The organism is Amycolatopsis sp. PSD-21 (assembly GCF_055561455.1).
Genome location: NZ_CM145712.1, coordinates 4,473,451 through 4,921,882, shown reverse-complemented (window position 1 = coordinate 4,921,882; position 448,432 = coordinate 4,473,451). Strand labels below are relative to the sequence as shown.

At 69.3% G+C, this 448,432-nt stretch carries 444 protein-coding genes and 1 riboswitch (2 of these 445 running past the window's edge); of the genes, 213 read left to right on the top strand and 231 right to left on the bottom strand.

Features of this window, described 5'->3' with window-relative positions:
* A protein-coding gene (locus ACZ1DY_RS23245; protein ID WP_465480817.1) for a cellulose binding domain-containing protein crosses the window boundary here: on the top strand, positions 1–1,350 show its 3' portion. It extends 96 nt beyond the left edge of the window; the window shows 1,350 of its 1,446 coding nt (coding positions 97–1,446); the start codon falls outside the window, past its left edge; the stop codon is at positions 1,348–1,350.
* Between the two features lie 44 nt (positions 1,351–1,394).
* Here the strand turns inward: ACZ1DY_RS23245 and ACZ1DY_RS23240 are convergent, their stop codons facing one another.
* Positions 1,395–2,135, bottom strand: a complete 741-nt coding sequence (locus ACZ1DY_RS23240; protein ID WP_465485702.1) for a class I SAM-dependent methyltransferase — start codon at positions 2,133–2,135, stop codon at positions 1,395–1,397.
* Between the two features lie 113 nt (positions 2,136–2,248).
* Between ACZ1DY_RS23240 and ACZ1DY_RS23235 the strand changes: the two genes are divergently transcribed.
* A complete protein-coding gene (locus ACZ1DY_RS23235; RefSeq protein WP_465480816.1) occupies positions 2,249–2,821 on the top strand; it encodes a TetR/AcrR family transcriptional regulator in 573 nt (190 codons plus the stop codon).
* Between the two features lie 263 nt (positions 2,822–3,084).
* On the opposite strand, the gene ACZ1DY_RS23230 is transcribed toward ACZ1DY_RS23235, so the two are convergent.
* The 3 genes from ACZ1DY_RS23230 to ACZ1DY_RS23220 form a co-directional block, all read right to left on the bottom strand.
* Entirely contained in the window at positions 3,085–3,918 is an 834-nt protein-coding gene (locus ACZ1DY_RS23230; protein WP_257486443.1) for a bifunctional 5,10-methylenetetrahydrofolate dehydrogenase/5,10-methenyltetrahydrofolate cyclohydrolase, read from the bottom strand.
* On the bottom strand, positions 3,915–4,538 hold the full coding sequence (locus ACZ1DY_RS23225) for a cyclodeaminase/cyclohydrolase family protein (protein WP_126735132.1): 624 nt from the start codon (positions 4,536–4,538) through the stop codon (positions 3,915–3,917). The genes ACZ1DY_RS23230 and ACZ1DY_RS23225 overlap by 4 nt, the downstream gene beginning before the upstream one ends.
* Positions 4,539–4,659: 121 nt before the next feature.
* Entirely contained in the window at positions 4,660–5,487 is an 828-nt protein-coding gene (locus ACZ1DY_RS23220; RefSeq protein ID WP_126735133.1) for a peptidoglycan-binding protein, read from the bottom strand.
* Between the two features lie 170 nt (positions 5,488–5,657).
* On the opposite strand from ACZ1DY_RS23220, the gene ACZ1DY_RS23215 reads away from it, so the two are divergent.
* From ACZ1DY_RS23215 to ACZ1DY_RS23205, 3 genes are all read left to right on the top strand, one after another.
* A complete protein-coding gene (locus ACZ1DY_RS23215) occupies positions 5,658–6,113 on the top strand; it encodes a hypothetical protein (RefSeq protein ID WP_465480815.1) in 456 nt (151 codons plus the stop codon).
* A 189-nt stretch (positions 6,114–6,302) separates the two neighbouring features.
* On the top strand, positions 6,303–8,636 hold the full coding sequence (locus tag ACZ1DY_RS23210) for a chitobiase/beta-hexosaminidase C-terminal domain-containing protein (protein WP_465480814.1): 2,334 nt from the start codon (positions 6,303–6,305) through the stop codon (positions 8,634–8,636).
* 130 nt (positions 8,637–8,766) lie between these two features.
* Positions 8,767–10,074 (top strand): aldehyde dehydrogenase family protein, encoded by a 1,308-nt coding sequence (locus tag ACZ1DY_RS23205; RefSeq protein ID WP_465480813.1) that lies wholly within the window; start codon positions 8,767–8,769, stop codon positions 10,072–10,074.
* Position 10,075: 1 nt separating this feature from the next.
* Here ACZ1DY_RS23205 and ACZ1DY_RS23200 read toward each other — a convergent pair whose 3' ends face one another.
* Positions 10,076–10,756, bottom strand: coding sequence for a hypothetical protein (locus ACZ1DY_RS23200; RefSeq protein ID WP_465480812.1), 681 nt, complete (start codon positions 10,754–10,756; stop codon positions 10,076–10,078).
* A gap of 186 nt (positions 10,757–10,942) precedes the next feature.
* Between ACZ1DY_RS23200 and ACZ1DY_RS23195 the strand changes: the two genes are divergently transcribed.
* The gene (locus tag ACZ1DY_RS23195) at positions 10,943–11,398 is read left to right on the top strand and encodes a DUF4383 domain-containing protein (RefSeq protein WP_126735138.1); all 456 of its coding nucleotides are present in this window, start codon (positions 10,943–10,945) and stop codon (positions 11,396–11,398) included.
* A 33-nt stretch (positions 11,399–11,431) separates the two neighbouring features.
* Complete coding sequence (locus ACZ1DY_RS23190; protein WP_034318613.1) at positions 11,432–12,313, top strand: manganese catalase; 882 nt, start codon at positions 11,432–11,434, stop codon at positions 12,311–12,313.
* A 295-nt stretch (positions 12,314–12,608) separates the two neighbouring features.
* On the opposite strand, the gene ACZ1DY_RS23185 is transcribed toward ACZ1DY_RS23190, so the two are convergent.
* The 6 genes from ACZ1DY_RS23185 to ACZ1DY_RS23160 all read right to left on the bottom strand — a co-directional run bounded on the left by ACZ1DY_RS23185 (position 12,609) and on the right by ACZ1DY_RS23160 (position 20,169).
* Positions 12,609–13,595 (bottom strand): YihY/virulence factor BrkB family protein, encoded by a 987-nt coding sequence (locus ACZ1DY_RS23185; RefSeq protein WP_465480811.1) that lies wholly within the window; start codon positions 13,593–13,595, stop codon positions 12,609–12,611.
* A 60-nt stretch (positions 13,596–13,655) separates the two neighbouring features.
* Positions 13,656–13,868: a putative acetyltransferase gene (locus ACZ1DY_RS23180; RefSeq protein ID WP_465480810.1), complete on the bottom strand. Its 213-nt coding sequence runs from the start codon at positions 13,866–13,868 to the stop codon at positions 13,656–13,658.
* The gene (locus tag ACZ1DY_RS23175; protein WP_126733136.1) at positions 13,865–14,104 is read right to left on the bottom strand and encodes a glutaredoxin family protein; all 240 of its coding nucleotides are present in this window, start codon (positions 14,102–14,104) and stop codon (positions 13,865–13,867) included. Before ACZ1DY_RS23175 ends, ACZ1DY_RS23180 begins: the two co-directional genes overlap by 4 nt.
* A 3-nt stretch (positions 14,105–14,107) precedes the next feature.
* Positions 14,108–16,996 (bottom strand): helix-turn-helix transcriptional regulator, encoded by a 2,889-nt coding sequence (locus ACZ1DY_RS23170; protein ID WP_465480809.1) that lies wholly within the window; start codon positions 16,994–16,996, stop codon positions 14,108–14,110.
* An 89-nt stretch (positions 16,997–17,085) separates the two neighbouring features.
* Complete coding sequence (locus ACZ1DY_RS23165; protein ID WP_192742314.1) at positions 17,086–17,280, bottom strand: hypothetical protein; 195 nt, start codon at positions 17,278–17,280, stop codon at positions 17,086–17,088.
* Between the two features lie 12 nt (positions 17,281–17,292).
* Positions 17,293–20,169 (bottom strand): type 2 lanthipeptide synthetase LanM family protein, encoded by a 2,877-nt coding sequence (locus ACZ1DY_RS23160; protein ID WP_465480808.1) that lies wholly within the window; start codon positions 20,167–20,169, stop codon positions 17,293–17,295.
* Positions 20,170–21,177: 1,008 nt separating this feature from the next.
* Between ACZ1DY_RS23160 and ACZ1DY_RS23155 the strand changes: the two genes are divergently transcribed.
* Positions 21,178–21,537, top strand: a complete 360-nt coding sequence (locus ACZ1DY_RS23155) for a hypothetical protein (RefSeq protein ID WP_465480807.1) — start codon at positions 21,178–21,180, stop codon at positions 21,535–21,537.
* Between the two features lie 50 nt (positions 21,538–21,587).
* On the opposite strand, the gene ACZ1DY_RS23150 is transcribed toward ACZ1DY_RS23155, so the two are convergent.
* The gene (locus ACZ1DY_RS23150; RefSeq protein WP_126733130.1) at positions 21,588–21,818 is read right to left on the bottom strand and encodes a hypothetical protein; all 231 of its coding nucleotides are present in this window, start codon (positions 21,816–21,818) and stop codon (positions 21,588–21,590) included.
* A 147-nt stretch (positions 21,819–21,965) separates the two neighbouring features.
* Positions 21,966–23,294, bottom strand: a complete 1,329-nt coding sequence (locus ACZ1DY_RS23145) for a class II 3-deoxy-7-phosphoheptulonate synthase (protein WP_465480806.1) — start codon at positions 23,292–23,294, stop codon at positions 21,966–21,968.
* A gap of 142 nt (positions 23,295–23,436) precedes the next feature.
* On the opposite strand from ACZ1DY_RS23145, the gene ACZ1DY_RS23140 reads away from it, so the two are divergent.
* On the top strand, positions 23,437–24,291 hold the full coding sequence (locus ACZ1DY_RS23140) for a chorismate-binding protein (RefSeq protein WP_465480805.1): 855 nt from the start codon (positions 23,437–23,439) through the stop codon (positions 24,289–24,291).
* On the opposite strand, the gene ACZ1DY_RS23135 is transcribed toward ACZ1DY_RS23140, so the two are convergent.
* A complete protein-coding gene (locus ACZ1DY_RS23135) occupies positions 24,227–24,508 on the bottom strand; it encodes an FAD-dependent oxidoreductase (protein ID WP_465480804.1) in 282 nt (93 codons plus the stop codon). The two genes, ACZ1DY_RS23140 and ACZ1DY_RS23135, sit on opposite strands and share 65 nt — an antisense overlap.
* A 475-nt stretch (positions 24,509–24,983) precedes the next feature.
* Positions 24,984–25,820: a helix-turn-helix domain-containing protein gene (locus ACZ1DY_RS23130; RefSeq protein WP_465480803.1), complete on the bottom strand. Its 837-nt coding sequence runs from the start codon at positions 25,818–25,820 to the stop codon at positions 24,984–24,986.
* 146 nt (positions 25,821–25,966) lie between these two features.
* Here ACZ1DY_RS23130 and ACZ1DY_RS23125 point away from each other — a divergent pair, with 146 nt between their 5' ends.
* From ACZ1DY_RS23125 to ACZ1DY_RS23105, 5 genes are all read left to right on the top strand, one after another.
* The gene (locus ACZ1DY_RS23125; RefSeq protein ID WP_257486461.1) at positions 25,967–27,202 is read left to right on the top strand and encodes an MFS transporter; all 1,236 of its coding nucleotides are present in this window, start codon (positions 25,967–25,969) and stop codon (positions 27,200–27,202) included.
* Between the two features lie 95 nt (positions 27,203–27,297).
* Positions 27,298–28,620 carry a M20/M25/M40 family metallo-hydrolase gene (locus ACZ1DY_RS23120; protein ID WP_257486462.1) on the top strand — a complete coding sequence of 441 codons (1,323 nt, stop codon included), beginning with the start codon at positions 27,298–27,300 and terminating at the stop codon, positions 28,618–28,620.
* Positions 28,620–29,510 (top strand): alpha/beta fold hydrolase, encoded by an 891-nt coding sequence (locus tag ACZ1DY_RS23115; RefSeq protein WP_465480802.1) that lies wholly within the window; start codon positions 28,620–28,622, stop codon positions 29,508–29,510. Before ACZ1DY_RS23120 ends, ACZ1DY_RS23115 begins: the two co-directional genes overlap by 1 nt.
* Positions 29,511–29,541: 31 nt before the next feature.
* Entirely contained in the window at positions 29,542–30,138 is a 597-nt protein-coding gene (locus ACZ1DY_RS23110; protein WP_465480801.1) for a winged helix-turn-helix domain-containing protein, read from the top strand.
* Positions 30,139–30,885, top strand: a complete 747-nt coding sequence (locus tag ACZ1DY_RS23105) for an SRPBCC family protein (protein ID WP_257486464.1) — start codon at positions 30,139–30,141, stop codon at positions 30,883–30,885.
* 174 nt (positions 30,886–31,059) lie between these two features.
* Here ACZ1DY_RS23105 and ACZ1DY_RS23100 read toward each other — a convergent pair whose 3' ends face one another.
* The 3 genes from ACZ1DY_RS23100 to ACZ1DY_RS23090 all read right to left on the bottom strand — a co-directional run bounded on the left by ACZ1DY_RS23100 (position 31,060) and on the right by ACZ1DY_RS23090 (position 33,370).
* Positions 31,060–31,281, bottom strand: coding sequence for a DUF5703 family protein (locus ACZ1DY_RS23100; RefSeq protein ID WP_016334446.1), 222 nt, complete (start codon positions 31,279–31,281; stop codon positions 31,060–31,062).
* Positions 31,278–32,291, bottom strand: coding sequence for a YncE family protein (locus tag ACZ1DY_RS23095; RefSeq protein ID WP_126733122.1), 1,014 nt, complete (start codon positions 32,289–32,291; stop codon positions 31,278–31,280). Before ACZ1DY_RS23095 ends, ACZ1DY_RS23100 begins: the two co-directional genes overlap by 4 nt.
* A gap of 113 nt (positions 32,292–32,404) precedes the next feature.
* Complete coding sequence (locus ACZ1DY_RS23090) at positions 32,405–33,370, bottom strand: aldo/keto reductase (protein ID WP_185927109.1); 966 nt, start codon at positions 33,368–33,370, stop codon at positions 32,405–32,407.
* 137 nt (positions 33,371–33,507) lie between these two features.
* Between ACZ1DY_RS23090 and ACZ1DY_RS23085 the strand changes: the two genes are divergently transcribed.
* The 4 genes from ACZ1DY_RS23085 to ACZ1DY_RS23070 all read left to right on the top strand — a co-directional run bounded on the left by ACZ1DY_RS23085 (position 33,508) and on the right by ACZ1DY_RS23070 (position 38,311).
* Entirely contained in the window at positions 33,508–34,554 is a 1,047-nt protein-coding gene (locus ACZ1DY_RS23085) for an LLM class F420-dependent oxidoreductase (protein WP_465480800.1), read from the top strand.
* A complete protein-coding gene (locus ACZ1DY_RS23080; protein WP_034318569.1) occupies positions 34,554–35,393 on the top strand; it encodes an undecaprenyl-diphosphate phosphatase in 840 nt (279 codons plus the stop codon). Before ACZ1DY_RS23085 ends, ACZ1DY_RS23080 begins: the two co-directional genes overlap by 1 nt.
* Positions 35,394–35,455: 62 nt before the next feature.
* On the top strand, positions 35,456–36,166 hold the full coding sequence (locus ACZ1DY_RS23075) for a histidine phosphatase family protein (RefSeq protein WP_257486468.1): 711 nt from the start codon (positions 35,456–35,458) through the stop codon (positions 36,164–36,166).
* A gap of 102 nt (positions 36,167–36,268) precedes the next feature.
* Positions 36,269–38,311, top strand: a complete 2,043-nt coding sequence (locus tag ACZ1DY_RS23070; protein ID WP_257486469.1) for a M3 family metallopeptidase — start codon at positions 36,269–36,271, stop codon at positions 38,309–38,311.
* Between the two features lie 48 nt (positions 38,312–38,359).
* Here ACZ1DY_RS23070 and ACZ1DY_RS23065 read toward each other — a convergent pair whose 3' ends face one another.
* The gene (locus tag ACZ1DY_RS23065) at positions 38,360–39,583 is read right to left on the bottom strand and encodes an aminotransferase class V-fold PLP-dependent enzyme (protein WP_465480799.1); all 1,224 of its coding nucleotides are present in this window, start codon (positions 39,581–39,583) and stop codon (positions 38,360–38,362) included.
* On the opposite strand from ACZ1DY_RS23065, the gene ACZ1DY_RS23060 reads away from it, so the two are divergent.
* Positions 39,582–40,964 (top strand): aminotransferase-like domain-containing protein, encoded by a 1,383-nt coding sequence (locus tag ACZ1DY_RS23060; RefSeq protein ID WP_465480798.1) that lies wholly within the window; start codon positions 39,582–39,584, stop codon positions 40,962–40,964. The genes ACZ1DY_RS23065 and ACZ1DY_RS23060 overlap by 2 nt on opposite strands.
* Before the next feature lie 18 nt (positions 40,965–40,982).
* Here ACZ1DY_RS23060 and ACZ1DY_RS23055 read toward each other — a convergent pair whose 3' ends face one another.
* Positions 40,983–41,609, bottom strand: coding sequence for a hypothetical protein (locus ACZ1DY_RS23055; RefSeq protein ID WP_465480797.1), 627 nt, complete (start codon positions 41,607–41,609; stop codon positions 40,983–40,985).
* A 70-nt stretch (positions 41,610–41,679) separates the two neighbouring features.
* A complete protein-coding gene (locus ACZ1DY_RS23050) occupies positions 41,680–43,479 on the bottom strand; it encodes a right-handed parallel beta-helix repeat-containing protein (protein WP_465480796.1) in 1,800 nt (599 codons plus the stop codon).
* 88 nt (positions 43,480–43,567) lie between these two features.
* Here ACZ1DY_RS23050 and ACZ1DY_RS23045 point away from each other — a divergent pair, with 88 nt between their 5' ends.
* On the top strand, positions 43,568–44,437 hold the full coding sequence (locus tag ACZ1DY_RS23045; protein WP_465480795.1) for a TetR/AcrR family transcriptional regulator: 870 nt from the start codon (positions 43,568–43,570) through the stop codon (positions 44,435–44,437).
* A gap of 48 nt (positions 44,438–44,485) precedes the next feature.
* Here the strand turns inward: ACZ1DY_RS23045 and ACZ1DY_RS23040 are convergent, their stop codons facing one another.
* Positions 44,486–44,719, bottom strand: coding sequence for a DUF397 domain-containing protein (locus ACZ1DY_RS23040; RefSeq protein ID WP_126733114.1), 234 nt, complete (start codon positions 44,717–44,719; stop codon positions 44,486–44,488).
* Positions 44,709–45,578: a helix-turn-helix domain-containing protein gene (locus tag ACZ1DY_RS23035; RefSeq protein WP_257486475.1), complete on the bottom strand. Its 870-nt coding sequence runs from the start codon at positions 45,576–45,578 to the stop codon at positions 44,709–44,711. The genes ACZ1DY_RS23040 and ACZ1DY_RS23035 overlap by 11 nt, the downstream gene beginning before the upstream one ends.
* 336 nt (positions 45,579–45,914) lie before the next feature.
* Here ACZ1DY_RS23035 and ACZ1DY_RS23030 point away from each other — a divergent pair, with 336 nt between their 5' ends.
* The gene (locus tag ACZ1DY_RS23030) at positions 45,915–47,012 is read left to right on the top strand and encodes a HesA/MoeB/ThiF family protein (RefSeq protein ID WP_465480794.1); all 1,098 of its coding nucleotides are present in this window, start codon (positions 45,915–45,917) and stop codon (positions 47,010–47,012) included.
* Between the two features lie 5 nt (positions 47,013–47,017).
* On the opposite strand, the gene ACZ1DY_RS23025 is transcribed toward ACZ1DY_RS23030, so the two are convergent.
* Positions 47,018–47,890, bottom strand: a complete 873-nt coding sequence (locus ACZ1DY_RS23025) for a helix-turn-helix domain-containing protein (protein WP_465480793.1) — start codon at positions 47,888–47,890, stop codon at positions 47,018–47,020.
* Between the two features lie 588 nt (positions 47,891–48,478).
* On the opposite strand from ACZ1DY_RS23025, the gene ACZ1DY_RS23020 reads away from it, so the two are divergent.
* On the top strand, positions 48,479–49,612 hold the full coding sequence (locus ACZ1DY_RS23020) for an SWIM zinc finger family protein (RefSeq protein WP_465480792.1): 1,134 nt from the start codon (positions 48,479–48,481) through the stop codon (positions 49,610–49,612).
* On the opposite strand, the gene ACZ1DY_RS23015 is transcribed toward ACZ1DY_RS23020, so the two are convergent.
* From ACZ1DY_RS23015 to ACZ1DY_RS23000, 4 genes are all read right to left on the bottom strand, one after another.
* Positions 49,595–52,045 carry a DUF6493 family protein gene (locus ACZ1DY_RS23015; protein ID WP_465480791.1) on the bottom strand — a complete coding sequence of 817 codons (2,451 nt, stop codon included), beginning with the start codon at positions 52,043–52,045 and terminating at the stop codon, positions 49,595–49,597. The genes ACZ1DY_RS23020 and ACZ1DY_RS23015 overlap by 18 nt on opposite strands.
* A gap of 229 nt (positions 52,046–52,274) precedes the next feature.
* Positions 52,275–53,300 (bottom strand): NAD(P)-dependent alcohol dehydrogenase, encoded by a 1,026-nt coding sequence (locus ACZ1DY_RS23010; RefSeq protein WP_465480790.1) that lies wholly within the window; start codon positions 53,298–53,300, stop codon positions 52,275–52,277.
* Entirely contained in the window at positions 53,297–54,013 is a 717-nt protein-coding gene (locus ACZ1DY_RS23005; protein ID WP_465480789.1) for an iron-sulfur cluster assembly protein, read from the bottom strand. Before ACZ1DY_RS23005 ends, ACZ1DY_RS23010 begins: the two co-directional genes overlap by 4 nt.
* Position 54,014: 1 nt before the next feature.
* The gene (locus tag ACZ1DY_RS23000) at positions 54,015–55,028 is read right to left on the bottom strand and encodes an amidohydrolase family protein (RefSeq protein WP_465480788.1); all 1,014 of its coding nucleotides are present in this window, start codon (positions 55,026–55,028) and stop codon (positions 54,015–54,017) included.
* 180 nt (positions 55,029–55,208) lie between these two features.
* Here ACZ1DY_RS23000 and ACZ1DY_RS22995 point away from each other — a divergent pair, with 180 nt between their 5' ends.
* Positions 55,209–56,645 (top strand): AAA-type ATPase lid domain-containing protein, encoded by a 1,437-nt coding sequence (locus ACZ1DY_RS22995; protein WP_465480787.1) that lies wholly within the window; start codon positions 55,209–55,211, stop codon positions 56,643–56,645.
* Here the strand turns inward: ACZ1DY_RS22995 and ACZ1DY_RS22990 are convergent.
* The gene (locus ACZ1DY_RS22990) at positions 56,642–57,478 is read right to left on the bottom strand and encodes an NAD(P)-dependent oxidoreductase (RefSeq protein ID WP_465480786.1); all 837 of its coding nucleotides are present in this window, start codon (positions 57,476–57,478) and stop codon (positions 56,642–56,644) included. The genes ACZ1DY_RS22995 and ACZ1DY_RS22990 overlap by 4 nt on opposite strands.
* A 52-nt stretch (positions 57,479–57,530) precedes the next feature.
* On the opposite strand from ACZ1DY_RS22990, the gene ACZ1DY_RS22985 reads away from it, so the two are divergent.
* Entirely contained in the window at positions 57,531–57,914 is a 384-nt protein-coding gene (locus ACZ1DY_RS22985; protein ID WP_126733106.1) for a MerR family transcriptional regulator, read from the top strand.
* Between the two features lie 12 nt (positions 57,915–57,926).
* On the opposite strand, the gene ACZ1DY_RS22980 is transcribed toward ACZ1DY_RS22985, so the two are convergent.
* Positions 57,927–58,916: a malate dehydrogenase gene (locus ACZ1DY_RS22980; RefSeq protein WP_257486486.1), complete on the bottom strand. Its 990-nt coding sequence runs from the start codon at positions 58,914–58,916 to the stop codon at positions 57,927–57,929.
* A gap of 464 nt (positions 58,917–59,380) precedes the next feature.
* Here ACZ1DY_RS22980 and ACZ1DY_RS22975 point away from each other — a divergent pair, with 464 nt between their 5' ends.
* Both ACZ1DY_RS22975 and ACZ1DY_RS22970 read left to right on the top strand, forming a co-directional pair.
* Positions 59,381–59,962: a DUF4360 domain-containing protein gene (locus tag ACZ1DY_RS22975; protein WP_126733160.1), complete on the top strand. Its 582-nt coding sequence runs from the start codon at positions 59,381–59,383 to the stop codon at positions 59,960–59,962.
* A 252-nt stretch (positions 59,963–60,214) separates the two neighbouring features.
* Positions 60,215–60,859 carry a DUF4360 domain-containing protein gene (locus ACZ1DY_RS22970; RefSeq protein ID WP_257486487.1) on the top strand — a complete coding sequence of 215 codons (645 nt, stop codon included), beginning with the start codon at positions 60,215–60,217 and terminating at the stop codon, positions 60,857–60,859.
* A 273-nt stretch (positions 60,860–61,132) separates the two neighbouring features.
* Here the strand turns inward: ACZ1DY_RS22970 and ACZ1DY_RS22965 are convergent, their stop codons facing one another.
* From ACZ1DY_RS22965 to ACZ1DY_RS22950, 4 genes are read right to left on the bottom strand one after another with little or no spacing between them, the layout of a single operon-like run.
* Positions 61,133–63,220: an FUSC family protein gene (locus tag ACZ1DY_RS22965; protein ID WP_465480785.1), complete on the bottom strand. Its 2,088-nt coding sequence runs from the start codon at positions 63,218–63,220 to the stop codon at positions 61,133–61,135.
* Positions 63,217–66,297, bottom strand: a complete 3,081-nt coding sequence (locus tag ACZ1DY_RS22960) for a GH92 family glycosyl hydrolase (RefSeq protein WP_465480784.1) — start codon at positions 66,295–66,297, stop codon at positions 63,217–63,219. The genes ACZ1DY_RS22965 and ACZ1DY_RS22960 overlap by 4 nt, the downstream gene beginning before the upstream one ends.
* Positions 66,298–66,352: 55 nt before the next feature.
* Entirely contained in the window at positions 66,353–67,111 is a 759-nt protein-coding gene (locus tag ACZ1DY_RS22955) for an SDR family oxidoreductase (RefSeq protein ID WP_465480783.1), read from the bottom strand.
* A 13-nt stretch (positions 67,112–67,124) separates the two neighbouring features.
* Entirely contained in the window at positions 67,125–68,039 is a 915-nt protein-coding gene (locus ACZ1DY_RS22950; protein WP_465480782.1) for an RNA polymerase sigma-70 factor, read from the bottom strand.
* 152 nt (positions 68,040–68,191) lie between these two features.
* Here ACZ1DY_RS22950 and ACZ1DY_RS22945 point away from each other — a divergent pair, with 152 nt between their 5' ends.
* Together ACZ1DY_RS22945 and ACZ1DY_RS22940 are read left to right on the top strand one after the other, a co-directional pair.
* On the top strand, positions 68,192–70,978 hold the full coding sequence (locus tag ACZ1DY_RS22945; RefSeq protein ID WP_465480781.1) for a M36 family metallopeptidase: 2,787 nt from the start codon (positions 68,192–68,194) through the stop codon (positions 70,976–70,978).
* 279 nt (positions 70,979–71,257) lie between these two features.
* Complete coding sequence (locus ACZ1DY_RS22940; protein WP_465480780.1) at positions 71,258–72,661, top strand: MFS transporter; 1,404 nt, start codon at positions 71,258–71,260, stop codon at positions 72,659–72,661.
* Between the two features lie 58 nt (positions 72,662–72,719).
* On the opposite strand, the gene ACZ1DY_RS22935 is transcribed toward ACZ1DY_RS22940, so the two are convergent.
* Positions 72,720–77,012 (bottom strand): GH92 family glycosyl hydrolase, encoded by a 4,293-nt coding sequence (locus tag ACZ1DY_RS22935; protein WP_465480779.1) that lies wholly within the window; start codon positions 77,010–77,012, stop codon positions 72,720–72,722.
* Between the two features lie 200 nt (positions 77,013–77,212).
* On the opposite strand from ACZ1DY_RS22935, the gene ACZ1DY_RS22930 reads away from it, so the two are divergent.
* Positions 77,213–78,856 carry a tannase/feruloyl esterase family alpha/beta hydrolase gene (locus ACZ1DY_RS22930; protein ID WP_465480778.1) on the top strand — a complete coding sequence of 548 codons (1,644 nt, stop codon included), beginning with the start codon at positions 77,213–77,215 and terminating at the stop codon, positions 78,854–78,856.
* 61 nt (positions 78,857–78,917) lie between these two features.
* On the opposite strand, the gene ACZ1DY_RS22925 is transcribed toward ACZ1DY_RS22930, so the two are convergent.
* The 4 genes from ACZ1DY_RS22925 to ACZ1DY_RS22910 all read right to left on the bottom strand — a co-directional run bounded on the left by ACZ1DY_RS22925 (position 78,918) and on the right by ACZ1DY_RS22910 (position 86,171).
* Positions 78,918–79,580 carry an ABC transporter ATP-binding protein gene (locus tag ACZ1DY_RS22925; RefSeq protein WP_126733097.1) on the bottom strand — a complete coding sequence of 221 codons (663 nt, stop codon included), beginning with the start codon at positions 79,578–79,580 and terminating at the stop codon, positions 78,918–78,920.
* Complete coding sequence (locus tag ACZ1DY_RS22920; RefSeq protein WP_126733096.1) at positions 79,580–80,272, bottom strand: ABC transporter ATP-binding protein; 693 nt, start codon at positions 80,270–80,272, stop codon at positions 79,580–79,582. Before ACZ1DY_RS22920 ends, ACZ1DY_RS22925 begins: the two co-directional genes overlap by 1 nt.
* Positions 80,265–82,841 (bottom strand): FtsX-like permease family protein, encoded by a 2,577-nt coding sequence (locus tag ACZ1DY_RS22915; protein ID WP_257486496.1) that lies wholly within the window; start codon positions 82,839–82,841, stop codon positions 80,265–80,267. The genes ACZ1DY_RS22920 and ACZ1DY_RS22915 overlap by 8 nt, the downstream gene beginning before the upstream one ends.
* A 147-nt stretch (positions 82,842–82,988) precedes the next feature.
* Complete coding sequence (locus ACZ1DY_RS22910; RefSeq protein WP_465480777.1) at positions 82,989–86,171, bottom strand: AfsR/SARP family transcriptional regulator; 3,183 nt, start codon at positions 86,169–86,171, stop codon at positions 82,989–82,991.
* A gap of 95 nt (positions 86,172–86,266) precedes the next feature.
* Between ACZ1DY_RS22910 and ACZ1DY_RS22905 the strand changes: the two genes are divergently transcribed.
* Both ACZ1DY_RS22905 and ACZ1DY_RS22900 read left to right on the top strand, forming a co-directional pair.
* On the top strand, positions 86,267–87,142 hold the full coding sequence (locus ACZ1DY_RS22905) for an NAD(P)-dependent oxidoreductase (RefSeq protein WP_465480776.1): 876 nt from the start codon (positions 86,267–86,269) through the stop codon (positions 87,140–87,142).
* Positions 87,143–87,153: 11 nt separating this feature from the next.
* A complete protein-coding gene (locus tag ACZ1DY_RS22900) occupies positions 87,154–88,014 on the top strand; it encodes an NAD(P)-dependent oxidoreductase (protein ID WP_257486499.1) in 861 nt (286 codons plus the stop codon).
* A gap of 245 nt (positions 88,015–88,259) precedes the next feature.
* Here the strand turns inward: ACZ1DY_RS22900 and ACZ1DY_RS22895 are convergent, their stop codons facing one another.
* On the bottom strand, positions 88,260–89,141 hold the full coding sequence (locus ACZ1DY_RS22895; RefSeq protein ID WP_465480775.1) for a LysR family transcriptional regulator: 882 nt from the start codon (positions 89,139–89,141) through the stop codon (positions 88,260–88,262).
* 79 nt (positions 89,142–89,220) lie between these two features.
* Here ACZ1DY_RS22895 and ACZ1DY_RS22890 point away from each other — a divergent pair, with 79 nt between their 5' ends.
* Positions 89,221–90,123 carry an EamA family transporter gene (locus ACZ1DY_RS22890; RefSeq protein ID WP_465480774.1) on the top strand — a complete coding sequence of 301 codons (903 nt, stop codon included), beginning with the start codon at positions 89,221–89,223 and terminating at the stop codon, positions 90,121–90,123.
* Entirely contained in the window at positions 90,120–90,740 is a 621-nt protein-coding gene (locus ACZ1DY_RS22885) for an NAD(P)-dependent oxidoreductase (RefSeq protein ID WP_465480773.1), read from the top strand. The genes ACZ1DY_RS22890 and ACZ1DY_RS22885 overlap by 4 nt, the downstream gene beginning before the upstream one ends.
* A gap of 2 nt (positions 90,741–90,742) precedes the next feature.
* Here the strand turns inward: ACZ1DY_RS22885 and ACZ1DY_RS22880 are convergent, their stop codons facing one another.
* Positions 90,743–90,979: a hypothetical protein gene (locus ACZ1DY_RS22880; protein ID WP_257486503.1), complete on the bottom strand. Its 237-nt coding sequence runs from the start codon at positions 90,977–90,979 to the stop codon at positions 90,743–90,745.
* A gap of 61 nt (positions 90,980–91,040) precedes the next feature.
* Between ACZ1DY_RS22880 and ACZ1DY_RS22875 the strand changes: the two genes are divergently transcribed.
* The 4 genes from ACZ1DY_RS22875 to rraA all read left to right on the top strand — a co-directional run bounded on the left by ACZ1DY_RS22875 (position 91,041) and on the right by rraA (position 92,641).
* Entirely contained in the window at positions 91,041–91,640 is a 600-nt protein-coding gene (locus tag ACZ1DY_RS22875; protein ID WP_257486504.1) for a TetR/AcrR family transcriptional regulator, read from the top strand.
* Complete coding sequence (locus tag ACZ1DY_RS22870) at positions 91,637–91,858, top strand: hypothetical protein (protein ID WP_465480772.1); 222 nt, start codon at positions 91,637–91,639, stop codon at positions 91,856–91,858. Before ACZ1DY_RS22875 ends, ACZ1DY_RS22870 begins: the two co-directional genes overlap by 4 nt.
* Entirely contained in the window at positions 91,855–92,070 is a 216-nt protein-coding gene (locus ACZ1DY_RS22865) for a hypothetical protein (protein ID WP_465480771.1), read from the top strand. Before ACZ1DY_RS22870 ends, ACZ1DY_RS22865 begins: the two co-directional genes overlap by 4 nt.
* An 85-nt stretch (positions 92,071–92,155) precedes the next feature.
* Entirely contained in the window at positions 92,156–92,641 is a 486-nt protein-coding gene (rraA, locus tag ACZ1DY_RS22860) for a ribonuclease E activity regulator RraA (RefSeq protein WP_257486507.1), read from the top strand.
* Positions 92,642–92,647: 6 nt separating this feature from the next.
* Here rraA and ACZ1DY_RS22855 read toward each other — a convergent pair whose 3' ends face one another.
* A complete protein-coding gene (locus ACZ1DY_RS22855) occupies positions 92,648–93,541 on the bottom strand; it encodes an NADP-dependent oxidoreductase (protein ID WP_257486508.1) in 894 nt (297 codons plus the stop codon).
* Positions 93,542–93,611: 70 nt separating this feature from the next.
* Here ACZ1DY_RS22855 and ACZ1DY_RS22850 point away from each other — a divergent pair, with 70 nt between their 5' ends.
* Together ACZ1DY_RS22850 and ACZ1DY_RS22845 are read left to right on the top strand one after the other, a co-directional pair.
* Positions 93,612–94,190, top strand: coding sequence for a TetR/AcrR family transcriptional regulator (locus tag ACZ1DY_RS22850; RefSeq protein WP_465480770.1), 579 nt, complete (start codon positions 93,612–93,614; stop codon positions 94,188–94,190).
* Positions 94,191–94,264: 74 nt separating this feature from the next.
* The gene (locus tag ACZ1DY_RS22845; RefSeq protein WP_465480769.1) at positions 94,265–95,104 is read left to right on the top strand and encodes an MBL fold metallo-hydrolase; all 840 of its coding nucleotides are present in this window, start codon (positions 94,265–94,267) and stop codon (positions 95,102–95,104) included.
* Here ACZ1DY_RS22845 and ACZ1DY_RS22840 read toward each other — a convergent pair.
* The 4 genes from ACZ1DY_RS22840 to cmtR are packed head-to-tail and all read right to left on the bottom strand — an operon-like array spanning position 95,072 to position 97,160.
* The gene (locus ACZ1DY_RS22840) at positions 95,072–95,518 is read right to left on the bottom strand and encodes an LppU/SCO3897 family protein (protein WP_465480768.1); all 447 of its coding nucleotides are present in this window, start codon (positions 95,516–95,518) and stop codon (positions 95,072–95,074) included. The genes ACZ1DY_RS22845 and ACZ1DY_RS22840 overlap by 33 nt on opposite strands.
* 43 nt (positions 95,519–95,561) lie before the next feature.
* Positions 95,562–96,173 (bottom strand): class I SAM-dependent methyltransferase, encoded by a 612-nt coding sequence (locus tag ACZ1DY_RS22835; protein ID WP_257486512.1) that lies wholly within the window; start codon positions 96,171–96,173, stop codon positions 95,562–95,564.
* 10 nt (positions 96,174–96,183) lie between these two features.
* Complete coding sequence (locus ACZ1DY_RS22830; RefSeq protein ID WP_192744184.1) at positions 96,184–96,837, bottom strand: cation efflux transmembrane domain-containing protein; 654 nt, start codon at positions 96,835–96,837, stop codon at positions 96,184–96,186.
* Positions 96,834–97,160, bottom strand: a complete 327-nt coding sequence (cmtR, locus tag ACZ1DY_RS22825) for a Cd(II)/Pb(II)-sensing metalloregulatory transcriptional regulator CmtR (RefSeq protein ID WP_465480767.1) — start codon at positions 97,158–97,160, stop codon at positions 96,834–96,836. Before cmtR ends, ACZ1DY_RS22830 begins: the two co-directional genes overlap by 4 nt.
* Before the next feature lie 454 nt (positions 97,161–97,614).
* Between cmtR and ACZ1DY_RS22820 the strand changes: the two genes are divergently transcribed.
* The 4 genes from ACZ1DY_RS22820 to ACZ1DY_RS22805 are packed head-to-tail and all read left to right on the top strand — an operon-like array spanning position 97,615 to position 102,480.
* Positions 97,615–99,036, top strand: coding sequence for a family 2B encapsulin nanocompartment shell protein (locus ACZ1DY_RS22820; protein WP_257486515.1), 1,422 nt, complete (start codon positions 97,615–97,617; stop codon positions 99,034–99,036).
* Positions 99,033–100,421 carry a family 2B encapsulin nanocompartment shell protein gene (locus ACZ1DY_RS22815; RefSeq protein ID WP_465480766.1) on the top strand — a complete coding sequence of 463 codons (1,389 nt, stop codon included), beginning with the start codon at positions 99,033–99,035 and terminating at the stop codon, positions 100,419–100,421. Before ACZ1DY_RS22820 ends, ACZ1DY_RS22815 begins: the two co-directional genes overlap by 4 nt.
* 38 nt (positions 100,422–100,459) lie before the next feature.
* Positions 100,460–101,323, top strand: coding sequence for a geranyl diphosphate 2-C-methyltransferase (locus ACZ1DY_RS22810; RefSeq protein ID WP_465480765.1), 864 nt, complete (start codon positions 100,460–100,462; stop codon positions 101,321–101,323).
* A gap of 26 nt (positions 101,324–101,349) precedes the next feature.
* Positions 101,350–102,480 (top strand): family 2 encapsulin nanocompartment cargo protein terpene cyclase, encoded by a 1,131-nt coding sequence (locus tag ACZ1DY_RS22805; protein WP_465480764.1) that lies wholly within the window; start codon positions 101,350–101,352, stop codon positions 102,478–102,480.
* A 64-nt stretch (positions 102,481–102,544) separates the two neighbouring features.
* Here the strand turns inward: ACZ1DY_RS22805 and ligA are convergent, their stop codons facing one another.
* The 3 genes from ligA to ACZ1DY_RS22790 all read right to left on the bottom strand — a co-directional run bounded on the left by ligA (position 102,545) and on the right by ACZ1DY_RS22790 (position 106,412).
* The gene (gene ligA, locus ACZ1DY_RS22800; RefSeq protein ID WP_465480763.1) at positions 102,545–104,536 is read right to left on the bottom strand and encodes an NAD-dependent DNA ligase LigA; all 1,992 of its coding nucleotides are present in this window, start codon (positions 104,534–104,536) and stop codon (positions 102,545–102,547) included.
* Between the two features lie 54 nt (positions 104,537–104,590).
* Positions 104,591–105,688, bottom strand: a complete 1,098-nt coding sequence (locus tag ACZ1DY_RS22795; RefSeq protein WP_126733073.1) for a calcium:cation antiporter — start codon at positions 105,686–105,688, stop codon at positions 104,591–104,593.
* 187 nt (positions 105,689–105,875) lie between these two features.
* Positions 105,876–106,412 (bottom strand): TetR/AcrR family transcriptional regulator, encoded by a 537-nt coding sequence (locus ACZ1DY_RS22790; protein WP_465480762.1) that lies wholly within the window; start codon positions 106,410–106,412, stop codon positions 105,876–105,878.
* A gap of 76 nt (positions 106,413–106,488) precedes the next feature.
* On the opposite strand from ACZ1DY_RS22790, the gene ACZ1DY_RS22785 reads away from it, so the two are divergent.
* Positions 106,489–107,949, top strand: coding sequence for an aldehyde dehydrogenase (locus ACZ1DY_RS22785; RefSeq protein ID WP_465480761.1), 1,461 nt, complete (start codon positions 106,489–106,491; stop codon positions 107,947–107,949).
* Here ACZ1DY_RS22785 and ACZ1DY_RS22780 read toward each other — a convergent pair.
* Complete coding sequence (locus ACZ1DY_RS22780; RefSeq protein ID WP_465480760.1) at positions 107,921–108,172, bottom strand: hypothetical protein; 252 nt, start codon at positions 108,170–108,172, stop codon at positions 107,921–107,923. The genes ACZ1DY_RS22785 and ACZ1DY_RS22780 overlap by 29 nt on opposite strands.
* Before the next feature lie 334 nt (positions 108,173–108,506).
* Here ACZ1DY_RS22780 and ACZ1DY_RS22775 point away from each other — a divergent pair, with 334 nt between their 5' ends.
* Complete coding sequence (locus ACZ1DY_RS22775) at positions 108,507–108,938, top strand: hypothetical protein (protein WP_257486521.1); 432 nt, start codon at positions 108,507–108,509, stop codon at positions 108,936–108,938.
* 208 nt (positions 108,939–109,146) lie between these two features.
* On the opposite strand, the gene ACZ1DY_RS22770 is transcribed toward ACZ1DY_RS22775, so the two are convergent.
* Entirely contained in the window at positions 109,147–110,610 is a 1,464-nt protein-coding gene (locus ACZ1DY_RS22770; RefSeq protein ID WP_465480759.1) for a trypsin-like serine protease, read from the bottom strand.
* A 123-nt stretch (positions 110,611–110,733) separates the two neighbouring features.
* Positions 110,734–111,135 carry a hypothetical protein gene (locus ACZ1DY_RS22765; RefSeq protein ID WP_465480758.1) on the bottom strand — a complete coding sequence of 134 codons (402 nt, stop codon included), beginning with the start codon at positions 111,133–111,135 and terminating at the stop codon, positions 110,734–110,736.
* 324 nt (positions 111,136–111,459) lie between these two features.
* Between ACZ1DY_RS22765 and ACZ1DY_RS22760 the strand changes: the two genes are divergently transcribed.
* On the top strand, positions 111,460–111,618 hold the full coding sequence (locus ACZ1DY_RS22760) for a hypothetical protein (RefSeq protein WP_465480757.1): 159 nt from the start codon (positions 111,460–111,462) through the stop codon (positions 111,616–111,618).
* 35 nt (positions 111,619–111,653) lie between these two features.
* On the opposite strand, the gene ACZ1DY_RS22755 is transcribed toward ACZ1DY_RS22760, so the two are convergent.
* Complete coding sequence (locus ACZ1DY_RS22755; protein ID WP_465480756.1) at positions 111,654–112,694, bottom strand: DUF2891 domain-containing protein; 1,041 nt, start codon at positions 112,692–112,694, stop codon at positions 111,654–111,656.
* Between the two features lie 37 nt (positions 112,695–112,731).
* Here ACZ1DY_RS22755 and ACZ1DY_RS22750 point away from each other — a divergent pair, with 37 nt between their 5' ends.
* Positions 112,732–113,415: a class I SAM-dependent methyltransferase gene (locus ACZ1DY_RS22750; RefSeq protein ID WP_257486525.1), complete on the top strand. Its 684-nt coding sequence runs from the start codon at positions 112,732–112,734 to the stop codon at positions 113,413–113,415.
* A gap of 5 nt (positions 113,416–113,420) precedes the next feature.
* Here ACZ1DY_RS22750 and ACZ1DY_RS22745 read toward each other — a convergent pair whose 3' ends face one another.
* Positions 113,421–113,882, bottom strand: a complete 462-nt coding sequence (locus ACZ1DY_RS22745; protein ID WP_465480755.1) for a nuclear transport factor 2 family protein — start codon at positions 113,880–113,882, stop codon at positions 113,421–113,423.
* Between the two features lie 89 nt (positions 113,883–113,971).
* Here ACZ1DY_RS22745 and ACZ1DY_RS22740 point away from each other — a divergent pair, with 89 nt between their 5' ends.
* Positions 113,972–114,538 carry a TetR/AcrR family transcriptional regulator gene (locus ACZ1DY_RS22740; protein WP_257486527.1) on the top strand — a complete coding sequence of 189 codons (567 nt, stop codon included), beginning with the start codon at positions 113,972–113,974 and terminating at the stop codon, positions 114,536–114,538.
* A gap of 230 nt (positions 114,539–114,768) precedes the next feature.
* Here the strand turns inward: ACZ1DY_RS22740 and ACZ1DY_RS22735 are convergent, their stop codons facing one another.
* Complete coding sequence (locus tag ACZ1DY_RS22735; RefSeq protein ID WP_465480754.1) at positions 114,769–115,767, bottom strand: hypothetical protein; 999 nt, start codon at positions 115,765–115,767, stop codon at positions 114,769–114,771.
* A 193-nt stretch (positions 115,768–115,960) separates the two neighbouring features.
* Between ACZ1DY_RS22735 and ACZ1DY_RS22730 the strand changes: the two genes are divergently transcribed.
* The 6 genes from ACZ1DY_RS22730 to ACZ1DY_RS22705 are packed head-to-tail and all read left to right on the top strand — an operon-like array spanning position 115,961 to position 123,255.
* Positions 115,961–116,962 (top strand): LacI family DNA-binding transcriptional regulator, encoded by a 1,002-nt coding sequence (locus ACZ1DY_RS22730; RefSeq protein WP_465480753.1) that lies wholly within the window; start codon positions 115,961–115,963, stop codon positions 116,960–116,962.
* 8 nt (positions 116,963–116,970) lie between these two features.
* Complete coding sequence (locus tag ACZ1DY_RS22725; RefSeq protein ID WP_465480752.1) at positions 116,971–118,593, top strand: FAD-dependent oxidoreductase; 1,623 nt, start codon at positions 116,971–116,973, stop codon at positions 118,591–118,593.
* Positions 118,594–118,617: 24 nt separating this feature from the next.
* On the top strand, positions 118,618–120,756 hold the full coding sequence (locus ACZ1DY_RS22720; RefSeq protein WP_465480751.1) for a hydantoinase/oxoprolinase family protein: 2,139 nt from the start codon (positions 118,618–118,620) through the stop codon (positions 120,754–120,756).
* The gene (locus tag ACZ1DY_RS22715; protein WP_465480750.1) at positions 120,753–121,265 is read left to right on the top strand and encodes a hypothetical protein; all 513 of its coding nucleotides are present in this window, start codon (positions 120,753–120,755) and stop codon (positions 121,263–121,265) included. The genes ACZ1DY_RS22720 and ACZ1DY_RS22715 overlap by 4 nt, the downstream gene beginning before the upstream one ends.
* Before the next feature lie 2 nt (positions 121,266–121,267).
* On the top strand, positions 121,268–122,539 hold the full coding sequence (locus ACZ1DY_RS22710; protein ID WP_465480749.1) for a transporter: 1,272 nt from the start codon (positions 121,268–121,270) through the stop codon (positions 122,537–122,539).
* Entirely contained in the window at positions 122,536–123,255 is a 720-nt protein-coding gene (locus ACZ1DY_RS22705; RefSeq protein WP_465480748.1) for an alpha/beta fold hydrolase, read from the top strand. The genes ACZ1DY_RS22710 and ACZ1DY_RS22705 overlap by 4 nt, the downstream gene beginning before the upstream one ends.
* On the opposite strand, the gene ACZ1DY_RS22700 is transcribed toward ACZ1DY_RS22705, so the two are convergent.
* Both ACZ1DY_RS22700 and aztA read right to left on the bottom strand, forming a co-directional pair.
* Positions 123,242–123,766 carry an SMI1/KNR4 family protein gene (locus ACZ1DY_RS22700; protein ID WP_257486535.1) on the bottom strand — a complete coding sequence of 175 codons (525 nt, stop codon included), beginning with the start codon at positions 123,764–123,766 and terminating at the stop codon, positions 123,242–123,244. The two genes, ACZ1DY_RS22705 and ACZ1DY_RS22700, sit on opposite strands and share 14 nt — an antisense overlap.
* A gap of 9 nt (positions 123,767–123,775) precedes the next feature.
* A complete protein-coding gene (gene aztA, locus ACZ1DY_RS22695) occupies positions 123,776–124,513 on the bottom strand; it encodes a zinc ABC transporter ATP-binding protein AztA (protein ID WP_465480747.1) in 738 nt (245 codons plus the stop codon).
* Positions 124,514–124,561: 48 nt separating this feature from the next.
* On the opposite strand from aztA, the gene aztB reads away from it, so the two are divergent.
* From aztB to aztD, 4 genes are read left to right on the top strand one after another with little or no spacing between them, the layout of a single operon-like run.
* Positions 124,562–125,413, top strand: a complete 852-nt coding sequence (aztB, locus tag ACZ1DY_RS22690) for a zinc ABC transporter permease AztB (protein WP_465480746.1) — start codon at positions 124,562–124,564, stop codon at positions 125,411–125,413.
* Positions 125,410–126,606 (top strand): hypothetical protein, encoded by a 1,197-nt coding sequence (locus ACZ1DY_RS22685; protein ID WP_465480745.1) that lies wholly within the window; start codon positions 125,410–125,412, stop codon positions 126,604–126,606. The genes aztB and ACZ1DY_RS22685 overlap by 4 nt, the downstream gene beginning before the upstream one ends.
* Positions 126,603–127,502 carry a zinc ABC transporter substrate-binding protein AztC gene (gene aztC, locus ACZ1DY_RS22680; protein ID WP_465480744.1) on the top strand — a complete coding sequence of 300 codons (900 nt, stop codon included), beginning with the start codon at positions 126,603–126,605 and terminating at the stop codon, positions 127,500–127,502. The genes ACZ1DY_RS22685 and aztC overlap by 4 nt, the downstream gene beginning before the upstream one ends.
* 26 nt (positions 127,503–127,528) lie before the next feature.
* Complete coding sequence (gene aztD / locus ACZ1DY_RS22675; protein WP_465480743.1) at positions 127,529–128,701, top strand: zinc metallochaperone AztD; 1,173 nt, start codon at positions 127,529–127,531, stop codon at positions 128,699–128,701.
* 308 nt (positions 128,702–129,009) lie between these two features.
* On the opposite strand, the gene ACZ1DY_RS22670 is transcribed toward aztD, so the two are convergent.
* Both ACZ1DY_RS22670 and ACZ1DY_RS22665 read right to left on the bottom strand, forming a co-directional pair.
* Complete coding sequence (locus ACZ1DY_RS22670) at positions 129,010–129,645, bottom strand: response regulator (RefSeq protein WP_126733059.1); 636 nt, start codon at positions 129,643–129,645, stop codon at positions 129,010–129,012.
* Positions 129,642–130,808, bottom strand: coding sequence for a sensor histidine kinase (locus ACZ1DY_RS22665; protein ID WP_465480742.1), 1,167 nt, complete (start codon positions 130,806–130,808; stop codon positions 129,642–129,644). Before ACZ1DY_RS22665 ends, ACZ1DY_RS22670 begins: the two co-directional genes overlap by 4 nt.
* A gap of 172 nt (positions 130,809–130,980) precedes the next feature.
* On the opposite strand from ACZ1DY_RS22665, the gene ACZ1DY_RS22660 reads away from it, so the two are divergent.
* From ACZ1DY_RS22660 to ACZ1DY_RS22645, 4 genes are all read left to right on the top strand, one after another.
* Positions 130,981–132,063, top strand: coding sequence for an ABC transporter permease (locus ACZ1DY_RS22660; RefSeq protein WP_465480741.1), 1,083 nt, complete (start codon positions 130,981–130,983; stop codon positions 132,061–132,063).
* Entirely contained in the window at positions 132,060–132,743 is a 684-nt protein-coding gene (locus ACZ1DY_RS22655) for an ABC transporter ATP-binding protein (protein ID WP_465480740.1), read from the top strand. Before ACZ1DY_RS22660 ends, ACZ1DY_RS22655 begins: the two co-directional genes overlap by 4 nt.
* Before the next feature lie 79 nt (positions 132,744–132,822).
* Complete coding sequence (gene map / locus ACZ1DY_RS22650) at positions 132,823–133,629, top strand: type I methionyl aminopeptidase (RefSeq protein ID WP_126733055.1); 807 nt, start codon at positions 132,823–132,825, stop codon at positions 133,627–133,629.
* A gap of 138 nt (positions 133,630–133,767) precedes the next feature.
* Positions 133,768–133,917, top strand: a complete 150-nt coding sequence (locus ACZ1DY_RS22645) for a hypothetical protein (protein WP_185927105.1) — start codon at positions 133,768–133,770, stop codon at positions 133,915–133,917.
* 14 nt (positions 133,918–133,931) lie between these two features.
* On the opposite strand, the gene ACZ1DY_RS22640 is transcribed toward ACZ1DY_RS22645, so the two are convergent.
* On the bottom strand, positions 133,932–134,606 hold the full coding sequence (locus tag ACZ1DY_RS22640) for a hypothetical protein (protein ID WP_465480739.1): 675 nt from the start codon (positions 134,604–134,606) through the stop codon (positions 133,932–133,934).
* A gap of 243 nt (positions 134,607–134,849) precedes the next feature.
* On the opposite strand from ACZ1DY_RS22640, the gene ACZ1DY_RS22635 reads away from it, so the two are divergent.
* Entirely contained in the window at positions 134,850–135,215 is a 366-nt protein-coding gene (locus ACZ1DY_RS22635; RefSeq protein WP_192744209.1) for an ArsR/SmtB family transcription factor, read from the top strand.
* Between the two features lie 423 nt (positions 135,216–135,638).
* Here the strand turns inward: ACZ1DY_RS22635 and ACZ1DY_RS22630 are convergent, their stop codons facing one another.
* The gene (locus ACZ1DY_RS22630) at positions 135,639–136,613 is read right to left on the bottom strand and encodes a GlxA family transcriptional regulator (protein WP_465480738.1); all 975 of its coding nucleotides are present in this window, start codon (positions 136,611–136,613) and stop codon (positions 135,639–135,641) included.
* Between the two features lie 120 nt (positions 136,614–136,733).
* Between ACZ1DY_RS22630 and ACZ1DY_RS22625 the strand changes: the two genes are divergently transcribed.
* On the top strand, positions 136,734–137,324 hold the full coding sequence (locus ACZ1DY_RS22625) for an isochorismatase family protein (protein ID WP_465480737.1): 591 nt from the start codon (positions 136,734–136,736) through the stop codon (positions 137,322–137,324).
* Positions 137,325–137,596: 272 nt separating this feature from the next.
* On the top strand, positions 137,597–139,336 hold the full coding sequence (locus tag ACZ1DY_RS22620; protein ID WP_257486547.1) for a pyruvate dehydrogenase: 1,740 nt from the start codon (positions 137,597–137,599) through the stop codon (positions 139,334–139,336).
* An 8-nt stretch (positions 139,337–139,344) separates the two neighbouring features.
* On the opposite strand, the gene ACZ1DY_RS22615 is transcribed toward ACZ1DY_RS22620, so the two are convergent.
* Complete coding sequence (locus tag ACZ1DY_RS22615; protein ID WP_257486548.1) at positions 139,345–139,920, bottom strand: TetR/AcrR family transcriptional regulator; 576 nt, start codon at positions 139,918–139,920, stop codon at positions 139,345–139,347.
* A gap of 223 nt (positions 139,921–140,143) precedes the next feature.
* Here ACZ1DY_RS22615 and ACZ1DY_RS22610 point away from each other — a divergent pair, with 223 nt between their 5' ends.
* From ACZ1DY_RS22610 to ACZ1DY_RS22595, 4 genes are all read left to right on the top strand, one after another.
* On the top strand, positions 140,144–140,596 hold the full coding sequence (locus ACZ1DY_RS22610; RefSeq protein ID WP_192744218.1) for a (2Fe-2S)-binding protein: 453 nt from the start codon (positions 140,144–140,146) through the stop codon (positions 140,594–140,596).
* Entirely contained in the window at positions 140,583–141,545 is a 963-nt protein-coding gene (locus ACZ1DY_RS22605; RefSeq protein WP_465480736.1) for an FAD binding domain-containing protein, read from the top strand. The genes ACZ1DY_RS22610 and ACZ1DY_RS22605 overlap by 14 nt, the downstream gene beginning before the upstream one ends.
* Positions 141,542–143,716 carry a xanthine dehydrogenase family protein molybdopterin-binding subunit gene (locus ACZ1DY_RS22600; RefSeq protein WP_465480735.1) on the top strand — a complete coding sequence of 725 codons (2,175 nt, stop codon included), beginning with the start codon at positions 141,542–141,544 and terminating at the stop codon, positions 143,714–143,716. The genes ACZ1DY_RS22605 and ACZ1DY_RS22600 overlap by 4 nt, the downstream gene beginning before the upstream one ends.
* Before the next feature lie 74 nt (positions 143,717–143,790).
* The gene (locus tag ACZ1DY_RS22595; RefSeq protein ID WP_465480734.1) at positions 143,791–144,021 is read left to right on the top strand and encodes a hypothetical protein; all 231 of its coding nucleotides are present in this window, start codon (positions 143,791–143,793) and stop codon (positions 144,019–144,021) included.
* A gap of 7 nt (positions 144,022–144,028) precedes the next feature.
* Here ACZ1DY_RS22595 and ACZ1DY_RS22590 read toward each other — a convergent pair whose 3' ends face one another.
* The 6 genes from ACZ1DY_RS22590 to ACZ1DY_RS22565 all read right to left on the bottom strand — a co-directional run bounded on the left by ACZ1DY_RS22590 (position 144,029) and on the right by ACZ1DY_RS22565 (position 149,073).
* Positions 144,029–144,961 carry an ornithine cyclodeaminase family protein gene (locus ACZ1DY_RS22590; protein ID WP_257486551.1) on the bottom strand — a complete coding sequence of 311 codons (933 nt, stop codon included), beginning with the start codon at positions 144,959–144,961 and terminating at the stop codon, positions 144,029–144,031.
* 19 nt (positions 144,962–144,980) lie between these two features.
* A complete protein-coding gene (locus tag ACZ1DY_RS22585; RefSeq protein ID WP_465480733.1) occupies positions 144,981–145,439 on the bottom strand; it encodes a DUF6389 family protein in 459 nt (152 codons plus the stop codon).
* Positions 145,440–145,470: 31 nt separating this feature from the next.
* Positions 145,471–145,917 (bottom strand): GreA/GreB family elongation factor, encoded by a 447-nt coding sequence (locus ACZ1DY_RS22580; protein WP_465480732.1) that lies wholly within the window; start codon positions 145,915–145,917, stop codon positions 145,471–145,473.
* Between the two features lie 90 nt (positions 145,918–146,007).
* Entirely contained in the window at positions 146,008–146,178 is a 171-nt protein-coding gene (locus tag ACZ1DY_RS22575) for a hypothetical protein (protein WP_170064556.1), read from the bottom strand.
* Positions 146,178–147,440 (bottom strand): NAD(P)/FAD-dependent oxidoreductase, encoded by a 1,263-nt coding sequence (locus ACZ1DY_RS22570; RefSeq protein WP_465480731.1) that lies wholly within the window; start codon positions 147,438–147,440, stop codon positions 146,178–146,180. Before ACZ1DY_RS22570 ends, ACZ1DY_RS22575 begins: the two co-directional genes overlap by 1 nt.
* Positions 147,441–147,549: 109 nt before the next feature.
* Positions 147,550–149,073, bottom strand: coding sequence for a PucR family transcriptional regulator (locus ACZ1DY_RS22565; protein WP_465480730.1), 1,524 nt, complete (start codon positions 149,071–149,073; stop codon positions 147,550–147,552).
* Between the two features lie 174 nt (positions 149,074–149,247).
* Here ACZ1DY_RS22565 and ACZ1DY_RS22560 point away from each other — a divergent pair, with 174 nt between their 5' ends.
* The 3 genes from ACZ1DY_RS22560 to ACZ1DY_RS22550 all read left to right on the top strand — a co-directional run bounded on the left by ACZ1DY_RS22560 (position 149,248) and on the right by ACZ1DY_RS22550 (position 153,803).
* Positions 149,248–150,816 carry a discoidin domain-containing protein gene (locus ACZ1DY_RS22560; protein ID WP_465480729.1) on the top strand — a complete coding sequence of 523 codons (1,569 nt, stop codon included), beginning with the start codon at positions 149,248–149,250 and terminating at the stop codon, positions 150,814–150,816.
* 378 nt (positions 150,817–151,194) lie between these two features.
* On the top strand, positions 151,195–152,754 hold the full coding sequence (locus ACZ1DY_RS22555) for a discoidin domain-containing protein (protein WP_465480728.1): 1,560 nt from the start codon (positions 151,195–151,197) through the stop codon (positions 152,752–152,754).
* 17 nt (positions 152,755–152,771) lie between these two features.
* Entirely contained in the window at positions 152,772–153,803 is a 1,032-nt protein-coding gene (locus tag ACZ1DY_RS22550; protein ID WP_465480727.1) for a TolB family protein, read from the top strand.
* On the opposite strand, the gene ACZ1DY_RS22545 is transcribed toward ACZ1DY_RS22550, so the two are convergent.
* Entirely contained in the window at positions 153,784–154,773 is a 990-nt protein-coding gene (locus tag ACZ1DY_RS22545; protein WP_465480726.1) for an Lrp/AsnC family transcriptional regulator, read from the bottom strand. The two genes, ACZ1DY_RS22550 and ACZ1DY_RS22545, sit on opposite strands and share 20 nt — an antisense overlap.
* A 159-nt stretch (positions 154,774–154,932) precedes the next feature.
* On the opposite strand from ACZ1DY_RS22545, the gene ACZ1DY_RS22540 reads away from it, so the two are divergent.
* The 6 genes from ACZ1DY_RS22540 to ACZ1DY_RS22515 all read left to right on the top strand — a co-directional run bounded on the left by ACZ1DY_RS22540 (position 154,933) and on the right by ACZ1DY_RS22515 (position 160,688).
* On the top strand, positions 154,933–156,441 hold the full coding sequence (locus ACZ1DY_RS22540) for an AbgT family transporter (RefSeq protein ID WP_465485701.1): 1,509 nt from the start codon (positions 154,933–154,935) through the stop codon (positions 156,439–156,441).
* Positions 156,442–156,491: 50 nt separating this feature from the next.
* Complete coding sequence (locus tag ACZ1DY_RS22535) at positions 156,492–157,586, top strand: M20 family metallopeptidase (RefSeq protein ID WP_465485700.1); 1,095 nt, start codon at positions 156,492–156,494, stop codon at positions 157,584–157,586.
* Positions 157,587–157,677: 91 nt separating this feature from the next.
* On the top strand, positions 157,678–158,334 hold the full coding sequence (locus ACZ1DY_RS22530) for a phosphoribosyltransferase (protein ID WP_465480725.1): 657 nt from the start codon (positions 157,678–157,680) through the stop codon (positions 158,332–158,334).
* A 73-nt stretch (positions 158,335–158,407) separates the two neighbouring features.
* Entirely contained in the window at positions 158,408–159,355 is a 948-nt protein-coding gene (locus ACZ1DY_RS22525) for a universal stress protein (protein WP_465480724.1), read from the top strand.
* A gap of 96 nt (positions 159,356–159,451) precedes the next feature.
* Positions 159,452–160,393 carry a glycoside hydrolase family 43 protein gene (locus ACZ1DY_RS22520; protein WP_465480723.1) on the top strand — a complete coding sequence of 314 codons (942 nt, stop codon included), beginning with the start codon at positions 159,452–159,454 and terminating at the stop codon, positions 160,391–160,393.
* Positions 160,394–160,454: 61 nt separating this feature from the next.
* The gene (locus ACZ1DY_RS22515) at positions 160,455–160,688 is read left to right on the top strand and encodes a DUF6480 family protein (RefSeq protein ID WP_126733035.1); all 234 of its coding nucleotides are present in this window, start codon (positions 160,455–160,457) and stop codon (positions 160,686–160,688) included.
* On the opposite strand, the gene ACZ1DY_RS22510 is transcribed toward ACZ1DY_RS22515, so the two are convergent.
* Both ACZ1DY_RS22510 and ACZ1DY_RS22505 read right to left on the bottom strand, forming a co-directional pair.
* Positions 160,675–161,403: a dienelactone hydrolase family protein gene (locus tag ACZ1DY_RS22510; protein WP_257486563.1), complete on the bottom strand. Its 729-nt coding sequence runs from the start codon at positions 161,401–161,403 to the stop codon at positions 160,675–160,677. The two genes, ACZ1DY_RS22515 and ACZ1DY_RS22510, sit on opposite strands and share 14 nt — an antisense overlap.
* 10 nt (positions 161,404–161,413) lie before the next feature.
* The gene (locus ACZ1DY_RS22505; RefSeq protein WP_465480722.1) at positions 161,414–162,766 is read right to left on the bottom strand and encodes an MFS transporter; all 1,353 of its coding nucleotides are present in this window, start codon (positions 162,764–162,766) and stop codon (positions 161,414–161,416) included.
* 423 nt (positions 162,767–163,189) lie between these two features.
* Between ACZ1DY_RS22505 and ACZ1DY_RS22500 the strand changes: the two genes are divergently transcribed.
* Genes ACZ1DY_RS22500 through ACZ1DY_RS22465 form a run of 8 tightly spaced genes read left to right on the top strand, consistent with a single transcriptional unit; the run spans position 163,190 to position 170,084 of the window.
* Positions 163,190–164,659: a 2-hydroxymuconic semialdehyde dehydrogenase gene (locus ACZ1DY_RS22500; RefSeq protein WP_465480721.1), complete on the top strand. Its 1,470-nt coding sequence runs from the start codon at positions 163,190–163,192 to the stop codon at positions 164,657–164,659.
* The gene (locus ACZ1DY_RS22495; RefSeq protein WP_465480720.1) at positions 164,656–165,447 is read left to right on the top strand and encodes a 2-keto-4-pentenoate hydratase; all 792 of its coding nucleotides are present in this window, start codon (positions 164,656–164,658) and stop codon (positions 165,445–165,447) included. The genes ACZ1DY_RS22500 and ACZ1DY_RS22495 overlap by 4 nt, the downstream gene beginning before the upstream one ends.
* Positions 165,444–166,376: an acetaldehyde dehydrogenase (acetylating) gene (locus tag ACZ1DY_RS22490; RefSeq protein WP_465480719.1), complete on the top strand. Its 933-nt coding sequence runs from the start codon at positions 165,444–165,446 to the stop codon at positions 166,374–166,376. The genes ACZ1DY_RS22495 and ACZ1DY_RS22490 overlap by 4 nt, the downstream gene beginning before the upstream one ends.
* Complete coding sequence (gene dmpG / locus ACZ1DY_RS22485) at positions 166,373–167,380, top strand: 4-hydroxy-2-oxovalerate aldolase (protein WP_465480718.1); 1,008 nt, start codon at positions 166,373–166,375, stop codon at positions 167,378–167,380. Before ACZ1DY_RS22490 ends, dmpG begins: the two co-directional genes overlap by 4 nt.
* Positions 167,377–168,144: a 2-keto-4-pentenoate hydratase gene (locus ACZ1DY_RS22480; RefSeq protein ID WP_465480717.1), complete on the top strand. Its 768-nt coding sequence runs from the start codon at positions 167,377–167,379 to the stop codon at positions 168,142–168,144. Before dmpG ends, ACZ1DY_RS22480 begins: the two co-directional genes overlap by 4 nt.
* Complete coding sequence (locus ACZ1DY_RS22475; RefSeq protein ID WP_126733028.1) at positions 168,141–168,569, top strand: RidA family protein; 429 nt, start codon at positions 168,141–168,143, stop codon at positions 168,567–168,569. Before ACZ1DY_RS22480 ends, ACZ1DY_RS22475 begins: the two co-directional genes overlap by 4 nt.
* Positions 168,566–169,087, top strand: a complete 522-nt coding sequence (locus ACZ1DY_RS22470; RefSeq protein WP_257486570.1) for a 3-hydroxyanthranilate 3,4-dioxygenase — start codon at positions 168,566–168,568, stop codon at positions 169,085–169,087. Before ACZ1DY_RS22475 ends, ACZ1DY_RS22470 begins: the two co-directional genes overlap by 4 nt.
* A 1-nt stretch (position 169,088) precedes the next feature.
* The gene (locus tag ACZ1DY_RS22465; RefSeq protein WP_126733026.1) at positions 169,089–170,084 is read left to right on the top strand and encodes an amidohydrolase family protein; all 996 of its coding nucleotides are present in this window, start codon (positions 169,089–169,091) and stop codon (positions 170,082–170,084) included.
* A gap of 5 nt (positions 170,085–170,089) precedes the next feature.
* Here the strand turns inward: ACZ1DY_RS22465 and ACZ1DY_RS22460 are convergent, their stop codons facing one another.
* Positions 170,090–171,013 carry a LysR substrate-binding domain-containing protein gene (locus ACZ1DY_RS22460; protein ID WP_126733025.1) on the bottom strand — a complete coding sequence of 308 codons (924 nt, stop codon included), beginning with the start codon at positions 171,011–171,013 and terminating at the stop codon, positions 170,090–170,092.
* A gap of 26 nt (positions 171,014–171,039) precedes the next feature.
* Here ACZ1DY_RS22460 and ACZ1DY_RS22455 point away from each other — a divergent pair, with 26 nt between their 5' ends.
* The 4 genes from ACZ1DY_RS22455 to ACZ1DY_RS22440 all read left to right on the top strand — a co-directional run bounded on the left by ACZ1DY_RS22455 (position 171,040) and on the right by ACZ1DY_RS22440 (position 175,479).
* On the top strand, positions 171,040–172,215 hold the full coding sequence (locus tag ACZ1DY_RS22455; RefSeq protein ID WP_465480716.1) for a carboxylesterase family protein: 1,176 nt from the start codon (positions 171,040–171,042) through the stop codon (positions 172,213–172,215).
* A 293-nt stretch (positions 172,216–172,508) separates the two neighbouring features.
* A complete protein-coding gene (locus ACZ1DY_RS22450; protein WP_465480715.1) occupies positions 172,509–174,224 on the top strand; it encodes a cation:proton antiporter in 1,716 nt (571 codons plus the stop codon).
* Positions 174,225–174,282: 58 nt separating this feature from the next.
* Positions 174,283–174,594, top strand: coding sequence for an ArsR/SmtB family transcription factor (locus ACZ1DY_RS22445; RefSeq protein WP_065917074.1), 312 nt, complete (start codon positions 174,283–174,285; stop codon positions 174,592–174,594).
* 3 nt (positions 174,595–174,597) lie between these two features.
* Positions 174,598–175,479: an SRPBCC domain-containing protein gene (locus ACZ1DY_RS22440; protein WP_465480714.1), complete on the top strand. Its 882-nt coding sequence runs from the start codon at positions 174,598–174,600 to the stop codon at positions 175,477–175,479.
* Positions 175,480–175,596: 117 nt separating this feature from the next.
* Here ACZ1DY_RS22440 and ACZ1DY_RS22435 read toward each other — a convergent pair whose 3' ends face one another.
* Entirely contained in the window at positions 175,597–176,412 is an 816-nt protein-coding gene (locus ACZ1DY_RS22435) for a hypothetical protein (protein ID WP_465480713.1), read from the bottom strand.
* Positions 176,409–176,819 carry a hypothetical protein gene (locus tag ACZ1DY_RS22430; protein ID WP_126733021.1) on the bottom strand — a complete coding sequence of 137 codons (411 nt, stop codon included), beginning with the start codon at positions 176,817–176,819 and terminating at the stop codon, positions 176,409–176,411. Before ACZ1DY_RS22430 ends, ACZ1DY_RS22435 begins: the two co-directional genes overlap by 4 nt.
* 178 nt (positions 176,820–176,997) lie before the next feature.
* Between ACZ1DY_RS22430 and ACZ1DY_RS22425 the strand changes: the two genes are divergently transcribed.
* Complete coding sequence (locus ACZ1DY_RS22425) at positions 176,998–182,553, top strand: CHAT domain-containing protein (RefSeq protein ID WP_465480712.1); 5,556 nt, start codon at positions 176,998–177,000, stop codon at positions 182,551–182,553.
* 108 nt (positions 182,554–182,661) lie between these two features.
* Here ACZ1DY_RS22425 and ACZ1DY_RS22420 read toward each other — a convergent pair whose 3' ends face one another.
* A complete protein-coding gene (locus tag ACZ1DY_RS22420) occupies positions 182,662–184,047 on the bottom strand; it encodes a KamA family radical SAM protein (protein ID WP_465480711.1) in 1,386 nt (461 codons plus the stop codon).
* A gap of 142 nt (positions 184,048–184,189) precedes the next feature.
* On the opposite strand from ACZ1DY_RS22420, the gene ACZ1DY_RS22415 reads away from it, so the two are divergent.
* From ACZ1DY_RS22415 to ACZ1DY_RS22405, 3 genes are read left to right on the top strand one after another with little or no spacing between them, the layout of a single operon-like run.
* Positions 184,190–185,800 (top strand): amidohydrolase, encoded by a 1,611-nt coding sequence (locus tag ACZ1DY_RS22415; RefSeq protein ID WP_465480710.1) that lies wholly within the window; start codon positions 184,190–184,192, stop codon positions 185,798–185,800.
* A gap of 9 nt (positions 185,801–185,809) precedes the next feature.
* Positions 185,810–187,402 carry an apolipoprotein N-acyltransferase gene (gene lnt, locus ACZ1DY_RS22410; RefSeq protein ID WP_257486878.1) on the top strand — a complete coding sequence of 531 codons (1,593 nt, stop codon included), beginning with the start codon at positions 185,810–185,812 and terminating at the stop codon, positions 187,400–187,402.
* Positions 187,403–187,428: 26 nt separating this feature from the next.
* Positions 187,429–188,196, top strand: a complete 768-nt coding sequence (locus tag ACZ1DY_RS22405; protein ID WP_126733016.1) for a polyprenol monophosphomannose synthase — start codon at positions 187,429–187,431, stop codon at positions 188,194–188,196.
* On the opposite strand, the gene ACZ1DY_RS22400 is transcribed toward ACZ1DY_RS22405, so the two are convergent.
* Positions 188,150–188,947 carry a DeoR/GlpR family DNA-binding transcription regulator gene (locus tag ACZ1DY_RS22400; protein ID WP_126733147.1) on the bottom strand — a complete coding sequence of 266 codons (798 nt, stop codon included), beginning with the start codon at positions 188,945–188,947 and terminating at the stop codon, positions 188,150–188,152. The genes ACZ1DY_RS22405 and ACZ1DY_RS22400 overlap by 47 nt on opposite strands.
* A gap of 51 nt (positions 188,948–188,998) precedes the next feature.
* Between ACZ1DY_RS22400 and ACZ1DY_RS22395 the strand changes: the two genes are divergently transcribed.
* From ACZ1DY_RS22395 to ACZ1DY_RS22385, 3 genes are all read left to right on the top strand, one after another.
* Positions 188,999–189,373: a DUF4406 domain-containing protein gene (locus ACZ1DY_RS22395; RefSeq protein WP_241783993.1), complete on the top strand. Its 375-nt coding sequence runs from the start codon at positions 188,999–189,001 to the stop codon at positions 189,371–189,373.
* Between the two features lie 44 nt (positions 189,374–189,417).
* Entirely contained in the window at positions 189,418–190,683 is a 1,266-nt protein-coding gene (locus tag ACZ1DY_RS22390; protein ID WP_465480709.1) for an RNA polymerase subunit sigma-70, read from the top strand.
* A 69-nt stretch (positions 190,684–190,752) separates the two neighbouring features.
* On the top strand, positions 190,753–191,538 hold the full coding sequence (locus ACZ1DY_RS22385; protein ID WP_465480708.1) for an SDR family NAD(P)-dependent oxidoreductase: 786 nt from the start codon (positions 190,753–190,755) through the stop codon (positions 191,536–191,538).
* On the opposite strand, the gene ACZ1DY_RS22380 is transcribed toward ACZ1DY_RS22385, so the two are convergent.
* A complete protein-coding gene (locus ACZ1DY_RS22380; protein WP_465480707.1) occupies positions 191,431–192,423 on the bottom strand; it encodes a LysR family transcriptional regulator in 993 nt (330 codons plus the stop codon). The genes ACZ1DY_RS22385 and ACZ1DY_RS22380 overlap by 108 nt on opposite strands.
* 73 nt (positions 192,424–192,496) lie before the next feature.
* Here ACZ1DY_RS22380 and dapA point away from each other — a divergent pair, with 73 nt between their 5' ends.
* The gene (dapA, locus tag ACZ1DY_RS22375) at positions 192,497–193,405 is read left to right on the top strand and encodes a 4-hydroxy-tetrahydrodipicolinate synthase (protein ID WP_465480706.1); all 909 of its coding nucleotides are present in this window, start codon (positions 192,497–192,499) and stop codon (positions 193,403–193,405) included.
* Between the two features lie 301 nt (positions 193,406–193,706).
* Here dapA and ACZ1DY_RS22370 read toward each other — a convergent pair whose 3' ends face one another.
* The 3 genes from ACZ1DY_RS22370 to ACZ1DY_RS22360 all read right to left on the bottom strand — a co-directional run bounded on the left by ACZ1DY_RS22370 (position 193,707) and on the right by ACZ1DY_RS22360 (position 196,470).
* Positions 193,707–194,054, bottom strand: coding sequence for an RNA polymerase-binding protein RbpA (locus ACZ1DY_RS22370; protein ID WP_005151365.1), 348 nt, complete (start codon positions 194,052–194,054; stop codon positions 193,707–193,709).
* A gap of 226 nt (positions 194,055–194,280) precedes the next feature.
* Positions 194,281–195,039, bottom strand: coding sequence for a thymidine kinase (locus tag ACZ1DY_RS22365; RefSeq protein ID WP_126733012.1), 759 nt, complete (start codon positions 195,037–195,039; stop codon positions 194,281–194,283).
* A gap of 30 nt (positions 195,040–195,069) precedes the next feature.
* A complete protein-coding gene (locus ACZ1DY_RS22360; RefSeq protein WP_257486883.1) occupies positions 195,070–196,470 on the bottom strand; it encodes an MFS transporter in 1,401 nt (466 codons plus the stop codon).
* Between the two features lie 234 nt (positions 196,471–196,704).
* Here ACZ1DY_RS22360 and ACZ1DY_RS22355 point away from each other — a divergent pair, with 234 nt between their 5' ends.
* On the top strand, positions 196,705–197,415 hold the full coding sequence (locus ACZ1DY_RS22355; protein ID WP_465480705.1) for a transglycosylase family protein: 711 nt from the start codon (positions 196,705–196,707) through the stop codon (positions 197,413–197,415).
* A gap of 57 nt (positions 197,416–197,472) precedes the next feature.
* On the opposite strand, the gene ACZ1DY_RS22350 is transcribed toward ACZ1DY_RS22355, so the two are convergent.
* Positions 197,473–198,252, bottom strand: coding sequence for a glycerophosphodiester phosphodiesterase family protein (locus tag ACZ1DY_RS22350; RefSeq protein ID WP_257486885.1), 780 nt, complete (start codon positions 198,250–198,252; stop codon positions 197,473–197,475).
* Between the two features lie 66 nt (positions 198,253–198,318).
* On the opposite strand from ACZ1DY_RS22350, the gene ACZ1DY_RS22345 reads away from it, so the two are divergent.
* Complete coding sequence (locus tag ACZ1DY_RS22345) at positions 198,319–198,702, top strand: hypothetical protein (protein WP_034320669.1); 384 nt, start codon at positions 198,319–198,321, stop codon at positions 198,700–198,702.
* A gap of 1 nt (position 198,703) precedes the next feature.
* Here the strand turns inward: ACZ1DY_RS22345 and ACZ1DY_RS22340 are convergent, their stop codons facing one another.
* Positions 198,704–199,684 (bottom strand): tyrosine-type recombinase/integrase, encoded by a 981-nt coding sequence (locus ACZ1DY_RS22340; RefSeq protein WP_034320667.1) that lies wholly within the window; start codon positions 199,682–199,684, stop codon positions 198,704–198,706.
* Positions 199,685–200,467: 783 nt separating this feature from the next.
* Between ACZ1DY_RS22340 and ACZ1DY_RS22335 the strand changes: the two genes are divergently transcribed.
* From ACZ1DY_RS22335 to ACZ1DY_RS22315, 5 genes are all read left to right on the top strand, one after another.
* Entirely contained in the window at positions 200,468–200,794 is a 327-nt protein-coding gene (locus ACZ1DY_RS22335; protein ID WP_465480704.1) for an ArsR/SmtB family transcription factor, read from the top strand.
* Complete coding sequence (locus tag ACZ1DY_RS22330) at positions 200,791–201,273, top strand: SRPBCC family protein (RefSeq protein ID WP_465480703.1); 483 nt, start codon at positions 200,791–200,793, stop codon at positions 201,271–201,273. The genes ACZ1DY_RS22335 and ACZ1DY_RS22330 overlap by 4 nt, the downstream gene beginning before the upstream one ends.
* The gene (locus ACZ1DY_RS22325) at positions 201,273–201,734 is read left to right on the top strand and encodes a pyridoxamine 5'-phosphate oxidase family protein (RefSeq protein WP_257486888.1); all 462 of its coding nucleotides are present in this window, start codon (positions 201,273–201,275) and stop codon (positions 201,732–201,734) included. Before ACZ1DY_RS22330 ends, ACZ1DY_RS22325 begins: the two co-directional genes overlap by 1 nt.
* A gap of 36 nt (positions 201,735–201,770) precedes the next feature.
* Positions 201,771–202,286 carry a DUF4303 domain-containing protein gene (locus ACZ1DY_RS22320; protein ID WP_465485620.1) on the top strand — a complete coding sequence of 172 codons (516 nt, stop codon included), beginning with the start codon at positions 201,771–201,773 and terminating at the stop codon, positions 202,284–202,286.
* An 86-nt stretch (positions 202,287–202,372) separates the two neighbouring features.
* On the top strand, positions 202,373–202,810 hold the full coding sequence (locus ACZ1DY_RS22315; protein ID WP_465485619.1) for a VOC family protein: 438 nt from the start codon (positions 202,373–202,375) through the stop codon (positions 202,808–202,810).
* Here the strand turns inward: ACZ1DY_RS22315 and ACZ1DY_RS22310 are convergent.
* Positions 202,776–203,147: a winged helix-turn-helix transcriptional regulator gene (locus tag ACZ1DY_RS22310; RefSeq protein ID WP_465485618.1), complete on the bottom strand. Its 372-nt coding sequence runs from the start codon at positions 203,145–203,147 to the stop codon at positions 202,776–202,778. The genes ACZ1DY_RS22315 and ACZ1DY_RS22310 overlap by 35 nt on opposite strands.
* 92 nt (positions 203,148–203,239) lie before the next feature.
* Between ACZ1DY_RS22310 and ACZ1DY_RS22305 the strand changes: the two genes are divergently transcribed.
* Both ACZ1DY_RS22305 and ACZ1DY_RS22300 read left to right on the top strand, forming a co-directional pair.
* Entirely contained in the window at positions 203,240–204,079 is an 840-nt protein-coding gene (locus ACZ1DY_RS22305; protein WP_465485617.1) for an SDR family oxidoreductase, read from the top strand.
* Between the two features lie 50 nt (positions 204,080–204,129).
* Positions 204,130–204,951: a class I SAM-dependent methyltransferase gene (locus ACZ1DY_RS22300; protein ID WP_257486893.1), complete on the top strand. Its 822-nt coding sequence runs from the start codon at positions 204,130–204,132 to the stop codon at positions 204,949–204,951.
* 1 nt (position 204,952) lies between these two features.
* On the opposite strand, the gene ACZ1DY_RS22295 is transcribed toward ACZ1DY_RS22300, so the two are convergent.
* From ACZ1DY_RS22295 to ACZ1DY_RS22280, 4 genes are read right to left on the bottom strand one after another with little or no spacing between them, the layout of a single operon-like run.
* The gene (locus tag ACZ1DY_RS22295) at positions 204,953–205,594 is read right to left on the bottom strand and encodes a class I SAM-dependent DNA methyltransferase (protein ID WP_465485616.1); all 642 of its coding nucleotides are present in this window, start codon (positions 205,592–205,594) and stop codon (positions 204,953–204,955) included.
* 10 nt (positions 205,595–205,604) lie between these two features.
* The gene (locus ACZ1DY_RS22290) at positions 205,605–206,363 is read right to left on the bottom strand and encodes a putative protein N(5)-glutamine methyltransferase (protein ID WP_465485615.1); all 759 of its coding nucleotides are present in this window, start codon (positions 206,361–206,363) and stop codon (positions 205,605–205,607) included.
* Positions 206,360–207,127: an NAD(P)-binding domain-containing protein gene (locus tag ACZ1DY_RS22285; RefSeq protein WP_465485614.1), complete on the bottom strand. Its 768-nt coding sequence runs from the start codon at positions 207,125–207,127 to the stop codon at positions 206,360–206,362. Before ACZ1DY_RS22285 ends, ACZ1DY_RS22290 begins: the two co-directional genes overlap by 4 nt.
* 2 nt (positions 207,128–207,129) lie before the next feature.
* The gene (locus ACZ1DY_RS22280; RefSeq protein WP_465485613.1) at positions 207,130–207,645 is read right to left on the bottom strand and encodes a DinB family protein; all 516 of its coding nucleotides are present in this window, start codon (positions 207,643–207,645) and stop codon (positions 207,130–207,132) included.
* 144 nt (positions 207,646–207,789) lie between these two features.
* On the opposite strand from ACZ1DY_RS22280, the gene ACZ1DY_RS22275 reads away from it, so the two are divergent.
* The 6 genes from ACZ1DY_RS22275 (at position 207,790) to ACZ1DY_RS22250 (ending at position 212,426) form a co-directional block, all read left to right on the top strand.
* On the top strand, positions 207,790–208,323 hold the full coding sequence (locus tag ACZ1DY_RS22275) for an RNA polymerase sigma factor (RefSeq protein WP_257486898.1): 534 nt from the start codon (positions 207,790–207,792) through the stop codon (positions 208,321–208,323).
* A gap of 20 nt (positions 208,324–208,343) precedes the next feature.
* Positions 208,344–208,802 carry a peroxiredoxin family protein gene (locus ACZ1DY_RS22270; protein WP_465485612.1) on the top strand — a complete coding sequence of 153 codons (459 nt, stop codon included), beginning with the start codon at positions 208,344–208,346 and terminating at the stop codon, positions 208,800–208,802.
* 32 nt (positions 208,803–208,834) lie between these two features.
* Positions 208,835–209,440 carry a TetR/AcrR family transcriptional regulator gene (locus tag ACZ1DY_RS22265; protein WP_257486900.1) on the top strand — a complete coding sequence of 202 codons (606 nt, stop codon included), beginning with the start codon at positions 208,835–208,837 and terminating at the stop codon, positions 209,438–209,440.
* Positions 209,424–211,043 (top strand): acyl-CoA dehydrogenase family protein, encoded by a 1,620-nt coding sequence (locus tag ACZ1DY_RS22260; protein WP_465485611.1) that lies wholly within the window; start codon positions 209,424–209,426, stop codon positions 211,041–211,043. Before ACZ1DY_RS22265 ends, ACZ1DY_RS22260 begins: the two co-directional genes overlap by 17 nt.
* Positions 211,044–211,317: 274 nt before the next feature.
* Entirely contained in the window at positions 211,318–211,749 is a 432-nt protein-coding gene (locus tag ACZ1DY_RS22255) for a hypothetical protein (protein ID WP_257486902.1), read from the top strand.
* Between the two features lie 29 nt (positions 211,750–211,778).
* Positions 211,779–212,426, top strand: a complete 648-nt coding sequence (locus ACZ1DY_RS22250) for a DUF4865 family protein (protein ID WP_257486903.1) — start codon at positions 211,779–211,781, stop codon at positions 212,424–212,426.
* Here the strand turns inward: ACZ1DY_RS22250 and ACZ1DY_RS22245 are convergent.
* On the bottom strand, positions 212,363–213,523 hold the full coding sequence (locus tag ACZ1DY_RS22245; RefSeq protein ID WP_465485610.1) for an SWIM zinc finger family protein: 1,161 nt from the start codon (positions 213,521–213,523) through the stop codon (positions 212,363–212,365). The genes ACZ1DY_RS22250 and ACZ1DY_RS22245 overlap by 64 nt on opposite strands.
* Positions 213,520–216,237, bottom strand: coding sequence for a DEAD/DEAH box helicase (locus ACZ1DY_RS22240; RefSeq protein WP_465485609.1), 2,718 nt, complete (start codon positions 216,235–216,237; stop codon positions 213,520–213,522). Before ACZ1DY_RS22240 ends, ACZ1DY_RS22245 begins: the two co-directional genes overlap by 4 nt.
* A gap of 68 nt (positions 216,238–216,305) precedes the next feature.
* On the opposite strand from ACZ1DY_RS22240, the gene ACZ1DY_RS22235 reads away from it, so the two are divergent.
* The gene (locus tag ACZ1DY_RS22235; protein WP_465485608.1) at positions 216,306–217,100 is read left to right on the top strand and encodes a TetR/AcrR family transcriptional regulator; all 795 of its coding nucleotides are present in this window, start codon (positions 216,306–216,308) and stop codon (positions 217,098–217,100) included.
* Between the two features lie 164 nt (positions 217,101–217,264).
* On the opposite strand, the gene ACZ1DY_RS22230 is transcribed toward ACZ1DY_RS22235, so the two are convergent.
* From ACZ1DY_RS22230 to ACZ1DY_RS22210, 5 genes are read right to left on the bottom strand one after another with little or no spacing between them, the layout of a single operon-like run.
* On the bottom strand, positions 217,265–217,495 hold the full coding sequence (locus tag ACZ1DY_RS22230; RefSeq protein ID WP_465485607.1) for a hypothetical protein: 231 nt from the start codon (positions 217,493–217,495) through the stop codon (positions 217,265–217,267).
* A 5-nt stretch (positions 217,496–217,500) separates the two neighbouring features.
* The gene (locus ACZ1DY_RS22225) at positions 217,501–218,049 is read right to left on the bottom strand and encodes a hypothetical protein (protein ID WP_465485606.1); all 549 of its coding nucleotides are present in this window, start codon (positions 218,047–218,049) and stop codon (positions 217,501–217,503) included.
* Positions 218,033–219,433: a hypothetical protein gene (locus ACZ1DY_RS22220; RefSeq protein ID WP_126732985.1), complete on the bottom strand. Its 1,401-nt coding sequence runs from the start codon at positions 219,431–219,433 to the stop codon at positions 218,033–218,035. The genes ACZ1DY_RS22225 and ACZ1DY_RS22220 overlap by 17 nt, the downstream gene beginning before the upstream one ends.
* Entirely contained in the window at positions 219,430–219,717 is a 288-nt protein-coding gene (locus ACZ1DY_RS22215; RefSeq protein ID WP_126732984.1) for a hypothetical protein, read from the bottom strand. The genes ACZ1DY_RS22220 and ACZ1DY_RS22215 overlap by 4 nt, the downstream gene beginning before the upstream one ends.
* A 12-nt stretch (positions 219,718–219,729) precedes the next feature.
* On the bottom strand, positions 219,730–220,755 hold the full coding sequence (locus tag ACZ1DY_RS22210) for a hypothetical protein (RefSeq protein WP_465485605.1): 1,026 nt from the start codon (positions 220,753–220,755) through the stop codon (positions 219,730–219,732).
* Between the two features lie 74 nt (positions 220,756–220,829).
* On the opposite strand from ACZ1DY_RS22210, the gene ACZ1DY_RS22205 reads away from it, so the two are divergent.
* A complete protein-coding gene (locus ACZ1DY_RS22205; protein WP_465485604.1) occupies positions 220,830–221,843 on the top strand; it encodes a glycosyltransferase in 1,014 nt (337 codons plus the stop codon).
* A gap of 73 nt (positions 221,844–221,916) precedes the next feature.
* Here the strand turns inward: ACZ1DY_RS22205 and ACZ1DY_RS22200 are convergent, their stop codons facing one another.
* Positions 221,917–222,408, bottom strand: coding sequence for an anthrone oxygenase family protein (locus ACZ1DY_RS22200; RefSeq protein ID WP_465485603.1), 492 nt, complete (start codon positions 222,406–222,408; stop codon positions 221,917–221,919).
* A 13-nt stretch (positions 222,409–222,421) separates the two neighbouring features.
* Positions 222,422–223,249 (bottom strand): Rossmann-fold NAD(P)-binding domain-containing protein, encoded by an 828-nt coding sequence (locus tag ACZ1DY_RS22195; protein ID WP_465485602.1) that lies wholly within the window; start codon positions 223,247–223,249, stop codon positions 222,422–222,424.
* A gap of 82 nt (positions 223,250–223,331) precedes the next feature.
* Here ACZ1DY_RS22195 and ACZ1DY_RS22190 point away from each other — a divergent pair, with 82 nt between their 5' ends.
* Complete coding sequence (locus ACZ1DY_RS22190; RefSeq protein WP_465485601.1) at positions 223,332–224,270, top strand: AraC family transcriptional regulator; 939 nt, start codon at positions 223,332–223,334, stop codon at positions 224,268–224,270.
* Here the strand turns inward: ACZ1DY_RS22190 and ACZ1DY_RS22185 are convergent.
* Complete coding sequence (locus ACZ1DY_RS22185; RefSeq protein WP_465485600.1) at positions 224,249–225,202, bottom strand: helix-turn-helix transcriptional regulator; 954 nt, start codon at positions 225,200–225,202, stop codon at positions 224,249–224,251. The genes ACZ1DY_RS22190 and ACZ1DY_RS22185 overlap by 22 nt on opposite strands.
* Positions 225,203–225,317: 115 nt before the next feature.
* Between ACZ1DY_RS22185 and ACZ1DY_RS22180 the strand changes: the two genes are divergently transcribed.
* Positions 225,318–225,956, top strand: coding sequence for an SDR family NAD(P)-dependent oxidoreductase (locus ACZ1DY_RS22180; RefSeq protein WP_465485599.1), 639 nt, complete (start codon positions 225,318–225,320; stop codon positions 225,954–225,956).
* Positions 225,957–225,961: 5 nt separating this feature from the next.
* Here ACZ1DY_RS22180 and ACZ1DY_RS22175 read toward each other — a convergent pair whose 3' ends face one another.
* On the bottom strand, positions 225,962–226,765 hold the full coding sequence (locus ACZ1DY_RS22175) for a pentapeptide repeat-containing protein (RefSeq protein ID WP_257486918.1): 804 nt from the start codon (positions 226,763–226,765) through the stop codon (positions 225,962–225,964).
* A gap of 260 nt (positions 226,766–227,025) precedes the next feature.
* On the opposite strand from ACZ1DY_RS22175, the gene ACZ1DY_RS22170 reads away from it, so the two are divergent.
* Positions 227,026–228,207 (top strand): S8 family peptidase, encoded by a 1,182-nt coding sequence (locus ACZ1DY_RS22170; protein ID WP_465485598.1) that lies wholly within the window; start codon positions 227,026–227,028, stop codon positions 228,205–228,207.
* A gap of 286 nt (positions 228,208–228,493) precedes the next feature.
* On the opposite strand, the gene ACZ1DY_RS22165 is transcribed toward ACZ1DY_RS22170, so the two are convergent.
* Positions 228,494–229,360, bottom strand: a complete 867-nt coding sequence (locus ACZ1DY_RS22165) for an SGNH/GDSL hydrolase family protein (RefSeq protein WP_465485597.1) — start codon at positions 229,358–229,360, stop codon at positions 228,494–228,496.
* Between the two features lie 110 nt (positions 229,361–229,470).
* Between ACZ1DY_RS22165 and ACZ1DY_RS22160 the strand changes: the two genes are divergently transcribed.
* Complete coding sequence (locus ACZ1DY_RS22160; RefSeq protein ID WP_465485596.1) at positions 229,471–230,703, top strand: PucR-like N-terminal domain-containing protein; 1,233 nt, start codon at positions 229,471–229,473, stop codon at positions 230,701–230,703.
* On the opposite strand, the gene ACZ1DY_RS22155 is transcribed toward ACZ1DY_RS22160, so the two are convergent.
* Positions 230,653–231,489, bottom strand: a complete 837-nt coding sequence (locus ACZ1DY_RS22155) for a helix-turn-helix transcriptional regulator (protein ID WP_465485595.1) — start codon at positions 231,487–231,489, stop codon at positions 230,653–230,655. The genes ACZ1DY_RS22160 and ACZ1DY_RS22155 overlap by 51 nt on opposite strands.
* Positions 231,490–231,574: 85 nt before the next feature.
* On the opposite strand from ACZ1DY_RS22155, the gene ACZ1DY_RS22150 reads away from it, so the two are divergent.
* Both ACZ1DY_RS22150 and ACZ1DY_RS22145 read left to right on the top strand, forming a co-directional pair.
* Entirely contained in the window at positions 231,575–232,354 is a 780-nt protein-coding gene (locus tag ACZ1DY_RS22150) for an SDR family NAD(P)-dependent oxidoreductase (RefSeq protein WP_465485594.1), read from the top strand.
* Between the two features lie 100 nt (positions 232,355–232,454).
* Positions 232,455–234,101 carry a WXG100 family type VII secretion target gene (locus ACZ1DY_RS22145; protein ID WP_465485593.1) on the top strand — a complete coding sequence of 549 codons (1,647 nt, stop codon included), beginning with the start codon at positions 232,455–232,457 and terminating at the stop codon, positions 234,099–234,101.
* 9 nt (positions 234,102–234,110) lie between these two features.
* On the opposite strand, the gene ACZ1DY_RS22140 is transcribed toward ACZ1DY_RS22145, so the two are convergent.
* Positions 234,111–234,716: a GNAT family N-acetyltransferase gene (locus ACZ1DY_RS22140; protein ID WP_465485592.1), complete on the bottom strand. Its 606-nt coding sequence runs from the start codon at positions 234,714–234,716 to the stop codon at positions 234,111–234,113.
* A gap of 289 nt (positions 234,717–235,005) precedes the next feature.
* Positions 235,006–235,911, bottom strand: coding sequence for an NADP-dependent oxidoreductase (locus ACZ1DY_RS22135; protein ID WP_465485591.1), 906 nt, complete (start codon positions 235,909–235,911; stop codon positions 235,006–235,008).
* Positions 235,912–236,005: 94 nt separating this feature from the next.
* Between ACZ1DY_RS22135 and ACZ1DY_RS22130 the strand changes: the two genes are divergently transcribed.
* The gene (locus tag ACZ1DY_RS22130; protein ID WP_465485590.1) at positions 236,006–236,965 is read left to right on the top strand and encodes an AraC family transcriptional regulator; all 960 of its coding nucleotides are present in this window, start codon (positions 236,006–236,008) and stop codon (positions 236,963–236,965) included.
* Here the strand turns inward: ACZ1DY_RS22130 and ACZ1DY_RS22125 are convergent.
* On the bottom strand, positions 236,919–237,497 hold the full coding sequence (locus ACZ1DY_RS22125; RefSeq protein ID WP_465485589.1) for a TetR/AcrR family transcriptional regulator: 579 nt from the start codon (positions 237,495–237,497) through the stop codon (positions 236,919–236,921). The two genes, ACZ1DY_RS22130 and ACZ1DY_RS22125, sit on opposite strands and share 47 nt — an antisense overlap.
* Positions 237,498–237,581: 84 nt before the next feature.
* Between ACZ1DY_RS22125 and ACZ1DY_RS22120 the strand changes: the two genes are divergently transcribed.
* Positions 237,582–238,463, top strand: coding sequence for an SDR family oxidoreductase (locus tag ACZ1DY_RS22120; protein ID WP_465485588.1), 882 nt, complete (start codon positions 237,582–237,584; stop codon positions 238,461–238,463).
* On the opposite strand, the gene ACZ1DY_RS22115 is transcribed toward ACZ1DY_RS22120, so the two are convergent.
* Together ACZ1DY_RS22115 and ACZ1DY_RS22110 are read right to left on the bottom strand one after the other, a co-directional pair.
* Positions 238,460–239,152, bottom strand: coding sequence for a class I SAM-dependent methyltransferase (locus ACZ1DY_RS22115; RefSeq protein WP_465485587.1), 693 nt, complete (start codon positions 239,150–239,152; stop codon positions 238,460–238,462). The two genes, ACZ1DY_RS22120 and ACZ1DY_RS22115, sit on opposite strands and share 4 nt — an antisense overlap.
* The gene (locus ACZ1DY_RS22110; protein WP_465485586.1) at positions 239,152–239,718 is read right to left on the bottom strand and encodes a CGNR zinc finger domain-containing protein; all 567 of its coding nucleotides are present in this window, start codon (positions 239,716–239,718) and stop codon (positions 239,152–239,154) included. Before ACZ1DY_RS22110 ends, ACZ1DY_RS22115 begins: the two co-directional genes overlap by 1 nt.
* A 63-nt stretch (positions 239,719–239,781) precedes the next feature.
* On the opposite strand from ACZ1DY_RS22110, the gene ACZ1DY_RS22105 reads away from it, so the two are divergent.
* The gene (locus ACZ1DY_RS22105) at positions 239,782–240,927 is read left to right on the top strand and encodes an epoxide hydrolase family protein (protein WP_465485585.1); all 1,146 of its coding nucleotides are present in this window, start codon (positions 239,782–239,784) and stop codon (positions 240,925–240,927) included.
* Between the two features lie 6 nt (positions 240,928–240,933).
* On the opposite strand, the gene ACZ1DY_RS22100 is transcribed toward ACZ1DY_RS22105, so the two are convergent.
* Genes ACZ1DY_RS22100 through ACZ1DY_RS22090 form a run of 3 tightly spaced genes read right to left on the bottom strand, consistent with a single transcriptional unit; the run spans position 240,934 to position 242,775 of the window.
* Positions 240,934–241,218, bottom strand: coding sequence for a hypothetical protein (locus ACZ1DY_RS22100; RefSeq protein WP_465485584.1), 285 nt, complete (start codon positions 241,216–241,218; stop codon positions 240,934–240,936).
* A complete protein-coding gene (locus tag ACZ1DY_RS22095) occupies positions 241,215–241,958 on the bottom strand; it encodes a dienelactone hydrolase family protein (RefSeq protein WP_465485699.1) in 744 nt (247 codons plus the stop codon). Before ACZ1DY_RS22095 ends, ACZ1DY_RS22100 begins: the two co-directional genes overlap by 4 nt.
* Positions 241,959–242,007: 49 nt before the next feature.
* The gene (locus tag ACZ1DY_RS22090; protein ID WP_465485583.1) at positions 242,008–242,775 is read right to left on the bottom strand and encodes an MBL fold metallo-hydrolase; all 768 of its coding nucleotides are present in this window, start codon (positions 242,773–242,775) and stop codon (positions 242,008–242,010) included.
* A 98-nt stretch (positions 242,776–242,873) separates the two neighbouring features.
* On the opposite strand from ACZ1DY_RS22090, the gene ACZ1DY_RS22085 reads away from it, so the two are divergent.
* On the top strand, positions 242,874–243,464 hold the full coding sequence (locus tag ACZ1DY_RS22085; RefSeq protein WP_257486933.1) for a CGNR zinc finger domain-containing protein: 591 nt from the start codon (positions 242,874–242,876) through the stop codon (positions 243,462–243,464).
* Here the strand turns inward: ACZ1DY_RS22085 and ACZ1DY_RS22080 are convergent.
* Together ACZ1DY_RS22080 and ACZ1DY_RS22075 are read right to left on the bottom strand one after the other, a co-directional pair.
* Positions 243,455–244,588 (bottom strand): FAD-dependent oxidoreductase, encoded by a 1,134-nt coding sequence (locus tag ACZ1DY_RS22080; RefSeq protein ID WP_465485582.1) that lies wholly within the window; start codon positions 244,586–244,588, stop codon positions 243,455–243,457. The two genes, ACZ1DY_RS22085 and ACZ1DY_RS22080, sit on opposite strands and share 10 nt — an antisense overlap.
* Positions 244,585–245,259 (bottom strand): TetR/AcrR family transcriptional regulator, encoded by a 675-nt coding sequence (locus ACZ1DY_RS22075; protein ID WP_465485581.1) that lies wholly within the window; start codon positions 245,257–245,259, stop codon positions 244,585–244,587. The genes ACZ1DY_RS22080 and ACZ1DY_RS22075 overlap by 4 nt, the downstream gene beginning before the upstream one ends.
* Before the next feature lie 184 nt (positions 245,260–245,443).
* Here ACZ1DY_RS22075 and rox point away from each other — a divergent pair, with 184 nt between their 5' ends.
* Positions 245,444–246,871, top strand: coding sequence for a rifampin monooxygenase (rox, locus tag ACZ1DY_RS22070; protein WP_465485580.1), 1,428 nt, complete (start codon positions 245,444–245,446; stop codon positions 246,869–246,871).
* Positions 246,872–246,939: 68 nt separating this feature from the next.
* On the top strand, positions 246,940–247,320 hold the full coding sequence (locus ACZ1DY_RS22065; RefSeq protein ID WP_465485579.1) for a VOC family protein: 381 nt from the start codon (positions 246,940–246,942) through the stop codon (positions 247,318–247,320).
* Positions 247,321–247,346: 26 nt separating this feature from the next.
* Here the strand turns inward: ACZ1DY_RS22065 and ACZ1DY_RS22060 are convergent, their stop codons facing one another.
* Positions 247,347–247,793: an Lrp/AsnC family transcriptional regulator gene (locus ACZ1DY_RS22060; protein WP_007034427.1), complete on the bottom strand. Its 447-nt coding sequence runs from the start codon at positions 247,791–247,793 to the stop codon at positions 247,347–247,349.
* Between the two features lie 93 nt (positions 247,794–247,886).
* On the opposite strand from ACZ1DY_RS22060, the gene ACZ1DY_RS22055 reads away from it, so the two are divergent.
* From ACZ1DY_RS22055 to ACZ1DY_RS22030, 6 genes are all read left to right on the top strand, one after another.
* On the top strand, positions 247,887–248,756 hold the full coding sequence (locus ACZ1DY_RS22055) for an LLM class flavin-dependent oxidoreductase (RefSeq protein WP_465485578.1): 870 nt from the start codon (positions 247,887–247,889) through the stop codon (positions 248,754–248,756).
* The gene (locus tag ACZ1DY_RS22050; RefSeq protein WP_126732953.1) at positions 248,753–249,181 is read left to right on the top strand and encodes a nucleoside deaminase; all 429 of its coding nucleotides are present in this window, start codon (positions 248,753–248,755) and stop codon (positions 249,179–249,181) included. Before ACZ1DY_RS22055 ends, ACZ1DY_RS22050 begins: the two co-directional genes overlap by 4 nt.
* A 471-nt stretch (positions 249,182–249,652) precedes the next feature.
* On the top strand, positions 249,653–250,777 hold the full coding sequence (locus ACZ1DY_RS22045) for a tyrosine-type recombinase/integrase (RefSeq protein WP_465485577.1): 1,125 nt from the start codon (positions 249,653–249,655) through the stop codon (positions 250,775–250,777).
* Between the two features lie 189 nt (positions 250,778–250,966).
* Positions 250,967–251,479 carry a CGNR zinc finger domain-containing protein gene (locus ACZ1DY_RS22040; RefSeq protein WP_126732951.1) on the top strand — a complete coding sequence of 171 codons (513 nt, stop codon included), beginning with the start codon at positions 250,967–250,969 and terminating at the stop codon, positions 251,477–251,479.
* A 113-nt stretch (positions 251,480–251,592) separates the two neighbouring features.
* On the top strand, positions 251,593–252,396 hold the full coding sequence (locus ACZ1DY_RS22035) for an SDR family oxidoreductase (protein ID WP_257486941.1): 804 nt from the start codon (positions 251,593–251,595) through the stop codon (positions 252,394–252,396).
* A 21-nt stretch (positions 252,397–252,417) separates the two neighbouring features.
* On the top strand, positions 252,418–253,293 hold the full coding sequence (locus ACZ1DY_RS22030; RefSeq protein WP_465485576.1) for a helix-turn-helix transcriptional regulator: 876 nt from the start codon (positions 252,418–252,420) through the stop codon (positions 253,291–253,293).
* Between the two features lie 19 nt (positions 253,294–253,312).
* On the opposite strand, the gene ACZ1DY_RS22025 is transcribed toward ACZ1DY_RS22030, so the two are convergent.
* Positions 253,313–254,533, bottom strand: a complete 1,221-nt coding sequence (locus ACZ1DY_RS22025; protein WP_465485575.1) for a hypothetical protein — start codon at positions 254,531–254,533, stop codon at positions 253,313–253,315.
* 152 nt (positions 254,534–254,685) lie between these two features.
* Between ACZ1DY_RS22025 and ACZ1DY_RS22020 the strand changes: the two genes are divergently transcribed.
* Both ACZ1DY_RS22020 and ACZ1DY_RS22015 read left to right on the top strand, forming a co-directional pair.
* The gene (locus tag ACZ1DY_RS22020) at positions 254,686–255,441 is read left to right on the top strand and encodes an SDR family oxidoreductase (RefSeq protein WP_465485574.1); all 756 of its coding nucleotides are present in this window, start codon (positions 254,686–254,688) and stop codon (positions 255,439–255,441) included.
* Between the two features lie 51 nt (positions 255,442–255,492).
* Positions 255,493–256,368, top strand: a complete 876-nt coding sequence (locus ACZ1DY_RS22015) for a LysR family transcriptional regulator (RefSeq protein WP_465485573.1) — start codon at positions 255,493–255,495, stop codon at positions 256,366–256,368.
* Here ACZ1DY_RS22015 and ACZ1DY_RS22010 read toward each other — a convergent pair.
* Positions 256,365–256,829, bottom strand: coding sequence for a MarR family winged helix-turn-helix transcriptional regulator (locus tag ACZ1DY_RS22010; RefSeq protein WP_465485572.1), 465 nt, complete (start codon positions 256,827–256,829; stop codon positions 256,365–256,367). The genes ACZ1DY_RS22015 and ACZ1DY_RS22010 overlap by 4 nt on opposite strands.
* Before the next feature lie 92 nt (positions 256,830–256,921).
* On the opposite strand from ACZ1DY_RS22010, the gene ACZ1DY_RS22005 reads away from it, so the two are divergent.
* The gene (locus tag ACZ1DY_RS22005; protein ID WP_465485571.1) at positions 256,922–258,025 is read left to right on the top strand and encodes an epoxide hydrolase family protein; all 1,104 of its coding nucleotides are present in this window, start codon (positions 256,922–256,924) and stop codon (positions 258,023–258,025) included.
* 211 nt (positions 258,026–258,236) lie between these two features.
* Here the strand turns inward: ACZ1DY_RS22005 and ACZ1DY_RS22000 are convergent, their stop codons facing one another.
* Entirely contained in the window at positions 258,237–258,962 is a 726-nt protein-coding gene (locus ACZ1DY_RS22000) for a TetR family transcriptional regulator (protein WP_257486948.1), read from the bottom strand.
* A gap of 86 nt (positions 258,963–259,048) precedes the next feature.
* Between ACZ1DY_RS22000 and ACZ1DY_RS21995 the strand changes: the two genes are divergently transcribed.
* A complete protein-coding gene (locus tag ACZ1DY_RS21995) occupies positions 259,049–259,504 on the top strand; it encodes a glycogen operon protein GlgX (RefSeq protein WP_465485570.1) in 456 nt (151 codons plus the stop codon).
* 10 nt (positions 259,505–259,514) lie between these two features.
* Here ACZ1DY_RS21995 and ACZ1DY_RS21990 read toward each other — a convergent pair whose 3' ends face one another.
* The 7 genes from ACZ1DY_RS21990 to ACZ1DY_RS21960 form a co-directional block, all read right to left on the bottom strand.
* Complete coding sequence (locus ACZ1DY_RS21990; protein WP_465485569.1) at positions 259,515–260,237, bottom strand: VanZ family protein; 723 nt, start codon at positions 260,235–260,237, stop codon at positions 259,515–259,517.
* Positions 260,238–260,361: 124 nt separating this feature from the next.
* Positions 260,362–260,967 carry a TetR/AcrR family transcriptional regulator gene (locus ACZ1DY_RS21985; RefSeq protein ID WP_126732941.1) on the bottom strand — a complete coding sequence of 202 codons (606 nt, stop codon included), beginning with the start codon at positions 260,965–260,967 and terminating at the stop codon, positions 260,362–260,364.
* Positions 260,968–260,994: 27 nt separating this feature from the next.
* Positions 260,995–262,038: a hypothetical protein gene (locus tag ACZ1DY_RS21980; RefSeq protein WP_465485568.1), complete on the bottom strand. Its 1,044-nt coding sequence runs from the start codon at positions 262,036–262,038 to the stop codon at positions 260,995–260,997.
* Positions 262,035–263,513: an FAD-dependent oxidoreductase gene (locus ACZ1DY_RS21975; protein WP_465485567.1), complete on the bottom strand. Its 1,479-nt coding sequence runs from the start codon at positions 263,511–263,513 to the stop codon at positions 262,035–262,037. The genes ACZ1DY_RS21980 and ACZ1DY_RS21975 overlap by 4 nt, the downstream gene beginning before the upstream one ends.
* Positions 263,514–263,721: 208 nt before the next feature.
* A complete protein-coding gene (locus ACZ1DY_RS21970) occupies positions 263,722–268,080 on the bottom strand; it encodes an HAD-IC family P-type ATPase (RefSeq protein WP_465485566.1) in 4,359 nt (1,452 codons plus the stop codon).
* 79 nt (positions 268,081–268,159) lie between these two features.
* Positions 268,160–268,822: a hypothetical protein gene (locus ACZ1DY_RS21965; RefSeq protein WP_465485565.1), complete on the bottom strand. Its 663-nt coding sequence runs from the start codon at positions 268,820–268,822 to the stop codon at positions 268,160–268,162.
* A gap of 2 nt (positions 268,823–268,824) precedes the next feature.
* The gene (locus tag ACZ1DY_RS21960) at positions 268,825–269,547 is read right to left on the bottom strand and encodes a helix-turn-helix domain-containing protein (protein WP_465485564.1); all 723 of its coding nucleotides are present in this window, start codon (positions 269,545–269,547) and stop codon (positions 268,825–268,827) included.
* Between the two features lie 112 nt (positions 269,548–269,659).
* Between ACZ1DY_RS21960 and ACZ1DY_RS21955 the strand changes: the two genes are divergently transcribed.
* On the top strand, positions 269,660–271,150 hold the full coding sequence (locus ACZ1DY_RS21955; RefSeq protein WP_465485563.1) for an alpha/beta hydrolase: 1,491 nt from the start codon (positions 269,660–269,662) through the stop codon (positions 271,148–271,150).
* A gap of 47 nt (positions 271,151–271,197) precedes the next feature.
* Positions 271,198–271,956, top strand: a complete 759-nt coding sequence (locus tag ACZ1DY_RS21950; protein WP_465485562.1) for an SGNH/GDSL hydrolase family protein — start codon at positions 271,198–271,200, stop codon at positions 271,954–271,956.
* Here ACZ1DY_RS21950 and ACZ1DY_RS21945 read toward each other — a convergent pair.
* From ACZ1DY_RS21945 to ACZ1DY_RS21930, 4 genes are read right to left on the bottom strand one after another with little or no spacing between them, the layout of a single operon-like run.
* Complete coding sequence (locus tag ACZ1DY_RS21945) at positions 271,947–272,519, bottom strand: TetR/AcrR family transcriptional regulator (protein ID WP_257486957.1); 573 nt, start codon at positions 272,517–272,519, stop codon at positions 271,947–271,949. The genes ACZ1DY_RS21950 and ACZ1DY_RS21945 overlap by 10 nt on opposite strands.
* Positions 272,520–272,529: 10 nt before the next feature.
* Positions 272,530–272,991, bottom strand: coding sequence for an SRPBCC family protein (locus ACZ1DY_RS21940; RefSeq protein WP_465485698.1), 462 nt, complete (start codon positions 272,989–272,991; stop codon positions 272,530–272,532).
* Positions 272,988–273,305: a metalloregulator ArsR/SmtB family transcription factor gene (locus ACZ1DY_RS21935; RefSeq protein WP_465485561.1), complete on the bottom strand. Its 318-nt coding sequence runs from the start codon at positions 273,303–273,305 to the stop codon at positions 272,988–272,990. The genes ACZ1DY_RS21940 and ACZ1DY_RS21935 overlap by 4 nt, the downstream gene beginning before the upstream one ends.
* On the bottom strand, positions 273,305–273,691 hold the full coding sequence (locus tag ACZ1DY_RS21930) for a VOC family protein (RefSeq protein ID WP_465485560.1): 387 nt from the start codon (positions 273,689–273,691) through the stop codon (positions 273,305–273,307). Before ACZ1DY_RS21930 ends, ACZ1DY_RS21935 begins: the two co-directional genes overlap by 1 nt.
* 131 nt (positions 273,692–273,822) lie before the next feature.
* On the opposite strand from ACZ1DY_RS21930, the gene ACZ1DY_RS21925 reads away from it, so the two are divergent.
* Genes ACZ1DY_RS21925 through ACZ1DY_RS21915 form a run of 3 tightly spaced genes read left to right on the top strand, consistent with a single transcriptional unit; the run spans position 273,823 to position 276,217 of the window.
* Positions 273,823–274,407 carry an NADPH-dependent FMN reductase gene (locus ACZ1DY_RS21925; RefSeq protein WP_257486961.1) on the top strand — a complete coding sequence of 195 codons (585 nt, stop codon included), beginning with the start codon at positions 273,823–273,825 and terminating at the stop codon, positions 274,405–274,407.
* On the top strand, positions 274,404–275,846 hold the full coding sequence (locus ACZ1DY_RS21920; RefSeq protein ID WP_465485559.1) for a DHA2 family efflux MFS transporter permease subunit: 1,443 nt from the start codon (positions 274,404–274,406) through the stop codon (positions 275,844–275,846). The genes ACZ1DY_RS21925 and ACZ1DY_RS21920 overlap by 4 nt, the downstream gene beginning before the upstream one ends.
* Entirely contained in the window at positions 275,843–276,217 is a 375-nt protein-coding gene (locus ACZ1DY_RS21915) for a MerR family transcriptional regulator (RefSeq protein ID WP_257486963.1), read from the top strand. The genes ACZ1DY_RS21920 and ACZ1DY_RS21915 overlap by 4 nt, the downstream gene beginning before the upstream one ends.
* Here ACZ1DY_RS21915 and ACZ1DY_RS21910 read toward each other — a convergent pair.
* The 7 genes from ACZ1DY_RS21910 to ACZ1DY_RS21880 all read right to left on the bottom strand — a co-directional run bounded on the left by ACZ1DY_RS21910 (position 276,207) and on the right by ACZ1DY_RS21880 (position 281,837).
* Positions 276,207–276,689 (bottom strand): pyridoxamine 5'-phosphate oxidase family protein, encoded by a 483-nt coding sequence (locus ACZ1DY_RS21910; RefSeq protein WP_465485558.1) that lies wholly within the window; start codon positions 276,687–276,689, stop codon positions 276,207–276,209. The genes ACZ1DY_RS21915 and ACZ1DY_RS21910 overlap by 11 nt on opposite strands.
* 109 nt (positions 276,690–276,798) lie before the next feature.
* Positions 276,799–278,145, bottom strand: coding sequence for an SPFH domain-containing protein (locus ACZ1DY_RS21905; RefSeq protein WP_185927112.1), 1,347 nt, complete (start codon positions 278,143–278,145; stop codon positions 276,799–276,801).
* Positions 278,146–278,203: 58 nt separating this feature from the next.
* Positions 278,204–278,635, bottom strand: a complete 432-nt coding sequence (locus ACZ1DY_RS21900) for an NfeD family protein (protein WP_126732925.1) — start codon at positions 278,633–278,635, stop codon at positions 278,204–278,206.
* 95 nt (positions 278,636–278,730) lie between these two features.
* On the bottom strand, positions 278,731–279,546 hold the full coding sequence (locus ACZ1DY_RS21895) for a DUF3097 domain-containing protein (RefSeq protein WP_257486965.1): 816 nt from the start codon (positions 279,544–279,546) through the stop codon (positions 278,731–278,733).
* Positions 279,547–279,596: 50 nt separating this feature from the next.
* Positions 279,597–280,490, bottom strand: coding sequence for an aminoglycoside phosphotransferase family protein (locus ACZ1DY_RS21890; protein WP_465485557.1), 894 nt, complete (start codon positions 280,488–280,490; stop codon positions 279,597–279,599).
* A complete protein-coding gene (locus ACZ1DY_RS21885; protein WP_257486967.1) occupies positions 280,475–281,257 on the bottom strand; it encodes an SCO1664 family protein in 783 nt (260 codons plus the stop codon). The genes ACZ1DY_RS21890 and ACZ1DY_RS21885 overlap by 16 nt, the downstream gene beginning before the upstream one ends.
* A 4-nt stretch (positions 281,258–281,261) precedes the next feature.
* A complete protein-coding gene (locus ACZ1DY_RS21880) occupies positions 281,262–281,837 on the bottom strand; it encodes a DUF3090 domain-containing protein (RefSeq protein ID WP_126732921.1) in 576 nt (191 codons plus the stop codon).
* A gap of 121 nt (positions 281,838–281,958) precedes the next feature.
* On the opposite strand from ACZ1DY_RS21880, the gene ACZ1DY_RS21875 reads away from it, so the two are divergent.
* From ACZ1DY_RS21875 to ACZ1DY_RS21860, 4 genes are read left to right on the top strand one after another with little or no spacing between them, the layout of a single operon-like run.
* Positions 281,959–283,899, top strand: coding sequence for a prolyl oligopeptidase family serine peptidase (locus ACZ1DY_RS21875; protein ID WP_465485556.1), 1,941 nt, complete (start codon positions 281,959–281,961; stop codon positions 283,897–283,899).
* Positions 283,896–284,783 (top strand): S66 peptidase family protein, encoded by an 888-nt coding sequence (locus ACZ1DY_RS21870; RefSeq protein ID WP_465485555.1) that lies wholly within the window; start codon positions 283,896–283,898, stop codon positions 284,781–284,783. The genes ACZ1DY_RS21875 and ACZ1DY_RS21870 overlap by 4 nt, the downstream gene beginning before the upstream one ends.
* Before the next feature lie 47 nt (positions 284,784–284,830).
* Positions 284,831–285,457: a class I SAM-dependent methyltransferase gene (locus ACZ1DY_RS21865; protein WP_465485554.1), complete on the top strand. Its 627-nt coding sequence runs from the start codon at positions 284,831–284,833 to the stop codon at positions 285,455–285,457.
* Positions 285,458–285,470: 13 nt separating this feature from the next.
* A complete protein-coding gene (locus tag ACZ1DY_RS21860; RefSeq protein WP_257486971.1) occupies positions 285,471–285,887 on the top strand; it encodes a TIGR03668 family PPOX class F420-dependent oxidoreductase in 417 nt (138 codons plus the stop codon).
* Positions 285,888–286,303: 416 nt separating this feature from the next.
* Here ACZ1DY_RS21860 and mptB read toward each other — a convergent pair whose 3' ends face one another.
* From mptB to ACZ1DY_RS21830, 6 genes are all read right to left on the bottom strand, one after another.
* Positions 286,304–287,866 (bottom strand): polyprenol phosphomannose-dependent alpha 1,6 mannosyltransferase MptB, encoded by a 1,563-nt coding sequence (gene mptB, locus ACZ1DY_RS21855; RefSeq protein ID WP_257486972.1) that lies wholly within the window; start codon positions 287,864–287,866, stop codon positions 286,304–286,306.
* A gap of 14 nt (positions 287,867–287,880) precedes the next feature.
* A complete protein-coding gene (nikE, locus tag ACZ1DY_RS21850) occupies positions 287,881–289,551 on the bottom strand; it encodes a nickel ABC transporter ATP-binding protein NikE (RefSeq protein WP_465485553.1) in 1,671 nt (556 codons plus the stop codon).
* Positions 289,548–290,453, bottom strand: coding sequence for an ABC transporter permease (locus tag ACZ1DY_RS21845; protein WP_126732914.1), 906 nt, complete (start codon positions 290,451–290,453; stop codon positions 289,548–289,550). The genes nikE and ACZ1DY_RS21845 overlap by 4 nt, the downstream gene beginning before the upstream one ends.
* Positions 290,450–291,481 carry an ABC transporter permease gene (locus ACZ1DY_RS21840; protein WP_126732913.1) on the bottom strand — a complete coding sequence of 344 codons (1,032 nt, stop codon included), beginning with the start codon at positions 291,479–291,481 and terminating at the stop codon, positions 290,450–290,452. Before ACZ1DY_RS21840 ends, ACZ1DY_RS21845 begins: the two co-directional genes overlap by 4 nt.
* Before the next feature lie 8 nt (positions 291,482–291,489).
* Entirely contained in the window at positions 291,490–293,274 is a 1,785-nt protein-coding gene (locus ACZ1DY_RS21835) for an ABC transporter substrate-binding protein (protein ID WP_465485697.1), read from the bottom strand.
* A 394-nt stretch (positions 293,275–293,668) separates the two neighbouring features.
* Positions 293,669–295,459 (bottom strand): hypothetical protein, encoded by a 1,791-nt coding sequence (locus ACZ1DY_RS21830; RefSeq protein WP_465485552.1) that lies wholly within the window; start codon positions 295,457–295,459, stop codon positions 293,669–293,671.
* 111 nt (positions 295,460–295,570) lie between these two features.
* On the opposite strand from ACZ1DY_RS21830, the gene ACZ1DY_RS21825 reads away from it, so the two are divergent.
* From ACZ1DY_RS21825 to ACZ1DY_RS21815, 3 genes are read left to right on the top strand one after another with little or no spacing between them, the layout of a single operon-like run.
* Positions 295,571–295,921, top strand: coding sequence for a cupredoxin domain-containing protein (locus ACZ1DY_RS21825; protein WP_465485551.1), 351 nt, complete (start codon positions 295,571–295,573; stop codon positions 295,919–295,921).
* Positions 295,918–297,135, top strand: a complete 1,218-nt coding sequence (locus ACZ1DY_RS21820) for a hypothetical protein (RefSeq protein ID WP_465485550.1) — start codon at positions 295,918–295,920, stop codon at positions 297,133–297,135. The genes ACZ1DY_RS21825 and ACZ1DY_RS21820 overlap by 4 nt, the downstream gene beginning before the upstream one ends.
* Positions 297,132–297,278: a hypothetical protein gene (locus ACZ1DY_RS21815; RefSeq protein WP_185927096.1), complete on the top strand. Its 147-nt coding sequence runs from the start codon at positions 297,132–297,134 to the stop codon at positions 297,276–297,278. The genes ACZ1DY_RS21820 and ACZ1DY_RS21815 overlap by 4 nt, the downstream gene beginning before the upstream one ends.
* Here ACZ1DY_RS21815 and ACZ1DY_RS21810 read toward each other — a convergent pair.
* Both ACZ1DY_RS21810 and ACZ1DY_RS21805 read right to left on the bottom strand, forming a co-directional pair.
* The gene (locus tag ACZ1DY_RS21810) at positions 297,253–297,720 is read right to left on the bottom strand and encodes a hypothetical protein (protein WP_465485549.1); all 468 of its coding nucleotides are present in this window, start codon (positions 297,718–297,720) and stop codon (positions 297,253–297,255) included. The genes ACZ1DY_RS21815 and ACZ1DY_RS21810 overlap by 26 nt on opposite strands.
* Entirely contained in the window at positions 297,710–298,276 is a 567-nt protein-coding gene (locus ACZ1DY_RS21805; protein WP_257486980.1) for a TetR/AcrR family transcriptional regulator, read from the bottom strand. The genes ACZ1DY_RS21810 and ACZ1DY_RS21805 overlap by 11 nt, the downstream gene beginning before the upstream one ends.
* Before the next feature lie 93 nt (positions 298,277–298,369).
* On the opposite strand from ACZ1DY_RS21805, the gene ACZ1DY_RS21800 reads away from it, so the two are divergent.
* Together ACZ1DY_RS21800 and ACZ1DY_RS21795 are read left to right on the top strand one after the other, a co-directional pair.
* Positions 298,370–298,654 carry an antibiotic biosynthesis monooxygenase family protein gene (locus ACZ1DY_RS21800; protein WP_465485548.1) on the top strand — a complete coding sequence of 95 codons (285 nt, stop codon included), beginning with the start codon at positions 298,370–298,372 and terminating at the stop codon, positions 298,652–298,654.
* On the top strand, positions 298,651–299,229 hold the full coding sequence (locus ACZ1DY_RS21795) for a DUF2867 domain-containing protein (RefSeq protein ID WP_257486982.1): 579 nt from the start codon (positions 298,651–298,653) through the stop codon (positions 299,227–299,229). The genes ACZ1DY_RS21800 and ACZ1DY_RS21795 overlap by 4 nt, the downstream gene beginning before the upstream one ends.
* 174 nt (positions 299,230–299,403) lie before the next feature.
* Here the strand turns inward: ACZ1DY_RS21795 and ACZ1DY_RS21790 are convergent, their stop codons facing one another.
* The gene (locus ACZ1DY_RS21790; protein WP_465485547.1) at positions 299,404–299,850 is read right to left on the bottom strand and encodes a winged helix-turn-helix transcriptional regulator; all 447 of its coding nucleotides are present in this window, start codon (positions 299,848–299,850) and stop codon (positions 299,404–299,406) included.
* Between the two features lie 89 nt (positions 299,851–299,939).
* Between ACZ1DY_RS21790 and ACZ1DY_RS21785 the strand changes: the two genes are divergently transcribed.
* The 4 genes from ACZ1DY_RS21785 (at position 299,940) to sigJ (ending at position 304,545) form a co-directional block, all read left to right on the top strand.
* Positions 299,940–301,121, top strand: coding sequence for a thiolase family protein (locus ACZ1DY_RS21785; RefSeq protein ID WP_465485546.1), 1,182 nt, complete (start codon positions 299,940–299,942; stop codon positions 301,119–301,121).
* The gene (locus ACZ1DY_RS21780; RefSeq protein ID WP_465485545.1) at positions 301,118–302,152 is read left to right on the top strand and encodes a 4Fe-4S binding protein; all 1,035 of its coding nucleotides are present in this window, start codon (positions 301,118–301,120) and stop codon (positions 302,150–302,152) included. The genes ACZ1DY_RS21785 and ACZ1DY_RS21780 overlap by 4 nt, the downstream gene beginning before the upstream one ends.
* A gap of 93 nt (positions 302,153–302,245) precedes the next feature.
* Positions 302,246–303,592, top strand: a complete 1,347-nt coding sequence (locus tag ACZ1DY_RS21775) for an FtsX-like permease family protein (RefSeq protein WP_465485544.1) — start codon at positions 302,246–302,248, stop codon at positions 303,590–303,592.
* 65 nt (positions 303,593–303,657) lie between these two features.
* Positions 303,658–304,545, top strand: a complete 888-nt coding sequence (sigJ, locus tag ACZ1DY_RS21770; RefSeq protein WP_257486986.1) for an RNA polymerase sigma factor SigJ — start codon at positions 303,658–303,660, stop codon at positions 304,543–304,545.
* 72 nt (positions 304,546–304,617) lie between these two features.
* On the opposite strand, the gene ACZ1DY_RS21765 is transcribed toward sigJ, so the two are convergent.
* Positions 304,618–305,697: a glycoside hydrolase family 5 protein gene (locus ACZ1DY_RS21765; RefSeq protein ID WP_257486987.1), complete on the bottom strand. Its 1,080-nt coding sequence runs from the start codon at positions 305,695–305,697 to the stop codon at positions 304,618–304,620.
* 177 nt (positions 305,698–305,874) lie between these two features.
* On the opposite strand from ACZ1DY_RS21765, the gene ACZ1DY_RS21760 reads away from it, so the two are divergent.
* Positions 305,875–306,627, top strand: a complete 753-nt coding sequence (locus ACZ1DY_RS21760; RefSeq protein ID WP_465485543.1) for a PIG-L deacetylase family protein — start codon at positions 305,875–305,877, stop codon at positions 306,625–306,627.
* On the opposite strand, the gene ACZ1DY_RS21755 is transcribed toward ACZ1DY_RS21760, so the two are convergent.
* Together ACZ1DY_RS21755 and ACZ1DY_RS21750 are read right to left on the bottom strand one after the other, a co-directional pair.
* A complete protein-coding gene (locus ACZ1DY_RS21755) occupies positions 306,616–307,179 on the bottom strand; it encodes a CGNR zinc finger domain-containing protein (protein ID WP_465485542.1) in 564 nt (187 codons plus the stop codon). The two genes, ACZ1DY_RS21760 and ACZ1DY_RS21755, sit on opposite strands and share 12 nt — an antisense overlap.
* 237 nt (positions 307,180–307,416) lie before the next feature.
* The gene (locus ACZ1DY_RS21750; RefSeq protein WP_038513774.1) at positions 307,417–308,262 is read right to left on the bottom strand and encodes an LLM class flavin-dependent oxidoreductase; all 846 of its coding nucleotides are present in this window, start codon (positions 308,260–308,262) and stop codon (positions 307,417–307,419) included.
* 181 nt (positions 308,263–308,443) lie between these two features.
* On the opposite strand from ACZ1DY_RS21750, the gene ACZ1DY_RS21745 reads away from it, so the two are divergent.
* Positions 308,444–309,709 (top strand): family 1 glycosylhydrolase, encoded by a 1,266-nt coding sequence (locus tag ACZ1DY_RS21745; protein WP_465485696.1) that lies wholly within the window; start codon positions 308,444–308,446, stop codon positions 309,707–309,709.
* Here the strand turns inward: ACZ1DY_RS21745 and abc-f are convergent.
* Positions 309,693–311,315, bottom strand: coding sequence for a ribosomal protection-like ABC-F family protein (gene abc-f, locus ACZ1DY_RS21740; protein WP_465485541.1), 1,623 nt, complete (start codon positions 311,313–311,315; stop codon positions 309,693–309,695). The two genes, ACZ1DY_RS21745 and abc-f, sit on opposite strands and share 17 nt — an antisense overlap.
* 282 nt (positions 311,316–311,597) lie before the next feature.
* Between abc-f and ACZ1DY_RS21735 the strand changes: the two genes are divergently transcribed.
* The 4 genes from ACZ1DY_RS21735 (at position 311,598) to ACZ1DY_RS21720 (ending at position 315,287) form a co-directional block, all read left to right on the top strand.
* On the top strand, positions 311,598–312,194 hold the full coding sequence (locus ACZ1DY_RS21735) for an Rv1733c family protein (RefSeq protein ID WP_465485540.1): 597 nt from the start codon (positions 311,598–311,600) through the stop codon (positions 312,192–312,194).
* Between the two features lie 42 nt (positions 312,195–312,236).
* A complete protein-coding gene (locus tag ACZ1DY_RS21730; protein ID WP_005150961.1) occupies positions 312,237–313,064 on the top strand; it encodes a M55 family metallopeptidase in 828 nt (275 codons plus the stop codon).
* On the top strand, positions 313,057–314,409 hold the full coding sequence (locus tag ACZ1DY_RS21725) for a M20/M25/M40 family metallo-hydrolase (protein WP_465485539.1): 1,353 nt from the start codon (positions 313,057–313,059) through the stop codon (positions 314,407–314,409). Before ACZ1DY_RS21730 ends, ACZ1DY_RS21725 begins: the two co-directional genes overlap by 8 nt.
* Before the next feature lie 248 nt (positions 314,410–314,657).
* The gene (locus ACZ1DY_RS21720; RefSeq protein ID WP_465485538.1) at positions 314,658–315,287 is read left to right on the top strand and encodes a maleylpyruvate isomerase family mycothiol-dependent enzyme; all 630 of its coding nucleotides are present in this window, start codon (positions 314,658–314,660) and stop codon (positions 315,285–315,287) included.
* Positions 315,288–315,297: 10 nt separating this feature from the next.
* Here ACZ1DY_RS21720 and ACZ1DY_RS21715 read toward each other — a convergent pair whose 3' ends face one another.
* On the bottom strand, positions 315,298–316,137 hold the full coding sequence (locus tag ACZ1DY_RS21715) for an oxidoreductase (RefSeq protein WP_465485537.1): 840 nt from the start codon (positions 316,135–316,137) through the stop codon (positions 315,298–315,300).
* A gap of 96 nt (positions 316,138–316,233) precedes the next feature.
* Between ACZ1DY_RS21715 and ACZ1DY_RS21710 the strand changes: the two genes are divergently transcribed.
* Positions 316,234–317,136 carry a LysR family transcriptional regulator gene (locus ACZ1DY_RS21710; protein ID WP_465485536.1) on the top strand — a complete coding sequence of 301 codons (903 nt, stop codon included), beginning with the start codon at positions 316,234–316,236 and terminating at the stop codon, positions 317,134–317,136.
* Positions 317,137–317,207: 71 nt separating this feature from the next.
* On the top strand, positions 317,208–318,281 hold the full coding sequence (locus ACZ1DY_RS21705; RefSeq protein ID WP_257486997.1) for a GDSL-type esterase/lipase family protein: 1,074 nt from the start codon (positions 317,208–317,210) through the stop codon (positions 318,279–318,281).
* Positions 318,282–318,352: 71 nt separating this feature from the next.
* Here the strand turns inward: ACZ1DY_RS21705 and ACZ1DY_RS21700 are convergent, their stop codons facing one another.
* Genes ACZ1DY_RS21700 through ACZ1DY_RS21675 form a run of 6 tightly spaced genes read right to left on the bottom strand, consistent with a single transcriptional unit; the run spans position 318,353 to position 322,340 of the window.
* On the bottom strand, positions 318,353–318,652 hold the full coding sequence (locus ACZ1DY_RS21700; RefSeq protein WP_005150941.1) for a hypothetical protein: 300 nt from the start codon (positions 318,650–318,652) through the stop codon (positions 318,353–318,355).
* Positions 318,639–318,866 carry a hypothetical protein gene (locus ACZ1DY_RS21695; RefSeq protein ID WP_007035425.1) on the bottom strand — a complete coding sequence of 76 codons (228 nt, stop codon included), beginning with the start codon at positions 318,864–318,866 and terminating at the stop codon, positions 318,639–318,641. Before ACZ1DY_RS21695 ends, ACZ1DY_RS21700 begins: the two co-directional genes overlap by 14 nt.
* A 46-nt stretch (positions 318,867–318,912) precedes the next feature.
* Positions 318,913–319,365 (bottom strand): Lrp/AsnC family transcriptional regulator, encoded by a 453-nt coding sequence (locus ACZ1DY_RS21690; protein ID WP_016334198.1) that lies wholly within the window; start codon positions 319,363–319,365, stop codon positions 318,913–318,915.
* Positions 319,362–320,504 (bottom strand): M24 family metallopeptidase, encoded by a 1,143-nt coding sequence (locus tag ACZ1DY_RS21685; RefSeq protein ID WP_126732890.1) that lies wholly within the window; start codon positions 320,502–320,504, stop codon positions 319,362–319,364. The genes ACZ1DY_RS21690 and ACZ1DY_RS21685 overlap by 4 nt, the downstream gene beginning before the upstream one ends.
* A 10-nt stretch (positions 320,505–320,514) precedes the next feature.
* Positions 320,515–321,765, bottom strand: coding sequence for an MFS transporter (locus ACZ1DY_RS21680; protein WP_465485535.1), 1,251 nt, complete (start codon positions 321,763–321,765; stop codon positions 320,515–320,517).
* The gene (locus ACZ1DY_RS21675) at positions 321,762–322,340 is read right to left on the bottom strand and encodes an ArsR/SmtB family transcription factor (protein WP_465485534.1); all 579 of its coding nucleotides are present in this window, start codon (positions 322,338–322,340) and stop codon (positions 321,762–321,764) included. Before ACZ1DY_RS21675 ends, ACZ1DY_RS21680 begins: the two co-directional genes overlap by 4 nt.
* 118 nt (positions 322,341–322,458) lie before the next feature.
* Here ACZ1DY_RS21675 and ACZ1DY_RS21670 point away from each other — a divergent pair, with 118 nt between their 5' ends.
* The 3 genes from ACZ1DY_RS21670 to ACZ1DY_RS21660 all read left to right on the top strand — a co-directional run bounded on the left by ACZ1DY_RS21670 (position 322,459) and on the right by ACZ1DY_RS21660 (position 324,980).
* Positions 322,459–322,995 carry an NADPH-dependent FMN reductase gene (locus ACZ1DY_RS21670; RefSeq protein WP_257487000.1) on the top strand — a complete coding sequence of 179 codons (537 nt, stop codon included), beginning with the start codon at positions 322,459–322,461 and terminating at the stop codon, positions 322,993–322,995.
* 75 nt (positions 322,996–323,070) lie between these two features.
* The gene (locus ACZ1DY_RS21665; RefSeq protein WP_465485533.1) at positions 323,071–324,015 is read left to right on the top strand and encodes a 5'-3' exonuclease; all 945 of its coding nucleotides are present in this window, start codon (positions 323,071–323,073) and stop codon (positions 324,013–324,015) included.
* Positions 324,012–324,980, top strand: a complete 969-nt coding sequence (locus ACZ1DY_RS21660) for a pirin family protein (protein ID WP_465485532.1) — start codon at positions 324,012–324,014, stop codon at positions 324,978–324,980. The genes ACZ1DY_RS21665 and ACZ1DY_RS21660 overlap by 4 nt, the downstream gene beginning before the upstream one ends.
* Before the next feature lie 30 nt (positions 324,981–325,010).
* On the opposite strand, the gene ACZ1DY_RS21655 is transcribed toward ACZ1DY_RS21660, so the two are convergent.
* The 5 genes from ACZ1DY_RS21655 to ACZ1DY_RS21635 all read right to left on the bottom strand — a co-directional run bounded on the left by ACZ1DY_RS21655 (position 325,011) and on the right by ACZ1DY_RS21635 (position 332,058).
* Complete coding sequence (locus ACZ1DY_RS21655; protein WP_465485531.1) at positions 325,011–326,231, bottom strand: GNAT family N-acetyltransferase; 1,221 nt, start codon at positions 326,229–326,231, stop codon at positions 325,011–325,013.
* Positions 326,232–326,274: 43 nt separating this feature from the next.
* Positions 326,275–326,673, bottom strand: coding sequence for a DUF4333 domain-containing protein (locus tag ACZ1DY_RS21650; RefSeq protein ID WP_192744397.1), 399 nt, complete (start codon positions 326,671–326,673; stop codon positions 326,275–326,277).
* A gap of 34 nt (positions 326,674–326,707) precedes the next feature.
* On the bottom strand, positions 326,708–327,907 hold the full coding sequence (locus ACZ1DY_RS21645; protein WP_465485530.1) for a GNAT family N-acetyltransferase: 1,200 nt from the start codon (positions 327,905–327,907) through the stop codon (positions 326,708–326,710).
* Positions 327,908–327,948: 41 nt separating this feature from the next.
* On the bottom strand, positions 327,949–328,758 hold the full coding sequence (locus ACZ1DY_RS21640) for a DUF4333 domain-containing protein (RefSeq protein ID WP_257487005.1): 810 nt from the start codon (positions 328,756–328,758) through the stop codon (positions 327,949–327,951).
* Between the two features lie 522 nt (positions 328,759–329,280).
* Positions 329,281–332,058, bottom strand: a complete 2,778-nt coding sequence (locus ACZ1DY_RS21635; protein WP_257487006.1) for a DEAD/DEAH box helicase — start codon at positions 332,056–332,058, stop codon at positions 329,281–329,283.
* Between the two features lie 112 nt (positions 332,059–332,170).
* Here ACZ1DY_RS21635 and ACZ1DY_RS21630 point away from each other — a divergent pair, with 112 nt between their 5' ends.
* On the top strand, positions 332,171–332,758 hold the full coding sequence (locus ACZ1DY_RS21630) for a hypothetical protein (protein WP_465485529.1): 588 nt from the start codon (positions 332,171–332,173) through the stop codon (positions 332,756–332,758).
* Here ACZ1DY_RS21630 and ACZ1DY_RS21625 read toward each other — a convergent pair.
* From ACZ1DY_RS21625 to ACZ1DY_RS21595, 7 genes are all read right to left on the bottom strand, one after another.
* Positions 332,742–333,617, bottom strand: coding sequence for a diacylglycerol/lipid kinase family protein (locus ACZ1DY_RS21625; RefSeq protein ID WP_465485528.1), 876 nt, complete (start codon positions 333,615–333,617; stop codon positions 332,742–332,744). The genes ACZ1DY_RS21630 and ACZ1DY_RS21625 overlap by 17 nt on opposite strands.
* A gap of 7 nt (positions 333,618–333,624) precedes the next feature.
* Entirely contained in the window at positions 333,625–334,596 is a 972-nt protein-coding gene (tatC, locus tag ACZ1DY_RS21620) for a twin-arginine translocase subunit TatC (RefSeq protein ID WP_257487009.1), read from the bottom strand.
* A gap of 95 nt (positions 334,597–334,691) precedes the next feature.
* A complete protein-coding gene (tatA, locus tag ACZ1DY_RS21615; RefSeq protein ID WP_044853269.1) occupies positions 334,692–335,024 on the bottom strand; it encodes a Sec-independent protein translocase subunit TatA in 333 nt (110 codons plus the stop codon).
* A 38-nt stretch (positions 335,025–335,062) separates the two neighbouring features.
* Positions 335,063–335,272, bottom strand: coding sequence for a bacteriophage holin (locus tag ACZ1DY_RS21610; RefSeq protein ID WP_192744404.1), 210 nt, complete (start codon positions 335,270–335,272; stop codon positions 335,063–335,065).
* A gap of 9 nt (positions 335,273–335,281) precedes the next feature.
* Positions 335,282–336,259 (bottom strand): helix-turn-helix transcriptional regulator, encoded by a 978-nt coding sequence (locus ACZ1DY_RS21605; protein ID WP_126731973.1) that lies wholly within the window; start codon positions 336,257–336,259, stop codon positions 335,282–335,284.
* Positions 336,256–337,236, bottom strand: a complete 981-nt coding sequence (locus tag ACZ1DY_RS21600; protein WP_126731975.1) for a helix-turn-helix transcriptional regulator — start codon at positions 337,234–337,236, stop codon at positions 336,256–336,258. Before ACZ1DY_RS21600 ends, ACZ1DY_RS21605 begins: the two co-directional genes overlap by 4 nt.
* Positions 337,237–337,245: 9 nt before the next feature.
* Positions 337,246–337,677: a winged helix-turn-helix transcriptional regulator gene (locus ACZ1DY_RS21595; RefSeq protein ID WP_257487010.1), complete on the bottom strand. Its 432-nt coding sequence runs from the start codon at positions 337,675–337,677 to the stop codon at positions 337,246–337,248.
* 105 nt (positions 337,678–337,782) lie between these two features.
* Between ACZ1DY_RS21595 and ACZ1DY_RS21590 the strand changes: the two genes are divergently transcribed.
* Genes ACZ1DY_RS21590 through ACZ1DY_RS21580 form a run of 3 tightly spaced genes read left to right on the top strand, consistent with a single transcriptional unit; the run spans position 337,783 to position 339,906 of the window.
* Positions 337,783–338,721 carry an NADP-dependent oxidoreductase gene (locus ACZ1DY_RS21590; protein ID WP_465485527.1) on the top strand — a complete coding sequence of 313 codons (939 nt, stop codon included), beginning with the start codon at positions 337,783–337,785 and terminating at the stop codon, positions 338,719–338,721.
* Positions 338,722–338,758: 37 nt separating this feature from the next.
* Positions 338,759–339,211, top strand: coding sequence for an SRPBCC family protein (locus ACZ1DY_RS21585; RefSeq protein WP_465485526.1), 453 nt, complete (start codon positions 338,759–338,761; stop codon positions 339,209–339,211).
* Entirely contained in the window at positions 339,208–339,906 is a 699-nt protein-coding gene (locus tag ACZ1DY_RS21580) for an SDR family oxidoreductase (RefSeq protein WP_465485525.1), read from the top strand. Before ACZ1DY_RS21585 ends, ACZ1DY_RS21580 begins: the two co-directional genes overlap by 4 nt.
* Here the strand turns inward: ACZ1DY_RS21580 and ACZ1DY_RS21575 are convergent.
* The 4 genes from ACZ1DY_RS21575 to pafA all read right to left on the bottom strand — a co-directional run bounded on the left by ACZ1DY_RS21575 (position 339,903) and on the right by pafA (position 343,673).
* A complete protein-coding gene (locus ACZ1DY_RS21575; protein WP_465485524.1) occupies positions 339,903–340,766 on the bottom strand; it encodes a TIGR03620 family F420-dependent LLM class oxidoreductase in 864 nt (287 codons plus the stop codon). The genes ACZ1DY_RS21580 and ACZ1DY_RS21575 overlap by 4 nt on opposite strands.
* Before the next feature lie 71 nt (positions 340,767–340,837).
* Entirely contained in the window at positions 340,838–341,179 is a 342-nt protein-coding gene (locus ACZ1DY_RS21570; protein ID WP_126731984.1) for an ArsR/SmtB family transcription factor, read from the bottom strand.
* A 12-nt stretch (positions 341,180–341,191) separates the two neighbouring features.
* Entirely contained in the window at positions 341,192–342,235 is a 1,044-nt protein-coding gene (locus ACZ1DY_RS21565) for a WD40/YVTN/BNR-like repeat-containing protein (RefSeq protein WP_465485523.1), read from the bottom strand.
* Positions 342,236–342,314: 79 nt separating this feature from the next.
* Positions 342,315–343,673 carry a Pup--protein ligase gene (pafA, locus tag ACZ1DY_RS21560; RefSeq protein ID WP_126731988.1) on the bottom strand — a complete coding sequence of 453 codons (1,359 nt, stop codon included), beginning with the start codon at positions 343,671–343,673 and terminating at the stop codon, positions 342,315–342,317.
* 147 nt (positions 343,674–343,820) lie between these two features.
* Here pafA and ACZ1DY_RS21555 point away from each other — a divergent pair, with 147 nt between their 5' ends.
* A complete protein-coding gene (locus ACZ1DY_RS21555; protein ID WP_126731989.1) occupies positions 343,821–345,299 on the top strand; it encodes a bifunctional phosphatase PAP2/diacylglycerol kinase family protein in 1,479 nt (492 codons plus the stop codon).
* Between the two features lie 356 nt (positions 345,300–345,655).
* Here ACZ1DY_RS21555 and prcA read toward each other — a convergent pair whose 3' ends face one another.
* The 4 genes from prcA to dop form a co-directional block, all read right to left on the bottom strand.
* Entirely contained in the window at positions 345,656–346,414 is a 759-nt protein-coding gene (gene prcA, locus ACZ1DY_RS21550; RefSeq protein WP_465485522.1) for a proteasome subunit alpha, read from the bottom strand.
* A gap of 52 nt (positions 346,415–346,466) precedes the next feature.
* Positions 346,467–347,303 (bottom strand): proteasome subunit beta, encoded by an 837-nt coding sequence (gene prcB, locus ACZ1DY_RS21545; RefSeq protein WP_465485521.1) that lies wholly within the window; start codon positions 347,301–347,303, stop codon positions 346,467–346,469.
* A gap of 78 nt (positions 347,304–347,381) precedes the next feature.
* Positions 347,382–347,576 carry a ubiquitin-like protein Pup gene (locus tag ACZ1DY_RS21540; protein ID WP_037319666.1) on the bottom strand — a complete coding sequence of 65 codons (195 nt, stop codon included), beginning with the start codon at positions 347,574–347,576 and terminating at the stop codon, positions 347,382–347,384.
* 97 nt (positions 347,577–347,673) lie between these two features.
* Complete coding sequence (dop, locus tag ACZ1DY_RS21535; protein WP_126731994.1) at positions 347,674–349,176, bottom strand: depupylase/deamidase Dop; 1,503 nt, start codon at positions 349,174–349,176, stop codon at positions 347,674–347,676.
* Between the two features lie 43 nt (positions 349,177–349,219).
* Between dop and ACZ1DY_RS21530 the strand changes: the two genes are divergently transcribed.
* Positions 349,220–349,738: an NUDIX hydrolase gene (locus tag ACZ1DY_RS21530; protein ID WP_126731996.1), complete on the top strand. Its 519-nt coding sequence runs from the start codon at positions 349,220–349,222 to the stop codon at positions 349,736–349,738.
* Here ACZ1DY_RS21530 and ACZ1DY_RS21525 read toward each other — a convergent pair.
* The 3 genes from ACZ1DY_RS21525 to ACZ1DY_RS21515 are packed head-to-tail and all read right to left on the bottom strand — an operon-like array spanning position 349,735 to position 351,689.
* Positions 349,735–350,340 (bottom strand): hypothetical protein, encoded by a 606-nt coding sequence (locus ACZ1DY_RS21525; RefSeq protein WP_465485520.1) that lies wholly within the window; start codon positions 350,338–350,340, stop codon positions 349,735–349,737. The genes ACZ1DY_RS21530 and ACZ1DY_RS21525 overlap by 4 nt on opposite strands.
* A gap of 54 nt (positions 350,341–350,394) precedes the next feature.
* Entirely contained in the window at positions 350,395–351,348 is a 954-nt protein-coding gene (locus ACZ1DY_RS21520) for an aldo/keto reductase (RefSeq protein ID WP_465485519.1), read from the bottom strand.
* Positions 351,345–351,689 carry a hypothetical protein gene (locus tag ACZ1DY_RS21515; RefSeq protein ID WP_125678154.1) on the bottom strand — a complete coding sequence of 115 codons (345 nt, stop codon included), beginning with the start codon at positions 351,687–351,689 and terminating at the stop codon, positions 351,345–351,347. The genes ACZ1DY_RS21520 and ACZ1DY_RS21515 overlap by 4 nt, the downstream gene beginning before the upstream one ends.
* A 143-nt stretch (positions 351,690–351,832) precedes the next feature.
* On the opposite strand from ACZ1DY_RS21515, the gene ACZ1DY_RS21510 reads away from it, so the two are divergent.
* The gene (locus ACZ1DY_RS21510; protein ID WP_126732001.1) at positions 351,833–352,744 is read left to right on the top strand and encodes a DMT family transporter; all 912 of its coding nucleotides are present in this window, start codon (positions 351,833–351,835) and stop codon (positions 352,742–352,744) included.
* 54 nt (positions 352,745–352,798) lie between these two features.
* On the opposite strand, the gene arc is transcribed toward ACZ1DY_RS21510, so the two are convergent.
* Positions 352,799–354,601 (bottom strand): proteasome ATPase, encoded by a 1,803-nt coding sequence (arc, locus tag ACZ1DY_RS21505; RefSeq protein ID WP_126732003.1) that lies wholly within the window; start codon positions 354,599–354,601, stop codon positions 352,799–352,801.
* 362 nt (positions 354,602–354,963) lie between these two features.
* Here arc and ACZ1DY_RS21500 point away from each other — a divergent pair, with 362 nt between their 5' ends.
* Both ACZ1DY_RS21500 and ACZ1DY_RS21495 read left to right on the top strand, forming a co-directional pair.
* A complete protein-coding gene (locus tag ACZ1DY_RS21500; protein WP_126732004.1) occupies positions 354,964–355,785 on the top strand; it encodes a hypothetical protein in 822 nt (273 codons plus the stop codon).
* Between the two features lie 7 nt (positions 355,786–355,792).
* On the top strand, positions 355,793–356,248 hold the full coding sequence (locus tag ACZ1DY_RS21495) for a hypothetical protein (protein ID WP_465485518.1): 456 nt from the start codon (positions 355,793–355,795) through the stop codon (positions 356,246–356,248).
* Positions 356,249–356,485: 237 nt separating this feature from the next.
* Here ACZ1DY_RS21495 and ACZ1DY_RS21490 read toward each other — a convergent pair whose 3' ends face one another.
* A complete protein-coding gene (locus tag ACZ1DY_RS21490; RefSeq protein ID WP_007035384.1) occupies positions 356,486–357,310 on the bottom strand; it encodes a tRNA (adenine-N1)-methyltransferase in 825 nt (274 codons plus the stop codon).
* Positions 357,311–357,370: 60 nt separating this feature from the next.
* Positions 357,371–358,522 carry a M50 family metallopeptidase gene (locus ACZ1DY_RS21485; protein ID WP_192744420.1) on the bottom strand — a complete coding sequence of 384 codons (1,152 nt, stop codon included), beginning with the start codon at positions 358,520–358,522 and terminating at the stop codon, positions 357,371–357,373.
* A gap of 128 nt (positions 358,523–358,650) precedes the next feature.
* Between ACZ1DY_RS21485 and ACZ1DY_RS21480 the strand changes: the two genes are divergently transcribed.
* The 3 genes from ACZ1DY_RS21480 (at position 358,651) to ACZ1DY_RS21470 (ending at position 361,456) form a co-directional block, all read left to right on the top strand.
* Complete coding sequence (locus ACZ1DY_RS21480) at positions 358,651–359,544, top strand: RecB family exonuclease (RefSeq protein ID WP_005150226.1); 894 nt, start codon at positions 358,651–358,653, stop codon at positions 359,542–359,544.
* 123 nt (positions 359,545–359,667) lie between these two features.
* Positions 359,668–360,453, top strand: a complete 786-nt coding sequence (locus tag ACZ1DY_RS21475) for a thioesterase family protein (protein WP_257487023.1) — start codon at positions 359,668–359,670, stop codon at positions 360,451–360,453.
* Between the two features lie 67 nt (positions 360,454–360,520).
* Entirely contained in the window at positions 360,521–361,456 is a 936-nt protein-coding gene (locus tag ACZ1DY_RS21470) for a ParA family protein (RefSeq protein ID WP_257487024.1), read from the top strand.
* A 69-nt stretch (positions 361,457–361,525) separates the two neighbouring features.
* On the opposite strand, the gene hisG is transcribed toward ACZ1DY_RS21470, so the two are convergent.
* The 5 genes from hisG to ACZ1DY_RS21445 form a co-directional block, all read right to left on the bottom strand.
* A complete protein-coding gene (gene hisG, locus ACZ1DY_RS21465) occupies positions 361,526–362,371 on the bottom strand; it encodes an ATP phosphoribosyltransferase (protein WP_126732010.1) in 846 nt (281 codons plus the stop codon).
* 32 nt (positions 362,372–362,403) lie between these two features.
* Complete coding sequence (locus ACZ1DY_RS21460; RefSeq protein WP_034306611.1) at positions 362,404–362,667, bottom strand: phosphoribosyl-ATP diphosphatase; 264 nt, start codon at positions 362,665–362,667, stop codon at positions 362,404–362,406.
* 72 nt (positions 362,668–362,739) lie between these two features.
* Positions 362,740–363,231 (bottom strand): methylated-DNA--[protein]-cysteine S-methyltransferase, encoded by a 492-nt coding sequence (locus tag ACZ1DY_RS21455; RefSeq protein ID WP_257487025.1) that lies wholly within the window; start codon positions 363,229–363,231, stop codon positions 362,740–362,742.
* Positions 363,232–363,246: 15 nt separating this feature from the next.
* Positions 363,247–364,710, bottom strand: a complete 1,464-nt coding sequence (locus ACZ1DY_RS21450) for an AlkA N-terminal domain-containing protein (RefSeq protein ID WP_257487026.1) — start codon at positions 364,708–364,710, stop codon at positions 363,247–363,249.
* Between the two features lie 56 nt (positions 364,711–364,766).
* Entirely contained in the window at positions 364,767–365,447 is a 681-nt protein-coding gene (locus tag ACZ1DY_RS21445) for an HAD family hydrolase (protein ID WP_465485517.1), read from the bottom strand.
* A 179-nt stretch (positions 365,448–365,626) separates the two neighbouring features.
* On the opposite strand from ACZ1DY_RS21445, the gene ACZ1DY_RS21440 reads away from it, so the two are divergent.
* Positions 365,627–366,526, top strand: coding sequence for a PAC2 family protein (locus ACZ1DY_RS21440; RefSeq protein ID WP_126732014.1), 900 nt, complete (start codon positions 365,627–365,629; stop codon positions 366,524–366,526).
* A 262-nt stretch (positions 366,527–366,788) separates the two neighbouring features.
* Here ACZ1DY_RS21440 and ACZ1DY_RS21435 read toward each other — a convergent pair whose 3' ends face one another.
* From ACZ1DY_RS21435 to ACZ1DY_RS21425, 3 genes are read right to left on the bottom strand one after another with little or no spacing between them, the layout of a single operon-like run.
* Positions 366,789–367,613 carry a metallophosphoesterase family protein gene (locus ACZ1DY_RS21435; RefSeq protein WP_465485516.1) on the bottom strand — a complete coding sequence of 275 codons (825 nt, stop codon included), beginning with the start codon at positions 367,611–367,613 and terminating at the stop codon, positions 366,789–366,791.
* 15 nt (positions 367,614–367,628) lie between these two features.
* Positions 367,629–368,867 (bottom strand): MFS transporter, encoded by a 1,239-nt coding sequence (locus tag ACZ1DY_RS21430; protein WP_465485515.1) that lies wholly within the window; start codon positions 368,865–368,867, stop codon positions 367,629–367,631.
* Positions 368,864–369,442, bottom strand: a complete 579-nt coding sequence (locus tag ACZ1DY_RS21425; protein ID WP_465485514.1) for an ArsR/SmtB family transcription factor — start codon at positions 369,440–369,442, stop codon at positions 368,864–368,866. The genes ACZ1DY_RS21430 and ACZ1DY_RS21425 overlap by 4 nt, the downstream gene beginning before the upstream one ends.
* A gap of 150 nt (positions 369,443–369,592) precedes the next feature.
* On the opposite strand from ACZ1DY_RS21425, the gene ACZ1DY_RS21420 reads away from it, so the two are divergent.
* A complete protein-coding gene (locus tag ACZ1DY_RS21420; RefSeq protein WP_465485513.1) occupies positions 369,593–370,063 on the top strand; it encodes a MarR family winged helix-turn-helix transcriptional regulator in 471 nt (156 codons plus the stop codon).
* A gap of 148 nt (positions 370,064–370,211) precedes the next feature.
* Positions 370,212–371,819 (top strand): ABC-F family ATP-binding cassette domain-containing protein, encoded by a 1,608-nt coding sequence (locus ACZ1DY_RS21415; protein WP_465485512.1) that lies wholly within the window; start codon positions 370,212–370,214, stop codon positions 371,817–371,819.
* Positions 371,820–371,869: 50 nt separating this feature from the next.
* On the opposite strand, the gene mshC is transcribed toward ACZ1DY_RS21415, so the two are convergent.
* From mshC to ACZ1DY_RS21395, 4 genes are all read right to left on the bottom strand, one after another.
* Complete coding sequence (gene mshC / locus ACZ1DY_RS21410) at positions 371,870–373,108, bottom strand: cysteine--1-D-myo-inosityl 2-amino-2-deoxy-alpha-D-glucopyranoside ligase (RefSeq protein WP_465485511.1); 1,239 nt, start codon at positions 373,106–373,108, stop codon at positions 371,870–371,872.
* A 74-nt stretch (positions 373,109–373,182) separates the two neighbouring features.
* The gene (locus ACZ1DY_RS21405; RefSeq protein ID WP_465485510.1) at positions 373,183–373,947 is read right to left on the bottom strand and encodes a MerR family transcriptional regulator; all 765 of its coding nucleotides are present in this window, start codon (positions 373,945–373,947) and stop codon (positions 373,183–373,185) included.
* A gap of 19 nt (positions 373,948–373,966) precedes the next feature.
* Complete coding sequence (locus tag ACZ1DY_RS21400) at positions 373,967–375,925, bottom strand: vWA domain-containing protein (RefSeq protein WP_465485509.1); 1,959 nt, start codon at positions 375,923–375,925, stop codon at positions 373,967–373,969.
* Positions 375,922–377,319: an ATP-binding protein gene (locus ACZ1DY_RS21395; RefSeq protein WP_465485508.1), complete on the bottom strand. Its 1,398-nt coding sequence runs from the start codon at positions 377,317–377,319 to the stop codon at positions 375,922–375,924. Before ACZ1DY_RS21395 ends, ACZ1DY_RS21400 begins: the two co-directional genes overlap by 4 nt.
* A 131-nt stretch (positions 377,320–377,450) precedes the next feature.
* Between ACZ1DY_RS21395 and ACZ1DY_RS21390 the strand changes: the two genes are divergently transcribed.
* On the top strand, positions 377,451–378,248 hold the full coding sequence (locus tag ACZ1DY_RS21390; protein WP_465485507.1) for a hypothetical protein: 798 nt from the start codon (positions 377,451–377,453) through the stop codon (positions 378,246–378,248).
* Positions 378,249–378,252: 4 nt separating this feature from the next.
* Here ACZ1DY_RS21390 and ACZ1DY_RS21385 read toward each other — a convergent pair whose 3' ends face one another.
* Both ACZ1DY_RS21385 and ACZ1DY_RS21380 read right to left on the bottom strand, forming a co-directional pair.
* Positions 378,253–378,888 carry a VC0807 family protein gene (locus tag ACZ1DY_RS21385; protein WP_465485506.1) on the bottom strand — a complete coding sequence of 212 codons (636 nt, stop codon included), beginning with the start codon at positions 378,886–378,888 and terminating at the stop codon, positions 378,253–378,255.
* A complete protein-coding gene (locus ACZ1DY_RS21380) occupies positions 378,870–379,754 on the bottom strand; it encodes an alpha/beta fold hydrolase (protein ID WP_465485505.1) in 885 nt (294 codons plus the stop codon). The genes ACZ1DY_RS21385 and ACZ1DY_RS21380 overlap by 19 nt, the downstream gene beginning before the upstream one ends.
* A gap of 88 nt (positions 379,755–379,842) precedes the next feature.
* Here ACZ1DY_RS21380 and ACZ1DY_RS21375 point away from each other — a divergent pair, with 88 nt between their 5' ends.
* Positions 379,843–380,415 (top strand): TetR/AcrR family transcriptional regulator, encoded by a 573-nt coding sequence (locus ACZ1DY_RS21375; protein ID WP_465485504.1) that lies wholly within the window; start codon positions 379,843–379,845, stop codon positions 380,413–380,415.
* A gap of 400 nt (positions 380,416–380,815) precedes the next feature.
* Here ACZ1DY_RS21375 and ACZ1DY_RS21370 read toward each other — a convergent pair whose 3' ends face one another.
* Positions 380,816–381,862: a ferrochelatase gene (locus ACZ1DY_RS21370; protein WP_465485503.1), complete on the bottom strand. Its 1,047-nt coding sequence runs from the start codon at positions 381,860–381,862 to the stop codon at positions 380,816–380,818.
* An 85-nt stretch (positions 381,863–381,947) separates the two neighbouring features.
* Between ACZ1DY_RS21370 and ACZ1DY_RS21365 the strand changes: the two genes are divergently transcribed.
* The 3 genes from ACZ1DY_RS21365 (at position 381,948) to ACZ1DY_RS21355 (ending at position 384,194) form a co-directional block, all read left to right on the top strand.
* The gene (locus tag ACZ1DY_RS21365; RefSeq protein WP_465485502.1) at positions 381,948–382,532 is read left to right on the top strand and encodes a TetR/AcrR family transcriptional regulator; all 585 of its coding nucleotides are present in this window, start codon (positions 381,948–381,950) and stop codon (positions 382,530–382,532) included.
* 70 nt (positions 382,533–382,602) lie between these two features.
* Positions 382,603–383,784, top strand: a complete 1,182-nt coding sequence (locus tag ACZ1DY_RS21360; protein WP_465485501.1) for a Cmx/CmrA family chloramphenicol efflux MFS transporter — start codon at positions 382,603–382,605, stop codon at positions 383,782–383,784.
* 8 nt (positions 383,785–383,792) lie between these two features.
* Entirely contained in the window at positions 383,793–384,194 is a 402-nt protein-coding gene (locus ACZ1DY_RS21355) for a nuclear transport factor 2 family protein (RefSeq protein ID WP_257487041.1), read from the top strand.
* Here ACZ1DY_RS21355 and ACZ1DY_RS21350 read toward each other — a convergent pair.
* The 3 genes from ACZ1DY_RS21350 to fabG all read right to left on the bottom strand — a co-directional run bounded on the left by ACZ1DY_RS21350 (position 384,191) and on the right by fabG (position 386,210).
* Positions 384,191–384,601, bottom strand: a complete 411-nt coding sequence (locus ACZ1DY_RS21350) for a nuclear transport factor 2 family protein (protein WP_465485500.1) — start codon at positions 384,599–384,601, stop codon at positions 384,191–384,193. The two genes, ACZ1DY_RS21355 and ACZ1DY_RS21350, sit on opposite strands and share 4 nt — an antisense overlap.
* A gap of 84 nt (positions 384,602–384,685) precedes the next feature.
* Positions 384,686–385,453 carry an enoyl-ACP reductase FabI gene (fabI, locus tag ACZ1DY_RS21345; RefSeq protein ID WP_061986623.1) on the bottom strand — a complete coding sequence of 256 codons (768 nt, stop codon included), beginning with the start codon at positions 385,451–385,453 and terminating at the stop codon, positions 384,686–384,688.
* A gap of 52 nt (positions 385,454–385,505) precedes the next feature.
* A complete protein-coding gene (gene fabG / locus ACZ1DY_RS21340) occupies positions 385,506–386,210 on the bottom strand; it encodes a beta-ketoacyl-ACP reductase (protein ID WP_016334125.1) in 705 nt (234 codons plus the stop codon).
* 191 nt (positions 386,211–386,401) lie between these two features.
* Between fabG and ACZ1DY_RS21335 the strand changes: the two genes are divergently transcribed.
* The 6 genes from ACZ1DY_RS21335 to ACZ1DY_RS21310 all read left to right on the top strand — a co-directional run bounded on the left by ACZ1DY_RS21335 (position 386,402) and on the right by ACZ1DY_RS21310 (position 392,670).
* Entirely contained in the window at positions 386,402–387,760 is a 1,359-nt protein-coding gene (locus tag ACZ1DY_RS21335; protein ID WP_034306557.1) for an MFS transporter, read from the top strand.
* A gap of 10 nt (positions 387,761–387,770) precedes the next feature.
* On the top strand, positions 387,771–388,439 hold the full coding sequence (locus ACZ1DY_RS21330) for a response regulator transcription factor (protein ID WP_465485499.1): 669 nt from the start codon (positions 387,771–387,773) through the stop codon (positions 388,437–388,439).
* 3 nt (positions 388,440–388,442) lie between these two features.
* Positions 388,443–389,846: a sensor histidine kinase gene (locus ACZ1DY_RS21325; protein WP_465485498.1), complete on the top strand. Its 1,404-nt coding sequence runs from the start codon at positions 388,443–388,445 to the stop codon at positions 389,844–389,846.
* Positions 389,843–390,784, top strand: a complete 942-nt coding sequence (locus ACZ1DY_RS21320; RefSeq protein WP_465485497.1) for a TAXI family TRAP transporter solute-binding subunit — start codon at positions 389,843–389,845, stop codon at positions 390,782–390,784. The genes ACZ1DY_RS21325 and ACZ1DY_RS21320 overlap by 4 nt, the downstream gene beginning before the upstream one ends.
* Before the next feature lie 100 nt (positions 390,785–390,884).
* Positions 390,885–392,168, top strand: coding sequence for an alpha/beta hydrolase family protein (locus tag ACZ1DY_RS21315; protein WP_465485496.1), 1,284 nt, complete (start codon positions 390,885–390,887; stop codon positions 392,166–392,168).
* Positions 392,169–392,238: 70 nt separating this feature from the next.
* A complete protein-coding gene (locus ACZ1DY_RS21310; RefSeq protein WP_465485495.1) occupies positions 392,239–392,670 on the top strand; it encodes an acyl-CoA thioesterase in 432 nt (143 codons plus the stop codon).
* Here the strand turns inward: ACZ1DY_RS21310 and ACZ1DY_RS21305 are convergent.
* Positions 392,658–394,253: an alkaline phosphatase D family protein gene (locus ACZ1DY_RS21305; RefSeq protein ID WP_465485494.1), complete on the bottom strand. Its 1,596-nt coding sequence runs from the start codon at positions 394,251–394,253 to the stop codon at positions 392,658–392,660. The genes ACZ1DY_RS21310 and ACZ1DY_RS21305 overlap by 13 nt on opposite strands.
* Positions 394,254–394,364: 111 nt before the next feature.
* Here ACZ1DY_RS21305 and ACZ1DY_RS21300 point away from each other — a divergent pair, with 111 nt between their 5' ends.
* Positions 394,365–394,826, top strand: a complete 462-nt coding sequence (locus ACZ1DY_RS21300; protein ID WP_037337394.1) for a tRNA (cytidine(34)-2'-O)-methyltransferase — start codon at positions 394,365–394,367, stop codon at positions 394,824–394,826.
* A 106-nt stretch (positions 394,827–394,932) separates the two neighbouring features.
* On the opposite strand, the gene ACZ1DY_RS21295 is transcribed toward ACZ1DY_RS21300, so the two are convergent.
* The 5 genes from ACZ1DY_RS21295 to ACZ1DY_RS21275 form a co-directional block, all read right to left on the bottom strand.
* Positions 394,933–395,913 carry a VWA domain-containing protein gene (locus ACZ1DY_RS21295; RefSeq protein WP_257487049.1) on the bottom strand — a complete coding sequence of 327 codons (981 nt, stop codon included), beginning with the start codon at positions 395,911–395,913 and terminating at the stop codon, positions 394,933–394,935.
* Positions 395,910–396,794, bottom strand: coding sequence for a DUF58 domain-containing protein (locus ACZ1DY_RS21290; protein ID WP_257489986.1), 885 nt, complete (start codon positions 396,792–396,794; stop codon positions 395,910–395,912). The genes ACZ1DY_RS21295 and ACZ1DY_RS21290 overlap by 4 nt, the downstream gene beginning before the upstream one ends.
* A gap of 66 nt (positions 396,795–396,860) precedes the next feature.
* Positions 396,861–397,931, bottom strand: coding sequence for an AAA family ATPase (locus ACZ1DY_RS21285; RefSeq protein WP_034306533.1), 1,071 nt, complete (start codon positions 397,929–397,931; stop codon positions 396,861–396,863).
* Between the two features lie 117 nt (positions 397,932–398,048).
* Positions 398,049–398,591 carry a molybdenum cofactor guanylyltransferase gene (gene mobA / locus ACZ1DY_RS21280; protein ID WP_465485493.1) on the bottom strand — a complete coding sequence of 181 codons (543 nt, stop codon included), beginning with the start codon at positions 398,589–398,591 and terminating at the stop codon, positions 398,049–398,051.
* 2 nt (positions 398,592–398,593) lie between these two features.
* Positions 398,594–399,949: an NlpC/P60 family protein gene (locus ACZ1DY_RS21275; protein ID WP_465485492.1), complete on the bottom strand. Its 1,356-nt coding sequence runs from the start codon at positions 399,947–399,949 to the stop codon at positions 398,594–398,596.
* 341 nt (positions 399,950–400,290) lie between these two features.
* On the opposite strand from ACZ1DY_RS21275, the gene ACZ1DY_RS21270 reads away from it, so the two are divergent.
* Positions 400,291–403,098: an aconitate hydratase gene (locus ACZ1DY_RS21270; protein ID WP_126732044.1), complete on the top strand. Its 2,808-nt coding sequence runs from the start codon at positions 400,291–400,293 to the stop codon at positions 403,096–403,098.
* Positions 403,099–403,171: 73 nt separating this feature from the next.
* Complete coding sequence (locus tag ACZ1DY_RS21265) at positions 403,172–403,975, top strand: alpha/beta fold hydrolase (RefSeq protein ID WP_465485491.1); 804 nt, start codon at positions 403,172–403,174, stop codon at positions 403,973–403,975.
* A gap of 242 nt (positions 403,976–404,217) precedes the next feature.
* Here the strand turns inward: ACZ1DY_RS21265 and ACZ1DY_RS21260 are convergent, their stop codons facing one another.
* Positions 404,218–404,688 (bottom strand): MgtC/SapB family protein, encoded by a 471-nt coding sequence (locus tag ACZ1DY_RS21260; RefSeq protein WP_257487053.1) that lies wholly within the window; start codon positions 404,686–404,688, stop codon positions 404,218–404,220.
* Positions 404,689–404,823: 135 nt separating this feature from the next.
* On the bottom strand, positions 404,824–405,777 hold the full coding sequence (locus tag ACZ1DY_RS21255) for a LysR family transcriptional regulator (RefSeq protein ID WP_257487054.1): 954 nt from the start codon (positions 405,775–405,777) through the stop codon (positions 404,824–404,826).
* Positions 405,778–405,921: 144 nt separating this feature from the next.
* Between ACZ1DY_RS21255 and ACZ1DY_RS21250 the strand changes: the two genes are divergently transcribed.
* Together ACZ1DY_RS21250 and ACZ1DY_RS21245 are read left to right on the top strand one after the other, a co-directional pair.
* Entirely contained in the window at positions 405,922–407,340 is a 1,419-nt protein-coding gene (locus tag ACZ1DY_RS21250) for an MFS transporter (RefSeq protein WP_465485695.1), read from the top strand.
* A 30-nt stretch (positions 407,341–407,370) separates the two neighbouring features.
* Positions 407,371–407,718, top strand: a complete 348-nt coding sequence (locus tag ACZ1DY_RS21245; protein ID WP_465485490.1) for a darcynin family protein — start codon at positions 407,371–407,373, stop codon at positions 407,716–407,718.
* Here ACZ1DY_RS21245 and ACZ1DY_RS21240 read toward each other — a convergent pair.
* From ACZ1DY_RS21240 to ACZ1DY_RS21205, 8 genes are all read right to left on the bottom strand, one after another.
* Positions 407,708–408,427, bottom strand: coding sequence for a nucleotidyltransferase domain-containing protein (locus tag ACZ1DY_RS21240; protein ID WP_465485489.1), 720 nt, complete (start codon positions 408,425–408,427; stop codon positions 407,708–407,710). The genes ACZ1DY_RS21245 and ACZ1DY_RS21240 overlap by 11 nt on opposite strands.
* A 233-nt stretch (positions 408,428–408,660) precedes the next feature.
* Positions 408,661–410,265, bottom strand: coding sequence for an alpha/beta hydrolase (locus tag ACZ1DY_RS21235; RefSeq protein ID WP_465485488.1), 1,605 nt, complete (start codon positions 410,263–410,265; stop codon positions 408,661–408,663).
* A 156-nt stretch (positions 410,266–410,421) separates the two neighbouring features.
* Positions 410,422–410,844, bottom strand: coding sequence for a nitroreductase family deazaflavin-dependent oxidoreductase (locus ACZ1DY_RS21230; RefSeq protein WP_371878939.1), 423 nt, complete (start codon positions 410,842–410,844; stop codon positions 410,422–410,424).
* Positions 410,845–410,890: 46 nt separating this feature from the next.
* On the bottom strand, positions 410,891–411,868 hold the full coding sequence (egtD, locus tag ACZ1DY_RS21225) for an L-histidine N(alpha)-methyltransferase (RefSeq protein ID WP_465485487.1): 978 nt from the start codon (positions 411,866–411,868) through the stop codon (positions 410,891–410,893).
* Positions 411,865–412,629 (bottom strand): ergothioneine biosynthesis protein EgtC, encoded by a 765-nt coding sequence (gene egtC / locus ACZ1DY_RS21220; protein ID WP_126732053.1) that lies wholly within the window; start codon positions 412,627–412,629, stop codon positions 411,865–411,867. The genes egtD and egtC overlap by 4 nt, the downstream gene beginning before the upstream one ends.
* A 5-nt stretch (positions 412,630–412,634) precedes the next feature.
* Positions 412,635–413,984 carry an ergothioneine biosynthesis protein EgtB gene (gene egtB / locus ACZ1DY_RS21215; RefSeq protein WP_465485486.1) on the bottom strand — a complete coding sequence of 450 codons (1,350 nt, stop codon included), beginning with the start codon at positions 413,982–413,984 and terminating at the stop codon, positions 412,635–412,637.
* On the bottom strand, positions 413,981–415,243 hold the full coding sequence (locus tag ACZ1DY_RS21210) for a glutamate-cysteine ligase family protein (RefSeq protein WP_257487061.1): 1,263 nt from the start codon (positions 415,241–415,243) through the stop codon (positions 413,981–413,983). Before ACZ1DY_RS21210 ends, egtB begins: the two co-directional genes overlap by 4 nt.
* A gap of 115 nt (positions 415,244–415,358) precedes the next feature.
* Positions 415,359–416,297, bottom strand: coding sequence for a LysR family transcriptional regulator (locus tag ACZ1DY_RS21205; protein ID WP_192744463.1), 939 nt, complete (start codon positions 416,295–416,297; stop codon positions 415,359–415,361).
* A gap of 161 nt (positions 416,298–416,458) precedes the next feature.
* Here ACZ1DY_RS21205 and ACZ1DY_RS21200 point away from each other — a divergent pair, with 161 nt between their 5' ends.
* Positions 416,459–417,646 carry a Glu/Leu/Phe/Val dehydrogenase dimerization domain-containing protein gene (locus tag ACZ1DY_RS21200; RefSeq protein WP_465485485.1) on the top strand — a complete coding sequence of 396 codons (1,188 nt, stop codon included), beginning with the start codon at positions 416,459–416,461 and terminating at the stop codon, positions 417,644–417,646.
* A 71-nt stretch (positions 417,647–417,717) separates the two neighbouring features.
* Here the strand turns inward: ACZ1DY_RS21200 and pip are convergent, their stop codons facing one another.
* From pip to ACZ1DY_RS21175, 5 genes are all read right to left on the bottom strand, one after another.
* A complete protein-coding gene (gene pip, locus ACZ1DY_RS21195; protein WP_465485484.1) occupies positions 417,718–418,665 on the bottom strand; it encodes a prolyl aminopeptidase in 948 nt (315 codons plus the stop codon).
* A gap of 149 nt (positions 418,666–418,814) precedes the next feature.
* Complete coding sequence (locus tag ACZ1DY_RS21190; protein WP_257489989.1) at positions 418,815–419,546, bottom strand: ESX secretion-associated protein EspG; 732 nt, start codon at positions 419,544–419,546, stop codon at positions 418,815–418,817.
* A gap of 24 nt (positions 419,547–419,570) precedes the next feature.
* The gene (locus tag ACZ1DY_RS21185; protein ID WP_257487064.1) at positions 419,571–420,911 is read right to left on the bottom strand and encodes a WXG100 family type VII secretion target; all 1,341 of its coding nucleotides are present in this window, start codon (positions 420,909–420,911) and stop codon (positions 419,571–419,573) included.
* Entirely contained in the window at positions 420,908–421,534 is a 627-nt protein-coding gene (locus ACZ1DY_RS21180) for a DUF3558 domain-containing protein (protein WP_465485483.1), read from the bottom strand. The genes ACZ1DY_RS21185 and ACZ1DY_RS21180 overlap by 4 nt, the downstream gene beginning before the upstream one ends.
* 2 nt (positions 421,535–421,536) lie before the next feature.
* Positions 421,537–421,935, bottom strand: coding sequence for a hypothetical protein (locus ACZ1DY_RS21175; RefSeq protein WP_257487066.1), 399 nt, complete (start codon positions 421,933–421,935; stop codon positions 421,537–421,539).
* Between the two features lie 202 nt (positions 421,936–422,137).
* Here ACZ1DY_RS21175 and ACZ1DY_RS21170 point away from each other — a divergent pair, with 202 nt between their 5' ends.
* The 5 genes from ACZ1DY_RS21170 (at position 422,138) to ACZ1DY_RS21150 (ending at position 426,967) form a co-directional block, all read left to right on the top strand.
* The gene (locus ACZ1DY_RS21170) at positions 422,138–422,734 is read left to right on the top strand and encodes a TetR/AcrR family transcriptional regulator (protein ID WP_125678272.1); all 597 of its coding nucleotides are present in this window, start codon (positions 422,138–422,140) and stop codon (positions 422,732–422,734) included.
* Positions 422,735–422,892: 158 nt separating this feature from the next.
* Positions 422,893–424,239, top strand: a complete 1,347-nt coding sequence (locus ACZ1DY_RS21165; RefSeq protein ID WP_465485482.1) for a hemolysin family protein — start codon at positions 422,893–422,895, stop codon at positions 424,237–424,239.
* On the top strand, positions 424,236–425,279 hold the full coding sequence (locus tag ACZ1DY_RS21160) for a hemolysin family protein (protein WP_465485481.1): 1,044 nt from the start codon (positions 424,236–424,238) through the stop codon (positions 425,277–425,279). The genes ACZ1DY_RS21165 and ACZ1DY_RS21160 overlap by 4 nt, the downstream gene beginning before the upstream one ends.
* Complete coding sequence (locus ACZ1DY_RS21155; protein WP_465485480.1) at positions 425,276–426,187, top strand: 3-methyladenine DNA glycosylase; 912 nt, start codon at positions 425,276–425,278, stop codon at positions 426,185–426,187. The genes ACZ1DY_RS21160 and ACZ1DY_RS21155 overlap by 4 nt, the downstream gene beginning before the upstream one ends.
* 93 nt (positions 426,188–426,280) lie before the next feature.
* The gene (locus tag ACZ1DY_RS21150; RefSeq protein WP_257487070.1) at positions 426,281–426,967 is read left to right on the top strand and encodes a hypothetical protein; all 687 of its coding nucleotides are present in this window, start codon (positions 426,281–426,283) and stop codon (positions 426,965–426,967) included.
* Between the two features lie 294 nt (positions 426,968–427,261).
* Here ACZ1DY_RS21150 and ACZ1DY_RS21145 read toward each other — a convergent pair whose 3' ends face one another.
* Positions 427,262–428,086 carry an aldo/keto reductase gene (locus ACZ1DY_RS21145; protein WP_465485479.1) on the bottom strand — a complete coding sequence of 275 codons (825 nt, stop codon included), beginning with the start codon at positions 428,084–428,086 and terminating at the stop codon, positions 427,262–427,264.
* 48 nt (positions 428,087–428,134) lie between these two features.
* Positions 428,135–428,953 (bottom strand): helix-turn-helix domain-containing protein, encoded by an 819-nt coding sequence (locus ACZ1DY_RS21140; RefSeq protein ID WP_465485478.1) that lies wholly within the window; start codon positions 428,951–428,953, stop codon positions 428,135–428,137.
* 114 nt (positions 428,954–429,067) lie between these two features.
* On the opposite strand from ACZ1DY_RS21140, the gene ACZ1DY_RS21135 reads away from it, so the two are divergent.
* Positions 429,068–429,430, top strand: coding sequence for a nuclear transport factor 2 family protein (locus tag ACZ1DY_RS21135; RefSeq protein ID WP_465485477.1), 363 nt, complete (start codon positions 429,068–429,070; stop codon positions 429,428–429,430).
* Positions 429,431–429,433: 3 nt separating this feature from the next.
* On the opposite strand, the gene gcvP is transcribed toward ACZ1DY_RS21135, so the two are convergent.
* Positions 429,434–432,313 carry an aminomethyl-transferring glycine dehydrogenase gene (gcvP, locus tag ACZ1DY_RS21130; protein WP_465485476.1) on the bottom strand — a complete coding sequence of 960 codons (2,880 nt, stop codon included), beginning with the start codon at positions 432,311–432,313 and terminating at the stop codon, positions 429,434–429,436.
* Positions 432,314–432,483: 170 nt separating this feature from the next.
* A riboswitch (glycine riboswitch) is annotated at positions 432,484–432,585 on the bottom strand.
* 46 nt (positions 432,586–432,631) lie between these two features.
* Positions 432,632–433,213, bottom strand: a complete 582-nt coding sequence (locus ACZ1DY_RS21125) for a MerR family transcriptional regulator (RefSeq protein WP_005150040.1) — start codon at positions 433,211–433,213, stop codon at positions 432,632–432,634.
* A gap of 297 nt (positions 433,214–433,510) precedes the next feature.
* Here ACZ1DY_RS21125 and ACZ1DY_RS21120 point away from each other — a divergent pair, with 297 nt between their 5' ends.
* Positions 433,511–434,125: a TetR/AcrR family transcriptional regulator gene (locus ACZ1DY_RS21120; RefSeq protein ID WP_465485694.1), complete on the top strand. Its 615-nt coding sequence runs from the start codon at positions 433,511–433,513 to the stop codon at positions 434,123–434,125.
* 204 nt (positions 434,126–434,329) lie between these two features.
* Here ACZ1DY_RS21120 and ACZ1DY_RS21115 read toward each other — a convergent pair whose 3' ends face one another.
* The 6 genes from ACZ1DY_RS21115 to ACZ1DY_RS21090 all read right to left on the bottom strand — a co-directional run bounded on the left by ACZ1DY_RS21115 (position 434,330) and on the right by ACZ1DY_RS21090 (position 437,734).
* Positions 434,330–434,803, bottom strand: a complete 474-nt coding sequence (locus ACZ1DY_RS21115) for a bifunctional nuclease family protein (RefSeq protein ID WP_005150031.1) — start codon at positions 434,801–434,803, stop codon at positions 434,330–434,332.
* Between the two features lie 220 nt (positions 434,804–435,023).
* A complete protein-coding gene (gene ftsR, locus ACZ1DY_RS21110; RefSeq protein WP_465485475.1) occupies positions 435,024–435,794 on the bottom strand; it encodes a transcriptional regulator FtsR in 771 nt (256 codons plus the stop codon).
* Positions 435,791–436,258, bottom strand: coding sequence for a glycogen accumulation regulator GarA (garA, locus tag ACZ1DY_RS21105; RefSeq protein ID WP_005150023.1), 468 nt, complete (start codon positions 436,256–436,258; stop codon positions 435,791–435,793). Before garA ends, ftsR begins: the two co-directional genes overlap by 4 nt.
* A gap of 124 nt (positions 436,259–436,382) precedes the next feature.
* A complete protein-coding gene (gcvH, locus tag ACZ1DY_RS21100; protein WP_192744476.1) occupies positions 436,383–436,766 on the bottom strand; it encodes a glycine cleavage system protein GcvH in 384 nt (127 codons plus the stop codon).
* 61 nt (positions 436,767–436,827) lie between these two features.
* Positions 436,828–437,463 carry a CDP-alcohol phosphatidyltransferase family protein gene (locus ACZ1DY_RS21095; protein ID WP_371878850.1) on the bottom strand — a complete coding sequence of 212 codons (636 nt, stop codon included), beginning with the start codon at positions 437,461–437,463 and terminating at the stop codon, positions 436,828–436,830.
* 37 nt (positions 437,464–437,500) lie between these two features.
* Positions 437,501–437,734 carry a hypothetical protein gene (locus ACZ1DY_RS21090; RefSeq protein WP_465485474.1) on the bottom strand — a complete coding sequence of 78 codons (234 nt, stop codon included), beginning with the start codon at positions 437,732–437,734 and terminating at the stop codon, positions 437,501–437,503.
* Positions 437,735–438,042: 308 nt separating this feature from the next.
* Between ACZ1DY_RS21090 and ACZ1DY_RS21085 the strand changes: the two genes are divergently transcribed.
* Positions 438,043–438,561 carry a hypothetical protein gene (locus ACZ1DY_RS21085; RefSeq protein ID WP_257487074.1) on the top strand — a complete coding sequence of 173 codons (519 nt, stop codon included), beginning with the start codon at positions 438,043–438,045 and terminating at the stop codon, positions 438,559–438,561.
* A gap of 32 nt (positions 438,562–438,593) precedes the next feature.
* Complete coding sequence (locus ACZ1DY_RS21080) at positions 438,594–438,974, top strand: hypothetical protein (protein WP_465485473.1); 381 nt, start codon at positions 438,594–438,596, stop codon at positions 438,972–438,974.
* Between the two features lie 15 nt (positions 438,975–438,989).
* Here ACZ1DY_RS21080 and ACZ1DY_RS21075 read toward each other — a convergent pair whose 3' ends face one another.
* Positions 438,990–439,397: a hypothetical protein gene (locus ACZ1DY_RS21075; RefSeq protein WP_465485472.1), complete on the bottom strand. Its 408-nt coding sequence runs from the start codon at positions 439,395–439,397 to the stop codon at positions 438,990–438,992.
* A 137-nt stretch (positions 439,398–439,534) separates the two neighbouring features.
* Between ACZ1DY_RS21075 and ACZ1DY_RS21070 the strand changes: the two genes are divergently transcribed.
* The 4 genes from ACZ1DY_RS21070 to ACZ1DY_RS21055 are packed head-to-tail and all read left to right on the top strand — an operon-like array spanning position 439,535 to position 443,299.
* Positions 439,535–440,503 (top strand): adenylate cyclase, encoded by a 969-nt coding sequence (locus tag ACZ1DY_RS21070; RefSeq protein ID WP_465485471.1) that lies wholly within the window; start codon positions 439,535–439,537, stop codon positions 440,501–440,503.
* A gap of 2 nt (positions 440,504–440,505) precedes the next feature.
* The gene (locus ACZ1DY_RS21065) at positions 440,506–441,480 is read left to right on the top strand and encodes a hypothetical protein (protein WP_126732075.1); all 975 of its coding nucleotides are present in this window, start codon (positions 440,506–440,508) and stop codon (positions 441,478–441,480) included.
* Positions 441,477–442,670 (top strand): adenylosuccinate synthetase, encoded by a 1,194-nt coding sequence (locus tag ACZ1DY_RS21060; protein WP_465485470.1) that lies wholly within the window; start codon positions 441,477–441,479, stop codon positions 442,668–442,670. Before ACZ1DY_RS21065 ends, ACZ1DY_RS21060 begins: the two co-directional genes overlap by 4 nt.
* Positions 442,667–443,299 carry an NUDIX domain-containing protein gene (locus ACZ1DY_RS21055; protein ID WP_465485469.1) on the top strand — a complete coding sequence of 211 codons (633 nt, stop codon included), beginning with the start codon at positions 442,667–442,669 and terminating at the stop codon, positions 443,297–443,299. The genes ACZ1DY_RS21060 and ACZ1DY_RS21055 overlap by 4 nt, the downstream gene beginning before the upstream one ends.
* Before the next feature lies 1 nt (position 443,300).
* Here ACZ1DY_RS21055 and ACZ1DY_RS21050 read toward each other — a convergent pair whose 3' ends face one another.
* The 3 genes from ACZ1DY_RS21050 to ACZ1DY_RS21040 all read right to left on the bottom strand — a co-directional run bounded on the left by ACZ1DY_RS21050 (position 443,301) and on the right by ACZ1DY_RS21040 (position 446,918).
* Positions 443,301–444,059, bottom strand: coding sequence for a D-Ala-D-Ala carboxypeptidase family metallohydrolase (locus ACZ1DY_RS21050; RefSeq protein WP_465485468.1), 759 nt, complete (start codon positions 444,057–444,059; stop codon positions 443,301–443,303).
* Between the two features lie 272 nt (positions 444,060–444,331).
* Entirely contained in the window at positions 444,332–446,035 is a 1,704-nt protein-coding gene (locus ACZ1DY_RS21045; protein ID WP_465485467.1) for an AMP-binding protein, read from the bottom strand.
* A gap of 40 nt (positions 446,036–446,075) precedes the next feature.
* Positions 446,076–446,918: a crotonase/enoyl-CoA hydratase family protein gene (locus ACZ1DY_RS21040; protein ID WP_465485466.1), complete on the bottom strand. Its 843-nt coding sequence runs from the start codon at positions 446,916–446,918 to the stop codon at positions 446,076–446,078.
* A gap of 129 nt (positions 446,919–447,047) precedes the next feature.
* Here ACZ1DY_RS21040 and ACZ1DY_RS21035 point away from each other — a divergent pair, with 129 nt between their 5' ends.
* Both ACZ1DY_RS21035 and ACZ1DY_RS21030 read left to right on the top strand, forming a co-directional pair.
* Positions 447,048–447,935: an alpha/beta fold hydrolase gene (locus tag ACZ1DY_RS21035; protein ID WP_465485465.1), complete on the top strand. Its 888-nt coding sequence runs from the start codon at positions 447,048–447,050 to the stop codon at positions 447,933–447,935.
* Positions 447,925–448,432: the 5' portion of a GNAT family N-acetyltransferase gene (locus ACZ1DY_RS21030; RefSeq protein ID WP_465485464.1), read on the top strand. 47 nt of this gene lie beyond the right edge of the window; only the first 508 of its 555 coding nucleotides appear in the window; it begins with the start codon at positions 447,925–447,927; its stop codon lies off the right edge, out of view. Before ACZ1DY_RS21035 ends, ACZ1DY_RS21030 begins: the two co-directional genes overlap by 11 nt.

The following is a 448,432-nucleotide window of genomic DNA, read 5'->3' as shown; positions in this document are numbered from 1 at the left end:
CTGACCGCGACCTTCGCCCAGAGTTCGGCGTGGGACAGCGGATACGGCGGCAAGTACACGCTCACCAACGCGGGTGACGCGAACAGTACACAGTGGACGATCGAGTTCGATCTGCCCGAGGGCACCACGATCACGACGTCGTGGAGCTCGGTGCTCACCAGGACCGGCCAGCACTACAAGGTCACCAACGCCGGCTTCAACGGCACGATCAAACCCGGCGGCACCGCGTCGTTCGGTTTCAACACCAAAGGGCTAGGCCTGCCGACCGGTTGCACGGTCAACGGCAGCCCGTGCGGGGGAGGGGCGCCGAGCACGACCACGAACCCACCCACGACCACGACCAAACCGCCGACCACGACCACCAGCGTTCCCGCGGGTGACGTGATCGACGTGAGCACGGCGGCGGAACTACAGGCCGCGCTGGCCGCCGCGAGCCCCGGTCAGACCATCCGGCTGGCCGCCGGAACCTATCGAGGTTCGTTCGTGGCCACGAAACCCGGCACGGCGGCCGCGCCGATCACGGTGACCGGACCGGCGTCGGCGGTCCTGATCAACGACGGCCCGTCCGGTGAAGCGCCTTCCTGCCCGGCGCCGACCGCGGGCTGGGACTCCGGGTACGGGTTCTGGCTCTACGGTGCGCCGTACTGGCACCTCAAGGGCTTCACCGTGCAGGAGTCGAAGAAGGGGATCGTCGCGGACAACTCGCACCACACCGTGATCGAGGGAGTGCGGGTGCACCGGATCGACGAGGAGGCGGTGCACTTCCGCCGTTCCTCGGCGGACAGTGTCATCCGCGATTCGACGATCAGCCACACCGGCCTCGTGCAGGCGGGTTACGGCGAGGGTGTCTACCTCGGCTCGGCGAACTCCAACTGGGCGTGCCACGGGAACTCCGGCGGGGCCGACCGCAGCGACCGGATCCAGGTGCTCGACAACCACATCGGACCGTACGTCGCCGCGGAGGCCATCGATGTCAAGGAGGGCACCGTGGACGGCGTCATCCGGGGCAACACCTTCGACGGCCAAGGGGTTTCCGGGCAGAACTCGGCCGATTCCTGGGTCGACGTCAAGGGATCCGGTTACGTGATCGAGGGGAACACCGGCACCTTCGCTTCGCCGGGGACGTTCGCGAACGGCTACGAGACGCACAATCCCGCGACCACCCCGTCGTTCCCGAACGGGTGCGGGAACGTGTGGCGGGACAACAAGTCCGACCTCGGCGGCGTCGGCCAGTACGCCATCAAGATCACCTCGACGTCGAAGTGCTCGGAACGGCCCAACGTCGTCCACGCGTCCAACACCGCGTCGAGGGCGGTGAACGGGCTGACCAACATCCCTGTCACACCCTGACGTGCGCCGGTGACGGGAGCGGCGCGGCTCCCGTCACCGGCGGGTCAGTCCCGGACCGCGGTGATCGCGACGGTGGCGTAGCGGACAGTGAACCGTCCGCCCATCCTGTCGATCGCCGCGCCGACTTCAGCGAGGATCTCTTGTCGCACTGTGGATTCGACCCAGGTGAGCGAACCGAACGTCGGAAGCTGGTCCAGCCATTCGTCCCGGGTGTAGACCCGGTCCCAGTCGTGGCGGCTTCGTTCCGGCTCGCCGAACCCGCCTGCTTCGCGCAGGCCGTCGGCGACCTTCACGATGAGTGGCCCGTACGGGTCAGAGGGTTGTTTCGGCACGCTGTCGAGATCGATCGGGGAATCCGGCACGAGCCGCCGGTAAGCGTCCGCCAAGGCGTTCGCGACCTCTTCCGGCGGTTCGGGTACGTGCCAGAACGCGGCCAAGAGTCCGCGGGGCCGTAGTACTTCGGCGGCCTTGGCGGCGCCAGCCACCGGGTCGACCCAATGCCAGGCCTGCCCGGAGACGAGCAGATCGAACCGGCGTCCGGCCGGCTCCCATTCCTCGAACTTCGCGACCTCCACGTCGATGCCGCTCCGGCGGGCGAACTCGGCCATCCGCGAGTCCGGCTCGACGCCCAGCACGCGACAACTCGCTGCCTGGAACTGGCGCGCTTCGATACCGGTGCCGGCACCCACGTCGAGTACCTCACGGCCGGGAGCGGCGGCGATGAGGCGACCGATGAGTTCCGGGGGATAGGCGGGCCGGGTCCGGTCGTAGCGTTCGACGTCCACGCCGAAGGACTCCGCGGCCTGTCGATAGCGATGAGGCTCTTGCTCCGAAGGTAGAGTGGGCATGTGCCCACGGTAAGTGGGCGCATGCCCACTCGTCAACGCAAGGGAGCCGTATGCCGACCGGGGTAGCCCTGCGCGCCGTCCGCGCGCAGTTGTTCGACGCGGCGGAGCGTGTCCTGCTGCGGGACGGGCCGAGCGGGCTCACCAGCCGCGCCGTGACCACTGAGGCGAACTGCGCGAAAGGCGTGCTCCATCGGCATTTCGACGACTTCGACGGATTCCTGGCCGAGTTCGTCCTGGACCGGATCGAGAAGCTGGACGAGAAGGGTCTGAAGGAGGCCGTCGGTACCGGAACGGTGGCGGACAACCTCACCTCGGCGCTCACCGCGGTGTTCGAGTCGGTCGCGGTCGCGATCGTCCCGCTCGTGATCTTCCGCGACGAACTACGCGCCCGCTTGCGCCGCGAGTGGCCCGCCGGAGTGCCGGTGCTGACCCAGGCCGCCGTGATGATCGGCGGGTATCTCGACGCGGAACGGGCGCAGGGCAGGGTCGCGGCGGACGCCGACGTCGAGACCCTCGCGGCCACGCTCATCGGTGCGACACATCTGCTCTACGCCGACCGCACCGCGCCGGCGCCGGAGGCGGCACAGGTGCGGAAGGTGGTGGAGACGGTGATCGGGACGTAACTCGCGTGCTTGGCGGCGTAACTCACGTGATTGGAGGCGTAACTTCGTGTGCTGCCTCTGATCACGCGAGATACGCCGCCAAGCACGCGAGATACGTCTCTGATCACGCGAGTGGGGTGCCCGATCACGGGCCAGCGCCCACGCCGACGTTGCGAAAGCCACTTTCGCAACATTGAAGGTTGCGAAAGTGGCTTTCGCAACGCCACCTCGCCCTGGCAAGCGAAAGGCGGCGAGTCCTCAGTGGACTCGCCGCCTCCGATGGATCAGGACTGCGCGGCGGTGACCGTGTGCCGCAGCAGCAGTGAAGTCGTGACCGGGCCGACGCCACCGGGGACCGGCGTGATCGAACCGGCGATCTCCTCGACCGCGGCCTGGTCGACGTCGCCGACGAGGCCGCCTTCGGGAGTCGGGTTCGTGCCGACGTCGATCACCACGGCGCCCGGCTTGACGTGGTCCGCGCCGATGAAGTGCGCGCGGCCGACGGCCACGACCAGGACGTCCGCGTTCTTGGTGACCGCCGCGAGGTCCTTGGTGCGGGAGTGGCAGACGGTCACCGTCGCGTGCTCGCCGAGCAGCAGCAGCGCGGCGGGTTTGCCGACGATGGTCGAGCGGCCCACGACGGCGACCTGGGCGCCGGACAGGGCGACCTGCTCGCGCTTCAGGATCTCCAGCACCGCGGCGGCGGTGGCGGGCGCGTAGGTCGGGAGGCCCGCGGTGAGACGGCCGAGGCTGACCGGGTTCGCGCCGTCGACGTCCTTACGCGGGTCGATGTGCGCGCCGACGTCGTCGAGCGTGACCCCTTCCGGCAACGGGGTCTGGCAGATGATGCCGTGGACCGACGGGTCCGCGGAGAGCTTGTCGAGTTCGCGGGTGACGTCCTCGCCGGTCGGCTTCTCGAGCTGGACCACGCGGCAGTCGACGCCGACCTTCTTCGCGGCACGCTCGATCGAGCGGACATACCAGGCGGTGGCGTCGTCGTCGGTCGGCACGAGAACGGCGAGCGTCGGGGCGGTGCCCGATTCGCGGAGCTTGGCGGCGGTCTCGGTGACCTCGGCGGTGATGGCGGCGGCGATCGCGCGCCCGTCGATCAGGGTCATCGGGCGAGCCTTTCGCGAACCTGGGCGATGAGGGCGTCGGCGCGCCCGGCGGCGGGGGTGTACTCGGTGAGGCGGGCCTCGGTCTCCTTGCGGAGCTGCTCGTCCGCCATGGACGCGAGGTTCACCTCGACGTTGACCACACCGGATTCAAGCGCGGACTTGGCGGACGAAGCCGCGACCGCGATGTCGGAGATCACGTTGGTGTTGGCGCCTTCGAGGATCGAGGCGGCGACGTCGATGACCTCGGCGGCGAGGGCGGCCGTGCGCAGCGGGACCTCGGCGGCGCCGACCAGCGCGGCCTGGATCGCGGCGGTGCGCGCCTGCTTCTCCTCGTCGGTCGCTTTGGGGAGCTTGTACGCGGCGACCACGGCGTCGAACGCGGCGGCGTCGTCGGCGGCGAGGCCGAGCGCGCGCGCACGGAGGTCTTCGGCCTTGGCCAGCGCCTCGGTCATGGTGGCCTCGTGCTCGGCGTACTTCGGCTTGCCGATGGTCAGGTTGCACACCATGGAGACCAGGGCGGCACCGACCGCGGCGTTCATCGCGGCACCCGCGCCGCCACCGGGCGTCGAGGCCTTCGATGCCAGCTCGTCGAGCCACTGACCGACCGGTTGAGCCTCCACGCGATGTTCCCTTCCCGCTGGTTTTGCCGTCGCGCCGAAGCCTACCCGGGGGTTCCCGGACAGCCCGGAGGCCACCTTCGCGACGATCGACGTCGGCGAAGATGGCCTTCGGCCAGCGGGGTCAGGACCGCTGGTACTCCTCCCAGGTCAGCTTCGGCGTGACGACGGGGCCGTCGTCGGAACCGCGGCCGGCGAGGCCGTTGTAGCCGAGGTAGTAGTCACCGGCCTGGTGCTGCGCACCGGACGACAGGTCCGGATCGGAGAGCGCGATGGCGTGGATGTGGTAGGCGAAACCCTGCGCCGGGGTCCGGACCCAAGCCGCGAAGCCCACCTGACGCAGCTTCCGGGCGACGTCGGTCCGCGTGGTCGAGGACATGCCCTCGACGCCGATGTCGAGCGCGCCGCCACCGTCGTGCGTCCCGGCCGAAGCGCCGACGCCGCCGGGGTTGTACGAGCCCTGCGTGATGGTGAGCTGCCTGCCGAGCAGACCTTCGGCCTTCACCAGCATCGCCTTGGTGCGCGTGTTCATCGTCTTGCCGTGGTAGGTCAGGCGGCTACCCGCCGAAACCACCGCGGTGACGGTGTACCGGCCCTCGCCCAGCTTCTCGAGCGACGTCTTGCCCGGCAGGCCGGAGGCGTCGATCCCGGTGTAGCCCAGCGACTTCTGGTAGCTGGAGTACGCCGTGATGGTCGACGTCCCGAAATGGCCGTCGACGTACTGCTGGGCGAGCAGTCCCTTATCGGCCAGCGCCTGCTCCACCAGCACCACGCTGTCCTTGGCGCCGGGGGTCAGCGCGCTGTCGGCCCGGCGCGGGTCGATCTGCGCGGCCTTGAGCACCGCTTCCATGCTGGCCGCGGGCAACGCGGTCACTTCGGCGCCGGCCGGTGCGGCGGCCACGCCGAGGGAGAGCGCGGTCGCTGTCGCGAGCACGGCTACCTTGGTCAACAATTCCTGCCTCCTGAACGGATTCGGTTGTCCGTGCAGCATGGGCAGCGTGAATACAAGGGCCGTACAAACGAACCTTTCTCAGGTCCTTGTCCCCCGGACGGGTGTCACTCCGGCGAAATCGGAAACGAGCTGATAAGACTTCCGGTGGACGCCGAAAGGTCGAGACCCACATGGTGCTACGGACTCAGCCACCCTCGAGGGCTCATCTCAGACTGCTCGCGGCGGCGGACTCGGCCCCGCCGGCTCGGCGCCGGGACCGGTACAGCGAGATCCCCGACCGGCGGCTCGCCGCGATCCTCGCCGCGGAGGACGTGGCCGAGGAACACGGGCTGAGCGCGCACGTCCGGACGACGTGTTACGTCCACCGCGGCTGGGTGCATCAGTGCATCTCCGATCCGATGCACGTCCTGGTCGTCACCGGGCACCGCTGGTGCCGCCGCTGCGATCGCACGGTCGAAGTCCGGGTCGACGAGACCTTCCCGGGCTCGGTCGAGCTCTTCTGCGACGGTTGCGGTGTCCCGCCGGACACCGTCGCGAACCGCGAGGTCCTCCTGGCCTGCCGGACCAGTCTGAGCGCCATGCACGGCGGGGAAGCGTCGACGCTCTACGTCGTCCCCGACCGCTGACCGGCGCCCGATCGCACCCTCAGCGGCCGCCGAACGGCCGTATCGTCTTGCACTGTCCGGCCGATCCAGTGGTTTGGACCACCACTGTTACCGAAGCGTGATCTGGACATATCGCACGGACGGCTACTTTGTTGTGGCGCGCAACGAATTGCTTCGCCCGTGGATTTCCAACGCCGGAGGTGTCACGACGTGAACCGGATCCTTGTGCGGTCCCCACGACGGAAAGGGGTTCGCGGCGTGCTCGCCGCCGGCCTTTCCGCGCTCCTGATCGCGAGTGGGCTGGGCGGTGCCACCGCCGCGGCCGCCGACTACAGCCAGAGCGCCGCCTCCTTGAACGCGAGTCAGGCGCAGTTCTCCTTCACGCCGTCGACGCCGGCGCGGTACGTCGACATCCACTACACCGGCGTCCCGGGGGTGGGGCAGCAGAACGTCCGGATGACCGAAAACGGCGGCACGTGGCGGCACACCGTCGGTGCGCTGTCGGCGGGCACGGTGCTCGACTACTGGTTCACCTACGAGAAGAGCGGGCCGCAGTACGACACCCCGCACTTCACGTACACCCACGGCGGCAGCGGCACGACCGTCGCCTCGCCGACGTTCGATCCACCGGGCGGTAGCTATCCGAGCGCCCGCTCGGTGACGTTGTCGAGCGCGACGGCCGGTGCGACCATCCGGTACACAGTGGACGGTTCCACGCCGACCGCGTCGTCCACTGTGTACACCGGACCGATCACGGTCTCCGCCACCTCGACGATCTCCGCGATCGCGCTCAAGTCCGGTTCGGCGAACTCCCCGGTGGCGTCGGCGAGCTACACGATCGGATCGACGCAGGCCACGTGCCCGGCACAGGCCGAGGTCCCGGACTTCGGCCCGAACGTGCGGATCTTCGACCCCGGCATGTCGGCGTCGTCGATCCAGGCCAGGCTCGACGCGGACTTCAACGCGCAGAAGGACACCCTGACCGCGCAGTTCACCGAGCGCCGGTACGCGCACCTGTTCAAACCCGGCGTGTACAACGGCATCCACGACAACGTCGGCTACTACACCTCGGTCGCGGGGCTCGGGCAGAACCCGGGCGACGTCGTGATCAACGGCGACGTGACCGTCGACGCGTTCAACGAGTCGGACAAGGGGGTGGCGCTGCAGAACTTCTGGCGCTCGGCGGAGAACCTGGCCGTCGTCCCGAGCAGCGGATCGACCCGCTGGGCCGTCGCGCAGGCCGCCCCGTTCCGGCGGATGGACATCCGTGGCGGGCTCCAGCTCTACCCGGCCAGCTACGGGTTCGCCAGCGGTGGCTACACCGCCGACAGCAAGGTGTCCGGGCAGACCGCGTCGATCTCGCAGCAGCAGTGGTACACCCGGGACAGCAGCTACGGCAGCTGGGACGGCGGGGTCTGGAACATGGTCTTCTCGGGGACGAGTGGCGCGCCCGCCAACACCTTCCCGAACCCGCCGGAGACGACGCTCGGCACCACGCCGGTGTCCCGTGACGTCCCGTATCTGTACCTCGACGGCTCCGGCAAGTACCGCGTGTTCCTGCCTTCCTTGCGCACCAACGCTTCCGGGCCGAGCTGGGCCAACGGCGGCACCCCGGGCAGCTCGCTGCCGATGAGCCAGTTCTACGTGGTGAAGGCGGGGGACACGGCGGCGTCGATCAACACCGCGCTCTCCCAGGGCTGCAACCTGTTCTTCACGCCGGGCGTCTACCACCTGAACCAGACGCTCAACGTGACGAAGGCGAACACCGTCGTCCTCGGCGTCGGCTATCCGACGCTGGTGCCGGACAACGGTGTCGACGCGATGAAGGTCGCCGACGTGGACGGCGTCCGGATCAAGGGCCTCCTGTTCGACGCCGGGACGACCAACTCGCAGTCGCTGCTCACGGTCGGGCAGGCGGGCTCGACGGCGAACCACTCCGCGAACCCGACCACCCTGCAGGACGTGTTCTTCCGGATCGGCGGCCAGATCGCCGGGAAGGCGACGAACAGCCTGATCGTCAACAGCCGTGACACGATCATCGACCACATCTGGGCCTGGCGGGCCGACCACGGCAACGCGGGCACCTACGGCTGGACGATCAACACCGGTGACACCGGCGTGGTCGTCAACGGCGACAACGTGCTGGCCACCGGCCTGTTCGTCGAGCACTACCAGAAGTACCAGGTGATCTGGAACGGCCAGAACGGCAGGACGATCTTCTTCCAGAACGAGATCCCGTACGACGTCCCGGATCAGGCCGGCTGGAAGAGTCCCAACGGGCTCAACGGATACGCCGCGTACAAGGTGGGGGACAACGTGACCTCCCATGAGGCGTGGGGCCTGGGCAGCTACTGCTTCTTCAACGACAACCCGTCGGTGAACCTGTATCACGCGTTCGAGGTGCCGAATCGCTCCGGCGTCCGGTTCCACAACATGGTGACGGTTTCGTTGAACTACAAGGGGACCATCACGCACGTGATCAACGACGCCGGGGCGGTGACGCCACCGGACACGCGGCCGAGCAACCTGGTGAGCTACCCGTAGTGTCCGTCCCCTGAAGTACGTGAAGGACCCCTTCACTGCGCTAGACGCAATGAAGGGGTCCTTCACGTTTCTATTCTGTATAACGCCCTATACCGAGCGGCGACAAGCGCCCGAGGTTAGGCTCAGAACCATGATCAGCACGGATGCCCAAGCCGTCGTCGAAGAACTGCGCGACCTCTTTCGATCCGGCGTCACGAAGCCGGTGGAGTGGCGCCGGACGCAGCTCGCAGGCCTCAAGAGGCTCCTGTCCGAGCAGGCCGACGTCTTCGTCGAGGCGCTCTACGCCGATCTGCGCAAGAACGCCGTCGAGGCGAAACGGGCGGAGATCGCGCTCGTGCGCAACGAGATCGACCACACGCTGGAGAACCTCGACGCCTGGCTGACCCCGGAGCCCGCCGGTCTCCCGAACCCGCTGCGGCCGGGCGAAGGCCGCGTCGTACGCGAGCCGCTCGGGGTCGCGCTGATCATCGGGCCGTGGAACTACCCGTTGCAGCTGGTCCTCGCGCCGCTCGTCGGGGCGTTGGCGGCGGGGAACTGCGCGGTCGTGAAGCCGAGCGAACTGTCCCCGAACACCTCGGCGGCGATCGCGGAGCATCTGCCGGCCTACGTCGAGGGTGTCCGGGTCGTCGAGGGGGCGATCCCCGAGACGACGGCGCTGCTGGAGCAGAAGTTCGACACCATCTTCTACACCGGGAACGGCACGGTGGGCCGGATCGTCATGGCCGCGGCGGCGAAGCATCTCACGCCGGTCACGCTGGAACTGGGCGGGAAGAGCCCGGCGATCGTCGAGCCGGGAGCGGATCTCGCGGTGACCGCGCAGCGGCTCGCGTACGGCAAGTTCGCCAACGCGGGCCAGAACTGCGTCGCGCCCGACTACGTCCTCGCGATCGGTGACACCGGCCCGAAACTGGCTGAGCACCTTGCCGAAACGATCCGCGCGATGTTCGGCGAGGACCCGGCCACCAGCGACTCCTACGGCCGGATCATCTCGACCCGCCATCACGACCGGCTCGCCGCCTTGCTGGGCGACGGAACGGTCGTCGTCGGCGGTCAGGCCGACCGCGACGAGAAGTACATCGCGCCCACCGTGCTCACCGGCGTCTCACCGGACGCGCCGGTGATGCGGGACGAGATCTTCGGCCCGATCCTGCCGATCATCGACGTCCCCGACGTCGACGCGGCGCTGGCGTTCGTCAACGAGCGCGACAAGCCACTGGCGTTGTACGCCTTCACCGAATCGGAGGAGACGAAGCGCCGGATCGAGACGGAGACGTCGTCGGGCGGGCTGGTGTTCGGTGCCGCGATCATCCACCTCGCGGCGCCGGAACTGCCGTTCGGCGGGGTGGGGGAGAGCGGGATGGGCCGCTACCACGGGCGCTACTCGATCGACAACTTCAGCCATGTGAAGGCCGTGCTGGACAAGCCGCTCGCGGGGTGAATCACCGGCCTGCCCGGCTGCCCTCGTAGGCGCGCTCACGTAGTCCGCTGATCCAGCCCGGCCGTGGCTCCCAGCCGGGCGGTGGGTTGAGCATGGGATCGATGGCGGGACGAGGGGAGTCGTCGTCGACCTCGTCGAGGGTCAGCCTCGCGCAGGGGTTCCGATGCCCGTTCGCGCGGACGGTCTCGAAGAGGAAGGTCACCGGCCCTTCAGCGACCAGCCGCCTCAATCCGTCCAGCGAGGCTTCGGCGTGCCGTGACGTCTCCGCGCGGGCCGACAGCCAGACCAGTTCGCCCTTCGTGCGGTAGGGCAGCAACGTGCTGTAGCTGCCGGTGGTCCAGGCACGAGCCGGCCTCGGCAGCACGCGGCCGACGAGGCCGGTGCCCGAAGTGGTCAACGTGAGATCCCACGGATGGCCTCCGACGGCGGGGATCCGCACCGCCAGCCCCAGCGCGTCAGGCACGCGTCCCGGGAGACCGGCGCCCTTGGACATCCGCACGGTGACGGCGACCGGTTCCTCCGGCAGGGCGAGCTCGTCACGCCGTAAAGCCTGAAGTTCACCGTTGAGCAGTAGACCGTTCGGGTGGAAGGCCCGGGCGCCGCGAAGTGCCGCCAGGGCGTGAAATCCGGCGCGGAAAAGCCTGCCGGCAGGCCCGGCCTGCGATGTGTCGTCCTCGGCCACGATTTCCACCCTCCTGATGACGTGTGTGCTCCGCAGGGGCTACCCCGGACAGGCCGGATTACACGGGAATTCGCACGGAATCGAAAACCCCCGCTTCCCGGTGTGACGGGCTTTCCCCCGGGTACTCGCGTGCTGTTCGCCCATCGGGCGTCCGACCGTCCTGTTCCACCTGGATCGGAGGAAATCATGACTGCATCGCCGGCCACGGTTCGGCGGGCTCCGCGCCAGCTCATCGCCCTCGGCGTGGGCGCGGTCTTCCTGCTCGTCGGCATTCTCGGCTTCATCCCCGGCGTCACCACGAACTACGACCAGCTGAGCGGTGCCGGGCACGAGTCCGGTGCGTTGCTGCTCGGCGTGTTCCAGGTGTCGATCCTGCACAACATCGTCCACCTGGCGTTCGGCGTCGCGGGCATTCTGCTGGCCCGGACGGTGAGCGGCGCGAAGGCGTTCCTCGTCGGAGGCGGGGTGATCTACCTCGTGCTCTGGCTGTACGGGCTGCTGATCGACCACGGGTCGGCGGCGAATTTCGTGCCGGTCAACACCGCCGACAACTGGCTGCACCTCGGGCTCGCCGTCGGGATGATCGCACTCGGGCTCATTCCGCTCTCCGGTTCCAAGGCGCCGATCGCCGACTCGCGTTGACCCGTTCTCCCCTCAATTCTCTGGAGGTTTTCTGTGTTCCGTCATACCAAATCGCTCCAATTCGAGGCCAAACCGGAAAAACCGGACGCTTTGTACGCCCGTAAGCTGCAGGAGCTCATCGGTGGCGCCTACGGTGAAATGACCGTCACCATGCAGTACCTGTTCCAGGGCTGGAATTGCCGGATCGAGGGCAAGTATAAGGATCTGATCATGGATACGGCGACCGAGGAGATCGGTCACGTCGAAATGCTCGCGACGATGGTCGCCAGGCTGCTCGAAGGCGCGCCCGCCACCATGGTGGCCGAAGCCGCGAAGGATCCGGCCACCGCGGCGATCCTCGGTGGGATGGACCCGCAGCAGGCGATCATCTCCGGTGGCGGCGCCACGCCGAGTGACAGCCAGGGCTACCCCTGGAACGGCCGCTACGTCGTGGCCTCGGGCAATCTGCTGGCCGATTTCCGGGCGAACGCCGCGGCCGAGGCGCAGGGCCGCTTGCAGACGGCCCGGTTGTACAACATGACCGACGACCCCGGTGTGAAGGCGATGCTGCAGTTCAACCTCGCGCGGGACACGGTGCACCAGAAGCAGTGGCTCGCCGCGATCGAGGAACTCAAGGCCGACGGCCTGGAGAGCGACATCGCGCCGACGGCGTTGTTCGACGAGGAGAACCAGGAGCACAACAACACCATCTGGCATCTGTCCGACGGACCGGACGGTTCGAAGGGTGGCTGGAGCTTCGGCGAAGACGGCATCGAGTACCTGATGGAGCCCGAGCCGCTCGGCGGGCCGGGCACCGCTCCGAAGCCCGACCCCGCGCTTTACGGCACCTACGCGCCGCTGCAGGACGCGGTCGGGACGGTCAAGGGCAAGGTCAAGGACGCCAAGAAGAAGGCCACCAAGTCGAGCAAGAGCTAGCGCTCCGAGGTGAAGGGCTCCTCCCCGCGGCTGTGGGGAGGAGCCCTTCACCTGTGTGGGAGACGGCCTTGCCACAGGGGCGCGGGCGCTTCCTTGACTGTCCACAGGGGACTGTTCCGGGATTGGCGATATTCGATATGGGTGCTTTACGAGGGGGTTGTGAGTGGCAATGCTCGTTCTAACCCTCTTTGCCACTCACGACCCCTCGAAAAGTGTCCCTTGTGGACAGTCTGCCAAAGGCGTTTCTTTGGCGGCTCTGCTCCTTCGGGCCAGTCGACGATGTCCAGTTCGTGTATCAGTCGGCGTTCTTGGTTTCGGCTTCGGCGACCGCGGCCGCTTCGTCGTCGTCCATCGCCGCGGTGTCACGCGGCGGGAGGAAGGGTTCATCGTCGGCGGGGGATCCGGAGGCCTGCTCCTTGCCACGCGCGAGTTCGGCGTCCAGTTCGGCGCCGAGGAGGACCGCGATGTTCGAGATCCACAGCCAGATCAGGAACACGATGACGCCGGCGAGCGAACCGTAGACCTTGTTGTACGAGCCGAAGTTGCTGACGTAGAAGGCAAACCCGGCGGTGGCCGCGGCCCAGAGCAGCACGGCCACGAGGCCGCCCGGCGTCAGCCACCGGAATTTCGGCTGCCGCACGTTGGGGCTCACCCAGTAGAGCATCGCGAACGCGAGCCCCGCCAGCAGCGCGATCACCGGCCATTTCACGATGTCCCAGACGAGGACGCCGGTCGAGCCGAGACCGATCAGGTCGCCGAGGTGGCGGGCGATCCCGCCGGTCGCCACCACCCCGGCGGCACACAGGGCGAGCACGATCAGCACGGCGATGGTGAGTCCGACCCGCAACGGCACGGTCTTCCAGATCGGGCGGCCTTCGGGCATCGAGTAGATGACGTTGGACGCACGCATGAACGCACCGATGTAGCCGGAAGCGGACCACAACGCGCCCGCGGTACCGATGATCGCCGCGGTTCCGGCCAGCCCGCCGGTCTTGGACAGCTCTTCGATGGCGCCGATCAGGATGTCCCGGCCCTGGCCGGGTGCGATCCGGCCGACGTTCTCGACCAGTGCCTGGGTGGCCGACGGACCCATCAGGCCGAGGATCGCGGTCAGCACGAGCAGACCGGGGAAGAGCGAGAGCACGCCGTAGTAGGTGAGCGCCGCCGCCCAGTCCAGCATGTTGTCGCGGTTGAACTGGACGAATGTCCGCTTGAGTACGGCCCACCACGATCGTCGGGACAACTCGGTGGGACCGTCCGGGTCTTTCGCTGTGGCAGCCAAGGGAACCTCCTGCTGGGGATTCCTTGGCTTACCCGGTGGCGCCGGGGCGAAAACGGGTGATCAGGCCGGGCGAGGACGCGGCGGTGGTGGGGGCGGGACCGTCTTCGCCAGCACGATGTCGGCCAGCCGGATGGTGGCGAGCCCGCGTTTGGTCTCCACCGCGCATTCCGTGCCGTCACGGGAACGGAGGTAGCCGAGCGCGTCGGTGAACCCGCCCTCGATCCGGTACCGCACGACGACCCTCGTGCCGAGCGGGACGTCCGGCAGGGTCACCGGTTCAGGTGGGCGGTGAGCTCGTCGTCGCTCGGCTCGACCAGGTGGGTGCCGTCCGGCCAGACGATCGTCGGGATCCGCCGTTCACCGTTCTGCAGCGCCCGCACGGTCTCCTCCGCGCCGGAATCCGCCTCGACGTCGACGTAGTCGTACTCGATGCCCTTCGAGTCCAGGAGGGCACGGCTGCGTTTGACGTCGGGGCACCAGCCGGCGCCGTACACGATGAGGTCGCTCATGGATCACAGCATGCCAGGTCGCGGTCCGGCGGCGCGTTCGGCGAGTGCCGCACGGTCGGCGAGCCCGGTCTTGGCGAGCAGGCTCGCGACGTGCTTCTCGACCGTGCGCGGCGAGATGTGCAGGCGGGCGCCGATGTCCTTGTTGCCCATCCGCTCGGCGAGCAGCACCAGGACCTCGTATTCGCGCACGGTGACGCCGGACGCTCGCAGGTCCACGGGGACGCGGTCGACCCCGGAGCGGCGCTGCCGGACGGGGGCGCCGAGTTTGCGCAGGAGGGTCCGGCACGCGGCCGCGACCGCCGGGATCTCCCTGCGATGGAAGTACTCTTCGGCCTCCTTGAGCCAGCCGGCCGGATCACCCCAGCCGTCGGCGGCGGCCGGTTCGGCGATCAGCCGGAGCCCGAGATGCCGGGCGAGGGGATAGGGCGCCGACGTCTCCAGCGCGGAGGCCACCGCCTGCCCTGCCGCCACCGCGTCGCCTCGTCTGCCGTGCTCGACCGCGTGCGCGAATTCGACGAACTGCCGGTTCCATCGCATCCCGCTCACGGCGGAGCCGTCCTCCGGGCAGGGGGCGCCGTGGAGGGTCTCGACCAGCGTCCGGAGCCCGTGCCTGCCGGCGAGGTGGAACCGGCTCGGCCGCCGGTCCTCCAGCTCGACGACCTGGCCGAGTTCGCGGCGAGCCCGGTCGAAGTCCTCTTCGAGCAGCGAACAGAAGACCCGCGCGAGCCCGATGCTGAGCACCATCTCCTGCGCGTTCTCGCCGCCGCTCTCCCGGAAGTCGTCGAGCGCCTGCTCCATCGCCGGGCGGTCCGCCCGGTGCCCGGCGGACATCGCTCTCGTCATATGGGCGTATTGCAGCAGCGCGGTCAACCTGAGCCTGCCGAGCACGGCGAGGTTCTCCGCCAGCAGCGCGTGCGCGGTGCCGAATTCGCAGCGCAGGATCGCGTGCATGGTGCGCACGGAATCGACCGCGCAGTGCAGCGTGATCGACCCGGTCCGCTGGGCGTCCGCCCGGGCGAGCAGCAGGGTCTGCTCGTCGCCGTTCATCAGCACGCGATGCCCGCCAAGGCGGACCAGCGCCTGGGTGCGCAGATGGTGGAGATGGTTGTCCTCGGCGGTCCGCCGCGCGAGCTGCATGTAGTGCTCGGATTCGGTGAGGTCCCGCGACAGCGCGAGCATGCCGAGCACCTGGAGCGCCTGACAGACGACGAAGGGCTGCTCGGTCGCCTCGGCCACCTTCCAGGCCTGGCGCGCGAGGCGTTCCGCCGTGTCCGCCCGCCCGGGAACGTCCAGCCAGAGGTTCGCTTCGACGGCGTCGAGCGCGGCTCGCTGAGCAGGCGAGATCGCCGAACCGAGGGGAGCGCGGGCGCGTTCGATCTGGCCGAGGCATTCGTCGTGCCGTCCGGCGATGTAGGCCGCCCAGGCGAGCTGGGTATGTAGTTTCGCGGCCCGTTCGAGGGTGCCGATCTCGCCGAATCCGGCGGACAGCTCGACGGCGCGGTCGAACTGACCGGTCTGCCCGAGCGCGTGCACCAGCGTCTCCAGCACTTCGGCCCGATCACCCGCGTCGGCCCCGGCGAGCAGGTCGACGGCCTTGGTGAGCATCGTGACCGCGGAGTCGGCGGCGCCCGCGTCGAGGGCGCGGCGGCCGGTTTCGGCGAACAGGCGTCCGGCCGCCTGTTCGTCAAGCGCGGTCAGCCGGAGCGACGCGACGAGCGCGCACAGGTCACCCGGCAGCCCCGGGTAGAGCTTTTCGACGGCGTCGGCGGCCTGACGGGCGAGAGCCGCCTTCCGTGCCGGTGACTGGCGTGCCAGCAACGCTTCGGCGGTGAGCGGATGACGGAAGGCGTACCAGCCGGGTGTCGTCTCGTCGGTGGTCACCAGGTTCGCCGAGACCGCGGCGCTCAGGTGGTTGTGCAGGGTTCGGTCGTTGGTGCCGGTGACCGTCTGGACCACCGTCAGCGGGAAGCGGCGGCCGATGATCGCCGCGACCGACAGTAGTTCGCCCGCCTGCTCGCCGAGTTGCTCCATCCGGACGCCGATACTGGTGACCAGCGCGGCGGGAACGCGGGCGCGGAGTTCGCCGATGACTCGCCAGCCGTCGGGGCCCTCGACCAGCAGTCCGTCGTTCACCATGCCGTGGAGCAGTTCCTCGACGATGAACGGAAGGCCGGCGCTGTTGCGCCACAACAGGTCCGCCGCGGCCGACGGAAGCAGCTCCGGCTCGGTCTCGAGGCAGGCGGCGGCGAGGGCGCGGGTGTCGGCGAGGCCGAGCCTGCCCAATTCGACGACGGCGCAGCTCATCCGTTGCGCCCCGGAGGTCGCCAGGCGAAGTGCGTCGGAGGGTTCGTTGCGGAGCGTTCCCACGAAGAGGACGTGCGCCGAGGACAGGTTGTCGACGAGGTATTCGAGAATGAACAGCGTCTCCGCGTCGGCGTCCTGGAGATCGTCGAGGACCAGGAGGGCGCCGCGGTCGCGGCTGGTGACGGCCAGCAGCCGGAACACCGCTTCGGCGAGCACCAGCAGGGAGCCCGACTCCCGCGGCCGGTCGCCCCGGCCCCAGTCGGGGATGAGCTGGGCGAGCACGGGGACGAACGGGTCGAGTTCGGCCGCCGACGGCGGGCCTCCGCCGCGGAAATGCGACCACAGCGCCTGGGCCAGCGGACGGAACGGGACGAGCGGGCCGATCGAACCGGCCCGTCCTTGCAGCACCGGGATTTCGGCGGAGACCGCTCGTGCGGCGGCTTCGATCGCGAGCCGGGACTTGCCGATCCCGCCTTCACCCACGAGGAAGATCGCGCCGCCGCGACCCGCGATGGCGCGATCGAGAGCTCCGGAGAGCTCGGCCAGTTCGGCGTCGCGGCCGATCACCCGCGACGAACGGATACCCACCGCCGTGACTATAGCGAGCGGATTCCCCCGTCACCGGCGCGAAATGATCACGGAGGCGGGCGGCGCGAACCCGCCTCCGTGAGCCTGTCTCAGATCCAGCCGCCGGTGAAGACGCTGACGACGGACGGCGAACCGGGGTCCGTGGACAGGGTGGCGAGCGGGTTGGCGCTCAGCCGCGGCTTGCCGCCCGCCAGCGCGTGGTTGCGCGAGCCGACCTCGAGGGCGCGCGGCAGGTTCACGGCGCCGAGGACGTCTTCGGTGGCGGGCAGTTCTCTGTCGTACATGCGGTTTTCTCCTCATACTCGATTTACCGGCGGAACTACGCTGGCCGCGGGATGCGGCCGGTCTGGGCGGAGCAGGAGCGCGGAGGGGACCCGGTCACCGAATCCCAGCCGCAGCAGGCCGTAACCGATTCCCGCCAGACCGCTCAGCAGCCCTGGCGAGGGCACCGCGCCGGGTGTCCCGCAGCGGGCACCGCGCTGGTCGATGGCGGCGAGCAGATGACCGGTCCGGCGGCGTACCGCGGCGGCGGCGCCAGTGTGCCCGTTCTCTGCCAGCACGCACAACACGTCCAGCACTCCGGACTCGCCGTGGCAGAGGCTGAGATCCTTCAGCGGCGCCCCGTCGGCCAGCCGTTTGATCGTCCGGTCGAGGTCCCTGGCGTGCCCGGGATCGGCTAGGTGGGCGGCGAGGCCGAGCGCGTCACCCGCGAGACCTCCGCACCAGCCGCCGGTGCTTTCCGCCCGATCGTCCGCCCTTCCGGGTGGTTCTTCGCCGGAACGATCGTGCGCCCGCAACACCCAGTCGATCCCGGCCGAACCGCGGGCGAACGACTTCTCTCGCGGACGTTCACGGCCGAGCAGCTCTCCGGCGTAGCGGTCGGCCCGCGTCAGCGCCGTGTCCAGTCCTGTTTGGACATACACCGACCGCATCGACGCGACACCGCCGGCCAGTCCTGTCGTGAACCCGGACGGTGTTTCCGGGGTGGCGTCGGGCATCAGGTCGACGGCCTGCTCGATGAGATCGCCCGCGGGAAGGCCGACCAGGGTGCTGAGCCGGGCGATCGTGTACGCGACGCCGCCGAGGCCGAGAAGGCCACCACATCCGGCTGTGGCGGCCAGCTCCCGGTCGGCGCGGAGCGTGGCGAAGAGGCCGGGGAGCGGGCTGATCGCGTACGCGGCCAGGTCGCGGTATCGCGCGATCCCGGTCAGTTCGGCGAGCTGAGCGAGGAACAACGCGACACCGCAGTAGCCCTCGCCGAGCCCGGCGCCCATCGGCAGCACGGTCCAGTACCGGTCGTCGACGAGTTCGATCCCGAGCCAGTTGGACCGGTGTTCGTCGGAGAAGGCGTTGGCGACGATCTGGTCGGCGATGCCGCACGCGGTGACCAGCAGCCGTTCCGCGTCGGGCGCCTGGTTCGGCGCCGCCGTTTCCGCGGTCTCGCCGCCGAGATGGCCCACGGTCGCCGTGCTGATGGCGAGGGTGGCCGAGATCAGCCATTCCTGGTCGCGCTGGTCGAGCGGGTCCATGTCGGCGAGCTTGGCCAGCACGGTGTCCAGCGACGGCCGTTCGACCACGCCTTCGACGTTCTCGCCGCGGGAATCCACCAGCGACGTCGAGCCGGGGTTCGAGGTGAACATCGGCACGTCGCCCGCCCAGAGATCGTCCCGCTCGTGGGGCACCAGGCGGAGCAGCTTCTCCTCGTCGGCGGAATCCTCTTCGAGCAGGTCGAACGCGCGGTCGCGGTCGGCGGCGTCGCGAAGCAGGTCGGGATGGGTGGTCTCGTCCAGTAAACGGAAGTAGAAGTTCGTCGGCCGGATGAGCACCCGGATGGGATCCTCGGCGCAGCGCCGGAGGTGCTCGGCGAGCTCGTCCCGCGCGCTGGAGATCGCGTCGTAACCGAGCCGGAATCCGGCCAGCAGCGCGGCACTGTGCTCGGCGGGCGTGACGTCGCGGCCGTCGAGACGCGGCAGGTTGTTCCCGCCCGCGAGTTCGCCGGGCACCCGGACCAGTCGCATGCGGTCGGTGCCCGGATCGGCCCAGTCGACGCGGTCGGTGGGCAGCTTGCCACCGCGGCCGGCGAGGCCGGAGATGTCGACGGCCCCGTGTTCGCCAGCGAAGAGCTGGGGGAGCAGCAGCGTGCGCTGGACCGAGCGCGCCAGCATCGCCGCCGCGGGGTCGCCCTCCGGCGGATCGGGCGGCGATGGCTGGAAGAGCGTCTCGATGTCGATCAGCACCGGCTGGTCGCCGCAGGCGATGATGTTCTCGTAGTGGACGTCGGTGGCGTCGAGCGAGTACAGGAGCGCCAGGAGGATGCCTTGCCGCCGGTAGAAACGGTCGACGTCACCGATATCGGCGCACGGCCGGTGCTCGACGAACCGGAGCCAGCCGTAGCCCGCACGCGGTAACGCGTCCGCGGTCCGCAGTTCGAGGCCGGGCAGCCGTTTGTTCAGCAGCGTGACGACGTCGGTGAACCGCTCGTGCAGGATCAGCGGCCGGGGTTTGTAGATCACCTTGGCGCCGCTGGAGAACCGGAGCAGTTTGACCGAACGGCCGCGGGCGTGCGAGTCGCCGATCCCGCCCGCGACTTCGACGAGCGTGCCGAGTTCGCCGTCGACGACCGAGCAGGGCAGCAAGGCGGCGTCGGCCGAGAACCGGGCCAGCGTTTCGGCGTGGGCCTCGACGGCGTGGAGGCACGCCTGGGCGACGAGCCGGGCCAGCACCGGGTATTCGCCGAACAACCGGACGAGCCCGGCCGGAGTGGCTTGCCGTCGCGCGAAATCCGAGAAACGCTCTTCGGGGGTCTCACCCTGGAGGTGTCCGGCCTTGCGGTCGCGGTGGAGTTCGAGGACCAGTGTCCGGACCGCGAGCTTCAGCAGATGCTGGTCGAGTTGAGCCGCGAAACCCCTGCGGAGGGCTTCGATGTCGGCGCCTGGGAGATCGCCTGGGACCGCGTCACGGGAAGCGGCGTGGACGAGCGGCCTGAAGACCCCGGCGAAGTCGACACGCCAGTCACCGGCTGGGGGACGCTCCGGCAGAAGCGCGGTGACCGCGTGTTCGGCGAAGTCCGCCCAGGTGGGCTTGTCCGCTGTCCGTTCGCGCGGGGTCTGGCCGGGTACCCACCACCTCGGCGGCAGGGACGGCGCGGATGGTCGGGGCGTCACGGAAGTCATGGTTTCAGCCCGGGGTCGCCCGCACATGGGTGCCGCACCCCCACATTCAGCGCACGCACGAAGATGTCCGGAGAGTGACGGGCGAGAGAGTCTTCAGCGGAATATGGGGTCCAGGCACCCATGCGCGGGGACCGGTCCCGGCCGCACCATGGTCGGGTGGCGCGGAACTCGGGCGCGGGCCGGTTACTGGGGGTCCGGCCCGCGTCCGCCCGGAACCCTTGAGAATTGACGCACTTTCCTATTCGGTGGTGAAAAACCGGAACCCGGTAAAGGGACACGGTCGTGTCCCTTTACCGGGTCGCAAACACGAGGGGCCGACCCGCGCCAACAGATTGGCCCCCGTCAAACCCTGTGCTTAGAGCGTCAGACCAGCCATCCGAGCACGTGGGCCAGGTGCGCGAGCAGACCCGAGATCAGGTCGTGGCCGTGGTGCACGTGCTGGGTGAACATCTGCATTGAGGGGCTCCTTGTATCGGATTTCGTGTTCGGTTGTGCTCTCGCGAGGAGCGATCGAAGATTTTCACCACGTTGGCACGCTGTCAAAAAACGATTTCCCGGGCCGTCGGCGGGTCGTGAATCTTCCTACGATAAACACGTAAGTCTTTCGTGTTTTGCGCCAGGGGTGGGCTTCGCGGGCGATGACACTGTGCGTAGCGAGCTCGAGGCGGACCAATGTGGAAGCTAAGCCTCCGCTACGGCAAGTGGGCGGGCGCGTGACACGAACCGGTGATCCACACGCCACGAATGGTGAGTCGGTGAGAATCACCGATACGGGTGACGACACCCCGCGTCCGATTGCACGAAGGAAGACACTCCGCCCGGGTGCGGGACGGTGATCGCTCACTTACCCACCGGAAGCGGGTTTCCTGTGTTTCGTCGAACAATCGCGACCGTCGCCATCGAGCTGGCGACCGCGTTCGGCGGAGCGTCCCGGCGGATTCGGCCGCGGCCGACACCGTCACCCAGACCTGGAGCTGTCATCCGAGGCTTGCCAGCCAGACCGTGCACGTGACCATCACCGCGCCCGCCACCGTGAAAAGGAACGTGGAGGCTGCCGTTTTCGTCAAGGTCGACGGCGTCGAGCCATGGCCGAATTCGGAGCTGTCGGCGGGGTCGGCCTGGTTGGTCGGCTTCCTGACACAGGGAGGGGCGGGCACCGGCGAGGTCAAGATCGACTCACTGAAGAACCCGGCCACGATCGCGACCGGTGGGCATTTCAGCGTCGAGGGCACACAGCAGGTCACGTTCTCGACTCCAGGCACCGTCACCCTCGGCCTTCATCGCTTCGGCAGGCCGCTCACCTACTGGTGGTGCTTCTTGCCCGCGGATCAGCAGCCGCCGGTGGACGCGACCGTGACAGTGATCTGACCGCCCGGCTCCGGTGGTGCGGATCGCACCACCGGAGCCGGCGTCGCGCCTTACCGCTTGATGTAGAGATCCCACGTCCAGGTCGACGCGGAGCAGAAGTAGGCCGACCAGCGGCCGGCCTGCTGGCCGGAGTGGCCGTTGATCCGGCAGTCGCCCTCTGTGGACCAGCTGGACTCGTAGTAGTACCTCGGATCGACACCCGCGCCGGCAGGCTGCGCGAACGCGATCGTCGACGCCAGCGCGCCCAGGACGGCGGCGGTCGCCGCGATCTTCTTCTTCACTTGTGTAGCCCCAGTTCTCTCGGAACACTTGCGTGCACAAGTAATCATGAATCGGGGTCGCTTGTCCTCCGAACGGGCGAGTTCGTGATCTTGGCTGTGGGCCGAGGCGATGGTCAAGGGAGTCGCGCAGGTGGGTCGCCCGCCCGTTCACAGCAGCTCGGCGATATCGAACGCGAGGTCGAGCGACTGGCTGCGGTTGAGCCTGGGATCGCACGTGGACTCGTAGCGGTGGTGCAGGTGGTCGACCAGGACTTCGTTACTGCCACCGACGCACTCGGTCACGTCCTCTCCGGTGAACTCCACGTGGACGCCACCGGGATGCGTACCGAGTGCGCGGTGGACCTCGAAGAAGCCGCGCACCTCGTCGACGACGTCGGCGAACAACCGCGTCTTGTGGCCGCTCGAGGCCGTGAAGGTGTTGCCATGCATCGGGTCACAGATCCAGACGGACACTCCGCCGACGGCTTGGGCGGCCCGGATCAGGGTGGGGAGCCGATCACGGATCTGCCGCGCGCCCATCCTGGTGATGAAGGTCAGCCTGCCCGGCTCGCGGTCCGGGTCGAGAATGTCCACATAGGATCGCACTTCGGCGGGGGTCGTCGTCGGACCGAGCTTGACCCCGATGGGGTTGGCGATGCTTCTGAAGTAGGCGACGTGGGCGCCGTCCAACGCGCGGGTGCGTTCGCCGATCCACAACATGTGGCCACTGGTGGCGTAGTCGCGCCCAGTGCTGTGATCGGTGCGGGTGAGCGTGTCCTCGTAGTCCAGCAGCAGGCCCTCGTGGCTGGCGAAGATCTCGGCCGAGCGCAGTTCTTCGGGCTGGGCGCCGCAGGCGCGCATGAACCGTAACGCGCGATCGATTTCGTAGGCCACCTCCTCGTACCGGGCACCCGACGGCGAGTTCGCCACGAAGTCCCGGTTCCATCGATGCAGCTGATCGAGGCTCGCGTATCCGTTCCGCGCGTAGCCGTCCACGATGTCCAATGTGGATCGTGATGCCTCGTACATCCGCCACAGCCGGGCCGGATCCGGTCGCCGCGCCGCGGCGTCGAAGGGGTAGCCGTTCACCGCGTCGCCCCGGTACACCGGCAGGGCGAGGCCGTCGCGAGTCTCGGTGGAGCTCGACCGCGGCTTCGCGTACTGCCCGGCCATCCGGCCGATCTTGACGATCGGCATCGCGGCCGCGTGGGTCAGCACGACGGCCATCTGCAGCAGGGTCTTGGTCTTGGCCTGGATCGCCCTCGGTGTCGCACCGTCGAAGGTCTCCGCGCAGTCGCCGCCCTGCAGCGCGAAGGCCCGGCCGGAGGCCACCTCCGCGAGGCGGTGCCGCAGGTCGTCGCACGCGCGTGGGGTGACCAGCCCGGGCGCGGCCGACAACCTGGCGAGCACCTCGCGCAGGGCGGCGCGATCCGGCCATTCCGGTTGGTGCGCCGCGGTCGCGTCCCGCCAAGGGACGAGTACTTCGGAATTCGTCACGAAAGGCAGACCACCACGATTTCGCGCTTGTGCGCAACGAATTCGCCGAGTGGTCCGGTCGAGCGGAGTCGAAGTGGTCTGGGCGCGGGCGCTCCCGGCTTGGTTGTCTTTTCCAGCGGCTGAATCAGGGAGGTGCGATAGCGTGAGGACGCAATTCGTGGACGTCGCCGTCGACGCGATCACCGTGCGAACCACCGCGTCCGCGCTGGCGGTGAGGAACGAACTGTGCCGTCGGTTCGGTGCGGAAGACGTCTACCTACTGGAAGACCTGCATCCGGGCAATCTCGACTCCCGCCGGAGTACGGGAACCGTGGTGGGGTTCGGCAGGCTCGTCGAGATCTCCGTGCTCGGCGACGAGGTGACCGTCCGGGGCGACGGCCGGGTGGCGGATCTGGTCCGGGTTCTCTGCGGCCGGCCGGCGGCGAACGTCTGGGACACCCTGCGCGAGGTCACCGGCTCGTTCCGGGTACGGACGGAGGTGCCGGGGTTCGCCTTCGGGTTTCTCACCACCGTCGGCTACGACGCCGCCGCGTTGATGGAGGAGTTGCCGCCACGCAGGGGCGGACCCGACGTTCCGGACCTGACTCTCACCCTGTTCCAGCACACCGTGTGGTTCGACCGCGAGGACGTACCGCCGGTCTTGCACGTGGCCACCGGGCCCGACCTCCCGGAGTCCTCGCCCCAGGATGTCCTGCGGAACATCCCCGGTGCCGATGGTCCGATGCCGGAAGCGACCAAGCCGCGGTCAGTGCGCGATTCCGTCGAAAAGGACACCTTCCTCGGCTGGGTCGAGCGCTGTCTCGAGCACATCCGCGTCGGGGACATCTACCAGATCCAGGTAGGTCACCGGATCGACGTGCACAGCGACCTGACACCGGAAGACGTGTACCGCCGCTTGAGGCATCGAAATCCTTCGCCCTACATGTATCTCATCACCCAGTCGGGCAGGACGCTCGTCGGAGCGAGCCCGGAGGTGCGAAATGCGCGTGCTCGATGATTCCCGCATGACTCAACTCGAAACGCCGGTAGGTCGGCTGCTGATATGCGCTCAGCCTCGCGAAACTGGCGTCCGTGGTGAGTCCCCCTGGCCGTCCGCGATCCACGCAATGCACGCGCACGCCGCATTGTGCCAGAAACAGGGAAACGCAAGACCCGATGACGCCTGCCCCTACTACTCCTACGGTGGGCAAATTCTCTCCTCGTTGATGGCGCACGCCATCGACCCCAGTGCAAAAGCCATCTCGGAAAAAGACTTCCCCAGTTGAATTCCTCAGCCCCAGTCGCTCCCATGCTAACCAATGATCGGCAGGTCCAACTGGTCCGATCGAGTGGTTACCACTATGTGGACCACCGGGGTTTGGATCTTTTCATGCGATGCCTTAATGGACCCGTGGCGAAAACGGCGATGAGCGCCGCCAGGGTCAGGAGAATCCCCATTTGGAACTTATGGTGAACAAACTTTTCGGTTCGGCGTGTGCGATATGGGCACGATGTTCATCGGCACGACAAATCGACGGGGCGAATGCTCGTCCTGTCGGCTCGAAGGCGGCTATCTGATTCGATCAGCTGGCACGGCGATTATTCGGCTCGGCGCAAAGTGATCCCCCTGGTGATTGCTTTCTTGTCGAAGCCGCACGCCGTTGTGCCGGATCGAAACGGGTACCGGGACTACGTCGGTCCCGGCGAGTTTCACGAGATGGAACGCAGTCGACCTCGGGACTGCCGGTGCAACTGGTCGACGGCCTGTGCCGTCTGGTCGTCCGCGGGCAGGAACACGACGATCTGCTGATCATCGGCTGGCAACTCCAGTGTTTCGCGCGTCAGCCGAAGCTCAGGGCCGGCCGGATGCTTGAGTCGCAGCACGCCTCGTCGTGGTACCTCGTGGCGGTTCAGCCTGCGGGTGAAGTCGGTGCCCGCGAGCGGAATCAGCTCGGCGGTGAGCCATTCGAGATTTTCGACGGAGGGCGCGAGCCACAGGTCGAACGCCTGCTCGTCGGCGATGGCGTCCCAATCGGTGAAGAAGGTGCGCGCGCGTGGATCGGTGAAAACGTAGCGCGTGATGTTCGGTGTTTCGGCGTCGAGCAGACCGGTTCCGCTGGTGACCGTCGCGTACGTGCCGGTGTAGGCGAGAACGTCGCCCAGCCTGTTCGTCACGATGGCGATTCCCTGTTCGAGCATGCGCAAGGTGTCCATGACGGACTGACGCACCTGACGGCGCGGCGGCGCGGGCTTGAAATGGGCGGAGCATTCGTCCCCGGTGATCTTCGCGAGATAACGCAGGTGGTTACGCTCCGAGGTGCCGAGGCTGAGCGCGTCGGCGATCGCGTTCACGACCGCGGTGGACGGGTTGCGGTCGCGCCCCTGCTCGATGCGGGCCAGGTATTCCATGCTGATGCCCGCTCGAGCGGCGAGGTCCAGACGGCGTAGTCCTGGTGACCGGCGACGGCCTCGGTCCGGCAGCCCCAGGGATTCCGGCTGGATAGCGTCTCGTTTGGCTCGGATGAAGTCACCCAACGGCGTACCCATGACCCTCAGCTTACGGTGCCATTCGCCAAGGGCGTACCAGTCAGGGTAGCCCTGTGGGGGCCAGCCTAAGCATGGCCTGGTTGCCGACGCGGGATGACCCGAATATGGGCGCATGAAGAACTGTTGCACTAGGGCGGCCGGCTGACATGAGTTCCGCATTGGACGCACAACGGCCGACGCGTCGCTCCGGTCAGGCGCTATTGCTTTGGGGTTTGCTGGTCATCGCGGCGAACCTGCGGCCCAGCTTGACCGGTGTCGGACCGCTGCTGGATCAAGTGCAGGCCGACCTGGGGCTGTCGGCTGCGGTGGCCGGTCTGTTGAACACGTTGCCCCTCCTCGCTTTCGCGGTTATCTCGCCGTTGGTGCCGCGGCTGGCCGCGCGCCGCGGGCCCGAGCGGGTCCTCGCGGGCGCGCTCGTGGTGCTGACGGTGGGGATCGCGATCCGGTGGATCCCGACGGTGGCCGGCCTGTTCGGCGGGACCGTACTGATCGGGGCCGGTATCGCGGTGGGCAACGTGCTCCTGCCGAGCCTCATCAAACGCGACTTCCCCACGAAAGTGGGCCTGCTGACGAGCGCGTACGCCACGGTCATGGGTGGTGTCGCGGCGGTGGCCTCCGGCGTGGCCGTGCCGATCAGCGAGGTCGCGCCCGGTGGGTGGTCGACCGCGCTGGGCTGCTGGATCGTGCTCGCGCTGCTGGCGATCGCGCTGTGGTCGCCGCAACTGCGGACGCCTCCGCCGGTCGCGGCGACGGTGCACGGTGGACATCGGCTGCCCTGGAAATCGGGCCTGGCATGGGCGGTCACGGCGTTCATGGGACTCCAGTCGCTGGGCTTCTACGTCGTCGTGACGTGGCTGCCCGGGGTGGTCCAGGACACCGGGATCAGCCCGGCCTCGGCGGGGTGGCTGCTGTTCCTCTTCCAGGTAGTCGCGGTGCTGACGAGCCTGGCCGCACCCGCGTTGCTGCGCCGAGCGCGTGACCAGCGCGGGTTGGCGACGGTGAACTCGCTGATCATGCTCGCCGGCTACGTCGGACTGCTCTTGGCGCCGGAATGGGCCGTGGTGTGGACCATCGTCCTCGGCTTCGGTGGCGGCGCCTGCCTGGTGCTCGCCTTGGCCTTCCTCGGCCTGCGTGCCCAGGACGCGGCCGGAGCGGGAGCGCTGTCGGCGATGGCGCAGTCGGTCGGCTATCTGCTGGCGGCGGTCGGACCGGTCCTGTTCGGGTTGCTGCACTCCGTCAGCTCGGGCTGGCAGGCACCGCTCATCCTGATGTGCGTCGCCGCGTTCGGCCAGGCTGTCGTCGCGATGGTGGCGGGGAAGGGCACCGTGCGTCCCTCCGGTGATCACCAGGCACCCGATCAAACTCCAGCGCCTGCTCGGTGATCGGATGCGGTGCCACCGCGGGGGTGGGCGGTCACACGCCGTCCACCACGCGGTGGCAGCGGGTCGACAGGCTCCGCCAATGGTAGGAATGCCTGGTGACCGAACCGAATTTGATCGAAGCAGCCGCCGAAGAGGCAGTCACCCTCACCAGTGAACTGATCCGCATCGACACGACCAACACGGGTGACCCGGACACGCTGGTCGGTGAACGTGCCGCGGCGGAGTACGTCGCCGAGAAGCTCACCGACGCGGGCTACGAGATCACCTACGTCGAGTCCGGCGGCAAGAACCGCCACAACGTGATCGTCCGGCTCCCGGGCGCCGACCCGTCGCGCGGCGCGCTCCTGATCCACGGTCACCTCGACGCCGTTCCCGCCGACGCCTCGGAGTGGTCGGTGCACCCGTTCTCCGGCGCGATCCAGGACGACTACGTCTGGGGCCGCGGCGCGGTCGACATGAAGGACATGTGCGGCATGGCGCTCGCGCTGGCCCGCCACTACAAGATCAACGGCATCGTCCCGCCGCGTGACCTCGTGTTCGCGTTCCTGGCCGACGAAGAGGCGGGCGGCAAGTACGGGGCGCAGTGGCTGGTCGAGAACCGGCCCGAGCTGTTCGAAGGTGTCACCGAGGCGATCAGCGAGGTCGGTGGCTTCTCGATCACGCTGAAGGACAACGTCCGCGCGTACCTCATCGAGACGGCCGAAAAGGGCATCCGCTGGATGAAGCTGCGGGTGCGCGGCACGGCCGGCCACGGCTCGATGATCCACCGCGACAACGCCGTCACCAAGCTGTCCGAAGCCGTCGCGAGGCTGGGCAACCACCGCTTCCCGCTTGTCATGACCGACTCCGTCCGCGAATTCCTGGACGGCGTCACCGAGATCACCGGCTGGGACTTCCCCGAGGACGACATCGAGGGTTCCGTCGCCAAACTCGGCAACATCTCCCGGATGATCGGCGCGACCCTGCGCGACACGGCGAACCCGACGATGCTTACCGCGGGCTACAAGTCGAACGTCATCCCGTCCGTCGCGGAGGCTTCGGTCGATTGCCGGATCCTTCCCGGCAGGCTGGAGGCGTTCAACGCCGAACTGGACGAGATCCTCGGCCCGGACATCGAGAAGGAATGGATGGAGCTGCCGCCGGTCGAGACGACCTTCGACGGCGCACTGGTCGACGCGATGACCAACGCGGTCCTCGCCGAGGACCCGGGCGCTCGCACGCTCCCGTACATGCTTTCCGGCGGCACCGACGCGAAGTCGTTCCAGTCCCTCGGGATCCGCAACTTCGGGTTCGCCCCGCTGCAGCTGCCCGCGGACCTCGACTTCTCGGCGCTGTTCCACGGGGTCGACGAGCGGGTCCCGGTCGACGCGCTGAAGTTCGGCGTGCGGGTACTCGACCGCTTCCTCCGTTCTGCCTGATGCCCGGTCTGCTGGCCGCCGACGGAACACCCCTGCACTTCGAGCGCTGGGGTGATCCGTCGGCGCCGGTGACCGTTGTGCTCCTCCACGGGTACGCCCTCGACAGGCGAAGCTGGCGTGCCATCGCGCCGGTGCTGGCCGAGGCGTCTACGGAGGAGCCGCTGGCCGTGGTGGCCTACGACCAGCGCGGCCACGGCGAATCCGGTGAGGTCCGGGCCTCGTCGGCGACCATGGGGCACCTCGCCGACGATCTGGCCGAGGTACTCGAGAAGGTGGTCCCCGGCGGCAAGGTGGTCCTGGTCGGCCATGACATGGGCGGCCTCGCGATCCTGTCGCTCGCCCAGCGCCATCCGGACGTCTTCGCGGCGCGGGTGGCCGGAATCGGGTTGCTCGCCATGTCGGCGGGCGGTGTCACACCGGACGCGATCTGGCCGAACGCGCTCGGGAAACTCGGCCGCGACCTGGAGATCGTCTTCGGGACGAAGCTGATCGGCCTGGTGCGGGAGCATACGAGCAAGGCGGTGACCGCCGGGCTGCGGTGGTGGCTCTTCGGCGACGACCCGGTGCCCGCCGACGTCGAACTGACCGTGCGGATGATCCGCGGCAACTGGCCACAGACGGTCTCCGCGTTCCGCCCCGCGCTGGACGCCTACACGCGGGAATCGGCGTTGTCGCAGGTCGGGGCGGTGCCGGTGACGGCGATCGTGGGGGAGCGCGACAAGCTCGTGCCGACGGCGGACGTCGAGGAGCTGGCGGGCGCGGTGGAGAACGGGACGGCCGTGGTCCTACCTGGCGTCGGGCATGTCGTCCCGCTCGAGGCGGCCCCGCAGGTGATTCCCCGTCTTCTGGCGCTGGCGAACCAGGCTCGCCGACAACACGGACTGTCTTGACAAGTTCTGTTTTCGGTGACACCGTCTTGGCATGTTCTCCGTTGCGGTGATCGAGGACGCGGAAGCGGCCGAAGTGTCGCTGGATCCGGTCCGGGCCAGGCTGCTCGCCGAACTCGCCGAACCGGCGTCGGCCACGATGCTGGCCGCGCGGGTGGACCTGCCGAGACAGAAGGTGAACTACCACCTTCGCGCGCTGGAGAAGCACGGGCTGGTCGAGCTCGTCGAGGAGCGGCGGAAAGGCAACGTCACCGAGCGCATGATGCGCGCGACGGCGTCTTCGTACGTCATCTCGCCGACGGCGCTCTCGGCCGTGCAACCCGATCCGGCCCAGTCACCCGACCGGCTGTCCGCGCGCTGGCTGCTCGCCGTGGCGGGCAGGCTGGTGCGCGACGTCGGCCTGCTGATCACCGGCGCGACCAAGGCGCGCAAACGGGTCGCGACCTTCGCGATCGACGGCGAGGTGCGGTTCTCCTCCGCCACGGACCGGGCCGCGTTCGCCGAAGAACTGACTGTCGCGATCACGAACCTGGTGAGCAAGTACCACGACGAAGGCGCCGAACAGGGCCGGGACCACCGGATCGTCGTCGCCGTCCACCCGAGCGTCCGCACCGAGCCCGAGGAGCGCTGAATGGGCCACGAATTCGAGATCACCGACCGCGTCGAGGTCGACGCGACACCGGAACAGGTCTGGGACGCCATCGCGACCGGGCCGGGGATCACGTCGTGGTTCATGGGGCGCAACGAGGTCGACGGAGGCGTCGGAGGAACGGTGAAGACCGCTTTCGGCGGCTTCGAACCCACCTCGGCGATCACGTCGTGGGACCCGCTGGAACGGCTCGTCTACGGCACGGAACCCGCGCCGGACGGGCGCTTCGTCGCCTACGAGTTCCTCATCGAGGGCCGCTCCGGCGGCAGCACCGTGCTGCGGACCGTGACGAGCGGCTTCCTGCCCGGCGACGACTGGGAAGACGAGTTCGAGGCGATGACCGCCGGCGGTCAGCTGTTCCTCCGCACCCTCGTCGAGTACCTCAACCGCTTCGCCGGCCGGAAGGCCGTTCCGGTGACGGTGTTCGGGCCGATGATCTCGGACTGGGACAGCGCTTGGCCGACGCTCGGCCGGGAGCTCGGCCTGGCCGGGCGGCCGGAGACGGGGGACCGGGTCCGGCTGTCCACCGGACCGGTGTCCACTGTGGACGGCGAGGTCTACTTCACGAACGCGCAGACGGTCGGGATCCGGACCGAGGACGCGCTACTGAGGTTCGTCCGAGGCTTCGCCGGGCCGATGTGCGCGATGCATCACCTGTTCGGCGACGTCGACTCCGCGGAACAGGACGCGCTCTGGGCCGAGTGGCTCGGCCGGGTGTTCAAGGGCTGAAAGGTGTGGGCGGCCACGGGGGCCTCCGACTGTGGACCTGGACCTGCGGCAGGAGCCGCGGCGGCTGTACATGAAGGCCCCCTTCCTGTACCTAGGCGCAAGGAAGGGGGCCTTCATGTACTTCAGGCGAAACGCACCCGCCTGAATGACCATGCGGGGAAAGGCCCCTACAGCTCAAGTGATGAGGCCGGGCAGGGGTGTGGCGGTGCGCTTGCGGCGCAACCACACCCTCCGCGTCCCATCGGAGTAGAGCCGGACGGTCGACAACTCCCAACCGGCGAACTCGGCGTGGATCGACAGCTGCGTCGCCGCCGCACGCCGGGAAACACCGGGCGGAAGCTGCAACCGCCGGTACTCCCAATCCCCTTCGACCACCGCCTCGTCCACGACTGTCATGGCGTGATCACCTGGATCCCTTCTCCGATGGCCGAGCCGACGACCACACGGCCGCTCTGCTCGTCGACGGTGACCGAATCTGGCTGCCGCACGGTGGGGAACCGGTGCTTCTCGATCGGTTCGCCGCCGCGGACGTCGAAACCGACGACCTCGTTGCGTCCGGTGAGCGTGACCCAGGCGAGGCCACGGGTGCGGTCGTAGGCGATGCCGTACGCGCCGCCGGGAACGGGATAACGCTGGCGCAGCAGCAACGGCGTCGTGGAGAACGCCAGCAGCGCGCCCGCCCGCGCGTCGGTGACGAAGACGCGGCCGAGATCGTCGGTGACGGCGTTGGCCGCACCGTCGCCCGCCCGCAGGCCCTCGCCGATCTTGCCCTCGTCGAGGTCGACGGCGAACAGGGCGGTGCGGAGCTTGTCGAGGACGACCACGCCGTCGCCGGTGTTCAGCACGTCGTCGGCGCTGTAGATCTGGCCGGTGATGGTCTTCGGTCCCGCGTTCTTCGACAGCACCTCGACGGCCTTGCGGTCCCGTACCGAGACCAGCGTCGCGTCACCGGCGGCGAGACCGGCAGACGGCTGCCCCGCGACCGGGACCGTCTCCAGCGCGCCACCGGGCAGCGAGACCTTCGCCAGAAGGCTCTTGCCGGGGACACTGGCGAGCACCTGGGATCCGGAGACGGTGAGCCGCTCGGCCGGGCCGGGCAGGGCCACGGTCGCCTTCGGGGCGTCCAGGGCGGCGAGATCGTAGATACGCAGCGACGGTGGCTCCGAAACGGCGACGACCAGCGTCTTGCTCGCCTCGTCGGTCACCAGCGCCTTCACGCCAGGCGTCGCGAACACCGACCCCGCGGGCTTGACCGTCACCGCGGGGGAGACCGCCGCGGTCGCCGCGACGGGGTTCTGCACGATCTGCAGGGTGTCGTTAGGTGTGTCGTCCGTACTACAGGACGAGAGCACCAGGACACCGGCGAGCGGGATCGCGATCCGGGAAACGGCGGACAGCCGACCCACCTTGGTGCCTCCACCTGCTACTCGTCGTACGGACCTGTCCAGCATCCTCCACGAACTCCACCACGTCACGTCCGCTTCACCCAACAGTCACCTGATCCAGTATTCGAGACGGCTCACAGGCCGCGTTCCGGGTACCCGACCTCGATCGCGCTGACGTCGTCGAGCGCCGAACGGATGGCGGGCGGGAGGGTGATCTCCTCGGCCGTGAGCGAACCGGTCAGCTGACCGGTGTCACGGGCTCCGACCACGGGCGCGACCACGCCGGGCCGGTCGCGGACCCACGCCAGCGCGACGGCCAGCGGCGACGTCCCGAGGCCGTCCGCGGCCGTCGCGACCGCCTGCACGATCCGGGCGGCGCGATCGGTCCGGTGATGTTCGACATAGCCGGCGAAAACACTCGAAGCACCACGCGAATCGGCGGGTGTCCCGGTGCGGTACTTGCCGGTGAGCACACCCCGGCCGAGCGGTGCCCACGGCAGGAGCCCGATGCCGTGGTGCTCCGCGGCCGGGACGACTTCGCGGTCGACCCCGCGCTCCAGCAGCGAGTACTCGACCTGCGTCGAGACCAGCGGGGCGACGGCGGAGCTGCGGGCCGCGGCGGTCGCGAGCTGCCAGCCCGAGTAGTTGGAGACGCCGACGTAGCGGACCTTTCCGCAGGTCACGGCGTACTCGAGGGCGGCGAGCGTCTCGTCGACCGGCACGGTGGTGTCCCACGCGTGCAGCTGCCAGAGATCGATGTGGTCGGTGCCGAGCCGCCGGAGCGAGCCGTCGAGCGCGCTCAAGAGGGCACCGCGCGAGGCGCCGCCACCGAACGGGCCGTCGGTGCGGCGGGCGACGGCCTTGGTCGCGAGCACGATGTCGTCCCGGGGGACGAGGTCGCCGAGCAGCGCACCGAGGACGCGTTCGCTCTCGCCCTCGCCGTAGATGTCGGCGGTGTCGACCAGGGTGCCCCCGGCGTCGACGAACGCGACCAGCTGGCTGGCCGCCTCCTCCGAGTCGGTGTCGCCACCCCACGTCATGGTCCCGAGGGCCATCCGCGAGACCCGAAGTCCCGACCGGCCGAGCTGTCGCTTTTCCACGACGGGCGAGCCTAGCCGGAAGGCAAGTGCGGGACGCGGAGCAGGTGAGCGTGTCGTGATCGAGTACCACCGTGCGGGTCATCGCCGTGTCAACACCCTGAACGGAGGAGTGACTCTCCGGTGGATACATTCACGCCGTGCGACTCGGACTGAACTTGGGCTATTGGGGCGCGGGGAACGACGCGGCCAACCTGGCATTGGCGAAGAAGGCGGACGAACTGGACTACGCGGTCGTCTGGGCCGCGGAGGCCTACGGGTCGGACGCGCCGACAGTGCTCTCATGGGTGGCGGCGCAGACCTCACGGATCGACGTGGGCAGCGCGGTGCTCCAGATCCCCGCGCGGACGCCGGCGATGACCGCGATGACCGCCGCGACCCTGGACACGCTTTCGGGCGGCCGGTTCCGCCTCGGCCTGGGTGTCTCCGGCCCGCAGGTCTCCGAGGGCTGGCACGGCGTGAAGTTCGCCTCGCCGCTGGGCCGCACCCGCGAATACGTCGAGATCGTCCGCAAGGCGCTGAGCCGCGAGCGGGTCCGGTTCGACGGCGACCACTTCCAGCTGCCCCTGCCGGGCGGGCCCGGCAAGGCGCTGACCCTGACCGTGCACCCCGTTCGCGATGAGATCCCGGTGTACCTGGCCGCCATCGGCCCGAAGAACCTCGAGCTGACCGGCGAGATCGCGAACGGCTGGCTGCCGGTGTTCTACTCGCCCGAACACGCCGGTGAGCAGCTGAAGCTGATCCAGGCCGGGGCGGACAAGGCCGGGCGCACCCTCGACGGCTTCGACGTCGTGCCCACCGTCCCGCTCGTGGTCGGTGACGACTGGAAGGCCTGCGCCGACGCGGTCCGCGGCTACGCGGCGCTGTACATCGGCGGGATGGGCAGCCGGGAGAAGAACTTCTACAACCAGCTCGCCTGCCGGATGGGCTTCGAGCGCGAAGCCGCCGACGTCCAGCAGAAGTACCTGGGCAGGGACTACGAGGGCGCCATGAAGGCCGTTCCGCTGGAGTTCATCGACGCGACGTCGCTGCTGGGCCCGAAGGAGCGCATCGCCGAACGGATGCGGGCCTTCGCCGGGTCCGGCGTCACGACGCTGACCGTCGCGCCCGCCATGCCGGATCCGGAGGGCTCCGCACGCGCCCTCGAGATCGCGGCCGAGGCGATCGAAACGGCCGGTGTCGCCTGATGGGCTGGTTCGAAGCGCTGGTCCTGGGTCTCGTCCAGGGCCTGACCGAGTTCCTGCCGATCTCCTCCAGTGCGCACCTGCGGATCACCGCGGCGCTCGCCGGCTGGGACGACCCGGGCGCCGCGTTCACCGCCGTGACCCAGATCGGCACCGAACTCGCGGTCATCCTGTACTTCTCGGCCAAGATCGGGAAGATCCTCCGCGCCTGGTTCTTCTCGATCTACAAGAAGGACTGGCGCCAGGACCCCGACGCGCGGCTGGGCTGGCTGATCATCGTCGGCTCGCTGCCGATCGTGGTATTGGGCCTGCTGCTGCAGGACGCCATCGACGAAACCTTCCGTGACCTGCGGATCACCGCGACGACACTGATCGTGTTCGGCCTGATCCTCCTGGTGGCCGACCGCATCGGGAAGCAGCAGCGGACGCTCGACCACCTGACCGTGCCGCACGGCCTCGGCTTCGGGTTCGCCCAGGCGCTGGCGCTGATCCCGGGTGTCTCGCGTTCCGGTGGCACCACCAGCGCCGGGCTGCTGCTCGGCTACACCCGCGCGGAGGCGGCGGAGTACTCGTTCCTGCTGGCGCTGCCTGCGGTGTTCGGCTCGGGGCTGTACAAGCTGACCGACATCGGCAAGGACGGCGCCCCGGCGCAGTGGGGGCCCACGATCCTGGCGACGCTGGTCGCTTTCGGCGTCGGGTACGCCGTCATCGCCTGGCTGATGTCCTACATCAAGACCAAGAGCTTCGTGCCGTTCGTGATCTACCGGCTCGTGCTCGGCGTCCTGCTGTTCGTGCTGATCTTCACCGGTGTCCTCGACCCCGGCGCGGGTCCGCACATCTGATCCCGCGCATCCAGAGGTCGAAACGCAGGGGTGGGCAAAGCACGACACGTAGGGTGGGCCACGTGAGTACTGTGATCCTTCTGCGCCACGGCAAGTCCACGGCGAACGGTTCGGGCGTCCTTGCCGGGCGCACGCCCAAGGTCGGCCTGGACGACACCGGCCGGGCGCAGGCGGCCGCGCTCGTTGAGCGCCTGGCGCCGGTCCCGCTCGCGGAACTGGTGGTCTCGCCGATGCTCCGCTGCCGCCAAACGGTCGCGAAGCTGGCCGAGGCACGCGGTCTGGACAAGCTCAAAGAGCCCGGTTTGTCCGAAGTGGACTACGGCGAATGGACCGGACGCGCGCTCAAGGATCTGTTCAAGGAACCGCTGTGGCGGGTGGTGCAGGCGCATCCCTCGGCCGCGGTCTTCCCCGGCGGGGAAGGGCTCGCCGAGATGCAGGCGCGCGCGGTCGCCGCCGTTCGCGCGCACGACGCGAGGATCACCGCGAAGCACGGCGAAAACGCGGTGTGGCTCTTATGCAGCCATGGCGATGTGATCAAGGCGATCCTCGCCGACGCGCTCGGCCAGCACCTCGATTCCTTCCAGCGGATCGTGGTCGACCCGGCGTCGGTCTCGGTCGTCCGGTACACCGAGACTCGTCCGTTCGTGTTGCGCGTCAACGACAACGGCGGCGACCTGGCCGGTATCGCCCCACCCGAACCCCCGACCAAAGCCAAGCGCGGCAAGGGAAAACGCAGCTCCGACGCGGTGGTGGGCGGTACCACCGGAGCGTGACCACTTCCGCTGTGGCGTCACCGCCACGGACGGCATCCACCGGCCCCTCGCTGCCCGTAAGGTGGCCAGACCAGCAGTTTCGACGACCCGGGAGCAACACCGATGATTTCGCAGGACAACCCGTTCGCCGCGCCGAGTGAGCTGCCCTACGCCCTTCCGCCGTTCGACCGGATCGCCGACGAGCACTTCCTTCCCGCCTTCGAAGCGGGCCTGGCCGAGCACGCCGCGGAGATCGAGGAGATCGCCGGTTCGGCCGAGCCGCCGACCTTCGAGAACACCATCGTCGCGCTCGAGAAGTCCGGCAGGCTGCTGTCCCGGGTGTCCAGCGTGTTCTTCAACCTCGCCGGGTCGAACGCGAACGACGAGATCCAGCGCGTGCAGGCCGAGATGGCGCCGCGGCTGGCCGCGCACGCCGACGCCATCAACCTGAACCCGGCGCTGTTCGCCCGGATCAACTCCCTGTTCGAGCGCCGGGACGAACTCGGCCTCGACGCCGAGTCGCTGCGTCTGCTGGAGCGTCACCACACCGACGTGCGCCGTGCCGGCGCCGGACTTCCCGAAGCCGACCAGAAGCGCCTGCGCGAGCTGAACGAGCGGATTTCGACGCTGTCGACCCGGTTCCAGCAGAACCTGCTCAAGGACACCAACGAACTGGCCGTGGTCGTCGACGACGTCGCCGAACTCGCGGGACTCGGTGAGGACGAGATCGCCACGGCGGCCGAAACCGCCGGCGAGGAGGGCAAGTACGTCCTCAAGCTGACCCTGCCGACCGCGCAGGCCGCGTTGGCGTCGCTGGAAGACCGCGCGCTGCGCGAGCGGATCTTCACCGCGTCGGTCTCCCGTGGCAACCGGGGCAACGAGTTCGACAACAACGAGGTCGTGGCCCAGCTGGTCCGGTTGCGTGCCGAGCGGGCCGCCGTGCTCGGCTTCCCCGACCACGCCTCGTACGTCATCGAGGACGAGACCGCGAAAACCGCCGAGGCCGCCGTCGGTCTCCTGGAGCGGCTCGCGCCCGTCGCGGTCGCCAACGCCAAGACGGAGGCCGAAGAACTGCAGCGGTACCTCGAAGCCGACATCCCCGGCGCGGTCCTGCGGCCGTGGGACTGGGCGTTCTACGCCGAACGCGTCCGCAAGGACCGGTTCGAGGTCGACACCGCCGCGCTGCGCCCGTACTTCGAGCTGAACCGGGTGCTGACCGACGGCGTCTTCTTCGCCGCGTCCAAGCTGTACGGCCTGAGCTTCACCGAGCGGGAAGACCTGCCGAAGTACCACCCCGAGGTCCGGATCTTCGAGGTCTTCGACGCCGACGGCGCGGAACTCGGCCTGTTCCTGCTCGACTACTACGCCCGGGACTCGAAGCGCGGCGGCGCCTGGATGAACAACTTCGTCGACCAGACGAGGCTGCTGGGTACCAAGACGGTCGTGGTGAACGTGCTCAACGTCGCCAAGCCGCCGGCGGGGGAGCCGACCCTGCTGACCTTCGACGAGGTCGTCACCGCGTTCCACGAGTTCGGGCACGCGCTGCACTCGCTGCTTTCGGACGTCGAGTACCCGATGTTCTCGGGCACCAACGTCCCGCGTGACTTCGTCGAGTACCCGTCGCAGGTCAACGAGATGTGGATGCTCTGGCCCGAGGTGCTGGCCAACTACGCCAAGCACCACGTGACCGGTGAGCCGCTGCCGCAGGAGCAGATCGACAAGCTCCTTGCGTCGCAGCAGTACGGCGAAGGCTTCTCGACCACCGAGTACCTCGCGGCGTCCCTCCTCGACCAGGCATGGCACGCGCTGGGCACCGAGGACAACGTCGAGGACGTCCAGCGGTTCGAGGCCGAGGCGCTGACCAAGGCCGGTGTCGCGCTGGAAGCCGTGCCGCCGCGCTATCGCACCACCTACTTCGCGCACATCTTCAGCGGCGGCTACAGCGCCGGGTACTACTCCTACATCTGGAGCGAGGTCCTCGACGCCGACACCGTCCAGTGGTTCCGGGAGAACGGCGGGCTCACCAGGGAGAACGGCGACCACTTCCGCCGCGAACTCCTCGGCCGGGGCGGCAGCGTCGACCCGATGGCCGCCTTCCGCGCGTTCCGTGGCCGCGACCCGGAGATCGAGCCGCTCCTGAAGCGGCGCGGCCTCGCGGGCGCCTGACCGTTCCGCCGCCTGGGCACCCCCAGTGTCCAGGCGGCGGAACCGCCCTCAGGCGGCCAGTTCGGCGACGGCCGCGGCCACGTCGTCCACCTCCCGTTCGGTGTTGTAGTAGTGCGGGCTCAACCGCAGGCACCAGTCGACGTCCTTGTCCCCGAAGTCGAACTGCGCGAACTCGCGGTAGCTGAGCGCGGAGTTGATCCGGCGGGCGTCCATCGCCTCCTTGAAGGGCACCGCTTCCCAGCCCTTGATGGAGAACGTCACCAGCGCGCCCAGCTCCGGGCCCCGGTCGAGCACTTCGACGCCGGGGATGGCGCCGAGCCCGTCCCGCAGTCTCGCCGCGAGCGCGGGGGTGCGCCGTGAGATCGCCTCCAGGCCGACCTCACGGGCGTACCTCGCGGCGGCGGCGCATCCGAGCACGGTGGCGTAGGGGAATTCCCATTCTTCGAACCGGGAAGCGGACTTCGCCGGTTCGTACGCGCCGGGCGCGCTCCAGCGGGCTCCGTGCATGTCGATGAACAGCGGCTCGTGCCCGGCGTCGAGGAAGCGGTCGGAGAGGTACAAGAACCCGGAACCTCGCGGACCGCGCAGGAATTTGCGGCACGTTGAGGTGAGCAGGTCGGCGCCGATCTCCTCGACGTCGACGGGGTACTGGCCGATCGACTGGCAGGCGTCGACCAGGTAGAGCAGGCCGAGGTCCCGGCAGTGCCGCCCGATCTCGGCGACCGGCTGGACGAGGCCGGAGTTGGTCGGGATATGCGTGGCGGCGACCAGCTTCGGCTTCTTGGTGCGCATCAGGGCCGCCATCGCTTCGACGTCGACACCGCCCTCCCGCGAGTCCGGCGCGTGCACGACGTCGACTCCGAAGCGCTTCCGCAGCGACAGGAACGCGATCTGGTTGGAGATGAAGTCGTTGCGGGTGGTGAGGACGACGTCGCCGGGCTCGAACCGGATCGACGACAACGCCGTGGAGTAGGCGTGGGTGGCGCTCGCGGCGAAGGCGATGTTGCGAGGCCGCGCGTTGATGAGCGCGGCGATCTCGTCGTAGAAACCGGTGACCTCGGCCGCGCGGGCCGCGGCGGCCTCGTATCCGCCGATCTCGGCTTCGAGGTTCAGATGATCGAGCATCGCGGCCAGGACCGGCTTCGCCAGAAGCCCGCAACCGGCGTTGTTGAAGTGGACGACCTTCTCGCTGCCCGGCGTATCGGCTCGCAGGGCTGGGACGTCCAGTAGTGATTCCGCCCGATTTCCAGTAGCACTATCATGTAGCTTCATGTCGGATAGTAGCACTTCCGCGCTCGTCGCCCAGCTGCGTTCCCTCGTCCGCTCGGCGGCCGCGGGGGAGAGGTTGCCCAGCAGCCGGGAGCTGATCGAGCGCTATCGGGTCGGTCCGGGAACGGTCTCTCGCGCGATCGCCCTGCTGGCCGCCGAGGGCACGGTCGTGACCCGTCCCGGGAGCGGAACGTACGTCGCGACGAAGCCGGCGGCCGCGGGCGAACCGCTCGACACGGCATGGCAAACGGTCGCGCTGACCGACCGCAGCGTCGACACCAGATCCCTCACCGGCGTCCTCGGCCCGCCACCGGAGGGCGCGATCCTGCTCGACGGCGGCTATCCGCATCGATCGCTGCAGGCGACTCGCTTCCTGGGCGCGGCATTGGCGCGGGCGGGCCGACGTCCGGACGCCTGGGATCGCGCACCCGCAGCCGGTCTGCCGGCGCTGAGGTCGGTGTTCGCCGGCCCGGCCGGTGCGTCACCGGAAGACGTCCTGATCACCGCCGGCGGGCAGAGCGGGCTGTCCATGGCGTTCCGTGCCATCGCGGCGCCTGGCAGCCCGGTCCTCGTCGAATCGCCGACGTACCCGGGGGCGCTCGCCGCCGCGCGGGCGGCGGGGCTCCGGCCGGTGCCGGTCCCGATCGACGACGACGGGGTCCGCCCGGACCTGCTGGCCGAGGCGTTCGCGATGACCGGAGCCCGGCTGTTCTACTGCCAGCCGGCCTTTCACAACCCGACCGGGACGGTGCTCGCGGCCGAACGGCGCACGCGGGTGCTGGACGTCGCCCGGGCGGCGGGCGCGTTCGTCCTGGAGGACGACTTCGCCCGGTACCTCTCCCACGGGGCCGCCGCGCCACGTCCGCTGATCACCGACGACCGGGACGGCACGGTCGTCCATCTGACGTCGGTGACCAAGGCCGCCGCGCCGAGCCTCCGGATCGGCGCGCTGATCGCGCGAGGGCCGGTGCTCGACCGGATGAAGGCGATCCGGCGGGTCGACGACTTCTTCGTCTCCCGCCCACTGCAGGAAGCCGCCCTCGAACTGCTCAGCGCGCCTTCGTGGGAACGGCACGTTCGAAGGCTCGGTTCAGAACTGCGGGAACGGTGCGTGAAAGCGGCCGCGGCGCTGGCGGGGAAGTGTCCTGAGTGGACGATCGCGCGGCTCCCCGAGGGCGGTCTGCACCTGTGGGTGCGGCTGCCGCCGGGGAGCGATGCGAACGCGCTCGCTCGCGTGGCGAGAGAGCGAGGGGTCGTGGTCGGGGCAGGGGAGAGGTTCTTCGCCACCGAGCCGTCCGGACCGTTCCTCCGGCTGAACTTCGCGGCCGCCGCCGACATCGCCGAACTCACCGAAGGCATCCGGCGCCTCGACCCGAATGTATAACGACCTATACGGCGTGGCTCAGGACAAAACCGCTTCGAGAAGCAGGTAAATACCACCGCCAAGGACGACGCCGGCCGCCGCTCCGGCCGTGACCTCGGCCTTGGTGTGATCGCCGAGTTCGACGCGGGACCAGCAGACCCAGCCGACGCCGAGGAAGAGGAGCGCGAGCCACGGGCCGTAGACGCGGATGAGCATCACGGCCGCGCCCGCGGCCACCATCGCGTGCATCGAGATCTTGAACCTCAGCCCGAAGGTGATCGCGAGCGCGGCGACCAGGCAGACGAGTTCGGCGGCCGCGAGCGCGATCATCTCGTGCGGGGAACCGCCGGCGACGAGGATGACGAATCCGGCGGCCAGTGAGCCGATGCAGACCGCGAACGGGACGAGCCGTCCGGCGCGATCCGTGACGTGGTGACTGTCCCACTTGCCTTTCCGGGCGCCGCGCACGATCACGGCCATCGGGATCAGCGAGCCGGTCACGCCGACAACGAGTCCCCACAGCACGGTCTCGCCGAGGTGGTGGCCGGTGACCTTCCAGGCGACGACCAGCGGCAGACCGAGCACCCAGACCCAGGGGGCGAGCACCTCGGTCGCGATCCGCGCGAGGCGGCGGGTCCCGGGAGCTTCCGTTGCCTGGGTGGGCATCGCGCGTGTTCTCCTCGTGAATCGTGGCCGGATCGGCTCCTGCCGGACTCGCGCCCGGCAGGAGCGGTGATCATCGTTCCAGACCGCGGCGCCCCGCTCGCGCGAGGATGTCGGCGGCGGCCGGATCGGCGCGGACGGCCTCGTCGAAGCCTTCCTTCGGCAGCACGGTGTTCCCGGCCACGGTCACCGTCTCGGGCGGGGTGTCGTAGCCGTCGGGCAGGACGTCCCAGAAGTTGCCGACGAAGGCGACGTTCTCCATCGGCGGGCCCACCTGGAGCACGATCGGGGTGTCGGCCCGGCAGACGATGTTGCCCAGCACGGTGATCCACGCCGCGCCGTAGTCGGCGTACAGCCCGAAGTTGTACGAGGTGAGGACGTCGCGGATCACGTTCCCGCGGACCAGCGCCCCGCCCGCGAACGACGAGCCCTGTGGGGCCGAGAGGTAGATCCCGCCGCCGTCCATCAGCTTCCCCATGCTGCGTTCGACGAGATTCGAGAGCACCTGGGTGGCCTTGGCCTTCTCGCCGCCGGTGATCACGATGCCGTTGTGCGGGACGTCGTGGATCTCGTTGTGGGCCACGGTGGTCTCTTCGGACTCGACGACGAGGACGGCGGGGGAGCCGCGGTACTCGGTGCCGATGTGGTGGACGAGGTTGTCCTCGATGGAGACCCGGGTACCGGCGTGGACGGCGATCCCACTGCCGGAGATCTCGTCGAAGACGTTCCCCCGGATGCCGACGTCGGCGCCACCCTCGATCAGGAGCGCTCCCGCACCGAGCCGGGTGAAGTGGTTGCCCTCCAAGGTGACCCGGTTCGCCGACGTGAGGCTGACGTTGGCGGGCAACTGGACCGGCTCGGCAGGCACATGGACGTAGCCCACGTCGGCGCCGAGGTCGATCTTCTGGAACTCGCCCCGCTCGTAGCGGGCGTTGCCGTGGTAGTGCAGGTAACCGCCGGTGCGGGCAACGCCGGTCCAGGTCGCGTCGGCGAAGGTGAAGCCACGCAGTACGAGGTCGTGCACGCCTTGTCCGGTGATGAGCGACTCGAGCATCGGGGCGACGACCCTGGTCTTGCCGATCTCCTCGCCGGGGCGCGGTCGGTAGTGGAGGACGTGGCCGTTCCCTTCGGTGCGGCTGACGGCGAAGGTGCCCGGTTCGGTCAGGAAGGCGACGTTGTTCTCGAGCACGGAAGGCGCGGCGAGCCCGTCCCAGGTGCCGTCTCCGCCCGCGCCGTACCACTTGGAGTCGTAGAGGGATTTGGCGTGGCCGAAAGCGGGCTGGCCCATCGTGACGGTGGTGGAGGTGGCGTCGCCGGTGATCGACGCGACCGCGAGGCGGGCTTCGGACCACGGGTAGACGCCGGGGTAGACGAACTCCAGACCCGACGGGTCCGGCCACGATTGCGGCTCCGTGCTGTCCGTGACGTAACCAGTCGCTGTTTTCGTCACGGTTCCGGGGAGGCCCTCGGTGCGGGCCGCTCTTACGGCGGGCCGGCCGTCCACGGTGAGCCGTCGCGGGGCGAGGGCTCCGATCGGTGCCGTCCAGATGCCGTCGCGGCCCGTCGTCCAGCCGGTGATTTCGCGGCCGCCGCTCAGTTCGACCTTCGCCTGTTCCGGTGTGCCGTAGCCGTCCGCCTGGTAGATCACGCGGAAACCGTTCGAGCCGGAATCGCCGAGTGCGTCGTCGAAGACAAGGGGTACCTCAAGATGGTGCACACCTGTGCCGAAGGTGACGATGACGTCGCCGGTCATTCCGGCGGTGACGGCGCGGACGGCCTCCTGTGCTGCTTTCGGGGTGCCGAACGGCCGGTCGGCGGTGCCTGCCCAGTCGTCTCTACCCTCGGGGGACACGAAGAACCTGATCTCGGGCATGCTCAAGCGCTCCTGTGGAGTGGTTTATGGGATATACTGAGGTTTATCAGCTAAACACGAACGAGCGACGAGCGTCAAGGGAGTGCGGGTGGCGGAAGACGACGCGCAGCCGGATCCGGAGCGTGCGATCGAGCTGCTGTGGGGGACTCCCGAGCCGGAGCGCCCGGGGTTGAGCCTCGGCCGGATCGTCGCGGCGGCCGTCGAAGTCGCGGACGCGGAAGGGCTGGCCGCCCTGTCGATGCGCAAGGTCGCGGAACGGTTCGGCACCACGACCATGTCGCTCTACCGGTACGTGCCCGGCAAGGCGGAGCTGGTCGAACTCATGCGCGACGCCGTGTACGGCAGGTTTCCGATGGGGCCTTCGGACGGGCTCGGCTGGCGGGCGGGGCTCGAACGGTGGGCGCGGCGAGCATGGGAGATGCATCGCCGTCACCCGTGGCTGGTCGACAGTGCCGGGAGCCGGCGGCTGCCAGGGCCGAACATCATGGCCGGATACGACCACGCGCTGGATGTCGCCTCACGGAGTGGTCTGGCGCCGGCGCAGGTGATCGCGGTCGTGAACCTGGTCGGCGGATTCGTGGAGTCCGTCGCGCGTCAGGCGGGGGAGACCGCGGAACTCCAGCGGCGCACCGGCGTGTCCCATGAGCGCTGGTGGAGCGAACGTGAGTCGCTGTTCGAGCGGATGGACGCCTACCCGGCCTTGGAGCGGCTGTGGAAGGACGGAGGGATGGACGCACCGCTCGACCCGTTCGAATTCGGATTGCAGCGCACTCTCGACGGCGTGCAGGCGCTGGTCGAAAGCCGGGGGCGTGAGGTAATGCGTGACGAAACTGAGCGCGGCGAGTGTGCCGTCTGTGGCAAGGAACTAGACGGCGGGGGGCGGGGCAGGCCTCGGGACTACTGCTCCAGGGCTTGCCAGCAGCGAGCCTATCGCCGCCGTCAGGCTGAGACTTCCTGAGGTGATCCGTCCCGCCGGTGGGAACCGGGCGGGACGGATCACGACCGGTCAGGAGAGCAGGTGGTCGAACTCGCCGTTCTTCGCGCCGAGAACGAAGGCCTTGATCTCGTGCGGTTCGAAAACAAGGACGGGGCTGTTCTCGCCGAGCTTCGAATCGCGAACGCCCACATAGCCCTTTACGGAGTCGTTGACTTCGACGCAACCGTTCGCGCCGGCGCTGTAGCTCGATTTCCACCAGCCGGAAAGGCCGAGCAGGGTGGGACGAGAAGAATCATTGTTCATTGAGTTCCCTTGCCAAGTTTTGAATGAAAGACCGTGTCCGACCAGGATGCTCCGCTTGTGCCTGTAGCCGTTCGAAAGTGCTGCGAAATCGGCGGAGGTCTTCGGTGTCCTCGTAATAGAGGCCTTCGCGTCGGTTCTCGACGTACACGGTTCCGGGATCACCGCCGAATTCGGACGGGTAGTCCAAAAGAATGAACCCGCCGTCCGAGGCGCCGTGGGCGCCCGCGGTGAAGGAGAGCACTTGAATGTCGATGTTCGGCCGTTCCGACAGTTCGATCAAGTGCTCCAGTTGATCACGCATGACCGCCGGCCCGCCTACTTGGCGGCGTAGGACGCTCTCGTCCAGGATCGACCAGATATGCGGTGCGTCCCCAGGGCGGTCCAATATCTCTTGGCGCGCCATCCGCAGGTCGACCATGGTTTCGAGTTCGGCCTTGTTGTTCCAGCGTCTGCCTTCTCTCATGATATCGAGCGCGTAATCACGAGTCTGGAACAAACCGGGCAGTACGACCAGGTCGACGGTGCTGATCCGGGCGGCACCGGTTTCCAGGCCCAAATAGAGGTTGAACCAGTCGAACACCCCGTGGTCGAAGTTGATCCACCAGTCGCGGCCGCGTTTCGCTCGTTTGGTCAGGTCGCGGAAGAACGGTGCCCGCTCGGGCACTCCGTAGAAATCGAGCAGGACTTCCAGATCGGCCGGTGCGGGCAGGTTTCGCGAGGTTTCGATATGTGCGATGACCGTCGTGGCCTTGCCGATGCGCTCGGCCGCGGCGGTCCGGTCGTAGCCCGCCGCTTCCCGGAGGCGCTTCATCTCGAGCGCGATCCAGCGCTTGATGGCGGTGGGGGTCAGCGTGCCCACGAACTGACCACCTCCTCAAGGTCTCGTCACGGAAGGTGACCCCAGTATCACCCGTATAGCGCAGAGAGAGCCCGTAGACCGAAGTGAATGTATAGCTCTACATTTAAGCCCTCTACATCGGGACAGTACTACATTGTAGAGCCGGGCCCGCCACTGGGCGGGTCGAAAACCGGGGAGGGGCGGACGCGATGGGTGAGGCCGCGGTGGTCCGGCCCCGTCCCGCTTGGTCGGGGGAGAGGGGGTGTCCGGCGATGATCGAGATCGTGATGGTGGAACGTGCTGACGCGATCCGCCACGTCTACAGCGGAGACAACGGTTGACCGAGGAGGGGTTCCGGTGCGTCCACGTATCAAAGACGAGCACCGCCCGGTCCGGTTCGGCGACGGTTGGATCCGGATCGGCGGGGAGGTGTTCGGCATCGCCGCCGAGTTGAGGGACTCGGACGGTGCCGTGTGGGCGTTACTGGAACTCCTCGACGGAACGCGAACGGTGAGCCAGGTCGTCACCGACCTGGCTCGTCTGGTTCCCGGCACCCGTCCCGATGAGGTCACAGCCGCCATCGAAAAGCTCGCCGAACTCGGGTATGTCGAGAACGCGGACGAGCCGACGTGCACCGACCTGACCGAGCGGCAACTCGAACGCCACTCGAGAAGCCGGTCGCTGTACCGGTGGATCGATCTGACGAGAAGAACGTCGAGCTGGGATTTCCAGGTCCTTCTGGCTCGCGCGCGGGTCGTGCTGGTCGGCGTGGGCGGCGTCGGGTGCACCGCGGCACTGGGGCTGGTCATGTCGGGCGTGGGACGCCTGCACTGCGTCGAACCGGACGTGGTCGAACTGTCCAATCTCGGCCGCCAGATCCTTTACACCGAGGAACATCTGGGCCTGCCGAAGGTGGACGTGGCGGTGGAAAGGTTGCGCGCGGCCAACTCGGACGTCGAGGTCACCGGCGAGCCGACGCGGATCGAGAACGCGGCTTCACTGCGAAGGCTGGCCGCCGACTGTGACGTCTTGATCATGACCGCCGATCATCCGCCGGAGATCCGGACGTGGACGAACCAGGCGTGCGCCTCGACCGGTACGCCCTGGGTGTACGGGGGTTACCACGGCCCGCAGGTCAATCTGGGCGTCTACCGCCCGGGCGCGGGGCCGTGTTACGAATGCGCGCGGCTCGCCGAGCGTGATCGCGACGCCGCGCGTCCGCCGCTGGCGACGTGGCGTCCGGCCGCGAGCCTGCCGGCGCACGCGGCCAACGCGGTGACGGCCGGTGTCGCGGGCAATCTGGTGGCGCACGCGGTGATGCGCCTGATCACGAACGCGCCGAAGCTGGCGCTGAACTGTCAGTACGGCTTCAGTCTCGCCACGATGGACCACAGCTTCGTCACCAGCCTGGAACGGCCGCACGCGGAGTGCCGGACGTGCCTGGCCGCCGGGTGACCGGGTCAGTCGTCTTCGGTCAGTCGTCGTGAGACGCTCCGGATCAGCCGGGCGGCCGCGTCGCCGGACAGCGCTTCGGCGTGCAGCGTGCCGAACATGTGCTCGTACAAGGCGATCTCCTCCGGATCCCTGATCAGGTGCTCGCCGGCGAACAGTTCCACCACGACGAGTTCGGCGTCGTAGATGCGGAATCCGTGCAGCGGCGCGATCGGCATGGCCTTGCTGAAGGGAAGGATGCGCAGGTCGACGGTGCGCAGGCCGGCGAGCGAGGAGAGCCGGTCCAGCTGGCCGAGCTGGGTGTCGAGATCGCCGACCCGGATCCACAGCGCGGCCTCGCCGATCACCAGCGGCATAGCCTTGCCCGGGTCGTGAAATTGCGCCTGCCGTTCGATTCGGACGGCCACCATGCGCTCGATGTCGGCATCGGCGGCGCCACCCGTACGTGCCGGGCCCGAGGGGAGTGCGAGCAGTTCTCGCATGAAGCCGGGCGTCTGCACGGGCCCGGGAAGCAGCGCCGGTTGGAACGTGGCGACGCGGCTCGCCCGCTGCTCCAGTTCGAGGACGGATCGCTGTTTGGCGGCGGCTCCACCGGGTTTGCGGAACTCGTCGCGGAACGACACCGATTCCACGCGGGCCCGTTTGAGCAGTTCGAGAACCGAGTCCTCCTGGTCGGCGGCGCCCGCCGCGGCGAGCCAGCCCGCGATGTCGTCACCGGTCGGGAACTGCACGGCCGTTTCGATCTTGGACACCCGTGATTGGGGCCAGCCAAGGCTTTTGGCGAACTGGTTGCCGGACAGGCCGGTGGCTGCCCGTAGCTCGCGGAGTTTCGTGGCGAGCCGGACGCGGTCGGAGCCGGGATGGGGCGACGAGGTGGGCATGATCTTCTTTCGCGGGGTCGAGGCGAAGTGGGCTCCTGCTCGTTGCGCGATCATGCTACTCCCACACGGGGCTAGAGCGCGAATAGTACACGAATAGCCGAATCAGACGAGGATAGTTGACGAATAGAATCGAGGAGCCGCGCTGGCCGGACTAGGGGAGGACCGATGTTCGCCAACTGGATCCAGATCGCCGAACTCGCACTGCTGCCACTGGGCTTTGGGATCGGCTACGCGGCGGGGCGGACCTGTCGCCGGGAGGAGCGGGTGTCCTTCCGTGAAGGGGCCACGATCACCCACCCCGGCTTGGTCGCGGAATATCAGCACCCGGCCCCGGGAGCGGGTGCCGGCTGGAGATCTGCCCGATAGGCCGAACCCAGGGGAGGGGAGCACCTCATACGGGTGAAGCCTCCGGGTGGGGGAGGGAGACGGCAGGCCCCGAAACCCGCGCCGGGGCCTGCCGTCGACGCCCTTGGATCGTCGTCTGTCAAGGTGTATAACGACCTATTCAGCATGGCATTGAAAAAGATCATTTCACCTAGCCAGAAAAGATCCGCAAGGACTGTCGGGGGCCCTGGCTAGGGTTGACGCGTGATCACCGAGGTCTTACTGGAGCAGCCCGAAGAAGATATTCGGACGCCAGTGCTTTTCAAGGGTTTCGTGGAACCGGGAGCGCAGGCGGCCCAAGCGCTGCTCGTGCTGGGGAAGGTCGCGCGCACCCGGTTCTGGATGCCGCCGTCCATGGTGAACCGGCTCATCGCCGAGTCCGATCCGGTGTTCACCGCGGACCGGACGACCCTGCGTGTCGAGGCCTTTTCCCCGTGCTGCGGGGTTTACGCCAGGCTCGATCTGCTGGACGTGGGTGACCTCGGCGAGGGCTGCACGAACGTCGATCTGTCCGACGCGACGAGGACCGTCCTCGCGGGAGTCGTGGCCCAGGATCCCTTGCACTTGACTGTTCGTGGTGAAGGAATCCGCCTTCGCACGCTGGACGGGCGGAACGACGAGTCCGTGGTGCCGCTGCCGGACCGCTGGGTGGCGGGATTCGCCGAGGTCGCCGCTGTCACGGAGGGTGCCGTCGAGAGGGCGAAGCTGGACAAGGCGGAGACGCGGAACTTCCTGAGGCGGCTTCCCACTGCCGTCGGCCGGTCGTGGGCGGTCGCGTCCGGCCGCGGGCTCCGGCTGACCTCACGGCCGGGACGTGACTCGATTCCGGCGACCGGACTGCATCGGCTGCGAGTGATCGAGCCCCTCGTCCGGTTCGCCAAAGGGCTGACCGTCTACACGCGACCGGACAGTGAGGTCGCCACCTGGGTGCTTCAGCTGGACCGAGCGCGGCTCGTCGTCACATTGTCGCCGGAGCCGTCCCGTGGTTTCTCAGGCGAAGGCGGCTGGCTGAACTCGCTGGCCGCCGGGCTCGAAGCGCCGGATCTCGTCGCGGGTCGCGCCGGTCACGACGTCGTCGACGGCACGTGGTTCCCGCGTGAACTCCCGAGCGGGAACGCTCCGGCGAACGGCCGCCTGGCGAAGGCCCGCGAGCTCGTTGCCGCCGGAGCCGTCCGGTTGTTGCCGGATGGCGGCTACGAGATCACGCGCGCCGGCTCCGTGCAACGCGTCCGGCTTTCGCCGGCCGGGTGCACGTGTGCGTGGTGGGCCAAGCATCAGGAGACCCGGGGCCCGTGTTCGCACGTCCTGGCGGCCCGGATGTCATCGGCGGAGTCGTGATGCCGCCTTCGCCGCTTTCGAACTGCCTTTGAAGCGGGCCAGCCATTCCTTCGTTTCGTCGCTGATCGTCCCCGCTCCGCGTTCCACGAGGTCCGCGGCGAGTTCCAGAAGCGCGAAGATACCGCGTCGCGCATGCTCCAGCTCCGGCAGCAAAGTGTCCAGTGTGGACAGAACGGCTACCGGGTGTTCGTTCGCGATGATCGAAAGCCGGGATGCCAGCCGGGGTGCGATGAGGTACGGGCCGAGCACTCCCAGTGCCGCGCCGAGCGCACGGGGGCCGAGCATCCGCCGGTCGAGGAGGGTCAGCACGGCGTCCGTGCCCAGTTGGACGGCGGTGGAGCGTTTCAGCGTGAGGGTGGTGGCGAGGAGCATCGTGCCGGGGAAGCCCGGGACCGAGGGGCTGTCCAGGAACGGGGGCAGTGCGGCCTTCTCCACGGGATTGCCGAATTCGGTGTCGTTGAAGAAGAGGTATCCGGCGACGGCGGCTTCGATGTGGTCCCGATCGTAAGGGGAGGCGACCGCTTCGTGGCATTCGGTGAAGCCGAGCCATTCGGTGGCCGGGCCGTCGAACGGCACGCCCAGCCAGGGAACTTTCGGCGAGGCCGCCTCCGGAGCCGGTTCGATGTCCAGTGTGGTCAGGTTGTGGCGGCCGCTGGGGCCGGCTTTCGCCGTCCAGGTGAGCGGTGGTCCGGGTTCTCCGCGGAGCGCGGCGGCGGGGTCGGCGGATTCCGGGTACCGGGCGCGGGCGGCGGCGAGGGCGATCCAGCCGGTTCTTCGGCCGGCCGGTCCGCCGAGCGCGTAGCGGATGTTGTCGGCGTGAGGTCCGGTGAGTTCCGAGGCGAGGGCGAGGGCTTCGGGCCTGGTGTCCGGGGCGAGTCTCAGGAGGGCGTCGACGACGTCGTCTTCGGCCGCGTCGGGGTGTTCGAGCATGCGGGAGACGAACACGACGGGATCGAGCCAGCCGCCTTGGTGGGTGGCGGCGGAAACGGGAGCGGCTGTGCCTTCGAGCAGGGCGGTGATCCGGTGGTGGAGCGGACGTCGCCAGTCGCCGACCTTGGGTGGGGGCGGAACGTCGTGGCCGGTGAGGCCGAGGACGAGGGTGGCGATCATCTTCGGCACGGCCGGGCTGTATCTCTGGGCGTCGATTCTGGCGGCGCGTTTCACCAGTGGTTTGAGGGCGTCCGGGAGTTCGTCCGCGACGCGGTGGGCGCCGTCGAGGGCGGCCAGGAGGAGGTCGGCTTGGTCGGGGTCGGCGAGCAGGGACGAGAGGGCTTCGGCGACCGCGGCCGGGGTGTCGGGGATGTCGAGTGGGATGGTCAGGGTCTTGCGCTGGTCCCATGGCGGTCGCGTGGGTTCCGGGTATTCGGCGGTCTCGATGGCGGGTGCCTGGTCGGGGGTGACGCCGAGCCGGGCGATGGCGAGAGCGCGGACGTCGGAGGCTTCGTGGGTGAGTGCCGCTTCGAAGACTTCGTCGGCGAGGTCGCTGAGTTCGGGCCGACGGTCGGCGATGCGGCCGGCGAGTTTGAGGGCGCGTTCGGCGGTGGTGGCGCCGCGCCCGGCCGCTGCCGCGGGGAGGTGCTGGAGCGCGACTTCGTCGTCGAGCGTGCCTTGTTTGTCCACAAGGGACAGTGCTTTGACGGCGAAGGAGACGGTGCGGGGGAGGCCGCTTCCGCACAGCCGGGCGTAGCGGTGTTGTGCCTTCGTGCGTTCCTCCGGGGTGGGGGCGAGCGCTTCGTGGAGCGCGGCGTACCACTGGGCGCGGAAGGCGGCGAAGTCGCGGGCGAGGATGTCCAGGGTGAGGTCGAGCAGCCTGGTGCGGTCGACTTCACCGGTCTTGGTGAGTTCGAGCAGCGCGGTGGACCATTTGTCCTGGTCGCGGACGTACTTGTCGAAGGCGGCGAAGCTGGCGTCTCCATTGCCTTCGATCGTGAGTAGTTCCCAGAGTTCGGTGAGGGCTTCGGGTTCGGTTCGGAGCCGCTCTGCCAGGGGTTTGCCCCCGAAGCGGCCGGCCCAGCGGAACCAGCCGGCGTGGTACTCGGGTGTCCGGACGGGTTCGAGGTCGCCGTCGAGGATCATGCGGCGGACGGCTTCCCAGGCGGTCTGGTGGCCGATGACGCGTAGCGCGATCGTCTTGCGTTCGGCGAGTGGCCGGTCCTGGAGGACACGTTCGAGGATCGTGGGTGAGGCGATCCAGAGTTTGGGGAGCAGGGGGTCGCTCGCGGGGAGGGCGGCCCAGAGCGCGGTGGCGGCTTGCTGGCCCCTGAGCGGGTTGCGGACGCCGTAGGTGTTGGGCTTGATCTCGATGAACTCGCTGCTGTCCTTGAACGCGGCCAGGAGTTCGGGGACGAGGGCTTTCCGCTCGGCGCGGGTGAGTGCGAGGACCCGGGTGAGGACTTCCGAGGGTTGGCCGGTGAGGAGCGCGTTCAGCTGCACTGGCTCATTGTGTCGTGAGTGGTGGGGACGGTCGGAGCCAACCGGGAGTTCGCGACCGGCGCGGGCCGCTGAGTGTCGCGAAAGCCACTTTCGGGACATCAGACGTCGTGAAAGTGGCTTTCGCGACATCACTTCGGGCCGGATTGCTCGCACCGGCGATGTCACGTGACTGGATGGACGACACGCCAGGGCACGGTCGGTTCCAACCGTCCCCACCACTCACGAGGTGTCAGGGCACGAGGATGGCGCGGCCGCGGATGCGTCCGGCGTCGAGGTCGTCGAGCGCGGTTTGGAACTCTTCGAGTGGGTAGCGCGCGGTGTGGAGTTTCACGCGGCCTTGTGCGGCCAGGACCATGAGCTCGCAGAGGTCGGTGTAGGAGCCGACGAGGTTGCCGATCAGGTTGATCTCGGTGGAGATGACGTCGATGGTGGGGACGTCGATGTTCTCGCCGTAGCCGACGACGTGGTAGTCGCCGGCGCGGCGCAGCATCGCGAGGCCGTCTTTGGTGGCGCCGCCTTCGCCGACGAAGTCGATGACGGTTTCGGCGCCTTCGCCGCCGGTGAGGTCGAGGACCTGGTCGATCTGGGTGCCGTCGGCGATGACGCCGTGGTCGGCTCCGATGGTGACGGCGAGGTCGACGGCGTCGGGGTTGCGGTCGACGACGACGAGTTCGGCGGCGGTGAGGGCCTTGAGTACCTGGATCCCGATGTGGCCGAGGCCGCCGGCGCCGATGACGACGCAGCGGTCGCCGGGCCTGAGCCTCCGGGCGGCTTTCGCCGCGGCGTGGTACGCGGTGAGTCCCGCGTCGGCGAGGGCGGCGACGTCGGCGGGTTCCAGGCTCTCGTCGATGCGGACGACGCTGCGGGCCGAGGTTTTGAGGTATTCCGCGTAGCCGCCCGCGGTGTCGATGCCGGGGAACTGGGATTGGGCACAGTGGACGTCGTCGCCGGATCGGCAGGCGCGGCAGAGGCCGCAGGTGATGAGGGGGTGGACGATGACCTTGTCGCCTTCGGTCACGTTGGTGACCGCGCTGCCGACGGCGTGTACCCAGCCTGCGTTTTCGTGGCCGATCGTGTACGGGAGGGTGACGCCGGATTTCTCGGCCCATTGGCCTTCGAGGATGTGGAGGTCGGTGCGGCAGACGCCGGCGCCGCCGATGCGGACGATGACGTCGTAGGGGCCGGTGGGTTCGGGTTCGGCGACCTCGGTCAGCTGGAGCTTTTCGTGGTAACCGATGACCTGGATCGCTTTCACGATGCGTGGACCTCCTGGTTTCGGGGTGTCTGGTCGGCGGCGGATTCGGGGTAGCGGGTGCGCAGCAGGCCGCGGCAGAAGTGGGCGTTGCCGTCGATCGAGATGCGGACGGAGCGGGCGAACCGGAGCCTGAGCGGGATTTCTTCGCGGGGGTAGGGCGTGCCGTGGTCGTCGACGAGGACCGGTGCCTCCGGTGCGGTGTCGAGTCCGAGCGCGGCGCGCCGGCGCAGGAGTGCGTGGGTGGTGCGGTGGTCGGGCAGGTCGGCGAGGGTGATGTCGTGGAGCCGGTCTTCGGTCAGTTCCCGGTTTTCGCGCAAGAGCCTGGTGAGGGCGCGTTCCATGGCCGCGGTGTGGGCTTTGCGGCGGAAGGTGAGCCGGAGTTCGTCGAGGTCCTGGTCCGCTTCGTCGCCGAAGGTGCCTCGGTAGCCGGCGTCGGCGGCGAGGCCGCGGTTGATGAGGTCGGAGTCGTGGTGGTCGTCGAGGACGACGTGGACGCGGGAGACGCCGTCGAGCGCGGTGAGGACGTCCTTGGCGTCGGAGGCCATGAGGTAGGCGAAGTTCGGTGAGCAGAACGACGTCGGGAGCCTCAGGTGGACGGTGACCTCGGTTCCGTCGACGGTGAGGGAGCGGACGAAGCCGAGGTCGGTGATGGGTTCGTCGAGTTCGGGGTCGAAGACGGCGTGGAGTGCGGTGTAGGCGTCGTGTTCGCGCATGTCAGGCCACCGAGACGGCTTGGGTTTCGATGCGGCGGACCTGGAGTTCCTCGGGTACGGGGAGGTCGTACATCGCGGCGGCGTTGAGGCCGAGGATCTTGCGCTTCTGGTCGTTGGTCAGTGGCGCGTATTCGGTCATGTCCTCGGGGATCTGGAAGTCGACGAACCGTTCGACCAGCCATTTCGGGGTCCAGAGTGCGTAGTCGCTGGAGAACTGGATGCGGTCTTCGTCGAGCCAGTAGAGCAGTTCGCCGATGATCTGGGCGAAGTAGCGCGGGCGGGTGTGGATGAACGGCATCGCGACGGCGAGGCCGGCGTGGACGTTGGGTTCCTGGGTGGCGATCCAGCAGAAGTCTTCGAGCCGGGGGAGTCCGCAGTGTTCGACGACGAAGTTGAGGTCGGTGTAGTCGGTGGCGACCTTGTCCACGTCGGCGACGTCGAAGGCGTCGCGGTCGAGGGGGCGGATGGTGGGGCCCTTGTGGATGTGGATGTTGCGGATGCCGAGGTCGAGGCAGGTTTCCAGGTAGCGGCGGCACCAGGGGTCGTCGAGTTTGTAGCCGCGGGAGTCGTCCCGCCATTCCGCGGTGTAGAGCTTGACGCCTTTGAGGCCGAAGCGTTCGGCGTCGCGGCGGAGCTGGTCGAGGCCTGCTTGTTCGAGGCGTGGGTCGAAGCAGTGGTTGTAGGTGAGTTTGCCGGGGTGTTTCTTGGTGAGGGCGAAGGCTTCTTCGGTCTGGCCGAAGCCGTTGTTGTAGAAGGCGCCGAGGTGGGCGGGCTGGAAGATGGCGTGGTCGACGTAGCCGTCTTGGAAGAGGTCCTTCATCAGGCGCTCGCCGCCGTAGTAGAGGTACTCCTCGTAGGACCACAGCTCGGATTCGGGGCTGAGGTTGCGGTGGTAGTCGTAGAAGCAGTCGATGAACTGCTTGCCGTGGATGTTGGCCTGGTTCTCCGGCCGGGCGTCCCACAGCGCGACGTGCGCGTCCACGATGAAGTAGCTCTCGCCGTCCTTGGTGTACATGGGTTTCCTCCGCGTTCGTGACCGCCGTTGGCACGTTGGAGGTGAACGCTAGGGGTGTCGGCGCAGGTCAGGGAGGCGCGCGGTGTCTCAGTTTGAGACATCGACGGGCCTGTGTGCCGGTGGCCGCGGACGTACGCTGTGCGGAGGTCCGAACGCAGTGTGGCGTCCCGGGAGGTAGATGTGGAGAGCGCGAACGCGGTGATCGCGCCGCGGTTGCGGGCGTCCTGGCAGCGCAGCGCCCGGTACGGCGCGCCCGAGGACGAGGTGCGGCCGGTGTTCACCGGGTCCCTGGACACCGGTTCGCTGCTGTACGAGTGCGGCAACGAGGTGTTGCGCGGCTTGCAGGCCACGCTGGCGAACGAGCCGGTCAGCTTGATGATCACCGACAGTGAAGGCCTGGTGCTGAGCAGGCTGTGCACGGACGCGTCGATCGTGCGGTCGTTGGACCGGGTCCATCTGGCGCCGGGGTTCTATTTCGCGGAGAGCAACGCCGGGACCAATGGGCTGGGTTTGGCGCTGGCCGATCGCGCGCCGACGCTGGTGCGGGCCGCGGAGCATTACTGCACGGGTTTGCGGGGGTACACGTGCGCGGCGGTGCCGGTGCTGGATCCGCTGACCGGCGCGTTGGCGGGGAGCGTGAACCTGACGACGTGGTCGGATCAGTCGTCGGAGTTGCTGCTGGCGCTGGCGCAGGCGGCGGCCGGGAACACGGCGGCGTTGATGCTGGCACGGGCGTCGGGGCGGACTCCGCGGCCGGCGCCGCGTGGTGAGGTGTTCCGGGTTCATTCGGATCGGTTCGATCCGGCCGATGCGCCGAGTCTGTCGCCGGGTTGGTCGGACGCGCTCGGTGAGGTGGGTTCGGCGTTGAGCCGTGGGCGGGTGGTCGCTGTCGTCGGTGAGGCCGGCGCCGGGAAGACGGCGCTCGCGTCGGCCGCGCGGCGGGCGACGCGCCCGAGGGATCGAGTGCTCAACGCGCGTCCGCCCGCGCCGGACGACGTCGACACCTGGCTGACGTTATGGACGCCGGAGCTGGAGAAGGACGGGACGTGCGTGATCGTCTCGGGGGTGGACACGCTCCCGGCGTGGGCGGCCGCGGAGCTGGCCGGGTTGTTCGCCGATGCTCGGCGGGAGGGGGAGCCGCCGCCGTTCGTGCTGACGGCGGAGGACGCCGGTGCGATACCGGAGGCGCTCGCCCCGCTGGTGGAGGTGGTGGTCGAGGTTCCGGCGCTGCGGTTCCGGCCGGACGACATCCTGCCGCTGGCCCATCATTTCGCCCGCCGCGACCGGGGGCGCGAGGTCGCGTTCACCCCGGCCGCGGTGCGGGCGCTGACCGCTTGTGACTGGCCGGAGAACGCCAAGCAGCTGCGCCGGGTGGTGCGGGAGGCGGCGTCGCGGTCGGATGTGATCGACAGCCGTCATCTGCCGGCGGAGGTGTTCTCCGGGGTGGGGCATCGGTTGAGCCGGTTGCAGGCGATGGAACGGGACGAGATCGTGCGCTGTCTCGCCGAGCCGGGGGCCACCGTGGTCGGTGCGGCGGAGAAGCTCGGGATGGGCCGGGCGACGCTGTACCGGAAGATGGGCCAGTACGGCATCAAGGCGCGGCAGTTCCGGTCTTAGAGTGCGGCCAGCCTGGCGAATCCGTCGGAGCCGTGGCCGGCGTCGATCGCCTGCCCGACCTGGGCCCGCGCAGCGCTGAGGACACCGTTGTCGAGGCCTTGCACTCGGATCGCGTCGAGGATGTGGTCCATCGTCGCGGCGGTGGACTCGAGTGTGCCGGCGTCGCCCGAGTAGTTCTCGGTGGCGACCTGCTCGGCGAGCAGGTCGATCATGTCCGGGAAGAAGCCGAGCAGCGCCTTGGCGTGCGTGGCGATGTCGGTGGCGCCGATGTTCTCCGCCTTGGCGAGCGCGAGCATGTGGATCACCCCGCTCAGGGAGGTCCAGAGCATGTCCTGCAGGGCCGCGTCGAAGGCGGCGGCCTGGCCGGGGGAGTCGCCGACGTACTGTGCGTTCTCGCCGAGCGCGGCCAGCGTGGGCCGGTGTGCTTCGTAGACGTCGGCGGGGCCGCTGAAGAACAGGGCCGCGTCGGGGCCGCCGATCGCGTCGGTCGTGGCCATGATCACCCCGTCGAGGTAGTCGATGCCGTGTTCGGCGGCCCATGTCGCCATCGCGCGGGCCTGCTGTGGTGATCCGCCGCTGAGGTTGACGAGGGTGCGGCCTTTGAGCGCGCCGGTGTCGAGGATCGACTGTGCCACGGCGTAGTCGCGTACGCAGACGATCACGAGCGGGCTCGCCTCGATCGCCTCCGCTGCGGTCGTGGCGATGGTGGCGTCGAGGCCGTTCTCCTTGCCAGGAGTGCGATTCCACCCGGTGGTGGGATGGCCGGCGGCGGCGAAAGCGGTGGCGAGGGCGTGGCCCATGGGGCCGAGTCCGAGGACGGTCACGGTGCTCATGGCGGCTAAGCTAAACCTTGACATTGACGTGAGAGTCAAGTCTGGAGTGCGGATGCGGATCGGGGAGCTCGCGCGGCGGACCGGTGTCAGCGAGCGCGCGCTGCGGTACTACGAGGAGCAAGGGCTGCTCACTCCGGAGCGGCGCCCGAGCGGCTACCGCGTGTACGGGGACGCCGACGTGGATGCGGTGCGGCGGATCAGGATCCTGCTCGCGGCTGGGCTGAACACCGCGCAGATCCTGGAGATCCTGCCCTGCATCGTGGACGAGGACGGCTGGCTGACGCCCGATTGCCCGGAATTGGTCGAGGCGTTGCGGCAGCAGCGGAGCCGGATCGACGACGCGATCGGCGAGCTGGAGACCACCCGCGCGAACCTCGACACGATCATCGGCAGCGAAAAGGCGGCCGCGTCCCGGGGGACACGGCCGCCTTCGTGAAGCGGATCAGGCTCAGATGAGGCCGAGCTTCTTCACCGCGTCGCGCTCTTCGGCCAGCTCGTTGACCGAAGCGTCGATGCGGGCACGCGAGAAGTCGTCGATCTCCAGACCCTGGACGATCTTGTACTCGCCGTTCGCGGCGGTGACCGGGAACGAGGAGATCAGGCCCTCCGGGACACCGTAGGAACCGTCGGACACGACCGCCGCCGAGGTCCAGTCACCCTCGGGGGTGCCGTTGACCCAGGTGTAGACGTGGTCGATCGCCGCGGAGGCGGCCGACGCCGCGGAGGACAGGCCGCGGGCCTCGATGATCGCCGCGCCGCGCTTGGCGACGGTCGGGATGAAGTCGTCGGCCAGCCACTGCTGGTCGGTGACGACCTCGGTCGCGGGCTTGCCGGACACCTCGGCGTGCGCGATCGACGGGTACTGGGTCGCGGAGTGGTTGCCCCAGATCGCGACCTTCTTCAGCTCGGTCACCGGCACGCCCAGCTTCTTCGACAGCTGCGCGAGGGCGCGGTTGTGGTCGAGGCGGGTCATCGCGGTGAAGCGCTCGGCCGGGACGTCGGGCGCGTGCGCCTGCGCGATGAGGGCGTTGGTGTTGGCCGGGTTGCCGACCACGAGGACCTTGATGTCGCTCGCCGCGCCGGCGTTGATGGCCTCACCCTGCGGCTTGAAGATGCCACCGTTGGCCTCGAGCAGGTCGCCGCGCTCCATGCCCTTCGCGCGGGGACGGGCGCCGACCAGCAGGGCGACGTTCGCGCCCTCGAAGGCCTGCTTCGGGTCGTCGAAGATGTCGATGCCCGACAGCAGCGGGAACGCGCCGTCTTCGAGTTCCATCGCGGTGCCCTCAGCCGCCTTGACCGCCTGCGGGATCTCCAGGAGCCGCAGCTTCACCGGGGTGTCCGGGCCGAGCAGCTGACCGGACGCGATGCGGAAGAGCAGCGCGTAGCCGATCTGGCCGGCCGCACCGGTGACGGTGACGTTGACAGGGGCTTGGGTCATTGCGGTTCTCCAGCTTGAGGCGACATCGACTTGTACCGAGATGCTAGTCCTGTCCGGAGTCGCCGTTCGGGTGCGTCCAGTCACTGTTTTCTTGATCGATGCGGTGCGCGCCCGCGGCACGCCACCGGGTGACCTGGCTCACGCCGGAGAAGGCCGTGTCTCGCCGGAATCGTCAACGGTGAATCCGCGAAAGCATTTTTCATATGGTGCGAAGTGAATGGTGTTTTCCCGGGTCCGCGGTGTTCCCATTGGCTCCGGAAAACGGTTACAGACCATATCTTCATTTCATGAACCGATTGCCGGGATGTTTGCGTCCGATCGGCGGGCGGCATCGTGAAGATCGTTTCGCTAACATGAGTCCGCCCAGTTCCCCGCCCCGTGTGAAAGTTTCCGGGAAGGACACCATGCTCAATGCAATGGTCGCCGCCGTATCCCTTTTCTCGTCGATAATAACGCCGAACAGCATGTCTCCGCCGCCGGGACCGCCGCCCGACCGCGTCGTCATCGACGTCGTCACCGTCAACGGTTCCGGATGTCCGCCGGGTTCGTCCGCGGTCGCCGTCGCCAAGGACAACACCGCGTTCACCGTCACCTACAGCGAATACACCGCCCAGGTCGGCGTCGGCGCGAAACCGACCGATTTCAGGAAGAACTGCCAGCTCAACCTCAACATCCATGTGCCGCAGGGATTCACCTACGGTATCGCCAGTGCCGACTATCGCGGTTTCGCCTCTCTCGAATCCGGCGCCAAGGCGCTGCAGCGGGCGAATTACTACTTCCAGGGGAATTCGCCGACCGCGCACGTCAGTCATCCCGTCAACGGGCCGATTTCGGACAACTGGCAATTCCGTGACGAGGCCGAAGGCGGCGTCATCATCTACAAGCCGTGCGGCGAGGACCGGAACCTCAACGTGAACACGGAACTGAGGGTCGGCGCCGGTTCGTCGGATCCGAAGAAGACCACCAGTTTCATCACGATGGATTCGACCGACGGCGCGTTCAAGACCACCTACCACTTCTCGTGGAAGACCTGCCCGACCTCCTGACAGCCGCTCCCGGGTGACGGCCTGCTTCCCGGTCCGGAAGAAGGCCGTCCCACCCATGCCCGGTCAGGGTCTTGGCCGCCCTGAAGGAGGGCTTCAGCGCTCGTCGCCGCCCGCCCGGCGGCGACGAGCCTTCTCGACGACCTCGTTTTCGGCGGTCACCCCCGCCCGGTGACCGAAACCGTTTCGTCAGATCGTCTCGCTGACCTCGAATCCGCCCGGTTCCCGCCGTGTGGAAGCTTTGGGAAGGATCCCATGCTCAACGCGCTGGTTGCTGCCGTAATGCTTTCCTCTTCGGTCGTCACTCCGAACGCCTGGGTGCCGCCTCCGTTGCCGTCCGACAAAATAGTCATCGACGTCGTGACCGTCAACGGAACCGGATGCAAACCGGGTACGGCGGCCGTTTCCGTCTCACCGGACAACACCGCCTTCACCGTCACCTACAGCGAATACACCGCCCAGGTCGGCGTCGGCGCGAAACCGACCGATCTGCGCAAGAACTGCCAGCTCAACCTGTATGTGCACGTTCCGCAGGGATTCACCTACGGCATCGCGGGCACGGACTACCGCGGCTTCGCCTCCCTGGCCGCCGGGGCCACCGGATTGGAACGGGCCAACTACTACTTCCAGGGCAATTCCCCGACGTCCTATGTGACCCACAGTCTCAAAGGCCCGTTCGAGGACAACTGGCAGTTCACCGACAATATCGAAGTCGGCGCCATCGTCTACAAACCCTGCGGCGAGGACCGGAACTTCAACATCAACACCGAACTGCGGGCCGCGGTCGGTACTTCCGATCCGAAGAAGACCACCAGCTTCGTCACGATGGATTCGACCGACGGTTCCATCAAGACCACGTACCACTTCTCGTGGAAGAACTGCCCCAAACCGAAGAACTGATCCCTGAGGGCTCTACTTGGGTTCTGAGCGCCACATCCGCCCCCAGTAGCCACACCGACTGCGCGTGAGGGACCCCTTCCCTCGACTCAGTCGAGGAAACTCGACCTTCACACCTCGCCGCAGTACATGAAGGCCCCCTTCCTTGCGCCTAGGTACAGGAAGGGGGCCTTCATGTACCTAGGCGACCCCAAGTCGTTGCGGCCGGTCCGTGAAGGCCTCCTTGCCTACCCTCAAAGTAGGCAAGGAGGCCTTCACTACGTCTGGGACCGCCACTCACGGTTTCCCGGACGGCTCCGGATCCGTGGCCTCGACCCCGAACGCGCGGCCCAGCGCGATCACCGTCTCGTCGAGGTGCCCGAGGCTGGTGAGCACCGAACGTGCCCGCGGATCGTCGATCCGGTCCGCCACGGGCGTACCGTCGTCTCGGATCAGCGTCCCGTGCGCCGAACCGCCGGGATCCCCGATCGCCTTCCTCAGCACCGCGATGTTCTCCCGGATCCGCCCGGTGTACAGCAGCAGCCGGTCCGCCTCGTTGAGCAGCAGCCCGGCCTGCGACCGCGCCGCGACGTGGCGGGCGCGGAAGGCGATCGTCTCCACCGTGGTGAGCACGTGCCAGCCGTAGTCACGACGGCTGCTGAGATTCACCGGATGGGTGAGCGGCTCGATCGTCGTGCGGACCTTGTCCACCGCCCGGTCCAGATCACGCGACTTCTCGATGACACTCACGTTCTCCGCGCCGGACAGCAGGCCCGCGGTCTTCTCGACGAACTCGTCCAGCTCCTCCAGCAGCGCCGAGACGTCGTCCAGCATCACCGCCCGCGTGCGCACCGGCACGATCACCACTGCCGCCAGCACTCCGGCCGCCGCGCCCACCGCGGTCTCCGCGACGCGGATCCAGAGCACCTCGATGCTGAACGTCCCCAGCAGGCTGTACAGCAGCCCGAGCATGCTGGTGATGAAGAACGCCATGATCACCTGAGACACGCGCGCCATGTAGACCATGCCGAACACGCACACCAGGATCAGCGCCAGCGTCGCCGGCACACTGCCCGACACCAGCAGCGTCAGCACCAGCCCGCCCACGATCCCGATCAGCGTGCCACCGAGCCGCCGGACACCCTTGACGAACGTCGCGCCCGCGGTCGACGAGCCGATGAACACGACGAACACGGTCAGCACCGCCCAGTACCACCGCTGGCTCGACACCAGCTCCCCGCCGAGCACGGCCAGCCCGCCGCCCACCACGGCCTGGATGGCGCTGCGCGTCTGGTTGTCGTAGGCGAACGCCGACGACTTCTCCTCGTCGGGGTCTTCGGGATCGTCGACGGCGTCGGACACGTCGTGCTCGGCCACCCGCTGTGCCCGCACGTCGGCCAGCGCCAGCTCGGCCAGCGCACGGCGGACGCCGTCGCCTGGCGCGGCGTGCTCGTCGATCCGGCTGCCTTCCACCAGCATCTTGCTGAACTCTTCGGTCTCGCTGATCAGCGGCAGCTCGCGCGGGTCGCGCTCGATCAGCGACCGGAACCGCCGCATCCGCGCGATCAGGTCGTCACGGACGTCCTCGTCGAGATCTTCGGCGCAGGTCCGCTGCACCGTGATCGTCAGCCACTGCACCGCCAGCTCGACCTCGATCGCCCGGCGGCGGAGCCGGTTCACCGAGTCCGCCCCGATCACCTCCGGAGCGGTGTCCTCGATGAGGAGCACGGACTCGTGCATCCGGGCGTTCGTCCTGCGGAGCCGTTTGCGGGTGCGTTCGCTGCCGCCCACCGCCAGGTGGTCCTCGGCCGCGCGCACCACCGCGGCGAGCCGGGCCCGGAACGCCCGCCGGATCCGCAGGAACTCCGCGTCGGTATGCCGGCGCAGCAGGACGAACCGGACCACCGCGTTGGCCGCGATCCCGATGGTCAGCGCCAGCAGCAGCACCGGGACCTGCTTCAAATGCGTCTGCAGGAACATCGCGAAGAAGAACAGGAAGAACGACAACGAACCCAGTGCGATCCCGCGCGAGCCGAACCGCTGGGCGTAGACCGCGACGAAGATCAGCAGGACGAACACGACGCTGTCCAGCGGCGGCACCGCCGAGCCGACGCTCGCCGCCGTGAGCGACGCCGCGCCGAGCACCAGCCCCAGCAGGAGGGTTACCGCCTGCTGTCCCGGGGTCTCGTCGTTGACGGTGAACGCCGAGGTCATCGCCGCGATCGCGGCGACCAGGATCACCGTGAGCGGCTGGTGGAACGGCAGGATCGCCAGTACCGCGACGATGATGCTGAGCACGGCCGAGAAACCGAGCCGGAGCCGGACCAGACCGGGATCGGAGGCGACCAGACGGTCGGTCGTGGCCTGGGTGATGCGGGAGATCATCGGGCGAGCAGCTCTCCTTGGGCGAGGGTGACCCGCCGGGCGGTGGACGAGGTGACGCGAAGACGGTATCTGGCGTGCCGCGCCGGCCCGGCGAGGGCGAACGGCCGCGTCTGACGGCGCCACCGGAACTCCTCGCCTTCACGCTGGTCCAGCAGCGTCCAGTGCTCGCCGTCGTCGGACCCCTCCAGCACCCACGAACGCGGGTCACCCCGGCGGCTGCCCGAGGTCAGGGTGTACATCACGACCTCCCGCGACCCGTCCTCGACGGGGAACTCGATGACGGGTTCGCGTTCGGGGAAGGTCACCTCGGTCCTGGTGGTGTCGTCGAACAGGGGACCGTCGGGCACCGTGATGTCCGTGAGCGGTCGCGGGGCGGCGGGCTCGACGGGGGAGCAGCCCCAGTCCGAGGGCTGCTCGCCCATCGTGAACTTCAGCACGGCGCCGTCGGCGATGGCGGAATGCGAGAGCGTGCTGGTGTCGTGCGGGCGTCCGTCGATCGAGAGCCCCTGGACGTACACGGTGTCGCCGGTGTTGCCGGGTGCCTCGACGACCAGGTCCTTCCCGTTCTCCAGATGGACGGTCGCCTTCGTGAACAGCGGCGCGCCGATCACGTACTCGGGGCTGCCCATCGCCAGCGGATAGAACCCGAGCGCGGCGAAGACGTACCAAGCGGACATCTCGCCGTTGTCTTCGTCGCCTGGATAGCCCTGGCCGAGATCGCTTCCGACGTAGAGCCGCCGCAGGACCTCCCGCACGATCCGCTGCGTCTTCGCAGGTGCGCCCGCGTAGTGGTAGATCCAGGGGATGTGGTGCGACGGCTGGTTGGAATGTCCGTACTGTCCCATCCGGACGTCGCGGGCCTCGGTCATCTCGTGGATCAGCCCACCGTAGGAACCGGGTTTGCGGCCGGTCTCCCGGGTCGCGAAGAAAGTGTCCAGTTTGGACTCCAGCGCTTCCGTGCCGCCGTGCAGCGCGGCGAGTCCTGCGCCGTCGTGGGGCACGGAGAACGCGGTGTTCCAGGAGTTCGTCTCGGTGAAGTCGCCGCCCCACGCCTCGGGGTCGTAGCCCTCGGCGGCGAAATGGCGGCTGCCGTCACGGTTGCGGCCTTGGAAGAACCCGATCAGCGGATCGAAGTGGTTCGCGTACTGCTGTGAACGCTGCCGGAAGTACGCGGCGTCGTCGTGGCGCTCGAGCGCTTCGGCGAAATTGGCCAGGCCGAAGTCGTTGACGCAGCCCTCGATCGCCCACGACAGCCCTTCGTGGACCGACGTCGGCGTGAAGCCGAGGAAGATCGACTCGTGCAGGCCCTTGCGGCCGACGCTCTGCCCGCGCGGCGTCACCGTCGCGTTCTTCAGCGCGGCTTCGTAGGCGGCCTCGACGTCGAAGCCGCGCACGCCTTTGAGGTACGCGTCGGCGAACGCCACGTCGGAACTGGTGCCGGTCATGAGGTTGGCGTAGCCGGGGGAGGACCAGCGCGAGATCCAGCCGCCCTCGCGGTACTGCTGGACGAAACCGTCGATCATCTTCCCGCACCGGCCGGGCGTGAGCAGGGCGTACGCGGGCCACGTGGTGCGATAGGTGTCCCAGAAGCCGTTGTTGACGTACATCTCGCCGTCGACGACCTTCGCGCCGGTCCTGGTGCGCGTGCTTGGCCAGAGGCGGCGGATGACCGGGCTCGCGTGACGCACACCCTTCGGGGTGACTTCGTGCGCGGAGTTCGGATACAGGAACAGCCGGTAGAGGTTCGAGTAGAACGTGGTGCGCTGGTCCTCGGTCGCGCCCTCGATCTCGACCCGGTCCAGCACCCCGGCCCACTGGGCACGGGCCTGGTCACGGACCTGCTGGAAGGTCGTGCCCGCCGGGATCTCCTGGTCGAGGTTCCGTTTGGCCTGCGCGAGGCTGATCAGCGACGTCGCGATCCGCATCGTCACCTCGCCCGCGGCGAACTCCAGGAAACCGGTCACGGTGCGCCACACCGGGCGCCGGATCCTCGCGCCGCGTTCGGCCGGGACGTCGAACTCGGCGTGCACGAACATCCGCCGTGCCCCGGCCGACAACCGGCTGCGGACCCAGGTGTGGCCGGTGACCACGCCGTTCGCCGCGTCGAGCCGCAATCCGCCCCGGTTGCGGGCGTTGTCGAACAGCAGCCAGCCGCGATCACCCGGGAAGGTGAAGCGGAACAGTGCCGCGTGATCCGCCGGGGCGATGTCGGTGGTGACGCCGTTGGCGAACCGGACGCCGTAGTGATGCGGTCGGTCGACCTCGTCGTCGTGGGAGAACGCGAGCGCGCGTTCGGCCCGGTCGGCCTCGACCGGGCCGATCCCCGGCATCACCTGGAAGGTGTGCCGGTCGCCCATCCACGGACTCGGCTGATGCGACAGCGCGAACGCCTGCAGCGCCGGCCGGTTCTCGGCGTCGTTGTGCCGGTGGTAGCTGTAGATCCAGTTCGTGGCACCCGCGTCGGTGACCGGGGTCCAGAAGTTGAAGCCGTGCGGGACCGCGGTCGCGGGGAAGTTGTTGCCGCGCGAGAACTTGTCGCTGGAATGCGTGCCGCGGGTGGTGCGGACGTGGTCGACCGGCTCGCGGATCTCGATCGGGCGTTCGGTGATCCGGACGTCGTCCACCCAGCCCGCGCCCTCGCCGTCCGGCGGTTCGCTGACCAGGACGATCCGGGCGATCCGCCGTCCGGCGAACCCACCCAGCCCGCGGCGTACGAGGTTCCACTGGTCCACGTACAGCGTCTTGTCCAGGCCTTGCTCCGTGGCGCCGAACCCGGCCGACGTCCCGTCGGTGAATTCGACGTCCAGCGCCACGAAGGTGCTGCGGTAGTCGGGCACGTCGGAGTCGGATTCGGGGAAGACCACATAGGACAGTTCGGTGTGCCCGGTGACCTCGATGTCCACTTCGAACACGGTCGCGCGCAGCGTGTTCTCGTAGCGGAGGGCGTGCGCGCCGGTGAACCCGACACCGGTCTTCGCGGTCGGCGACGACGCCGGGCCGGTGCCGACGCGCAGGGCCGGATCCACCGGCTGCGGATCACCCGTTTCGAAGGAGGAGAAGAACCCGGTGATCGTCACCAGGCCACCGTAACTCGGACGCGTGAGCGCGGCTCGGTGTGCCGCATCGAGAGGACTAAACGCGTGAGGAAAGGAACTCCTCGAAGGTGCCTGCGCCGGTCGCGTTCTCCGGCGTCAGGTTGCCGCCCGCCCGGAACGCCCTGGCCACCTTGCCCGGCAGCCACAACGACACGATCGGCTTCCGGCGCCCGGCCGACCGCTGATACGCCTCCGCCAGGTCACGGGCGCTCCGCACCTCGGGGCCACCCAGGTCCGGCGCCCGCCCCGACGGCGGAGCCGACACCAGCGCGACCAGCCTGTCCGCGACGTCGCCGGTGCTGACCGGCTGGAACCGGAATCCCGACGGCACGATCGTCACCGGCAGCCGCCGCTGCGCGGACGACATCCGCGCGACCAGGTCGTGGAACTGGGTCGCCCGCAGCACCGTCCACGGCAGACCGGACTTCTCGATCACCTTCTCGCAGGCCAGCTTCTCGTCGTAGTAGAAGAACCGGATCACGTCGATGCCGACGATCGAGATGTACACCAGATGCGGACCGCCCGCCCGCTTCGCCGCCTCGACCAGGTTCCGCGTCACCTGCTCGTCCCCGCGCCCCAGCGTCGACGCGCAATGGACGATCGCCGAGACACCGTCGACCGCCTCGGCGAGACCGTCACCGGTCTTCAGATCACACCGCGCCCATTCGTTCGGCTCATCGGCGGGACGTGGCCGCCTGCTCATGATCCGGACCGGCCTGCCTCCGGCCACCAGCCGCCGCACCACCTCGCGGCCGAGATCGCCGGTACCGCCGGTCACCAGAATCGGGTTCGTCACCTTGGTCCTCCGTTCACGAGAGCTTCCACTCCCCAGAACCGGCGGGCCATCCGGAACGTGACAGCTGTCCCGAAAGGAACGCGAGCTTCTCCGGATTCGCGACCGCGTGGAGGCCGCGGATCCGCCCGTCGACCACCTCGAACCCGAGGATGCCGAACAGGACGTCACCGGCCCTCGCGACCACCGCGGGTCCGCCGTTGACCTCGAGCATCCCGATCGACACCTGCCCGACACCGGCGAACATCCCGGCGTACAGCCGCGCGACCTTCGCCGCGCCGTGCACCGGACGCCGGGCCGCGGTGGCCTTGCCGCCGCCGTCCGACCACGCCGTGACGTCGGCGGTCAGCAGACTCTCCAAAGCGGGCAGATCGCCGTCCCGCGCCGCCGACAGGAAGCTCTCGACCAGCTTCTCGAGCTGCCGCGGGTCCGAAACCCGTCGCTCAGGCGAGCGGTCAAGCGCCTTTCGCGCGCGGCTGTGCAGCTGGCGCGAGTTGACCTCGGAGACGTCGAGGATCGCGGCGATCTCACGATGGCTGTAGGCGAAGGCCTCCTTGAGCACGAACACCGCCCGCTCGACCGGGCTGAGCTGCTCCAGCAACACCAGCATCGCCAGCGACACCGTATCCCGCTGCTCCGCCGTCTCCAGCGGACCGAGCACGTCGTCCGAGGTCAGGACCGGTTCGGGCAGCCACGGCCCGACATACCGCTCCCGCTGTGCCCTGGCCGAGGTCAGCCGGTTCAGGCAGAGATTGGTGACCACCTTCGCCAGCCACGCCCGCGGCGACGCGATCGACCCGTGTTCGGCGCCCGCCCACTTCGGGTAGGCGTCCTGAACGACGTCCTCCGCCTCCACGGCCGATCCGAGCAGGCGGTACGCGAGCCCGAACATGACGGGCCGCAGCCGCTCGAATTCCGTCGCGCCGTCCATTTTCCCCCACGAATCCCGCTCAATCCACTGTGGACACCCCTTCGGCGAGGGTACCGCTCACCGGGATCGCCGTACCTGATCGGCGCTGATGCCACCGTGACTGTATCGGTACGAATGGAACGTCTGCGTCACCACCGAGAGAGGGGTCTGGAGTGACGTCACGTTCGTCGCGTTCGCGTGCTTCGCTGTGCGCCGCGACCGCCATCACAGTGTTAGCGCTGGTCACAGCGCCCGAAGCCGGCGCGGCACCGGCACCGGGCGCGGTGCACACCACGCCGGACAGATCCGGGAAGGACGTCGATGTCCGCGACACGGCGAGAACCAGCCCGCGCGTCCTCGCCGCGCGGGACCGGCTCACGGCGTCCCGTGCGACGTCCGTCACGAAGGCACGGGCGGAACTGGGACACCAGGCCCTGCTCGACTTCGACGAGCTGACCGGCACACCTCGCGTCCTGGCCCGCACCGACGGGTTCCTCACCGGACCGAGCGGCGCGTCACCCCGCGACATCGTGCTGAACTACCTGCGGGAAAAGGAAGGACTCGTCGGTCTCAGCGCCGGCGACACCGCGAAACTGAACCTGCGCAAGGACTACGTCGACGTCGAAGGCACACACCATCTCTCCTTCACCCAGTCCGTCGGCGGGATCCCCGTGTTCGGCAACGGGTTGAAGGCGCACGTCACCAAGGACGGCAGGCTGATCCAGCTGGACGGCGCGCCCGTGCGCGATCTTCCCGCCTCGCTGGGCGCGACGACGTTGGCCGCCCCGGCCCCGGACTCCAAGCAGGTCGCGTTCCTGACCGGCGACGGGCTCCGCCCCGCCTGGTACACGCTGACCAAACCCGCCGTGGACAAGATGTTCCAGGAGGTGACCGACGCCGGCACCGGCAAGCTGCTCTACCGCAAGAACCTGGTGAACCACGCCAACGACGACGCCGCCGGCGCCAAGGGGCTCGCCTGGGAAGCCCAGCCAGGCCCGCAGAAGCAGGTCGACCTGAGCCGGAAGGGCTGGCTGCCCGCCGACGCCAAGACCTTGGACGGCAACGTCGCGCACGTCGCCGCCGACGTCAACGGTGACCTGAAATTCCAGCCGCAGGAAGAGATCAGCCGGAACACCGACGGCACCTTCCGGTACAAGTTCACCGACTTCACCGCCGTCGTCGGCCCGCCTTGCTCGGCGGCGAGACCGTGCTCCTGGGACCCGAAGACCCCGGGCTCGTGGGCGAAGAACCGCGAACAGAACGCCGTTCAGGCACTGGCCTACGTCGGGAGCTTCCACGACCACCTCGCCTCCTTCCCGATCGGCTTCACCCGGCAGGCGGGCAACTTCGAGAAGGTCGACGGCGACGCCGTCCAGGTCCACACCCTGCTCGGCGCGCAGGAACCGGGCTACTACGACAACGCGTTCATGGGCACCCCGCCCGACGGGCAGCCGCCGACGATGGGGATGTTCCTGTTCCACGACCCCAGGAATCCCGACGACCCGTTCCTCGCCGCGAACTCCGCCGACGACGCCACGATCATCCACCACGAATACGGCCACGGCCTGTCCAACCGGCTCGTCGTCGACGCGCAGGGCAACTCCACGCTCAACTCCTTCCAGTCCGGCGCGATGGGCGAGGCGTGGAGCGACTGGTACGCCTTCGATTACCTCGTCGGGCGGAACGCGGTCAAGGACACCTCGGCTCCCGGCGAGCTCCTCGGCGGCGACTACGTCAGCAACGGTGTCCCCCTCGCCCGCACCCAGCCGCTGGACTGCCCGGTCGGCGCCGGCGCGCCGCAGTGCCCCGGCACGCCGGGAGCAGGCCCCGGTGGCTACACCTACGGCGATCTCGGCCGGATCATCGGCTTCCCGGAGGTCCACGCCGACGGCGAGATCTGGGCGAGCGCGCTGTGGGACATCCGCTCGGCGCTCGGTGTGCAGCTGACACGGGCGCTGGTCACCCGCGCGATGGAGCTTTCGCCCGCGTCGCCGTCCTTCCTGGACATGCGGAACTCGATCCTGCAGGCCGACACGGTGATCAACGGCGGCCGTGGGCACGCGAAACTGTGGAAGGCGTTCGCGGCACGCGGCATGGGCTACTTCGCCGGGTCGATCACCGGCGCCGACACCGCGCCGGCCGAGGACTTCTCCACGCCGCCGCCCGCGGGCATGCCGACCGGGACCGTGACCGGCAAGGTCACCGACCGCGAGGGCGGGGCGCCGATCGCGGGTGTCGCCGTGCGGTTCAGCGGGCACGACTCCGGGTTCGCCGGATCGCTGTCCGCGGTCACCGACGCGGCCGGCGTCTACACCATCCCCGGCGTGCTCCCCGGCACCTATCCGAAGGTCTACGCGCACGGAGGTGGCGCGGACGGCGAGATCCGCGCGGTCTCGGTGCGGTCGGGGACCACCAAGGTCGACTGGTCGCTGCGGTTCAACTGGGCCTCCAGCGGAGCCGGGGCCGGCGTCACCGCGTTCAACGGCGAGGACTTCACCCAGTACGGCTGCGGTCCCGGCGATCTGCTGGCCTCGTCGGTGCTCGGCGGGGGCGGCTGGTCGACCGACAGGGTCGTCCGCCCCGACGGCACGGTCGAGTCGCGGTTCGTCACGATCAAACTCGGCAAACCGGTCGACGTCAGTGCCATCGAGATCGACCCGGCCAACGTCTGCGGCGACGACCCGCCCGCCGCGGCCAAGGACGTCACCGTCGAGACCTCGGTAGACGGCACGACGTGGGTGAAGGCGGGCACCGGTGACTTCAAGCCCGCCGATCTGAACAAGCTCACCGCGCTCCAGCTCGCGCCGGGCAGCGCGACCGGCGTGCGGTTCGTGCGGCTGACCGTTTCGTCCAACCAGCTGTCGTTCTATCCGGACAGGACCTGTTCGCCGCAGCCCACGACGGCCGGGTGCCTGTACCTGGACGTGCAGAAACTGGCGGTGCGGGGCGCTTCCGCCTGACCTGCCACGATCGGCAGACCGATCGGAAGTGCTGTCGCGAAAGCCACTATCGCGACGTCTGATGTCCCGAAAGTGGCTTTCGCGACACTCGACGGCGGACGACAAGCCGTGTCGTCCGTCCAATCACGCGTGTCGTCCACCTGATCACAGGAGTCGTCCTTCTGATCACGAGTGCAGTAGGATCGAGGCATCGGGGTAGAAACGTGCTCTCCTCGACTGGGCACGCGCATACGCGGTATCGAACGAACCGTCACTCCTTCACTTCGAAGGAGTCGACCTTTGCGTTCCCCTGTTCAAAACCATTCCCTGCGCGAAGCATGGCCCGCGCTGGCCGGGCTTTCGGCCGTGTTCCTGGTCGAAATGCTCGACAACTCGATCCTCAACGTCGCGTTGCCGACCATCGGCCGTGAGCTCTCCGCCTCGACGACCACCCTGCAATGGGTGACCGGCGCGTATTCCGTCGTGTTCGGCGGCCTGATGCTGGCCTTCGGCGCGCTGGCCGACCGGGTCGGCAGGCGCAAGATCATGCTCACCGGCCTCGTCCTGCTCGGCATGGCGAGCCTGGCCACGCTGCTCGTCACCGCCGCGTGGCAGCTCATCGCCGTCCGGGCGCTCATGGGTGTCGCGGCCGCGATGACCACCCCGGGTTCGCTCGCCCTCGCGTTCCGCCTGTTCGATGAGGACGTCCTGCGTGTCCGTGCGACCACACTGATCTCGACCGTGGGCCTGATCGGCCTCGCCGTCGGCCCCACCGCCGGCGGGCTCGTGCTCACCGTCGCGCCGTGGCAGGCGCTCCTGCTGGTCAACGTGCCGGTCGCCGCGCTGGCGTTCCTCGGTATCCGGGCCGGTATCCCCGCCGACGATCCCGCCGGCCTGCACCGCGATCCGATCGACATCGCCGGTGCGGTGTTAGGAACCGCGACGATCGTCCTCGCGCTGCTCGCCCCGACGCTCTTCGTCGAAGCGGGCACGGCATCGGCTCTGCCCTGGGGCGCCACCGTGGCCGCGCTGACCGCCGGGACCTGTTTCGTCGTCCGTGAGAAGACCGCCCGGCACCCCCTGCTCGACCTGAAACTGATCGCGCGCCCGCTCGTGTCCAGCGGCCTGGCACTCAAGGCCGCGGCGGGGCTGGCGACCGCCGGGCTCGGGTACCTCGTGACCCTGCAGCTCCAATTCGGTCTCGGCTGGACACCCGCGCAAGCCGCGCTGGGGATGCTGCCCCAGGTCGTCGTCCTCATCGCCGGCGGCGCCCTCATCGGCCCGCTGAACACCCGCCTCGGCCTCACCAAGGCCGCCTGGCTCAGCGCCGCCGCGGTGGTGTGCGGACTCGCGGTCTATACCGTGTTCGGCGGGCTCGGCTACGGCTGGATCGCCGTCGCGCTCGCCCTCGTCGCGGCGGGGATGCGCGTGGTCGGTGTCGTGGCGGGCACCAACGTCATGCGCGGCCTGCCCTCGAACCGGACCACCATCGGAGCCGCGCTCGTCGACACCGCCAGCGAGGTCACGACTGGGATCGGTATAGCGCTCAGCGGCACCATCCTCGCGCTGTTCTTCCCCGGCGCACTGACGGCGGCTCAGCAGGCGGCCGACTTCCCGAAGGCGATCACCTGTGCCGGTCTCGCGCTCACCCTGCTCTCCGCGGCGCTGGTCGGCTTCGGCATCCTGCGTGCCCGAAGCGCGTGAAGGCCCCCTTCCCTCGGCTCAGCCGAGGGAAGGGGGCCTTCACGTACTTACCGGAGGACTACAGCTTCGCGCACTGCCCGGCGGCCGGGCCGCGGACGGTGTTCTGCAGGTCGTAGTCCGTCGGAGCGGGGGAGTTGGCCGCGCACGCCAGAGGTCCGCCGATCGTGCTGGCAGTCAGCACCGGCCCCTTGTTGCCCGTCAACGCCACCGGCCCGCCGATCTCGGTCAGCTCGATCGAGACCGTCCCGGTCGTCCCGGTGATCGCCACCGGGCCGCCCACCTTCGTCCGGTCCAGCACGACCTGCGCCGCGCCGTTCGCCGTCAGCGGACCGGAGATCGAGCCGCCGCGGACGATCAGGCTCGCCCCCGCCGACACCGACACCGGACCGGAGATCGTCGCACCGTCCACACAGGTCACCCCGTTCCGCACGGTCAGCGGCCCCTTGCGCTCGCCGGTGATCGTCTCCGTACATGCCGCGTCGGGCTTGCCCAGCACCTCGAACTCCGACAGCGAAGCCTCGCCACCCGTGGTCGCGGTGACCTCGAGCCGGTAGTAGGCGTAGTGCGCCGGATTCGCGATCTTGAACGCCCTGGTCTGCTGACGCCACTGGAACGTCTGGTCGGTCCGCTGATCCGCGACCGCCCACGTCTTCCCGTCGTAGGAACCCTTCAGCACCCAGCTCTTCGCGTCACCCGCGCCCTTGCCCGAAGTCAGCGTGTAGAACGAACCCGCCTCGTTCGTCGAGGGCACCTGGTACTGGATCGGCGCCTTGACCTTCGCCTCGGTCCGCGACGTGTTGTCGAAGAACGCGGCGTCCCCGCCGGAGACCGGCTTGGTCAGGTCGTGCACCGGGGTCGGCACCGCGTCGCCCTTGGTGATCGACTTCGGCGCGTCGTCCGGGCCGGTGCCCCACGACGACGGGTTCGGGCCCATGTCGAAGTCGAGCGTCCCGCCGTTCGCAATCGCCGAATGCGGCAGCGACGTCGAGGTCTGCGCCTTGCCGTTGACCTTCAGACCCTGCACGTAGACGTTCTTCGCGCTGTTCTTCGGCGCGTTGACCACGATCTTCTTGCCACCCGGCAGGTTCACGGTCGCCTTGGTGAACAGCGGCGAGCCGATCGCGTAGTCCGAGCTGCCGACCTGCAGCGGGTAGAAGCCCAGCATGCCGAACAGCCACCAGGCCGACTGCTCGCCGTTGTCCTCGTCACCGCCGTAGCCCTGGCCGAGCTCACTGCCGACGTACAACCTGGCCAGCGCCTCGCGGACCTTCGCCTGCGTCTTCGACGGCTGACCCGCGTAGTCGTACATGTAGAGCGTGTGATGCGCGGCCTGGTTCGAATGCGCGTACATGCCCATCCGCACGTCCCGCGCCTCGGTCATCTCGTGGATGACCCCGGGGTAGGTGCCGAACTTGAGCCCCTGCTCCGGCTTGGCGAAGAACTCGTCCAATTTGGACGCCAGCCCCGCCTTGCCGCCGAAGAGGTTCGCCAGGCCCTGTCCGTCCTGCGGGACCGAGAACCGCATGCCGTAGGCGTTGGTCTCGGTGTAGTCGATACCCCAGACCTCCGGGTCGAACTCCTCCTTGCTCCGGGTGAACTTGCCCGCCGCGTCACGCCCCTGGAAGAAGCCGACACTCGGATCGAACACGTTCACGTACTGGGTGGCCCGCTCGGTGAAGTACCCGTAGTTGTCCAGGTACTCCTGTTTGCGCGGATCGTTCGCCGGAGCCTCGTCGTGGAGCTTCTTCGACATGTTCGCGATCGCGTTGTCGTTGACGTAACCCTCGATCGCCCACGAGAACCCGTGGTCCGCGGTGTTCGGCGCGTACCCGAGGAACGTGCCCTCGTCGATGCCCTTGCGGCCGACCGCGCCGTTCGGCGGGGTCACCGTGGCGTTCTTGATCGCCGAGTCGTAGGCCGACTGGACGTCGAAACCCTTGACTCCCTTGAGATAGGCGTCCGCGAACGCGGCGTCCGAGCTGGTCCCGGTCATCAGGTCCGCGTAACCGGGGGAGGACCAGCGCGAGATCCAGCCGCCGTCACGGTACTGCTGCACGAAACCGTCGACGAGCCTGCCCGCGGTGTCCGGGCTCAGCAGCGAATACGCCGACCACACCGTGCGATAGGTGTCCCAGAACCCGTTGTTGACGTAGAACTCGCCGTCGACCAGTTTCGCCCCGGTCTGGGTCGGCGTGTCCTGACCGGCCTTGGGCGACACCGGGCTCGCGTACCTCTTCACCGGCTTCTCGACCGTGCCGACGTTCTCGAAACCCGAGTTCGGGTACAGGAACAGGCGGTACAGGTTGGAGTACAGCGTGATCAGCTGGTCTTTCGAGGCACCTTCGACCTCGATGACCTTGAGCTTCTCGTCCCATGCGTTCTGCGCGGTGTCGGCGACGGATTCGAGCGTCGCGTTCGGGGCGAGCTCCTGCTCCATGTTCCTCTTCGCCTGGTCCACGCTGATCAGCGACGTCGCGATCCGCATGTTCACCGTCTTGTCGGCACCCGCGTCGAACTTCAGGTAGCCGAGGACGTTGTCCCGCTTCTGGTCACCCGAACCGGTCGACAGCTTCGAACCGGCGGTCACCGGCTTGTCGAAGGTCGCGTAGACGAACATCCGGGTCGCACCGGCCGACAGCCCGCTCTTCACGTCGCTGTACCCGGTGATGGACCGGCCCGCCGGGTCGAGGGTCAGCCCGCCGTTGTTGTTGACGTTGTCGAAGATCAGGTTCGAATCCGCCCCGGGGAACTTGAAGCGATAGAGCGCCGCGTGATCGGTCGGCGCGACCTCGGCCTTGATCCCGTTCTCGAAGTCGACGCCGTAGTAGTGCGCCCGCGCGGTCTCGTTGGAGTGCTTGAACGGCAGCTTCCGCGCCTCACGGTCCGGATTCGGCACCCCGGACGCGGTCGAGGGCAGGAACTGGAAGGTCTGCCGGTCCGCCATCCACGGGCTCGGCGCGTGGCTCGCGGAGAACGCCTGCAGCGCCGGGAGGTTCTGCTCGTTGTTGCGCGAGTGGTAGGAGTACATCCAGCTCAACGTGCCCGCGTCGGTCGTCGGGATCCAGAAGTTGAACCCGTGCGGGACCGCGGTCGCGGGCATGTTGTTGCCACGCGAGAACGACCCGTTCGACAGCGATCCGCGCGTGGTGAGCACGTTGTCGGACGGGCGAAGGCTCGCCGGCGGCGTCGGCGTCGCCGAGACCGTGATGTCGTCCAGCCAGCCCTGCAGCGAGCCCGGGCCGTCCGCGTTGTCGTAGCCGACCAGGATCCGGTCGATCGTCTTGCCCTTGGCGACCACGCCGATCTGCGAGCGCACCAGGTTCCACTGGTTGGTGTAGAGCACCTTGCTCGCGCCCTGGCCCTGCGGGGAGAGCCCGAAACCGTACTGGTCGACCGCGCCGAGCTGGCTCAGGTAGGTGCCGTCGGTGAACGCCAGGTCCACCGCGACATTCGTGCTCGGGTACTTGAGGTCGCCGCGGATGAACTCCGGCTGCACCTTGTACGACAGTTCCGAGGTCGCAGCCACCGGGATGTCGACGTCGAAGATCTTGTTGTACGACCAGCCGTGCCCCTGCGCCTTGTGGCTGCCGGAGTAGCGGAACGCGCGCAGGCCGGTGAACCCGACCCGGTTCTTGCTGGTGTAACCGCTGCCCGGGCCGCTGTCGGTGAAGCTGCGCATGTTCGGCAACGCCGGCGGGGCCGGGTCCTCGTTGGCCAGCAGCAGCTCCGAGAGCTGCAGGATCGGGCCACCGTTGTTCTTGGTGATCTCGAGCCGGAAGAACTTGTACGCGGCGCTCGCGGCGGCGAGGCGGTACTCCTTCTTCTGGAACGGCTCGCTGAACTTCTGCCCGGTCTGCCTGTCCAGATCGGTCCAGGACTGGCCGTCGGTGGAGCCCTTCAGCGTCCAGTCCTGCGGGTTGCGGTTGTCGAAGTCGTTCGCCGAGGACAACGCGTACCGGGTGATCGACGTCGGCTCGGACAGCGCGATCTGCGCCCAGCCGGTCGGGGTCCAAGCCAGCCACTTGGTGTCGGTCGACCCGTCGACCAGGTTCGCCACGCCCTCGTTCGGGGTGTTCTCGCTGTTGGCGGAGACCTCGGTGACCTTGCCGCGGATGTCACCGGGGATGGTGGTGGCGTTCGCGCCGTCGACACCGAAGGCCTTCGGCTTGCCGGACGGGTCGACGTCGACGGTGTCGCTCCACGTCGGCTGCGGTTCACCTTGCTCGAAGGACGAGTAGAAATCCGGTGGGGCCTCTTCGGCCGCGGCGGTGGCGGGGAGGGCTACCAGCCCGGACGCCACGACCGTGGCACTCAGAAGGCTGCAGACCCAGGGTCTGACGCTTCGGGGCATCGTTGCACCAATGCTTTCTCGCAGGGGGACCGGTGACGCCAAGAGAGAAAAACTCGGTTGTGACATCGATGTCAAGACACTCGGACAAACCTGGCCCGAACTGGACAACCCGGATGCCCGGAAACCTGGTGGACAACCGGCGGGGCCGGGGCCAGGGTGAAGACACGACTGAAGCCGATCCGGGAAACTGGGGTGGGGACATGCGGCGGTTGTCCATGCTCGGCGTGGCAGCGCTCGTCACGGCAGGCTCGATACTCACGGCACCGGCGGCCACAGCCGGCGAAACGACCTTCCGCCCGGTGCGAACCTGCGCCGACCTGGTGCGGACCTATGACGTCCCCGGCGCGGTCACGCACGTCGAAACCGCGACCGTGGTGCCTGCGACGGCGACCGAACCGGAGAACTGCGACGTCCGCGGCTACGTCGAACCGGCGGTACGGTTCCAGCTGCGGCTGCCGACCAAGACCTACGCGGGGCGGTACCTGCAGTTCGGCTGCGGCGGCTTCTGCGGGGTGGTCACCACGCCGCCGTTCGCCGACTGCGGCCTCCCGCACGGCGGTGACGTCGCCGTCGCGGCCACCGACGACGGGCACGTCGGCAAGACCCCGGCCATCGTCGACGACGGCAAGTGGGCCGAAAACGATCAGGCCGCGCGCGACGACTTCGCCTTCCGCGCGCCGCACGTGGTCTCGAAGGCCGCCAAGCGCCTGATCACGCACTTCTACGGCGCTCCGCCGAAGAAGTCGTACTTCAGCGGTTGCTCCGACGGCGGTCGCGAGGCGCTTCTGCTCGCACAGCGCTATCCCCACGACTTCGACGGCATCGTCGCCGGCGCGCCGGCCGGATACTGGGGGCCGCTGCTCGGCGTCTACCAGACCTGGCTCGCCAAGGTGAACACCGGCGCCGACGGCAAGCCGATCCTGACCGAGGACAAACTGCCGGCCCTGCACGCCGCCGCACTGTCCACTTGCGACAAGTCCGACGGGCTCGGCGACGGCGCCATCGACGATCCGCGCACCTGCCGCTTCGACCCGGCGACGATCGCCTGCCCACCGGGCACCGACAACGCGGGCTGCCTCACCGCCGCGCAGGTCGAAGCCACCAAGAAGATCTACGCGCCGCCGACCGACGAACGCGGCCGCAAACTGTACCCGGGCGGCCAGACCGTCGGCTCCGAACTCTCCTGGTACGGCTGGATCATCCCGTCGCCGGAAACCGGCGGAATCCCGTTCGCGCACGCGCTCGCCGACAACTACCTGAAGTACATGGCTTACCCGATCGGGACACCGCATTCGTCGGTCGAGAAGTTCGGCTTCACCGCCCGTGAATTCGACAGGCTGACCCCGGAAGGCGTCCGCTCCAACGCGATGGCGCCGGATCTGCGCGAATTCCGGCGCGCTGGCGGGAAACTCGTGATCTGGCACGGCTGGGCGGACCAGGCGATCCCCGCCGCGGGCAGCATCGACTACTACGAACGGCTCACCCGTGCCAACGGCGGCCCCGCCGCGACGCGGGACTGGGCGCGACTGTTCATGGTGCCCGGCCTGTACCACTGCGCGACCGGCGACAAGCTGACCGAATACGACCCGCTGAAGGAACTCGTCTCCTGGGTCGAGCGCGGCACCGCGCCGGACCGGACGATCGCCACCGGCCGCGACGCCGACGGCAAGGTCTTCCGCACGCGGCCGGTGTTCCCGTACCCGCTGCAAGCGAAGTACGACGGCACCGGAAGCGTGGACGACGCGGCGAACTTCGTGCCTGTCCCGCCTGCGCGGCCCTCGCACGATCTTGTGAACTGGGCGGGGAACGGGCTGTACGGCAAGGCGGGGCCGGTCGCTCCCTGAGTTGGCTTGGCGCGTCTCGTGAGTGGTAAGGACGGTTAGAACCCTCCTTACCACTCACGAGTCAGGAAAGGACGCCGTCCAGCAGTCGTACCCGCCGGTCCGCGATCCGGTGCACCTCGTCGTCGTGTGTCGCGACGATGACCGCCGCGCCCTCTTCGGCGCAGCGCCGCAACAGCCGAAGCACCCGCGGCGTGCTCCCGGCGTCCAGGTGCGCCGTCGGCTCGTCGGTGAGCAGGACCCGGGGCCGCCCGCTGACCGCCCTGGCGAGCGCGACCCGTTGCTGCTGCCCGAACGAGACCTCGAGCGGGTAGCGGTCCCCGAGATCGCCGATCCCGAGTTCCTCCAGCAGATCCGCAACCCGCGTGTGGATGTCCTTCGCGCTGGGCTTGGGGACGTCGGACCGGAGCCGCAGCGGCAGCGCCACGTTCTCCGCGATGGTCAGTTCGTTCGCGAGGCCGAGCGCCTGCGGCAGGACGGCGCAGGTGTGCCACGGCGGCGCGCCCGCTATCGGGACGCCGTCCAGCAGGACACTGCCGGAATCGGGCGAGTCGAAACCGCACAGCAGCGCCAGCAGCGCGCTCTTGCCGGAACCCGACCGGCCGGACACGGTGACCAGTTCGCCCGCGGCCACGCGCAGTTCGAGCCCGCGCAGGACTTCGACGTCCCCGCTGGGATGGGGGAACCGGCGGCGCAACCCGACGGCCTCGAGGGCGGGTTCCGCCATCACGGCACGACCTCCCGTTCTTCGACTTCTTCCAGTCTGCCCTTGTGCATCCGCGCGACGCGGCTGCCGAGTTCGATGAGCCGGTCGTCGTGCGAGGCGACGATGACGGCGAAATCCTGATCCGCCAGGTACTTCAGGGTGTCGAGCACCCGGTCGGCGGAGCCTTCGTCCAATTGGGACGTCGGCTCGTCGGCGAGGACGACGGTCGAGCGGCGGGCGAGCGTGCAGCCGAACGCGAGCCGTTGCTGCTGCCCGCCCGACAGCGCTGAGATCCGCCAGCTGCCGGTCCCGCCGAGCCCCAGCTGTTCGAGGATGTCGTCGGGCAGGCATTCGGTCCCGGCCGATTCCGCCGCCGCGCGGAGATTGTCCGCGACGCTCAGATACGCGAGCAGGTTGTCGGTCGGGTTCTGGAACACCAGACCGAGGTGGGTCCGCCGCAGCGCCCGCCGGTCGCGGTGCCGCAGCTTGCCGGTTTCGCTGCCCTGGAACGAGATCGTGCCCCGCACGGGCTGTTCGAAGAGGCCGAGTGTCCGCAGCAGGGTGGATTTGCCGGAGCCGGACGGCCCCGCCAGCACGGTGATCCCGCGCGCCGGGATGTCGAAGGTGACGTCTTCGACGCCTGTGACCGTGCCCGCCGGCGTCTGGTAGTCGACGCCGATCCCGCGCAGCCGGAAGATCGGTTTCTCAGGCACGGATCAACTCCGCGGTCCGGGCGGTGCGCACCGAGCGCATCGCGATCCAGCCCGCCAGCGCCACGACGAGCACACCGACGGCGAGCACGGTCAGGGCGAGCGGGGTCGGGTCGGGCAGTGCCGACTGCGGCGGGAGGAACGTCGCCGGATCGAACCGCGGCACCGAAAGCCCCGCGACCGAGACACCGCATACGACGCCGATGACCACGGCCAGCCCGCTGAGGGTGCCCAGTTCCATCAGATGACTCGCCAGCAGGGCACGTGGCCGCATCCCCATCCGCAGCACCAGCGCCCCGGCGAGCGCGTTCTGCCGTCGCCGGACTTCCACCGCGACCAGCAGCGACAGCACGGCCACCACGCCGAGTACGGCACCGAGCAGGGCCATGAACGAGAACGTCCACGACACCACGTAGAACGGGAGCGCATCGAGCGCGGACTCACGGGTGACGCGGTTGACCGCCGTCATCACCCCCACGGAAGCCAGCGCCTCGGTCACCTGCGTCATCGACGAGCTGGAGAGCACGCTCCACTTGGGCACGGTGCGCAACTGCGCCTCGGTGAGCGATTCCCGCGAGATCACGTACCCGGCCTTGGTGCCGATGATCGGGAACATCGGCAGCTCGCCGATCGCCTCGGCGTCGGCGAGACCGGCGGGCAGCTTGGTCTTCTGGGCGGTGTCGTGCCCGATCCGGATCGCCGGGACCCCGGTGCCCTGGCCCGACAGGCCGGTCATCAACCGGTCGACCTCGGCGCCGTCGAGCGGACCGAGCGTGGCGGCCTGCCGGAAGGTCCGTGGGTCCACGACCAGTACGACGTTGCCGGTGCCGGTCAGCTCGCCGACGATCGTGGTGCTGCCGTCCAGCGAGGCGGGCAGCGCGACCTTCCCGGTGCCGACGACGCTTTCGGTGTCGACCCTGGTCTCGGCCCCCACGAAGATGGCCGACTTCGTCTGCAGTGCCTCTTCCTGACCGCGCGCGATGCCGATCCCGGTGGCCAGGGTTCCGATGGCGAGCGTGCCGATCACAAGCACACCGGTGACCGGTGCGCGGGCACTGGCCAGCCGCCGGATGGCCAGCTGCAGTGCCGGCCGAGACCAAAGCCGCGCGCGATGCGACGCGTGCAAGGCGAGCCAGGCCAGTCGCGCGGCGACGAGCCCGACCGTCAGCACGACGAACACCGGATACGTGAGCGCGAGCGGGTCGACCTGGGGGAGCGGATTGCCGATCCGCGACCCTTTGCTGTAGTCGACGAGCCGGTTCCAGCCGAGCAGGGCGACACCGGCGGTGAGCAGTTCCCACGGGAAGAAGGCCAGGAACTTCACCTTCTTGCGCCGTCCGGAGCGGACCCGGCCGAGTTCGAACTCCCGATGGGTCCGGACGGAGATCACCCCGGCGAGCAGCACCAGCGAGACGAGCAGGATCGCGGCCGCGACGAGCGATCCCCAGAACGTCGCGCCGTCGTCCAGTTCACCCGGTGGCCCGTAAAGCCCGAGCAACAGCCGGGCGAGCACCGCGCCCGCCGCGCCACCGGCGACGATCGGGAGCCCGAGTTCGGCGACCGCCAGCAGTCCCAGCGCCCCGGGGCCGCTACCCCGCGCGGACAGCAACCTCAGCTGCGGGTGCCGCCGCTGGTACCACTGCAACGCGACCGTGCCGATCCCCGCGCAGCCGACGAGGATGCTGATAGCCGCGAGCGGCAGGATCGAGATCAGGACGTTCGATTCCGCCTGGTTGCTGATCTGGACCGAGCGCTCGAACGGCAGCGACCCGACGATCGCGTCACCGAGGCCGCGGGACCCCAGATCCGCCTTGACCGCGGCGATGAGGGCCTTCCCCCGTTCCTCCAGGTCCTCGGCCTCGCTCACCGTCTTGGGCGGAGCCTCGTAGAACGACATGTGGAGCGTCTTGATCATCGGGATGCCCAGCGCGCGGACGGTGTCGTCGAAGGTCTTCCCGTCGTTGGCGAACATGACCGAGTCGAGCGGGTCGTTGGCGAGCCTGCTGACGACGGCGTTCCGCTGCTGCGAGCACCACCAGCGCGGTGCTGGGTCGGGAAGGTCGCGGTACAGCCCGGTCACCGGAGGTATCGGGGTGCCCTGGATGCTCGGCGTGGCCCCGACCTTGATGTTCTCCGCCCCGGCGACGACGGTGCCCAGCAGGAAACCGGCGCCCGCGGACCCGCTCGTCACGTCGAGGTTGCCCTGCGCCGCCTGGTCACGATGGGCGAGGACGACCTTGTAGTTGGGGTCGCCGTTGAACTCGGTGCCGAAGAGATACGGCGTGTAGCGGGAGGTGACCGGGGCGGGGAAGCCGTGCGCCGGGGCGTTCCGGCGGACCGACTCGACGACCTGCGGTGCCACCGCGGCGGGCACGTTGTCCTTGCTGAAGACCGGCCCGTAGTAGTCCGGGCACACGATGCCGGACTGGTACGTGACGGCCGCGCCACCCGAGGCCGAGGCCTGCAGGACGGCGGCGGTGCCGAGGAAACAGGCCAGCAAGGCCGTCACCGCGGCGATGATCAAAGTCAGGGGACTGGTCAGCGCCGCTTTCGGAGCCGCTCGCCACGGCATTGTCACCCTGGGCCCGCCGGGAGCCCCCCACCTCACCCGCATGGATACGCACGCTACCGGTCACGGCGCTCTGACGACAGGAAGGAATCACTGTTTGTTGCTGACGTGAAGTAAGGCATGGTCCATTGTGGTGACCCGGGTGCGTGGTCACTGACTGTCCGTCACCAATTGGTCGATCGGCGTCGTCTCACCCTCCTCGCTCTCCGCCGAGAATGCGGTTTCTCCGAGTGCCGTGACGATCACGCCGGTAATCCGGTCGACGTCGACGCGTTCGGCTTTCGGCAGGGGAGCGCCCACCGATCGCCGCGCGGCGGCCGCGGCACCGAGCAGTCGTGCGGCCAGGCGATACGCGCCGGCCGCCGCTTCGGCGCCGGCCAGGCCCTCGAGACCGAGGGCGATCGCGCGGGGATCCTCGCTGTGACGAGCGATCGCGAGACCGTCCAGGTGGAGCCGTTTCGCCGCCGCCGCGTCTCCGCGTTGCTCGGCGATGAACCCGAGCTCGGCGAGGATCAGGGTGCTGCCCGCTTCGGACTCCACCCGGCGATGCCAGTCCAATATGGACAGCAGCCGCCGCTCGGCCTCGTCGAACCGCCCCTGGCGCCGTGCACCGAGCGCGAGCCCTGTCTCGGCGTAGACCTCACCGGGTTTGAAGCTGTACTCGACGGCCAGCGTCCTGGCTCGCTCGTGGAACTCCGTCGCTTTTTCGAAGTCGCCAGTGAGCAGCGCCGTCCGGCCCAGCCACGACAGTTTGTAGGAGACCTCCGGCCACAGCTCCAATTCCTCCGCACGGCGAAGACTTTCCCGATGGACGCGGGCGGCATGGTCGTAGTCCCCGGCGATCGAGGCCAGCATGCCGATGACGAAGGAGGCCTGCAACCAGCCCCAGCGTTCGCCGAGCCCGTCGAAGATGGCGGCGCTCTGTGCGGCGATCCGGCCGCCTCCGGTGAGGTCGCCGCCGGCGATCAGGTGGGCCGCCCGGTCGCTCAGCGCGGCGGCGGCGCTCCAGTCGTCACCGATGTCGCGAGCGGTTTCCAGTGCGCCCAGCGTGAACTTCTCCGCCCGGCACAGGTCGCCGACCGTGGACCACGCATAGCCGAGGAACCACAACGCCCGCGCCCGCACGAGAGGATCGGCGATACCCCACACTGTCTCGTCCACCGCATCTCCGGTGCCGTCGAGCACGGCGATCCCGGTACGCAAGGCGAGCGCCTGCGCATACTCGTCTCCGGTGCCGGAATCGGTGCCGAGCACGAGGTCCAGCGAGCGCCGGGCCTCGGTGAGCCGTCCGCGGAGGTACCAGAACCACGACGTCGCGTTCACCAGCCGTAACGCGAGCCGATGCTCTCCTTGCCGTAGCAGCGTTTCCAGCGCGCGACGGGTGTTGGCCCCTTCGGCGTCCAGTCTGTCGAGCCAGCGCCGCTGCTCTTTCCCGCGCAGACCCGTGTCCCCGCGTTCGGCCAGCTCGACGTGGAAACGAGCGTGCCGCAAGTACAGGTCGTCGAGTTCGCCTGCCTGCTCGGCGTGGCCCAACGCGTACGCGGACACGGACTCCAGCAAACGGAACCGCGGTTCGCCCGACCGGCCTGGCCTGCTGACCACCAGCGACCTGTCGACGAGCCGGGACACGAGGTCCAGCACGTCACCGGCGGCGATCTCGCCACCCGCGCAGACCGACTCGGCCGCGTCGAGACCGCAGCCCTCGGCGTGGACGGCGAGCCTGCGCAGCACGATCTGTTCGGGCTCGCTCAGCAGGCTCCAGCTCCAGTCGATCATCGCCCGGAGCGTCTGCTGGCGGCGCGGCCCGCCTCGCCTGCCCGAAGACAGCAGGGCGAACCGGTCGTCGAGGCGGGCGAGGAGTTCGTGCACGCCCAGCGTCCGGACCCGGGTGGCGGCGAGTTCGAGTGCCAGCGGGATGCCGTCGAGCGTGCGGCAGATCCGCGCGACCACCGCCGCGTTCTCCGCGTCGAGCGCGAACCCCGGCGCGGCCGCCGCGGCACGGGCGGCGAACAGCCGGACGGCACTCGACTCCCGCACGGCGGCGAAATCCGGCAGGTCGGGCAGCTCCAGCGGTGGTACCGCCCAGACGTTCTCTCCCGGCAACCCGAGCGGCTCCTGGCTGGTGGCGAGCACACGCAGCCGTGGCGCCGTCGCGAGCAGCTTTTCCACCAGCATGGCGACCGGTTCGACGACCTGCTCGCAGTTGTCCAGGACGAGCAGGATCTCCTTGTCCCGCAAGGCATCGGCCAGCGACTGGGTCAGTGATCCGGCCGACGTCGCGTCCTCCCGGAGATCCAGCACGGCCGCCAGGACGACGGCGACGTGATCCTCGGGCGGGCACGTCGCGCACTCGACGTTGTCCAGCCCCGATAGCTCGACGAGCCAGGTGCCGTCACCCATCGCGATCTTCGACGCGGCCTCGATGGCGAGCCTGGTCTTGCCCACACCGCCAGGCCCGGTCAGGGTGACCAGCCGCGCGTCGGTGACGAGCGCTCCGACCTCCTTGACCGCCGTCGTCCGGCCGATCAGCTCGGTCACCGCCTCGGGCAGGTTCCCGCGCACCGGCGCGGCGGCGCGGACCGGCTCGAGGTCCGGACTGTGGGTGAGGACCGCCTGGTGCACCGCCGCGAGCTCCGGACCCGGTTCGAGACCGGATTCGTCACGCAGGCGGGCGCGCAGCTCGGCGTAGGTTTCGAGGGCTTCGCTGTGCCGCCCGGCCGCGTACAACGCGCGCATCAGCAGCCCCCGGAGCCGCTCCCGCAGCGGATGTCGCGAGACCAGCCCGGCCAGCTCCCCGGTGAGGACGCCGTGCTCGCCGAGCGCCAGCCGGGCCTCGGCTCGCTCCTCTTCGGCGAGCAGCCGTTCCTCCTCCAGCCGCTGCGCGGCGGCGACGGCGAACGGCTCGTCCTCGAATCCGGCGTACGCGGGCCCTCGCCACAAGGCCAGCGCGTCCGCCAGCAGAGCGGCACGGGCGCGTGGGTCGACGGTGTCGCGGGCACGGGCGGTGAGCGCGCGGAACCGATGGACGTCCAGGTCGCCCGGCTCGACGGCGAGGACGTATCCGGCGGGTTGGTGCGTCACGAGATCCCGCGCGCCGGGCTCGGCGCGATCCAGCGCGCGGCGCAACTGGGAGACCTTCGTCTGCAGGGTGTTGCCCGGATTGCCCGGCGGATGCTCGCCCCACAGATCGTCGGTCAACGACGACACCGACGCCGCCCTGCCGTCGCGGCTCAGCAGCCCGGCGAGCAGGAGGCGGACCTTCGCCTCGGGCACGACGACGGGCTCGCCCGCGGTCGTCCACACGGCGAGTGGTCCCAGCACTCCGAATCGCACGAAACCGACGTTAGCGCGGACCACCGACAGGATCGTGCGCGAGGCCGTGCGCGGACCCGCAGCGATCCGTGCGCGGCCCGCGTCACGGTGGTCCCATGAGCGAACACGGCAAGACCCCGGTGACGGTACTGGGGCTGGGCGCGATGGGAACCGCGCTCGTAGAGGCACTACTGGCGGCCGGCCATCCGGTCACCGCGTGGAACCGGACCCCGAGCCGCGCCGAGGCGGTGGCGGCGAAGGGAGCTTCGGTCGCTTCGACCCTCTCGGAGGCTCTCGCGGCGAACCGGATCGTGATCGCCTGCCTGCTCGACTACGACTCGGTCCACGAGGTCCTCGACCCCGTGGCTTCCGAGCTCAAGGGCCGGCAGCTGATCAACCTGACCAACGGCACCCCCGGCCAGGCGCGCGAAATGAGCGCCTGGGCCGAGGAACTCGGCGCGGAGTACCTGGACGGCGGGATCATGGCGGTCCCGCCGATGATCGGCACTCCCGCGGCTTTCATCTTCTACAGCGGCTCGGGCACCGCCTTCGGCCACGCCCGCACCGCGCTCGACACCTTCGGCGGCGCCAACTATCTCGGTGCCGACCCCGGGCTGGCGCCACTGCACGACATCGCGCTGCTCAGCGGGATGTACGGGTACTTCATCGGCGTCATCCAGGCGTACGCGCTCGTCGGCTCGGCGGGGGTCAAGGCGCGGGAATTCGCGCCGCTGCTCCGCGCCTGGATCGACGCGATGAGCGGCTTCCTGGAGCGCTCCGCCGAACAGATCGACGACGGCGACTACGTGACCGACGTCGTGTCGAACATCGGGATGCAGGCGGCCGCCTACCCGAACCTGGCGCAGGCGGCGGAGGACCAGGGCATCAGCGCCGAACTGCTCACCCCGCTCCAGTCGCTGATGGACAAGCGGGTCGCCGGCGGACACGGCGCCGAAGACCTCATCGGCGTCATCGAACTCCTCAAGAAGTAAAGGAAAACACAATGATCACAATGATCGGGCTCGGCCCGATGGGACAGTCCATGGTCCGGGTGCTCCTGGAGAACGGCCACGGAGTGACGGTCTGGAACCGTACCGCCGCCCGCGCGGACGACGTCGTCGCCGCGGGTGCCGTGCGCGCCGCGACCCCCGCGGACGCGGTGGCGGCCTCGGAGCTGGTGTTGCTGAGCCTCACCGACTACGCCGCGATGTACGACATCCTGGGCAAGGCCGAGGATGCCTTGGCGGGCAAGGTGATCGTCAACCTCAGCTCGGACACCCCGGAGAAGACCCGCGAAGCCGCGGACTGGGTCAAGGCCAGGGGCGGGCAGTTCGTCGCCGGTGGCGTGATGGTGCCCGCCGAGCTGGTGGGCAAGGACGAGGCGTACGTCTTCTACAGCGGCCCGGCCGACGTCTTCGAGAAGCACCGCGAAACGCTGGCGCTGATCGGGCGACCGGACTTCCTCGGTGAGGACGTCCGGCTGGCACAGCTGTTCTACCAGGCGCAGCTGGACATCTTCCTGACCTCGCTTTCGGTGTTCCTGCACGCGAGCGCGCTGGTCCGCTCGGCCGGGGTGCCCGCGCAGAAGTTCGTCCCGTACGCCAAGGACAACTTCAAGATGATGGATTTCTACCTGGACGCCGCGGCCGAACAGATCGAGAAGGGCGAGCACCCCGGTGACGACGCCAACGTGACCATGATGGGCGCGACGGCCGACCACATCGTCCAGGCGAGCCGGGACGCCGGGATCGACGTGGTCCTGCCGGAGGCGGTCAAATCGCACTACGACCAGGCGATCGCCGCCGGGCACGGACGTAGCTCGTGGACCAGCCTCTTCGAGATCATCAAGGCGGACCAGAAGTAACTGCCCATGGCTCGTGAGTGGGCGGGACGGTTCTAGCCGAGGGTGTCTTAGGTACCTACTGGCTTCCGGCCGCCGTTGCCCCCCGGCCCGGCCTGTAGGGGCTGGAGCCGGTGTCGCGAAAGCCACTTTCGGGACGTCAGACGTCTCGAAAGTGGCTTTCGCGACCCCCGGCCGAGCCCAGCCGGCGGTACCGAGCGCCTCGGGTTCTCGTGAGTGGCGATCCGGGTTAGAACCCGAATCGCCACTCACGAGGTCTTGTACTCGACGCCCAGTACTTCCAAGAAGGCCTTCGCCGCCGGAGTGACCGTGTAGCGGTTCCAGACGAGGTGCTCGATCCGCGCGGGCGCGTCTCGCACCGGCACGGTGACCACGTCGGTCAGGTTCGGCACGAACTTCGACGGCAGCAGCGCCACCCCCAATCCCTGATGGATGAGCCGCGCCATGTAGTCGGCGGCCGTCACCTCGAAGGCCACTTCCCGGGTCACTCCCGCCGCGGCGAAGGCCCGATCCGTCTGGGCTCGTCCCGCGGAGCCCGCCGGGAAGTCGACGAACACCTCCGACGAGAGCCGCTTCAAGTCCACTTCGGACTCGACGGCGAGAGGATGCCCCGGAGCCACGACGGCGATCAGATCGTCGCGGCCCAGTTCGCAGGTGGCCACGCCGTCCGGCCGGTCGGTCACCGGGAGTCCGAGGAACGCGACCTCGATGGCGCCGTCCTTGATCTGCTCCACCAGTTGCCCGCTCGCCCCGACCCGCAGCCCGATCCGGACGTGCGGATACCGGCTGCGGAAGGTCTGCAGCGCGGCCGGGACGTCGACCGCCGCGACGGTCGGGATCACGCCGACGGTGAGCCGCCCGCGGATCTCGCCGACGGCCGCGGCGACCTCCGACCCGGCCCGCTCGGCGGCCTCGAGACATTGCCGGGCGGCGGGAAGGAACGCCTCGCCGGCGGCGGTGAGCCGCACCCGGCGGCTTGTGCGTTCGAACAGTCGCGCGCCGAGCTCCCGTTCCAGCCGCGCGATCTGGTGACTCAGCGCCGACTGCACGACCAGGCACCGTTGCGCGGCACGCGTGAAGCTGTTCGTCTCCGCCACCGCCACGACGTACCGCATCTGCTGAAGCTCCATCGATCCATCTTGAATCACGATGGATCAAGTGACAAACATGTGTTGGACTCATTGATCGTTGGCGCCGAAGCTGGAAAGCGTGAAAACGCTGACGACCACACCGCTCGCCGCGGGTCTCGCCGGAACCGCGCTGACCGCCTTCGCCCCCATGGTCTGGGGGACGACCTACGTGGTCACCACCGAACTGCTTCCGCCGGGACATCCGCTTTTCGCTGGCCTCATGCGGGCCTTGCCCGCCGGACTGATCGCGCTCGCCATCACCCGCACGCTCCCGCGCGGCACCTGGTGGATGAAGGCCGCCGCGCTCGGCGTCCTCAACATCGGGATGTTCTTCCCCCTGCTGTTCGTCGCCGCCGAACGCCTGCCCGGCGGAGTCGCGGCCACGCTCGGTGCCGCCCAGCCGCTGCTCGTCGCGATCCTCGCCGTGGCCGTACTGCGCCAAAGCCCGTCCGCGTGGCGCTTCGCCTGGGGGATCGTCGGGATCGTGGGGGTCGGCCTGGTGGTGATCGGGCCGGCGGCGGGCTTCGACCTCGTCGGTGTCATCGCCGGACTCGGTGGCGCGGGCACGATGGCGCTCGGCGTCACGCTCACCAAACGATGGGGACGCCCCGACGGCGTCGGGCCGACCGCGTTCGCGTCGTGGCAGCTCACCGCGGGCGGGTTGTTCCTGGTGCCGGTGACCTTCCTGTTCGAAGGCGCGCCGCCCGCAATCGACCTCGACGCGGCCGTCGGCTACCTCTGGCTCGGCCTGGTCGGCGGCCTGCTCGCCTACGTGCTGTGGTTCCGCGGCATCACGTCCCTGCCGGTCACCTCGGTCGCGGTCCTCGGCCTGCTCTCGCCGATGGTCGCGGCGGTGCTCGGCGCCGTGCTGCTCGGTCAGTCGCTCGGCCCGATCCAGCTCGCCGGTTTCGCGCTCGCGCTGGCCTCGATCGTGGCAGGCCAGATCACCCCGAAGAGCAAGCAGGAAGGCGTCGTCCGATGAAGATCGCCGTCGTCGGAGCGTCGGGAATGGCGGGTTCCCGAGTCGTCGCCGAGGCCGTTTCCCGCGGACATCAAGTCACCGCCGTCTTTCGCCGCACCCCACCGGATCTCGCGCATCCCGACGTGGACGTCGTGCGCGGCGACGTCACCGATACCGGTCACATGAGCGCGGTGTTCGGTGAAGTCGACGCCGTCGTGGGCGCGACGAGACCCGCGCCCGGTGCCGAAGACACGGTCGCCGCCACGGTCACGGCGCTGCTCGACGCCGCGGCGGGCAAACGCGTCCTGGTCGTCGGCGGCGCCGGGCCGTTGCGGTCGCCGTCCGGCGGGCTGGTGATCGACGACCCGGCGTTCGTGCCGACGGAGTGGCGGGCCATCGCCTCGGCCAGCATGAGCCAACTTCGGGCATGCGAGGCCCACGTGGGCGACTGGGTGTACCTCAGCCCGCCCGCGATGCTCGAACCCGGTGTCCGGACCGGGACCTACCGGCGGGGAACGACGACCATCCTCACCGCCGAGGACGGGTCTTCCGGGATTTCGGCGGAGGATCTCGCCGTCGCCATCGTGGACGAACTCGAGAATCCCGGCCGGGACCGGCATTTCACCGTGGGCTACTGACGCTACAGCCGCCACTTCAGCTCGGGCGGATCACCCGGCGACGGCGTCTCCGGGCTCCGTTCGGCCTCGACCTGGATCTCGATGTTGGTCTTGTGCGAGATCGGATCCCAGATCTCCTCGATCGGCGCCAGCAGCGATTGGCTGACGCCTGCCCGGCGGGCACGCGCCGCGTACCACGCGAACCCGGCCAGGAAGAGGGGAAGGCTGAGGAACGCGGCCACGGGTGCCAGGAACTCCATGCGTCCGACGATACAGTAACGTCGTGTATCCAGAAACAGTCTGTTACTGAATGGGCGGGCGATGACCAGGCTGACACGAGCCGAACAGCAACGGCGCACCCACGAACACCTGCTGGAGGCCGGACGCCAGGTGTTCTTGCGGCGCGGCTTCCTGGCGGCGACGGTCGAGGAGATCGCGGCCGACGCCGGGTACACCCGCGGCGCCGTCTACAAACACTTCGGTGGCAAGGAAGGGCTGTGGCTGGCGATCATCGAGGCCACCGCGGAAGGCCACCTGAAGGTGCTAAGGAAAAACCTCGCCCTCGCCACCGGCCGGGACGACGTGATCGCGGCCCTGGCTCCTGTCGACGTGGTGGACAGGGACGCCGCCAAATGGAGCGCGGCGGCCGCGGAGGTACTCGCCGCGACGGCGCAGCAGCCCGAAACCGCCGCCCTCGTCGCCGCCGTTCAGCGGCGTCATGACGACGAGGTGGTCTCCCTGCTCGCCGAACATGCGCGGCGGCTCCGCCTCGAACCCGCCTTGCCGCTCCACGAGGCCGTCGTGATGCTTGGCGCTCTGGGTATCGGGCTCGCCCTGCGTCAGGCGGTCGCACCGGCCGCCGACCCCGCCGCGATCCTCACGCACGTGCTGGACTCGGTGTTCCCGCCCGAGGCAACGTGACGGCAGGTCCGGACGTACTCCCGGTGACCCCGGGGCGGGGTTCGATGCTGTGGGCCGGGCGGGCGCAGCACCCGCGAAAGGGGTTTCCCGAGTACACGGTGATGATCATCGCCATCGGGATGGCCGCGGTCCTGATCGTCTTCGGGCATCCGGGCTCGGCGTTGCCCTTCTACGCCGGCATGTTGCTCGCGTTCGGTGTTTTCTCGTCCAGCGCGTGAACGATCGTCGAGCACGAGACCGCGCTCTGTCCTACCTGGTCACCACTCAGCGGATCATCTTCGCCGCGAGCCGGCCCAACGGCACCGAATTCCGCTGGGCCTGGCTGCGTTACGTCCAGCTTCCGCCGAAGGTCAAAGCCGGGAAAGCAGGCGGCGGCACGATCACTTTCGGCGGTGTGCGGGGCCGCCGTCAGCTCCGGTCCTGGAACTGAGGGCCATCGCCGATGCCGCGAATGTGGCGAACCTGATCCTTCAGGCACAGCACCGGGCCGCCGGAAGGACCTACACTCAGGCGCCGTGATCGATTCCTTCACCACCGCCGACCTCGTGGACGAACACGGCGACCGGCTTCGTGTCTGCGACACCCAGTTCCGCCAGTTCGGCGGGCACCGGAAGTTCTCGGGTCCGATCCGCACCGTCTCCTGTCACGAGGACAACGGCCTGGTCAAGAAGCTCCTGGCCACCCCCGGTGACGGCGCCGTCCTGGTGGTCGACGGTGGCGGCTCGCTGCACAGCGCGCTCACCGGCGACATGATCGCGAAGTCCGCCGTCGACAACGGCTGGGCGGGCATCGTGGTCAACGGCGCGGTGCGCGACAGCGCCGAGCTCGCCGGGCTCCCGCTCGGAGTTAAGGCGCTCGGCACCAACCCGCGCAAGAGTTCCAAGGCGGGCGTCGGCGCTGTCGACGTCCCGGTCGGTTTCGGGGGAGTGACGTTCACTCCTGGAGACACGCTTTACGCCGACGATGACGGCGTCGTGATCCTTCCCCCGGCCGGATCCTGATCCGGCTCAGACGACGATGACCCGGCGGCCGCGCGTGTGCCCGGCGCGGCTGTCGGCATGTGCGGCCGCGGCGTCGGCGAGCGGATAGGCCTTCTCGACCGGGATGTGCAGCTTTCCCCGCGCGATGAGGTCGACGGCCTCGGCCAGCGCGTCCGGCACGCTCCCGGCGACGCCGGAGAAACGGACGCCGAACTCGGGCGCGCCGAGATCGGCGATGGAGACGACCTTCCCCGGATCCCCGGTGAGCTCGACCAGCTCGGCGATCACCCCGGACCCGGCCAGATCGAGAGCGGCGTCGACCCGGCCGAACCGCCGCACCCGCTCGACCCAGCCCTCGCCGTAGGTCGTGGCTAGCGCGCCCAGGCCGCGCAGGTAGTCCTGGTTCGCGGCACCCGCCGTGCCGATCACCTCGATGCCGCGTTCGCGAGCGATCTGCAGCACCGCCGACCCGACCCCGCCGGACGCGCCGCTGACCAGCAGCTTCTCGCCCGGCCGCGCTCCGACTTCGCGGATCAGCCGCAGCGCGGTCTCGACCACCGAGGGGTATCCGGCAGCCTCCTCGAAGGTCAGTCCGTCGGGCATCACGGCCCAGGCCGTCAGTACGGCGAATTCGGCGTACGTGCTCGCGCCCTCGCCGAACACGAAGTCGCCGACGTCGACTCCGACGACACCTTCGCCGACCTCGTCCACGATTCCGGCGGCGTCCAGGCCCACGCCGGACGGCAACACGGTCGGATGCGCGCCGAGGACCTGGCCTTCACGGATTCTCCAGTCGACGGGGTTCACCCCGGCGGCCCGCACCGCGATGCGCACCTGGCCCGGGCCGGCGTGCGGATCTTCGGCGTCGACGAGCTGCAGGACTTCCGGACCACCGAACTCGGTGAAGATCACTTTCTTCATGTCGCCGACCGTAGCACTAACGGTTAGGGTTTTGAAACCGTTGTGGTTTTGGACCTGATAGCGTCTCCGTATGACCGTGCCGACCGGACGTCGTGAGCGGAAGAAGGCCGCCACTCGTCAGAAGATCGCCGAGACCGCACTGCGGCTTTTCCTGGAACGCGGCTACGACGCGGTGGGCATCCGCGAGGTGGCCGCGGAAGCCGACGTCGCCGTCACGACGCTCTTCTCCCACTTCGCCTCGAAAGAGGCCTTGGTGTTCGAGCAGGACGCGAACTTCGAGCAGGGCCTCGCGCGGGCGGTCACCGGAAGGGCGCCGCATGAGCCGCTGATTCCCGCGCTGCGTCACGAGGTCCACGCGATGGTGCGCCACTGCACGGCGGACAGCGCCGCCCCGATCTGGCGCATGATCGACGAGTCGCCCGCGCTGCGGGAGTACGAGGACTCGATGCGGCTACGTCACGCGGAGACGCTGGCGGCGGCCATCGCGGCGGACCCGAAGTCGGCGCGGTCCGCGACCGCCTGCCGGACGATCGCGAGATTCGTGCTCGACGCCTATTCGCTCGGCCGGGAGGCCGCCGATCCGGAGGCAGCGGTGAACGAGATCTTCCGGATGATCGAAGCGGCCTGGGAAGTCACCGGCCCCGCCTAGTGCTTGCAATCTGCCACCAGTTGGGACTACCGTCTCCGCAAAGCGGTTGCACATCACAATCGGAGGGGATCGCCGTGCTGACACAGGTCGCGGAGGGTGTGCTGGTCCACCAGAGCGCGTTGCTCGAGAACAACGCGGTCGTCGTGGAGGGCGCGGACGGTGTTCTGCTCGTCGACCCCGGGCTCACGGGCGCCGAAATGGCCTGCCTCGCGCACGACCTGGCCGATTCGGGCCGCCCGGTGGTGGCGGGTTTCGCGACGCATCCCGACTGGGATCACGTGCTCTGGCACCCCGAACTGGGTGACGCACCCCGTTACGGCACCGCCCGGTGCGCGGAGTATCTGCGTGATCTGCGGTCCAACCCGGACTGGAAGACAGGCGTCGCCGAGGGGCTGCCACCGGAAATCGCCGGTGAGGTGCCGCTGGACCTGTTCGGCCTGATCACCGGCCTGCCCGCCGGAACCACCCGGATTCCCTGGGACGGCCCGCGAATCCGGATCGTCGAGCACCCGGCCCACGCCCCCGGTCATGCGGCGCTGGTGATCGAGGAACGCGGGGTGCTGGTCGCCGGCGACATGCTTTCCGACGTCCTGGTCCCGATGTTCGACGACGACGGCGATCCGCTCGAGGACTACCTCGCCGGGCTCCGGGTGATCGAAGACGTGGCGGGCGAAGCCGCCGTTGTCGTACCCGGCCACGGGGCCGTCGGCGGAGCCGGTGCGGTACGGGCACGCATCGACTTGGACCGGGCGTACGTACACGCCTTGCGAGACGGTCGGACGCCGGACGACCCGCGAATCGGGTCGTCCGCGAAGCCTGGTTGGGAATGGGTGAGGGATCTGCACGACGGGCAGGCCCGAAGCCTCGCCCGGAGACAGGCGTCAGCCTCTCGGCATGACGCAGAGCTCCCGTGACTCCCCGGACTTGAAGTCGTAGACGATGGGATTGCCGTACTCGTAGCCGGGCACGGTGTTGCAGTCGGAGCCGGACGCGGACGCGAGCTGGGCGATCACCGAGTAGTTGGCGGAGCTGTCCGAACAGTGGACCCGGACGGCGCTGGCGCTGAACGCGCCGTTGCTGCCGGCGTCTTCGTCGGCCGAGATGCAATCCCCGGCCTGCGCGGAGAACGGGTCGGGGTCGACCTGGGGGACATCGGCGCCGGACGAGCCGCCGCTCGTGGTGATCGCCACGGTCACCGCGAGCGCCCCGCCGGTGACGACGACCGCCGCCGCGGCGATCCCGACGATCAGCCCGGTCTTCGGGGCCTTCTTCGGCCGTGCGACGGGATACTGCTGCCAGATCGGCGACTGTTGCTGAGGGTAGGTCACGTCATCAGGATCGGCCTCGCCGATGATATTCCGATGACACGCTTCACTTACGGGCGACGAGCCGTTCCACGAGCCCGAGCTTGAACCGTTCCCGGTGCTCCACGGCCAAGCCGAGACCGTCGATCTTCTCGAGCGGGCGGCGAAGGAAGTGTTCGCCCGCCATCGGCACGGTGATCTTCTCGGCCATCCATTGCAGGCCGCGGACCGCGCGCGACGAGCTCGCGATGTGGTCGAGCAGGATGAGCCTGCCCCCTGGCCGGAGCACCCTGGCCATCTCCCGTAGCGCCTTGCCGTCGTCCGGGATGGCGCAGAGCCCGAGCGTGCAGACCACGGTGTCGAACGAATCGGCGTCGAAGGGCAGGTGATGGGCATCGGCCCGCCGTAGCGTCACCGGACGGCCGAGACGTTCGGCGCGAGCGCGGGCGATGGAGAGCATGCCGTCACTGAGGTCGATGCCGGTGAGCGTGACGCCCTCGGCATAGAGCGGCAGGTTCAGGCCGGTCCCCACGGCGACTTCGAGGACTTCGCCGTCGGCCTGGCCGCAGGCCCACGCACGGGAATCCCCGAAGAGCTTCCGGTCCAGGAACTGCATCTCCCGGTCGTAGTTGCGGGATTTGGTGTCCCAGTAACGGTTCCATCGGGCGGGCCGGGTCATGACGCTCCTTTCAGCAGCAGTGCTCACCGCGCCAGGCCTCACGGCCCTCCTTGATCGCGACGGCGGCGATGACGAGCGCGACCAGTGGATCCGCCCAGTACCAGCCGAAGAGGCTGTTGAGCAGCAGCCCGACGAGCAGCACACCGGAAAGATAGGTGCAGAGCAAGGTCTGCTTCGAGTCGGCGACGGCGCTCGCGGAGCCGAGTTCGCGCCCGGCGCGGCGCTGGGCGTAGGACAGGAACGGCATCACGAGCAGTGAGACCGCCGCGAGCACGATGCCGACAGGGGAGTGCTCGGCGGGGTCGGCGCCGAACAGGGTGCGGACCGCTTCGACGGTGACGTATGCGGCCAGCGCGAAGAAGGACACCGCGATGACCTTGAGCGCGGTGCGTTCGCGGGCTTCGGGGTCCTTCCCGGAGAACTGCCAGGCGACCGCCGTGGCCGAAGCGACCTCGATGACCGAGTCCAGGCCGAAACCGATCAGTGCCGTCGACGAGGCGATGGTGCCCGCCGAGATGGCGACGACCGCCTCGATGACGTTGTAGGTGATCGTGGCGGCGACCAGGAGCCGGACCCGCCGGGAAAGCACGGCGCGGCGCTCCGGGGCCACTGTGGACTTCGCGGTGCAGCAGCCGTCCGCGCAGGAATCGCTCTCCACGCTCACCGGAGCACCTCGTCCAGACAGGGCTCGGCGGTGTCGACGGCCAGCACGACCTGGACGAGTTCCCGCAGGGCGCGGGCGAGGTGCGCGTCCGCCAGTGAGTAGCGGACCTGCCTGCCTTCGTAGGTGGCCACGACCAGTCCGCAACCCCGCAGGCAGGCGAGATGGTTCGACACGTTCGAGCGACTCAGTCCGAGTTGCTCGGCCAGAAGCCCGGGATAGGTCACGCCGTCGAGCAGGGCGACCAGGATCCGGCACCGGTTCGGGTCGGCGAGGGCGCGGCCGAGCCGGGCGAGCGCGGCGCCCTGGGTCTCACATGTCAGCACAGCCAGGACAGTACAGCGAACGCTGACATGTCAGCAAGGGCTGAACCATTGACTCGACGGAGTGTCCGGACGCGACCCTCTGTTTCGTCGCGGTCTGTCAAGCCATCGTCGAACGCGGACACCGGAGCGACCCGAAAGAGTCCGGTGTGGCCACTCCAACGGTCGCACCCCGGGCACGCGGGGGAGTCCCGGCGTGCCCCGGCATGACACCTCAGCACAATTGCTGGCCCGATTGCGTGGCCACGGGAAAACGTCGTGTCACGTTTCCAAAAGGTTTCCCGCACAAAGGGAATTCGGCATTCGGGTGGCCTTGTCGCATTACCTGAAAGTGCGCTTGTGCGGGAAAAACCCCTTGCTATGTTGATCGTGCGGGGCCGCACTTCGGGGCATGACCGGCGCGCCGCGAATTGTGGATCTTGTTTGTTCACACGACTATCGAAGGGTGGACCTTGCTGTGACCGTGACCGAATCGGACACTTCCGCCGAAGGTGTCCAGGGGCCGGAAAATCCGCAGCTGAGTTTGGGCAGGGCCGCCGCGCGCAACCTGGCGACGACCACCAAATCCGTTCCGCAGATGCAGGGAATTTCGTCCCGGTGGCTGCTGAAATCGCTCGAATGGGTTCAGGTGAACGGCGGTGCCTACCGGGTCAACCGGCGGCTGAACTACGCGGTCGGTGACGGACGGGTGACCTTCTCGAAGGCGGGCGCCGAGGTGAGCGTGATCCCGGCGGAACTGGGAGAACTGAAGCCGCTCAAGGGGTATGACGACGAAGAGGTGCTCGCCGAACTCGCCCGCCGATTCGAACAGCAGGAAGTGGCGGCCGGCGACGTGCTGGTCGAATTCGGGCACCGGGCCGACCGGGTCTACCTCATCGCACACGGCAAGATCACCAAGACCGGCCCCGGTCACTACGGCGACGAGACCGCGCTCGGCGTGGTCAAGGATGGTGACTACTTCGGCGCGCAGACCCTCGTCTCCGACGACGGCATCTGGGAATTCACCGCCAAGGCGACCACCGCCTGCACCGTGCTCACCCTGACCCGCCAGGACTTCGAGCGCGTACTGGAACAGTCCGAATCGCTGCAGGCGCAGATCGAACAGGCCGCACAGGACTCCGGGCGCGCCAACGACTTCGGCGAGGCCGAGATCGACATCTCCTCCGGGCACGACGGCGAGCCGCTGCTGCCGGGCACGTTCGTCGACTACGAGACCTCGCCGCGCGAGTACGAACTCAGCGTCGCCCAGACGGTGCTCCGGGTCCACAGCCGGGTGTCCGATCTCTACAACCAGCCGATGGACCAGACCGAACAGCAGTTGCGCCTGACCATCGAGGCGCTGCGTGAGCGGCAAGAACACGAAATGATCAACAACAAGGACTTCGGCCTGCTCCACAACGCCGACTTCACCCAGCGCATCGCGACGCGCACCGGTCCGCCCACTCCGGACGACTTCGACGACCTGCTCGCGCTGGTGTGGAAGGAACCCGGCTTCTTCCTCGCGCATCCGCGCACGATCGCCGCGTTCAGCCGCGAGTGCAGCAAACGCGGGATCTACCCGACCGGCACCGACCTCGGCGGGCACAAGGTGCCGTCCTGGCGCGGCGTGCCGATCCTGCCCTGCAACAAGATCCCGGTCAGCCAGACCAGCACCAGTTCCGTCCTGCTGATCCGCACCGGCGAGAAGAACCAGGGCGTCGTCGGCCTGCGGCAGATCGGCCTGCCGGACGAATACGAGCCCGGCCTGAACGTCCGGTTCATGGGCATCTCGGAGCAGGCGATCATCTCCTACCTCGTCAGCACCTACTACTCCGCGGCCGTTCTAGTTCCGGACGCGCTCGCCGTCCTCGAAGCCGCCGAACTCGGCCGCGAAGGATGACCGCCACGACGCCGGAGGCCGACCGGCGGCTCAGTCTCGGCCCCGCCGCCGCGCGCAACCTGGCGACGACCACCAAGACGCGGCCGCAGATGCAGAGCATCACGCCGCGCTGGCTGCTGAAGATGCTGCCCTGGGTCGAGGCGTCCGGCGGCACCTTCCGGGTGAACCGGCGGCTGACCTACGCGATCGGCGACGGGCGGGTGAGCTTCACCAACGTCGGCACCGAGGTCCGGGTCGTCCCGCAGGAACTGGCGGAGTTGGCCCTGCTGCGGGGTTTCGACGACGAGGACACGCTGACCGCGCTCGCCGACCGGTTCGTGCAGCACGAGTACCAGCCCGGCGAGACCATCGTCGGTCACGGGTCTCCGCTCGACGAGGTGGTGCTGGTCGCGCACGGCAAGATCGCCAAGGTGGTACCCGGCGAGTACGGCGCCGAGGCCTCGGTCGGCAGCATGGCCGACGGCGACCACTTCGGTGACGAAATGCTCGCCGGCATCGACCGGAACTGGCCGTTCACCGCGAAGGCCGTCACGCCGGTCATCGTGCTGACCTTGCGTGCGGAAGACTTCGCCGACCTCAACGGCCGGTCCGAGGCGATGCGCCGCCACGTCCAGGACATGCTGGCGCACAAGGGAAAGCCACAGAACGCCAAGGGCGAGGCCGAGATCGGGATGTCGTCCGGGCACGACGGCGAGCCACTGCTGCCGGGCACGTTCGTCGACTACGAGATCTCGCCGCGCGAATACGATCTCGCGGTCGCGCAGACGGCGCTGCGGGTGCACACCCGGGTGACCGATCTCTACAACGGGCCGATGAACCAGTTCGACGAGCAGCTCCGGCTGACCGTGGCGGCGCTGCGCGAGCGGCAGGAGCACGACCTGATCAACAACCGCGAGTTCGGGCTGCTGCACAACGCCGACCTCAAATCGCGGTTCCAGACGCGGTCGGGTCCGCCGACCCCCGACGACATGGACGAACTCGTCAGCCGTCGCCGCAAGACGAAGTTCTTCCTCGCCCATCCGAAGGCGATCGCCGCGTTCGGCAGGGAATGCACCCGCCGCGGTCTGTATCCGGAGGGCACCACGGTCGACGGCAAGATCGTCGGCGCGTGGCGCGGGGTGCCGCTGCTGCCCTGCGACAAGATCCCGATCACCGAGCGGGGCACGTCCTCGATCCTCGCCATGCGGACCGGCGTCGAGGACAACGGTGTGATCGGGCTGCACCAGACCGGCCTGCCCGACGAGTACGAGCCGGGCTTGAACGTGCGCTTCGACGGCATCAACGAACAGGCCGTCGCCTCCTACCTGGTCAGCACCTACTACTCGGCCGCCGTGCTCGTTCCGGACGCCCTCGGTGTCCTGGAGAACGTCGAGGTCGCGCGGTGACCACAACGAACAACAACGCTCCAGAAAGGACCACACACGTGACCATCGCCCGTACTCCCGCTCCTGCCAAGGTGCTGCGCACCGAGTACCAGAAGTCGGTGGCGTCGTACTGGAACAAGGAGAAGGACCCGGTCAACCTGCGTCTGGGCGATGTGGACGGGCTCTATCACCACCACTACGGGGTCGGCGAAGTCGACTGGTCGGTGCTGGAGGGCCCCGAGAACACCCGCGACGAGCGGATCATCGCCGAAATGCACCGCTTGGAGACCGCGCAGGCGGACGTCCTGCTCGATCACCTCGGCGACGTGAAGCCGGACGACCGGCTCCTCGACGCCGGCTGCGGACGCGGCGGGACCAGCATCATGGCCAACGCGCGGTTCGGCTGCCACGTCGACGGCATCTCGATCTCGGAGAAGCAGGTCGAGTTCGCCAATCACCAGGCCGAGATCAGGGGCGTCGCCGACCGGGTGCGCTACCACTTCCGCAACATGCTCGACACCGGCTTCGAAACCAGCTCGCGCAAGGCGATCTGGAACAACGAGAGCACGATGTACGTCGACCTCCACGAACTCTTCGCCGAGCACGCGCGGCAGCTGGAGTTCGGCGGGCGGTACGTCACCATCACCGGGTGCTACAACGACGTGACCGGTGGCCGGTCCAAGGCCGTCGCGCAGATCGACCAGCACTACACCTGCAACATCCACCCGCGCAGTGAGTACTTCAAGGCCATGACGGCGAACGGCCTGGTGCCGATCTCGGTCGTGGATCTGACGCCGGACACGATCCCGTACTGGGAGCTGCGGGCGAAGTCGTCGGTGGCGACCGGGATCGAAGGGCCGTTCCTGGACGCCTACCGCGAAGGCAGCTTCCACTACCTGCTGATCGCCGCGGACCGCGTCTGATCCCGCGAGACCATCGGAGCGAAGCGATGACCGAGCAGGGTGCGCTCGCCACACTGCTGGCCGGTCCGAGCGGCCTGGGCACGTCCGCCGCCCGGCTCGCGTCCCGGCTGACCGCCGTTCCGCAGGCGGCTCCACCGCCTGCGGAACCCGCTCTCGACCCGGCGTACGCCTACCGGCCGTGGGGTGACGGGTCGGCGCCGCCGTTGTACTGCCCCGTCACCGAACGGATCAACGACCCGCTCGCCGAGGAGGTCGACCGGCGCCTCGTCCGGTGGGCGGGGGAGTGCGGGTTCGACGAGGAGGAGTGCGAGCAGATCGGGAAGGCGGGCTTCGGCAGGCTGGTGATGCTCGCCCACCCGGACTGCGAGGATCCCGACAGGCTGCTGATCTCCGCACGGCTCAACGCCGCGTGGTGGGCGGCCGACGACCTCTACGCCGACGACACCTCCCTCGGCGCCGTGCCTGCCGAGCTGCCGCCGAAGCTCGCACTGGCGATGGCGGCGATGGACCCGGTGCCGTCGTTGGGTGAATTCAGCCGCGATCTCGACGAAACACTGCGGAACGACCGGGTTCTGGTGGCGCTGGGCTCGGCGACGGACTTCCTGCGGCGATCCGGGACCGCCGCGCAGGTCCAGCGCGTCTGCTACTCGACCTTCGCGATGTTCGTGAGCTGGACCGCCTACGCCGCGTGGCGCCACAGCGGGAAATACCCGCCGGCGTGGGAATACCTCGCGGCGAGGCAGCACGACAGCTTCTACACCTCGATGACGTTGATCGACGTCCTCGGTGGCTACGAACTGACCTCGAACCTGTACTACGACCCCCGGGTCCGGGAGGCGGCGATCCAAGCGGGGACGGCGTCCGTGCTCGTCAACGACGTGCACTCGGTCACCAAGGATCTGGAGGACGAGTCGCCGCCCTGCAACGCGGTCCTGCTGATCGCCGACGACCGGAAATGCTCGATCGAGGAGGCCACGGCGATCACCGTCGAGTTGCACAACGACGTCGTCCGGGACTTCCAGGCAGCACACGAAAAGCTGAGCGCGGTCCCTTCCATCGAGCTGCAACGGTTCCTGCGTGGGTTGCGTGGGTGGATGGGCGGCGGTTTCGAATGGCACTCGACGAGCCCGCGGTACCGGACGAAGCCCAGCGTTTAGTCCTCTGGATGCGGTAGTTCGCGACACGAACTTCCGCATTCAGAGGACTAAACGCGGAAGGAGGCTAGACGACCCCGGCCTCGATCAACTGACCCCAGACCACCCCTTGGTCCACGACCTCGACTTCGAGTTTTTCGGCCTTGGTGAGCTTGCTCGCCCCGACGTCGGCGCCGGTGATCAGCATGTCCGTGTTCGCCGAGACCGAAGACGCGATGGTCGCGCCCGCCCGTTCGCACAGCCGCTGGAAGGTCGGGCGCGGCACCTTCTCGCCGGAGCGGGGGTCGCTGATCGAGCCGGTGACCACGACCGTCTTGCCCTCCAGCGGCGCACCGGCCGCGACGACCGGCGGCAGGTCTTCTTCGCGTACGTCCAGCGAGACTCCGACCTCCCGCAGCCGCTCGAGCTCGGGACGAAGCCGGGTGAGGTGCTCGATCAGGGACGCGGCGACCTTGGGACCGATGTCCTCCACGGCGACGAGGCCTTCCTCGCCGGCGTCGGCGACGGCTTCCAGCGAACCGAACCCTGCCCGGCACAGGCGCGCGGCGGTGCCCTCGGAGGCCATCGGGATCGCGAGCCCGATCAGCGCCCGGCGCAGTCCGACGGCCCGGCTCGCGTCGATCGACTCGATCATGCGGCTGGCGGAGATCTCGCCGATGCGGTCGAACTCCAGCAGCTTTTCCTTGGTGAGGCGATAGAAGTCCGACGGGTGCTCGAGAATCCCGGCCTCGGCGAGCCGCTCGATCCAGACCCCGCCGATCGCGTCGATGTCCGCGGCCGCGCGCGACGACCAGTGGATCAGCCGCCGGACGGTCTGGGCGGGGCAGGCGACGTTGGTGCAGAACAGTTCCCGGCTGTTGCCCTGTTCGGTCAACGGTTCTTCGCACGACGGACAGACCGACGGCGGCACGATCTCCCGCTCCTCGCCGGTGCGTTTGGCCGCGTCGAGAACGCCCGCCACGAACGGGATCACGTCGCCCGCGCGGCGTACCAGCACCGTGTCGCCGATCTTGATGTCGCGGGCCTTGATCACCTCTTGGTTGGCCAGCGTCGCCCGGGTGACGGTGCCCCCGCCGACGAACACCGGCTCCAGCCAAGCGACGGGCGCGATCTTGCCGGTCTTGCCGACGTCCCAGACGACATCGGCGAGCACGGTCGTCTTCTCCTCGGCGGCGAATTTGAACGCCAGCGCGCCACGCGGTGAGCTGGACCTGGTCCCTGCCGCGGCGTAGGCGTCGCGATCCGCCAGACGCAGCACCGCACCGTCGAGGTCGTAGTCGAGCTCGTTGCGCTGCTGCTCGATGTTCGTGATGACCGCCTGGGCCGCCTCGGCGTCCTCGCAGTGACGCATGTCGGCGGCGGCGAATCCGAGCGTCCGGAGCGCGCCGTCGAGATCGGTTTCCGCGCTTTCCGGTTCGGTGGAGAGGTCGAAGGCGAAGAACTGGAGACGCCGCTCGGCGACGGTGGCCGGATCCTTGGCGCGCAGGGTGCCGGCGGCGGCGTTGCGCGGGTTGATCAGCGGCTTGTCCGGGTGAACCTTGTTGTAGGCGGCGAAAGTCGAGCGCAGCATGACCGCCTCGCCGCGGACCTCGACCCGGCCGGGCGCGTCGACCTTGTCCGGGACGCCGTCGGTCAGCGCCCGGACCAGCATGGTCACGTCGTCGCCCGTGGTCCCGTCGCCGCGGGTGACCGCCCTGGCGAGCCTGCCGTTCTCGTAGACCAGCGCCAGCGACAGGCCGTCGAGCTTCGGCATGACGACCACCGGCTGCCCAGGGAACCGGGCGAAGAACGCCTCGACCTGCTCGGGTTTCGTCGCCTTCTCCAGCGACAGCATCGGGCGGGAGTGCCGGATGGGCGCGTGCAGGATGGCGGGCGCGCCGACCTGCTCGAGCGGGTTCGGATCCGGGGCCAGCTCTGGGTTCGCCTCGATGAGCCCGCGCAATTCGTCTTCGATCGCGTCGTAGTCGGCGTCGGCGACCTTCGGCGAGCCACGGTAGTAGGCGTCGCGAAGGACGACGATCTGATCGGCGAGTTCTTGGATGCGGTCCCGAGCGTTCACGGGGCAGAGATTACCCGGGACCACCGACAGAACACCGTCCGAAGAGGACTCGTGTCACGGGCTGACGGCGAGCACCAGGAACGCGGCCAGCAGGACCAGGTGCACCCCGCCCTGCAGCCGTGTCGCGCGGCCGGGGACGACGGTCAGCACGCTGACCGCGATCGTCAGCGCCAGCAGCACGATGTGCGTGGCGCCGAGGCCCAGCATCAGCGGGCCGTCCAGCCAGATCGACGCCAGTGCGATGGTCGGGATGGTGAGCCCGATGCTCGCGATCGCCGAACCGTAGGCGAGGTTCAGGCTGGTCTGCATCCGGTCGCGCCGCGCGGCCCTGGTCGCGGCCAGGGTCTCGGGCAGCAGCACCAGCATGGCGATCACGACGCCGACGAACGACTGCGGGAAACCCGCGGCGCGGACCCCCGCTTCGATCGCGGGCGACTCGACCTTCGCCAGGCCCACGACGGCGACGAGGGCGACCAGCAGCAGCCCGAGGCTGGTCAGGGCGGCTTTGTTGGAGGGTGGCTCGGCGTGCTCTTCCTCCTTGACGGAGCCCTCGCTGTCCACAGGCAGGAAGAAGTCACGGTGGCGCACGGTCTGCGTGAGCACGAAGAGTCCGTAGAGCAGCAGCGACGCTACCGCGGCGAAGGTGAGCTGCGTGCCGTTGAAGGCCGGACCGGGCGTGCTCGTGGTGAACGTCGGCAGCACGAGGCTGACCGAAGCGAGCGTCGCCACCGTGGCGAGCGCGCCGCCGCTGCCTTCGGGGTTGAAGTGCGTCTCGCCGTAGCGGCGGGCGCCGACCATGAGCGAGATGCCGGCGATGCCGTTCATCGTGATCATCACCGCGGCGAACACGGTGTCGCGGGCGAGGGTCCCGGCCTCGGGGCCGCCGGAGGACATCATCGTCACGATCAGCGCGACTTCGATGACCGTGACCGCGATCGCCAGCACCAGCGAGCCGAAGGGTTCCCCGACGCGATGCGCGACCACCTCGGCGTGGTGCACCGCCGCCAGCACCGTGCCGCCGAGCGCGAGCGCGACGATGACCACGGGCACCGGGCCCAGGTCACGGCCCCAGCTCAGCGCCAGCACGACTATGGCGAGGACCGGCATGACGGTGGTCCAGGACACCGGGAATCGTCTGCGCGAAGCGGCCATGCCGTCACCTTTGCACACTCTGCGTGACGTCGCCCCTTCGTGGGGGTCGTGGGTGACGAAGTTCTTAGCGGACATGCTGGACGCGCTCCGCATCGTTGATCGGGCCGAGGTCGTCAGCAGGCGAAGGAGGTCGCGACCCCGTCACGAAGCAACGACGTGGCTCGACGCGATCCTCCTGGAGGGGGCGCTAGCGAGCGCCGACGCCGTTCAGGAACGTCTCGACGAGCAGATCGGCGGCGCGCGGGGCGTCCATGTCCTCCTGCGACGCGAGGTGGAGCAGCTGGATCAGCAGCCGGCCCGCCCAGCCGTTGGGAATGTCCGCGCGGAGGAACCCCTCGTCGGTGGCCCGCTGGAGGAACGTCTCCACCTCGGCGGAAAGCCGGCTCCGGCGGTCCTGGATGGAGGGTTCGGCGCGCATCCGGGTCAGTTCGACCGGCCATCGGCGGTTGACTTCGATGATGCCTTCGACGTAGCGGTGCAGCGCCACGGGAATCGCCGTCTCGGTGAACCGGGCGGCGCTGACGACCTTTTCGACCGCGGTCAGCCGGGAGTCGTAGATGGCGGCCAGGAGTTCTTCGCGCGAGGCGAACCGCCGATAGACGGTGCGACGGTCGACGCCGGCCTCGGCGGCGATCGCGCTGATGCTGGCCGAGGGGTCCTGAGCGAGCATCCGCGCGCCGGTCGTCAGGAGGGCTTCCAGATTGCGGGCGGCGTCAGCTCTCATGCGGGGAATGTATCACGTAGGCGTGGCGTTAACGTGAGTAAGTGCCACTTGAGTGTGACAGTTATGGAGGAAAACGGTGATCACGAACGACAAGCTCTTCGTCGGCGGCGAGTGGACGACGCCGAGCGAGCCGACGAGGCTGGATATCGTGTCCCCACACGACCAATCGGTGCTGGGACGGGTCGTCCAAGCACTGCCCGCGGACGTCGACCGTGCCGTCGCCGCGGCTCGGGCCGCCTTCGACGAAGGTCCGTGGCCGGGGACCTCGCCGGGGGAACGGATCGAGGTTCTCCGGCGGCTGAACGCGTTGCGGGCGGCTCGCGCGGACGAGATCGCGAAACTGATCTCCGCCGAGAACGGCTCGGCTCTCTGGTTCACGCGTGCCGGGCAGCCCGGAGTGGGGCGGATGGCCGTTTCGTATCTGAAGGCGGCCGAGGACTTCGGGTGGGAAGAGACACTCACGCCCTCGGACCCCTCGTCGCCGTTCCGTTCGATCGTGCGTCGCGAACCGATCGGGGTGGTCGCCGCGATCATCCCGTGGAACTCGCCGTTCTCCGCGTCGATGGCGAAGATCGTTCCGGCGCTTCTCGCGGGGAACACGGTCGTCCTCAAGGTCTCGCCCGAGAACTCGCTCAGCATGAGCCTGCTCGCGGACCTGCTGGCGGAATCCGGGCTGCCGGCGGGGGTGATCAGCGTGCTGCCCGCGGACCGGGAGACCAGCGAGTACCTGGTGAAGCACCCCGGCGTCGACAAGATCGCGTTCACGGGCTCGACCGCCGCCGGCCGCCGGATCGCGTCTTTGGCGGGGGAGCGGCTGAAGCGGGTCAGCCTGGAGTTGGGTGGCAAATCCGCGGCCGTGATCCTGCCCGACGCCGTCCTCGAGGACGTGATCGCCGGGCTGAAATTCGGATCGCTGCTCAACAACGGCGAAGCGTGCATCGCGCAGACGCGGATCCTCGCGCCGCGTGCCCGGTACGACGAGGTCGTCGCCCGGCTCAAGGAGATGATGGAATCGCTCGTGGTCGGCGACCCCGCCGACGAGAAGACCTTCATCGGCCCGATGGTGCGGCCCGATCAGCGGCAGCGGGTGCGCGACTACATCGACATCGGTGTCGCCGAGGGCGCGCGGCTGGTCACCGGCGGGTCCGAAGTCCCGGCAGGCCTGGACAAGGGCAACTACGTCACGCCGACGTTGTTCGCCGACGTCGACAGCACGATGCGCATCGCCAAGGAGGAGATCTTCGGGCCGGTGCTGGTCGTCATCCCCTACGAGGACGAGGACGACGCGGTCCGCATCGCCAACGACTCGGAGTACGGGCTCTCCGGCGGTGTCTGGTCGGCGGACGAGGACCGCGCGCTCGCCGTCGCACGGCGGATGCGCACCGGGACCGTCACCGTCAACGGTGCACCGATCGGCTTCGACGGTCCCTTCGGTGGCTACAAGGCCAGCGGAATCGGCCGCGAGTACGGCGCCGTCGGCCTCGCCCAGTACGTGGAGCTCAAGACCATCACGAAGGGCGAACGGCGGGGATCTTGACGGTGATCCGCTCGTCCGCGGCCACGATCCGCTGAAGGCGGAACCGGCAGAGGGCGTGGAACATCTCGCCCAGCTCTTCGGGGTCGATACGGCCTTCGAGGTCACGTTTACTCGCGTTGAGCACCCGGCTGATCACGGCCGCGGGCACGCGGCCACCGAATTCGCCCATCAGCCAGACACCGATTTCGCCGATCTCGTCCGTGATCGTGCGCTGCGCGGTCATCGGTCGTCCCTCTTCGCGTCGGAGTGTCACGACACTCCGACGGGTGACCGGAACACCCATGACGGGATATCCGCGAGATTGCTCTGCTCGGCCTAACCGCGCGGCGCCGGTTGCACCGAACCGTGCAGCGGGCCGGACCGATCTCCGGGAGAACCCCGATGTGGCCGGCGGCCGGGTGTGCCAGCCTCGAAGTTGACCATTGTGGACAGTCAGGGAGGAGGGCGCACGCGTAGTGGCCCCGGCAAGTGATGAAGAGACCACACGATGGATAACGGAGCTGACGGCGCTCTGTGAGCTTTACCGGTCCGCGGAGATCGCGGGATCGACGGAGGCGGTGTCACACGCGGGGTGGCACACCGGAGCCCGGATCGGGACGAGTACCGCGGACGGGCGGATGCTGGCCTACCACGATTCGGGTGTCGAGGCGGAATGCGTCTTCCGGGAGGGAGAGCGCACGCTGTTCAACATCATGAGCACCGGTTACGGGAGCGATACCGGCGAGCGCGGGTTCGCGGTGTGGAGCAGACGGCCGGGCGTGCTCGGAGCGATCGACACCGGGGTGACGCGGCTGGAGGTGACCGGTCCGGACGGCGACGTCGTCCAGGCCGCGATCGTGGCGCACACCTTCGCGGTGGATGTGGATCTCGGTCCGGTGCCCCAGACGGTCGACGAGGTTTTCGCCCCATGGGAGCCGCCGGAGCTGACGGTCCGGGTGTACGGCGAGGGCGACTCGCTGCGGTACGAAGGTCCTCTGCTGACCGCGTGAAAGTAGGTTCGAGTAGCGGCAACGCCCGGAGGACGTCGTGGACCTCTTCGCAGTCCGCCCGGGCAGCCCGCCGTGCTTGAACAGCGAACTCGCGTGATTGAAGGCGTAATTCGCGTGATTGGAGCCGCATCACGCGAGTTACGGCATTACGGCCCAACGTGTAGGCGCCCTTCGCCATGGCGAAGGGCGCCTACACGTACTTGCGAGGTCAGCCGTTCGGAGTCGTGATCACCGCGAACGTGGAGCCCTGACTGGCGATCCGTTCGCTGAGGTCGGTGGTGATCGTCTCGATCGGCGCGTAGTTGTTCAGCTCACCGGCCTGGCAGGGGCCCGATCGGGACTGCTGGTTGCCCACGAGGATGCCCAGTGCCGCGTGGTCGGCTTGGCTGAACAGCGGTCCGCCGCTGTCACCCGGACGGGCGCAGAGGTCGGTGTTGATGCCGACGTCCGTGGAGAGGACGCGTCCGCAGCGGGTCCCGACGAGGTAGCCGGCACCCGCGCCGCTGTCGACGGAATCGGGGTAGTTCACCGCGCTCGACGCCGTCCCGGAGGCGCAGACGACATACCCGGCCTTGATGTCGGCGAGCTTGCGGGCACTGGTGATGTACTCGTCGACCGAGGTGGCCTGCGCGCCGCACGGGGTGTCACCGTTGCTGTCCATACCGCCGTTGCGGCAGTACTTCAGCACGCGGTTGCGGCCGGTCTGGCCTTCGAGCCACTGCGTCGCCGCCGCGTCGTTCACGTACGGCAGGGCCGCGTAGTCGTACGGGTACGAGCTCTTCTCGATCCCGTGCTGCTGCAGCACGTCGTTGCCGTTGTGCTGCGTCGGCGTGTTGTTGGTCTTGGTCCGCATGCAGTGCCCAGCCGTGAGCACCCAGCCCTTGCCGGGGAAACCACCACCGGTGGACCGCAGGTTGAAGCCGCTGGTGCAACCACCCCAGGTGCCGTTGTCGCGCTTCATGTCCAGCCGGAGGCCGCCGCGCATCGGGCCGTAGTTCGTGCAGTAGAGCGGATGACAGAAACCCAGGTCCACGTTCGCCGTGGACAGCGCGTTCGGGTTCTTCAGCACGCGTGAGACGACCATGCCGGATTCCGCCGCCGCGGCCTGGTGCGCGGCGTTTGTTTCTGCGGCCGCGGCCCGCACGGACGCCTTCTCGTGCGCCACCCAGCCGCGTTCCCAAAGCACGACACGGTTTTCGGACTCGCTCACCGAAGGCAGGTACACCGCGTCCGGGCCGGCGCCGACCTTGGCCGCGACGCGTTCCTTCGCCGCCGTCAGCTGCTGCAACGAGTGCTGGACCTGTTGCGTGCGAACGGCGGAGCGGGCGGGCATGGCCTTCAGGTACGGCTCGGCCGCCGAGGGCTTGGTCATCGCCACGACCAGTTGCCCCTTGTCCTGGTCGAGCCACATGCCGCCGTACTCCGCGCCGCGGTCGCGGCGGAGCAGTTCGTCCAGTTTCAGGCTGTCGGTCTGGAGTTCCAGACGCCGCAACGCCTCCTGCTCGCTCACTCGGTAGGTCTCGACCAGATAGCGCATCGACTCCCGCACCGAAGCGGGGTCGAGCGAGGTGTGGAACGACTGCACGGTTTCGGCCGTCGCCGGACTGCCCAGTGCCATGGTCGCTGCCAGCACCGAAGCGGCCAGCGCCCCCAGTCTTCTAGCTCTCCGCACGAGATCTCCTCACATGTCGGCGTTCGCGATCATTCAACCGGACGCCGCCGCGCGCGTGGGGAGATTTTCCGACATTGCCGGGCGCCCCGTGCCCGCGATGCGGCGGGCACGGGGCGCGATTCGCTACAGACTCGGCTCTCGCCGCTGTTTTCCTTGGCGGGACTTTACGATCCAGGCGCAGAAGAGCGTCAGGAGACCCACACTGGTCCCCGCCGAAACCCCGATTTGCGGGCTGCTGATCCTGACGACGCCGACGACGATTCCGCCACCGATCGTCAGCAGGAGACACATCCGCAGGGTCGGGGCCCAGCCGGCGAGGACCGCCATCGCCAGGCAGAGCCAGCCATCGCGCGCCGGCTCCTTGCGATGGCGTCCCGGTGTCCTCAGGAGCGGCCGCGCCGTGCGGATCATCTCCGCGGCCGTCGCGACTCGCCGAACCGGCCTTTCGGCGTGTTCGATGACGACTTTGACCCGTTGGGGCGGCTCGTTGTCTGGTGTCTTCGTGTTGTCGGGCTGTAAGGTCACGACCGTCCTGTCCTTGTTCTAGCGAGCGGGCGAATGGACATCCGCGTGGCCTCCTGTGACAGCAGGGGGCCACGCGTGCGTTACCGGTTCTTGACCGGTGCGGCTGAGGACATCTTGGCGAAAGCAGACTGTGACCGTTCAGTAGTACTGCGTGTGTCTCGATGAACGGTATGCACGCGTCGCTCAACGGTCTGGGTGACCACGAAAACTACTAAAAGTAGTGGGTGGGACCGAATGGACCAGTGCCGCCTGGAGGCCTCCGCGGCCCGGCATCTTGCCTTCCCGGTGTCATCGGGGCCTTTGCGGCGGCAGGGAAGTCCGCAGGTGGAGGCCGACATCGATGCGATCGCGCGTCGCGTTCTCGCATTGTGCGAAATGCTGATCGCAACTGCCCAGTACGGACGAACTTCGCCCAACGTCGACGAGATTCGAGCATCCGTGCTCACGGTGGGTTCACTCGAACAGGCGGGTGTTCACCCGTAGTCGCCTCGCTCGGCCCACCAACAGCGAGTGACTGCTCAGCCGAGCAGGAGGAGCGCGTAGTAGGCGAGGAAGTGTTCGACCATGTAGGCGCCGCCGGCGGTCTGCGCGAGCGAAGCGTGGGTATGAGCGTTTGTGGTTTCGAGGACGGCAGGGATCCGGTCGTCCTGGTCGGGGAGTGCGGCCGCGATGCGGTGCCAGCACCACGCCCGGTGCAGGTTGAGGCCGTGCAGATGGGCGAGTTGTCCGTCGGAGGTGTCCGTCACGGTCGCCGGGGTGAAGAGGGGCGTGGGTTTCCGTTCCGCGATGCCAGGAAGGAAAGCGTCCAGCCAATCCGCGAACTCGGCCGCGGGCATCAGGCGGGAGATGAGCTCCGCCTCGGCGAGGGCGGGGGACAGGAAGTCGGCTCCTGACGGTTCCCAGGATCCGGGGTAATCGCGGTCGGATCCGAACCAGCGCCAAGCCGTCTCGACGATGAGGCGGTGCAGCCGCGGGTCGCCGTGGTCGGCGAGGTACTCCGCGTACGGAAGAGCGCGGGACAACCCGAACGCGCCGTTGTCATGCACCCCGTACCGAATCGGGTAGGTGGCATGGGGAAGCCAGCCGAGGTAGCGGTTCACGAAGACCGCGCTCAGCTGATGCAATCCCGTTGACCAGCGCGTGGCGTCCGGGTCGTCCCAGGTGGCGACTTCGCAGGTGAGTTCCAGCAGTGCCGACCAGCCGTACGGGCGCTGGGTGTTCCGCTGCTCCTCAGGGGCGAAGTAGGAGATCTCGCCTGCGAGCGCTTCGGCGGTCAGGTGCTCGCCGAGAAGGCCGCGGATCTCGTCGGCGGGCACGAGTTCGTGGTGATGACGGAGCAAACGCACGAGGACCCAGAACATCTCCACGCAGGAATGCCAGTCGAAACTGCCGTAGAAGCACGGGTGCGACAGTTTCGGCGAGCGAATGGGCACGCCTTCGAGGTGCCAGTGGCTCTCGTGGTGCGGATATTCGCGTACGACGTTCGTCAACGCCGTCCTGGCGAGCGCGCCGGCATTCGACTTCAGCAGCCTGCCGCGTTCGGTGTCCCATTCCGTCATCGGACCGCCCCCTCGCTCACGAGGTTACGATGCGGGAGTGGACGAACGACCGATCACCACGGCGCAGCGCAACTTCCGGCGGGTCGCCGAAGAGCTGGAAAGTATGGGGACCCAGGATCGTTTCACCTACATCTTCCGCTCCCGGTTGTGGAGTTCCTCCTCGGTCTCCGGGCCTGGTTCGGAGTCGGTCCAGACGCGGGAACTGAGCGACCGGCTGCCCGCCCTCCTCGATCGTTTCGGGGTGCGCACCCTGCTCGACCTGCCGTGCGGCGACTACGGCTGGCTCAGTGAAGTGGGCCTGGATCTCGACCGGTACATCGGGGGCGACATCGTTCCCGACCTGATCGAGATGAACGCCGAACGGTTCCGGGACGACCCGGTCCACGAGTTCCGGGTGCTCGATCTGACCGGTGATCCGCTGCCGCCGGCCGACCTCGTGTTGTGCCGGGATTGCCTGGTCCATCTGAGTTTCGCCGATATCGGGCGGGCCCTGCGCAACCTGCGGCGGAGCGGTTCCCGGTACCTGTTGACCACGACCTTCACCGAACTGCGGACCAACACCGACATCGTGACCGGCGACTGGCGGCCGCTGAATCTGTGCCGGGAGCCGTTCGGGTTCCCGGAGCCGCTGGCCGTGCTGGTCGAGGGGTGCACCGAGGAGGACGGCGCCTACGCGGACAAGTCCTTGGGGTTGTGGGAGATCTCCGCGATCACGGACTGAACGGCTCACCGGAGCGGGAAGTCGGCGCCGTGTTCCTCCTGCGGGCGCGGGCCGTGGATGCGCCGGTCGCTTTCGGAGATGGCGACGTCGTTGATGCTCGCCTCGCGACGGCTCATGAGACCGTGCTCGTCGAACTCCCACAGTTCGTTGCCGTAGCTGCGCCACGACCGGCCGGCCTGGTCGTGCCATTCGTACTGGAAGCGGACGGCGATCCGGTCGTCGGTGAACGTCCAAAGGTTCTTGCGCAGCGCGTAATCCAGTTCCCGTTCCCACTTCCCGGTCAGGAACGCGACGATCTCTTCGCGGCCTCGGACGAAGGTCTCCCGGTTCCGCCAGACCGAATCCGGCGTGTACGCCGACGCCACCTTGCGGGGGTCCCGGGTGTTCCAGGCATCCTCTGCCGCTTGGACCTTCCGCAGTGCCGTCTCACGGGTGAACGGAGGGCAAGGCTGGCGTACTTCGGTCATCGTCGAACCTCCTCAGGTGGAGAACGTGCGTTCTCTACGTTCGGCGCCTACGATAGGGAACGACCGTTCTCAACGTCAAGGGAGACCCGATGCCGGCCGCCGTCACCGAGGAGCAGAACCGCGTGGATCGCGAAGCCCTGCTCGATGCCGCCGAGAAACTCTTCTACGAGAACGGCATCCAGGCGGTCGGCATGGACCAGGTCCGCGCGGCGTCCGGCCTGTCACTCAAGCGCATCTACCGATTCTTCGAAGCCAAGGAAGACCTCGTGGTGGCGATGCTCAGACGTCGCGATGAGCGCTGGCGGGGCAGCCTGGCCGCCCATGTGGACCAGGTCGCGGATCCCCGCGAGCGGGTGCTCTCGGTCTTCGACTGGCTTGCGGAGTGGTTCGCCGAACCGGGTTTCCGCGGTTGCGCCTGGATCAACGCCCACGGCGAACTCGGCTCGTCGTCCGAGGCGGTCCTGGCTGAGGTGCGAGCGCACAAGCAGGCGTTTCGCGAGCAGATCGACACCTGGGTGCGGGCCGCGGGCGGGTCGGTGACCGAACCGGTCTACCTGCTCGCCGAAGGGGCCATCGTGACGGCGGGAATCAGCGGTGATCCGGCGCCCGCGCGTCAGGCGCGAGAGGCGGTCGCGGCACTGCTCGGGCGCCCGTGACCGAGGGTGTCTTACGTACCTACTGGCTTCCGGCCGCCGTTGATCCCGGGCCCGGTCTGTGGAGGCCCGGGGGGGGTTGCGAAAGCCACTTTCGCAACGTTGAAGGTTGCGAAAGTGGCTTTCGCAACCCCCCCGGCCGTGGCCAGCACCCGGCAGAACCGCGGTACCGAGTGGCGCTGGTCTCGTGAGTGGTAAGGGACGGTTAGAACCGTCCCTTACCACTCACGAGGTCAGACCGCCCGAGCGATCGCGATCGAGCCGTCCAGGCGTGCGCCTGCTTCGTAGAACATGTACTCCTTGCCGTTCATGGTCCCGAACGACGGAGCCGCGCAGCGCCCGTTGTCCGGCGCGCCCGGCAGCGGGGCGTGGAAGACGCCGAGATGCCTGCGCTTGCTGAAGTCGTTGCCGACCTCGGTGATGAGCATGTTGCCGCCGGCTTCGATGTTCTCGTGGTAGATCACGTACGTCGACGTGCCGCGTTGCGCGATGGTCGGCGCGCCGATGTTGCTCGCGCCGACCTCTTCGGGGCGGATCAGCGGCGTCTGCGAGAACGTCCAGTTCCGCCCGTCGACGGACCAGCCCCAACCGATCGAACGATGGTTGCTCCTGTCGTTGATCATGAAGACCATCATGTACTTCGCGCCGCGTGACGGCAGGCTGTGCCGGAACACCCGTGCGTAGGAGGCTTCGGTGGTGCCTGCGGGCAACATCGAGGTGGACAGCACGACCTTGTCGTAGGTGAAGTGGATGCCGTCCTTCGACCGGGCGAGCCGGGTCGTGGTGTTCTCGCCGTGGAAGTACAGCCACAGTTCGCGCGCGTCCTCGTTCCACAGCACGTGTGACGACGAGACGTGCGAGACGTCGTAGTGCGGTTTCCAGGTCCTTTTGACGATCGGGTTGTTCGCGTATTCGGTGAAGGGACCCTCGAGGCTGTCGGCGTAGGAGAGGCAGATGCCGCCGGGAGCGTCGTGCGGCGCGTAGTACAGGTAGTAGCGGCCCAGCGGGTTCGCGACCCGGCCCGCGACACCGCGGATGCACGGGAAGATCAGTTCGCCGGTCGGGTTGTACTTCAATTCGCTCTTGTCGAACGCGGTGCGCAGGAACCGGTACTCCGGGAATCCGGCCGGCGCCGCGGCCGCGGACCCGGCGCCCAGGACGGGTATCGCGGCCAGGCCGAGGCCTACTCCGGCGACTCCGCGCAGAGCCGCGCGTCGGGACAGCTCGGTCATGCGGACACTCCCTTTCGTCGGCGTTGACGTGGTCGTCCAACCATTCGGACAGCAAGCGGGCAGCGTCAAGGCGCTAATACGTATTAGTCCTGATCAGCGGCGGTACCGGACAGGATGCGCCGGTTTCCTTGATTTCGCCGGATCCCGCACAGATGCTCGGCTAAACCGCATTAGCCGACATCGAGGAGCCGGAATGGCAGCAGGACGCCGTCCGCCGCGGCAGGCGGACATCGCCCGCATCGCCGGGGTGTCGCAGGCGACCGTCTCCGTGGTGCTCGGCGGCAACCGCTCCGTGCGGATGGCCGAGTCGACGCGGCAACGGGTGATGGAGGTGGCGCAGGATCTCGGCTACGTGCCGCATCCGGTAGCGACCCGGCTCGCGCGCTCGCGCTCGAACCTGCTCGGTCTCTACACGTTCCGCAGCGCTTTCCCGACCGACGAGGCCGACACCTACCACCCGATCCTGTCCGGAGTGGAGGAAGAAGCGGCCAAACTCGGCCAGGACCTCATCCTGTTCACCGGCACCAGCGGACCGGGCGCCCGGCAGGAGGCCGCGATCCGCCGCACCCGGCTGGCCGACGGCTGCCTGTTCTTCGGCAGGCATGTTCCGGAAGGTCCGGTGTCCCGGCTCGTCGACGACGGCTTCCCGTTGGTCTACATCGGACGGCGCCCGGAGCTCGGCGGCCGGATCCCTTACGTCGGCGCCGATTACGTGACGGCGTCCGCGCTGGTGCCGCGGCGCCTGCTCGATCTCGGTCATCGCGAAATCCGGTATGTGCGCGAGGCGGACGAGGCACCGTCGTCGGAAGACCGGCAGCGCGGAGTGCTTCGCGCCGCACCGCGGACGGGCGTCGTCCGGTTGCAGGGTCCGGAGATCACCGCGACGACCGTGCGCGGCTGGATCGCCGACGGGGTCACCGCCGTAGTGGTGGAGGGGACCGACACCGGTACGGCGTACCGCGCTGTCCGGCGTGCCGTCGACACAGCCGGACTGTCCACTCCGGACGATCTCTCGCTCGCGGTGCTCGGCGGCCCGCCCGGGGTGAGCGGTTTCGAGGTCCCCATGCGGGAGATGGGCAGACGCGCGGTGCGGCTGCTGGTCGACCTCGTGACCGAAAAGACGACCGCGCCGCAGCAGCTGCTGCGGTGCCCACAGGTGGACGGCGCACAGGTCGGTCCACCACGATCCCGATAGGACGAACCATGTACGAACTCGGCACCGAGATCCTCGTCGCGGGCGGCGGGGTAGGCGGCGTCGCCGCCGCGCTCGCCGCCGCCTCGGCGGGGCATCACGTCGTGCTGACCGAGGAGACCGACTGGCTCGGCGGTCAGTTCACCGCACAGGCGGTTCCCCCGGACGAGAACCCGTGGATCGAGCGCTTCGGTGGCACGGCAACGTATCGCACCTTCCGGGAGGGCGTGCGTGACTACTACCGGCGGAACTATCCGCTGCGCGCGGAAGCGGCGGGGTTGACCGACCTCAACCCGGGCGCGGGCCGGGTGAGCAAGCTGTGTCACGAGCCGCGTGTGGCGCTCGCTGTGCTGGAGGCGATGCTGGCGCCGCACCGGGCCGCCGGACGGCTCACCGTGCTGCTTCGTCATCGGCCGGTCGCGGCGGAGGTGAGCGGTGATCGGGTCGACGTCGTCACCTTCGAGGGACCCGGTGGGGAGCGCACGGCGGTGTGTGCGCGGTACGTGCTCGACGCGACCGAGAACGGCGATCTTCTGCCGTTGACCGGTACCGAATTCGCGATCGGGGCCGAAGCCCAGTCCGACCACGGCGAACCGCACGCCCCGGAACACGCGGATTCCGGCAATCTCCAGGGGATCACCTACTGCTTCGCCTTGTCGCACCACGCGGGTGAGGACCACACGATCGACCGGCCGGAGATGTACGGCTTCTGGCGCGAGTACCAGCCGGACTTCTGGCCCGGCCCGCTGCTCGGCTTCCTCGCGCCGGATCCGCGTTCGCTCGCGCCGGTCGGCCGCACCTTCGATCCGAACCCGGACACCGATCCGCTGGCGGTGAGCGCGGACCAGAGCGCCGACGCCGGTGACAAGGAACTGTGGGGATTCCGCCGGATCCTCGCGCGCAAGCTGCACCGGCCGGGCGCGTTCGACTCCGACATCACGCTGGTGAACTGGCCCCTCAACGACTACTGGCTGCGGCCCGCGGTGGAGATCGACGGCGTGAGTACCGCCGAGGACGTCGCGCTGGCCCATCATGAGGCCAAGCAGCTGTCGTTGTCGGTGCTGTACTGGTTGCAGACGGAGGCACCGCGGCTCGACGGCGGCACCGGATTCCCCGGCCTGAAGCTGCGCCGGGACGTCGTCGACACCGACGACGGGCTGGCCAAATCCGCCTACGTGCGTGAAGCGCGGCGGATCCGGGCCGTGACGACGATCGTCGAGCAGGACGTTTCGCTCGACGTACTCGGGCCGAGCGGCCGCAAGCGCCGCGAAGACTCCGTGGGCGTCGGCAGCTACCGGATCGATCTGCATCCCTCGACCGCGGGCGACACCTACGTCGACGTCCCGAGCGTCCCGTTCGAGCTGCCGCTCGGCGCGTTGCTGCCCCAGCGGATGCGGAATCTGCTGCCCGCGGGCAAGAACATCGGCACGACCCATATCACCAACGGCTGTCACCGGCTGCACCCCGTGGAGTGGAACGTCGGCGAGGTCGCCGGTCACCTCGCCGGATTCGCGGTGCGCGGAGGCGGCGAGCCGCACGCGGTCCGCGAGGACCCGGCGCGGTTCGAGGAGTTCGCCCGGCTGCTGGACCGGGCCGGCGTCGAGCGGCGCTGGCCGGAAGTCCGCGGTTACTGACCCCCATTCACCAGGAGGTGGACGATGACGTCCAAGCCCACTCCGGTCCGCGTCGGCATCGATGTCGGCGGCACGTTCACCGACGCCGTCGCCGTCGACGCCCGCACATTCGCCCTGCTCGGCCAGGTCAAGGTCCCGACCAGCCATGACCACGAAGACGGCGTCGCACACGGGATCCTGGAGGCATTGGAAAAGCTCCGCGCCGACGTCGGCATCGGCGCGGAGGACGTGTCGTTCCTCGCGCACGGCACCACCCAGGCGACCAACGCGTTGCTGGAAGGCGACGTGGCGACGGTCGGGATCGCCGGGGTGGGCACCGGTTTCGACGCGTTCGCCACCCGGCGGCTCGCGGCCTTCGCGAAAATGGAGCTGGCACCCGGGCGGAAACTCCCGGTGCGGTTCGCGCCGGTGCGTGAGCTCTCCGGCGCGGGCGAAGCCGTCGAGGATCTGGTCCGCCAGGGGGCGGAGGTGATCGTCGCCGTCGAACCGTTCAGTGTGGACGATCCGGCGGGGGAGCGGGCGGTGGCGGCCGCCGCACGGGAGCGGGACGTGCTCGCCACGGCCACACACGAGATCACCGGCCTGTACGGGCTCACGAAACGCGCCCGCACCGCGGTGCTGAACGCGGGGATCATGCCGCGCATGGTGACGACCGCCGATCTGGTCGAGTCGAGTGTGCGACGGGCCGGCGTGACCGCGCCGTTGATGGTGGTGCGTGGCGACGGCGGGGTCATGTCGTTGCCGGAAATGCGTCGAAGGCCGCTGCTGACGGCGTTGTCCGGGCCCGCCGCGGGAGTCGCCGGCGCGTTGATGGGGGAGAAGCTCAGCGAAGGGCTGTTCCTCGAAACCGGAGGCACGTCGACCGACATCAGCGTGGTCCGTCGCGGGCGAGTGCTTGTGCGGCACGCCCATCTCGGCGGACACGAGACGTACCTGCCCGCCCTCGACGTGCGCACGATCGGTATCGGCGGCGGTTCCCTGATCCGGTTCTCCGGACGCGCCGTGACCGACGTCGGCCCACGCAGCGCGCATATCGCGGGCCTGCCGTACGCGTGTTTCGCGCCCGCTTCGGCGCTGGAGAGAGCGAAACTGATCACCGTCTCCCCACGGCCGGACGATCCGAGTGACTATGTCGCGCTGGAAACGGCCGACGGCAAGCGGTACGCGCTCACGCTGACGTGTGCCGCCAACGCGCTCGGCATCGTGCCCGCCGATTCCTACGCGCGTTCGGAGGCGGAATCCGCGCGCCTGGCGCTGGCGCCGCTTGCCGAAGCGATGGGCACGTCGGGTGAGGAAGCCGCCCGGACGGTGATGCGCCGGGCGGTGAAGCCGGTGCGCGCGGTCGTCGACGAACTGATCCGGGAGTATCGGCTGGATCGGCCGACCCTCGTCGGCGGCGGAGGCGGCGCGGCCGCGGTCACCCCGTTCCTTGGCGAGGATTCCGGGCACGAATGGCGGATCGCCGCGCACGCGGAAGTGATCAGCCCGCTCGGCGCCGCGCTGGCACTGGTCCGGGAGTCGGTCGAGCGGATCGTGCCCAGCCCCACCAACGCCGACGTCCTCGCCGTACGGACCGAGGCCGAGGCCGCCGTCGTGGCGCAGGGTGCCGACCCGGCAGGTGTCGAGGTCGACGTGACGGTCGACCCGCAGCGCAACCTGGTGCGCGCGGTCGCCACCGGCGCGACCGAGCTGCGCACCAAGGATCGATCGTCCACAGTGGACGATGAGGCGGTCGGAACCGCCGTCGCGCGCAGCATCGGTGTCGGACCTGATCGGTTGAGGCGCGTCGCGAGCACGGCACACCACCGGGTCTTCGCCGCGTCGGCCCGGCGGCAAGGTGTGCTCGGCCGGTTCACGAAACCGGTCCAGCATGTGCGGGTCGTCGACGGCGAAGGCGTGATCCGGCTGCACGGTGCCGGGGCTGTCGTCGAGACCTCCGACGCCGGTGCCGCCCAGGCTCGGCTGGCAACGCTCGCCGATCAGCACACCCGGTACGGCGACGGCGGTTCCCGCGCTCCGGCGGTGTGGTTGCTGGTGGGACCCAAGATCGCGGACCTGTCCGGCGTGCTCGACCGGGACCAGCTGCTCGCGCTGGCCGGGGCCGAACTGAAGACCCGCGCGAGTGACGAGCCGGTCGTCGTGATCCTCCAGGATCGCCGATGAGCGACCTCGATCTGGCCGTCGGCCTGCTGCGCGCGACGCCCACCCACGAGAACCGGTCCGACGGGCAGCTACGTACCTGGGCGGAGATCGCGCTGGCCTACGGCGACGAACTGGCCGAGGGCGACGATTCCGGCGACGTCCAGGTCGTGGAGCGCGAAGACGGCGTCAGCGACCGTGAACTGGTGCTCGCCGAGCATCAGCGCGGCTCCGTCGTCGTGTACACCGACGCCTTGCGCCGAGTCGAAAAGCTGGCACGAGCACGCGGATGGCCGATCACCCGGGAAGCGCTGCGCCGGGCCGCCGTGGCACACGAACTCGCCCACCACCGGCTCGACGTGCGCGAGCTGAACCGGCGGCTCGGGCATACCGCGTTCCGGCTCGGGCCGCTGCGCCTGCGCGGCCATGTCGCCGGCGCGGAGGAGATCGCCGCGCACCGCTTCGCTCACCTTCGCAGCGGCCTGGCCGTCAGTCCGCTGCTCATCACCACCGCGCTCGCGGGAGGGAACTGACCATGGGAATCGCGATTCTCGTCCTGATGGCGGTGGGCGTCGTGCTCATGCTCACCCGCGTGCTGCCCACGGCGTTCGCGCTGGTGCTGCTCGCGCTCGGCATCGCCGTACTCGCCGGAGCGCCCCTGACGGGCGCGAAGGACAGCATCCTGACCGGAGTGCTCCAGACGGGCTCGGCGACGCTGGCGTCCACGATGATCGCCGTCCTGCTCGGCTCCTGGCTCGGCACACTCATGGACGAGACCGGTATCGCCGGCACCCTCGTGCGGAAGATCGTCGAGTTCGGCGGGGAACGGCCGTCGGTCGTCGCGCTCGGCGTGTTCGCCGTGTCGATCCTGTGCGGCAGCATCACCGGTTCGGCTCCGGCGGCCATGCTCGCGGGCGTCGTCGGCATCCCCGCGATGATCGCCGTCGGAGTCAGTCCGGTCGCCGCTGGTGGCACGGTGCTGATGGGCATCTCGGCGGGAGCACCGCTCGAACTGGCCGTGTGGCAGTTCCTGTCCGACGCGCTGGGCGCGCCGGTCTTCGACGTGAAGTCGATCATGATCAAGCTGTTCCCGCTCGCGCTCGTCGTGGGCATCGCCTACGTCCTCATCCAGACGCGGCACGGCGCCCGGCACACGTGGGCGGTGAAACTGGAGCGGCCGAAGGCGCGCGTGCGCCGCGGCGACGCACCTTGGTACGCGTTGCTTTCGCCACTGTTGCCCATCGTGCTCGCGCTCGGGTTCGCGGTGCCGATCGTGCCGTCCCTGCTGGCCGGGGTGGTCTACGCACTCGTGACGACGACGAAATGGGGCGAGCTCAGCGGACGTGGCCTGCGCTCGCTGTACAAGGCGTTCGACGTCGCGGCGCCGCCGATCGTGTTGTTCGTCGCGATCGGGATGCTGCTGGCCGCCGTGAAACTCCCCGGCGCGAAGGGCGCGCTGACGCCGATCGTGGCGGCGATCAGCCCGTCCGGGGCGGTGTGGTTCGTCGTGGTCTTCGCGGCGCTGGTCCCGTTGTGCCTGTTCCGCGGCCCGCTCAACGTGTTCGGGCTCGGCGCCGGTGTCGCGGGCGTGCTGGTCACCGGCGGCATCTACCCGCTTCCGGCCGTCGTCGGCCTGATGGCGTCCTACAACCAGGTGTTCAGCGTCTCCGACCCCACGAGCACCCAGACCGTGTGGGCGTCCCAGTACGCCGGAGTGCGTCCCGAACGCGCGATGGTCTCGACGCTGCCGTACACCTGGCTGGTCGGTTTGGGCGGCATGGTGCTCACGGCGGTGCTGTACCTGTGATCACGACGTCCGACGGGCTCCGGCTCGACAGCGTCCGGCACGATGGCGGCCCGGAGACGGTCGTGCTCGTCCACGGCATCACCGCGGACCTCGACGAGAACGGGCTCTTCACCGAGCTCGCGCCGAGGCTCGCCGCCGCGGGATTCACGGTGCTGAGGTTCTCCTTCCGCGGGCACGGCCGTAGTGACGGGCGGCCGAGGGACATGACCGTCGCGGGCGAACTCCTGGACCTGCGCGCCGCGGTGGACGGGCCGGTTTCGGTGGTGGCGTCGAGCTTCGGTGCCGTCAGCACGGCACTGTCGCTGGCGTCGCTGCCTGTGCGAAGGGTGGTGCTCTGGCAGCCGGTGCTCGACCTGCGGCGGACCTTCCTGGAGCCGGAGCTGCCCAGGGGGATCGCGTTGTACTCGGATCGTGCTTCGTTGGCACAGAACGGGTTTCTGGACATCGAAGGCCGGTTCGAACTGGGCGCGGCGCTGTTCGAGGAGTTCGCCCGCCTCGACCCGAGGGGCGCCTTCCTGGCGTCCAGGATGCCCGCGCTGGTCGTCCATGGTTCGGGGGACGAGCACGTTTCTCACGAGATCGCGCGGGAAACGGCCCTGGCGCGGGCCGGGACGGATTGGCATTCTCTGGCGGGCGCGGGACACGGGTTCGGGGACTCGGCGGAAGAGGCGCTGGACGTCACCGTGCGGTGGCTTTCGCGGGTCAAGGCCGGCTGAGCCGCTCATCCATCTCGTCGAGGATCTCGGCCACGCTCGCCCAGTCGGACCGATAGATCCCTTCACTGGCGTACCACTCCATCACGCAGCCGTGGTGCTCGCCTGCCCGCAGGTCGACGCATAGCAGGCCTCCGTCGATGGCCCGGCCGATGGGGAGGTTCGCCGTGCAGTACGGGAATCCGTCCTGGCCCGCCTGCTTGTGGTGTGTTCCTGCCGGGTTACAGCAGCCAGGGTCCGGGTACCGCGACTGCCTGGCGTACTCCTCCTCGGCTCGCGCCACCGACAGGGGCAGGTAGCCCTTCGGGATCAGGTCTTCGGCTCCGCGCACGCGCTCGTCGTCGACGCCGTCCATGAGGGCCCACCAGGTGAGCAGCTCGGGTGGGAGTTCGAGGCCGACGCGATCTCGCAGGCGCGCGACGTGCGCGGCCGGCGCCGGAGGCCGGATTTCGCGCGCGATGGCGGGTGCGTGTTCGGACAGCAAGGCCATGATGCGCCGCCAGGTCGCTTCCACCGGAGCACCCTAGCGGGAATCGGCGCGATCGGGTGCCTGGATTCGGGCCGGCAGGCCCCAGGCCTCCGCCACGCGTTCCGGGGTCAGCACCGACGCCGGTTCGCCTTCGCCGACGAGCCGGCCGTCCTGGAGCAGCAGGCAGTGGTCGGCCCGGCCCGCCACCTCCAGATCGTGCGTGACGCGCAGGACGGTCGTGCCACCGGCGAGGGTGGCGCGCAGGGCTTCTTCGATCAGGCCGCGGGCGTGCAGGTCGAGCCCGGCCGATGGCTCGTCGAGCAGCAGTAGCCCGGCTTGCTGGGCCAACCCTTGAGCGACCAGTGCCCGCTGGCGTTGCCCGCCGGACAACGTGCCGATCAACCGGTCCGCGATCGACGTGATCTCCAGTAGCTCCAAGCATTCCGCGACGATCTTCCGGTCCGTCTTGGACAGTCGCCGCCAGTGGCCGCGGTGCGCCCACCGCCCCATCGTGACGGTGGCGCGGACGGTGATCGGCAGCGACCGCGACACCTCGCTCTGCTGGGTCACGTAGGCGACCCGCCCCGGGTCTCGCCGGGTCACCGAGCCGGTGGTCGGCGGGAGCACGCCCGCGACGAGGTTCAGCAGCGACGACTTCCCCGCTCCGTTCGCGCCGGCGATGGCGGTGAGCCGCGCCGACGGGACCCGGGCGGTGATCCCGCGCAGCACCTCGCGAGAGCCGTAGTGGGCGTGCGCGCGGTCGATCGTGAGCGCCGCTGTGTCCGGGGTCATCGACACCTCTTTCAGATAATGACAATCATTACCACTATAGTGTGACGCGTGGAGTGGTTGCTGATCCCCTTCGAGGTGTCGTTCGTGCAGCGTGCGCTGGTGGCGGGAGTGCTCGTTTCGGCGGTGTGCGCCGTCGTGGGCACCTGGGTGGTGTTGCGCGGGATGGCCTTCATCGGCGACGCGATGTCGCACGGCATGTTGCCGGGCGTGGCCATTGCCTCGCTGACCGGCGTGAACCTGCTGATCGGCGCGGCGATCAGCGCCGGGGTGATGGCGCTCGGCGTGACCGCGCTCGGCCGTTCGCGGCGGTTGTCCGAGGACACCACGATCGGGCTGCTCTTCGTCGGCATGCTCGCGAGCGGCGTGATCATCGTGTCCCACTCGCGGTCGTTCGCGGTCGATCTCACCGGCTTCCTGTTCGGCGACGTGCTCGCCGTCGGATCGAGTGACCTGGTGGGCCTCGCGATCACCCTCCTGGTCGTGGGGGCCGTGGCGCTGGCGGGACATCGTTCGTTCACCGCGCTCACCTTCGACGTCCGCAAAGCGCACACACTGGGGCTTCGGCCACGCCTGGCCAACGCGGTGCTGCTCGGGCTGGTCACGTTGACGATCGTCGCGTCGTTCCGCGTCGTGGGGACGTTGCTGGTGTTCGGGCTGCTCATCGCCCCCGCCGCGGCGGCGCTCTTCTGGTCGCGGCGGATCACCACGATCATGCTCATCGCGGCGCTGCTCGGCATCGCCGCCACGGCCGGTGGCCTGCTCGTGTCCTGGCATTGGGGCACCGCGGCGGGCGCGACCATCGCCGCCGGCGCGGTCCTCCTGTTCTTCCTTTCCGCGTTCCTGTCCTTCGTACGACAGCGATTCCGTTCCCTGACACCGGAGATCGAGAGCTCACGATGAAACTGAAAGCAGTGACGGTCGTCGTCGCGGCGCTGACCCTGGCGGCGTGCGGCTCGGAGCAGCCGAAGGAGGTGACCGCGGAAGTCCCGCACGGCTACGTCGAAGGCGCCGAGGAGGCGGCCGAGGCGCAGTCGCGGCTGATCGTCGCCGACACGGACACCGGCGCCGTACGCGTCGTCGACCTGATCACCGAAGAGGTGCACGAGGTCGGGCGAGTCGACGGAGTGCGAGCTGTGACCGGTGACGGCCGCTTCGGCTACCTGACCGCCCGCGACGGCACGACCCGGGTGATCGACAGCGGCTCGTGGATGGTCGACCACGGTGACCACGTCCACTACTACCGGGCGAAGGTCCGGGATGTCGGCGTCGCGCCCGGCAAGGAACCCCTGGCGGCCTACAGCGATCCCGCCGTCACCGCACTGTCCTATTCGGACGGTTCGGCGACGTTGCTGGACCGGGCCGCGCTGGACAAGGGTTCCGTGACCGAGTTGGGAAAGATCACGCGTGAGCCCCACGCGGGTGTGGCGATCCCGTACGGCGGGCACATCATCGCCACGGTGGCCGACGCCGGAAAGCCGCTCGCCCGCGGTGTGCGCGTCCACGACCGCCAGGGCAAAGCCGTGGCGGAGATCGACCAGCCGTGCCCTGAGCTGCAGGGGCAGGCCGTGACGAGGCGCGGAGTCGTCTTTGGCTGCGCGGACGGCGCCTTGCTGGTGACCGAAAAGGACGGCACGTTCGCCGGGACGAAGATCCCGTACCCACGCACTGTCACCGCGCAAGAACGCGCCACGGCCTTCTTCCACCGGCCCGGAAGCTCCACGCTCGCGGCGCGGGCGGGGGAGACCGCGGTGTGGTCACTGGACGTCGGACGCCGTAGCTGGCAGCACGTCGAGACCGGCCCGGTCGCCGCGGTGAACGCCGTCGGGGAGGGCGGCCCGCTGCTGGTCCTCGCCCGGGACGGAAAGCTGCGCTCCTTCGACGGCGCCGGCAAGGAACAGACGGCCATCCCGCTCCTGACCCCGGAGGCGACCGCCGCCGATGTTCCGTCGATCCAGGTCGACTCCACGCGCGCCTACATCAACAACCCGCTCTCGGCCGAGGTGTACGAAATCGACTACAACGACAACCTTCGGCGCGCCAGGACCCTGAAGGTCGGCGGCAAGGCGGGCCATATCGTGGAGACCGGCCGATGAGGCGCCGCGTACTCGCCCTCTTCGTGGTGGCGCTGCTGGCGGCGGCCGGCTGCTCCGGGACCGGCGGGGGCGGCAAGTCGGTCGTCGTCACGACGAACATCCTCGGCGATATCACTCGTGCCGTGGTCGGTGATCGGGCCGAGGTGACGGTGTTGATGAAGCCGAACGCGGACCCGCATTCCTTCGGTATCTCCGCGCAGCAGGCCGCCCAGGTCGAACGTGCCGGCCTGATCGTCTACAACGGACTCGGGCTCGAAGAGGGAATCCTGCGCACCGTCCGCACAGCGGAGGAAAGCGGCGTACCGGCGCTGCCCGCCGGGGAGCGGGCGAATCCGATCAGTTATGCCGACAACAAGCCCGATCCCCATTTCTGGACGGATCCGGCACGGGTGCGCGACGCGGTGAAGGCGATCGCGGACGAGGTCGTCGCCCATGTCGACGGGGTCGACGAAGCGGTGATCCGCGCCAACGCCGAACGCTATCGCGGGGAGATCGAGGCACTCGACAAGATGATGGCCGAGAAGTTCGGCGGGATTCCGCCGGAACGCCGGAAACTGGTCACGAATCACCACGTGTTCGGGTACCTGGCCCAGCGGTTCGGGTTCCAGGTCGTCGGAGCGGTGATCCCCGGCGGAACCACGCTCGCCTCACCGAGCTCCTCGGATCTGAAGGCCCTCGCCGACACCGTCCGCGCGGCGGGAGTGCCGGTGATCTTCGCCGATTCCTCGCAACCGGACCGGCTCGCCCGGGTCTTGGCCGAACAGGCCGGGCTGCACGTCCAGGTGGCCCCGTTGTTCTCGGAATCGCTCAGTGAACCAGGCCAGGGCGCGGCCACCTATCTGGAAATGATGCGCGCCAACACCGAATCGATCACCACCGGTTTGACCCGTTCCTGACCGGAACAGACGAAAGGCACAGGAAAATGGCACGGAAGACCCGATATCTCGCGCTGATGGCGACGACGGCGAGCACGCTCGCGCTGGCCGCCTGCGGGACCGAACAGCCGGCGGCGGAACCCGCGAAGGACGCGGCTCCGGCATCGGTCGTCGCCGATCCGGTGGCCGTCACCTATGACGGCGGGATCGTGCTGCTCGACGGGAAGACCTTGAAGGTGGCCAAGAACCTTCCGCTGGAAGGCTTCAACCGCCTCAACCCCGCCGGGAACGACCGGCACCTCCTGGTCTCGACCTCCACCGGATTCCGGGTCCTCGACGCCGTCGGCGCAGTGCTCACGGACAACGAGGTGAAGGCGGCCAAGCCGGGACATGTCGTCCGGCACGCCGGCAAGACGGTGCTGTTCGCCGACGGGACCGGTGAAGTGACCGTCTTCGACCCGAAGACGATCGGCACCGCGGCGCTCCCCGCGCCGAAGTACAAGACGCCCGAGGCGCATCACGGCGTGGCCGTCGAACTCGCGAACGGCGAACTGCTCACCACCGTCGGCGACAAGGACAAGCGGTCCGGGATCGTGGTGCTGGACAAGGACAAGAAGGAGATCGCGCGTAACGAGCAGTGCCCCGGCGTGCACGGTGAGGCCGCCGCGCGCGGTGAAGCGGTCGTGGTCGGCTGCCAGACCGGTGCGCTGATCTACCGCAACGGCGTGATCACCAAGGTGACGAGCCCGGATCCCTACGGTCGCATCGGCAACCAGGCGGGCTCGGACGTCTCGCCGATCACCTTGGGCGACTACAAGGTCGACGAAGCGGCCGAGCTCGAACGCCCGAGCCGCATCTCGTTGATCGACACCGAGAAGGCCACGCTCAAGCACGTCGACATCGGGACCAGCTACACCTTCCGGTCGCTGGCCCGCGGGCCGCAGGGGGAGGCCCTGGTGCTGGGCACCGACGGCCAGATCCACGTGATCGACCCGGTGAGCGGTGCGGTGCAGCGGAAGATCGCCGTCATCGGCACCTGGCAGGAGCCGATCGAGTGGCAGCAGCCGCGTCCGGCGATCTTCGTCCGGGGCGGAACCGCCTACGTCACCGATCCCGGCAAGAAGGAGATCCACTCGGTGGACCTCGCGTCCGGGACCAAGACCGCGACCGGGACGATCCCGGGAACGCCGAACGAGGTCAGCGGAGTCCTCGGGCACTGATCCACTCGGCGTGTGACATCGGGCCTCGGTAACGATGCCGCGAAAGTCACTTTCGCAACCTTCAAGGTTGCGAAAGTGGCTTTCGCAACACACTCACCCGACCACTCACGACCACCTCGCCGCCGCCCACGTCGCGAAAGCCACTTTCGCGACGCCTGAGGTCCCGAAAGTGGCTTTCGCGACACGCTCGACTGGCGGAAGCCCGTGAAGTGCGCGGTAGCCTCCTACGCCTCTGAAGTCCCTTGTGGACAGTCGTGGTCGCGTCGGATCTTCCACCACCCACGAGACCCTCGCGGAGTCCAGGCAGGTCAGCGCCGGATCAGGCCGAGGTCCGTCGCGGTGGCGACGGCGGCGGTGCGCGAATCGACGCCGAGTTTGGTGTAGCTGCGGGCCAGATGGGACTTCACCGTGCCCTCGGTCAGGTGCAGGCGGTCCGCGATGGCCCGGTTGGACAGGCCGTCCGCGACCAGGACCAGGACTTCGATCTCGCGCAGCGTCAGTGCGGTGGCGGGCATCCGCATCCGGTTCATGAGCCGGTCGGCGACGGTCGGGGCGAGCGTGGTGCGCCCGGCGGCGGCGGTCCGCACGGCGGCGGCCAGATCCTCGGGAGGCGCGTCCTTGAGGAGATAACCGGTGGCGCCCGCTTCGATGGCGGGCAACGTGTCCGCGTCGGTGTCGTAGGTGGTGACGATGAGGACGCGGGGAGCGTCCGGCCGCGCGGTGATCGCCGCGGTGGCCTCGGCGCCGGTCATCCCGGAGCCGAAACGCAGATCCATCAGCACGACGTCGATGTCGCCTTCGGCGGCTCGGGCCACCGCTTCCTCGGCGGTCGAGGCTTCGGCCGAGACGACGAGACCTGGTTCGGTTTCCAGTACGGCACGCAGTCCCGCCCGGACGATGGGGTGGTCGTCGGCGAGCAGGAGCCGGATCGGGGGTTCGGTCACGTGCTTTCCTTGGGCAGTCGCGCGGACACGGTGGCGCCGTGGCCGGGGGAGGACTCGACGGTGAGGCTTCCGTTCAGCGCTTCGATCCGGGTACGCATCGCGGTGAGCCCGAAGCCGCTGTGTTCCGGATCGAAGCCGACACCGTCGTCGACGACGGCGAGGGTGACGTGCTCGCCGCCGTAGCTCAAGGTGACGTCGGCGGTGGACGCGTCGGCGTGCCGGACGGTGTTCGCCAGGGCCGCCTGGCCGATGCGCAGCAACGCGACCTCGTACGCGGTCGGCAGCGGAACGACGTCGCCTGAGAGACGGAAGCGTGCGGTGATCCGGTGCCGGGCGCTGGTGGTGGCGCACAGCCGGTCCAGTGCGTCGGCCAGCGTGGTGTCGTCGAGTGCGGGAGGAGACAGGGCGACGACGAACCGGCGGGCTTCGGCGAGGTTGTCCGCGGCGGCCTGACGAGCCTGTTCGACGTAGCGGGCGGCGTTCCCCGCGGTATCGGGCAGCGTCCTTTCCGCGGCACGCAACAGAAGTTGGATGCTCGACAGTCCCTGGGCGAGGGTGTCGTGGATTTCGTGGGCCAGCCGCTCCCGCTCGGCGAGCACTCCCGCCTCGTGCTGGGCTTCGGCTAGGTCGGCACGGGTGGCGGTGAGCTCCTCGATCAGGTCCCGGCGTCGTTCGCTTTCGCGGTACAGCGCCTGATAACCCCAGACGACGGCGACCGCGACAGCTGCGCCGAGCGCCGGTCCGATCGCCGCCGCCGGAACGAAGGCACCCTGGTGGGCGGTGAACGCGGTGATCGCCGCCAGCACGGTCACGATCACCGCGACCAGCCCCTGACGGCGCGGCAGCAGATGCAACTGCAGGAAGTACAGCGGGAAGGCGACCCAGACGCCGTCGGCGGTCAGCACCAACAGCACCAGCCAGACGAGGCCCACCGCGACCAGCCACCAGAGGGCGGCCCGCCGGGACGTCCGGACGCGAGGCAGCAGTGGGCCGGCCGCGTACACCACGGCACACGTCACTGCCGCCGCGACGATCGCTCCCGCTTCGGATGAGCCGTCCGCCACCGCCCGCACGGCGGCGAGTGCGAGCAGGGCGACGAGCAGCAGATGCAGACACCAGGTCAGCACCCGGCTGGTCGGGGTCAAAGCGGGCGCGGCGGTCACAGTGCGTCCAGATTACGGAGCGGGATCGGCGCGCGCCTCTATCCAAAGGTAGAGGCGGCGTGCCGTCTTACGGCGGGCGAAGTGCCATCTCCGGCCGGATGCCGGCGCGGTCACCGGCGGCGATCGTGGAGAGGTAGCCAGCCCACCCGCCCCGAGAGGACAGACCCGAGCCGTGTTCGTCGCCTGGAGAGATCTGAGATTCGCCAAAGGACGGTTCGCCCTGATGGGTGCCGTCGTCGTGCTGATCACCCTGCTGGTCGGCCTGTTGTCCGGGCTCACCGCGGGGCTGGGCGAGCAGAACATCTCCGCGATCACCGGCCTGCCCGCGGACAAGATCGTCTTCGCCGCCCCCGGCGCCGGGCAAAGCCTCTCCTACGCCAATTCCGCCGTCACCGAAACACAGCGACGGCAGTGGGCCGAGACGCCGGGCGTCACCGCCGTCGAACCGCTGGGCATAGCCACCACCAAGGCCACCACGGGCGGCCGAAGCGCCGGGATCTCCGTTTTCGGGGTCCGGCCCGGTTCGGCGCTCGCCCCGGACGGCGGAAGGATCACCGGCGACTCGGTGGTGCTGTCGACGTCCGCCGCCGATGATCTGGGCGTCCGGAGCGGGGACACCATCACCGTGACCGGGCGCCCGCTGACGGTCGCCACCGTGACGGGGGACGCCTGGTTCAGCCACACACCGGTGATCTGGACGGACCTCGCCGTCTGGGCGAAGACGGCGCCACCCACCGGCGGCGAGCCGAGCGCGACGGTGCTCGCGCTGACCACCACGGCCGACGCCGATCTCGCGGCCACGGACCTCGCCGCCGGCACGGCGACGGTCTCGAAGAGCGACTCGCTGTCCGCGATCGGCTCCTACACGTCCGAAAACGGTTCGCTGCAACTGATGCGCGGCTTCCTGTTCGCCATCTCCGCCCTCGTGATCGGCGCCTTCTTCACCGTGTGGACCATCCAGCGCAGCGGTGACATCGCCGTCCTCAAGGCGCTGGGGGCGAGCACCGCCTTCCTGTTGAAGGACGCGCTCGGCCAGGCCGTCGTCCTTCTCGTCGGCGGCACCGCCATCGGAACCGGCTTGGCCGTCGGGCTCGGCACGGCGGTCGCCGGCTCCGCCGTGCCCTTCCTGCTGACTCCGGCCACCGTGCTCGTGCCGTCCGCCGTGATGATCCTGCTCGGCGCGCTGGGTGCGGCGCTTTCCGTCCGCCGCATCACTTCCGTCGACCCGCTGACCGCACTGGGGAGTGCCCGATGAGCCTGAACCTGACCGGCGTCACCCTCACCTATCCCGACGGCGACGCCCGCCTCACCGCACTCGACGACGTCACGCTGGATGTCCCGCCGGGCACGATCACCGCCGTCGCCGGGCCCTCCGGCTCCGGGAAGTCCAGCCTGCTCGCCGTCGCGGCAACCCTCATCACCCCGGACCAGGGGACCGTCACCATCGACGGCACCACGACCACCGGCCTGACCCGCGGCGAACTCACCGAACTCCGCCGCCGCAAGATCGGGATCGTCTTCCAGCAGCCGAATCTGCTGCCCGCCCTCACAGCCGCCGAACAGCTTCAGGTCATGGCCCGGATCGACGGCCGCTCCGCGGGCGGGGCACGCGGTGTGGCCATGGACCTGCTGGATGCCGTTGGGCTCGCGGCGCAGGCGGGACGTCGCCCGCATCAGCTTTCCGGTGGTCAACGACAGCGGGTGAACATCGCGCGCGCGTTGATGAACGAACCGACCGTACTGCTGATCGACGAACCGACGAGCGCCCTCGATCACGACCGCGGCGCCGCGGTCATCGAGCTGATCGCCTGCCTGACGCGCGAGCGGTCCACCGCCACCGTCCTGGTCACGCACGATCGGGTGCATCTCGCCGCGGTGGACCGGATCGTCGAAGTGCACGACGGACGGCTGGGCAGCCCTTCTCCGGTCGCCTGACGGGAGGGAGTTGGTATTATTATACCGCCACCTGCTAGGGTTCCGGTATAATAATACCAACCTGTGACGCGAGGATCCGATGATCGAACTGAAGACGCCCGCCGAGATCGAGCGTATGCACGTGACCGGGCGTTTCGTCGCCGAAGTGCTCACCGAGGTCGGCGACCTCGCGGACGTGGGCGTCAACCTGATGGACCTGGAACACCACGTACGCGGCATGATCCAGCGACGCGGCGCGGAGTCCTGCTACTGGGACTACGCGCCGTCCTTCGGCAAAGGCCCGTTCCGCAACGTCATCTGCCTGGCGGTCAACGACGCCGTCCTGCACGGCCTGCCCCACGACTACACGCTGCGCGACGGTGACGTGCTCACCGCGGATCTCGCGGTGAAGATCGACGGCTGGGCGGCCGACTCGGCGCGCACGGTCATCGTCGGAACGCCCGCGGAAGAGGACCTGCGGATCGTCCGTGCCACCGAGGAAGCACTGGAGGCGGCGATCGAGGCCGCACGTCCCGGCAACCGTCTCGGCGACATCTCCGCGGCCATCTGGGCGGTCGCCCGCGCCTACGGCTATCCGGTGAACACCGAGTTCGGCGGCCACGGCATCGGCCGCACCATGCACGAGGAACTCCACATTCCCAACAAGGGCAAGGCAGGCCGTGGCCTGAAGCTCCAGCCGGGACTCACCGTCGCGCTCGAACCCTGGTTCGCCCGCACGACCGACCGGATCGTCTTCGACGACGACGGCTGGACCATCCGCTCGGCCGACGGTTCACGCACGGCTCATTCCGAGCACACGGTGGCCATCACCGAAGGTGCTCCACTGGTGCTCACCAGGCGTGAGCACGAGATATCCGGCGATCGTGTGTCCGCGAAGGACTCCTGAGTCCGTCCGGCACCACGACGTCCGCATCCGGTGACTTCAGTGACGTTCGACCGAAAACCCCGAATACGGCCCGTCATCACGGCGCGGCCGTTAGTGTGAACGGTCGCTGTATTCATCACCCCTGAGGAGTAGCGGTTCATGATCGCCGAGAGCGCGAACCAGCAGAGCGTGACCTTCCCGCAGGAAGCCACGCCGATCTTCGACCTGGTCGCGAAGATGGTGGCGCGGACGCAGACCGAGGACGAGCACGACTTCGACCGCGAAGCCGGTCTCGCGACGTCGGTGTAGCTTCCCGCCGAGAGTCATTCAGGCGGCGCGCCCGTGTGAGCACGGAGTTCCGCGGCCGTGCGGCGGGCGTGGGCCAGCCCGTCGAGGATCCATTGCGGTGGCTGCCGGTCGTTGGTCGCGATCCGCTCATAGGCGGCGACCAGCCTTTCCGCGATCTTCAGCCGCGCGTCCGCGGCCGTCGGCTCCCGTGCGGCTTCGTCGTCGCCCTGTTCGGCCGGGATCGTGACCAGGGCGAGGTGCCCGGTCGGCGAACGGGCCGGTTCGGACGCCGGCTCGGCGTCAGGTCGCTGTTCCGGGGTCGGCAGCCTGCGCAGGCGGAATGCGGTCTGCTCAGTGTGCTCGGGCACGCCGTCGCGGCGCGAGTCCTGTGACGGAAAGGGATCCGCACGGAACCGCGCGACCGAAGGCCAGTATCGGGTCCGCACGGACCGCGGTGTAGCTCCGTCGAGCCTGTACGCGATCTCCTGCCAGGTCTTCCCGTCGAGCCGTGCGGCGACCACCGCCGCTTCGAGGATCTGCTGCGCCATCCCGATCAGCCCGGAATGATCCCGCGTCGAGCACGCGTCCTGCTCCGCGTCGGCCTCGACCCGGGCGGCGTTCGCGGCGAGATCGGCCAGTTCCGCCGCGTGCGCGGCGAGGGCGAGGTGGGCCCGGGTGGCCGCGGTGGGGATGGAGTGGCGGGTGGTCACCGTCCGCACCTCGTGGCGGGCCGGGGGAACGACAAGAGGCTCGCGGAATCCCGCATGCCGTGACTCACAGGTGTTCTCACCTTCTCTGATATGCAGACTTGCATAAACATGCAATTTATGGACGTTTTTATGCCCTGATCGGGTGTGGTCCTGCCCGAACGGTGCGGGCCGAGGTTCGGCGGCTCCGGAAATCGGGCACGATCAGGTTGTGCGGACGGCGGGACCCGCGGGGAAGGGATGCCGATGAACAGTCCCCTGTATCAGGCGACGGCGGAGCTCTTCAAGACGCTGGGGCACCCCGTCCGGATCCGCGTGCTCGAACTTCTCAGCGAGCGGGAGCACCACGTCTCGGAGCTGCTCGCCGACCTCGGTATCGAGCCCGCCAACCTGTCTCAGCAGCTCGCCGTCCTGCGGCGCGCCAACCTGGTGGTGCCGCGCAAGGAAGGTACGACCGTCTCCTACTCCTTGACCAGTCCGTCGGTCGCCGAACTGCTCGCCGTCGCTCGCGGGATCCTGACCGGGGTCATCACCGGCCAGCTGGGATTGCTCGACGATCTACAGAATTCCGCCGGTGTTCCCGGTGACGCGCATTCATCTGAAACAGGCTGAGAATCGGCGGCGGCTATTCGGAACGTTCACAGTGTCGGATGATCGTCATTTGTTTTCCTCGCCGGTACCCACGCGTGGTTCGCTCGATTCGGAATTGTCCTCGCGGGGGAGCGTGCCATTTCCGGCGGCCGCCCTTCTCGTCTCCTCGACCAGCGAGTCGAAGATGGGGGTTCCGCACAGCTCCACATGGTCCTCCGTCGTCCCGGTCTTCGTGCCCGGTCATCTTGCCCCGGAGCGGCTTCTTCGATCCAGTTCCGCCGGACAATGCACTCGATTGAGCTCACCCTCGGGGGTGAGCTATTCACCGGCGCGCAATGGCGAGTGCGGGGACACGGCTCTTTCCGGGCGCGCACGCAGTCCCGCTGGTTCGCGGAATTAATGATTCCACTTTCCCGTGAGCGGCAGGAAAAGGATTTCTCCCGGCTACCGCGGTCCGGGTGCCGGACCCGGGGCGGAGAACTCGACCCGGTAGCGCGTCGGTGTCGTGCCCAGCGCGGTGGCGAAGTGCTCGCGAAGACGGGCAGGCGTGCCGAACCCGGACTGCGCGGCGACCGCGTCGATGCCGAGCCCTGTCGTCTCGAGAAGTTGGCGTGCCCGCGCGAGGCGTTGCGCGACAAGCCAGCTGTGGACGGTGGTCCCCGTGCGGGCGCGGAACGAGCGGGTGAAGGTGCTTCGGCTCATATGCGCCCGGGTGGCGAGGTCGTCGATGCTGTGCCGCGCGTCCAGACGGGACTGTGCCCAGTTCATCACGGTGGTGAGCGGATCCTCGTCGGCGGCGGGTACGGGAAGCTCGATGAACTGGGCCTGGCCGCCGGGACGGTGCGGCGCGGCGACGATCCGGCGGGCGACGCCGTTGGCGACGGCCTGCCCGGCCGTGCGGGCGAGGAGGTGAAGGCAGGTGTCGATCCCGGCGGTCGCGCCCGCGCCGGTCACGATGTCGCCTTCGTCGACGTACAGCTCTTCGGGGCGCAGCTCCACCGAAGGGAAGCGCCTCCGGAAGGTTTCGACCCATTTCCAGTGGGTGGTCGCGGCACGCCCGTCGAGGATGCCGGCGTCCGCGAGGGCGAAAACCCCCAGGCAGAGCCCGACGACGAGGGCTCCGCGTTCGTGTGCGGCTCGCAACGCGGCGGCCACGGGTGAAGGCGTCGAGGTCTCCGGGTCGGACCACCACGGCACGACGACGATGTCGGCCTCCGCGAGCGCGCCGAGGCCGGCGGGCACGTCGATCGAATAGCCGGCGCTCGTGGCGAGCCTGCCCGCTTCGACGGCGGCGACCGTGATCGGCCACGGTTCCATGTCGCCCGCCGGGGATTCGGGTCCCCACACCAAGGACGGCACGGCGAGATGGAACGGGCTGATCCCGTGGAACGCCAGGACGGCCACACTCGGAGCGTTCATCGATCCCTTCCCGCGAATATCGGCCGATCCCGGCCACGGCTGACCCGAATCCGTATCTCACCATCGAATCGGGTCAGCGATCATGGTAACCGTACCGACCGGAAAGCGAAGGAACACACGATGACCAGCACCACGCTCCGCGAAATCAGCACCTTGCCGACGACCCCCGCGACGCTCTCGGACGCGACCGTGATCCTCGTCGACTACCAGAACACCTACACCCGCGGCGTGATGGAACTCGACGGCTGGGAGGTGGCGCTCGACGAAGCGGCCACCTTGCTGGCGCGCGCTCGCGCCGAGGGTGCGACGGTCATCCACGTCATGCACGACGGCGGCGAGGGCAGCCCGTACGACCTCCGGCAGGACATCGGCCGCATCCACGAGCGTGTCACCCCCGGCCCTGGCGAGGAGGTCGTGGTGAAGACCGCGCCGAACTCCTTCGTCGGGACCCGCCTGGGGGAGCTGGTGGACGCCGCCGGGCACAAAGACGTCGTGGTGGCCGGGTTCATGACCCATATGTGCGTCACGTTCACCGCGGAAGGCGCGTTCCTGCGCGGGAACAACCCGACCGTTGTGGCCGCGGCCTGCGCCACACGCGCGCTCCCTTCCGTCGCCGGTCCGGTGACCGCCGCGGACCAGCACCGCGCGGCGCTCGCCACGATCGGTGATCTCTACGCGGTCGTCGTCGGTTCCTCGGCCGAGCTCGGCTAGAACGGGCGGTCCTTGATCGCCCCGCAACCCGAATCCACGTAGATACCTAAGGCGCCCTGGTTATTCGAGGGGTAAGGCAAAGGTGGCGTGGGTCGGTACAGGTGGTCGTGAGTGGCGTTTCGGGTTCTAACCCGAAACGCCACTCACGACCAGTGCCTTCAGCCTCGCCCACGAGCACGACACGTTTGACTTACCTCTCAATAGAACCTGCGAGGCGGGGGCCGGACGTGGATCATGAGGGTGTCCGCCGCCGAAGCATCGAAGGGGTCCCGATGGCCAAGCCCAACGTCGCCGAGCAGTTCGTCCAGGTCCTGGTGCAGGCCGGGGTGGAACGGATCTACGGCGTGGTCGGGGACAGCCTCAACCCCGTCGTCGACGCCATCCGCCGCACCCCGGGCATCGAGTGGGTCCATGTCCGCAACGAGGAGGCCGGTGCCTTCGCCGCGGCCGCCGAGGCCCAGCTGACCGGACGGCTCGCGGTGTGCGCGGGCAGCTGCGGCCCCGGCAACACCCATCTGGTGCAAGGGCTTTACGACGCGCACCGCACCGGCGCCCCGGTGCTCGCGCTCGCCTCGCACATCCCGTCCGGCCAGATCGGGACCGGGTTCTTCCAGGAGACCCATCCCGAGCGGCTGTTCGTCGACTGCAGCGGCTACTGCGAACAGATCAGCGGGCCCGCACAGATGCCGAGGGTGCTGCGGATCGCCATGCAGCACGCGGTGTCCCGCGGCGAGGTTTCGGTACTGGTGCTGCCCGGCGACGTCGCGCACCTCGACGCCGTCGCGCCCACCGGCACTGGGGCGCCGGTCACCGAGCACGGGACGATCGTGCCACCGGAACCTCAGGTGGCACGGCTCGCCGAGCTGATCAACGACGCCGAGACCGTCACCTTGTTCGCCGGTGCCGGGGTGCGCGGGGCGCACGCGGAGGTGATGGAGCTGGCCGGGACCGTGCAGGCACCGGTCGGGCACAGCCTGCGGGGCAAGGAATGGATCCAGTACGACAATCCCTACGACGTCGGGATGAGCGGGTTGCTCGGCTACGGCGCCTGCTACCGGGCCATGCACGACGCGGATCTACTGGTCCTGCTCGGCACCGATTTCCCTTACGACTCCTTCCTTCCCCAGGCGAGGACCGTGCAGATCGACCACGACGCGACCCGGCTCGGCCGGCGCACACCGCTGGAACTGGCGGTGCACGGCGACGTGCGGGAGACCCTGCGCGCCGTGCAGCCGCTCCTGCGGCGCAAGACCGACCGGACGTTCCTGGACCGCATGCTGCGTGATCACTGCAAAACACTGGAACAGGTCGTCGACGCCTACACCCGCAACGTCGAACGGCATGTGCCCATCCACCCGGAGTTCGCCGCGGATCTGCTCGACGAGCTCGCCGCGGACGACGCGATCTTCACCGTGGACACCGGCATGTGCAATGTCTGGGCGGCCAGGTATCTCACCCCCAACGGTCGGCGCCGGGTGATCGGGTCGTTCCTGCACGGCACGATGGCCAACGCGCTGCCGCACGCCATCGGCGCGCAGTTCGCCTATCCAGGTCGTCAGGTCGTGTCGATGTCCGGCGACGGAGGGCTGGGCATGCTGCTCGGCGAACTGCTCACCGTTGCCCTGCACGACCTTCCGGTCAAGATCGTGACGTTCAACAACTCCTCGCTGGGCATGGTGAAACTGGAGATGCTGGTGGACGGCCTGCCCGACTACCAGACCGACCACCGTCCGGTCGACTTCGCCGCCATCGCCAGTGGTGCGGGCCTGCGCGCCGAGCGGGTCACCGATCCGACCCGCCTGCGCGCGGCCCTCAAGGAAGCGCTGAGCCACGACGGGCCCGCACTTGTCGACGTCGTGACGGACCCGAACGCGCTGTCGGTCCCGCCGCATATCACCGCCGGTCAGCTCGGCGGGTTCGCCTTGGCCGCGAGCAAGGTCGTCCTCGAAGGCGGGGTCGGCCGGATGATCGACCTGGCCAGGGCCAACCTCCGGAACATTCCCCGGCCGTGACGCACGCGTCAGACCCGGCCGGTGCCCATTCCGTGCCACAGCAGGTCGAGCAGGTTCGCCACGTCGCGCCGCCATTCGCCTTTCGGGTCCAGGTACAGCAGTCCGCCCAGTCCACGTAGGACGGTCTCGGGCTCCAGGTCCGCCCGGACGGTGCCGGCGTCGACGTTGGCCCGCAGCAAGGTGGAGACCGCGCCGACCATGTCCTGATAGGCCCCGGCGGGCAGCTCGCCTCGTGAGGCGGTCGCGACGCGCAGTGCGTCGGCCAGGCCGCGTTTGGTCATCATGTAGTGCGCCAGGTGGTCGGTCGTCCAGACCCGGAACGCCTGCTCCGGCGGGTGCTTCTGGAGAAGGCTCGGCACGATCTCGACGAGCTGGCGCACCTCGCGCCGGTACACCGCCAGGATGAGGGCCTCCGGCGTGGGGAAGTGCCGGTAGACCGTGCCGACGCCGACCTCGGCCTGTTTCGCTATGGCGTTGAACGAAACCTCACCGGAACAGGCCAGCGACTTCGCCGCGGTGGCGAGGATGCGCTCGTGGTTGCGCCGGGTGTCCGCACGCCGGGGATTGACCGATCCCGTCGTCATCGTCCCTCCTGTCCACCGATCTGGTTCTCCGGTGAATGTAGCCGAGGAACCCGTCGCACCTGGAGCGACTCCAGCGCGGGTATCGACCTTGCCGAGCCGATGGTGTTCCGCTAACTTGAAATTCGAAGCGGATGAATATCCGTTTCGGCTATCGCGAACGGACTCCCACCACCTCAACCTACGCCGTCCGGGCCCGCCCGGACGATCTGCGGAAAGAGATCCAGTGGACATCTCACTCGAAGTCAACGGCAGGACGGAACATCTCGGTGTCGATCCCGGGGTGACCCTGCTGGACGCCCTGCGGGAGCGGCTCGCCGTCACAGGCCCGAAGAAGGGCTGCGACAGAGGACAGTGCGGCGCCTGCACGGTGCACGTCGGCGGGCGGCCGGTGCTCTCCTGCCTGACCTTGGCCGCCACCGTGAAGCAGCCGGTGACCACGGTCGAAGCACTGTCCACAGAGGACGGACTGCATCCGGTTCAGCAGGCGTTCGTCGATCAGGACGCCCTGCAGTGCGGATTCTGCACGTCCGGGCAGATCATGTCGGCCGTCGCCGCCGTCGAGCAAGGCGTCGAGGACGTCCGGGAGTTCATGTCCGGCAACCTCTGCCGCTGCGCGGCGTACCCGAACATCGTGGCCGCGGTCGAGCAGGCGAGGAGGGCCGATGCGTCCCTTTGAGCTGCTCGCCCCCGAGACCGTCGAAGACGCGGTCGGCTCGCCGGGCACGTTCTTGGCGGGCGGGACCAGCCTCGTCGACCTGATGAAACTCGAAGTCCTGACACCGCGGCAGGTGCTGGACATCAACGCGGTACCGCTGCGCGGCATCGACACCACCGACGGGCTCCGCTTCGGCGCGCTGGAGCGGATGGCCGACATCGCCGGACATCCCGGGGTGTACCCGGCGATCTCCCGTGCGCTGCTGCTCAGCGCCTCCCAGCAGATCCGGAACATGGCCAGCATCGGCGGAAACCTCATGCAGCGCACGCGCTGCTCGTACTTCCGCGACGTCGCCACGCCGTGCAACCGGCGAGTACCCGGCAGCGGCTGCCCGGCGATCTCCGGCGCCAACCGGATGCACGCCGTGCTGGGCACGAGTGATTCGTGCGTGGCGACCCACGCCAGCGACGTCGCCGTCGCACTGGTCGCCCTCGACGCGCGGCTCCGCCTGGTCAGCGAGACCGGGAGCCGCACCGTCGAGCTGGGCTCCTTCTACCGCACGCCCGGCGACACCCCCGAGGTCGAGAACGACCTGCGGCCCGGCGAACTGATCGCCGAGGTCGAGGTACCGCGGCTGGACTGGGCGTCGAACTCCACCTACGTCAAGGTGCGGGACAGGCAGTCCTACGAGTTCGCGCTGTGCTCCGCGGCGGTCGCGCTGCGGGTGGAGGACACCCGCGTCGTCGACGCCCGGGTCGCGGCCGGTGGAGTGGCCACGGTGCCGTGGCGGCTGCCGGCGGTCGAGGAGGCCCTGCGGGGCGCGCCCGCGACGGTCGCGTCCTTCGAAGACGCCGCGGCACTCGCCGCCGAGGGCGCGCGGCCGCTGTCCGGGAACGGCTTCAAGCCGTCGTTGCTGCGGCGGACCATCGTCCGCGCGCTACTCGAACTGACCGAGGGGAGCCACTCATGACCAGCCGGGTGGACGGGCCGCTGAAGGTCACCGGCCGGGCCGAGTACGGGGCGGACCACACCTTCCCCGGACTGGTCCACGGCTACGTCGTGCTCAGCACGATCGCCCATGGCGAGATCGACACGATGGACGTCACGGCGGCGAAGGGCGCACCCGGCGTGATCGGCGTGTACACGCCCTTCGATCCGCTGGAGCTGCGCACGCCGGCCACGCCGTTCCTGGGTGAGACCTGGGTTCCCTTGCAGGACAAGGAAGTCACCTACTACGGCCAGCCGATCGGCTTCGTGGTCGCCGAGACCTACGAGCAGGCGCGCGACGCGGCGATGCTGGTCGAGGTCTCCTATCTGACCAGGCCGGCCCTGACCTCCTTGGAGGACGGCCTTGCCTCGGCCGAAGAAGCCCCTGACGGGAGGGGCGGCCCATCGTCACTCGCGATCCTCGCCGAGGGCGTCGAGTCCATCGAGGACGCGCTCGCCGAGAGCCCGGTGGTCGTCGAAGCCACGTACACCACCGCGCCTCAGCACCACGCCGCGATGGAACCGCATTCCGCGGTCGCGGTGTGGGGGCCCGACGGCCTGACGGTCTACAGCGGCAACCAGGGTTCCGATATCCAGGCGGCGGAGCTGGCGATGGCCCTGGGCACGGAGCCGTCGGAGGTGCACGCGGTGAATCCCTTCGTCGGCGGTGCGTTCGGGGGCAAAGGCCGGACCGCCACCCCGGCGTTCCTCGCCGCGGCGGCCGCCAAGGTGCTGGGCAAACCGGTGAAGGCCGTGCTCAGCCGGGAGCAGGTCTTCACCGCGACCGCCGGCCGCGCCGGGACGGTACAGAAGATCGCCCTCGGCGCGGAACACGATGGCACGCTGAACGCGCTGCGGCACGACTCGTGGTGCGGCACGGATATGGACCGGTCGTTCGTCGAGCCGACGTCACACGGCACCTCGCGTGAGTGGTACGCCACCCGGAACCTGGCCATCAGCCAGAAGATGGTGCCGCTCAACCTCCCACCGACCACCTTCATGCGGGCGCCAGGCGAGGCACCGGGGTCTTTCGCGCTGGAGAGCGCGATCGACGAACTCGCGGTCGCGCTGGGCATGGACCCGATCGAGCTGCGGCAGCGGAACAATTCGACCGCTCCGCCCGGCAAGGATCTGCAATGGTCGAGCAAGCACCTCGACGAGTGTTTCCGCGTCGGCGCGGCCAGGTTCGGCTGGGCGGATCGCGCACCCCAGGGGCGTACGGACGGCGACTGGCTCGTCGGAATGGGCACGGCCACCGCCATGTTCCCCGCCCTGCGGTTCCCGGCCACGGTCGGGATCACCCTGCTGCCCGACGACACCGCCGTCGTCGCGACCAGCGGGGCGGACCCCGGGACGGGCCTGCTGACCGTGCTTTCCCTGGTGGGCGGGGAGTCTCTGGACATTCCGCCGGATCGGGTGGTGCCGCGGCTGGGCGACTCGAGCCTCCCGCCCGGAGGCATGTCCGGTGGTTCCACGGCGACCGCGAGCGTGAGCACGGCCATCATGATCGCCGCGGCCAAGGCGATCGACGAGCTGCTCGCACTGGCGTCCGCTCCCGGCGCGCCGTTCGAGGGTATGGAGGTCGCTTACGCGGACGGTAGCGTGCAGGCCGGGGAGCGGACGATGACCTTCGGCGAGCTGCTTCGGGCACTCGATCGTTCGTCGTTGTCCGTGACCGGTTCGTCGGCGCCCGGCGAGGAGCTGACGAAACATTCGTTCAGCTCGTTCGGCGCGCAGTTCTGCGAAGTCCGTGTGCACAAGTGGACGCGTGAGATCCGGGTGTCCCGCATGCTCGGGGTGTTCGACGCCGGCCGGATCATCAACCCGGCGGCGGCTCGGAGCCAGATCCTCGGCGGGATGATCTGGGGTGTTTCGGCCGCGCTGCACGAGGGGCTGGAGGTCGAGGAGAACGGCCGGTTCGCCAATGGTGACTTCGCGAGCTACCTGATCCCGGTGAACGCGGACATCCCCGAGGTCGACGTCCACTTCGTCGAGTACCCGGACACGCTGCACAACTCGGTGGGCGCGAAGGGGCTCGGCGAGATCGGCATCGTCGGGATGGCGGCGGCGGTCGCGAACGCCGTCCACAACGCCACCGGCATCCGGGTCCGGCACATCCCCATCCTGATCGAGGATCTCCTCGACGAGGCCTAGGAGGTCGTGGAGATTCGGGACACATGCCGTCCCGAATCTCCACGATCGAGCCTGCCGTACGGCATCATGCCGGCATGAGCGGCTTCGGCAAGTGGAATCTCGGCATCGGCGCGGTACTGATGGGCACGGCCGTGCTGTGCTCCGTGCTGGACCTGATCTCCGCCGCGGTGATCACCGGGATCCTCGGCCTGCTCGGTCTGTGCGTCGCGGGGTACGACCTGATCGACGGCTGGTCGGAACGCGCCGACCTGCGCCGCCGGGAGGCTCGCGTCCTCCGCGAACGTGAAGGTCGCCAAGACCGCTGAAGTGCCGCTACCGGGGCCCGCCCAGGCAGGTTCGAGCGAGCACACTGGCGATCGCCCAGTCCTGCATGGCCACTCCGACGGTCTTGAAGACCGTGCGGCCGTCCCGCTCTCCGGCTCCCTCGGTCAGCGCCGTGCCGAGCTCGATCAGGTCGTCCTCGTCGATGGCACCCGCCTCGATGGCGTGGATGATCTCTCCGGACTCTTCCAGGACCGCCTCGCGCTGGTCGACGACGACGGTCGCGTCGGCGAGCAGGTCGTCCGGAAGTTCCCGCATGGTGGGGCGGAAGGCGCCGATGGCGTTGACGTGCGCGTGCCCGGCCAGGGAGGCGAGTGAGAACAGCGGGGTGGTGGCCGTCGTGGCACAGCAGACGATGTCCGCGTCCCGGACGGCTTGATCGGCGTCGGCGACAGTGACGACGGTGCCGAGGTCCAACTCCGTGCCGAGGGCCTCGCCGAGCGCTTCGGCGCGTTCGAGTCCGCGGCTGACGATCCTGAGTTCGGTCAACGGCCGGACGGAGTGCACGGCGCGGATCTGATCGGCGGCCTGTCCGCCGGCACCGATGAGGGTGCAGGTCTTCGCGTCCGCCGGGGCCAGTAGGTCGGTCGCGACGCCGACGACGGCCCCCGTGCGGATGCGGGTCACCTCGGCGGCGTCGGCGACGAGATGCCGGCCGTGGCCGAGTTCGCTCCAGACGACGGTCCCGACGATGGCAGGCACCCGGTCGTCGAAATTGAGGCTCAGGGTTTTGATGGCCGCCGAGGCCGTCGGGCGGTGATGCGTCGACATCACCAGGAATCCGCCATCGCGCAACGCGGTCCGGGTCGGCATTTCGAACTCGCCACGGTGTAGTGCGAGAAAACCGTTCCGTACCGCGTCGATCGCGTCGGGCATGGACACGGCGGCACGGATCTCCTCCGGGCCGAGGGTGACGACGTCCATGAGACCTCCGGGTTTCTCGTCAGCTCAGTTCGAAGCCGGGCTCCACGACGAACGGTATCCGGGAGGCCTCGCCGTAGCCGTCCGGGGACGACACCGCCACCGGAATCGCCGGCGGCCGGTCGAACGTCCGGGTCCAGACCGAGTCGACCCATTCGGCGACCGTGTCCACGATGACGTCCGCCGAGCTCCCGCGCGGGAGCGGCGGCACGTCGGGCTCCCAGCCGGTTTCGTGATGGACGACGCCGAACAAGTGGCGGTGATCGTCGATCGGCTTGTTGAGCACGTAGGAATCCGGGCCGTCGAACCGGGCCCAGACGTCGAAGGTGCCCTCGCCGTCCTGGTCGGGGAAGACCTCGATCTCCAAGCTCTCGACACTGTCACCGATCGCCTCGCTGATCGTTCTCAGCCGCGTGGCGACGTCCTCGGTACGCGTGTCGAGGACGTCGCGAAGCCGGCGGCGGTACTCATCTTGGTCCACACAGGACAATCTACGGAAGCGAGGGCGAGCGTCAGTGCCCGGTTTCCCGATGGCGCCCGTAAGGCTTGGCGTCGAGAAGCGTGACGCGCACGGCCCCGCCGCTGGGTACGCGGTACTCCCGCCTCTCGCCGGGTTGCGCGCCGTGTAGCGCGCGGCCGAGCGGCGAATCGGGGGAGTAGACCTCGAGTTCGCCGTGGCCTGCCTCGTCCCGCGTGCCGAGCAGGAAGGTCTCGGTGTCGCCGTCGTCGTACCGGATGGTGAGCACCATGCCGGGCTCGGCGATCCCGTCGTCGGGAGGATCCTGTCCGACGACGGCGCCGCGCAGCATGTCCTCGATCTGCCGGATCCGTGCCTGCCGGTGGGTCTTGTGCGCGAATTCGTCGTCGCCGTACCGGTCGTCGGTGCCGGGGCGTCGCAACGTCGCGAGCTCGCGCACCAGCCGCTCGTGCGCTTCCTTGGTCAGCCAAGGGCCTGACATGGTGATGATCGCCTTTCGGTGGGTACGTCTGTGGGGGCCGGGCGCGGAAAGGACCCAGCCCCCACAGACCTTCGATGAGTCCCGCTTCGGTCAGCGGGTCTCGGGTTCACGAGACCGCCGCTGGAAGGCGCCCGCGTCGGTGGCGAATCCGATCGCGGCCTTCAGCAGCAGGTCCTTCTCCGCGCGCAGCAGCGCGTTCTCGGCGCGGAGCCGGTCCACTTCGGACTGTTCGTCGGCTGGGGTTCCGTTGTCCTGTGCCATCAGCGAAGGGGGTCGAAGGGACGCAGGGCCTCCGGCTGCTTGCCGGTGGTGATGTGCTCGGCAAGTAGCCGTCCGGTGATCGGACCGTGGGTCAGTCCCCACATCCCGTGCCCGCCCGCCACGTAGAGCCCGGGGGTGCTCGTCGCGCCGATCACGTGCCGCCCGTCGGTGGTGACCGGGCGAGAGCCGACCCACTCGTCGGTGCGCCGCTCCCAGTCCAGTCCGGTGAGGAAGGGCCGCGCCGACGCGATGATCGAGGCGATCCGGGCCGGATCCAGTGGTGCGTCCGGCTTCCGGAATTCCATCGTCCCGGCCACCCGGAGACCGCCCCGGTACGGCGTGCACGCCACGCGGATGTCCGGCAGGTACAGCGGGCCCGGCACCGGGCGGTCGGTCGGCACGGTGAAGGAGTAGCCGCGTCCAGCGCGGACAGGGACTTTGACTCCCCACTTCCGGCCCAGATCACCGAGCCAGGCCCCGGTCGCCAGCACGACCGCGTTGGCGTTCACCGTCTGGCCCGTCGTCGAGCGCACGCTCAGCGCGTGGCGGTACGCGCGCAGCGAAGCGACCTCGAATTTGTGGCGGATGGTGCCGCCCCGGCCGACCACCGCACGCGCGAGCGACTCGACGAACCGGCCCGGGTCCACGTAGCGCTGCCCGTCGATCCGCACGGCGGCGCCGAGCCGGGCCGTGGCCTGGGGAAACCGGTCGGCCAGTTCGGCCGCGGTGAGTCGTGTCCAGGAGATGTCCTGCCCGGTCTCACCGATGTGCCGCAGTTCGGTGATCAGCCCCGCGGCCTGGTCCGCGGTCTCGAACGCCGCCGTGATCGGCGCTTCGATGGTCGGCGCGTCCACCCCGTTCGCGGTGAGGACGTCGAAGGCCTCCAGGCACTCGTCGTTCAGCGGCGAGTTCGCCTCGACGGCGCGGGTCCACGAGCGTCCGGTGCAGTTCGCGGCGAAGCGGGCGAGGAACGACCACAGCCGCGGATCGGGGGACGGCGGGACGTGCAGCGGGGCCTGCCGGTCCAGCAGTGTCCGCAGTCCGTAGCGCAGGACGCCGGGTTCGTTGAGCGGGATCGCGAGGCCGGGGGAGAGCCAGCCGGCATTGCCCCACGACGCGCCCGCCGCGATGCCTTCGCGATCGAGCACGGTGACTCCGACGCCGCGTTCCTGCAGGAACCACGCGGTCGACAGGCCGACCACGCCGGCTCCGATCACGATCGCCGAACGCGGGCCGCCGTCGATCCGGTCGAGCTCGCCCATGAATTCCTCCGCTGCACGAGTGGTGCTGTCGCGGTCAGGATGGCTCGGATCCGGGCGGTGGAGATTGTCCGGTTCCGACAATCCGGGCGGGCCGGTTTGGCCGGAACGGTCAAGGGGCCGGTTCGGACACGGCCAGTTCGATGATCATCGCCAGCCGTTTCGCGGGCTGATCGAGGCGGAGTTCGGTCACCTCCGCCATCTTGCGGAGCCGGTAGCGGATCGTGTTGGGGTGCACTTCCAGCCGCTCGGCGGCCTCGGCGAGATCCCCCTGCGCTTCGAGCCAGGCGCGCAGCGTCGCGACGTAGCTGGTGGCGTTGGCGCTGTCGTGCCGTCGCAACTCGGTGATCGGCCCGCGCGCCGGTGCCCTGCCGGACGCCGCGGCGGCCCGCAGCCGTTGCACGAGGATGTCGTCCCAGGCCTCGTCGTAGGCGATCGCGGATTCCGTGCCCGGCCGCACGGCGTGCAACGCGAGGCATTCGTCGGCTTCCAGCCTGCTGGCGGGCAGTTCCGCCGACGTGGCACCCGCGCCGATCCCGGCCAGCATCGTCACCTGCCTGGGCAGCGCCTCGCGGATCGAACGCACCCATGCCCTGGCCGCCTCGACGTCGTCCCCCGGCAGGACCGTGTAGACGGTGTTGCTGAACAGCGTGCTGCGGCCCGGCCGTGACCAGCCGAAACCGGTCGTCGCCCGCTCGAACGCGAGCAGGAGCGCGGCGTGGCGCTCGTCGCCGATATGGGCCTGGAGCGCGATCACCCGGAACCGGCCGGGCGGCAGGCCGAGCCTGCTGAGCACGGCGGCCGCGTCGGGCGTTCCCTCCACCAGCCGGATCACGAGATCGGATTCGACCTGCCGCTCCAGGTCCGCGCTCGCCCGGGAGCGCAGGAGATGCAGGCCGACCGTGCGCGAACTGTCCCGCAGGACCGCTCGCCGGGCGTCGGTCAGCGGCCGGTCGCATTCCACCCAGATCGAGCCCAGCAGCTCCCGGCCAGCGCGGACGGCGACCACCATGCGTCCGGTCAGCCCGTGCTCGGGATCGGCGTCGACGAACAGGGGCTCGTCGGATTCCGCGAGATGCGCGAACACGCCCCGCCGTTCGAACAGCTCGCGGACCGGTTCCGGGACGCGCCTGCCGAGGATCGTCTCCAGCCGCGCCCGGTCGGCCAGGTGCTGACGGCTGGAGTAGGCAAGGACCCGGGAAAGCCGGTCCTCGATGGTCACCGCGCTGCCGAGCGCGTCCGCCAGGCTGTCGGCCAGCGCGAACAGATCGGTCGGCCCGCGGCCCGACTCGGTCTCGCGGCCTTCCAGCACGAGCCCGTAGACGACGCCGGCGAGCTGGCCCCAGGACACGTCCGGGTCCACCAGCAGCACGGCGACGGCGTCGCTCTCGGCGCGCTCGTCCGGCGCCGATCCGCGGACCAGGACGACCGAGGCGTGTGCCGCGACGGCGAGGTCGACGGCCGTCGCTATCGAGTCCGTCCCGACGGCGAGGAAGACGTCGCCGCGCAGTTCGCGGGGGTCCGCGGCGTCGTGCATCACCACGTCGCGCAAGGCCACCTCGCGCGACACCGGGCAGCACCACAGTCGCACCCCGTATCCACCCAGGACGTTCACGAGCCGATCCAGCGTCACCATGGCCGCGACCCTGCCATCAAATGGTGCCGGACACGACGCGTTCACCCGTTGACTGTGAGTTTAAGAACCTTTTACACTGCGGATCGTTAGGAAACTTACTTAACTAAAGCGACTCCGGCCGACCTCGCCGCCCACCGCCGGTACTCGCCGACTCCGCAACGTCGAGGAGTTCGCATGAAACGGAGAACACCCCTGGCCGGTGTCGCGGTGGCGACGCTGGCCCTGCTGGGGCAGACCTTGATCTCTTCGGGTACCGCGGCCCAAGCGGAAGCACTGCTGTCCGCGGGTAAGCCGACGACGACCTCGTCGGTCGAGGGCGCCGAGTTCGGGGGCGCCAACGCCGTCGACGGCAACGCCACGACCCGGTGGGCGAGCGAGGAGATGGTCGATCCGCAGTGGATCGCCGTCGACCTCGGCGCCACCTCGACCGTCACCAAGGTCAAACTGAACTGGGAAGTCGCCTACGCCAAGACCTACAAGATCCAGGGCTCGGCCGACGGCAGGACCTGGACCGACATCAAGTCCGTCGTCGGCGGCGACGGCGCTATCGACGAGCACCTCGGCCTCAACGCCACCGCGCGCCACATCCGGATCCACGGCACGGCTCGCGGCACGAGCTACGGCTACTCGTTGTGGGAGCTGGAGATCTACGGCGACCGCGTCGGCGGCGGGGACACGCAAGCGCCGACGGCGCCCACGGGTCTCGCCGCGAAAGCCACCACGACGGACAGCGTCACCCTCGGCTGGACCGCGTCCACCGACAACGTCGGGGTCACCGAGTACGAGGTGCTCCGCGACGGCAACGTCGTCGGGACCACGGCGACGACCACTTACACCGACAGCGGCCTGGCGTCCGGAGTGGAGTTCGGCTACTCCGTGCGAGCTCGGGACGCGGCGGGCAACGTCTCCGCGGCGAGCCCGGTGGTCAGGGCGGCGACCCAGCCCGGCGGCACCGGCCCCGTCACCCTCGCACTCGCGGGTGACATCGCCAACCCGGAGCTCTTCTCCACGCACCAAGGGACCGCGAACCAGGTCGCCAGGATCAACCCGAAGTACGTGCTGACCGTGGGCGACAACCAGTACCACAAGGGCACCATCTCCGAATACCGCTCCCACTACGACAAGACGTGGGGCAAGTTCAAGAGCATCACCAAACCCACGACGGGCAACCACGAATGGGACGACCAGCTCCGGGGCTACAAGGAGTACTTCGGCGCGATCGCGTATCCGCAGGGTTTGCCGTACTACAGCTACGACATCGGTGACTTCCACTTCGTCGCGATGGACTCGAACCCGATCTACACCGGCGGTGGTTCCGACCAGGTGACCTGGCTGCGCAACGACCTGGCGAAGAACACGAAGTCCTGCGTCATCGGGTATTGGCACCACCCGCGCTTCAACTCGGGGAACTCCGGGGACAAGAAGCAGATGGCGCCGCTGTGGAACGAGATGGCCAGGGCGAAGGCGGACATGGTGATCACCGGTCACGACCACCATTACGAGCGGACGAAGCCGCTGGACGTCAACGGTCACATCGACGAGGCCAACGGCGTGCGGTCGGTCATCGCCGGCATCGGTGGCGACTACCTCTACACGGACTACAAGGCTCGTGAAGGGGTGGAGAAGATCCTCGCCAAGCACGGGGTGATGAAGCTGATGCTGAACGGGAAGTCCTACTCCTGGGAAATCCACGACACCAACGGGAATGTGCTCGACAAGGCGGGTCCGTACACCTGTCGCTGACGGCCGTGGTCCGGTGCCGTACGCGGCACCGGACCCGGTTGTGAGTGGCGTTCGGGTCATTGGGAGGTAAGGCAAGGTGGCGTGATATCCGAGGCATGTCGCGAAAGCCACTTTCGCGACGCCTGATGTCCCGAAAGTGGCTTTCGCGACACAGCCGCCGCCGTGTGGTCCTGGACAGAAGCGATGTCCCGCCCCACAAGACACGCCGACCTTCGGCTCAAAGAAAACGCTCATTGCCACTCACGACCCCCGCGCAAAGTGTCCAAAACGGACACTACTGACCGGCCGCCGACTCACTCATCGGTAGCCGTTGGTCAAGACAAGACACATTGCTTGCCCCTCAACATGAACACGACGTAGGTCCAGCCAGGAGTACAGGTGAATCGATTGGTGAAGCCGGGCACCGCCGCGATCGCGGCGATCGTCCTGCTCGCGCAGCCCGTGACGGCTTCCGATGCCACGGCGGAATCCCTGCTGTCGGTCGGCAAGCGGACCACGACCTCGACCGTGGAGAGCGAGGGTTTCAACGGCGCGCTCGCCGTCGACGGCGATTCGACCACCCGCTGGGCAAGCCTGGAGGGCGATCCACAGTGGATCGCGGTCGATCTCGGCGGTCCGGCGGACATCAGCCGGATCAAGGTCTTCTGGGAATCCGCCCACGCGAAGGACTATCAGGTCCAAGCGTCGGACGACGGCCAGAACTGGCGGGACGTGAAGACCGTGGTGGGCAGCGACGGCGGCCTCGACGAGTTCACCGGGCTGAACACCTCCGCCAGGCACGTCCGGATCTTCGGCACCGCGCGGGCGACCGTGTACGGGTACTCGCTGTGGGAGCTGGAGGTCTACGGCGTCCGGACCGGTGACGGCGACATCCAGCCGCCGTCGGTGCCGACCGGGCTCCGGCAGGCGTCGTCCACCACCGAGAGCATCACGCTCGGCTGGACCGCGTCCACCGACGACGTGGGGGTGACGGAGTACGAGGTCCTGCGCAACGGCAACGTCATCGGCCGGTCCACGACGACTTCCTACACCGACACGTCCCTGGCGTCGGGTTTCGACTTCCAGTACGCGGTGCGGGCGCGGGACGCGGCGGGGAACCTGTCCGGATCGACCGCGCCGGTGAAGGCGTCCACCCGGCCGGCGGCGTCCGACGGCATCGTCATCGCGCTCGCCGGCGACATCGCCAAGGCCGAGCTGCCGTCCGAGCACCAGCGGACGGCGGAGCTGGTGCGCAAGATCAACCCCCGGTACGTGCTGACGGTCGGCGACAACCAATACGTCGACGGCACCATCGAGGAGTTCCGGACCTACTACGACAAGACCTGGGGCAGGTTCAAGAAGATCACCAAACCCACGCCGGGCAACCACGAGTGGAACAACGAGCTGGCGGGTTACAAACAGTACTTCGGGAAGATCGCGACACCGAAGGGGAAGCCGTACTACAGCTTCGACGTCGGCGCCTTCCATTTCGTCGCGCTCGATTCGGACCCGGTGTACAACGGCGGCGGCGCCGAGCAGGTGGCATGGCTGCGCAAGGATCTGGCGAAAACGAAGAAGTCCTGTATCGCCGGGTACTGGCACCATCCGCGTTTCAACTCCGGGAATTCCGGCGACGCGAAGAGCATCGCGCCGTTGTGGAACGAGCTGGCCAGGGCCAAGGCGGACGTCGTGTTCGCCGGGCACGATCACCATTACGAGCGGACGAAGCCGCTGGACGTCAACGGGCATGTCGACGAGGCGAACGGCGTGCGTTCGGTAATCGCCGGCATCGGCGGCGACAGCCTGTATCTCGATTACAAGGCCCGTGAAGGCGTCGAGAAGATCCTGGGCAAGCACGGCGTGATGAAGCTGGTGCTCAAGGGAAAGACCTATTCCTGGGAGATCATCGGCACCAACGGGGAACTGCTCGACAAAGCGGGCCCGTACACCTGCCGGTGACGAGGAAAGGGGACGGGGTGAAGCTCCCGGTGAAGTTCGTCGTGGCGCTGGCGGGTGTCGCGGCGCTCGCTGCCGCCTCGGTGGTGTACGTGGTGCAGGCCAAGGCGAACAGCCCCGAGCGGCGGACGGCCGACGCGGCGGTCGCGGTGGATTCCTCGGGGCCGGTCGTGCTGGGGGAGCCGGGGAGGTTGTTGTTCCGCAACGGTGCGCCGGGTCCGGGGTACGGCAACGTCGCGTCGGTCCCCGTCTTCGAACCCGGTGGTCCGCGGCGGATCAGTTCGCTCGGCTGCGAACGGTTCTACACCGCGGTGGACGGCGGGCTGTGTCTCGCGAAGGAACCCACACCACTCCCGGGCGCGGTCGCCAAATTCGTCGACTCCGCGCTCGGCGAGGTCAAACGCGTCGACGTCCCCGGCATCCCCAACCGCGCGAAACTCTCACCCGGCGGCCGGATGGGGAGCTGGACCACGTTCGTCACCGGTGACTCGTACTCGACACCCGGCACGTTCTCGACGCGCACGGCCATCATGGACCGCGAACGGAACGAGCTTTCGAGCAATATCGAGGGCATCCCGCTGCGGATCGGGGACGCGGTCCACCGGGGCGAGGACGTCAACTACTGGGGCGTCACGTTCGCCACCGACGAGCGGACGTTCTTCGCCACGGTCTCCACCGGTGGGCGGACCTATCTCGTGGAGGGCGACAACGAGGCGTGGAAGGCGCGCACCCTGCGGGAGAACGCGGAATGCCCGTCGTTGTCACCGGACGGCACGAAACTCGCGTTCAAGAAACGCGTGTCCGACGGCGACGTCCGGCCATGGCGGGAGCATGTGCTGGACCTGACCACCATGCGGGAGACCCCGCTCGCGGAGGCGCGCAGCATCGACGATCAGGTGGTCTGGCTCGATAACGACACGATCGCCTACGGCCTGCCGCGCGCGGACGGCAAGGAGAGCGACATCTGGTCCGTGCCCGCCGACGGCACCGGAGCGCCGCGTCTGCTGGTTCCCCTGGCGTCGTCGCCGTCGGTCACGACGACTCGTCGATGACGGCGAATCTCCCGTCTTCCCGGTACAACCAGTACCGGCGCAGCATGCGCAACACCACGGAGACCTGCAGTGCGGTGATCCCGGGCAAGGGGGCGAGGTCCCTGGTGAGGAAGTCGGCCATCTCGTCCTCGTTCCGGAACACGCCCTGGTGGATGACCGAAGCGGTGCCGGCGACGATCGACACGTACCGCGCCGACGGATGCCGCGCCAGTTCCGCGGCCACGGCCTGGATGGCGCCCGGGGTGATGGTCAGCGCGATGACCGCCTCCAGTTCGTAGCCGAGCTGCGCTGGTTCCACCTCGACGCGTGGCCGGACGATGCCGCGCCGCAACGTCGACTGGATCAGCCGGTAGGCGGTGGACTGGCTGAGGCTGAGGCTCCGGCCCGCTTCGGCCGCGGTGATCCGCCCGTTCCCGGCAAGCAGCCCGATGAGCCGCCGCTCGTCGGCGCCCACCTCGTCGGCGTCGAATCCGTCCGGTACCACCTGATCGCGGGACAAGATCTTCTGCTGGTCTTCGCTCAGCCGGTGCAGTCGCCACGAGTCCGCCCTGGTCAGCGCCCGCAGCACCAGCTCCGAATGGGTCCCAGCCACACCCGGTACGCCGGGGATGCGCTCGGCGAGCAGCTCGCGTGCCTCGGCCCGGTCCGGAACGTGCACGGCCAGGTAGACGTCCGACCGGCCCGCTGTCTCCGCCGCGAGCTGGACCTCGGGAAACCGCGCGAGCGCCTTCGCCGCCGAGCCGGACGCGCCCGGTTCGGTCGTGACCCAGACGTGCCGCGGGTTCCCGCGCGCCCTCGCCGTCCACTCGACCTGGCCGATCACCTTGAGGATCCGCTGTTCCTCGAGGCGGATCAGCCGCCGTCCCACCGTGCTGGCGGAGACGTCGAGCGCCTCGGCGAGCGTGGCGACCGAGGCACGCGGGGCGATCTGGAGCGCCGCGATCAGGTCCAGCTCGGGTTCGGTCAGCATATGGTGAATGTATCAGTCATCTGCCTCTCCCAAGTGACTGATCCGTGCGGAATCGAGTTCAGGGTTGCACTATTCGGTCGCTTGAGTTTGTAATGGGCCTCCGATCAGGAAGGAGCCGCGCCGGTGAGTTCCAGCCAGGCCAGAACGACCTCACGTCCGATGAACCTCCTGCTGCGCGCGCTCGACGGCGTCGAGCGGCTCGGCAACAAGCTGCCGCACCCGTTCTGGCTCTTCGTCATCCTGAGCGGAGTGCTGGCGCTGGCCAGTTGGGGACTCAGCGCGGCTGACGTGTCGGCGGTGAACCCGGCAACGGGCAAGACCGTCGAGGCGAAGAACCTGTTGTCCGCCGACGGCGTGCGGATGATGGTGACCGACGCGGTCAAGAGTTACACGTCGTTCCCGCCGCTTGGCACGATCCTCGTGGTGATGCTCGGCGTGGCGGTCGCCGAGCGCTCAGGTCTGCTCGCGGCCGTGCTGCGGTCCGGTGTTTCGAAGGTCTCACCGCGATGGGTGACCTTCGCGCTGGCGTTCACCGGCATGGTGTCCCACGTCGCGTCGGACGCGGCCTATGTGGTGCTGATCCCCTTGGGGGCCTTGGCTTTCCGCGCGGTGGGACGGAGCCCGATCCTCGGCATCGTGGTCGCGTTCGTGTCCATCTCCGCCGGGTACGACGCCAGCCCGCTGATCACGCCGACCGACGCCATCCTGTCCGGGCTGACCACGGCGGCTGCCCAGACGATCGATCCGGCCTATTCGGTCACCCCGCTGGCCAACTACTTCTTCTCGCTCGCCTCGTCGATCGTGCTGGCCGCCGTGATCACGCTCGTGACCGAGAAGGTCCTCGCGCGGCGCGCCGAGGCGATGCCCGTCGACGACGACGCGGAGGAGGACGATCTCGGCTCGCTCCAGCTCAGCCGTCAGGAACGGCGTGGCCTGCTCGCCGCACTCATCGCGCTGGTCGTCTTCGTGGTCGCCCTGGTGCTTGCGGTGCTGCCCGCCTCGTCACCCTTGCGTGGCAAGGGCGGAAGCATCATCGAGTCACCGTTGCTGACGTCTATCTCGATCTTCCTCGCGCTCGGCTTCCTGGCCGCGGGCTGGGCGTACGGCAAGGTCGCCGGGACGGTGACCAGCAGCCGCGACATCCCGGGGTTCATGGCGCACGGATTCCGCGAGATGGCGCCGATCCTGGTGCTGTTCTTCGCCATCTCCCAGTTCCTTGCCTACTTCAAGTGGACCGGTATCGGTGAGATCACCGCGATCAACGGCGCCGGCCTGCTCAAATCCGCCGGCGTGTCCGGGCCGGTCGTCATGCTGGGCATCCTCGTCGTGGTGACCCTGGTGAACCTGATCGTCACCAGCGGCTCGGCCCAGTGGGCGCTGATCGGCCCGGTGTTCGTGCCGATGCTGATGTTGCTGGACATCCCGCCGGAGACCACGCAGGCGCTGTACCGCATCGCGGACTCGTGCACGAACGCGATCACCCCGATGAGCCCGTACTTCGTGATGGCGCTGGGGTTCCTGCAGCGCTACCGGCGTTCGGCGGGGATCGGGACGCTGTTCTCGATGACGGTCCCGCTCTCGTTCGCCCTGCTGGTGGTGTGGACGTTGCTGTTCTTCGTGTTCTGGGTGTTCGGCATCCCGCTCGGCCCCGGCGCCCCCGTTCGGTAGAAAGGATTCTCTTGTCACACACGGAATGGTCCCGCCAGGCACTGCCGGCCATGCTCGACGATCTGCGGACGATCGTCGAACTGGAGACGCACAGCTACGACAAGCCGATGCTGGACAAAGGCATCGACACCATCCGGGCCTGGGTCTTCGACCGCCTCGGCGAGCCCGCTACCGAAGCCCGCCACACCGACACGGTCCGCGGCGACGTGCTGGAACTGGGCTATGCGGGGACAGCGCCGGGAACGGTACTGCTGCTGAGTCACTACGACACGGTGTGGCCGACCGGCACGCTCGCGGGCTGGCCGTACACCGACGAGGACGGCCACGTCACCGGGCCGGGCGCGTTCGACATGAAACTCGGTCTGGTGCAGTCGGTCTGGGCCCTGCGAGGCCTCCGCGAGCTCGGCCTTCCGCATCCGTCGGTCAAGTTCCTCTTCAACGGCGACGAGGAGATCGGCAGCCCCCACTCACGGCCGTACATCGAAGCGGCCAGTGAAGGCGCGCTGGCCACCCTCGTCTTCGAGGCATCGCTCGACGGCAAGCTGAAGACCGCACGCAAAGGGGTGGGCCTGTTCGACGTGACCGCCACCGGCGTCGAAGCCCATGCGGGCCTGGACCCGTACGCGGGTGCGAGCGCGATCCACGCCCTCGCCGAGATCGTCGGACAGCTGGCGTCCGCGGGCTCACGCGAGCTCGGGACCACGGTCAACGTCGGCACCATCTCCGGCGGCACCGGTCGTAACGTCACCGCGGGCGGCGCGAGCTGCGGCGTCGACGTCCGCGTCGCCGAACCGTCCGAAATGGACCGGATCGACAAGGTGTTCGCCGGTCTGGAAACCACCGATCCTCGTGTGAGTATCTCGGTCGAAGGGGAGTGGAACCGACCTCCGATGACGCCGAACGACCCGTCACGGGCGCTGTTCGCGACCGCGCGGAAGGTGGCCGCCGACGAGGGCTGGCAGCTGGAGGAGACCGCGGTGGGAGGGGCGAGTGACGGCAACTTCGTCTCCGCGCTGGGCCGCCCGGTGCTCGACGGGCTCGGCGCCGTCGGAGGAGGCGCCCACGCGCGCGATGAACACATCCTCGTGCGGCACATCCCGGAACGGACGGCGCTGGCGATCGGGCTGATCTCGGCACTCGCCTGACGAGCGGGTTTGCCCGGCCCGCTCTCGGGTACGCCCTGGGTAGGAGGTGTTCGATGCCTGCCGCCCCGGCTTCGGAGGGCAGGCCGAGGTCATGTCTTCAGCCACGTATCGCGCGTTCGCCGACCGGCGGATGGCGGGCCGGCAGCTGGCCCGCGCGATCGGACGGCCCGATTGGCCCGATCCGCTGGTGCTCGGCCTGGCGAGGGGCGGTGTGCCGGTCGCCGCCGAAGTCGCGCGCGAACTCGGCGCGCCGCTGGGGGTGGCCGTGTCCCGCAAGATCGGCGCGCCCGGCCACCCGGAGTTCGGGGTGGGCGCGGTGACGGCGGACGGGCCGCCCTACTACGACATGGACACACTGCGCAGGCTCGGGCTGAGACCGGCCGACCTGGAGCAGACGTGCGAAGCCGAGCGAGCGGAGGCGCGCCGCCGGCTCGACCGCTATCACGGTGGCCGGGTCGCGGTCGCGGCTCGCGGCCGTGACATCCTGCTGGTGGACGACGGGCTCGCCACCGGTGTCACGGCGACGGCCGCGCTGCGCGCCCTGCGCCGGGCGGAGCCCCGCCGGTTGGTGTTCGCCACCCCCGTGTGCGCCGTGCGGGCACCCGAGATGCTGCGCGACGAGGCGGACGACGTCCTCTGCCTGGTCGAACCGGAGCAGTTCAGAGCGGTCGGCCAGTGGTACCAGGATTTCTCGCAGACCAGCGACGAGGAAGTCGTCGCGCTGCTCCAGGCGGCCGCGTCTTCTTGAGCGAGGTTTCGGCGACCCGCGAACGTGGTATTCATGGCGATGTCGCCGTCGCTCGGACAGGACGTGAACAGTGATGACATCACCGGAATCCACAATGGACAAGGGAGCGGTCGTCGCGGGTTACGACGGCTCGGAAGAAGCACGGAGGGCCGTGCGCTGGGCCGCGGGGGAGGCCGCCGCCCGCGGCCGCGGGCTGGTCGTCGCCCACGTCGTCGGGTTCCCGCCCGTACCCGAGGCGCTCCCGGGTGGCGGTGCGTGGCCGCGTCCGGGGTTCCTCGAAGCGGGCCAGGAAACGGCGCAGCGGCACGCCGAGGCCATGCTCGGTGACATCGCCCAGGACTGCCGCCGAGCCTGGCCGGGGCTGGCCGTCTCGACGCGGCTGTTGTCCGGTCGCGCGCCCGACGAGCTGGCCCGCGCCGCGGAGAACGCGGAGCTGCTGGTCATCGGGTCGTCGGGGCTCACCGCGCTGCCCAGGCTCCTGGTCGGCTCGACGGCCAACGAACTCCTGCACGACTATCACCGGCCCATCGTGGTCGTGCGCGCCGGTGACGTACCGGCGGAGGGAAACGTCGTGGTCGGTGTCGACGGGTCCGAGACCAGCAGGGAAGCCATCGGGTTCGCCTACGACTTCGCCGACCGGCACGACCGCGCGCTGGTGGCCCTGCACGTCTGGTCCGATCTCCCGCTCGAAGCCATGGCGGTGACGCCTACCGAGCACGACAGGGAGCTCATCGAGGAACGGGGAAAGCCCCTGCTCGACGAATCGCTCGCCGGATATCGGGAACGGTATCCCGACGTTCCCGTCCATCGGGTGATCGCGGTCGACCGGCCCGCCCACGCGCTGGCGGAGCAAGCGGAGGGTGCCGCGCTGCTCGTCGTCGGCAGTCACGGACGCGGGCCGCTGCGCCGTGCTCTGCTGGGCTCGGTCAGCCGTGCCATGGTCCACCACGCGCCGTGTCCCGTCGCCGTGGTCCGTCACCACAAGGAAGGCCACACCGGCTACCCGAAGACGCGCGGATGAATCCCGCATCACCGGGTGAACGACCGAATACACGCTTCCCGGTGGCATGGCGCCGGCGACACTGCAGGCCGCGTCGTCCCGTCCACAGAATCGGTCATGAAGTTCATGTACTGCCTTGTGACCCTCGCCGTGGTGATGGCGTCGACACTCGTCACCTCGCCTCCGGCCTCCGCCATCGGCACGCCGAGACTGCTCATCGGACAGGACTTCCCGGATCCCGACATCGTCAAGACCGACTCCGGCTACCTCGCCTTCTCCACGAGCACCGGCGCGACGAAAATGCCGTACGCGCACGCTCCGGCACCGGAAGGTCCGTGGCGGATGGCTGGGGACGCGCTCGCGGCCGCACCCAAATGGGCGAAGCCTGACGGCGGGTTCTGGGCTCCCGATGTGACCCGGCTTTCCGACGGTACGTTCCTGCTCTACTTCTCGGCGGCGGTGGCTCCCGGCGGGGAGATGTGCATCGGCGTCGCGACCGCCTCGAAGGCCGAAGGGCCGTACACACCTGCCGGAGACGGTCCACTGATCTGCGTCCCCGGCGACGGCGGCGACATCGACCCGCAGACCTTTGTGGACACCGACGGCTCGCGGTACCTGCTCTACAAGAGCGACGGCGCGGCCATCGGTCCTCCGGCCGCGATCTGGTCGCAGAAAATGCGCGCCGATGGACGCACACCGGACGGTCCGCGGATCGAGCTGCTGCGCGCCGATCTCGCGTCGGAGAACGCCGTCGTCGAGGCACCGTCGGTGGTGAAGACGCCGGGCAAGTACCTGCTGTTCTACTCCGCCGACACGTACCAGAGCTCCGGCTACCACACGGGCTATGCCTCCGCGCCCTCGCTGAGCGGACCGTTCGTGAAAGCCGGTGCGCCGTTCCTGTCCACCGATCTGCTCGGCGGCAAGGTCGACGCACCGGGTGGGGCCGACGTCGTCGACGGGCATATCCACTTCCATGGCTGGCTCGGCGGTGGCCGCACCGCCCGCGGGATGTTCCAGCTGCCCATCACGTTCCCGAACGACGTTCCCCAGCTCGGCTGACAGGGTTTCGTCGCCGTCGATCGGGTACCCGAGCGGGAGACCGACCGAAGGAGCACCGGCGATGACAGCGCAGCCGCCCGACCCGGAACCTGAGAAAACCCGCCGCGAACCAGGAGGCGGCGTTTCACCGGGCGCCACGCCGCCCGATTCGGCTCAGACCTCCGGGCTCTCGCACCCGCAGCCGATGCCCTCCAAGGCGATGCCGATCGCCTGGCTGATCTTCATCGGCGTGATCGTCGTCCTGGCGAGCGGGTTCGTCGTCGCGCTGGCGCTGGGATGGCTCAAGCTGGGCTGACCACCGGCACGCATTCGGCGAGCAGCTCGACGACGTCGTGCCACGCCCGGTCCGCGTGCCGCGGGTGGTAGCCGACGCCCGGCAGCACCACTTGATCCACCGGCGGGTGGTGGAAGGCGTGCTGCGCGCCGCCGTAGACCACGAGCCGCCAGTCGACGCCGGCCTCCTGCATTTCGGTGGTGAACGCCTCCCGTTGCGCGGGCGGCATGATCGGGTCTTCCGAGCCGACCCCGGCCCAGACCGGGCAACGGATACGTGCCGCTTCGCCCGGACGGCCCGTGGTCACCGCGTTGATCGTGCCGATCGCGCGCAGGTCGACGCCGTCCCGGCCGAGCTCCAGGGCGATCGCGCCACCCGTGCCGTATCCGATGGCGGCGATCCGGCTCGGGTCCGTCCGCGGCTCCGACCGCAGCACGTCGAGGGCCGCGTGGCCGATCTCCCGCATCCGGTCCGGATCGGCGAGCAGGGGCATCACGTACGCCAGCATCTCTTCGGGGTCCGAGAACCAGCGCCCGCCGTTGAAATCGAAGGCCAGCGCCACGTACCCCAACTCGGCGAGGGCGTCGGCCCGGCGACGCTGGAAATCGTTCAGTCCCGTCCCTTCCGGCCCGATCAGGACCGCGGGACGGCGGTCGGTACCGGAGGGGAGCGCCAGGCGCCCGACCATCGTCAGTCCGTCCGCGGGGTACTCGACCGTGCGTGTGGTGACCGGCATGGAACGGACTCTATTGATCGTCGAGCCCGGCCGGGTGGGTGTTCACGGACAGCGGAACCGCGTCGCGGTCGCGCGGTCCGTCCACTGTGGATTCCGCGGCGCGGGAAGGGGGCAGCCGGAACAGGGCGACCGCGCTGATCATGCTGACGCCGCAGATCGCGGCCAGGTACCAGGTGATGCCGGTGGTCGAACCGGTGGCGTTGAGCACCGCGGTGGCGATCATCGGGGCGAGCCCGCCGCCGAGGATCGCGCCGCCCTGCAGCAGCAGCGACATACCGGAGAACCGGACGTTGACCGGGAAGGTGTCCGCGATGATCGCGCCCTGCACGCAGTGGGTGATCGGGACGACCAGGCCCATCCCCGCGAGGGCGAGCATGGCGAGCCCGGTGTCGCCGCTGTTCAGCAACGGGAAGAACGCGAGACACCACAGCAGGAGCGCGGCCGAGCCGGCGATGAACATCGTGCGCCTGCCGTGGCGGTCGGCGATGCGGGTCCAGATCGGGATGGTGGCGAACCACAGCACCGCCGATCCGGTCACCGACAGGATCAGGAACTGCCGGTCGTAGTGGAGGTTCTGGCTTCCGTAGGACAGGGTGAAGACCATGAAGACGTAGGCGACCGCCGAGTTCGCCACGCCGACCAGCAGGGTCAGTGCGAGCCTGCCGAAGCCGACCTTGAACGCGGCGCCGAGCGGGAACCGGACCACCTTGTCGTTCCGGGCCACCTGCGTGAACGACGGTGATTCGGTGATCTTCAGCCGGATCATCAGTCCGATCGCGACCAGCACGAAGCTCAGGAGGAACGGGATCCGCCAGCCCCACGCGGCGAACGCGTCGGCGGGCATCACCGCGCTGCTGCCCAGGAAGAGCAGATTCGCCAGCACCAGCCCGGCCGGGGTGCCCATCTGCGGGAACCCGGCGTACCGGTTCCGTTGGCCGTCGGGCGCGTGTTCCATCGACATCAGGGTCGCTCCCGCGCCTTCGCCGCCGAGCCCGATGCCTTGCACGATCCGCATCGCGACCAGCAGGATCGGCGCCCAGATGCCGATCGCGTCGAAGTTCGGGATCAACCCGATCAACGTGGAGCCGACGCCCATCAGCATCAGCGACACCACCAGCGTGGACTTGCGGCCGATCCGGTCACCGAAGTGACCGAACACCAGACCGCCGAGCGGGCGGGCGATGAACCCGACGGCGAAGGTGCTGAACGCGGCGAGAGTGCCGACCGTGGGACTCAGCGAGGGGAAGAACTGTTTGTTGAAGATCAGCGCGGACGCGGTGCCGTAGAGGAAGAAGTCGTACCACTCGAGGGTGGTCCCGGCGAGCGTGGCGGCGGCGATCTTGCGGGGCGCGGGTGCGTTCATCTGCGAAAACCCAATCGACTCAGGCGACAGCCGATCGCGGCTGCTGGCGATTGGGCAGAAGCCTGACACCGTGAGGCATAGGCCACAAATGCCGAATTGCCGGTCTGTCATGCCCGAACTGGTATAGCTCGGGCGGCGGCGCGAGGCCGGACCCGCGACACGCTCACCGAACCGGTCGTGAGTGGCGATTCGGGTTAGAACCCGAATCGCCACTCACGACCACGGTGACCCACCCAGTACCGCGCCCCTTCACGGGTCAACGCGACGTCGCTCCCCGCCACGTGTCGTCCGTCTGATCACACGAGTTGCCCTTTGTGCTCCGTGAGTCGAGGCAGGAGACCCACTCCGGTATGCCTTAATAGGTATGGCTGACGAGCAGATTCGCATTTGTTCCGCATGGCGCGGCCGGACAGAGTGAACGGCATGACGCAGCCAGTGCGGTGGATCCGCAACTTCGTGGACGGTGAGTTCGCCGAGCCGGACGGGCCGGGGTTCCCGGCGGTCGATCCGGCGACGGGCGCGGAGTTCGCCCGGGTGCACGAGGCCGGCCGGGAGCTGGTGCACCGCGCGGTCACCGGCGCCCGCGCGGCGTTGCACAACGGCTGGGCGGACACCCCGGTGCGGGAGCGGACCGCGTTGCTGCGCCGGGCGGCGGACCGGATCGAGGCCCGGTTCGAGGAGTTCGTCGCGGCCGAGGTCGCGGACACCGGAAAGCCCGTCATCCAGGCCCGCGAATTGGACGTGGCCCGCGCGGTGGCGAACTTCCGCACGTTCGCCGACGTGATCGCGGCCGCCGGCCAGGAATCGTTCGTCACCGATCTGCCCGGCGGGGCGCAGGCGCTGAACTACGCGGTGCGCAAGCCGCTCGGCGTGGTCGCGGTGATCGTGCCGTGGAACCTGCCGCTGCTGTTGCTGACCTGGAAGGTCGCGCCCGCGCTCGGCTGCGGCAACGCGGTCGTCGTCAAGCCGAGCGACCAGACCCCGTCCACCGCGACCCTGCTGGCCGAGGTGCTGGCCGAGGTCGGTTTGCCCGCGGGTGCCTACAACGTGGTGCACGGCTTCGGCGGCGACTCGGCGGGGCAGTACCTGACCGAGCATCCCGGTATCGACGGGGTGACGTTCACCGGCTCGTCCGCCACGGGGACCCAGGTGATGCGCACGGTCGCGCCCCGGGTCCGGCCGGTGTCGTTCGAGCTCGGCGGGAAGAACGCCGCCATCGTGTTCGAGGACGCCGATCTCGACGAGACGCTCGCCGGGCTGACCCGGTCGGTGTTCGCGAACACCGGGCAGGTGTGTCTTTGCACCGAGCGGGTGTACGTGCAGCGCTCGGTGTTCGACGACGTGGCTGCTGGTCTGGTGGAGCAAGCGCGCGGCTTGCGGCTCGGTGACCCGTCGGCGGAGCGGACGACCACCGGCCCGCTGATCTCACCGGAGCACCGGCGCAAGGTGCTGGACTACCTCGCGCTGGCCGAGGAGGCCGGCGCCAAAACCCTGACCGGCGGCGGGATTCCCGAGCTCGGTTCGGAACTCGACGGCGGCTCGTGGCTGGAGCCGACCCTCTGGACCGGCCTGACCAACAAGGACCGGCCGGTGCGCGAGGAGATCTTCGGCCCGGTGGCCGCGCTGATCCCGTTCGACACCGAGGACGAGGCGATCGCGCTGGCCAACGACACCGAATACGGGCTGGCTTCCTCGGTGTGGACGCAGGACCTGCGCCGGGGACACCGCGTCGCGCAGGCCATGCACGTCGGCATGTCCTGGGTGAACACCTGGTTCCTGCGCGACCTGCGCTCGCCGTTCGGCGGGATGGGGCTTTCCGGGATCGGCCGGGAGGGCGGCGCGTCTTCGCTGCACTTCTACACCGAGCCGACGAATGTGTGTGTGCGGCTGTGACCGCGGCGATCGAGGCGGCCGCCGCCCGGCTGGCGACCGCGGCGAGCACCGCGAGCCCCTGCCCGCCGGTGCGGGAATTCCTCGGCGCGGAAGACGTCGACGCGGCCTACGCGGTGCAGCGCAGGCTCCGTGACCAGCGGGTCGAGGCAGGCGCCAGGGCGGCCGGGGCGAAGATCGGGCTGACCGCGCCTTCGGTGCAGCGTCAGTTCGGCGTGTACCAGCCGGACTTCGGCGTGCTCTTCGACGACATGCTGTACGCGCACACCGAACCCGTCCCGTACCGGCGGTTCCTGCAACCCCGTGCGGAGGGCGAGATCGCGTTCGTGCTCGGCCGCGATCTGGACGTGCCGGGTGCGTCGGTCGCGGACGTGTTGCGGGCGACCGAGTTCGTGCTGCCCGCGATCGAGATCGTCGACTCGCGCATCGGCGCCTGGGATCTCTCCATTGTGGACACGGTGGCGGACAACGCGTCCAGCGGCGCGGTGGTACTGGGCTGCACCCCGTTCTCGCTGACCGGCCGGGATCTCGCCGCGACCGGGATGACGTTGGAGCTGAACGGTGAACCGGTGTCGTTCGGCGCGGGCCACGCCTGCCTCGGGTCGCCGGTGGCCGCGGTCGCCTGGCTGGCCAGGGAGCTGGCCGCTCGCGAGCAGCCGTTGCGGGCGGGCGACGTGGTGATGTCCGGGGCGCTCGGCCCGATGGTGCCGGTCACGGGAGCGGGCCGCTTCCGGCTGCGGCTGGACGGACTCGGTGAGGTCGACGCGGTGATCGAGGAGGAGATTCAGTGACAGCAACGGTTCCGGTCGCCGTCATCGGCTCCGGCAACATCGGCACCGATCTGATGATCAAGGTGCTGCGGTTGTCGAAGACGCTGCGGATGGCCGCGATGGCGGGTATCGACCCGGCGTCGGACGGGCTGGCCAGGGCGGCCAGGCTCAAGGTGGCCACCACCCACGGCGGTATCGACGGCCTCGCCGCGCTGCCGGAGTTCGCGGATGTGCGGGTGATCTTCGATGCGACATCAGCCGGTGCGCACCGACGGCACGCCGAGGTGGCCGAAACGCACGGCAAGCTGATGATCGACCTGACCCCGGCCGCGCTCGGCCCGTTCGTGGTGCCGCCGGTGAACCTCGACGAGCACCTCGCCGCACCGAACGTGAACATGGTGACCTGCGGCGGACAGGCCACCATCCCGATCGTGGCCGCGGTGTCCTCGGTCGCGCCGGTCGCGTACGCCGAGATTGTCGCGTCGATCTCGTCCCGCTCGGCGGGACCGGGCACCAGGGCGAACATCGACGAGTTCACCGAGACCACCGCGGCCGCGATCCGCGAGGTCGGCGGCGCCGCGATGGGCAAGGCGATCATCGTGCTGAACCCGGCCGACCCGCCGATCGTCATGCGGGACACGGTGTACTGCCTGGTCGAGGGCGAGCCGGACCGGGAAAAGATCGCCGCGTCGGTCGGGCAGATGGCCGACCGGGTGCGCGAGTACGTGCCCGGCTACACACTGAAACAGGAAGTGCAGTTCGACCCGGTGACCCGGCAGTGGGTGCCCGAGCTCGGCCGGGAGATCTCCGGGCTGAAGGTCTCGGTGTTCCTCGAAGTGCTCGGCGCGGCCCACTATCTGCCCGACTACGCGGGAAATCTCGACATCATGACCTCGGCGGCGCTGCGCACGGCCGAGCGGATCGCCGAACTGAGGGGGTGGCTCGGATGAAGGTCTACCTCCAGGACGTGACCTTGCGCGACGGTATGCACGCCATGGGGCACGCGTACACAGTGGACCAGGTCCGGCGGATCGTGTCCGCAGTGGACAAAGCCGGGGTGGCGGCGATCGAGGTCGCGCACGGCGACGGGATCGGCGGCTCCAGTGCGACCTACGGATTCGGCGCGCACACCGACGAAGAGTGGATCTCCGCGGCCGCGGAGGTGATCGAGAACGCCACGCTGACCACGTTGCTGCTGCCCGGTATCGGCACCATCGGACAGCTGCGCCGCCTCCGGGACCTCGGGGTGCGCAGCGTGCGGATCGCCACCCACTGCACCGAAGCCGACGTGGCCGCGCAGCACATCGCCTGGGCTCGCGAGCACGGCATGGACGTGTCCGGCTTCCTGATGATGAGCCACCTCTCCACGCCGGCCGCGCTCGCCGAGCAGGCCAGGCTGATGGAGACCTACGGCGCGCATTGCGTGTACGTCACCGATTCCGGCGGGCGGTTGACGATGAACGGGGTCGCCGAGCGGATCGACGCGTACCGGCAGGTGCTCGACGAGCGGACCGAGATCGGCATCCACGCGCACGAGAACCTCTCCCTTTCGGTGGCGAACAGCGTGACCGCGGTCGAGCACGGCGCCTACCGGGTGGACGTCGCGCTGGCCGGGCAGGGCGCGGGGGCGGGCAACTGCCCGGCCGAGCCGTTCGTCGCGGTCGCCGACCTGCTCGGCTGGGAGCACGGGGCGGACCTGTTCGCGTTGCAGGACGCGGCGGACGACCTGGTCCGCCCGCTGCGGGAACGGCCGGTCCAGGTGGACCGCGAGACGCTGACCCTCGGATACGCCGGCGTCTACTCGAGCTTCCTGCTGCACGCCGAGCGCGCGGCCGCCCGCTACGGACTGGACACCCGGCGGATTCTCACCGAGGTCGGCAGGCGGAAGCTGGTCGGCGGGCAGGAGGACATGATCGTGGACATCGCACTCGACCTGGTACGGAGCGGCACATGATGGCCATCGCGGAGATCTCGGCGCTCGCCGATCGGCTGGACACCGCGCAGACGTCGCGCGTGGACACGCCGAGCCTCGCCGACGATCACCAGTTCGACATCGCCGACGCGTACGCGATCCAGGCCGAGCTGGTGGCCCGCCGGGAGGCGCGTGGCGAGCGGGTGCTCGGGGTGAAGCTGGGGCTGACCAGCAAGGCGAAAATGGCGCAGATGGGCGTGTCCGAGGTGATCGCCGGCAGGCTCACCGACGCGATGCGGGTCGCCGACGGCGGCGAGGTCTCGTTGGCGGGCTTCATCCATCCCAAGGTGGAGCCGGAGGTCGCGTATCGGCTGGCCCGCGACATCGATCTCGCCGACCCGGCGTTCGACGTGGAGTCCGCGGTGGACGCGATGGCCCCGGCGATCGAGATCATCGACTCCCGGTACCGGGATTTCCGGTTCACCCACACCGATGTGGTCGCCGACAACACCTCGGCCGCCGGGTTCGTGCTCGGTCCGTGGCGCGCGTTCGGCGAGGCGGCGAACCGGGCGGTGCGGCTGCGCTCCGGGGACCGCGAGGTGATCGGCTCGACGTCGGCGATCCTCGGCGATCCGGTTCGCGCGCTGCACGCGCTGGTCGAGCTGTGCAGGAAACGGGACATCCCGCTGCGGGCCGGGCAGGTCGTGCTGGCCGGGGCGGCGACCGAGGCGGTGCCGTTCGTGCCCGGCGTCGCCGAGGCGGACATCGCCGGGCTCGGCCGGGTCTCGGTGCGGGGGCTGGCATGAGCGGGCGGGTGATCTCCGGGCTGGCCAAGCCGAGGGGCCGCTTCCCGCATGTGAAGGTCGCGGGAGATCTGGTCTTCGTGTCAGGTACCAGTTCACGACGTCCGGACAACACGTTCGCCGGAGTCGAGGTGGACGAACTGGGCACCACGAACCTGGACATCCGCGCGCAGACCCGCGCGGTGATCGAGAACATCCGCGGCATCCTGCACGAGGTCGGCGCCGACCTCGCCGACATCACGCAGATCACCACGTTCCTGGTTTCGATGAACGATTTCGGCGGCTACAACGAGATCTACGGCGAGTACTTCGACGAAACAGGCCCCGCCCGCACCACGGTCGCCGTGCATCAGCTGCCGCATCCGCATCTGCTGATCGAAATCCAGGCGATCGCCCAGCTACCGAAAGACACGGAGGTTCCGCGATGACCGGCATTCCCGAGGTCGTCAATTTCCAGGCCTGGATCGCCGAGCACGAGCATCTGCTCAAGCCGCCGGTGAACAACCGGACCATGGCGCTGGGCAAGGATTTCATCGTGCAGATCGTCGGTGGGCCGAACCAGCGCACCGACTTCCACGTCGACCCCTACGAGGAATGGTTCTACCAGCTCAAGGGCAACATGCACGTGAACGTCATGACCGACGAAGGCCAGAAGACCGTCCGGATCTCCGAGGGCGACACGTGGTTGCTGCCTGGCGACATCCCGCACTCGCCGCAGCGTCCCGAAGCCGACTCGATCGGCCTGGTCATCGAGCGGGTCCGCGAGGAGGGCACGCTGGAGAAGTTCCAGTGGTACTGCCTCGAATGCAACGCGCTGGTGCACGAGGTGGAACTCCAGGTGCGTGACATCGTCGAGGATCTGCCGCCGGTCTTCACCGCGTTCTACGGCGACGAGCAGGCCCGCACCTGCGACGGCTGCGGCGCCCTCCACCCCGGGAAGGGCTGAGATGACCGGCCTGATCGACATCCACACGCATTACGTGCCGAACGGCTGGCCGGATCTGCGCGCGGACGCCGGGCCGGACGCGCCGTGGTTGCGCGCGGAGACCGAGTCCCAGGCGATGATCATGATGGGGGAGAAGGAGTTCCGCCGGATCGGCGCGGACTGCTGGAACGCGGAGACCCGGCTGCTGGACATGGACGCCGACGGCGTGCGCACCCAGGTGGTCTCCCCGACGCCCGCCTTCTTCAACTACGGCCGGACCGCCGAACAGGCGGGCCGGATCGCCCGGATCTTCAACGACCTGGCGCTGGAGATCGTCGCGCCGGCGCCGGACCGGCTGATCCCGTTCTGCCAGGTCCCGTTGCAGGACACCGACGCGGCGTGCCGCGAACTGGAACGCTGCCTGGCCGCGGGGCATCGCGGGGTGGAGATCGGCAACCACGTCGGCGACCAGGATCTCGACAGCGCCGGGGTGGAGACCTTCCTGCAGCACTGCGCGTCGCTCGGCGTTCCGGTGTTCGTGCATCCGTGGGACATGGCCGATTCGCCCCGGCTGGACCGGTGGATGGCACGGTGGCTGACCGCGATGCCCGCCGAGACGCATCTGTCGATCCTGGCGCTGGTGCTCGGCGGGGTCTTCGACCGGATCGACCCGAGTCTCAAGATCTGCTTCGCCCACGGCGGCGGGTCGTTCGCCTTCTGGCTCGGCCGGATGGAGAACGCCTGGCATCGGCGGAACGACGTGATCGGCACCTCGGAGTTCCCGCCGTCGCACTACCTCGACCGGTTCCACGTCGACTCGGTGGTCTTCGACGAGCGGGCGCTGCGGCTGCTCGTGGACACGCTCGGTGCCGAGCGGGTGATGGTCGGCAGCGACTACCCGTACCCGCTCGGCGAACGCCCGGTCGGCGAGGTGGTGCGCAAGAGCGCCTTCCTGAGCGAGACCGAGCGGCGGCTGATCACCAGTGGGAACGCCGAACGTTTCCTGTCACTGTCGTGACTGTCCTAATGCGACATTCCGGTGGCGACGTCGGTCAGGCTGCGGATCAGCGCATCCACCGACGGGCTGAGCGTGCGCTGGGCGGGCAGGGTGAGCCCGACGCTGTGCCCGATGGGTTCCAGCGCCAGCGAGACCCTGGTGATCCTCGGATCGTCCTTGGTGATCAGGCTCGGCAGCGCGGCGATCACGTCGGTCTCCAGCAACAACTGCCGCACGGTCAGGAAAGAGGTGGTCTCCACGCGGTTCGCGGGCAGCGGGAAACCGTTGCGGGTGAACAACTGCTCCAGCTCGCGGCGCAGCGCGGTCTCCGCTCCGGGCAGGATCCACGGATACTCGGCGAGATCGGCCAGCTCGACGCCGGTCGCGCCCGCCAGCGGATGCGCGTTGCGCACCACCAGATCCACCGACTCGTCGTACAGCTTGCGCCGCTCGATCCGCTCGTCCGAAGGCGCTGTCAGCCTGCCGATGATCAGGTCGACCCGGCCCGCTTCCAGCTCGACCAGCAGGGCTTCGGGAGAACCCTCCCGGACCACGATGGTCAGGTACGGCCGCTCGGTCTTGATCGCCGCGATCGCGCGTGGCAGCAGCATGTTCGACCCCGCGAGGTGCGTGCCGACCACCACCGTGCCGCGCTCGGCGTCGGCCAGCTCGGCGACGTGCCGCCCGGCCTGTTCGAGCTGGGCGAGCACCGCGCGGGCGTGTCCGGTGAACGCCTCGCCGAACACGGTCGGGGTGATGCCGCGCGGGCCGCGTTCGAACAACCGCACGTCGAGGATCTCTTCGAGTTCGTGCAGACTTCGGGTCGCCACCGGCTGCGTCACGTGCAACTCGGCGGCGGCCCCGACCACGGTGCCCTGCCTGGCCAGCGCGTCGAGCAGGACGAGGTGGCGGAACTTCAGTCGGCCGTCCAGCAGGCGAGGCAAGATCACCCGCCGATCCTACCCGCGAGGTGCGTATGACCACGATTGTCCGAACCGGACCGATCCGCTATGCCACAGCGGCACGGTTCGCCCTGCCGGCCGGCGTTTCGGAGCAGACGCCGTCCAGCGGAGAGATCAGTCCTCAACCACCGTCCCGGCTGGACCGCGTGATGGGGCCGCCGCGCGATCGCCTCCCGCAGGGCGAGGACTGTCTCAACCTGACGGTCACCACTCCGGGCTTGGATGACGGACGCAGGCCGGTGCTGGTGTGGCTGCACGGCGGCGGCTTCTCCAGCGGTGGCGGGTTCCTCGACTGGTACGACGGCGGCGCGCTGGCGGCCGAAGGCGACCTGGTGGTGGTCGGCGTCAACTACCGGCTCGGCGCGCTCGGTTACCTGTACCTGGACGGCGTCAGCCCCGGCAACCTCGGGCTGGCCGACCAGCTGGAGGCGCTGCGCTGGGTGCGGGCCAACATCGCGGCCTACGGCGGCGACCCGGACAACGTGACGGTCGCCGGGCAGTCGGCGGGCGGCATCTCCATCCGGCTCCTGATGGACCTGCCCGAGGCTCGCGGCCTGTTCCGCCGGGCGATCCTGCAGAGCGCGCCGCTCGGCCTCGCCACCCGGCGGCCCGAGCACGCGGCGAAACTCGGCCAGGTGTTCGCCGACGCGCTCGGCAGCGACCCGCACGCCGCCGGGATCACGGAAATCCTTGCCGCGCACAAGGAGACCGCGCTGACCAACCTGCGGCTCACCGGCGACCCGATGGAACCCGCGTTCGTTCCCGTGGACACGCTGGACAAGTCGTCCTTCGTGGACAATGTGCGCGACCTCGACGTGCTGTACGGCTGGAACGCCGACGACATGACCGCGTTCCCCGGTGCCGCGGGCACCGACGAGATCTACGTCGAACCGCTGGCCGCTTTCGGCGACCGCCTGCGCTCGGCCGGAGCCGGCGTCTGGTCGTACCGGCTCGACTGGCGGCCCGAAGGGTCGGAGTTCGGCGCTACCCACTGTGTCGAGCTGCCGCTTCTGCTGGGCACCCGGCGTGCTTGGCAGGACAGTCCGATGCTCGGCAAGGTCCCGTGGCCCGAGGTCGACGCCTTCGGCGCCGCCCTCCGCTCCGTCTGGGCGACCTTCGCCCGCACCGGAACCCTCGACCCCACTCCGGTCGCGGGCCACCCCATCAGGTTCAATCCCGAACTCGCGTGATTGAAGCCGTAACTCGCGTGATTGAGTTCGGCGTACCGCGCCGCGTCGGCCGGATGGTTTCCGCAGGATCCGCTGGTTCCGTGTCGGCTGGCTGTCTTCGTGACGACGTGCAGGATGTGGGTGCGGAGCCCGCCGCGCGCACTGGACGTACAGCAGCCGGTCGGTCACCGGTTTGGGCGGTCAGACCGGGGACCGCCCTACCCCGACCTTAATGCTCCGACTTGCGGGTGCGGTGCCGTCGTGTCACCAATGGACACGTTCGGAGTGCCGCGAACGCGAGAGGACACGTGCCGGTGAACTTGACTCTCGTCGCCGTGCTCGGCGTCGTCATCATCGTGGTGGTGGCCGCGTTCTCCGAACGGCTGAACCTGGCCGCTCCGCTGAGCCTCGTGGTGGCCGGGATCGGGCTGAGCTTCCTGCCGGGTGTCCCGCATCCGGAGGTCGAACCCGAGCTGATCCTCGCCGGGGTGCTCCCGCCGCTGCTGTATTCGGCGGCGGTGAACATGCCGATGGTCGACTTCCGGCGGAACATCCGGCCGATCACCGGCCTCGCGGTCCTGCTCGTGGTGGGGACGACGCTGGGCGCGGGCTGGCTGTTCCACTGGCTGGTGCCGGGGATCGGGTGGCCTGCCGCGTTCGCGCTCGGCGCGGTCATCAGTCCCACCGACGCCGTCGCGGCGACGTCCGTGGGACGGCGGCTCGGCCTGCCACCTCGGTTGCTGACGGTGCTCGAAGGCGAAGGGCTGGTCAACGACGCCTCGGCGCTCGTGCTGCTGCGGTCCGCGGTCGCCGCGGTGGCCGGATCGGTGTCTGTCTGGGGCGTCGTGGGCGAGTTCGCGTTCTCGGTCGTCGTGGCGGTCGGGATCGGGATCCTGGTCGGGATCGTCAACGTCCGGGCGCGTGCCTTGCTGGGCAATGCCGTGCTCAACACCGCCATCTCGTTCGTGGTCCCGTTCATCGCCTTCGTGCCCGCGGAGGAGGCCGGTGCCTCGGGCGTGCTCGCCGTCGTCGTCGCCGGTCTGGTGACCGGACACCTCGCCCCACGGCATCTGCGCGCGACGGACCGCCTCGCCGAGACCGTCAACTGGCGTACCGCGGCTTTCCTGCTGGAGAGCGGGATGTTCCTGCTCATGGGCCTCAGCGTGAAAACCCTCATCGACGAGGCGCACGAGGACGGTTCGAGCGTCTGGCGAGCGCTCGCCATCGGCCTGGCCGCGTCGGCGCTCGTCATCGTCGCGCGCGTCGTCTTCGTCGGGCCGCTGGTCGCCGGCCTGTACCGCGAGCAGCGGAAAGCCGCGCGCTTCAAACCACGGCTGGAAACGACACAGGCGGTGCTGCGGGGCGACGAGTCGAATCCCGCCGTCACCGAGCGACTGGACAAGGCGTCACCGAGACGGGTGGCGCATTTCCGGAAACGGCTGGATCGTGCCGCCGTCGACGTCGAGTTCCGGCTCACCGAGACCCTGGGCTGGCGCGGTGGCGTGGTGCTCGGCTGGGCGGGGATGCGCGGTGCCATCACCCTCGCGGCGGCGCAGACCCTTCCGCAGGACACCCCGGATCGCGCCCTGCTGGTCCTGATCGCCTACGTGGTGGCGACCACGACGCTGCTGGTGCAGGGAATGACGCTCCCGGCGGTCATCCGCGCGGCGCGGGTGCCCGCGGAGGATCCGGACCGGACGCGCCAGGAGTACGTCCGGCTCATGACCGAGCTCGCCGACGCGGCGAAGTCCGTTTTGGACGATCCGGCCGAAGGGCCGTTCAGTGACGCGGTCCTGGACAGGGTGCGCTCGGACGTACGCGTCCCGGGCAAGGCGCCAGTCGGCCGCTCGGCTTCGGACGTCCAGCAATATCTGCGGCTGCGCCTGCGCGTCCTCACCGAGCAGTCCGAGCGTCTTCAACGGGCCCGGTCGAGCGGCGGGTACAGCTCGGAGACGTTGAGCCGGGCGCAAACCGCCCTCGACGTGGAGATGGCGCGCCTCGAGCAGCTGGCGGACAAACCGGCTTCCTGAGCCATGAAGGATTGGGGATTGGAGCCCGCGTGTATGCCACTTCGGCTATATTGCTGTCATGGCATCTACCTTCGCCGTGCTGGCGGATCCGAGTCGCCGGGAGATCCTCGACCTGCTGCGTGAACGCGAGCAGCCGGTCGGCGACCTCGTCGACCGGCTGACGCTGACCCAGCCGACCGTGTCGAAGCACCTCAAGGTGCTGCGCGAGGCCGGCCTGGTCGAGGTGCGCACGGACGCCCAACGCCGCTGGTACCGCGTCAACCCGCGCCCGCTGGCGGAGGTCGAAGCCTGGCTCGCGCCCTACCGCGCGATGTGGGAGAAGAGCCTGGACGCACTCGAACGCCGACTCGACGAGATCGAAGGGGACTGACCCGTGGACGCGGAACTGCAGATGATCGAGGGCAAGCCCGTGCTGCGCTTCGAGCGCCGGTTGCGGCACTCACCGGAGAAGGTCTGGCGGGTGGTCACCGAACCGGTCGAAATGAAGCATTGGTTCCCGGCCGAGGTCACGATCGACGGCCGCACCCTGCGCTTCACGTTCCCGGAAGCCGCCCCGGTCGACGCCGACGGCGGCGAGGGCGAACTGCTCGAGTCCGACCCGCCGAAGGTCTTCGCCTTCCGCTGGGCGAACGACGTGCTGCGCTTCGAGATTCTCCCGCAGGCGGACGGCTGCCTGCTGGTGTTCACCGCCGTGGTCTCGTCGAAGCTCTCCGCCGGTCGCGACGTCCCCGGCTGGATCACCTGCCTGGACGCCCTGGTCGCCCACGCCGACGGCACCGAGTTCGAGCCACCCACCGAATGGCTCTCGCGCATCGAGCACTACATCGCGAAGTTCGGCCTCGACGAGGGCACCGACAACCCCGATGGCATCCACTTCGCCCGCGACCTCGTCTGGACCCCGCTCGACGACGTCTGGACCCTCCTCACCGAAGGCACCACCGACACCGTTCCCACCCGCGCCGCCCACCCCGGCATCACCCCGGGCAGGCTCACCCGCTCCGAAGCACCACACCTGCTGGAGTACGAGTGGCTCCAGGACGGCATTCCACAGGGTGTCGTGCGCTGGGAGTTCCACCACGAACACCTGCAGGGCACCACCGTGACCCTTTTCCAAGAGAACGCACACGGCCCCGAATCCCTCGCCGCCTGGCACGTGCACATGGAACTCTTCTTCGCCGCCTCCCAGGGCGACATCCGCTGCCCCTGGCCCGCCGCCCGCGAGAAGGAGCTCGCCAAGCGCTACGCCGGGCAGTGACCACGCGGCCTGCCGAATCAACGCGAGTGGTGAGGCGCCCGCCATGTCTGTCCAATATGGACATTCCGCACGGGCTGCGCGCTCCGTGGACCTTCGGCTGAAACCGTTCGGCGGTGGTCAGTCGCCCTTGGCCAGCCGGTCGTTGATCCGGCGGGCGAGATCGCCGGTGAAGCCCGCGGCCGGCATGGTGTGGCCGAGAGCGGTGACGATCGTGTCGAGATGGGTGTCCACGGTGCCTTCGATCAACATGGTGAGTGTCGCGGTGGTGGATCGGGCCCGGCTCCACCCCGCCGCGATGGTGCCGATTCCGGCCAGCGCCGCGGGAAACCAATGGATCCCTAGGCCGAGGTACAGCACGCCCCAGCCGACGAGCCTGGTGGCCGACCTGAACTGGGATTCGGCCGCCTGCACTGGAGTGCGGACCGTTTCCGGGACCAGTAACCACAAGCGCGGCCACACCAAACCCAGATCGAGTCCGTGGTACTGCCCGGCGATCCGGGCGTTCAGCAGCCTGAACCGCTCGCCGATCCAGGCCGGATGCCGTGGCCGGTAGGCGGCTACGGGGTCCACCCCCGCCCTGGCCGCCGCTCGATCGAAGAGCCTGCCGCGTACGGCCACCAACCCCCGTGCGAGCCAGGCAGCAGGCCCGCGCCACGGCCTGGTCCAGACCGCCTCGGCCAGGCCGCCGACCGCCTGCGCGGCCATGGCCGTCGCCGTGGCACCGGCCAGCACGAAGACCGCCGTCGCCGCGACCGGCACGCGCGGCGCCTCCCGCACGATCCAGCCGGTCACCGAGACAAGGTCGAACGCGGAACGGTGGCCCAGTCGGACCGCGCACACCGCCGCGGCGACGAACAACGCCCCCGGCAGCACGAGGGTCGCGACCCATCGCTCGGCGAGCTTGCCGCTCAGAGACGATAAGAAGGGGTTCACGGCGTCGCGCCCGTCGGCAGCATCGGCTCGTTGTCGAACAAGGCGCAGACGGGCGGGTGCCCGTTGTCGTCCCGATGGTCGTGGCGCATGCACAACCCGCGCGGGCAGCCGTACTCGCCGCGTCCGGTCCGTGGCAGGCGAGGGCTCCGCGTGCTGGGATATACGGGCATGCGGTCCGGAGTGCCCGCGTTCCTGGTCGGCTCCGCCGACTCGGCATCGAGCAGGTCGAACTGCCGGCACGCGTCCAACGCCGAACCACCCGCGCGCACGCGGGAGGCGGTTCGTTCCAGCCGGTCGGTCCACCGGCCGGCGATGGCGGCCCGGCGCAGATCCGGCATGGCGGTGCACCACAGAACGAGCGCTTGTCCCTCGTCGAACGCCGCCACTTCGCCCCTCCCTTGTGCCATCCTGAATCGTCTACCGCACCGTAGTGGGTGGCGAGGGGGAGGGGTGGGCATCTCGCTCTTGGAACGCATCCGGCGTTGCCTGGAAACAAACGAATCCGACGAGGTCACCACACCCGAGGCCGTGGCGGACGCCGCTCGCTTGGTCGTGCCCGTCATCGGTAGCAGCTTGCCTCCCGAGATGCTTCGAGAGCTCGGAATGCTGCACTGGCTGCGGCATTGCGCCCTGCCGCCGGGCGGTATCGGGCCTGACATCCAGATCTGTACGGAACTGTTCGCCCCGCTTGCCGAATCCTTCCCCGGTGTGGTGCCACCACCGGTGCTCGGCTGGCTTCAGGAAAACCGCTATCCGGGATTGACACCCGCGGAACTCGGACCGTTCTACGCGTCGGTGATCGCCGACGCCGCTTTGACGGCCGCGGATCCCGGCTTGACAGACCTGGGGATAGCCGCGTGTCGAGCCGCCGTCGACGCCGGCGGTGAGGTCGACCGTCCGGCGCACCTGTTCAATCTGATGACGCTGCTGAACCAGCGCTTCGAATGGACGGCCGCCGAGGCGGATCTGGACGATGCCGTCGCGGCGGGCCGCGCGGCGCTCGAGTCGGCCGAGCACCCGATCGCTTCGGCGGTCCGGTTTCCCCTCGGGCTCGCTCTGCTCACCCGGTTCGGCATCCGAGGGCGGGAACGGGACCTCGCCGACAGCACGGTGCTCCTGCGCGAAGTGGCGTCGTCTTTGCCGTCCGGTGACCCGGACCGCGTCGCCTGTCTGTCGCAGCTCGCCTTGGCATTGGAGACCCATTGCAATATCGGCGGTCCGCTCGCCGTGGTCGAGGAGTACGTCGAGGTGACCCGGGAAGTCCTCGCAAGCTGCGCTTCGGAGGACCCGGCATTCGGTGAAGCACTCCTGTTGCGAGGCAGTGCCCTGCGGGTCAGGTTCGTCCGTACGGGCGATGCCACCGACATCGCGGAGAGTGTCCGGTACCTGCGGGAGGCGCTGCGGAAGCTCCCCGAGGGCTGCGAGTCGCATGTCCCCGCGCTGCTCAATCTCGCAAGCTCGCTCCAGACCCGGTTTTCGTACGCTTCGGCGTTCACCACACCTGATGGTCCGGACAAGGCCGATCTGGCCGAAGCCATCACCCTGGCCAGGGAGGCCGACGCGGCCGTTGGAGAAGGCCACCCGCTGAGGTGGGCGGTCGAGGCCACGCTGACGACCGTGCTCCGAGCCGATGACGCGGGCCATGCCGAGGTGACACGGGCGGCAAGAGCGGCCTTGGCGGCTCTGCCCGCGGACAGCCCGCTTCGGGGGACCGCGCTGCTGTCCCTCGGTGAGGCACTTCGCCGCCAGTACCGGGCCTCCGGTGATGAGGAGGTCCTCCGGGAAGCCGTGGACGTCCTTCGTGAGGCGAAGACGGCCGGCGCAGGCGGTCCGCTCGGCCGGGCTCCGATGCTCACGGCCCTGTCGATGGTGCTGTACGAGGCGGTCAAACTGGCCGACGCCGACGGCGAGATCGATGACGGTGAGCTCGACGAAGCCATCGAGACAACGAGAGCGGCCGCGCAGGGCATCCCCGATGACACGGTGATTCGCGGCCAGCAGCTCTGGCAGCTGGCGGAACTGCTGCGGTGGCGCTTCCTGCGCACAGGCCGGGCCGCGAATCTCGACGAACGGATCGAGACGCTGCGGGCGACGGTGCCGCTGGCCCCTGACGCCCCGGCGTTGACGCAGTGTTTGTCCGCGCTCGCGGACGCACTCAGCCTCCGGTACAGCCGGAATCCGGACCCCGCCGACCTCGACGAGTCCGTCGCCGCGTTGTGCCGGGTCGTCGAGACCCTGCCCGCGGACGATCCCCGGCTGCCCGACCTGCAGGCGGACGCCGCGTTGGCGCACCTGCAACGCTTCGAGGCCAGGGGCGAGCCTGCCGACAGCGAGACGGCGACCCGGCTGATCCGCTCGGCGCTCGCCGCTACCGGCTCGGGCGACTCGAGTCGCTATCGAATACTCGGCGTTCTTGCCGCGATCCTCAGCTCGACAGCCACCTCCGAGCGCGACCCCGGGAAGCTGACCGAAGCCATAGAAGCCTGCCACGCGGCGACACCACCCGGCGCGGTTCCGAAGGTGTCGGTCACCCTCACCCTGGGCAACGCGCTCATATCCCGCTACGAGAACACCGGTGCCGAAGCGGATCTGGAGGCGGCGGCCACGACCTTGCGGTCCGCTTTGGCGGACGCGACCGGGATGAACCGGCTGATGCTCGTGAACAACCTCGTCCAGGTGCTTCGCATCCGCTTTTTCCGCCACGGCGACAAAAGCGCACTGACCGAGGCGATCGACAGGGGGAAGGCAGCACTGCGGGAAAACCCCGACGCGTTGCTGCTGGCGGGTAATGTCGCGGCCGCACAGACCGACCGGTACGAATGGGCCCGCGACCCCGCCGATCTCACCGAGGCCGTCGAAGCACTGCGGTCGGTGCTCGGCCGGGCCCGGCCGGACAGTCCGGATCTGCCGACGCTCCGGTTCTATCTCGGCTATGCCCTCCGGGCCCGTTTCCAGGCCACGGCCTCGATCGTGGATCTGGACGAGGCGATCGCGGTGCTGCGGCCAGGCCTCGCGTCGGCCAGATCGCGCGACCAGCAGGTTCAAGTCAGCATGATGCTGGGAATCGCGCTGTCGCTTCACGGGCAGTGGTCGAACGACCAGGTCGCGCTCGCCGAGGCGAGCGAATTGCTGCGGGTCGCGGCTGACGGGCTACCCGTGGCGAGCCCGGGCCGGAACACGGCCGGGATCTTCCTGGCGAGCACGCTGCGCCTGCGTTTTCTCAACTCCGGAGAAGAGAATCTGCTCGCCGAAGCGATTGAGATCGGCAGGGAGATCGTCCCGCGCACCCAGGACGAGGAGACCAACCGGGCGTACGCACTGATCACGCTGGGCACCCTGCTGGCCCTGCGGTTCGAGCGGACCGGCGACGTCGGGGTGGCGACCGAGTCGATCGAGGTGCTGCGCCGCGGGGTGGCCGCCGCGGGCACGAACAACGCGATAACGGCGAACGCGTTGTCCGAGCTGGCGCACGCATTGCGTGGCCGGTACAGCATCCTGGCGGAGTCCGCCAATCTGGACGAGGCCATCGAGGCCGCGGAGCGCGCCACGACCCTGCCGGGCACGACACCGGCCGAACGGAGTGCCCAGTTCACCGCACTGGCCGCCGGTCTGCTGACCAGATCGCTGGCCACCGGCGATCTCGACGACCTCGACGCAGCCGTCGACCTGGGGCGCGAGGCCGCCCGCGCGCCCAACTGGCACGTCGCTTCGGCGGTCAACCTGATGACGCTGGGACTGGCACTGTGGTCCCGCTTCGATCGGACCGGAACGGTTTCCGACCTCAACGCCGCCATCGACGCGTTGTTCGAGGCGGCGGAGGACGCCCATCCCGGACACATCATGCGGCCCGTCATGCTGACCAACCTGTCCAACGCGCTACGGACGCGGGCTGGCCTGCTCGGCTCGGCCGCCGACCTCGACGCCGCCGTGGACGCCGGGCGATCGGCCGTCGCGTCCGCGCCGTCGGACCATCCGGCGGTGTCGATGTGCCTGATGAACCTCGGGACCGCGCTGCACATCCGGTACCTGGAAAAGCAGGACACCGCGGACCTCGACGCCGCGGTCGCGGCTTTGAACGAGGCGGTGGACCGCAGCACGCCCCAGAGCCCGAACCGGAGAGAGATCCTGCTGAACCTGGCGGGACTGCTACGCACCCGCCGTGACCGGCGTCCGAGCCGGGACGCACTGGACCGGGCTGTCGCGCTCGTCCGGGAGGCGATCGCGATCACCGACGTCGCGCATTCGATGTACCCGCTGTGCGTCCTCAGCCTCTCGACCGTGCTGCACACCCGGTACGACCGCGGTGGGGACGACGCGGACGCGGCCGAATCGATCGAGTCGGCCAGACGGGCGATAGACAGCATGACCGCCGGTGACCCGCGAGTCGCGGTGGCCTGGGTGACACTGGGAAGGCTGCACGAGCGCAGGCACGTCGAAGGCCGGCGCGACGTCGACGCCGCGGTCGCCGCCTACCGAACGGCGGTCGAATCTCCCGCCGCCGCACCGACGTATCGGGCGGCCGCGGCCAGATTGTGGGCCGAGTCGGCCGTCCGGCACCGCGATTGGGCCTCCGCTACGGAGGCCTTCGGCGTCGCTGTCGCGCTGCTGCCCCATGTGGCCTGGCACGGCATCGAACGCGACGCGCGCGAGCGCAGGCTGACGATGTGGGAAGGCCTGGCCAGGGCGGCCGCGGCCGCGGCGCTGGAGGCCGGTGACCCCGGCCGTGCGGTGGAACTGCTCGAGCAGGGCCGCTCCGTGTTGTGGTCGCAGGCATTGCAGACCAAGGACGACCTGTCGATGCTGCGGGAACGTGACCTCGCGTTGCACGATCGCCTGCGCGCCGTGGCGACGAAGCTGGCGGCCACGACCGCGCCCGACATTCCGGAGGCCGCCGCCACGACCGATCCGTGGAGCGACCCGAGCCAGCGTATGCAGTCCGACCGGATCAAGCTGGCCGAGGACTGGGACCGGTTACTCGCCGAAGCACGCGCCTTGCCGGGACTGGAATACCTACTGCGGATCCCGCCGCTGGCCACCCTCCGCGAAGGTCTGCCCGACGGTCCGGTCGTCCTGCTCAACGTCGACGAAGCCCGATGTGACGCCTTGATCGTGCACCGGGACCGCGACGTCGACCACGTCCCGCTGCCTGACCTGTCGTACGTGGAGGCCGGACGACGGGCTGAGGGGTACCTTCGGGCGTTGAAGCTGCTGGAAAACCCCGGCGGACCCGGCGACCTCGCCACGACCGGCGCCAAACAAACGGTGCACGCGACCCTGGAATGGTTGTGGGACACCGTCGCCGATCCGGTGCTGACCCGCTTGGGCCACACCGGGCACGATGAGCCGTTGCCACGACTGTGGTGGTGCCCGACCGGATCACTGACCCTGCTCCCGCTGCACGCCGCCGGTTACCACGACCCGGCCGACACTCCCGCCGGACGCACGGTGATCGACCGCGCGGTGTCGTCCTACACACCGACACTGCGCGCGCTGGCGAAGGCGAACACCGCGAGCGCTGTCAAGCCCGCCGACCGACGTATCCTCGTGGTCAGCATGCCGGAGACCCCGCCGGTGCCCGGTAACCCGGACATGTGCCCTCTGCCCGGCGCCCGGGCGGAAGCCGAGTTCATTTCTCGTGTGCCCTCGCTCAACGGCACGTTGCGGGTCGCCGACACCGCCACCCACGCCTCGACAACCGCCGACCTGCGCACCCACGCCTACGCACATTTCGCCTGCCACGGCGGGCAAAACCTGCAAGAACCGTCGACCGGCAGCCTCTACCTGTGGGACAGACCACTGACCGTGCTCGAGGTCGCCGAACTGGATCTCGAGCACGCCGAACTGGCCTACCTGTCGGCCTGCAGTACGGCGATCGGTGGCACGAATCTGCCCGACGAGGCCATCCACCTCGCCGCGGCGCTCCAGCTCGCGGGTTACCGGCAGGTGATCGCGACGTTGTGGACCATCACGGACCGGACCGCGGCCGAGGTGACCGAGATGATGTACACCGGACTGCTCGGACCTTCGGGTCTGCGTCTCGACGACACCGCACTCCTGCTCCACCGCACCGTGCGCGCCTTGCGCGACTCGGCCCCCCGCAACCCGGCCATCTGGGCCCCGTATGTCCACTTCGGACCGTGACCGAGTGACTCACCCCTGCCGCAACCGCCGCCTGCGCGGCGGAGGGGCGTTCAAAGCTCGCACGTGAGCCTGAACGCCCCTCGTGGACCTGCCTGACGAGCTGGCCGGTCAGGGCTGCTCGCGCCACCAGCGCTGACCGGCTTCGGGCAGCGTGGAGATCGGGTCGTAGTACGGGTACTTGCGCTGCAAGGCCTCCGGGTCCTCGTGCTCGATCCCGGTCCGGTAGTTCTTGGTCCAGTACGAGATCCCGAGCTCGCGGTCGTATTCGGCGAGCTGGTGCACCCAGCGCTTCCCGACATACGGCACGTCGCACACGATCCGCGGCGTCGCGTAGCCGGGCAGGTAACCCATGATGGCGTGCTGGAGTTCCTGCGCCTCGTGCACGGAAACCCGCCAGTGCTCGGCGTTCGGGATCATGTCGCACATGTAGAAGTAGTACGGCAGGATGTTCGCCTCGCCCTGCAGCGCGAAGCACAGGTCCAGCAGGTCGGCCGGGGTCGCGTTGACGCCCTTCATCAGCACGCCCTGGTTGCGCACGTCGCGGACGCCGACGTCGAGCGCGGTCCTGGCGGCCTCGGCGACCAGTGGGGTCACCGACTGGGCGTGGTTGACGTGGGTGTGGATCGCGAGGTTGACGCCGCGGCGCTGCGCGGTGCCGGCGACGCGTTCGAGGCCTTCGACGACCTTCGGCTGGATCCAGTGCTGCGGCAGGGCGGCGAGCGCCTTGGTCGCGAGCCGGATGTCGCGGACGGTGTCGATGTCCATCAGCCGCATGAGGAACGACTCCAGCTGCGGCCAGGGCACGTTGGCGACGTCGCCGCCGGAGACCACGACGTCCCGCACGCCCGGGGTCTTCTTCAGGTACTCGATCATCGCGTCCTGGCGGTCGACCGGTTTGAGCGAGAGCTTGTGCTTCTCGATCTGCTCGGTGGAGTTGCCGACCAGGTCCATCCGGGTGCAGTGCCCGCAGTACTGGGGGCAGGTCGAGATCATCTCGGCGAGGACCTTGGTGGGGTAGCGGTGCGTCAGCCCCTCCACCACCCACATCTCGGCCTCGTGCAGGGAGTCCCGTTCGGAGTGCGGGTGGCTCGGCCACTCGGTGTCGCGATCGCTGCGCACCGGCAGCATGTAGCGGCGGATCGGGTCGGCGTACCAGGCCTCCGTCACCTTCGCCGGATCGGTGCCCGCGTTGGGCGCCATCGTGTTGATCATCTGCGGAGGCAGCAGCATCGACATCGTGGCCATCTCGCGCTGGTCGGCGAGCATGTCCTCGTAGAAGCGCTCCTCGAGCAGGTCGCCCATCAGGGCGCGCAGTTGCTTGGCGTTGCGGATGCAGTGCACTCGCTGCCACTGCGCGTCACGCCACTCTGCCTCGGTCACGTCGTGCCAGCCGGGGAAGCGGCGCCAGTCGGGTTCGATCAGTTCGACTCGGGTGTAGTCGTAGGGCTGATCGTAGGCGGCCACCGGCGAGGTCGGTTCCTGGATCGCAGTCACTTGTACTCCTCGTCGTCGGAAACGCGTGAAAATATCCTGTCACATCGTTCGGACGACGTAAATATTCCTGTCTTGCGTGGTGTGTCGAAATCTCGCCGACCCGCTGGTCGCGCGGTCGCGCGCACGCTGCAAACTCGGGAGCGTGACGAACGCGCGAACCACGCTCCTGCTCGGCGGGCGTATCTACAGCCCCTCGGCCCCCGACGCCACCGCGATGGCGATCACGGACGGCACCGTCGTCTGGGTGGGGCAGGACGGCCCGGCCAAGGCCCTGCATCCCGATGCCGAGGTGGTCGACCTCGACGGTGCCTTCGTCGCGCCCGCGTTCGTCGACGCGCACGTCCACGCCACCGCGACCGGCCTGCACCTCACCGGGCTGAACCTCGCGAACGTCCGCGGCGCCGGCGAGCTGCTCGCCGAGGTCCGCGAAGCCGTCCGCCCCGGCCAGGTGCTCGTCGCGCACGGGTGGGACGAATCCCGCTGGACCGACGGCAGGCTGCCCAGCCGCGCGGAGCTCGACGAGGCCTCGAACGGGGCGCCGGTGTACCTGAGCCGGGTCGACGTCCACTCGGCACTCGTCTCCAGCGCACTCGTCGCGCTCGCCTCCGGTGTGCACGAAGCGCCGGGCTGGTCGGCCGACGGACCACTTACGCGCGACGCCCACCACCTCGTGCGTGCCGCGATGCGTGAGGCGATCACGCCGCAGCAGCGACGCGAAGCCCAACGCGCCTTCCTCGCCGAAGCCGCCGCACGGGGAGTCGTGAGCGTCCACGAATGCGCTGGCCCGGACATCTCCGGCGCCGAAGACCTCACCGACCTGCTCGCGCTCGCCGCGGAACCGGGGTTGCCGGAGGTCGTCGGCTACTGGGGCGAACGCGGCGGCGTCGACACCGCCCGCGCGCTCGGCGCCAGGGGAGTCGCGGGCGACCTGTTCGTCGACGGCGCGCTCGGCTCCCGCACCGCCGCCCTGCACGAGCCGTACGCCGACGCCCACGGCACCTCCGGAACGCTCTACCTCGACGCCCCCGCCATCGCCGAGCACATCATCGCCTGTACCGAGGCCGAGCTCCAGGCCGGTTTCCACGTCATCGGCGACGCCGCCGTCGCGGAGGTCGTCGAAGGGTTCCGGCTCGCGGAGAAGACCGTCGGACGCCGGGCGCTGGCCGCCCGCCACCACCGGCTCGAACACGTCGAGATGATCGACGTCGACCAGGCGAAGGCGCTGGCGGGCTGGGGTGTGGTCGCGTCGGTCCAGCCGCAGTTCGACGCGGAATGGGGCGGTACCCACGGCATGTACACCGACCGTCTCGGCGCGGAACGGGCCGCGAAGCTCAATCCCTTCGCCGCAATGGCCGCCGAAGGGCTCCTGCTCGCCTTTGGCTCCGACGCGCCTGTCACGCCGGTCGACCCGTGGGCCACCGTCCGCGCCGGGACCTATCACCGCACGCCGGGCTCCGGCCTGTCCGCCCGCGCGTCCTTCACCGCCCACACCCGTGCGGGACATCGCGCCGCCGGCGTCAACGACGGCGTCACCGGCAGCCTGGTCCCGGGCGCTCCCGCGCACTACGCGATCTGGGACGCCGAAGACCTCGTCGTCGCGACACCGGACTCTCGCGTCCAGCGCTGGTCGACCGACCCGCGCGCGGGTGTGCCCCCGCTGCCGAACCTCGCGGAGGGCGCGACCCTGCCCCGTTGTCTGCGCACGGTCCGCGGTGGACAGGTCATCCACGATCTGTTCACCCGCACGGCCTAGGGTTCAGGAGTGTCCACGACCGTGACCGACCCGGACCCCGAAGCGGCGCCCCGGAAACGCTTCTCCCGCGCCTGGCTCGTGCGTTTCCTCGTCGCCGCGGCGTCGGGGTTCACGCTGTACCTCAGTTTCGCTCCGCGTCCGCTGTGGTGGCTCGCGCCGCTGGCGTTCACCGGCTTCGCGCTGGTGGTGCACGGACGAAGGTTCCGGGGCGCGTTCGGTTACGGGTTCGTGTTCGGGATGGGGTTCTTCCTCCCGCTGCTGACGTGGCTGCTGGACTTCCTCGGTCCGGGCTTCGGGCCGTGGCCATGGCTCGGCCTGGCGATGGCACTGTCGGTGTACCTGGGTTTCGGCGGGGCTTTCGCCACCGTGGTGTGGAGGCTGCCGCTCGGACCGCTGTGGGCGGCGCTGGTGATCATCGCGCTGGAGACACCGCGCACCTGGTTCCCCTTCGGTGGCTTCCCGTGGGGTCGCGTCGCGTTCAGCCAGCCTGAAGGCGCCTTCGTTTCGCTGGCCTCGATCGGCGGTGCGCCGTTGGTCGGTCTCGCCGTCGTGGTGACCGGTTTCGCCCTCGCGGCGCTGTGTCTGCGGCTGAGGGGCGCTGACCCGCGGCGTTCCCTGGTGGCGGCGTCGGCGCTGACGCTGGTGCCCGTGGTGGCGGGGCTCGCGGTGTGGCCGACGATCGGCACCGAAGCCCAGGACGGCGAACTCACCGTCGCCACCGTGCAGGGCAACGCCCCGGACATCGGCCTGGCGCTGGAAGGCCGCCGCGACGAACTCCGCAACAACCACCTCGCCGAGAGCGCCCGCCTGCTGGACAAGCTCAAGGCGAGCAACACCAAGGTCGATCTGCTCGTGTGGCCCGAGACCGCGATGGCCATGCGCACCGGCGACGCCGGCGTCGATCAGATGGTCCGCGACTACGGCACGCAGGCGATCATCGGCGCCCTGGTCCGGCTACCCGACGGAAGCGCGCAGAACTCGGCGCTCGTCTGGGATCCAGCCACCGGCCCCGGCCAGCGCTACGCCAAGCAGCAGCTCGTCCCGTTCGGTGAATACGTCCCGGCCCGTGAGCTCGCGAAGCTGGTGACACCGTTCGTCGACAGCGTGGCGAACATGACACCGGGTGACGGCGCCAACGCCGCCCTGTCGGTCGCGGGCACCAAGGTCGGCGTCTTCATCTGCTACGAGACCGCGTTCGACTACCCGGCCCGCGAATCGGTCGCCGACGGTGCCGAACTGCTCGTCGTACCCACCAACAACGCCTGGTACGGGCCGGGGGAGATGAGCTATCAACAGCTGGCGATGTCGCGGCTGCGGGCGGTCGAGCATGGGCGCGCGGTGATCGTTTCCGCAACCAGCGGGGTCAGCGCGATCGTCGCGCCGGACGGTTCGATCACGGCCTCTACCAGCCTGTTCACCGCAGACTCCCTGGTGGGGCGCGTGCCGCTGAGGCAGCAGACTACGCTGTCGGATCGACTCGGTGTAACGACGGAGTACGGGCTGTTGGCTCTGGCGATCGCCGGGGTTACCGGCGGGTACGTGCTCCGTTTCCGCACCCGGCGCGCGAGCGTCGCCAAGGCAACGAGGGAAGCGGCGGGCTGACCCGCCGGAACACGGAGGAAAAGCGGATGGCGCAGGCGCCACGGGGGGCCCAGGGAATCGACCCGGTGCTGGTGGTGGTCCCGACGTACAACGAGCGGGAGAACATCGGCCCGATCCTGGAACGCCTGCTCGAAGCACTCCCGGAGGTCAACGCCCTCGTCGTGGACGACGGCAGCCCGGACGGGACCGGCGACGTCGCCGACGAGCTCGCGAAGGCCGACGAGCGGATCCACGTCATGCACCGGACCGAGAAGGCCGGGCTGGGCGCCGCCTACGTCGCGGGTTTCCGCTGGGGTCTCGCTCGCGACTACGCCACCATCGTCGAGATGGACGCCGACGGCTCGCACGCGCCGGAGGATCTGCCTCGTGTTCTGGCGGCGCTCGAGGACGCGGATCTGTCCATCGGTTCCCGGTACGTTCCCGGTGGCAGCACGGTGAACTGGCCGTTCCAGCGCAAGGCGCTGTCCTGGATGGCGAACTTCTACGCGAGGGTCGCGCTCGGCACGAAGATCAAGGACATCACCGCGGGTTTCCGCGCGTACCGCCGCACGGTGCTGGAGAAGCTCCCGCTCGACGAGATCGCCTCGCGCGGCTACTGCTTCCAGATCGATCTCGCCTTCCGCACGGCGCTCGCCGGGTTCGAGGTGGTCGAGGTGCCGATCACCTTCACCGAGCGCGAGGTCGGGCAGTCGAAGATGAGCGGTTCGGTCGTGCGCGAGGCGATCGTCCTGGTCGGCCTGTGGGGGCTCAAGCGTCGCTGGCAGCAGCTTCGCGGGCTGGCCAAGAAGGGCTGACCCCCAGCACGCTCACGCCGAGCTTCCCCAGCTCCTTGACCGTCGGCTCGTCCGGGGCCGCGTCGGTGATCACGCCCGCGACGTCGGACAGGGGGAGCACGGTGAACGGCGAGGCCGCGCCGATCTTCTCCGAACTGGCCAGCACGTAGGTGTCGGCGGCTCGTTTGGCGAGGGTGCGTTTCATCGCGGCCTCGTCGGAGTCGCCGGTGGTGAGCCCGGTCTCGGGGTGCACGCCGGTGACGCCGAGGAAGAACAGGTCGGCGTTGATGCCCTCGGCCGCCTCGGCCGCGGCCGCCCCGCAGGTGACGGCGGAGTGCTTGAAGAGCCGTCCGCCGATGAGGAACACCTCGACCTTCGGATGCGTGACGAGCGCGGCCGCGACCGTGGGACTGTGCGTGACGATCGTCGCTTCGAGGTCGACGGGGAGCGCCTTCGCCAGCGCGAGCGCGGTCGTGCCGCCGTCGAGGATGACCGTCGATCCCAGCCGGATCAACGCTGCTGCACGTTTCGCGATCCGTTCCTTGCCCGCGACGCTGACCGCCATGCGCGTCGCGTAGTCCGCGGTGGCCGGGGAGACCGGCAGGGCTCCGCCATAGACCCGCTGACAGAGCCCGGCGTCCGCGAGTTCCCGCAGGTCACGGCGGATACTGTCCTCCGATATGCCGAGCTCGGCGGCGAGATCCTTGGCCACGATGCGGCCTTCGGTCTTCAGTCGTTCCAGCAGCAGGTCTCGTCGTTGCGCAGCCAACATGTGCACGTTCCTCCTTGTTCCTGCCGATTGTTGCACACTATGCTCCGCCGCATGAGCAAACCTTTGATGATCCTCATCGCCGGACCGTTCCGCTCGGGCACCGGCGACGACCCCGAACTCCTCGCCCGCAACCTCGCCCGGCTCGAAGAGGCCGCGTGGCCGATCTTCCGCAGCGGGCACGTGCCGATGATCGGCGAGTGGGTCGCGCTCCCGGTGCTGCGCGGCGCCGGCGGAAAGACCGTCGCCGACCCGATCGCGAAAGAGATCATGTATCCGACGGCCGATCGCCTGCTGCACCACTGCGACGCCGTTCTCCGGCTCCCGGGTGATTCCGCTGGGGCCGATCAGGACGTCGCCATCGCGCTCTCCCGCGGGCTCGCGGTCTATCACCGTGTCGAGGACATCCCGGGCTATCAAGCCGCATAATGCGTAACTCGATCGAGCGTGACGTTTCTGGGGGAAGGTGAGCCGTGACCGGTCAGGTCTGCGGGATGTGCGAAGGCCCGCTTCCGGCGAAAGCGGGTTCGCGCGGGCGTACGGCCGTCTACTGTTCGGCCGCGTGCCGCCAGCGGGCCTACCGGTCACGGCGCGATCCCGTCCCCGACGTGGAGGCCCTCATCGCCGAGGTCGGCCGCGTCGCGAACCGGCTGGCGCCCCGGCCGGCGGAAGCTCTCCTCACCGATCTCACCTCGCTCACCGCCGACGTGGGCAGGCTGCGGCGCATCGCTCAGCTCGCGCTGCGTACCGAAGAAGAAAACGTCACACCGGCACCCGTGACGGAAACCGTGGACGAGGTGGACTTCGCCGGGAGGATCGAGCAGCACCAACGAGAACTCCGCGTGCACTGCTACCGCATGGTCGGGTCCTACGACGACGCGGAAGACCTGGTCCAGGAAACCTTCCTCCGTGCCTGGCGCGGCCGCGAAGGCTTCGCAGGCAGGTCGAGCTTCCGTGCCTGGCTCTACCGGATCGCCACCAATACCTGTCTGGATTTCCTGCGGCGCAACAAGAGGGTCCCGCGTCCGTACGACCCACTGCCCGACGTCGAACAGGGCGAACCACCCCAGTTCATGCCCTGGTTGCAACCGTTCCCGGACGACTCCGCGGAGATCGCCGAGACCAGGGAGACGATGGAACTGGTCTTCCTGGCCGCGATCCAGCACCTCCCGCCGAAGCAACGGGCCGTGGTGATCCTCAACGACGTTCTCGGCTGGAAGGCCGCGGAGACCGCCGACCTGCTGGAAACCAGCGTCGCGTCGGTCACCAGCGCACTCCAGCGTGCCCGCCCCACCTTGCGCGAACGCCTGCCGGAACACCGCACCGACTGGTCACGGACCGCCGAGGTGACCGAGGAGGAGCAAGCGATCCTGCGGCGCTACATGGCCGCCGCCACGGGAAACGGCGACAGCCGGGTGATGGCCGAGCTGCTGCGAGAAGACGTGCTGGTCACGATGCCGCCGAACCCGCTGTGGTTCTCCGGCCGCGACGTCTTCCTCGACTTCGTCGCCCAGTCCCTCGACCCCGCGTCGCCGACGTACTTCGGCGAATGGAAACACCTTCCGACCAGCGCGAACCGCCTCCCCGCGGCGGCGGGTTACGTGCGGCGCCCTGGCACCCGGGTCTACCGCGCGCAGGTGCTCGACGTCCTGCGGATCGAGGAGGGGAAGGTCGTGGAGATCACCGCTTTCGAACCGCATCTGTTCCCCGCGTTCGGCTTGCCGCTGACCCTCACCTGAGGACCGATGAGATCCACGTGCCTTCCGCGTCTCAACGGTCGAACCCGACAACGCGGAAGGAACACCCTCATGAGCCTCCAGAACAAGAACGCGGTCATCTACGGCGCCGGCGGATCGATCGGCGGCGGTGTCGCCAAGGAGTTCGCCGCACGTGGCGCCCGCGTCTTCCTCACCGGCCGCCACGAACCGGCGCTGACGAAGGTCGCCGACGAGATCAAGGAGACCGGGGGACTGGCCGAGGTCGCCGTCGTCGACGGCCTCGATGAAGCCGCGGTCGACGAGCACGCGGCGTCCGTCGTGGCCGACGCGGGCAGCATCGACATCTCCCTGAACCTCGTCCCGCGCGGCGACGTCCAGGGCATCCCGCTCGTGGAGATGTCGGTCGAGGACTACGTTCGTCCGATCACCACCGGCATCACGACCAACTTCATCACCGCCCGCGCGGCCGCCCGGCACATGGTCGCCCAAGGCTCCGGCGTCATCCTCGCCCTCGACAGCGGCTCCGCCCAGGGCAGCCCGATGATGGGCGCGACCGGCTCGATCGACGCTGCTCTGGACACCTACATTCGCAACCTCGCCGTCGAGATCGGACCGCACGGCGTCCGCGCCCTCGGGATCTGGGTCGCGGGGATCCCGGAGACCTTCACCCCCGAGAAGCTCTCCGCCGTCAACAACCAGCTGCCCGCCGGCCCGGAGATGGTGCAGAACGTCCTCGACGGTCTCAAGGAGGCCCGGATGACCAAGCGTTCACCGCGTCTCGCCGAAGTCGCCCGCACGCTGGCGTTCCTCGCCTCCGACGACGCCATGGGGATCACCGGGACCTTCGTCAACGTGACCAGCATGTTCCCCAGCTGACCGGAGTTCGGCGAGAACGGCGCGGATCGCCGGACTCGCCTCGGCGCTGCGGCGCCACGCCGCGTGCACCTCGCGCGTCGGCGGGCGCCGCAACGGCCGGACGACGAGCCCATCGGCCAAGGGCGGCCGCGCCAGCCGCGGGATCAACGCGAGGACCTCGCCCGAGGCGACCAGCGACAGCTGCGTGGAGAAGTCGTCCACCAGATGCCGGACGTCGGGCTCGTCGGGGAGCCCTGCGAACAGGCGCCGGAACCACTGGTGGCAGACCGTGCCCGGCGGACTGGTGACCCAGGCGTGCCCGGCCAGATCGGCGCCGTCGAGCGGCAGCTCGGCCCGGGCCAGCGGATGGGTCCCGGCCATGACGACGTCGCCGAGGTCGGTATGCACCAGACGCCGGGACAGGGCGGGGGAGAGCGGAACGGGCAGGCCGTCGGCGTCGTGCAGGAGAGCGAGGTCCGCCGTTCCGGCGTCGACACTGTGCAACGCCTGGTCGGGGTCCTGCTCGGTGATGTGCAGCCGGAGATCGGGATAGCGCTCCAGCAACCGCGGGTGAACCGGGGCGAGGAGACCGCGGATACCCGTCGAGAACGCGGCCACCCGCAGAACGCCGCGAGGCGCCCCCTCCGCCACCGACTGGGCGGCCTCCGCACAGCGTTCGAGCGCCTGGAACACCTCCAGAGAGGAGTCGACCACGGCCTGACCTGCGGGAGTGAGCACGACTCCTCGCCCAGCCGGAGCGAGCACGGGCGTCCCGATCTGGCGCTCCAGCCGTTTGATCTGCTGCGACACCGCCGACGCCGTGAATCCCAGCTCGTCCGCCGCGCGAGCCAACGTCCCCAGCGCGGCCACCGACCGCAGTGCCCGCAGAGCTCCGACCTCGATCATGAAGCAAGGCTACGCAATACCGGCCAAAAACCATCGCTGGACCGCAGGTATCGTCGCCGACAGGATCGACCGCATGACCGAGACCCTCTTCGGCTCCAACCTCGTCGCCATGGTCACCCCGATGGAACCCGGCGGCGCGCTCAGCGAACCCGGCCTCACCGGCCTGGTCGACCACCTGCTCGACACCGGTTGCGACGGCATCGTCGTCGGCGGGACCACCGGCGAAGCCCCCACCCTGACCGACACCGAAACCGCCCGGCTCGTCCGCACCGTGGCGACCCGCGCCGCGACGCGGGCACGCGTGATCGCCGGCGTCGGCACCTACGACACCGTCACCTGCATCCGGCGCGCGAAGGAAGCCGAGGCCGCCGGAGCCGACGCGCTCCTGCTCGTCTGCCCCTACTACTCCAGGCCGACGCAGGCCGGGATCGTGGCGCACTGCCTTGCCGTGGCCGACGCCACCGAGCTGCCCGTGATGCTCTACGACGTCCCGACGCGCACCGGGACGGCCATGGACGCGGCGACCCTGATCGAACTCGCCCGTCACCCGAGGATCCGAGCCGTGAAGGACGCCAAAGGCGACCTGTTCGAGGCGATGTCCGTCATGGCGCGTACTCGCCTGGCCTACTACTGCGGCATCGACGAACTCAACCTGCCGTACCTCGCCGCGGGCGCCACCGGCCTGGTCAGCGTCGTGGGCAACGCCTACGCCGACCGGAACGCCGAGCTCATCGCCGCCGTCCGCGGGGGAGACCTCGGCACCGCGCGGGCCGTCAACGCCGCGCTGCTTCCCTTGGCCGACGCGGTCATGCGCACCTCGCAGGGAGCGATCATGGCCAAGGCCGCACTGGCCGAGCTCGGGGTCATCCCGCACGCGACGGTCCGGCTCCCGCTGCTCGAATCGCCACCCGAGCACCTACTGCGGCTCCGCGCCGCCTTGGCGCCCTCGGCACCGGCGCTCTCGGGTCTCGTGAGTGGTTAGGACGGTTAGAACCGTCCTTACCCCACTCACGAGGCGTGCGGTGGCGCCGCACTCGCGTGCTTGAAGGCGTAACTCGCGTGATCTGCGGCGTAACTCGCGAGTGTCGCTTCCAGACACGCGAGTTACGCGCCCGATCACGCGAGTTACGCCTTGACGCACGCCGCGCACCTGTGTCCGTTCTGACCAGTTGGCTCTAACCGTGCTAACCACACACGAGAGCCCGGACACGGCGAAGCCCCCGCGGAGGGAGGTCGCGGGGGCTTCGCCGGTTCGTGGTGGGGCTAGCTACTTGTGCCGTGCGTCAGGCGGACCGGGTGGTCCTGCGTCCCTTCAGCTCGGCGAGACGTTCGTTGAGCAGATCTTCGAGCTCCGGGATCGAACGGCGCTCCAGGAGCATGTCCCAGTGCGTCCTCGGGGGCTTGACCTTCTTCTGCTCCGGCTGCCCGCCGTCCACGATCTCGGACTCGCTGCCGTGCAGCCTGCACTCCCACACCGAAGGGATCTCGGCGTCGTCGGAGAAGGGCACCTCGAACTCGTGGTTCTTGGGGCAGGCGTAGCGCACGGTGCGCCGAGGCGCGAGGTCGTGGTTGCGGTCGGTCTCGTAGCTGACCGCTCCCAGCCGGCTTCCACGGAGAACACGGTCGGCCATGATGGGGGTCCTTTCAGTCAGCTCCGGGTGGAGCCAGGGTGATGCTCACCCTATGCAACGACGATGAGGGCCAGAGGATTCCCTGGACAGCATGTCCTTGCTCACGATGAGCTGTGTCACCCGGTGGCAACAGCTTCTCCTAGTAGGAGTGGTTTCGCGCTCTGGCGTGACGTCAATACGGCCATCTTGGTGCGGATATCCCCCAGATGGGCTAGTAGTACGCCTGTCACGTCAACCGTAACTGACCGTGTTGGGCCGAGGTGGGGCCCAGGTCGCCCAGTCGAAAGTGGCGACGGCACAATACCTGATAACGGACCGTGTTCGGTTCGCCCTCAGAACGTGATGTCGATGAAGATTCAACGACCATCTGCTCGGTATCCGCCACCACCACGGTGTCCCCGGCGCGCAGCACCTCACCGTCGGACACCCGAGCGTTGAACCGCCCCGTCTGCCCGCACCAGCACAGCACCTCGACCTGAACCGGCTGCAACTCGTCCGCCAGCTCGAACAACCGCGCCGCACCGGGGAACAACATGCTCCGGAAATCCGTCGCGATCCCGAAGCAGTACACGTCGATCTGGACGTCATCGGCCAGTTCGGCCAGCTGATCCACCTGATCGGGCGACAGGAACTGCGCCTCGTCGACGATCAGGTAGTCCACATGCCGCCCGGCCGCCCACTGCTCACGCACCAGCAACCGCAGATCGGTCTCGTTCCCCACCTCGGTCGCCTTGCGCGTCAACCCGATCCGGCTCGTGATCTGCGGCTCCCCGGACCGGTCATGACGCACCAGCACCATCCCGCGACGACCCTGCCGCGCGTGGTTGTGGTCGATCTGCAACGCCAGCGTCGACTTCCCGCAGTCCATCGGCCCGTAACAGAACTTCAACTTCCCGACGACCGGCACACCCCGCCGTGAACCCGCCACCGGCACCGACGACAACGCGTCCGTGGGATCCGGGCCACTCTCCTTCAGTACGGTCACGACGCCCGACCCTATCGGCACGCTCCGCCTTCACAGCACCGCCGGTGGTCGGTTACCCGCCGCCTCGATCGCCCGGCGCACCGGCACCAGCCACACGAACACGAAACCGAGCACGAAGAAGATCACCAGCGCGATGATCGCGTACCGGAACGAACCGGTGATCTGCCCGACCGCCGCGAACAGCAGCGGACCGAGCCACGACGTCCCCCGCTCACCGACCACGTACAGCGAGAAGTACTGCGCGTCCTTCCCCTCCGGGATCATCTGCCCGAACAACGACCGCGACAACGCGTTCGTCCCGCCCAGCACCAGCCCGATCCCGACCGCCACCGCGTAGAACTGCAACGGCTGACCGGCCTCGATGAAGAACGCGAAGCACAACACGGCCACCCAGGCCACCAGACTGCCCAGAATCGTCTTCTTCGCCCCGATCCGCGCAGCGATCGCCCCGTGGATCATCGCCCCGGCGTACGCCAGGAACTGGATCACCAGGATCGTGACGATGAGCACCTGGGTGCTGTACTTCAGCTCGTCCTTGCCGTATTGCGCCGACACCGCCACCACCGTCGTGATCCCGTCGGTGAAGACCAGATAGCTCCCGAGGAACGCCAGCGTCAGGGGATAGGCCCGCGCGTCCTTGATCGTCCGCTTCAGCTCCTTGAACCCGGCCGTCAACACCGACAGGCCCCGCTCACCCGACTTCGGCACGTGAGTCTGGGGGAGCGCCCGCACCGCCGGGATCGTGAACACCGCCCACCAGATCCCCGACGTCAGGAAGCAGATCCGGACGGCGAGCGACTCGCTCACCCCGAATGCCTCGTGCCCGAGGAAGAAACCGAGCTGCAGCGCCAGCGCCAGACCACCGCCGAGATACCCGAAGGCCCAACCCTTCGACGACACCGCGTCCCGCTCGTCAGGCTCCGCTATGTCCACCAGGAACGAGTAGTAGACGACCAGCGCACCGCCGTAACCGATGTTGGCCAGGATGAACGTCCAGACCCCGACCTCCCAGTTCGTCCCCGCGATGAAGAACATCAGCGCCGACGCCACCGCACCCAGGAACGCGAACCCGCCGAGGATCCGCCGCTTGTGCCTGCTCCGGTCCGCGATCGCGCCGGCGATCGGCAGCACCAGCACCTGCGTCACCGTCGCGATCGACAGCAGATACCCCCACAACGAACCGGCGGGGAACTGCAGTCCGAACAACGAGACGTCGCAGTTCTGCAGCGTGCTCGAAGCTCCACTCGAATCGGTGCACGCCCTGTCCCCGTTAAGGGTGAAATTCGCCTTCGCGTCCGCGGACGCGATCTCGCTCAAATAGAGCGCTCCGAAGACGGTGATCACCGACGAATAGAACGGCGAATTGGCCCAGTCGTAGAGGTACCAAGCCCGCCACACCCGCTTGCGTTCACGGGTCACGGCCACCGTCATGCACTGCTCCTGAAGTCGAGAACGTCGAGGTCAGCGGGAGACTACTGGTGATCACACCCGCCTGTCCGGCACGAGTCCGGACCGTGTTCGTTTCGACGCGGGACGAACCCTTCCCGGACACCTTCCCGGCCATCGTCGGCGTGTCGCTGCCACGATCCCCGTGTGTTTCATGTGAGGCTGGTGAGCGATCTGTGACTCTTGTGAAGCACGGGACTGATACTTACTGTTCCGCTCATGAGGACCCATCGCCTTCGCACAGCACACCGCGTAGTGGCGAGAACGCTCCTGCTCGCCCTCGCCGTGACGGGCCTGCAGATCGCCACCACCGGATCCGCCGCCGCGGATCCCCACGGCTCCCACTGGGCCAAGCTCCGCATGTGTGAATCGAGCGGGCGCTACAACATCAACACCGGCAACGGCTACTACGGCGCCTACCAGTTCGACCTGCCCACCTGGCGCAGCGTCGGCGGCCAAGGGCGACCCGACCAGGCCACCCCCCGCGAACAGGACTACCGGGCCCTCTACCTCTACCGCATGCGCGGCTGGCAACCCTGGGAATGCGCCGGCAAACTCGGCTTCCGCAACGACAGCGACGGCCGCAGCAAACGCGTCCCGTCCTATGCCGACTCCGCCTACATCGGCGGGGGAGGACAGCCCGCCCCGCCGCCTCCGCCCAAACCGAAGCCCACCCCGCCCGCACCGCCCGGCGGCCCCAAACCCGCCTGGCCAGGCGTCGTCTACGCCTACGGCGACTGCGCGCCACCACTGAAGCAGTTCCAGCTGCGGATGAACGCCTTCGGCTACGGCTTCACCGGCACAGGCTGCTACTACGACAAAACCCGCGAAGCCGTCCTCGCCCTCCAGCGGGCCAACGGCATCAACGACTCAGGACGGCTCGGCCCCAAGACCTGGGACGCCGCCTGGAACGGCAAAGCACCCCGCTGACCCCCGCGTTTAGTCCTCTGAATGCGCTCACAACGCATTCAGAGGACTAAACGCGGATCACGAAGGCCAAGCACCGCGTTCCCGAAGGACCTCACGCAACAGATCCGGCCGGTCCGTCACGATCCCGTGCACCCCCAGATCCAGCAACAGCCGCATCTCCGCCGGATCGTCCACCGTCCACGTGTGCACCTCGAAACCCCCACGTGTCGCCTGCCGCAGGAACGCCCGGTCCACCACCTTCAACCGCCCCTGCCGCACCGGCACCTGCGCCATCGCACCCCGCGACAACGCCCGCAACGACACCAGCGGGAAGAACCCGTTCGCCCACATCACCGCCACCGCACGCGGCCCCATCGCGGTCACCAGCTTCGGCCCCGCCAGCTTCCGGATCCGCGCCAGCCGCGCGTCGGAGAACGACGCCGCGGCCACCCGGTCGTACGCCCCGGTCCGCTCGATCGCCCGCACGAACGGCGCCACCGCCTCGTTCGACTTCACATCGATGTTGAACCGCGCCTCCGGCAACTCCTCGAGGACGTCCTCCAGCCGCGACAACGGCACACGGCCACCGACCTTGACCGTCCGCAGCTGGGCCCACGTCTGCCGCGAGATCAACCCCGCGCCGTCCGTCGTCCGATCCAACGACGCGTCGTGATGAACCACCACCACACCATCCGACGTCGCGTGCACATCCGTCTCCAGATAGCGATAACCCTCCGTCACCGCCTGCTGGAAGGCGGGCAGCGAATTCTCCAGTCCTTCCAGGTCACCGAGGTGCCAGCCCCGATGGGCGAAGGCACGCGGTAGCGGGTCGGCGAGATACGGGAACAGTGTCGGCACCCCACTAGTGTGCACTTCGGTCGTGGCCCCGGCATGATCGCCGGATGGCCAGCTAGGGTCTGATCCGTGAGGGAAGTGGCCGAACACCCGAAGACGTCCGCCGAAGAGGTGTCCGAGCTACGCCGCGCCGGCGCACCCAAACACTGCGGATGGTGCGGCCGACGACTCGAACAAGGCGGCAACGTCGGCAGGCGCCGCCGCTACTGCGGGCAATCCTGCCGCCAGCGCGCCTACGAACGCCGCACCGCCCTCCAGCGCAGCGGACTCCCCGAAGACGCCGTCGTCCTCTCCGACACCGAGATCGCCACCCTGCAGGACAGGCTCTTCCAACTCCGCTGCGCCGCCGAAGACGTCGTCACCGCGGCCGACGACGGCGCTTCCGTCGCCGAACTCCGTGGCCTCGCGGGCGAAATCGCCCAAGCAGCCAAGGACCTCGAACAACTCCGCTGAGCTACACGATCCCGTCCAGCGCGCGATACGTCCGGTTGCTCGCGGCCGCCGCACGCTGCTCACGCCCCGTCGCCTCGATGTAGTTCTGACTGGTCGCGAGGCTCGCATGCCCCAGCAGCGCCATGATCTCCGACGCCGTCGCGCCGTCCTCCGCCAGCCGTGTCGCGAAGGTGTGCCGCAACGCGTGGAGGTTCGCCCCGACCGGCACACGGTCGTGCAGGCCGGCCCACCGGTAACAGGATTTGACGAGGTACTCCAGCGCGCCGCGGCCGATCGGCTCGCCCGCGCGATCCCGGAGGAGGGGAGTGGAGGGCCCGAACCGCTGCTGCGGAAACCGGCGGCGGCAGGAGGCCAGGTACTCCTCGATGATCTTCTCCATGATCGGCTGCACCGGGATCGACCGGTCGCGGCTTCCCTTGCCATGGACGTGCAACCGCATCTCGCCCTGACGGCCGACCAGTGAACGCGCGGTCAGCGCCCGCATCTCCGCGGCACGCAGCCCGGCGACCAGCCCCAGCGCGATCACCAGGACGTCCCGCTCCGGCCACGGATCCCTCGTGCGACGCGAGCCGTCGGCGGCGGCCGCGAGCAACTGCTCCGGGGTTTCCTCACCCCGCAACGGTTTCGGCGTCAGCGGAGGCGCCTTCGGCCGGGCGACCGCGCCCATTGGGTTGCCCGCGAGCAGCCCGTCGGACACGCAGAAGGTGAGGAACTGGTTCCAGGTCGACCAGGCGCGGAGCACCGAACTCTTCGCGTGGGTGTCCGCGAAGGCACCGAAGGCATTGCGGAGCGCCTGCGCGGTGAGCATCTCGACAGTGAGTTCGTCAGGGGAGCGGCCCAACTCGCGGAGCAGGAGGGCGGTGATGCCGGCGAGGTCGCGGCGGTAGGCGTCGGTGGTGTGAGGAGAATCCTTACGGGGACGACGTGCGGCGAAAAAGGCTTGCTGTGCCTCGGAAACCCTCATGAACATCTTGTACCGCATGGCACCGACAGTCTTACACTCGGTTATATTCGGTTTCATGCATAATAGTGATTATGCATGAAACGGAGTGATGGGTCCGGAAATCCCTCGCGGGGGATCTCGGTTCACTCGCCGCTCTCCGGACATCATGACCGGGTCGCACTGGACGCTCTTGCGTCCTGAATGACTCGTCGCATGCCGCCTGGGCGACGACTGGAGCCCGAGCCGTCGCCCAGGATGGCCGGCTGGCTCGAAGTGATCCATCCGAGCCGAGCGCCTCCGTTGATCATCTGCAGCGCCCGGAGCCCATATTGATTCGTCACAGTGACGTATTGAGGCTGGGTGATCGGACATCCGTTTCGCATCCCCGGGGGCACCTTGGGTCGGCACAGGAGATCCGCGCCCTGGAGGTTCCGGGGAGCCAAAGGAAGCCATGCCCGCATCTGAACGCGGCGAAGGGCGCCTTCACTGCATGACATGCGACAAAGGACGCTTTCAGTCCGCCTTGGGGCCCCTCTCGGCCATCGTTATCCAGGTCGGCCAAAGTGCCGATAATGTACATTATGTCAAGTAAGTCTCTACGCAGGTGCTGCAGCCCCTCACCCGCGAGCCTTTGATGCCCGACTCCTCGGCAGCACCAGGTCGTCGTGATCGGACATCGACAGGTTCACGACCCTGGCGCACACCAACTCGCCGGGCAGACTCGGATCCGCCGTGGTCCCCGACCCATCGACACGAGATACGCAGACTTAAGGCCCGCTCGCCCGTTGCCACCGAAGCTCCGTAAGTCTAGACTTACGGTTCGTGGGCACTTACCGAGTATCCGACGCCACATGGAGCGCGTTCGGGGATCCGAGCCGGCGCGCGATCATCGAGTGCCTGGCCGAGCGGCCGCAGTCCGTCCGTGAACTCGCCGACCAGCTGCCGATCAGCCGCCCCGCGGTCTCCCAGCACCTCAAGGCGCTCAAGGTCGCAGGGTTGGTCACCGATCGCCCTGTCGGGACGAAGCGCATCTACCAGCTCGACGCGATAGCCGTCGGCGCGTTGCGCGATCAGCTCGACACCTATTGGAGCCGCGCGCTGTCCGCTTACCAGGACGCCGTCGAACAGCCCGAAGGAGATAAGCGATGACGCAGGCAACGAACCCGGTGGTGTACAAGGAAATCGTCGTGGACGCCCCGATCGAACGGGCCTTCACCGTTTTCACCGAGCAATTCGGCGACTTCAAGCCACCCGAGCACAATCTTCTTCAGGTCGAGATCCTCGAGACCGTGTTCGAACCCCGCGTCGGTGGCCACATCTTCGACCGCGGGGTGGACGGCAGCGAGTGCCGGTGGGCTCGAATACTCACCTACGATCCCCCGCACCGCGTCGTCTTCAGCTGGGACATCAGCCCTCAATGGCAGATTGAAAGCGACCACGAGCACACGAGCGAGGTCGAGGTCCGCTTCATCGCCGAAGCCGCGCAGCGCACGCGGGTGGAACTCGAACACCGCAAGCTGGATCGCCACGGACCGGGCTGGAACGCTGTCAGCGACGGCGTGGGAGGCGACGCCGGCTGGCCGCTGTACCTGGCCCGCTATGCCCAGCTGCTGACCAGGGTCGACTGATGGCGACCACGATGCCACCCGCTCGAAAGCCGTTACAACGCAAGAGCGATGTGCTCGAGTTGCTGCGCTCGGAGACCACCGCGTGGTTGGCCACGGGCGATACCGACGGCCCACATCTGGTCCCGCTCTTGTTTCACCACAACGGCGAGGTGCTCACCTTCGCGACCTTCGCGCACAGCCGAACGGTGACCAACGTGGCCGCGACCGCACGAGCACGGGCAGCCATCGGCCGGCACTACGACGTGGTCATGATCGACGGCTCGATGGAAATCATCGAGCCCGGCGCGATCGATCCCGCCATCGCCGACCCGTTCGCTTCACTGCTGCGCGGTGGTCCTGACCCTCGGCATACCCCCGGATTCGTCTACCTCCAGCTCACTCCGACTCGGTTGCAGGCATGGCGCTCGTTCGCCGAGCTGCGCGGCAGGACTCTGATGCGCTCCGGCCAGTGGCTGGTTTGACCGCGGACGCGCGGCCTGGTGTGGTTCGATGCCGTCGTGGTTCCTACCGAAGCCGAACTCGCCGACGCGTTGACCACGGCCGCTCGCGCGGCCGTCACGGACCTGTTCCGCGACAACCCCGGCCACACGTTCTATTACGTCACGCTCACCACGCCCGGTGAGGCGTTCGGCCCGGCTCTGTCGGCGTGGTCGCATGAGGCGCTGGCTCAGCGGCCGGACGCCGACGACGTCCGCTACTCCTACGCCGATTCCCCGTTTTCGATAGTGGGCGAGGAACACCTGAAGCCGGTCCGTGAGATGTTCGCCGCTCGGCCGGAGGTGTTCGACCTCGCCGACGACGCGTCCGACGCGGAGTTCGAGCTTCGGCTGCGCGCGATGGAGACCGCGTTGCGCAGGCTCGCCGACGAAGGGCTGTTCGGCGTCGGTGAGGCTCGCGCGAACGTGGTCCTTCTGGTCGAGGTCGTTCCTGACGACGAGGACAACGTGGCCCGGGCTCGTCGGCTGAACCCGCCCGGACCGGCGCTCGATGCTTGGCTGGCCTACTGGGGCTGATTCCTGTCGCGAATACCCGACACAGGATGTCGTGTATTCGGTGGAATGCTCGCGATCCACCTATACGAAGGGGAAAGCGAATTCAGATGGGGTCTCGACTCAACCCGTACCTCAGGTACGACGGGAACGCACGGCAGGCGATGGAGTTCTACCACCAGGTGCTCGGCGGCAAGCTGGAGATCGGCACCATCGCGGACTTCGGTTCACCGGACTCCCCTGACGCCGGAAAGGTCATGCACGCCGAGCTCGTCACCCCGCACGGATACACGCTGATGGCGTGTGACGTCGATGGGCAGATCGAGGACGTGCCGCACTCCCCTGGCAACAACGTCGCGGTCTACCTCGGTGGCGACGGCGAGCTTCGTGGCCATTTCGAGGAGTTGTCCGTCGGCGGCACCGTGACCATGCCTTTGGAGAAGCAGGTGTGGGGTGACGAGGCCGGCGCGCTCGTGGACAGGTTCGGGATCACCTGGATGGTCAACATCAACGCTACTTCGCCTCAGGTGGGACCAGGCGCCGGGTGATCCGGTCGAACAGTTCCACCAGTGGCTCGCTCACGTCCCGGCCGAACTCCGTCAGACCGTAGGTGACCTGTGGTGGCGTCGTGGGTTCGACCTGCCGCCAGATCAGGCCGTCCTGGACGAGGGCGCGCAGGGACTGGGCGAGCATCTTCTCGCTGATCCCCTGGATGCTTTCGCGTAGCTCGTAGAAGCGGAGATCGTTGCGCTGCAAGGAGATCAGCACCCAGGTCCCCCATCGGCTGGTGACGTGGCCGACCACTTCGCTGGCGGCGCAGTCGGTGTGAAACACCTCATACCGCGGCTCCGTGCCGGCCGGTTTGAACTGCGCGCCTCCTGCCATGGGAGGAGCTTACCTCGGGGTATGTACTTACGAAAAGTTAGCCGCTATCCCTAGCGTCGTCGCCACGTCCAGATCGAACGAAGGAGCTGTTCATGATCGTGGTGACCGGAGCTACCGGGAACATCGGCAGGCCGTTGACCCAGGCGCTGGCCGAGGCGGGCGAACAGGTGACGGCGGTGTCGCGGCATGTCGCGGCGGCACCGCCGGGTGGGCGGCATGTGGTGGCCGATCTGGCCGAGCCTGCCGGGCTCGACCAGGCGCTGGACGGCGCGAAGGCGTTGTTCCTGCTGCTTTCCGGCGATCTTCATGCCGTCGGAGCGAACCCGGCCGACATCATCGGCCGGGCGGCGGCCGCCGGAGTGAGCCGGGTCGTGCTGCTCTCTTCCCTGGGTGTGGCGACGCGACCGTTCGGTACGACGCGGATCGCGATGCGCGCGCTGGAGGACGTGGTGCGGGAGTCCGGTTTGGACTGGGCCATCCTGCGGCCGGGTGGGTTCGCCTCGAATGCCTTGTGGTGGGCGGAGTCGGTCCGTTCGCGGCAGGTGGTCGCGGCGCCGTTCGGTGACACCGGGGTGCCGATCGTCGATCCGGCGGATATCGCGGAGGTCGCGGCCGCTTGTCTGCTGGACGAGCGGTATCTCGGTGAGGTCTACGAGCTGACCGGTCCGGAGGTGATCACGCCGCGCGAGCAGACAGCGGTCCTCGCCGCTGCGCTGGGTTCGCCGGTGCGGTTTCAGGAGCTCACCCATGCCGAGGCGAAGGCGGGTATGGCCCGGAGCATGCCGGCTGAGCTCGCGGACGACACGTTGGACATTCTCAGTTCGCCGACGCCGGCGGAACTGCGCGTGAGCCCGGATGTGCACCGGGTTCTCGGCCGTGCGCCGCGGTCGTTCGCCGATTGGGCCGCGAGGAATATCGCCGCGTTCCGCTGAGGGGTTCGCGCTAGGGTCGTGCTCCGAAGACGAACCTGGGGGTTTCCGAAATGCGTGTCGATCCGTCTAACGAGCGGATGTTGCAGGCGTGGGACGGTGATGACGGCGCTCTGTGGGCGAAGCGCGCGCAGCGTTTCAACGACGGTGTCGCCGCTTATCGCGACACGTTCTTCGACGCTGCGGGCATCCGGCCGGCGGACGACGTCCTCGATGTCGGTTGCGGTGCGGGTCAGACGACGCGGGACGCGGCGCGGTTCGCCAGTGGTGGTTCCGCGCTCGGTGTCGACCTCTCCGGGGGGATGCTCGCTCTCGCTCGTCGGCTCGCCGAGGAGGAACGCGTTCGCAATGTCTCTTTCGAACAGGTGGATGCGCAGATCCATCCGTTCGGCGAGGCGCGGTTCGATGTGGTGATCAGCAGGCACGGCTCGATGTTCTTCGGCACTCCCCTGGCGGCGTTCGCCAACCTGGCCAGGGCGACCCGGCCTGGTGGGCGTCTGGTGCTGCTGACGTGGCAGCCGTTCCGGCTCAACGAGTGGATCACCACGTTCCGGACGATCTTCGCGGCGGGTCGTGAGGTGCCGTCGGCGGATCTCGCGTTGAGCGACCCGGCCGAGACCGAGAAGTTGTTGGTCTCGGCCGGGTACTCCGACGTCCGGTGCACCGCGGTGGACAAGCCGATGTACTTCGGCCGGGACGTGGACGACGCGGCCGACTTCATCGTCGAGCAGCATGGCGGCCGGTTGAGCGACCTGGACGAGGCCGCGCGTGCCGCTGCCGTGGCCGCCTTGCGAGCCGATCTGGCCGAGCACCAGACCGACCGAGGCGTTTTCTACGGCTCGGCGGCCTGGCTCGTCGAGGCCCGGCGTCCTTGAGCTACTGCTTGCGGGCGATCAGATAGGCCTGTTGCGTGCTTTCGAACTCCTCCGACGGTTCGCGGACGAGGGTGGAGAGCACGCTGAACTTCGCCTCCCCTAGCTGCTCGGCGATCTTCTCGGGTGACAAGCGGTAGGCGTCGCAGGAGATGTCGTGCCCGTACGCGTGCTCGATGTGGCGTACTTCGTCACCGACCTGGAAGGCCAGCAGCAGGTGGCCGCCCGGGGCGAGGACGCGGTGGAAGTCGGCGAAGATCTCCGGCAGCCGCTCTCGTGGTGTGTGGATGATGGAGTACCACGCGACGACGCCGGCCAGGGCGCCGTCCTCAATGGACAATCCGGGCATCTCTCCGACCTGGAAGTCCAAGTGCGGATACGACTTCCGGGCGACGGCGACCATTTCCGGCGAGAGGTCGACGCCGTGGATGTCGAGCCCCAGCTGGTGGAGGTGTTCGGTGATGCGGCCGGGTCCGCAGCCGATTTCGGCGACGCGGCCGCCGCCGGCGGCCTGGACGAGTTCGGTGTAGGCGCCGAGCACGGCGCGGTCCCAGGTGGATCCGGCGAGGTGGTCGCGGAGGAGTTCGGCGTAGTCGGCCGCGACCGTGTCGTAGGCGGTGCGGGTCGTTTGGAGGTAGTCGGTCACGGCGGCGACCCTATCCCCTGGCACCGACGACAATCGTCGCGTACAGGTCGTCGTCGGTGATCACTTCGGGGGTCAATCCGTTGTGTGCCATGGCTTCCGCGGTCCAGGCGGCTTGACTTTCGCCGGTTTCGATCAGCAGGTGCCCGCCCGGTGCGAGCCATTGTGCGGCCTCGGCGGCGACGCGGCGGTGGACGTCGACACCGTCGTGCCCGCCGTCGAGGGCGACGCGGGGTTCGTGGTCGCGTGCTTCGGGCGGCATCATCGCGATGGCGTCCGTCGGGACGTATGGGGCGTTGACGACCAGGATGTCGACGCGGCCTCGCAGCGTCGCGGGAAGCGGTGTGTAGAGGTCGCCCTCGAAGACCTCTCCCCCGGCCTCGGCGAGGTTGATGCGGGCGCAGCGGGCGGCGGCGGGCTCGATGTCGGCCGCGTAGAGCCGGATGTCGCCGAGTTCGGCGGCGATGGCCGCGCCGAGCGCGCCGGTTCCGCAGCAGAGGTCGAGGACGACCGCTCCTGGTCCGGCGAGGGTGGCGGCGTGTCGGACGAGGAGTTCGGAGCGTTGCCGTGGCACGAAGACGCCGGGTTCGATGGTGATGCGGAGGCCGTGGAATTCGGCCCAGCCGAGGATGACTTCGAGTGGTTCGCCGTCGACGCGGCGCTGGACCATGGTGTCGAGTTCGCCGGGTGTACGTGCTTCGGCGGTGATCAGGCGGGCCTCGTCTTCGGCGAAGACGCATCCGGCGGCCCGGAGCCTGTCGACGACGGTCACTGGTCTCGCAGCCTGGCGAGGATTCCGTCGAGGGCCTGGCGGACGGTGTCGGGGACGCCGTTGGTGCGCAGGTCGGTGAGGAATTGTTCGTTGAGCCCGCCGGGGGTCATGTGTTTGCCGGTGAGGGTTTCGAGGGAGCCGCTCTGCTGGACGAGTGCGTGTCCTAGCTGGCCGAAGATGTGCCGGGTGAAGGCGGTCGCCGTGGTGTCCTCGATGCCTTGGTCGGTCATCCAGGCGGCGATGGTGCCGAGGTAGTCGAGGTGGGCGGCGAAGGTGGCCGTGGCGCCGCTGAAGACGTCGAGGTCCTTTTCCGCGGCGGGGACGACGCTGCCACCGATGCTGTCGAAGAGGGCTCGGGCTTCGGGGTTGTCGGGGTACATCGCGGTGAGGCTTTGGCGTCGGGCGGCCGGGGGCAGCGGGATGCTCCGGACGACTTCGCGGGCGGGGGTGGCCCAGTCGCGCAGCCGGTCGAGGGGGACGCCGGCGAGGGCGCTGATCAGGATGTGGTCGGGCCGGAAGGTGAGGTCTCGGAGGACTTCTTCGGCGATCGGCGGGCGGACGGCGAGGATGATCGTCGTGGCGCTGTCGAGGACGGCTTGGTTGCTGTCGCGGACTTCGACGTTGGCGAAGCGTGCCGAGAGTTCTTGGCCGACGCTGCGGCTGCGGGGTGAGAGGAAGATCGAGGGCGGATCGGTGATGTCCTTGCTGAGGCCTTCGACGATGGCGGCGGTGATCTCGCCCGCGCCGACGAATCCGTAGTCCATGGTCAGGCTCCCGTGTGGCCGTCGACGCGTTCGCGGATGAGGTCGGCGTGGCCGTTGTGGCGGGCGTATTCGCCGATCATGTGGAGGTACAGCATGCGCAGCGAGAACGGGTTCCCGCCGAAGTCGAAGGTGTCGTCGAGGGATCCTTCGGCGGCGGCTTCGTCGGCGAGGCGGATCTCTTCGAGGAGGATGTCGTACGCCTCTTCGGCTTTGGCGGCGTCGAGGACTTCGAAGTCGTGGTCCTTGCCGAGGGCGGGGTCGTAGAGGGGTTCGATGTCCTGTGCGGCGTAGCGCAGGCGGAACCAGAAGCGTTCGACCTTGGCGAGGTGCCGGATGAGGCCGAGGAGGGTCATGTTCGACGGCGGGACCGACGCCGTGGCGAGCTGTTCTCCGGTGAGGCCGGCGAGTTTGTGGAGGAACGTGCTGCGGTGCCAGGCCAGCAGGGAGGGCAGGAGGATCCGCTCGTCGGCGGCGGTGTCGCCGGACGGCCGGGTGACCTCGGGGGCGGTCCATGTCATAGCGGCGATCATGCCATCGGGTGACGCGGGGTTCGTGGTGTGCCCGCTGGGGTGAGCGGGGTCACGTGGAGGGCGCTGAATCCTTTCGCGAGGGTCGTGGCTCTTGTAGGGGCCGGGACAAGCCCGGCGCAGGAGGAGGTTGTCGTGGAGGCCGAGTGGCCGAGGGAGTCGTTGATCGTGGCGGCGCAGGGCGGGGACGCGTCCGCCATCGCCGCTTTGGTCTCGGGTTCCCATCCGCATGTGCAGCGGTTCGCACGGTCTCTGTGTGCTTCGCCGGAGGACGCGGAGGATTCGGCGCAGGAGGCGTTGATCATCCTGTACCGGAAGATCGGCACGCTGCGTGCGACGGGTGCGCTCGCGTCGTGGATGTTCCGGATCGTGCGCAACGAATGCCTTCGGCGGGCCCGCCGGGCGTTGCGTGGCGGGGCTCCGGCGGAGTCGGTCGCGATGGTTTCGGCCGAGGAAGACGCGCTGGATCGGCTGGAGGCGCAGCGGGTGGCGGCGGCGATCGCCGAGTTGCCGGCGGACCAGCGTCGCGTCTTGATCATGCGTGACATCCAAGGGCATCCGGGCCGGGTGGTCGCGGACGCGCTCGGGTTGAGCACGGCCGCGATGAAGTCCCGGTTGCACCGTGCGCGGGCGACGGTCCGTGCGCTTCTCGACAACCCCGCTTCCTGATCTTCCGTTGAGGAGTTTTCATGCTCGAAATCGGTTCCACGGTCCCTGACGTCGCGCTGGAGGACACGACTGGGCAGGTCGTGCGGCTTTCGGAGTTCCGCGGTACGGCAAGCGTGCTGATCTATTTCATGCGTTCGACCACGTGTCCTGTGTGCACCGGCCATGTGAAGGACCTGGCGGCGCGGTCCGAGGAGCTGGCGGCCGCCGGTGTGCGGGTGCTGGTGGCGGTTCCCGAGGGCCGGGCGGAGGCCAAGGTGTGGCGGGCGAAGCGCGGGTTGTCGCTTCGGGTGGTCTCGGGCCGGGACGGCTCGCCGCATGAGGCGTTCGGGCTGGCGAAGAAGATGCTGCAGCAGTCGGGCAGTGTGCTGATCGACCGGGACGGGGTGGTCCGGCACGCACATGCGGCGACCATGCCGACGAGCGCCTACGACAAGAAGGGCATCGCCAAGGTCGTGGAGGAGCTTGCCAGGGTGCGTTGACTGAAGGTGTGAATCGGTGCTTCACTTCTTGGGTGCCGTATCGCCGTACACCGAAGGTCCAGGAGCGTCTGGACGCCCAGCGCGACGCCGTCCTCGCCGCCGCCATCGAGCAATTGGCCGAGCGCGGGTACGCGGGCTGCTCGGTGTCGGCGGTCGCCGAGCGGGCGGGCGTGGCGGTGGGGAGCGTGTACCGCCACTACCCCACCAAGGCCGCGCTGGTCGTGGAGTTGTTCCGCAAGGTCGTCACGCGTGAGGTCGAGGCGGTGCGTGAGGTGTCGGAGCGGCCCGGCACGCCTGCCGAGCGGGTCGTGGCGGTGTTCGACACCTTCGCGAGCCGGGCACTGAAGACACCGCGGATGGCGTACGCGCTGCTGGCCGAGCCCGTCGACGCGCCGATCGAGGCCGAGCGGCTGGTGTTCAGGCGTGCCTTTCGTGACGTCGTGGCCCAGCACGTGGCCGACGGCGTCCGGTCCGGGGTGCTGCCCGCCCAGGACGCGGACGTCACCGCCGCGGCGCTCGTCGGGGCTGCCGCCGAGGTGCTGATCGGCCCGTTGACCACCGGCAGTGCGGACGAGGTGTCCGGGCTGCGCACTTTCGTCCTGCGTTCCTTGGGAGGTTCCGATGCCGAGCACTCATGAGGTCACCAATCAGGTCCCGCCGCTGGCGGAGTACGACGTCGCCGCCGATCCGGCTTTGCTGGAGGGGCTGGAACGGGCCGACGCCGGCTGGGCGGTGGCCGAGGTGCACGCCCTCGGCAGGCTCGCCGGGAGCGAGCAGGCGCAGGAGTGGGGCAGGCTGGTCAACGAGAACGAGCCGGTGCTGCGGACGCACGACCGGGTCGGGAACCGGATCGACGAGGTCGAGTTCCATCCGTACTGGCACGAGCTGATGGACGTCGCGGTGTCGCATGGGCTGCACGCGGCGCCGTGGCGGGATTCCCGGCCGGGCGCGCACGCGGCGCGGGCGGCGAAGATGTACGTCTGGGGCCAGGTCGACGCGGGGCACACGTGCCCGATTTCGATGACGTACGCGGCGGTCCCGGCGTTGCGGTTCAATCCGGAGCTGTCCGCGCGGTACGAGCCGTTGCTGGCGGCGACGGAGTACGACTTCGGGTTGCGTGAGCCGAGTTCGAAGCGCGGGCTCATCGCCGGGATGTCGATGACGGAGAAGCAGGGCGGTTCCGACGTCCGGGCCAACACGACCACGGCGCGGCCGCTCGGGGACGGCGGCTATGTGATCGTCGGGCACAAGTGGTTCACCTCGGCGCCGATGTCGGACATGTTCCTGACGCTGGCCCAGGCGCCGGGCGGGTTGTCGTGTTTCCTGCTCCCCCGGGTCCTGCCGGACGGCACGCGCAACGGGATCCGGTTGCAGCGGCTGAAGGACAAGCTGGGCAACCGGTCCAACGCGTCGTCGGAGATCGAGTACGACGACGCGATCGGCTGGCTGATCGGCGAGGAAGGCCGAGGGGTGCGCACCATCATCGAGATGGTGAACAACACCCGGCTGGACTGCGCGGTCGGGAGCGCGTCGGGCATGCGGTACGGCGCCGTGCGGGCGATCCACCACGCGCGGCATCGTCGGGCGTTCGGGGCGAATCTGGTGGATCAGCCGCTGATGGGCAACGTGCTGGCGGACCTCGTCGTGGAGTCCGAGGCGGCGACGACGGTCGGGATGCGGCTCGCGTCGGCGACCGACCGGCCGGACGACGAGCAGGAACAGGCGTTCCGGCGGCTGGGGCTGGCGGTGACGAAGTACTGGGTGTGCAAACGCGGCCCATCGCACGCGGTGGAGGCGCTGGAATGTCTGGGCGGGAACGGGTACGTCGAGGAGTCGGGGATGCCGCGGCTCTACCGTGAAGCTCCGCTGATGTCGATCTGGGAGGGTTCGGGCAACGTCGCGGCGCTCGACGCGTTGCGGGCGATGGCGAAGCAGCCGGAGTCGGTGGCGGCGTATTTCACGGAGGTCGAGCAGGCGGCCGGCGCCGACACGCGGCTGGACGACGCGGTGGGCAGGCTGCGCAAGGAGCTGTCGGATCTGTCGGACATCGAGTACCGGGCGCGGCGGCTGGTCGAGTCGATGGCGCTCGTGCTCCAGGGTTCGTTGCTGGTGCGGCACGGGACTCCGGCGGTGGCCGACGCGTTCTGCGCGTCGCGGCTCGGCGGTGACTGGGGTGTCGCGTTCGGGACACTTCCGTCCGGAGTGGACACGCGGGCGATCGTCGCCCGTGCGGAGGTCTGAGCTACTCGGAGTGCCGGCCTTCCACGACGACGCCTCAGGGCTGGTGACCGCGCCCTGAACTCCGAGGCGCGGTGGAGGCGTGTGAGTCCTTGCCGAAGTCGGCGGTTTCACCGTCGCTTTCGTGCTTTTCGGACTCTCGGTGCCCGCCTGACCACGTGCTGCGGCGGTCCGGCCGGTTCCCCCGGCCGGACCGCCGCCGGGCACTGCGAACGGCCGCAGGATTGCGGAATTCGGGTGCATCCAGGAGCGCGTGTGTCGGCTACGTTCCTCGGTCATGGTCGATCGCCGAAGATGCCTGGCCCTGGTCCCCTTGGCGCTGTTCGCCGCAGGCTGCGCGGCGGCCGAGCCGACGCCGATCTTCGCCGCGGCGAGTTCGACGCCTTCCGCGGAGAGTGTGCCGATGATGGACGCGGCGGCCCCGTCCGGCGCGCCGTTCGTGGCGGCGGACGGACGGGACCTTAGGGCCTGCGCCGACGGTGAGTGCGAGGTGCTGGTGCGGACCGGCGACCAGGTTCCCAACGACGGCGGTGCCGGTCCGCTCTCGGTCACGGTCCAGGCGGGGAAGGTGGGCCTCGCCCCGGCCTCCGGCGGGATGGGCGGGGCGATGTCCGGCCCGGCGGGAGCGGTCCACCAGATCAACCGGCAGGTGATCGTCGTCGTCGCGGTACGGGGCAGCGAAGGGATCATCCGGCTCAACCGGAAGTAACGGTTTCTGTACCTACTAGTATGTACGGCATGCATGCGATGCAGTACGAGATCACTCTCCCCGCCGATTACGACATGGGCATCATCCGCGAGCGCGTCGCCACGCGCGGGCATCTGCTCGACGACTTCGGCGGCCTGGGGCTGAAGGTCTACGGGATCCGCGAGCGCGGCGTCGACGGCTCGACGCTGAACCAGTACTCGCCCTTCTACCTGTGGCACGACGAGGCCGGGATGAACGCCTTCCTGTTCGGCGGCCCGTTCAGCGGCATCGTCGAATCCTTCGGGCGTCCCGCCGTGCAGCACTGGACCGTGCTCGGGTTCGAGGAGGGACCCGCGTTCGGCTCGGCCCCGGTCACGGCGGGAAAGCATGTCGTGCGGATCCCCGACGAGACCGACCCGGTCGCCTTCCTCGGCGAGGCTCTCGACGGGCTGCGCGAGCACCTGCGGCGGGACGGCGCGCATTCGGGCGCGCTGGCCGTCGATCCGCGGACGTGGCAGGTCGTCCGCTACACCCTGTGGACCGGTGAGGCGCCTGAAACGGACGAAGTCCGGTATCGGATCCTCCACCTGTCCTCGCCGCACCTGGATCAGCTGCGGCGAGGACGGCAGTGGGATCAGCCGAGCAACGCGGCGAACAACGCACCGGGATCGGCTTCGGGCGGACCGGCGGGCCACTGATCCCGGTACGGGTACCAGAGCCCGTCCTTGCCCAGCCGCACCTGCACGCCGGTTCCGTGGACGGTGCAGTGGTTCCGCTCGACGTCCAGCCCCTCGCCGGGGTCGTCGACCACCTCGGCGAAAGCGGCCCGTGCCCGGCCTATCGCCTGAGGCGGCGGAGTCCACGTGGTCTCCAGGACGTCGAGACCAGTGCGACCACCGTGCCGCCAGGCGAGCACCGCGCGGTCGAAGTCCTCACCGCTCTCGGCCGGGCGCAGCCTGTCGGCGACCTCCGGACGGGTGGCGGCCAGACGGACGGCGTCCTGCTTACGGGTGAGCTTCGGCTGCGACGCGAGCAGCGCGCCGGCCATCTGGCTCGCGTTGGCGATCAGCAGGGCGAAGGTCTCGGCCGGGATATCGGGCGCGCCCGGCACGGTCGGGCCTCCGGTGGGCGCGAACCCGTCGAGATCCGGCAACGGACCCGGCTCGTCGGCGTACGCGCGCTCGGCGTCGATGCCGTCGTCCCCCGTGCGCACGAACCGCGGGGCGTTGCGCCGCTGCAATTCGTCGAGTAGTTCCCGCTCCCCCTTGCCGCGCATCAGCAGCAGCACGAAGGGGTCCGCGTCGAGCAGCCACGAGGCCTGGAACGACAGCGCCGCGGCGTGACGGCACGGCAGCTCCCAGCCGGGGCAGTCGCAGTCCGGGTCGAGGTCGCCGATCCCGGGCAGCAGATGCACTCCGGCGTCGTCGGCGGCCTCGACGAGGTCGTGCGGCATGTCCCGGTCCAGCAACGCGGCGAGATGCCCGGCACGCGAGGCGACCCGGTCGAGGAACCGGTCCCACTCGTCGGCGGTCAGCTCCGCGAGCCGGACCTCGGTGCGGTACTGGCCCTCCTGGTCGTCGACCACGGCGGCGATCCGCCCCGGGCTGACCGTGATCGGGCCGACCCTGCCCGCCGCGGCGTACTTGCGGCCCTGTTTGAGCTGACGCAGATCCAGCGCGGTGTCCTCCATCGCGCTGATCCACGCGCGGCCCCACCACGAGCGGGCGAACTGGCCACGCCCGCCTTGAGCGCCGAAGGCGGGGAAACCGCGGACGCGGTCGTCTGGCGTGCTCATCGGCGGCTCCTCAACTCGACCAGATCGGCCAGCTCGGCGTCGGTCAGTTCGGTCAGCGCGGCCTCGCCACCGGCGAGCACCGCGTCGGCCAGCGCGCGTTTCTCCCGCAGCATCGCCGCGATCCGGTCCTCGACCGTGCCCTCGGCGATGAGCCGGTGCACCTGCACCGGCCTGGTCTGCCCGATCCGGTACGCGCGGTCGGTCGCCTGGTCCTCCACCGCGGGATTCCACCAGCGGTCGTAGTGCACGACGTGATCGGCACGGGTCAGGTTGAGCCCGGTCCCCGCCGCCTTGAGCGACAACAGGAACACCGGCACCTCACCGGCCTGGAACCGGCGCACGAGCTCCTCGCGTTTGGGTACCGGGGTGCCGCCGTGCAACAGCTGCGTGCCGATGCCGCGCTGCGCGAGATGGCGTTCCAGCAGCCGCGCCATGGCGACGTACTGGGTGAACACCAGCACCGACCCGTCCTCGGCGAGGATCGTGCCCAGGAGCTCGTCGAGCAATTCGAGCTTGCCCGACCGCCCGTCCAGTACCGCTTCCGACGGCTCCTTGAGGTACTGCGCGGGATGGTTGCAGATCTGTTTGAGCCCGGTGAGCAGCTTGACGATCCGGCCGCGGCGCGCGATGCCCTCGCTGCCGGCGATCTCGGCCATCAGCTCGCGCACCGTCGCCTCGTACAAGGCCGCCTGCTCGGCGGTGAGGGTCACCGGCCGGTCGGTCTCGGTCTTGGGCGGTAGCTCCGGCGCGATCCCCGGATCGGATTTGCGGCGCCGCAACAGGAACGGGCGGACCAGCCGGGACAGGCTCTCCGCGGCCTCCGGATCTTTACCGGACTCGACCGGTTTCGCCCACACCCGGCGGAAGTCGGCCATGGTCCCGAGCAGTCCCGGTGTCGTCCAGTCCAGGATCGCCCACAGCTCGGCGAGATTGTTCTCCACCGGGGTTCCCGTCAGCGCCACCCGCGCCGACGACGTCAGCGTCCGCAACGCCTTCGCCGTGCCGGAGCGGTGGTTCTTGACGTGCTGCGCCTCGTCGGCGACCAGCAGTCCCCAGTGGACGGCGCGCAGCGGTTCCGGGTCGACGCGCAGGGTGCCGTACGTCGTGAGCACGAAGCCGCCGCCGAGGTCGTCGAGCGAGCGTTCGGTGCCGTGGAACCGGCGCACCGGGACACCGGGGGCGAACTTGGTGATCTCCCGTTCCCAGTTCCCCAGCAGCGATGCCGGGCAGACGACCAGCGTGGGCCCGTCGGCGCGATGCAGATGCAGCGAGATCAGCGTGATCGTCTTGCCGAGACCCATGTCGTCGGCCAGACAGCCGCCGAGCCCGATCGAGGTCATGGCGGTGAGCCACTGCAGGCCGCGCATCTGGTAGTCGCGCAGGGTCGCGGCCAGTCCGCGCGGGGGCGCCTGCGGCTCCGGTGGGGCGAGAAGCCGTTCCCGCAACGCGGCGAGCCAGCCGTCGGTGAGGACGTCGACGCGTTCGCCGTCGACCTCGGCCGTCCCGCTCAAGGCGGCGCCGAGCGCGTCGATCGGCGTGAGCGGCTTCAGCGCGCGATCTCGCGCTTTCGCCGCCAGCGCCGGGTCGACGAGCACCCACTGATCACGCAACCGCACGACAGGGCGGTGCGCCTCGGCCAGCGCGTCCATCTCGGCCGCGGTGAGCGGTGCGCCGCCGAGCGCGAGCTGCCAGTCGAACTGCAGCAGGGTGCCACCGGCGAAGAACGACGGAAGGTCCGCCGGCGGCGCGTCACCGCCGCCGACGGCGGCCTTCGCGCTCAGGTCGCGCGCGAGATCGGCGGGCCAGTGCACGTCGATGCCCGCCGTGGCCAGCAGGGGCGCTGCGGTGGTGAGCAGTTCGGTGATGTCGGCGTCGCCGAGCCCGACCTCGTCGGGCACCGCGGCGCCGAGCAGGGGTTCCAGCGGAGGCCACAGGTGCGCCGCCCGGCGAAGGGCCAGCATGACGTCGATCCGTGCTCGCGGGCCGAATCGGTCGTCGCCTGCCCAGAGCGCGGCGGCGTCGATCAGGACGCCGGGGTCGGCGAGGCTGTGCACCTGGACGACCCCGCTGAACCGGCCGCTCGTGAAGTCGTCGCCCGGTGCCTCGATCCGCACCGAGACCCGGACCCCGGAGTCCAGCCCGGCAGCGACCTCGGCCGCCCAGTCACGCAACTGCGGGACACGATGCGCGGGCGCGGCGGCGAAGGCCTTGACGCCCGCCGCCTGCGCGGCCGCAGGCGTGCGGGGAAGGGTGTCGGCCACCGCGTCGAGGAACGCGCGCAGCAACGGATACCGCGCGGGGAGCAGGTTTCCCTCGCCCGGGATCGCCCTCGCCCTGGCAGGCATCGCCTCGGACAGCTCGCGTAGCCAGGCGGCGTCGGCGGGTTCCAGCGGGCCCGCGCGCCAGGCGTCCACATCGGACTCCGTGAGCCCGGGCAGTAGCCTGCCCGCCTCGGCCAGCTTCAACGCCGCCGTGGCCGCGGTGCCCCAGAACCGCGCGGAGGGATCGTCGCTTTCACGGAGCCGCAGCAGCGCGGGGAGCGCCTCGGCCATCGGGAGCCGTACGCACGGCACCGTGACGATCTCGGGCAGGGCGACTGTCACCTCCCCGGTCCCCGGCGTGTCCCCGTCCGCGTTCCAGAAGACGAATCCGCTGGTCCGAGGGGGATTATTCGGTTCGAAAACGACACTGCCGAAACCGTCGTGAGACGCCACTCAACCCCAATCTCTGTACGGTGTACAGTTCAGGATAGCACAACTCTGTACACCGTAGAGAGAACGTGATGACGGACGCGGACCACACCGGCACGGGCGATCCACGGCGGACCATCGAACTGCTCTGGGGCGTACGCGAGAAGCCCCGTCGCGGCCCCAAGCCGAAGCTCACCGTCGAGGAGATCGTCACCGCCTCGATCGAGCTCGCCGACACCGAGGGCATCACCGCGCTGTCGGTGCGCCGGGGCGCGGAGAAGCTCGGCGTCTCCCCCATGACGATCTACACCTACATCCCCGGCCGCGCCGAACTGCTCGACCTGATGATCGACCGGGTCCACGGCGAACTGACCGATCCGCCGGAGAGTCACGACTGGCGGGTCACGATGACGATCCTCGCCGAGGACGCGTGGGAGATGTACCACCGGCATCCGTGGATGCTCCAGCTCACCACCGGCCGTCTCCCCCTCGGCCCGCACACCTTCGCCAAACACGAACGCGAGCTGAAGGCCGTCGACGCGATCGGCCTCACCGACCTGGAGATGGACGCCGTCGTGGCGATGGTCAACGGCTTCGTTCAGGGCATCGCACGCGGTTCGGTGGAATCGGCGAGTCTCGTGCGGCGATCCGGGATGACGGACATGGAGTGGTGGACGGCCAGCGCGCCGGTGCTCGCGGAGATCCCCGAGGCCGACGCCGGGCTGTTCCCGCTCGCGGCGCGGATCGGGCAGGCGGCCGGGGAGACGCACGGTGCGGCGAGCGCGCCGCTGCACACCTTCCGGTTCGGGCTGGCGCGGATCCTGGACGGGGTCGAGCAGCTGGTGAACGGCGACTCCGGTGCCTCGGGGGTCGAATTGCCGTCGTGAGCGCGTGGCAGTACATGAAGGCCCCCTTCCTTGCGCCTGGCAAGGAAGGGGGCCTTCATGTACTCGGGGAAGGTGTGAAGGTCGAGTTTCCTCGGCTGAGCCGAGGGAAGGGGGCCTTCACGGACCCGCGCCCGTCATCAACCCGCAGCCGTAAGCCGCATAGGTCACTTGCCGCGTCGTTGCAGCACGCGGTAGACCAGCCACAGCGCCAGCGCGACCGGCGTCAGGACCGCCGTGAACAGGATCCCCCCGAACATCCCGTAGCCGTGCGGATCGAAGGACAAGCCGGTCGCGCTGAGCACCACGCGGGCGACGAGCAGCACGATCACCGCGGCGACGCAGACGAACGCGCCGAGCACGACGCGTCGTAACACCGTCCGCGATGTGCTCTCCATATCGGTCACTTCGGGTCGGGAGTGCAGACGGTCAGGAACGACTTCCGGTTCTCCCGCTCGACGCCCGCCGCGTCGAGCCAGCCGCTCCGGCCGAACAGGTAGGTCCCGGCCGGATGCTGGGCCGATTCCCGCAGCACCTGGGCGACGTCGGCCTTGGCGCCGTTCGCTTTCGGGCCGTCGACGGCGACACTGATCGAACCCGCCTTGGTCCAGTCGTACCCCGCGGGCAGCGGTGTCCGCACCTGGAGAGGGCTCTCGGTGTCCGGAAAGGACACCCCGAGCAGGTCCAGGCGCTCGACCCGCACCCCCGGCTGGGGCGCCGACCAGACCTGCTCGGTGCTCGCCTGGGTGCCGGAGTCGAACGTCAGCCTCAGGCCGGTGACGCCCTCGCACGGAGTGCCGGTCCACAGTTTCAGGACGCCGTCGTCCACGCGGAACCCGGCCTCCGGTGGCAGCGACGGCGCGAACTGTGCCTTGGTGTCGCACGCCGCGGTCACCGCCAGCACGAGCGCGGCGGCGCAGGCGACGCGCGACGCCCTAGTGGTATCCGCCATCGGTGAGTCCCGCGTCTTCCTCGGTTTCGTTGCCGCCGGTGACCTGCTCCCACGCGTAGGAGGCGAGGAATCCGGCATAACCTTCGCGCGCCCATTGCTGGGAGTGGCGCTCCTCGTGGTGCAGCAGCCGGTCCAGGTCGAGCGAACCCTGGGACGCGCCGTTGTCGTCCTCGTACCAGGCGTGACCCGACTTCACGACCTCCCGCAGTTGCTGCGCCGGATCCTTCGCGTCGTCGATGTTCAGCATGAACGTGTCACCCCAGGCGGTTCCGCCCTGCTGGCTGAACTGGTCCTGGATGAGGTTCCCGCCGAGACCCATCATCATGCCGTTGGGGGTGGTCACCAGCCGCCCGCCGTTGCCGTGCACGAAGCCGACGTCGTCGTCGTAGCTCCAGGAGTTCTCCCGTTGCCGCTCGGTGATCCGCCGCAGCTCCTCGGATCCGTACGGCGTCGGCGCGAAGTCGGTCTTCTCGCCTTCGGTCCCGTAGTCGGTGCCCGCGTTCAGGATGTAGGTCATCCGGACGGCCTTGGCGGCGTCGTCCCCGCTGATGCCGGTCGGCATCAGGAAGTACGACTTGAAGGTCCCGTCGCCGTCTTCGTCCTCGCGGATCTCTTCCATACCGTCGAGGACCTTGAAATCCTCGGGCGTGATGTCGTGTTCGTCGGCGATCTTCTTGATGGTGTCGATCGATACGCCCCGGCGTACGGCGTTCTCGAGCCACTGCCGGTAGTGCCCGGACGCGGGTGGCCCGGTCAGCAGCCCCGCCTCGCGCAGGGACTGCTCCATCTCGATCACCTTGGCGTCGATCTCCCCGCTCTTCTTCGCTCCCGCGAGGGTGGTCGCGCCGTCGTCGCTGACCTTGCCGTCCTGCGCGAGTTGCATCACGCGGGCGAGGGCGACGTCGATGTTGTTCGCCGCCGTGAGGATCGCCTTGGTCTCCTGCTCCAGCTGCTTCTTGATGGTTTCGCGGTGCCGCCGGGACTCGGCGTACTCTTCGGCCTCGAACCGCGATTTCGGGGGCGGGTCGGCAGGCTTGTCGTCCACGAGCGCCCCGTCTGCGGCGATGCGGAACTGGTAGGTGTGGGCGAGGGAGTCGTTGTTGGCGACCCTGCTCTTGAGGGCGGTCACCTCGTCCGACGCGTTCTGCAGGGCGGTTTCGACGGCGGACAGTTCCGCGACCAGCACCTCGGCCTTGTTCCGCGTGTCACCCAGCGAACTGCGCGCGTTCTCACCGGCCGGGCCGCGCCAGTCGGGCAGTTTCCGGGCGTCGTCGAGTTCGTCCTGCAACCCGATGAGTTTGTCCCGCCGCCCAGCCAGGTTGGTTGCCGCCGTGTCGAGCGCCTCGGCGTCCCATTTGCGGACGTCGTCGTAGCCGATCGTCATCCTCCGAAAGCCTCCTTCGCGGAGTTCTCGTTTTCGGAGTAGGTGTTCGCGGCCTTCGTGATCGAGTCGCTCCAGCCGTCGATCTCGCCGGCCCACCCCTTCGCGCGCTCGGTGAACGTCGACGCCAGCGTGGGCGCGTTCTTCGCGGCCTCACCGCCGGGCAGCGCCGTCGCTATCGCGTCCAGGCCATTGCCCGGTTCCACGGCCCTGGCCTGGTCCGCGGCGGACCCCGCCGCCTTGGCCGCGTTCCGCAGCTGACCGATCTCGACCTCGTACCCGCTCACAGCCGCTGGACTCTACTTGAGCTCGGGAGCCTCCACAGGCGATTTGGGCGATTCTTCGACGACCGGAGGGCGGGCGAGCTCGGCCAGCTGCCGGACGACGTCGTCGTACCGCGCCTGATCCGCGACGGCACGGGCCTGCGCGCGCTCCAGTTCTTCGGCCAGCGCCGTCGCCCGGGCTTCGGCGAGGCTCCTGGCCGTGTGTTCTTCCGCAAGCGACGCGCGGACGCGGTCGAGCTCGCCCCGGAGCCCGGCCGATTCCTCCCGCGCGGCGGCACAGTCCTTTTCGGACACCGTCGCCCTGGCCTTCGCTTCGTCGAGCCGGTCCAGCAGTGCTTCGAGCTCGGCGACCGCACGGGCGAGTGCCGTGTCGCGCTCGCCCAGCTCCGCCGCCAGCCGGGTCTTCTCCTCCCGGACGGCGGCGAAGTCCTCGCGCAGTGTCCGGAGGTCGGAGACCAGCGCGTCGCGGGCGCGTTCGGCCGCCACGGTCGCTGCTTCCGCGGCGCCCCTGGCCCGTTCGTGCGCGGCGACTTCGGCCCACGAACGCTGGCGGGTCTCCTCCGCGTCCTTCAAGGCCTGCTCGGCGGTGCGTTCCGCTTTGGCCTTGGCCATCTTGTCGTCGCGGGACGCGGCCAGCGCGGTCGCGCGGGCGGTGTCGGCCTTGGCAGCGGCCTGCTGCGCGTCCTCGGCTTCACGCCGCGCCGCGGCCGCGTCGGTTTCGGCTTCGGTGACCCGTCCCAGCGCGGCTTCGGCGGCGTTGTCGAATCGGGAGCGCATGGCGTCCAGCAATTCCACCAGCGACGCCGCGGCCGGGGTGAACTCGTCGGCGATCCGGCGGACCTCCAGCAGCGGATCGGCCACGCTCGCCACGGCGGCCGCCCGCCGGGCGCGCGACGCGGCGTCGGCGTGGGTCTTGCTGCAGTAGGCCGAAGGCCTGCCGCCCTTGCGTTTCCCGTCGGCGTCCACCGCGGGCGGGGGCAAGGGGTTCTCGCAGCCTTCCAGCGCGCACAGCCGGACCTCGTCGGCGTCCGTATCGATCACCGCAGCAGGGTAGCGCTGCCCGCCCGCGCCAAAAGCGAGGCAACGCCGGTGGGACCGCCGATAGGGTCGATCGCATGCGTGTCCTGTTCGCCTTCGCCGGCGGCAACGGTCACTTCCGGCCGCTGCTCCCCCTCGCCCACGCGCTCGCCGACGCGGGCCACACGATCGCGTTCACCGGTGAGCCGTTCATGGTCCCGATCGTCGAAGCGACGGGTTTCGCCGCGTTCCCGTCGGGGCCGAATCTCGGCAGTGACGGCCGTCGTCGGCCGTTGCTGCCCGTCGACAGGGACCGCGAAGACGCCGACCTCCGTGACGGGTTCATTCGTCGCACCGCACCTCTGCGGGCGAAGGACGTCTTGGCGCTCTGCGAGGACTGGACCCCGGATCTGCTGGTCTGCGACGAAGCCGATCACGGCGCGATGCTCGCGGCCGAACGGCTCGGTCTCCCTCACGCGACCGTCCTGGTCACCGCGGCGGGCGTCCTCATCCGTCCCGGATTGGTCGACGACGCGCTCAACGAGGTCCGCGCGGCCCACGGGCTTCCCCCGCAGCGGAACCTCGACATGGCCTACCGGCATCTCGTGCTCTCACCGTTCCCGGCGAGCTTCCGCGATTCACGGTTCCCGCTGCCGCCGACCGCACAGCCGTTGCACGATCCCGTTCCCGGTCGTGGGCCGGTGCCGGGCTGGTACGTCGAGGGCCGCAAGACGGTCTATTTCACCCTTGGCACGATCTTCAACACCGAATCCGGCGACCTGTTCGCCCGGGCGCTGGCCGGCCTGCGGGAGGTCGACGCGACCTGTGTGGTGACCGTCGGGAACCTCATCGATCCCGCCGAGTTCGGCCCTCAACCGGAGCACATCCACCTCACGAGATACCTGCCGCAGGACGACGTCCTCCCGTACTGCGACGCGGCCCTCACCCACGGCGGTTCGGGCAGCCTGCTGGGTGCGATCGCCCACGGGCTGCCGATGGTGCTGCTGCCGATGGGCGCCGACCAGCCCCACAACGGCGACCGGGTCACCGAACTCGGGCTCGGCACCGTCCTCGACGTCCTCGAAGCCACGGCCGACCTACTTCCCCGGTGACCACGGTGGTTTCGCCGCCGAGGCCGCCACGTTCGCGCCGCAGCTCCTGGAGATCCTCCGCGCCTGACCCCGGTCAGGCGCGGACGTGCACGATCAGTCCGCCCACCAGAGCACCGAAGCCGCCGATCGCGGCCAAGGTACGGACGAGGTTCCAGCGTTCCCAGACGCCCTCGAACTTCGCCCGCAGCGCCTCGAAGTCGGTGTCGTCACCGGCGAAACCGGCTTCGAGCGCGTTGTTCAACGGCACGTTGATCGCCATCGTCACGATCAGCATCACCAGCAGCAGGACGAACCCCGCGATGAGCCACGGCAGCGCGGACCGCAGCTCCGACCGGAAGTGCAGCGCCGCGGCCGCCGCGGCGAGCAATGGCGCGCCTCCGAAGCTGATCGCGAACCAGCCGTTGAGGATGGCGATGTTGATCTCCCGCATCCCGGTCACATACGTCCGGGCGTCGGCCCGGCCCAGTCCCGGCATGACCGAGCACGTATAGGCGTAGAACAAGCCCGCGATCAACCCCGCCGCGATGACGGCCGCGATCAGGACGATCTCGCTCAGCGTCGTCATTGCTGTCGCCTCCCTATCGATTCCAGACCCCGGTGGCCGCGGCCTTCGCGGCGTACTCGGAGAAGTCCCTCGCGGGCCTGCCCAGCACCTTCTCGACGTCATCGGTGAGGGATTCGTTCCGGCCGTCGAGGACACGGGAGAACAGGTCGGTCAAGCCCTCGATCTCTTCCTCCGGCACACCCTGTTCGGCCGCTCCCGCGGCGAACTCCGCCGGGGAGACCGGAACGTACTGGATCTCCCGCCCCGAAGCCTTGCCGATTTCCGCCGCCGCGTCCGCGAAACCCAGCAATCGGGGCCCGGTCAGCTCGTACACCTCGCCGTCGTGCCCGTCGGCGGTCAGCGCGGTCACCACGACGTCGACGATGTCCTCGACGTCGATGAACGGCTCGGTCACCTGCCCGGCCGGCAGCACGATCTCCCCGGCGAGCACCGGTTCCAGCAGGAAGTGCTCGCTGAAGTTCTGCGCGAACCAGCTGGCCCGCACGACCGTCCACTCGGCACCGGAGTCACGCACTCCCTGTTCGCTGACCACGGCCTCCTCCTCGCCGCGGCCGGAAAGCAGGACCAGCCGCCGGACGCCGTGGTCGACGGCGAGCTTCGAGAAGTCGCGGATCGCTTCGGCCGCACCGGGGAAGGCCAGATCGGGGTAGTAGGTCAGGTAAGCCGCGCCGACTCCGGTGACGGCCGCTCGCCAGGTCGAGCGGTCGTTCCAGTCGAACCCGGGACGCGATGCCTTGCGGACGTCGATGCCCCGTTCGGTCAGGCGTTGCGCCACGCGGCTCCCCGTCTTGCCGGTAGCACCGAGGACCAGGACCGTTTCGTTGTTCTTCGTCTCTGTCATGCCTCTAGTCAAGCGCCTCAGAATGAGACGGAACATAGTTCAAAGGCTCTGTTCCATGTTTCATCGTCTACACTTGGTCGGTATGGATCCCCTTGCCGGTCTGCTCGACGGACCCCGCGCTCGCGGCGCGTTCCTGCTGAAGTCGGTCATGACGCCGCCATGGTCGCTGCGGATCGAGGACGAAGCACCGCTGACGGTGATGGCGCAGGTCCGCGGGGAGTCCTGGGTCGTGCCCGAACACGGGGACGCGGTCCGCCTCGGCGCCGGCGACATCGCCATCGCGCGCGGCCCGGACCCGTATCTCGTCGCGGACGACCCGGCCACGCCACCGCAGGCGATGATCCTGCCGGGGCAGGAATGCCTGACCCCGGACGGGCAGCACCTCACGGAGCTGTCCGACCTCGGCGTCCGCACGTGGGGCAGCGATCCGGACGGCCCCGTCGTCCTGCTCACCGGCACCTATCCGCTGGAAGGCGAGATCAGCAAACGGCTCCTCAACGCGCTGCCGTCACTGCTGGTCGTGCGGGACGACGACTGGGACAACCCGCTCGTGCCGCTGCTCGCTGGTGAGATCGTCAAGGACACGCCTGGCCAGGAAGCCGTCCTCGACCGGATTCTCGACCTGCTCCTGGTCGCCGCGCTGCGGACCTGGTTCGACCGGCCCGGCGCCGAAGCGCCCGCCTGGTATCGCGCGCACAGCGACCCGGTGGTCGGGCGGGCGCTGAAACTGTTGCAGCACAAGCCCTCCGAACCGTGGACCGTGGCGAGCCTCGCGGCCGACACCGGGGTTTCCCGTGCCGCGTTCGCCCGCCGGTTCACCGCCGCGGTGGGCGAACCGCCGATGACCTACCTCGCGAGCTGGCGGATCGCGCTCGCCGCGGATCTCCTGCGCCAGCATCCCGACGTCACGATCGGCGCGGTCGCCCGCCAGGTCGGCTACGGCAGCTCGTTCGCGCTCAGCGCCGCGTTCAAACGCGAACACGGCGTCAGCCCGCAGGGTTACCGTGCCGGCGTCGCGTAACGCTCGACCAGTTCCGCGCCGATCCGCGCGAGTTCCGCCTGGACCGACGGCGGCCCCAGCACTTCGATCATCGAGCCCCAGCCCGCGAGCTGCTGGGCGATCATCCACGCCACCGGCGCCGACACGGTCACCCGCACGCGGCCGTCGTCGAGCGTCTCCTCCACAGTGGACTGCCGTCCGAAGTGGTCCTGGAGGATCGGCAGATGCCGCTGGGAGATGAGCACGGTCGCGTCCAGCCCCGAACGGCGTTCCTCGACCCGGTCCACCACCTGCTCCCACGCCTTCGACAGCTCGAAGTCGTCCGGGCGACCGGCCGGCAGATCGGTGACCTCGGCGCCGGACATGCGGTCGACCCGGAAGGTGCGCTGGCCTTTCTCGGTGCCCGCGATGAGGTACCAGATGTCGTCCTTGTCCACGAGCCCCCACGGATCCACAACCCGCTCGACCGGTTTCGCGCCCTTTTTCGCGTAGCCGAAGCGGACCTTGCGGCGCCGGACGATCCCGGACTGCAGCACGTCGAGCAGCTCAGGCCGTTCCTTCTCGCGCTCGCCCCAGCGCCACGGGTCGATGACGACCGCGTCCGCGGCGGCCTGCGCGTCGGCGCGGAAGGTGTCGGGCAGGGCCCGGACCAGCTTCCGCAGCGCCGATTTGACCTCGGGCGAGATCGACGCGGCCGGGCCCGCGAGCAGGAACAGCGCCTGCGCCTCCGACGCCGACAGTCCACTGAGGTCGGTCCGCGCACCGCCGACCAGCGACCATCCACCGCCACGGCCGGGCTGCGGGTACACCGGCACGCCCGCGGCGGACAACGCCTCCAGGTCGCGCCGGGCGGTGGCGACCGAGATCTCGAGTTCCCCGGCCAGTTCGGCAGCCGTGACGCGGCCACGAGCCTGCATCAGCAGGAGGGTGGCCACCAGGCGATCGGCACGCATGCGCTCAGTCTCGCAGGCAAACCGCTCACCCCGTGAACACTTTGCGGCCCGGACTTGACCTTCACACCGATGTCAACCCCTACGGTCACCGCACCCCACCCGGAAGGAGAAGCCCATGGCAGGCGCAGTGATCATCGGTGCGGGACCGGGTATCGGCCGCTCGGTCGCGCACCGGTTCGCCCGGGAAGGACTGCCGATCACCGTGATGGCCCGCAGCGCTGCGACGCTGGAGCCGCTGGCCGCCGAGCTCGGGACCGTGCTGGCGCTCACCGCCGACGTCACCGACGAAAAGTCCCTCAGAACCGCCCTCGACACCGCCGCGCGCGAGCACGGCGAACCCGACGTCGTGGTCTACAACGCGGCGATCATCCAGGCCGACGCCCCCGGAGAGCTTTCCGTCGAACGGCATCTCGCGGCGTGGTCGGTCAACGTCGTCGGAGCGATCACCACCGCGGCCCATGTCGCGCCGGGGATGGCCGAGCGCGGTTCGGGCACCGTCATCGTCACCGGCGGGATGCCCGAAGCCGTGCCCGCGTACACGAGCCTCTCACTCGGCAAGGCCGGTGTGCGGGCGCTGGTCTCCTTGCTCGACACGCAATTCGGTCCTTCGGGAGTGCACGTCGCGACGGTGACCGTCGCCGGTCCGGTCGCGAAAGGGACCGCGTTCGACCCCGACGACATCGCCGAGCACTACTGGCGGCTGCACACCCAGCCACGGGACGCCTGGCAGCAGGAGATCGTCCACAAAGGATAGAACGGCTACCAGTGAGCCGGGTGGGTGAGCGACTCCGGCAGCTTCGTCGTCGCGTCGCCCTTCGCCGCGTCCAGCTGGGACTGGATGAGGAAGAGCGCGTCGCGGAAGTCCGCGCCGCGGACGTCGGCGTCACGCAGGTCCGCGCCGGTGACGTCGGCCTGCCGGAGATCGGCTCCCCGCAGGTCCGCCCCGATCAGCAAGGCACCGCGCAGCAGCGCTCCGCGCAGGTTCGCCCCCTTGAGCTTCGCGCCGATGAGGTCCGCGCCGCGCCGGTCCTTCTTCTTGCCCGGCACCTCGGCGCGGGCGAGTTCGCTGGCACGCACCAGCAGCCCGTTCACCGCGGCCCGATGCGTGGGGACGTCCAGCTTCCTCAGCACGCCGGGCGTGTCCAGTGTCATCCGCTCGGTCCGGTCGATCATCTCGGCGAGGTCGTCGCGGATCGGCGCGGACGTCGGCAGTGACGCGGCCTCGGTGAGGTAGTAGAGCAGTTCGTGCAGATCTCGCATGACCGGGAAGACCGCGAACATCGACTTCGCCGTCTTCGGCGCCTTCCGCCAGTCCTCACCGTCGAAGGTGACCTGGGAGACCTTCTGGCCCGCGCCGAAGCAGTCATAGACCGTGCAGCCGGTGAAGCCCTTCTTGCGGAGCTTGTCGTGGATGCCGCACCGGGAATCCTCACGCAGGTTCGGGCACGCCTGCCCGGCCGGTTTGGTGATCGCGAAATCGGCCGACGCCGCGAAGGCCGGGACGACACAGCACAGGCCGAAGCAGTTCTCGCAGTCGGCTCGCAGGCTGGAAAGGGCTGGCACGGTGGTTCGGACTCCAGATGTTCGGCGAGGTGTTCCAGCCACAGGGTACGGAGAGCACTTTCCGTGCAGGGCACCCGCCGCCAATGGCCGCCAGACGAAGGTCGGGTGCTGCCCCGTTCAGTCGATTCGGACATCCCGGCCGCTCAATAGCCTCGATTTTCGTGGGATCCGGCAGGTGCCGTCCCATGCGGTCGTGCCGGACCGCTTTCCGCCGCTGTGGTCCTGACCGGCCGGTCCCCTGCGAACGACAGGACGAACACATGCGAGAGACGAGACAAGCGCGTTGGCTGGCGCGTGCCGGATTGGTGAGCGCGGTCGCGGTGGCGATCAGCGTGACCGCCGCTCCCGCCCAAGCCGCCGAAGGACGGATCCTCGCCGCCGGATCCGCCGAAGCGATCCCGAACAGCTACATCGTCACGCTGAAGGACACCGGCGTCGTGGGCGCGCTGGCGAACCGCTTCGGCGCGAAGGTGGAGCAGGTCTACAGCAGCTCGCTCAAGGGCTTCTCCGCGACGCTGTCGGAGCGGCAGGCCAAGCGGCTCGCCGCCGACCCGTCGGTGGCGTCCGTCGAGCAGAACCAGGTGGTCCGCGCGGACGCGACCCAGACCAACCCGCCGTCCTGGGGTCTCGACCGCGTCGACCAGCGCAACCTGCCGCTGGACAAGAAGTACAGCTACACCAGCACCGGCGCGGGCGTGAACGTCTACGTCATCGATACCGGCGTGCGGATCAGCCACCAGACCTTCGGCGGCCGCGCCCGCAACGGCTACGACTTCGTCGACAACGACGCCGTCGCCCAGGACGGCAACGGCCACGGCACCCACGTCGCCGGCACCATCGCCGGATCGCAGTACGGCATCGCCAAGGGCGCGACCGTCTACGGCGTCCGCGTGCTCAACAACTCCGGCAGCGGCACCACCGCCGGCGTCATCGCGGGCATCGACTGGGTCACCAAGAACCACGTCAAACCGGCCGCGGCCAACATGAGCCTCGGCGGCGGCGCCTCCAGCACGCTCGACGACGCCGTCCGCCGGTCGATCGCCGCGGGCGTCACCTACGGCGTGGCCGCAGGCAATTCCAACTCGAACGCCTCGGGCTTCTCCCCCGCCCGCGTGACCCAGGCGATCACCGTCGGCTCGGCCACCGAGACCGACGCGCGCTCCAGCTTCTCCAACTACGGCAGTGTCGTGGACATCTTCGCGCCGGGCACGAACATCACCTCGGCGTGGAACACCAACGACACCGCGACGAGGACCATCAGCGGCACCTCGATGGCGACCCCGCACGTGGTCGGCGTCGCGGCCCGGTTCCTGCAGAACAACAAGAGCGCCACCCCCGCGCAGGTGGCCACCGCGCTGATCAACGCGGCGACCCCCGGCAAGGTGACCAACCCGGGCTCCGGTTCCCCGAACCGGCTCCTGTACTGGGCGCCGACCGCCTGACAGCTCGGCCCCTGCTCGGCTGAAGTACATGAAGGCCCCCTTCCTTGCGCCTAGGTACAGGAAGGGGGCCTTCATGTACTGGGGAAGGTGTGAAGGTCGAGTTTCCTCGGCTCAGCCGAGGGAAGGGGGCCTTCACGCGCAGCCTTTACGACCAAACTTCTCCTGGAGTCGCGGCTCCCCGGTGCCGGGTGGCGGGTGGTGCGGCCCGGACACGCCGTGAAGGCCTCCTTCCCTACCCTCAAGGTAGCCAAGGAGGCCTTCACGGACAGGCTCACGAGGTGCGTCGCTACAGCACCTTCCGGATACTCGGCACCACGGCGGCGAGCCCGGCCGCGTTCGGGTGCAGCGGGGCGAAGCTGTTGTTCACCACCGAAGGAATCAGCCCCTCGATCCATTTGACGCCGATCGGCTGGCAGGCGTCGTGACCGATGCTCGGCGTCCGGATGTCGACGTACTTCGCGCCGTGCGCGGCGGACTGCTCGGCCATCCGCGCGTTGAGCCGGTCGATGTTGGCCTGGATGTAGTCGGCGTCCTGCGGCAGTACCGGGACGAGCGGCCAGCACCCACCCGGCTTGATCCCCGTCGGGTAGCCCACCATCACGATCTCCGCCCGCGGCGCGCGCTGGCGGATCTGCTCGATGACCGTGCCGTAGGTCGCGGCGAAGGCGTCGATCCTGGTGGCGTACTTGTCCACCCCACCCGCGGTGTTGGCCGCCTTGCACGAGGCGCCCACCGGCAGCAGGTTCACGCACGACGTCGCGAGCCCGACCAGGCCCACGTCGTTGCCGCCGATCCCGACGGTCACCAGTGTCGTGTCGGCCGAGAGCGCGTCGTACTGCGGCGGGTTGGTACCGGAGACGATGCCCTTCTGCGGGTTGCTGAAGTGCGATGTGGTGGCGGCGCCACAGGTGACGTCGCGCAGTTCGTCGACGTCGAGCTGCTTCGCGAGCAGTCCGGCGTAGTTGATCGCCGACCGGGCGCAGGTGAGCAGATCGGACTGCGGCAGGACCACCGAGCCCGCCGAGAACGAGTCGCCCATCGCGACGTACACCTGCCGTTCCGCCGTGGCGAGGGCGGGTGTCCCGATGCCGACGAGGGTCAGTGCGGTGCCCGCCACCGCGGCGATCCGGGCGAGTCTTCCCCAGCGTGTCACTGCCGCCTCCTGCATGCGTCGTCGAATGCCACGATCAGCGTCCGCCGAGCCGGGGAGAACCACTAGAACGGAGGCGCGCGTTCTTGATCGGGGTTTTGTAGGTTCCCTCTATGACGAAGGCGTCGGCACAGCCCTGGCGCAGGCTGGACGCTTCGGTGCTGACACGGCTGGAGCCGGACACCGACGCGATTGCGTCCGCCGCGATGGACCAGGTCCGCGCCGGGCTGAGGACCCCGCTGGACGGCCGGACGGCCGCGAACCTCCAGGTCACCCTCGACGTCGCCCTGCACGCCTTCTTCAGCGAGATCGGGCATCCCGACATCACCACCGACCGGGAGGTCTACCGGGCGCAGGGGCGGGCCCAGCACACCGCCGGCCGCAGCCTCGAGGAGATGCTGGGCTTCTACCAATCGGCGGCGCTGGGTGTCTGGCGGCAGCTCACTTCGGCGGCACCGGCGGTGGACCTGCCGACCAAGGCGATCGTCGAACTCGGTGAAGCGCTGTTCGCCTTCATCGCGGAACTCTCCGCGGCGGCCGCCGACGGATACGCCGAAGCGCGCTCGCAGGCGGCACGGGCCGGGCAGGCACGCCGCGACCGCCTCCTCGGCCTTCTTCTCGCCGAACCGGCCGCCGCCCGCGACCAGCTCGACGACGCGGCGAACCAGGCCGCGTGGGTACTGCCCGGCCGGCTCGTCGTCGCCGTCACCAGCGCCGATGTCGCGCCGCAGCTGCTCGACCGGATGCCGGGGCGGGTCCTGATCGGCCGTCACCACGACCTGACCGCTGTGGTCATGCCCGCCGACCGGCGCGAGTGGTACCTCGGCCGCTTGCGGGACCTGCTCGGGGACGACCAGGCCGGGGTCGGCCCGGTCGTGCCGCTTCGCTCGGCCGCGCTCAGCGCCCGCCGGGCGAGCGCGTTGTGGCGGCTGACCCGCACCGGCGCGCTCGGCGACAGTCCGCTGGTCCACACCGTCGACCACCGTATCGATCTGCTGCTGACCGCCGATCCCGAACTCGCCACCGAGTTCGCGAAGGACGTTCTCGCGCCGTTGGCCGGTCTGCCGGAACCGGCGAGGCAACGGCTCACCACGACCCTCGCGGCGTGGCTCGCGCGGCCGGACCAGCCGCAGGCGATCGGTGTCGAACTGCACGTCCACGTCCAGACCGTCCGCTACCGGATCCGGCAGCTGCGGACACTCTTCGGCGGCACGATCGACGATCCCGCCGGTCGATTCGCGCTGGCGATCGCGCTGAGAATCGCCCCGCTGGTATCGAGGGAACCTACAAAACGGTCAGAGCGGGGCGTCCATCCGCTGCGTCCCGACGACGGACAGCAGGCGTAAAGCGTTCTCCGACGGCGTTCCGGGGTCGGCGGTGTAGATCACGACCTGCTGGTCGCGGTCGGTGATGTCGAGGACGTCGCAGTTCACGCTGATCGGGCCGACCACCGGATGCCGGAAGGTCTTGCACGGGGCGGGCGAGGCGCACACGTCGTGCGCGGCCCACAGCCGGGCGAATTCCTCGCTGCCGTCGAGGAGTTCCCGGATCAGCCCGGCGACCTCGGGATCGTCGTGATATCGGCCCGCGGCGGCCCGGAGATTACGGACCGCGCTCGCGGAGAACTCGTCCACATCGGACACCCCGTACAGCCGCTTCCCGAGGAAGGCGCGGCGCACCAGGTTGCGGTCCCGTGGTGGCAGGGCGGAGAAGTCCTCCATCAACGCGGCGGCGAGGTCGTTCCAGGCGAGTACGTCGTAGGTCGCCGAGAGCACGATCGCCGCCGCCTGCGGAAGCCGGTGCAGCAGCGCGAGAATGCTCGGCCGGACCTCCCTTGACGGGCCGGGTGGCGGTCCCGGCGGCGCGCCGGCGAGGTGGTGCAGGTGATCGCGTTCCACATCGGACAACCGGAGGGCCCTGGTCAGCCCGGCGAGCACCTCGCGAGAGGGCCGCGGGCCACGGGCCTGCTCCAGCCGGGTGTAGTACTCGGTCGAGATGAACGCCAGCTGCGCCACTTCCTCACGCCGCAGCCCGGGGGTGCGGCGCCGGTGCCCGGCCGGGAGGCCGACGTCCGCGGGAGTGATCCGCTCGCGCCTGGTGCGCAGGAAGTCCGCGAGTTGTCGTCTGTCCACCACTCCAGTGTGGACGATGCCGGGACGTCAGCCAGGTACCGCCGGTGCCTGGACACGCGCCGGCGGCGAAGGAACTCTCGGTGCCATGACCACTACAACGACTGTTCCGGGCCTGCTCGACGGCAAGGTCGCCTTCATCACCGGTGCCGGCCGCGGTATCGGCGCCGCCGCCGCACGGCTGTTCGCCAGGGAAGGCGCCCGCGTCGTCCTCGCCGCCCGCACCGAGTCCCAGCTGAAGACCGTGGCCGAAGAGATCCGCGAGGACGGCGGCGTCGCGGACCACGTGGTGTGCGACCTCGGCGACGCGTCGAGCGTCCGCGCGGCCGTCTCCCGTGCCGTGGACCTGCACGGCAGGCTCGACGTCGCGTTCAACAACGGCGCGACGAACGTGCCGCCCGGCCCGATGGACCAGGTGACCGAGGCCGATTTCGACCACATCTACGCGGTGAACCTCAAGGGCCCGTGGCTGGCGATGGTCGCCGAGATCGAGGCGATCCGGGCCACGGCGAAGACCGGGGCCATCGTCAACAACACCAGCGTCGGCAGCCTGATGTCCAATCCGGAACTCCCCGCGTACGGGGCGATGAAACGCGGCGTCAACAGCCTCACCGCCTCGGCGGCCACCACCTACGGCCCGGAAGGGATCCGCATCAACGCCGTCGCGCCCGGCACGACGCTGACCGAGATGTTCAACGAGTGGGTCGAGAGCTCGCCGGGGATCCTCGAGCGGCTCAACGCGCGTACCCCGCTGGGCCGGGTGGCCGAACCCCAGGAAGTCGCGGAGGCGGCCGCGTGGCTGCTGAGTGACCGCGCCTCCTACGTGACCGGCACGGTCCTGCGGGTGGACGGCGGCATGCTGGCCTGACCGGTGGCGGGGTGGGTGAGGCGCGGGAACCGGTGTCCACCTGGCGGCGTCTGAACGCGCACGACCCACCCCGACCAGGGGGTTGCCCGAGGAGAAGCCGATGCCGTTCCTGGATCCCGAACCGCTCTACGCCAAGCTCACCTCGGGCGACGCGGCGGGTATCGCCGAGGTCGGCGCCACCATCGCCGACACCAAGGCGTCGTTGCAGACCGTTGCGGACGGGATCTCCGACGGCGCGCTGTGGGCGGCACGGTCCTGGCGTGGCACGGCGGCCGCCGAGTTCATCGGCAAGGCGAAAGCGTCCTCGCGAGCCGTCGCCGAGGTGTACGGCGAACTCCAGACCGCGGAGGCGGCCGTCAAGGGCGCCGCGAAGGCGTACTCCGCGCTGCGGACGTCGGCCGACGCCGCCATCAAGCCCTGGCGCGAACTCGGCCTGAGCGACCTGCTCGAAGCGCCGGAAATCGCGATGAAGACCATCCGGGCGCTGACCGTGGCCCAGCAGACCTACGAAAGCAGGCTCACCGCGCTGGCGGCCACGACCGACGGCGGCGGCGAGGGCTGGGACAGCGAGGGCAACGCCGACATCAGCGGCGTCGATCCCGGGGAGCCGTGGACCTCCCAGGGCTTGGCCTACGACGGCGAGAACCTGCTCGTGGGCTCGTACCACGACGGCGACGGGGACGGCTCCGGTGACAGCCCGATCGGGCCAGGCCTGACCCCGAGCAGGCTCACCTACGTCGACTACGAGACCGGCGTGGAGACAGGGAACGTCTACCTGAACGGCAACGGCGACGTCGGCGCACCCACCCACACCGGTGGCGTCGCGACGGACGGCGAACACGTCTGGGTTTCGTCCAACGGATACGTGTACGTCTACGACAAGGCCGAACTCGACGCCGCGCAGGACAGCGGCAGACCGGTCGACGCCGTCGACGTGGTCCCGACGCCCGCCCACAGCTACGTCACCTACGCCCAGGGCAAGCTCTTCGTGGGCGACTACGGGAACAACCGGCTCTACGAAGTCCCGCTCGGCCCGGACGGCTCACCGCAGCCGGACAAGGCCGGAGGTCCGATCGAGACGCCGAACAACGTCCAGGGTGTCGTGGTCCGCGACGACGAGTTCATCTTCTCCTCGTCCGATGGGCACAGCGGCAAGTTCTACCGGCAGGACCGGACGCCGGAGTGGTACGACTTCAACGATCGCGAGGAGATCGAGCTGCGGGGCGGTGAGCCGGGCAACGAAGACGGCTACGACTCGCACGGTGTCGAGGAGGCCGTCGAGATCGACGGCGAGATCGTGCTGGCGCACGAATCCGGCGCCTATGGCTACCAGAAGAACCCGGGTTCGAAGTGGGACGAGCCCGAGCTGACCAGGATCTCCCTGGACGAGCTGGGCCTCGACCCGGACGGCGCGCTCTCCCCCGGCGACGCCGGATACGAAACCGATCCCGATTCGCTGGTCGGCGCCGCGGGCGTCCTGGACGGGGCGACGTCGACGTTGAGCACCGCGGCGGGCGCGATGTCGCGGCTGCAGCTGGTGTCGCACCTTCTCGGCGAGGTTCCGGCCGCCGCCACCTTCAGCGACACGCTGACCAAGCGCGTCAACGCCGCCGGGGATCGGCTCACGGCGGGCGTGGACACGGTCGGCGGCATCGCCGACAGCCTGGTCACGGGTGCGGACACGTACCGCCGCATCGAGGACGGCATCCGCGAAGGGCTGGAGAAGCTCGGCAACGTCCTCCCCTGACCCGGATTCTCAGCGCGGATCCCTGCGCATGCACCACACGCGGGGGCCGTTGCCGGGAAGCGGGACCTCGGCTGTGACCTCGAAGCCGAGACGTTGGTAGAACCGCAGGTTCGCCTCGCCGCACGTCTCCAGGAACGCCGGATGACCAGTGCGCTCGGCCTCCTGGATACCGGGCATCAGCACCGCGCTCCCGAGGCCTTGTCCTTGGGCGTCGGGAGCGGTTCCCACGGTGTCCAGGAACCATCCCGGCGCCTTGGATCGGTGCGGGGCGATGGCCGCCTCCGCGGCCTCGGCCGCGGAGGCCCGGTCACCGCTGAGTTCGCTGAGCATCGGCCCCAGTTCGGCGAACGCCGGCGAGCGGTCCTGGCCGGGAACGCTCCACACAGCCACGGCGCGGCCTCCGTCGGCGACCCAGACGCGGCCGTACACCATGCCGATCCGGGTCAGGCACAGCTCCTGAGCACGCCGGATCCGGTCCTCGTGACCGTCCGCGGCGATCACGTGCCTGGTGAAGGGGTAGTCGGCGAAGGCGCGCGCGAGGGTGTCGACAGCGGTGGGGACATCGGCCTCGGTGATGGGGCGTACGGACGCGGTGTTCTGGAGCGGCGTGGTCACCAGGCGATCTTGACCACGAGGCCGCCCACTTGCAACGCATTTGACAGGCCGCAAGAGCGCCGAGAATCTTGTCCGTTTTGCCCGTTAACGCGATACGCTTAATTGGTTTCGCGCACCTAATACGCGAAACTGGCGCAGCTCGTATGCACCGTGATAATGCCCCTTATGACTGAGTGGCCCTGATGAGAGCGCGAAATACGCCATCCGGAGACCGCAGAAACCCGGAGCGAGAAGACACCAGACAGCCCGGATTAGGCGCTCAGCGGCGACCTGAGAGCGTTTTGCCTGGTCAGGCCGCTGGAAGAACGACGACCTTGCCCCGAATGTCACCCGCCTCGCTTCTGCGGTGCAGGGAAGCGAGCTCGGTGAGCCGGTGGCGTTCGGTGACGTCGACGGTGATCGTGCCGCTGTCGACCAAGGCCACCAGTTCGGCGAGATGGGTGGAGTCGTTACGGGCGACGACACGCTCGGCGATCGGCGCCTCGAACTCGTTGGTGACCGAGACGATGCGGCCCCCGGGCCGGACCAGCGCGGCCAGCGACGCGCTCCGCCGCTCGTCGAGACCGACGAGGTTCAGGACGACATCGACCTGACCGTCGAGCGCGTCTTCAAGCGACGTGGTGGTGTAGTCGACGATCAGGTCCGCGCCGTACCGCAGGACCGCTTGCCTGCTGCGCGGACCGGCGGTGGCGACCACGTGTGCGCCGGCGCGTTTCGCGAGCTGGACGACGAAGCCGCCGATTCCGCCGCCCGCGCCGTTGACCAGGAGCCGCTCACCCGGGACGAGGCGTGCGCGCTCGATCGCCTGCCACGCCGTCAACCCGGCGAGCGGCAGGGCGGCCGCGTCGGCGAGAGGAATGGTGGTGGGCGCGGTGACCAGTGCCGCGGCGTCGGCTACCGCGAACTCCGCGGCCGCGCCGTCGATCCAGCCGATGACCTGGTCTCCGACCGCATGCGCGCGCACTCCTTCACCGAGTTCGACGATCGTGCCGGCGACATCCCAGCCCAGGGTGAGCGGCAGGGTGACGGGCACCAGGTCGCGGAGTGCGCCGGAGCGCAGGGCCACCTCGGTGGGGTTGAAGGAGGTGGCGGCGACCTCGATCAGCACCTCTCCCGCTGCGGGGACGGGCCGTGCGATCTCCTCGATGCGGATGACGGCCGGGTCTCCGTGCTGATGAATCCGTGCGGCTTTCATGTTCTCGACCGTAGGGACGTCTGACGAGACGAACCATGTGCCAAACTCGCCTATTTCCTTCGCGATCGTCTTCGGGGTGGGTAGGGTCGCCGCCGTGGACGTGCTGAGTGACGTGCTGTCGGTGGTGCGCGCCGGCCGTCCGAGGTCGGCTCTCGTGACGTGGCAAGGTTCCTGGGCGCAGGAGTTCTCGCCGGTGCCCGGCGCCGTCGGTTTTCGTGTGGTGGTGCGGGGCGATTGCGTTCTCGTCCCGGCCGGAGCCGAGCCGGTGCGGCTGGTCGCGGGTGACGTCGTTCTCCTGCCGCACGGACGAGGGCACGTGCTGGCCGACAGCCCGGCCACGCCGCCGACCGCGCGGGCCTGCGATCCGCCCGCCGAGGACCGCCCGCTCGCGCTCGTTGACACGCCGGAATCCTCGACCGTCACCCTGTGCGGCGCCTACGAACTCGCACCCGAGGGCCGGCACCCCCTGCTGCAGGACCTGCCCGAGGTCATCCACCTCGATACCCGAGCCGACGGCCTGTCCGAGCTGAGAACAGTGGTGGACCTGCTCGGCGCCGAAGCGGCGCGACCCCGGCTCGGCACGGACGCCGCCATTCCCGCGCTCCTGGACATGCTGCTGCTCTACGCCCTGCGGGCCTGGTTCGACGACGCCCGGACAGGCTCCGGCACCGGTTGGGCGACGGCATTGCGGGATCCGGGCGTCGCGGCCGCGTTGCACGCCATCCACCGGAAACCGGCGCATCCCTGGACGGTCGCGTCGCTCGCCGCGCTCGCGGGCCTGTCGCGGGCCCCGTTCGCCAGAAGGTTCACCGAACTGGTCGGCAGTCCACCGATGCGCTACCTGACCTGGTGGCGGATGACCACGGCGGCCAGGCTGCTGCGCGAGTCCGACGCGCCGCTCAGCTCCATCGCGGATGCCGTCGGCTATCAGTCGGAATTCGCGCTCGCCGTGGCGTTCAAACGCCAGTACGAGACTCCGCCCGGCAAATACCGGCGGTCTTTTCCTCTCAGCCCAGAGACGCGCTCGCGGCGCGCAGTTCGTCGAGGGCCTTGAGCAGATAGGCGGCGAAGTCGTCCTCGGGAGCGCGGTCGCCTTCGGACCATTCGGCGTAGCCCCGTTTGAAGGCGAGGACGCCGAGCTCGCTGGCGAGGGCGGCGGTCGGATCGGGTACGCCGCGGGCGACCAGGGCGGCGGTCATGGCCGCGGCGAGGCTGACGCTCTTGAGGGCGTCCCGTTCCTGGAGTTCGGCGCTCGCGGCGACGGCGGCCTTCAATCGCGGGGCGATCTCGCGGCTCATCGGGCCCATCGCGGTCGACGCGCGTACGAGACCAGCGGCGACCGCTTCGAGCGGGCTGGCTCCGGCGGGCGCCTCGGCGATCCCTTCGGTCAGCAGCCGGCTCAGCGTTTCCTGTCCGGCGACCAGCAGTTCGCGTTTGTCGGGGAAGTGCCGGAAGAAGGTGCTCTTCGTGACCCCGGCCCGCTCGGCGATCTGCACGACCGTCGTGGCGTCGTAACCCTGCTCGGTGAACAGGTCGACGGCGGCCACGACGAGGCGTTCACGCGCGTCCGGCTCCCAGCGACCCATGGCGCCAGTCTAGGTGATGGGACTCTTGTCCCGTCAGCCTGGTACGGTGATGAGACAAGAGTCCCATCACTTTACGGGAGAATCATGCACGTCTTCGTCACCGGCGGCACCGGCCTGATCGGGTCCGCAGTGGTCACCGAGCTTCTCGGCAACGGCCACACCGTCCTCGCCCTCGCCCGCTCCGAGGCCTCGGCGCAGGCCGCTTCGGCAGCCGGCGCCGAGCCGATCCGGGGTGGCCTGGCCGATCTGGACGTCCTACGGACCGCCGCTGCCCAGGCCGATGGAGTGATCCACCTGGCCTTCGCCAACGACTTCAGCAGCCCCGAAGCCCTCGCGAACGCCGTCGCCGAGGAAAGCGCCGCCCTGGCCGCCATCGGTGAGGCGCTCGTCGGCACCGGCCGACCCTTCGTGACATGTTCGGGCACGCCCGCCACGCCTGGCCGCGCCTCCACCGAGAGCGACCCGATTCCGGCCGACGGCCCGGTGGGCGGCCGCGGCCGCGCGGTCACCGGTGTCCTGGAGCTGGCTTCACGCGGAGTGCGGAGCTCGGCCGTCCGCCTGCCGCGGACCGTCCACCATGACGGCACGGGCGGGTTCGCCGGTGTGCTGACCGGGATCGCGCGGCAGAGCGGGGTGTCCGGTTACCCGGGCGACGGCACCCAGCGCTGGCCTGCCGTGCACGCCCTCGACGCCGCGGTCCTGTTCAGGCTCGCGCTGGAGAAGGCCGAAGCCGGCACCGCCTGGCACGCCGTGGCCGACGAGGGCGACCAGGTGCGCGACATCGCCGCGGTCATCGGCGGGCGTCTGGGGCTGCCTGTCGAGTCGGTTCCGGTGGAGACCTACGGCCCCCTCGGCGTCATCTTCGCGGCCGATCAGCCGTCGTCCAGCGCCCAGACCCGCCAAGCGTTGGGCTGGACTCCTCGGCATCCAGGCCTGCTGAAGGACCTGGAGAACATCGAGCCCTAGACGGCTTCCAGGACGAAGAACAGAAAGCTCAAGAAGGCGGTCTTGCCCGCGAGGTCCTCGGGGAAGCGCTCGTGCGCGCCCGGCGCCGGAGGGGGCTCACTGACGACCGCGGTCCGGAAGCCCGCCGCGGTGAACGCGTCGGTCATCGCGTGCAGCGGCCGATGCCAGTAGGTCAGCACGGCTTTCCGGCCGTCGAAGACGTACTCGTCGGACCACTTGGCGGTCTGGAAATAGTCGGCGCCGGGATGGACCAGTTTGAAGATCAGCGGGTGGTTGACGGCCATGATCAGCCTGCCGCCGGGTTTCAGGACGCGCCGGATCTCGGCCAGCGGCGCGGTCCAGTCTTCGAGGTAGTGCAGGACGAGTGACGCGATGACGTCGTCGAACGCGCCGTCGGGAAAGGGCAGCGGGGCGCCGATGTCGGCGACCTGGAGGGCCGCGTCGTCCCCGAGTCGCCGCCGGGCCAGCTCCAGCATCTTGGCGCTGGAGTCGAACCCGGTCATGATCGCGCCCCGCTCGCGCAGCGCCTCGAACAGGGGGCCGGCGCCGCAGCCGGCGTCGAGGATCCGCCTGCCGGCCACGTCTCCCGCGAGGTCCAGGATCGCGGGCCGCGTGTAGTAGGCGTTGAGCAGGCTGTTCTCGGTCTCGGCCGCGTATGCCTCGGCGAAGGCGTCGTAATCGTTTTCCATCACGAGTCCGATCCGGAATTCTTGCGGTGACTGGCGTTGAATCGAGCCTTCTTCTGGCGGTTTCCACACGTGTTCATGTCGCACCATCGGCGGGTGCGGCTTTGGCTGGCGTCGAAGAAGGCGGCCCGGCAGGTCGGTGACGCGCACAAAGCGAATCGTCCGTCTCGTTCACCCGCGATGAGGCCGATCGCGTCGGCGGCGATCACGCTGAGGGCGTCTTCCACACGGGAAACCCGCCATCGCCGCTCCCCCGTGGGCGTCAGGACGGCCACCGGCCGTCCTTGGGCGCTGTGCTCGTTGATGATCCGGACGGCGGGCTCCGGGAGTGTTTCGTGGAGCGCGGTCGCTGTCGCGGCGGCGTGGATCGCTTCCCTCAGTTCCCGGGCGAGGTCCAGCTCGGCGGTGGTGCAGGCCTCCACGTCGAGGCCGGTCACGGCCAGCCAGTCGACGAGTCTTCGCGGCGTGGGGATGCGCTCCACGGCGTCGCCCTGACGTTCCGTCAGCGTCGCCGTGAAGCTGGTCGCCAGCACGCTACCGAGGCGGAAGTCGGGAAACCCAGGAGGCATGGAACCACCTTAGTCGGTACCGTTGGAACCGTCTTAGCCGGTTCTGCGATGGCAGGAGGTCTCATGACCAACGAGGTGCGAGCATTCGAAACCCGCGCGACGGAGGCCGAACTCGAGGAGTTGCGTGCGCGATTGGCCGCGGCGCGGCTACCGGAGGCCGAGACGGTCCCTAGCTGGGGACAGGGCGTTCCGCTCGCCGATCTCGTCGAGGTCGTGGACTACTGGCGCACGGGATACGACTGGCGGTCGTTCGAAGAGCGCCTCGACCGGATCGGCCAGTTCCGCACCACCATCGACGGTCTGGGGATCCACTTCCTGCACCGCCGGTCCGCGCGCGCGGACGCCACTCCCCTGATCGTGACGCACGGCTGGCCGGGCAGTGTCGCCGAGTTCGTCGACGTGATCGAAGAGCTCGCGGATCCGAAGGACGCGGACGCTCCGGCGTTCCACGTCGTGGCGCCGTCGTTGCCGGGATTCGGGTACAGCGACAGGCCCGCCACCACTGGGTGGGGCACCGAGAAGATCGCGGCCGCGTGGGTGGAGCTGATGGGAAGGCTCGGCTACGAAAGGTTCTTGGCACACGGCGGCGACTGGGGAGGCAATATCACCACGGTTCTCGGCGGCAGGTTCCCGGCGCGCGTACTCGGTATCCACACGACGTTCGCGCAGGGCCCGCCGGGGTTGTCCCTGGACGGGCTGACCGCGGTCGAGCGTGAATGGGCCGAGGAGACCCGTGATTTCTGGGGCCGTCGCGCGGCGTATGCGAAGCAGCAGGCGACGCGGCCGCAGACCATCGGTTACTCCCTCGTCGATTCACCGGTCGGCCTGCTCGCCTGGATCCTCGACAAGTTCGCCGAGTGGTCGGACACCGAGGACAGTCCGTTCGAGACGATCTCCCGGGACCGCGTCCTCGACGACGTGACCCTCTACTGGCTGACGCGGACCGGCGCGTCGGCGGCCCGCATCTACTACGAAAGCCACGATTCGCTGGATCCCGGGCTCCGGGTCGACGTCCCGTCGGCGATCACCATGTATCCGCGCGACATCGAGAAATGCCCGCGCCCTTGGGCGCAGGAGCGGTACCGGCGGATCGTCCGGTGGAATTCCCCCGAATCCGGCGGCCATTTCCCGTCGCTGGAGGTTCCCGGATATTTCGTCAACGACCTGCGGGAAGGCCTCGCGGCGGTACTGGCCGCAGAGGGTCGTTGAGGGAACTCAGGGGACGAAGCGCTCGCCGTCGAAGGTCATCTCGAGCGGCGGACGTCGCGTAGCCGGCTGCCAGCCGGCGCGGAAGGCGTCGTGAATGGCGCGGCGGATTTGCGTCCGCGTCGGCAGGAAGTCGTGGTGATACGGGTCGAGCACGAGGATCTGCCCGTCGGTGCCGTCTTCCTTGACGCGGATCGCGCGCGTCGTGGTTTCCCAGTCGGCGTCGAGGTGCCAGAGGAACGACTGGCCGTTCCGCAGCGAGACTCGACGGGTGTCCTTCTCGGGCCAGGTCATCCCAGCGTGCTGTCGAGAAGGGCGAGCAGTCGTTCCCAGTGGCGCCGAGATCCGGCTTCGTCGAAGGCGTCGGTATCGGACATGGTGAAGCCGTGGACGGTGCCGGGGTAGATCTCGCAGCTGTAGCCGACGCCGGCCGCGTCGAACGCCTGGCTGATCTCGGTGATCGCTTCGGGTGTCATGTCGTTCTCGGCGAGGCCGAGGTGGACTTTCGCGGTGAGGCCGGGGATCTGCCGGTGCGGGCTGTCTGGTTCGCCGGTGACCAGGGCCCCAGGGTGGAAACCGGCGACGGCGGCGACTCGATCGGGGTGGGCGGTCGCGGTGCGCATCGCGAGGACGGCGCCCAGGCAGTAGCCGATCGTGGCGACTGGACCGCCGCTGACCTCGGGCCGGGAGGTGAGGAAGTCGAGGTACGCGGCGGCGTCGCTCAGGGCGCGTTCGGTGGTGTGCTCTTCGATGAGCGGCATGATCTGCTCGAAGAGCGCTGGACGGTTCTCGGTGGTGATGTGCTCGGGCAGATCGAACACGGGTGCCGGGCGGTGCCGGTGGAAGACGTTCGGGACGAGTACGTAGTAGCCGTGTCCGGCCAGTTCGCGGGCCATGTCCCACAGGGCGGGGCGTTGCCCGAACGCGTCCGGGTACATGAGGACACCCGGACGCGTTCCGCCGCCGTCGGGGAAGGCTGCGAAGGCGTCGGACGCGCCGTCCAGGATGGGAATGCTCAGCGTGGTGGCAGGAATGGCGATTCTCCTCGTCTCGTCGATGTGATCCGAACGTAGACGATCAAGCTCAGCTCAGTCGCAGCCGATCGGCCAGTCCGGCCGCGGTGAACGCGGCAACGAGGTCGTCGCGGCCTTCGGTGAAGTGGTCCCAGCTGTCGATGTGCACGGGGACGACCGTGCGGGCGCCGAGGATCCGCGTCGCTTCCGCGGCCAGCGCGCTGTCGAGGACCAGCAGGGCGCCGTCGAAGACCGGCTTCAGCCGCGGAGCGCCGGCGAAGAGCACGGCGGTGTCGACCGGGCCGAACCGGTCGGCGACCTGACGGACGGCGTCGAGCGAGGCGTTGTCGCCGCTGACGTAGACCGTCGGCAGGCCCTGGCCGGTGAGTACGAAGCCGACGACGTCGCCGGTGACCTTCTCGGAGCCTTCCGGGCCGTGGAGCGCGGGCGCGCCGGTCACGGTCACCGTTCCCCCGCCGGGCCGGTCGAGCTCGATCGTTTCCCAGGTCGCCAGTCCTTTCGCGGTGCCGCCGAGCCTGCCGGCTCCGCTGGGCGTGGTGAGCGTCAGGGGCACGTCCGCCAGCAGCTTCCGGCCGGAGTGGTCGAGGTTGTCGGAATGCTCGTCGTGGGAGAGCAGGACGGCGTCGACGCGCCCGAGGTCCGCGGGACTGATCGAGGCGGGCGCGGTCTTGGTGAGGCCGGGTCTCCCGTCGGGCCGCCCGTAGTGGCCGGGTTCGTCGAAGGTCGGGTCGGTCAGGAATCGCAGGCCGCCGTAGTCGATCACCGCGGTCGGGCCGCCGGAGACCTGGACCGAGAGCTGTTCGCCGAGCTGATGCATCGCTTCTCCTCACGGATAATGAATTCACCTTCCGTGAGAACATTAGCCAGTCCTCACGGAAGAGTGCAACCACTTCCGTGAGGATCTACCATGGGCACGTGGACGACACCGCTGCCCTTCCCCCTGCTCCGGGTGCCGAGCAGTACGTCGCGCTGGCGCTCGCGAACACCACGATCGCGCTGCCCGGCGGCCAGTTCACCGATTTGCTCGGCACACCGGCTGCCGCGACGAAGTGGCTCGCCGACCAGGGGCTGGCTCCGGTCGACGCCGGTCTGCAGGAGATGTGCGCGGGCCTGGTCCGGTCGTTGCGTGAGCAGGTGCGGGTACTGCTCGCGTCGAGGTCGTGCTCGGATCCGGCTCCGCAAAGCGCCCTCAACGCCGTCAACGAAGCGCTGAGCAAGGCGCCCACCGCGGAGCTTCTGCGCTGGGACCCGGCCCGCGGGCTGTACCGCACTGCGTCACATCCGATCACCCAGATCGTCGAGCACGCGTTGGCGACGCTCGCCGCCAACGCCGCGGATCTGCTGACCGGGCCGGACGCGGAGCGGATCGCCGCCTGCGGGTCGCCGCCGTGCACGCGGTTCTTCCTGCGCAACGGGCGGCGCCAGTGGTGTTCGGTGCGTTGCGGCGACCGGGCTCGTGCCGCCCGCGCCTATGCCAGGCGCTCGCAGCCGGCGGGTCAGCGGTAGGACGCGAACTGGTCCAGCAAGGGCTTCGGGGAGTCTTCGGCGAAACAGAGGGCGAGACTTTCGGCGGATTCGGCCGCCGAGGCCTCACTGCGTGGGAACAGGTCCGCCTCATACGTGCTGAGTGCTGCTTCGACGTCGCCGGGATTCGCGGCGAGCGCGAGACCGAGTTCGGCGCCGTCGAGCATCGCGAGGTTGGCGCCCTCTCCGGCGAACGGTGACATCAGGTGGGCGGCGTCCCCGAGCAGGGTGACGCCGGGGACCCGGTCCCAGCGGTGACCGATCGGCAGCGCGTGGATCGGCCGCGGCGTGAGCTCACCGTCGGCGTCGGTGATCAGCTTCCGTAGTCCCGCGTCCCAGCCGTCGAAGTGGTCCAGGACGGCCGTTTTGGCGGCGGCGGTGTCGGTGAAGTCGAGGGTGGAGATCCAGTTTTCGGCGGTCTTCAGCGCGAGGTAGACGTGGAGGCTGCCGGTGGTGTCGTGATGCGCCAGGAACCCTTTGCCCACACCGAGTGCGAAGAACATGCCGCCGCCGACGAGTGCCGCGCTCGCCGGGTGGCGGTGCTCGGCGTCGTTCAGGTGCACTTCGACGAAGGAGACGCCCTCGTAGGCCGGTTCGGCGGCGGACACCAGTGGCCGGACCTTGGACCACGCGCCGTCTGCGCCGATCAGCAGGTCCGTGGTGAACGCCGTCCCGTCGGCCAGGACGACTTCGTGCCTGCCGCCGCCGAGCGCGTGGGCGCCGGTGACCTTGGCGCCCCAGCGCACGGTGCCTTCGGGCAGGGAGCCGAGCAGCAGGTCACGCAGATCGCCTCGGGCCACTTCCGGGCGTCCGCCGTCGCCTTCGTCGGACTCCTCGTAATGCACGACCGCGTTCCGGTCGAGGATGCGGACGGCCTCACCGCCGGGATGCACGATCGCCCGGAATTCGTCGTGGAGTCCGGCCGCCCGCAGCGCCGCCTGACCGGATTCCACGTGGATGTCGAGCATTCCGCCCTGCGTGCGAGCGGACGGCGAGGCGTCCAGGTCGAAGACCGCGGCCTCGACGCCGTTCACGTGCAGGACCCGGGCCAGGGTGAGTCCGCCGAGTCCGGCGCCGATGATCGCGATGGGGTGGTGTGTGGTCATGCGGGGTTCCTTTCGGCGGGGAGGCCGGTGTGGGTGATTCCGGTGATCAGCACCCGCAGCCCCCAGGACATCCGCTGCGCGGGAGCTCCGGTGAGCAGGTCGGCCGCGTGGGCGGCGATCTGGGGGTGGGTCGTCTCGTCCGCGTCCCGGACGGCGCGGGCCAGTGCGTCCCATTCCTCCGGTGACTTCTCGTCGGCATGCTCGGCCGCGGTCGCCGTGGCGTGCTGCAGGAGGATGTCGATCCCCCACGCGCGCCGTTCGGGCGCCACGTCACCCTCGGCGAGGAGGGCGAGCAGGTTTTCGCACAGCGCGAGGTAGTTCTCGCCGCTCGGGCGGGCCACCAGCGCGGACAGGGCCAGGCCGGGGTATTCGAGCAGGGTCGCGGTGTAGGCCGCGAGCAGCCGTTCGAGCCGGTCGCGCCAGTCGCCGTCGGACGGCGGCGGGGTGATCGTGCCGAGGAGGTCGTCCAGGATCGCCGCGTGCAGCTCGGCGGTGTTGCGGACGTAGACGTAGAGCGAGGCCGCGCCGGTGTCGAGTTCCTGCGCCAGACGGCGCATGGTGACCTTCCGGAGGCCTTCCTCGCGCAGGATCGCGACCGCGGTGGCGACGATGCCGTCGCGGGTCAACGCGGGTTTGGCCGGTCGTTCCCGGCGGCTCTTCTCGGGTGCCATACGACTATCGTACCGAACATGTTCGTTACGAACACGTTCGGGATGGCGGAAACGACAATGGCAGGAAGATCGACTCTCCCTCCCACTTCCAACGTATAGCGCACCCGGGGGCTTGCGGCAAGACCCCGGTGATGCCGCAGAATCCTCCGCCTTACCGGTTCTAGCTCGACAAACGGGGGAACTCTTGATCGACGTGATCATCGCCGGCGGCGGACCGACCGGCATGATGCTCGGCGCCGAACTGCGGCTGCACGGGGTCCGTGTGGTCGTCTTGGAGAAGGATCGGGAGCCGACCAAGGTCGTCCGCTCCATGGGCCTGCACGCACGCAGCATCGAGGTGATGGACCAGCGTGGCCTGCTGGAGCGTTTCCTCGAGAACGGGACGAAGTACCCGCTCGGCGGCTCGTTCGCGGGCATCGTCAAATCACCGCCGACGATCGACAGCGCGCACGCCTACATCCTCGGTATCCCGCAGACCGTCACCGACCGGCTGCTGGCCGAGCACGCCGCCGAGGTGGGCGTCGAGATCCGGCGTGGCCACGAACTGGTCGGCCTGACCCAGGACGACGACGGCGTGGACGTCGAACTGGCCGACGGCACGAGGTTGCGCTCGCGGTATCTCGTCGGCTGCGACGGCGGCCGCAGCACGGTGCGCAAGCTCCTGGGGATCGGCTTCCCCGGGGAGCCCGCCACCGCCGAGACCCTGCTGGGCGAGATGAAAGTGACCGAGGACTGGGAAACGGTACTCGCGGTGATGACCGAGGTCCGCAAGACCCAGCTGCGGTTCGGTCTCTCCCCCATCGGCGACGGGGTGTACCGGGTCGGCGTTCCCGCCGAGGGCCTGGCCGAGGACCCGCGGGTGCCGCCGACCTTCGACGAGGTCAAACGACAGCTCAAAGCCGTCGCGGGCAGTGATTTCGGCGTGCACTCACCGCGCTGGCTCTCCCGCTTCGGCGACGCCACCCGCCTGGCCGAGCACTACCGGGCCGGACGCGCGTTCCTGGCGGGCGACGCGGCGCACATCCATCCGCCGGTCGGCGGGCAGGGGCTCAACCTCGGGGTCCAGGACGCCTTCAACCTCGGCTGGAAACTGGCGGCCGCGGTGAACGGCTGGGCACCGGAGGACCTGCTGGACACCTACCACACCGAACGGCATCCGGTGGCCGCCGCGGTGCTGGACAACACCCGCGCGCAGATGCAGCTGATGTCGCTCGATCCGGGCTCCCAGGCGGTCAGGCGGCTGCTGGCGGAACTGATGGAGTTCGAGAACGTGAGCCGGTATCTGACCGAGAAGATCACCGCGCCCGCGATCCGCTACGACTTCGGCGAAGGACACGAACTCCTCGGCCGCCGGATGCCGGACCTGGAACTCGGGCAAGGACATCTCTACGGGCTGACCCGCGGCGGCCGCGGTCTTCTGCTCGACCGAACCGGCGCGCTGTCGGTCCGAGGCTGGTCGGATCGGGTCGACCACGTCGTCGACGACAGCGAGGAACCGGATGTGCCGGCCGTGCTGCTGCGGCCGGATGGTCACGTGGCGTGGGTGGGCGAAGACCAGCAAGAGCTCGTCGGTGCCGTGCGCCGGTGGTTCGGAGAGGGCGAAGTCCTCTAGCGCGCCGGGGACGGCGGTTATTGGCTGAGGACGTTCCGGATCCGCTGCCACGGCAGGAGTTGATGATCATGGCCGGACGGGTGGTGCACTTCGAGATTCCGTTCGAGGACGGCGACCGCGCACGCGGCTTCTATCGGGAGGTCTTCGGCTGGAAGGCCGACACGATGCCGGAGTTGGACTACACGATGGTCGCTTCCGGGCCGACCACCGAGACCGGCATGCCCGCCGAGCCGGGATTCATCAACGGCGGGATGCTCGCCAAGGAACTCAGCCCCGCGTCGGGTCCGGTGATCGTGCTCGACGTCGACAGCATCGACGACACGCTCGCCGTCATCGCCAAGCAGGGCGGCGCGACCCTCGTCGGCCGGACCACGGTCGGTGATATGGGATTCGCCGCGTACTTCAAGGACCCCGAAGGCAACGTCATGGGGCTCTGGGAGACCGCGTGATCCCGCAGGGCCCGTGGCCGGTGTGGTCACGGGCCCTGCGGACCCCGGTACGGCAGCGTCTGGTTGTAGACGATGTTGGTGTTCGTGCTCCCGAAGAGCGCGAGCTCGTTGACGATCTCCTCCAGCCGTCCCATCGACGGGGCCGCGATCTTCAGCGAGTAGCAGTCGTCACCGGTCGTGCGGAGGCATTCGAGGATCTCGGTGCGCTCGGCCAGGAGCTTGTGCAACGGCGCGTGTTTGCTGCCCGGGTACTTCAGCCGCACCACCGCGAGCACCACGTATCCGGCCTTCTCCAGATCGACCTCGGCGCGATAGCCGGTGATCACCCCGGCCGACTCCAGTCGCTTGACCCGTTCCGTGGTCGCCGACGCGCTCAAGCTGACCCGCTTCCCCAGCTCGGTGAGGGGCAGGCGCCCGTCCTTCTGGAGCTCGACCAGGATCGCCCAGTCCGTCGCATCGAGAGTCTCGGCCATCTGGCGAGAATACCGGCAGATCCACGGCGGAAACGGCCAGACGCCGGGAAAGATCCCTTCCCGGCATTCGGGCCCCGCCGATAGCCTTGACCTGTGCGAATAGGTGTCAACGTCCCGAATTTCGGACCGGGGACCGACCCCGGGATCCTCCGCGGCTGGGCCACGACGGTCGAAGGCCTCGGCTACGACCTGCTCATGGTGTCCGACCACGTCGTCGTCACCCCCGACGTCGCCGAGCAGTACCCGGCCCCGTTCTACGAACCGTTCACGACGCTGTCGTGGCTCGCCGGCGTGACGGACCGGATCCGGCTGGGCACCACCGTGCTCATCGTGCCGTATCGGCATCCGCTGCTCATCGCCCGCATGGCGGCGAACCTGAACCAGCTCAGCGGTGGGCGGCTCGTGCTCGGTGTCGCGTCCGGCTGGGCCCGCCAGGAGTTCGAAGCGCTCGACGTCCCGTTCGAGCAACGGGGGCGGCTGACCGACAGCCACCTCGACGCCGTCCGGAAGGCGTGGGCCGACGACGCCGACTACCGCGCCGGCGACATCCCGATCTGGGTCGGCGGCAACAGCGACGCCGGGATCCGCCGCGCCGTCCGGATCGGGGACGCCTGGCACCCGCTGCGCGCCACCCTCCCCTGGCTAGCCGAAGCGCTCACCAGGGTCAAGACCATCGCCGACGCCCACGACCGGCCGGTCCCCGCGTTCGCGCCGCGGATCCTGCTCGACGTCACCGAACGCCCGGTCACCGGGCCCGATCGCGCGGCCGGAGAAGGCACGATCGAGCAGATCGTCGAGGACCTCGAGCGCCTTCGGCACCTCGGCGCCGAGACGGTCGTGCTCGACCCGTTCTCCGGTGATCCCGACGAGACCCTCCGCCCGGAAGCCGCCTGGCAGGCATTGGCGACCGTGGCCGCACACTGGGAACTTGGCCACTACCGAACCGAACAGGACCGACGATGACCGAAGAAGACGAGAAGTTCCTCCGCCGCGCCATCGAACTGGCCGCGAAGTCCCGTAAGGACGGAGACCCGCCCTTCGGTTCGCTGCTCGTCGGTTCCGACGGCACGGTGCTGGCCGAAGACCACAACACCACGGTGTCGCAATCGGACATCAGCCTGCATCCGGAGCTGAAACTCGCCGTGTGGGCCGCCCGCGAACTCGAACCCGCCGTCGCCGCTGCGACCACCATGTACACCAGCTGCCAGCCGTGCGGGATGTGCCAGGGCGCCATCGAACGCTCCGGCCTCGGCCGCGTCGTGTTCGCCCTCTCCGGCGAACAGGTCACCGCCCTGAAGCCGCCCGCCGCCGCACCGCCCGTCCGGCTGGAGGGACCGGCGCTGTACGACGAGGCCCGGGTCCCGGTGGAGGGCTACTACACCTCGTGAGTGGCGGTTCGGGTTCTAGCCGTCGTTGACTTCCTGGCCCGGTCTGTGGGGGTCTGTGGGGCTGGAGCCGGTGTCGCGAAAGCCACTTTCGGGACATCAGAGGTCTCGAAAGTGGCTTTCGCGACATGATCACCAGGCCTGGCCACGGCCGACGTTGCGAAAGCCACTTTCGCAACGTTGAAGGTTGCGAAAGTGGCTTTCGCAACCCCCGGCCAAGCCCCAGCACCCGGCGGTACCGAGCGCCTCGGGTTCTCGTGAGTGGCGATCCGGGTTCTAACCCGAATCGCCACTCACGAGGCGTGCGGTGGCGCCGCACTCGCGTGCACGAAGGCGTAACTCGCGTGATCAGCGGCGTAACTCGCGAGTGTCGCTTCCAGACACGCGAGTTACGTGCCTGATCACGCGAGTTACGCCTTTACCCACGCCGCGCATCTGCGTTCCCAGTCCGTGAAGGCCGCTAGGATGATCACGATGTCCGCCGAACTCGTGCCCACCGCGCCGGAACCACCGTCCCGGCTTCCGGAGACCAGGCCCGAGAACCGGCGGCGGATCCTCGCCGAAGCCGTCGCGTTGCTGCCCGCGCTTCCCCCGGCCGACCCGCTCGACCGATACGCGATCCGGCACATCACCACGCTCTGGCTCGAGACCGACAAGACCGACCACACCCGCCGCGCCTACTACGCCGACCTGTCGGCCTGGCTCGGCTGGTGTGCCCGCACCGGGCTCGACCCGCTCATGGCGCGCCGTGCCGACGTCGACGCCTGGAAGAACACCCTCACCGTCACCGGGAAGGACGGCCTGCCCCGGCCCGCCGCCGACTCCACCGTCGCGCGCACCCTCGCCGGCATCTCCAGCTGGTACCGGTACCTGCAGTCCAACGACATCGCCGACCGCAACCCGGTGTCCGCGGTCAACCGGCCCAAAACCGGCAAGACCCCGCCGCTGCCGGCGCTCGGCGGCGAGTCGACGGCGAAACTGTTGAACCACATGGAGAAGCGGGCCCGCGCGAACGACACCGAACCGTCCTGGCGCGACGCCGCCGTCGTCGCGATCCTGTTCTACACCGGCCTGCGCGTCTCCGGTCTCACCACCGCCACCGTGCAGGACCTCGACACCGACTCCGGGCACACGATCCTGCGCTACACGGCCAAAGGCGGTCACCGCGACTTCGTCCCGCTCGTCCCCGCCGCCCAGCACCCGCTGCGCCGCTACCTCGAACTGCGTGCCGCACGCACCGGCGTCCGCCCCGACGAGCTGACCGGCCCGCTGCTCGCGACCATGCCGCACCGCTATGACAGCACCAAATCCGGCGGAAAACCCCTGGCACAGCGGGATGTCTGGTTCCTCCTGCGGGCGCAGGCCCGGGCCGCCGGGCTCGCCGAAGCGAACACCATCTCCCCGCACACCGCGCGGCGCACGACCGGGACCCTGCTGCTGGCCAACGACGTTCCGGTGCAGAAGGTCCAGGACCTGTTGGGACACGCCGACATCCGCACCACCCGGGACCGCTACGACGCGCATCGCCACAAGCTGGAGACCTCTCCCGTGCACGCGCTCGCGCAACTGCTCGCCGACGCGCGCCACCGTCAAAGCTGAGACTTCGTCGCCCCGATCACCACACCGTCGACGCGCGCGAGCCAGCTCCCGCACAGACACCGGACGTACTCCAGCCTCCCCTGGGAGACCCGCTGGGACGTCGTCGCGCTTCCAGGCAGTTCGGCCAGCGGCCACCCACACCGCGGGCACTTGTTCGCTTCCATACCCCGATCGTGCTGTAATGAGTCAATGCACTTCAACCCTTACGGCGGAGCGGCGGCGCAGATCGCCGCCGACCTGGTCAACCTCGGCGACGCCGCCGACCCGGCCACGTTGACCGCGATCTTCCGCGACCGCATGACCGTCGCCGCCGTGAAGGACCACGAATCGGCCGAGATCATCGCCTGGGCCAAGCGACTCCGGGACGTCTTCGAAGCCGGCCCGGCCACCCGCGTCGACCTGGTCAACGCGCTGCTCCACGATTCCGCGTCGAAGCCCTACATCTCCACCCACGACGGCAAGGCACCCCACCTGCACTACGTCGACGCACACGCCGGCACCGCATCCCGCGTCCAGGCCTACACCGCGGGAGGGCTCGCACACCTCGTCTGCGATGCCCCGGACCGCTTCGGCGTCTGCTCACGCGAAGGCTGCGAAACGGTCTACGTCGACGTCTCCCGCAACGGCCGCCGCCGTTTCTGCTCCACCCGCTGCGCCACCCGGGTCCACGTCGCCGACCACCGGAACCGGCAAGCGAGCTAGGTCCGGCGCACCAGACAAAGGAGCCCTCGCAGTACCTGGATCACCAGGGTCTCCCAGCCGCCCGAAACGCCTGTCAACCTCGTCGAATCGCCCTTGCCGACGACAGGAGACCCATGGCGGACAACCGATTCACCCCTCACCCGGAACTGTTCGATCTGAGCGGAAAGCTCGCCCTTGTCACCGGCGGCACCAAGGGCATCGGGACGATGATCGCGCGCGGCCTCCTCCAGGCGGGCGCCCGTGTCGTCATCAGCTCACGCAACGCCGACACGTGCGCGGAGGCGCAGCGTCCGCTGTCCGAATTCGGCGACGTCCGAGCGATCCCCGCCGACTTGTCCAGGCACGACGAATGCCGGCGTCTCGCTGATCTGGTCAGTGCCGACTCGGACCACCTGGACATCCTGGTCAACAACGCGGGAGCGATGTGGCGAGAGCCGCTGGAGACGTTCCCGGACGAGGCCTGGGACTCGGTGCTCGACCTCAACCTCAAAGCGCCGTTCTGGCTGGTGCAGGCGCTGCTCCCGGCACTGCGCGCGGCGGGCACCGCCGACGATCCCGCCCGGGTCATCAACATCGGCAGTATCGCCGCCATCCACGTCGCCGAATCGCCCAACTACTCGTACGCCGGCAGCAAGGCCGCTCTCCATCAACTCACCAGGGTGCTCGCCCGAGAACTGGGCCCACACCACGTCACGGTGAACGCGGTGGCCCCAGGACCGTTCCCCTCACAGATGATGGCGGCCACGCTCGATACCCTCGGCGACACGATCGCGGCGAAGGCCCCTCTGCGCCGGCTCGGCCGCGACGACGACATGGCCGGTGTCGCCGTCTTCCTCGCCAGCCGGGCGGGGTCCTACCTCACGGGCACCGTCATCCCGGTGGACGGCGGCATCGCGACGACCGCATCGGGGACCTGAGCGTCGGCCTACGGTGAGGGGATGGTCACGATGGATCCACGCGCCGACATCCGCGAGTTCCTCAGCTCCCGGCGCGCCCGCATCACACCCGAGCAGGCAGGCCTGACCGCGTATGGCGGCAACCGGCGGGTCAAAGGCCTTCGCCGCGAAGAAGTAGCGCTACTGGCCGGGGTCTCGGTCGACTACTACGTGCGCATGGAGCGCGGCGGCCTCGCCGGCGCTTCCGACGGCGTGCTCGAGGCGCTGGCCACCGCCTTGCAACTCGACGAGGCGGAACGCCAGCATCTGTTCCACCTCGCGCGCCGATCCGGCACCCCCAGCGGCCCACGCCGACGTCGGCCCACCGCGACGGTGCGCTCCACGCTGCAGCAGGTGCTCGACGCCATCTCCGACGCGCCTGCCTGGATCGGAAACGGCCGGTATGACGTGCTCGCCACGAATCAACTCGCTCGCGCGCTGTATTCACCGGTACTGGACGACCCGCGACGGCCCGCGAACACAGCGCGGTTCGTCTACCTCGCCCCCGGAGCGGCCCGAGAATTCTTCGTCGACTACGACCACGTCGCCGACGCTGTCGCCACCAAGCTACGCATGGAAGCCGGCCGCAACCCCCACGACGAGGAACTGATCGCCCTGGTCGGCGAACTGTCCACGTGCAGCGAGCCGTTCCGGCGGCGATGGGCATCTCAGGACGTGCGACTGCACCGATCCGGCCGCAAACGCGTGAACCACCCGATCGTGGGCAGGCTCGACTTGGACGTCGAACCCTTGGAACTGGCCGCCGAACCCAGCCTGCACCTGAACGTCTACACCGCACCCGCGGGCACACCGACCGCCGACAACCTGACGCTCCTGGCATCGTGGGCAGCCACCCAGCAGACATCGGCGACTGAATAGACCAACCCGCACCGGGCCACTAGATCGCGTACCGCCACGCCGTCAACGCGTGCGCCGAGAACCACGCGCCCAGCACCACCCACGCCACCGCGGCCGCCACCGCCGTCACCGTCCGCCGCTTCGACAACCCGATCGCGATCGGCACCAGCACCGGGAAAGCGGGCAGGATGAACCGGATCTTCGCGTCCGGCAGCCCCCGCGTGCCGATCGCTAGCAACAACACCCCGGCCCCGTACAACGTCAACGGCCACGGCACCCGGATCAACGCCGCCACCACCGCCAACGCCACCCCACCCAGCAGCAACAACACCGTCAGCGTGCTGAACACCGACTCGTCCCCGGTCAACCGCGCCACCACCGAATCCACGGTCTCCGCACCGAAATCGAACTCGGTGTTCCAACCCCGCAACTCGATGTCCTGCCAGCCGGTCCAGCTGCCCGTCCGATACGCGACGAACCCCAGATACCCGGCGACCCCCAGCGGAGCCACCACCGCACCCGCCAACGCCCACCAGCGCTCCTCGGTACGCCGGAAGACCGCGATCAACGCCGCCACCACGACCACCGCGACCAGCACCACCGCCGTCGACCTCGACAACCCCGCCGCGAAAGCGCACAGCCCCGCCAGCATCCAGCGCCGCTCCAGCACACCCACCAGCGACCACACCGCGAACGCGCAGAACACCGCCTCCGTGTAGGCCATCGAGAACACGATCGCCATCGGCGCCCCGGCCCACAACGCCACCAGCAACAACCCGGTCCGGTCACCCCGCTCCGGCGAAACCGCCCGCCCGATCCGGATCAACCCGCACGCCAGCACCAGACCGCCCAGCACCGACACCGTCAACGCCGCCGTCACCACATCCGGCCCGAGCCACATCACCGCACCGACGAGCTTCGGATACAACGGGAAGAACGCCATCGGCGCGTCCGAATACGGCTGCCGCGCCGCGTCCAGCGTCCCCGGCAGATCCGCGTACCCGTGCACCGCCAGCCGCAGATACCACTGCCCGTCCCACGCCGTCAGCCGATCGGTCAGCGTGGCACCACGCCGGGCGGCCAGCAGATCGAGCAGCTGGACACTCGCCGTCCGGATCACCAGATACAGCAGGATCGCCCGCGGATAGGGCGACGTGGCGAGTCTGTCGAGGAGCCCCTCGAACACACGCGCCGGACGCCCCTGCCGGGGTCCCTTCTCGGGAGCGGCGGGCTGATCAAGGTCGTCGACTTCTCGGAGCACGCTCAGAGTGTCCACAATGCCGGGTCAGCTCGCCGTTCGGTCCCGGAGATTCCCCGGCCCCGCGCAGGTGGGAAAGCCCACAAACCAGGCTTGTGACCCCACCTCGATCTTGTGTTTCCCAGCCACCGCCCCCGGCTCCTACGTTCGAAGTCATGAGCGAACAGAACCTCAAGAACACCGTCGCGATCATCGCCGGCGGAGCGAAGAACCTCGGCGGACTCCTCTCCACCACCCTCGGCGAAGCCGGCGCCAAAATCGTCGTCCACTACCACGGCGACGCCTCCGCGGCCGACGCCGACAAGACCGTCGAAGCCATCCGCGGCGCCGGCTCCGAAGCCACCGCCGTCCAAGGCGACCTCACCGAGGTCGCGGACGTCCGCCGCCTCTTCGACACCGCCATCGACACCTTCGGCCGCGCCGATATCGCGATCAACACCACCGGCATGGTCCTGCGCAAACCGATCCTCGAAACCACCGAAGAAGACTACGACCGCATGTTCGCGGTCAACGCCAAAGCCGCCTACTTCTTCATCCAGGAAGCCGGACGACGCCTCTCCGACAACGGCAAGATCATCAGCCTCGGCACCTCCCTGCTGGCCGCCTTCACCGACGGCTACTCCACCTACGCCGGCGGCAAAGCCCCGCTGGAACACTTCACCAGGGCCGCCGCCAAGGAATTCGCCGACCGCGGCATCTCGGTCAACGTCGTCGCGCCCGGCCCGATGGACACCCCGTTCTTCTACCCGCAGGAAACCCCCGAGCGGGTCGAATTCCACAAATCCCAGGCCATGGGCGGACGACTCACGAAGATCGAGGACATCGTGCCGATCATCCGGTTCCTGGCCACCGACGGCGGCTGGTTCACCGGCCAGACGATGTTCCCCAACGGCGGCTACACCACCCGCTGACCCTTACGCTGGCCAAGACGCCGTAGACCGGACACGAAGGGGAACCCCGGGGTGGGCCTGGACCTGTACAAGCTGAACCACCTCATCGCCGTCGCCGAAGAAGGCAGCTTCACCCGCGCGGCGACCCGGCTGCACCTGAGCCAGCAGGCGCTGTCGACCTCGGTGCGCACGCTCGAGCGGGAAGTCGGCGTCCCCCTGCTCGAGCGGAGCGCCACCGGCGTCACCGTGCTCCCCGCCGGACAGGCACTGATCGCCGACGCCCACCTCCTGCACGGCATCGCCGACTCCGCCGTCCAGCGCGCCAGGCGCATCGGCCGCAGCGAACCGGAACGACTCCGCGTCGGCCACACCCCCGCCGTCACCGGCGACGAGGTCACCGCCCTGCTCCGCAAACACCAGACCGACCCCGGCCTGATCATCGACGTCAACCAGCGCTACCCCGACGAACTCGTCGCACAACTGCTCGGCGGACAACTGGATCTCGGCCTCGGCCGCGCGCTGACCCTCGCCCACGGCCTGGTCGGGACCACCCTGATCCGGCAGCGGCTCAACGTCGCGGTCGCCGCCGTGCACCGGCTCGCCGAGCGCGAATACCTCGCGTTGACCGACCTCGACGGCGAGGAGATCACCGTCTGGGGACACCCTGGCCGCTCCGGATACACCGATCTGCTCGTCAACCTCTGCCGTGACGCGGGATTCGAACCCCGTGTCCGCCGCAACCCGATTCAGGGGACGCCACCGGTCACCGCCGTCCTCGACTCCGAAGGCGTCGCGTTCGTGACCGCGCCACCAGGACTGGCGGCAGGCGGCGCCGTCCACGTCCGGGAACTCCGGCCCGCCGTGCACGTCCCACTACAGGCACTCTGGCCGCAGCACAGCACTTCCGGCGCACGCCAAGCGTTTCTCGCGTCTGCCCAGGGGTTCTAGGCTTCGCCACTTCGCCGGTCGTGGTGGTCCAGCAGCTTCGACAGCAGCTCGGTGAACCGCTTCCGCTCGTCGGCCGACAGCGGAGCCAGCAGCTCGTCCTGCCGTTCGGCCAGCTGTTTCTCCAGCCGCCGCAACTGTCGCCGCCCCGCGGCGGTCAGTGAGATGACGTTACGCCGCCGATCGGCCGGATCCGGAGCACGCTCGACCAGCTCACGCTCGGCGAGCTCGTTGATCGTCGCGACCATCTCGCTCACGTGGATACCGCTCCGACGGCCCAGCATCGCCTGGCTGGCCGGCCCGAACTCGTCCAGCGTCGCCAGCACACGGTAGTGGTAGCCGCGGGCGTCGACGGCGGAGAACCCGTCGGTCACCAGGCGATGCGCGTGGTTCGCGGTCTGCGTGAGCAACCAGCTGGGCAGCTTCCGCCAGCCGCCGCGCGGCTCCTCCGAGGGGTTCTCCATGTGACGAGTCTAACGAATCGTTGGGCACCCGAACGATTCCGGTATCGTTGGGTCACCAAACGTTTAGTGGCCCAATGAACCGAGGAGCCGTCGTGACGATCCAGCCCTTCCACATCGACATCCCCCAGGCCGACCTCGACGACCTCGCCGACCGGCTGGCCCGCACCCGCTGGCCCAACGAGGTCGCCGACGCGGGTCTCGACTACGGATTCCCGCTCGCGCGGCTCCAGGAACTCGCCGAATACTGGCGAACCGGGTACGACTGGCGAGCCCACGAGGCCGAACTGAACAAGCTTCCCCACTTCACCACCGAGATCGACGGCCAGAACATCCACTTCGTCCATGTCCGGTCGGCGAACCCGGACGCGCTCGCACTGGTCCTCACCCACGGCTGGCCCGGTTCGTTCCTGGAGTTCCTCGACCTGATCGAGCCACTCTCGCGCGATTTCCACCTGGTGATCCCCTCGATCCCGGGCTATGCCTTCTCCGGTCCGACCCACGACCGCGGCTGGAGCGCCGACCGGATCGCGCGTGCGTGGGCGGAACTGATGCGCCGCCTCGGGTACGAGCGCTACGGCGCCCAAGGCGGCGACTTCGGCTCCGGGATTTCGACGGCGCTCGGCGCGGTGGCCCCGGAGCACGTCGTCGGGGTGCACGTGAACTACCTGCCGACCCGGCCGGATCCGGACGCCGGCATCGAACTGTCCAAACAGGACGAAGCCCGCCTGGAGAAGGTGAAGCGGCTCATGGCGAATCGCCCGCCGTATCAGGCACTGCAAGCGGCGACCCCGCAGACCATCGGCTACGCCTTGACCGACTCGCCCGTCGGACAGCTCGCCTGGATCGCCGAGCGCTTCGCACAGTGGACGGACCCGCGTACGCCCGTCAGCGACGACCGGATGCTCACGGACATCTCGCTGTACTGGCTGACCGCGACCGCGGCTTCGTCCGCGCGACTCCACCACGATGCCGGCAGAGGGAACACTCCTTGCCGTGTACCGCTCGGCGTCGCGGTGCTCCCGTGTGACATCACGCAGTCGGTGCGGCCATTGGCCGAGCGGCTGTATGACATCAGGCACTGGTCGGAGTTCGAACGTGGCGGCCACTTCGCCGCGATGGAGGTTCCGGATCTGCTCGCCGCGGACATCCGCGAGTTCTTCCTTGGCCTCGTCTGTGCGGGTTTTTCCGGTAAATGACCAGACTTCTGCGTTAGACGGAGCCGTATAGGTCGTTATACATTTAAGGATTCAACGTGCCACCGGAAGGTCGGACTTCGACCGGCCTCCCGGCTGTCCGGAATCGCCACAATCCCCCGCCGTCCAGGGCCCGAAAGAACACGGCACTCCCCTCCCCCGAGGCGATACCTGGCAAGCAACCCTCGTGGCACTGAGTGCCAGCACGTCTCCCCTACTGATCGTTCAAGGCGGCGTTGACCTTGGCGATCACGTCGTGCAGAGGGGTCGCCGTGGTCATCACCGCGACCATGGTCGTCTCGGGCGCGGCGTCCTGGACCTTGAACGCGTCGATCACCAGCGCGAAGGCCTCCGCCGCGCTGGCGGCGATGTCGTCCTGCCCGCCGCTGCGCAGCCAGCGCCGGAGCACGTGGTTGTTGGCGGCCGCGATCGCCGCGGCCGCCACGGCCGCCCGCAGGCTCGCCGTCTCGTCGCCCTGTTCGGTGAAACGCGCCCGCAGGTAGCGGGCGAGTACGCGCTGATAGCGGTCGACGGTCGCGACTTCCTTGTCCCGCAACGAAGGCACCGTTCGCGTCAGCGTGAACCGCTTGAGCGACACGTCGAGCTCCGCGGCATAGGAGTCGAGGACCAGGCCGACGGCGGCACAGGCCACCTCGACGGGATCACGATCCGGATCCGCGGCGGCGAACGTCTCCTCCATCTCCGCCACGATCTCGTCGTGGTTGGCGAAGAGCACGTCGTCCTTGGCGTCGAAATACCGGAAGAACGTCCGTCGGCCCACTCCCGCCGCGGCCGCGATCTCGTCCACCGTGGTGGCCTCGTAACCCTTGGCCACGAACAGGTCCACCGCCGCTGCGGCGAGCGCACGACGCAGACGGCGCCTTCCGTCGGGGGTCGCGCCTGCTCTGGTCACCGGCGCTCGGCGCGGCGAATCGGTCATAGCGGGACGGTAGCAGCCACTTGCTAGTGGCACTGAGTGCCGTTACGCTGTGCGGAGTCCTCACCCCCGCTCGGAAGGCGCCGACGATGTCGCTGGACCACCAAGTACTCCCGGTCGAGTCACGTTCGATCCGCCCTCGGGGCGACGCCTTCTACGGCCGGCTCTTCGGCTGGTCGCTCAAATGGCGCGGGCCGCAGCCGTTCCTGGTGCTCGAAGGCGGGATCTGCGCGGTGACGCTGCCCAAGATCAACGGCGCCCAGGTCCTCGACAGGCTCGCCGAGACCGGATGCGACGGCCCTGCCATGGCGGTACTGACGCAGCAGGGTCCGCGGGTGGCCATTCTCGCGGAGACCGACGGGTTGATCCCCTCTCGCGAGTCCCTGCCGCAGCACGTCGAAGTACTCGCCTGGGGCACGCTGCTCCCGCTTCCCGCCGACTCCGGACGAGCCGAGGCCCACGCGGAATGGCTCTCGGCACCGGATCCCCGGCAGCGGTGGCTTCCCAGCCTGGACGCGGTCCTCGCGGGCGTCCGGCCGAGGTAGCGCACGCGGTTCATGCCGCCACCTCCGCCTGAGCGGAGACGAACAGGGCTCCACCGTCCGATTCGGACAGTGTGATCTCGAGGGTCGCCCCTTCCGCCAGCGGCGGCAGATCGCTCAGGGTCACGCGGCCGATCAGCCGTTGTCCACGGCGCGCGTTCACCGCCCCGGAACGCCGGACTTCGATTCCCGAACGGCGCCACACCCGAACGCCACCTGTCGTCCGGCTACGCCACTGGCTTCCGCACCAAGCCGCGAGGGCGGCCCCCGCCGTGTTGCACAGCACGTCGTCCAGCGAACCCACCCGCCCGGCGCCCTGCCAGACCTGAAGGCACTCGATCGACACGGACATGGCGAACGCCGCCAGGACGATCCTCGGCACCGGCTTCGCCCAGTCGAAGCGCATTGGCGCCAGTACCGCGAGCGGCGCCAGCAGCAGGACGTTGCCCGCCAACTGGAACAGGGCGAGGTCCGGGCGGTCGTCGAACACGGGCAAGACGTCGCCCAGCAGGTGGAGACTCACCGGCGAACCGTGGCCCGACATCGGCGCCGGTACGAAGACGACCGGGATCACCGCGAAAAGCGATGCCAGCAAAGCGAAATCGAGTGCGATCAGGTACCGGCGACGCCGGTTTCCCCGACGGCGCGCGACGAACTCGGTGACAACCGCACCGGCCGCGGCGGCGAGCAGCGACCACGGTGCGGCGTCGAAGAATGCCTGCCACCACCAGCCCATGCACTCCCCTTTCGCCAATGATCGTCTTCGGCGAGGGTGGCAGCATCGTGAAGACCAGACAAGAACCCTGGCTATTGTCGGTGAATAACTACCATCCGCGTTGATACTTCACGGAGTTCGATTGTCACGGCCGTGCGGTCAGCGCCGGGCCGATCCAGCGGCGGACGCGGGCCCGCAACTGCTCGTCGGTGTGCGGCGGCGTCGAGGGGTACTGCAGGAACGACAGGAACAGCCGCATCAGCATTTCGGCGAGTCCCTCGAAGTCCTCGTCGGTCGTCACACCCACCGCGGTCCAGTCGACCGGCACGTTCCGGAGGATCCGCGCGCCGAGCGCGAACGACTGCGACGAAGTGACCGCCACGGTGAAGACGTCGGCCTCGCCCGCTTTCAGGAGCAGCCCCAGGTACGGCTCGTCGGGGACCGCACGGACGCCGAACACCACGGATTCCACCGCAACTTCGGCGGGGTCGGCGAACGTGGCCAGATGCCGTTCCATCCGCCGGGCGAACTCCTCGACCCGGTCCAGCGCGACCGCGCCGAGGATGTCGGCGAGGCTCGGGAAGTAGCGGTAGACGGTCTGCCGGGTGACGCCCGCTTCCGCGGCGACGTCGGAGAGGCTGGTCTTGGCGAGGCCGACCCGGTCGATGCAGGCGGTCGCCGCCTCGACGATCCTGCGGCGTGCCTCGCGCTCGGTCCCGGGCGGATTGCCCCGCCATCCGTGGTGCCCCATACGCCTCATCTTCCCCGACGGGGAATCTCAGACGGTGGCAGGTGCCGCGCGGCGCACGCGGTACAGCGCGGCGAGCATCAGGCCCGCGGCCACGAAACAGGCCAGTACGTAGAGACCACTCCCCGGCGTGATGCCGTTTTCGATGACGGCACCCAGCCAGAACACGGCCATCGCACCCAGGTAGACGGCGGGATAGAACCGGGCGAAAGGCGTCAGCGGCTCTTCGGTGCCTCGATGCCTGACGAAGAGCCAGATTCCCGCCACCCACAACAGCGCCAGCTCGGCGGCGAGGATCCACGCTTGCACGGTGACGTTGCCGACGAAGAGGCTCGACGGGAGCCCGGCGATCACCATGCTCAGCGGGGTGAGGACACCGGCCATCACGATGCGCGCCACGAGCGACCACCCGCGCCTCGGCCCACTGGCGAGCCGCACCACCAGATAGGTCATGGCACCCATCGACACCGAGGCGAAGAGCAGCATGCTGGTCATGGGCACGGAATCCAGCGCCGGATGGTTGACGATCCGGTTGTTCCCGTTCCAGGCCCACCACTTCAGCTGCGGACCGAGGTGGTCGAAGACTTCGTAGAAGACCTGACACGCGAAGGCGACCGCCACCGACCCGGCCAGCGCACCGCGCGCACGGAAGATCCCGAGAGACCGGACGAGTTCGTAGGCGAGCTGGCTGATCATCGGGTAGAACGCCACGATGTAGAGCGGCAGCCGGTCCCACATGAACTGCACGGTGAACCGGTTGTGGGCGAAGATGAACCCGTACTGCCGCTCGAGGCCGAACCATTCCGGAAAGTACAGGGGCGGTTCGATGACGAAGAGATAGACCAGCGAAGCGCACCACAGCGCCAGATTGGCCGAGTCGCCCTGGCGGTGGCGGCGGACGGCGTGCACCAGCGCGAACACGGCTCCGCCGAGGACGAGCAGCTCCAGCAGGGGCATCGTCCAGTGCCCCGCTGTCCACGGTGGACGGAGCGAGAGCCACGCGGACACGTCGTGGCAGTCGAAGCCGAGGGCGCGGGTGACCCCTTCGGCGTCCGCCCCGCATACGGCGCTCATCGGGCGACCGCCGGTTCGGCGGCGCCACCTTCCGGTGAATAGTCCTTGACCGGCGGCTCGGCGCGGGCGTCGAAGTCGAACGGGATCCGGTGCCGCCCCAGCGCCGCCCGGATCCGGTAGCGCACGAGCCCCGCGATCACCCGCGGGTTCGTCATCATGTCGCGCAGCGACTCGTCGAGGTTGAACACCTTCGCGAAATGCTCGTCGACCACGTCGTCTTCGCGGGCGGCGCCGACGATGAGCCGGAACGCGGGGCCGGACACCGCCGAGAGCAGGCGTCGCTTCCACTCCCCTGCCTTTTCGGTGCCCACCGCGCAGGCGTACCCCTGGTCCCTCGCCATCGCCAGGCTCCACGGCACGTTGAGTAGCTTGCGCTGGGCCGCGAGGAATCGTGCGGAGAATCCGGTGTCGAGACGTTCGGCACGGGCGAGGTGCTCGCGCAGCAGGAGCGCCGAACCGGCGGCGGAACTGATGCCCTGCGCGTAGAACGGATTGAACGCGCAGATCGAGTCGCCGACGAACGCCAACCGCTTCGGCGGGGTGCGGAGCCGGTCGTAACGCCGCCATTTGTTGCCGGTCGACCGGGTGAGATGGACCTCGGAGGTCGGGGTGGACCGGTCCATCGCGGCCGCGAACAGCGGCGCCCGCACCCGGCGGGCCGACTCGACGAACGCTTCGGTGGTGCGAGGCATCTCGATGCCCCACGAACCCATGCACGCGATGACCCGGTTGCCCTCGATCGGGAAGAAGTTGACCAGGAAGTCGTGCTCGTCCGGATGCGGGCCCTTGTCGGGGGTCGGCATGATCACCAGATGCCGCCACCACCAGGACGGCGGCCGCTCCTCGGGCGACGGCAGGTCGTACCAGCGTGAGGTGTAGGTGACCTTGGCGTCCAGGGTCCGCACTTCCGGTTCCGGCCAGCCCGCCGCCACCAGCCAGGCGCCGACCGAGGAACCGCGGCCCATCGCGTCCACCACGAAGTCGGCGTCGAGGTACTCCTCACCCTCGCGCGTGGAGATCCCGACGCCCGTGACGGCCCCGTCCCGGGTCGTCAGCCCGCTGACCGCGACGCCCTCGCGGATCATGACGTTGGACAGGCCGCGGACCTTGTCCCGGAGCACGCGCTCGATGAGGATCCGGGAGCTGTAGATCATCGTCATCGCGCTGCGTTTCCGCGCCGACCAGCCCTTTCCGTCGAGGTAGGCGGCGTCCATCGACGGCATGAGATGCAGTCCGCCGGCGGCGATGAGGTCGTCCTCGAATCCGGGGAACAGCTCCCCGATCGCGCGGCGGCCCGAGTTCAGGAGGAAATGGGGGTGTTTGCTCTGCGGTACCCCGCGCCGGTGTTCGGCCTCGGCCGGAAGCTCGTCGCGTTCGAGCACCAGCACGCGGTCGAAGTACGGGGCGAGCGCCCCCGCGGTGCAGAGTCCGGCGGCGCTGCCACCGAGAACGATGGCGGTCTTACCGAGTCGCATACGACCAACTCCCAGCGTCATTCATACACTTTGACAACGCCTGTATGAATGTATGAACGACGCCGAGGGCTGTCAAGATGCCGACGGATGTGCCTGACGGCGGATCACGCGTGCTTGAAGGCGTAACTCGCGTGCTTGGAGCCGTAACTCGCGTGTCTCGGGCCGGCTCAGCGAGTTACGCCTTCAAGCACGCGAGTTACGGCTCTGATCACGCGTGTTCGGGCGAAGGCTCTACCCCTCGGGGTCCGAGCAGTAGACCACCGACGCTCGCCGCGCCGGCGCTGCCGAGGGCGATCCCCCAGCCGACCGGACCGAGCGGCGTGCACCCGAAGAACTGGCTGACCCCAGGGGTCTGGACCAGTATCGCCAGCAGGGCGGCGGAGCCCAGGCCCGCGGCGAGGACGGTCCTGTCCCGGCCGCCGACGGCGAGTGTCTGACCGAGCTGGGTGCCGATCAGGGAGACGAGCGCGATCGTGCTCGCCCGACGTCGCCTGCCGGTCATCCGCGCGAGGGTCCAAGCGGTGGACGCCCCGAGTGTCGTGGTCACCGCACGCGTGGTGATGTCGCGCCGGAGCGCGTTCCCGAGCGACGCACTCGGCCCCTCCCGCAGCAACTCCGGTACGGACTCGCTGTCCGGCCTGCTCAACGCGATGGCCAGCGCGGGCGCGAGGTCGGTGAGCAGGTTCATCAGCAGCAGCTGACGGGCGGTGAGCGGGGAACGTCCGGTGACGACCGAGCCGAGCACGGTGAAGGTGATCTCCCCCAGGTTCCCGCCGAGCAGGATGCCGAGCGCCTCGCGGACCGAAGCCCACATCGCCCGGCCTTCCACCAGCGCGGCGACGATCGTCTCCAGCCGGTCGTCGGTCACCACGAGGTCCGCGGCCGCCCTCGCCGCGGCCGTGCCCCGCTGCCCGAGCGCGATCCCGACGTCGGCGAGCCGGATGGCGGGCGCGTCGTTCGCGCCGTCCCCGGTCATCGCGACGACCCTGCCGCCGCGTTGGTACGCCTGGATGATCCGGACCTTCTGCGCCGGGCTGCACCGGGCGATCACGTCGACGTCGGCGAGTTCTCGATCGAGCTCGTCGTCGTCGAGTTCCTCGATCCGCGCGCCGGTGAGCACCTTGGTGTCGCCGTTGCGCCCGGTGATCTCCTCCGAGACCGCCTCGCCGGTGGCCGGATGATCGCCGGTGATCATCACCGTGCGCACTCCGGCCTCGCGCAACCGATCCGCCGCCGGCGCGGCACTGTCGCGCACCGGATCCGCCAGCGCGACGAAGCCGAGGAACCGGAGATCGGTGACGTCGTCCTCGGAGAGGTCCTTTGTGGACACAGGCCGTTCCGCGACGGCGAGGACGCGATGCCCGGCCGCGGCCAGGCGACCGGCCCGCTTCTCCAGCCTGCCGCGGACACCCGCGCCCATCGGCCGGTCGCCGTGCCGGGCGCATCGGGGAAGGACGGTCTCCGGCGCGCCTTTGACGCAGACCACGTGCCGGTCACCGAGTTTCCCGTTGGTCGCGTGGAATCCCCGCGACGGCTCGAACGGGACCGCACCGGTCTTCTGCCAGCCGCCGGCGTCCACACCCGCGGTGAGGCCGCCCTCGAGAACGGCTTGATCCGTGTGATGCGGCAGTTCCTCGGGGTTCTCCGCCCGGGGCGTCGCGCGGACGGCCGCGGCCAGCACCGCCCGGTGGCTCTTCCGCAGCCGGCTCACCGAGGCGGTGGTCCTGCCGTCGTCGATCCGGTTGACGCTGAGCTTGCCTTCGGTGAGGGTGCCGGTCTTGTCGAAACAGAGGACGTCCACCCGCCCCAGCGCTTCGATGGTGCGCGGATTACGGACGAGCGCGCCGTTTTCGGCGAGTCGCCGGGCGGCCGCCAGCTGGGCCGCGTTCACCAGGAACGGCAGGCCTTCCGGCACCGACGCGACCGCGAGGTTCACCGCCGCCCCGACACTTTGCCGCAACGGCACGCCACGGATGAGCCCGGCGCCCGCGACGGCGGCCGCCGAGCCGACCGCCACCGGCAAGGCCTGCTTGGTGAGCGACGCGAGCCGCGCTTCGACGCCGGTCTCGGGGGCGGCGCCTCGTGCGGCGGCCATCCCCCGCCCGACCTCGGTCTCGTCTCCCGTCGCCACGACGACGGCGGTCACCTTGCCGGCGGCGACCGTGGTGCCCTCGTACAGCATCGACGTCCGATCGGCGAGCTCCGCCGCCACGACCGGCTCCGCGGCCTTCGGTACCGGCAACGACTCGCCGGTCAGCGAGGACTCGTCGAGTTCCGCGCCGGTCGCGTCGAGCACGCGGCAGTCCGCCGGCACGACGTCACCGGACCGCAGCGACACGACGTCACCCCGCACCAGCGCGTCGGCGACGATCTGCCGCTCGGCACCGTCGCGCACGACGGTCGTCACGGTCGCGGACCGTTCGAAGAGCCCGGCCAGCGCGCGGTCGGTGTGCACCTGCTGCACGCTGCCGCTCAGCGCGGACACTCCGACGATCCCGGCGACCAGCGCGGCGTCGACCGGAGAGCCCACCGCGGCCGAAACCGCCGCGCCACCGGCCAGCACCGGGGTGAGCGGGTTGGCGAGCTCGGCCATGAACGCCTTCGCGATACTCGTGCCGGCGTTGCCGTCGCCGCCCGCACGATCGGCGGGCGCGCGTCGCCGGGCCTCGCGCTCGTCCAGGCCACGGGGGCCCGAGCCGAGCCGATCGAGCACGACGTCCGCGGGCATCAGATGCCACGGTGGCGCGACGCGGCCCGAGGAGGGCGCCTTCCGCTCGCCGGTGAGCGTACGAGCACGCCAGACCCCGTCACCGAAGGCCATGAGCGCCCCGGCGTTCACCGCGCGAAGGCCGCTCGCGGCAGGCCTGCGCCGGGCGCTGAGCGCGGTCACGCCGCCGATTCCGCTGGCCGCGGTCGCGAGCATCGTCGAATCGCGGACGACCGCCCTCGCGGCGGTGATCGCCTCGACGAGCAGGACGGCCGTGCCGATGTCGCGGCCGATCAGCACATGTGCGCCCCAGGGCGGCGGCGTCCCGTCCTCGTGCACTCCGACTCCGCAGTCCGACGCCCCCAGCGCCCGGCGATCGTCGGAGACCAGCATGACCACGCGTCCGCACGCCTGGAGTTCGCGGACGGCGTCGAACGTCACCCCACCGTCGGTCTGGACCACCCGGAGGCCGGCGGCCTCGGCCGCGGAAGCCAACGCGTCGACGTCGGGCGAGCGCTCCTGCGCGACGGCGAGCAGCCCGGCCGGCCGCCCGTCGCGGACCAGCCCCAGCACCAGGTGGGCGCCCTGGTCCAGCATCCGCTGCCGGTCGGGGAAACCGGTGACGTCCAGCTCGTCGACCGGGCCGAGCGTCCATTCGCCGTCCCGCCGCACCACCTCGGGCTTCTCCGGGTCGAACAAGGCGAAGGCGGCGGCCGTCAGGTCCACTTGGTCACCATCGGGCAAGGGGACCAGATCACTGAGGACGTTCGCGCCCGCGCCGAGCGCCGTGGTGTCGATGACGATCGTGTCGAGCAGGTCGAGCCCCCGCAGCGCGGACCGGTCCATCACCAGCGCACCGCGCCGGGCGAGAACTTGGCCCAGCTGGGCGGAAAACGCGGCCGCGCCATGGGACGGGGCCTTGGGCAGCGCGGAGATCCCGACCGCGGCGGCGCGCCTCGGCCCGACGAACGGCAGGGCCGCCGCGGCGGCCGCGGCCCCGGCGGCGATGGACCGGCGCGCGTGCCGATCGGCGGCGCTTTCCGGAAGCGGCCACGGCCGTTCGCTCGCCACCGAGTCGGCGCCGGCGTGCTCGCGCTGCCCGACCAGTTTGGACTCGGCCTCGCACCAGGCTCGCTGGTGCGCCTTGGCCTCCCGCCATTGGGTGCCGCGGAGCATGATGTCCAGTACCGTTCCCTCGCTGCGGGCCGCGAGACCGTGGACCAGCGCCGCGCCGATGGAGGTCGCCGAATCCGCCCTCTCCCGGCCGCGCAGTTTCCGGTCCGCCAGGTCACGCAACCGCGGGTGCAGGTCGACGAGGGACGCCAGTGCCGCGGCCTCCGTCGGCAGCGGAGCCCACGGCATGATCTTCGAAGCCACCGACAGCATCAGTCCCGCGGCGTCGGCGGCGAGTGTGGACGGTAGCCGGGTCGCCGTGGTGCCGTCCGCCGGATGGTGCAGTTCGTCTTCCTCGACCCGCTCGGCTTCGGAAGCGGGCTCCGCCTCCGCCCGTTCGACCGCGCGGATCAGCTCCAGTCGCCGCGGGCCCGGGTCTTCGACCGCGACCACCACGCGGGACGTCGGCGCGTTCACCTGCGCCCATCGCACGCCGGGGATCTCCGACAAGGCCCGTTCCACCCGCCGGGCGACGCGGGCGCCGTCCGGTCCTTTCACGCCGTGCGTCTCGATGTAGAGCCTGCCGGGACAAGACCAGACCGCCCGCCGCGGTCCGCGGCCCGGTATCCCTTCCAGCGGCAGGAGGGCCAGCCCGGCCAGCCCCCGGGCGACCCGCCCCAGCGTCCGCGACGGTTTGGGGAAGGCGACACCCAGCACGTCCACGGTCTCCAGGTCCGTCCGCCGCATGCGGCATCCTCCTCGCGCTCGGTGCCTTGTGGATCTCACCGAGTACCCGCGCGCCGGAGCGTCGAATCCCCTTTCCGCCTCAAGAGGTGACGGAGTCGATCAACCGGTTGTACCGGAGCCTCAGTGCGCGTTCGAGGGCGGAGACGAATCCCGCCACTGCGAGGGTGATCTTCGCCCAGGAGGGCAGCAGCGCCGGCGACGTGAACGTACCGACGTGTTCGGCGACGACGGGGATCTTCGTGATGGCCTCCGCGCCCTGGAGCAGGCCCACGATGAGCGCGACCAGGAGGATCACGAGCGAGACCACGCCGATGGCGGCGCTGGTACGGGGAAACCGCCGTCCGAAGCTCGCCCGCAATCCTTCCTGCGAACGAGGGTGAGGACGCAGTGCTCGCTCGGCGCCGTGGTCGGGCACGAAGTGCATGCGTTTCAGTCCGACCACGCTGGTCGCCACCTCGACGACACCTCCCGGCACGGGGAACGCCGCGGGAAGGTTGGACCGGAAGAGCTGGACACCGTCCCGGTACAGCGCGGCGGGGCTTTTCCCGACCGCGTCTTCGTGCTGTTTCCGGGTTTTGGCGTCGGCGAGGTAGCGGACGTCGACCGCGTAGACGTGCGCTTCGAGATCGAGGAAGAACAGCGAACGGGAGAAGAGCTGCCATCGGCGGTACTCGGCCAGCGCCGATCCGTCCCCGGGCCTGACCCTGGAGAGCTGCCACCGCCGGGTGAGTTTCTTGACCATGGTCAGGACGTCGCTTCCGGAGGGTTGAGGTCGAGCATGGCGTTCACGCGCTGCAGGACGTCCAGCTGGGCCGGGTTGTACAGATCGACCACGCCGTGGAGGACGACCGGCTTGGTGAGGGCCTTCCACGTCTTCGCGTCCAGCAATCCGGGCCGGGCTTCGTACTGCTCGCGGGCGATCGGCGCGAGGGCCTCGGCGATGCGCTGCCGCGTCGCGTCATCGGCGTCCGCGGGCAGCTCGTCGAACTCGGTCTGGACGGCGGGCCGGGACGCCGGCTGGAGCGAATGCAGCGTAGCCATCGTGGCCGGGTCCAGCACGGTCGAAAAGATCATCATCAACGAGCGTTCCTCCTCCGGCATTCCCTCGACGTTGCCGTCGTAACCGGGCGGCAGGTCCACCAGGCTGCGGCGGCGCAGGATCAGGGCCAGCTCGTCGCGCATCCGCTGCTGCCGCTCGATACTCGCCCGCAGTTCCTCGTCCAGTGCGCGCAGCGTCTGCTCCGTGTGCTCGTCCGAGCCCGCCATCGCCGGGATTTCGGACAGCGGCACGCCCAGGTCCACCAGCCGCCGGATCCGCAGCAACCGGATCAGATGCTCGACCCGGTACCGCTTGTAGCCGTTGTGGGCTCGTTCAGGCTCGTCGAGCAACCCGATCCGGTGGTAGTAGCGGACGGTCTTCAGCGTCGTGCCGGCCAGTTCCGCCAGCTCCCGTGTGCTCCAGGACATCCACCGCATTGGACACCGTGCCCCGAGGGCACAGTCAAGCGGCTTGACCATGCCCCGAGGGCACGGTCTCGAATACGCCCGTCGGTGAGCACACCAAGATCGGGGAGAGACGATGAGACGGAAACGAACTGTGGGCCTGGCGGTGATCTTCGGTCTCATGGCGCCGCTGTTCACTGCGCCCGCCGGAGCGGCCGAACCCGCGCGGGGCTTGGCATGGGCCGCGTGCCCCGAGGACGTGAAGGTGCCCGCGGACATCGTGCTGCAGTGCGCCACCGTACCGGTGCCACTGGATTACCGGGCGCCGGAGGGCGAGCGGATCGACATCATGATCTCCCGCCTGGCCAGCACGAAACCCGCGGCGCGGCGCGGCGTGCTCATGCTGAACCCGGGCGGTCCGGGTGGGCCCGGGCTGTCGTTCCCCGCGGATCTGGCCTCGCACGGCCTGCCCGCGAGCGTCCTGGACGCCTACGACGTGATCGGCATGGACACCAGAGGCATCGGTCACTCGACTCCGGTGAGCTGCGGATTCACGGCGGAACAGGAGTATCTGGGCAACATCCCGCCGTACGCGGTGGACGAAGCGGCCGTCGCCGCTCAAGCGAAGATCGCGAAGGGGGTGGCCGCACAGTGTGCCGCGAACGACAAGGACGGCAGGCTGCGGCACGTTTCGACGGCGAACATGGCGAGGGACCTCGACCGGATCCGGGCCGCGCTCGGCGAGGAGAAGACGAGTTTCCTGGGCTATTCGTACGGATCCGCGCTCGGTGCGGCGTACGCGTCGATGTTCCCGGAGAAGTCCGACCGAGTGGTACTCGACAGCAACATCGGCGACACCCACCTCGACCGTGACGGGCTGCGCCGGTTCGGACTCGGCGCCGAGGACACCTTCCCGGACTTCGCGAAGTGGGCGGCGGCACGGCACGAGTCGTACGGCCTCGGCCGCACCGCCGCCGAAGCGCGCAGGACCTATTTCGAGCTCGCGGAGAAGCTCGACAAGACCGCGGTGAACGGCCTCGACGGGCGCTTGTTCCGGCTGGCCACCTTCGCGGGCCTTTACGGGCAGACGCGGTACGGGCAGACGGCACAGTGGTGGCAGTCGGTCCGTGACGGCGACAAGGGAGCGGCGGAACGCGTCGCCGCCGAAGCGAAGCGCCTGTCCCTGGCCGCCACACCGGCGCCGACGGACAACATGTGGTCGGTGTTCCTGGCGGTGACGTGCAACGACGTCGCGTGGCCATCGGACGTGCGCACCTATCACCGTGGTGTGGCCGAAGACCGCGAGCGGTACCCGCTCTTCGGCGCCGCCGGCGCGAACATCATCCCGTGCGCGTTCTGGCCTCACGCGCCGGCCGAGCCCCCGGTGGCGGTCAAGGACAAAGGGCCGGAGAACGTGCTGGTCGTCCAGAACCGGCGAGACCCCGCGACCCCGCTGCGGGGCGGGCAGCTGCTCGACGAGAAGTTCGGTGCCCGGTCGCGGCTGGTGACCGTGGACGCCAGTGGTCACGGCGTGTACGTCCTCGGCGGCAACGCCTGCGCGCTGAACACGACAACGAGCTTCCTGTTGTCCGGAAAGCTGCCGAAGCGCGACGTGTTCTGCTCCTGAGCAGGGGCTGAATCGGCCGGCCGCGTTCGCCTGGGTAACATCCGGGTATGAGCAAGCGCTTAGTCAGTCTCGGGGATTCCTTCACCGAGGGTGTCGGCGACGAAGACCCGTCGTCGCCCAACGGCGTCCGCGGCTGGGCCGATCGCGTCGCGGGCACCCTCGCGGCCAACCACCAGGACTTCCGTTACGCCAACCTCGCGATCCGCGGCAAGCTCCTCGGGCAGGTCATCGCCGAGCAGCTCGACCCGGCGCTCGCGCTGAACCCGGATCTCGTGACGCTGTACGCCGGCGGCAACGACCTGATGCGGCCGAAGGTCGACATCGACGCCCTCATCGACGACTACGACGTCGCCGTCGGCAAGGTCGTGGCCACCGGTGCGCGGGTCGTCCTGTTCACGGGGGTCGACGGGGTCGAAGACGCGTTGTTCCGCAGGATCCGGGGCCGTGTCGCGATCTACAACGAACACGTCCGCGGCATCGCGGCCCGGCACGGGGCGCTGCTGGTGGACATGTGGGCGATGCGGCAGCTGCGCGACAGGCGGTTGTGGGCTCCCGACCGCTTGCACCTGAACTCGTTGGGACACAACGAGATCGCCATCGCCGTCCTCGACGCCCTCGGTGAACCGCACAAGCTGACACCCGCCGAACTCGGCCCGCGGCCGCTGCTGAGCCCGCAGGCGCGGCGCACCGAGAACCTCCAGTGGGGCAGGGAACACGCTGTCCCGTGGATCAAACGCAGGCTGCGCGGGGAATCCTCGGGCGACGCGCTCGCGCCGAAGCGGCCGACGATGGAGCCCTACGCCTGACGCGGCCGAAGCCCGTCGAAGAGGACGCAGATCGTCCGGGCCCGGAACTCGGGCCCGGCGTGCTCCGCCGCCTTCGCCGTCCCGATGATCACCGCGATCAGTTCGTCGACGCCGATGTCCTTGCGGACGTCGCCGGTGTCCTGCGCCCTGCCGAGCAGTACGCCCAGCGCTTCCTTCAGGCGGACGCCGATGACCGACCCGGCCGACGGCACGGTGACCCCGGCCGCCGACAGTGCTTCGAAGTAGGCGTTCTTGGCGCCCGCCATCTCGATCCAGCCGGTCAGGAATCCGAAGAACGTGGCGCCGGGGTCGGGCGACTCGACGGCCACCGTGGCCTCGGCTTCGTCGACGAAGCGGTGCAGACGCGCGAAGAGCACTGCCTCGAGGAGCGCTTCTTTCGTCGGAAAGTGGCGGAACACGGTGCCGACCCCGACGCCTGCTTCGCGGGCGACTTCTTCGGTCGGCGCACTGGTGCCTTTGGCCGTGAAGACGCGCTCCGCGGCCTCCAACACCCGCGTGCGGTTACGGCGGGCATCGGCTCGGAGCGGTTTCTCGTCCGTCACAGCGGGGATCCTAGACCCGTTGTCGAGAGGCTAGGCCGTCCGGCATCTCGTCCAATACGCGCGCCAGCGCCTTCGGGACTCCGGTTCGCCAGCCGCCGCCCATGATCCGGCGTGACATCCGCTGGAACTCGTCGTCGGGGTCGAAGCCCTCGTGACTGAGGAACAGCCGCGTCCCACGGCCCTCCGGTTCGAGCCGCCAGGTGACCGTCCACTTCGGACCCCAGCTGATCCTGAGCAACCGCTCCGGCTCCACGGCTAGCACCTCGCAGTCGACCGGGCCGCCCGCGAAACCGGCGGCCGGGACCGGGTCGGCGAGCAACTGGAACCGGTGTCCCACAACGGGTTTGATATCGTTCGGCATCCGAAGCCAGCGTTCCAGCAGCTGCGGCTCGGTCAGCGCGCGCCACACTTTGCGCGGCGGATGCGCCAGGAACTGGTCGACGTGAACGGCCGTCGGATCCTCGTCGTTCAGAAGTCCTCCTCGTCCAGCAGGTCGCGCAGGTCGCCCAGTTTGCCGCGCCAGTACCGCTCGTACGGCGAAAGCCAGTCGGAGACCACCCGCAGCGGCGCGGCCTCGAGAGAGTAGACGCGATTGCGGCCCTGCCGCTCTTCCCGGACGAGCCCGGCTTCACGCAGCACCCGAAGGTGTTCCGACAGGCTCGGCCGCCGCATGTCGAACCGTTCGGCGATCTCCCCCGCCGCCCGCGGGCCGTCGAGGAGGATGCCGAGAATCTCGCGGCGGGCCGGGTTGGCGAGCGCGGCGAACACGTCGTCGTTGACCGGCACTAGCGCGGCCAGTTCCCGTACCCCGAGGGTTCGAGCAGGCCCATCGCGTTGCCGTCGGGATCCTTCAGGGAGGTCACGCGGCCCCACGGCATCTCCTCCGCGTCCCCGACCTCGACACCTTGGGCACGAAGCTCCGCGATGTCCGCGTCGACGTCGGTCGTGCTCAACTGGAAGTGCACACGGGTGTCCGGGTCCAGATCGCCGACCGCGCGGTCCACGAGGACGATCCCGGTGTCCGCGCCCTTGGGGCCGACCATGACGAACGGGCCGTGCGGGCCGCTGACGTCGACGAGCAGGTCGAAGCCCAGCTTGCCGACGTAGAAGTCCCGCGCCTTCGCCTGGTCGGAGACCGGCACGGTGAGGAACTGGATTCGGTCGATGTTCATGCCGAGACCATACGTAGGAGATTTCCTACATGTCAAGCCTTACAACCTCTACTTAAATGGAGGTCCAGGGTTCGTGACCAGGGACGCAAGAGCTTGAGTTCACCTACGGACGAACTTTTAGCGTCGTCTTCATGAGCGAAGAGATCACCACCCAGTCCCCCGTCCGCCTCGCCGTGATCATCGGCAGCGTCCGCCACGAACGGTTCGCCGACGCCATCACCGGCTGGCTCCTGTCCGAACTCGCCGCGATCGACGGCCTGGAGGTCGACCCGATCGACCTCGCCGACGTCGATCTCCCGCTGCAGGGAACGCGCCCCGGCGGGACCCGGACGGCGATCAGCGACAAGCTGCACGCGGCCGACGCCTACCTCGTCGTCACCCCGGAGTACAACCACAGCTTTCCTGCGGCGTTGAAGAACGCGATCGACTGGCATTTCACGGAATGGGCGTATAAGCCCGTCGGGTTCGTCGGTTACGGCGCGGGTTCGGGCGGCATCCGCGCGATCGAGCAGCTGCGGCTGATCTTCCCCGAACTGCGCGCGACCACGATCCGCGACGCGGTCCTGCTGAACGCGCCGTGGACTCGTCTCGGGCCGAACGGGTACGAGGGCACCGAAGGCGAGCGCGGCGCACTGGCCGCGACGATGACCGAGCTGACCTGGTGGGCCCGCACCCTGCGCGCCGGACGCGTCGCGGATCAGGTGAGTGCGGCATGAACCGCCTGACCGCACAAGAACTCCGCATCGCGGCGGTGATCGCGCTCGGCGGGTTGATGGCCGTTCTCGACACCACGATCGTCGCCGTCGCACTGCCGCGGTTCATGACGACCTTCTCCGCATCACTGACCACGACCCAGTGGATCGTGACCGCCTACGCACTCGGCATGGTCGCGGCGATGCCGCTCGCGGCTACTTTCGCGCAACGGTGGGGAGCGCGCCGGGTGTACCTGGCCGCGCTGCTCGTGTTCGCGGTGGCGTCCGCGGCCGCCGGAGCGGCCGGCGACCTGGGCTGGATGATCGCCGCACGAGCGGTACAGGGCCTCGCCGGCGGCCTGATCAACCCCTTGGGCATGACCATCGGCTTCGGCACGGTGGCCCCGGAACGCCGCAGCCGGATGACCGCGATCACCGGGCTGCCCTTGCTGATCGGGCCGATCCTCGGTCCGGTGCTCGGCGGGATCCTGTTGGACAGCCTTTCGTGGCGGGCGCTGTTCTTCATCACCGTCCCACCCGCTCTGCTCGCCGTCGTGGGCGTACTTCGGTGGGTGCCCGCCGATACCCCGTCCGCGGAACGCGCACCGGTCGATTTCGCCGGCGGCCTGCTGCTCGTCCCCGGTGTGGTCGCGGTGGCGTACGGCTTCAGCGAGGAGACGCTCGGCGTGGACGTCCGGTCGGGCATCGTCGCCGCCGGGCTGGTGCTCATGGCCGTGTTCATCCGAAGGTCGTGGGGGCATCGTGCGCCGTTGCTGAACGTCCGGCTTCTGCGTGACCGGACGTTCGGCCGGAACACCGTGGTCCTCGTCCTGTACGCCGCACCGTACTTCGGCTCGATGCTGCTGATGCCCGCCTACATTCAGGTGATGCGCGGTGATTCGGCCATGACCAGCGCGCTGATGATGGTCCCCGGGGCGATCGGGATGGGCATCACCATCCAGTTCGCCGCTCGTGTCCTGGAACGCTTCGGCCCGAGGATCGTCGTCGGGACGGGACTGAGCATGGCGATCGTCTCGACCGCGCTGACGGCGCTCGTCCTCACCCCGGGCACTCCGTACCTGGTGCTGGGAATCTTGGGGCTGCTCCAGGGAGCGGGCACCGGAGCGATCATGATGCCCACCATCGTGAGCGCGGGCCGCGAACTGCGCGGGCCGGATCTCGCGTCCGGTTCGGCGATCCTTCCCTTGGCCAGCACCATCGCGAGCGCGGTCGGGACCGCGGCGGTGAGCGCGGTGTTCACCGGGCTGATCGCGGCCGCCACCGCCGGACAGGGTCTCGCCGCGCTGAGCGATCCGGGTTCGGCGCTCACCGGGGAGGTCGTCGACGCGTATCGTCTGACACTCGTCGGAGTCCTCGCGGTCATGGTGTTCGCCCTGGTGGTCAGGTTGCGGACACGGCCCGCCCCGGCGACGGAACCCGCCACGGTACGGAGCGCAGCATGACGACGTCGACACTCCCCCAGCTCGATGCCCGGCTGACCGTCAGCGAGGTCGCGAGCAAAGCCGGGGTCTCGGCCAACGCCGTCCGCTACTACGAGCGCTACCGCGTCATCACCGCGGAGCGGACCGCGGGCAACGCGCGCCGGTTCACGATCGACGCCATCTGCCGCATCCGGCTCGCGGTCGCCGCCCAGCGGGTCGGGCTCAGCCTCGCCGAAAGCGCGGAGATCCTGGCCGAGATCCCGCCGATGTCCCCCGATCTCGAACTGTGGTCGCGGGCGGGGCAACGGCTCATCGACGCCGGGCAGGCTCGTATCGCCGAGCTCGCCGCGGTGGTCGACGAGTACCGGACGCTCCAGTTCCTCAGGAGTTGAACGGTCCTTCCGCCGCGCTCGACCAGCGGAAGACAGGACGGTTCTCGAGACCGGGGTAGGCCACGGCCATACCCCGGTCAGGGGACATGGACCACAGGCGCGCGCCGGACGCCGCGGCATGATCCGCCCAGTCCGTCGACCAGGCTGGAATGTAGCGCTCGTAGATGCGTCGGATCCGGGCCACATCTTTGACTTCAAGTCTCGCGGGACCGGTCATGCGGACCTGGCGGACGTCGTCAGGCGGGTCGAAGGTCGCGACCATGACAGCGACCTCGCGATAGTCGCGGGCCGCGGTCAAGAACGGCGACGGGCGGCCGTCGGGCACCGGGGTGTGGAACCACAACCGCCCCTCCTCGGCCACGAACCACATCATCGCCAACGCCGGATTCCCGCGCCCGGTGGTGGTGGCGACGCTGGCGGGCAAGCGCGGCTCGTCGAGGAAGTCTCGTACCGCGAGAATCGATCGGTCCATGTCGCCACCCTGCAATCTCGACCGCGGTGGAGGTCCAGAAGTACATGAAGGCCCCCTTCCTTACGTCCAGCGCAACGAAGGGGGCCTTCATGTACTTCGAGGAGTCGACTCAGCGCTGCGGCGGCGGACCACCCTGCGGACCACCGAACGGTCCCTGCTGCGGGAACGGCCCGCTGCCCGGCCCCTGCGACGGCGGCCCCTGGTACGGACCACCCTGCGGACCGGCGGGCGGCTGCGCCTGCGGCAACCGCGTGGCCGGCGGGGCCTGCGGCGGCTCCGGAGCGGCCTCCGGCTCGGGAGCCGGAGCAGCCTTGGGAACCTGACGCGGAGCGGGCGGCTCCTGCCGCGGCGTCGCGACACCCAGCGCCGGAACCTCCTTGCGCGCCACGGCTTCCGCGGCCGCGACGGCCTCGGCGACCTTCGGGTCGCTGGAGGTGTCGAACCAGCCCTGGACCTCTTCGTCCTCCAGGTCCGGCTTCTCGACCGGGTCTTCCTTCGGCGGCTCGTAGCGGAACACGCCGTCGTCGCCGGGCGCGCCGAGCGCGCGGGCGAAGCCCTCCAGTGCCTTGCCATAGTCGCTCGGGATCATCCAGACCTTGTTCGCGTCGCCCTGCGCCAGCTGCGGCAGGGTCTGCAGGTACTGGTACGCCAGGACCTCGGGCGTGGGGCGTCCGGCCTTGATCGCCGCGAAGACCTTCTCGATGGCTTTCGCCTGGCCCTGCGCCTGCAGGTACCGGGCGGCACGTTCACCCTGCGCGCGCAGGATCCGCGACTGCCGCTCGGCCTCCGCGCTCAGGATCGCGGCCTGCTTGGCACCTTCGGCCGCGAGGATCTGGCTCTGCTTCTGGCCTTCCGCGGTCTTGATCGCCGATTCACGCTGACCTTCGGCGGTCAGGATCATCGCGCGCTTCTCACGGTCGGCGCGCATCTGCTTCTCCATCGAATCCTGGATGGAGGGCGGCGGGTCGATCGCCTTCAGCTCGACCCGGGCGACGCGGATGCCCCAGCGGCCGGTGGCCTCGTCGAGCACACCGCGCAGCTGGCTGTTGATCGAGTCACGCGAGGTCAGGGTCTGTTCCAGGCTCATGCCACCGACGACGTTACGCAGGGTCGTGGTGGTCAGCTGCTCGACACCGACGATGTAGTTCGAGATCTCGTAGACCGCGGCGCGCGAGTCGGTGACCTGGAAGTACACGACCGTGTCGATGGACACCGTCAGGTTGTCCTCGGTGATCACGGGCTGCGGAGGGAACGAAACGACCTGCTCGCGGAGGTCGATCCGCGCCCGGACCTTGTCCAGGAAGGGCACCAGAAACGTCAGGCCGGGAGAAGCCACCGTCCGGAACCGGCCCAGCCGTTCGATCACAGCGGACTGCGCCTGCGGCACCACCATGATCGCCTTGACCACGACGACGACCACGAACAACGCGAGCAGTCCGACGACGATGAACACCACTGTCTCTGACAACTACCTTCCCCTTACGTAGAAACCTGTTGCGGTGCGGCCGTCCGGCTCACAACTCGGCCGAGACGACCGCCGTGGCGCCCGAGATCTCGACGACCGTCACCGATGTCCCCGGGGCGATCGGTTCCCCATGGGTCATGCTCCGTGCCGACCAGACGTCGCCCGCCAGCTTCACCTGGCCGGCATCGCCGTCCACTGTGGACACTACTACCGCCCGCGCGCCGATCAGCGCGTCGGTGTTGGTCTTGATGTCCGGCCCCGCGAGGAACCGGCGTTTGAGGGTCGGCCGGACGAGGACGAGCATCCCGACCGAGGCGACGGCGAACACCGCGACGTCGATGAAGGGGTTCCCGGTCAGGGCGGCCGAGCCCGCCCCGAACAGGGCTCCGACGCCGACCATGAGCAGGAACAGATCACCCGAGAGCAGCTCGGCGATGATCAAGAGGATGCCGGCGATCAGCCAGATGAGCGCGCCTGTCATGCGTTCATGCTCCCAGATCGCGCCGACTCATACCGGGGAAGCGAATCCGACGTGACCGACGCGTGACCTTGAGTGACCTCACGCAAACCAGACATTCAGGACTCTTCGCCCGGGTCCGAGACGAAGTCGATGAGCCGTTCCACCGCTCCGATCAGCGGCGTTTCCAGATCCCGGTAGCTGCCGACCGCCGCCAGGATCCGCTGCCAGCCCTCCCACGGCTCGCCCCAGCCGAGCGCGTCGCAGACGCCCTCTTTCCACTCCGTGCCGCGCGGGATCTTCGGCCAGGCACGGATGCCGACGACCGACGGCTTCACGGCCTCCCAGATGTCGATGTACGGATGCCCGGTGATCAGCACGTTCTCGTCGCGGATCGCGTCGACGATCCGCGATTCCTTGCTGCCCGCGACCAGGTGGTCGACCAGCACGCCGAGGCGGCGGCCGGGTCCGGTGCCGAACTCGTCGATGCGGTCGGACAGCACGTCCACCCCATCGAGTGGTTCCACCACCACGCCTTCGACTCGCAGGTCGTGCCCCCAGACGCGCTCGACGAGTTCCGCGTCGTGCTTGCCCTCCACCCAGATCCGCGAATCGCGGGCGACCCGGGCCTTGAGCCCCTGCACCTGGACCGACCCGGACGCCGAGATCCGCCGTGCCGGGGCTTTCGGAGCGGCCTTCGCCGGCACCAGCGTCACCGGCTTACCTTCGAGCAGGAACCCCGCGGGGTTCAGCGGGAACACGCGGTGCTTGCCGTGCCGGTCTTCGAGGACGACGTTGCCGTACTCGATCTTCACCACGGCACCGCAATAGCCGCTGGCCGGGTCCTCGACCACGAGCCCCGGCTCCGCGGGCACCTCGGGGATCTTCCGCTTGCGCGGGCCGGACAACACGTCGTCGTACGAATGGGAGCGCACGGCGGACGACGCTATCGGTGCCCGCCGCCGGCGTCTTCCCGCCACGCCGGTCAGGAGGCCATGAGCAGCATCGCGTCGACGAACGGAGTCCGCTCGCCCCGCTCCAGCGGACGCATCACGAACAGCGGCGCTAGCGCGACACACCACGCGCGCACTCGTCCGGCGTCGAAACCCGGCAGATGCGGCGCGATCGCGTCGAGCCCGTCTTCGAGCGTTCCACCGTCACGCATCGGCAAGGTGACCCAATCCGCCAGATCGAACGACGGGTCCCCCACGCTCGGACGCGGGTCGATCGCGACCGCTCCCCGCCCAGGCCCGCCGTCGAGGACGTTGCCCGGATGCAGGTCCCCATGCACGATCGCGGTCCCTCCCCCGCCGGTCGCGAGTTCGAGCGCCCGCAGCCGCGCGCGATCGAGGGTCTCCAGCGAGAGCGTTGCCTCGGCCACCGAGCCGCGCAGCCCGCGCTCGGCGAGCCGGTACATGAACACGACACGGTCTTCCAGCGGCGGGAAATCCGACGGCGGGGCGACCGAGTGGATCTGGGCCATCAGGTCGCCGACCTCGGCCCACGGGACGTCCGCCCCCGCCTCCATCAGCTCCGTGCCAGGCTCGATGCCCTCCAGCAGGATCGCCCCGGCGGCGAGTTCCGTGTCGAGCACCTGCACGACCCTCGAGCAGCCGTCCCACGCCCGCAGCGCGGCGGCTTCCGATTCGGCGATCGTGTGATCCGGCGTCAGTTTGAGGACCTTCTTCAGCCCGTCGGCCCCGGTACAGATCAAGGTCCGGCCAGAGTTGCCCGGTTTGGCGTCGACGACGGTGAGACCCCAGCGCATGGCCAGCCGCTCCACGAGGGCGGGCAGTTCGTCACACCACGTCGCGACGTCCTCGCCGAACCGCCTGATCAGACGCGCACGCGCCTCGTCGTCGATCAGAACAACGGCCATGGGATGGCCCGCCAGTCGTCGCCCGGCTCGGGGAAGACCCCTTCCGCCAACAGCAGCTCGGTGCGCTCGGCCAGCGCGCGGATCTCGAACCCGGTGAGGTGCTCGCCCAGCGCTTCGCCGAGCTCTCCGTCCAGCTTCTCGCGAAGGCCGCGGAGCTTGCCGACCTCGGCATCGGTCAGCCGCTCGCCGATCCAGCCCCAGAGCACCGTCCGCAGCTTCGGGTCGGTGTGCAGGCAGATCCCGTGATCGACGCCGTAGACCCGGCCGTCGGCGCCGGCGAGCACGTGACCGCCCTTGCGGTCGGTGTTGTTGACCACGATGTCGAGCACGGCCAGCTCCCGCATACCCTGCCGGTCCGCGTGCGCCAGCACCGCGGGCTCGCCGTCGCGATCGTGCGCGTGCAGCACGACACGCCAGCCTTCCGGCAGGCTCTCCGGTGACCGGACGTCGACGAGTTCCTCGTCGGTGGTCTCGATCCACAGCTGCACCATGCCCGGCCCGAACGGCCCGTCGCGCAGCACCGTCGGCGGGATCGCGCCGAGCCCGGAGGCGTCGGCGACCATGGCCGTCGCGACCTCGCGGCCCGCGAGCGTCCCGTCCGGGAAGTCCCACAACGGCCGCTCACCGGAAACCGGCTTGTACACGACGTTCCCGGTGACGCCGTCGAGCTCGATCGTGCAGAACAGCGTGACGTTGGAGGCGTCGACGAGCCTGCCTTCGACGTCGATCTTGCCGCGCGTCACCAGCTCCCGCGAAGACTCCTCCACCTCGTCAGTCCTCGAGGACGTCGACGTCGCGCCGGTACCCGTTCTGGCGCGGGCAGATGTGGCCCGCCGGGTCGAGCGGTTCCGCGCACAGCGGGCACGGCTTGCGACCGGCGTTGACCACCCGGTCCGCCCGCTCCGCAAACGCGCGCGCCGCGCCGGGGCTCAGGAAGACGCGCACGGCGTCCGGCCCCTCTTCGGTGTCGTCCAGAACGACCGTTTCGTCCACCTCGCCCTCCGTCATCGCGAGCAGCTCGATGACGACGGCACTGCTTTCGGCGTCCCAGCCGAGCCCCATCGTGCCGACGCGGAACTCCTCCTCGACCGGAACGGTCAGGGGGTCGACGTCGAGGAGCTCGTCGGGCGCGTCGTCCGGTACGTCCGCGCCGAACCGGCTGGCGACCTCTTCCAGCAGCGAGCTGAGCCTCTCGGCCAGCACCACCACCTGCTGTTTTTCGATCGTCACACTGATCGTGCGGACGTCCTCGGACGCCTGGAGGTAGAACGTGCGGTCGCCGGGCTCACCGACGGTTCCTGCGACGAACCGGTCGGGCTGGCGGAAGACGTGGATTACGCGAGACATGGCACCTTTGACCCTAGGCCACGGCCCCATGATCGGCATCCGCCGCCCCAAGGTTAAGCCCAGGGCGAAACCGCCGCGCCCCGGGCCGCCACGGGCAAAGGGACGAACCTAGTCTTCAACCGTGGTTGAGATCGCCCCTTACGGCACCTGGACGTCTCCCCTGTCGGCCGCCGCTGTCGCGGCCTCGGGAGTCAGCGCGCAATGGCTCGATACCGTGGGAAACGAGGTCTGGTGGGCCGAAGCGAGAACCGGTGAAGGCGGTCGCGTCACCCTCGTGCGGTCCCGCGCCGACGGCACGGTCGAAGACGTCCTTCCCGCTCCGTGGAGCGTCCGGAACCGGGTCCACGAATACGGCGGCCGGCCCTGGCTCGTCCTCGGCGACGTCCTGGTCTTCACCCACTGGGCGGATCAGCGCGTCTACCGCCGGGACCTGACCACCGGCGAGACGACCCCGCTGACCCCGGAACCGGCGACCCGGCACGGGATCCGCTACAGCGACCTACAGCCCGGCCTCCCCGGCGAGGTGTGGCTGGTCCGCGAACGCAGCACCGGCCCCCGTCGCGTCGACATCGCCCGCGATCTCATCGCGGTCCCCCTCGACGGTGGCCCGGAACGGGTTCTGACCGCGAGCCATCACTTCCTCACCGCGCCACGGCTCTCGCCGGACGCCGAGCGTGCGGCTTGGATCGGCTGGAACCACCCCGCGATGCCTTGGGACGGCACCGAACTGTGCGTCGCGGAACTCGGCGAGGACGGGACGTTCGGGCCGCACCGGGTGCTCGCCGGCGCGGCCGATGTCTCCGTCTGCCAGGTCGAATGGGAGTCGGCGGACAGCCTGCTGGCCTTGCTCGACCCGGACGGCTGGTGGAACCTGCACCGCGTCGGACTCGACGGCGGCATCGAGAACCTGGCCCAGGTCGAACAGGAGATCGGCGGCGCGCAGTGGAAACTCGGCACGCGCTGGTTCACTCCGGTCGGCGACGGCAGGTTCGCCGTCATCGCGTCGGGCAAGCTCGCCATCCTCGACGAAGCGACACGGGAAGTGACTCCGGTGGCGGCCGCCGCCGAGCTGACCGCGTGGTCCACCAACGGTTTCGCCGTCCACGAGGGCGGCATCGTCGGCGTCGCGGCGGGACCGAAACGTGAAGGTGCCGTCGTGAAGGTCGATCTCGACGGCGGGACGGTGACCGAACTCGCGTCCGCACCTGAACCGCCGTCGCCCGCCTACCTGTCGACGCCCGAGGAACGGATCTTCAAGACCGACGACGGCGACCGGATCCCCGCCTTCGTCTACCTCCCCGCGAACGCCGACTTCGCCGCGCCGGACGGCGAACTGCCGCCGCTGCTCGTCTACCCGCACGGCGGGCCGACCGGCCGGGACAGCGCGGTGCTCGACTACGAGATCGCCTACTTCACCAGCCGCGGGATCGCCGTCGTCACCGTGAACTACGGCGGCTCCACCGGCTACGGACGTGTTTATCGTGAGCGGCTGCGGGAACAGTGGGGCGTGGTCGACGTCGCCGACTGTGTCACCGTTGTCGAAGCCCTCGCCGCCGAAGGCACCGTCGACGGCGACAGGCTGGCCATCCGCGGCGGCAGCGCGGGCGGGTACACCTCCGCCGCCTCGCTGACCACCACCACGACCTACCGCGCGGGCACCGTGATGTACCCGATCCTCGACCTCACGCAGTGGACCGGCGACGGCGGTGAGACGCACGACTTCGAGTCCCGCTATCTCGACGGGCTGGTCGGTCCGCTGCCGGAGGCCGCGCAGCGCTACCGGGATCGGTCGCCGATCAACAACGCGGGCACCCTCGCGGGTCCTTTGCTGTTCCTGCAGGGGTTGGAGGACGAGATCTGCCCGCCCGAGCAGGCGGACCGGTTCGTGGCCGGGCTGGAAGGGCGCGGTATCGAGCACGCCTACCTGAGGTTCGAGGGCGAGCAGCACGGTTTCCGGAAGGCGGAGACGATCGTGGCCGCGCTCGAAGCGGAGTTGTCGTTCTACGGTCAGATCCTCGGCTTCGAGACGCCTGGTGTGCCGAAGCTCCGGCTGAGCCGGTGAGGCCGCCGAAGACACGACCGGGTGACACGATCGCCTTGGTCGCCCCGGCGGGGCCGGTCCCGCCGGACCTCGTCGAGAAGGCGCTGCCGGTGCTCCGCGGCTGGGGCGTCGAGGTCCACGTCGGCGAGTGCGTCCGCGCGGCCTCCGCCGGTTACCTGTCGGCTTCCGACGAGGCACGGGCCGCCGAATTCACCCGCGCCTGGCTGGACCCGGGAGTCACCTGCGTCCTCGCCGCCCGTGGCGGCTACGGCTCGCAGCGGATGCTCGACCTGCTCGACTGGACGGCGCTGCGGGCGGCCGGGCCCAAGATGTTCGGCGGATCGAGCGACGTCACCGCGCTGCACCGGGCGGTGAACGTCCACATGGGACTGGAGACGCTGTTCTCCCCCATGCCCGCGACCACCCTGTTCGACGCGGTGGCCGCCGAGCATCTGCGGCTGTCGTTGTTCGAACCGGACAGCGTGCGGCTGATCTCCTCACCGACGTCGTCGCCGCTGGTGCCGGGCACCGCGACCGGAACGCTCATCGGTGGCAACCTCGCCCTTGTCGCGGCAGGCCTCGGCACGCCCGAGCAGGGCTCGGGGCGTGAGGCGCTCGTGCTGCTGGAGGACGTCACCGAGAGTCCTTACCGGATCGACCGGATGCTGACCCAACTGCTGCGTTCCGGCTGGCTCGACGGCGTTCGAGGGTTCGTGCTGGGCTCGTGGAAGTCCTGCGGTGAGCCGGAGGCGATCCGGGCGCTGATGCTCGACCGCCTCGGTCCGCTCGGCGTCCCGATCGCCTGGGATTTCGGTGTCGGGCACGTCCCGGCGTCGCCGACCATCCCGCTCGGCGCGCGGGCCACCCTCGACGCCGACGCGGGCACGCTGCTGGTTTTGCCATAACGGCAACGGAACTTGCGGAACCGGCCGGGCGGGGGCATCTTGCGGTCATGGATGCCACACAGCAGTTCTGGGAAGACTTCTACCGGGACAAGGATCAGGTCTGGAGCGGGAAGGCGAACCCGATCCTGGTGAACGAGGTCGCCGCGCTCACGCCGGGAACGGCGCTCGATCTCGGCTGCGGCGAGGGCGGCGACGCCATCTGGCTGACGCGACAGGGCTGGCGGGTCACCGCCGTCGACATCTCGGACATCGCGCTCCAGCGCGCCGCCGCACACGCGGCCGAGGCCGGCGTCGAGGGCATCGTCTGGGAGCGCCACGACCTGGCGAAGTCGTTCCCGGAGGGACGTTTCGACCTCGTCTCCGCACAGTTCTTCCACTCCCCCGTCGCGGACGACGGCGAACGGGACAAGGCGCTCCGCCGTGCCGCGGAAGCCGTCGCGCCGGGCGGCACGCTGGTGGTCGCGGGTCACGCGGGCTGGCCGACGTGGATGGAGGAGCCGCCGCACAAGGACGTCCACTTCCCGACCACCGCCGAGGTGCTCGAATCGCTGGCATTGGCCGACGGCGAATGGACCGTGGAACGACAGGAGCTGATCACCCGCGACTTCCCGGGACCGGACGGCCAGCAGGGAACGCGTTCGGACAACGTGCTCCGCGTGCGCCGCTCGGGATAGGTACCGTCACGGCATGCGGATGACGCCTGCCGAAGCCCGGTCACGGTTCGAAGGCGAGCGGATAGCGAGGCTGGCGACGACGGGTTCGGACGGCGTGCCCCACGTGGTGCCGGTGACGTTCGTTCTCGAAGGCGACTCGGTGGCGTTCGCGATCGACCACAAACCCAAGAGCACGACGGCGTTGCGGCGGCTGAGGAACATCGCGGAGAACCCGGTGGTCAGCTTTCTGACCGACCACTACGACGAGGACTGGGCCGGACTGTGGTGGGCCCGGGCCGACGGTGTCGCCCGGGTGCTCACCGATCCCGGCGAGCAGGCGCAGCCGGCGCGGCTGCTGCGGGAGAAGTATCCGCAGTACGAGGCGCAGCCTCCCCCGCATGCCGTGGTGACCACGCTCGTTCACTCATGGAGCGGTTGGCGCGCTTCCTGAGCTTTTTTGGCCTTGTTGCCGTTTTACGGCAACAAGGCCGTCGCCATGCCGTATAGGTCGTTATACACTTTGGTGAGCGAGACCGTCGCTCCGTGGACCAGCCACGCTCGCTTCGCGTTTCGTCCGGTCGATCACGTGACATCCCCGGTGCCGGACCTCCTGAGTACATGAAGGACCCCTTCCTGTACCTAGGCGCAAGGATGGAGTCCTTCATGTACTGGGGAAAGGTCGAGTTTCCTCGGCTGAGCCGAGGGAAGGGGTCCTTCACGCGCAACCCTTGTGACTGCGGACGCACATGGGGCGCGTGGCGATTACCAAAGTCCGTGAAGGCCAAGCCCCAGCATCCACGCCCAGGTACATGAAGGCCCCCTTTCCTTGCGTCTAGCGCAAGGAAGGGGGCCTTCATGTACTGAAACTCAAGAGGAGCGAGGAGCCTCGGCCGGCAGGAACTGCTCCACCGGCTTCCCCCGCCAAGCGGCGATGATCCCGAGCGGGTCCGGCCGCAGCAGCGAAGCGGCCGCGTACACGCTCGCCGCGACGACGCCGGCCATGAACCACCAGTCGTACAGGGCCTGCTCCCCCGTCGGGTAGTAGACCAGCGTCACGAACACCGACACCGCGACGACGACCGCGAGGTTTCGGCGGCGCCATTCGAACGCGGAAAGAACGACGAAACCCCAGGTCAGGTACCACGGCAGCGAGGGCGGCGGGACGATCGCACCGGCCAGCAGCACGATCGCCATCCGGTGGATCGCCGGGTAGCCGCCGTCGCGGGCGAGCCACCACTGCCAGCCGGCGAAGACGAACAGGCCGACCATCGCGATCGCCCGGAAGACGGTGACGAACGGCGAGACCTCGACGTCGATCACCAGGTTCACCAGCGAGTAGAAGATCTCGCCGATCCCGGTCGGGAAGTTCATCCAGTTCGCGATCAGCGTCGGCGCCTTGAGGCCGGTCAGCCAGCCGAGGTTGACCGAGCCGAGCGACAGCCAGGTGCCCGCGACGAACACCGGCAGGAAGATCCCGACCGACGCGGCGCCCGCGCGGAAGAAGTTGACCACCTTCCGGTCACCGGGCAGGTGGTTCGCCCACACCCAGACCAGGAACGGCAGCGCCCACGCCGCGGTGGGTTTGATCAGCATGCCGATGGTGACCAGGACGATGGCGACGACGTGTTTGCGTTCCAGCGCGGCCAGCACGCCGACGGTGAGGAAGCCCAGCATCAGCAGGTCGTTGTGCGGTCCGCCGACGAGGTGGATCACCGTCATCGGGCTGGCGATGGCGAGCCACAGCGTGATCGGCAGCTTGCCGCCGAGGTGCTTGACCAGGCGCGGCAGCGACCACAGCATCCCGATCAGGCCGATCATCAGCACCAGCCGGGTCGCGATGACCCCGGCGATCATGTCGTTGCCGGTGACCGAGACGATCGCCTTGGCGACCAGCAGGAACAGCGGGCCGTACGGCGCGGGCGTGGTCTGCCACAGCGGATGGACGTTCTGCACGACGTCCGGCAGCACGGCCAGCTCGGCCGGGCCGTTGGCGTACGGATCGAGGCCGTTGAGCAGCTGCGCACCCTGCGCGAGGTAGGAGAAGACGTCGCGGGTGAACAGCGGCGGCGAGACCAGCAGCGGCGCCATCCAGCAGGCGGCGGCGATGACGATCGGGCGGCTGCCGATGCGGCCCGCGAGCGCGTAGCGGCCCAGCCGGACCCACGCCCAGATGATCAGCGCGAAGCCGGTGTAGAGCACCACGTTGGCGAGGATGCGGCCGTGGCCGTAGCGGATCCACGACAGCGGTCCGTGCCCCAATATCGGGTCACGGACGAGAGTGCCGCCGGCACCGAGCGCCGCCAGCATCAGCAGCGTGCTGCCGATGGTTCCCATCGCGATCGTGCGGTACGGGAACCGGGAAGGCACCCGGAGCCGCTCGCCGAGGGAACCGGCCGAGGGCGTCTGCTGGGGGTCTGTCGTGGTCGCCATTTCGAGATTGGAGGTTACACACCGCGCCTGTGCGAGTGCGCGGCAATGGGTGTTTCCCGCGCCGTCCCACCGGGCAACGCGGCGAGCAGCGACTTCGTGTAGTCGTGCTTCGGGTCCAGCAGGACCTCCTCCACGGTACCGACTTCCACCAGCTCCCCGCGATACATCACGGCGACCCGGTCGGCGATGTTCCAGGCCAGCCCGAGGTCGTGGGTGATCACCAGCCCGGCGAGTCCCAGTTCACGCCGCAGGCGCAGCAACAGCGCGAGGATCTCCCCTCGTACCGACGCGTCGAGCGAGGCCACCGGTTCGTCGGCGACGATCACGCCGGGATCCAGTGCGAGCGCGCCCGCGATGACGACCCGCTGCCGTTGTCCGCCGGACAGCTCGTGCGGCAGCCGGTCGAGGAACTTCGCCGCGGGCCGCAGTTCGGCCGCTTCGAGCGCCTTCGTGACGATCTCGTGCTCGTTCGCGCCCATTCCGTGGATGCGGGGGCCTTCCGCGACGGCCTCGTACACCGTGTGGTTCGGGTTCAGCGCGCTCGTCGGATCCTGCAGCACCAGCTGGACCTGCCGCCGGTATGCCTTGAGCCCGGCGCCGCCGAGCGGGACCGGCTTGCCGTCGTACCGCACCGCGCCGGAGTCGGGTTTCTGCAGTCCCAGCAGGGTTCGGGCGAGCGTCGTCTTGCCGGAGCCGGACTGGCCGACGAGCGCGACGATCTCGTCCTTCCGCACCTGGAGGCTCACCCCGGCGACCGCGTTGATCCGCTTCCCGGTGCGGTCGCGGAAGCTGACGCGCAGGTCCTCGGCTTCCAGCAACGCGGGCTGGTCGGCACTGCGCTCCGGCTCCGGCGGCAGCGGCGTGCTGGTCGCGGGCGCGAAGCGGGACACCGGATCGCCCACGGTCGGGAACGCGGCCGCCAGCGCCTTGCTGTGCGCGTGCTGCGGCGCGCTCATCAGTTCCGCGCTCGGCCGCTCCTCGACGATCTCGCCGTCGTACATCACCGCGATCCGACGACAGGTGGCGGCCAGCACCGACAGGTCGTGGCTGATCATGATCAGCCCGATCCCCTGTTCGGCGACCAGCCTGCCCAGCAGGTCGAGCACCTGCGCCTGGACGACGACGTCGAGCGCGGTCGTCGGCTCGTCCGCGATGATCAGCCGCGGCGAACAGGCGAGCGCCATCGCGATCATGACGCGTTGCTTCTGGCCGCCGGACAGCTCGTGCGGGTACGCGCCGGCGCGGCCGGGCGGAAGGTCGACCTGTTCGAGCAGTTCCTTGACCTTGGCCTGGACGTCGGCGTCCGACAGCGCCTTGCCACCGGGCGGGTGCAGGCGGATCGGCTCGGCGATCTGCTCGCCGATCTTCCGTACCGGGTTGAGCGCGTGCATCGCGCCCTGGAAGACGACCGAGGCCTCGGCCCAGCGCACCGCGCGCAGCCTGCCCCACTTCATCGCCGTGACGTCTTCGCCGTCCAGCAGGATCTCCCCGCTGACCTTCGCCGACCGCGGGAGCAGCCGCAGCACGCTCATCGCGACCGTCGACTTCCCCGACCCCGACTCCCCCGCCACACCGAGGGTGTCGCCGGGTTCGAGCACGAGATCGACGCCGCGGACGGCGGCGACCTCGCCGCCGCCGGTGGCGTAGGTGACGCCGAGGTTCTTCAGTTCCAGCAAGGGGCTCATGAGTGCTGTCCCTTCAGGCGCGGGTTCAGCACGGTTTCCAGCGCGCGTCCGACGAGGGTGAAGGCGAGGACGACCACGACGATCGCGACACCCGGCGGCAGCAGATTCCACCAGGCGCCCTTGCTGATCGCGCCGTTGTTCAAGGCGGTCTGCAGCATGGCTCCCCAGGAGACGGTGTTCGGGTTGCCGACGCCGAGGAACGCCAACGTCGCGTCCGCGATGACCGCGTTGCCCACGACGAGCGTGGTGTTGGCCAGCACGAGCGGCATGACACCGGGAAGGACGTGCTTGCCGACGATGTGCAGGTGCCCGCCGCCGAGCGCTTTCGCTCGCTCGATGTACGGGCGGCCCTCGATCGTGAGGGTCTGCGCGCGGACCAGACGCGCGGTGCTGGGCCAGGCGGTGACGCCGATCGCGATGATCACCGTCATCGTGCCCTGGTCCAGTACCGAGGCGAGCGCCACGGCCAGGACGAGCGACGGCAGCACCAGGAAGAAGTCCGTGAACCGCAGCAGGAGCCCGGACAGCCAGCCGCCGAAATGCGCGGCCGCGATCCCGATGACGGTGCCGATCAGCACCGAGAGGAACGCCGCCGAGAAGCCGGTGAGCAGCGAGATCCGCGCCCCCCAGAACGTCATCAGCAGCACCGAACGGCCGTCGATGTCGGTGCCCAGCCAGAATTCCCCGCTGGGCGGGTCCAGGGAGGTCCCTTCGGCCTTGGTGACGTCGAGACCGGACTCGTCCGAGATCACCGGCGCGAGGATGGCCAGCAGCGTGAGGACACCGAGGAAGGCCAGCCCGAAGACGCCCGCCTTGTTCGTCGTGAACTCGTGCCAGCGCTTCGCCACGGCCTCACGGCGGCGGCGCCAGACGATCGAACCGGGTTTTTCCGCTGTGGTCATGCCGTCCGCACCCTGGGGTCGAGCACGCGGTAGAGCAACTCCGCGAGCAGGTTCATCAGCACCACCGCACCCGCGAGGGTGACGAAGACTCCTTGCAGGACAGGCAGATCCGGCCCGCGGAGCGCTTCGTAGAGCAGCTGCCCGAGCCCCGGCCAGCTGAACACGGCCTCGACCGAGACCGCGCCGGAGACCACCATGCCGAACTGCATGAAGACCAGCGTCACCGTCGGGAGCAGGGCGTTGGGCACGGCGTGCCGCTTGCGGACGAGGTCGTCGCGCAGGCCCTTGGCCCGTGCGGTGGTGAGGTAGTCCGAATTCATCTCGCCGATCAGGGACGACCGCATGACCAGCATGTACTGCGCGTAGAACACCACCAGCAGGGTCACGCACGGCAGCACCAGATGGTGGAGCACGTCGAGCCCTTCGCTGAAGAAGCCCGGCTCGACGTCCGGGGAATGCATGCCGCGGCTGGGAAAGAGGCCGTTGGTGGCCACCAGCAGCATCAGCCCGAGCCAGAACTGCGGAACCGACCACAGCGTCAAGGCGATGCCGGTCTGGACCTTGTCGAACCTGCTCCCCCGGCGCCAGCCCGCGCGGACGCCGAGCCACAGGCCGAGCGCGACGGCGAGCACGGTCGCGCTGCCGACCAGCAGGATCGTCGGCCACAACCGCTCGCTGACCATGTCGAACACCGGACGCCGCTGCAGGTACGAGACGCCCATGTCGCCCTGGAGCAGCCCGACGACGTAGTCCCAGAACTGTTGCAGCAAGGGCTTGTCCACGCCCATCTGCGCGCGCAGTTCCGCCATCATCTTCGGATCGGTCGGCCGGTCGCGGACCATGAACCGCACGGGGTCGCCGGGCAGCGTCCGGAACAGGAAGAACCCCAGCACGACGACGAGCGCGAGGCTCGCCAGCGCGCCGCCGATCTTGGAGAGCACGAACCGGGCGGTGCCGGTCCCGCCCCGGCGCTCGTCGGGATCGACGAGCGCCGGGGTCTTGTCGAGGGAACTGAGTGCTTCGGTCAACGCGGTCCTTACTCCCGGTCGTCGGCCGACTTGCCGCGCCGCCCCAGCAGCACGCCGCCACCGACGAGCACCACGAGCACGACCGCGCCGATACCGATCCACAGGCCGGTGTTGCTGCTTTCCTCGGCACCCGCGGCGGCCGCGTCGGCCGGAGTGGCGCCGTACACGCCCCAGTAACCGGACTGCTCGAGGATCGCGCCGTCGGGCTGCGGCTGCTTGGTGAACGAGGAGAACTTGTCCGACCGGTAGGCCTCGAGCACGTTGTCGTAGTCGAGGACGACGTCGACGTACTCACCGGCCAGCACGGCCTGCGCCTGCTTGACGAGCTCGGCGCGCTTCGCCGGGTCGAACTCGGTCAGCTGCTTCTTGTACAGGTCTTCGTAGCGCGGGTCGCAGAAGAACGTCGCCGAGCTGCCGCCGTTGCCCTCGGCGTTCGGGCGGCCGGCGCAGGTGTTGAGGCTGAGGGCGTAGTCCGGGTCGGGCGAGGTGCCGTAGCCGGAGATCGCGAGGTCGTAGTTGCCCGCGGTGGTGCGGTCGTCCAGTTCGTCGTCGGAGACGAGTTCCTGCTTGACACCGATGCCGACGTCCTTGAGCCAGCCGCTGACGAACTGCGCGACACGCTGGTCGAACGGCCGGTTCGCGTGACCGGCGAGCCGGAACTCCAGCTTCGCGCCGCCGGCCGCGACGCGGATGCCGTCCGCGCCCTTGGCGTAACCCGCCTGGTCGAGGGTGGCGTTCGCGGCCGCGATGTCGAACTTGGTCTTCTCGGCGTCCGACGGGGACCAGGTGTAGGCCTTGTAGATGGCGGGCACGACACCGGTTCCGGGCTGGCCGTAGCCGTTCATCACCTTGTCCACGATGGTCTTGGTGTCGATGGCCTGCGCGATCGCCTTGCGGACGCGGATGTCCTTCAGGATCGGGTTGCCGTCACCGATCGGCTGGTCGAGGACGTTCTTGACGCCGAAGTTGATGATGAGCTCGTTGTACCGGCGGCCCGGTGCCTTGTTCGTGGTGATGTTCTTCTCGCCCTTGAGCGCGTCGAACTGGGTCGGCGTGAGCCGGTTGATGACGTCGACCTCGCCCTGCTTCAGGGCGTTGACCGCGGCCTCGGCGTCCTTGAACTGCAGCAGCTGCAGCTCGTCGACCTTGGGCGCCCCGCGCCAGTAGTCCTTGTTCGCCTTGAACTTCACGAACTCGTTCTTCTTGTACTCGGTCAGCAGGTACGGCCCGCTGCCGACACCGACGACGGACATGTCGTCGGTCGAGGGGGCGTTGAGATCCTTGATCGGCTCCCAGATGTGCTTGGGCACGATCGGGACGTCGAGCGAGGTCATACTCGACTGCGGGGCCTTGGTCTTGATGACGAGCGTCTTGTCGTCCGGCGCCGAAACCGAGGCGAAGTTGGTGACGTAGCTGCCGTTCGCGGTGCGGGCGTTCTCGTCGTCGAGCATCCGCTGGAAGGTGTACGCGGGGTCCTGCGCGGTGATCGGCTTGCCGTCGGACCACTTCATCCCCTGGCGGATGGTGAAGGTCCAGGTGAGTTTGTCGTCGGAGGTCTTCCACGACTCGGCGATCCCGCCCGTGGGCTGGGTGTCCTCGGCCGAGGGCAGGGTCAGGAACTCGTAGTTGAACCGGCCGACCTGTGTCGACGCCGCCAGCTGGGCGGTGAAGGGGTTCAGGTGGTCGATGCCGGTCGTGAGCGCCACCCGGAGCACCTTGCCCTGCTGCTGCGCCGCCGCGGTGGGCACGAAAGGCACCGTCGCGACCGCCGAAGCGGCGAGGACCGCGACCACGCGAAGACCGCGCCGTCGCCTGGGAAAACGCTCTGTGCGCACGAAGACCACCCCATCGAAACTCGCTGTAACCCAACCCCCGAAGCGGAAAAGTAACCACATGTCGCGGTAACCGCGCAATGACTCGCCAATACCGATCGTGCACAGCGGATGCCGTCGCGTGGTCGACAGCTACGTTGAGTCTCACCGGCATTGCCCTGTGTCACCGTTTCAGTGCGCGAGCGGGCGGGACGTGCAGTGTCCTGGGCATTCAAGGGAAGCGTGCTTGCAGAAGCCTTGCGCGCGATGATGCCCAATCGATACGTGCGACGAAGTGAGAGCAAAGCGTTTCGTCCTCTGGATGCGGTGGTTGCACACGCAAGTACCGCATCCAGAGGACGAAACGGGGGAGAAGTCAGCCGACGGAGACCTCACGCCGCCGCGCGGTGGCGGCAGCCGCGTAGAGCCACGCGAACAGCGCCCACATACCGGCGAAGATGAGCCCGACGGTCACGTACGCGACCGTCCACAGCACGGCGGGCGTCTCCGACTTCCGCTCCCGCTGCAGGAACTCGATCTCCGACATGAACGGGCGCGTGCCGGACGTCGCGTCGATCGACGGCGCGTTCGCGGCCGGGTCGGCGGGCGCGTAGATCGGGGCGAGCCCCATCACCCGGTTCGGGACGTGCACCCGGATCCCGGTCTTCCACTGGCCGAACACCGGCAACGGCTGGGCGGTGCGGTACACCCCGTCGCCGATCTTCTCCAGCGGCGCGATGAAGAAGTCGCCGCCCTGCCAAGCGAAACCGTTGAGCCACACGGCGTCGTCGGCCAGATCGGGCCGCGAGATCGTCACCGTCGCGTCGACCCAGCGCGGTGTGCCGCCACCGTGCGGGTTCGAGATCGGCAGGCCGGTCGCGGCCTCGGTCAGCCGGACGTCGGCGGTGAATCCCGGCTCCGGATCCTGCGGGACGGCGACCGAGGACATCAGCGCCACCGCCCCCAAAGCGCCGACGAGACCGACCGAGTGACGGGGGCCGGCCGCGGGCACCCGCGTCGCCGTCTCCTCCACTCGCTGGTACTGCCAGACACCGATGAACGCGCCCGCGAGGGCCGCGCCGGTCCCGAACAGGACGAACAGCGGCAGATGGGCGGCGGGCCACGGGTTCGGCATCAGCCATTGGGTGAACGCCGCCTCGGCGAGCATCCCGGCCGTCCCCACGAGCAGACCGGCGACGGCGGCGAACGTGTAGCCCTTCCGGTTACGCATCGCGAGGGCGACGACCTCGATGATCACCGCTTCGGCGACGTACGGCAGCAGCGACGCCACGTGCAGGTCGGCGAACAGCGGGATGACGGCGAACGAAGCGCGGGACGCGAGGAAGACCGCGAGCACGATCAGCGCGCCGCCCGGCCCCCAGGACAGCCGCCCGTAGGTCAGCGTCCAGGCGCCGATCAGGCCGACGAGCACGACCTGCGACAGCATCGGGAACTGCGGGACGCCGAGGTCGAACTCCATCAGGAACGCCGAAGCGCCCATCATCCAGGCACCGGCGAGCACCGGGCCGAGCAGCCGCACGACCGGCCCGGTCGCGCCGACCTGACGCGCCTCGCCGAGCAGCAGTTGCAGCCCCAGCACGACACAGACGCCGCCACCGATCATCAGGACGTGCGTCGGCCCCCATTCGGTGACGTCCTGGCCGAACAGGCGGTGCCAGACGTCGTCGAGCGGGAAGCCGGCGATGCCGACCAGACCGGTCGCCATCATCTGGATGGAGCCCATCGGCGCCCGCCAGTGCGGGCCGATCTTGAACGTGCGCTTGGGCAGGTCCTTGGTCGCGAGGGTCGCGCTGAGCACGCCGCTGGCGAATATGCCCATCAGTCCGAAGTAGATCGGGTAGTGCGACGGGTTCGCGAGCGGACCTTCGTCGCGGCCGAGTTCCATGTGGATCGGCACGTCCCAGTAGACGCCGATCAGCGCCGACATCCCGGAGAGGAAGGCGACGAACATCGGCAGCGCCGCCCAGCGCGGCAGACCACTGAACTCACCCATCCAGTCGGCGACACGGCCGAAGACCGTCCGCTTCCCCGCGCGCTCGCGGAGCACGAAGAGGGCCAAGGGCAGGAAGACCGCGGTGAACATCAGGCCCGCGATGACGATCTGCCCGAATTGCGCGCCGCCGGCAGGCGGGCTCTCCTGAGCCATGAACACCGTTCTCGCCTTCCTGCTAACCTAAGTAACTGTTACCTTTGGGTAACACGATAGGCGCAAGGTCCCGGGCGGGCAAGCCGGGGCGTACGACTTGGAGGCACCTCGATGCGGAGGATCGGCGCGATCACCGTGGCCGCACTGCTGACCGTGACCGGCTGTTCGGCCGGTTCCGAGCAGGCGCCGGGCACCGGCACCCGGACCGTCAAGTTCTCGGTCGCCGAGGGCAAGCGCACGGCCGGGCCGGAGGAGGTCGCGGTGCGCACCGGCGAGAACGTCGCGCTCGAAGTCACCTCCGACCAGCCCGACGAACTGCACGTCCACGGCTACGACAAGGCCGCCCAGCTGGCGCCCGGGGTGCCGGGGACGGTCGCCTTCACCGCGAACATCGATGGGATCTTCGAGGTGGAACTGCACAAGAGCGGCGCGGCGGTGACCAGGCTCCGGGTGAGCGGATGATCCTGGCGCACGGTCTCGGCGGCCGGTCCGACCTGCCGGTCCCGCTGTGGCTCGCGCTCTACGCGGGAGCGGCGGCCGTCGTGGTCTCCTTCTTCGCGCTCACCGTGCTTTGGAAGGAGCCCAAACTCCGCGGCGCCGACGCCGGCCGCCCTCTCCCCCTGCAACGGTTCGTCGACGCCGGGTTCTCGCGGATCGCGATGCGCGTGCTCGGCGTCGCGCTGTTCGCAGGCTTTCTGGCGATGGCGTGGGCGGGTCCCGGCAACTCGGCCGACAACCCCGCTCCGGTCTGGTTCTACGTCTGGTTCTGGGTCGGCCTGGTCCCGCTTTCCCTTCTGTTCGGCCCGGTCTGGACGCGATTGAATCCACTGAGGACGATCGCGGCCCTGGTCCCCGCGCGCCGCCGCGAACTCCCGGACCGGCTGGGTTACCTGCCCGCGATCGTCGGCCTCTTCGCCTTCCTTTGGCTGGAACTCGTGTTCCCGTATTCCGACTCGCCACGGGCGATCGCCCTCTTCGCCACCGTGTATGCCGTTATACACATTGCTCTCGGCGCGGTGTTCGGTCCGCGCTGGTTCGACCGCGGTGACGCCTTCGAGGTCTACGCGCGCTTGATCGCGGCGCTTTCCCCCTTCGGCAGGCGGGCCGATGGGCGTCTGGTGATCCGGAATCCGCTGGACGGCCTGCTCACCGTCTCCCCCGCGCCTTGGCTGACCGCGCTGGTGCTGGTGGTGCTCGGCTCGACGGCGTTCGACGGCCTCACCCGGCTTCCGTTCTGGACGTCTCTGGACGCCGGTGTCCTCGGCGGCACCGCCGGGCTCGCTGTCTGTATCGCGCTCACCTACGGCGCCTATGCGGGCGCCATCAGCCTGACCAGGCCGTATCTGCGCCGGGGGTTCGACCCGTATCCCGCGTTCGCGCCGTCGTTGATCCCGATCATGGTCGGCTACACGGTCGCGCATTACTTCTCGTTCGCCGTGTTCTCCGGGCAGCAGGGCTTCGGCCGCGCGATCGACTACACGGTCGTCTCGACCGGCGTGATCGCACTGGTGCAGATCGCCGGGATCGTCGCCGGGCACGTGCTGGCCGTAACCTCGGCCCATGACCGTTCCGTCGGCGTGCTGCGCGCGAACTACGTCAAGGTGGGCCAGTACCCCATGCTGGCGCTGATGATCGGCTACACCGCGCTCGGGATCGCGCTGGTCTCCGGCTCATGACCAGCGCGGCGCGGGTGGTGATGATGCACCAGGGCGGCTGGGACGAGATCCTCATCTTCGTCGGCCCCGTGGTGATCATCGGGCTGCTCATCTACGTCGCGCGCAAGCAGGTCCCGACTACACCCGAGGATGAGGACGACTGAGGGGGACGTAGTCACCACCGGCCAGCGCGGCGGCGAGATCGGGGTACGTGGACGCGCTTCCTGCGAAGCGACCGTGGACGACACGGATGTAGGCACCGTCCAAAGGGAAGACGAGCACGAACTTCTTGCCTTGGTTTCCCCGCAGGACGGCTCCCTTGCTCAGGTTGTCGAGGAACTCGATGATGTCGCGCTCGATCTCCTTCGCGAAATCACGCTGATCGTCGCGCGTCAGGTCGTACAGGTCGGTGTCGATGTCATAGGTGGCGAGCCTGCCCGTCACGGGGTCCAGCGCCTCGAACGCCAACGCGAGCCAACGGCGCGGCACGAGGTCCACCGCCACTTCCCACTCCGGGCCGCCGAACTTCCACGTCGAATCCGCGACCTTCACCGCCTGAAGCTCGCGCAGGAAGGCCAGGAGCCGTTGGCCCGCCTCAAATTCCATGACCGGGCCCGCCGCCGAGAAGGAGCGCTCCGGCCAGCTCGGTGACCTCTTCCCGGGTACGGCCACCGTGGTCGGCTGCCATGAAGTGCTTGCCGATCAGGAGCGAGAACGCGAGCAGGCAGCGGGCTTCGACCTCGTCCTCGTCGGCGACGATCTCGCGCATGAGGGAACGCAGGTAGTCCATCCGCTGGTTGTCGACCCGCCGGAGCCGTTCGGCCACCACCGCGTCGCGCCGGGCCCAATCCCGGATGGCGAGGTCGATCGGCAGGAGACGATCGCCGGCGAGCAGACCCGCGCGCCGGATTTTCGCCCTGGCGTCACCGCCTTCGCTCTCCACGCTCTCGAAGAGCAGGTTTGTGCTCATCCGCTCCCACGTGGCGAGCATTTCCTCCAGTAGCGCGCCCCGATCGGCGAAATGACCGTAGAAGCCGCCCTTGGTGACGCCCAGGGCTTTCGCGAGCGCCTCGACGCGCACGGCGTCGGGACCTCCGGCGGCGAGGGCGTGCAGTCCCGCGTCGATCCAGGCGCTCGGCGGGGTCCGGGTTTCGGCGGCCATGGGATCACCGTATCTCCCGTCACTCCGGCACCACGAGGACGATATATACGCTACCGTATAGATGGCGGAAGTTCACTGGGAGGAACAACGACGATGACTGTCGGATTCGTGGCCACGCATTACCCGCACACCGATCATCACGACGAATTCGTCTCGCGCGTCCGGCGAGTCGCGGACGTCTTGCGCTCCACTCCGGGCTGTCTCGCCGCCGAATGCTGGGTCACCGCCGCCGGCGACGCCGTGGTGTCGATCGTGCGCTGGGAATCCGAGGCGGCACAGGCGGCCTCGATGCAGGCTCTCGGATCGGCGGACGTGGACGTCGCCTTCGACGACCGCGAGGTCCGTCCGCGCGAGATCGTCCAGCTGGTGTCGGCATGAAACTCGCGAACACGGCCCACACCGCCCGCTCGTGGCGGATCCACGAAATCGCCGGCGACTTCGACCTCGAAGACGTCTGGGCGCTCGATACCCCCGGCGGGCCGGACGATTTCGGCAAGCTGGTGAAGCAGTTCTCGTCGGGAAATTTCCCCGACGGGGCGCCGCTCCCCGTCCGGGCGCTGTGGGCGCTGCGCTGGAAGCTCGGAAACCTGCTGGGCCTGGACGAACGCACCTCCGGACTCGACACCCGCGTCGGATCGCTGCGCGGCAGGCTGCCGGAGGACCTCCGCGACACTCCCACCGGACCGGACGAGGACTGGCTGCCGTTCACCCCGATCTACCGGCTCGACGACGAATTCGCCGCCGAAATGGCGAACCGGACCATGCACGGGGTTCTGCACATCACCTGGGTCGAAGACGGGCAGGGCGGACATCGCGGCCAGATGGCGGTGCTGGTCAAACCCAACGGCCTGTTCGGCCGGGTGTACATGGGATTCATCAAGCCGTTCCGGTACGCGATCATCTACCCGGCGCTCATGCGGATGATCGCGCGGGAATGGGCCGCCCGCTCCTGATCCCGACCTCGTGAGCGGGTTCCGGAGGCGGCGTCGCGATAGCCACTTTCGGGACACCAGACGTCTCGAAAGTGGCTTTCGCGACATGCTCCAGGCTCGGGCGAGCGAGGAACACCGGTACCGGATGGGGCAAGTCTCGTGAGTGGCTAGGACGGTTCTAACCGTCCTAACCACTCACGAGGACTTGGCGCGGCGGCTGCTCCGCACCAGCGTCATGTCCTTCTCCCGCACCGGTTCGCGGCAGTGCGCGCAGACGGTCTCCGGCGCGAGGACCTCGCCGCACGAATGCCGCCACACCGTCGGCGGCGGCCCCTCGGTGACGTACGCGTCGCCCCACGCCATGAGGTTCAGCAGCACGTGGTTGAGCGCGTGCCCCGCCTGGGTGAGCACGTACTCGTAGCGCGGCGGATGCTCCTCGTAGAGCCGTTTCTCGAGAATCCCCGTCTCGACGAGCTTCCGCAGCCGCGCGGTCAGGATGTCCCGGCTCGCCCCGGTGTTGCGCACGATCTGGTCGAACCGCCGCGCACCGAAGAACACTTCGCGCAGCGCGAGCAGGCTCCAGCGCTCCCCGATCACCTCCATCGCGTTGGCGATCGAGCAGTCCCTCGGTCCTTCGGTCATGCGACCAGCGTAAACCCAGTGAGTCTTGATTTCCAACCCACTCGATGCCACAGTGAGTTGGAGATACCAACTCACTACTGGAGGCAGCCGTGCACGACGCGGTCATCGTCGACGCCGTCCGTACCCCGATCGGCAAGGGAAAGCCCGGTGGTGCCCTGCACGGGGTCCATCCGGTCCAGTTGCTCGCCCATACGCTGCAGGCCCTCGTCCGGCGCAACGGCATCGACCCGGAGCTGATCGACGACGTCATCGGCGGCGCGGTCGACCAGGTCGGCGAACAGGCCCAGAACGTCACGCGGTGGGCGGCGCTCGCGGCCGGGCTGCCCGAAAGCGTGCCCGCGACCACCGTCGACAGGCAGTGCGGGAGCAGCCAGCAGGCCGTGCACTTCGCCGCTCAGGGAGTGATGGCGGGCGCGTACGACGTCGTCATCGCCTGCGGGGTCGAGTCCATGAGCCGTGTCCCGATGTGGTCGAACGTGCTGCCGGGCACCGACCCGCTCGGCCCCGGCGTCGCCGAGCGCTATCCGGAAGGCCTGGTGCCACAAGGAATCAGTGCCGAACTCATCGCCGCCAAATGGTCGCTCAGCCGTCAGGCGATGGACGAGTTCGCGATGGCCTCGCACCGGAAGGCGGCGCGGGCACACGAACTCGGGCGGTTCGCGAGCCAGATCGTGCCGATCGAGACACCGTCGGGCCGGGTGTCCACCGACGAGTCCGTCCGGCCCGGCACCGACCTCGAAACGCTCGCCAAGTTGCGCCCGGCGTTCCAGGATCCGGCCGTCGCCGCACGTTTCCCGCAGATCGACTGGTCGGTGACCGCGGGCAACAGCAGCCCGATCAACGACGGCGCCTCCGCCCTGCTGATCACCTCCAGCGAGACCGCGGCCCGGCTGGGCCTCCGCCCTCGCGCCCGCCTGCACAGTTTCGCCGTCACCGGATCCGACCCGCTGCTCATGCTCACCGGGGTCATCCCGGCGACGGAAAAGGTGCTGCGGCGCGCAGGTCTGCGCCTGGCGGACATCGACCTCTTCGAGATCAACGAGGCGTTCGCCAGTGTCGTGCTGGCGTGGCAGCAGGAAACCGGGGCCGACCCGGCCAAGGTCAACGTCCACGGCGGCGCGATCGCGCTGGGCCATCCGCTCGGCGCGAGCGGGACCCGCCTGATGGGCACCCTGGTCAACGCGCTCCACCACCACGGCGCCCGGTACGGCCTGCAGGCGATGTGCGAAGGCGGCGGCCAGGCCAACGCGACCATCCTGGAGGCGTTGTGACCGGCAGGCTCCCCAAGAAGCTGGCGGACCATCCGTCAGTGCGGGCCGTGCTCGCCGAACCGCGGGACAAGCCGTCGCCGGTGATCGACGCGGCCTGGCTCAAGGAGATCTGCCTCGCCGCCGGCGCCGACGACGCGGCCGCGGTCTCGCTCGGCCATCCCGATCTGGCGGGCGAACGCGAGCACGTCGAGCGCGCCCTGCCCGGCACCAAGACCCTCGTCTCACTCGTGGTGCGGATGAACCGTGACGACGTCCGCTCCCCCGCCCGCAGCGTCGCCAACCAGGAGTTCCACCGCACCGGCGAGATCATCAACGAGGCCGGGCACACGATCGTCCGGACGCTGCAGGACGCCGGCTACCGCGCGATCAACCCGTCCGCGACGTTCCCGATGGAGATGGAGCACTATCCGGGCCGGATCTGGGTCGTCGCGCACAAGACGGTCGCCGTCGCGGCCGGTCTCGGCGCGATGGGCCTGCACCGCAACGTCATCCACCCGAAGTTCGGCAACTTCGTTCTCCTCGCGACGTTGCTCGTCGACGCCGAGGTATCCACCTACGGCGAGCCGCTCGACTACAACCCTTGCCTGGAGTGCAAGCTCTGCGTCGCCGCCTGTCCCATCGGGGCGATCTCGAAGACCGGCGAATTCGACTTCCTCGCCTGTTCGACGCACAACTACCGCGAGTTCATGAGCGGCTTCACCGACTGGGCCCAGACCGTGGCCGACAGCGAGGACGCCGCCGACTTCCGGTCCAGGGTGAGCGACTCGGAGAACGTGTCGATGTGGCAGAGCCTCGCGTTCAAGCCGAACTACAAGGCCGCGTACTGCATGGCGGTCTGCCCGGCGGGCGAGGACGTGCTCGGCCCGTACCTCGAAGACCGGCGCGGCTTCCTCGGGACCGTCGTGAAACCGTTGCAGGACAAGGTGGAGACCTTGTACGTGCGAGAAGGATCGGCGGCGAAGGCCTACGCCGAACGCCGGTTCCCGCACAAACCGGTGAAGGAGGTCGACGGCGGCTACCCGCGGCGGTAGGGCCGCCCCTACCCCGCGCACGGGGGCCTGTCCCATGCCAGGCGCCGTCCGCGCTCCCTAGTCTGGCGGCAAAGCCTGGGGAGGACCTTCCGCATGATCGCGATCAGACTGGCGTTCTCGTCGCTCCGCCGTCGTCCCACCGGATTCATCGCGAGCTTCGTCGCGCTGTTCTTCGGTGCCACGATCCTGATGACGTTCGCGTCCCTTCTGGACACCCGCGCCGCCGCCGGCCCGGAGACCGCGAAGACGCTGCTGATCATGGCGAGCGTCGTCGGCGGCTGGGGCCTGGTGATCGTCCTGTTCGCGACGCTGTCGACGCTCTCGCTGCTGATCCGGCAGCGCGCCGCGGAGATGGCGTTGCTGAAGAGCGCCGGCGCGACGCCGTCGCAGATCGGCCGGATGGTCGTCGGCGAAGCGGCGGCCGTCGCGGTCCTCGCCGCGGCCACGGCCGTCGTGCCGTCGGTTTTCGCCGGACGATGGCTGGTCGCGCTGCTCGGTGACACGGGCCGCGTACCGGCCGGGCTGGAGGCACGGTTCGGTCCGATCGCGGTCACGATGGGCACCGGCATCACGCTGCTCGCGGCCCTGGCGGCAGCGACGGTCGCCGCGCGGCAGGTGACCCGGCGCGGAGCGGTGGAGGCGATCCGCGAGGCGGGTGTCGACACCCGGCGGACCGGCCGGCTCCGCGTGGTCGGCGCCGCGGTCGTACTGGCTTCCGGGCTCGGCTGCGGCGTGGTGACGATGACCGTGTTCACCGGGACCGAACCCGCGCTGATGGCGATCGGCGGCCAGGGCGCGATCCTCGCCGCGATCGGGTTGGCGCTCCTCTCCCCCGTGCTGCTCGGCCCGATCGCGGCCGCGCTGGCCGCTCCGCTGCGACGCGCGGGCGTCAGCGGCCACCTCACGGTGGCGCACCTCCGGGTCCGGAGCCGTCAGATGGCCGGGGTCCTGGTGCCGATCATCCTGTTCACCGGCATCGCGACCGGGACGCTGTACATGCAGGCCATCGAGAACGCCACCGTCACCGCGCCGGCCGGGATCGCGAGCAGTATCGAGACCCTGAACTACGTCGTCGTCGGCATGATCGCCCTGTTCGCCGCCGTCATGCTGGTGAACACCGTCGTGGCCGCGATCATCGGACGCCGCCGAGAGTTCGGTCAGCAGCGGCTCATCGGTTCGACACCGTCGCAGGTCCTGCGGCTCGTCGGGACCGAAGGCACCGTCCTGGTGGTGGTCGGCGTGCTGTTCGGCTCGCTCGCCGCGGCCGTCACCGTGATCCCCTACAGCGTCGCCAGGACCGGCGGGCCCGTGCCGGACGCCACGATCGGGGTCTATCTCGCCATCGTCGCGGTCGCGGTGACCCTGACGCTCGGTTCGCATCTGGGCGCGGCGGCGAAGGCGATGCGCACCCCGGCGATCCAGGCGGGCACCCGCGGCTGAAGGCCTGTCACATCTCCGATCCCCCACGCGTCAGGGTTACGACTGATCGATGGAGGATGGGGACCGTGGACGAACACGACTGGCTGGCGCGGCGCTTCGAAGGGCACCGGACGCATCTGAGGGCGGTGGCGTACCGGATGCTCGGTTCGCTGAGCGAAGCGGACGACGCCGTGCAGGAGGCCTGGCTGCGGCTGAGCCGGTCGGACTCCGGCGACGTCGACAACCTCGGCGGCTGGCTGACCACCGTTGTCGGCCGGATCTGCCTCGACATGCTGCGCTCCCGCAAATCGCGACCGGAGGAGCCGGTCGGCGCGCAGCTCCCCGACCCGATCATCGGCCGTGAGGGTGGGATCGACCCGGAGCACCAGGCCCTGCTGGCGGACTCGGTCGGGCTGGCGTTGCTGGTCGTGCTCGACACCCTGGACCCCGCCGAGCGGCTGGCGTTCGTCCTGCACGACATGTTCGCCCTGCCGTTCGACGAGATCGCGCCGATCGTGGGCCGGTCCTCCGCGGCGACCCGGCAGCTCGCCAGCCGCGCGCGCCGCCGCCTGCAGGGCTCGCCGACGGTCCCCGACGCGGATCTGAGCCGTCAGCGGGCCGTCGTCGACGCGTTCTTCGCCGCCGCCAGGGGTGGCGACTTCGACGCACTGGTTTCGGTGCTCGACCCGGACGTCATCCTGCGCGCCGAGGGCGGCGCCGCTCCGGCGGGAACGTCGCGTTTCGTGCGCGGGGCGGCCACGATCGCGAGCCAGGCGCTCATGTTCCGGACGGCGGGCGAGGGCGGGGAGCTGCGGCCCGCGCTGGTCAACGGCGCGGCCGGGATGGTGGTCACCAAGGACGGCGTCCCGACGACGGTCTTCGCGTTCACCGTCGTTGGCGGGAAGATCGCGGCGATCGACATCCTCGCCGATCCGGACCGGCTCGCCGCGCTGGACTTCGAACCGCTCGGCTGAAGTGTCGGGAAAGGGTCGTTCAGGACGTTTTTCGTCCTGAACGACCCTTTCCTGACCTGCGCGCTGCCGGGATCAGGAGGTCGGGAAGTTGTCCGCGGTGCGGATGCGGTCCCGGATCCAGACACCGGCGGGCTTCAGCGGAGCCGTGCCGGTGAACGAGCTGCCCGAGCAGGTGCCCGGCTTGAACACCGCGCCCGAACGGCTGTCGTCGGAGAAGTTCCAGTTGGTCCAGCTGATCTTCTTCGACGCGAGGAAGTCGAGGTACTTCTGCGAGTTGGTGAAGTCGTTCCCGCCGTCACCGCTGGCGGTCTGGGTGCCGAACTCGGTCACGAACAGCGGGATCTTGCTCGCGGCGCGGCTCAGCGCGTTGAAGTACTCGGTTTTGTGCGACGCCGCGTAGAAGTGGAACGTGTACATGAAGTTGCTGGCGCGCACCGGGTTGTTGATGATGTCGGTCTCGTTGCGGCCGTCGGAGATGCCGAGCGAGCCCCAGCCGTGCGTGCCCACGAGCACGACGCCGTCGGAGTCCTGGGCGCGGATGACCGGGATCATCTGCTCCGCGTAGCTGCGGACCCGGTCCCAGCTGACGTTGTTGGGCTCGTTCGCGATGTCGTAGATGATGTTGGTCTTGTCCTTGTGCCGCTGGGCGATCTCGGTGAAGAACGTCTTGGCGCGGCTGAGGTTGGCATTCGGGTCGCCGGGGGTGAGCTGGTGCCAGTCGACCAGGGCGTACATCCCGCGTTTGGTGGCCTCTTCGATGTAGGAGTGCACCATGTCGGTGAACTTGCGCGGGTTGGTCTCGTAGCCGCCTTCCTGGATGTACATCGAGATCCGGAGGACGTCGGCCTTCCAGTCGTTGGCCAGCGCGTCGAGCGAAGCGGTTTTCACACACTGGCTGTACCACTGGATCCCGTGGGTGCTCATGCCACGGAGCTGGATCGGCTTGCCGGCGGAGTTGCAGAGCTGGAGGCCGCAGACCTTCAGCTGTCCGTTGATCGCCGCCGGGCTGCCCGGCGGCAGCGCGGCGGCTGCCTGCGTTGCGGGCCCTGCCGCGGTCTCGGTCGCCATCGAGGTGCTCGCGGCCGCGACCGGTGCCAGCAGTCCGGCGGCCAGTGCGGCCGTCACCCGGAGACGGATCTTGTCCCAACGCATTCGGCTTCTCCTCTCGCGTCGACGGCACCGACGTTGGCGCGCCGACGGTCAGGGCGGCGGAGTTAAATAGGAAACTTTCCTTACTATTGGAAAGTAAAGGGGAGATTACCCACAGGGTCGACGGACGGTCAAGAGTCCACCACCCACCGTTTCGACGACCACTGGCATGCTCTGAGCGTGACCACCATCGTGGCCTTTCACGCCCATCCGGACGACGAAGCCCTGCTGACCGGCGGCACCCTCGCCCGCGCCGCCGCGGACGGCCACCGTGTCGTCCTCGTCGTCGCCACGATCGGCATGCAGGGCGCGGACGCACCGCGCCGGGCCGAACTCGAGGCGAGCGCGAAGGTGCTGGGCATCGCTCGGGTCGTCCATCTCGGTTACGCCGGCAGCGGTCACGGCGCGATCCTTTATCCGGACCCGCCGGGCTGGGTCCGCTTCGTCCGCGCGAGCACCGACGAAGCAGCGGCTCGGCTCGTGGCGATCCTGCGCGAAGAGGGCGCTTCGGTCCTGCTGAGCTACGACCGCAACGGCGGCTACGGTCACCGCGACCACGTCAAGGTGCACGAGGTCGGCAAACGGGCGGCGGAACTCGCCGCCGACGTCCGCCTCCTGGAGGCCACGATCCCCCGCGACGCCGTCGCGCGCCTGGTCCGGTTCGTGCGCCTGGCACGGATCCCGTTCCGCTACGACGTCGACGCGCTTCTTCGGGCGTACAGCGCCAAGTCCGAGATCACGCACACCTTCGACGTCCGGCGCTTCGCGCGTCAGAAGCAGGCCGCGATCGCCGCCCATTCGTCGCAGGTGAAGGGGACCGGCAGGCTCGCTCCGCTGATGCGCGTGATCACCCGGCTTCCAGCGCCGCTCTTCGGCCTCGTGTTCAGCCGCGAGTGGTACGTCGACGCGACACCGCGAGGCTCACGATCCTGAGCGGCGGGCGCGGTACGCGGCGGCCTTCACCCGGTTCTGGCAGGCCAGCCCGCAGAACCGCTTGATCTGCGCCTGGCTCGCGTCGAGGTACACCTGGTCGCACCGCGGCGCCGCGCACAATCCGACGCGATGCGGGATGTCGTCGCCGAGCGCCGCGGCCACGGCCACCGCGAGGCCTGCCGCCCACCGCTGGACGAGGTCGGCTTCGGGACCGTGGAAACGCAGATGCCACGACTGTTCGCCGTCGCGATGCAGTGATGGCCGGGCCTTGCTGTCGACGAGCATCCGGTTGAGCAGCCCGGCCGCCAGGTCCGGATCCCGCCGGGACAGCGACTCGATGATCTCCCGCAGCCGCGACGCGAGATTCCGCAGGCGCTCCGCGGTCAGGAGATCGACCTGGCCGTTCCCGGTTCCGAGTGCTTCGGCCGCGGCCCGGACCAGGTCCGGGCCTTGAAGCGCCGGTTTCGGCCTGCCGTGGACATGCTCCCCGGTCAACGCGTTGACCAGCGTGACCCCGGTTTCCAGCCGTATCGCATGGTGCTCGTCAGCCATTCCACCCCTCCCCCGAGCGTCACTGGTTCGCAGGACGCCCGCGGTGACGCTAGCAAAGGCGGGTGGCGCCGCAAGGGCGATGAAGTCGTTCGGAGCAACGAAATCCGGCGAACGGCGGAGCATGGGTCCACAGTGGACAGTGCGGTCGAGCCTAGGTACATGAAGGCCCCCTTCCTGTACCTAGGCGCAAGGAAGGGGGCCTTCACGTACTTCGGCAAGCTGTGCGGGCCCGCTCCGTCACCACCGAGGCGGACCCGCGTCCACGATCTTCTGCGAAAGCTCCAGCGGGTCGAGGTGCATCAGCGACTCCATCCACCACGTCATGCCCGCCTGCCCCAGCGCGGGCAGGTCGACCTTGATCGGCTCCTCCCACGCCGGGCTCGCGTTCCCGGCGACGGCGACGTCGAAGGGGCGCCCCGGCTCCAGCCCGGCGAGACCGAGCGCGCGGTGGGTCTCCGCGATCTCCTCGGCGGTCGGCGTGTGGTCCTCCGGATTCGGGAAGATCCCGTCGCACAACGCCGCGCGCCGAACCACACGCGGGTTGTCGGTGGAGCTCGCCACCCAGATCGGGATCGGGAACGGCTCGGGCGGAGCCTCGGCGAGCGCGACCTGATAGTGCGCGCCGTCGTGGTCGAAACGCCTGCCGGACCAGATCGCGCGGATGACGTCGAGACCCTCGTCGAACATCGCCGACCGGGTCAGCAGGTCGGTCTGCTCACCGAACCGGCTGAAGTCGCCGGATTCGTCCGAACCGAGCCCGGTGCCGAGGATCAGCCGCCCGCCGGAGAGCCTGCTGACCGTCGACGCGTGCCGCGCCACCACCCACGGCCGCCGCCGGGCGGGCGGGGTGATCATCGGGCCGAACAGCAGCCTGCTCGTGGCGTGCGCGATGGCACCGAGCGTCGTCCACGGATCCGCGATGGGCATGGTGTCCGCGACGACGTGGTCCCACAGGAAGAACCCGTCCCAGCCCGCCGCCTCGGCGCGTACGGCGAGGTCGACGAGCACCCCCGGCTCACCGAACGGGCCGAAAGGCGGCAGATAGACGGCGTGCCGGACCGTGCTGCCGGTCAAGTCGATCAACTCCCCAACGTCATCGTCGAAGTCCCCGGACGGCCGCTTGTTTACGCCGTTCACCCACGTTAGCGTCCCGAGGATGGCGGACGCTGGTGAACGATCGACGAAGTGGCCGGAGCATCGGGGAAGGTTACGCCGGGTGCTGTCCTCGGTGGTCGCCGTCTCACTATGCGCGACACTTTCCGCGGTGGACGCGTCCGCATCGCAGGACGACGGCTGGTCCCGGGACTTCTACTGGGGCGTCGCGTCGTCGGGGTATCAGTCCGAGGGCAGTGCTCCGGACAGCAACTGGAAGCGGTTCGTGGACCGGTCCGCCGGGAAGGACGGCGTCGACGAATACCGCGACTCCGTGGACTCCCGGCATCGCTACGCCGACGACATCCGTCTCGCGTCCGGGCTCGGCGTCAACACCTACCGCTTCGGCATCGAGTGGGCTCGCGTGGAGCCCGCGCCGGGACGGTGGGACGAAACCGAACTGGCCTTCTACGACGACGTGCTCCGGCAGGTCCGCGCCGCGGGCATGACCCCGATGATCACGCTCAACCACTGGGTGTACCCGGGCTGGGCGCTCGATCAGGGCGGCTGGGCCGAGTCGCGGACGGCCGACGCGTGGCTGGAGTTCAGCCGGAAGATCGTCCAGCGCTACGCCGGGCAGGATGTCCTCTGGGTGACGTTCAACGAGCCGCTGATCTTCCTCAAGAACGAACAGAAGGTCGGGGCGCTGAAGGCCACGCAGTACTTCGCGGCGCAGTCCAACGTCGTCCAGGCACACCGGCGGGCCTACGACCTGATCCACGAACTCGACCCGACCGCGAAGGTCACCAGCAACCAGGCCTACATCACCGGCGTCAACGGGATGGCCGACTGGTTCTTCCTCGACCAGGTCAAGGACAAGCTCGACTTCATCGGGATCGACTACTACTACGGCCTGAGCATCGACAACTGGACCGTGTTCGCCGCCGCCAGCGACAGGTTCTGGGACGTGAAGCTCCAGCCCGAAGGCATCTACTACGCGCTGCGCAGCTACCACAATCGGTTCCCGCGCCTGCCGCTCTACATCGTCGAGAACGGCATGGCGACCGACAACGGGAAGCTCCGCGACGCGGACTACACCCGCGGCGATCACGTCCGCGACACCGTGTACTGGCTCCAGCGGGCGAAGGCCGACGGGATGAACCTCATCGGCTACAACTACTGGAGCCTCACCGACAACTACGAATGGGGCAGCTATCGGGCCCGGTTCGGACTGTACACAGTGGACGCGCTCACCGATCCAGCGCTGAGCAGGCGCCCCACGGACGCCGTTCCCGCCTACCAGGGTCTGGTGACGGCGGGTGGCGTGCCGCAGGGCTTCCGGCTCAAACGCGGCCCGGGGACCTGTTCCCTCGTGGACGGGCTCGACAGCTGCCTCAATCCGGCCAAAGTGGACGGACCGCTCATGCCGCTGAAGTGACCAGTTCCAGCCGCCTGCCCTCGAACGTCCGCCGCATCCGCCGGTCGTGGGTGACGACCACGAGCGCGCCGGAGTACTCCGCGAGCGCCTGTTCCATCTCCTCCACGAGATCCGGGGCGAGATGGTTCGTCGGCTCGTCGAGCAGCAGCAGATCGGTCGTGGCCGTCACCAGCCTGGCCAGTTCGAGCCTGCGCCGCTGCCCGATGGACAGCTCCCGGACCGGCTTGCGCAGATCCGGCGCCCGGAACAGGCCCAGCGACAGCAACCTCTCGGCCGCTTCGTCCTCGTCACCGTTCCCGGCGAAGACCGCCAGAACGGTTCGAGCGTCCGCGGCGAGTCCGCCGTTCTGGTGGAGGAACCCGATCCGGCCCGTCCGTTCCGCCGACCCCGTCGTGGGAGCCAGCTCGCCGGCGAGGACTCGCATCAGGGTCGTCTTGCCCGCCCCGTTGGGTCCGGTCACGAGGACGCGTTCGCCCGGCAGCACGCTGAGAGACGTCCGCGGCAGACGGCCGTCGACCGACACGTCGTCCACCTTCACCACGTACTGATCGGCCTCGGTCTCCCCCGCGGCGATCCGCGCGGTGAACCGGAGCGGCTCGGGCGGCGGCGGAACACGGTCCGCCTCGAGCCGCTGGATCCGCTCGCGCGCCGACCGGATCCGGCTCATCGCCCCGTGCGCCCGCGATCGGGCCCGGAACGCGCCGGCCCCGCTGAAGGCCGCCGGAGCCTTGCGCGGGATCGCCGAGAACCGGTCGATGTTGACGTCCGCCATCCGTTCGTAGCGGGCCTTCTCCAACCTCCACTCCTCGTACTCCCGGACCCAGCGAGCCCGCGCGGCCTCCTTCGCCGCGAGATAGCCCGCGTAGCCGTCGCCGTGGCGCTGCACGGTCCGGCGGTCGGCGTCGACCTCCAGGATCGTGCTGGTGACCCGGCTGAGGAACGTCCGGTCGTGGGTGATCGCGACGATCCGGCCGCGATGCCCGCGAAGATGGTTCTCCAGCCAGGCGACGGCTTCGTCGTCGAGATCGTTGGTCGGTTCGTCCAGCAGCAGCAATTCCGGCGAAGCGGCCAGGGTGGCCGCGAGCGCCAGCCGGGACCGCTGACCGCCGGACAGGCTGCCCAGCGCGCGGCCTCGATCGAGGCCCGGCTGCCCGAGCCCGTGTAGCGCGACCTCCACCCTGGCGTCTGCCTCGTACCCGCCACGGGCTTCGTAGGCGGCCGTCAAGTCGCCGTACGCGGCCAGGTCTTCGGCGGTTGCGAGCGACGTTTCGGCCGCCCGCAGCCGCGACTCCAGGTCCCGGATGTCGGCAAGGGCGAGGTCGATCGCGTCGCCGACCGTGGCGGTGTCGGGCAGCTCCAGCGTCTGCGGGAGATAGCCGACACCTCCGGGCGCGGTGACGGTCACCGTGCCGTTGTCCGCCCGGTCCCGGCCGGCGATCAGTCTCAGCAACGTGGACTTGCCCGAGCCGTTGTCGCCGATCACGCCCGCCTTCTCCCCCGGTTTGACGGTGAAGGAGACCTGGTCGAGTACGACATGGTCGTCGAAACGCTTGGTGACACCGGAGAGCACGAGTTGTGTTCCGGGATTTCGATACGGGGTACGCACAGGGGCGTCCTCCTGATTCTCGCAAGGGAAGAAGGACATGCGGAAGGACGCGGCCCGGCGGAGCGAAGGCTCTACGCCAGGGCCGCGTCGAAGGCGAGAATCACAGAGTGAAGAAAATCCCCATGGCGAAGACGGTAGCGGGGGAACGCGGACGGGTAAAACGAATTAAAGGTTGTGTACGGGTTCACAGAGTGGTCTGTGTCCCCATACCGCGACAGCGGCGCCCCGGTGACCGAGAATCGACGGTGGAGGTTTTCGCGGTCTGAGGGAATGGGGTTCCTCGTGCACGGGTCCAGCGGTCCGATCGCCCGGTTCGGGCGACGGCTCTTCCCTGGTCGCAATTCGCTGGCCCGTGGCTCCGACCGGTTCGAAGCCCTGGTGCTCAAGCTCGTCATCCTCGCGGCGTTGCTCGCCATACCGGTCGCGGCCGCCGTCGGCTCGGCCAACCACGGCAGGCAGGTCGCCGCGGCCGCCGCCGACGCCACCGGACGCACACCCGCCACCGCGTACCTGCTGACGGCCGCGCCCGTCCGCATCGTCGACAGCGAGAGCGTCGGCACCGAAGACTCCACCACCCAGGCGACCTGGACCGACTCGCGCGGCGCGCGGCACACCGGTGGCGTCCTCGCGGCGCCGGGCAGCCCCGCCGGAACGGCGGTGCCGATCTGGATCGACGCCCGCGGTGAGCTCACCGCCGCCCCGAGGAACGCGTCGACGGCGGTGTTCGATTCGGTGCTCGTGGGTCTTTGGCTCTGGTTCGCGGTGGTCGGCTCGCTCGTCCTGTTCCACCGGGTCGTCCGGCTGGTGCTCGACCGGCAGCGCGCAGCGGCCTGGGAGCGCGCTTGGGCGGTGTACCCGCGGTCCGGTTCCTGGCCCTGAGCCCGGCGGCGAAGGCAAAGCGCCTCGGCTAGGGTGCCCCGCATGCGCATCATGATCTCGGCGGACATGGAGGGCGCCACCGGCGTCACCTGGACCGAGGACGTCATCCCCGGTACCGAGCAGTGGCAACGATTCCGTCGCCTGTTCACCGGTGACGTCAACGCCACCATCGCGGGCCTGTTCGATTCCGGCGCCACCGACGTGCTGGTCAACGAGGCGCATTCGTCCCAGCGGAACCTCCTGCTCGAAGACCTCGACGGGCGCGCGCGCATGCTCACCGGCAGGCACAAGCCGCTCTCGATGATGCAGGGCATCGACACCGGCGTGGACGGCGTCGTCTTCCTCGGCTACCACGCCGGCGCGGGATTCGACGGCGTCCTGTCCCACACGTACCTGGAGAACCAGATCACCGGCGTGTGGCTCGACGACGTGCCCGCCAGCGAAGGCAGGCTGAACGCCGCGATGGCCGCCGAATACGGCGTCCCGGTGCTCGTCGTCTCCGGTGACGACAAGGCCTGCGACGACGCCCAGGACTACGCGCCGGAGGCCGAACTGGTCACGGTGAAGGAATGCGTCAGCCGTTACGCCGCGATCTGCCTGCCGCCCGCGAGGACGGCCGAACTGCTGAGCTCGGCGGCGGCGGACGCGATGAACCGGGCGGGCCGGGTCGAGCGGTTCACCACGCCGCACCGGATCGAGGTCGAGTTCGACGCGAGCCACCTCGCGCAGGCCGCGGCGGTGATCCCGACGGTGGAACAGATCGGCGTGCGGCGGGTCGGCTTCGACGCGCCGGACATGACCGAGGCGATGAAGGCGTTCAAGATCGTCACGGCGATCGCGGCCGGGGCGGTGCAGGGTATCTATGGCTGAGCTCGAAACGCAGGACGCACTTCCCGGCGCGGGAGCGGGTTCCCGGAACAACGCCGACCTGGATGTCGTCGAAGTCTGTTCGCGGCTGATCCGGTTCGACACCACGAACCGCGGCGACGGGGACTCCGCTGGCGAGCGCGAGGCCGCCGAGTACGTCGCGTCGCTGCTTTCGGGGCTCGGGATCGGCTCGAAGATCATCGAGTCCGCGCCGCGCCGCGCGAACGTGATCGCCCGGGTTCCCGGCACCGACCCGAGCCTGCCCGCGCTGCTCGTGCAGGGCCATCTCGACGTCGTGCCCGCCGACGCCGCCGACTGGTCGGTCGATCCGTTCTCGGGCGAGGTCCGCGACGGGTTCCTCTGGGGCCGCGGCGCGGTCGACATGAAGGACTTCTGCGCGATGGTGCTCGCCGCCCTCGCCACGGGTGTCCGGCCGCGGCGGGACATCGTCCTGGCGTTCGTGGCCGACGAGGAGGACAAGGGCGAGTACGGGGCGCACTGGCTCGCCGCGACGCACCGGGACCTGTTCGACGGCTGCGCGGCCGCGATCAGCGAGTCGGGCGGGTACACCTACCACGTCCCCGCCGCCGACGGCCGGACCGTGCGGCTCTATCCGGTCGCGACGGCCGAACGCGGCACGGCACACCTGCGCCTGACCGCCAAGGGCCGCGCGGGCCACGGATCGCGCCCCAACGACGAGAACGCGGTCACCCGGCTGGTCACCGCGCTCGGCAAGATCGCCGCGCACGGCTGGCCGATCCAGCTGACCCCGACGGTCCAGGCGTTCCTCGAACGCACCGGGGAAGCACTCGGCGTCCCCGTCGATCTGTCCGATGTGGACGGAACGATCGCGCGGCTCGGGCCCGCCGGGGCGCTGGTGGTGCCGACCGTCCGCAACAGCACGACGCCGACCATGCTCGACGCCGGCTACAAGGTGAACGTGATCCCGACTTCGGCCGAGGCCCAGGTGGACGTCCGTGTCCTCCCCGGCTCCGAACCGGAACTGCTCGCCGAGCTCGACGCGATGCTCGGCGAGGGCGTCACGCGTGAGTTCGTCGCGCACCAGCCGCCGGTCCAGGCTCCGGTGGATTCGCCGTGGTTCGGCGCGATGGCGGACGCGCTGCGCTCGCAAGACCCCGAAGCCGTCGTCGTCCCCTACTGCATGGGCGGCGGCACGGACGCGAAGGCGTTCAGCCCGCTCGGGATCGACTGCTACGGCTTCGCGCCGTTGTGGCTGCCGGAAGGCTTCCCGTACCGAGCGATGGCGCACGGCGTGGACGAGCGCGTCCCGGTCGAAGGCCTGCGGTTCGGCACCCGGGTGCTGCGACACTTCCTGGAGAACTGCTGAGGGAGGGGTCGACACGCGGTTCCGCATGAGTCGTCCATCCAGTCACGCGTGTCGTCCGCCTGATCACGCGTGTCGTCCGATGAGTCACGCGAAACCGGCGACATGACCGCGTTGCGGCAGCGGGACCTGTCCGCGTCTGCGATCGGCCCCTTCGGACGTCGTACATTCCTGGCATGTCGAGCGGAACGAGGACACGAACTACTACGTTGGCGGGTGGCTCGACTACGAATGACCTCAGGAGGCCACCGGTGGACAGCGTCGCGCGACTCGCCCGGGACGAACGGGCGGACTTCGCCGCGTTCCTGCGAACGCTGTCCCCCGAAGACTGGGACGCGCCGACCTTGTGTTCGGAGTGGACGGTCCGGCAAGTGGTCGCCCACGTCGTCGACTACGACGCCCAGCGGTTCCGCGACGTGCTCGGGCAGGCCGTCCGCGGTGGGCTGCGGCTGAACCGGATGAACGCGCTCGGTGTCGCACGGGAACCCGGCCGGGCACCGGAGCAGCTGATCGCACGGATCGAGGAACACCTCGAACCGCGCGGTCTGACCTCGGCGTTCGGCGGACGGGTCGCGCTGCTCGACGGGCTGCTCCATCACCAGGACATCCGGCGCCCCCTGGGGTTTCCCCGTGAGGTGCCGCCGGAAAGACTACGCCACGCCCTGGCGTTCGCTCGCTACGCACCGCCGATCAAGGCGGGCAAACGCGCACGCGGACTCCGGCTCGTCGCCACGGATCTGGACTGGTCGGCCGGCTCCGGCCTAGAGGTCCGCGGCCCCGGCGAAGCGCTGCTGCTGTCGATCGCCGGCCGGGCCGTGGCACTCGACGAGCTCTCCGGTCCCGGCGCGGCGATCCTCGCGTCCAGAGTGGACGGTCGTTGACGCAGAACGCTCAGAAGGCGGTGGAACGGCTCAGTTCTTCCCAGGCGGCAAGCTCCGCCGCCTTCGCCTCGTGCGTGGCTCGTAGCCCGTCGACAGCGTCGTCGCCGAGCGCGAGCCGCAGCGGAGCGTCGTCGCTGTCCAGCACTTTCAGGATCGCGGCGGCGGCCTTCGCCGGGTCTCCGGGCTGCGAGCCGTCCATCCCCTCGACGAAGTCCCGGATCGCGCCGGTCGATTCGCGGTAGGCGTCGATCACCCGCGAGCGCCGCAGCCTGCTGCCACCGAACTCGGTCCGGAAGGCCCCGGGCTCCACGATCAGCACCCGCACGCCGAACGGCGCGACCTCGGCGGCCAAGGACTCCGACATCGCCTCCAAGGCGAACTTCGCCGAGCAGTAGGCCCCGAAACCGGGCGGGCTCTGCTGCCCACCCATCGAGCTCATCTGCACGATGGCACCGCTCCCCTGCTCACGCAGGTGGGGCAGGACGGCCTTCGTCACCTCGACGGCGCCGAAGAACATCACGTCCATCAGGGATCGCAGGTCGGACATGGTCAGTTCTTCGACCGCCCCGACCGAGCCGTGCCCGGCGTTGTTGACCACGACGTCGATCCGGCCGAACTCGGTGAGGGCCGCCCGCACGGCGGCTTCGATCTGTGCCGGATCGGTGACGTCGAGCGCCGCGGTGCGCACCCGACCCCGGCCGAGCTCTTCCAGTTCGACCAGAGCCTCCGGACGGCGAGCCGTGGCCATCACGCGGTCGCCGGCGTCGAGTGCGGCCAGCACGAGGTGCCTGCCGAACCCGGACGAGCAGCCGGTGATCAGCCAGACGCGGCCCTCGGTTTCCTTCGTCATTCCTGTTCCCTCCAGTGAAGTTCCTGGGATCCATCGTGCGAAGGTCACGCCCGGGCCGCCAACACCGGCTTCCTGACACGGCTACAGTCAGAGCCTGTGACCCCCGAGTTGCGGCAGTTGCGCTATTTCGTCGCCGTCGCCGAAGACGCCAGCTTCACCAAGGCCGCGCGGCGGCTGCACATCGCCCAGCAGTCCCTTTCGCAGCAGATCACCGTGCTGGAACGACTGCTCGGCGCGAAGCTGCTGCAGCGTGACACCCGCGGAGCCCGGCTCACCGAAGTCGGTTCGCTGTTCCTGCCCGAGGCCCGCGCCGTCCTGGCGCGCAACGACGAGGCGCTGTCGGTGCTGAGCCGGGCGGTACGCGGCGAAATCGGCACACTGCACCTCGGTTTCCTCACCACCACGGCCAACTACCTGCTCCCGCCGGTGGTACGGGCGGTCCGTGAGCGGCTCCCCGACCTCACCCTCACCACGGACGACACCCAGATCGCGCCGCTCGTCGACGGCCTCGGCGGCGGACGCTACGACCTCGTCTTCACCCGGCCTCCCCTGGTCGACGGGTTCGAGACCCGCACACTGATCACCGAGGACGTCTGTGCCGTTCTTCCGGAGGGGCACCGCCTCGCGGCCGCGACCGAACTGAAGCTCGCGGATCTGGCCGATGAGCCGTGGGTGCTCACGCCGCGAAGTTCGTGGGAACCCTGGCATCGCCGCTACGACCGCGAGTTCGAGGCGGCCGGCTTCACGCCGCGGATCGTCCAGCGGGCGGCGACCGTCCAGGGCCTGCTCGGTCTGGTCGCCGCGGGCGTCGGGGTCACGAGACTGGCCCGGTCTTCGCACAGCCTGCGCCGGAGCGGCGTGGTCTTCGTGCCGCTGGCGGGCGACACCGCCCGGACGGTGGTGGCCTGGTCGCCGGAAAACGACAAGCCGGCGCTCCCCGGGGTGCTCGAGGTCGTGACGGAACTGGCGACCGGAACGGACCTGACGGAGGCGGGCTGACCCGGACATCGCGACCGTCACACCGCCATGATCACCCTGTCGGGCCACGGGGTCCGTAGAATCCGGTGACGATGCGACGTTTCCGGTGGTGGTGGGGTGCTCTCGCGCTCACGTTCGTGGTGGTTCTCGTCGGGTTCATTGCCTTTACCGGGTCGGAAAGCCGCCCAGGGCAACCGTCCCCGCGCCAAGGGCCGCCGGGAACGGGGCCGCTGACCGTCGTCGCCATCGGCGACAGCACCGTGTCCGGCGAGGGCGCGGGCGACTACACGCCCGCGACCAACGGGCAGGGCGGCAACTGGTGCCACCGCTCCCCCAACGCCTTCGTCGAGCAGATCAAGATCCCCGACGTCACCGCGCGGGTGAACCTCGCGTGTTCGGGGGCGCCGTCGGAGCAGATCGCCCTCGGCGACGCCAAGCAGTGGACCGAGCCGTCACAGGCCCAGCAGCTCGCGAACCTGATCAAGGACCACCGGGTCGCCGCGGTGGTGATCGCGATCGGCGCGAACGACGAGCCGAAGTTCTCCGCTCAGGTCAACGAATGCTTCAAGGCTTGGTTCTCCCCGCAGAACCCGCCGTGCAGCGCGGCGCTCCGCACCACGTGGAAGTCCAAAGTGGACGCCATGGTGCCGAAGGTGACCAACGCCGTCGCCGACGTGAAGAAGGTGCTGGCGCAGGCCGGTTACGTCCCGGCGGACTACCAGCTCGTGCTGATGTCGTATGCCTCGCCTGTCGGCCCCCAGATCCCGGAGGCCCTGCGCAGTCTCAACGGCTGCCCGTTCCGCACCGAGGATCTGGAGTGGATGCGCCGAGACGGGGTCTCCGTCCTGTCGGACGGGCTCAAGCAGGCGTCGAGGGCGACCAGCGCGCGGTTCCTGGACCTCTCGCGGGCGGGCGCCGGGCACGAGGCGTGCAGCAGCGACCCCGCGAACGAGTGGTTCAGCAGGTTGACGCTGCAGCTGCGTGATCTCGGCCAGGCGGACCGCGCGAGCCACGCGTTGCAGGAGTCGTTCCATCCCAACGCGAACGGCCACGCGCAGATCGCGAACTGCCTCAACGAGTTCCTCGCCGCCCGCGGCGGCAACGCGTCGTGCCTTTCGGGCCCCGACGGCAAACTGCACGCCGCGCCCGAGGTGATCGCGCGCTAGTCGCGTGATCAGGCACGCGACACGCGTGGTTGGAGACGTAACACGCGTGCTTGGGGACGCGACTCGCGTGGCTAGAGGTCGAGTGCGGCGCGCAACGCGATGTCGATGCGCTCCTGGACCTCTTGGTCGATCTCCGCGATCTTCTCGTCGAACCACGGCCGGTACAGGCGCGTGAGGTTCAGCGTGGAGACCCAGTACCGCGCGTCGACGGCGACGCCGAGGATGTCCTGCGGATCACGGTCCAGCAGCTCGGTGCCGAGCAGCCACGGCCGCTCGGATTCGTTCACCCCGTCCGAGGACAGCAGGACGACGGTGCGCTGCCGTGCCGGTTCGGTCGGGGGGTGGTACGTCCAGACTTCACCCCTGTGCACGCAGATCCTTCTCCGCGGCGGTCAGCTCGGCCTCGTCCGATTCGGCGGACGGTTCGACCGGGGCGCGCTGCGGGGTGTAACCGGTGCGGACGGCCTCCCTGCGGGCCGCTTTGGACAACCACGACGAGACCGAGATCCCGTGTGCCTTCGCGGCCCGCTCGGCGAACTCGAGCGCACCACTGTCGAGTGAGAGAGTGACCTTACGTGTTGCCATACCTTTTATCGTACCAGCGCCGCGCAAGCCCACCCCTTTTCTCGTCTCAGAGGGTGGGCGAACGGCCCTCGAACGGCGTCGACAGCACCACCGTGGTCCGGGTCGAGACCTTGGCGGACTCGCGGATGCGGCGGAGCAGGTCCTCCAGGCCGAGCGGCGACGCCACTCGGACCAGGAGGATGTACGACTCGTCCCCGGCGACCGAGTAGCAGGACTCGATCTCCTTGATGTGCTCGAGACGCTGCGGGTAGTCGTCCGGGGCGGCCGGATCGTTCGGCGTCAGCGAGATCAGCGCCGTGAGCGGCAGGCCGATCTGCTCGCCGTCGAGCCGCGCGGTGTACCCGAGGATGACCCCGCGCTGCTCCAGGCGGCGCACCCGCTGGTGCACCGCCGACACCGAAAGCCCGACCCGCTCCGCCAGATCGGTGAAACTGCGCCGTCCGTCCGCGGCCAGTTCCTGCACGATGGCCTGATCCAGCGGCTCCAGGGAACCGGTCATGCGTCGAGCACGATCAGGTCGTGCGGGCGCTGGTTGACCGGCTCGACGCCGTCCTCGGTGACGACGACGATGTCCTCGATGCGGGCGCCCCAGCGGCCCGGCTGGTAGATGCCGGGCTCGACGCTGAAGGCCATGCCCGGTTCGAGCGGCAGCGCGTTGCCCTTGATGATGTAGGGCTCCTCGTGCACGTCGAGGCCGATGCCGTGGCCGGTGCGGTGGATGAAGTACTCGCCGTACCCCGCCTCGGCGATGATGTCGCGCGCGGCGGCGTCGATCGACTCGGCGGTGACGCCCGGGCGGACGGCGTCGACGGCGGCCTTCTGGGCCCGCTGCAGGACGGCGTAGGTCTCGGCGACGTCGGCGTCACGCGGCTCGCCGACCGCGTACGTGCGGGTGGAGTCGGAGTTGTAGCCCTCGGCGATCGGGCCGCCGATGTCGACCACGACGACGTCGCCGCGCTCGATGACCCGGTCGGAGACGTCGTGGTGCGGGCTCGCGCCGTTCGGGCCCGAGCCGACGATCACGAAGTCCGCGTGGGTGTGGCCCTCCTCGACGATCGCGGCGGTGATGTCCGCGCCGACCTCGGCCTCGGTGCGGCCGGGGCGCAGCCATTCGTGCACGCGGGCGTGCACGCGGTCGATGGCGGCACCCGCGTCGCGCAGCGCCTGGATCTCGGCGGCGTCCTTGCGCATCCGCAGTTCGCGCACGATCGGCCCGGCGAGCGTCTGTTCCGCGTCGCCGAGCGCGCCGCGGAAGGCGAGCACGTGCAGCGCCGGGGTGAAGTCGCTGACCGCCACGCGGCCGGGCTTGCCCAGCCGGTCGGCGACCAGTTCGTAGGCGTTGTCACCGTCGACCCAGGTGACGATCTCGATGCCGAGTTCGTCGGCGGGGACGTCGGCGTAGCCGGGCGCCTCCAGCTTCGGCAGCACCAGCGCCGGGACGCCGTCGGCCGGGATCACCAGCGTGGTCAGCCGTTCGAAGGAGCCCCCGGCCTGGCCGATGAGGTAGCGCAGGTCCGAGCCGGGTGCGATCAGCAGGGCGTCGGTACCGGCGGCGGCCGCGGCGGCGCGGGCCCGGTCGAGGCGGGCGCGGAGGCTGGCGGCGTCGGGGGCTGGGTTGTGAAGGGAACGGCGCGACATGAGGGCGAGCCTAGTCGGTCCGCGCCCCTTGGCTCACCGGCCGGTCACCCCCGATCGGGGCGGGATCGTCGAGCCCGCGCCACACCCGGAAGATCGCCGGGAAGGTGGTGGCGATCAGGTACAGACCGCCGAACACGGCGAGTGCGCCGACGAGGCCGATCCCGTCCAGTAGCAACCCTGCCGCCATCGAGCCGAGCGGCATCGCGGCGAGCACCCCGCCCACGAGAAGGCTGAGCACGCGACCCCGCACGGCCTCCGGAACCCGTTCGTAGACCGCCGGGAGCACGATCGGATTCAGCGCGCCCACCCCGATCCCGGCGACCACGAGCCCGGCCAGCAGCACGGGCGGCGCGGGCTCCAGCGCGAGCAGGGCGAAACGCGGCGCGCCTTCGATTCCCACGGCGACGAGGATCGCCATCCGCCGCGAGACGCGGTGGCCCACCCAGCCGTAGAGCGCCGAACCGAGCAGCGCACCCGTCGCGACCGCGGTGATCATCGCTCCGATGAGCGCGGTGCTGTGCAGGACCTGGTCTCCGTATGCCGGGTACAGGACACCGAGCAGGCCGAAGTCGAGGCTGCTGGTCAGCATCAGCATGCCGACGACGGCGCGCAGCACCGCGTCGCGTTTGACGTACCCGAGCCCTTCGCGCAATTGCTTGAGATATCCACCCGACGACGGTCTCGGTGGGCCGGCCGCGACCGGGATCAGCGCGAACACCAGCACCGAGGACAGCATGAGCGCGCCCGCGTCGACGAACAGCACCGGCACCGGGCCGATCAAGGCGATCAGCGCGCCGGCGGCGGGTCCGCCCACCATCCGGCCGGTTCTCATCGCCGCTTCCACGGCGCTCGCCGCCCGGCTCACGCCGACACCGCCGAGTTCCGCGACGCCGGGAAGCAGCACCTGCTTCGCCGTGTCGGCGGGACCGCGGGAAACGCCCATCACGAACGACAAGGCGATCAGCCCCGGCAGGCTGAGCCCCGTCGTGGCCATCGCGAGCGGGATCAGCAGCACCGTGCCGGTGGTCAGCAGATCCGCACCGACGCTCGCCCGCCGCGTGCCGACGCGGTCCACGATCGGCCCGCCCAGCAACGCGGCGACCATCAGGCCCAGCACCTCGGCCGCGGTGACGATGCCGGTCTTGGTGCCGCTGCCCGTGCTCTGCAGCACGAACCAGGGAATCGCGAGCAACGTCATCATCACTCCGGCCGAGGAGATCCCCGAAGCCACGACCAGAGCCCCCAGTGGCATCCGGCTCATGGCGTCTCCGGCCGGGACTTCCTCGGGAAGGCCGCCCAGTGCACGCGGACCTGGGTGTCGCCGTCCCTCTCCGGACGGCGGTAGCGGGCGATCACGTCGAGGATCTCGTCGCTCAGCGCGGCGGCCTCGTCCGGTGTCAGCGAGAGGGGCGAGTCGTGGAAGCTGACCTTGTCGATCCACTCGTCGGCCCAGTCCCGCACTTCGGCGACGAACTGCGCTTCGGCGGCGTAGCGCCGCTCGATCATCGTGTGCGCGTACGCGTTGAACGGACCGGCGAGATCGGGGTCGTCGATGAAGTCCCGGGCGCGCATCTGGTCCCCCTCGTGCACCGCCTTCCACCACCGGTCGCGCCTGCTGCCGCGCTCGGTGTCCTCCCTGATGAGCCCGGATTCGGCCAGCTGACGCAGATGCCAGCTCGTGGTCCCGGAACTCTCCCCCACCCGTTTCGCCAGCCCGGACGCCGTCGCCGGACCGTCCTCCCGCAGCAACTCCAGGATCTTGACGCGCAGTGGATGCGACAGCGCCCGCAGGATGCGGCCGTCGACCCGCGCGAGATATCTCTCGCTCTTCCCCATGCGCCATACCGTACAACCGCAAAGACTTCTCTGCAAAGAGTTCTCTGCGATTGGATCCGGATATGCGGCGATTCTGGAGTTTGACCTCAAGTTAAGTACAGGTTTTACGGTCTTGGGCATGACAACGAACCCGACTTACCAACTCGCCGTCGTGATCAGCAGCGTCCGCGAGGGCCGCTTCGCGCCCGTCGTCGCGAACTGGTTCCTCGAGCGCGCCAAACAGCGCGACGACGTCACCCTGTCCGTCATCGACCTCGCCGAAAGTCCCGGCGATCTCTCCCCCGGCGTCGCCGCCGCGGACGCCGTCGTCGTGATCGTCCCCGAGTACAACCACAGCTACCCCGGCCCGCTCAAGACCGCGCTCGACGCCACCGGCCCCGAATGGCACGGGAAACCTGTCGCCTTCGTGTCCTACGGCGGGATCTCGGGCGGCCTGCGCGCGGTGGAGCACCTGCGCCCGGTCTTCGCCGAACTCCACGCCGCCACGATCCGCGAGACCGTCAGCTTCCCGTACGCCTGGAACCACTTCGGCCCGGACGGTACGCACGACGACTTCGAAGGCGCCTCCGCCGCGGCCACCACGCTGCTGAATCAGCTGAACTGGTGGGCCAACGCCCTCCGCGACGCGCGCCGGGCGCGGCCGTACGCGGCCTGACGATGCCCGTGGAGGACCCGGCTGGGGGTCGGGTCCTTCACGGACATCCGGGGCCGGACGTGGCAGGCTGTCCGCGTGACCGGACCACTCGCTCTCCTCGATTCCGCGAGCCTCTACTTCCGCTCGTTCTACGCGCTGCCCGATTCGATGACCGCCCCCGACGGGACACCGGTCAACGCGGTGCGCGGATTCACCGACACCATCGCGCGGATCCTCGTCGACCGGCGGCCTTCCCGGCTCGTGGCGTGCCTCGACGCGGACTGGCGGCCGAAGTTCCGCACCGATCTGCTGCCCAGCTACAAGGCGCACCGGGTGGCCGAAGAGGTCCCGGAAGGCAGCGACGTCGAAGAGGTGCCGGACACGCTGACGCCGCAGGTGCCGATCATCCTGGAGCTGCTGGAGGCCTTCGGGATCGCGACGGCCGAGGCGGCCGGGTACGAGGCCGACGACGTCATCGGCGCGCTGGCGATCCGCGAGAAGGTGTCCCCCGTCGAGGTCATCACGGGTGACCGCGACCTGTTCCAGCTGGTCCGCCACGAACCGACGGCCACGGTGGTCATCTACGTCGGCAAAGGCTGGAACAAGGCCGAGGTCCTCGGCCCGGAGGAGATCGCCGGGAAGTACGGCATCCCGGCCGCGAACGCGGGCCCCGGATACGCCGACATGGCGGCGCTGCGCGGCGACCCGTCGGACGGGCTGCCCGGCGTCGCCGGGATCGGCGAAAAGACGGCGGCGAAGCTGATCACCCAGTTCGGTTCGCTGCAGGAACTGATCGAAGCTTCCAACGCCGGCGACTCGCGGGTGCCGCTCAAGACCCGGCTCCGGCTGACCGAAGCCGCCGACTATCTCGCGGTCGCCCCGACCGTCGTCCGGGTCGCCGCCGACGCGCCGGTCGAACAGTCCCGTCCGGACGTCGTCCCGTCCGAGCCCGCCGACCCGGACAAGGTCGCGGAACTCGCGGAGCGCTGGAATCTCGGCCGTTCGGTGGAACGTCTGCTGGCCGCGCTCCCGAAGTCATGAGCAACACCGAGGCCGACCCGGCCGAGCTGCTGTGCTCCGAACGACCGGGCGAAGGCGTCACCGTGCTGACCCCGCGCGACGTCCCGCTCGGCGGTCCGCGCGCGATCCGGGTCCGCCGGACACTCCCCCAGCGCCAACGGTCTCTGATCGGCGCCTGGTGTTTCGCCGACCACTACGGCCCGCAGGACGTTTCGGAGTCCGGCGGGATGGACGTCGCGCCGCATCCGCACACCGGGCTGCAGACCGCGAGCTGGCTGTTCAGCGGCGAGATCGAACATCGCGACAGCATCGGCACCACCGCCATGGTGCGGCCCGGAGAGCTCAACCTGATGACCGCCGGGCACGGCATCGCGCATTCGGAAGTGTCCACACCGGACACCTCGGTCCTGCACGGTGTCCAGCTCTGGATCGCACTGCCGGACGAACACCGTGACACCGCACGGGACTTCCGGCACTACGCGCCGCCGCTGGTCGAACTGCCCGGCGCGACCGCCCGGGTCTTTCTCGGCAGCCTCGCCGGGACGACGTCGCCTGTCCCGGCGTTCACTCCCCTGCTGGGCGCCGAACTCACGATCGAGCCCGGGGCGACCTTGGCACTCGACGTCGACCCGGCCTTCGAGCACGGTGTCCTGCAGGACATCGGCTCCGTCACCGTCGCCGGAGCCGCGTTGAGCACCGGGGAACTCGCCTACCTCGCGCCCGGCGCCGGACGGCTCGAACTGACGAACTCCGGCGGCGAACCGGCTCGGGTGCTCCTGCTCGGCGGGACCCCGTTCACCGAGGAACTCGTCATGTGGTGGAACTTCGTGGGCCGGAGCCACGAGGAGATCGCCGGGTACCGTGAGGCTTGGCAGGCACAGGCGGACCGGTTCGGTCACGTGGAGGGCTACCAGGGCACCACGGCGTGGCTGCCCGCACCCACGCTGCCGCAGGTACGGATCAAACCTCGCCGGAATCCCTCGTGAGTGGTAAGGACGGTTAGCACTCACGAGTGCCTAGAAGAACGTCCCGCACCACGGCGTGCGCGCGGTGTGGAACAGCGCGTCGGCCCGGGCCACGGCGGCTTCGTCCAGCGCCTCGACCCGGCCGGACAAGGCCAGATCGCCGAACAGGCCGTGCCCGAGGTACAGCGACGACAGGGTGGCGACGTCCAGCCTCAGATCCGCCTCGCCGGTCGTGCGCTCCACACCGTCCGGGCCGACGACGTACCGGCCGTCGTTGCCCGGAAGCTGCTTGTCGTGCACTTCCAGCACCACGCGCTCGGCCGTGCCATACGAACGTGCCCGCAGCGCCGCGAGGACGTCGACGAGGCGCAGCCACAGGTCGTCGATGACCTCGGTCGTGTTCACCGCACGTGGGTCGGTCAGCAGTTCGGCGAGCGGCTCGTCCAGCGGGCGGCCGCGTCCGGCCACGGCCGAGACCAGGTCGATGGACAGCAGGAAGCGCCACAGGCCCGCCCAGGCCTGTGGCGTGGCGGCATGGAGTTCCCGGATGTCCAGGAGCGCGCCGCGCTCCGGCGCCTGCCGGTCGCGAGTGTCGATGGTCTGGTAGACGACGAAACCGTCGTCCCCATCCGGTCCACTGTGGACGGCCACACGATACCCGTCGTCCCCGGTGACCACTCGGTCGAAGAAACCCGGCCACCAGCAGGCGGGCCGGGAGACGAAACCCGGCCGTGTTCCCTCGAAGCGGTTGTACAACGCGGGAACGCGCTCCACGGCTTCGGCCGGGGTGACGAACCTGACCACGCCCTCCCGGCCCACGCCGTCGCGCAGCTGGGCGCGTGGGCGTTCGACGGAAACGCCTCGGCAGAAAGTGGCCGCGCCGTAACCGAAGCGGCCGTAGATCACCGCTTCCGAAGCGTGCAGCGCGGCCAGCGGGACGCCGCGCGCCGCGAGATCTTCCAGCTGTGCGGCCATCATCGAGGTGAGGATCCCGCGGCGGGTCCAGTCGGCGCGGACGCCGACGCCGTCGACGGCGGCCGTGACGAGCCTCTGTCCACCCGGGACGGTCAACTCCACCTCGAACGAACTGGTGATGCCCACCGGGGTGCCGTGGTCGTCGAACGCGGCGAATTTCCCGGCCGCCGGCCAGGACGGAGCCATCTTCGCCCAGACCTCGTCCGACGCGGGCTTGCCGTGCAGGGACTGCGAAAGGACGTCGAGACACGCCCGCTGTTCGCCTTCGGCCACGGCACGCACATGGAATTCGCTCATATCGCCGATCCTGCCGCCAGGGGCAGGCGAACCCAACCGGTTTTCAGGCGGGCGCGCCGACCTCGTAGCGGCCGTCGTCCCCGGTGACCGTGATCGTGACGGTCTTGCCCTCTCCGCCGACCTGGACGGTGCAGGTGAACGTGCTGCCGTCCTTGACCGTCTGGTTCGCCGGGCAGAGCACGTCGCCGACTTCCCGCACCTGATAGGTCTCGGTGAGGATCTTCCGCACGTCCGCCTGCATGGTCCGCGGGTCGAAAACTCTGCCCGGAGCGGCGGAGGACGAACCGCCCGACGTGGCGGACGTGCTCGGCGAAGCGCTCGTCGTCGGCGGGACCGTGACGGTCTTCGTCGCCGGTGCGGGCGCCGGGGTGTCCGAACACGCCGCCAGCATCGCGAAAGCGGCACAACACAGACCGACCGTCGAGACGGCTCGCCTGCTCAAGCTTCTCCACCCCCACCGGTGTGATCATCCAACGTCAGAAGAAGGTACCGCACCAGGGATCGACCCGCGTGCCGAACAGCAGGTCCGCGCGTTCCAGTGCGGTCGCGCCGGTGGCGCGGACCCGGCCGGCGGCCGCGAGATCCGACGGTCGCCAGCCGCCGAGGTACACCATCGACAGCGTGTCGGCGTGCAGTTCGAGATCCGCCGGATCGGTGGTGCGGACGGCGCCGTCCTCGGACAGGCGGTAGCGACCGGAGTTGTGGTCCAGGAAGGGATCCGTGACCTCGAGGACGACCGGCTCGCCCCGGTACGTACGAGCGTCGAGCATCCTCGCGACGTCGACCAGCCGGAGCCAGCCTTCGTCCTGGATCTTCTGCACGGTCACATGCCGCGGGTCGGTGAACAGCAACTCGACCGGCTCGTCGAGCGGCCGCTTCTCGGCGGTGATGACGTCGACCAGGTCCACGGACACCAGGTAGCGCCACAACCCCGCGAACGCGTCGGGACTCGCGTAGTGGAACGACTGGATCTTCAGGGTCGTCTCAGCGCCGAAATGCGCCCGCTCGACGGTGTAGGTGACGTAGCCGTCGACCCCGTCCTGACCGCGGTGCACCGCGGTCGTGACCGGCGTGGTCGCCCGGCGCAGTTCCCGCTCGTAGCCCGGCCACAGATGCGGGCTCCGCGCGATCATGCCCGGCCGGGTGCGCGGTAGCGCGTCGAAGAGCGACGGCCACTGCTCGACGGTACTTTCCAGATCCAGCAAGGAGATCTCGCCTCCGACGGGCGCCTCGGGCCGGAAGCGGGCACGGCGCTTGTCGACCGAGATCGACTTCGCCCGCACGGCGACGCCGTACCCGAACCTGCCGTAGATGGCCCCTTCGGACGCGTGCAGCATCGCGGCGGGAACGTCCCGGGCGGCGAAATCCTCGAACTGAGCGCGCATCAAGCCGGTCAGCACGCCACGGCGGATCCGGTCGGCTCGAACGCCGACCAGGCTGACCGCGGCGAGCGGCGTGGTGCCGCCGCCGGGCAGCGTCACCTCCGAATCGAAGGACCGGAGGGTGCCGATGAGCTCCTGGTCGAACGCGCCGAACCCGCGATCCGGCTGCATCGAAGGCGCGATGGCCGACCATTCCTCGTCGGTCATCTCCTTGGCGTGCAAGGCTCGCCTGAACAGATCCGTCGCGGCCCGTTCCTCGTCGGACCGCAGCCGCCGCACTGAGAAGTCGCTCACGACCCGATCATGCAGGATCGACCGCGTCCGGCGCCCGCCGTTTATTTGGTGGCGGGCGGTGAGACCTCGTAGTTGCCGGTGTCACCCTTCACGGTGATCGGCACCTCCTGCGGCTTGCCCTCGATCGTGGCGGTGCAGGTGAACTTCACGCCGTCCTTGACCTCCTGGCCGGAGGGGCAGGTGACCGCGCTGATCTCCTTGATCCCGTAGGTCTCGGTGAGCAGCTTCTGCACGTCGGTCTGCATCTGCGTGTTGTTGAACACCTGGGTGTTGAACCAGCCCGGCGTGACGAAGCCGAGGATGCCGACCGCGGCGATGATCACCACGAGCGCGCCGATCCCGATGAAGAGGCCCTTCTTGGACTTCGGCTTGTCCTGCGCCTCGCCCTGGGTGCCCGGGAACTGGCTCTGGCCGTAGTCGTATTGCCCGGGCTGCTGCTGCCCATACTGCGGCTGCTGCTGCGGGCCGCTCTGGGGGTAGCCGGGCTGCTGCTGGGGCCCGCTCTGCGGATATCCCGGCTGCTGCTGGGCCCCGCTCTGCGGGTAACCCGGCTGCTGGCCGTACTGCGGTTGCTGGCCCCACTGCGGCTGCTGTTGCTGCGTCTGCGACGGGTCCGGCTGCTGCGGGTAGCCCGGCTGCTGCTGGGACGGGTCGTAAGGTGCGGGCTGCTGACCCCACTGCGGCTGTTGCTGCTGGGTCTGCGACGGGTCGTACTGCGGCTGCTGGCCCCACTGCGGTTGCTGCTGCGGGCCGCTCGGCGGTTGAGCGCCGCCCGGCTGTTGCCCGTAGCCCGGCTGCTGCCCCCATTGGGGCTGCTGCTGCGGGTCGTTGCCGCCATACGGCGTGCTCATCGTTTCGCCTCCGCCTGTTCCGCCATCGTCACCGGCCGACCTGCATGGCCGTCGTGGGCGATCCAACCACAGGACGGCGCCCCTGCCCACTGTTCCCGGCCGGTGTCGGGGCAACTCGCCGCGACCGTGCTCACTCCGGAGGCGTGGCCGCTCCGCCGGTCAGCCCAACGCCTCGTTGCCGGTGTCTGTCCTTCCCGAGTACATGAAGGCCCCCTTCCTTGCGCCTAGGTACAGGAAGGGGGCCTTCATGTACTCGGGCCAAGGTGTGAAGGTCGAGTTTCTCGGCTGAGCCGAGGGAAGGGGGCCTTCACGCGCAACCCCTTGTGACTGCTGGTGCAGGTGTGACGCACGTGGCGATCGTCGAGTCCGTGAAGGCCTCTTTGGGGACTCTGGTTCCCTCAAGGAGGCCTTCACGGACTCCGGCCAGCGACCAACCGCAGCCGGGATCTGACGGGCCGAAGGCGTCCTTCGCCGCACCAGACGCGACGAGGGGCGGCCGGCCCCAGGAAGTCACGAGACCGGTCACGCGCCGCCGGCCGCCACGACACCGCGCCGCAAGGCCTTCACCGCGTCCGAGGCCGCCGCTCCGACCGGATCCGCCTTCCCGAGGACGTCGCGGATCTGGTCCAGCAGGTCGATGACCTGCCGTGACCACCGCACGAAGTCACCGGCCGAAAGCTCCTGCCCGTTCGCCTCGGCGGCGGTGAGGACCTTCTCCAGCGATTCGCCGCGTGCCCACCGGTAGACGGGCCACGCGAAACCGGCGTCGGGTTCGCGGGTGCGGTCCAGTTTGTGGCGCCGCTCGTCCTCGGTGAGCTCCATCCACAGCCGCGTGGTCGCCTGCCAGGCGTCCAGCACCTTGCCCGCGGGCAGGCGGGGCTCCCCGGCGGTGTCCCGGCGTGCCTCGAAGACCAGCGTCGAGACCACGGCGGCCAGTTCTGCGGGCGCCAGGCCCTTCCAGACGCCGTGCCGGATGCACTCGGCGGCGAGCAGATCGGACTCGCTGTAGAGCCGGGTGAGCCGCTTGCCGTGTTCCGTGACGCGGTTCTCGCCGTCGCCCTTCGACTCGGGACCGAGGTACCCGCGCTCGCCGAGCAGCCGCAGGATGCGGTCGAAGGCGCGGGCGAGCGAGTGCGTGGTCGCGGCGACCTTGCGTTCCAGTTGCTCGGTCTCGGCCGTGAGCCGCTGGTACCGCTCGACCCAGCGCAGGTTCGCTTCGCGTTCGGCGAGGCCGTGGCACGGATGCGCGCGCAGCGCCCGCCGCAGCGCGGCCAGCTCACCGTCCTCATTGGCCCCGGCGCGGCGCTTTTGCCTGCCGGGCAAGGAGATTCCCGCGTTGCGCAGGCTCGAAGCGATGTCCCGCCGGGTCTTGGGCGAGCGCAGCTCGATGTGCTTCGGCAGCTTGATGTTGCCCAGCGCCTCGACCGGCGACGGGAAGTCGGAGACCGAGAGCGGCCCGGACCACCGGTCCTCGGTGACCACGACGGGCCGCGGCTCGCGGATCGGGTCGAGGCCCGGGTCGACGACGACCGCCAGCCCGGCGCGCCGTCCCGCGGGCACGGCGATGACGTCTCCCTTGCGGAGCTTCTCCAGCGATTCGGCGGTGCCCGCGCGGCGGGCGGAGGTGTTCTGACGCGAGAGCGCCTTCTCCCGGGCGGAGATCTTCGCCCGCAGATCGACGTACTCCAGCATCTGGTCGAAATCGCCGGTGATGGCCGAGGTGTAGCCCCGGAGGGCCTCCTTGTTCCGCTCGATCCGCCGCGCCGTCCCGACCACCGACCGGTCGGCCTGGAACTGCGCGAACGACTGCTCCAGCAGGTCACGAGCCTCTTCCGCGCCGACCTGGGCGACCAGGTTCACCGCCATGTTGTACCCGGGCCGGAAGGACGACCGCAGCGGATACGTCCTGGTCGAGGCCAGACCGCCGACCTGCTTCGGGTCGATGCCGGGCTGCCAGGCGACGACGGCGTGGCCTTCGACGTCGATTCCGCGCCGTCCGGCCCGCCCGGTGAGCTGCGTGTACTCCCCCGGTGTCAGGTCGACGTGCGCCTCGCCGTTGTACTTCACCAGCCGTTCCAGCACGACGGTGCGCGCGGGCATGTTGATGCCGAGCGCGAGCGTCTCGGTGGCGAAGACGACCTTCACGAGGCCCTGGACGAACAGCTCCTCGACGGTCTCCTTGAACGCCGGGAGCAGCCCGGCGTGGTGCCCGGCGATCCCGCGTTCGAGCGCCTCACGCCATTCCCAGAAACCGAGGACGCCGAGGTCGCCCTCGGGCAGGTCCTTGGTGCGCTCGGCGACGATGCGGCGGACCTTCTCGACCTCTTCAGGACCGTTGAGCCGCAGGCCCGAGCGGACGCACTGGCCGACGGCGGCGTCGCAACCGGCGCGGGAGAAGATGAACACGATGGCGGGGAGCAGCCCGGCGCTGTCCAGCCGCTCGACCGTGTCGGTGCGGGACGGCGGCCGGTACCGCGGCATCCGCGAAGGCACCCCTCGCCGCCCTCTGGGCCCGCGCAACCCGGCCGGGGCGAACCGTCCGCCGATCTCCTCGGTGCGGCGGAGCAGGCTGGGGTTGATCCGCAGTTCGGCGCCGGGCGCGTGTTCCTCCTGGCCGGCGAACAGGTCCATCAGCCGGTTTCCGACCAGCATGTGCTGCCACAGCGGAACGGGACGGTGCTCGTCGACGACGACGGTGGTGTCGCCGCGGACCTCGACGAGCCATTCGCCGAACTCCTCGGCGTTGCTCACCGTGGCCGACAGGCCGACGACCCGGACGTGTTCGGGCAGGTGGAGGATGACCTCTTCCCAGACGGCGCCGCGGAACCGGTCGGCGAGGTAGTGGACCTCGTCCATCACCACGTACGCGAGCTCGCCGATGGTCGAGGACCCGGCGTACAGCATGTTGCGGAGGACCTCGGTGGTCATGACCACGACCTGCGCGTTGCCGTTGATCGAGGTGTCACCGGTCAGCAGGCCGACGGCGTCGGGCCCGTACCGGCCGACGAGGTCGGCGTACTTCTGGTTCGACAACGCCTTGATCGGCGTCGTGTAGAAGCATTTGCGGCCTTCGGCGAGGGCGAGGTGCACCGCGAACTCGCCGACCACGGTCTTCCCGGCGCCGGTGGGCGCGCAGACGAGCACGCCGTGACCGTCTTCGAGCGCCTCGCAGCCGCGGACCTGGAAGTCGTCGAATTCGAACGACGATTCCGCCGCGAAGCGGGTCAGCTGAGGGTATCGAGCGCGGCGCTGGGAGGCCGCGTAGGCCTCGGCCGGGGTCTGAGAAGGGCTATTGACCACTTCGTCAGGGTTCCATACGCCACCGACAGTTCGCACTCGGTGTGACGATCCCGGGAACGGCCGCCACCCCCGCGTCATCCAAGGGGCGGATCCGTGATCGAGAGGGGACCCCATGGAGATCGCTTGCCCGCAATGCGCGCAGGTCGACCAGGTGCAGAGTGTGCCGGCGGTGTTCCAGGGCGGGCAGACGACCTACCGCGTACAAGGGGGCATGAGGGCCATCCCGGCGGGCGACGGCGTCGCCTACACCGCGACGGCGCACACCGGCGTGTCGGTGACCGCGACCGCGGCGTCGCTCAACCCGTATCCGGTGCCCCGCGGCGGCGGCTGCTTCCTGGCGCTCGCGCTGGTGCTGCTGATCCCCGCGTTCGTGTTCCTCGCCTTCGCCAACGACGTGCTGGACGAGAACATCGCGCCGACCGCCGACGGCAGGGCCGCGCAGTACGTCGGGGCGTCGATCTTCCCGGTCGGCGCGTTCGCGCTGGTCGCCTTGTTCGCCGTCCTGTTCGTGCTCCGGATGCGGCGCAACGCGCGGATCCGGCGAGGCATCCCCGACGCGCTGGACTACTGGCGGCGAGCGTGGTTCTGCCACCGCTGCGGCGGGGTGTTCTTCCCGGGCGGCGAGCTCATGTCGGCCGAGACGTTCCGCGGGCAGGTGTGGCGCGCGGGCGACTACGCCGGGCTCACCCGACGACGGTGAGCGCGCCGGGAACGCAGGCGACGTCGAGCGGCAGCCTGCCCAGCGGCTCGCCGTCGGCGTAGACGGGCAGGTCGCTACCCGCCAGGTGGATCTGGCTGGCTTTGAGGACCCGCACCGCCGGATGGGCGATGTGGTCTCCCGACCGGACCCCGGGCAGCATGCGAAGAAGGTCCCGCCGGGTCGCCTCGCCGACCACGGTGACGTCGAACAGGCCGTCTCCGGGATCCGCGCCGGGGCAGATCGGCATGCCGCCGCCGTAGAACGGGGTGTTGCCGACGGCGATCATGGTGGCGTCGAGTTCGAGGGTCTCGACGTCCGTGCGGAGCACGACCGGCCGGGGCCGGAACGCGGCGAGTTCGGCCAGGATCGCGACGTCGTAGCGGCGCGGGCCGCGAGGCCAGGTCAGCTGGTTGGCGCGCTCGGTGACCAGGGCGTCGAAACCCGAACACAGCACCGTGGCGAACCATTCACCACCGGCCCGGCCGAGGTCGATCCTCCGCCGTCTCCCCTCCGCGATCCGCCTGGCGACGAGATCCGCGGCGGCGTGCGGCCGTTCGGGGATGCCGAGAGCCCTGGCGAAGTCGTTGCCGGTGCCCGCGGGGACGAGCCCGAGCGCGACACCGGATTCGGCGCAGAACTGAACGCCTTGGTGCGCCGCCCCGTCACCACCCAGGACGACGAGGACGTCCAGCCCTGCCGCGCGCGAGTCGGTCATAAGCGCGCGGGATTCTTCGACCGTATGAGCGACGAGGACGTCGAGCCGGTCCACGACGGGCCGCAGCCGCGCCGCGACCGACTCCATCAGCCGTCCCGCGGCCCCGTCACCGGAGGCGGGGTGGACGGCCAGCGCCGCGTGCATCCCGGGCTCAGGTGACGTCGTCGGTGCTGGTGCGCTTGCCGTTCGTGGCGGCCGACGGCTCTTCGTCGATGGTGCTCGGCGTGTAGTCGAACGGCGCGGCCTCGTCGTCGGCGAGCTGGTCCCAGCCCTCGGTGCCGCGTTCCTTGTCGAGCTTGCGGTCGTGGAAGCGCGCGATCTGGATGGAGAGCTCCAGGAGCACCACCAGCGCGCCGGCCAGGGCGAGCATCGAGAACGGATCCGAACCAGGCGTCGCGAAGGCGGCGAAGACGAACACGACCATGATCAGGCCGCGGCGCCACTTCTTCAGCGTCTGGTACTTCAGGACGCCGACGCGGTTCAGCATCACCACGAACAGCGGGAGTTCGAAACTGACGCCGAAGATCAGCAGCAGCGACAGGATGAAGGAGATGTACTTGTCACCGGTGAGGGCGGTGATGAACTGGTCTCCACCGAAGTTCATCAGCAGCTCGAGAGCGTGCGGGATGAGCAGGTACGCCAGGACGGCGCCGGCGGCGAAGAGGATCGACGCGAAGAAGACGAAGGTGAGCGCGTACTTGCGCTCCTTCGAGTAGAGACCGGGCGCGATGAACGCCCAGATCTGGTAGAGCCACAGCGGGGCGAACAGGACCGCGCCCGCGGCGAGACCGACCTTCAGCTGGATCATGAAGGCTTCGAACGGCACCGTCTGGAGCAGCTGACAGGGGCCGTCGATCCTGCCACCGAGCCTGCGCTCGTACGGGATGCCACAGTACGGGCCGGTCATGATCTCGCCCAGCGACGGGATCGGGCCCACCCTGGTCTGGAACCAGAGGAAACCGATGATCCCGCCCGCCAGGATGGCGAGCAGCGCGAAGCCCAGACGGCGCCGGAACTCGTAGATGTGCTCGATGAGCGTCATCGTGCCGTCGGGGTTGGCCCGACGGCTGCGCTTGCGCCGCTTGGTGCCGCGGCGCTCCTCACCGGAGGCGGAATCCGCCACTGGACAGTCCGTTCTCGTCAGGGTCCACCATGAGCGCGCCGCGACTTCGGCGCGCTCATCCGCGAACAGGCTCCGCTTGGCTAACTAAAGATCGCTCAGCTGGCGTTCTTCTGCGCCTGCTCGGCCGGAGCGGGCGCGGCGGCCTGCTGCTTCTTGAGCTCGTCGAGCTGACGCTGGAGGTCGGCGACCTGCTTGTCCTGCGCGGTCGCGGCCGGCGCGGGCGTGGTGGCCTGCGGCAGCTGCTTGGTCTCGACCTCTTCGGTCTCGGCGGCCTTGTCCTTGTCTCCGGCCATGTCCTTGGTCTCGGCCTTGAAGATCTTCATGGACTTGCCGATGGACCGCGCGGCGTCCGGAAGCCTCTTGGCGCCGAACAGCAGGACAACGACGAGCACCAGGATGATGATGTGCCACGGCTGCAGCGCGTTCATCGTTTGCGGCCTCCTTCTCGAATCTCTCGTATGTGATGTTACCGGTCTTCGAGCCCACGTCGTCGCGCGATCGCCACGCGCAGCGCGGCCGACCGGGCGCGAAGGAGCCCTGTCCGTTTTCGGGTGTTCGTAGCCACCATGCTCATCGTATGGGTGAGCACGCGCAAGACTCTGCGTAATTTGATTAGCAGAACAAAGAGCAGGATCAGCCCGGCGACGGCGAGCGCGATGCTCGGCAGGTACGACACGGCGTCACCCTACTGCTCGTAGGTTGACGTTAGGTGACGAGCCCGGGCCAGTGCGTCGGCCGCCCGTCGACGAACTGCCTCTCCGAGCTCGACCGGGCTTTCGACCTGCGCGTCTCCGCCCAGCCCGAGGATGAGCCGGACCATCCACGACTCGTCGGCGTAGCGCATCCGGATGCGCAGCCGCCCGCCGTCGAGCTCGTCGAGCTCCTCGCAGGGGTAGTACTCGGCTACCCAGCGTGTGTCGGGATCGAGGACCAGGACGGCTTCCTGCTGATCGGGACGCGGGCGGAAAACACCATCGGAAATGTCAGTGGGCCGCGCGTGCGCCGGCGGGACGGCGGGTTCGTCGAGCACGGTGAGCTCGTCGATCCGGTCGAGCCGGAACAGCCGGACGTCCTCGGCGCGGCGGCACCACGCTTCGAGGTAGCCGACCGCCTGGACGATGAGCAGCCGCATGGGATCGACGGTGCGTTCGGTGATCTCGTCCTTCGACGCGGTGTAGTACCGGATCCGCAAGGCACGCTTCGCGGTGAGCGCGGCCCGGACGGCTTCGCGCGTCCCGGCGGTCTTCTTGCCTTCGCGCACTCCCCCGCCTACGACGATCCCCGACGGCTGAGCCTGCCCCGCGGCGACTTCGATCTTCGCGATGGCGCGGCGGACCGCGTCGGCGTCGACCACCCCGGGCGTCTCGGCCAACGCGCGCAACGCGACGAGCATGGCCGTCGCCTCGCCGCCGGTGAGCCGCAGCGGGCGGTTCATCCCGGCGTCGTGCGTGACGACGATCGTGTCGCCCTCGAAGGACAGGTCGATCAGGTCACCAGGGCCGTAGCCTGGCAGCCCGCACATCCACAGCAGTTCGAGGTCCTTGCGCAGCTGCTTGGGCGTGACGTCGAAGTCGTGGGCGGCGTCGTCGATCTTGATGCCCGGCCGGGCGAGGAGGTACGGCACGAGCGCGAGCAGGCGCGGCATCCGTCCGGTGGCGCTCATCGGGCACCGCCGGCGTGCGCGATGGCTTCGAGACGGCTGAAGACCGACTTCGCTAGCACCTCGGGTTCGAGAACGAGGACGTCCGGGCCGTGCGCGGTGAGCCAGTCCGCGGCGGATTCGGGGTAGTACAGCTCGATCTCCACGAGGTCGCCTTCTTCTCCCCCGGCATCGCTGCGGCCGACCACCCGGCCCCGGCGACGAACCCCGGCGGCCCGGCCGTCCGCGACCCAGACGCTGGCGATGATCGGCGCGGACGGGTCCTCGCCACTGCTGGCGGAGACCATCCGCAGCAGGTTGACCCCTTCCGGGCGTTCGACGACACCGGTCGGCCCGAAGGTGTCGACCTTCCCGGTCACGCGTGAAAGGCGGAAACACCGGGGAGCGCCACGGTCCCTGTCGTGTCCGACGACGTACCAGCGGCCCTTCCACGACACCACGCCCCACGGTTCGAGGGTGCGGATCTTGCGCTCGGCCGAACCGCTGCGGCGGTACTCGAAACGCACGGCCTGCCCGGCTTGGACGGCGGCGAGGAGCGGGCCGAACGCCGGTTCGGCACGGACGCGCGGTTCCACGACGGTCGGGGCGTGGTCGTCGACCTCGACGCCGGCGGCGCGGAGTTTCACCAGCGCGCCCTGCGCCTCACCGGTCAGTTCCGGGGAATCCCAGAGCCGGACGGCGAGCCCGACCGCGGTCGCCTCGTCCGGCGCGAGGTCGATCTCGCCGAGTTCGTAGTCGCGGCGCGCGATCCGGTAGCCGTCGATCGCGTCGAACGCGGAGTTGCGGCCGGTCTCCAGCGGGATGCCGAGTTCGCGCAGTTCGGTCTTGTCGCGCTCGAACATGCGGAAGTACGCCTCGTCGCTGGCCGCGTCGGCGTACCCGGGCACGATGCCCCGGATCCGCTCGGCGGTGAGGTACTGCCGGGTGGACAGGAGGGCCAGAACCAGGTTGACCAGACGTTCGGCGCGTGCGGTGGACACCCGGCTACCCTAGCCCGCGCCGTCCGACCCGATGGTGACAGCCGCCGATCGCGCGTCGTAACGATCCCTGGCGCTCTCGACCTCGTCGAACCTGGTCTCGGCCCAGTCCTTGATCCCGGCCAGCAGCTGCCGGAGGCTCCGGCCGAGTTCGGTCAGTTCGTAGTCCACCCGGACCGGCACGCACGGGGTGACCGTGCGGGTCAGGAGGCCGTCGCGCTCCAGGGTCCGCAGGGTCTGCGTGAGCATCTTCTGGCTGACCCCGGCTATCCGGCGCGCGAGGTCGCTGTAGCGCTGGGGTCCGTCGCCGAGGGCGACGAGGACGAGGCTGACCCATTTGCCCGAGACCTCGTCGAGCAGTTTCCGGGCGGGACAGGCCGCGAGATAGGCGTCGTAGGCCCGTTTCTCTTCGTCCCGGCGTTCCTGTGCCGTGCGCGTGACCACGGTGCGCGTACCTCCGCGTGGGTTGGGCACCTCGAGGTGCGTACTTCCCGAAGGAGAGTAACTCCCCATACGTTCGCGGGGAACGATCCCCTTGAAGGAGAAACGATGCGCGCAGTGGTGGTCCGCCGGTTCGGCGGCCCGGAAGTCCTGGAATTCGCCGATGTCCCGGTGCCCACGCCGGGGCCAGGCCAGGTGCGGGTGAAGGTGGCCGCGGCAGGGGTCAACCCGGTCGACGCCGCGACCCGTTCGGGTTTCCTGACCGAGGCGGGGATCGTCCCGCCGCGTGAGGTGCTCGGCATCGGCTGGGATGTCGCCGGGACGGTCGACGCCGTGGGCGACGGCGTCACCGGGTTCGCCGCGGGCGACAGCGTGATCGCGCTGCAGGACCGGCCGTCGGCGGCGCTCGGCACCTATGCCGACTTCGTCGTCCTCGACGCGGACGCGATCGCCGCCGCCCCGCGGACGGCGTCCCTCGCGGAGGCCGCGACCTTGCCGCTGAACGGTCTCACCGCGGTCCAGGCCCTCGACCTGCTCGGCCTGCCAGTGGGTGCGACGGTCCTGGTGACCGGTGCGGCGGGCGCTGTCGGCGGCTACGCGGTGACCTTGGCGAAGGCGAGGGGTTTCCGCGTCGTGGCGGTCGCCGGTGCGGCCGACGAGGCGCTGGTTCGCGGGTTCGGCGCGGAGATCTTCGTGCCGCGCGGCGATTTCCTCGCCGATCGCGTGCGGGCGGTGATCCCCGGCGGCGTCGACGCGGCACTCGACACGGCACTGCTCGGTCTCGAGGCGTTGGACGCGGTGACGAACCGTGGCCGGTTCGTCGTGTTCGCGGCCGGGGCCGCCCCGATTCCGTTGCGGGGCATCGACGTCGCGCACGTCTGGATCGCCGCCGACGGCGCGGCGCTCGCCGGGCTGGTGAGCATGGTCGACGACGGCGAACTCACCCTCCGGGTCGCGGACACCCTGCCGTTGGCGGAGGCGGGGAAAGCACACGAACGTCTGGCGGAGGGCGGGCTCCGCGGGCGTCTGGTCCTGACCAACGAATAAGTTGACGCTTAATTAAGCCTACGGTTATCTTCGCATCATGGACAACGAGGAGACCCGGCTCGAACTCCGGCGCGAGTACCCGGACCCGATCGACGACGTGTGGTCGGCGCTCACGGAATCCGAGCGGACTGCCCGCTGGATCGGCACCTGGACAGGCGAAGCCGGAGTCGGCAACACGATCATGTTGTCGATGACCGCCGAAGAAGGCTCCGAGCCGGGTCCCGCCGTCATCCGCGAATGCGATCCGCCGAAACGGCTGGTCATGGATCTGCACAACACCGGTGAGCCGACGTGGCGAGTGGAACTGACCCTGACACCGCACGGCACGGGAACGGTGCTCGACTTCGTGCACCGGATGCCCAAACCCGAGTGGGACACCTCGGAGATCGCCAAGGGCTGGCACTTCTACCTCGACCGGCTCGGCGCTTCACTCGCCGGCGAACCGGTGCCCGAATGGGACGGCTACACGCCGCCTAGTTTGGAGTCATGAACGATCGAGTACTGCTGATCACCGGCGCGTCCCGAGGCCTCGGCGAGGCCACCGCGCGCCGGGCCGCGGCGGCCGGATTCCGGCTGGCGTTGCTCTCCCGCGACCGCGAGGCGCTACTGCCGCTCGTCGCCGAATTCGGCGAGGATCGCGCCCTCGCGGTCGCGGCGGACGTCACCGAGTGGGAATCACTGTCCACGGCGGTCGAGACGGTGAAGAAGACCTTCGGCCGGCTGGACGCGGTGTTCGCCAACGCGGGACAGAGCGTCGTCGTCTCGTTCTTCGGCGACGGCGGCGCGGACCCCGAACGGTGGCGGGACATGGTGCTGACGAACGTCTACGGCACCGCCCTCACCGCGCGGGCGACCCTTCCGTCACTGGCGGAATCGAAGGGGCACCTCGTGCTCACCGGTTCCGTCGCCGGGCGCTACCACCGGCCGGGGAACCTCTATTCGGCGACGAAATGGGCGGTGACCGGGCTCGCCGGGTCCATCCGCGAGGAGGCCGTCGGCACCGGCGTGCGGGTCACCGTCGTGCAGCCGGGCCTGGTCGACACCTCGATGATCCCCGAGGACTCGAAGTCCAAGCCGAAACTGGACCCCGACGACGTCGCGAGGGCGGTGCTCTTCGCGCTGGAGCAGCCGCCCTCGGTCGACGTCAACGAGATCGTGGTCCGCCCGACCGGCCAGGTCCGCTAGCTCGGCAGCAGCGACTCGGCCAGCCGCCGCCAGTGCGGCATGGCCGACTCGCCGGGTTCGACACCGATGACCTGGACGCCGATATGGTCGGCGCCGGCGTCGAGGTGGCCGTGCAGTTTCGCGGTCACGGTGTCGAGGTCGCCCCAGAACACGAGATCGTCGACGAGCCGGTCGCTGCCCCGGCCGCCATCGAGGTCGGCTTCGGTGTAGCCGAGCCGGAGGTACTTGGCGACGTTGTACTTCGACGTCAGGTAGGGGTGCAGATGCTCGCGGGCGGCCGCGCGCGCCTTGCCCGGGTCGGTTTCGAACAGCACGGCGTGCTCGACACCAAGGAAGGCCTTCTCCCCCAGCACTTCCCTCGCCTGGGCGGTGTGCGCCACCGGCACGTGATAGGTGTGCGCACCCTCGGACCGGTCGCGGGCGAGTTCGAGCATCTTCGGCCCGTACGCCGCCAACAGCCGCCGGATCGACTGAGCGGGCAGCGGGTTCGCGCTGGTGACCGTGTCGAGTTCGTCGAGGTAGTCGTTCATCGCCTCCAACGGCTTGACGCCGGGCTGGGCGCCTCCGAAACCGAGCCCGAGGACGTGCCTGCCCGGATACGCGTCGGCGAGCAGGAGCGCGGCGCCGTGGGCCCACCGCGCGCCACGAGAGCCGATCCGCGCGATCCCGTTGACCACGGCCATGCGTTCGGTGGACGCGAGCAGGAATCCGGCGTGGGTCAGCGCCTCACGGCCGTCCCGTTCCGGGATCCAGATCGCGGGCCAGCCGAGACCGTCCAGTTCCCGCACCGAATCCCGGAGCATGCTCGCGGGCTGATCCTCGAAGTCGAACGTCCAGATCCCGAAACGCCCCAGTTCCATCAGTCTCTCCTCAGGTCGAGTCTAACGTATCGAAGTATCGCAGATTTTCGATACGTTATTCCTGGCCGGGCTCAGATGGAACGTCCCAGCAGGTCGACGAGCTGCGCGATCCGCTGCTCGTCACGGCGATAGTGCGTCCACTTGCCCACCCGGGTGGACCGGACGAGCCCGGCGCGCTGCAGCAGCGCCATGTACGCCGACACCGTGGACTGCGCGAGCCCCAGCTTCGCCTGGAGGTGACTGACGCAGACCCCGACCTCGTTCTGGTCGGCGATCGCGTTCTCCGGCGGGAAGTGCCGGTCCGGTTCGCGCAGCCACCCGAGCACCTGGAGGCGGATCGGGTTGGCGAGCGCCTTCAGCACCTCGACCAGATGGTCGGTGGTCTCCGGGACTGGTTCGGCTTCTGCGGTCATGGTCCTTCGAGCTTAGGCGGTGCCGAGCCGCGCGGCCCTGCCGTTGGCCCCGCTCGCCCAGCACGCGCCGCGAGCACAGTCGACCGAGTCGAACGATCCGGTGTCGAACGACTTCCAGTGCCGTCCACCGTCCGGGCTCAGATCGCTCCCGCCGGGGCCGACGGCGATCACGGTGTTCCCCAGCCACGCCAGGCCGGAGCGGTAGCCGACCGGGGCCTCGGCCGGGGTCCGCCAGGTGCGCCCCCCGTCCGCGCTGAGCGCCACCGCCGGGCCGGGAGCGTTCGGCGCCGCGTAGTCGCCACCGATGGCCACGCCGTGCCGCGGATCCCGGAACGTCACCGAAAAGACCCCGGCCGAGGCGCCGCTGGGCAGCGGGGTGTCGGCGGCTTCCCAGGTCATCCCGCCGTCGCCGGAGTGCAGGACCCGTGCGCGAGCGCCGCCACCGGTGGCGATCCAGGCGTCGCGCGGGCCCGACGTGGTGAGGCACTGACCGCTGGCGGCGAACCCGAACTCGCCGTCGAGCGCCGGGACCATCCCCTCGGTGGGAACGGGTTTCCACGTCCGGCCTCCGTCCGAAGTGGACTGCAACCGGAACTTGCCGTCCACCGGATCGCTCATCGCGAGACCGCGCCGGTGGTCGAAGAACGCGACACAGTCGTAGAAGGCGGCGGGGTCGCTGTTCCGGAAGGACAGTCGCCAGCTCTGGCCGCCGTCGTCGGTGCGGTAGATCCGGGACGCGTCGCCGGGCCCGATCGACAGCGCGACCGCGTGCTCGGCGTCGAAGGCCTCGATGTCCCGGAAGTCGAGCGCTTCGGTGCCCGCCGGGGCGACGGGCTTCCACGTGCGGCCGCGGTCGGTGGTGCGCAGGATGGTGCCCCTGCTGCCGCTGACCCAGGCCGTCCGGGAATCCACCGCGGACAGACCGCGCAGCTGGGCGCCCGTGCCCGTCGGAGTCTCCGTCCACCTGGGCTCGGGACATTCCGGTGCGGCGTGCGCGACGCCGGTGAACGCCAGTGGGACGACCGCACCCAGCAGGACCAGCAACGCACGGCGCATCGGCGCACCTCTCCCTCGAAGATCCGTGAAGGCCACCTTAAGGGACTCTGGTTCCCTCTAGGTGGCCTTCACGGACCAATCAGAGTGAGCTGATCAGCCGCTCGACGCGTTCGTCCACCGAGCGGAACGGGTCCTTGCACAGCACGGTCCGCTGCGCCTGGTCGTTCAGCTTGAGGTGCACCCAGTCCACGGTGAAGTCACGCCCGGCGGCCTGCGCGGCGGCGATGAAGTCACCGCGCAGCTTCGCCCGGGTGGTCTGCGGCGGGGTGTCCTTGGCCAGCTCGATCTCGCCGTCGTCGGTGACCCGCCGCACGAGCCCCTTCCGCTGCAGCAGGTCGAAGATGCCCCGTCCGCGCCGGATGTCGTGATAGGCCAGGTCGAGCTGCGCGATCCGCGGGCTCGACAGGTCGAGGTCGTGCTTGTTGCGGTAGCGCTCGACCAGGCGGTGCTTGATCGCCCAGTCGATCTCGGTGTCGATCTTGCTGAAGTCCTGCTGCTCGACCGCCTCCAGCGCCCGGCCCCACAGCTCGACGACGCGCTCGGACTGCGGCGACGAACCGGTCTCCTTGACGTGCTGGACGGCCCGCGCGTGGTACTCGCGCTGGATGTCCAGCGCGGACGCCTCGCGGCCGCCGGCGAGCCGCACCTGGCGGCGGCCGGTGAGGTCGTGGCTGATCTCGCGGATGGCCCTTATCGGGTTGTCCAGCGTGAAGTCGCGGAACTGGACGCCCGCTTCGATCATCTCCAGCACCAGGTTCGCCGATCCGACCTTGAGCAGCGTGGTCGGCTCGGCCATGTTCGAGTCGCCGACGATCACGTGCAGGCGCCGGTAGCGTTCGGCGTCGGCGTGCGGCTCGTCGCGGGTGTTGATGATCGGCCGCGAGCGCGTGGTGGCGCTGGAGACGCCTTCCCAGATGTGTTCCGCTCGCTGGGACAGGCAGTACACGGCGCCGCGCGGCGTCTGCAGCACCTTGCCGGCGCCGCAGATGAGCTGCCGGGTCACCAGGAACGGCAGCAGCACGTCGGCGATCCGGGAGAACTCACCCGCCCGGGTCACCAGGTAGTTCTCATGGCAGCCGTAGGAGTTGCCCGCCGAGTCGGTGTTGTTCTTGAACAGGAAAATGTCGCCGCCGATGCCCTCGTCCGCCAGCCGACGCTCGGCGTCGACCAGGAGGTCCTCGAGGATCCGCTCCCCCGCCTTGTCGTGCGTGACGAGCTGGACGAGGTCGTCGCATTCGGCCGTCGCGTACTCAGGGTGGGAACCCACGTCGAGGTAGAGCCGCGAGCCGTTCGACAGGAAGACGTTCGACGAACGCCCCCAGGACACGACACGCCGAAACAGGTAACGCGCCACTTCGTCCGGGGAGAGCCTGCGTTGCCCGTGAAAGGTGCACGTGACCCCGAACTCGGTCTCGATGCCAAAGATCCGCCGCTGCATCCCACCAGAGTAGGCGGTGAAGACCCACTGAAGGTGCGCCGTTCGGGCGGCGACACGCGGTCGGTACGTTGCATTCGGTGAAAGGTGTGCGGGACGTCCCGATCGGGTATCACGCGCATGACGTCCTGGCCCGGAAGTGGGGAACCCGTGTTAAAGCAGCTCAAACGCCCTTTCCGCAAGGTCGGACGGACCGATCGGCGGTTGATGGCACGGAGTGCGGCCCTGCCGAGGAGCAGGGCCGACGAAGTGATCACCTCGCTCTCCAAAAGTGCGGACAAATCCAAGCTTTGGTGGTGTGTCGCGGTCCTGCTCGCGGCGAAGAAGGGGCCGACGCGCCGGGGCGCCCTCCGCGGCGTGGCCGCCATCGCCGGAGCCAGCGCGGCGGCGAACCTGGTCGGCAAGCCGCTGTTCCCCCGCCGCCGCCCCGCGGCCGAAGAGGTGCCGATGCACCGGCGGCTCGTCCGGCGGCCGACCTCGTCGTCGTTCCCGTCCGGGCACTCGGCGTCCGCGGCCGCCTTCGTCACGGCCGTCGCGATGGAATCGCCCAAGGCGGGCGCCGCCCTCGCCCCGCTGGCCGCCGCCGTGGCCTATTCCCGGGTCCACACCGGCGTCCACTGGCCCAGTGACGTCGGCGTGGGGATCGGGATCGGGATCGGCGCCGGCCTGCTGACGCGGCACTGGTGGCCGCTGAACGACGACGTCCCCGGCCGCACCGCGCACACCGCCGAGGCACCCGAGATGCGCGACGGTGAGGACATGCTCGTCCTGGTCAACCCGCATTCGGGGATCGACGGCCAGGATCCGACCGAGGAAGCCCGGTTCGCCTGGCCCAAGGCCACCATCCTGTATCCGGACGCGAAGCGTGACCTGCGCGATCAGCTCTGTGACGAGATCGCCGCCCGTGGCAACACCGTGCGCGCGCTCGGCGTCGCCGGCGGTGACGGGACCGTCGCCGCGGTGGCCGCCGTCGCGGCCGACCACGACCTGCCGCTCGCGCTCATCCCGGCGGGCACCCTCAACCACTTCGCCCGGGACGTCGGCATGCGCTCGATGCCCGACGCGGACGCCGCCACCGAAGCGGGCAACGCCGTCGGCGTCGACCTCGGCGAGGTCGAGATCAACCACGACGACGACCACCGCTACTTCGTCAACACGGCCAGCCTCGGCGGCTACCCGGAAATGGTCCGGATCCGGGAAAGGCTGCAGAAGCGGCATCCCAAGTGGCCGTCGGCGGCGATCGCGCTCGCCCGCACCCTCCGACGCGCGAAGCCGCTCGAAGTGACCCTCAACGGCAAACACACCAGCATTTGGCTGCTGTTCGTCGGCAACGGCACCTACTCGCCGAAGGGTTTCGCGCCCTCACGCCGCCCAGCGCTCGACACCGGCCTTCTCGACGTCCGCTACCTGCGCGCCGACGTGCCGTACTCGCGGGCTCGGTTCATCCTCGCCACCATCACGAACAGCCTCAACGCCAGCCACGTCTACCAGGAACTCGACGTGCCGGAGCTGCACGTCAGGCTGCTGAACGGCAACCGCCGCGTCGCCACCGACGGCGAGGTCGGCCCGCTCGGCAACGACTTCCGCTTCCGGTCGCGGCCCAGCGCGCTCACCATCTACCGGCTCTAGCCGCCGTCCTGGCGGGCGCGTCCACTGTGTACTGAGGGGTACGGCAAAGGTGGCAGGTTGCGAAAGCCACTTTCGCAACGTTGAAGGTTGCGAAAGTGGCTTTCGCAACGTCAGGCGGGATCGGCGCCGCGAGAGGTCGGCCCAGGCGGTAGTGAAGGCCTCCTTCCCTACTCTGAGGGTAGGGAAGGAGGCCTTCACTACGCGTTGGTGAGCCTCGCGCGAAGTGCCGCGAGTTGACCGTCCACCGCACCCGCACCTTCGCCTTGCCCCTCAGTACAACGCGGCCCGCAAGTACGTGAAGGCCCCCTTCACTGCGCAAGACGCAATGAAGGGGGCCTTCACGTACTTCGAGAGACTCAGTCCTTCTTGGACTCACCGTCGGGCTTGTCGCCTTCGGCGTCGTCCTTCTTCGGCTCCTCCTCGGCGGGCAGCAGCGCGTCCAGCGCGGCACCGGCGACCCGGCGGAACTTGCGGCCGCGCCGGTCCCGCTCCAGGACGGCGACCTCGAGCTTCACCGGGTCCGAGTCGCCGTTCGCGGGGGTGGGGGTGTTGGCGCGCAACGCCTTCACCGCGACACCGAGCGCCGCTTCCAGCTCCATGTCCGACTCGAAGCTCTCCTTGAGCTTCGTGGTGAGCGTGTCGGCCTGACCGCCCATCACGACGAACTTCGGCTCGTCGAAGATCGAGCCGTCGTAGGTCAGCCGGTACAGCTGGTCTTCGGCGGCGGTCGCGCCGACCTCGGCGACGCAGACCTCCACCTCGAACGGCTTCAGCTGCTCGGTGAAGATACTGCCCAGGGTCGCGGCGTACGCGTTCGCCAGCGCACGCGCGCTGACGTCCCGCCGGTCGTACTGGTAGCCCTTCAGATCCGCGTGCCTGATGCCGGCGACGCGGAGGTTCTCGAACTCGCTGTAGCGGCCCACGGCCGCGAAACCGATCCGGTCGTAGATCTCCGAAACCTTGTGCAACGTCGCCGAGGGGTTCTCGGCCACGAACAGCACGCCACCGCGGTACTTGAGCACGACCACGCTCCGGCCGCGCGCGATGCCCTTGCGCGCGATCTCGGAACGCTCCCGCATCAGCTGCTCGGGAGAGGCGTACAACGGCATCGTCACTGTGGTGCTCCGCTCTTTCGGGCTCTCATCGGGAAGGGACGGGGACGGACGGCTAGCGCCCGCGCTCGGCTCGTGCGGCCACGACGGCCTCGGCCACGGCGGTCGTCTGCTCGAGCGGCAACGCCACCGCGCCCTGCTCCGCGGTGACCGTCACGATCGTCGGGAAGATCCGGCGCACCAGATCCGGCCCGCCGGTCGCGGTGTCGTCATCCGCCGCGTCGTACAGCGCCTCCACCGCCGTCCTGATCGCGGCTTCGGCGTCCGCGTCCGGGTCGTACAGCTTCTTCAGCGAGCCCTTCGCGAACAGCGAACCCGAGCCGATGGCGTGATAGCCGGCGCGCTCCTCGTAGCGGCCGCCGGTCGCGTCGTACGAGACGATCCGGCCCGCGTGCTTCGCGTCCTCGGCCTCGAGGTCGTAGCCGACGAACAGCGGGAGCACGGCCAGCCCCGCCATCGCCATCTCGAGGTTGGACTTCACCAGCCCCGCGAGCTTGTTCGTCTTACCGTCGAGCGAGAGCGAAACACCCTCGATCTTCTCGTAGTGCGCCAGTTCGACCGCGTACAGCCGCACCATCTCGATCGCGAGCCCGGCCGAGCCCGCGATGCCCACGGCCGAGTACTCGTCGGTGACGTGGACCTTCTCCATGTCGCGCGAAGCGATCAGGTTGCCCGACGTGGCCCGCCGGTCACCGGCGATCAGCACCCCGCCCGCGAACTTGACCGCGACGATCGTCGTCCCGTGCGGGGCGTCCAGCCCGCCCGCCCCGGCCGAGACCCGCCGCTCCGGGAGCAGCTCGGGCGCCTGCGCCCGGAGGAAGTCCGAGAACGACGAGGTCGCCGACGAGAAGTACGCGGCGGGCAGCGCCGACTTACCCGAGGTGTGTTCCATACGTGCTCAAAGTTCCAATCTGTGTGATCCGCCGGCTCCGCACAGGGCGACCCCGGCCCGGGGCCGCCGGAAGACGAGTTACTCGCCGCCCTTTTGCACGTAGGCGCGGACGAAGTCCTCGGCGTTCTCCTCGAGCACGTCGTCGATCTCGTCGAGGATCGTGTCGACGTCTTCGCCGAGCTTCTCGCGCCGTTCCTGACCCGCCGGACCGCCGTCCTCGAACTCTTCGTCCGAGTCGCCGCCGCCGTGCTTTTCGATCTTTTCCTGAGCCATCTCGCCTCCCGGTGTGGCCGATGTTTCCTAGCCTACCCAGCGGTCCCGACAATCCGCGGGATCCGTGATCGCTTAACCCCGATGAAAGGAAATCCCGCTAGTCCGAACCGGTGAGCGCCTCCACCAGCTCCTCGGCGGTCGCGGAGTCGTCCAGCAACTTCCCCACGTGGGCCTTCGTGCCCCGCAACGGCTCCAACGTCGGGATCCGCACCAGCGATTCCCGGCCGACGTCGAAGATGACCGAATCCCACGACGCCGCGGCGATGGAGTTGGCGTACTTCTCCAGCGTGCGGCCCCGGAAATAGGCCCTGGTGTCCGAAGGCGGGGTCGTGACCGCCTCCAGCACCTCCTCCTCGGTCACCAGTCGCTTCATCGAACCCCTGGTGACGAGCCTGTTGTACAGGCCCTTGTCCAGCCGGACATCCGAGTACTGCAGGTCGACCAGCCGCAACCGCGGCGCGCCCCAGGCCAGCTGGTCCCGCGCGCGGTAGCCCTCGAGCAACCGCAGCTTCGCCGGCCAGTCCAGCCTGTCCGCGCATTCCTGGGGGTCCCGCGCCAGCGCGTCCAGGATCTCGCCCCAGACCCGCAGGACCTCCTTGGAGGCCTCGTCCGCGCCGGTGCGCTCCAGGTTCGCCGACGCGATCTCGTGGTAGGCGAACTGGAGGTCCAGCCCGGTGTACTTGCGCCCGTTGGCCAGCGACACCTTCGCCTTCAGCGTCGGGTCGTGGCTGATCTGGTGCACGGCCCGCACCGGCTCGTCGAGTTTAAGGTCGTCGAACCGGACGCCGGCCTCGATCAGGTCCAGCACCAGCGCCGTCGTGCCGACCTTGAGGTACGTCGAGTACTCGGCCAGGTTCGCGTCGCCGATGATGACGTGCAGACGGCGGTACTTGTCCGCGTCGGCGTGCGGCTCGTCGCGGGTGTTGATGATCCCGCGTTTGAGCGTGGTCTCCAAGCCGACCTCGACCTCGATGTAGTCCGAACGCTGCGAGAGCTGGAAACCCGCTTCCTCGCTCTGCTGCCCGACACCCACGCGGCCCGAACCCGTGATCACCTGGCGGGACACGAAGAACGGCGTCAGCCCGGCGATCACCGCGGTGAACGGGGTCGACCGCTGCATCAGGTAGTTCTCGTGGGTGCCGTAGCTCGCGCCCTTGCCGTCGACGTTGTTCTTGTACAGCTGCAACGGCGGCTGTCCGGGCACGGTGGCGGCCTTGCGCGCCGCCTCCTCCATGACCCGTTCGCCCGCCTTGTCCCAGATGACCGCGTCGCGCGCGTTCGTCACCTCGGGCGCCGAGTACTCGGGGTGCGCGTGGTCTACGTACAGCCGCGCCCCGTTGGTCAGGATGACGTTCGCCGCGCCGAGGTCCTCGACGTCCGGGTCGTGCCCGGGGCCGCTCGGCCCGGTCAGGTCGAACCCGCGCGCGTCGCGCAGGGGCGATTCCACCTCGTAGTCCCATCGCGCCCGCCTGGCCCGCGGGACGTCCGCCGCGGCCGCGTAGGCGAGCACGACCTGGGTCGAGGTGAGTACCGGGTTCGCCGTCGCGTCGCCCGGCACCGCGATGCCGTACTCGACTTCGGTTCCCATGATCCGCCGCATACCCACCACCCTACGGGGTCGGGGCCGTGCGACGATGCCCCCCATGTCAGGCAGTGACGAACTCGTTGCGCTCTATGACCTCGGCGGAACCGCCGTTGGCGCGGCCACGCGATCCCGGGTCCGCGCCGAAGGGCTTTGGCACGCGGCCGGCGTGGTGTTGGTCCGTTCGGGTGACGGAAACTCCGTTTACGTGCACCTGCGTACTCCCACGAAAGACGTCTATCCCTCCACATGGGACTGCTGGGCGGGCGGCGTCGTGGCGGCCGGCGAGACCCCCGAGGAATGCGCGCGCCGGGAACTGGCCGAAGAACTCGGTGTTCACGGAGTGGAACTACGGCCGCTTTTCACCCATGTCTACGACGAAGGCACGATCCGCTGCCACAACTTCGCGTTCGAAGCACGCTGGGACGGCCCGTTCGTCCATCAGCCTTCCGAAGTCGTCGAAGGGCGTTGGCTGACGCTCGACGAGTTGCGTTCGTGGCTCGACGATCCGTCGAGCGCGTTCGTGCCGGACGGCCGTCTCGGTGCGCTGGAGTGGTTCCGGCGGGAGAACGCCCGCTAGGCCGAACGGAGGCGCTGCGCGACGATCGGCAGCAGCCGCTTCGCCGCTTCCGTTGCCCTGGCCTCGGTTCCGGCCGTCACGCTGAGGGCGGAGACGAGCTTCCCCTTGGCGAGCAACACCGTGCACGTCGTGCCGTCGCACCAGGCGCGCTGGACCTCGACACCGGTTTGCTTCGCGAGAGTGAGTTTCCTGCCGTCGCAGTCCGCCCGGAGGACGACGTCCGAAGCGTCACGGTCGGTGTACTCGGTGACCTGATGTTCCAGCGTCGAGCCGCTGGCGTACGACCACGTGGCCGAACGGCTCGTGCCCCGGGTGAGCCCGGTCAGACAGCCGGACACCTTGCCCTCACCGGGGACGACCTCCTCCTCGGCGACGTCCTCGTCGGTCAGCAGCGCGGCGGTTACGGCCGCGGGGACGGGAGCCCGGGTCGACGACGGCGGCACCGGGTTGGCCTGCGGCTTGACCGAAGGCTGTGACGGCTCGGCCGCGGGGGTCGGCGTCGGATCGTCGTAGTAGGTGTCGAGATCGTTCGGACGGTCCGCGCAGCCCGACAACCCGAACAGCGCGACCGTCGCCACCGCGAGCACCTGCCGATGACGCACCCTCGAGCCCTCCCGGCTTCCGCCTGACGTTTGCCGCGAGACTAGTCCAGCCCCTCAATGCCAGCCGAGGCAGGATCGGTGCCGCCAGTAGGCGACCGGTTCCTCCGCGAGCGCGGCCAGCTCCGCCAGTTCCTCCTCGGCGAGTTCCACCTTCGCGGCAACGAGATTCTCCGCGAGCTGGGCGGTGCTCGACGGGCCGATCACCGCGATCGGGCGCCAGTCCTGTGCCAGCACCGCCGCGACGGCCACCGCGTCCGGACCCGCTCCGTGCTCCCGCGCGATCCGCGCGAGCGGCACCGGCGGCTCGACCACCAGGCGTCCGTTCGCGACGGTTTCCTTGACCAGTACTCGTTTTCCGGCGGCGTGCGCTTCCGCGAGCGCCGGGCCGGCGGAGGGTTCGAGCAGGTTCCACGTCGATTGCACGGCGCTGAAGACCGGCGTCCCGGACACCTCCAGTTCGAAGGCCCGGCGGACCGCGTCGGCCTGCGAAGGCCCGGACGTCGAGAACCCCACCGGTACGCCGTCCGCGGCGAGTTCCGCGAGCGCGCCGATCAGCCGGTCGTCGGTGAACAGTGGACTGTCCACAGTGAGCGAATGGACCTGGTAGAGCGAGATCGCCTTCCCCAGCAGGCCAACGGATTCGGTCCACTGTTCGGCGAACCTGGCCGCGGTGTGCTCCTTGACCTCGTGCACCTCCGCGTCGAGCTTCCACTCCCCCACGTAGCGGTAGCCCCATTTGCTCGACACGGTGACGTCCGCGTGGCCGCGGTCGGCGAGCCAGCCGGCGAGGAACTCCTCCGAAGAACCATACGAACGGGCGACGTCCATCCAGCGGACGCCCGCGCGGTACGCGTCGTCCAGCACGTCGTAGGTCGCCGCACGCATCGCCTCGAAGCCGCGTCCGGGCGGCAGCGCGCCGACCCGGCCGAGGTTGATGTACGCGGGCCTGCCGAGCGCCGCGAGCCCGACGGCGATCCGGTCGCCGACGGTGGTTTCCGAGTCTGTCACCGGGCTCCTTCGTTCTTGTGGCGGAGGATCGCGAGCCACTGACTCGAGTTCTGCGCCTGCCGATGGAGCTTCTCGAGGCGCGCCGCCGGAGCCCGAACGTAACCCTTGCCGAAGACGGGCGCGATCTGACGGAGGCTGGCGCCCTCCTCCCTGGCGGCGAGCAGTGCCCAGTCCGACGCGTCGGCGCAGGCCGCGGAAGCGCGGCGCAACTCCCCCAGGATCTCGATGAGCTCGGGGGCGCTCACCTCCCCCGCGCGTACGGCGGCGGCCGTCGTTTCCAGCCACGCCAGGACATCGGCTTCGGTGATCGGCGCGCGCGGGCGCCCGGAAGATTCGCTCACAGCGCGGAAGTATAGGTCGTTATACAGGTGACTCGGGTGACCGCCACGCGCGAGTCGTCGGACACATCGTCCGAAAACCGCTGGAACACCAAAGGATTCCAGGTTTCACTGGGCCCTGACTTGAAGATTCAGGAGAAGGACAATTGGGACGTTTTGGTATCGCGATCCGGTTCGCGGCGCTCGCGGTCGTCTGGGGTGCGAGTTTTCTGTTCATCAAGGTCGGCCTCACCGGCCTCTCGCCGGCCCAGGTGGCGCTCTCCCGCGTCTGCCTCGGCGCGCTGGCACTGATCGCCATCGCCGCGTGGCGCCGTAAGCCGCTCCCCCGCGATCCGGCGCTCTGGGGTCATCTCGCCGTCGTTTCCGTACTGCTGTGCGTGATCCCGTTCCTGCTGTTCTCCTGGGCCGAGCAGTACATCTCCTCCGGGCTCGCCAGCATCTTCAACGCGACGACGCCGCTGATCACCATGCTCATCGCCGCCGCGGCCCTGCCGTCCGAACGCTTCACCAAGGCCAGGACGACCGGTCTGGTCCTCGGCTTCCTCGGCGTGCTCACCATCGTCGGGGTCTGGCAAGGGATCGACGTCTCCCACGAACTGACCGCGCAGCTGGCGTGCCTGGGCGCGACGACCTGCTACGGCATCTCGTTCGTCTATGTGCGACGGTTCATTTCCTGGCGGAACCTGGACGCGCCGACCATCGCGCTCGGGCAGGTCTGCTGCGGTGCCGTCGTGATGCTGGTGCTCGCGCCGTTCATCGCGACGACGCCGGTGCGCCTCGACACGCCGATCGTCCTCAGCATGATCGCGCTCGGCGCGCTGGGCACCGGGCTCGCCTACGCGTGGAACGCCTCGATCATCGCGGCGTGGGGCGCGTCCAACGCGTCGGCCGTGACCTACCTCACACCTGTCGTGGGTGTGCTGCTCGGCGTTCTCGTGCTCGACGAACCCCTGGCGTGGAACCAGCCCGTCGGCGCGTTACTCGTCGTCCTGGGAATCTTGGCCGCGCACGGGCGGCTGAGCCCTCGCAAGAAGGTCGAGGAACCCGTACCCGTGTGACACGAAAGGGCCCTTCACCGCGACACATGCGGTGAAGGGCCCTTTCGGTACGCGCTACAGGTACTGACCGGTGTTCGTGGCGGTGTCTATCGCCCGCCCCGAATCCTGGTTCTTGCCGGTGACGAGCGTGCGGATGTAGACGATCCGCTCGCCCTTCTTGCCGGAGATCCGGGCCCAGTCGTCCGGGTTGGTGGTGTTGGGCAGGTCCTCGTTCTCCGCGAACTCGTCGACGATCGCGTCCAGCAGATGCTGCACGCGCAGGCCGGGCTGCTTGGTCTCCAGCACCGACTTGATGGCCGACTTCTTCGCCCGGTCCACGATGTTCTGGATCATCGCGCCCGAGTTGAAGTCACGGAAGTACAGGACCTCCTTGTCACCGTTGGCGTAGGTGACCTCGAGGAACCGGTTCTCGTCCGTCTCCTCGTACATCCGCTCGACCGTGTGCTGGATCATCGCGTCGAAGGTCGCGCGCACGTCCCCGCCGAACTCGGCGAGGTCGTCCGCGTGGATCGGCAGGCCGTCGGACAGGTACTTGGAGAAGATGTCCTTCGCGCCTTCGGCGTCCGGACGCTCGATCTTGATCTTGACGTCGAGCCGGCCCGGCCGCAGGATCGCCGGGTCGATCATGTCCTCGCGGTTGGAGGCGCCGATGACGATGACGTTCTCCAGCCCTTCCACACCGTCGATCTCCGAAAGCAGCTGCGGGACGATCGTGGTCTCCACGTCGGAGGACACGCCCGAACCGCGGGTGCGGAAGATCGAGTCCATCTCGTCGAAGAACACGATCACCGGGGTGCCTTCGGAGGCCTTTTCCCTGGCTCGCTGGAAGATCAGGCGGATGTGCCGCTCGGTCTCCCCGACGAACTTGTTCAGCAGTTCCGGACCCTTGATGTTCAGGAAGTAGGACTTCCCGTCCGCCGCGTCGCCGCGGGCTTCCGCGACCTTCTTGGCGAGCGAGTTGGCCACCGCCTTGGCGATGAGGGTCTTACCGCAGCCAGGAGGCCCGTAGAGCAGCACGCCCTTCGGCGGGCGCAGCTGGTACTCCTGGTAGAGATCAGCGTGCAGGAACGGAAGCTCGACGGCGTCGCGGATCTGCTCGATCTGCCGGGTGAGGCCACCGATGTCCTCGTAGCGGACGTCGGGCACCTCCTCCAGCACGAGATCCTCGACCTCCGCCTTCGGCACGCGCTCGTAGGCGTAACCGGCTTTCGAGTCAACCAGCAGGGAATCGCCCGGCTTGAGGGGCTGTTCGGCCAGCGGATCGGAGAGCAGGACGACCCGCTCCTCGTCCGCGTGCCCGACCACGAGCGCACGGGGGCTGCCGCCCTCGACGTCCGGGGCCAGCACCTCGCGCAGCGCGCAGACCTCGCCGATCCGCTCGAAGTCACCGCCTTCGACGACGGTGAGCGCCTCGTTGAGCCGCAACGCCTGTCCGCGCTGAAGCGACGAGACCTCGACCGCGGGTGAGACCGAGACCCGCATCTTGCGGCCCGCGGTGAACACGTCCACCGTGTTGTCCTCGTACGCGGTCACGAACACGCCGTAACCGCTCGGAGGCTGGGCCAGCCTGTCGACCTCCTCTCGCAACGCGAGCAACTGGCCACGCGCCTCGCGGAGCGTCTCGACCAGTTTCGTGTTGCGTTCCGTGAGTTGGCTCACGCGTTCCGACGCCTCGGCGAGTCGCTGCTCCAGCACTCGGTTCTGACGTGGCGAATCGGTGAGCTTCCGGCGCAGCAGTGCGACTTCCTCCTCGAGGAAGCGGATTTGACGTGCCTGCTCGTCGGACGTGGTTCCAGCTCCGGTCGTTTCTGAAGGGTCGGCCTCCTCGCGCCGACCTCCGGGAAGGTCATGATGCATCGGGCACCTCCTCGGAGTGCTTTTCATTCCACGGTACCGGCGATCACCGACAATAAAAGGCCTTTCCGCATCACAAGATCGGCGCGTCGCGTTCCGGAGGGCCCGCCAGCACGTACGTTCCCGCCGCGCAAGAGGCCATCCCGGTGCCGGGTCCGGCGCACTCATGGTCACAATCCGTCCACCTGCCCTGACCTGCGGCGGAATACCCGGCTCCGTCCGGGTGCAAACGGGATTCCGGTATCAGTTCGGCCCTAATCGAGCGGCGATCTGGCTCGATGGCTAGCATCGGGCGACGTTCGCCGGGGAGGCGGACCCGCAGGTCATGTTGAGCATTTTCGCAGAACAGCTAGGGGGCACCAGCCATGACTTACCCGCCGCAGCAGCCCGGCGGCTACGGACAAGATCCGTACGGCCAGCAGGGCGGGTACCCGCAGAGCGGCCCCCAGCCGCAACAGGGATACCCCGGTGGCGGCCAGTACGGACAGGACCCGTACGGCCAGCAACAAGGCGGCTACCCGCAGAGCGGTCCTCAGCCCCAGCAGGGATACCCCGGCGGCACGCAGCAGTTCGGCCAGCCGGATCCGTACGGGCAGCAGGGCGGCTTCAACGCTTACCCGCAGGAAGGCGGTTACGGCGGCGGAGAGCCACCCAAGAAAAAGAAGACCGGCCTGATCGTCGGCATCGCGATCGGTGCGGTCCTGCTGGTCGGTGGCGGTGTCACCGCGCTGGTCATCGCGCTGAACTCGGGCGACGACAGCCAGACCGCCGCGCCGCCCAGCAGCAGCGCAGCCCCGTCGGAGGCCCCGTCCTCGTCGTCGCAGAAGCCGAGCTCGACCCGGACCAGGTCCAGCTCGCCGAGCACTTCGTCGACCAAGAGCTCAGGTCCGGCGCCCGGCGGCAAGGCCACCCCGCAGGAAGTCTTCGAAAGTGCCGCGACCTCCTACAGCGCGGGCGACAAGAAGACGTTCCTCGACCTGATCTGCCGCAGCGAGAACACTAAGGACGAGGGCAAGCCGCTCGACCCCATCAAGCTCGAGATCACCGAGCCCGCCAAGGAAAGCGGCGACCGGGCGACCGGCCGTTACCGCGCCACCCAGGGCACCAAGATGGCGGAGGGCACCATCACGGCGGCCAAGGAATCGAACCTGTGGTGCCTCAAGGACATCAAGGCCGACAAGAAGTGACCTGTCCGTGACGGTGAGCCACAAGCTGACCGCCGTGGCGGTGGTTTGTGGCGCGGTCGTGGCCGGGGTCGTGGTGGGGCTGCTGCTGGTGGCCCCCTCCGGCTCCGACCCGGCCGCGTCGAGCACCGGCGCGCCCTCGCCACCACCGGCTTCGTCCCGTCCGGTTCCGGTGGATCCGGACGTGGCGGCGGTCGAGGTGGTCGGCAAGGCGATCGCGGCGGCCATCGTCAACCACGACGCGACGGCGTTCGGGAAACTCACCTGCACCCAGCAGTCGTCGGCCGATCTGGCCGAGCTCGGCCGGAAATGGGCGGCGGCGGGCAAGGTGGCCGCGACCGTCCCCGATCCGCCCGTGGTCAGCGGCGATTCCGCCACCGTGACCGTCCACGTCGAAGGCGTCGGCGGTCAGAAGGACACACCGTTCCCGCTCAGGAAGCAGGACGGAAAGTGGTGCGTGCCCTGACGTTCCGGGGTTCTCCTGGGTTCTGCCGAGGGCTGGGCCTGGCCCGGACGTTGCGAAAGCCACTTTCGCAACGTCGGGCGTGGCAGTCCCGCACCGCTCCGGCGATCATGTCGCGAAAGCCACTTTCGAGACGTCTGGTGTCCCGAAAGTGGCTTTCGCGACGCCACCTCCAGAATCCGGAAGCCGGCAGGAACCCAAGACCCCACCCGAAACGCCACTGAAGACCGGCTTTACCGATCAGCCCTTGCCGGAGCGGCGGTGCACCCGCGGCGAGACGGTGCCGTCCGCGAGACGGCGCGCCGTCAGCAGGAACGCGGTGTGCGCGACCATCCGGTGGTCCGGCCGCACCGCCAGGCTCACGACGTGCCAAGGCCGCATGAGGGTCTCCCACGATTCCGGCTCGGTCCAGCACTGCTGGTCCCGCAGGGCTTCGGTGATCCGCGAAAGCTGTGTGACCGTCGCCACATAGACCGTGAGCACGCCGCCCGGCACCAGATGCGCGGCGACCGTCTCCAACTGGTCCCAGGGCGCCAGCATGTCGAGGACGACGCGGTCCACCTCGCCGGTGTGCGTCGACAAGTCCGCGACCGTCAGCGACCAGTTGTCCGGCTTGTGCCCGAAGAACTTCTCGACGTTCCGCTCGGCGTGTTCGGCGTGGTCGTCGCGGATCTCGTAGGACTGCACGGTCCCTTCCGAACCGACCGCCCGCAGCAGCGAACAAGTCAGCGCACCGGAGCCGGCGCCCGCTTCGAGCACCCGCGCGCCCGGGAAGATGTCGCCCCACATCACGATCTGCGCGGCGTCCTTCGGGTAGATCACCTGCGCGCCACGCGGCATCGACAGCACGTAGTCCGGCAGCAGCGGGCGAAGCGCCAGATAGTGGCTGCCGCCCGCCGAAGTGACGACCGAACCCTCCTGCGCGCCGATCACGTCGTCGTGCGCCAGCGCACCCCGATGGGTGTGATACTGCTGTCCCTCGGCGAGGACCATGGTGTAGTGCCGCCCCTTGGAGTCGGTCAGCTGAACCCGGTCACCAACACGAAACGGCCCTCGGACCGACACTGAACCTCCATACGCGCGAACACAGATCGACGACCGATCCTCGCAGGTGGCCGTACCGCGCTACGCCGGGGGTCGGCTCCGGGTCATCGCGGCGCGCAGGTCTTCGCGCCTGAGCACCCCCGCGGGCCTGCCCTCGTCGTCCACCACGAGGAACTGCCACGCGGCCGTTTCCCGGACCCGCTCGGCGATCTCCTCCCCCGACTCCGACGAAAGCAGCACGGTGTCGGCGCGGATCGGCTCGGCGGCCATCTCCGCGGGCGCGTGCGGCGACGTCCCGGCGAGCTGCGCGGCGGCCGTCTCGTCGAGCAGGCCCGCCGCGACGCCGTCGGCTCGCACCAGGACCACCCCGCGACCCGCCGAAGCGGCCAGCGCGTCCGAGACGGGGCTTTCCGCCGGCAACTGGAGGACGGGACGGACGAGTTCGCTCAGCCGCACGCCTTCCGGCCATCCCCGGCGGGTTTCGGCGGCGAGTTCGCTTCGGGCGCCGAGGACCACGAACCACGCCGTCACGACGCAGACACCGAGCCGGAGCCAGCGGTCCTCACTGCCCGCCGCCAAGCCCCACAGCGCCCAGACGACCAGTCCGGCGGCGACGATCCCGCCACCGACGACCGCCGCCCGCGTGCCCTTCTCGCGGCGCCCGGTCGCCGCCCAGACCCCGGCGCGGACCAGGCGGCCGCCGTCGAGCGGAAGCCCGGGAAGGAGGTTGAAGATCCCGACGGCGAAGTTCGCGACGGCGCATTCGGCGATCAGCAGCCACGCCGCGCTTTCCGAGGGGACGGCGAACATCAGCAGACCGCAGAAACCGCCGAGCAGCAGCGAAACGATCGGTCCCGCGGCGGCGACGAGCCCTTCCTGCCTCGGCTCGCGGGGTGTCCTGGCGACCTCGGAGAGGCCACCGAGCAGGAACAGCCGCAGGCGCCGGACCGGGATGCCGAGCCGCAGCGCGACCAGGCAGTGCCCGAGCTCGTGCGCGAGCACCGAGAGTCCGAGAAGGACCGCGAACGCGGCCGCCAGGAGCCAGGAGGTCAGCGTCGTCGCGCCGGGCAGGATCCGGCCGACCAGTGGCGTGTACAGCACCACGATGATCAGGGAGCCGATCCACCACGAAGGGGCCAGCAGCACGGGGATCCCGGAGACCCGGAACAGCAGGAGCCCACCCTCCGGTGCCACGCCTCGTCGAGGCGGGCCCTGCTCACCCGTCACCGCCATGTGTCAGAGCGTAGATGCCCGGATGTGGGCTGCCCGTAACCCGCCCGTCCCGTCCGGGTGGTGTCGGTCATGCCACTCCGGTGCGTCGCGGTCCCGGAACTGTCGGTACCCGGCGATACGCTCATCCCATGCCCGACACCGACACGGTCACCGCCGATCCGCCGCCCGGCGCCGAAGTCCCGCGCCGTCGGCCGGCCCTGTCCCCGTCGCGTGCCAGCGACTTCAAGCAGTGCCCGCTGCTCTACCGCTTCCGCGCGGTCGACAGACTGCCCGAGATCCCGACCAAGGCCCAGCTGCGCGGCACGCTGGTGCATTCGGTGCTGGAGCGCCTGTTCTCCCTTCCCCAGGCCGATCGCACGCCGCCGCAGGCCAAGGAGCTGCTCGCGCCGGCGTGGGAGGACCTGTCCGCGGAACGTCCGGAATGGATCGAGCTGTTCGACCAGGACGACCCCGAAGCCGTCACCTCGTGGCTCTCGTCGGCCGAGCAGCTCGTCGACACCTACTTCGGCCTGGAGGATCCGCGCCGTCTGGAGCCGGAGGCGTGCGAGCTGCACGTCGAGATCGAACTCGGCTCCGGAGTGCTGCTCCGGGGCTACGTCGACAGGCTGGACGTCGCGCCGACCGGCGAGATCCGCGTCGTCGACTACAAGACCGGCGCAGCGCCCCGCGAGATCGGCGAGGCCAAGGCGATGTTCCAGATGAAGTTCTACGCCGTGGTCCTGTGGCGGCTTCGCGGCGTCGTGCCGCGTCAGCTGAAACTGATGTACCTCACCGACGGGCAATCCCTCGCCTACACGCCGGACGAGGGCGAGCTGATCCGCTTCGAGCGCACGCTGGAGGCGATCTGGCAGGCGATCCTCAAGGCGGGCAAGACCGGCGATTTCCGCCCCAATCCGAGCAAACTCTGCGCGTGGTGCGATCACCAGGCGCTCTGCCCGCAGTACGGCGGCACTCCCCCGCCGTATCCCGGCTGGCCGGAGCCCGATCCCGGGGAAGAGTCCGTATTGGACCGTGCGGACTAGGCCGTGCCCGGTGGGTCCGTTCGATGGGCTTCGTGATCCAGGTGGTTCCTGGCGGTGCGGGCGGTGCCGCGTGGGCGCGGAGACCACGAACAAGACTCACCGGGCACGGCCTAGAGTGCCCTTGTGACAGAAGCCTTCTACGTGCCGTCGGGTGACGGCGTCTTCCTCCCGACCCCGCACACCGCCGGCCCTTGGACCCCCGATGCGCAGCACTTCGGGCCGCCGTCGGCGTTGCTGGTCCGCGCGCTCGAAGAGGTCGAGGCGCCGCACGCGAGTCAGCTGGCGCGGGTGACGGTCGAGATCCTCGGGCCCGCGCCGCTGAAGGAGCTTTCGGTGCGGGCGTGGGTGGAGCGGCCGGGCCGGTCGGTCGAGTGGCTGGTGGCCGAGCTCGCCCACGGTGAGCGGGTCGTCGCCCGTGCGTCGGCCTGGCGCATCGCGACCTCGGACACCACGGCGGTGGCCACCGCGGAAGGTCCGGCGCTGCCTTCGCCGGAGGGGCTGCCGGCGTCCTCCTGGCCGGAGGGCTGGCACGGCGGGTACCTCGACGCCGTCGAGTGGCGGCGCGTCAAGGGCGCGCTGGACGCGGCGGGGCCGGCCACCGTCTGGGGCCGTCAGCGCGTCGCCCTCGTCGACGGGGAGAAGCCGAGCCCGCTGCAACGGCTGTTCGTCCTCGCGGACTCCGGCAACGGGATCTCGAACTTCCTGGACCCGCGGGAGTGGTGGTTCATCAACTCGGAGCTGACGGTGCATCTCCGCCGCCCGCCGCTGGGCGACTGGATCGGCGTCGACGCGGCCACCCTGGTCGGCCCGAACGGCATCGGGACGGCGACCACCACGCTGCACGACGCCTCGGGCCCCATCGCCTCCGGAGCGCAGGCCCTCTTGGTGCGACCGCGACAGGCGGGCTGATAGACGCGCTTTCTCGGCGGGTTTCCAATAGCCTTCCCGGAACAACAGACACAGGGAGCGCTTCGGCATGCAGATCACCTCGGTGGTCAACCAGAAAGGCGGGGTCGGCAAGACCTCACTCAGCGTGGGCGCGGCGGCCGCACTGGCCGAACGTGGCCGCCGGGTGCTGCTGATCGACCTCGACCCACAGGGCCACGCGACCACCGAACTCCTCGGGCTGGACGAGGTGGCGCACGACATGCCCAGCCTGGCGAAAGCCCTGACCAAGGTGTGGAAGGGGCCGATCGAGGAACTCGCCGTGCGGCATCCGCGCAGCAACCTCGGCCGGGGCGGCGCGTTCGACGTCATCCCGACCTCGCCGGGCATGTTCGACCTGATCCGCAGGCTGGACCAATTCCGGGTACCGGGCTGGCAGCTGGCCAGGGTCATCCAGTTCGCGAACTACGACCACATCATCATCGACTGCCCGCCCGCGCTCGACGTCCTGACCAACAACGCGCTCGCCGCTTCGCACGGGATCCTCGTGCCGGTGCAGCCGGACCGGACGAGTATCCGGGCCCTGCGCCTGCTTTCGGACCAGGTGCGTTACGTCGAACAGACCGTCGGCCGTCCGCCGATCGCCTACTACGGTCTCGTGCCCGGTCTGTACCGCCGCCCGATCTCGCACTACGCGGCCGCGGCTTTGCAGGAGTTGTACGCGTTCGGGATCCCGATGCTGTCGCACGTCCCGCTCGGCGTCGTGATGAACGAGGCCGCCGCGCACGGCGTGCCGGTGACGACCTACGCGCCGGAAACCTTGCAGGCGCTGTCGTTCCGGGAGATCGCGGAGACATTGGACGGCTATCTGCAGAACTATCCGGCCGCGGCGATCGTGCCCGCGGACGAGGAGTTCGTCTTCGAGGACTTCATCACCGAGGTGTCGGTGACCCGCAGCGCGAAGGACAACGGGACGCGCAAGAAGCTCTACGACCTCATGCCCAAGAAACCCAACCGGCCCCGGTAGCTTCCGCGCGTGAAGGCCCCCTTCCCTCGGCTGAGCCGAGGGAAGGGGGCCTTCACGCGCGCACCGGTGTCAGAGGCGGCAGGCCCGGATGTCCGAAGCCAGGACGGCCTTGGCGCCGGTCTCGGCGAGTTCGTCCATGATCCGGTTGACCTCCTTGCGCGGCACCATCGCCCGCACGGCCACCCAGTCGTCGTGGGCCAGCGGCGCGACGGTCGGCGACTCGAGCCCCGGCGTGATCGCGATGGCCGCGTCGAGCAGCGAACGCGGGCAGTCGTAGTCCAGCATCATGTAGTGCTGGGCGAAGACGACTCCCTGCAGCCGTGCCTTCAACTGGTCCTTCGGCCGGGTGTGCTCGGTGCCCGCCCGCTGCAGCAACACCGCCTCCGACACGCAGATCGGATCCCCGAAGGCCACGAGGTTGTGCTGGCGCAGCGAACGCCCGGACTCGACGACGTCCGCGATGGCGTCGGCGACGCCGAGCTGGATCGAGATCTCGACGGCGCCGTCGAGGCGGATGACCTCCGCCTCCACCCCGTGCTGCTTCAGGTTCTCGCGCACGAGGCGCGGGTACGACGTCGCGAGCCGCTTGCCCTGCAGGTCTTCGGCCTTCCACTCCCGGCCCGCGGGCGCGGCGTACCGGAAGGTGGAACCGCCGAAGCCCAGCCCGAGGATCTCCTCGACCGGGGCGCCGGAGTCGAGCGCGAGGTCGCGGCCGGTGATGCCGAGATCCAGCTCGCCGGAGCCGACGTAGATCGCGATGTCCTTGGGACGCAAGAAGAAGAACTCGACCTCGTTGACGGTGTCCAGCACGGTCAGGTCGCGGGCCTCATGTCGCCTGCGGTAGCCGGCCTCTCCGAGCATCTCCGACGCGGCGGCGGCGAGGGCTCCCTTGTTCGGCACGGCGACACGCAGCATTGCTTCTCCTTGGTTCTCCGGACGCGAACGCGTCACAGGTACCGGTACACGTCCTCTGTCGACAGTCCTCGGCCGAGCATGAGCACCTGTACGCGGTACAGCAGCTGTGAGATCTCCTCGGCGAGCCTGTCGTCGGATTCGTGCTCGGCGGCGATCCACACCTCGCCCGCCTCTTCGAGCACCTTCTTGCCCTGCGCGTGCACTCCCGCGTCGAGCGCGGCGACGGTGCCGGAACCGTCGGGCCGCGTGCGGGCGCGGTCGGCAAGCTCGGCGAACAGCTCATCGAAGGTCTTCACAGTCTGGAGATCCTTCCATCCGCGCCCGCGCCGCGCTGCCCCGGGCCGGTGTGGTGCCGGTCGCGTCACACTTCAGAACAGCGCCGCGCCGCCTCGCTCGAAGTCGAGCAGCTGCCGCTTCCGTTCGACGCCGCCACCGTAACCGGTGAGATCGCCGGTGGAACCGATCACCCGGTGGCACGGGACGATGATGCTGATCGGGTTCTTCCCGTTCGCGAGGCCGACCGCGCGCGACGCGGTGGGCCTGCCGAGCCGGTCGGCGAGCTGCCCGTAGGAGACCGTCTCGCCATACGGGATCCCGAGCAGCCCTTCCCAGACCATCCGCTGGAACGCGGTCCCGCCGAAGCTCAGCGGGAGATCGAAGTCCTGGCGCTGACCGGCGAAATACTCCTTCAGCTGTTTCTCGGTGTCCACGAAGATCGGCAAGCCCGGATCCGGATGTCCGAACGTCTCCTCCGCCGGGCGATGGCGCTGCTGGACCATGTACACCCCGCAGAGGCTTTCGCCGTCCGCGACCAGGGTCAGCTTGTCGTACGGGCTGTCGATGACGGTGTGCGTGCGCATGGCGCTCCTCGGAACTCAGGCGGCGGGCAGCCGGTTGATGGGGTGATCTCCGGTCGCCCAGAGGTGTTGTACGGCGTAGGCGCGCCACGGGCGCCAGCGTTCGGCGTGCGCGGCGAACGCGGCCGGGCCGAGCCCGAGGCCCTTCGCGGCGACCTTGACGCCGAGGTCGGTCGGCAGGAAGGCGTCCGGGTCACCGAGCGAGCGCATCGCGATGCTCTCCACGGTCCACGGGCCGAAGCCGGGCAGCGCGTGCAGTCGCTCGCGGGCTCGCTGCCAGTCGCTTCCCGCGCCGAGGTCGAGGTCGCCTTCGTTCAGTTCGGCCACGAGGCCGAGCAGGGTCCGCTTGCGGCTCTGCGGCATCGCGAGGCTTTCCGGGTCGATGTCCGCGAGCGCGGCGGCGTCCGGGAAGACGTGCGTCAGGCCGCCGTCGGGGTCGTCGATCGCGGCACCGTGCGCGAGGACCAGCCTGGCGGCGTGGGTGCGGGCCGCGGCGGTGGACACCTGCTGGCCCAGGACCGCGCGTACGGCAAATTCGTCGCCGTCGACCGTCCTCGGCACCCGTCTGCCCGGCGCGGCGGCCACGAGGGGCGCGAGCAGCGGGTCCGCCGCCAGCGCTTCGTCGACCGCGACCGGATCGGCGTCGAGGTCGAGCAGGCGACGGCAACGACTGATCGCGGTCGAGAGGTCCCGCAGGTCCGACAGGGTGAGCCGGCAGCCGATGTAGCCGTCCTCCGGCTTGAGGGCGACGACGGCGGGGCCGTGCGGGAGCCGCAGGGTGCGGCGATACGCGCCGTCGCGCCATTCCTCGACACCGGGAACGCCTGTCGCGACGAGATGCCCGAACAGGTTGTCCGGGAACAACGGCTTCCGGTACGGCAGGCGCAGGTTCAGCGTCCCGGGCGCGGTGGCGGGCGCGGTCCGGACCCGAGCCCGCAGTTCCGTCGGGGACAGCGCGAAGACCTCGCGGACGGTGTCGTTGAAGGTCCGGACGCTGCCGAACCCCGCGGCGAGGGCGACGTCGATCATCGACAGCCCGGTCGTCTCGATCAGCAGCCGCGCCGTCTGCGCCCGCTGGGCGCGGGCGAGGCTGAGCGGGCCCGCGCCGAGTTCGGCGCGCACATGGCGCTCCACCTGCCGGACGCTGTAGCCCAGCCGGGCGGCCAGCCCGCGCACGCCGTCGGTGTCGACGACGCCGTCGGCGATCAGCCGCATCGCCCTGGCCACCAGGTCCGCGCGCTCGTTCCACTGCGGCGAACCCGGGCTCGCGTCCGGGCGGCAGCGCTTGCACGCGCGGAACCCGGCCTCCTGGGCGGCCGCCGCGCTCGGGTAGAACGTCATGTTCTCCGGTTTGGGCGGGACGACCGGGCAGCTCGCCCGGCAGTAGATCCGCGTCGTCAGGACCGCGGTGAAGAACCAGCCGTCGAACCGGGCGTCGTTCGACTGGACCGCCCGGACACAGCGTTCGAAATCCTCATGCACCCGGCAAGCATCACCGACCGCACGGGGCGGGGTCTAGCGGAAATGCGACATGGCGGTCAGGGCAGGAGCGCGGCCAGCCCCGGCACGTCGAGACCGACCAGCGACGAGCGGAACACGCGCCGTTCACCCGGTTCGACGTCGACGTCGTTCGGGACGACCACCACGGTGCAGCCCGCGGCGGCCGCGGAAGCCGCGCCCGGCGGTGAATCCTCGATCGCGACGCACCGGGAAGCCGGGACTCCCAGCAACTCCGCGGCCAGCTGGTACGGCCTGGCGTTCGGCTTGTTCAGACCATCGACCTCGTCACCGCAGACCGTGGCGGCGAAGTACTCGCGGCCGATCGTGTTGAGCGCGAGTTCGGTCAACGAGCGTTCGGTGGAGGTGACCAGCGCCATCGGGACACCGTTGGCGCGCAACAGTTCGAGCAGCTCCTGAGCGCCGGGGCGCCGCGGGAGCGGGCCGTCGAACAGGTTGGCCGTGCGGCGGCGGATCCAGACCCCCATCTCCGCGATCGACTCGGGCGTCACGGGCTTGGCGCACACTTCGAGGAGGAACGCGGCCGTGTCGTCCATATTGGACCCGACGAGACTCAGGCGCTGCTCCTCGGTCAGGGTGCCGCCGAGGCTTTCGACGGCCTCGTAGAGCGCGACGTCCCACAGCTTCTCCGAGTCGACCAGCGTGCCGTCCATATCCCACAGCACGGCGGCGAGTCCGTCCAGTGTGGACGGTTCGGTCACGGTTCCCCCTCACGTTCGATTGGGCCTTCTCCGGATCCACGGTAGCCGAGACGGATTCACGTCGGCGGCGAGGTCGCTGCCCGAAATGTCGCGTTACTTCGGCTCCGCGCGGTTCGCCCCGGCGAAACGCCACCGGACATGCCCAACGCCGCATGGCCGCCTGGTCGTAGGCTGGTCCGGTGAGTGAGCCCGTCGACGAGACCCAGCGGCCCGGCCGCGACCACCCGGATGACAGCAAGCCGATCATGATCGTCGCCTTCGAAGGATGGAACGACGCAGGTGACGCGGCCAGCCGGGCGGTCGAGCATCTCCAGCTCAACTGGGATGCGACCCCGCTGAGCGAGCTGAGTCCTGACGAGTACTACGACTTCCAGGTCAGCAGACCGACCGTGCGCATGGTGGACGGCGTCACCCGAAGGGTCGACTGGCCGACCACCCGGCTCTCGGTGTGCCGCCCGGAGGGCTTCAGCCGGGACATCGTGCTGGTCCAGGGGCCCGAGCCCAATATGCGCTGGCGGGCCTTCTGCGCCGAACTGCTGGAGCACATCCAGCAGCTGGAAGTCGCCACGGTCGTCACCCTCGGCGCGCTCCTGGCCGACACCGCGCACACCCGACCCGTCCCGGTCACCGGGACGGCGTACGACAAGGACACCGCTTCGCAGTTCGGCCTGGAGCTGAACAACTACCAGGGGCCGACCGGCATCGTCGGGGTCCTGCAGGACTACTGCGTGCAGGCGGGGGTCCCGGCGGTGTCGATCTGGGCCGCCGTCCCGCACTACGTCTCGCATCCGCCGTCGCCCAAGGCGACGCTGGCACTGCTGCACAAGCTCGAAGACGTCCTCGACGTCGAGATCCCGCTCGGCGCGCTGCCCGAGCAGGCCGAGGAGTGGCAGCGGACGGTCACCGAGATGGCCGAGGAGGACGAGGAGATCAGCGAGTACGTCCGGGGGCTCGAGGAGCGCGGCGACGCGGAGACCGAGTTCACGCTGGACGACGTCAGCGGGGACAAGATCGCGGCCGAGTTCGAGCGGTACCTGCGGCGTCGGCGTCCCGGCCAGGACGGTCCCGGGCGGGGCTGAGCCAGCCCGAAGTCCGTGAAGGCCTCCTTGAGGGACTCTGGATCTCTCAAGGAGGCCTTCACGGACTGGGAACACCAGGTATGCGGCGTGCGTCAAGGCGTAACTCGCGTGATCAGGCGCGTAACTCGCGTGTCTGGAAGCGACACTCGCGAGTTACGCCGCTGATCACGCGAGTTACGCCTTCAAGCACGCGAGTGCGGCGCCACCGCACGTCTCGTGAGTGGCTAGGACGGTTCTAACCGTCCTAGCCACTCACGAGGCGTCAGAAGATGCGCCGCAGCGGGATCGGCCCCCGCGACCGCTTCCGCCACTCACGCGGATAGCCGAGCGAAACCTCCTCGAAGCGCACACCGTCCGCCTCCGTGGAGCGCGGGATGTGCAGGTGCCCGTAGACGGCGACCTCCGCCCGGAAGCGCCGGTGCCAGTCCTCGGTCTCCGTCGTCCCGCACCACAGCGCGAACTCCGGGTAGTACAGCGGCTCGGTCGGGTGCCGGTGCAGCGGCCAGTGCGACATGAGGATCGTCCCGTGGTCCTCGGGGATGGCCTCCAGCCGTTCCGTGCTGATCTTCACCCGGTCGGCGCACCACGCCTGCCTGCTGGGATACGGGTCCGGGTGCAGGAAGAACTCGTCCGTGCACAGCACGCCTGCCTCCCGCGCCTGCTCGATGGCCGCCAGCATCGGCAGGCCGTCGGCCGCGGGGGTGCGCCAGCTGTAGTCGTACAGCACGAACAGCGGGGCGATCGTCAGCGGCTTGTCCTGGTGTTCCCACACCGGGTACGGGTCCTCCGGGGTGAGGACGTCGATGTCGCGGCAGCGTTCGACCAGGTGCTCGTAGCGAGCCTGCCCCCGCAGCTGACATTCATCCTTCTGGGTGGTCCACAGCTCGTGGTTTCCGGGCACCCAGACGACCTTCGCGAAGCGTTCGCGCAAGGTCTTGAGCACCCCGATCACGGATTCGGCACGTTCGGCGACGTCACCGGCCACGAGCAGCCAGTCGTCGGGGGTCCGGGGGACGACCTCGTCGACGAGCGGGGCGTTGCCCTCATGGGTGACGTGGAGGTCGCTGGTGGCGAAGAGATGCGGCACCCCACCACCGTAGCTTCACCCGGACCGGGGAACCGCCGGAATCGCGTCACGGCGCCGCCTGCCTGACAGCGACACCCCCAGCACGACCAACGCCGAGACGGTGTGCAGGCCCGCCTGGACGTTCAGCAGGACGCCGGTGCCCACCACGTCGAGCAGAACGCCCGTGAGCAACGCGCCCAGCGCCGTGAACCCCGCCGTCCCGGCGAAGACGGTGCTCAGGACGCGGCCGGAGCGCTCAGGGGACGCGGCGGTCTGGACCAGCGAGAGCAGACCGGAGCCTGCGAGTACGCCGGGCGCACCGACCAGGCCGAAGAGCCCGATGAAGACACCCAGCGACACGGTGAGCGCGGGCAGGTTCCAGATCACGGCCGACAGCAGGCCGAGCGCCAGTCCGCCCCAGCCGAGCAGGGCCACGGGCGCGACCTTGCGGGCGACGGTGGCGACGGCGAATCCCGCGGCCAGTCCGCCGAGGGCCTGCACACCGCGCAGCAGGCCGACGTCGCCTTCGGTGCCGTCGAGGATGTCGAGCACGAACACCACGAACAGCACCAGGAACATCCCCTGTGCCAGGGACGTCAGCACCACGACGACACCGGCGAGGCGAAGACGCCCTTCGCGGCCGATCTCGCGAAGCCCGTCGATCCAGGCTCGCACCACCGGTTCGTGCGGTCCGGCCGCTTTCGGCGCGGCGACACGGCGAAACGGGCGCGCCAGCAGAGCCGAGCCGATCACCAGCACGCCGAGATACGCCACGACGACCCAGCCCAGACCGCCGAAACCGAGCAGGAGGCCGCCCGCCCAGCCGCCGGCGAGACGGGCGACGCTGCCGTTGATGCTCATGAGGCCGTTGGCGCCGATCAGGTCGCCGGGAGCGACCAGCTCCGGCACGAGCGCGTTGCGCGCGGGTTCGAACAACGAGGCCAGGCCCGCCTGCGCGGCCATCACCCCGTAGATCACGAAGACCGGGCCGCCGGACGCGACGAACAGCAGCGGCAGCGCCACGAACGCCTGCCCCGCGCACACCACGCAAAGCACCAGCCGCCGGTTCCAGCGGTCCGCGACCACACCGGCGACCGGGCTCAGCAACACCGCGGGCACCAGGCCGAGGACGATGCTCAACGCCGTCGTGGCCGCCGAACCGGTCGCCTGGAAGACGAACACCGGCAGCGCGATCTGCAGCATCCACTCGGCGGTCTCGGAGAAGAAGGCGGCGATCCACAACCGCGCGAAGGCGGGTTCCCTCAGCGGTTTCATCTGCTCGGCTTCCCCTCGGCGTCGATGCGGAGGAACGCCCGCAGTCCCAAGTGGACCGGCAGTGCCTCCGCGGGAGCGTCTTCACGGATCGCACCGACGTAGGGCCGCACGAGCGCGTCGATCTCCCGGACCAGCTCGTCCAGCTCCGTCGCGGTGACCCACAGGGAGTAGTTGCTGATCCCCGACGCGTCCCGCCATTCCTTGTCGAGCCGGTCGGCGGCGTCGAGATAGCGCTCGGTCAGCTCCTTTTCCCGCGCGAGGGTGGTGCCGACGACCGCCAGCTGCGCTCCGTGCAGCTCCGGGTCGTCGCCGAACTCGATGCCGACCTGGCACGCCCGCCACGGGCGCTCCCGCCCGTCCTCCCCTTCGACCCGCTCCACGAGACCGTGCCGCGCCAGCTGACGGAGATGCCAGCTGCAGTTCGACGCCGTCGAGCCGACGGCGTCGGCGCACTCGCTCGCGGTCCGCGGACCGACCGCCATGAGGTGATCCACCAGCGCCGAACGCAGCGGATGCGCCAGCGCCCGCATCAGCTCGACGTCTTCGATCCGCTTGCGCGGCGGCAACCCGGTCATCGCCCGATCCAATCTGAAAGGACTCTTTCGAAAGTTCTCTTTTAGATTCACAGGTGGCCGACGGGCTGTCAAGTAAGCCCGATACCCTTGCCGATGCGGCTACTGCATAGCGCAGTAACTGCACAATTCAATCACTGACCAAGGAAGCACATGCCCGACCAGCGAGAACTCGCCACCGCGGCCGCCCTGGAGATCCCCCGGTTCGTCAGTGCGACCGTCCTGTTCCAGACGGCCATGGCGGAGCGGCTCGGGATCAGCGCCACCGAACTGCACGGGCTCCAGCTGGTCATCAGCGGCGCCGCGACTTCGCCGACCGGGCTGGCGCGAGCGCTCGGCATGACGACCGGCGCGGTGACCCGGATGCTCGACCGCATGGAGGGCCAGCGTCTGGTCGAGCGCGTCCCCGATCCCGCCGACCGGCGGCGTCTCGCGATCCGCCCGCTCCCCGACCGGCTGGCGGAGGTCGCCGACCTCTACTCCCCCATGGCCCGCTTCTTCGGCGACCGCCTCGGCAGGCTCGACCGCCGTCAGCTGGCCGCGCTGCTCGGCGTCATGACCGACGGGCGCGCGTTCGCCGAACAGGAGGCCGCTCGGCTGCGATCCGAAAAGAGGGTTGACTAACGCTACATAGGTTGCGTTAGATTGCTCCCATCATGGACAACTGACATCACGCCTTCCCCGCTCCGAGGCGGCTTCGGTCGAGCACCGCTCCCGTAAGCCATGAGGCCCGGCGGGGTTCCCTCATGTCCGAGAAGCACGGTGATGTCGTATGTCTCTTTCCCTGATCGCCAAGGACCTCGTCCACTCCTACGGTGCCCGCGTCGTCCTCGACGGCGTCGACCTGACCGCTTCGGCCGGACAGCGGCTCGGCCTGGTCGGCGAGAACGGCGTCGGCAAGTCCACGCTCCTGCGCCTGCTGGCCGGTGTGGAAGAGCCGCACGGCGGCGAGGTGCTGCGCGGCGACGACGTCGGGTTCCTCTTACAGGAGCTGCCTTTCGCGCTCACCGCGCGGTTCTCCGATGTCATCGACGACGCGCTCGCCGAGATCCGGCAGGCGGCGGCGAGGCTCGACGAACTGACCGCGGCGCTCACGGATCGCCCCGACGACGAAGCCGTGCTCGACGAGTACGGCACCGTCCTGGAATGGGCCCAGGCGCACGACCTGTGGGACGCCGACCGGCGGGCCGAGGTCGTGTGCGCGGGCCTCGGGCTCGCCGGGATCGACCCGGCGCGCGAACTGGGCACGCTGTCCGGCGGGCAACGGTCGAGGCTCGGCCTCGCGGCCCTGCTGATCCGGCGGCCGGGCACGCTCATCCTGGATGAGCCGACGAACCATCTCGACGACGCCGCGATGGAGTTCCTGGAGCAGCATCTCGCGTCGCTGACCGGGGTTCTCGTGCTGTCGTCACACGACCGCGTGTTCCTCGACGCGGTGTGCACCGACATCGTCGACCTCGACCCGGCGCTGGGCGGCCCGACCCGGTACGGCGGCACGTATTCCGACTACCTGGACCAGAAACGGGCCGAACGGGCGCGCTGGGAACAGCGCTACGCCGAGGAACAGGACGAGCTCAAGGAACTGCGCGAATCGGTGGCCGTCACCGCGCGCAACGTCGCGCATAACCGGCCGCAGCGCGACAACGCCAAGATGCTCTACGACTTCAAGACCGGGAGGGTGCAGAAACAGATCTCACGCCGGGTCCGCAACGCCCAGCTGCGGCTGGCCGAACTGGAACGCGACCAGGTGCGGAAACCGCCCGCGCCGCTGCGGTTCCAGGGCGAGCTGACCGGCGAGCCAGTAGAGGGCAAGACGGCGATCTCCGTGCGGGACATCGAGATCGCCGGGCGGTTGCGGCTGGCGACCTTGGACGTCACCACGACGTCGAGGCTCCTGATCACCGGCGGGAACGGCGCCGGGAAGTCGACGTTGCTGTCCGTCCTCGCCGGCTCGCTGATGCCCGACTCCGGCACCGTCCTTTCCGGACGCGGCGTGCGGATCGGCATGCTGGCTCAGGACGTCGCGTTCGCCGAGCCGGAGAAGACGGCGCAGCGGACCTATGCCGAAGCCCTCGGCGAGGACGCTCCCCCGTTGCGAGGCCTGGGTTTGCTGGCTCCGCGCGATCTCGGGACCCGTGTGGGCGCGTTGTCGGTCGGGCAGCGGCGGCGGCTCGCGCTGGCGTTGCTGATCGCCGACCCGCCGGAGGTGCTCCTGCTGGACGAGCCGACGAACCACATCTCGCTCACGTTGGCCGAGGAGTTGTTGACCGCGCTCGATTCCGCACCAGGTGCCGTCGTCATCGCGTCGCACGATCGGTGGCTGCGGCGCGATTGGGCAGGTGATCACCTCCGGCTGGAGGCCGGACGCGTCGCCGTGTAGGGCGTTATACACACTGATGGGGCGGGAAGTCCCCACCCCATCAGTGTTCGTCAGAGCTCGATGCCGAGCAGCGCGTCGACCGCGTTCCGGATCAAGCCGGGCGCGGCCGGGTCGGTGCCGGAACGGTTCAGCGCCTGCTCGGCCCAGGCGTCGACGGCCGCGAGCGCCTTGGGCGTGTCGAGGTCGTCGGTGAGGTGGTCACGCAAGCGTGCGACCGTGTCCTCCGCCGCCGGGCCGGTGCCGAGGGACACGGCTTCGCGCCAGCGCGCGAGGCGTGTTTCGGCGTCCGTCTGCAGCTGCGCGGTCCACGGCCGGTCTTCGCGGTAGTGGCCGGCGAACAGCGCGAGCCGGATCACGCCGGGGTCGACCTTGTCGGCCCGCAGCCGCGAGACGAACACGAGGTTCCCGCGCGACTTCGACATCTTCTCGCCGTCGAGGCCGATCATCCCGGCGTGCACGTAGTGCCGCGCGAACGGCCTGTCCCCCGCGACGGCCTCCGCGTGCGCGGCGCTGTACTCGTGGTGCGGGAAGATCAGGTCCGAACCACCGCCCTGGACGTCGAAGCCGAGGCCGAGCCGGTTGACCGCGATCGCGCTGCACTCGATGTGCCAGCCCGGCCGTCCCGCGCCCAGTTCGGACTCCCACGACGGCTCACCCGGCCGCGCCATGCGCCACAGCAAGGCGTCGAGGGGGTGCCGCTTCCCGGGACGGTCCGGGTCGCCGCCGCGTTCGGCGAAGAACTTCGCCATGGTCTCGGCGTCGTAGTTCGACTCCGAGCCGAAGTGCCCGGTCGCGTTGTGCTCGAAGTAGATGTCCGGGTACTCCGCGTCGTCCGCGCGGTAGGCGCTTCCGTTCGCCACCAGTTTGGCGATGACCTCGACGATCTCCGGGATGCTCTCGACCGCCCCGACGAACTGCCGCGGTGGCAGCACCCGCAGCGCGGTCATGTCCTCGCGGAACAGCGCGGTCTCGCGCATGCCGAGGACGACCCAGTCGTCCTTGTCCCGCTCGGCGCGCTCCAGCAGGGGCTCGTCGATGTCCGTCACGTTCTGCACGTAGTGGACGTCGTGCCCGGCGTCCCGCCACAGGCGGTTCACCAGGTCGAATGTCAGGTACGTGGCGGCGTGCCCCAGATGGGTGGCGTCGTACGGCGTGATGCCGCAGACGTACATCCGGGCGGTCGACCCGGGCGCCGTGGGGCGGATCTGCCCCGTCGCCGTGTCGTGGAGCCGCAGCGGACGGGGGGTGCCGGGGATACGGGGCACGTCGACCGATGACCAAGTCTGCATACCCCGACTGTAAGCGGAGCCGCCACGCCGTTCCCGTCCGGTGGGAGAGCAACACGGCCGGAGTAATCGATTCGCTATCCCGTGACCCGTTCGGCGTTGGCGTGGATCGCGTCGCGGATGTACTCGCCGAGACCCGGACGCTGGTCGGGCTCACGCACCAGGAAGCCGAGCTGGACCGGTTCGGTCGCGTACAGGGTGGCGAGCTCCCGGTGCGTCGTGAGGTCGCAGTCGCCCATGAACGCCGAGAGCATCCGGCGATGCTCCTCGGCGAGGTCCATCGCCTCAGGGCTGCCCGCGGGCGCGCCGGAGTCGAAGACGGCGAGCAGCCGCCGGACCCACTCCTCCCGGACCTTCTCCGCCTCGATCCATTCCTGTTTGGTGCGCGGCACGGCCGCCGCCCGCCAGTGCGGGGTGTCACCCCACCGGCGGACGGCCTCCTCCGCGTAACCCTCCGGCTCACGGAACTCGCCGAAGACCTCGAAGCGCTCCTCCGGGGTCAGCGCGGCACCGGCCTCCTTGGCCGCGATCACCCGTTCGACGGTTTCGGCCATGCGCGTCAGCTCGCCGATCCGGTCGGCGAGCAGCGACCGCTGGCGCCGCAGGTGCTCCAGCGCGTCCACCGCCGGGTCTCCGGTCATCTCCGCGATCGTGTCGAGGCCGAACCCGAGTTCGCGGTAGAACAGGACGCGCTGCAGGCGGTCGAGGTCGTCGTCGCTGTAGCTCCGGTATCCCGCCGCCGTCCGCCCGCTCGGGCTCAGCAGGCCGATCTCGTCGTAGTGATGCAGCGTGCGCACGGTGACCCCCGACAACGCCGCGACCTTTCCGACCGAGTACCCCATCGGGCCAGCGTAAGGGAGTTCAGCGCTTCCTGGTCCGCAGGTAGTCGCCGACCACGGCGGCGCCGAGCCCGTCGAGGTCCGGAGCGACGACCCGCCCGCCCGAGCGGCGCGCGATGACGTCGACGAACTCCGTCAGGCGCGGATCGTCCCCGAGCCGGAACACCGTCACCGACGCGCCCAGCTTCGCCATCCTGTCCACTTCGGACAGGGTCTTGAGCAGGGTCCTCGGCTGCGGCGGATAGTCGAACTCGGCCGTGCCGTCGGGTTCCAGATGCGCCGTCGGTTCGCCGTCGGTGACCATCAGGACCACCGGCTGCGCGTCGGGGTGCCGCCGCAGATGGCGTCCGGCCAGGAGCAGCGCGTGGTGGGCGTTGGTGCCCTGTTCCCAGGTTCCCTCCATGCCCACCAGCTCGGCCAGTTCGACCGACGTCGCGTAGCGGCCGAAGGTGATCAGCTGGAGCGCGTCGTTGCGGAACCGGGTGCTGATCAGCTGGTGCAACGCGAGCGCCGTCCGCTTCATCGGCAGCCAGCGCCCCTCCTGCACCATCGACCACGACGTGTCCACGAGCAACGCCACCGCCGCGCGCGACCGATGTTCGGTCTCGACCACCTCGACGTCGGAGACGTCCATCCGGACCCGCCGCTCGCCCACCGAAACCGAGCGCAGCACCGCGTTGCGGACCGTCCTGGAGACGTCCCACGACTGCATGTCCCCGAACCTCCACGGCCTGGTGGCGCCGGTCGGCTCGCCCGCGGCTCCGGCGGACTCCGTCTCCCGCTGGCCGGTCTTGCCGCGCAACGCGTTCACGACGTCGGCGAGCGCCGTCTCCCCCAGTCGCCGCAAAGCCTTGGGCGACAACCGGAGTGTGCCGTCGGGCGCACGTTCGAAGATGCCCTGGCGCCGGAGCTCGCGTTCCAGTTCGGACAGCCGTCGCGCGTCGACGCCCGCGTCCGGGCCCAGCTGCCTTTCGAGCGCCTCGACGTCGATGTCCTCCAGCCTCGCGCCGGGGTAGGACTGGCCGAGCTGTTCGGCCAGCGCGTCCAGTTCGGCGAGATCGGACATCGCCCGGGCGCCGTCGCCGAGGCCCAGTGGGTCGTTGCCCCGGAAGCGTTCCGACGACGTCCAGTCCTCGCCCGGCCGCAGCGCCCGCAACTGGGCGTCCAAAGTGGACAGCTGCTGCGCGAGCCTCGGGTCGCCGAACGCCTGCTGAGACAGTTCCGCCAGTTCGGCCCGCTGCTCCGGTGTCAGGGAGTTCAGCATCCGTTGCGCGGCCGCGGCGCGGGCGGCGAGGACGTCGATCAGCTCTTCGACGTTCTTCGGGTTCTCCGGGAAGAACTCGCCGTGCTCGCGCATGAACTCCGCGAACCGCTCCGGGACATCCTCCCTGCCCTGTGCGTGCGCGGCCAGGAGCGCGTTGAGGTCGGCGAGCATCCGGTTGACCTGCTCGGCCTGTTCCGGCCCGGCGTTCCGCAGCGCCTCCTTCATCCCCTCGAAGCGGGAATCCAGCAGCTCACGGCCGAGCAGGTCGCGGATCTTCTCGTAGTTCTCCCTGCCCTCCCGCGAGCGCCAGTCGTACTCGGCGAGTTCGCGCACCGCCGCGGCCGTCCCCGGCGGCAGAGCGTCCAGCTGTGCCTCGCGGAAACGGGCGTCGTCGTCCGGATCGGGGAACAGCTCGCGCCGCTCGGCCTCCAGTGCCTGGTCGAGCAGCCGCTGGACCTCCTGGAGCGTGCCGTCGAGCCGGTGCCGGCGCTGGATCTCCGACCGGCGCTGCCAGAGTCGCCTGGTCAGTTCGTCGAGCCCGGCGGTGCGCGGGGTGCCGCGGCGCAGTAGTTCTTCCAGTGCGGACCGGGGCGAAGCGCCGGCCATGACGTCGCGGCCGATCTCGTCGAGCGCGTCCCGCAGGTCGGCCGGCGGCGCCAGCGGATCCGGGCCGTTGTCCCACGGCCCGTACGAATAGCCTTCCGGGAGGAGGCTCATCGGCCGTAGACGGTCGTCGAGTCGTCGGAGTCCTTGGCGAGTTTCCTCGACAGGAACAGCGATTCCAGTGCCAGTTCCACCGCGGCGGCGATCCGCCCGGCAGGCTCGTCCGGACCCACGCCCGCACGCGCGGCGACGTCGTGCAGTACGGGCAATTCGGGCAAGGCGGCGAGGACGTCCTTGCCGGGGACGCGTTCCCCGGTGGCGACCAGATGCCCGGACTCGACGGCGTCGGCCAGCGGCAGCAGATCCAGTCCGGCGAACCGCGACCGGGCCGTCTCCGCGACCGCCCGCCGCAGCAGGTGCACGAGATGCTCGGTCTCGCGTCCCTCCTCCCCCGGCTCGAATTCGAGCTTGCCGCGCAGGACGCCGGGGACCGCGTCGAGGTCGACCGGCCGGGCCACGGCGGGTTCCTCACCGGTCAGCGCGGACCGGCGCAGTGCCGCCGCGCCGACCGTTTCCGCTGCCGCGACGGCGAACCGGGCGGAGACACCCGACCGTTGGTCGATCACCGGCGACTCGCGCAGGTTCCGCACGAACCGGGCCAGCACCTCCAGCAGCGGCTCACCGACTTCGGCGACCAGGTGGGCCTCCTGCCGGACGACCGCGATCTCCGCCACGACGTCGAGCGGGTAGTGCGTGCGGATCTCGGCGCCGAACCGGTCCTTGAGCGGGGTGATGATGCGGCCGCGGTTGGTGTAGTCCTCCGGGTTGGCCGTCGCCACCAGCAGTACGTCCAGCGGCAGGCGCAGCGTGTAGCCGCGCACCTGGATGTCGCGTTCCTCCATCACGTTGAGCAGCGCGACCTGGATGCGCTCGGCGAGGTCCGGCAGCTCGTTGATCGCCACGATGCCGCGGTGGGCGCGCGGGACGAGTCCGAAGTGGATGGTCTCGGGATCGCCGAGGCTGCGGCCTTCCGCGACCTTCACCGGGTCGACGTCACCGATCAGGTCGCCGACCGAAGTGTCCGGTGTGGCCAGTTTTTCCGTGTACCGCTCGTCGCGATGGCGCCAGGTCACCGGCAGCGCGTCGCCGAGTTCGGCGGCACGGCGGCGCGATTCCGGGGTGATCGGGTCGAGCGGATGCTCGGCAAGCTCGGCACCCTCGATGACGGGCGTCCATTCGTCGAGAAGCCCCGCGAGGGTGCGCAGCAGGCGGGTCTTGCCCTGGCCCCGTTCACCGAGGAGGACGACGTCGTGCCCGGCCAGCAGCGCGCGTTCGAGTTGCGGCAGCACGGTGCGCGAGAACCCGACGATCCCCGGCCAGGCGTCTTCCCCGGCACGGAGCTTGGCGAGCAGGTTGTCGTGCAGTTCTCGGCTGATCGACCGCGGCAGGTGACCCGCCGCGCGAAGGTCCCCGGCGGTCCGGGGCAGGTTTGCGGGAACATCGTTCACCCGTTCGACGCTACGTCGCGAGTCTGGACCTGTCGACGTGAAGCAACTCCAGCTCCGGTGATCGCGAACGGCAAGCCGGGGTTAACCCTCCCATAGCCGGGTTTCGCCGGAGCACGACTAAAATCAGTCCGGTGTGCCGTCCTAGTGCGACCCTCGCGGTCTGGTCTTCGGCGTGGCTGAACGGAGCCGCCGCCTCCGACGACGTCCTTGACGCCCTGCAGGTCTGGGGCGACGCCCACGACTTCGTCGCCGCGGACGCGGCGGCCGCCGAGGCGTTCGACCTGCCGCTCGCGTTCAACCGGGCGGCGACCCCGGTCCAGCTGCTGCTCGCCCTGCGCGCGCAGGGCGCCAAGAGCATGCAGCTCCTGCTTCCGGTCCCCGGCGACGTGCGTGGCCTGGGTGGCGGCGGACCGTTCACCGAGGCCGCGTTGCGGATCGGAGAGGCCGTCCTGCTGCCGGACCTCGGTTACGGAGTGGTCCCCGAGGCGATCGCCGAAGGGCTCATGCGGTGGACGGTGTACTCGGTACCGATGCCGGGCGTCCTCGAATACCGCCCGCTGGGCGAGGCCGAACACGGCCTGACCGACGCGATCCGCGCGAGCGCGGGTGCCCTTCAGTCACTGGACGTCGCCAGCGAGCGGCCAGGGGTGCGGGCGGAACTTTCGGCGCGGCTCCGGGCCGCCACCGACGCGCCCTGGCCTGCCGGGATGCCCAGCAGGGCGCTTCGGGTGCTCCAGCGTTCCCAGGAGATCGCGGCGATCCTCGCCATCGCCGAAGCCGACGACCCGGGCGGCGCGCTCTCTTCGTCGGCGGCGCTCCGGCGGGCGGAGGCGCTGCGGCCGCTGACCGAAGCGGTCCGCAACGCCCGGTACGCGGCGATCAACGAAGCGGTGCGAGTGTTCGCCGAACAAGCGGACAGGCACCCATAGGTCTTCACGTGGCCACGGTGTGCCTTTTCAGGACTTTCTCGGCATAGCGGACGGACCACAGGGAAAGCCCGCCGATGACCGCGAGCAGCAGGACCACGCTGAGCGCGTTCATCACGTCGGCCGACAGGGTGTAGACCAGCGGCACCCGGATCGCGGCCTCCAGCAGCAGCGCCACGCCCCAGACCGCCGACATCCGGGTGAACGCCCGCCGGAAACCGGGGACCCCGTCGCTCAGCCGGTCGATCTCCGCGCGTTTCGCCGCGCTGGAACCGGCCCGCACGGCCACGAGCACCATCGGGGTGCGGCTGAAGCAGCTGAGCAGCAGGACGATCGCGGCGGTCGCGGTGGCGAAGGATTCCTTCAGCAACAGGAATTTCGCGTCCCCGGTGACCAGCGAAAGGACCAGCCCGACGCCGAGCACACCGGCCAGCAACGCGGCGAAACCGTCGAAGGCCCGGTCCCTGACCGCGACCCACGCGATCCGGGCCGCCGCCACCCCCGCCCCGGCCAGCAGCGAGACCTGCTCGCTCTGCCCGGCGAGCCGCAGCCCGTAGTAGGCGGCCAGCGGGAGCGCGACGTCCCAGAACAGCAAGGACAGCGTGGGGTTCTTGCCGCGCGCGCTCACGAGTCCGTCTCGCATTCGGCCAGGAACTTCAGGACGCGCGCGTTGACCTCGGCAGCGGATTCGCCGGCGATGGCGTGGGTCGCCGACGGCCACAGCTCGACCTGACCTCGCGACAGGAACTCACGGGCGCGGGCCGCCGCGCGTTCCGGGTTGTGGATGACGCTGCGCCCGGCGATGAGGGCCAGCACAGGCAGCCGCAGGGAGCGCAGTTGCTCGTCGGTGAACAACCTTGGCGACGGCAGGGCGATGCGGTAGGTCCGCATTCCCTCGTCGATCACCCGCGCGACCGGATCCGTGGCGTCGACCTCCGCGCCGCCGGAGATCCAGTCGAGGAACGACGGGCGCGCCCATCGGCCGATCCCGGGGATCGCGGCGAGCGTCGCGCGGACGACCAGTCCCGCGGTCAGCCCGCCGAACGTCAGCACGGGGTCGATCACGGTGAGCGATTTCAGCCGTTCCGGTGCCCGCACCGCGAGGTTGGTCGCGAGCCAGCCACCGAACGAGTACCCGATCAGGTGCACGGACGGCAGGGCGAGTTCGGCGAGCACCGTGCTCAGCCACGCGGCCTGGTCCGCGCCGTCGCGGATCGGGGCGGTCTGTTCACTGCGGCCCGCTTCGCCGATGAGGTCCACCGCGAACACTTCGCCGTGCGCGAGCAGCGCGGCGAGGTTGGGTTCCCACATCACCGCGGTCCCCGCGCGGCCGGGCAGCAGCACGATCGGCGTCGCGCCCGGCTGCCCGAACCGGTACACGCGCGCCACCCCGAACGCCGTCCGGACGTCGTGGATCCCGGCCGGCGCGGGCAAAGCCGCCATACCTCGTTCGTAGACGGCCTCGTACTCGGCGCGCGCCTCCGGCGAGGCGAATCCGCCCACCTTCATTCTCACCCCTCCTTTTTACGGTACGATCGGATTGTAAACAGTTGGTGAGACGTTGGCAATCCGATCGGACTGCGAAAAAGGAGTACGGGTGCCCAAACGAGTCGATCACGAGGACCGACGGCGGCAGATCGCCGCGGCCGTTCGCCGCATCGCGGCCGACCGGGGACTCGAAGGGGTGAGCCTGAATGAGGTCGCGGCCGACGCCGGCATCTCGAAGGGGTCCGTCCAGCACTACTTCTCGTCGCGGGACGAGATGCTGCGGTACGCGACGACCACCCTGCGGGGTGGCATCGAGAAGCGCATCGCCACACCGTCCGAACCGAGCGTCCGAGACCTGCTCGTCGCCCTACTGCCCTTGGACGAGGCGGGCCGGGACCACGCGCTCGTCGCGAACGCCTTCGTGGTGCGCGCGCTCAAGGATCCGGAGATCGCCGGCCACTTCCGGACCGGGCACGGCCAGCTCCGCGACGCGGTGGCGGCCCTGCTTTCCGTCGCACGGGAGGCGGGCGACCTCCTGCCCGCCATCGACCCGGTCAGGGAGGCCGACCTCCTGCTCGCGCTGGTGTCCGGCCTCGGCGACGCGGTGCTGCTCGGCTACCAGTCCGGCGACGAGGCCATCGCCCTCATCGACCTGCACCTGTCTCGGATCGCGGCCCGATGACGATCGGCCTCGTGAGTGGTGAGGCCGGTTACGACCAAGGGGTCTGAGGCATCTACCGGACGTGGCCTTGGTCGAAGGTCCGTGAAGGCCTCCTTGCCTACCTTGAGAGTAGGCAAGGAGGCCTTCACGGACCTTCGCGACGCCATCCGAAGCCCCGCCAACACCACCTGCCCCAGCAGTCACAGCGGTCGCACCGAAGGGCCCCTCTCCTCGGCTCAGCCGAAGAAACTCGACCTTCGCACCTCGCCAAGTACGTGAAGGACCCCTTCACTGCGCTAGGCGCAATGAAGGGGTCCTTCACGTACTGCCGGAGGAAGGGCAGCGGTGGCATGGCGGGACTCGGTCTCGTGAGTGGTAAAGACGGTTAGAACCGTCTTTACCACTCACGAGGCCTGGGCACTTAAGGGCGAGCGGGCCTCTTCGCGGGCTCGCAGCATCCGATCGCGCAAGGCGCGCCGTTGACCGTGCACCCGGCCGCCGGGAACGGCGACAGCTTCCGTGGCGGCAGCCCCTCGATGTGCTCCCTGACCAGTTCCACGACGAGTTCGGCGAAACGCGGGTCGGTGTCCGGCGTCGCGGCCCGCGCGAAGCCCATGCCGTGCTCCGCGGCCCGCTCGGCGGCCTCGTTGTCGAGGTCCCAGATCACCTCGAGGTGGTCGGACACGAAACCCACCGGGCAGACGACCACCGAGGTGACGCCTTCCGCGTGCAGCGCGTCGATGTGGTCGACGATGTCCGGCTCCAGCCACGGAACCTGCGGCGGGCCGGAGCGCGACTGCCAGACGACGTCGTAGGTCTCGATCCCCGCTTCGGCCGCGACGAGACGGGCGGCCTCGGCGATCTGGCGCGAGTAACGCCGTCCGCCTTCCGACGGCGGACCGGACGCGGTGTCGGCGGACTCGGGGACCGAGTGGGCGCAGAACACCGTGCGGGTCCCGGGCTTGTTGCCCAGCTTCGCGTGCGCGGCCCGGACCGCGTCGGCGAAGGCGGCGATGAACAGCGGGTGATCGAAGAACTGCCGCAGCTTCACCAGTTCCGGCGCGCCGTCGCCGACCGCCGCGCGGGCACGCTCGATGTCCTCGTCGTACTGGCGGCAGGCGGAGTAGCCGCCGTACGCACTCGTCGGGAAGACCAGCACGCGCCGGGCACCCGCCTCGGTGATCTCGGCGAGCGTGTCCTCGACCATCGGCCGCCAGTTGCGGTTGCCGAAGTGGACGGGCAGCTCGATCCCGGCGGCCGCGAGCTGCTTCTCCACCGCGGAGATCGCGTCCCGGTTGAGCCGGTTGATCGGCGAGACCCCGCCGAAGTGCTGGTAGTGCTCCGAGACCTCGAGCAGTCGTTCCCGGGGGACCCCACGGCCCCGCGTGACGTTCTCCAGGAACGGCATCACCTCGTCGGGCCCCTCGGGACCACCGAACGAAAGCCAAAGCAGCGCGTCGTAACCCACCCCGCCATCTTGCCGCTGTGGCGCCCCGCACGCTGACCCGGCCCATTTTGAACCGACCGATCCAAAACCTGGTACGGTCACTTCCATGGCCAGGCCGAAGGAATTCGACGAGCGCGCCGCGATCGGGCGCGCCATGGACGCGTTCTGGGCACGCGGCTACGAGGGCACATCGACACAGGCCCTCTGCGAAGCCACCGGTTTGGGCCGCAGCAGCATCTACAACACCTTCACCAGCAAGCACGAACTGTTCATGCGCGCGCTCGATCACTACGCCGATCGCGGGATCGTGGCCAGGACGGCTTTGCTGGAGGAGTCCGGGACCGGCGTCGAGCGGTTCCGCTCCCTGTTCGCGTACACGATCGACGAAGAAGCCGAACATCCCGGACGAGGCTGCCTCGTGGTCAACACGGTGGCCGAATTCGGCGAGCGCGACGCCGAGATCAAGGCGCGGATCGACGCCGACACCCGGCGGCACCTCGCCCTGCTTTCGGCCTGCGCCAAGGAAGGGCAGCTCGACGGGACGATCGACGGCGGCCGCGACCCCGGTGCGATCGCCGAGTTCGCCCACAGCACCGTCGCCGGCCTCCGGCTGATGTCCCGCCGAGGCGCCGGCCGGGCGGCCATGGAGTCCGTCGCCGCCATCGCGATGGACGCGATCGCCGCGAAGTAGACCGAAACAACCCCTGTGCGCAACGCTGCCCACATTTTGGACTGATCAATACAAAACTGGAGGAACTTCCGTGCCTTTGGCAGTCTGCGTACTCGGACTGAGCGTGTTCGCGCTCGGCACGTCCGAGTTCATGATCACCGGCCTGCTGCCGGGGATGGCGGCCGATCTGAACGTCGGCATCCCGGAGGCCGGGCTGCTCATCTCGGCCTTCGCGATCGGCATGGTCGTCGGCGCTCCCCTGCTCGCGATCGCGACCCTGAGGGTGCCGAGGCGCGCCACCCTGATGGCCCTGCTGGTCGTCTTCGGGCTCTCGCACGTCGTCGGCGCGCTGGGCTCGGGGTACGCCCTGCTCTTCGCGACACGCGTCGTCAGCGCGGTCGCCTGCGCCGGTTTCTGGGCGGTCGCGGCGGCCACCGCCGTCGCGCTGGTCCCGGTCGAGCGCCGTGGCCGCGCGCTGGCCATCCTGGTCGGCGGCCTCACCGTCGCGAACATCGCCGGCGTTCCCGCCGGGACCTTCCTCGGCCAGCACGCGGGCTGGCGGGCGGCCTTCTGGGCGGTCACGGCGCTGACCGTCGTCGCGTTGATCGGGGTCTTCGCGCTGGTCCCGGAGACACAGAACGGTCAGGACAAGACCGACGTCGCGACCGAACTGCGGCTCTACCGCGGCGGCCGGTTCTGGCTGGCACTCGGCGTGATCGCGCTCGCGCAGGCGATGATCTTCGCGACCTTCAGCTACCTCGCGCCCTTGCTGACCGAGGTCGCCGGCCTGCCGGAAAGCTGGGTGCCGGGAGTTCTGTCCCTATTCGGGCTCGGCGCGCTGATCGGCATCACCGCCGGCGGCAGGCTCGCCGACGCGAGGCCCTTCGCGACCCTTTACGGCGGCCTCGCCGTCGCACTGGTCGCCCTGATCCTGCTCGCGCTCTCGGGCCCGGCGACCCCGCTCGCGATCTTCGCCGTGTTCCTGTTCGGCGTCGCCGGATTCGGGGTCAATCCCGCCTTGAACGTCCGCGCCTTCGCCGTGGCGGGCAACGCGCCCACCCTCGTCGGCGCGAGCACGACCGCCGCGTTCAACGTCGGCAACACCGTCGGCCCGTGGCTCGGCGGCGAATCGATCGACGCCGGTCTCGGCTATCCCAGCGTCGCGTGGGTGAGCGTCGGGCTCGGCGCCGCCACCGTCGTCGCGCTGACCTTCGCCGCCGGTGTCCAGCGCACCGACGACATCCGCCTGCTTCGCGAACCCGTTACCCAGTAAGGAGAATCATGTCCGAACGAACGCGATCCACCCTCGACGAGTTCTTCCGCCGAATGTCCACAGGAGACACTGACGGCGCCACGGAACTGTTCGCCGACAACGTCACGTGGGACATCCCCGGTGCCACCGAACTCGTCCCGTGGATCGGCCCGCGCCGGAACCGGGCGGAGATCCGCGAGTTCTTCGAGCTGCTCGACAAGGGGCTCGTGAAGGACCGGTTCGACGTCGAGCGCGTCCTCGTCGACGGGCCGCACGCGGTCGCGATCGGGCGCCTGCGCTCGACTATCCGCAGCACCGGCAAGGTGATCCAGACGGCCTTCACCATCGAGTTCGAGGTGAACGACGACGGCCTGATCACCAAGTACCTGCTGCTCGAAGACTCGTGGCACGTCGCGAACGCCGTCCTCTAGCCCGCCGCCGCGGGGATGGCGGCGTCCATGATGCCGGTGGCCTGCGAGTACCGGCACCTCCACTGCCCGTCTTCGGCGCGGATGTAGGTGTCGCTGTGCCAGCACTCGTGGACGGGGATGTCGGTGCCGTCGACGCTTAGGGCGATCAGGCAGCGGTAGCGCAGCACGGCGAGCGTCTCGGACGCCAGGACATCGATCTCGGAGGTCGTTTCGAGCCGACTGTAGGCCAGTTCGCCGGTCGTCAGACGGCGCCGGTACTCGGCCTTGTCCCAGACCGTCCCGGTCGGGTTGCACAGCTGGTAGGCGGGGTCGTGCAGCGCGTCGAATACGGCCGTGTCGACGGTGAGCAGCGCCTCGACTCGCTGCTGTTCCAGCTGGGCGAGGTGGCTGGTGAGACTTTCGGACATGGCCGCAAGCCTAGTGACCCCGCCGATGAAGGCCTCTTCCCTCGGCTGAGCCGAGGGAAGAGGCCTTCACGGGCTTGAAAAGACCTAGAAACCGGTGGCGTGCAGGCCGCCGTCGACCATGATCATCGAGCCGGTGGTGGCGGGCAGCCAGTCCGACAGCACGGCGCAGACGGACTTCGCCGTCGGGTCCGGGTCGGAGCTGTCCCAGCCGAGCGGCGCGCGGTCGCCCCAGCCGTTCTCCAGGTCGGCGAAACCGGGGATCGACTTCGCGGCCATGGTCTTCATCGGGCCGGCGCTGACCAGGTTGACCCGGATGCCCTGCGGGCCCAGGTCCCGCGCCAGGTACCGGTTCACCGACTCCAGCGCCGCCTTCGCCACGCCCATCCAGTTGTAGGCGGGCCACGCGACGCGCGCGTCGAAGTCCATGCCGACGATCGACGAACCGCGCGAGAGCAGCGGCAGCGTCGCGACCGCGAGCGCCTTGAAGGAGTACGCCGAGACGTCGACGGCCACCTTCACGTCCTCGCTCGGGGCGTCCAGGAACGGCGCGCCGAGGCAGGACTGCGGGGCGAACCCGATCGAGTGCAGCACGCCGTCGAGCCCGTCGACGTGCTCACGCACCCGGTCGGCGAGCGAGTCGAGGTGCTCCTGGTTGGTGACGTCCAGCTCCAGCACCGGCGCCTCCTCGGGGAGACGCTTGGCGATGCGCTCGACGAGCGACAGCCTGCCGAAGCCGGTGAGCACGACCTTCGCGCCCTCCTGCTGCGCGATCTTGGCCGCGTGGAACGCGAGCGAGGCGTCGGTGATGACGCCGGTGATCAGCAGGCGCTTGCCTTCGAGCAGTCCTGGCACGGGACCTCCAGTCCGGAGTGGGTTTGCGATCAGTACGGGAAAAACGGGGACGTCAGTGGCCCATGCCGAGGCCGCCGTCGACCGGCAGCACCGCGCCGTTGACGTAACCGGCCTCTTCGGAGGCGAGGTAGCGGACGGCGGCGGCGATCTCCGACGGCTCGGCGTACCGGCCGGAGGGGACCTGGGCGAGGATCTCCTTCTTGCGGTCCTCGCCGAGCTCGTCGGTCATGTCCGTGGCGACGAAGCCCGGCGCGATGACGTTCGAGGTGATGTTGCGCGAGCCCAGCTCACGCGCGAGCGAGCGGGCGAGACCGACGAGACCGGCCTTGCTCGCCGCGTAGTTGACCTGACCGGCGGACCCGGTGAGCCCGACGACGGACGAGATGAAGATGTAGCGCCCCCACTTGCCGCGCAGCATGCCGCGGGAAGCGCGTTTGGCGACCCGGTACGCGCCGGTGAGGTTGGCGTCGACCACGCGGGTGAACTGCTCCTCGCTCATGCGCATGAGGAGGGTGTCGTCGGTCATGCCGGCGTTCGCGACGAGGACCTCGACCGGGCCCTGGTGCTCCTCGACGAGCTTGAAGGCGGCGTCGATCTGCTCGGCGTCGGTGACGTCGGCCTGCACCCCGAAGAGGCCTTCGGGCGCGCCGGAACCGCGGTGCGTGATCGCGACCTTGTGCCCCTGCGCCGCGAGGTCCTTCGCGATCGCCAAACCGATGCCGCGGTTGCCGCCGGTGACCAGTACCGACCGTCCCACAGAGCTCTCCTCGCCTCGTCCTGTCGCGCTGACGGCACTGAGGTTATCGGCTCGCCAGGTTCGCGCCGGAGCCGCGCCACCCCTACCTCCGGGTAACCGCGACCGTCCTAAGCGGATGTTAGGAAGCGCGCCGAAACCTTGCCCGGCCGTCACGGATTGTTCACCGTGAGCCGGAACACAGGAGGTCAAAGATGACAACCCGGATCGGCGAATCCACGCCGCCCGTGAGCGAACGTCGAGTCGTCGGCAACGTGCTGCGCGGCTCGATCGGCAACCTGGTCGAGTGGTACGACTGGTACGCCTACGCCGCTTTCACCACGTACTTCGCCAAGTCCTTCTTCCCCACCAAGGACACGACGGCGGCCTTCCTCGGCACCGCGGCGGTGTTCGCCGTCGGCTTCCTCATGCGGCCGCTCGGCGGCTGGATGCTCGGCCGGTTCGCCGACCGGTTCGGGCGACGAAGCGCACTCGTGCTTTCCGTCACGTTGATGGCGGCGGGATCGCTGATGATCGCGCTGACGCCGACCTACGCCACGATCGGGATCGCCGCGCCGATCCTGCTGCTGGTGGCCCGGCTCATCCAGGGCCTCTCGGTCGGCGGCGAGTATTCGACCTCCGCGACCTATCTGTCCGAAGTGGCCACCCCGGGCAAACGCGGTTTCTACTCCAGCTTCCAGTACGTGACGCTGTACGGCGGCCAGTTGCTGGCGCTCGGTCTCCAGCTGCTGCTGCAGGCCATCCTGACCGAGCAGCAGCTGACCTCGTGGGGCTGGCGGATCGCCTTCGTCGTCGGCGCGCTCGCCGCCGTCGTCGTGATGGTCCTGCGCCGAGGGATGGACGAGTCGGCCAGCTTCGAGGAGACCAAGGCCTCGGGCACCGGCAAGGACGCGGGCGACAAGGGCACGCTGCGGGCGCTGATCAAGTACCCCAAGGAGATCGCGCTCGTCGTCGGCCTCACCCTCGGCGGCACGGTTTCGTTCTACACCTTCGCCACCTACAGCCAGAAGTTCATGGAGAACACCGCGGGCATCCCGCGCCGGACGGTGACGCTGATCCTGTTCTGCGCGATCCTCGTCGCCGCGATCCTGCAGCCGTTCGCGGGCAAGCTGTCCGACCGGATCGGCCGCCGCCCGCTGCTGATGTTCTTCGGGATCGCCGGCACCCTGCTGACCGTCCCGATCATGACGCTGATGGGCGGGACGAAGGAGCCGGTGCTCGCCTTCCTGCTGATGCTGGCCGGCCTGGTGATCGTCACCGGGTATACCTCGATCAACGCGATCGTGAAGGCCGAGCTGTTCCCGACGAAGATCCGCGCGATCGGCGTCGGCCTCCCCTACGCGCTCACCGTGGCGATCTTCGGCGGCACGGCCGAGCTCATCGCGCAGGCGCTGAAGGGGGCAGGCCACGAATCGGTGTTCTTCTACTACGTCGCGGGCTGTGTCCTGGTGTCGCTCATCGTGTACGGCACAATGCGGGAAACCTCGAAGACCTCGGAGCTGGACAAGAAGAAGCAGCCCGAGCCCGAGCTCGTGTCCGGCCGCGAAGGCTAGGCGGGAAGGTGTGGCCGTGCGGGTGCTGCTCGTCGAGGACGACGCCGGTGTCGCCGACGCGCTCGCCGAAGCGCTGCAAACGCGCGGCCACACCGTCTCCCACGCGATCCGCGGCAGCGACGCGCTGCACCGGCATCGCGCGGCCGACGTGATCCTGCTGGATCTCAACCTGCCCGACATGCACGGACTCGACGTCCTCAGGAAGGTCCGGCAGGTCTCGCCGGTGCCGGTGCTCGTGCTCACCGCGAGCGGGGACGAACGGTCCGTGGTGCGCGGGCTGCGGCTCGGCGCCGACGACTACCTGACCAAGCCCATCCGCCTGGCCGAACTGCTGGCGAGGATGGACGCGGTCGTCCGCCGTGCCGCCGTCTCCGCCGCACCGCAGGACGGCGTCGTCCGGATCGAGGACGTCGAGATCGACCTCGGCGCGCGCCGCGTGCTGGTCGGCGGGAACGACATCGGGCTCACCGCCAAGGAGTTCGCCGTCCTGGCCGTGCTCGCCGCGCGGCCGGGCACGGCGGTGAGCCGTCAGCAGCTGATGGACGAGGTCTGGGGCGACGCGTATCTCGCCGTCTCCCGGTCGCTCGACGTGCACCTGACCCAGTTGCGCGCGAAGCTCGACAGGCCGGGATTGCTGACCACGATCCGGGGTTTCGGCTACCGGCTCGGCCGGGACTGACCGGTGCGCACCCGGCTGCTGGTCGTCCTCGTCGCGCTCGCGCTGACCGTGGTCGCCGCGTTCGCGATCCCGCTGTTCGGCTCGACCGCCGCGCAGCGGACCCAGCAGCTGGTGATCGCCCGCAACGCCGACGTCGACCGGTTCGTCGTCCTGGCGCAGCAGGCCGTCGACGCCGCCGACCCGACCGCGCTGGCGGTCGACGCCGAGCGGTATTCGTCGTTATACGGCGAGGCCGTCGTGGTGGTCGACGCGCGCGGGGTGCCGCTGGTGGAGACCGGCGGGATGACGGCCGCCGAACCCGTGGTCCGTTCGCTGGTCGAGGCCGCGCTCCGCAACCAGCCCGCCAAAGGCCCCGAACAGCTGAGCCCGTGGTCGGCCGATCCGGTCCATTTCGCCCGTCCGGTGGGCACCGGGACCCGGGTGGCCGGCGTGGTGGTGCTTCGCGCGTCGGTGACCACGGCGGCGGCCGACGTCGCCGCCCGCTGGTCCGCGATCGTCGCGGGCGCGGTGCTGGTCGCGGCCGTGTTCGTGCTGCTCGCGGTCCTGCTGGCGCGCTGGATGGTGCGGCCGTTGCACGAACTGGAGACCGGCGTGCAGGCGGTGACCGAAGGGCATCGCGCCCAGGTTCCCGACCGGGCCGGGCCCCGCGAGCTGCGTTCCCTCGCGACGTCGTTCAACCGGATGTCCGACGCCGTCGTCGAAGCGTCCGAACAGCAGCGGCGGCTCGTCGCGGACGCCTCGCACCAGCTGCGCAATCCCATGGCCGCCCTGCGGTTGCGGGTGGATTCGCTGGCCGCCCAGGTCGACGGGGACGGCCAGCGGGCCTATCGCGCGACCGTCGCGGAGGTCGAACGGCTGGAGTCCCTGCTCGACGGCCTGCTCGCGCTGGCGCTCGCCGAAAGCGCCGCGACCCGGCTCGCCGCGGGCGAGTCCGGTGACGAACCCTGCGATCTTCCGGCCGTCCTGGCCGAACGGGTCGACGCGTGGCGTCCTTCTGCCGAAGACGCAGGAGTCGGCCTCGCGGCTTCGGAAGGCCACGACGAGCCGGTTCCGGTGCGGTGTGAGGAAAGCGAACTGGCCCAAGTGCTGGACGTCCTGCTGGACAACGCGGTGCACTACGCGGGACGCGGCGCCACGATCACCACCGGCTACGAAACCGGTGACACGACAGCGACGCTCTTCGTGTCCGACAACGGCCCCGGACTGTCCGAAGAGGACCGGGAGCGCGCGACCGAACGCTTCTGGCGGGCCGGGGGCGACGGCGCGCCACGCGGCACGGGCCTCGGCCTCGCGATCGCGAGCCAGCACGTGCTCGCCAGGGGCGGGAAACTCGAATTGCGTGAGGCGAAACCACACGGGCTCGAGGTCCGCGTCGAACTTCCTCTCGCGGCAGGGGAAAAGGCATGACGGTCACCAGGCGCACCGCACTCCTCGCCGGGCTAGCGACGATCGCCGGATGTTCGGCCACGGGCTATCAGGGCCCGGAGCGTGAGGTCTTCATCGCGGCAGGCGAGAGCGGCGGTTTCTATCTCGCCTTCGCGGAACTCCTCGCCCAGCGGCTGAACCAGGCGGAACCACGGCTGCGGGCGAGCGCCGTCGCCACCGAAGCCAGTGTCGAGAACCTGCGGCGGCTACGGGATGGCCGGGCCGATCTCGGACTCGTCCTCGGCGACGTCGCCGAGTCCGCCTTCGCCGGTGCGGAGCCGTTCTCCGTGCCGATCGCGTTCTCGGCCATCGGCCGCGTCTACGAGAACTACCACCAGCTCGTGGTCCGGGTGGACGGCGGAGTGCGCTCGCTCGCCGATCTGACCGGGCGGCCGGTGGCGATGGGCGCGAGCGGATCCGGTGTCGCGGTGTTCAGCACGCGCCTGTTCGCCCGCGCCGGGGTCCCGGTGAAGGCCAAGAACCTCCTTCTGGGTGAAGCGATCAACGCGCTGGCGGCCCACGAGGTCGACGCGCTGCTCTGGTCCGGTGGGATCCCGACCCCCGCGCTCACCGAACTGAACCGGACCACCCCGATCACCCTTCTCCCGCTCGACGCCCATCTCCCCGCCCTGCGCGTCGGCTACGGCCCGGTGTACGACCAGGTCCACGTTCCGGCGCAGGCCTATCAGGGCGTGGGCGAGCTGCGGACCATCGGCGTCGCGAACCTGCTGCTGGCGGCCCCTTCCCTGCCGGACGACGTCGCCGCGGCGGTGACCCGGGTACTGGCCGGGCACGCCGCCGATCTCGTCCCGACGGCCGCGGTGGGGACGCAGTTCCTCGACGTCCGGACGCTGATCGGCACCGGCAAGGTCCCGCTGCATCCCGGGGCCACCTCGGCCTACCGTGCCCTGCACGGGTGATCCGGGCTCCATCTTCAGAGGGATGCGCGTCGCACCGGGGCGCTGCCATGGTCGGAAACAGGCGGCCGTCGGGCCGCCCCGACCCGGAAGGACTCCCGCAGTGGGATCGAGACACACCAGGGTGATGCGGGGTTCGGCGCTGATCGCGGGCCTCGCGCTCGCGGGCGGGCTCGCCACGGCGGCTCCCGCCGTCGCGGCCGACCAGGCCGAACTCACCGCACCGGCCCTCACCGGCCACCACGAGGTCGGCACGACCGATCTCCACCTCGTCGACCCGTCCCGCCCCGACCCGTGGAAACCGGAGCGGCGCCGGGAGCTCATGGTCACCGTCACCTATCCGGCGGACCGGTTCGCCGACGGACCGCGCGCGCCGTGGTTCACACCCGGGATGAGCTCCGTCATCGACCAGGTGCTGGCGAGTGAGGACTACCTCGGTCTCCCCGCGGGCTCCATCGACTGGCCGTCGGCGAAGCGGCGGGCCGAGATCGGCGTCCCCGCGGCGCACGGCGCACCGAAGCCGGTGGCGCTCTTCTCCCCCGGTTTCGGCGGGCCGCGGGAGACGTACACGGCGATCGTCGACGACCTGGCGAGCCGCGGGTACGTCGTCGTCTCGCTCTCGCACACCTACGAGAGCGCCGCGGTCGAGTTCCCCGGCGGACGGCTCGAAACGGCCGTCTCGGGCGAAGGCCCCGACTTCATGAAGAAGGCGCTCGACGCGCGGGTCGCCGACAGCCGGTTCGTCCTCGACCAGCTGGCGAAGATCACCCGCGGGCAGAACCCGGACGCGGAGAACCGGCCGCTCCCCCGCGGGCTCGGCTGGTCGCTCGACCTGTCCAGGGTCGGCGCCTACGGTCACTCCTACGGCGGGTTCACCGCGGGCGAGACGATGGTCCACGACCGCCGGGTCGACGCGGGGATCAACCTCGACGGCGCGATGGCGACCGCGTTCGGCTACCCGCCGGGCAGCGCCTACGTACCCGGTGAGGTCACGAAACGCGGTCTCGACCGGCCGTTCCTGCTGATGGGAGCCGAGGGTGTCGACGAGAACGGCAAGCCGCTGGAGCACACGCACCGGCAGCCCGACTTCGACCGCAGCTGGGCGGATTTCTGGGCGAACCAGCGGGGCTGGAAGCGGGACCTGCTGCTGCGCGGCGGAAGCACGCACATGGCGTACAGCGATCTCCAGGTCGTGGTGCCGCAGCTCGGTTCGCGGGTGGCGCCGGAGAAGCGTGAGGCCGTCATCGGCACGATCGATCCCCGCCGTTCGCTGGCCGCGCAACGGGACTACATCGGCGCGTTCTTCGATCTGCACCTGAAGGGCCGGGACCGGCACCTGTTCGACGGCGAGTCGCCGCGTCACCCGAACATCGACTTCATCGAGTGAGCGGACGCGCGTGAAGGCCCCCTTCCCCCGGCTCAGCCGCGGGAAGGGGGCCTTCACGTAGGTTGGAACCGTGACCGAGCCACGGAAACCGATCGTCGAAATGCCGCTGCGCGTGCGCTACCACGAATGCGACGGGCAGGGCATCGTGTTCAACGCCAACTACCTCGCCTATGTGGACATGGCCATGTTCGAAGTGGAGAAAGCCCTCTTCGGCTCCCACCAGGAGGCACTGGCCCGCGGTGTCGACGTCGTCGTCGCCGAATCCAACCTCCGCTACCGCGCGCCCTGCCGCTACGACGACGAACTGGTCGTTGCCGTCTACCTGGACCACCTCGGGACGACCTCGCTGATCATCGATTTCGAGATCACCCGCGGCGGTGACCTGTGCACCGAGGTGAAGACCCGGTACGTCTTCGTCGATCCGAAGACGCTCATGAAGGCGGCGCCACCCGCGTCGGTGCGCGAGGTGTACGCCGCCCTCCTGCCCGCTCAGCCGGACTGAACGCCGGGCCGCCGGTCTTCGACGACGTAGCTGGCGCGCGTGCTGATCGGCGCGCCAGGGGTGTTGACGAACGGAACCACCCGGAAGTCGCTCCGCCAGCGCTGCCGGTTGACGTTGACCCGGACGTACCCGCGCTGGCTGTTGAAGAACTTCATGTGGGGGTTGGCCTTCAGCAGGTTCTCACCGGCCGGCGTCATGTCGGCGCCGTTGCCGCCGCTGGTGATCGACGTCCCGACGAACTCGCTCGCCACGGTGGGCGAATCGGGGTCGGTGAAGTCGCGCTTGAGGTCCCAGGCGTAGTTCTGGTGCCGGTCGCCGGTGATGACCACCAGGTTCCGCACGCCGCGGTCCTGCGCGGCGGCGAGCACGCGGTCGCGGTCGGCGACGTAGCCGTCCCACGGGTCGAGGTGGACGTTCGTCGCCTCGCCCGCGTCGGTGTCGGTCTGGCCCATGGGCGCCTGGTTGCCGAGGATCTGCCACCGCGCGCGGGACCGGGAGAAGCCGTCGAGCAGCCAGTTTCGCTGCTCCGAGCCGAGCAGGGTGCGGTTCTCGTCGAACCGTTCCGTGCAGCTCGCCGACTGGCCGTCACCGCACGGCTGGTCGTCACGGTACTGGCGGGTGTCGAGCATGGTGAAGTCGGCCAGCGTGCCGTAGCTCAGCCGCCGGTGGAGACGCGCGTCCGGCCCCTTCGGCAGCTGCGCGATCCGGTACGGCAGATGCTCGTACATCGCTTGGAACGCCTCGGCCCGCCGCTGCCGGAACACCGCGCGGTCCTGGTCCGGTTCCTTGTCGATCTGCGAGATGTCGCCGGCCCAGTTGTTCTCCACCTCGTGGTCGTCGTTGACGTGGATCCACGGGAAGGCGGCGTGCGCGGCCATCAGCGGCGCTTCGGACTTGTAGAGCGCGTACTGGAGCCGGTAGCGGGCCAGGTCGAAGGTCTCGCCCTTGAACTGCGGCCCCACCGGCGTTCCGCGGCCGACACCCGTGACACCGCTTTCGTAGAGGTAGTCGCCCAGGTGCACGACCAGGTCGAGATCCTCGGCCGCCATGTGGTCGTAGGCGGTGAAGTGCCCGGCCTCCCAGCTCTGGCAGGACGCGAACGCGAAGTTCAGCTCGCGCGGCGACGACCACGCGACCGGCGCCGTGCGGGTGCGCCCGACCGGCGAGATCTCGCCACCCGTGCGGAAACGGTAGAAGTACTCGTGGTCCGGCGCGAGGCCGTGGACCTCGGGGTGCACGGAGTGACCGAGTTCGGGCGTGGCGACCACGGATCCGCGGCGGACGACGGCGCGGAAACGCTCGTCGAGCGACACTTCGTACTCGACCCGGACCGGTGTCCGCGGCATACCGCCGAAGCCGTCGGCCTCGTACGGCTTCGGCGCGAGCCTGGTCCAGAGCACGACACCGCCGGGCAACGGGTCGCCCGACGCGACACCGAGGGTGAACGGGTTACCGGCACCGCTGGCGAGCGGCATCGCGCCGGCGGCGTTCCAGGCACCGGTCCCCAGCAGGACTGCGGCCGCGCCGGCGGAGCCATATCCGAGGAAGCGACGCCGCGACAGGGGGTGAGGGAGCGAAGGCATGAAGCCCTCCTGTGGTGGGATGGTCACGGGCGGGCCTCATGCTCGTCCGGCTTGATGGCCGCCCGGCCGCGCTCAGGCGAAGCGCCCGTGAACGAAAGACGATCAACCCTCGTGTTCCGCATCCTGTTCTACCGCCCGGAAATCCCGCCCAACACGGGTAACGCGATCCGCTTGACCGCGAACACCGGCTGCGAGCTCCACCTGGTGGAGCCGCTCGGTTTCACGCTGGAGGACAAGCAGTTGCGGCGAGCCGGGCTCGACTACCACGACCTCGCGCGAGTCCACGTGCACGCGGATCTCGACGCGGCTTGGGCGGCTTTGCTGCCCGCCCGGGTCTACGCGTTCAGCGCTTCGGCGACGCGGCTGCACACCGACGTCGCCTACGAGCCCGGGGACGTCCTGATGTTCGGGCCGGAGTCGGCGGGGCTGCCCGCCGAGATCCAGGAGTCCCCGCAGGTGACCGACCGGGTGCGGCTGCCGATGCTGCCGTCGAGCCGGTCGCTGAACCTGTCGAACACCGCGGCGATCAGCGTCTACGAGGCCTGGCGGCAGAACGGCTTCGCGACCCCGTAGCTCCCCGCCCTGGCGCAACCGCAGGCGTTGCGAAAGCCACTTTCGCAACGTTGAAGGTTGCGAAAGTGGCTTTCGCAACACGCTGCCGCCGCTCTCGGAAAGGCCGCTAAGGCAGTCTCTGCCCCAGGAACAGCGAAGCCGCGGCACCGATCATCAGCACCAAAGTCCCGAGAATCACCCAGGGACGGCTCGCGTCCGCGTCCTTGAGCTCATACCCGATCTGCTCACCGAGGTCGTCGTACACGCGCTTCAGCTCTTCGGCGCTGGCCGCCTTGTAGAAGTCGCCACCCGAAAGCCGGGCGATCTCCTCCAGCGACTCGACGTCGACCTTGACTTCCTGCGGTTTGCCGTCGATGTCGACCGAACCGTGCGTGGTCCCGAACGCGATCGACGAGATCGGCACCTGTGCCTGCTTCGCCGCCTGCGCCGCCGTGTAGCCGCCGCGCGGGGCGTACAGGTCGTCCGGAACGGTCTGCTTCCCGTCACTCATCAGGACGATCCGGGCGGGAGGCGGGCCTTCGGCTCCGCCCACGATCGCCGAGAAGCTCTCGATCGACTGCAACGCGGCGAAAATCCCTTCACCGGTGGCCGTCGACTGCGCCAGCTTGAGATTGTCGATCGCCTTCACCACGCCACCGCGGTCGGTGGTCGGCGCGACCAGCACGGTCGCCGTCCCCGCGAAGGAGATCAGCCCGAGGTTCACCCCCGGCGTCATGTTCTGCGCGAACGAACGCGCCGACTCCTGGGCCGCCTTCAGCCGGGTCGGGGCGACGTCGGTCGCCTCCATCGACAGGGAGGTGTCGATCACCAGCATCACGGTGGCCCGGTTGCGGGGCACCTTCTGCTCGGCCGTCGGCCCGGCGAGCGCGACGGTGAGCACCAGCAGCGAAAGCACGATCAGGATGGCGGGAACGTGCCGCACCCATCCCTGGCTCTTCGGCGCGACCTTCTCCAGCAGCTCCAGGTTGGCGAACCGCATGGTGCGCTTGCGCCGCGCGCGCTGGGAAAGCACGTAGCCCACGGCCACCGCGGCGACCGCCAGCAGCAGCAGGAACCACCACGGCGAGGCGAATCCGGTGAGGCTCACGCGACACCACCGGACCAGCGGCGCTTGCGGGCCACCACGAACCGGACCATGTCCGCGATCCAGTCCGAATCGGTGCGCAGCACCAGATGCGCGGCACCGGCGCGGCGCAGCGCGGCCGCGACCTCCTGCCGGTGAGCATGCGCCGCGGCGCCGAATTCCTTGCGCAGCAAGGCCGAAGCGTGCACTTCGCGCTGTTTCCCTGTCTCCGGGTCGGCCAGCACGACGGTGCCCACGTCGGGCAGGTCGATGTCGCGCGGGTCGAGGACTTCGATGGCGATGAGGTCGTGGTGCCCGCCGAGCGCGCGCAGCGGCCGCTGCCATTCGGTGTCGCCGAGGAAGTCGGAGATCACGACGGCGAGCCCGCGACGACGGGGCGGGCGCCGCAGCTTCTCCAGCGCCGCGGCGAGATCCCCGCGGACACCTTCTTCGGCACGCGGGGTCTCGGCGATCTTGCGGACCAGTCCCCGCGCGTGCGGGAGCCCGCCGCGCGCCGGGATCCGCGTGATGCTGCCCGCCCCGTTGGTGACGAGCGCGCCGATCCGGTTGCCTCCACCGCCGGTGAGGTGGGCGACCGCGGCCGTCGCGCAGACGACCAGGTCGCGCTTCTCGCACAGCGCGGTGCCGAAGTCGAGGCTCGCGGACACGTCCGCCACCAGCCACGTCTCCAGTTCACGGTCGGCGACGGTCTCCCGGATATGCGGGCTCGTCGTCCGGGCGGTCACCGCCCAGTCCATCCGGCGGACGTCGTCGCCGGGCTGGTAAGGCCGGGCCTCCCCCGGTTCCGAACCGGGCCCCGGCACCAGGCCGAGATGGTTACCCTGCAGCAGGCCGTCGAGACGGCGGCGCACGTCGAGTTCGAGCGTGCGCAGGCCCGCCTCCATCCGCTCCCCGCGGAGTACCGGCGGAGCCCAGGAAGGACGTTCGCCCTTCTCGTTCTTCACGCTTCCCTACCTGACCGGTGCGCCGGCCGGGACCGGGCCGCCCTGTCCGGCGCCGCCCTGCGGACGGGCCGAGACCTGCGGCAACGGCACGGTCTGCAGCACCCGCGTGATGATGTGGTCGATGGGCACGCCGTCGGCGAGCGCGTCGTAGGACAGCACGAGCCGGTGCCGCAGCACGTCGGGAACGACGTCGACGACGTCCTGCGGCAGCACGTAATCCCGGCCGCGAACCAGTGCCAGCGCACGGGCCGCCGCGATGATGCCGAGGCTGGCGCGCGGCGAGGCACCGTAGGACACCCAGCCCGCGACGTCGGCGAGGCCGTGGTCGTTCGGCGTGCGGGTGGTGAGCACGAGGCGGACGACGTAGTCGACCAGCGCGTGGTGCACGAAGACCTGCGAAGCGACGTTCTGCAGCCGGACCAGTTCGGCCGGGGTCAGCACCTCTTGCGGGGTGGGCGGGGTGACGCCCATCCGGTAGATGATCTCCCGCTCCTCCTCGGCCGTCGGGTATTCGACGACGATCTTGAAGAGGAAGCGGTCACGCTGCGCCTCGGGCAGCGGGTACACACCCTCGTTCTCGATCGGGTTCTGCGTGGCGAGCACGAGGAACGGGTCGGGCATCGGGAAGGTCTGGCCGCCGATCGACACGTGCCGCTCGGCCATCACCTCGAGCATCGCCGACTGCACCTTCGCCGGCGCGCGGTTGATCTCGTCGGCGAGCACGAAGTTCGCCACCACCGGGCCGAGTTCGACGTCGAACCGCTCCGCGCCCTGGCGGTAGATCCGGGTGCCGAGGATGTCGGCGGGGACGAGGTCCGGGGTGAACTGCACCCGCGAGAACGAACCGCCGACCACGCGCGCGAAGGTCTCGACGGCGAGCGTCTTCGCGACACCGGGAACGCCTTCGAGCAGGAGGTGCCCCCTGGCCAGCAGGCCGACCAGCATCCGCTCGACCAGCCTGTCCTGGCCGACGATGATCCGCTTGACCTCGAACACGGTCCGCTCAAGCAACTGGGCGTCCCGCGCCGGCGTTCCGGGCTGCTGCTGCGCGCCGTCGGCGTAGCCGGGCTCGGTCACTGTGCCTCCTGTGTTCCCCGCTTGCGTACATGCGTCCGGATGTGACCGTAGTGGTCGGTGACACAGCCGTTCGTGACGGTAGCCAACCCGATCAGCGGTATGACGGCTGTGAAGCTCTCAGGAGAGCCGGTCCAGATCCTCGGGCGTGTCGATGTCGTCGCTTTCGCCCGGTTCCCCGGGTACCTCGACGATCTCCAGCCCGCCCAGCGTCCGCCGCAGCGACGCGTTCTCCACCGTCTCCGGCAGGGCGTCGCGCAGTGCCTCCGCACGCCAGGCGCCGAGCAGCCATTGCCGCTCCCCCGAGGCATCGACCAGCACCGCGCCCGCGGCGGACCCGAGGCCGGCCAGCAACCTCTCCACAGTGGACTTCCGCACGCCCGCGAGATCACCGGCCAGCACCACGACGAGCTCCGTGCGCACCAACGCGAGCCCGGCGGCCAGCGCGGCCACCGGCCCCGTTCCCGGCGAAGACTCCCGGGTCCAGACGACGTCGCCGAATCCCGGCCGTTCCGGGCCGACGACGATCACCGGATCGGCGTCCGCGAGCGCGGCCAAAGCCCTGGCAAGCAACGGCTTCCCGCCGACGGGGAGCGCGGGTTTGTCCACACCGGACAGGCGACGCGCGGCGCCGCCGGCCAGCACGATCCCCGCGTAGGGCACGCTCAGCCGATCAAGCGGGTCGCGTACGGCATGATGCCGCCGTAGCGCACCGGCGCGATGCGGACCCGCAGACCGGACTGCGGCGCCTCGACCATCTGCCCGTTCCCGAGGTACATCGCGACGTGGTGGATACCCCGCGCGCTGCCGCCCCAGAAGAGCATGTCGCCGCGGCGCATCTGCGACAGCGGCACCTTCCGCCCGGCGTTGTACTGGTAGCCGCTGTAGTGCGGGAGCGACTTCACCCCGGCGAACGCGTAGATCATCAGGCCCGAGCAGTCGAAGCCGATCTTGTTGTAGTCGCCGTAACGGTCCGCCGTGCCACCGTCGCGGATACCGCGCGTCGGCCCGGACGTGTTGCCACCGCCCCAGGCGTACACCACGCCGAGTTGCGACAAAGCCCGCCGGACGACGGCTTCGACGCTCGCCCCGGCGGGGGCGGACTGGACGGGCCTGCCGGTCGGACGGCCACCGCCGCCCTGGCTGGGGCTGGGCCTCGACGCGGCGAGAGCGGCCTGACGGGCGCGTTCCTCGTCCTCGCGAGCCTTCTGCGCCTTCCAGTCTTCGTAACGCTGGCGCTGCCCCTGCAGGCCGCTGACCTTCTGCTGTGCTTCGAAGAGCTGCTTCTCGACGCTCGCGCGGTCGGCTTCGAGCTTCTCGTTCTGCGCGGCCTGGGTGTCCTGCGCGTGCTGCGCGGCGCTCTGCGCGTTGTCGGCCTCGTGCTTGGCCGCGTCGGCCGCGCGCTTGCGCTCCTGCGCGATCTCCAGCTTCTTGCGCGCGGTCGCGTCCTTGTTGGACTTGTCCGTCTGCGCGCGCTTCATCGTGTCGAGCGCGTTGAGCCTGCTGCCACCCACCGCGTCGAGCATCTGGGCGCGGCCGAGCAGTTCCTTCGGACTGTTGGCCGTCAGATAGGCCGAAACCGAGCCGATCTTGCTGCCCTGCTGGAAGCTGGCGGCGGCGAACCGGTCGAGGTCGGCGCGGGCCTTGTCGATGGCGGCCTGCGCGGCGTCGGATTCGGTGCGCGCGGCCTTCGCGTCGCGATCGGCCTGCGCGGCTTCGTCCTGCGCGGTCTCCGCGTCGACCCTCGCCTTGTTGGCCTCTTCCATCTTCAGCTGGACGTCGTCGTTGAGCTGGGCAAGCTTCGACTCGGCCTGGGCAAGCTGGTTCGTGAGCCTGCCGACGTCACCCGCCTTGGCGTTGGCCTCGGCCTTGCTGGAGTTGATTTCGGAATCGCTGGGGTTCGGCGGAGGCGGCGGAACCGCGACGGCCGTGCCCGTCACCCCCAGCAACAGGGCGATGGCGAGCGCGCCGATGGTCATGCCACGGCGGGCACCGGCCCCAGACCCGGCTTCACCACGCACGATCCACCCACCTCCCGATCTTGAACAACGACCTCACTGTGCCACTGCCGTCACAGCATTACCAGAAGCACCACCAGGAACTTACACACCGTAGGCACCATTTCCCCTCAACGGGGGACGAACAGACGAACGCTTCGTCACTCGAACGGCCGCAGGTCGATGAGACCTTCGTGACCCGCGTGTCGGCTTGCCAGTCAAAAAGGACGGGCGTACTGTTTGAGGAGACGAACGAGGTGTGCCATCCCGCGTCCGGACCTACGGTGGGGTTGCGCAAGACTCGCTCCCGGCCGACCCGAACGGCCTGGAGAACTCACCGAACTGACCCGCCACTGGAGTTAGAAGTGACCGCACCCGCCAGCAAGGACAGCTTCGGCGCCAAAGACACGCTGAAGGTGGGCGACGCCTCGTACGAGGTGTTCCGCCTGAACAAGGTCGAGGGCTCCCAGCGCCTTCCCTACAGCCTGAAGATCCTGCTCGAGAACCTGCTGCGCACCGAGGACGGCGCGAACATCACCGCCGACCACATCCGCGCGCTCGGCAACTGGGACGCCAAGGCCGACCCGTCGATCGAGATCCAGTTCACGCCCGCCCGCGTGATCATGCAGGACTTCACCGGTGTCCCCTGCGTCGTCGACCTCGCCACCATGCGCGAGGCCGTCACCGACCTCGGCGGCGACCCCGACAAGGTCAACCCGCTCGCCCCCGCCGAGCTGGTCATCGACCACTCCGTCATCATCGACGTCTTCGGCCGCGCCGACGCCTTCGAGCGCAACGTCGAGATCGAGTACGAGCGCAACCGCGAGCGCTACCAGTTCCTGCGCTGGGGCCAGGGCGCCTTCGACGAGTTCAAGGTCGTCCCGCCGGGCACCGGCATCGTGCACCAGGTCAACATCGAGCACCTCGCGCGCACGGTGATGGCCCGCAACGGCCAGGCGTACCCCGACTCCTGCGTCGGCACCGACTCGCACACCACCATGGTCAACGGCCTCGGCGTGCTGGGCTGGGGCGTCGGCGGCATCGAGGCCGAGGCCGCCATGCTGGGCCAGCCGGTCTCCATGCTCATCCCGCGCGTCGTGGGCTTCAAGCTCACCGGCGAGATCCCGACCGGCGTGACCGCCACCGACGTCGTGCTCACCATCACCGAGATGCTGCGCAAGCACGGTGTGGTCAGCAAGTTCGTCGAGTTCTACGGCGAGAGCGTCGGCGCGGTGCCGCTGGCCAACCGCGCCACCATCGGCAACATGAGCCCGGAGTTCGGCTCCACCGCGGCGATCTTCCCGATCGACGAGGAGACCGTCCGCTACCTCAAGCTCACCGGCCGCTCCGAGGAGCAGGTCGCGCTCGTCGAGGCCTACGCCAAGGAGCAGGGCCTCTGGCACGACCCGTCGCACGAGCCGGAGTACTCCGAGTACATCGAGCTGGACCTGTCGACGGTCGTCCCGTCGATCGCCGGCCCGAAGCGCCCGCAGGACCGCATCGAGCTCACCGACGCGAAGAACTCGTTCCGCAAGTCGATCCACGACTACGTCGGCGGCGAAGAGGTCCCGCACACCAACGTGGACGAGGCCGTCGAGGAGTCCTTCCCGGCCAGCGACCCGGCCGCCCTCTCGTTCAAGGACGAGGGCGCGGTCGACATCCAGTCGGCGGCGAACGGCCACACCGGCCGCCCGACCAACCCGGTCAAGGTCAGCACCTCCGACCGCGGCGAGTTCATCCTCGACCACGGCGCCGTGGTGATCGCCTCGATCACCTCCTGCACCAACACCTCCAACCCGTCGGTCATGCTCGGCGCGGCGCTGCTCGCCCGGAACGCCGTCGACAAGGGCCTCGCGGTCAAGCCGTGGGTCAAGACCTCGATGGCGCCGGGTTCGCAGGTCGTCACCGACTACTACGACAAGGCCGGTCTCTGGCCGTACCTGGAGAAGCTGGGCTACCACCTGGTCGGCTACGGCTGCACCACCTGTATCGGCAACTCCGGCCCGCTCTCGGACGAGATCTCCGCGGCGATCCAGGAGAACGACCTCACCGCGGTTTCGGTGCTCTCGGGCAACCGGAACTTCGAAGGCCGCATCAACCCCGACGTGAAGATGAACTACCTCGCGTCGCCGCCGCTGGTCATCGCGTACGCGCTCGCCGGCACGATGGACTTCGACTTCGAGACCCAGCCGCTCGGCCAGGACTCCGAAGGCAACGACGTCTTCCTGAAGGACATCTGGCCGTCGGCCAAGGAGATCCAGGAGACCATCGACTACGCGATCACGCAGGAGATGTTCACCAAGGACTACGCCGACGTCTTCGACGGTGGCGAGCGGTGGAAGTCGCTGCCCACCCCCGAAGGCAAGACCTTCGACTGGGACGCGGAGTCCACCTACGTCCGGAAGCCCCCGTACTTCGAGGGCATGCAGGCGGAGCCCGCCCCGGTCACCGACATCTCCGGCGCGCGCGTGCTGGCGAAGCTGGGCGACTCGGTCACCACCGACCACATCTCCCCCGCCGGCGCGATCAAGCCGGGCACCCCGGCCGCGCAGTACCTGACCGAGCACGGCGTGGAGAAGAAGGACTTCAACTCCTACGGCTCGCGTCGCGGTAACCACGAGGTCATGATCCGCGGCACCTTCGCGAACATCCGGCTGCGCAACCAGCTGCTGGACGACGTGCAGGGCGGCTACACCCGCGACTTCACCCAGGACGACGCCCCGCAGGCGTTCATCTACGACGCGGCGCAGAACTACGCGGCGCAGGACATCCCGCTGGTCGTCCTGGGCGGCAAGGAGTACGGCTCCGGTTCGTCCCGTGACTGGGCGGCCAAGGGCACGCGCCTGCTGGGTGTGCGCGCGGTGATCACCGAGTCGTTCGAGCGCATCCACCGGTCGAACCTGATCGGCATGGGTGTCATCCCGCTGCAGTTCCCGGCGGGCGAGTCGGCCTCGTCGCTCGGCCTCGACGGCACCGAGACGTTCGACATCTCGGGTATCACGAAGCTGAACGACGGCGAGACCCCGCGCACGGTCCACGTCACCGCGACGAAGACCGACGGCACCAAGGTGGAGTTCGACGCGGACGTCCGCATCGACACCCCGGGTGAGGCGGACTACTACCGCAACGGCGGCATCCTGCAGTACGTCCTGCGGAAGATGACCAAGGCGTAAGCACGGCACACGAAGGCCCCTTTCCCCGCACTTTGGGGAAAGGGGCCTTTCGCGTTCTTCGGTACCGTGCGGTATGACCACGGGGAGAGTTCAGGTCGAAAACGGCGAATTGGCGTACGAGGTCCGGGGCAACGGCGATCCGGTGATCCTGCTGCACGGCGGGATGCTCGACTCCCGGATGTGGGACGCGGAAATGACGGCGCTCGAACGTCACCACACCGCCATCCGGTACGACGCGCGCGGGCACGGCGATTCCTCGACGCCCTCAGCGCGATTCAAGCACTACGAGGATCTCCGCGAGCTGATGGCCGCGCTGGGCCTCCCCCGCGCTTCGCTGGTCGGGCTGTCCGGCGGTGGGCGAATCGCGGTCGACTTCGCGCTGACCTACCCGGATCTGGTCGAGAACTTCGTGCTCGTCGCAACCGGCCTCAGCGCGATGGTGCCGAAGGATCCTTTCGTCCTGGAACAGACCAAGAAGCTCGAAGAGGCGGGCGCGCGGGGTGATCTTCCCGCCGCCATCGAGTGCATCCTACGTATGTGGGTGGACGGGCCGAAGCGCGCGCCCGCGGACGTCGATCAGCGAGTCCGGAGCCTGTGCCGGGCGATGTACACGCAGACGGTCGTCCGGCACGGACTGTCCGGCTTCACGCAAATGGACGAGCTACGCGCCATCGAACGTACCGGCGAGCTGGCCCCGCGCACGCTGACCCTGGTGGGAGACCTGGATTCCACGGATATCGCCGCCATCGCCGACCAGATCGAAAGCGAAGCACGCGACGCCCGGAAACTGGTCGTCCCCGGGGTCGCGCATATGATCAATCTGGAGAAACCCGCCGAGTTCTCCCGGATACTGCTGGATTTCCTGGCCTCCTCGTGAGTGGCGTCGCGTCCGCCACGAGTCGTCCGCCTGGACACGCGTGTCGTCCGTCTGATCACGCGTGTCGTCCCTGCAGTCACGCGAAACCGCCCGACTGCAGGGGCCGGGACACGGCGGGTTCCCCCGCCCCATAAGACGAAGGTGGCGACGCTTCGAGCACGCCACCATGCCATGAAGGACCCCTTCATTGCGCCTAGCGCAGTAAAGGGGGCCTTCATGTACTTGGGAAGGAGCCCTTCGCGCTAACCGTCCTCACCACTCACGAGGTCTTCTTCCCGGTGCTCCGGGCGGCGGTCGACGACCCGGCCGAGCGGGCGCAACAGCACGTTGACCCCGACGATCACCACGGTCCCGGCGAGCGCGACGCCGTAAAGGCCCGCTCCCGCAAGGGATCCGACGGCCGCCGAGCACCACAGCGTGGCGGCGGTGTTGAGCCCGCGCACGTTCAGGCCGTCCCGCAGGATCACCCCGGCGCCGAGGAAACCGATACCGGAGACGATCTGGGCGGCGACGCGCGTCGGATCGGCGTCACCGCTGGTGTTCAGCCCGCCGAAACCGTGGGCGGAAAGCAGGACGAAGAGCGTCGCGCCGACGGCGACGAGGGCGTTGGTGCGGAGTCCGGCCATCCGGGCGCGGTACTGGCGCTCGATGCCGATGACAGCGCCGAGGCCGACGCCCGTGCCGACCCTGAGCAGCATTTCGAAGGTGTTCATGATTCCGGCTCTTTTCTGGCGTGCGTACACAAAGCCAGACAGGGAAAGGAGGCCGGAGCAGGTCAGCGCACCGCGCACACGGGTGAACGGCGACCACTTCCGGCCGGTCCAGGACTGTCTTCCGGCATGTGCCGCTCACCTCGCTTTCGTACTCGATCGGTGTTGATCAACCTTCGGGACTTTACCACCGGACGCCCCGAGCGCGGCGTGGATCGTGTCACGTAGCCAGCGCTGGGCCGGGTCGGCGTCGAGCCGCGCGTGCCAGAGCTGGCAGACCTCGATGGACGGGAGCTCCGCGGGAATCGGGAACCAGCGGATGCCGAGCGACCGCCCGTACTGCTCGGCGAGCCGCTGGGGCGCGAGGCCGACGTAGTCGCTCGACGCGACCAGGAACGCGGCGACGGCGGAGGTGGGGACGACCGCCGTGACCCGGCGCTGGAGACCGGCCGCCTCGAGAACGTCGTCGAGCGGTCCCCTGCCCCGGCCGCGCCGTGAAGCGGACACGTGCGGATACCGGCAGAGCTGGGCCAGCGTCGGCCGGCGCACGCCGCCGAGCGGCCCGTCCGCCCTGACGATCGCGACCACTCGTTCGTGGTACAGCAGCGTCGAGCGGATGTCAGGCGCGGTGACGTCGCCCGCGCCGATGTCGAGATCCACTGAGCCGTCTCGCAGTGCCTCGGCGCTTTCGCTGCCTTCGGCGACGAAACGCAGCACGACACCCGGCGCGACCGCGGCGGTCGCCTCGGCGGCGGCCGTCACCAAGGTCGCGGCGACACCGTCGTTGATGCGGATGGTGAAGGTGCGTTCGAGGTCGCCGATCGCCAGCTCGCGGTCGGCGCTGATCAGGGCCGACGCCTCGTCGAGCAGGGACCGCACCCGTGGGGCCGTCCGGAGCGCGAACGGCGTCGGCACCATCCCGCGGCCGGCGCGCACCAGGATCGGGTCGCCCATGGCCCGCCGCAACCGGCCGAGCGCCCGGCTGGCCGCCGGGATCGACAGATGCAGCCGTTCGGCCGCCGCCGTCACGCTGCCCTCTCGCAGCAACGCGTCGAACACGCGCAAAAGGTTGAGGTCCAGCTGGTCGGCCATGGTTGCATCGTACGCAACTCTGCATTACCGAAGTTGCGTGGCACGAACAACGCGCTGGCCCATAGCGTCGTGGACATGCCACTCCGACTTCAAGTCCGCGACATTCCCGAAGCCGCGACGGACCGGCGCGGCCTGCTGGCCGTCATGTGCGCCTGTGTCGTGCTCATGGTCGGCATGGTCGCCGCGATCAACCTCGCCGTCCCGATGCTGGCCGCGAGCGACCTCCATCCGTCCGCGTCGGCACTGATCTGGATCGTCGACACCTACGTCGTCTTCTTCGCCTGTCTCGTGATCCCCGGCGGAGCGGCGGGCGACCGCTTCGGCCGCAAGGGCGTCCTGCTCGCCGGTCTGGCACTGTTCGCGCTCGGCGCGCTGCTCTCGGCGCTCGCGCCGAGCGTGCCCTTCCTGCTGGCGGGCCGGGCGATCACGGGGATCGGGGCCGCCGCGGTGCTGCCCAACACGCTCGCCGTCCTGCTGCACGCCGTCCCCGCCGAACGCAAGGGCGTCACCATCGCGACCTGGGCGTCGATGACGGGCATCGGTGGCGTGGTGGGCAATGTCGGCGGCGGCGCGGTACTGGCGGGCGGATCGTGGCGCTGGCTGTTCGCGGCCGCCGTCCCGGTCTCGCTGACGCTCGTCGTGCTCGTCGCCCGGATCGCACCGGTGTCCCCGAGGCACGACCGCCCGCTCAATCCGCTCGGCGCCGTCCTGCTCGTCGGCGCGTCGGTCGCGTTGCTGCTGGGCATCGTCGAGGGGCCTGAAGCGGGTTGGGGCAGCCCAATAGTCCTGGCCGGATTCGCCGGTGCGGTCGTGCTTTTCGCGCTGTGGACGTTCGTTGAGCTGAAGGCCGAGCACCCGCTGCTCGATCCCCGGCTGTTCCGCGTGCCCGCGTTGCGCAGCGCCTGTCTCGGCATGACCGCGATCTTCTTCGGGATGTTCGCGCTGTTCTACGTCAACGCGTCCTTCCTCCAGTACGGCAAGGGTTTCGGTGTACTGCTGACCGGGCTCGGGATCATCCCGCTGACCGTCCCGGTCGTCCTCGGCGCGCGGCACGTGGGCAAGCTCGTCCAGCGCTTCGGAGTCGACGCTGTCATCGCCATGGCGTTCGCCTTCTGTGGCGGCGGCCTGGTCGGACTGTCCACAAGCGACGCTTCGACGCCGTATCCGGTCTACGCGGCCTGGCTGGTGGTGACCGGTGTCGGTGTCACGCTGGCCCTTCCGACCCTGTCCGCCGCGATCTCCGGTTCGCTGCCGCCGTCGCAGGCCGGTGTCGGCGCCGGTCTGCAAGCCACCACCCGCGAATTCGGCAGCGCGCTCGGGGTCGCGGTCATCGGCACCGTCCTCACCGGACGGTTCGTCACCGCGCTGCCGTCCGACATCCGCGCGGGCCATGATCCGCACACCGTCGCGCAGGCGCTGGCGGCCGTACCCGGCCGATCCCCCGAAGTGATCTCCGCGTTCGTCACCGCCGCGAGCACGGCGCTGCGGGTGATCGGCGTCAGCGTGCTCGTCCTCGGGGCGCTCGTCGTCCTCCAAGCACGACTTTCCCGCGAAGCCAAGTAGCGGACCGAAGCCTGACCGAAAGGAAACACCATGTCCGAAGTGACCGCTTTCATGCTGGTGAAGACCATGCCGGAATGGCTCGGCCTCACCGTCGAACAGCGCGTGACGGCCTTAAAGACCGAAATCCTCCCGGTGATCGAGAGCAGGGTGAAGGGTGTCCGGTCCCGGTTCTTCGACACGGAGTTCTACTCCGCGCGAGTGACCGACGTGTGGGTGTGGGAGGCCGACGACCATCACTCGTACCAGCTGCTCATCGAGGCGCTGCGCGAGACGCCATTCTGGGATCGGTACTTCGAGGTCGTCGACCTTCTGGTCGGGGTCGAGAACGCGTACGCGGCGAACTACGGTCTTGACGCCTACGCGAGCGTCAACGTCTGAACCCGGCGGGAGCGCCTCGCCGGTAGCCCACCAGAAGACGGCCTCCCACACCGTCGAGGACAGCGGCGGCGACACGCCCCAGTGGAGCCGGTTCCCCCGCGCACACGACCTGGCGGTAGCCGAGCAGGAGTTCCCGGCAGATCTCCGGTTCGGCCTCTCTGAGCCGTCGCAGGAGCCACTTGCCGTGGGATCGCCACCGGCCACCTGCCAGGAGGACCAGCTCGGCCACCGCGGTCATCAGCCGATCGGCGATGAAGACCAGCTCATCGGGATCACCGGCCCCGTCGAGATCGTCCAGGAGATCGGTGAGCAGGTAACGGCGGTCCTCCAGGTCGGCCGCGGACAACGGCGGAGGCCCGGCTCGCAGGCGCGCCCGGGCGTCCGCCCACGCCCGCTGTCCGAAGCCGTCGCGGTCGAGGAGAACGACACCTTCCCCGCACATGTGCAGCAAAGGCGAGCGGCGGTCCGCTGTCTCCCGATCGGCGAAGTCCTCGTACGACTCGGCGGTATGGCAGAACAGTTCGACCGGCACGCCGTCCAGTTCGGTCGTTTCGCGGTACGGCGCGGGCGGCCCGTCGAGGAACACGACGACGTCGAGATCCGAACTCGCGGTGCGCCTTCCGGTTATCGCGCTTCCGCCCAGGATCGCGGCCCTCGCGGCGGGGAAACGAGTCTCGACCACTTCGCGAGCGATACGGACGGGGTCCATCCGTCCAGCATGCCTCAGCCTGGCCGGGCGATGGGTGAGCCAGGCGCACCGGCGGCCGCGACCAAGCCGAAGCCGGTGCCCTGGTTACCCACCCGGATCTCCTGGACGAGCAGTTCGTCCGGCCGATCCGGCCCTCCCCGTCCGGAACACTAGGGCCGGGGGTTCGGGACCGGTCCCGAACGCCACGAAGGCCACCGCCGCGGGCGGTGGCCTTCGTGTTCATCAGCCCTGGATCAGGCGGTTTCGAACGGCTGGACGTTCGGCTGGAAGACCTGGCCGTTGGCGGGCACCTTCAGGTCGATCAGGTAGTCGGCCGTCACCTTGTCCACCCCGAGGGAGTCGCCGAGGATGCAGTGCCCGAAGGCGTCGACCGAGAGCAGGCGGGCGTTGCCCAGCTGGTCGGCCATCCGCTTCGAGAACAGGTACTGGGTCGCCGGGTCGTAGTAGTTGCCGATGACCAGCACCGGGGTGTCGGTCTTGGCCTGCCACGGGCCGCGGTAGACGTCCGGCTTCTTCGCCGGCCACACCGGGCAGCCCGCGATGTCCGCGAACGCCTGGTAGCGACCGAAAGTGGGCGATTCCTTCTCCCACTTCGCGGCGATCTCCGGCACCTTCTCCTGCTTGATCGTGATCTTCTTGTCCGAGCAGTTCACGGCGAAGTAGGAGTCGTCGCCGGTGTAGGGGCTGTCCGGGTTCGCGTCCGCGCGCCCGTTCGCCCCCGACCGCAGCACCTTCAGCTCGACGGCCTGGGCCGTCTGCGCCTGCGCCGCGGGCGGGTGGACGATGTTGTACAGCGCCTGCAGGTCGTCGGCCAGCGGCGGGAACGACGTCGGCGAGTACAGCACCCCGGCCACCGTGCTGGTGAACGCGTTGATGTCGTAGCTGCTCCCGTCCGGCAGCTTGATCGGCTGCTGGCGCAGGTAGCCGCGGATCTCGTCGAACTTCTCCCGCGGCGTACCGGCGCTGAACGAGCACTTCGGCCCGACCTGCGCGCACTTGCGCAGGAAGCCGTCCAGCGCGATCTCGAAGCCGCGAGCGCGCTCGCGGTCGTACTGCACGCCGTCGCTGGTGCGCAGCGCCGGGTCGACGTTGCCGTCGACGACGATCGCCCGGCTCTGCTTCGGGAACATCGACGTGTACGTCGACCCGATCAGGGTCCCGTACGAGAAGCCGACGAAGGTCAGCTTCTGGTCGCCGACGGCCGCCCGCATCTTGTCGAGGTCGCGCACGACGTCCTTGGTGGACATGTGGTTCAGCAGCGCGCCCGCGTTGTTCTTGCAGAACTGGCCGTAGTCGCGGTACGAGGCCAGGGTCCCGGAGATCTCCTGCCGGGTCAGCGGCACGGGGATCTGCGCGGAGAAGACGTCGTCCGCGTCTTCCTGCGTGGTGAAGCATTTGAGCGGGTTGCTGGCCCCGACCCCGCGCGGGTCGAACCCGATCAGGTCGAACCGGTCGAGCACCTGCGGCTGGAAGTAGTTCGCCGCGCCGATCGGCATCCGGAACCCGGAACCGCCGGGACCGCCCGGGTTGAGGAACAGCGAGCCGACCTTCTTGTCGGGCGTCTTCGCCGCCCGCTTCAGCATCGCGATGTCGATGGTGCCGAGCGCCGCGTTGTCGTGGTCGATCGGCACGCGATACCGCGCGCAGCTGTAGAACTTGGCCTGGTCGGCGGGAACACCGCGGATCTGGTCCGCCGTGCAGGTACCCCAGTTCACCGGCGCCGTCGCGCCGACCTGGGCGGCGGGCGGCCCGGCCTCCGGGGCGGCCACCGCCATCCCGGACGCCCCGGTCAGCGCGGCGCCGGCCACGAGTGCCCCTACCAGTGCGAAACCGCGCACCGGCCTCCTTGTGGATCTCGGCAAAACGACTCCTCCCTCGGCTGGCGACGTGACGGACCACGTCGCTCGGCGCGCCGTCGACGTCACGGCGCGTAACACCAAGCGAGCCTCGCACAAGCCGGTAACCCAGTCACCGGCCGAAAGGATGGTACGAACCTATCGAGTGGTTGTCTTCAACTCGAAAATCGGTAACACACGGCGAGCGGCTTGCTCCTCCATGGAGTAACCGGGCCAGAACTCCAGCAGCAGCTTCCACATCGCTTCGTACTCGTCTCCGCGCAGTTCCCTGGCCCTGACCGGGATCTCCTTGCCCGCCAGCGCGACGACCGCGCCGGGATTCGACCGCAGGTTGTGTGTCCACGCGGGATCGTTCGGCCTCCCCCAATTGGAGCCGACGAGCACGAAGTCCTCACCGTGCGGGAAGTACAGGAGATTGGTACTGCGGGGCAGCCCGCTCTTGCGGCCGGTCGTAGTCAGGCGCAGGGAAGGGAGCCCGGCCAGCGCGACCAGGCTCACCTTCCCCTTGAACAACCGGTGGAGTCTTTTGTCCACCCAGATGATCCCGCCCGCGAGCCCCATCAGCCACGGTTTGGTGCCGAGGACGCGGGCGAGCGACGTGAGAGGGTTAGCCACGGACAGATCTTGCCAGGCTCACCCCGAACCGCGATTCCGAGTCCGTCCACCATTTCTCCACCGAGAAACCGGCGGCGGCCAGTTCCGCGGCGATTCCCTCCCGCCGGAACTTCGCGGAGATCTCGGTACGCACGTACTCGCCCTCGGCGAACTTCACCTGCAGGTCGGCGCCCGGGATGTCGACGGTCAGCGGTTCGCGGGCGCGTAGGCGCATTTCGATCCATTCGTTCTCCTCGTCCCAATACGAGACGTGGTCGAAGGCGGCCGGGTCGAAGTTCGCGCCGAGACCGTTGTTGATCACGCGGAGCATGTTGCGGTTGAACTCGGCGGTGACCCCGGCCGCGTCGTCATACGCGCGTTCCAGGGTTTCCCGGTCCTTCACCAGGTCTGTCCCGAGCAGGAACCACTCCCCCTCGTCGAGCACCTCACGGACCGAGCGCAGGAAGGTGGCGCGGTCGGCGGGGAGGAAATTGCCGATCGTGCCGCCCAGGAAGACCACCAGCCGCGGGCGGTCACCCGGCAACAGGTCGAGATGCCGGGTGAAGTCGCCGACCACGCCACGGACTTCGAGGGACGGGTAGTCGGCCGTGATGGCTTCCGCGGCTTCGGCGAGCGCGGTTTCCGAGACGTCGAGCGGAACGAATTCCTTCAACGTGCCGTGGCTCGTGAGCGCGTCGAGCAGCAGCCTCGTCTTCTCGCTCGATCCGGAACCGAGTTCGACGAGGGTGTGCGCGTCCGAGCTTGCCGCTATCTCGCCACCGCGCGCGGCGAGGACCTCCCGCTCGCTCCTGGTCGGGTAGTACTCGGGGAGGGCGGTGATCTTCTCGAACAGTTCGCTGCCGCGCGCGTCGTAGAACCATTTGGGCGGCAACCACTTCTGGTCCGCCTCCAGGCCGGCGCGGACGTCCGCGCGCAGCTGCTCGGTGATATCCGATTCGCTGTGGTGTACGTCGAGGTCGACTTCGGTCATCGTGCCTCAGGGCTCCGATCGGCTTCGAGGGGAAGGATTTCCACGCCCGCGCCGGTGACCCGGACGGCGTGGCGGTCAGGGACGGGGGTCCAGCCGGGATCGTCGTCGCAGGGTTCCGACGCGACGAGCACACCGCCTCCGGTGTCCCGATAGGACAGGGAATGCGTCCACGCGGTACCGACCAGCGTCCGGCCGTCGGTCAGCAGGAGATTGAGCCGCGAACCCGGCCCCGCCTCCTCGACCACTCCAGTGAGCCACGTGACCGCCGCGAGCGGGTCTTCGCCCGCTTCGAGCCGCTCACGCAGCAACGCCCACAGCAGTACCGAATCCGTGGTCGCCTCCAACGTCAGCAGGCGGGTGATCGGCAGTTTCGCGGCGAGCTCGGCCATCGACTCCGGCCAGCCCCGCACCAGCCCGTTGTGGCTGAAGAGGTAACCGCCGCCGGTGAACGGCGCGTTCGCCGCCTCGACCACGGGCATCGCCGTCGTACCGTTCCGGACCGCCGCCAGGAAGGCGTGCGACCGCACCGATCCGGCCAGCGCCGGCAGATCCCCGTCCGTCCACAAGGGAGCGGACCTACGCAGGCGCAGCGGTTCCGTGCCGTCGGCGTACCAGCCGAGGCCGTACCCGTCGGCGTTGACCGAACCGCCGCCCCGCATGTCACGCGGGGCGTAGGACTGCACGAGCAGCGAATGAGGGGCGTGAAAGAGCATCTCGGCGGGCGAACGCGGCTCGCCGAGATACGCGAGGTGACGGCACATGCCCCTCAGGCCACCTCGCTCGGACGGGCGTCCCTGGCGCAGCGGAATCCGGAGAAGATCTGCCGCCGGATCGGGTGATCCCAGTTGCGGAACGTGCCGCGGATGGCCGCGGCGTCCGTGCCGAAAGAGCCACCTCGCAGAATCCGGTAGTCCCCGCCGAAGAACACCTCGGAGTACTCCTTGTACGGGAACGCGGCGAATCCCGGGTACGCCTCGAAGCCGCTGCTGGTCCACTCCCAGACGTCGCCGATCAGCTGGTGCACGCCCAGCGGTGAGACACCCGCCGGGTACGCGCCGACCTCCGCGGGCCGCAGATGCCGCTGCCCGAGATTCGCGTGGTCGGGAGTGGGTTCCTCGTCGCCCCAAGGGAACCGGCGCGACCGGCCGGTCGCCGGGTCGAACCGGGCGGCCTTCTCCCATTCCGGCTCGGTCGGCAGGCGACGCCCCGCCCAGGCGGCGTACGCCTCGGCCTCGTGGAAGGAGACGTGGACGACGGGTTCCGCGGCGGGCACCTTCTCGTAGACGCCGAACCGCGTCCGCCACCAGCCGTCCTGCTCGCGTTTCCAGAAGCGCGGCGCCTGGATGCCGTGCTCGCTCCGGTACGCCCAGCCACGTTCGCTCCACCACTTCGGGTCTTCGTAGCCCCCGGAGTCGAGGAACTCGGCGTACGCCCCACAGGTGACCGGTGTGGCGTCGATGAAGAACGCCTCCACCGCGACCTCGTGCGCCGGTCGCTCGTTGTCCAGCGCCCACGGCTCGGCGGAGGTGCCCATGGTGAAGACGCCGCCGGGGATGAACACCTCCGACGGCAGTGGCCCGGACCGCGACGGCGGCGGCGCGGGCGCGTGCAACACCGGATCGCCCTTGCGGAGCTGGTGGGTGGCCAGCATCGTCTCGTCGTGCTGCTGCTCGTGCTGGGTGATCATGCCGAAGGCGAAGGCGTCCTCGGTGAGCCGCCTGCCTTGCAGCGGAACGGTTTCCAGGATGTCGAAGGATTTCTCCCTGACCTCGCGGACGTACTTGCGCGCCTCCTCCGGGCCCAGCAGCGGGAGCGCCGGCCGATCCGCGCGGGCGTGCTGGAACGCGTCGTAGATGTCGTCGATGTCGGGCCGGAGCGCCTCACGGCCGCCCACGTCGCGCACCAGCCAGAGCTCTTCCTGGCTGCCGATGTGCGCGAGGTCCCAGACCAGCGGCGACATCAGTTTCGAATGCTGGCGGACCAGGTCTTCGTCGTCCACGTCCGTCAGCGCGACGCTGCGCTCGCGGGCCCTGGTGAGCGCCTCGGCCGCGTGCGCCCGCAGGTCTTGCGGGCTCAGCGCGCGAAGCGGGTTGGTCTCGGTGCTTTCCACGCTCATGACTGGTGGCTCCTCGAACCGCGCAAGAGGGACTGCACGCCCTCGCTGATCTCCGTGATGGTCTCCGGCGGCAGACCGGTGGTGCCGAGTTCGGCACAGCCGAGGTCCACCACCTTGCTCGCGACGGTGGCGATCGCCGGGTCGGCCAGGCCGCGCCGGGCCGCCCGCTCCCAACCGCCCGCGACCGGTTCGCACAGTTCGAGCACCTTGTCCACTGTGGACGGTCGCGCGAGCAGTGCGGCCAGCAGGGCGACCGGGTGCAGCCACCTGGCGGCGGGCTGGGCGTCCAGGTACCGGATCTCCAGATACCCCTGTGGCCGGACCGGGGTGAAGAAGGTCGTCAGGTGATAGGCCAGGTCTTCCTCGGTCGGCCTGCCGAGCCCGGCGCCCTCGCCCCGTCCGGCGATCCAGTCGGCGAAGGTCAGGGAATCGGGCGCGTCCCAGCGGCCGTCGCCACCGGGGAGCACCATCAGCGGGGTGTCCAGGATCCGGCGCGCCCATGCACCCGCCGGATCCCGGGTCGGTTCCGCCGACCGGGTGCGGACCTTTTCCGTCTCCATCACGGCCAGCCAGCGCGCGGACGCGTGGCCGGTGTCGCGTCCGGCGTGGACCCGGGAGTTGGCGAAGGTGGCCAGCAACGGCGGGCCGAGCGCGTGGACGGCGGCCCAGCGGTCGGCCAGGTCGCCGGCCTCGCCGGTGTCCACACAGACCTGAAGGCCGGCGGTACTGCACATCATGGTCGCGCCCCCGGCTCCCATGGGGGCGAAGCGGCGTTCCATCGCCGCGTAGCGCGGTGTGCCCAGTTTGCGGGCGGGGGCGCGATACCTGTCTATCCCGGAATCACCCAGGTACAGGCCTCGGGCGGCGAGAAGGTTTTCGAGGTGGGCCAGATCGGCCGAGACGACGGCGTCCAGCTGGCGCAGCGTGGTCTGTGGCCGGGCGGAGATCTCCACCTGACATCCGGGCTCGAGGCTCAGCGGCGAGCCTGCCGGAAGCGGGAGGGCGGGGCTGTCGGGGCGCAACGTCCGCGGGGTGTGCGGGCCGAGCGCGGAGGCGAGATCGTCGGGGTCGAGAGGCCGGGCGGGCTCGTCGGCGTAGTGCACGGTGAATTCCAGCTCTACGCCGAGGAGTCTCGGTGGGCCGTGCTTGAAGCACACGGAAGCCACATACGCCTCGCCCTCGGCGCGGTCCGAGAGGACCTTCGCCGTCGCGTTCGACGCGCTCCCGGACTTCTCGGGGAAATCATGAACAGTAGTCATCTTTCCGCCGTCCAGTCGGTTGTCCGATAACTGAGATACCTTGACTTCGGACGCTACACGCGGGGTCCGACAAATTCAGGCCGGTTCTTGCGGGGCAGGATCCCCCGACCACCTCTTAGGACCGGGCGATTCCGGGCAAAGCGGGCTCCGTGCCGAGTCCCAGCGCGGCTGCCGCGTCGCGGACCGCCTCGATCACCAGCTGCAGCGCCGGTCGCCGCGACGAGGTCGTCCGGTAGGCGATCGAAACCGTCCGGAGCAACGGTGTGGTCAACGCGACGACGTCGATCCCCGGCGGCCGGAGGCCGAGCCCGAGATCCGAAACGAGGGTCACCCCGAGCCCCGCCCGGACCATCGCCATGGCCGTCGACTGCTCCTCGACCTCGTGGTTGATCTTCGGCTCGAACCCGTGGCGAAGACACGCCGTGCGCACCGCGCGGCCGAAGTGGCTCTTCGGGCTGGCGAGGATCCACGGGTGCTCGGCCAGTTCGAGCAGCGACGCGCTCCCCGCGGGGACGGCGCCGGCGGGCACCGCTGCGTGCAGCCGCTCGACCGCGATCACCGCGCGTTCCAGACCGGCGTCCCACGGCATCGGCGCGTCGGAGTAGTCGATCACGAACGACAGGTCCAGTTCGCCGTCCCGGACGGCGTCGGCGGTGTCCTCCGGCGCCAGCTCGCGGGTCCGGACCTGGATGCCCGGATGCGCGCCCGCCAGCGCGGTCAGCGCGTGCGGAAGCAGCCCCGAAGCGACCGACGCCCACACCCCGGCCATGAGCCGTACCGAAACGGTCTCCTGGGCCTCTTCCAAGGCCAGCGTCGCCCGCTCGACGGACCCCAGGATCTCCTCGGCGTGCTCGGTGAGCAACAGCCCCAGTTCGGTCAGCTGAACACGCCTGCCGAAGCGTTCGAACAGCTTCGCGCCCACGTCCCGCTCCAGCTGCGCCAGCTGCTGCGACACCGCCGAAGCGGTGTAATGCAGCGAAGCGGCGGCCGCCGTGACGGTGCCACGACGGCTCAGCTCGCGGAGCATCCTCAGGCGGTGCAACGAAAGCTCCATGACCCCAACGTAATCGGGCGCGGTCACGGACGCCGGATGGCGCGTTACACCAGTTTCTCTGCACGACATCGTTCAGATTCGGTAAATGGACGCCCGTGGCGGGCAGGGCGCACCCTCGGAAGTGGCGCAGGACGACCCCGTATCCCGAAGGAGGTGGCCGCATGGCCGCGAGGAACGCCGAACCGCTGATGAGGCTCATCTGGACCGACCCCGTCACCGGTGCCACCGGCTACCTCGTAGTGCACAGCCTGGTCTCCGGTATCGCGACCGGCGGGACCCGGATGCGCGCGGGCTGCACGATGTCGGAGGTCGAGGACCTGGCGAGGGGGATGGCGAACAAGACCGCGACCTTCGGCCTGCCGGTCGGCGGAGCCAAGGGCGGCATCGACTTCGATCCGAAGGACGAGCGCGCTTTCGGTGTGCTGGAACGGTTCTGCGCGTTCCTGCGGCCGTGGATCGACGGCCACTGGGTGACCGCCGAGGATCTCGGCGTGCCCCAGCACCTGATCGACGAGGTGTTCGCGAAGCTCGGGCTCGAGCAGTCGTACCACGCGGCGATCCGCCGTTCGGCCGATCCGGCGCACACCCTTCGCCGCGTGCAGGCCGGGTTGAGCACCCCGGTCCCCGGCGGGCTCCTGCTCGGTGACGTGATCGGCGGTTACGGCGTCGCGCAGGCCTGCCTCGGTGTCGCGGACGCTTGGGAATGGGCCGCCGAGAACACCACGGTCGCCGTCCAGGGCATCGGCACCATGGGCGGCGGGGCGGCCTGGTACCTGCACGAAGCCGGGATGAAGGTGGTCGCGGTCGCCGACGCGGCCGGGACGCTGTACCGGCCCGAAGGCCTCGACATCCCGGCGCTGCTGGAGCTGCGGGACGCTTATGGCGAGATCGACCGTAGCCGCCTTCCCGCCGACGTCCGGCTGCTTCCTCGCGACGAGATCGTGGCGACGGACGCCGACATCCTCGTCCCGGCGGCGATCTCCTACGCGCTGCGCGCCGGGAACCAAGGCGCGGTCAAGGCGAAGGTCGTCATCGAAGCCGCCAACGCGGCGACCACTCCCGACGCCGAAGCTGGACTGGCCGCTCGCGGCATCCCGGTGATCCCGGACTTCGTCGCGAACGCGGGCGCGGCAGCCTGGGCCTGGTGGCTCCTGCTCGGCGAGGTCGGCGCCGATCCGGCCGATTCGTTCCTGCGCCTGCGGACCGAGATGCGGGCGAAGGTGGCACTGCTGCTGAGCTCGTGGAATCTCGACCGGATCCCCCCGCGCACCACCGGCCTGCGGCTCGCCGAAACCACCCGTTCGGACGCCTCCACTCCCGAGACCGCCCCCGCGCTGGTCATCCCCTGACGTCATGCGCGTGAAGGCCCCCTTCCCTCGGCTCAGTCGCGGGAAGGGGGCCTTCACGCGCGATCCGTCGCTCAGGAGGCGAAGCGGTCCGTCGCGCCGATGAGGACTTCGCGCATCGGCTCGTCCTGGGTGCTGTGGCCGACCTCGTCGATGATCACCAGTTCGCTGCCGGGCCACGCGTGGGCCAGTTCCCACGGGGTACCGATGAGGTTGCCCAGGTCGAGGCTTCCTTCGGCGAGCACGGCCGGGATGTGGGCCAGCTTCCCGGCCTCCCGCAGGACCACGCCGTCGTCCAAAAAGGATCCGTGGCTCCAGTAGTGGGTCACCAGCCTGGCGAAGGCGAGCCGGAACTCCGGCGTCTCGAAACTCTTGTAGGGCGGGGAAGTCGGGACGATCGCGTCCTCCCAGGCGCACCAATCCGCGGCGGCCTTCTCGTGCACCGCCGGGTCCGGGTCCATCAGCAGCTTCAGGTAGGCCGCCGCCAGATCGCCGTCGCGATCCTCCTCGGGAACGCCGTCGCGGAACTTCGCCCACGCTTCGGGGAAGACACCGCCGAGACCGCGGGTGAGCAGGTCGGTCTCGCTCCGGCGGCCGGTGGCCAAGCCCATCAGGACCATCTCCGAGACCCGGTCCGGATGTCGCTGGGCGTAGACCAGCGCGAGCACCGAACCCCACGATCCGCCGAAGAGCAGCCATTTCCCGATGTCCAGATGCTCGCGAAGCAGCTCCATGTCGGCGAGCAGGTGGTCGGTGGTGTTGGCGGAGAGGTCGGCCTCGGGCTCGCCCGCGTGCGGCGTGCTCCGGCCGCAGCCACGCTGGTCGAAGAGCACGACCCGGTACTTGGCCGGGTCGAAGTACCGGCGCAGGCCGGTGCTGCACCCGGTCCCCGGGCCGCCGTGCAGCGTGACGGCGGGCTTGCCGTCGGGGTTCCCGCAGACCTCCCAGTACACGAGGTGCCCGTCGCCGACGTCGAGCATCCCGTGGTCGTACGGTTCGATTTCCGGATACAACCGTGTCACGTTCTCGTCCTCCCAGACCGCGCCCAAAATACAACAGCGCTGTCACAATAGCCGGGGAGCGCTCCTGGGCGCGCGTGCTTTAAGTACATGAAGGCCCCCTTCCCTGCGTCTGGCGCAAGGAAGGGGGCCTTCATGTACTTGGGCTGTGACTAGCCTGGCAAGGTCCCGGAGACGTGCCGGAGCGCGTCGGCCAGCTCCGCCGGGCCCGCGGGTCCGATGTGGACCACCGCGTCGTTGCCGTGCCCGGTCGTGTAGCTGAGGTAGCGGCCCCAGTCCGTGTCGGCGAAGTGGAGCGGATCCTCGACGGCCACATGCCTGCCGATCTCGTCCCGCTTGCCGACGTAGAGCTCGCCGCTCCCCTCGACCGGCCGCTGCACGAGGCTGACGATGTCCGCGATCACCGGGGGCAGCGAATGCGTGTCCGGGCCGCGCCGGGCCGCCTCTTCGAGCTCGTACGCGCGGACCGTGCGAAGCCTGCCGCCGCCCGCCGGAACGGGCGGCAGCTGTTCGATCAGCGTTTCCGGCAGCCGACGCCGATCGATCTCCTGCAACCCGACCCAGTCACCGGACGCCACGGCCAGGACCGCCTGCAAGCCGAGCGAGGCGGCGAGGAGGCCGTAGGTCTGGCCTCCGGCGTTCACCCAGCCGTAGTACTCGATGGCCGGTTTCGTGAGCACCGGAAGCCAGTCCAGGAAGTCGACCGACGCACGGCCGCTCGAATCCAGCAGCCCTGCCTGCGCCAACGCCGCTTCGACTCGCTTGTCCGCTTCCGCGCGAGCCGTCCTGGACAGCCAGCGCGGCTCGGGGCGCAGCGTGATGTGCAGGTCGCCGACGCGTTCGCGTTCGGCGAGCGCCGCCAAGGCTTCGACCGGGACGTCCACCCGGCCCGTTCTGACGGTCATCCGCTACTCGCCGATGACCGGCGGACTGGTCCGCTGGTCGGTGCCGAAGATCGCGTCGGGGTCGGCCTCGATCAGGTAGTCGGGACGCTGGTGCTCGTCGTCCTCGTCACCGTCGGCACGCCTGCCGCCCGCCCCCATCGGGCCCATCGCACCGGCGCCGCCACGGCCGGCGCCACCGCGCCCACCGGCCAGGTCTCCGCCGCCCAGACCGCCGAGCCCGCCCATGCCGGAACCCCGGCCCGCGCCCAGACCGCCCGAACCGGGCCCACCGGGACCGCCCGCGCGACCGCCGGTACCGCCCTCACCGCCGAGCAGCCTGCCGGCCGCGCTGTTGGGGCCGGGAACGTTGCGTCCGCTGGTGCCGCCGGGCGGGTTCTGCCCGGTGTTACCGCCGGGGTTGTAGTTCTGTCCCGGCCCGTTCGGGAGACCGATGACGTTGTCCGAGTCACCGGGTCCGCGTCCGGGGACCCGGCCCGGGATGTCGGTCGTCGGTCCCGGCTTGCCCTTGCCACCGCCGGTCGGGCGCGTGGTGTCGTCGTCGCCGGTACCCGGCGGCTTCCGCGTCGGCGTCGTGATGTTGCCGTCGGGCCTGTCCCTCGGCGGCACCGGACGGTCCTCGTTGGTGCCCGGCCTGTTCTGGTTCTGGTCGCCGCCCGGCCTGTTCTGGTTCTGGTTGGTGCCGTTGTCGTCCGTGCCGCTGGTGTCGGTGCCGTCGTCGTCACCGCTGCCGTTCCTGCCGGGCTTCACCGGGGGGTACGGCGGAATCACGATCGGGGGCGTACCGCCGGGGGTCTTGACGCTGACGTTCGCGCCGTCGTTCTTCAGGACGCCGTAATCGGTCGGCAGGCTCGAGCTCGTGCTGCTGGTGACCGAGTCGTATTGGTCCATCACCCGGACGTTGTTCTGGTTCGCCGCCTCGTGCTTCGCGACGCCCTCTTGGTAGTTCTTGATGTCGTTGTTGACCATGAACGGCCCCGCGATGGGAATGGCGCCCTTCAGGCCGGTGGTCCAGGGGTTGGGCTTGTCCGGCTTCGGCGGCACGGGCACGACCGACGACCCCGAGTCGTCGAAGCTGTCGGCCTGGGTCGTCACCGAATCCCTGGTCTGGAACAGCGGATCCGCGGTCTCCTTGAAGGCCTGCTCGAGCGGGCCCGCGCCGGCGTTCGCCGCGTCGGCGGCGGAGCCCGTCCAGGACGAGGTCATCCGCGTCTGCAGGGACTTGATGGCCATCCCGCGCTCGACGTAGGCCTCCGAGAGTTTCGCGATGCGATCGGCCGCCGAACGCAGGTTGCGGGTATCGCCCTGGGTGAAGTTCTCGAAGATCTGTTTGCCGTCCACCCTCATGCCCCCTTGAGTGTCTTGATCAGGGCCGACGCGACCTTCTGCGCGGTCCCACAGGAATCCTGTTCGTTCTCGTAGCCCTCGGCTTGGGCGCTGATCGCCAGGTCATCGGCGACGCCGACCGAAAGGTCGCAGTTGCCACGCGCTCGCCGGTCCTGCAGTCCGTAATAGACGGTCGGATAGCCGTCGACGTCGGGGCCGGGCTCCAGGAACTTCAATTGCCCGGCTTCCTTGGCCTTGTGCAGGCCTGTCAGGCCGCCCATGCCCTTTTCGCGGTTGCCACTGCCGAGGATGATCTGCAGACTTTCGGCCTTGCCCCGGATTCCCCAGCTGCAAGCGGGGTTACTGGTGTCGTTCTTCGGTTCTCCTGGCTCCGTGAACCCCAGTTCCGCAGTCGCGGCCGCCGGGAGCAGCTTGCACGCGTCACCGACGAACGCCGAGGCGTCCAGGGGATTCGTCACCTTCGGGACGTTCGGGTCTTCCGGCGCGGCCGAGGGAGCCGATGACGGTACCGTTCCCTGGGTGGGGCTCGCTGTACCTGGAGTCTCCCCCGCGCACCCCGCGACCACGGCGGAAACGAACAAGAGCGCCACCGCGGCGGCACGATTTCTCAACACGTTCGGCATCCTCAGGTCGTGCGCAGGGTGTTGGCCTGATCGGTGGCCATCGTCTTCGTGCGAGCGAGCTCGAGTTTCTTGATGTACCCCTCGATGTAGGCCTTCATCGAGTCGTTCTGGTTCTGCAGGGAGATCAAGGAGGTGATCCCGGAATCGACGTAACTCGAGCTGGCTTCGTCCTTTCCCGGCGGCATCAGGTCCTCCGAGATGCGGCGGATCTCGTCGCCGTCTTTCACGACCTTCTCGAGCTCGTCTTCCCACAGCCCGATGACGGTCTTCAGCTCCTCGGGGCTCATCTCGAACCCGCCGCCGCCACCGCCTCCACCGCCGTAGACGGTCGGCTCCTTCGGCGTGGTCAGGTCACCCCAGACGGCCTTGATCGCGCTCGCGGCGTCGCCGATGATGTTCACGCCCGCACCTTCCCCTCAGCATTCACGCACCGTGACGGACAAAGCGTAGCCAAGCGGCGGACGGCGTGTCAGCCGATCCGGCCGAGTAGTCGGACGTGTCGCGAGGCCGTTCGGTTCCCGCGGCGGCCGATCATCCCGCGAACCGGTCACAGTACGTACGTACGGATTGCATTGAGCGGGTCCTCGGTGACAGGATTCCAGGATGCCACGGGTCAGCCAGGATCACCTCGACGCACGCCGGCGCCAGATCCTCGACGGCTCCCGCGTGTGCTTCGCACGCTATGGCTACGAGGGTGCCACCGTCCGGCGGCTGGAGGAAGCCACCGGCCTTTCCCGCGGTGCGATCTTCCACCATTTCCGGGACAAGGAGTCCCTCTTCCTGGCCTTGGCCGAGGACGACGCGGTGCGCATGGCCGACATCGTCGCCGAGCAGGGTCTCGTCCAGGTGATGCGCGAGCTGCTGACGAACCGCAGCGAGCACCCCGCAGACTGGCTCGGCACGCGGCTGGAGGTCTCCCGGCGGCTGCGCACCGACCCCGAGTTCCGCGCCCGCTGGGCCGAGCGATCCCACCAGCTGACCGCCGCGACCCGCCGTCGTCTGCTGCGTCAGCGCGACGCCGGGATCCTGCGTGACGACGTGGACGTCGACGTCCTGACCGCGTACCTCGAGCTCGTCCTCGAAGGTCTCGTCTCGCACCTGGCGATGGGCCAGCCGGGTGACGATCTCGGCCCCGTCCTCGACCTGGTCGAGGAGAGCGTGCGGCGGCACCGGGCCCACGCGGCCGGGGGAACGCGTTAAGATTGTCCCATCGCCGCAGTACAGCGGTGGTGTCTGTTGGTTTCCGATCGAGGAGTGACTCTTTTCGTGCGCGACGCGCAGTCACCTGGTGACAGTATCGAGCCGGGTGGCACACCCGGCTGTTCCGCTGATCTTCCCGCCGTCCCCGTCGGCAGGGAATGATGGAAGTCCTGCTCGCCGTTCTCGGCATCCTCCTGTTCCTCCTGCTGACCGTCGGCACCGGCCTCGCCGTCGCCGCCGAGTTCTCCCTCACCGCGCTCGAGCGCAGCACGGTCGACGCGAACGTCCGCCAGGTCGGCGACAAACGCGCGCACACCGTGCAGAAGGCGCACCGCACGCTCTCGTTCCAGCTGTCCGGCGCGCAGGTGGCGATCACCATCACCACCCTGATCACCGGTTATCTCGCGGAGCCGGTGATCGGTGACCTGCTCCACCCGCTGTTCACCGCCGTCGGGTTCTCCGAGGGCGTGGCGAACGGGGTGTCGCTCGCGGTCGCGCTGATCCTGGCCACGTCGCTGTCGATGATCCTCGGCGAAATGATGCCGAAGAACCTCGCGATCGCCCGGCCGCTGCAGACCGCGCGCGCCGTCGCGGGGTACCACTCGCGGTTCTCGTCGCTGTTCCGCTGGCTCATCACCCTGATGAACAACAGCGCCAACTTCCTCGTCCGCAAGTTCGGCGTCGAGCCGCAGGAGGAACTGCGGTCGGCCCGGTCGCCGCAGGAGCTCGGCTCGATCGTGCGGTCCAGCGCGGAAAGCGGCACGCTCGACACGTCCACGGCCGAACTGCTGGACAAGTCGCTGCGCTTCGGCGAGCGGACGGCCGACGAGCTGATGACGCCCCGCGTCCAGCTCGAATCGCTGACCGTGGACGACACGATCGCCGACCTCATCGAGATCTCCCGCCGCACCGGCTTCTCGCGCTTCCCGGTCTACACCGAGGACCTCGACGACGTGCAGGGCGCGGTGCACATCAAGCAGGCGTTCACCATCCCGGCCGCCCAGCGCGCCACGGTACGGATCGGCTCGGTCATGCGGCCGATCCCGACGGTGCCCGAATCGCTGCCGGGCGACTCGCTGCTCAACCGGCTGCGCGATTCCCGGTTCCAGCTCGCGATCGTCGTCGACGAGTACGGCGGCACCGCGGGCCTCGTGACCCTGGAGGACGTCGTCGAAGAGATCATCGGCGACGTCCGCGACGAGCACGACGAACGGGAAGCGCCGTCCTCCCAGCAGGTCGGCGCCGACAACTGGCTCGTTTCCGGGCAGCTTCGCGCCGACGAGGTCACCGACGAGACCGGGTTCCGGATGCCTGACGGCGACTACGAGACCATCGCCGGGCTGATCCTCGAGCGGCTCGGCCGGATCCCCTCCCCCGGCGACGCCACCGATCTCGACGCCTGGCGGCTCACGGTGACGAAGATGGACCGTCTCCGCATCGCCGAGGTCGAAGTCCGCCGGGTCAGCGAAACCGCGACTTCCGCCGAGCAGGAGCCCGCCCGATGAACGACTGGTTCAACATCTTCCTCGTCGTGGTCCTGCTGCTGGCCAACGCGTTCTTCGTCGGCGCCGAGTTCGCGCTCATCTCGTCGCGGCGCGACCGGCTGGAAGCCTTGCTGGAGCAGGGGAAGACCCGCGCCAAGATCGTCATCAACGCGAGCAAGAACGTCTCGCTGATGCTGGCGGGGGCGCAGCTCGGCATCACCATCTGCTCGTTGCTGCTGGGACGGCTCGGCGAGCCGGCCGTCGCGCACCAGCTGGCCGGCTTCTTCGAGCTGTTCGGGCTTCCCGACGTCCTGCTGCACCCGATCTCGTTCGCGATCGCGCTGGCGTTCATCACCATCCTGCACGTCCTCATCGGCGAGATGGTGCCGAAGAACCTCGCGATCGCCGAGCCGGAACGGCTGGCGCTGTGGCTGGTCCCGGTGCACGTGGCGTGGGTGAAACTCGCCAACCCGTTCATCTGGCTGCTGAACTTCGTGGCGAACTCCCTGCTGCGGCTGTTCAAGGTGGAGCCGAAGGACGAACTCGAAACCGCCTACACCTCCGACGAGCTCGCGGAACTGCTCAGCGAGTCGCGGCGCGAGGGGCTGCTGGAGCATTCCGAGCACCAGCGGCTGAGCAAGACGCTGTCCTCGGTGGAGAAGACGGTGGCCGACGTGCTGGTCCCGACCGCGCAGCTGACCACGCTGCCCTGCTCGCCCACATTGGGCGACGTCGAGCGCGCGGTGTCCTCGACCGGGTTCTCCCGTTTCCCGGTGTGCACCGACGACGGGACGCTGACCGGCTACATCCACGTCAAGGACATCCTCGACCTCGTGGGCGAGGACCCGACCACCGTGGTTCCGCCGGACAAGACGCGCGCGCTCACCGAACTGCACGCCGACGCCCGGCTCGACGACGCGTTGTCGGCCATGCGCAAGGAAGGCAGCCACCTGGCGCGGGCGTTGAGCCCGGCGGGGGCGGCGGTCGGCGTCGTCGCGCTGGAGGATCTCGTCGAGGAATACGTGGGGACTGTCCGCGACGGTACCCACGTCATGTCGTGACCGGCCCGATCGTCCTTCCCGAGCCCGTCTGGCGGGCTCGGGAAGACGAGCACGTCACGCGGATGCGGCGCTGGACGACCCCGCACCAGCGCCGCCGATCACGGGGCGAAAAGCATCCGGTGCTCGACTTCCTCTTCACCTACTACTCGCACCGGCCCGGGCATCTCGAACGCTGGCAACCGGGTCCGGGGGTCGTGCTCGAAGGCGCGTCCGCCCGGCGGTTCCTGGAGCGGAAGGGTTACCTGGAGGCCCCGGAGGGCGTCATGCTCGATCGGGCGGGCTTCACCGAGGGCCGGGCCAAGACCGCGGAATTCGTCCTCGGACTGCTTTCCGCGACCGCGTCCCGGTCTCCGAGACTCAGTTGTTTCGGGCTGCATGAATGGGCAATGGTTTACCGGGAATCGGCGGATGAGGTTCGTCACTCACAACTTCCGCTCCGGCTGGGTTCGGCCGGCACCGACGGCGTGGTCGAGTCGCTGGAGATCCGGTGCGGGCATTACGACGCGTTCCGGTTCTTCACCGAACCCGCCCGGCCTCGCAACACGCTGCGCCCGGCGCGGGAGAACCAGACCGAGTTCGAGCAGCCGGGCTGCCTCCACGCCAACATGGATCTCTTCAAGTGGGCGTACAAACTCGATCCGTTCGTGCCCGCCGAGCTGGTCGGGGACTGCTTCGAACTAGCGGCGGACATCCGGGAACTGGACATGCGGGCCAGCCCGTACGATCTGGCGGAGTTCGGGTACTCCCCTGTCCGGATCGAGACCCCGGAAGGCCGGGCCGAGTACGCCCGCGCTCAGGCCGCGTTCGCCCGCCGGGCCGCGCCGCTGCGTGAGCACCTGATAGCGCATTGCCAACGGCTCCTCGCCGGGTTAAAGAAGGTGCCCGCGACACGCGGAAAACAACTGTGAGTCGTCGCATTCCCCGTAACATCCTCCCCTGTTAGAGTGATAACGGTTTGATTGCATACGCAGCGCGAGCGCGCACGTTTCGAAAGGACAACGATGGGGCGACACAGCGCGGTCGAGGAGCCGGTGCCGCATCCCCTCGACCCGCCGAAGCGGCCTCAGGGCCGCGGTGAGGCGACCGGTTCACACCGGATCGTCGGGAAGAAGGCCCCGCGGCGCCGGATCGCCAAATGGCCGATCGCCTGCCTGGTCCTCGTGGTCCTGGTCGCGATCGGCGTGTTCGGCTGGAACTGGGCCGACGGCGAGCTCAACACCCGTGCCGAAGCCCAGGCCAAGGCGTGCAGCGCCGGCGACACCCCGATGCGGATCATCGTCACCCCCAGCATCGAAAAGCCCGTGCGAGCGGCGGCCGAGCGGTGGAACAACGCCGCGACCGTGGTCCGCGACCACTGCGTGGTCATCCAGGTCGACGCGCTGTCCTCCGCTTCCGTGCTCGACGGCCTCGTCGGCCGGACCAACCTGGACTCCATCGGCGGCCTCCCCGCCGCGTGGATCCCCGAGTCCACCTACTGGGTGACCGAGCTGAACACCGCCAAACCCGCGCTGGTCGGGTCGCCCGCCCAGTCGGTCGCGACGGCGCGTTCGGCCGACTACCCGCTCGTCGGCCTCGCCGGCAAGAGCATCGACGAGGTCCAGATGCGCGCCGCTCAGACCTTCCGTCAGTACCTGCAGCAGCCGGCCCAGCAGGCCGACTTCGCCGCCGCGGGTATCAAGGCCACCTGAGCCCCTCGAACCACGGGAAAGGCCCCTTCGCCGCTCGGGAAGGGGCCTTTCCCGTACCTCGGTCCTCGTGAGCGGCAAGGGCGTCAGTGCCGACCGCCGTGGCCTTCACGGACTCGACAATCGCCGCATTCGCCCCACAGGCACCATTAGCCACAACGACTGCGCGTGAAGGACCCCTTCCCTCGGCTCAGCCGAGGACCCTCGACCTTCGCACCTACCTCAAGTACATGAAGGCCCCCTTCCTTACGCCTGGCGTAAGGAAGGGGGCCTTCATGTACTTGAGGCAAACAAGGCTCAGGAGCCGAAGGTGTCCGGGTCCGGCCCGGTGCGCGTCCCGTCGTCGAACTCGGCGAGGGCCGCGAGATCGTCCTCGGCCAGTTCGAAATCGAAGACGTCGAAGTTCTCGCGAATCCGGGACGGCGTCACGGATTTCGGGATCGCGACCGTGCCGAGCTGCAGATGCCAGCGCAGCACCAGCTGTGCCGGGCTCTTGCCGTACTTGGCGGCGAGGGCGGTCAGCGTCGGGTCCGAGAGCAGCGATCCCTGCGCGAGCGGGCTCCACGCCTCGGTGACGATGCCGTGCTCGGCGTGGAACTCCCGCAGTGCCTTCTGCTGCAGCCGCGGGTGCAGCTCGACCTGGTTGACCGCGGGCACGATCCCGGTCTCGTCGAACAGCCGGCACAGATGCGGGACGTGGAAGTTCGACACCCCGATGGCGCGCGCCCGGCCGTCCGCGTAGAGCTTTTCCAGCGCCCGCCAGGTTTCGACGTACTTCCCGCGGGCGGGTGTCGGCCAGTGGATCAGGTACAGGTCCACGCGGTCCAGGCCGAGTTCCGCGAGGCTGGCGTCGAAGGCACGGAGCGCCTCGTCGTAGCCGTGGCCCGGATTCGGGAGCTTCGTGGTGATGAACAGTTCGTCGCGGGGTACTCCCGCCGACCGGATCGCCTCGCCGACACCGGCTTCGTTCCCGTAGGACGCGGCGGTGTCGATGCTGCGGTATCCGGCCTCGATGGCGGTCCGGACGACCTTGGCCGTGTCGCCCGCGGGGACCTGCCAGACGCCGAAACCGAGTTGGGGGATGGCTACCTCGTTGTTCAGGACGACGGAAGGCACGGCCATGGAAGAGGAATCCTCACTGGAGTCTGTGGCAGGGCTTCTTTCCCGGCATCATTCCACCCCGCGCGCCGCGTACGCGCGCAGATATTCCGCCGTGTCCGCGTCGGCCGGGAAGAAGGACTCGATCACCAGCTCGGCGACCGTGACGTCCAACGGCGTCCCGAAGGTGGAGACCGTGCTGAAGAAGGTGAGTTCGGCGTCCTCGTGCCGCAGCTTCAACGGGACGAAGATGTCACCCGGCCCGGGGACCTCCACCTCGGGGACGGGATCCGCGCACGGATAGGCGAGCAGTTCCTCCAGCAGTTCGGTCAGCGCCGGGTCGGCCGTCTGGATCACCTGCCGCCGCAGCCTGCCGAGCAGATGGGCGCGCCATTCCCCCAGGTTCAGCACGTGCGGCGCCATCCCCTCCGGATGCAGCGTCACCCGAAGGACGTTGACCGGCGGCGTCATCAAGGCGGGCGAGACCAGGCCGGTCATGATCGAGATGCTCGCGTTGGCGTCGACCAGGTTCCACCAGCGGTCGGCGACGGCGGCCGGGTACGGCTCGTGGCTGGTCATCAGCTGCCGGACCGCCTTGCGGACCGCCGCCATCTCCGGGGCGCCGAGGCCGCTTTCGGCGTACGCGGGCGCGTAACCGGCCGCCAGCAACAGCTGATTGCGTTCCCTCAAGGGGACCTCCAGGTGCTCGCCGAGCCGCAGCACCATGTCCCGGCTGGGCTTGGAGCGGCCGGTCTCCACGAAGCTCAGATGCCGGGTGGAGATGTCCGCCGAGATGGCGAGGTCCAGCTGGCTGATCCGGCGGCGGTCACGCCATTCGCGGAGGAGCTCGCCGACGGGGCGGCCCGCGGTCACTGTGGTCGTCACGATCACGAACCTACGCACCCCGGGTGTCGCGCCGCCATTACCTCCCGCGTAATCGACGGGACCCGCTTCAGCCGACAGAGTTGCGGCATCGGTTACCCCACAGGAAAACGAGGAGACACCATGTCGGACATCCAGCGCGTCGCCGAGCAGTACATCGCCGTGTGGAACGAGACCGACGCGGACAAGCGCCGCGCGCTCATCGCCGAAGTGTTCACCGAGGACGCCGCCTACACCGACCCGCTCGGCGCGGTCACCGGCCACGAGGGCGTCGACGGCTTCATCGCCGGCGCCCAGGCCCAGTTCGCGGGCTTGTGGTTCAGCCTGCCCTCGGCCCCGGACGCGCACCACGACATCGCGCGGTTCCAGTGGTACCTCGGCCCCGACGGCGCGGAAGAGCCGCTGGCGATCGGCTTCGACGTCATCACCGTCGAGGACGGGCGGATCAAGCAGGTGCTGGGCTTTCTCGACAAGATGCCCGGCTGACCCTCAGGCGAAGGCCTCCGGTGGCGGGCAGGAACAGACGAGGTTGCGGTCGCCCGCGGCCCCGTCGATCCGCCGCACCGGGGGCCAGATCTTCGACGCGGTGAACCCGGCCGGGAAGACCGCGATCTCCCTGCTGTACGGCCGATCCCATTCGCCCGCGAGACAGCGCGCGGTGTGCGGGGCGTTGCGCAGCGGGCTGTCGGCGACCGGCCACTCCCCCGCGGCGACCTTCTCGATCTCGCCGCGGATCGCGATCATCGCGTCACAGAACCGGTCGAGTTCGCCGAGGTCCTCGCTCTCGGTGGGCTCGACCATGAGCGTGCCCGCGACCGGGAAGGACATCGTCGGCGCGTGGAGCCCGTAGTCGGCCAGCCGCTTGGCGACGTCGTCGACCGTGACGCCGGTCCGCTTGGTGATCGCGCGGAGATCGAGGATGCACTCGTGCGCCACGAGTCCCTCGTGCCCGGAGTACAGCACCGGATAGTGCGCGGCGAGACGTTTCGCGACGTAGTTGGCGTTCGCGACCGCGGTCAGCGTCGCCCGCCGCAGGCCGTCGGCGCCCATCATCCGGACGTAGGCCCAGGAGATCGGCAGGATCGACGCGCTCCCCCACGGCGCGGCGCTGATCGGGCCCACCCCGGTGGCCGGGCCGGCGTCCGGTTGCAGCGGGTGGTTCGGCAGGTACGGCGCCAGATGCGCGCGGACGCCGATCGGACCGATACCCGGCCCGCCGCCACCGTGCGGGATGCAGAAGGTCTTGTGCAGGTTCAGATGTGAGACGTCGGCGCCGAACTTCCCGTACTGCGCCACGCCGATCAGCGCGTTCAGGTTCGCGCCGTCGACGTACACCTGGCCGCCCGCGTCGTGCACCAGCGCGCAGACCTCACGGACGGTGTCCTCGTAGACGCCATGCGTCGACGGGTAGGTGATCATGATCGCGGCGAGGTCGTCCGCGTGCTCGTCCACAGTGGACTTGAGGTGGCCGAGGTCGATATTGCCCTCGTCGTCGCATTTCACGACGACCACCCGCATCCCGGCCATGACCGCGCTAGCCGCGTTCGTCCCGTGGGCACTGGACGGGATCAGGCAGACGTCGCGTGCCGCGTTCCCGCGTTCGCGGTGATAGGCGCGGATCGCCAGCAGCCCGGCGAACTCGCCCTGGCTTCCGGCGTTCGGCTGCAGGGACACCGCGTCGTAGCCGGTGATGCCGGCGAGCCACCGCTCCAGATCCTTGACCACGGTGAGCAGCCCCGCAGCGTCTTCGGCGGGCGCGAACGGGTGCAGCCCGGCGAACTCGGGCCAGGTGATCGGCTCCATCTCGGCCGTGGCGTTCAGCTTCATCGTGCAGGAGCCGAGCGGGATCATGCTCCGGTCGAGCGCGACGTCCTTGCCGGACAACGACCTCAGGTACCGGAGCAGCGCCGTCTCCGAGCGATGCGCGTGGAAGACCGGATGCGTCAGGTAGTCGCTGGTGCGGCGCAGATCCGGCGGGAAGCCGTCCGCGGTGTCCGCGTCGAGCGAGTCCACATCGGACACCGCTATCCCGAACGCCTTCCACACCAGGGAAAGATGCTCGCGGGTCGTCGTCTCGTCACACGCGACGGCCACATGGTCGGAGTCCACGAGCCGCAGGTTGACCCCGAGTTCCCTGGCCGTGCCGACGATCCCCGCCGCACGCCCCGGAACGGAGACCGTCACGGTGTCGAAGAACTCGCAGTGCACGACGTCCACACCGTTCTCGGCGAGCCCCGCCGCGAGCACCGTGGCCATCCGGTGCGCGCGGTTCGCGATGGCGCGCAGGCCTTCGGGACCGTGGTACACCGCGTACATCGACGCGATCACCGCCAGCAGCACCTGGGCGGTGCAGATGTTGCTCGTCGCCTTCTCGCGGCGGATGTGCTGCTCACGGGTCTGGAGCGCGAGCCGGTACGCGGGCGCGCCGTCGGCGTCCTTCGACACCCCCACCAGCCGTCCGGGCAACTGCCGTTCGAGCCCCTGCCGGACGGCGAGATACGCCGCATGCGGCCCTCCGAAGCCCATCGGGACACCGAAGCGCTGCGTCGACCCGATCGCGACGTCGGCGCCGAGCTCACCGGGCGGGCGCAACAGGGTCAGCGCCAGCGGATCCGCGGCCATCACCACCGCCGCGCCCAGTGCCTTGACCTCGGAGATGGTGTGGTCCCATTCGCGGACGACACCCGACGCGCCCGGATACGACAGCAGCACGCCGAAGAAGTCCCCACCGAGCCCGAGCCCCGTGATGCCCTGGGACAGATCCGCGGTCACCAGCTCGATACCGAGCGGCTCGGCGCGGGTGCGCAGGACCTCGATCGTCTGCGGAAGGGTGTCCTCGTCGACCACGAACCGGTCCGACTTCGCCTTGCCCGCCCGGCGGACCAGCGTCATCGCCTCGGCCGCGGCGGTCGCCTCGTCCAGCATGGAGGCGTTAGCGATCGGCAGGCCGGTCAGGTCGGAGACCATGGTCTGGAAGTTCAGCAGCGCTTCGAGACGGCCCTGCGAGATCTCCGGCTGATACGGCGTGTACGCGGTGTACCAGGCCGGGCTCTCCAGCACGTTCCGGCGGATCACCGGCGGGGTCACGGTGTCGTGGTAGCCGAGGCCGATCATCTGGACCATCGGCCGGTTGCGCGCGGCCAGCGCGCGGAGCTCGGCGAGTGCGCCGGTCTCGGTCGCGGGCGGCGGCAGCTCCAGCGGTGCCGCGGACTCCCGCAGCGAGGCGGGGACGGCCCGCTCGGCGAGCTCGTCCAGGGAGGTGACGCCGACGACGTCGAGGATGCGGGCGAGCTCTTCAGCGCCGGGGCCGATGTGCCGGTCCGCGAAGGGGGTTCCGGATTCGAGGGCGGCCAGTGAACCGGGCTCCATCGGGGACCTCCCAAGACGCGGGGGTGGGGCCGGGACGATTGTCCTGGCCCTCCCCACTCTGTCCGTACCCCCGTGGGGGCGCCTGAGAGTTTCGCCCGAGTGTTGAGCCGGGCTTGCACCGTCGGCGGGGCCGCCAGGCTGTGACCTGGCGAACCACTTTCCAGAGGCGTCTCTTCCGCGCGGTCCAGGGTGCCTGAGAGGTTCCGGGGAGGACTTGCTCCTTCGGCGCCGAGCTCAACGGTTATCGGCTCGGTCTCTCCCGCGCGGATTCGTCGACCGCGGAAGTGAGCCTACCCTGCCGCGTCCGCGGCCTCATGATCAGCCGGTGCGACGGGCGTTGCGGCGCTGCGTGAGCTCGTCCGGTGTGACCGTTTCGATCACGCCGCCGTCGGCCCGCTCGGCCGGGAACTCGTGGATGGTGCCACTGATCTCCTGCATCGCGCCGCTGACCGCGATCCCGAAGACACCCTGCCCACCCTGGAGTAAATCGACGATCTCTTCGGGCGAAGTGCACTCGTAGACGGTGGTGCCGTCGGAGAACAGGGTGACCTTGGCGAGGTCGCGGACGCCGCGCAGGCGCAGGTGGTCGACGGCGACGCGGATGTTCTGCAGGGAGACGCCGGTGTCGAGCAGCCGCTTGACGACCTTCAGGACGAGGATGTCCTTGAACGAGTAGAGCCGCTGCGAACCGGAGCCGTGCGCAGTGCGAATACTCGGCGCGACCAGCTTTGTACGGGCCCAGTAGTCGAGCTGCCGGTAGGTGATCCCGGCGATCTGGCAGGCGGCGGGACCGCGGTAACCGACGAGTTCGTCCGGGAGGGAAGAGTCGGGGAACAGCTCGCCCTGCTCGCCGTCAGCGACCGGAACGAGCGGCTCTTGAGGGCTACCAGCCTCGACCACGCCATGCCTCCCCTCGCCCGACCTGGCGGCCGGCGAACAAAGCCGCGCGGACCCACGTGAGCCCGCACCGGAGTTCCTCGTCAAGACGAATGCCCCAGACATCCGAATCACACCTTGGCGATTCACCTCCATTGACGGTAAGCGCGTCCGGCAAACCGGTCAACGCGACGCGCGGTCCACCTCAAGCTCTTCTTGAGGCTTGTCGAGCACAGTCCCCCGTTCGGCTGCACCGTTGCCACTTTTACTCGGGCGTGTTATTTTTTACTCATGCAAGTAACTCCCTCCACGCAGAGCGCCATGCAAGAGGTCCAGGCGGAGCTGGGGCTGTCGGTCGCCGAGGCGGCCAGGCGGGCCCAGATCATCGGGGCGACGATCGCGACGATCTCCGACCTCGGCTACCACAAGACGTCGTTCGCGAAGATCAAGGAACGGGCCGGGCTGTCCAGCACCCGGATCATCTCGTACCACTTCACCAACAAGGCGGGCCTGATGCAGGCCGTGGTCACCACCGCGACCGGGATGAAGGACAAGTTCCTCGAGGAGCGGATCCAGGGCACGACCGACCGGGCCGGGCTGCTGCGCGGCTACATCGAGTCGGAGATCGCGTTCCTCGGCTCGTACCCGGAACTCGTGCGGGTCATGGTCGAGATGGGTTCGAGCAGCTCGGACGCCGAGGGCTGGTTCATGTCGGCGCCGCTGGTCGAAGAGTTCCGGACCGGCCGGCTCGAACGTCAGCTGCGGCAGGGACAGCAGGAAGGTGCTTTCGGCGAGTTCGCGCCGGACGTGATGGCGTTGTCGATCGCGCAGGCCATCGACGGCGTCGCGGCGAAGTTCGCGGCGGATCCGAAGCTGGACCTGGAGCGCTACGGGCGCGAGCTGGCGGACCTGTTCGTCAAGGCGACCGCCGCCTGAGCCACGGCCGTCCTGCGGAAGTCCGTGAGGGCAGTCCCAGCGGCCGCGCGTGAAGGGCCCCTTGCCTCGGCTCAGCCGAGGAAACTCGGCCTTCGCACCACGCCGAAGTACAAGAAGCATTCGCGAACGCATTCAGAGGACTAAACGCACGTACGACGAAGGGGCGGCACCATCAGGCGCCGCCCCTTCGTTCAAGTCTCGGGATCAGGTGTCCGCGCCGCGGAAGTCCTCCGGCGAGACCGAGTCGAGGAACTCGCGGAACTTCTCGACCTCGTCCTCCTGCTCGTCGGGGATGATGAGGCCCGCTTCCTCCAGCACCGCGTCCACGGCGTGGATGGGCACCCCGACCCGCAGCGCCAGCGCCACCGAATCGCTCGGGCGGGCCGAAACCCGGATGTCCCCGTCGAAGACCAGCTCCGCGAAGAACGTGCCTTCCTTCAGATCGGTGATGACGACCTGCTCCAGCTCGCGGCCCAGCGCTCCGATGACCTCCTTGAGCAGGTCATGGGTGAGCGGACGGGCCGGGCGGACTCCCTGCTGCTCCAAGGCGATGGCGGTGGCCTCGACCGAGCCGATCCAGATCGGCAGGTAACGCTCGCCTTCGGTTTCCCGCAGCAACAAGATCGGCTGATTCGCGGGTAGCTCCACCCGCACGCCGACGACGCGCATCTCGCTCATCGGGCTTCGCCTCCCTCTCGTGCGCACGGGCTGCAACGCTTGTCTCGACGACCAAGCGACGGCAGTCCCGACGCTACCCGTCTTCCGAGCGCTGTGCTCGCTGTCTCCGACATTCTCGGTTCGCCCGTGGCAAACCCAACTCTCACGGTACGGCATAGGGTGCCGAACATTCAGGCATTGACAAGTGGCCCGACAACGGCTCCCGGTCCCCCGAAGCCGTTCAACCGCCTGTGACAGCCCGTATTCCGGCCTTCACCAAGAGCGTGTGCAACGCCACGGTCAAGGCGGCCAGCTCCCGGACGACCTCGTCGCCCCTCGCCTGGGCGTCCTCGTCACGATGCCGATACACCGGGGTCACGATCTGCTCCAGCAGGCCCACCTCGCGGTCGGCCGCGGCCCGGAAGGCACGCAGATGTCTCGGCTCGATACCGAATTCGGTCATCGCCTTCACGGTCTTCGCCACGAGGACCGCGTCCGGGTCGAAGAACCCCGCCGCTCCCGGGCGGACGAGACCGTATTGCCGCAGCTCAGCCAGGGTGGCGGCGTCGATCCCAGCCTGGCGGAGCAGATCTTCCTCGGTCAGCCTGATCTCGCGATCGGTCTCGAAGTCCCCCGGGGACGGCAGTCCGCCGTTCTCCCCGGGGGCGTCGAGTGACACGAGTTTCCGCGGCAGCCGCGGCATCGCCGCGGTGTGCTCGGCGGGCGCGGCGCCCTGATCCGCCGCGTCCAGCTGTTCCTTGATGACCTTCAGCGGGAGGTAGTGATCCCGCTGGGCGGACAGGACGAACCGCAACCGCTCCACGTCCGCCGGAGCGAACTGCCGGTACCCCGACGGGGTCCGGCCCGGCTGGACCAGACCCTCCGCCTCGAGGAACCGGATCTTGGAGATGGTGACATCGGGGAAGTCGCCGCGCAGCTGTGCCAGCACGGCCCCGATGCTCAACCCATCGCGCTGCGACGCATCCCGATCAGGCCGCCCGGCCGCCGTCACCGTGCCCCCTGGCCCCCGTGACCCGGGCCGGTCAGGAAGACCAGGCGGAACTTGCCGATCTGCACCTCGTCGCCACCGGCGAGGACGGCCTGGTCGACCGGCTCGCGGTTGACGTAGGTGCCGTTGAGGCTGCCGACGTCGATGACGACGAACTCGCCACCCTCACGGCGGAACTCGGCGTGGCGCCGGGAGACCGTGACGTCGTCGAGGAAGATGTCGCTGTCCGGGTGCCGTCCCGCGCTGGTGGTGTCGCGGTCCAGCAGGAAGCGCGAACCCGCGTTCGGGCCCCGCTTGACGACCAGCAGCGCGGAACCCGCGGGCAGCGCGTCCACACCCTGGACGGGGGCCTCGGCAGCCGGAGGAGCCTCAGTGCCTTCGACGTCGGCCAGGAAGTCGGCCCGGAAGACAGAAGTCCGCTCCGGAGACTGCTCCGGGGGAACGCCGGGCCCGTCGTTCGTGCTCACCTGAGCTCTCCTAACGCATGTGTGTTGCCACTACTCAAGAACGTGTGGAGTCAAACGTACCGTGCCTGATCGAATCTCCGGCCCGCGGCTCCCCCTACTCTTCCCGAAGGGCCGCGGCCTGCGGCTATTCCTTGATCAGCGCCTGGTACGCCTCGGCCTCCAGCAGGGATTCCACCGAGCTCGCGTCGTCGAGCCGGAGCTCGATCAGCCAGCCTTCGCCGTAGGGGTCGCTGTTGATCAGCTCGGGTGACTCGGTCACCGCGTCGTTGACCGCGACCACCTCGCCGTCGAGCGGGGCGAACAGCTCCGAAACACTCTTGGTCGACTCGACCTCGCCGAACGCGTCGCCCGCACCGACCTGCTTGCCGACCTCGGGCAGTTCGACGAACACCACGTCACCGAGCTGGTCCTGGGCGTACTCCGTGATGCCCACGCGCACGAGCCCTCCGTCGCGCACGGAGACCCACTCGTGTTCCTCGGTGTACCGCAGTTCTTCTGGAGTGGACAACGCCGCTCCCCTTTCTTGCCCTCGCTCGAAACCGACGCGCGCAGTTTCGCATCCCGCCGGGTCACGCGCCCGGCGCCTCCCGCAACTCGGCGGGATCGGCCGTTCGCAGCGCCCGTGCCGTCTGGACGACGTACAGCACGCCCGAATAGACGTACAGCACCGCGCCCCACGCCGTGAAGGCGTAGCCGATCGGGCGGGCGATCGCGGCGATGTCGGAACCGCCCTGGGTGAGCAGCAGGAACGGGAACGCGTACATCAGCACGAACGTGGCGCCCTTGCCGATGTAGGTGACCTCCGGCGGGGCGAACCCGCGGTGCCGCAGCAGCAGCACGCAGACGCCGAGGACGGCCTCGCGGACGACCAGCGGGACCACCAGCCACCACGGGATGATGTCGCGGATCAGGAAGGCGATGAGGGTGGCGAGGATGTAGAGCCGGTCGGCGGCGGGGTCGAGCAGCTGGCCGAGCCGGGACATCTGGTTGAGCCAGCGGGCGAGTTTGCCGTCGAGCCAGTCGGTGAGCGCGCTGAACACGAGCAGCGCGAGCGCCCAGCCGTCCTCCTTCGGGCCGAGGAGCAGCCACAGGAAGACCGGCACCCCGGCGAGCCGGAGGATCGAAAGCATGTTGGGAACATTCAGGGCCTGCCGCAGCAGGGAAGGCTCTTCGCTGGTCACGCTCGGTTCGGGGGGCGTACTCACCCGCTCAGCCTAGCCAGCGGCGGCAGGTCCTCCCGCGTCAGCTGGCCCGGGTGTGGGTCCAGCCGCGGCGTTGCAGGTCCGCGCTGGTCAGCGCCACGGGCCTGCCCCGGTGATCGGTGCCCATCCAGCGGTTGTGGCCGGCGGAGGTTTCGAGGACGTACGGGCGGCCGCCACACCAGACGACGGTGCACGGTGCCGTCGGTGGCAGTTCCGTGCTCGCCGGTGCGGCGGCCTGGGATGACGCGGGGTCGGTCTGTTCGTCGGTCTTCATCGCTCTCACGGTTTCGGTGACGGGGACTGGGACACGCCGGAGCGCTACCTTTGTTTTCGGCAGAACGAGGCCGCGCGTTAACGGCTCCACGCCGGATTCGTCCGATCGGTTCGCAACGACAGCAGGATGTTGTCGCGCTGTGAACGGCATGTTAATCGTCCACAATGGACAGTCGCCGAGCGGTCCTCGCGAAGCACGGCGGCGGGGGCGCGATAGCCTCCCGCGAATCGAACGTGGCTCAATGCCACGGGATCGGGCCCGGCCGGGTGAGAATGGGCCGGCCACGACCGGCCGACGAAAGGATCGCCTTGCCCGTCTCGACCACCATGGGAACGTGGCGGCGCCTGTTCGCGGCCTGCGCCGTCTGTGCCGCCGTCGGAACGCTCGCCGCCTGTTCGGGCGAAGATCCGCCACCGCCTGTCACCTTGATGTCGGCCTCGCCGCCCTCGCTTCCCACCGCGGTGTCCAGCGTGCCGGTGCCGCCGATCCCGTCGCAGACCGCGCCGAGCCGGTCCGCCGCACCGGTTCCCACCTCCCAGCCGAAACCCGCTGAACCGGTTCAGGGTTCGTGCGGGACGGTCACCGCGGCCAGCGGGCTGACCCTGCAGGTGCTCAACGGCCCCGGGGTCTCGTGCGCGGACGCGACCGGGATCGTCGGTTCGTTCCACAAGACGATCGCCGGACGGCAGTCCGCGGGCTCGGACGAACCGGTCAGCGAGACCGTGGACGGCTGGCTGTGCGTCTCCGGCGCTCCCGCCGCGCAGGGCGGAACCAGTTGCAGCAAGGGCGATCAGAACGTGTTCGCCGCCGTCGTCCCCGTGGAATGAACCGAATGAACCATCCTCGAGAAGAAGGGCCCATGAAGAGCCTCGCCGTGCTCCCCGCCGCGTTCGCCGTCGTCCTGCTGAGCGGCTGCGGCGCGGACCCCACTCCCGCCGCCGCGCCGCCGCCCTCTCCCGCCCCCGCGGCCGATCAGGTCCTGGCCGGTACGCCCTGTGGCGAGGTCACCGGATTCCAGGGCGCGAAGAACAAGGTCGTCGTCCGCGGCAAGGCCGAGTGCGCCGAAGCGACGCAGGTGCTCACGGAGTACTTCGCCAAGCTGACGCCGGCCGAGGCGGCGTCACCGCAGGGGCCCGGCCCCGTGGTGGTCGGCCCCTGGACCTGCGGGAGCGGGCCGAACGACCCGGTGACGAGCTGCTCGACCGAGGACGAGCGCCAGATCGAAGCCACCCGGAGCTGAGAACACCCGGCGGCGTCACCGCTCGCGACGCCGCCGGCTCCGGTCCATCCGGTACAGGACACCGAGTCCGATCAGCATGCCCAGCAAGACCAGGCCGCACAGCACGACCATCCACAGACTCAAGACCCGATTGGACCTCGACGAGTAGGCGAATCCGTCGACGGCGAAGATCCGGTCGCCTTTCTCGACTCTTTCGCCGTCGATCCTCCCGTGACCGGTGCGCCCGTCGTCGAACCGCCACTTGGCCGTGCAATAGGGAAACCGGCCGCTCATCGGCGGGCCGTCCTCGACGCATCCGGAGACGCCGGTGACCGTGACGTCCTGCCCGGTATCCAGTTCGCGGACACGGTCGGCGAGGGCTCCCCCGGTCACCCACAACAGGAAGACGAGCGGGATCCCGGCCAGCAGCGTCCGGGCGGGCATCTTGGAACTCCGCGGTTCACCCGACAAGAAAGTCCTTTCGTTCGGCCGTTCCAGGCTATTCGCCGACGTGGCGGCACGGCACGGGATTTGTACCCACCCCCTTGCGAACCTAGGTAAGAGTCGTCTAGACTCAAACTATGCTCACCAGGGAAGACGCCGTGACGATGATCGAGAACACGGTCGACGCGGCCGCTCTGTTCGCGCGCCATCGCTACCGCGAACTGGCGGCCGTTCTCCACCCCGACCGCAACCCCGGCGACGAGCGCGCCCACCGCGCCGCCGCCACCCTCAACCGCCTCCACGACGACTGGAAACGCTCCCGGCGCCAGACGGTCACCACGGCGACGTCGGCGTACACCCTCACCGCGCCGCACGCGGTGGGCAGTGTCGCGACGACCTACCGGACGACCGGGCCGCATCTGGTGAAACTCGTCCGCGACCCGGCGCTCAACCCGCTGATCCACGCCGAGTGGGCGGCGCTGCGCAAGCTCGACGGCTTCACCGAACGGCACCGATGGCTGCGCCCCTACTACCCGCGACTGCTGGACACCTCGGGTCCGGTGGCCAGGGGCGACCGAGCGTTCAGCGTCCTCGATCCGCTCGTCGACGGGTTCGTCACCCTCGCCGATATCGGGAAGGCCTTTCCCAGCGGGCTCGACGGCCGCGACTACGCGTGGATGCATCGCCGCCTCCTGCGTGCCGTGGCGGGCGCGCACCGGGCGGGTGTCGTCCACGGCCACCTCACCGCGGACAACGTGCTCGTCCATCCGGGACAGCACGGCATCGTCGTCGTCGGCTGGTCCTTCGCCGTCGAGGACGGTGTGCTCCCGCTGGCGGCGGACAAGTCCATCCACTACCCACCGGAAGTCCACAAAGGACTTCCGGTGACCACCGCCACCGACGTTCACATGCTCCACCGCATGATGCTGGAACTCCTTGCACGGGAAGAAACCCGCCAACGCGAGTTCGCGACCTGGTGCACGCAGGAAGCTCCGGCGCAACGGCCCGACGCCGCCGATCTGCTCGACGAATACGACGCGCTGCTCGACGACCTCTACGGCCCCCGCACCTTCCGACCCTTCACCATCCCCGAGACAGGAGCCTGACCATGGGACACGGACACTGGGACGACAACGCCTACGCCGCCGCGAAGACCTTCCGGAAGGCCAAGGGCGAGGACGACTTCGGCTACACCGCCGATCTCCGCTCCAAGCCCGCGAAAGACTGGAAGGTCGCACCGGCGCTCGACCCGCTGAACGCGGTCCGGGAATGCCGGGATTCGGCCGACCACACCGATTCGACGCCGATCGCGGTGCTGTTCGACGTCACCGGCTCGATGCGCCGGGTGCCGCGGGTCATGCAGGGCAAGCTCGGCAAGCTGCACGGCCTGCTGAAGCGCCGGGGGTACCTGGCCGACCCGCAGGTGATGTTCGGCGCGATCGGCGACGCCGACAGCGACCGGGTTCCCTTGCAGGTCGGGCAGTTCGAATCGGACAACCGGATGGACGAGCAGCTGCGCACGATCTTCCTCGAAGGCGGTGGCGGCGGGCAGAAGAGCGAGTCCTACGAACTGGCCGCGTACTTCATGGCCCGGCACGTCGTGACCGACGCGTGGCAGAACCGCGGCCGCAAGGGCTACCTGTTCATCATCGGCGACGAGCTGAACAAGCCGGCGCTGGAGGCGCGCCACATCCGCCGCGTGATCGGGGACGACGTGCGGGAGGACATCGACCCGGCCTCGGTGTACCGGGAGCTGGCCCGCAAGTGGCACGTCTACTTCGTGCTGCCGAACCAGTCTTCGTACTACAACGACCCGCAGATCGGCGAGCACTGGAGCGATCTGCTCGGCCAGAACTTCCTGAAGCTCGACGATCCCGGCGCGGTGTGCGAACTGATCGCGGCCACCATCGGGCTGGAGGAGCGGGTCGTCGACGTCGACCGGGCGCTCGCCGATCTCGCGGACGTCGGCTCGGTCGCCGAAAGCAAGGCGGTCGGCAAGGCGCTGGCGAAGCTGGGCACCAAATCGGTCGTCACCTCGGCCGTGCCGGAGCCGGGTGGGCCGAGCGACGTGGTGCTGCGATGAGTCTCCTTGACGGACACGTGGTGGTGGTCGGGCTCGGCTTCGGCGACGAAGGCAAGGGCGCGGTGGTCGACGCGCTCTGCGCCGCCCGGCCCACCACCGCCGTGGTCCGCTTCAACGGCGGCGCGCAGGCCGCGCACAACGTCGTCGTGGACGGGCGGCACCACACGTTCAGCCAGTTCGGGGCGGGCACGTTCGCCGGCGTGCCCACCCACCTCTCACGGTTCGTGCTGGTCGAGCCGTTCGCGCTGGCCGCGGAGGCGCGGCGGCTCGAAGCGGTCGGCGTCCGGAATCCGCTCTCGCTGCTGAGCGTGGACGGCCGGGCTCTGCTCACGACGCCGTTCCACATCCACGCCAACCGGGCGCGGGAGGAGGCCCGGGGCGCGAACCGGCACGGCTCGTGCGGCAAGGGCATCGGCGAGACCGTCTGGTATTCGCTGCTGCCGGGGGCCGTGCCGGGCGAGGTGGTGGAAAACCAGGAGGTCATCGGGACGCCGGGGGAAGCGCCCACGGTCGCCGACTGCGCCGACCCTTCGGTGTTGCGACGCAAGCTGGACGCGCTCGCACGGTTCTACGCTCCGCTCGCCACGCCACCGCACGGCGTGGACGAACTGGTGGCGCTGTACCGCGATTTCGCGGACGCGGTGCGGATCACCGACGGGGACGAAACGGGACGGCTGGCGGATTCCGGACGGCTGGTCTTCGAGGGAGCGCAGGGGGCTCTCCTCGACCAGCACCACGGATTCCACCCGCATACGACCTGGTCCACCACCACGCCGCACAACGCTCGCGCGCTGCTGGCCGGGCGCCCGCACGCCGTCCTGGGTGTCACGCGGACGTACCTCACCCGGCACGGCGCGGGACCACTGCCGACCGAGTCCGCCGCCGTGCTCGCCCGCTTTCCTGAGGCACACAACGAAACCGGCGAGTTCCAGGGCGCGTGGCGGGCCGGTCATCTCGACGCGGCCCTGCTCGACTACGCGATCGCGGCCTGCGACGGGGTGGACGCGCTCGCGGTGACCCATCTCGACGCGACCGGGCTGAAGGTCGTGCCCCGTGAGGGCTCCCCCGCCGTCGAACTGCCGGATCCGCTGGCGTGGTTCGCCGAGCGGCTTCCGGTGGCCGTCGCCGGGTACAGCCCGGACAGGGCCGGTTACCGGGTCACGGAGGCAAGGTCGACAATCAACGCGTGATCGAGTCGACGCCGGTGTCCGTTGACGTGCTCGTGGTGCGGTTCGCGCCCGGCACCAGGAAAGTATTGCTGGGAATCGCGCCGCGAGCCGCCGAGCCGTTCGCGGGTGAACTCGCCTTGCCAGGGGTGTTGCTCGGGCTCGGGGAGCGGCTGAGGGAGGCGGCGCACCGGGCGGTGGTCGGGAAGCTCGGCCTCTCGCCCGACGCCGTCTCGGCCACGGGACAGCTCGCCACCTTCGACGAGCCGAACCGTGATCCCCGCGGCCCCACGCTCTCCATCGCCTTGTGGGCCACGGTGGATCCCGCGCTCGACGAGCCGGGGAAGGTGGTATGGGCTCCGCTGGACGAGGTCCCGCCGCTGGCGTTCGACCACGACCGGATCGTGGCGGACTGCCGTCCGATGCTGGCCGAACGGCTGTGGCGGGACGTCGCCTTCACCGCCGGGCTGCTGGGGCGGATCTTCACGACGGCGCAGGCGCTGGACGTCACCGAAGCGCTGACCGGGGACCGCCCCTATCCGGCCAACCTCGGCCGGACCATGGAGCGGGTCCCCGGTCTGCGGCGCACCACCGAACACGCGGCCGCCCTCCCCAAGGGAGGACGGCCGCCGTCGTTGTGGCGCTGGGAGTGACTCAGATCCCGCAGGAGGACGCCGACCAGAACCGCGTCGACCGGTGTGCCACGTGGGTGTGATCGTTGTGGCCGGGGTAGCCCGGGCCGAGGATCTCACTGAACCCGTGGTTGCGGGCCTGCCTGGCCAGCCCGCAGAAGCCCTGCGAGCCCGCCCCGAGGTCGACCGCGTCGCCGTAGAGGTGACGGCTGTTGGTCGCCCCGCCGACGGCGTTGTTGCAGGAGACGCTGCGGAAGCCGCCGTTGACGTCGATCGGCCGGTCGCCCATGGCGTGCCGCATCGCCTGCAGCTTCCACATCGAGACCAGTGCGTTGGCCTTCGCCGTCGCCGCTGAGACGTTGCCGCCGGACCAGTCGGAGTTGCACCGGTTCAGTTCGGCGTAGGTGAAGTTGACCGGCGTGCAGTCGTCGTCCTGCAACGCGTAGAGCTTGCTGAACGTGGCAGATCCGGCGATGCCGTCCGCGGCCAGCCCGTACGCCTGCTGGAAGCGGGTGACCGCGGCCTTGGTGCCCGCGCCGAACTGGCCGTCGATGGCGAGCACGCCCCCGTAACCGGGGTAGCCGGCGACGCGGATCTGCAGTTGCCGGACGTCCTCACCGGACGCGCCCTGGGACAACGTGCGCCCCCAGGAGTAACAGGCGTCGGCGACGGACACTTCGCCCGCCGTCACCGGGCCAGGATCGGCGGCGGCCGGAGCGGCCACCGCGGTACCGAGCCCGGCCACCAGGGCGAGCATCGGCAGGAGGAAACGAATGCGCATGACAGGAACACCTTTCAAGCAGGGAAGGTGAGACCCGTGACCCCCACGGGTTGTCAACGATTCACTGCCGAGGATGCTAACGCGGTTCCGGTTACCGCGCTGTGGGTCGTTCGACCCACACGGCCCCGTCCGTCACGCGTGTCCGGAGGCGTAACTCGCGTGTCTGGAGACGTAACTCGCGTGCTTGGAGGCGTAACTCACCGGCTGGGCGAGTTACGCCTTCAAACACGCGAGTTACGTGTTCAAGCACGCGAGTTCGGAGTTCGGGCCGGTCAGCCCTTCAGCTGCGGGAAGTCCTCCTCGCGGAACTCCCCCGCCGGACGGCCGTCGGCCTCGTTCTCGCGGCCGCGAAGTTCGACGCGCCGGATCTTGCCGGAGATCGTCTTCGGTAGTTCGGTGAACTCCAGGCGGCGAATTCGCTTGTACGGAGCCAAATGTTCACGGCAGAAAGCCAGGATGGACACCGCGGTGTCGGCTGTCGGTTCGTGTCCGTTCGTCAGGACGACATACGCCTTCGGTACCGCGAGCCGGATCGGGTCGGGCGCGGGGACGACGGCCGCTTCGGCGACCGCCTCGTGTTCGAGCAGGACACTTTCCAGTTCGAACGGCGAGATCCGGTAGTCCGAGGCCTTGAAGACGTCGTCCGTGCGGCCCACGTAGGTGATGTAGCCGCGTTCGTCGATCGATCCGACGTCACCGGTGTGGTAGAAGCCGTTCGCGAAGGCCGCGGCCGAACGTTCCTCGTCGTCGGCGTACCCGGCCATCAGCCCGACGGGTCGCTTTTCGAGGTCGAGACAGATCTCGCCCTCCTGCGCCCGTTCGCCGGTGACGGGGTCCACGAGCGCCACGGTGAAGCCCGGCAACGGGCGGCCCATCGACCCCGGCACGACGTCCTGCCCGGGTGTGTTGGCGATCTGGACGCTGCTCTCCGTCTGCCCGAAACCGTCGCGAATCGTGACGCCCCAAGCCTTTTCGACCTGGTCGATCACTTCGGGGTTGAGCGGCTCGCCCGCGCCGACCACCTTGCGCGGCGGCGTCTTCAGCACGGTCAGATCCGCTTGGATGAGCATCCGCCACACCGTCGGCGGGGCGCAGAAGCTGGTGATACCGCACCGGTCCATCTGCGCCATCAAGGAGACCGCGTCGAACCGCGCGTAGTTGTACAGGAACACGGTCGCCTCGGCGTTCCACGGCGCGAAGACGTTGCTCCACGCGTGTTTCGCCCAGCCGGGCGAGGAGATGTTGAGGTGGACGTCGCCCGGTTCGAGGCCGATCCAGTACATTGTGGACAGATGGCCGACCGGGTACGAGACCTGCGTGTGCTGCACCAGTTTCGGCTTCGCGGTGGTCCCCGAGGTGAAGTACAGCAGAAGCGGGTCTTCCGCCGCCGTCGGGCCATCGGGGGTGAAGGTGTCCGGTTCCTCGTAGGCGTCCACAAAGGACCGCCAGCCCTCGACCGGCTCCCCGACGGCGATGCGGGTGTAGTCGCCTTCGACGTTCTCGAACTTGTGCGCGTCGACGGACCGGATCACGACGTGTTTCGCCGCGCCCCGCTCGACCCGGTCGGTGAGATCCGCCGGGCCGAGCAGGGTCGAGGCCGGGATGATGACGGCGCCCAGTTTGATCGCGGCGAGGATCGTCTGCCACAGCTCACCCTGGTTGCCGAGCATCAGGATCAGCCGGTCGCCCCTTGCCACGCCGAGCGAGCGCAGCCAGTTCGCGACCTGATTGGACCGCCGCGCCATCTCCGGATAGGTCCAGCGGTTCTCGATGCCGTCCTCTTCGACGATCCACAGCGCGTACCGGTCCTGGTTGGCCGGGTCGGCCGCGACGACGTCGAACCAGTCCAGCGCCCAGTTGAACTCGGCGGGCCGGGGCCAGGTGAAGTCGCGATAGGCGGTTTCGTAGTCCTCGCGATGGGCTAACAGGTAGTCCCGTGCCTCGCGGAACGTGCGGTATGCCTCCGAAGCGCTCACGATCGTCCTCCTGGTCCGCCGATAGGGCCGCCGGTTCTTTCTACTCTCCCTTGAACTCGGGCGCGCGCCGCTCGAGGAAGGCCTGCACGGCCTCGCCGAGGTCCTTGCTGGGCAGGAACGCCGCGTTCCACGCCGACACGTAACGCAGGCCGTCCGCGACCTGGCGTTCGGTGTTGGCCGAGAGCACGTTCTTGGTCCCCTGCACGACCAGGGGCGGGTTCGTGGCGATCTCCGCCGCCAGTTTGCGGGCTTCGGCCAGCAGGGTGTCCTGATCCGGGTGGACGTCGTTGACCAGGCCGATCTTCTCCGCGCGGGCGGCGTCGATGTCCTTGCCGGTGAGGGCCAGTTCGCGCAGATGCCCCTCGCCGATGATCGGCGCGAGCCGCTGCAGGCTGCCGAGGTCGGCCACGATCGCGACCTTGACCTCGCGCACGCTGAACTTCGCGTCGGCGCTCGCCAGGCGGATGTCCGCGGCCGCGATCACGTCGACGCCACCACCGATGCACCAGCCGGAAATGGCCGCGATGACCGGTTTGCGGCATTCCGCGATCGAGGACACGCTCGCCTGGAGGGTCTTGACCTCGTCGAGGAACTTCGTCCGCGGACCCGCGAGGGCGTCGCCGCCGAGCATTTCGCCCCAGCTGGGCATCATGGCCGGCAGATCGAGCCCGTAGGAGAAGTGCTTGCCGCTCCCGGTCAGCACGACCGCCCTGACCTGCGGGTCCGCGTCGAGCGCCCGGAAGACGATCGGCAGCTCACGCCAGAAATCGGGGCCCATCGCGTTGCCCTTGGACGGACCGAGCAGCGTCACTTCGGCGACGTGCCCGTCGATCTCCACCTTGAGCGAAACGAGATCGGGAAGACTGTCAGCTGTAGCGGTCATGAGGTCATCTTGACTCATGTGATTGACAGGCTGCCAACGGCCACTGTGCCTGGCCGCCCCGGAGATGCTTTCCTAATACCGACGAGTACTACCGGTGAGTACCGACGATCGACGAAGGGACGGTGGGACATGAGCCCGGCCAGCAGCGCCACCGCGGTCGCCGACCTGCCCGCTCCGAGCACCGCGCGCGGGCGCGAACGATCTTCCCGGCCGATCGAACTGTCGGGATCCTTCACCCATGAGGGTCACCGGCTCGCCTACACCGAGTTCGGCTCCGGTGACCGGGTGGTCGTCCTCACCCACGGCATCATGCTGACGAGGCGGATGCACGCCCCGCTCGCCCGCAGGCTGGCGCGCGCCGGTTTCCGCGTGGTGACCCTCGACCTGCTCGGGCACGGCGATTCGGACCGGCCCACCGAATCCTGGCTGTACTCGATGCCCGCGTTCGCCGAGCAGACCGTCGCGCTGCTCGACCACCTGGAGATCGACGCGGCCGTCGTCGGCGGGACGTCACTCGGTGCCAACGTCGCGCTCGAAGTGGGCGTCGCCGCCCCCGAGCGCGCGCTGGGCCTGGTCGTCGAGATGCCCGTGCTGGACAACGCGATCGTCGCGGGGCTGATCACGTTCGCGCCGCTGCTCATGGCCGCCCGGTTCCTGCCGGTGACCGTGCAGGGCGTGGCGCTGGCGGCGAAGCTCGTGCCGCACGGCAACCAGTGGGTCGACGTCGTCACCGACACGCTGTCCCAGGAACCCGCGCCGATGGCCGCACTCCTGCACGGGGTGCTCTTCGGCCGGATCGCGCCGCCCAAGTCGATCCGGCGCAAGATCGAGACACCGGCGCTGGTCATCGGGCACGAGCGCGATCCGATCCACCCCTTCGGCGACGCCGACACGCTGGCCGCGGACATGCCGGCGGCCGAGTTCGTCCAGGCCCGCAGCCCGGTCGAGTTGCGCTTCGACCCGACCCGGCTGACCGAGGCCATCGCGGACTTCTCCACACGCTGTCATGACCGCTGACCCGGCGCCGGTCCGCGACGCGGAGGAACTGCGGACCGGGCGGCTGCTCCTGCGCCGCCCGGGTCCCGCGGACCTCGACGCGATCTTCGCGCTCCACACCGATCCCGCGGCCTGCGCGCACAACCCCTCGGACCTGGTGGAGACGCGGAAAGAGGCGGAGTTGCTCCTGCTCCGCTGGTCACACCAGTGGAACCGGTACGGCTTCGGGTACTGGACGGTCCGGCGGCACGACTCGGCGGAACCGCTGGGCTTCTGCGGGGTGAAGATCGTCGGCTTCCGGCGGCGCCCGGTGCTGAACCTCTTCTATCGCTTCTTTCCCTCGTCCTGGGGTGCCGGATACGCCAGTGAGGCCGCCACCGCGGCGGTGGACTGGGCCCGCGCCCACCGGCCGGACGACCTCGTGATCGCGCGCGTCCGGCCGGAGAACGTCGCGTCACAGCGGGTGGCGCTGCGGGCCGGGCTGGTCCGCGCCGGGCACCTCGACACCCCCGGCGACG

Coding starts and splice junctions, on each gene's coding strand:
- ACZ1DY_RS21585 (WP_465485526.1), top strand. CDS start 338,759: ATGGACAACGAGGAGACCCGGCTCGAACTCCGGCGCGAGTACCCGGAC.
- ACZ1DY_RS21985 (WP_126732941.1), bottom strand. CDS start 260,967: ATGGGGCACCACGGATGGCGGGGCAATCCGCCCGGGACCGAGCGCGAG.
- ACZ1DY_RS22145 (WP_465485593.1), top strand. CDS start 232,455: ATGCCGTTCCTGGATCCCGAACCGCTCTACGCCAAGCTCACCTCGGGC.
- ACZ1DY_RS21170 (WP_125678272.1), top strand. CDS start 422,138: ATGCCACGGGTCAGCCAGGATCACCTCGACGCACGCCGGCGCCAGATC.
- ACZ1DY_RS21590 (WP_465485527.1), top strand. CDS start 337,783: ATGCGCGCAGTGGTGGTCCGCCGGTTCGGCGGCCCGGAAGTCCTGGAA.
- ACZ1DY_RS22325 (WP_257486888.1), top strand. CDS start 201,273: ATGGCGACCACGATGCCACCCGCTCGAAAGCCGTTACAACGCAAGAGC.
- ACZ1DY_RS21090 (WP_465485474.1), bottom strand. CDS start 437,734: ATGAAGACCGACGAACAGACCGACCCCGCGTCATCCCAGGCCGCCGCA.
- ACZ1DY_RS21160 (WP_465485481.1), top strand. CDS start 424,236: ATGAACGACTGGTTCAACATCTTCCTCGTCGTGGTCCTGCTGCTGGCC.
- ACZ1DY_RS23175 (WP_126733136.1), bottom strand. CDS start 14,104: ATGAGCGACCTCATCGTGTACGGCGCCGGCTGGTGCCCCGACGTCAAA.
- ACZ1DY_RS22205 (WP_465485604.1), top strand. CDS start 220,830: ATGCGTGTCCTGTTCGCCTTCGCCGGCGGCAACGGTCACTTCCGGCCG.
- ACZ1DY_RS21185 (WP_257487064.1), bottom strand. CDS start 420,911: ATGAGGGTGGACGGCAAACAGATCTTCGAGAACTTCACCCAGGGCGAT.
- ACZ1DY_RS21995 (WP_465485570.1), top strand. CDS start 259,049: ATGTCGCTGGACCACCAAGTACTCCCGGTCGAGTCACGTTCGATCCGC.
- ACZ1DY_RS22245 (WP_465485610.1), bottom strand. CDS start 213,523: ATGAGCACGCCAGACGACCGCGTCCGCGGTTTCCCCGCCTTCGGCGCT.
- ACZ1DY_RS22985 (WP_126733106.1), top strand. CDS start 57,531: ATGCGGATCGGGGAGCTCGCGCGGCGGACCGGTGTCAGCGAGCGCGCG.
- ACZ1DY_RS22935 (WP_465480779.1), bottom strand. CDS start 77,012: ATGCCCCGAAGCGTCAGACCCTGGGTCTGCAGCCTTCTGAGTGCCACG.
- ACZ1DY_RS21480 (WP_005150226.1), top strand. CDS start 358,651: ATGCCCGACACCGACACGGTCACCGCCGATCCGCCGCCCGGCGCCGAA.
- ACZ1DY_RS21200 (WP_465485485.1), top strand. CDS start 416,459: ATGGCCGCGAGGAACGCCGAACCGCTGATGAGGCTCATCTGGACCGAC.
- ACZ1DY_RS21305 (WP_465485494.1), bottom strand. CDS start 394,253: ATGCCTTCGCTCCCTCACCCCCTGTCGCGGCGTCGCTTCCTCGGATAT.
- ACZ1DY_RS21925 (WP_257486961.1), top strand. CDS start 273,823: ATGAGCGAAGAGATCACCACCCAGTCCCCCGTCCGCCTCGCCGTGATC.
- ACZ1DY_RS21400 (WP_465485509.1), bottom strand. CDS start 375,925: ATGAGCCTCCTCCCGGAAGGCTATTCGTACGGGCCGTGGGACAACGGC.
- ACZ1DY_RS22445 (WP_065917074.1), top strand. CDS start 174,283: ATGGCATCTACCTTCGCCGTGCTGGCGGATCCGAGTCGCCGGGAGATC.
- mptB (WP_257486972.1), bottom strand. CDS start 287,866: ATGGCGACCACGACAGACCCCCAGCAGACGCCCTCGGCCGGTTCCCTC.
- ACZ1DY_RS22100 (WP_465485584.1), bottom strand. CDS start 241,218: ATGACCTGGCCCGAGAAGGACACCCGTCGAGTCTCGCTGCGGAACGGC.
- ACZ1DY_RS23205 (WP_465480813.1), top strand. CDS start 8,767: ATGATCAGCACGGATGCCCAAGCCGTCGTCGAAGAACTGCGCGACCTC.
- ACZ1DY_RS22510 (WP_257486563.1), bottom strand. CDS start 161,403: ATGCCGGTCACCACACGCACGGTCGAGTACCCCGCGGACGGACTGACG.
- ACZ1DY_RS21950 (WP_465485562.1), top strand. CDS start 271,198: ATGAGCAAGCGCTTAGTCAGTCTCGGGGATTCCTTCACCGAGGGTGTC.
- ACZ1DY_RS21970 (WP_465485566.1), bottom strand. CDS start 268,080: ATGCGGCGGACGGACCTGGAGACCGTGGACGTGCTGGGTGTCGCCTTC.
- ACZ1DY_RS22060 (WP_007034427.1), bottom strand. CDS start 247,793: ATGGCCGAGACTCTCGATGCGACGGACTGGGCGATCCTGGTCGAGCTC.
- ACZ1DY_RS22040 (WP_126732951.1), top strand. CDS start 250,967: ATGCACTTCAACCCTTACGGCGGAGCGGCGGCGCAGATCGCCGCCGAC.
- aztD (WP_465480743.1), top strand. CDS start 127,529: ATGGCACGGAAGACCCGATATCTCGCGCTGATGGCGACGACGGCGAGC.
- ACZ1DY_RS22980 (WP_257486486.1), bottom strand. CDS start 58,916: ATGACCCAAGCCCCTGTCAACGTCACCGTCACCGGTGCGGCCGGCCAG.
- ACZ1DY_RS21365 (WP_465485502.1), top strand. CDS start 381,948: ATGGCCAGGCCGAAGGAATTCGACGAGCGCGCCGCGATCGGGCGCGCC.
- ACZ1DY_RS22525 (WP_465480724.1), top strand. CDS start 158,408: ATGACATCACCGGAATCCACAATGGACAAGGGAGCGGTCGTCGCGGGT.
- ACZ1DY_RS21810 (WP_465485549.1), bottom strand. CDS start 297,720: ATGGAATTTGAGGCGGGCCAACGGCTCCTGGCCTTCCTGCGCGAGCTT.
- ACZ1DY_RS22900 (WP_257486499.1), top strand. CDS start 87,154: ATGATCACAATGATCGGGCTCGGCCCGATGGGACAGTCCATGGTCCGG.
- ACZ1DY_RS21210 (WP_257487061.1), bottom strand. CDS start 415,243: ATGACTACTGTTCATGATTTCCCCGAGAAGTCCGGGAGCGCGTCGAAC.
- ACZ1DY_RS23065 (WP_465480799.1), bottom strand. CDS start 39,583: ATGAAGCTACATGATAGTGCTACTGGAAATCGGGCGGAATCACTACTG.
- ACZ1DY_RS21205 (WP_192744463.1), bottom strand. CDS start 416,297: ATGGAGCTTTCGTTGCACCGCCTGAGGATGCTCCGCGAGCTGAGCCGT.
- ACZ1DY_RS21605 (WP_126731973.1), bottom strand. CDS start 336,259: ATGAGCGCCACCGGACGGATGCCGCGCCTGCTCGCGCTCGTGCCGTAC.
- ACZ1DY_RS21980 (WP_465485568.1), bottom strand. CDS start 262,038: ATGAGCGCCGTATGCGGGGCGGACGCCGAAGGGGTCACCCGCGCCCTC.
- tatA (WP_044853269.1), bottom strand. CDS start 335,024: ATGAACGCGCTGCAGCCGTGGCACATCATCATCCTGGTGCTCGTCGTT.
- ACZ1DY_RS23105 (WP_257486464.1), top strand. CDS start 30,139: ATGGGCCACGAATTCGAGATCACCGACCGCGTCGAGGTCGACGCGACA.
- ACZ1DY_RS22160 (WP_465485596.1), top strand. CDS start 229,471: ATGACGAAGGCGTCGGCACAGCCCTGGCGCAGGCTGGACGCTTCGGTG.
- ACZ1DY_RS22035 (WP_257486941.1), top strand. CDS start 251,593: ATGGCGGACAACCGATTCACCCCTCACCCGGAACTGTTCGATCTGAGC.
- ACZ1DY_RS21180 (WP_465485483.1), bottom strand. CDS start 421,534: ATGCCGAACGTGTTGAGAAATCGTGCCGCCGCGGTGGCGCTCTTGTTC.
- map (WP_126733055.1), top strand. CDS start 132,823: ATGATCGAACTGAAGACGCCCGCCGAGATCGAGCGTATGCACGTGACC.
- ACZ1DY_RS22030 (WP_465485576.1), top strand. CDS start 252,418: ATGGTCACGATGGATCCACGCGCCGACATCCGCGAGTTCCTCAGCTCC.
- ACZ1DY_RS22010 (WP_465485572.1), bottom strand. CDS start 256,829: ATGGAGAACCCCTCGGAGGAGCCGCGCGGCGGCTGGCGGAAGCTGCCC.
- ACZ1DY_RS21830 (WP_465485552.1), bottom strand. CDS start 295,459: ATGGCTCAGGAGAGCCCGCCTGCCGGCGGCGCGCAATTCGGGCAGATC.
- ACZ1DY_RS22570 (WP_465480731.1), bottom strand. CDS start 147,440: ATGGGCGAGCTCGACCGGATCGACGGCGGCCCGCGTTCGGCGATCGTG.
- ACZ1DY_RS22080 (WP_465485582.1), bottom strand. CDS start 244,588: ATGACCACACACCACCCCATCGCGATCATCGGCGCCGGACTCGGCGGA.
- ACZ1DY_RS22105 (WP_465485585.1), top strand. CDS start 239,782: ATGACCAACGAGGTGCGAGCATTCGAAACCCGCGCGACGGAGGCCGAA.
- ACZ1DY_RS22790 (WP_465480762.1), bottom strand. CDS start 106,412: ATGAGAGCTGACGCCGCCCGCAATCTGGAAGCCCTCCTGACGACCGGC.
- ACZ1DY_RS21355 (WP_257487041.1), top strand. CDS start 383,793: ATGTCCGAACGAACGCGATCCACCCTCGACGAGTTCTTCCGCCGAATG.
- ACZ1DY_RS22795 (WP_126733073.1), bottom strand. CDS start 105,688: ATGGCCGCTTCGCGCAGACGATTCCCGGTGTCCTGGACCACCGTCATG.
- ACZ1DY_RS22270 (WP_465485612.1), top strand. CDS start 208,344: ATGCTCGAAATCGGTTCCACGGTCCCTGACGTCGCGCTGGAGGACACG.
- ACZ1DY_RS22125 (WP_465485589.1), bottom strand. CDS start 237,497: ATGGGTCGCTGGGAGCCGGACGCGCGTGAACGCCTCGTCGTGGCCGCC.
- ACZ1DY_RS21165 (WP_465485482.1), top strand. CDS start 422,893: ATGATGGAAGTCCTGCTCGCCGTTCTCGGCATCCTCCTGTTCCTCCTG.
- ACZ1DY_RS21790 (WP_465485547.1), bottom strand. CDS start 299,850: ATGACCGAAGGACCGAGGGACTGCTCGATCGCCAACGCGATGGAGGTG.
- ACZ1DY_RS21035 (WP_465485465.1), top strand. CDS start 447,048: ATGAGCCCGGCCAGCAGCGCCACCGCGGTCGCCGACCTGCCCGCTCCG.
- ACZ1DY_RS22515 (WP_126733035.1), top strand. CDS start 160,455: ATGACAGCGCAGCCGCCCGACCCGGAACCTGAGAAAACCCGCCGCGAA.
- ACZ1DY_RS22725 (WP_465480752.1), top strand. CDS start 116,971: ATGTACGAACTCGGCACCGAGATCCTCGTCGCGGGCGGCGGGGTAGGC.
- ACZ1DY_RS21880 (WP_126732921.1), bottom strand. CDS start 281,837: ATGTCTCGCGTAATCCACGTCTTCCGCCAGCCCGACCGGTTCGTCGCA.
- ACZ1DY_RS21690 (WP_016334198.1), bottom strand. CDS start 319,365: ATGACCGGTTCCCTGGAGCCGCTGGATCAGGCCATCGTGCAGGAACTG.
- dmpG (WP_465480718.1), top strand. CDS start 166,373: ATGAAGGTCTACCTCCAGGACGTGACCTTGCGCGACGGTATGCACGCC.
- ACZ1DY_RS21405 (WP_465485510.1), bottom strand. CDS start 373,947: ATGGGGTACTCGGTCGGAAAGGTCGCGGCGTTGTCGGGGGTCACCGTG.
- ACZ1DY_RS21930 (WP_465485560.1), bottom strand. CDS start 273,691: ATGAACATCGACCGAATCCAGTTCCTCACCGTGCCGGTCTCCGACCAG.
- ACZ1DY_RS22710 (WP_465480749.1), top strand. CDS start 121,268: ATGGGAATCGCGATTCTCGTCCTGATGGCGGTGGGCGTCGTGCTCATG.
- ACZ1DY_RS22465 (WP_126733026.1), top strand. CDS start 169,089: ATGACCGGCCTGATCGACATCCACACGCATTACGTGCCGAACGGCTGG.
- ACZ1DY_RS21820 (WP_465485550.1), top strand. CDS start 295,918: ATGATCCTGGCGCACGGTCTCGGCGGCCGGTCCGACCTGCCGGTCCCG.
- ACZ1DY_RS22905 (WP_465480776.1), top strand. CDS start 86,267: ATGAGCGAACACGGCAAGACCCCGGTGACGGTACTGGGGCTGGGCGCG.
- ACZ1DY_RS22230 (WP_465485607.1), bottom strand. CDS start 217,495: ATGGAGAGCACATCGCGGACGGTGTTACGACGCGTCGTGCTCGGCGCG.
- dapA (WP_465480706.1), top strand. CDS start 192,497: ATGACCGAGACCCTCTTCGGCTCCAACCTCGTCGCCATGGTCACCCCG.
- ACZ1DY_RS22580 (WP_465480732.1), bottom strand. CDS start 145,917: ATGTCAGGCCCTTGGCTGACCAAGGAAGCGCACGAGCGGCTGGTGCGC.
- ACZ1DY_RS22730 (WP_465480753.1), top strand. CDS start 115,961: ATGGCAGCAGGACGCCGTCCGCCGCGGCAGGCGGACATCGCCCGCATC.
- ACZ1DY_RS22305 (WP_465485617.1), top strand. CDS start 203,240: ATGATCGTGGTGACCGGAGCTACCGGGAACATCGGCAGGCCGTTGACC.
- ACZ1DY_RS22645 (WP_185927105.1), top strand. CDS start 133,768: ATGATCGCCGAGAGCGCGAACCAGCAGAGCGTGACCTTCCCGCAGGAA.
- ACZ1DY_RS21430 (WP_465485515.1), bottom strand. CDS start 368,867: ATGAAACCGCTGAGGGAACCCGCCTTCGCGCGGTTGTGGATCGCCGCC.
- ACZ1DY_RS22635 (WP_192744209.1), top strand. CDS start 134,850: ATGAACAGTCCCCTGTATCAGGCGACGGCGGAGCTCTTCAAGACGCTG.
- ACZ1DY_RS21860 (WP_257486971.1), top strand. CDS start 285,471: ATGCGGATGACGCCTGCCGAAGCCCGGTCACGGTTCGAAGGCGAGCGG.
- ACZ1DY_RS21910 (WP_465485558.1), bottom strand. CDS start 276,689: ATGGACCGATCGATTCTCGCGGTACGAGACTTCCTCGACGAGCCGCGC.
- ACZ1DY_RS21320 (WP_465485497.1), top strand. CDS start 389,843: ATGACGGTCACCAGGCGCACCGCACTCCTCGCCGGGCTAGCGACGATC.
- ACZ1DY_RS21230 (WP_371878939.1), bottom strand. CDS start 410,844: ATGGGGCTCGCGGGCGGGATCATCTGGGTGGACAAAAGACTCCACCGG.
- ACZ1DY_RS21570 (WP_126731984.1), bottom strand. CDS start 341,179: ATGACCGCAGAAGCCGAACCAGTCCCGGAGACCACCGACCATCTGGTC.
- ACZ1DY_RS22565 (WP_465480730.1), bottom strand. CDS start 149,073: ATGGTGACGCTGGATCGGCTCGTGAACGTCCTGGGTGGATACGGGGTG.
- ACZ1DY_RS22330 (WP_465480703.1), top strand. CDS start 200,791: ATGACGCAGGCAACGAACCCGGTGGTGTACAAGGAAATCGTCGTGGAC.
- aztA (WP_465480747.1), bottom strand. CDS start 124,513: ATGACCCCGGACACAGCGGCGCTCACGATCGACCGCGCGCACGCCCAC.
- ACZ1DY_RS22835 (WP_257486512.1), bottom strand. CDS start 96,173: ATGACCCGGCCCGCCCGATGGAACCGTTACTGGGACACCAAATCCCGC.
- nikE (WP_465485553.1), bottom strand. CDS start 289,551: ATGAGCCCCTTGCTGGAACTGAAGAACCTCGGCGTCACCTACGCCACC.
- ACZ1DY_RS22500 (WP_465480721.1), top strand. CDS start 163,190: ATGACGCAGCCAGTGCGGTGGATCCGCAACTTCGTGGACGGTGAGTTC.
- ACZ1DY_RS21815 (WP_185927096.1), top strand. CDS start 297,132: ATGACCAGCGCGGCGCGGGTGGTGATGATGCACCAGGGCGGCTGGGAC.
- ACZ1DY_RS22895 (WP_465480775.1), bottom strand. CDS start 89,141: ATGGAGCTTCAGCAGATGCGGTACGTCGTGGCGGTGGCGGAGACGAAC.
- ACZ1DY_RS21145 (WP_465485479.1), bottom strand. CDS start 428,086: ATGGCCGTGCCTTCCGTCGTCCTGAACAACGAGGTAGCCATCCCCCAA.
- ACZ1DY_RS21890 (WP_465485557.1), bottom strand. CDS start 280,490: ATGGCCGTTGTTCTGATCGACGACGAGGCGCGTGCGCGTCTGATCAGG.
- ACZ1DY_RS21050 (WP_465485468.1), bottom strand. CDS start 444,059: ATGCGCATTCGTTTCCTCCTGCCGATGCTCGCCCTGGTGGCCGGGCTC.
- ACZ1DY_RS21150 (WP_257487070.1), top strand. CDS start 426,281: ATGGGGCGACACAGCGCGGTCGAGGAGCCGGTGCCGCATCCCCTCGAC.
- ACZ1DY_RS21260 (WP_257487053.1), bottom strand. CDS start 404,688: ATGAACACCTTCGAAATGCTGCTCAGGGTCGGCACGGGCGTCGGCCTC.
- ACZ1DY_RS22540 (WP_465485701.1), top strand. CDS start 154,933: ATGAACCTCCTGCTGCGCGCGCTCGACGGCGTCGAGCGGCTCGGCAAC.
- ACZ1DY_RS22815 (WP_465480766.1), top strand. CDS start 99,033: ATGACCGCCACGACGCCGGAGGCCGACCGGCGGCTCAGTCTCGGCCCC.
- ACZ1DY_RS21975 (WP_465485567.1), bottom strand. CDS start 263,513: ATGCGACTCGGTAAGACCGCCATCGTTCTCGGTGGCAGCGCCGCCGGA.
- ACZ1DY_RS22615 (WP_257486548.1), bottom strand. CDS start 139,920: ATGACGACGGGATCGGTCAATCCCCGGCGTGCGGACACCCGGCGCAAC.
- ACZ1DY_RS21040 (WP_465485466.1), bottom strand. CDS start 446,918: ATGACCGCTACAGCTGACAGTCTTCCCGATCTCGTTTCGCTCAAGGTG.
- ACZ1DY_RS22360 (WP_257486883.1), bottom strand. CDS start 196,470: ATGACGGTGGCCGTGACCCGTGAACGCAAGCGGGTGTGGCGGGCTTGG.
- ACZ1DY_RS21960 (WP_465485564.1), bottom strand. CDS start 269,547: ATGTCCTGGAGCACACGGGAGCTGGCGGAACTGGCCGGCACGACGCTG.
- ACZ1DY_RS21425 (WP_465485514.1), bottom strand. CDS start 369,442: ATGACCGGGTTGCCGCCGCGCAAGCGGATCGAAGACGTCGAGCTGATG.
- ACZ1DY_RS21070 (WP_465485471.1), top strand. CDS start 439,535: ATGCTCACCAGGGAAGACGCCGTGACGATGATCGAGAACACGGTCGAC.
- ACZ1DY_RS21825 (WP_465485551.1), top strand. CDS start 295,571: ATGCGGAGGATCGGCGCGATCACCGTGGCCGCACTGCTGACCGTGACC.
- ACZ1DY_RS22925 (WP_126733097.1), bottom strand. CDS start 79,580: ATGGCGGAACCCGCCCTCGAGGCCGTCGGGTTGCGCCGCCGGTTCCCC.
- ACZ1DY_RS21470 (WP_257487024.1), top strand. CDS start 360,521: ATGCAGATCACCTCGGTGGTCAACCAGAAAGGCGGGGTCGGCAAGACC.
- ACZ1DY_RS22285 (WP_465485614.1), bottom strand. CDS start 207,127: ATGGACTACGGATTCGTCGGCGCGGGCGAGATCACCGCCGCCATCGTC.
- ACZ1DY_RS23055 (WP_465480797.1), bottom strand. CDS start 41,609: ATGCCCACCCAGGCAACGGAAGCTCCCGGGACCCGCCGCCTCGCGCGG.
- ACZ1DY_RS22455 (WP_465480716.1), top strand. CDS start 171,040: ATGACCACGATTGTCCGAACCGGACCGATCCGCTATGCCACAGCGGCA.
- ACZ1DY_RS22020 (WP_465485574.1), top strand. CDS start 254,686: ATGAGCGAACAGAACCTCAAGAACACCGTCGCGATCATCGCCGGCGGA.
- ACZ1DY_RS22855 (WP_257486508.1), bottom strand. CDS start 93,541: ATGAAGAAAGTGATCTTCACCGAGTTCGGTGGTCCGGAAGTCCTGCAG.
- ACZ1DY_RS22620 (WP_257486547.1), top strand. CDS start 137,597: ATGGCCAAGCCCAACGTCGCCGAGCAGTTCGTCCAGGTCCTGGTGCAG.
- ACZ1DY_RS23070 (WP_257486469.1), top strand. CDS start 36,269: ATGATTTCGCAGGACAACCCGTTCGCCGCGCCGAGTGAGCTGCCCTAC.
- ACZ1DY_RS22235 (WP_465485608.1), top strand. CDS start 216,306: ATGACGGACGCGGACCACACCGGCACGGGCGATCCACGGCGGACCATC.
- ACZ1DY_RS21900 (WP_126732925.1), bottom strand. CDS start 278,635: ATGACAGGCGCGCTCATCTGGCTGATCGCCGGCATCCTCTTGATCATC.
- ACZ1DY_RS21290 (WP_257489986.1), bottom strand. CDS start 396,794: ATGGAGGCGGGCCTGCGCACGCTCGAACTCGACGTGCGCCGCCGTCTC.
- ACZ1DY_RS22405 (WP_126733016.1), top strand. CDS start 187,429: ATGGCGCAGGCGCCACGGGGGGCCCAGGGAATCGACCCGGTGCTGGTG.
- ACZ1DY_RS21245 (WP_465485490.1), top strand. CDS start 407,371: ATGTCCGAAGTGACCGCTTTCATGCTGGTGAAGACCATGCCGGAATGG.
- ACZ1DY_RS21060 (WP_465485470.1), top strand. CDS start 441,477: ATGAGTCTCCTTGACGGACACGTGGTGGTGGTCGGGCTCGGCTTCGGC.
- ACZ1DY_RS21805 (WP_257486980.1), bottom strand. CDS start 298,276: ATGGCCGCCGAAACCCGGACCCCGCCGAGCGCCTGGATCGACGCGGGA.
- ACZ1DY_RS21630 (WP_465485529.1), top strand. CDS start 332,171: ATGGAGATCGCTTGCCCGCAATGCGCGCAGGTCGACCAGGTGCAGAGT.
- ACZ1DY_RS22930 (WP_465480778.1), top strand. CDS start 77,213: ATGCGGCGGTTGTCCATGCTCGGCGTGGCAGCGCTCGTCACGGCAGGC.
- ACZ1DY_RS22425 (WP_465480712.1), top strand. CDS start 176,998: ATGCTTCGAGAGCTCGGAATGCTGCACTGGCTGCGGCATTGCGCCCTG.
- ACZ1DY_RS22655 (WP_465480740.1), top strand. CDS start 132,060: ATGAGCCTGAACCTGACCGGCGTCACCCTCACCTATCCCGACGGCGAC.
- ACZ1DY_RS23230 (WP_257486443.1), bottom strand. CDS start 3,918: ATGACCCTGATCGACGGGCGCGCGATCGCCGCCGCCATCACCGCCGAG.
- ACZ1DY_RS22780 (WP_465480760.1), bottom strand. CDS start 108,172: ATGACCGCGCAGCGCACGATCACGGACGAGATCGGCGAAATCGGTGTC.
- ACZ1DY_RS22470 (WP_257486570.1), top strand. CDS start 168,566: ATGACCGGCATTCCCGAGGTCGTCAATTTCCAGGCCTGGATCGCCGAG.
- ACZ1DY_RS21685 (WP_126732890.1), bottom strand. CDS start 320,504: ATGTCGCGCCGTTCCCTTCACAACCCAGCCCCCGACGCCGCCAGCCTC.
- ACZ1DY_RS22185 (WP_465485600.1), bottom strand. CDS start 225,202: ATGCGTGCCGATCGCCTGGTGGCCACCCTCCTGCTGATGCAGGCTCGT.
- ACZ1DY_RS22200 (WP_465485603.1), bottom strand. CDS start 222,408: ATGACGACGCTGAGCGAGATCGTCCTGATCGCGGCCGTCATCGCGGCG.
- egtC (WP_126732053.1), bottom strand. CDS start 412,629: ATGTGCCGTCACCTCGCGTATCTCGGCGAGCCGCGTTCGCCCGCCGAG.
- ACZ1DY_RS21485 (WP_192744420.1), bottom strand. CDS start 358,522: ATGGCGGTGACGGGTGAGCAGGGCCCGCCTCGACGAGGCGTGGCACCG.
- ACZ1DY_RS21795 (WP_257486982.1), top strand. CDS start 298,651: ATGAAACTCGCGAACACGGCCCACACCGCCCGCTCGTGGCGGATCCAC.
- ACZ1DY_RS22120 (WP_465485588.1), top strand. CDS start 237,582: ATGCACGTCTTCGTCACCGGCGGCACCGGCCTGATCGGGTCCGCAGTG.
- ACZ1DY_RS23115 (WP_465480802.1), top strand. CDS start 28,620: ATGCCCGGTCTGCTGGCCGCCGACGGAACACCCCTGCACTTCGAGCGC.
- ACZ1DY_RS22315 (WP_465485619.1), top strand. CDS start 202,373: ATGGGGTCTCGACTCAACCCGTACCTCAGGTACGACGGGAACGCACGG.
- ACZ1DY_RS22545 (WP_465480726.1), bottom strand. CDS start 154,773: ATGCTGACCGAACCCGAGCTGGACCTGATCGCGGCGCTCCAGATCGCC.
- ACZ1DY_RS21420 (WP_465485513.1), top strand. CDS start 369,593: ATGCCCGACCAGCGAGAACTCGCCACCGCGGCCGCCCTGGAGATCCCC.
- ACZ1DY_RS21385 (WP_465485506.1), bottom strand. CDS start 378,888: ATGCGAGACGGACTCGTGAGCGCGCGCGGCAAGAACCCCACGCTGTCC.
- ACZ1DY_RS22965 (WP_465480785.1), bottom strand. CDS start 63,220: ATGATCTCCCGCATCACCCAGGCCACGACCGACCGTCTGGTCGCCTCC.
- ACZ1DY_RS22875 (WP_257486504.1), top strand. CDS start 91,041: ATGACCAGGCTGACACGAGCCGAACAGCAACGGCGCACCCACGAACAC.
- ACZ1DY_RS22310 (WP_465485618.1), bottom strand. CDS start 203,147: ATGGCAGGAGGCGCGCAGTTCAAACCGGCCGGCACGGAGCCGCGGTAT.
- ACZ1DY_RS21675 (WP_465485534.1), bottom strand. CDS start 322,340: ATGGGGAAGAGCGAGAGATATCTCGCGCGGGTCGACGGCCGCATCCTG.
- ACZ1DY_RS22190 (WP_465485601.1), top strand. CDS start 223,332: ATGGATCCCCTTGCCGGTCTGCTCGACGGACCCCGCGCTCGCGGCGCG.
- ACZ1DY_RS22250 (WP_257486903.1), top strand. CDS start 211,779: ATGCATGCGATGCAGTACGAGATCACTCTCCCCGCCGATTACGACATG.
- ACZ1DY_RS21575 (WP_465485524.1), bottom strand. CDS start 340,766: ATGGAACTGGGGCGTTTCGGGATCTGGACGTTCGACTTCGAGGATCAG.
- ACZ1DY_RS22280 (WP_465485613.1), bottom strand. CDS start 207,645: ATGACATGGACCGCCCCCGAGGTCACCCGGCCGTCCGGCGACACCGCC.
- ACZ1DY_RS22850 (WP_465480770.1), top strand. CDS start 93,612: ATGACCGTGCCGACCGGACGTCGTGAGCGGAAGAAGGCCGCCACTCGT.
- ACZ1DY_RS22975 (WP_126733160.1), top strand. CDS start 59,381: ATGTCTCCGCCGCCGGGACCGCCGCCCGACCGCGTCGTCATCGACGTC.
- ACZ1DY_RS22150 (WP_465485594.1), top strand. CDS start 231,575: ATGACCACTACAACGACTGTTCCGGGCCTGCTCGACGGCAAGGTCGCC.
- ACZ1DY_RS22300 (WP_257486893.1), top strand. CDS start 204,130: ATGCGTGTCGATCCGTCTAACGAGCGGATGTTGCAGGCGTGGGACGGT.
- ACZ1DY_RS22630 (WP_465480738.1), bottom strand. CDS start 136,613: ATGAACGCTCCGAGTGTGGCCGTCCTGGCGTTCCACGGGATCAGCCCG.
- ACZ1DY_RS23025 (WP_465480793.1), bottom strand. CDS start 47,890: ATGCCCACCTCGTCGCCCCATCCCGGCTCCGACCGCGTCCGGCTCGCC.
- ACZ1DY_RS21415 (WP_465485512.1), top strand. CDS start 370,212: ATGTCTCTTTCCCTGATCGCCAAGGACCTCGTCCACTCCTACGGTGCC.
- ACZ1DY_RS23125 (WP_257486461.1), top strand. CDS start 25,967: ATGAGTTCCGCATTGGACGCACAACGGCCGACGCGTCGCTCCGGTCAG.
- ACZ1DY_RS21640 (WP_257487005.1), bottom strand. CDS start 328,758: ATGAGCACGCCGTATGGCGGCAACGACCCGCAGCAGCAGCCCCAATGG.
- ACZ1DY_RS21865 (WP_465485554.1), top strand. CDS start 284,831: ATGGATGCCACACAGCAGTTCTGGGAAGACTTCTACCGGGACAAGGAT.
- ACZ1DY_RS22950 (WP_465480782.1), bottom strand. CDS start 68,039: ATGGACGGCGCGACGGAATTCGAGCGGCTGCGGCCCGTCATGTTCGGG.
- ACZ1DY_RS22520 (WP_465480723.1), top strand. CDS start 159,452: ATGAAGTTCATGTACTGCCTTGTGACCCTCGCCGTGGTGATGGCGTCG.
- ACZ1DY_RS22505 (WP_465480722.1), bottom strand. CDS start 162,766: ATGAACGCACCCGCGCCCCGCAAGATCGCCGCCGCCACGCTCGCCGGG.
- ACZ1DY_RS22880 (WP_257486503.1), bottom strand. CDS start 90,979: ATGGAGTTCCTGGCACCCGTGGCCGCGTTCCTCAGCCTTCCCCTCTTC.
- egtB (WP_465485486.1), bottom strand. CDS start 413,984: ATGAGCGTGGAAAGCACCGAGACCAACCCGCTTCGCGCGCTGAGCCCG.
- ACZ1DY_RS21715 (WP_465485537.1), bottom strand. CDS start 316,137: ATGACGAAGGAAACCGAGGGCCGCGTCTGGCTGATCACCGGCTGCTCG.
- ACZ1DY_RS22400 (WP_126733147.1), bottom strand. CDS start 188,947: ATGTTGGCTGCGCAACGACGAGACCTGCTGCTGGAACGACTGAAGACC.
- ACZ1DY_RS21580 (WP_465485525.1), top strand. CDS start 339,208: ATGAACGATCGAGTACTGCTGATCACCGGCGCGTCCCGAGGCCTCGGC.
- ACZ1DY_RS22605 (WP_465480736.1), top strand. CDS start 140,583: ATGCGTCCCTTTGAGCTGCTCGCCCCCGAGACCGTCGAAGACGCGGTC.
- ACZ1DY_RS21455 (WP_257487025.1), bottom strand. CDS start 363,231: ATGCGCACGCACACCGTCATCGACAGCCCGTACGACAAGCTGACCCTG.
- ACZ1DY_RS21350 (WP_465485500.1), bottom strand. CDS start 384,601: ATGTCCGAAAGTCTCACCAGCCACCTCGCCCAGCTGGAACAGCAGCGA.
- prcB (WP_465485521.1), bottom strand. CDS start 347,303: ATGGAACACACCTCGGGTAAGTCGGCGCTGCCCGCCGCGTACTTCTCG.
- ACZ1DY_RS22595 (WP_465480734.1), top strand. CDS start 143,791: ATGAGCGGCTTCGGCAAGTGGAATCTCGGCATCGGCGCGGTACTGATG.
- gcvP (WP_465485476.1), bottom strand. CDS start 432,313: ATGGAGCCCGGTTCACTGGCCGCCCTCGAATCCGGAACCCCCTTCGCG.
- ACZ1DY_RS23110 (WP_465480801.1), top strand. CDS start 29,542: ATGTTCTCCGTTGCGGTGATCGAGGACGCGGAAGCGGCCGAAGTGTCG.
- mshC (WP_465485511.1), bottom strand. CDS start 373,108: ATGCAGACTTGGTCATCGGTCGACGTGCCCCGTATCCCCGGCACCCCC.
- ACZ1DY_RS22715 (WP_465480750.1), top strand. CDS start 120,753: ATGAGCGACCTCGATCTGGCCGTCGGCCTGCTGCGCGCGACGCCCACC.
- ACZ1DY_RS22755 (WP_465480756.1), bottom strand. CDS start 112,694: ATGACGGAATGGGACACCGAACGCGGCAGGCTGCTGAAGTCGAATGCC.
- ACZ1DY_RS21730 (WP_005150961.1), top strand. CDS start 312,237: ATGCGCATCATGATCTCGGCGGACATGGAGGGCGCCACCGGCGTCACC.
- ACZ1DY_RS21660 (WP_465485532.1), top strand. CDS start 324,012: ATGAGCAACACCGAGGCCGACCCGGCCGAGCTGCTGTGCTCCGAACGA.
- ACZ1DY_RS22090 (WP_465485583.1), bottom strand. CDS start 242,775: ATGCATCAGCTCGGCGAACAGCTCTCGGTCCAGGTCTCCGGCGGCCCG.
- ACZ1DY_RS23160 (WP_465480808.1), bottom strand. CDS start 20,169: ATGACTTCCGTGACGCCCCGACCATCCGCGCCGTCCCTGCCGCCGAGG.
- ACZ1DY_RS22225 (WP_465485606.1), bottom strand. CDS start 218,049: ATGGCGGATACCACTAGGGCGTCGCGCGTCGCCTGCGCCGCCGCGCTC.
- ACZ1DY_RS22170 (WP_465485598.1), top strand. CDS start 227,026: ATGCGAGAGACGAGACAAGCGCGTTGGCTGGCGCGTGCCGGATTGGTG.
- ACZ1DY_RS23050 (WP_465480796.1), bottom strand. CDS start 43,479: ATGCCCGAGATCAGGTTCTTCGTGTCCCCCGAGGGTAGAGACGACTGG.
- ACZ1DY_RS21915 (WP_257486963.1), top strand. CDS start 275,843: ATGACGACGTCGACACTCCCCCAGCTCGATGCCCGGCTGACCGTCAGC.
- ACZ1DY_RS22480 (WP_465480717.1), top strand. CDS start 167,377: ATGATGGCCATCGCGGAGATCTCGGCGCTCGCCGATCGGCTGGACACC.
- ACZ1DY_RS22575 (WP_170064556.1), bottom strand. CDS start 146,178: ATGGCACAGGACAACGGAACCCCAGCCGACGAACAGTCCGAAGTGGAC.
- ACZ1DY_RS21625 (WP_465485528.1), bottom strand. CDS start 333,617: ATGCACGCGGCGCTGGCCGTCCACCCCGCCTCCGGTGACGGGGCCGCG.
- ACZ1DY_RS22110 (WP_465485586.1), bottom strand. CDS start 239,718: ATGCCTCCTGGGTTTCCCGACTTCCGCCTCGGTAGCGTGCTGGCGACC.
- ACZ1DY_RS21240 (WP_465485489.1), bottom strand. CDS start 408,427: ATGGACCCCGTCCGTATCGCTCGCGAAGTGGTCGAGACTCGTTTCCCC.
- ACZ1DY_RS22560 (WP_465480729.1), top strand. CDS start 149,248: ATGAAACGGAGAACACCCCTGGCCGGTGTCGCGGTGGCGACGCTGGCC.
- ACZ1DY_RS22735 (WP_465480754.1), bottom strand. CDS start 115,767: ATGACCGAGCTGTCCCGACGCGCGGCTCTGCGCGGAGTCGCCGGAGTA.
- arc (WP_126732003.1), bottom strand. CDS start 354,601: ATGCATCATGACCTTCCCGGAGGTCGGCGCGAGGAGGCCGACCCTTCA.
- ACZ1DY_RS22385 (WP_465480708.1), top strand. CDS start 190,753: ATGAGCCTCCAGAACAAGAACGCGGTCATCTACGGCGCCGGCGGATCG.
- ACZ1DY_RS21965 (WP_465485565.1), bottom strand. CDS start 268,822: ATGGTCAAGAAACTCACCCGGCGGTGGCAGCTCTCCAGGGTCAGGCCC.
- ACZ1DY_RS22395 (WP_241783993.1), top strand. CDS start 188,999: ATGAGCAAACCTTTGATGATCCTCATCGCCGGACCGTTCCGCTCGGGC.
- ACZ1DY_RS22045 (WP_465485577.1), top strand. CDS start 249,653: ATGTCCGCCGAACTCGTGCCCACCGCGCCGGAACCACCGTCCCGGCTT.
- ACZ1DY_RS22885 (WP_465480773.1), top strand. CDS start 90,120: ATGAAGATCGCCGTCGTCGGAGCGTCGGGAATGGCGGGTTCCCGAGTC.
- ACZ1DY_RS21500 (WP_126732004.1), top strand. CDS start 354,964: ATGACTTACCCGCCGCAGCAGCCCGGCGGCTACGGACAAGATCCGTAC.
- ACZ1DY_RS21080 (WP_465485473.1), top strand. CDS start 438,594: ATGAAGAGCCTCGCCGTGCTCCCCGCCGCGTTCGCCGTCGTCCTGCTG.
- ACZ1DY_RS22135 (WP_465485591.1), bottom strand. CDS start 235,911: ATGAAAGCCGCACGGATTCATCAGCACGGAGACCCGGCCGTCATCCGC.
- ACZ1DY_RS21120 (WP_465485694.1), top strand. CDS start 433,511: ATGCAAGAGGTCCAGGCGGAGCTGGGGCTGTCGGTCGCCGAGGCGGCC.
- ACZ1DY_RS23005 (WP_465480789.1), bottom strand. CDS start 54,013: ATGCGCGAACACGACGCCTACACCGCACTCCACGCCGTCTTCGACCCC.
- dop (WP_126731994.1), bottom strand. CDS start 349,176: ATGCGGCGGATCATGGGAACCGAAGTCGAGTACGGCATCGCGGTGCCG.
- ACZ1DY_RS22745 (WP_465480755.1), bottom strand. CDS start 113,882: ATGACCGAAGTACGCCAGCCTTGCCCTCCGTTCACCCGTGAGACGGCA.
- ACZ1DY_RS21540 (WP_037319666.1), bottom strand. CDS start 347,576: ATGGCTCAGGAAAAGATCGAAAAGCACGGCGGCGGCGACTCGGACGAA.
- ACZ1DY_RS22255 (WP_257486902.1), top strand. CDS start 211,318: ATGGTCGATCGCCGAAGATGCCTGGCCCTGGTCCCCTTGGCGCTGTTC.
- ACZ1DY_RS21565 (WP_465485523.1), bottom strand. CDS start 342,235: ATGCGCCGTGCGTTGCTGGTCCTGCTGGGTGCGGTCGTCCCACTGGCG.
- ACZ1DY_RS22000 (WP_257486948.1), bottom strand. CDS start 258,962: ATGACCGATTCGCCGCGCCGAGCGCCGGTGACCAGAGCAGGCGCGACC.
- ACZ1DY_RS23000 (WP_465480788.1), bottom strand. CDS start 55,028: ATGTACACCAAGGACGGCGAGAGCTACTTCATCGTGGACGCGCACGTC.
- ACZ1DY_RS22260 (WP_465485611.1), top strand. CDS start 209,424: ATGCCGAGCACTCATGAGGTCACCAATCAGGTCCCGCCGCTGGCGGAG.
- ACZ1DY_RS23060 (WP_465480798.1), top strand. CDS start 39,582: ATGTCGGATAGTAGCACTTCCGCGCTCGTCGCCCAGCTGCGTTCCCTC.
- ACZ1DY_RS21920 (WP_465485559.1), top strand. CDS start 274,404: ATGAACCGCCTGACCGCACAAGAACTCCGCATCGCGGCGGTGATCGCG.
- hisG (WP_126732010.1), bottom strand. CDS start 362,371: ATGCTGCGTGTCGCCGTGCCGAACAAGGGAGCCCTCGCCGCCGCCGCG.
- ACZ1DY_RS21695 (WP_007035425.1), bottom strand. CDS start 318,866: ATGGCAACACGTAAGGTCACTCTCTCACTCGACAGTGGTGCGCTCGAG.
- ACZ1DY_RS22625 (WP_465480737.1), top strand. CDS start 136,734: ATGACCAGCACCACGCTCCGCGAAATCAGCACCTTGCCGACGACCCCC.
- ACZ1DY_RS22475 (WP_126733028.1), top strand. CDS start 168,141: ATGAGCGGGCGGGTGATCTCCGGGCTGGCCAAGCCGAGGGGCCGCTTC.
- ACZ1DY_RS21845 (WP_126732914.1), bottom strand. CDS start 290,453: ATGACCACAGCGGAAAAACCCGGTTCGATCGTCTGGCGCCGCCGCCGT.
- ACZ1DY_RS22355 (WP_465480705.1), top strand. CDS start 196,705: ATGAGGACCCATCGCCTTCGCACAGCACACCGCGTAGTGGCGAGAACG.
- pafA (WP_126731988.1), bottom strand. CDS start 343,673: ATGCAGCGGCGGATCTTTGGCATCGAGACCGAGTTCGGGGTCACGTGC.
- ACZ1DY_RS22530 (WP_465480725.1), top strand. CDS start 157,678: ATGTCTTCAGCCACGTATCGCGCGTTCGCCGACCGGCGGATGGCGGGC.
- ACZ1DY_RS22115 (WP_465485587.1), bottom strand. CDS start 239,152: ATGGAAAACGATTACGACGCCTTCGCCGAGGCATACGCGGCCGAGACC.
- ACZ1DY_RS21255 (WP_257487054.1), bottom strand. CDS start 405,777: ATGGCCGACCAGCTGGACCTCAACCTTTTGCGCGTGTTCGACGCGTTG.
- ACZ1DY_RS22380 (WP_465480707.1), bottom strand. CDS start 192,423: ATGATCGAGGTCGGAGCTCTGCGGGCACTGCGGTCGGTGGCCGCGCTG.
- ACZ1DY_RS23195 (WP_126735138.1), top strand. CDS start 10,943: ATGACTGCATCGCCGGCCACGGTTCGGCGGGCTCCGCGCCAGCTCATC.
- ACZ1DY_RS22740 (WP_257486527.1), top strand. CDS start 113,972: ATGCCGGCCGCCGTCACCGAGGAGCAGAACCGCGTGGATCGCGAAGCC.
- ACZ1DY_RS21075 (WP_465485472.1), bottom strand. CDS start 439,397: ATGCCCGCCCGGACGCTGCTGGCCGGGATCCCGCTCGTCTTCCTGTTG.
- ACZ1DY_RS21250 (WP_465485695.1), top strand. CDS start 405,922: ATGTGCGCCTGTGTCGTGCTCATGGTCGGCATGGTCGCCGCGATCAAC.
- ACZ1DY_RS22805 (WP_465480764.1), top strand. CDS start 101,350: ATGACCGAGCAGGGTGCGCTCGCCACACTGCTGGCCGGTCCGAGCGGC.
- ACZ1DY_RS22370 (WP_005151365.1), bottom strand. CDS start 194,054: ATGGCCGACCGTGTTCTCCGTGGAAGCCGGCTGGGAGCGGTCAGCTAC.
- ACZ1DY_RS22720 (WP_465480751.1), top strand. CDS start 118,618: ATGACGTCCAAGCCCACTCCGGTCCGCGTCGGCATCGATGTCGGCGGC.
- ACZ1DY_RS21725 (WP_465485539.1), top strand. CDS start 313,057: ATGGCTGAGCTCGAAACGCAGGACGCACTTCCCGGCGCGGGAGCGGGT.
- ACZ1DY_RS23165 (WP_192742314.1), bottom strand. CDS start 17,280: ATGTACGACAGAGAACTGCCCGCCACCGAAGACGTCCTCGGCGCCGTG.
- egtD (WP_465485487.1), bottom strand. CDS start 411,868: ATGACCGAAGTCGACCTCGACGTACACCACAGCGAATCGGATATCACC.
- ACZ1DY_RS21115 (WP_005150031.1), bottom strand. CDS start 434,803: ATGAGCGAGATGCGCGTCGTCGGCGTGCGGGTGGAGCTACCCGCGAAT.
- ACZ1DY_RS23040 (WP_126733114.1), bottom strand. CDS start 44,719: ATGAACAATGATTCTTCTCGTCCCACCCTGCTCGGCCTTTCCGGCTGG.
- ACZ1DY_RS21990 (WP_465485569.1), bottom strand. CDS start 260,237: ATGGGCTGGTGGTGGCAGGCATTCTTCGACGCCGCACCGTGGTCGCTG.
- ACZ1DY_RS22590 (WP_257486551.1), bottom strand. CDS start 144,961: ATGGACGTCGTCACCCTCGGCCCGGAGGAGATCCGTGCCGCCGTGTCC.
- ACZ1DY_RS22220 (WP_126732985.1), bottom strand. CDS start 219,433: ATGACGATCGGCTACGACGACGTCCGCAAATGGGACGCCGAGGCGCTC.
- ACZ1DY_RS21670 (WP_257487000.1), top strand. CDS start 322,459: ATGACAACGAACCCGACTTACCAACTCGCCGTCGTGATCAGCAGCGTC.
- ACZ1DY_RS23100 (WP_016334446.1), bottom strand. CDS start 31,281: ATGACAGTCGTGGACGAGGCGGTGGTCGAAGGGGATTGGGAGTACCGG.
- ACZ1DY_RS21800 (WP_465485548.1), top strand. CDS start 298,370: ATGACTGTCGGATTCGTGGCCACGCATTACCCGCACACCGATCATCAC.
- ACZ1DY_RS21530 (WP_126731996.1), top strand. CDS start 349,220: ATGTCAGGCAGTGACGAACTCGTTGCGCTCTATGACCTCGGCGGAACC.
- ACZ1DY_RS22050 (WP_126732953.1), top strand. CDS start 248,753: ATGACCGAAGAAGACGAGAAGTTCCTCCGCCGCGCCATCGAACTGGCC.
- ACZ1DY_RS23215 (WP_465480815.1), top strand. CDS start 5,658: ATGGTGCTACGGACTCAGCCACCCTCGAGGGCTCATCTCAGACTGCTC.
- ACZ1DY_RS21705 (WP_257486997.1), top strand. CDS start 317,208: ATGCGACGTTTCCGGTGGTGGTGGGGTGCTCTCGCGCTCACGTTCGTG.
- ACZ1DY_RS21655 (WP_465485531.1), bottom strand. CDS start 326,231: ATGAGCGAATTCCATGTGCGTGCCGTGGCCGAAGGCGAACAGCGGGCG.
- ACZ1DY_RS21955 (WP_465485563.1), top strand. CDS start 269,660: ATGAGACGGAAACGAACTGTGGGCCTGGCGGTGATCTTCGGTCTCATG.
- ACZ1DY_RS22180 (WP_465485599.1), top strand. CDS start 225,318: ATGGCAGGCGCAGTGATCATCGGTGCGGGACCGGGTATCGGCCGCTCG.
- ACZ1DY_RS21135 (WP_465485477.1), top strand. CDS start 429,068: ATGTCGGACATCCAGCGCGTCGCCGAGCAGTACATCGCCGTGTGGAAC.
- ACZ1DY_RS22970 (WP_257486487.1), top strand. CDS start 60,215: ATGCTCAACGCGCTGGTTGCTGCCGTAATGCTTTCCTCTTCGGTCGTC.
- ACZ1DY_RS22195 (WP_465485602.1), bottom strand. CDS start 223,249: ATGACAGAGACGAAGAACAACGAAACGGTCCTGGTCCTCGGTGCTACC.
- ACZ1DY_RS22075 (WP_465485581.1), bottom strand. CDS start 245,259: ATGGCACCCGAGAAGAGCCGCCGGGAACGACCGGCCAAACCCGCGTTG.
- ACZ1DY_RS22535 (WP_465485700.1), top strand. CDS start 156,492: ATGCTCGACGATCTGCGGACGATCGTCGAACTGGAGACGCACAGCTAC.
- ACZ1DY_RS22990 (WP_465480786.1), bottom strand. CDS start 57,478: ATGAGCACCGTGACCGTCCTCGGACTCGGCCCCATGGGCCACGCCCTC.
- ACZ1DY_RS22340 (WP_034320667.1), bottom strand. CDS start 199,684: ATGCGGTACAAGATGTTCATGAGGGTTTCCGAGGCACAGCAAGCCTTT.
- ACZ1DY_RS22430 (WP_126733021.1), bottom strand. CDS start 176,819: ATGGCACAAGGGAGGGGCGAAGTGGCGGCGTTCGACGAGGGACAAGCG.
- ACZ1DY_RS23080 (WP_034318569.1), top strand. CDS start 34,554: ATGGGCTGGTTCGAAGCGCTGGTCCTGGGTCTCGTCCAGGGCCTGACC.
- ACZ1DY_RS22065 (WP_465485579.1), top strand. CDS start 246,940: ATGGCCGGACGGGTGGTGCACTTCGAGATTCCGTTCGAGGACGGCGAC.
- ACZ1DY_RS23235 (WP_465480816.1), top strand. CDS start 2,249: ATGCCGACCGGGGTAGCCCTGCGCGCCGTCCGCGCGCAGTTGTTCGAC.
- ACZ1DY_RS21380 (WP_465485505.1), bottom strand. CDS start 379,754: ATGAAGGTGGGCGGATTCGCCTCGCCGGAGGCGCGCGCCGAGTACGAG.
- ACZ1DY_RS21265 (WP_465485491.1), top strand. CDS start 403,172: ATGACCACGGGGAGAGTTCAGGTCGAAAACGGCGAATTGGCGTACGAG.
- aztC (WP_465480744.1), top strand. CDS start 126,603: ATGAGGCGCCGCGTACTCGCCCTCTTCGTGGTGGCGCTGCTGGCGGCG.
- ACZ1DY_RS21775 (WP_465485544.1), top strand. CDS start 302,246: ATGATCGCGATCAGACTGGCGTTCTCGTCGCTCCGCCGTCGTCCCACC.
- ACZ1DY_RS21680 (WP_465485535.1), bottom strand. CDS start 321,765: ATGAGCCGGATGCCACTGGGGGCTCTGGTCGTGGCTTCGGGGATCTCC.
- ACZ1DY_RS22685 (WP_465480745.1), top strand. CDS start 125,410: ATGAAACTGAAAGCAGTGACGGTCGTCGTCGCGGCGCTGACCCTGGCG.
- ACZ1DY_RS22600 (WP_465480735.1), top strand. CDS start 141,542: ATGACCAGCCGGGTGGACGGGCCGCTGAAGGTCACCGGCCGGGCCGAG.
- ACZ1DY_RS21755 (WP_465485542.1), bottom strand. CDS start 307,179: ATGGCTGACGAGCACCATGCGATACGGCTGGAAACCGGGGTCACGCTG.
- ACZ1DY_RS21335 (WP_034306557.1), top strand. CDS start 386,402: ATGACAACCCGGATCGGCGAATCCACGCCGCCCGTGAGCGAACGTCGA.
- ACZ1DY_RS21065 (WP_126732075.1), top strand. CDS start 440,506: ATGGGACACGGACACTGGGACGACAACGCCTACGCCGCCGCGAAGACC.
- ACZ1DY_RS22915 (WP_257486496.1), bottom strand. CDS start 82,841: ATGCCGTGGCGAGCGGCTCCGAAAGCGGCGCTGACCAGTCCCCTGACT.
- ACZ1DY_RS21765 (WP_257486987.1), bottom strand. CDS start 305,697: ATGCGTTGGGACAAGATCCGTCTCCGGGTGACGGCCGCACTGGCCGCC.
- ACZ1DY_RS23130 (WP_465480803.1), bottom strand. CDS start 25,820: ATGGGTACGCCGTTGGGTGACTTCATCCGAGCCAAACGAGACGCTATC.